Source organism: Variovorax sp. LjRoot130, assembly GCF_964253755.1.
Taxonomy (GTDB): Bacteria; Pseudomonadota; Gammaproteobacteria; order Burkholderiales; family Burkholderiaceae_C; genus Variovorax.
On record NZ_CAXURM020000001.1, the window covers coordinates 2,789,343 to 3,239,710 of the forward strand.

The 450,368-nt window shown below is 67.4% G+C and carries 417 protein-coding genes, 3 tRNA genes, 1 other RNA gene, 5 pseudogenes and 1 riboswitch (2 of these 427 cut by a window edge); of the genes and pseudogenes, 183 read left to right on the forward strand and 243 right to left on the reverse strand.

Translation table 11 applies throughout. The features are described 5' to 3' along the window. The 7 genes in view from ACSQ86_RS13965 to ACSQ86_RS13995 are tightly spaced (at most 30 nt apart) and all read left to right on the forward strand, a layout consistent with a single transcriptional unit that may run on beyond the window. Positions 1–51: the final stretch of a formylmethanofuran dehydrogenase gene (locus ACSQ86_RS13965; RefSeq protein WP_436308968.1), read on the forward strand. Its footprint begins 1,191 nt before the window's first position; 51 of the gene's 1,242 nt are visible here — the last part of the coding sequence; its start codon lies off the left edge, out of view; its stop codon occupies positions 49–51. Then, positions 48–1,727: a formylmethanofuran dehydrogenase subunit A gene (locus ACSQ86_RS13970; protein ID WP_436308969.1), complete on the forward strand. Its 1,680-nt coding sequence runs from the start codon at positions 48–50 to the stop codon at positions 1,725–1,727. Before ACSQ86_RS13965 ends, ACSQ86_RS13970 begins: the two co-directional genes overlap by 4 nt. Further along, positions 1,724–2,653, forward strand: coding sequence for a formylmethanofuran--tetrahydromethanopterin N-formyltransferase (gene fhcD, locus ACSQ86_RS13975; protein ID WP_436304037.1), 930 nt, complete (start codon positions 1,724–1,726; stop codon positions 2,651–2,653). The genes ACSQ86_RS13970 and fhcD overlap by 4 nt, the downstream gene beginning before the upstream one ends. Continuing rightward, positions 2,650–3,480 carry a formylmethanofuran dehydrogenase subunit C gene (locus ACSQ86_RS13980; RefSeq protein WP_436308970.1) on the forward strand — a complete coding sequence of 277 codons (831 nt, stop codon included), beginning with the start codon at positions 2,650–2,652 and terminating at the stop codon, positions 3,478–3,480. Before fhcD ends, ACSQ86_RS13980 begins: the two co-directional genes overlap by 4 nt. Positions 3,481–3,510: 30 nt before the next feature. Continuing rightward, a complete protein-coding gene (fae, locus tag ACSQ86_RS13985; protein ID WP_093111717.1) occupies positions 3,511–4,044 on the forward strand; it encodes a formaldehyde-activating enzyme in 534 nt (177 codons plus the stop codon). Further along, complete coding sequence (locus tag ACSQ86_RS13990; protein ID WP_436308971.1) at positions 4,045–5,952, forward strand: chorismate-binding protein; 1,908 nt, start codon at positions 4,045–4,047, stop codon at positions 5,950–5,952. It begins immediately after the preceding gene. A gap of 25 nt (positions 5,953–5,977) precedes the next feature. Further along, entirely contained in the window at positions 5,978–6,634 is a 657-nt protein-coding gene (locus ACSQ86_RS13995; RefSeq protein ID WP_436304040.1) for an HAD family hydrolase, read from the forward strand. Positions 6,635–6,962: 328 nt separating this feature from the next. On the opposite strand, the gene ACSQ86_RS14000 is transcribed toward ACSQ86_RS13995, so the two are convergent. Then, positions 6,963–7,262 carry a hypothetical protein gene (locus tag ACSQ86_RS14000; protein WP_436304041.1) on the reverse strand — a complete coding sequence of 100 codons (300 nt, stop codon included), beginning with the start codon at positions 7,260–7,262 and terminating at the stop codon, positions 6,963–6,965. 487 nt (positions 7,263–7,749) lie between these two features. Here ACSQ86_RS14000 and ACSQ86_RS14005 point away from each other — a divergent pair, with 487 nt between their 5' ends. Next, complete coding sequence (locus ACSQ86_RS14005; RefSeq protein WP_436290380.1) at positions 7,750–8,040, forward strand: acyl carrier protein; 291 nt, start codon at positions 7,750–7,752, stop codon at positions 8,038–8,040. Positions 8,041–8,675: 635 nt separating this feature from the next. On the opposite strand, the gene ACSQ86_RS14010 is transcribed toward ACSQ86_RS14005, so the two are convergent. Then, the gene (locus ACSQ86_RS14010; protein ID WP_436308972.1) at positions 8,676–9,230 is read right to left on the reverse strand and encodes a hypothetical protein; all 555 of its coding nucleotides are present in this window, start codon (positions 9,228–9,230) and stop codon (positions 8,676–8,678) included. A 1,249-nt stretch (positions 9,231–10,479) separates the two neighbouring features. Continuing rightward, complete coding sequence (locus ACSQ86_RS14015; RefSeq protein WP_436308973.1) at positions 10,480–10,815, reverse strand: hypothetical protein; 336 nt, start codon at positions 10,813–10,815, stop codon at positions 10,480–10,482. A gap of 755 nt (positions 10,816–11,570) precedes the next feature. Between ACSQ86_RS14015 and ACSQ86_RS14020 the strand changes: the two genes are divergently transcribed. Both ACSQ86_RS14020 and ACSQ86_RS14025 read left to right on the forward strand, forming a co-directional pair. Then, complete coding sequence (locus tag ACSQ86_RS14020) at positions 11,571–12,431, forward strand: DUF6502 family protein (RefSeq protein ID WP_436308974.1); 861 nt, start codon at positions 11,571–11,573, stop codon at positions 12,429–12,431. Then, positions 12,428–13,780: a DUF5666 domain-containing protein gene (locus ACSQ86_RS14025; protein ID WP_436308975.1), complete on the forward strand. Its 1,353-nt coding sequence runs from the start codon at positions 12,428–12,430 to the stop codon at positions 13,778–13,780. Before ACSQ86_RS14020 ends, ACSQ86_RS14025 begins: the two co-directional genes overlap by 4 nt. A gap of 297 nt (positions 13,781–14,077) precedes the next feature. On the opposite strand, the gene ACSQ86_RS14030 is transcribed toward ACSQ86_RS14025, so the two are convergent. From ACSQ86_RS14030 to ACSQ86_RS14040, 3 genes are read right to left on the reverse strand one after another with little or no spacing between them, the layout of a single operon-like run. Further along, positions 14,078–14,725 carry a response regulator gene (locus ACSQ86_RS14030; RefSeq protein ID WP_093110154.1) on the reverse strand — a complete coding sequence of 216 codons (648 nt, stop codon included), beginning with the start codon at positions 14,723–14,725 and terminating at the stop codon, positions 14,078–14,080. Then, positions 14,722–16,101, reverse strand: coding sequence for an ATP-binding protein (locus tag ACSQ86_RS14035; protein WP_436308976.1), 1,380 nt, complete (start codon positions 16,099–16,101; stop codon positions 14,722–14,724). The genes ACSQ86_RS14030 and ACSQ86_RS14035 overlap by 4 nt, the downstream gene beginning before the upstream one ends. Before the next feature lie 4 nt (positions 16,102–16,105). Then, entirely contained in the window at positions 16,106–17,143 is a 1,038-nt protein-coding gene (locus ACSQ86_RS14040; protein WP_436304048.1) for an alpha/beta fold hydrolase, read from the reverse strand. Positions 17,144–17,266: 123 nt separating this feature from the next. Here ACSQ86_RS14040 and pqqA point away from each other — a divergent pair, with 123 nt between their 5' ends. The 5 genes from pqqA to pqqE all read left to right on the forward strand — a co-directional run bounded on the left by pqqA (position 17,267) and on the right by pqqE (position 20,552). Further along, positions 17,267–17,341 (forward strand): pyrroloquinoline quinone precursor peptide PqqA, encoded by a 75-nt coding sequence (gene pqqA, locus ACSQ86_RS14045; RefSeq protein ID WP_010100094.1) that lies wholly within the window; start codon positions 17,267–17,269, stop codon positions 17,339–17,341. Between the two features lie 73 nt (positions 17,342–17,414). Beyond that, positions 17,415–18,335 carry a pyrroloquinoline quinone biosynthesis protein PqqB gene (pqqB, locus tag ACSQ86_RS14050; RefSeq protein ID WP_436304049.1) on the forward strand — a complete coding sequence of 307 codons (921 nt, stop codon included), beginning with the start codon at positions 17,415–17,417 and terminating at the stop codon, positions 18,333–18,335. Between the two features lie 23 nt (positions 18,336–18,358). After that, a complete protein-coding gene (gene pqqC, locus ACSQ86_RS14055; protein WP_436304050.1) occupies positions 18,359–19,123 on the forward strand; it encodes a pyrroloquinoline-quinone synthase PqqC in 765 nt (254 codons plus the stop codon). Further along, positions 19,120–19,410, forward strand: a complete 291-nt coding sequence (gene pqqD, locus ACSQ86_RS14060) for a pyrroloquinoline quinone biosynthesis peptide chaperone PqqD (RefSeq protein WP_093110149.1) — start codon at positions 19,120–19,122, stop codon at positions 19,408–19,410. Before pqqC ends, pqqD begins: the two co-directional genes overlap by 4 nt. Next, entirely contained in the window at positions 19,407–20,552 is a 1,146-nt protein-coding gene (gene pqqE / locus ACSQ86_RS14065; protein ID WP_436308977.1) for a pyrroloquinoline quinone biosynthesis protein PqqE, read from the forward strand. The genes pqqD and pqqE overlap by 4 nt, the downstream gene beginning before the upstream one ends. Positions 20,553–20,850: 298 nt before the next feature. Here pqqE and ACSQ86_RS14070 read toward each other — a convergent pair whose 3' ends face one another. From ACSQ86_RS14070 to ACSQ86_RS14085, 4 genes are all read right to left on the reverse strand, one after another. Continuing rightward, entirely contained in the window at positions 20,851–21,663 is an 813-nt protein-coding gene (locus ACSQ86_RS14070; RefSeq protein ID WP_436304052.1) for a class I SAM-dependent methyltransferase, read from the reverse strand. Positions 21,664–21,914: 251 nt separating this feature from the next. Beyond that, positions 21,915–22,328, reverse strand: a complete 414-nt coding sequence (locus ACSQ86_RS14075; protein WP_436304053.1) for a GFA family protein — start codon at positions 22,326–22,328, stop codon at positions 21,915–21,917. A 40-nt stretch (positions 22,329–22,368) separates the two neighbouring features. Next, positions 22,369–22,833 (reverse strand): SRPBCC family protein, encoded by a 465-nt coding sequence (locus ACSQ86_RS14080; protein ID WP_436304054.1) that lies wholly within the window; start codon positions 22,831–22,833, stop codon positions 22,369–22,371. Beyond that, entirely contained in the window at positions 22,830–23,129 is a 300-nt protein-coding gene (locus ACSQ86_RS14085; protein ID WP_436308978.1) for an ArsR/SmtB family transcription factor, read from the reverse strand. The genes ACSQ86_RS14080 and ACSQ86_RS14085 overlap by 4 nt, the downstream gene beginning before the upstream one ends. 47 nt (positions 23,130–23,176) lie before the next feature. Between ACSQ86_RS14085 and ACSQ86_RS14090 the strand changes: the two genes are divergently transcribed. Continuing rightward, positions 23,177–23,644, forward strand: coding sequence for a transposase (locus ACSQ86_RS14090; protein ID WP_436308979.1), 468 nt, complete (start codon positions 23,177–23,179; stop codon positions 23,642–23,644). Here the strand turns inward: ACSQ86_RS14090 and ACSQ86_RS14095 are convergent. The 13 genes from ACSQ86_RS14095 to ACSQ86_RS14155 all read right to left on the reverse strand — a co-directional run bounded on the left by ACSQ86_RS14095 (position 23,526) and on the right by ACSQ86_RS14155 (position 34,764). Continuing rightward, positions 23,526–24,524 carry a vWA domain-containing protein gene (locus tag ACSQ86_RS14095; protein WP_436308980.1) on the reverse strand — a complete coding sequence of 333 codons (999 nt, stop codon included), beginning with the start codon at positions 24,522–24,524 and terminating at the stop codon, positions 23,526–23,528. The two genes, ACSQ86_RS14090 and ACSQ86_RS14095, sit on opposite strands and share 119 nt — an antisense overlap. Then, positions 24,521–25,072, reverse strand: coding sequence for an MxaK protein (locus ACSQ86_RS14100; protein WP_436290370.1), 552 nt, complete (start codon positions 25,070–25,072; stop codon positions 24,521–24,523). Before ACSQ86_RS14100 ends, ACSQ86_RS14095 begins: the two co-directional genes overlap by 4 nt. Continuing rightward, positions 25,069–26,070 (reverse strand): vWA domain-containing protein, encoded by a 1,002-nt coding sequence (locus tag ACSQ86_RS14105; RefSeq protein WP_436304057.1) that lies wholly within the window; start codon positions 26,068–26,070, stop codon positions 25,069–25,071. Before ACSQ86_RS14105 ends, ACSQ86_RS14100 begins: the two co-directional genes overlap by 4 nt. A gap of 7 nt (positions 26,071–26,077) precedes the next feature. Beyond that, on the reverse strand, positions 26,078–26,962 hold the full coding sequence (locus tag ACSQ86_RS14110; protein WP_436308981.1) for a calcium incorporation protein MxaA: 885 nt from the start codon (positions 26,960–26,962) through the stop codon (positions 26,078–26,080). Continuing rightward, a complete protein-coding gene (locus tag ACSQ86_RS14115) occupies positions 26,959–27,831 on the reverse strand; it encodes a DUF58 domain-containing protein (protein WP_436304059.1) in 873 nt (290 codons plus the stop codon). The genes ACSQ86_RS14110 and ACSQ86_RS14115 overlap by 4 nt, the downstream gene beginning before the upstream one ends. A gap of 15 nt (positions 27,832–27,846) precedes the next feature. Continuing rightward, positions 27,847–28,866, reverse strand: coding sequence for an AAA family ATPase (locus tag ACSQ86_RS14120; protein ID WP_436308982.1), 1,020 nt, complete (start codon positions 28,864–28,866; stop codon positions 27,847–27,849). A gap of 23 nt (positions 28,867–28,889) precedes the next feature. Further along, complete coding sequence (locus ACSQ86_RS14125) at positions 28,890–29,435, reverse strand: SRPBCC family protein (RefSeq protein WP_093110138.1); 546 nt, start codon at positions 29,433–29,435, stop codon at positions 28,890–28,892. A gap of 44 nt (positions 29,436–29,479) precedes the next feature. After that, complete coding sequence (locus tag ACSQ86_RS14130) at positions 29,480–30,463, reverse strand: cytochrome D1 domain-containing protein (RefSeq protein WP_436304061.1); 984 nt, start codon at positions 30,461–30,463, stop codon at positions 29,480–29,482. Between the two features lie 24 nt (positions 30,464–30,487). Further along, a complete protein-coding gene (locus tag ACSQ86_RS14135; protein ID WP_244504004.1) occupies positions 30,488–30,856 on the reverse strand; it encodes a hypothetical protein in 369 nt (122 codons plus the stop codon). 29 nt (positions 30,857–30,885) lie between these two features. Next, positions 30,886–31,569 (reverse strand): hypothetical protein, encoded by a 684-nt coding sequence (locus ACSQ86_RS14140; RefSeq protein WP_436304062.1) that lies wholly within the window; start codon positions 31,567–31,569, stop codon positions 30,886–30,888. Positions 31,570–31,597: 28 nt separating this feature from the next. Beyond that, positions 31,598–32,488 carry a substrate-binding domain-containing protein gene (locus ACSQ86_RS14145; RefSeq protein ID WP_436308983.1) on the reverse strand — a complete coding sequence of 297 codons (891 nt, stop codon included), beginning with the start codon at positions 32,486–32,488 and terminating at the stop codon, positions 31,598–31,600. Next, the gene (locus tag ACSQ86_RS14150) at positions 32,485–32,889 is read right to left on the reverse strand and encodes a c-type cytochrome (protein WP_436308984.1); all 405 of its coding nucleotides are present in this window, start codon (positions 32,887–32,889) and stop codon (positions 32,485–32,487) included. Before ACSQ86_RS14150 ends, ACSQ86_RS14145 begins: the two co-directional genes overlap by 4 nt. Positions 32,890–32,988: 99 nt before the next feature. Then, entirely contained in the window at positions 32,989–34,764 is a 1,776-nt protein-coding gene (locus tag ACSQ86_RS14155) for a methanol/ethanol family PQQ-dependent dehydrogenase (protein ID WP_436306295.1), read from the reverse strand. Positions 34,765–35,316: 552 nt separating this feature from the next. On the opposite strand from ACSQ86_RS14155, the gene ACSQ86_RS14160 reads away from it, so the two are divergent. The 6 genes from ACSQ86_RS14160 to ACSQ86_RS14185 are packed head-to-tail and all read left to right on the forward strand — an operon-like array spanning position 35,317 to position 42,463. Next, the gene (locus tag ACSQ86_RS14160; RefSeq protein WP_436306296.1) at positions 35,317–36,030 is read left to right on the forward strand and encodes an ABC transporter ATP-binding protein; all 714 of its coding nucleotides are present in this window, start codon (positions 35,317–35,319) and stop codon (positions 36,028–36,030) included. 37 nt (positions 36,031–36,067) lie between these two features. Next, positions 36,068–37,063 (forward strand): PQQ-dependent catabolism-associated beta-propeller protein, encoded by a 996-nt coding sequence (locus tag ACSQ86_RS14165; protein ID WP_436290364.1) that lies wholly within the window; start codon positions 36,068–36,070, stop codon positions 37,061–37,063. Then, on the forward strand, positions 37,060–38,238 hold the full coding sequence (locus tag ACSQ86_RS14170; protein ID WP_436304064.1) for a branched-chain amino acid ABC transporter substrate-binding protein: 1,179 nt from the start codon (positions 37,060–37,062) through the stop codon (positions 38,236–38,238). The genes ACSQ86_RS14165 and ACSQ86_RS14170 overlap by 4 nt, the downstream gene beginning before the upstream one ends. Further along, a complete protein-coding gene (locus ACSQ86_RS14175) occupies positions 38,220–39,098 on the forward strand; it encodes an ABC transporter permease (protein ID WP_436308985.1) in 879 nt (292 codons plus the stop codon). Before ACSQ86_RS14170 ends, ACSQ86_RS14175 begins: the two co-directional genes overlap by 19 nt. A gap of 58 nt (positions 39,099–39,156) precedes the next feature. After that, complete coding sequence (locus ACSQ86_RS14180) at positions 39,157–40,152, forward strand: tripartite tricarboxylate transporter substrate binding protein (RefSeq protein ID WP_436308986.1); 996 nt, start codon at positions 39,157–39,159, stop codon at positions 40,150–40,152. A gap of 16 nt (positions 40,153–40,168) precedes the next feature. Further along, the gene (locus tag ACSQ86_RS14185) at positions 40,169–42,463 is read left to right on the forward strand and encodes a TonB-dependent receptor (protein ID WP_436308987.1); all 2,295 of its coding nucleotides are present in this window, start codon (positions 40,169–40,171) and stop codon (positions 42,461–42,463) included. Between the two features lie 14 nt (positions 42,464–42,477). On the opposite strand, the gene ACSQ86_RS14190 is transcribed toward ACSQ86_RS14185, so the two are convergent. Then, on the reverse strand, positions 42,478–43,452 hold the full coding sequence (locus ACSQ86_RS14190; RefSeq protein WP_436304068.1) for a LysR family transcriptional regulator: 975 nt from the start codon (positions 43,450–43,452) through the stop codon (positions 42,478–42,480). A 119-nt stretch (positions 43,453–43,571) separates the two neighbouring features. On the opposite strand from ACSQ86_RS14190, the gene ACSQ86_RS14195 reads away from it, so the two are divergent. The 10 genes from ACSQ86_RS14195 to fba all read left to right on the forward strand — a co-directional run bounded on the left by ACSQ86_RS14195 (position 43,572) and on the right by fba (position 53,713). Further along, the gene (locus ACSQ86_RS14195; protein WP_436304069.1) at positions 43,572–45,038 is read left to right on the forward strand and encodes a form I ribulose bisphosphate carboxylase large subunit; all 1,467 of its coding nucleotides are present in this window, start codon (positions 43,572–43,574) and stop codon (positions 45,036–45,038) included. A gap of 24 nt (positions 45,039–45,062) precedes the next feature. Then, positions 45,063–45,482 (forward strand): ribulose bisphosphate carboxylase small subunit, encoded by a 420-nt coding sequence (locus ACSQ86_RS14200; protein ID WP_436304070.1) that lies wholly within the window; start codon positions 45,063–45,065, stop codon positions 45,480–45,482. 15 nt (positions 45,483–45,497) lie between these two features. Continuing rightward, complete coding sequence (gene cbbX, locus ACSQ86_RS14205) at positions 45,498–46,412, forward strand: CbbX protein (RefSeq protein ID WP_436304071.1); 915 nt, start codon at positions 45,498–45,500, stop codon at positions 46,410–46,412. Further along, positions 46,409–47,161: an HAD-IA family hydrolase gene (locus ACSQ86_RS14210; RefSeq protein WP_436304072.1), complete on the forward strand. Its 753-nt coding sequence runs from the start codon at positions 46,409–46,411 to the stop codon at positions 47,159–47,161. Before cbbX ends, ACSQ86_RS14210 begins: the two co-directional genes overlap by 4 nt. Position 47,162: 1 nt before the next feature. Continuing rightward, positions 47,163–47,873: a ribulose-phosphate 3-epimerase gene (gene rpe / locus ACSQ86_RS14215; RefSeq protein WP_436290357.1), complete on the forward strand. Its 711-nt coding sequence runs from the start codon at positions 47,163–47,165 to the stop codon at positions 47,871–47,873. Beyond that, positions 47,870–48,580, forward strand: a complete 711-nt coding sequence (locus ACSQ86_RS14220) for an HAD family hydrolase (protein WP_093110158.1) — start codon at positions 47,870–47,872, stop codon at positions 48,578–48,580. Before rpe ends, ACSQ86_RS14220 begins: the two co-directional genes overlap by 4 nt. Positions 48,581–48,595: 15 nt before the next feature. Further along, the gene (locus ACSQ86_RS14225; protein WP_436304073.1) at positions 48,596–49,669 is read left to right on the forward strand and encodes a class 1 fructose-bisphosphatase; all 1,074 of its coding nucleotides are present in this window, start codon (positions 48,596–48,598) and stop codon (positions 49,667–49,669) included. 33 nt (positions 49,670–49,702) lie between these two features. Continuing rightward, positions 49,703–50,581 carry a phosphoribulokinase gene (locus ACSQ86_RS14230; RefSeq protein WP_093110120.1) on the forward strand — a complete coding sequence of 293 codons (879 nt, stop codon included), beginning with the start codon at positions 49,703–49,705 and terminating at the stop codon, positions 50,579–50,581. 10 nt (positions 50,582–50,591) lie between these two features. Further along, positions 50,592–52,628: a transketolase gene (tkt, locus tag ACSQ86_RS14235; protein WP_436304074.1), complete on the forward strand. Its 2,037-nt coding sequence runs from the start codon at positions 50,592–50,594 to the stop codon at positions 52,626–52,628. Positions 52,629–52,690: 62 nt separating this feature from the next. Further along, positions 52,691–53,713 carry a class II fructose-bisphosphate aldolase gene (gene fba / locus ACSQ86_RS14240; protein ID WP_436308988.1) on the forward strand — a complete coding sequence of 341 codons (1,023 nt, stop codon included), beginning with the start codon at positions 52,691–52,693 and terminating at the stop codon, positions 53,711–53,713. Between the two features lie 3 nt (positions 53,714–53,716). Here fba and ACSQ86_RS14245 read toward each other — a convergent pair whose 3' ends face one another. The 3 genes from ACSQ86_RS14245 to ACSQ86_RS14255 all read right to left on the reverse strand — a co-directional run bounded on the left by ACSQ86_RS14245 (position 53,717) and on the right by ACSQ86_RS14255 (position 56,679). Next, positions 53,717–53,983 (reverse strand): hypothetical protein, encoded by a 267-nt coding sequence (locus ACSQ86_RS14245; RefSeq protein WP_093110117.1) that lies wholly within the window; start codon positions 53,981–53,983, stop codon positions 53,717–53,719. A 1,002-nt stretch (positions 53,984–54,985) separates the two neighbouring features. After that, entirely contained in the window at positions 54,986–55,945 is a 960-nt protein-coding gene (locus ACSQ86_RS14250; RefSeq protein WP_436308989.1) for a nucleotidyl transferase AbiEii/AbiGii toxin family protein, read from the reverse strand. Next, positions 55,942–56,679 carry a type IV toxin-antitoxin system AbiEi family antitoxin domain-containing protein gene (locus ACSQ86_RS14255; RefSeq protein ID WP_436304076.1) on the reverse strand — a complete coding sequence of 246 codons (738 nt, stop codon included), beginning with the start codon at positions 56,677–56,679 and terminating at the stop codon, positions 55,942–55,944. The genes ACSQ86_RS14250 and ACSQ86_RS14255 overlap by 4 nt, the downstream gene beginning before the upstream one ends. A gap of 137 nt (positions 56,680–56,816) precedes the next feature. On the opposite strand from ACSQ86_RS14255, the pseudogene ACSQ86_RS14260 reads away from it, so the two are divergent. Beyond that, positions 56,817–57,074, forward strand: a pseudogene (locus ACSQ86_RS14260) (IS21 family transposase); the annotation flags it as partial. Positions 57,075–57,552: 478 nt separating this feature from the next. On the opposite strand, the gene ACSQ86_RS14265 reads toward ACSQ86_RS14260, so the two are convergent. The 6 genes from ACSQ86_RS14265 to mltG all read right to left on the reverse strand — a co-directional run bounded on the left by ACSQ86_RS14265 (position 57,553) and on the right by mltG (position 62,107). After that, positions 57,553–58,215 carry an ankyrin repeat domain-containing protein gene (locus ACSQ86_RS14265; RefSeq protein WP_436304077.1) on the reverse strand — a complete coding sequence of 221 codons (663 nt, stop codon included), beginning with the start codon at positions 58,213–58,215 and terminating at the stop codon, positions 57,553–57,555. Next, positions 58,212–59,018: a TatD family hydrolase gene (locus tag ACSQ86_RS14270; protein WP_436304078.1), complete on the reverse strand. Its 807-nt coding sequence runs from the start codon at positions 59,016–59,018 to the stop codon at positions 58,212–58,214. Before ACSQ86_RS14270 ends, ACSQ86_RS14265 begins: the two co-directional genes overlap by 4 nt. A gap of 65 nt (positions 59,019–59,083) precedes the next feature. Further along, positions 59,084–59,458, reverse strand: coding sequence for a PilZ domain-containing protein (locus tag ACSQ86_RS14275; protein WP_093110111.1), 375 nt, complete (start codon positions 59,456–59,458; stop codon positions 59,084–59,086). Next, the gene (locus ACSQ86_RS14280; protein WP_436308990.1) at positions 59,455–60,477 is read right to left on the reverse strand and encodes a DNA polymerase III subunit delta'; all 1,023 of its coding nucleotides are present in this window, start codon (positions 60,475–60,477) and stop codon (positions 59,455–59,457) included. The genes ACSQ86_RS14275 and ACSQ86_RS14280 overlap by 4 nt, the downstream gene beginning before the upstream one ends. Continuing rightward, positions 60,474–61,112, reverse strand: a complete 639-nt coding sequence (gene tmk, locus ACSQ86_RS14285; RefSeq protein ID WP_436290354.1) for a dTMP kinase — start codon at positions 61,110–61,112, stop codon at positions 60,474–60,476. Before tmk ends, ACSQ86_RS14280 begins: the two co-directional genes overlap by 4 nt. Further along, the gene (gene mltG / locus ACSQ86_RS14290; RefSeq protein WP_093110108.1) at positions 61,109–62,107 is read right to left on the reverse strand and encodes an endolytic transglycosylase MltG; all 999 of its coding nucleotides are present in this window, start codon (positions 62,105–62,107) and stop codon (positions 61,109–61,111) included. Before mltG ends, tmk begins: the two co-directional genes overlap by 4 nt. Before the next feature lie 85 nt (positions 62,108–62,192). Here mltG and ygfZ point away from each other — a divergent pair, with 85 nt between their 5' ends. Further along, complete coding sequence (ygfZ, locus tag ACSQ86_RS14295) at positions 62,193–63,116, forward strand: CAF17-like 4Fe-4S cluster assembly/insertion protein YgfZ (protein ID WP_436304080.1); 924 nt, start codon at positions 62,193–62,195, stop codon at positions 63,114–63,116. A gap of 13 nt (positions 63,117–63,129) precedes the next feature. On the opposite strand, the gene ACSQ86_RS14300 is transcribed toward ygfZ, so the two are convergent. From ACSQ86_RS14300 to ACSQ86_RS14325, 6 genes are all read right to left on the reverse strand, one after another. After that, a complete protein-coding gene (locus tag ACSQ86_RS14300; RefSeq protein ID WP_093110106.1) occupies positions 63,130–63,345 on the reverse strand; it encodes a YbdD/YjiX family protein in 216 nt (71 codons plus the stop codon). Next, positions 63,342–65,408 carry a carbon starvation CstA family protein gene (locus tag ACSQ86_RS14305; protein ID WP_436304081.1) on the reverse strand — a complete coding sequence of 689 codons (2,067 nt, stop codon included), beginning with the start codon at positions 65,406–65,408 and terminating at the stop codon, positions 63,342–63,344. Before ACSQ86_RS14305 ends, ACSQ86_RS14300 begins: the two co-directional genes overlap by 4 nt. Before the next feature lie 138 nt (positions 65,409–65,546). Beyond that, positions 65,547–66,176 carry a response regulator transcription factor gene (locus ACSQ86_RS14310; protein ID WP_093110104.1) on the reverse strand — a complete coding sequence of 210 codons (630 nt, stop codon included), beginning with the start codon at positions 66,174–66,176 and terminating at the stop codon, positions 65,547–65,549. After that, positions 66,173–67,534: a cache domain-containing protein gene (locus ACSQ86_RS14315; protein WP_436304082.1), complete on the reverse strand. Its 1,362-nt coding sequence runs from the start codon at positions 67,532–67,534 to the stop codon at positions 66,173–66,175. The genes ACSQ86_RS14310 and ACSQ86_RS14315 overlap by 4 nt, the downstream gene beginning before the upstream one ends. Positions 67,535–67,570: 36 nt before the next feature. After that, complete coding sequence (locus ACSQ86_RS14320) at positions 67,571–68,299, reverse strand: alpha/beta fold hydrolase (RefSeq protein WP_436304083.1); 729 nt, start codon at positions 68,297–68,299, stop codon at positions 67,571–67,573. A 90-nt stretch (positions 68,300–68,389) separates the two neighbouring features. Continuing rightward, entirely contained in the window at positions 68,390–68,821 is a 432-nt protein-coding gene (locus tag ACSQ86_RS14325; protein ID WP_093110101.1) for a MarR family winged helix-turn-helix transcriptional regulator, read from the reverse strand. 128 nt (positions 68,822–68,949) lie between these two features. Between ACSQ86_RS14325 and ACSQ86_RS14330 the strand changes: the two genes are divergently transcribed. From ACSQ86_RS14330 to ACSQ86_RS14360, 7 genes are all read left to right on the forward strand, one after another. After that, a complete protein-coding gene (locus ACSQ86_RS14330) occupies positions 68,950–70,059 on the forward strand; it encodes a substrate-binding domain-containing protein (RefSeq protein WP_244504002.1) in 1,110 nt (369 codons plus the stop codon). A 123-nt stretch (positions 70,060–70,182) separates the two neighbouring features. Next, positions 70,183–71,700: an amidase gene (locus ACSQ86_RS14335; RefSeq protein ID WP_436304086.1), complete on the forward strand. Its 1,518-nt coding sequence runs from the start codon at positions 70,183–70,185 to the stop codon at positions 71,698–71,700. 46 nt (positions 71,701–71,746) lie between these two features. Next, the gene (locus ACSQ86_RS14340; RefSeq protein WP_436304087.1) at positions 71,747–72,973 is read left to right on the forward strand and encodes an urea ABC transporter substrate-binding protein; all 1,227 of its coding nucleotides are present in this window, start codon (positions 71,747–71,749) and stop codon (positions 72,971–72,973) included. A 5-nt stretch (positions 72,974–72,978) separates the two neighbouring features. Next, complete coding sequence (locus ACSQ86_RS14345; protein ID WP_436304088.1) at positions 72,979–73,845, forward strand: ABC transporter permease subunit; 867 nt, start codon at positions 72,979–72,981, stop codon at positions 73,843–73,845. Continuing rightward, on the forward strand, positions 73,842–74,894 hold the full coding sequence (locus ACSQ86_RS14350) for a branched-chain amino acid ABC transporter permease (protein WP_436308991.1): 1,053 nt from the start codon (positions 73,842–73,844) through the stop codon (positions 74,892–74,894). Before ACSQ86_RS14345 ends, ACSQ86_RS14350 begins: the two co-directional genes overlap by 4 nt. After that, complete coding sequence (locus ACSQ86_RS14355) at positions 74,891–75,607, forward strand: ATP-binding cassette domain-containing protein (protein ID WP_436304090.1); 717 nt, start codon at positions 74,891–74,893, stop codon at positions 75,605–75,607. Before ACSQ86_RS14350 ends, ACSQ86_RS14355 begins: the two co-directional genes overlap by 4 nt. 13 nt (positions 75,608–75,620) lie before the next feature. Next, on the forward strand, positions 75,621–76,325 hold the full coding sequence (locus tag ACSQ86_RS14360; protein ID WP_436290346.1) for an ABC transporter ATP-binding protein: 705 nt from the start codon (positions 75,621–75,623) through the stop codon (positions 76,323–76,325). 10 nt (positions 76,326–76,335) lie between these two features. Here ACSQ86_RS14360 and ACSQ86_RS14365 read toward each other — a convergent pair whose 3' ends face one another. Continuing rightward, the gene (locus ACSQ86_RS14365; RefSeq protein ID WP_436304091.1) at positions 76,336–77,211 is read right to left on the reverse strand and encodes a YbgC/FadM family acyl-CoA thioesterase; all 876 of its coding nucleotides are present in this window, start codon (positions 77,209–77,211) and stop codon (positions 76,336–76,338) included. A gap of 7 nt (positions 77,212–77,218) precedes the next feature. Then, the gene (locus ACSQ86_RS14370) at positions 77,219–78,169 is read right to left on the reverse strand and encodes an alpha/beta hydrolase (RefSeq protein ID WP_436308992.1); all 951 of its coding nucleotides are present in this window, start codon (positions 78,167–78,169) and stop codon (positions 77,219–77,221) included. 58 nt (positions 78,170–78,227) lie between these two features. On the opposite strand from ACSQ86_RS14370, the gene ACSQ86_RS14375 reads away from it, so the two are divergent. Both ACSQ86_RS14375 and ACSQ86_RS14380 read left to right on the forward strand, forming a co-directional pair. Beyond that, a complete protein-coding gene (locus ACSQ86_RS14375; RefSeq protein ID WP_436308993.1) occupies positions 78,228–79,364 on the forward strand; it encodes an iron-containing alcohol dehydrogenase in 1,137 nt (378 codons plus the stop codon). 92 nt (positions 79,365–79,456) lie between these two features. Then, positions 79,457–80,242, forward strand: coding sequence for a sulfite exporter TauE/SafE family protein (locus ACSQ86_RS14380; protein WP_436308994.1), 786 nt, complete (start codon positions 79,457–79,459; stop codon positions 80,240–80,242). Between the two features lie 174 nt (positions 80,243–80,416). On the opposite strand, the gene ACSQ86_RS14385 is transcribed toward ACSQ86_RS14380, so the two are convergent. Beyond that, on the reverse strand, positions 80,417–80,923 hold the full coding sequence (locus ACSQ86_RS14385; RefSeq protein WP_436308995.1) for an autotransporter domain-containing protein: 507 nt from the start codon (positions 80,921–80,923) through the stop codon (positions 80,417–80,419). Between the two features lie 43 nt (positions 80,924–80,966). Next, positions 80,967–81,839 carry a LysR family transcriptional regulator gene (locus ACSQ86_RS14390; RefSeq protein ID WP_436304096.1) on the reverse strand — a complete coding sequence of 291 codons (873 nt, stop codon included), beginning with the start codon at positions 81,837–81,839 and terminating at the stop codon, positions 80,967–80,969. A gap of 85 nt (positions 81,840–81,924) precedes the next feature. Between ACSQ86_RS14390 and bla the strand changes: the two genes are divergently transcribed. Further along, positions 81,925–82,803 (forward strand): class A beta-lactamase, encoded by an 879-nt coding sequence (gene bla, locus ACSQ86_RS14395; RefSeq protein ID WP_436304097.1) that lies wholly within the window; start codon positions 81,925–81,927, stop codon positions 82,801–82,803. Between the two features lie 9 nt (positions 82,804–82,812). Here bla and ACSQ86_RS14400 read toward each other — a convergent pair whose 3' ends face one another. Then, positions 82,813–83,799 (reverse strand): tripartite tricarboxylate transporter substrate binding protein, encoded by a 987-nt coding sequence (locus ACSQ86_RS14400; RefSeq protein WP_436304098.1) that lies wholly within the window; start codon positions 83,797–83,799, stop codon positions 82,813–82,815. Between the two features lie 85 nt (positions 83,800–83,884). On the opposite strand from ACSQ86_RS14400, the gene nthA reads away from it, so the two are divergent. The 3 genes from nthA to ACSQ86_RS14415 are packed head-to-tail and all read left to right on the forward strand — an operon-like array spanning position 83,885 to position 85,511. Continuing rightward, the gene (gene nthA, locus ACSQ86_RS14405) at positions 83,885–84,490 is read left to right on the forward strand and encodes a nitrile hydratase subunit alpha (RefSeq protein ID WP_436304099.1); all 606 of its coding nucleotides are present in this window, start codon (positions 83,885–83,887) and stop codon (positions 84,488–84,490) included. After that, a complete protein-coding gene (gene nthB, locus ACSQ86_RS14410; RefSeq protein WP_436308996.1) occupies positions 84,487–85,149 on the forward strand; it encodes a nitrile hydratase subunit beta in 663 nt (220 codons plus the stop codon). Before nthA ends, nthB begins: the two co-directional genes overlap by 4 nt. Then, positions 85,146–85,511, forward strand: coding sequence for a nitrile hydratase accessory protein (locus ACSQ86_RS14415; protein WP_093110084.1), 366 nt, complete (start codon positions 85,146–85,148; stop codon positions 85,509–85,511). Before nthB ends, ACSQ86_RS14415 begins: the two co-directional genes overlap by 4 nt. A gap of 4 nt (positions 85,512–85,515) precedes the next feature. Here the strand turns inward: ACSQ86_RS14415 and ACSQ86_RS14420 are convergent, their stop codons facing one another. From ACSQ86_RS14420 to ACSQ86_RS14435, 4 genes are read right to left on the reverse strand one after another with little or no spacing between them, the layout of a single operon-like run. Then, positions 85,516–85,737 carry a hypothetical protein gene (locus ACSQ86_RS14420; protein ID WP_093110083.1) on the reverse strand — a complete coding sequence of 74 codons (222 nt, stop codon included), beginning with the start codon at positions 85,735–85,737 and terminating at the stop codon, positions 85,516–85,518. A 43-nt stretch (positions 85,738–85,780) separates the two neighbouring features. Next, positions 85,781–86,851 (reverse strand): phospholipase, encoded by a 1,071-nt coding sequence (locus ACSQ86_RS14425; protein ID WP_436308997.1) that lies wholly within the window; start codon positions 86,849–86,851, stop codon positions 85,781–85,783. After that, positions 86,848–87,894 (reverse strand): acyltransferase family protein, encoded by a 1,047-nt coding sequence (locus tag ACSQ86_RS14430; RefSeq protein WP_436304102.1) that lies wholly within the window; start codon positions 87,892–87,894, stop codon positions 86,848–86,850. Before ACSQ86_RS14430 ends, ACSQ86_RS14425 begins: the two co-directional genes overlap by 4 nt. Positions 87,895–87,916: 22 nt before the next feature. After that, positions 87,917–90,271 (reverse strand): Tex family protein, encoded by a 2,355-nt coding sequence (locus tag ACSQ86_RS14435; RefSeq protein ID WP_436290338.1) that lies wholly within the window; start codon positions 90,269–90,271, stop codon positions 87,917–87,919. Positions 90,272–90,367: 96 nt separating this feature from the next. Between ACSQ86_RS14435 and ACSQ86_RS14440 the strand changes: the two genes are divergently transcribed. The 5 genes from ACSQ86_RS14440 to ACSQ86_RS14460 all read left to right on the forward strand — a co-directional run bounded on the left by ACSQ86_RS14440 (position 90,368) and on the right by ACSQ86_RS14460 (position 94,520). Further along, positions 90,368–90,865, forward strand: a complete 498-nt coding sequence (locus tag ACSQ86_RS14440; RefSeq protein ID WP_436304103.1) for a hypothetical protein — start codon at positions 90,368–90,370, stop codon at positions 90,863–90,865. 57 nt (positions 90,866–90,922) lie between these two features. Continuing rightward, entirely contained in the window at positions 90,923–91,483 is a 561-nt protein-coding gene (locus ACSQ86_RS14445) for a DUF2239 family protein (protein WP_436304104.1), read from the forward strand. A gap of 74 nt (positions 91,484–91,557) precedes the next feature. Beyond that, positions 91,558–92,904 carry an MATE family efflux transporter gene (locus tag ACSQ86_RS14450; protein ID WP_436306297.1) on the forward strand — a complete coding sequence of 449 codons (1,347 nt, stop codon included), beginning with the start codon at positions 91,558–91,560 and terminating at the stop codon, positions 92,902–92,904. After that, a complete protein-coding gene (locus ACSQ86_RS14455; RefSeq protein WP_436308998.1) occupies positions 92,871–93,578 on the forward strand; it encodes a glutathione S-transferase in 708 nt (235 codons plus the stop codon). Before ACSQ86_RS14450 ends, ACSQ86_RS14455 begins: the two co-directional genes overlap by 34 nt. A gap of 423 nt (positions 93,579–94,001) precedes the next feature. After that, positions 94,002–94,520 carry a nuclear transport factor 2 family protein gene (locus tag ACSQ86_RS14460; protein ID WP_093110076.1) on the forward strand — a complete coding sequence of 173 codons (519 nt, stop codon included), beginning with the start codon at positions 94,002–94,004 and terminating at the stop codon, positions 94,518–94,520. A gap of 4 nt (positions 94,521–94,524) precedes the next feature. Here ACSQ86_RS14460 and ACSQ86_RS14465 read toward each other — a convergent pair whose 3' ends face one another. From ACSQ86_RS14465 to ACSQ86_RS14500, 8 genes are all read right to left on the reverse strand, one after another. Continuing rightward, positions 94,525–95,751 carry a catalase family protein gene (locus ACSQ86_RS14465; protein ID WP_436308999.1) on the reverse strand — a complete coding sequence of 409 codons (1,227 nt, stop codon included), beginning with the start codon at positions 95,749–95,751 and terminating at the stop codon, positions 94,525–94,527. Beyond that, positions 95,748–97,196 carry a Dyp-type peroxidase gene (locus ACSQ86_RS14470; protein WP_436309000.1) on the reverse strand — a complete coding sequence of 483 codons (1,449 nt, stop codon included), beginning with the start codon at positions 97,194–97,196 and terminating at the stop codon, positions 95,748–95,750. The genes ACSQ86_RS14465 and ACSQ86_RS14470 overlap by 4 nt, the downstream gene beginning before the upstream one ends. Continuing rightward, positions 97,178–98,476: a hypothetical protein gene (locus ACSQ86_RS14475; RefSeq protein WP_436309001.1), complete on the reverse strand. Its 1,299-nt coding sequence runs from the start codon at positions 98,474–98,476 to the stop codon at positions 97,178–97,180. Before ACSQ86_RS14475 ends, ACSQ86_RS14470 begins: the two co-directional genes overlap by 19 nt. Before the next feature lie 13 nt (positions 98,477–98,489). Further along, positions 98,490–98,921 (reverse strand): hypothetical protein, encoded by a 432-nt coding sequence (locus ACSQ86_RS14480; RefSeq protein ID WP_093110073.1) that lies wholly within the window; start codon positions 98,919–98,921, stop codon positions 98,490–98,492. A gap of 61 nt (positions 98,922–98,982) precedes the next feature. Then, a complete protein-coding gene (locus ACSQ86_RS14485; protein WP_436309002.1) occupies positions 98,983–100,854 on the reverse strand; it encodes a GMC family oxidoreductase in 1,872 nt (623 codons plus the stop codon). Positions 100,855–100,874: 20 nt separating this feature from the next. Continuing rightward, positions 100,875–103,400, reverse strand: a complete 2,526-nt coding sequence (locus tag ACSQ86_RS14490) for a hypothetical protein (RefSeq protein ID WP_436309003.1) — start codon at positions 103,398–103,400, stop codon at positions 100,875–100,877. A 147-nt stretch (positions 103,401–103,547) separates the two neighbouring features. Continuing rightward, the gene (locus ACSQ86_RS14495) at positions 103,548–105,152 is read right to left on the reverse strand and encodes an MFS transporter (RefSeq protein ID WP_436309004.1); all 1,605 of its coding nucleotides are present in this window, start codon (positions 105,150–105,152) and stop codon (positions 103,548–103,550) included. After that, complete coding sequence (locus ACSQ86_RS14500; protein WP_436290327.1) at positions 105,149–106,537, reverse strand: FAD-containing oxidoreductase; 1,389 nt, start codon at positions 106,535–106,537, stop codon at positions 105,149–105,151. The genes ACSQ86_RS14495 and ACSQ86_RS14500 overlap by 4 nt, the downstream gene beginning before the upstream one ends. A gap of 69 nt (positions 106,538–106,606) precedes the next feature. Between ACSQ86_RS14500 and ACSQ86_RS14505 the strand changes: the two genes are divergently transcribed. Continuing rightward, positions 106,607–108,028 (forward strand): PLP-dependent aminotransferase family protein, encoded by a 1,422-nt coding sequence (locus ACSQ86_RS14505; protein WP_436304111.1) that lies wholly within the window; start codon positions 106,607–106,609, stop codon positions 108,026–108,028. 16 nt (positions 108,029–108,044) lie between these two features. On the opposite strand, the gene ACSQ86_RS14510 is transcribed toward ACSQ86_RS14505, so the two are convergent. The 10 genes from ACSQ86_RS14510 to ACSQ86_RS14555 form a co-directional block, all read right to left on the reverse strand. Further along, on the reverse strand, positions 108,045–109,478 hold the full coding sequence (locus ACSQ86_RS14510) for an MFS transporter (protein WP_436304112.1): 1,434 nt from the start codon (positions 109,476–109,478) through the stop codon (positions 108,045–108,047). After that, positions 109,465–110,670: a multidrug effflux MFS transporter gene (locus ACSQ86_RS14515; protein ID WP_093110066.1), complete on the reverse strand. Its 1,206-nt coding sequence runs from the start codon at positions 110,668–110,670 to the stop codon at positions 109,465–109,467. Before ACSQ86_RS14515 ends, ACSQ86_RS14510 begins: the two co-directional genes overlap by 14 nt. A gap of 74 nt (positions 110,671–110,744) precedes the next feature. Next, positions 110,745–111,695, reverse strand: a complete 951-nt coding sequence (locus ACSQ86_RS14520) for a glycosyltransferase family 2 protein (protein ID WP_436304113.1) — start codon at positions 111,693–111,695, stop codon at positions 110,745–110,747. Then, complete coding sequence (locus ACSQ86_RS14525) at positions 111,689–112,855, reverse strand: DegT/DnrJ/EryC1/StrS family aminotransferase (protein ID WP_436309005.1); 1,167 nt, start codon at positions 112,853–112,855, stop codon at positions 111,689–111,691. The genes ACSQ86_RS14520 and ACSQ86_RS14525 overlap by 7 nt, the downstream gene beginning before the upstream one ends. Positions 112,856–113,008: 153 nt before the next feature. After that, the gene (locus ACSQ86_RS14530) at positions 113,009–113,551 is read right to left on the reverse strand and encodes a methylated-DNA--[protein]-cysteine S-methyltransferase (protein ID WP_436290321.1); all 543 of its coding nucleotides are present in this window, start codon (positions 113,549–113,551) and stop codon (positions 113,009–113,011) included. Between the two features lies 1 nt (position 113,552). Continuing rightward, positions 113,553–114,155, reverse strand: coding sequence for a PqiC family protein (locus ACSQ86_RS14535; RefSeq protein ID WP_436290320.1), 603 nt, complete (start codon positions 114,153–114,155; stop codon positions 113,553–113,555). After that, positions 114,152–115,783 (reverse strand): intermembrane transport protein PqiB, encoded by a 1,632-nt coding sequence (locus ACSQ86_RS14540; protein WP_436290319.1) that lies wholly within the window; start codon positions 115,781–115,783, stop codon positions 114,152–114,154. The genes ACSQ86_RS14535 and ACSQ86_RS14540 overlap by 4 nt, the downstream gene beginning before the upstream one ends. A 61-nt stretch (positions 115,784–115,844) precedes the next feature. Continuing rightward, positions 115,845–116,522, reverse strand: coding sequence for a paraquat-inducible protein A (locus tag ACSQ86_RS14545; protein WP_436304115.1), 678 nt, complete (start codon positions 116,520–116,522; stop codon positions 115,845–115,847). Continuing rightward, positions 116,519–117,142, reverse strand: coding sequence for a paraquat-inducible protein A (locus ACSQ86_RS14550; protein ID WP_214693937.1), 624 nt, complete (start codon positions 117,140–117,142; stop codon positions 116,519–116,521). Before ACSQ86_RS14550 ends, ACSQ86_RS14545 begins: the two co-directional genes overlap by 4 nt. Then, the gene (locus ACSQ86_RS14555) at positions 117,139–118,059 is read right to left on the reverse strand and encodes a LysR family transcriptional regulator (RefSeq protein ID WP_436306298.1); all 921 of its coding nucleotides are present in this window, start codon (positions 118,057–118,059) and stop codon (positions 117,139–117,141) included. Before ACSQ86_RS14555 ends, ACSQ86_RS14550 begins: the two co-directional genes overlap by 4 nt. Positions 118,060–118,138: 79 nt before the next feature. On the opposite strand from ACSQ86_RS14555, the gene ACSQ86_RS14560 reads away from it, so the two are divergent. Both ACSQ86_RS14560 and ACSQ86_RS14565 read left to right on the forward strand, forming a co-directional pair. Continuing rightward, on the forward strand, positions 118,139–119,326 hold the full coding sequence (locus ACSQ86_RS14560) for an MFS transporter (protein ID WP_436309006.1): 1,188 nt from the start codon (positions 118,139–118,141) through the stop codon (positions 119,324–119,326). A gap of 29 nt (positions 119,327–119,355) precedes the next feature. After that, positions 119,356–120,387, forward strand: a complete 1,032-nt coding sequence (locus ACSQ86_RS14565) for an aldo/keto reductase (protein WP_436309007.1) — start codon at positions 119,356–119,358, stop codon at positions 120,385–120,387. Here the strand turns inward: ACSQ86_RS14565 and ACSQ86_RS14570 are convergent. Continuing rightward, positions 120,384–121,328, reverse strand: a complete 945-nt coding sequence (locus ACSQ86_RS14570) for an autoinducer binding domain-containing protein (protein WP_436304118.1) — start codon at positions 121,326–121,328, stop codon at positions 120,384–120,386. The two genes, ACSQ86_RS14565 and ACSQ86_RS14570, sit on opposite strands and share 4 nt — an antisense overlap. Positions 121,329–121,486: 158 nt before the next feature. Here ACSQ86_RS14570 and ACSQ86_RS14575 point away from each other — a divergent pair, with 158 nt between their 5' ends. Continuing rightward, complete coding sequence (locus tag ACSQ86_RS14575; protein WP_436304119.1) at positions 121,487–122,404, forward strand: helix-turn-helix domain-containing protein; 918 nt, start codon at positions 121,487–121,489, stop codon at positions 122,402–122,404. A gap of 12 nt (positions 122,405–122,416) precedes the next feature. On the opposite strand, the gene ACSQ86_RS14580 is transcribed toward ACSQ86_RS14575, so the two are convergent. From ACSQ86_RS14580 to sctV, 16 genes are all read right to left on the reverse strand, one after another. Continuing rightward, on the reverse strand, positions 122,417–130,102 hold the full coding sequence (locus ACSQ86_RS14580) for a DUF4781 domain-containing protein (RefSeq protein WP_436309008.1): 7,686 nt from the start codon (positions 130,100–130,102) through the stop codon (positions 122,417–122,419). 546 nt (positions 130,103–130,648) lie between these two features. Then, positions 130,649–131,581: an autoinducer binding domain-containing protein gene (locus ACSQ86_RS14585; RefSeq protein ID WP_436309009.1), complete on the reverse strand. Its 933-nt coding sequence runs from the start codon at positions 131,579–131,581 to the stop codon at positions 130,649–130,651. 140 nt (positions 131,582–131,721) lie between these two features. After that, positions 131,722–145,521 carry a glutamate cyclase domain-containing protein gene (locus ACSQ86_RS14590; RefSeq protein ID WP_436309010.1) on the reverse strand — a complete coding sequence of 4,600 codons (13,800 nt, stop codon included), beginning with the start codon at positions 145,519–145,521 and terminating at the stop codon, positions 131,722–131,724. A 28-nt stretch (positions 145,522–145,549) separates the two neighbouring features. After that, positions 145,550–146,584, reverse strand: coding sequence for an EscU/YscU/HrcU family type III secretion system export apparatus switch protein (locus ACSQ86_RS14595; protein WP_436304124.1), 1,035 nt, complete (start codon positions 146,582–146,584; stop codon positions 145,550–145,552). A gap of 5 nt (positions 146,585–146,589) precedes the next feature. Beyond that, positions 146,590–147,369, reverse strand: coding sequence for a type III secretion system export apparatus subunit SctT (gene sctT, locus ACSQ86_RS14600; RefSeq protein WP_436304125.1), 780 nt, complete (start codon positions 147,367–147,369; stop codon positions 146,590–146,592). A 16-nt stretch (positions 147,370–147,385) separates the two neighbouring features. After that, complete coding sequence (locus tag ACSQ86_RS14605; RefSeq protein ID WP_436309011.1) at positions 147,386–147,871, reverse strand: serine kinase; 486 nt, start codon at positions 147,869–147,871, stop codon at positions 147,386–147,388. After that, complete coding sequence (locus ACSQ86_RS14610) at positions 147,868–149,241, reverse strand: FliI/YscN family ATPase (RefSeq protein ID WP_436309012.1); 1,374 nt, start codon at positions 149,239–149,241, stop codon at positions 147,868–147,870. Before ACSQ86_RS14610 ends, ACSQ86_RS14605 begins: the two co-directional genes overlap by 4 nt. Then, the gene (gene sctL, locus ACSQ86_RS14615; protein WP_436309013.1) at positions 149,241–149,879 is read right to left on the reverse strand and encodes a type III secretion system stator protein SctL; all 639 of its coding nucleotides are present in this window, start codon (positions 149,877–149,879) and stop codon (positions 149,241–149,243) included. The genes ACSQ86_RS14610 and sctL overlap by 1 nt, the downstream gene beginning before the upstream one ends. After that, positions 149,861–150,571, reverse strand: a complete 711-nt coding sequence (locus tag ACSQ86_RS14620; protein ID WP_436304129.1) for a type III secretion system protein — start codon at positions 150,569–150,571, stop codon at positions 149,861–149,863. The genes sctL and ACSQ86_RS14620 overlap by 19 nt, the downstream gene beginning before the upstream one ends. A gap of 10 nt (positions 150,572–150,581) precedes the next feature. Next, positions 150,582–151,355 (reverse strand): type III secretion system inner membrane ring lipoprotein SctJ, encoded by a 774-nt coding sequence (gene sctJ, locus ACSQ86_RS14625; RefSeq protein ID WP_436309014.1) that lies wholly within the window; start codon positions 151,353–151,355, stop codon positions 150,582–150,584. Next, complete coding sequence (locus ACSQ86_RS14630) at positions 151,352–151,768, reverse strand: hypothetical protein (RefSeq protein ID WP_436304131.1); 417 nt, start codon at positions 151,766–151,768, stop codon at positions 151,352–151,354. Before ACSQ86_RS14630 ends, sctJ begins: the two co-directional genes overlap by 4 nt. A gap of 68 nt (positions 151,769–151,836) precedes the next feature. Then, positions 151,837–152,040: a hypothetical protein gene (locus ACSQ86_RS14635; protein WP_436304132.1), complete on the reverse strand. Its 204-nt coding sequence runs from the start codon at positions 152,038–152,040 to the stop codon at positions 151,837–151,839. Positions 152,041–152,190: 150 nt separating this feature from the next. Next, entirely contained in the window at positions 152,191–153,363 is a 1,173-nt protein-coding gene (locus tag ACSQ86_RS14640) for an FHA domain-containing protein (protein WP_436304133.1), read from the reverse strand. A gap of 2 nt (positions 153,364–153,365) precedes the next feature. Continuing rightward, the gene (gene sctC / locus ACSQ86_RS14645) at positions 153,366–155,150 is read right to left on the reverse strand and encodes a type III secretion system outer membrane ring subunit SctC (protein WP_436309015.1); all 1,785 of its coding nucleotides are present in this window, start codon (positions 155,148–155,150) and stop codon (positions 153,366–153,368) included. Next, complete coding sequence (gene sctS / locus ACSQ86_RS14650; protein WP_436304135.1) at positions 155,147–155,413, reverse strand: type III secretion system export apparatus subunit SctS; 267 nt, start codon at positions 155,411–155,413, stop codon at positions 155,147–155,149. The genes sctC and sctS overlap by 4 nt, the downstream gene beginning before the upstream one ends. Positions 155,414–155,458: 45 nt before the next feature. Next, a complete protein-coding gene (sctV, locus tag ACSQ86_RS14655; protein ID WP_436309016.1) occupies positions 155,459–157,531 on the reverse strand; it encodes a type III secretion system export apparatus subunit SctV in 2,073 nt (690 codons plus the stop codon). A 299-nt stretch (positions 157,532–157,830) separates the two neighbouring features. Between sctV and sctQ the strand changes: the two genes are divergently transcribed. Further along, entirely contained in the window at positions 157,831–158,940 is a 1,110-nt protein-coding gene (gene sctQ / locus ACSQ86_RS14660; protein WP_436304137.1) for a type III secretion system cytoplasmic ring protein SctQ, read from the forward strand. A 10-nt stretch (positions 158,941–158,950) separates the two neighbouring features. Then, positions 158,951–159,610 carry a type III secretion system export apparatus subunit SctR gene (gene sctR, locus ACSQ86_RS14665; RefSeq protein ID WP_436304138.1) on the forward strand — a complete coding sequence of 220 codons (660 nt, stop codon included), beginning with the start codon at positions 158,951–158,953 and terminating at the stop codon, positions 159,608–159,610. Between the two features lie 15 nt (positions 159,611–159,625). Here sctR and ACSQ86_RS14670 read toward each other — a convergent pair whose 3' ends face one another. Both ACSQ86_RS14670 and ACSQ86_RS14675 read right to left on the reverse strand, forming a co-directional pair. Continuing rightward, positions 159,626–160,033, reverse strand: a complete 408-nt coding sequence (locus ACSQ86_RS14670) for a RidA family protein (RefSeq protein ID WP_436309017.1) — start codon at positions 160,031–160,033, stop codon at positions 159,626–159,628. After that, on the reverse strand, positions 160,030–160,728 hold the full coding sequence (locus tag ACSQ86_RS14675; RefSeq protein WP_436304140.1) for an FMN-dependent NADH-azoreductase: 699 nt from the start codon (positions 160,726–160,728) through the stop codon (positions 160,030–160,032). The genes ACSQ86_RS14670 and ACSQ86_RS14675 overlap by 4 nt, the downstream gene beginning before the upstream one ends. Before the next feature lie 90 nt (positions 160,729–160,818). On the opposite strand from ACSQ86_RS14675, the gene ACSQ86_RS14680 reads away from it, so the two are divergent. Continuing rightward, positions 160,819–161,751, forward strand: coding sequence for a LysR substrate-binding domain-containing protein (locus ACSQ86_RS14680; RefSeq protein ID WP_436309018.1), 933 nt, complete (start codon positions 160,819–160,821; stop codon positions 161,749–161,751). Here the strand turns inward: ACSQ86_RS14680 and ACSQ86_RS14685 are convergent. Further along, the gene (locus tag ACSQ86_RS14685; RefSeq protein WP_436309019.1) at positions 161,729–162,088 is read right to left on the reverse strand and encodes a DUF1428 domain-containing protein; all 360 of its coding nucleotides are present in this window, start codon (positions 162,086–162,088) and stop codon (positions 161,729–161,731) included. The two genes, ACSQ86_RS14680 and ACSQ86_RS14685, sit on opposite strands and share 23 nt — an antisense overlap. Before the next feature lie 329 nt (positions 162,089–162,417). On the opposite strand from ACSQ86_RS14685, the gene ACSQ86_RS14690 reads away from it, so the two are divergent. Continuing rightward, complete coding sequence (locus tag ACSQ86_RS14690; RefSeq protein WP_436304142.1) at positions 162,418–162,801, forward strand: DUF427 domain-containing protein; 384 nt, start codon at positions 162,418–162,420, stop codon at positions 162,799–162,801. A 10-nt stretch (positions 162,802–162,811) separates the two neighbouring features. On the opposite strand, the gene ACSQ86_RS14695 is transcribed toward ACSQ86_RS14690, so the two are convergent. The 18 genes from ACSQ86_RS14695 to ACSQ86_RS14780 all read right to left on the reverse strand — a co-directional run bounded on the left by ACSQ86_RS14695 (position 162,812) and on the right by ACSQ86_RS14780 (position 183,079). After that, positions 162,812–163,717 (reverse strand): SDR family oxidoreductase, encoded by a 906-nt coding sequence (locus ACSQ86_RS14695; protein ID WP_436304143.1) that lies wholly within the window; start codon positions 163,715–163,717, stop codon positions 162,812–162,814. 88 nt (positions 163,718–163,805) lie between these two features. Next, a complete protein-coding gene (locus ACSQ86_RS14700; RefSeq protein WP_436304144.1) occupies positions 163,806–164,744 on the reverse strand; it encodes a glutathione S-transferase family protein in 939 nt (312 codons plus the stop codon). Positions 164,745–164,766: 22 nt separating this feature from the next. Then, positions 164,767–166,419: an isovaleryl-CoA dehydrogenase gene (locus ACSQ86_RS14705; protein ID WP_093108728.1), complete on the reverse strand. Its 1,653-nt coding sequence runs from the start codon at positions 166,417–166,419 to the stop codon at positions 164,767–164,769. 22 nt (positions 166,420–166,441) lie between these two features. Beyond that, positions 166,442–167,458: an NADP-dependent oxidoreductase gene (locus ACSQ86_RS14710; RefSeq protein WP_436304145.1), complete on the reverse strand. Its 1,017-nt coding sequence runs from the start codon at positions 167,456–167,458 to the stop codon at positions 166,442–166,444. A 9-nt stretch (positions 167,459–167,467) separates the two neighbouring features. After that, positions 167,468–167,917, reverse strand: coding sequence for a PaaI family thioesterase (locus ACSQ86_RS14715; protein ID WP_093108730.1), 450 nt, complete (start codon positions 167,915–167,917; stop codon positions 167,468–167,470). A 1-nt stretch (position 167,918) separates the two neighbouring features. Further along, positions 167,919–168,713 (reverse strand): SDR family oxidoreductase, encoded by a 795-nt coding sequence (locus ACSQ86_RS14720; RefSeq protein ID WP_436290291.1) that lies wholly within the window; start codon positions 168,711–168,713, stop codon positions 167,919–167,921. A 16-nt stretch (positions 168,714–168,729) separates the two neighbouring features. Continuing rightward, a complete protein-coding gene (locus tag ACSQ86_RS14725) occupies positions 168,730–169,014 on the reverse strand; it encodes a Dabb family protein (RefSeq protein ID WP_436304146.1) in 285 nt (94 codons plus the stop codon). Positions 169,015–169,092: 78 nt separating this feature from the next. Next, positions 169,093–169,287, reverse strand: a complete 195-nt coding sequence (locus ACSQ86_RS14730) for a hypothetical protein (protein WP_093108733.1) — start codon at positions 169,285–169,287, stop codon at positions 169,093–169,095. Then, complete coding sequence (locus ACSQ86_RS14735; RefSeq protein ID WP_436304148.1) at positions 169,287–171,119, reverse strand: acyl-CoA dehydrogenase; 1,833 nt, start codon at positions 171,117–171,119, stop codon at positions 169,287–169,289. Before ACSQ86_RS14735 ends, ACSQ86_RS14730 begins: the two co-directional genes overlap by 1 nt. 85 nt (positions 171,120–171,204) lie before the next feature. Beyond that, the gene (locus ACSQ86_RS14740; protein ID WP_093108735.1) at positions 171,205–172,380 is read right to left on the reverse strand and encodes an acetyl-CoA C-acyltransferase; all 1,176 of its coding nucleotides are present in this window, start codon (positions 172,378–172,380) and stop codon (positions 171,205–171,207) included. A 31-nt stretch (positions 172,381–172,411) separates the two neighbouring features. Then, positions 172,412–173,884, reverse strand: a complete 1,473-nt coding sequence (locus ACSQ86_RS14745; RefSeq protein WP_436309020.1) for a M20 family peptidase — start codon at positions 173,882–173,884, stop codon at positions 172,412–172,414. A 20-nt stretch (positions 173,885–173,904) separates the two neighbouring features. Further along, positions 173,905–176,007 carry a 3-hydroxyacyl-CoA dehydrogenase NAD-binding domain-containing protein gene (locus tag ACSQ86_RS14750; protein ID WP_436304150.1) on the reverse strand — a complete coding sequence of 701 codons (2,103 nt, stop codon included), beginning with the start codon at positions 176,005–176,007 and terminating at the stop codon, positions 173,905–173,907. 145 nt (positions 176,008–176,152) lie between these two features. After that, on the reverse strand, positions 176,153–176,848 hold the full coding sequence (locus ACSQ86_RS14755) for an ABC transporter ATP-binding protein (RefSeq protein ID WP_093108738.1): 696 nt from the start codon (positions 176,846–176,848) through the stop codon (positions 176,153–176,155). Between the two features lie 4 nt (positions 176,849–176,852). Beyond that, positions 176,853–177,623 (reverse strand): ABC transporter ATP-binding protein, encoded by a 771-nt coding sequence (locus tag ACSQ86_RS14760; RefSeq protein ID WP_093108739.1) that lies wholly within the window; start codon positions 177,621–177,623, stop codon positions 176,853–176,855. Next, the gene (locus tag ACSQ86_RS14765) at positions 177,620–178,981 is read right to left on the reverse strand and encodes a branched-chain amino acid ABC transporter permease (protein ID WP_093108740.1); all 1,362 of its coding nucleotides are present in this window, start codon (positions 178,979–178,981) and stop codon (positions 177,620–177,622) included. The genes ACSQ86_RS14760 and ACSQ86_RS14765 overlap by 4 nt, the downstream gene beginning before the upstream one ends. 4 nt (positions 178,982–178,985) lie before the next feature. Next, positions 178,986–179,933 (reverse strand): branched-chain amino acid ABC transporter permease, encoded by a 948-nt coding sequence (locus tag ACSQ86_RS14770; protein ID WP_093108741.1) that lies wholly within the window; start codon positions 179,931–179,933, stop codon positions 178,986–178,988. Positions 179,934–180,031: 98 nt separating this feature from the next. After that, positions 180,032–181,270, reverse strand: a complete 1,239-nt coding sequence (locus tag ACSQ86_RS14775; RefSeq protein ID WP_436304151.1) for a branched-chain amino acid ABC transporter substrate-binding protein — start codon at positions 181,268–181,270, stop codon at positions 180,032–180,034. A 165-nt stretch (positions 181,271–181,435) separates the two neighbouring features. Continuing rightward, the gene (locus ACSQ86_RS14780; RefSeq protein WP_436309021.1) at positions 181,436–183,079 is read right to left on the reverse strand and encodes a 3-(methylthio)propionyl-CoA ligase; all 1,644 of its coding nucleotides are present in this window, start codon (positions 183,077–183,079) and stop codon (positions 181,436–181,438) included. A 176-nt stretch (positions 183,080–183,255) separates the two neighbouring features. Here ACSQ86_RS14780 and ACSQ86_RS14785 point away from each other — a divergent pair, with 176 nt between their 5' ends. The 6 genes from ACSQ86_RS14785 to ACSQ86_RS14810 all read left to right on the forward strand — a co-directional run bounded on the left by ACSQ86_RS14785 (position 183,256) and on the right by ACSQ86_RS14810 (position 187,587). Further along, the gene (locus tag ACSQ86_RS14785) at positions 183,256–183,882 is read left to right on the forward strand and encodes a TetR/AcrR family transcriptional regulator (RefSeq protein WP_436309022.1); all 627 of its coding nucleotides are present in this window, start codon (positions 183,256–183,258) and stop codon (positions 183,880–183,882) included. A gap of 165 nt (positions 183,883–184,047) precedes the next feature. Then, complete coding sequence (locus ACSQ86_RS14790; RefSeq protein WP_436309023.1) at positions 184,048–185,529, forward strand: protein adenylyltransferase SelO; 1,482 nt, start codon at positions 184,048–184,050, stop codon at positions 185,527–185,529. Continuing rightward, positions 185,526–185,942: a peptide-methionine (R)-S-oxide reductase MsrB gene (msrB, locus tag ACSQ86_RS14795; RefSeq protein ID WP_436309024.1), complete on the forward strand. Its 417-nt coding sequence runs from the start codon at positions 185,526–185,528 to the stop codon at positions 185,940–185,942. The genes ACSQ86_RS14790 and msrB overlap by 4 nt, the downstream gene beginning before the upstream one ends. Before the next feature lie 15 nt (positions 185,943–185,957). Continuing rightward, complete coding sequence (locus ACSQ86_RS14800; RefSeq protein ID WP_093108747.1) at positions 185,958–186,497, forward strand: septation protein A; 540 nt, start codon at positions 185,958–185,960, stop codon at positions 186,495–186,497. Then, positions 186,494–186,757, forward strand: coding sequence for a BolA family protein (locus ACSQ86_RS14805; protein ID WP_093108748.1), 264 nt, complete (start codon positions 186,494–186,496; stop codon positions 186,755–186,757). The genes ACSQ86_RS14800 and ACSQ86_RS14805 overlap by 4 nt, the downstream gene beginning before the upstream one ends. A 47-nt stretch (positions 186,758–186,804) precedes the next feature. Beyond that, positions 186,805–187,587 carry a peptidylprolyl isomerase gene (locus ACSQ86_RS14810; protein WP_093108749.1) on the forward strand — a complete coding sequence of 261 codons (783 nt, stop codon included), beginning with the start codon at positions 186,805–186,807 and terminating at the stop codon, positions 187,585–187,587. 65 nt (positions 187,588–187,652) lie between these two features. Here ACSQ86_RS14810 and purL read toward each other — a convergent pair whose 3' ends face one another. Next, positions 187,653–191,750, reverse strand: a complete 4,098-nt coding sequence (gene purL / locus ACSQ86_RS14815; protein WP_436309025.1) for a phosphoribosylformylglycinamidine synthase — start codon at positions 191,748–191,750, stop codon at positions 187,653–187,655. 46 nt (positions 191,751–191,796) lie between these two features. Between purL and map the strand changes: the two genes are divergently transcribed. The 3 genes from map to ACSQ86_RS14830 all read left to right on the forward strand — a co-directional run bounded on the left by map (position 191,797) and on the right by ACSQ86_RS14830 (position 195,731). Further along, the gene (gene map, locus ACSQ86_RS14820; protein WP_093108751.1) at positions 191,797–192,621 is read left to right on the forward strand and encodes a type I methionyl aminopeptidase; all 825 of its coding nucleotides are present in this window, start codon (positions 191,797–191,799) and stop codon (positions 192,619–192,621) included. A gap of 26 nt (positions 192,622–192,647) precedes the next feature. Then, entirely contained in the window at positions 192,648–195,236 is a 2,589-nt protein-coding gene (locus ACSQ86_RS14825) for a [protein-PII] uridylyltransferase (protein ID WP_436309026.1), read from the forward strand. Between the two features lie 90 nt (positions 195,237–195,326). Then, positions 195,327–195,731 carry a DoxX family protein gene (locus ACSQ86_RS14830; RefSeq protein WP_436304156.1) on the forward strand — a complete coding sequence of 135 codons (405 nt, stop codon included), beginning with the start codon at positions 195,327–195,329 and terminating at the stop codon, positions 195,729–195,731. An 8-nt stretch (positions 195,732–195,739) separates the two neighbouring features. Here the strand turns inward: ACSQ86_RS14830 and def are convergent, their stop codons facing one another. The 5 genes from def to smc form a co-directional block, all read right to left on the reverse strand. Further along, complete coding sequence (gene def / locus ACSQ86_RS14835; protein WP_436304157.1) at positions 195,740–196,279, reverse strand: peptide deformylase; 540 nt, start codon at positions 196,277–196,279, stop codon at positions 195,740–195,742. Positions 196,280–196,313: 34 nt separating this feature from the next. Beyond that, a complete protein-coding gene (locus ACSQ86_RS14840; RefSeq protein WP_436304158.1) occupies positions 196,314–196,745 on the reverse strand; it encodes a hypothetical protein in 432 nt (143 codons plus the stop codon). Between the two features lie 101 nt (positions 196,746–196,846). Beyond that, entirely contained in the window at positions 196,847–198,925 is a 2,079-nt protein-coding gene (ligA, locus tag ACSQ86_RS14845) for an NAD-dependent DNA ligase LigA (RefSeq protein ID WP_436304159.1), read from the reverse strand. A gap of 118 nt (positions 198,926–199,043) precedes the next feature. Continuing rightward, positions 199,044–200,144, reverse strand: coding sequence for a cell division protein ZipA C-terminal FtsZ-binding domain-containing protein (locus ACSQ86_RS14850; protein WP_093108756.1), 1,101 nt, complete (start codon positions 200,142–200,144; stop codon positions 199,044–199,046). A 13-nt stretch (positions 200,145–200,157) separates the two neighbouring features. Then, positions 200,158–203,673, reverse strand: a complete 3,516-nt coding sequence (gene smc / locus ACSQ86_RS14855; RefSeq protein ID WP_436304160.1) for a chromosome segregation protein SMC — start codon at positions 203,671–203,673, stop codon at positions 200,158–200,160. A gap of 117 nt (positions 203,674–203,790) precedes the next feature. On the opposite strand from smc, the gene ACSQ86_RS14860 reads away from it, so the two are divergent. Next, the gene (locus ACSQ86_RS14860) at positions 203,791–204,540 is read left to right on the forward strand and encodes a hypothetical protein (protein ID WP_093108758.1); all 750 of its coding nucleotides are present in this window, start codon (positions 203,791–203,793) and stop codon (positions 204,538–204,540) included. Between the two features lie 7 nt (positions 204,541–204,547). On the opposite strand, the gene ACSQ86_RS14865 is transcribed toward ACSQ86_RS14860, so the two are convergent. Both ACSQ86_RS14865 and ACSQ86_RS14870 read right to left on the reverse strand, forming a co-directional pair. Next, complete coding sequence (locus ACSQ86_RS14865; protein WP_436309027.1) at positions 204,548–205,921, reverse strand: type II toxin-antitoxin system HipA family toxin; 1,374 nt, start codon at positions 205,919–205,921, stop codon at positions 204,548–204,550. Further along, on the reverse strand, positions 205,918–206,220 hold the full coding sequence (locus tag ACSQ86_RS14870; protein ID WP_093108760.1) for a helix-turn-helix transcriptional regulator: 303 nt from the start codon (positions 206,218–206,220) through the stop codon (positions 205,918–205,920). Before ACSQ86_RS14870 ends, ACSQ86_RS14865 begins: the two co-directional genes overlap by 4 nt. A 202-nt stretch (positions 206,221–206,422) precedes the next feature. On the opposite strand from ACSQ86_RS14870, the gene ACSQ86_RS14875 reads away from it, so the two are divergent. Then, positions 206,423–207,115, forward strand: coding sequence for a mobilization protein (locus ACSQ86_RS14875; protein WP_436304162.1), 693 nt, complete (start codon positions 206,423–206,425; stop codon positions 207,113–207,115). On the opposite strand, the gene ACSQ86_RS14880 is transcribed toward ACSQ86_RS14875, so the two are convergent. The 7 genes from ACSQ86_RS14880 to ACSQ86_RS14910 all read right to left on the reverse strand — a co-directional run bounded on the left by ACSQ86_RS14880 (position 207,085) and on the right by ACSQ86_RS14910 (position 213,275). Further along, positions 207,085–207,609 carry a disulfide bond formation protein B gene (locus ACSQ86_RS14880; protein WP_093108762.1) on the reverse strand — a complete coding sequence of 175 codons (525 nt, stop codon included), beginning with the start codon at positions 207,607–207,609 and terminating at the stop codon, positions 207,085–207,087. The two genes, ACSQ86_RS14875 and ACSQ86_RS14880, sit on opposite strands and share 31 nt — an antisense overlap. After that, complete coding sequence (locus ACSQ86_RS14885; RefSeq protein WP_093108763.1) at positions 207,606–208,700, reverse strand: sulfate/molybdate ABC transporter ATP-binding protein; 1,095 nt, start codon at positions 208,698–208,700, stop codon at positions 207,606–207,608. Before ACSQ86_RS14885 ends, ACSQ86_RS14880 begins: the two co-directional genes overlap by 4 nt. A 12-nt stretch (positions 208,701–208,712) precedes the next feature. Further along, a complete protein-coding gene (cysW, locus tag ACSQ86_RS14890; protein WP_093108764.1) occupies positions 208,713–209,618 on the reverse strand; it encodes a sulfate ABC transporter permease subunit CysW in 906 nt (301 codons plus the stop codon). Next, on the reverse strand, positions 209,615–210,505 hold the full coding sequence (gene cysT / locus ACSQ86_RS14895) for a sulfate ABC transporter permease subunit CysT (RefSeq protein ID WP_093108765.1): 891 nt from the start codon (positions 210,503–210,505) through the stop codon (positions 209,615–209,617). Before cysT ends, cysW begins: the two co-directional genes overlap by 4 nt. 86 nt (positions 210,506–210,591) lie before the next feature. Continuing rightward, positions 210,592–211,593: a sulfate ABC transporter substrate-binding protein gene (locus tag ACSQ86_RS14900; protein ID WP_436304163.1), complete on the reverse strand. Its 1,002-nt coding sequence runs from the start codon at positions 211,591–211,593 to the stop codon at positions 210,592–210,594. Next, entirely contained in the window at positions 211,590–212,162 is a 573-nt protein-coding gene (locus ACSQ86_RS14905; RefSeq protein ID WP_436304164.1) for an RBBP9/YdeN family alpha/beta hydrolase, read from the reverse strand. The genes ACSQ86_RS14900 and ACSQ86_RS14905 overlap by 4 nt, the downstream gene beginning before the upstream one ends. 198 nt (positions 212,163–212,360) lie before the next feature. Next, positions 212,361–213,275, reverse strand: coding sequence for a LysR family transcriptional regulator (locus ACSQ86_RS14910; protein WP_436304165.1), 915 nt, complete (start codon positions 213,273–213,275; stop codon positions 212,361–212,363). A 134-nt stretch (positions 213,276–213,409) separates the two neighbouring features. Here ACSQ86_RS14910 and ACSQ86_RS14915 point away from each other — a divergent pair, with 134 nt between their 5' ends. Next, positions 213,410–214,057, forward strand: a complete 648-nt coding sequence (locus ACSQ86_RS14915) for an FMN-dependent NADH-azoreductase (RefSeq protein WP_436304166.1) — start codon at positions 213,410–213,412, stop codon at positions 214,055–214,057. A 15-nt stretch (positions 214,058–214,072) separates the two neighbouring features. On the opposite strand, the gene ACSQ86_RS14920 is transcribed toward ACSQ86_RS14915, so the two are convergent. The 11 genes from ACSQ86_RS14920 to ACSQ86_RS14970 form a co-directional block, all read right to left on the reverse strand. Beyond that, positions 214,073–214,624, reverse strand: coding sequence for an NADPH-dependent FMN reductase (locus tag ACSQ86_RS14920; RefSeq protein ID WP_436309028.1), 552 nt, complete (start codon positions 214,622–214,624; stop codon positions 214,073–214,075). An 80-nt stretch (positions 214,625–214,704) separates the two neighbouring features. Continuing rightward, positions 214,705–215,619, reverse strand: a complete 915-nt coding sequence (gene epsC / locus ACSQ86_RS14925; RefSeq protein ID WP_436309029.1) for a serine O-acetyltransferase EpsC — start codon at positions 215,617–215,619, stop codon at positions 214,705–214,707. Positions 215,620–215,681: 62 nt separating this feature from the next. Continuing rightward, on the reverse strand, positions 215,682–215,897 hold the full coding sequence (locus tag ACSQ86_RS14930) for a TOBE domain-containing protein (RefSeq protein ID WP_028250350.1): 216 nt from the start codon (positions 215,895–215,897) through the stop codon (positions 215,682–215,684). 36 nt (positions 215,898–215,933) lie between these two features. Further along, positions 215,934–216,743, reverse strand: a complete 810-nt coding sequence (locus ACSQ86_RS14935) for an ATP-binding cassette domain-containing protein (protein WP_436304169.1) — start codon at positions 216,741–216,743, stop codon at positions 215,934–215,936. A gap of 6 nt (positions 216,744–216,749) precedes the next feature. Beyond that, positions 216,750–217,706, reverse strand: coding sequence for an aliphatic sulfonate ABC transporter substrate-binding protein (locus tag ACSQ86_RS14940; protein ID WP_436304170.1), 957 nt, complete (start codon positions 217,704–217,706; stop codon positions 216,750–216,752). Between the two features lie 14 nt (positions 217,707–217,720). Then, positions 217,721–218,554, reverse strand: coding sequence for an aliphatic sulfonate ABC transporter permease SsuC (ssuC, locus tag ACSQ86_RS14945; RefSeq protein ID WP_436304171.1), 834 nt, complete (start codon positions 218,552–218,554; stop codon positions 217,721–217,723). Positions 218,555–218,575: 21 nt separating this feature from the next. Continuing rightward, positions 218,576–219,745 (reverse strand): FMNH2-dependent alkanesulfonate monooxygenase, encoded by a 1,170-nt coding sequence (gene ssuD / locus ACSQ86_RS14950; protein WP_436309030.1) that lies wholly within the window; start codon positions 219,743–219,745, stop codon positions 218,576–218,578. 101 nt (positions 219,746–219,846) lie between these two features. Further along, a complete protein-coding gene (locus tag ACSQ86_RS14955) occupies positions 219,847–220,803 on the reverse strand; it encodes a sulfonate ABC transporter substrate-binding protein (protein ID WP_436309031.1) in 957 nt (318 codons plus the stop codon). A 31-nt stretch (positions 220,804–220,834) separates the two neighbouring features. Beyond that, entirely contained in the window at positions 220,835–220,972 is a 138-nt protein-coding gene (locus ACSQ86_RS14960; protein ID WP_436304174.1) for a hypothetical protein, read from the reverse strand. Positions 220,973–221,081: 109 nt separating this feature from the next. Beyond that, positions 221,082–221,666 (reverse strand): NADPH-dependent FMN reductase, encoded by a 585-nt coding sequence (gene ssuE / locus ACSQ86_RS14965; protein ID WP_093108776.1) that lies wholly within the window; start codon positions 221,664–221,666, stop codon positions 221,082–221,084. Between the two features lie 130 nt (positions 221,667–221,796). Next, on the reverse strand, positions 221,797–222,825 hold the full coding sequence (locus tag ACSQ86_RS14970) for a sulfate ABC transporter substrate-binding protein (protein WP_436290265.1): 1,029 nt from the start codon (positions 222,823–222,825) through the stop codon (positions 221,797–221,799). A gap of 129 nt (positions 222,826–222,954) precedes the next feature. On the opposite strand from ACSQ86_RS14970, the gene ACSQ86_RS14975 reads away from it, so the two are divergent. Together ACSQ86_RS14975 and mnmC are read left to right on the forward strand one after the other, a co-directional pair. Continuing rightward, positions 222,955–223,227, forward strand: coding sequence for an oxidative damage protection protein (locus tag ACSQ86_RS14975; RefSeq protein ID WP_093108778.1), 273 nt, complete (start codon positions 222,955–222,957; stop codon positions 223,225–223,227). 15 nt (positions 223,228–223,242) lie between these two features. After that, positions 223,243–225,120, forward strand: a complete 1,878-nt coding sequence (gene mnmC, locus ACSQ86_RS14980; protein WP_436304175.1) for an FAD-dependent 5-carboxymethylaminomethyl-2-thiouridine(34) oxidoreductase MnmC — start codon at positions 223,243–223,245, stop codon at positions 225,118–225,120. Here mnmC and ACSQ86_RS14985 read toward each other — a convergent pair. Then, on the reverse strand, positions 225,096–228,317 hold the full coding sequence (locus ACSQ86_RS14985) for a hypothetical protein (protein WP_436309032.1): 3,222 nt from the start codon (positions 228,315–228,317) through the stop codon (positions 225,096–225,098). The genes mnmC and ACSQ86_RS14985 overlap by 25 nt on opposite strands. A 115-nt stretch (positions 228,318–228,432) precedes the next feature. On the opposite strand from ACSQ86_RS14985, the gene ACSQ86_RS14990 reads away from it, so the two are divergent. Next, positions 228,433–229,332 (forward strand): transglutaminase family protein, encoded by a 900-nt coding sequence (locus ACSQ86_RS14990; protein ID WP_093108781.1) that lies wholly within the window; start codon positions 228,433–228,435, stop codon positions 229,330–229,332. Positions 229,333–229,567: 235 nt separating this feature from the next. Here ACSQ86_RS14990 and ACSQ86_RS14995 read toward each other — a convergent pair whose 3' ends face one another. After that, the gene (locus ACSQ86_RS14995) at positions 229,568–230,491 is read right to left on the reverse strand and encodes a LysR family transcriptional regulator ArgP (protein WP_436309033.1); all 924 of its coding nucleotides are present in this window, start codon (positions 230,489–230,491) and stop codon (positions 229,568–229,570) included. A 70-nt stretch (positions 230,492–230,561) separates the two neighbouring features. On the opposite strand from ACSQ86_RS14995, the gene ACSQ86_RS15000 reads away from it, so the two are divergent. Further along, a complete protein-coding gene (locus tag ACSQ86_RS15000; RefSeq protein ID WP_093108783.1) occupies positions 230,562–231,203 on the forward strand; it encodes a LysE/ArgO family amino acid transporter in 642 nt (213 codons plus the stop codon). On the opposite strand, the gene ACSQ86_RS15005 is transcribed toward ACSQ86_RS15000, so the two are convergent. After that, on the reverse strand, positions 231,186–232,115 hold the full coding sequence (locus tag ACSQ86_RS15005) for a crotonase/enoyl-CoA hydratase family protein (RefSeq protein WP_436309034.1): 930 nt from the start codon (positions 232,113–232,115) through the stop codon (positions 231,186–231,188). The genes ACSQ86_RS15000 and ACSQ86_RS15005 overlap by 18 nt on opposite strands. A gap of 195 nt (positions 232,116–232,310) precedes the next feature. Between ACSQ86_RS15005 and trhA the strand changes: the two genes are divergently transcribed. From trhA to ACSQ86_RS15070, 13 genes are all read left to right on the forward strand, one after another. Beyond that, positions 232,311–232,925: a PAQR family membrane homeostasis protein TrhA gene (trhA, locus tag ACSQ86_RS15010; RefSeq protein WP_436310268.1), complete on the forward strand. Its 615-nt coding sequence runs from the start codon at positions 232,311–232,313 to the stop codon at positions 232,923–232,925. A gap of 72 nt (positions 232,926–232,997) precedes the next feature. After that, positions 232,998–234,614: an MFS transporter gene (locus ACSQ86_RS15015; RefSeq protein WP_436309035.1), complete on the forward strand. Its 1,617-nt coding sequence runs from the start codon at positions 232,998–233,000 to the stop codon at positions 234,612–234,614. 88 nt (positions 234,615–234,702) lie between these two features. Next, on the forward strand, positions 234,703–235,044 hold the full coding sequence (locus tag ACSQ86_RS15020; RefSeq protein ID WP_093108787.1) for a hypothetical protein: 342 nt from the start codon (positions 234,703–234,705) through the stop codon (positions 235,042–235,044). Positions 235,045–235,056: 12 nt separating this feature from the next. Next, the gene (locus ACSQ86_RS15025; RefSeq protein WP_436304180.1) at positions 235,057–235,758 is read left to right on the forward strand and encodes a hypothetical protein; all 702 of its coding nucleotides are present in this window, start codon (positions 235,057–235,059) and stop codon (positions 235,756–235,758) included. Positions 235,759–236,040: 282 nt separating this feature from the next. Beyond that, the gene (locus ACSQ86_RS15030) at positions 236,041–237,831 is read left to right on the forward strand and encodes a nitrite/sulfite reductase (protein WP_436304181.1); all 1,791 of its coding nucleotides are present in this window, start codon (positions 236,041–236,043) and stop codon (positions 237,829–237,831) included. Further along, positions 237,828–238,226 (forward strand): DUF934 domain-containing protein, encoded by a 399-nt coding sequence (locus ACSQ86_RS15035; RefSeq protein ID WP_436304182.1) that lies wholly within the window; start codon positions 237,828–237,830, stop codon positions 238,224–238,226. The genes ACSQ86_RS15030 and ACSQ86_RS15035 overlap by 4 nt, the downstream gene beginning before the upstream one ends. Before the next feature lie 14 nt (positions 238,227–238,240). Further along, positions 238,241–238,984 carry a phosphoadenylyl-sulfate reductase gene (locus tag ACSQ86_RS15040; RefSeq protein WP_436296208.1) on the forward strand — a complete coding sequence of 248 codons (744 nt, stop codon included), beginning with the start codon at positions 238,241–238,243 and terminating at the stop codon, positions 238,982–238,984. 30 nt (positions 238,985–239,014) lie between these two features. Further along, positions 239,015–239,968 carry a sulfate adenylyltransferase subunit CysD gene (gene cysD, locus ACSQ86_RS15045; protein WP_093108792.1) on the forward strand — a complete coding sequence of 318 codons (954 nt, stop codon included), beginning with the start codon at positions 239,015–239,017 and terminating at the stop codon, positions 239,966–239,968. Next, complete coding sequence (locus ACSQ86_RS15050; RefSeq protein WP_436290254.1) at positions 239,968–241,311, forward strand: sulfate adenylyltransferase subunit 1; 1,344 nt, start codon at positions 239,968–239,970, stop codon at positions 241,309–241,311. Before cysD ends, ACSQ86_RS15050 begins: the two co-directional genes overlap by 1 nt. Before the next feature lie 40 nt (positions 241,312–241,351). Further along, positions 241,352–241,681, forward strand: a complete 330-nt coding sequence (gene fdxA / locus ACSQ86_RS15055) for a ferredoxin FdxA (protein ID WP_436304183.1) — start codon at positions 241,352–241,354, stop codon at positions 241,679–241,681. Beyond that, positions 241,678–242,700, forward strand: a complete 1,023-nt coding sequence (locus ACSQ86_RS15060) for an NAD(P)/FAD-dependent oxidoreductase (RefSeq protein WP_436306300.1) — start codon at positions 241,678–241,680, stop codon at positions 242,698–242,700. The genes fdxA and ACSQ86_RS15060 overlap by 4 nt, the downstream gene beginning before the upstream one ends. 79 nt (positions 242,701–242,779) lie before the next feature. Then, the gene (locus ACSQ86_RS15065; protein ID WP_436304184.1) at positions 242,780–243,364 is read left to right on the forward strand and encodes a phosphatase PAP2 family protein; all 585 of its coding nucleotides are present in this window, start codon (positions 242,780–242,782) and stop codon (positions 243,362–243,364) included. Positions 243,365–243,452: 88 nt separating this feature from the next. Beyond that, positions 243,453–243,561, forward strand: a riboswitch (TPP riboswitch). 75 nt (positions 243,562–243,636) lie between these two features. Next, entirely contained in the window at positions 243,637–244,956 is a 1,320-nt protein-coding gene (locus tag ACSQ86_RS15070; RefSeq protein WP_436304185.1) for a purine-cytosine permease family protein, read from the forward strand. Here ACSQ86_RS15070 and thiD read toward each other — a convergent pair. Continuing rightward, a complete protein-coding gene (thiD, locus tag ACSQ86_RS15075; RefSeq protein WP_436304186.1) occupies positions 244,901–245,746 on the reverse strand; it encodes a bifunctional hydroxymethylpyrimidine kinase/phosphomethylpyrimidine kinase in 846 nt (281 codons plus the stop codon). The two genes, ACSQ86_RS15070 and thiD, sit on opposite strands and share 56 nt — an antisense overlap. A gap of 28 nt (positions 245,747–245,774) precedes the next feature. On the opposite strand from thiD, the gene ACSQ86_RS15080 reads away from it, so the two are divergent. From ACSQ86_RS15080 to ACSQ86_RS15120, 9 genes are all read left to right on the forward strand, one after another. After that, on the forward strand, positions 245,775–246,887 hold the full coding sequence (locus ACSQ86_RS15080; protein WP_436309036.1) for an FAD-dependent oxidoreductase: 1,113 nt from the start codon (positions 245,775–245,777) through the stop codon (positions 246,885–246,887). Beyond that, complete coding sequence (thiS, locus tag ACSQ86_RS15085; protein ID WP_093108800.1) at positions 246,884–247,081, forward strand: sulfur carrier protein ThiS; 198 nt, start codon at positions 246,884–246,886, stop codon at positions 247,079–247,081. Before ACSQ86_RS15080 ends, thiS begins: the two co-directional genes overlap by 4 nt. A gap of 9 nt (positions 247,082–247,090) precedes the next feature. After that, positions 247,091–247,909, forward strand: a complete 819-nt coding sequence (locus ACSQ86_RS15090) for a thiazole synthase (RefSeq protein ID WP_093108801.1) — start codon at positions 247,091–247,093, stop codon at positions 247,907–247,909. Positions 247,910–247,916: 7 nt separating this feature from the next. After that, complete coding sequence (locus ACSQ86_RS15095; protein ID WP_436304188.1) at positions 247,917–248,843, forward strand: thiamine phosphate synthase; 927 nt, start codon at positions 247,917–247,919, stop codon at positions 248,841–248,843. 74 nt (positions 248,844–248,917) lie between these two features. Continuing rightward, a tRNA-Asn gene (locus tag ACSQ86_RS15100) sits at positions 248,918–248,993 on the forward strand. 83 nt (positions 248,994–249,076) lie between these two features. After that, positions 249,077–250,138: a tyrosine-type recombinase/integrase gene (locus ACSQ86_RS15105; protein ID WP_436309037.1), complete on the forward strand. Its 1,062-nt coding sequence runs from the start codon at positions 249,077–249,079 to the stop codon at positions 250,136–250,138. Between the two features lie 11 nt (positions 250,139–250,149). Further along, on the forward strand, positions 250,150–250,785 hold the full coding sequence (locus ACSQ86_RS15110) for a hypothetical protein (RefSeq protein ID WP_436309038.1): 636 nt from the start codon (positions 250,150–250,152) through the stop codon (positions 250,783–250,785). A 76-nt stretch (positions 250,786–250,861) separates the two neighbouring features. Further along, positions 250,862–251,116, forward strand: coding sequence for a hypothetical protein (locus ACSQ86_RS15115; protein ID WP_436309039.1), 255 nt, complete (start codon positions 250,862–250,864; stop codon positions 251,114–251,116). Positions 251,117–251,133: 17 nt separating this feature from the next. Continuing rightward, a complete protein-coding gene (locus tag ACSQ86_RS15120) occupies positions 251,134–252,156 on the forward strand; it encodes a hypothetical protein (protein WP_436309040.1) in 1,023 nt (340 codons plus the stop codon). A 1,182-nt stretch (positions 252,157–253,338) separates the two neighbouring features. On the opposite strand, the pseudogene ACSQ86_RS15125 reads toward ACSQ86_RS15120, so the two are convergent. The 7 genes and pseudogenes from ACSQ86_RS15125 to ACSQ86_RS15155 all read right to left on the reverse strand — a co-directional run. Continuing rightward, a pseudogene (locus tag ACSQ86_RS15125) lies at positions 253,339–253,525 on the reverse strand (response regulator); the annotation flags it as partial. A gap of 6 nt (positions 253,526–253,531) precedes the next feature. After that, positions 253,532–253,762, reverse strand: a pseudogene (locus ACSQ86_RS15130) (ATP-binding protein); the annotation flags it as partial. 462 nt (positions 253,763–254,224) lie between these two features. Further along, complete coding sequence (locus ACSQ86_RS15135) at positions 254,225–254,509, reverse strand: hypothetical protein (protein WP_436310320.1); 285 nt, start codon at positions 254,507–254,509, stop codon at positions 254,225–254,227. A gap of 520 nt (positions 254,510–255,029) precedes the next feature. Next, entirely contained in the window at positions 255,030–255,941 is a 912-nt protein-coding gene (locus tag ACSQ86_RS15140; RefSeq protein ID WP_436309041.1) for a YecA family protein, read from the reverse strand. A gap of 58 nt (positions 255,942–255,999) precedes the next feature. After that, on the reverse strand, positions 256,000–256,494 hold the full coding sequence (locus ACSQ86_RS15145; protein WP_436309042.1) for a hypothetical protein: 495 nt from the start codon (positions 256,492–256,494) through the stop codon (positions 256,000–256,002). A 23-nt stretch (positions 256,495–256,517) separates the two neighbouring features. Beyond that, complete coding sequence (locus ACSQ86_RS15150; protein WP_436309043.1) at positions 256,518–256,790, reverse strand: hypothetical protein; 273 nt, start codon at positions 256,788–256,790, stop codon at positions 256,518–256,520. Between the two features lie 74 nt (positions 256,791–256,864). Beyond that, positions 256,865–257,623: a hypothetical protein gene (locus tag ACSQ86_RS15155; RefSeq protein WP_436309044.1), complete on the reverse strand. Its 759-nt coding sequence runs from the start codon at positions 257,621–257,623 to the stop codon at positions 256,865–256,867. Between the two features lie 1,053 nt (positions 257,624–258,676). On the opposite strand from ACSQ86_RS15155, the gene ACSQ86_RS15160 reads away from it, so the two are divergent. The 6 genes from ACSQ86_RS15160 to ACSQ86_RS15185 all read left to right on the forward strand — a co-directional run bounded on the left by ACSQ86_RS15160 (position 258,677) and on the right by ACSQ86_RS15185 (position 264,535). Next, a complete protein-coding gene (locus tag ACSQ86_RS15160; protein WP_436309045.1) occupies positions 258,677–259,294 on the forward strand; it encodes a DUF6988 family protein in 618 nt (205 codons plus the stop codon). Between the two features lie 5 nt (positions 259,295–259,299). Then, entirely contained in the window at positions 259,300–260,037 is a 738-nt protein-coding gene (locus ACSQ86_RS15165; protein ID WP_436309046.1) for a hypothetical protein, read from the forward strand. Positions 260,038–260,462: 425 nt separating this feature from the next. Beyond that, entirely contained in the window at positions 260,463–260,702 is a 240-nt protein-coding gene (locus ACSQ86_RS15170; protein WP_436310269.1) for a phage virion morphogenesis protein, read from the forward strand. Next, positions 260,626–260,856 carry a hypothetical protein gene (locus tag ACSQ86_RS15175; protein ID WP_436310321.1) on the forward strand — a complete coding sequence of 77 codons (231 nt, stop codon included), beginning with the start codon at positions 260,626–260,628 and terminating at the stop codon, positions 260,854–260,856. The genes ACSQ86_RS15170 and ACSQ86_RS15175 overlap by 77 nt, the downstream gene beginning before the upstream one ends. A 285-nt stretch (positions 260,857–261,141) precedes the next feature. After that, positions 261,142–263,631: a zinc dependent phospholipase C family protein gene (locus ACSQ86_RS15180; protein ID WP_436309047.1), complete on the forward strand. Its 2,490-nt coding sequence runs from the start codon at positions 261,142–261,144 to the stop codon at positions 263,629–263,631. Positions 263,632–263,968: 337 nt separating this feature from the next. After that, positions 263,969–264,535: a phage baseplate assembly protein V gene (locus tag ACSQ86_RS15185; RefSeq protein WP_436310270.1), complete on the forward strand. Its 567-nt coding sequence runs from the start codon at positions 263,969–263,971 to the stop codon at positions 264,533–264,535. Positions 264,536–264,696: 161 nt separating this feature from the next. Here ACSQ86_RS15185 and ACSQ86_RS15190 read toward each other — a convergent pair whose 3' ends face one another. From ACSQ86_RS15190 to ACSQ86_RS15200, 3 genes are all read right to left on the reverse strand, one after another. Continuing rightward, on the reverse strand, positions 264,697–265,641 hold the full coding sequence (locus ACSQ86_RS15190; RefSeq protein WP_436309048.1) for a hypothetical protein: 945 nt from the start codon (positions 265,639–265,641) through the stop codon (positions 264,697–264,699). A 513-nt stretch (positions 265,642–266,154) separates the two neighbouring features. Next, a complete protein-coding gene (locus ACSQ86_RS15195; protein ID WP_436309049.1) occupies positions 266,155–266,574 on the reverse strand; it encodes a M48 family metallopeptidase in 420 nt (139 codons plus the stop codon). 21 nt (positions 266,575–266,595) lie between these two features. Further along, positions 266,596–266,784 (reverse strand): hypothetical protein, encoded by a 189-nt coding sequence (locus ACSQ86_RS15200; protein WP_436309050.1) that lies wholly within the window; start codon positions 266,782–266,784, stop codon positions 266,596–266,598. A 29-nt stretch (positions 266,785–266,813) separates the two neighbouring features. Between ACSQ86_RS15200 and ACSQ86_RS15205 the strand changes: the two genes are divergently transcribed. Continuing rightward, a complete protein-coding gene (locus ACSQ86_RS15205) occupies positions 266,814–266,966 on the forward strand; it encodes a hypothetical protein (protein WP_436309051.1) in 153 nt (50 codons plus the stop codon). Positions 266,967–267,025: 59 nt separating this feature from the next. Then, positions 267,026–267,241 (forward strand): hypothetical protein, encoded by a 216-nt coding sequence (locus ACSQ86_RS15210; RefSeq protein ID WP_436310322.1) that lies wholly within the window; start codon positions 267,026–267,028, stop codon positions 267,239–267,241. A gap of 465 nt (positions 267,242–267,706) precedes the next feature. On the opposite strand, the pseudogene ACSQ86_RS15215 reads toward ACSQ86_RS15210, so the two are convergent. Beyond that, positions 267,707–267,913: pseudogene (locus ACSQ86_RS15215) on the reverse strand (J domain-containing protein); the annotation flags it as partial. 373 nt (positions 267,914–268,286) lie between these two features. Between ACSQ86_RS15215 and ACSQ86_RS15220 the strand changes: the two are divergent. Then, positions 268,287–268,763: a hypothetical protein gene (locus tag ACSQ86_RS15220; RefSeq protein ID WP_436309052.1), complete on the forward strand. Its 477-nt coding sequence runs from the start codon at positions 268,287–268,289 to the stop codon at positions 268,761–268,763. Positions 268,764–268,984: 221 nt separating this feature from the next. Next, a complete protein-coding gene (locus ACSQ86_RS15225; RefSeq protein ID WP_436309053.1) occupies positions 268,985–273,937 on the forward strand; it encodes a YCF48-related protein in 4,953 nt (1,650 codons plus the stop codon). A gap of 449 nt (positions 273,938–274,386) precedes the next feature. On the opposite strand, the gene ACSQ86_RS15230 is transcribed toward ACSQ86_RS15225, so the two are convergent. The 7 genes and pseudogenes from ACSQ86_RS15230 to ACSQ86_RS15260 form a co-directional block, all read right to left on the reverse strand. Further along, a complete protein-coding gene (locus tag ACSQ86_RS15230) occupies positions 274,387–276,105 on the reverse strand; it encodes an AIPR family protein (protein WP_436309054.1) in 1,719 nt (572 codons plus the stop codon). Between the two features lie 326 nt (positions 276,106–276,431). After that, positions 276,432–277,088 (reverse strand): heavy metal-binding domain-containing protein, encoded by a 657-nt coding sequence (locus tag ACSQ86_RS15235; protein ID WP_436309055.1) that lies wholly within the window; start codon positions 277,086–277,088, stop codon positions 276,432–276,434. A 10-nt stretch (positions 277,089–277,098) separates the two neighbouring features. After that, complete coding sequence (locus ACSQ86_RS15240) at positions 277,099–277,359, reverse strand: hypothetical protein (RefSeq protein WP_436309056.1); 261 nt, start codon at positions 277,357–277,359, stop codon at positions 277,099–277,101. Continuing rightward, positions 277,356–277,616: a hypothetical protein gene (locus ACSQ86_RS15245; RefSeq protein ID WP_436309057.1), complete on the reverse strand. Its 261-nt coding sequence runs from the start codon at positions 277,614–277,616 to the stop codon at positions 277,356–277,358. Before ACSQ86_RS15245 ends, ACSQ86_RS15240 begins: the two co-directional genes overlap by 4 nt. Before the next feature lie 326 nt (positions 277,617–277,942). Further along, complete coding sequence (locus tag ACSQ86_RS15250; RefSeq protein ID WP_436309058.1) at positions 277,943–279,391, reverse strand: RES domain-containing protein; 1,449 nt, start codon at positions 279,389–279,391, stop codon at positions 277,943–277,945. Between the two features lie 844 nt (positions 279,392–280,235). After that, positions 280,236–280,846, reverse strand: a pseudogene (locus ACSQ86_RS15255) (site-specific integrase). Between the two features lie 491 nt (positions 280,847–281,337). Beyond that, positions 281,338–282,009 carry a TetR/AcrR family transcriptional regulator gene (locus ACSQ86_RS15260; RefSeq protein WP_436309059.1) on the reverse strand — a complete coding sequence of 224 codons (672 nt, stop codon included), beginning with the start codon at positions 282,007–282,009 and terminating at the stop codon, positions 281,338–281,340. Positions 282,010–282,088: 79 nt separating this feature from the next. On the opposite strand from ACSQ86_RS15260, the gene ACSQ86_RS15265 reads away from it, so the two are divergent. From ACSQ86_RS15265 to ACSQ86_RS15285, 5 genes are all read left to right on the forward strand, one after another. After that, complete coding sequence (locus ACSQ86_RS15265) at positions 282,089–283,561, forward strand: efflux transporter outer membrane subunit (protein WP_436309060.1); 1,473 nt, start codon at positions 282,089–282,091, stop codon at positions 283,559–283,561. Then, positions 283,558–284,691, forward strand: a complete 1,134-nt coding sequence (locus tag ACSQ86_RS15270; protein WP_436309061.1) for an efflux RND transporter periplasmic adaptor subunit — start codon at positions 283,558–283,560, stop codon at positions 284,689–284,691. The genes ACSQ86_RS15265 and ACSQ86_RS15270 overlap by 4 nt, the downstream gene beginning before the upstream one ends. Next, positions 284,688–287,783 carry an efflux RND transporter permease subunit gene (locus ACSQ86_RS15275; RefSeq protein WP_436309062.1) on the forward strand — a complete coding sequence of 1,032 codons (3,096 nt, stop codon included), beginning with the start codon at positions 284,688–284,690 and terminating at the stop codon, positions 287,781–287,783. Before ACSQ86_RS15270 ends, ACSQ86_RS15275 begins: the two co-directional genes overlap by 4 nt. An 85-nt stretch (positions 287,784–287,868) precedes the next feature. Further along, positions 287,869–288,486: a TetR/AcrR family transcriptional regulator gene (locus tag ACSQ86_RS15280; RefSeq protein WP_436309063.1), complete on the forward strand. Its 618-nt coding sequence runs from the start codon at positions 287,869–287,871 to the stop codon at positions 288,484–288,486. Positions 288,487–288,504: 18 nt separating this feature from the next. After that, complete coding sequence (locus tag ACSQ86_RS15285; RefSeq protein ID WP_436309064.1) at positions 288,505–289,332, forward strand: oxidoreductase; 828 nt, start codon at positions 288,505–288,507, stop codon at positions 289,330–289,332. Between the two features lie 300 nt (positions 289,333–289,632). Here the strand turns inward: ACSQ86_RS15285 and ACSQ86_RS15290 are convergent, their stop codons facing one another. Continuing rightward, positions 289,633–290,190 carry a tannase/feruloyl esterase family alpha/beta hydrolase gene (locus tag ACSQ86_RS15290; RefSeq protein ID WP_436309065.1) on the reverse strand — a complete coding sequence of 186 codons (558 nt, stop codon included), beginning with the start codon at positions 290,188–290,190 and terminating at the stop codon, positions 289,633–289,635. Here ACSQ86_RS15290 and ACSQ86_RS15295 point away from each other — a divergent pair. Beyond that, on the forward strand, positions 290,169–290,480 hold the full coding sequence (locus ACSQ86_RS15295) for a cyclic nucleotide-binding domain-containing protein (protein ID WP_436309066.1): 312 nt from the start codon (positions 290,169–290,171) through the stop codon (positions 290,478–290,480). The genes ACSQ86_RS15290 and ACSQ86_RS15295 overlap by 22 nt on opposite strands. 156 nt (positions 290,481–290,636) lie before the next feature. Here ACSQ86_RS15295 and ACSQ86_RS15300 read toward each other — a convergent pair whose 3' ends face one another. Further along, positions 290,637–290,834 carry a hypothetical protein gene (locus tag ACSQ86_RS15300; RefSeq protein ID WP_436309067.1) on the reverse strand — a complete coding sequence of 66 codons (198 nt, stop codon included), beginning with the start codon at positions 290,832–290,834 and terminating at the stop codon, positions 290,637–290,639. Then, complete coding sequence (locus ACSQ86_RS15305) at positions 290,827–291,432, reverse strand: hypothetical protein (protein ID WP_436309068.1); 606 nt, start codon at positions 291,430–291,432, stop codon at positions 290,827–290,829. Before ACSQ86_RS15305 ends, ACSQ86_RS15300 begins: the two co-directional genes overlap by 8 nt. A 504-nt stretch (positions 291,433–291,936) precedes the next feature. On the opposite strand from ACSQ86_RS15305, the gene ACSQ86_RS15310 reads away from it, so the two are divergent. Next, complete coding sequence (locus tag ACSQ86_RS15310) at positions 291,937–292,128, forward strand: hypothetical protein (protein ID WP_436309069.1); 192 nt, start codon at positions 291,937–291,939, stop codon at positions 292,126–292,128. 29 nt (positions 292,129–292,157) lie between these two features. Here ACSQ86_RS15310 and ACSQ86_RS15315 read toward each other — a convergent pair whose 3' ends face one another. Continuing rightward, on the reverse strand, positions 292,158–292,511 hold the full coding sequence (locus tag ACSQ86_RS15315) for a hypothetical protein (RefSeq protein ID WP_436309070.1): 354 nt from the start codon (positions 292,509–292,511) through the stop codon (positions 292,158–292,160). 265 nt (positions 292,512–292,776) lie between these two features. Between ACSQ86_RS15315 and ACSQ86_RS15320 the strand changes: the two genes are divergently transcribed. From ACSQ86_RS15320 to ACSQ86_RS15375, 12 genes are all read left to right on the forward strand, one after another. Then, positions 292,777–292,953 carry a DUF3606 domain-containing protein gene (locus ACSQ86_RS15320; RefSeq protein WP_093108804.1) on the forward strand — a complete coding sequence of 59 codons (177 nt, stop codon included), beginning with the start codon at positions 292,777–292,779 and terminating at the stop codon, positions 292,951–292,953. Between the two features lie 31 nt (positions 292,954–292,984). Further along, positions 292,985–293,221, forward strand: a complete 237-nt coding sequence (locus tag ACSQ86_RS15325; RefSeq protein WP_093108805.1) for a hypothetical protein — start codon at positions 292,985–292,987, stop codon at positions 293,219–293,221. A 64-nt stretch (positions 293,222–293,285) separates the two neighbouring features. After that, positions 293,286–293,522 carry a hypothetical protein gene (locus tag ACSQ86_RS15330; RefSeq protein ID WP_436309071.1) on the forward strand — a complete coding sequence of 79 codons (237 nt, stop codon included), beginning with the start codon at positions 293,286–293,288 and terminating at the stop codon, positions 293,520–293,522. Positions 293,523–293,692: 170 nt separating this feature from the next. Further along, positions 293,693–295,000 (forward strand): ABC transporter substrate-binding protein, encoded by a 1,308-nt coding sequence (locus tag ACSQ86_RS15335; RefSeq protein ID WP_436290244.1) that lies wholly within the window; start codon positions 293,693–293,695, stop codon positions 294,998–295,000. A 119-nt stretch (positions 295,001–295,119) separates the two neighbouring features. Continuing rightward, positions 295,120–295,977 (forward strand): carbohydrate ABC transporter permease, encoded by an 858-nt coding sequence (locus tag ACSQ86_RS15340; protein ID WP_436309072.1) that lies wholly within the window; start codon positions 295,120–295,122, stop codon positions 295,975–295,977. Between the two features lie 10 nt (positions 295,978–295,987). After that, the gene (locus ACSQ86_RS15345) at positions 295,988–296,809 is read left to right on the forward strand and encodes a carbohydrate ABC transporter permease (protein WP_436304195.1); all 822 of its coding nucleotides are present in this window, start codon (positions 295,988–295,990) and stop codon (positions 296,807–296,809) included. A 16-nt stretch (positions 296,810–296,825) separates the two neighbouring features. Continuing rightward, the gene (locus ACSQ86_RS15350; protein WP_436304196.1) at positions 296,826–297,857 is read left to right on the forward strand and encodes an ABC transporter ATP-binding protein; all 1,032 of its coding nucleotides are present in this window, start codon (positions 296,826–296,828) and stop codon (positions 297,855–297,857) included. A 13-nt stretch (positions 297,858–297,870) separates the two neighbouring features. Continuing rightward, the gene (gene dalD / locus ACSQ86_RS15355) at positions 297,871–299,289 is read left to right on the forward strand and encodes a D-arabinitol 4-dehydrogenase (protein WP_436309073.1); all 1,419 of its coding nucleotides are present in this window, start codon (positions 297,871–297,873) and stop codon (positions 299,287–299,289) included. Continuing rightward, positions 299,286–300,074 (forward strand): L-iditol 2-dehydrogenase, encoded by a 789-nt coding sequence (locus ACSQ86_RS15360; RefSeq protein WP_436309074.1) that lies wholly within the window; start codon positions 299,286–299,288, stop codon positions 300,072–300,074. The genes dalD and ACSQ86_RS15360 overlap by 4 nt, the downstream gene beginning before the upstream one ends. 13 nt (positions 300,075–300,087) lie before the next feature. Continuing rightward, the gene (locus ACSQ86_RS15365; protein ID WP_436290240.1) at positions 300,088–301,026 is read left to right on the forward strand and encodes an AraC family transcriptional regulator; all 939 of its coding nucleotides are present in this window, start codon (positions 300,088–300,090) and stop codon (positions 301,024–301,026) included. A 10-nt stretch (positions 301,027–301,036) separates the two neighbouring features. Next, the gene (gene xylB, locus ACSQ86_RS15370; protein WP_436309075.1) at positions 301,037–302,518 is read left to right on the forward strand and encodes a xylulokinase; all 1,482 of its coding nucleotides are present in this window, start codon (positions 301,037–301,039) and stop codon (positions 302,516–302,518) included. 99 nt (positions 302,519–302,617) lie between these two features. Then, positions 302,618–302,821 carry a hypothetical protein gene (locus tag ACSQ86_RS15375; protein WP_436304201.1) on the forward strand — a complete coding sequence of 68 codons (204 nt, stop codon included), beginning with the start codon at positions 302,618–302,620 and terminating at the stop codon, positions 302,819–302,821. A 33-nt stretch (positions 302,822–302,854) separates the two neighbouring features. Here the strand turns inward: ACSQ86_RS15375 and ACSQ86_RS15380 are convergent, their stop codons facing one another. The 5 genes from ACSQ86_RS15380 to ACSQ86_RS15400 form a co-directional block, all read right to left on the reverse strand. Next, a complete protein-coding gene (locus ACSQ86_RS15380) occupies positions 302,855–303,178 on the reverse strand; it encodes a hypothetical protein (RefSeq protein ID WP_436304202.1) in 324 nt (107 codons plus the stop codon). Between the two features lie 132 nt (positions 303,179–303,310). After that, entirely contained in the window at positions 303,311–304,780 is a 1,470-nt protein-coding gene (locus tag ACSQ86_RS15385) for a Do family serine endopeptidase (RefSeq protein ID WP_436309076.1), read from the reverse strand. A gap of 70 nt (positions 304,781–304,850) precedes the next feature. Then, a complete protein-coding gene (locus tag ACSQ86_RS15390; protein ID WP_436304204.1) occupies positions 304,851–306,164 on the reverse strand; it encodes an ATP-binding protein in 1,314 nt (437 codons plus the stop codon). Next, positions 306,161–306,820 (reverse strand): response regulator, encoded by a 660-nt coding sequence (locus ACSQ86_RS15395; protein ID WP_093108817.1) that lies wholly within the window; start codon positions 306,818–306,820, stop codon positions 306,161–306,163. The genes ACSQ86_RS15390 and ACSQ86_RS15395 overlap by 4 nt, the downstream gene beginning before the upstream one ends. Positions 306,821–306,879: 59 nt before the next feature. Further along, the gene (locus tag ACSQ86_RS15400; protein ID WP_093108818.1) at positions 306,880–307,650 is read right to left on the reverse strand and encodes an IclR family transcriptional regulator domain-containing protein; all 771 of its coding nucleotides are present in this window, start codon (positions 307,648–307,650) and stop codon (positions 306,880–306,882) included. A 122-nt stretch (positions 307,651–307,772) separates the two neighbouring features. Here ACSQ86_RS15400 and pobA point away from each other — a divergent pair, with 122 nt between their 5' ends. Beyond that, positions 307,773–308,954, forward strand: a complete 1,182-nt coding sequence (pobA, locus tag ACSQ86_RS15405) for a 4-hydroxybenzoate 3-monooxygenase (protein WP_093108819.1) — start codon at positions 307,773–307,775, stop codon at positions 308,952–308,954. 6 nt (positions 308,955–308,960) lie between these two features. Here pobA and ACSQ86_RS15410 read toward each other — a convergent pair whose 3' ends face one another. Further along, complete coding sequence (locus tag ACSQ86_RS15410; protein ID WP_436304207.1) at positions 308,961–311,291, reverse strand: xanthine dehydrogenase family protein molybdopterin-binding subunit; 2,331 nt, start codon at positions 311,289–311,291, stop codon at positions 308,961–308,963. Positions 311,292–311,406: 115 nt separating this feature from the next. Between ACSQ86_RS15410 and aat the strand changes: the two genes are divergently transcribed. The 3 genes from aat to ACSQ86_RS15425 are packed head-to-tail and all read left to right on the forward strand — an operon-like array spanning position 311,407 to position 313,730. Then, positions 311,407–312,159: a leucyl/phenylalanyl-tRNA--protein transferase gene (gene aat, locus ACSQ86_RS15415; protein ID WP_436309077.1), complete on the forward strand. Its 753-nt coding sequence runs from the start codon at positions 311,407–311,409 to the stop codon at positions 312,157–312,159. Continuing rightward, positions 312,156–312,905, forward strand: coding sequence for an arginyltransferase (locus tag ACSQ86_RS15420; RefSeq protein WP_436304209.1), 750 nt, complete (start codon positions 312,156–312,158; stop codon positions 312,903–312,905). The genes aat and ACSQ86_RS15420 overlap by 4 nt, the downstream gene beginning before the upstream one ends. Before the next feature lie 30 nt (positions 312,906–312,935). Further along, a complete protein-coding gene (locus ACSQ86_RS15425; protein WP_436304210.1) occupies positions 312,936–313,730 on the forward strand; it encodes an IclR family transcriptional regulator in 795 nt (264 codons plus the stop codon). Between the two features lie 18 nt (positions 313,731–313,748). Here ACSQ86_RS15425 and ACSQ86_RS15430 read toward each other — a convergent pair whose 3' ends face one another. The 7 genes from ACSQ86_RS15430 to ACSQ86_RS15460 form a co-directional block, all read right to left on the reverse strand. Then, complete coding sequence (locus tag ACSQ86_RS15430; RefSeq protein ID WP_436309078.1) at positions 313,749–314,915, reverse strand: serine hydrolase; 1,167 nt, start codon at positions 314,913–314,915, stop codon at positions 313,749–313,751. Between the two features lie 116 nt (positions 314,916–315,031). Next, a complete protein-coding gene (locus tag ACSQ86_RS15435) occupies positions 315,032–316,570 on the reverse strand; it encodes a 2-isopropylmalate synthase (protein ID WP_093108825.1) in 1,539 nt (512 codons plus the stop codon). 17 nt (positions 316,571–316,587) lie between these two features. After that, positions 316,588–318,291 carry a 2-isopropylmalate synthase gene (gene leuA / locus ACSQ86_RS15440; protein WP_436309079.1) on the reverse strand — a complete coding sequence of 568 codons (1,704 nt, stop codon included), beginning with the start codon at positions 318,289–318,291 and terminating at the stop codon, positions 316,588–316,590. 180 nt (positions 318,292–318,471) lie between these two features. Beyond that, positions 318,472–319,296 (reverse strand): CDP-diacylglycerol--serine O-phosphatidyltransferase, encoded by an 825-nt coding sequence (pssA, locus tag ACSQ86_RS15445; protein ID WP_436309080.1) that lies wholly within the window; start codon positions 319,294–319,296, stop codon positions 318,472–318,474. Positions 319,297–319,385: 89 nt separating this feature from the next. Further along, a complete protein-coding gene (gene ilvC, locus ACSQ86_RS15450; protein ID WP_093108828.1) occupies positions 319,386–320,402 on the reverse strand; it encodes a ketol-acid reductoisomerase in 1,017 nt (338 codons plus the stop codon). A 47-nt stretch (positions 320,403–320,449) separates the two neighbouring features. After that, a complete protein-coding gene (ilvN, locus tag ACSQ86_RS15455) occupies positions 320,450–320,941 on the reverse strand; it encodes an acetolactate synthase small subunit (protein ID WP_093108829.1) in 492 nt (163 codons plus the stop codon). Between the two features lie 128 nt (positions 320,942–321,069). After that, positions 321,070–322,845 carry an acetolactate synthase 3 catalytic subunit gene (locus ACSQ86_RS15460; protein ID WP_436309081.1) on the reverse strand — a complete coding sequence of 592 codons (1,776 nt, stop codon included), beginning with the start codon at positions 322,843–322,845 and terminating at the stop codon, positions 321,070–321,072. Between the two features lie 286 nt (positions 322,846–323,131). Between ACSQ86_RS15460 and ACSQ86_RS15465 the strand changes: the two genes are divergently transcribed. From ACSQ86_RS15465 to ACSQ86_RS15490, 6 genes are all read left to right on the forward strand, one after another. After that, positions 323,132–323,698: an RNA polymerase sigma factor gene (locus ACSQ86_RS15465; RefSeq protein WP_093108831.1), complete on the forward strand. Its 567-nt coding sequence runs from the start codon at positions 323,132–323,134 to the stop codon at positions 323,696–323,698. Then, positions 323,695–324,120, forward strand: a complete 426-nt coding sequence (locus ACSQ86_RS15470) for a DUF3619 family protein (RefSeq protein ID WP_436304213.1) — start codon at positions 323,695–323,697, stop codon at positions 324,118–324,120. The genes ACSQ86_RS15465 and ACSQ86_RS15470 overlap by 4 nt, the downstream gene beginning before the upstream one ends. A 13-nt stretch (positions 324,121–324,133) precedes the next feature. Next, the gene (locus ACSQ86_RS15475) at positions 324,134–324,940 is read left to right on the forward strand and encodes a DUF3106 domain-containing protein (protein ID WP_436304214.1); all 807 of its coding nucleotides are present in this window, start codon (positions 324,134–324,136) and stop codon (positions 324,938–324,940) included. A gap of 120 nt (positions 324,941–325,060) precedes the next feature. Next, on the forward strand, positions 325,061–325,522 hold the full coding sequence (locus ACSQ86_RS15480; protein ID WP_436306301.1) for an RDD family protein: 462 nt from the start codon (positions 325,061–325,063) through the stop codon (positions 325,520–325,522). Further along, a complete protein-coding gene (locus ACSQ86_RS15485) occupies positions 325,519–325,917 on the forward strand; it encodes a diacylglycerol kinase (protein WP_093108835.1) in 399 nt (132 codons plus the stop codon). Before ACSQ86_RS15480 ends, ACSQ86_RS15485 begins: the two co-directional genes overlap by 4 nt. A gap of 40 nt (positions 325,918–325,957) precedes the next feature. Further along, the gene (locus ACSQ86_RS15490) at positions 325,958–326,548 is read left to right on the forward strand and encodes a TIGR00730 family Rossman fold protein (RefSeq protein ID WP_093108836.1); all 591 of its coding nucleotides are present in this window, start codon (positions 325,958–325,960) and stop codon (positions 326,546–326,548) included. A gap of 5 nt (positions 326,549–326,553) precedes the next feature. Here ACSQ86_RS15490 and ACSQ86_RS15495 read toward each other — a convergent pair whose 3' ends face one another. Beyond that, positions 326,554–326,892, reverse strand: coding sequence for a P-II family nitrogen regulator (locus tag ACSQ86_RS15495; protein WP_126835134.1), 339 nt, complete (start codon positions 326,890–326,892; stop codon positions 326,554–326,556). 248 nt (positions 326,893–327,140) lie between these two features. On the opposite strand from ACSQ86_RS15495, the gene ACSQ86_RS15500 reads away from it, so the two are divergent. Together ACSQ86_RS15500 and ACSQ86_RS15505 are read left to right on the forward strand one after the other, a co-directional pair. Beyond that, the gene (locus ACSQ86_RS15500) at positions 327,141–328,076 is read left to right on the forward strand and encodes a DMT family transporter (RefSeq protein ID WP_436304215.1); all 936 of its coding nucleotides are present in this window, start codon (positions 327,141–327,143) and stop codon (positions 328,074–328,076) included. Positions 328,077–328,086: 10 nt separating this feature from the next. Continuing rightward, positions 328,087–329,316, forward strand: a complete 1,230-nt coding sequence (locus ACSQ86_RS15505) for a GNAT family N-acetyltransferase (RefSeq protein WP_436309082.1) — start codon at positions 328,087–328,089, stop codon at positions 329,314–329,316. A gap of 18 nt (positions 329,317–329,334) precedes the next feature. Here the strand turns inward: ACSQ86_RS15505 and ACSQ86_RS15510 are convergent, their stop codons facing one another. Beyond that, the gene (locus ACSQ86_RS15510) at positions 329,335–330,276 is read right to left on the reverse strand and encodes a LysR family transcriptional regulator (protein ID WP_436304217.1); all 942 of its coding nucleotides are present in this window, start codon (positions 330,274–330,276) and stop codon (positions 329,335–329,337) included. A gap of 112 nt (positions 330,277–330,388) precedes the next feature. Between ACSQ86_RS15510 and ACSQ86_RS15515 the strand changes: the two genes are divergently transcribed. Together ACSQ86_RS15515 and ACSQ86_RS15520 are read left to right on the forward strand one after the other, a co-directional pair. Then, positions 330,389–331,822 carry a M20 family metallopeptidase gene (locus ACSQ86_RS15515; RefSeq protein ID WP_436309083.1) on the forward strand — a complete coding sequence of 478 codons (1,434 nt, stop codon included), beginning with the start codon at positions 330,389–330,391 and terminating at the stop codon, positions 331,820–331,822. Next, positions 331,819–332,790, forward strand: coding sequence for a Bug family tripartite tricarboxylate transporter substrate binding protein (locus ACSQ86_RS15520; RefSeq protein ID WP_436309084.1), 972 nt, complete (start codon positions 331,819–331,821; stop codon positions 332,788–332,790). Before ACSQ86_RS15515 ends, ACSQ86_RS15520 begins: the two co-directional genes overlap by 4 nt. A gap of 19 nt (positions 332,791–332,809) precedes the next feature. On the opposite strand, the gene ppa is transcribed toward ACSQ86_RS15520, so the two are convergent. Then, positions 332,810–333,337, reverse strand: coding sequence for an inorganic diphosphatase (gene ppa, locus ACSQ86_RS15525; protein WP_093108843.1), 528 nt, complete (start codon positions 333,335–333,337; stop codon positions 332,810–332,812). Positions 333,338–333,593: 256 nt separating this feature from the next. On the opposite strand from ppa, the gene ACSQ86_RS15530 reads away from it, so the two are divergent. Continuing rightward, a complete protein-coding gene (locus tag ACSQ86_RS15530) occupies positions 333,594–336,083 on the forward strand; it encodes a sodium-translocating pyrophosphatase (RefSeq protein ID WP_436304220.1) in 2,490 nt (829 codons plus the stop codon). Between the two features lie 39 nt (positions 336,084–336,122). Here ACSQ86_RS15530 and ACSQ86_RS15535 read toward each other — a convergent pair whose 3' ends face one another. From ACSQ86_RS15535 to ACSQ86_RS15570, 8 genes are all read right to left on the reverse strand, one after another. Continuing rightward, positions 336,123–336,692 (reverse strand): hypothetical protein, encoded by a 570-nt coding sequence (locus tag ACSQ86_RS15535; RefSeq protein ID WP_093108845.1) that lies wholly within the window; start codon positions 336,690–336,692, stop codon positions 336,123–336,125. A 165-nt stretch (positions 336,693–336,857) separates the two neighbouring features. Beyond that, on the reverse strand, positions 336,858–337,106 hold the full coding sequence (locus tag ACSQ86_RS15540) for a hypothetical protein (protein ID WP_093108846.1): 249 nt from the start codon (positions 337,104–337,106) through the stop codon (positions 336,858–336,860). After that, positions 337,093–337,455, reverse strand: coding sequence for a hypothetical protein (locus tag ACSQ86_RS15545; protein ID WP_436309085.1), 363 nt, complete (start codon positions 337,453–337,455; stop codon positions 337,093–337,095). Before ACSQ86_RS15545 ends, ACSQ86_RS15540 begins: the two co-directional genes overlap by 14 nt. Positions 337,456–337,474: 19 nt before the next feature. Next, positions 337,475–338,356 (reverse strand): DUF6999 family protein, encoded by an 882-nt coding sequence (locus ACSQ86_RS15550; protein WP_436304221.1) that lies wholly within the window; start codon positions 338,354–338,356, stop codon positions 337,475–337,477. Further along, entirely contained in the window at positions 338,353–340,266 is a 1,914-nt protein-coding gene (locus ACSQ86_RS15555; protein WP_436309086.1) for an iron-containing redox enzyme family protein, read from the reverse strand. Before ACSQ86_RS15555 ends, ACSQ86_RS15550 begins: the two co-directional genes overlap by 4 nt. Positions 340,267–340,269: 3 nt before the next feature. Next, complete coding sequence (locus tag ACSQ86_RS15560; RefSeq protein WP_436304223.1) at positions 340,270–341,187, reverse strand: fatty acid desaturase; 918 nt, start codon at positions 341,185–341,187, stop codon at positions 340,270–340,272. Continuing rightward, entirely contained in the window at positions 341,171–341,911 is a 741-nt protein-coding gene (locus ACSQ86_RS15565; RefSeq protein WP_436310271.1) for a sterol desaturase family protein, read from the reverse strand. Before ACSQ86_RS15565 ends, ACSQ86_RS15560 begins: the two co-directional genes overlap by 17 nt. Positions 341,912–341,958: 47 nt before the next feature. After that, entirely contained in the window at positions 341,959–343,533 is a 1,575-nt protein-coding gene (locus ACSQ86_RS15570; protein ID WP_436309087.1) for a phospholipase D family protein, read from the reverse strand. A 116-nt stretch (positions 343,534–343,649) separates the two neighbouring features. Between ACSQ86_RS15570 and ACSQ86_RS15575 the strand changes: the two genes are divergently transcribed. Then, a complete protein-coding gene (locus ACSQ86_RS15575) occupies positions 343,650–344,204 on the forward strand; it encodes a peroxiredoxin (protein ID WP_436304225.1) in 555 nt (184 codons plus the stop codon). Positions 344,205–344,251: 47 nt separating this feature from the next. Continuing rightward, the gene (locus ACSQ86_RS15580; RefSeq protein WP_436309088.1) at positions 344,252–345,685 is read left to right on the forward strand and encodes an aldehyde dehydrogenase family protein; all 1,434 of its coding nucleotides are present in this window, start codon (positions 344,252–344,254) and stop codon (positions 345,683–345,685) included. 6 nt (positions 345,686–345,691) lie between these two features. Here the strand turns inward: ACSQ86_RS15580 and ACSQ86_RS15585 are convergent, their stop codons facing one another. Then, positions 345,692–346,597: a ZIP family metal transporter gene (locus ACSQ86_RS15585; protein ID WP_436309089.1), complete on the reverse strand. Its 906-nt coding sequence runs from the start codon at positions 346,595–346,597 to the stop codon at positions 345,692–345,694. 121 nt (positions 346,598–346,718) lie between these two features. Between ACSQ86_RS15585 and ACSQ86_RS15590 the strand changes: the two genes are divergently transcribed. The 6 genes from ACSQ86_RS15590 to ACSQ86_RS15615 are packed head-to-tail and all read left to right on the forward strand — an operon-like array spanning position 346,719 to position 352,457. After that, positions 346,719–347,480 carry an SDR family oxidoreductase gene (locus ACSQ86_RS15590; RefSeq protein ID WP_093108856.1) on the forward strand — a complete coding sequence of 254 codons (762 nt, stop codon included), beginning with the start codon at positions 346,719–346,721 and terminating at the stop codon, positions 347,478–347,480. Between the two features lie 58 nt (positions 347,481–347,538). Beyond that, entirely contained in the window at positions 347,539–348,822 is a 1,284-nt protein-coding gene (locus ACSQ86_RS15595; protein ID WP_436290541.1) for a serine hydrolase domain-containing protein, read from the forward strand. Positions 348,823–348,868: 46 nt separating this feature from the next. Next, a complete protein-coding gene (gene moaA, locus ACSQ86_RS15600) occupies positions 348,869–349,984 on the forward strand; it encodes a GTP 3',8-cyclase MoaA (protein WP_436309090.1) in 1,116 nt (371 codons plus the stop codon). Continuing rightward, a complete protein-coding gene (mobA, locus tag ACSQ86_RS15605; RefSeq protein ID WP_436309091.1) occupies positions 349,981–350,625 on the forward strand; it encodes a molybdenum cofactor guanylyltransferase MobA in 645 nt (214 codons plus the stop codon). Before moaA ends, mobA begins: the two co-directional genes overlap by 4 nt. Further along, on the forward strand, positions 350,622–351,935 hold the full coding sequence (moeA, locus tag ACSQ86_RS15610; protein ID WP_436290212.1) for a molybdopterin molybdotransferase MoeA: 1,314 nt from the start codon (positions 350,622–350,624) through the stop codon (positions 351,933–351,935). The genes mobA and moeA overlap by 4 nt, the downstream gene beginning before the upstream one ends. A 51-nt stretch (positions 351,936–351,986) precedes the next feature. After that, positions 351,987–352,457 carry a Crp/Fnr family transcriptional regulator gene (locus ACSQ86_RS15615; RefSeq protein WP_436309092.1) on the forward strand — a complete coding sequence of 157 codons (471 nt, stop codon included), beginning with the start codon at positions 351,987–351,989 and terminating at the stop codon, positions 352,455–352,457. Here the strand turns inward: ACSQ86_RS15615 and rnhA are convergent. Together rnhA and ACSQ86_RS15625 are read right to left on the reverse strand one after the other, a co-directional pair. After that, positions 352,454–352,903 carry a ribonuclease HI gene (rnhA, locus tag ACSQ86_RS15620; RefSeq protein ID WP_436290210.1) on the reverse strand — a complete coding sequence of 150 codons (450 nt, stop codon included), beginning with the start codon at positions 352,901–352,903 and terminating at the stop codon, positions 352,454–352,456. The genes ACSQ86_RS15615 and rnhA overlap by 4 nt on opposite strands. After that, positions 352,900–353,688, reverse strand: a complete 789-nt coding sequence (locus tag ACSQ86_RS15625) for a class I SAM-dependent methyltransferase (RefSeq protein ID WP_244503932.1) — start codon at positions 353,686–353,688, stop codon at positions 352,900–352,902. Before ACSQ86_RS15625 ends, rnhA begins: the two co-directional genes overlap by 4 nt. Between ACSQ86_RS15625 and gloB the strand changes: the two genes are divergently transcribed. Together gloB and ACSQ86_RS15635 are read left to right on the forward strand one after the other, a co-directional pair. Beyond that, positions 353,687–354,484 (forward strand): hydroxyacylglutathione hydrolase, encoded by a 798-nt coding sequence (gloB, locus tag ACSQ86_RS15630; RefSeq protein WP_436309093.1) that lies wholly within the window; start codon positions 353,687–353,689, stop codon positions 354,482–354,484. The two genes, ACSQ86_RS15625 and gloB, sit on opposite strands and share 2 nt — an antisense overlap. Then, the gene (locus ACSQ86_RS15635; protein ID WP_436309094.1) at positions 354,481–356,070 is read left to right on the forward strand and encodes a transglycosylase SLT domain-containing protein; all 1,590 of its coding nucleotides are present in this window, start codon (positions 354,481–354,483) and stop codon (positions 356,068–356,070) included. The genes gloB and ACSQ86_RS15635 overlap by 4 nt, the downstream gene beginning before the upstream one ends. A 1-nt stretch (position 356,071) precedes the next feature. Here the strand turns inward: ACSQ86_RS15635 and ACSQ86_RS15640 are convergent, their stop codons facing one another. From ACSQ86_RS15640 to dnaX, 7 genes are all read right to left on the reverse strand, one after another. Further along, complete coding sequence (locus ACSQ86_RS15640) at positions 356,072–356,905, reverse strand: ABC transporter permease (protein WP_093108864.1); 834 nt, start codon at positions 356,903–356,905, stop codon at positions 356,072–356,074. Further along, complete coding sequence (locus ACSQ86_RS15645) at positions 356,906–357,802, reverse strand: ABC transporter ATP-binding protein (RefSeq protein ID WP_436309095.1); 897 nt, start codon at positions 357,800–357,802, stop codon at positions 356,906–356,908. A 50-nt stretch (positions 357,803–357,852) separates the two neighbouring features. Further along, positions 357,853–358,887, reverse strand: a complete 1,035-nt coding sequence (locus ACSQ86_RS15650) for an ABC transporter substrate-binding protein (protein WP_436304233.1) — start codon at positions 358,885–358,887, stop codon at positions 357,853–357,855. A gap of 114 nt (positions 358,888–359,001) precedes the next feature. Next, on the reverse strand, positions 359,002–359,394 hold the full coding sequence (locus ACSQ86_RS15655) for an MAPEG family protein (protein WP_093108867.1): 393 nt from the start codon (positions 359,392–359,394) through the stop codon (positions 359,002–359,004). Then, positions 359,391–359,981, reverse strand: coding sequence for a recombination mediator RecR (gene recR / locus ACSQ86_RS15660; RefSeq protein WP_436309096.1), 591 nt, complete (start codon positions 359,979–359,981; stop codon positions 359,391–359,393). Before recR ends, ACSQ86_RS15655 begins: the two co-directional genes overlap by 4 nt. Before the next feature lie 6 nt (positions 359,982–359,987). Then, positions 359,988–360,320, reverse strand: coding sequence for a YbaB/EbfC family nucleoid-associated protein (locus ACSQ86_RS15665; protein ID WP_012747441.1), 333 nt, complete (start codon positions 360,318–360,320; stop codon positions 359,988–359,990). Between the two features lie 39 nt (positions 360,321–360,359). Then, the gene (dnaX, locus tag ACSQ86_RS15670) at positions 360,360–362,165 is read right to left on the reverse strand and encodes a DNA polymerase III subunit gamma/tau (protein WP_436304235.1); all 1,806 of its coding nucleotides are present in this window, start codon (positions 362,163–362,165) and stop codon (positions 360,360–360,362) included. A 115-nt stretch (positions 362,166–362,280) separates the two neighbouring features. Between dnaX and ACSQ86_RS15675 the strand changes: the two genes are divergently transcribed. Then, positions 362,281–363,399 carry a M12 family metallopeptidase gene (locus tag ACSQ86_RS15675; protein ID WP_436304236.1) on the forward strand — a complete coding sequence of 373 codons (1,119 nt, stop codon included), beginning with the start codon at positions 362,281–362,283 and terminating at the stop codon, positions 363,397–363,399. 39 nt (positions 363,400–363,438) lie between these two features. Further along, positions 363,439–363,535, forward strand: an RNA gene (gene ffs / locus ACSQ86_RS15680) — signal recognition particle sRNA small type. Positions 363,536–363,562: 27 nt separating this feature from the next. Here the strand turns inward: ffs and ACSQ86_RS15685 are convergent. Genes ACSQ86_RS15685 through ACSQ86_RS15700 form a run of 4 tightly spaced genes read right to left on the reverse strand, consistent with a single transcriptional unit; the run spans position 363,563 to position 370,964 of the window. Then, positions 363,563–363,844 (reverse strand): hypothetical protein, encoded by a 282-nt coding sequence (locus tag ACSQ86_RS15685; RefSeq protein WP_436290204.1) that lies wholly within the window; start codon positions 363,842–363,844, stop codon positions 363,563–363,565. Between the two features lie 60 nt (positions 363,845–363,904). After that, positions 363,905–365,167, reverse strand: a complete 1,263-nt coding sequence (locus tag ACSQ86_RS15690) for a TIGR03862 family flavoprotein (protein ID WP_436309097.1) — start codon at positions 365,165–365,167, stop codon at positions 363,905–363,907. Then, on the reverse strand, positions 365,164–368,418 hold the full coding sequence (locus ACSQ86_RS15695) for a UvrD-helicase domain-containing protein (protein WP_436309098.1): 3,255 nt from the start codon (positions 368,416–368,418) through the stop codon (positions 365,164–365,166). Before ACSQ86_RS15695 ends, ACSQ86_RS15690 begins: the two co-directional genes overlap by 4 nt. Then, positions 368,415–370,964, reverse strand: a complete 2,550-nt coding sequence (locus ACSQ86_RS15700) for a PD-(D/E)XK nuclease family protein (RefSeq protein WP_436309099.1) — start codon at positions 370,962–370,964, stop codon at positions 368,415–368,417. The genes ACSQ86_RS15695 and ACSQ86_RS15700 overlap by 4 nt, the downstream gene beginning before the upstream one ends. A 128-nt stretch (positions 370,965–371,092) precedes the next feature. Between ACSQ86_RS15700 and trxA the strand changes: the two genes are divergently transcribed. Both trxA and rho read left to right on the forward strand, forming a co-directional pair. After that, complete coding sequence (gene trxA, locus ACSQ86_RS15705; protein WP_093108875.1) at positions 371,093–371,425, forward strand: thioredoxin TrxA; 333 nt, start codon at positions 371,093–371,095, stop codon at positions 371,423–371,425. Positions 371,426–371,611: 186 nt separating this feature from the next. Then, positions 371,612–372,877 (forward strand): transcription termination factor Rho, encoded by a 1,266-nt coding sequence (rho, locus tag ACSQ86_RS15710; RefSeq protein WP_093108876.1) that lies wholly within the window; start codon positions 371,612–371,614, stop codon positions 372,875–372,877. A gap of 6 nt (positions 372,878–372,883) precedes the next feature. Here rho and ACSQ86_RS15715 read toward each other — a convergent pair whose 3' ends face one another. Next, positions 372,884–373,945 carry an oxidoreductase gene (locus ACSQ86_RS15715; RefSeq protein ID WP_436290199.1) on the reverse strand — a complete coding sequence of 354 codons (1,062 nt, stop codon included), beginning with the start codon at positions 373,943–373,945 and terminating at the stop codon, positions 372,884–372,886. A gap of 144 nt (positions 373,946–374,089) precedes the next feature. On the opposite strand from ACSQ86_RS15715, the gene ACSQ86_RS15720 reads away from it, so the two are divergent. The 3 genes from ACSQ86_RS15720 to ACSQ86_RS15730 all read left to right on the forward strand — a co-directional run bounded on the left by ACSQ86_RS15720 (position 374,090) and on the right by ACSQ86_RS15730 (position 377,499). Next, positions 374,090–374,356, forward strand: coding sequence for a type B 50S ribosomal protein L31 (locus ACSQ86_RS15720; RefSeq protein ID WP_436290198.1), 267 nt, complete (start codon positions 374,090–374,092; stop codon positions 374,354–374,356). A 78-nt stretch (positions 374,357–374,434) separates the two neighbouring features. Beyond that, on the forward strand, positions 374,435–376,162 hold the full coding sequence (locus ACSQ86_RS15725; RefSeq protein ID WP_436309100.1) for a hypothetical protein: 1,728 nt from the start codon (positions 374,435–374,437) through the stop codon (positions 376,160–376,162). Beyond that, the gene (locus ACSQ86_RS15730) at positions 376,159–377,499 is read left to right on the forward strand and encodes an MATE family efflux transporter (RefSeq protein ID WP_436304242.1); all 1,341 of its coding nucleotides are present in this window, start codon (positions 376,159–376,161) and stop codon (positions 377,497–377,499) included. The genes ACSQ86_RS15725 and ACSQ86_RS15730 overlap by 4 nt, the downstream gene beginning before the upstream one ends. Here the strand turns inward: ACSQ86_RS15730 and phoR are convergent. Genes phoR through pstS form a run of 7 tightly spaced genes read right to left on the reverse strand, consistent with a single transcriptional unit; the run spans position 377,483 to position 384,090 of the window. Continuing rightward, a complete protein-coding gene (gene phoR / locus ACSQ86_RS15735; RefSeq protein WP_436304243.1) occupies positions 377,483–378,823 on the reverse strand; it encodes a phosphate regulon sensor histidine kinase PhoR in 1,341 nt (446 codons plus the stop codon). The two genes, ACSQ86_RS15730 and phoR, sit on opposite strands and share 17 nt — an antisense overlap. A gap of 40 nt (positions 378,824–378,863) precedes the next feature. Further along, positions 378,864–379,556, reverse strand: coding sequence for a phosphate regulon transcriptional regulator PhoB (gene phoB, locus ACSQ86_RS15740; RefSeq protein WP_214702839.1), 693 nt, complete (start codon positions 379,554–379,556; stop codon positions 378,864–378,866). A gap of 16 nt (positions 379,557–379,572) precedes the next feature. Next, entirely contained in the window at positions 379,573–380,274 is a 702-nt protein-coding gene (gene phoU / locus ACSQ86_RS15745) for a phosphate signaling complex protein PhoU (protein ID WP_093108883.1), read from the reverse strand. A gap of 23 nt (positions 380,275–380,297) precedes the next feature. After that, positions 380,298–381,080 carry a phosphate ABC transporter ATP-binding protein PstB gene (gene pstB, locus ACSQ86_RS15750; RefSeq protein WP_093108884.1) on the reverse strand — a complete coding sequence of 261 codons (783 nt, stop codon included), beginning with the start codon at positions 381,078–381,080 and terminating at the stop codon, positions 380,298–380,300. A gap of 5 nt (positions 381,081–381,085) precedes the next feature. Next, entirely contained in the window at positions 381,086–381,970 is an 885-nt protein-coding gene (pstA, locus tag ACSQ86_RS15755) for a phosphate ABC transporter permease PstA (RefSeq protein WP_093108885.1), read from the reverse strand. Then, positions 381,967–383,037 carry a phosphate ABC transporter permease subunit PstC gene (gene pstC / locus ACSQ86_RS15760; RefSeq protein WP_093108886.1) on the reverse strand — a complete coding sequence of 357 codons (1,071 nt, stop codon included), beginning with the start codon at positions 383,035–383,037 and terminating at the stop codon, positions 381,967–381,969. The genes pstA and pstC overlap by 4 nt, the downstream gene beginning before the upstream one ends. 15 nt (positions 383,038–383,052) lie before the next feature. Beyond that, positions 383,053–384,090, reverse strand: coding sequence for a phosphate ABC transporter substrate-binding protein PstS (gene pstS / locus ACSQ86_RS15765; RefSeq protein ID WP_436290194.1), 1,038 nt, complete (start codon positions 384,088–384,090; stop codon positions 383,053–383,055). Positions 384,091–384,340: 250 nt separating this feature from the next. On the opposite strand from pstS, the gene ACSQ86_RS15770 reads away from it, so the two are divergent. Continuing rightward, on the forward strand, positions 384,341–385,858 hold the full coding sequence (locus ACSQ86_RS15770; protein WP_436309101.1) for a Ppx/GppA phosphatase family protein: 1,518 nt from the start codon (positions 384,341–384,343) through the stop codon (positions 385,856–385,858). A gap of 3 nt (positions 385,859–385,861) precedes the next feature. Here ACSQ86_RS15770 and ACSQ86_RS15775 read toward each other — a convergent pair whose 3' ends face one another. The 3 genes from ACSQ86_RS15775 to ACSQ86_RS15785 are packed head-to-tail and all read right to left on the reverse strand — an operon-like array spanning position 385,862 to position 389,454. Then, entirely contained in the window at positions 385,862–386,323 is a 462-nt protein-coding gene (locus ACSQ86_RS15775) for a SixA phosphatase family protein (RefSeq protein WP_436304245.1), read from the reverse strand. Positions 386,324–386,334: 11 nt separating this feature from the next. Next, complete coding sequence (gene ppk1, locus ACSQ86_RS15780) at positions 386,335–388,572, reverse strand: polyphosphate kinase 1 (protein WP_436309102.1); 2,238 nt, start codon at positions 388,570–388,572, stop codon at positions 386,335–386,337. Between the two features lie 12 nt (positions 388,573–388,584). Next, positions 388,585–389,454, reverse strand: a complete 870-nt coding sequence (locus tag ACSQ86_RS15785; RefSeq protein ID WP_436304247.1) for a GNAT family N-acetyltransferase — start codon at positions 389,452–389,454, stop codon at positions 388,585–388,587. 139 nt (positions 389,455–389,593) lie between these two features. Here ACSQ86_RS15785 and ACSQ86_RS15790 point away from each other — a divergent pair, with 139 nt between their 5' ends. The 3 genes from ACSQ86_RS15790 to ACSQ86_RS15800 all read left to right on the forward strand — a co-directional run bounded on the left by ACSQ86_RS15790 (position 389,594) and on the right by ACSQ86_RS15800 (position 392,184). Beyond that, positions 389,594–391,279, forward strand: coding sequence for an FAD-dependent oxidoreductase (locus ACSQ86_RS15790; protein WP_436304248.1), 1,686 nt, complete (start codon positions 389,594–389,596; stop codon positions 391,277–391,279). Positions 391,280–391,362: 83 nt separating this feature from the next. Continuing rightward, entirely contained in the window at positions 391,363–392,067 is a 705-nt protein-coding gene (locus tag ACSQ86_RS15795; RefSeq protein ID WP_436304249.1) for a glutathione binding-like protein, read from the forward strand. Positions 392,068–392,107: 40 nt separating this feature from the next. After that, positions 392,108–392,184: transfer RNA gene (locus tag ACSQ86_RS15800), tRNA-Pro, on the forward strand. Positions 392,185–392,201: 17 nt separating this feature from the next. On the opposite strand, the gene ACSQ86_RS15805 is transcribed toward ACSQ86_RS15800, so the two are convergent. Then, complete coding sequence (locus ACSQ86_RS15805) at positions 392,202–392,414, reverse strand: hypothetical protein (protein ID WP_436304250.1); 213 nt, start codon at positions 392,412–392,414, stop codon at positions 392,202–392,204. 122 nt (positions 392,415–392,536) lie between these two features. Between ACSQ86_RS15805 and ACSQ86_RS15810 the strand changes: the two genes are divergently transcribed. Continuing rightward, positions 392,537–392,613: transfer RNA gene (locus ACSQ86_RS15810), tRNA-Arg, on the forward strand. 442 nt (positions 392,614–393,055) lie between these two features. On the opposite strand, the gene ACSQ86_RS15815 is transcribed toward ACSQ86_RS15810, so the two are convergent. Then, positions 393,056–393,466, reverse strand: a complete 411-nt coding sequence (locus ACSQ86_RS15815) for a hypothetical protein (RefSeq protein WP_436295456.1) — start codon at positions 393,464–393,466, stop codon at positions 393,056–393,058. A gap of 131 nt (positions 393,467–393,597) precedes the next feature. Between ACSQ86_RS15815 and ACSQ86_RS15820 the strand changes: the two genes are divergently transcribed. Then, entirely contained in the window at positions 393,598–393,756 is a 159-nt protein-coding gene (locus tag ACSQ86_RS15820; RefSeq protein ID WP_436304251.1) for a hypothetical protein, read from the forward strand. 379 nt (positions 393,757–394,135) lie between these two features. Here ACSQ86_RS15820 and ACSQ86_RS15825 read toward each other — a convergent pair whose 3' ends face one another. From ACSQ86_RS15825 to ACSQ86_RS15840, 4 genes are read right to left on the reverse strand one after another with little or no spacing between them, the layout of a single operon-like run. Beyond that, positions 394,136–395,125 carry a Bug family tripartite tricarboxylate transporter substrate binding protein gene (locus ACSQ86_RS15825; RefSeq protein WP_436295458.1) on the reverse strand — a complete coding sequence of 330 codons (990 nt, stop codon included), beginning with the start codon at positions 395,123–395,125 and terminating at the stop codon, positions 394,136–394,138. Between the two features lie 58 nt (positions 395,126–395,183). Next, complete coding sequence (locus ACSQ86_RS15830; protein WP_244503761.1) at positions 395,184–395,354, reverse strand: rubredoxin; 171 nt, start codon at positions 395,352–395,354, stop codon at positions 395,184–395,186. Further along, positions 395,351–396,568 carry a cytochrome P450 gene (locus ACSQ86_RS15835; RefSeq protein WP_436304253.1) on the reverse strand — a complete coding sequence of 406 codons (1,218 nt, stop codon included), beginning with the start codon at positions 396,566–396,568 and terminating at the stop codon, positions 395,351–395,353. The genes ACSQ86_RS15830 and ACSQ86_RS15835 overlap by 4 nt, the downstream gene beginning before the upstream one ends. Next, positions 396,565–397,236, reverse strand: a complete 672-nt coding sequence (locus ACSQ86_RS15840; RefSeq protein ID WP_436304254.1) for a TetR/AcrR family transcriptional regulator — start codon at positions 397,234–397,236, stop codon at positions 396,565–396,567. The genes ACSQ86_RS15835 and ACSQ86_RS15840 overlap by 4 nt, the downstream gene beginning before the upstream one ends. Positions 397,237–397,393: 157 nt before the next feature. On the opposite strand from ACSQ86_RS15840, the gene ACSQ86_RS15845 reads away from it, so the two are divergent. Genes ACSQ86_RS15845 through ACSQ86_RS15860 form a run of 4 tightly spaced genes read left to right on the forward strand, consistent with a single transcriptional unit; the run spans position 397,394 to position 402,079 of the window. Next, positions 397,394–398,563, forward strand: a complete 1,170-nt coding sequence (locus tag ACSQ86_RS15845) for an acyl-CoA dehydrogenase family protein (RefSeq protein ID WP_436304255.1) — start codon at positions 397,394–397,396, stop codon at positions 398,561–398,563. Further along, positions 398,560–399,705 (forward strand): CaiB/BaiF CoA transferase family protein, encoded by a 1,146-nt coding sequence (locus tag ACSQ86_RS15850; RefSeq protein WP_436304256.1) that lies wholly within the window; start codon positions 398,560–398,562, stop codon positions 399,703–399,705. The genes ACSQ86_RS15845 and ACSQ86_RS15850 overlap by 4 nt, the downstream gene beginning before the upstream one ends. A 22-nt stretch (positions 399,706–399,727) precedes the next feature. Beyond that, entirely contained in the window at positions 399,728–400,930 is a 1,203-nt protein-coding gene (locus ACSQ86_RS15855; protein ID WP_436309103.1) for an acyl-CoA dehydrogenase family protein, read from the forward strand. A 6-nt stretch (positions 400,931–400,936) separates the two neighbouring features. Continuing rightward, positions 400,937–402,079, forward strand: a complete 1,143-nt coding sequence (locus ACSQ86_RS15860) for an acyl-CoA dehydrogenase family protein (RefSeq protein WP_093103478.1) — start codon at positions 400,937–400,939, stop codon at positions 402,077–402,079. On the opposite strand, the gene ACSQ86_RS15865 is transcribed toward ACSQ86_RS15860, so the two are convergent. The 8 genes from ACSQ86_RS15865 to ACSQ86_RS15900 form a co-directional block, all read right to left on the reverse strand. Next, the gene (locus ACSQ86_RS15865; RefSeq protein ID WP_436295465.1) at positions 402,076–402,897 is read right to left on the reverse strand and encodes an IclR family transcriptional regulator; all 822 of its coding nucleotides are present in this window, start codon (positions 402,895–402,897) and stop codon (positions 402,076–402,078) included. The two genes, ACSQ86_RS15860 and ACSQ86_RS15865, sit on opposite strands and share 4 nt — an antisense overlap. Positions 402,898–402,986: 89 nt before the next feature. Then, positions 402,987–403,913: an electron transfer flavoprotein subunit alpha/FixB family protein gene (locus ACSQ86_RS15870; protein WP_436295466.1), complete on the reverse strand. Its 927-nt coding sequence runs from the start codon at positions 403,911–403,913 to the stop codon at positions 402,987–402,989. 1 nt (position 403,914) lies between these two features. After that, positions 403,915–404,664, reverse strand: a complete 750-nt coding sequence (locus ACSQ86_RS15875; protein WP_436295467.1) for an electron transfer flavoprotein subunit beta/FixA family protein — start codon at positions 404,662–404,664, stop codon at positions 403,915–403,917. A gap of 13 nt (positions 404,665–404,677) precedes the next feature. Continuing rightward, complete coding sequence (locus tag ACSQ86_RS15880; protein WP_436304258.1) at positions 404,678–405,580, reverse strand: SDR family NAD(P)-dependent oxidoreductase; 903 nt, start codon at positions 405,578–405,580, stop codon at positions 404,678–404,680. A 24-nt stretch (positions 405,581–405,604) separates the two neighbouring features. Next, entirely contained in the window at positions 405,605–406,399 is a 795-nt protein-coding gene (locus ACSQ86_RS15885; protein WP_436304259.1) for an enoyl-CoA hydratase/isomerase family protein, read from the reverse strand. Further along, on the reverse strand, positions 406,396–407,529 hold the full coding sequence (locus ACSQ86_RS15890) for an acyl-CoA dehydrogenase family protein (protein ID WP_436309104.1): 1,134 nt from the start codon (positions 407,527–407,529) through the stop codon (positions 406,396–406,398). Before ACSQ86_RS15890 ends, ACSQ86_RS15885 begins: the two co-directional genes overlap by 4 nt. A gap of 25 nt (positions 407,530–407,554) precedes the next feature. Then, positions 407,555–408,760: an acyl-CoA dehydrogenase family protein gene (locus ACSQ86_RS15895; RefSeq protein ID WP_436309105.1), complete on the reverse strand. Its 1,206-nt coding sequence runs from the start codon at positions 408,758–408,760 to the stop codon at positions 407,555–407,557. A gap of 45 nt (positions 408,761–408,805) precedes the next feature. Continuing rightward, positions 408,806–410,767 carry a feruloyl-CoA synthase gene (locus ACSQ86_RS15900; protein ID WP_436309106.1) on the reverse strand — a complete coding sequence of 654 codons (1,962 nt, stop codon included), beginning with the start codon at positions 410,765–410,767 and terminating at the stop codon, positions 408,806–408,808. 40 nt (positions 410,768–410,807) lie between these two features. On the opposite strand from ACSQ86_RS15900, the gene ACSQ86_RS15905 reads away from it, so the two are divergent. Together ACSQ86_RS15905 and ACSQ86_RS15910 are read left to right on the forward strand one after the other, a co-directional pair. After that, entirely contained in the window at positions 410,808–411,611 is an 804-nt protein-coding gene (locus tag ACSQ86_RS15905) for an enoyl-CoA hydratase/isomerase family protein (RefSeq protein ID WP_436295473.1), read from the forward strand. Then, positions 411,608–412,036: a PaaI family thioesterase gene (locus tag ACSQ86_RS15910; RefSeq protein ID WP_436309107.1), complete on the forward strand. Its 429-nt coding sequence runs from the start codon at positions 411,608–411,610 to the stop codon at positions 412,034–412,036. The genes ACSQ86_RS15905 and ACSQ86_RS15910 overlap by 4 nt, the downstream gene beginning before the upstream one ends. Before the next feature lie 46 nt (positions 412,037–412,082). Here the strand turns inward: ACSQ86_RS15910 and ACSQ86_RS15915 are convergent, their stop codons facing one another. After that, positions 412,083–412,523 (reverse strand): carboxymuconolactone decarboxylase family protein, encoded by a 441-nt coding sequence (locus ACSQ86_RS15915; protein WP_436309108.1) that lies wholly within the window; start codon positions 412,521–412,523, stop codon positions 412,083–412,085. A 125-nt stretch (positions 412,524–412,648) separates the two neighbouring features. Between ACSQ86_RS15915 and ACSQ86_RS15920 the strand changes: the two genes are divergently transcribed. The 3 genes from ACSQ86_RS15920 to ACSQ86_RS15930 all read left to right on the forward strand — a co-directional run bounded on the left by ACSQ86_RS15920 (position 412,649) and on the right by ACSQ86_RS15930 (position 415,656). Beyond that, positions 412,649–413,629: a phytanoyl-CoA dioxygenase family protein gene (locus ACSQ86_RS15920; RefSeq protein WP_436295476.1), complete on the forward strand. Its 981-nt coding sequence runs from the start codon at positions 412,649–412,651 to the stop codon at positions 413,627–413,629. 270 nt (positions 413,630–413,899) lie between these two features. Continuing rightward, positions 413,900–414,754, forward strand: a complete 855-nt coding sequence (locus ACSQ86_RS15925; RefSeq protein WP_436304266.1) for an SDR family NAD(P)-dependent oxidoreductase — start codon at positions 413,900–413,902, stop codon at positions 414,752–414,754. Continuing rightward, entirely contained in the window at positions 414,751–415,656 is a 906-nt protein-coding gene (locus ACSQ86_RS15930; protein WP_436304267.1) for a crotonase/enoyl-CoA hydratase family protein, read from the forward strand. The genes ACSQ86_RS15925 and ACSQ86_RS15930 overlap by 4 nt, the downstream gene beginning before the upstream one ends. Here ACSQ86_RS15930 and ACSQ86_RS15935 read toward each other — a convergent pair. From ACSQ86_RS15935 to ACSQ86_RS15970, 8 genes are read right to left on the reverse strand one after another with little or no spacing between them, the layout of a single operon-like run. Beyond that, entirely contained in the window at positions 415,653–416,357 is a 705-nt protein-coding gene (locus ACSQ86_RS15935) for an SDR family NAD(P)-dependent oxidoreductase (RefSeq protein ID WP_436295479.1), read from the reverse strand. The genes ACSQ86_RS15930 and ACSQ86_RS15935 overlap by 4 nt on opposite strands. A gap of 10 nt (positions 416,358–416,367) precedes the next feature. Continuing rightward, complete coding sequence (locus ACSQ86_RS15940; protein WP_436309109.1) at positions 416,368–417,237, reverse strand: MaoC/PaaZ C-terminal domain-containing protein; 870 nt, start codon at positions 417,235–417,237, stop codon at positions 416,368–416,370. 15 nt (positions 417,238–417,252) lie between these two features. Beyond that, complete coding sequence (locus ACSQ86_RS15945) at positions 417,253–418,407, reverse strand: thiolase (protein ID WP_436304269.1); 1,155 nt, start codon at positions 418,405–418,407, stop codon at positions 417,253–417,255. A 3-nt stretch (positions 418,408–418,410) separates the two neighbouring features. Beyond that, on the reverse strand, positions 418,411–418,773 hold the full coding sequence (locus tag ACSQ86_RS15950) for a Zn-ribbon domain-containing OB-fold protein (RefSeq protein ID WP_436295483.1): 363 nt from the start codon (positions 418,771–418,773) through the stop codon (positions 418,411–418,413). A 15-nt stretch (positions 418,774–418,788) separates the two neighbouring features. Next, positions 418,789–419,580: an SDR family NAD(P)-dependent oxidoreductase gene (locus tag ACSQ86_RS15955; protein ID WP_436295484.1), complete on the reverse strand. Its 792-nt coding sequence runs from the start codon at positions 419,578–419,580 to the stop codon at positions 418,789–418,791. A 17-nt stretch (positions 419,581–419,597) separates the two neighbouring features. Next, complete coding sequence (locus tag ACSQ86_RS15960; RefSeq protein WP_436295485.1) at positions 419,598–420,395, reverse strand: enoyl-CoA hydratase/isomerase family protein; 798 nt, start codon at positions 420,393–420,395, stop codon at positions 419,598–419,600. Continuing rightward, positions 420,392–421,936, reverse strand: coding sequence for an AMP-binding protein (locus ACSQ86_RS15965; RefSeq protein WP_436304271.1), 1,545 nt, complete (start codon positions 421,934–421,936; stop codon positions 420,392–420,394). The genes ACSQ86_RS15960 and ACSQ86_RS15965 overlap by 4 nt, the downstream gene beginning before the upstream one ends. A gap of 8 nt (positions 421,937–421,944) precedes the next feature. After that, on the reverse strand, positions 421,945–422,760 hold the full coding sequence (locus ACSQ86_RS15970) for an enoyl-CoA hydratase/isomerase family protein (protein ID WP_436295487.1): 816 nt from the start codon (positions 422,758–422,760) through the stop codon (positions 421,945–421,947). Positions 422,761–422,902: 142 nt separating this feature from the next. Between ACSQ86_RS15970 and ACSQ86_RS15975 the strand changes: the two genes are divergently transcribed. Genes ACSQ86_RS15975 through ACSQ86_RS16015 form a run of 9 tightly spaced genes read left to right on the forward strand, consistent with a single transcriptional unit; the run spans position 422,903 to position 431,840 of the window. Next, the gene (locus tag ACSQ86_RS15975) at positions 422,903–423,373 is read left to right on the forward strand and encodes a MaoC family dehydratase (protein ID WP_093103506.1); all 471 of its coding nucleotides are present in this window, start codon (positions 422,903–422,905) and stop codon (positions 423,371–423,373) included. Further along, positions 423,370–424,638: a CaiB/BaiF CoA transferase family protein gene (locus ACSQ86_RS15980; RefSeq protein WP_436295488.1), complete on the forward strand. Its 1,269-nt coding sequence runs from the start codon at positions 423,370–423,372 to the stop codon at positions 424,636–424,638. The genes ACSQ86_RS15975 and ACSQ86_RS15980 overlap by 4 nt, the downstream gene beginning before the upstream one ends. Before the next feature lie 4 nt (positions 424,639–424,642). Then, positions 424,643–425,467, forward strand: coding sequence for an enoyl-CoA hydratase (locus tag ACSQ86_RS15985; RefSeq protein ID WP_436309110.1), 825 nt, complete (start codon positions 424,643–424,645; stop codon positions 425,465–425,467). Next, positions 425,464–426,660 (forward strand): acyl-CoA dehydrogenase family protein, encoded by a 1,197-nt coding sequence (locus ACSQ86_RS15990; RefSeq protein WP_436304274.1) that lies wholly within the window; start codon positions 425,464–425,466, stop codon positions 426,658–426,660. The genes ACSQ86_RS15985 and ACSQ86_RS15990 overlap by 4 nt, the downstream gene beginning before the upstream one ends. Before the next feature lie 26 nt (positions 426,661–426,686). Continuing rightward, entirely contained in the window at positions 426,687–427,796 is a 1,110-nt protein-coding gene (locus tag ACSQ86_RS15995; protein WP_436304275.1) for an acyl-CoA dehydrogenase family protein, read from the forward strand. Then, positions 427,793–428,599, forward strand: a complete 807-nt coding sequence (locus ACSQ86_RS16000; protein ID WP_436295492.1) for a crotonase/enoyl-CoA hydratase family protein — start codon at positions 427,793–427,795, stop codon at positions 428,597–428,599. Before ACSQ86_RS15995 ends, ACSQ86_RS16000 begins: the two co-directional genes overlap by 4 nt. A 5-nt stretch (positions 428,600–428,604) precedes the next feature. Continuing rightward, a complete protein-coding gene (locus ACSQ86_RS16005) occupies positions 428,605–429,447 on the forward strand; it encodes an SDR family oxidoreductase (protein ID WP_436304277.1) in 843 nt (280 codons plus the stop codon). 12 nt (positions 429,448–429,459) lie between these two features. Further along, entirely contained in the window at positions 429,460–430,254 is a 795-nt protein-coding gene (locus ACSQ86_RS16010) for an SDR family NAD(P)-dependent oxidoreductase (RefSeq protein ID WP_436295494.1), read from the forward strand. After that, a complete protein-coding gene (locus tag ACSQ86_RS16015; protein WP_436309111.1) occupies positions 430,254–431,840 on the forward strand; it encodes an AMP-binding protein in 1,587 nt (528 codons plus the stop codon). Before ACSQ86_RS16010 ends, ACSQ86_RS16015 begins: the two co-directional genes overlap by 1 nt. Positions 431,841–431,859: 19 nt before the next feature. Here the strand turns inward: ACSQ86_RS16015 and ACSQ86_RS16020 are convergent, their stop codons facing one another. The 15 genes from ACSQ86_RS16020 to ACSQ86_RS16090 form a co-directional block, all read right to left on the reverse strand. Continuing rightward, complete coding sequence (locus ACSQ86_RS16020; protein ID WP_436304279.1) at positions 431,860–433,338, reverse strand: MFS transporter; 1,479 nt, start codon at positions 433,336–433,338, stop codon at positions 431,860–431,862. Further along, positions 433,335–435,770 (reverse strand): efflux RND transporter permease subunit, encoded by a 2,436-nt coding sequence (locus ACSQ86_RS16025; RefSeq protein ID WP_436309112.1) that lies wholly within the window; start codon positions 435,768–435,770, stop codon positions 433,335–433,337. Before ACSQ86_RS16025 ends, ACSQ86_RS16020 begins: the two co-directional genes overlap by 4 nt. Before the next feature lie 19 nt (positions 435,771–435,789). Then, a complete protein-coding gene (locus ACSQ86_RS16030) occupies positions 435,790–436,887 on the reverse strand; it encodes a YCF48-related protein (protein ID WP_436309113.1) in 1,098 nt (365 codons plus the stop codon). 45 nt (positions 436,888–436,932) lie between these two features. Continuing rightward, a complete protein-coding gene (locus ACSQ86_RS16035; protein ID WP_436295499.1) occupies positions 436,933–438,294 on the reverse strand; it encodes a DUF1329 domain-containing protein in 1,362 nt (453 codons plus the stop codon). A 20-nt stretch (positions 438,295–438,314) separates the two neighbouring features. Beyond that, positions 438,315–440,021 carry a DUF1302 domain-containing protein gene (locus ACSQ86_RS16040; protein ID WP_436295500.1) on the reverse strand — a complete coding sequence of 569 codons (1,707 nt, stop codon included), beginning with the start codon at positions 440,019–440,021 and terminating at the stop codon, positions 438,315–438,317. A gap of 139 nt (positions 440,022–440,160) precedes the next feature. Continuing rightward, complete coding sequence (locus ACSQ86_RS16045; protein ID WP_436295501.1) at positions 440,161–441,636, reverse strand: MFS transporter; 1,476 nt, start codon at positions 441,634–441,636, stop codon at positions 440,161–440,163. 81 nt (positions 441,637–441,717) lie between these two features. Further along, positions 441,718–442,461 carry a MarR family transcriptional regulator gene (locus tag ACSQ86_RS16050; protein WP_436309114.1) on the reverse strand — a complete coding sequence of 248 codons (744 nt, stop codon included), beginning with the start codon at positions 442,459–442,461 and terminating at the stop codon, positions 441,718–441,720. Between the two features lie 57 nt (positions 442,462–442,518). Then, entirely contained in the window at positions 442,519–443,919 is a 1,401-nt protein-coding gene (locus ACSQ86_RS16055; RefSeq protein ID WP_436295503.1) for an acyl-CoA reductase, read from the reverse strand. Next, the gene (locus ACSQ86_RS16060; RefSeq protein ID WP_436295504.1) at positions 443,916–445,271 is read right to left on the reverse strand and encodes a hypothetical protein; all 1,356 of its coding nucleotides are present in this window, start codon (positions 445,269–445,271) and stop codon (positions 443,916–443,918) included. The genes ACSQ86_RS16055 and ACSQ86_RS16060 overlap by 4 nt, the downstream gene beginning before the upstream one ends. A 10-nt stretch (positions 445,272–445,281) precedes the next feature. Beyond that, entirely contained in the window at positions 445,282–446,121 is an 840-nt protein-coding gene (locus ACSQ86_RS16065; protein ID WP_436309115.1) for an oxidoreductase, read from the reverse strand. Positions 446,122–446,336: 215 nt separating this feature from the next. Further along, the gene (locus ACSQ86_RS16070; RefSeq protein WP_436309116.1) at positions 446,337–447,158 is read right to left on the reverse strand and encodes an enoyl-CoA hydratase/isomerase family protein; all 822 of its coding nucleotides are present in this window, start codon (positions 447,156–447,158) and stop codon (positions 446,337–446,339) included. A 35-nt stretch (positions 447,159–447,193) separates the two neighbouring features. Next, complete coding sequence (locus tag ACSQ86_RS16075; RefSeq protein ID WP_093103531.1) at positions 447,194–447,988, reverse strand: enoyl-CoA hydratase/isomerase family protein; 795 nt, start codon at positions 447,986–447,988, stop codon at positions 447,194–447,196. A gap of 91 nt (positions 447,989–448,079) precedes the next feature. Then, positions 448,080–448,910 carry an enoyl-CoA hydratase gene (locus tag ACSQ86_RS16080; RefSeq protein WP_436309117.1) on the reverse strand — a complete coding sequence of 277 codons (831 nt, stop codon included), beginning with the start codon at positions 448,908–448,910 and terminating at the stop codon, positions 448,080–448,082. Beyond that, positions 448,910–450,091 (reverse strand): NADH:flavin oxidoreductase, encoded by a 1,182-nt coding sequence (locus tag ACSQ86_RS16085; protein WP_436295651.1) that lies wholly within the window; start codon positions 450,089–450,091, stop codon positions 448,910–448,912. The genes ACSQ86_RS16080 and ACSQ86_RS16085 overlap by 1 nt, the downstream gene beginning before the upstream one ends. Before the next feature lie 9 nt (positions 450,092–450,100). Then, on the reverse strand, positions 450,101–450,368 hold the final stretch of the coding sequence (locus tag ACSQ86_RS16090) for an NAD(P)H-dependent flavin oxidoreductase (protein ID WP_436295650.1). 710 nt of this gene lie beyond the right edge of the window; the window shows 268 of its 978 coding nt (coding positions 711–978); the start codon falls outside the window, past its right edge; its stop codon occupies positions 450,101–450,103.

Consider the following 450,368-nt stretch of genomic DNA (forward strand, 5'->3'; position numbering starts at 1 on the left):
CGGCGCCTGACCCAGTCGGTACAGGCACTGAGGCGAGGGCTTGCGCAATGACGACCCTTTGCCTGCGCGGCGGCCGCGTCATCGATCCGGCGAACGGGTGTGACGAGGTGCGCGATCTTCATGTGCGCGAGGGCCGCATCGTCGAGCCGGCGCCGCATGGCGCCGCGACCGAGGACATCGACGCGAGCGGCTGCATCGTGATGGCCGGCGGCATCGACATGCACACCCACATCGGCGGCGGCAAGGTCAATCTCGCGCGCATGCTGATGCCGGAAGACCATCGGGCCAACGCCAACCCTCTTGCGCTGCCCGACAACGCGCTCGAGATGGCCTCCTGCGGCACCTGCACGCCCGGCACGCTGGCCACCGGCTACCGCTACGTCGAGATGGGCTACACGGCCGCCTTCGAGCCAGCCATGATGGCCTGCAATGCGCGCCATACGCACATGGAAATGGGCGACACGCCGATCCTCGACCATGGCGCCTACGTGATGCTCGGCAACGACGAGCTGTTCCTGCGCATGCTGGCCGAGCGCTGGGATTTCGAGCGCATCCGCGACTACGCCGGCTGGACCATCAACGCCAGCAAGGCGATGGGCGTGAAGGTGGTGAACCCCGGCGGCATCTCGGCCTTCAAGTTCAACCAGCGCAAGCTCGACGTCGACGAGAACCACGTGCACTGGCAGATCACGCCCAGGCAGGTGGTGCACACGCTGGCGCGCGCACTGCGCGAGCTGGGGGTGCCGCATCCACTGCACATCCACGGCAGCAACCTCGGGGTGGCCGGCAATATCCAGTCCACGCTGGACACCATCGCCGCGCTGGAGGGCTTGCCCGGACACCTGACGCACATCCAGTTCCATGCCTATGGCACCGAGGGGCCGAAGAAGTTCTCCTCGGCCGCCCTGCAACTCGCGGAGGCGGTGAACGCGCACAAGAACGTCAGCATCGACGTCGGGCAGATCATGTTCGGGCAGACCGTCACGGCCTCCGGCGACACCATGCGGCAGCACGCGCAGTCGGGCCTGGCCGATCCACGCAAATGGATCGGTGCCGACATCGAATGCGAGGCAGGCTGTGGCGTAGTGCCCTTCCGGTATCGAGAGCAGAGCTACGTGAATGCGCTGCAGTGGGTGATCGGGCTGGAGATCTTCCTGCTGGTCGACGACCCATGGCGCGTGGTGCTGACCACCGACCATCCCAACGGCGGCCCGTTCACCAGCTATCCGCACCTGATCCGCCTGCTGATGGACCGCAGCTTTCGGGAGGAGCAACTGGCCAAGCTGCATCCCGAGGTGGCTGCGCACGCCGCGCTGCGCTCGATCACGCGCGAGTTGTCGCTCTACGAGATTGCGATCATGACGCGCGCCGGTCCCGCCCGCCTGCTGGGCCTGCGCGACCGCGGCCACCTGGGCGCGGGCGCGGCAGCCGACATCGCGGTGTACCGCGAGGACGGCAACCGCGAGGCCATGTTCGCGACGCCCGCGTACGTGTTCAAGGACGGCGTCCTGGTATCGCGCGCCGGCCGCGTGACGGCGGTGCCCGTGGGCGGCACCCACTTCGTCGCGCCGGAGTACGACCGCGGCATCGAGCAACGGCTGCGCCGGCACCTCGCCGCGCAAGGGTCGGTCAACTTCGATCACCTCGCGATCGGCCACGACGAACTGTGCCAGTGCTGCCGCGGTGGGCGCCTGTTGCCGGCGGCCTGTTTCGAGGGGACCTCATGATCGTCAACGGCGTCGCGATCGACGACGGCTTCGCCGAGGCATTCCCGATGAAGGCCACGCGCATCGTCATCACGGCGCACAACCCCGTCTGGGCGCGCCACGCGGCGGTGTCGGCCACCGGCTTCGCGACTTCGGTGATCGCCTGCGGCTGCGAAGCCGGCATCGAGCGCGAACTGGCGCCCGAGGAAACGCCCGATGGCCGGCCGGGCATTGCGGTGCTGATCTTCTCGATGTCGGGCAAGGAGCTGGCGAAGCAGATCGAACGCCGTGTCGGCCAATGTGTGCTGACCTGCCCGACGACGGCGGTGTTCGCCGGCATCGCGGAGGGCGAAGCCGTGGCCCTGGGCAAGAACCTGCGCTTCTTCGGTGACGGCTGGCAGACCAGCAAGGTGATCGCCGGTGTTCGCTACTGGCGCGTGCCGGTGATGGACGGCGAGTTCGTCGCGCAGGAAACCACGGCGGTGGTCAAGGCCGTCGGCGGCGGCAACCTGCTGCTGCTGGCGCGCGATACCGATGCGGCCTTGGCCGTGGCCGAGGCCGCGGTGGCGGCGATGAAGCAGCTGCCCAACGTCATCATGCCCTTCCCCGGCGGCGTGGTGCGCTCGGGCTCCAAGGTTGGCAGCAAGTACCCGGCGCTCAGCGCGTCGACCAACGACGCCTTTTGCCCCACCTTGGTAGGTTTGGTGGCGCATAGCGAATTGGCGCACGGCGGGCCGGCGCAGCAGATCGGTTGCGTGATGGAGATCGTGATCGATGGCCTGACGGAGGCCGACGTGGGCGCGGCCATGCGCGTGGGCATGGAGGCCGCCGTGGCGATCGGACAGCCCGGCGGACTGCTGCGCATTTCCGCCGGCAACTACGGCGGCAAGCTGGGTCCGTTCCACTTCCATCTGCGCAGGCTGCTCGCCGCGGGAGATGACCAATGAGCGGGTGGCATTTCAGGCTGCGGCAGGCGCCTGCGCTGCGCGTCGATCTACGCGGCATCACGCCGGCCATGCTTGCAGGGCTCCCGATCGAGCAGGTCGAGCGGCTGCCGGTCGGCCATGGCAACACGACGCTGGCGCTGGCGGAACTCTTCGACATCGCGCCGCGCGAGGAGGGCGTGCTGCATTTCGAAGGCAGTCTCGAACGCTTCGACCGCATCGGCTGGCAGATGGACAGCGGCCGCATTCGCGTCGAGGGCCATGCCGGCGACTATGCGGGCGGCTGCATGCGCGCGGGCGAGCTGCAGATCGAGGGCCGCGCAGGCCTGCTGGCTGCTTGCGAAATGGCGGGCGGCACGCTCACCGTCGAGGGCGATGTCGGCGACTTCGCCGCCAGCACCTTGCCCGGCAGCATGGACGGCATGCGCGGCGGCACCTTTATCGTCCGCGGCAATGCGGGCGAGCGCTTCGGCGACCGCATGCGGCGCGGCACCGCCCTGGTCCATGGCGACGTGGGGGCTTTCCTCGGTTCGCGCATGGTCGCGGGCACCATCGCCGTGGGTGGCCGTGTCGGCGTCCATGCGGGCCATGGCATGCGTCGCGGCAGCGTGGTGTTTGCGGGGCCCGGCGCGGCCGTGCCGATCGGCGTCGAGACGATGCCGACCTTCGTGGCGAATCGCGCCGCGACCCCCGTGTTCTGGGCTTTGCTGGCGCGCGATCTGGCGCGCCATGGCGGAGCTTTCGGCGAACTGCCAGCGCGCCGCATCGAGCGCCATCTGGGCGATCTCGCAGCCGATGGCAAGGGCGAGCTGATCTACGTGAACCCGTGACCCACGGCTCTTCTAACATCTGGAGTTTCTGTGACGCATCCCCATCTCTTCCACGCCGGCGAGGCCACCGTGCTCGCCAAGGACGGCCAGTTCACCGATGCCATGCCGGAGATCCTGATCGGCCTTGTCGACGGGCCGGTGGGCGCCGCCTTCGCCGGCATGATGGCGCAGAGCAAGGGCCACACGGCGATGTTCGCGATCCGCGCCTGCAACCAGCTCGTGCGACCGGCGACCATCATGGTGCCCAAGGTCACGCTCAAGGATTCGGCCAACATCGAGCTCTTCGGCGGAGTGGTGCAGAGCGCGACCGCTGACGCGGTGGTCGATTGCCTGATCGAGGGCATCATTCCCAAGGACCTGGCCAACGAGCTGTGCATCATCAGCCTGGTGTGGATCGATCCGCGATGCGCCAGGGACGACAATCTCGACAAGAAAGACATGTACCGCACCAACTACGAGGCCACCAAGCTCGCGATCCGGCGCGCGTTGAACAACGAGCCCACCGTGGACGAACTGATCGCCAACCGCCACCGGATCAAGCACGACATGGACGACTGGAGCTGAATGCCTAGGGACTGTCTCAGCTTCGCGCTGCTCGACGACTGCGCCTCGACGCGCGAGCGGCCGACCAGCCGGCTGTACACCGGCTATGTCCGCCAGCACCGGTGCACCGACCCGGCGAGTCTCGACACCGTGTGGGACCAGGTCGATGCCGATCTGCGGCAGGGCCTGCACGCGGTCCTTCTGGCCGATTACGAGTGGGGTGCCAAGCTGCTGCATGCCGGGCAGGCGCGGCTCGCATCGGAAGATGCTTCGGCGCTGCGGGTGCTGATGTTTCGCCAATGCGCGAGGCTCTCGGCCGACGATGTCGCCACCTGGCTCGCGGAGCGCGAACAGAGCGAATCGTCCGAAGCCGGCGAGCCGCATGCAGCCGGCGTGATGGAGCTCGTGTCCAGCATAGACGAGGCCGCCTTCACCGATGCCATCGCGCGCATTCACGCCGCCATCCGGGCGGGCGAGACCTACCAGGTCAACTTCACCTACCGCCTGCAAGGCAGAAGCTACGGTTCGCCCGTGAGCCTGTACCGGCGGCTGCGCGCGCGCCAGCCCGTGGCCTACGGCGCGCTGATCGCCTTGCCGCAGAGCGAGAAGGAGGGGGAGGGGGAGGGCGATGTCACGCACGTGCTCTCGTGCTCGCCCGAACTCTTCCTGCGCCACGACGCCGGCGTGCTGACAGCGCGTCCGATGAAAGGCACGGCGGCGCGCGGCGGCGCGCCCGAGGGCGACAGCGAGATGGCGCGCCTGCTGTCGGTGGACCCCAAGAACCGCGCCGAGAACGTGATGATCGTCGACCTGCTGCGCAACGACATCGGCCGCGTGGCGCGCATCGGTTCGGTGAAGGTGCCGGCGCTGTTCGCCGTCGAACCCTACGCCACGGTGTTCCAGATGACCTCGACCGTGCAGGCGAGGCTGCGCGCCGAGGTCGGCATGCCCGAGCTGCTGCGCGCGGTGTTTCCCTGCGGTTCCATCACCGGCGCACCCAAGCACCGCACGATGGAATGGATCGCCGCACTGGAGAGCACGCCGCGCGGGCTCTACTGCGGCGCCATCGGCTGGGTCGATGCGCCGGCGCACGGCGCGCGCATCGGCGACTTCTGCCTGTCGGTGGCGATCCGCACCCTGACGCTCGGCGCCGAGGCCGGGCAGTCGCGGCCGCTGCGGCTGGGCATCGGCGCCGGCATCGTGCAGGACAGCCGCGCTGCCGACGAGTTCGAAGAGTGCCGGCTCAAGGCCCGCTTTCTCACCGGCCTCGACCCCGGCTTCGAGCTGTTCGAGACCATGCATGCCACCCCAGAAGGCATCCGGCACCTGGAGCGACACTTGGCGCGGCTGGCGCGCAGCGCCCGCTCCTTGGGCTTCGCCTTCGACCGCGACGCATCGCTCGTGGCCTTGCGCGACGCGCTGCCGGCACTCGCGCCGCGGCAGCCCTCGCGCCTGCGCCTGGCGCTGGCGCATGACGGGCGGCTTCGTCTCACGCACGCACCGCTGGCGCCCCTGGCCGGCGGCGCGGTGAAGCTGCTGATCGCCGACGAGCGATTGCCCGATGCGAACCCGTTGGCTGCGCACAAGACCACATTGCGCCGGCACTACGACGCCGGCGTGCGTGCCGCAGAAAGCGCCGGCGCCTTCGACAGCCTGTTCTTCACGGCCGACGGCCGGCTCGCCGAAGGCGGACGCAGCACACTGTTCGCGCGCATCGATGGGCGATGGTGGACGCCGCCGCTTGACGACGGCGCGCTGCCCGGCGTGATGCGCGAGGTGCTGCTGGAAGATCCCGCGTGGCGCGCCGCCGAACGCACGCTGCGCCGGGAAGACCTGCAGGCGGCGCAGGCGCTCGTGGTGTGCAACGCGCTGCGGGGCGCATTGCCGGCGCAGCTCCAGCTCCAGGCGCATGAGGTTTCGGCGGCGTGATGCGCGTTTCGATCCCGGCCCGGAAATGAAGCTGGCGCTGTTCGATCTCGACCACACCTTGATTCCGTTCGACAGCGGCATGGCCTGGACGCGCTTCCTGATCGCGCGCGGCGTCCTGCCGGCGGATGCGGAGTCGGTCTACCTGGGCTATTGCCAGCAGTACGTGGCCGGCACGCTGGACATCCGCGAACTGCATCGCATCAGCGTCGCGCCGCTGGCGCGCTTCGGCCTCGCCGTGCTGCGGCAATGGGCGAGCGAGTTCGAGGCCGAGATGGCGCCGCAGGTGCCCGAGGCGATGCGCGCGCTGGTGCGCAGGCACCAGGACGCGGGCCACCTCTGCGCCATCGTGACCGCCACCACCTGGCTCATCGCCGAGCCCTTTGGCCGGCTGTTCGGCGTTGCCGACGTGCTGGCGACGCAGTCGCTGGTCGTCAACGATGCGCTCGACGGGGCGATCAACGGCGACCCCTGCTTCGGCGCCCACAAGCTGATGCATGTGAGCCGGTGGCTGGCCGCGCGAGGCATGAGCCTCGAGGCCCTCGAGCAGTCGTGGTTCTATTCCGACTCGATCAGCGACCTGCCCCTCCTGGACGCGGTCTCGGATCCGGTGGCGGTGTGCCCGGACGAGCGCCTGCGCGCCCTGGCCCTGCATGCCGGCTGGGAAATTCTCGAACGCGCCTGAAGGGCCGATGTCGGGAGTCCTCCGGCAGCGCGACCGGCTACAGTCGGCCAGGAGCCGGCCTTCGCCGTGAACTCTCAACGTCAGTCCCTCCAGCACATGGTCGCGGCCCCCTTGATTGCACATCAGCCTGGGCGGGAACTGGAATGAACCAGGCGGAGCTTGGCGGCCTTGAGCGGCGCGATCGCGTCTCGAACCTTCCGCCAAAGCTCGGCGCGGGAGCTCGGATGGCGTGCTGCGGTAGTACAGCGTCTGGCTTCACGTCGCGAAGACGAGCCGTCAGGCGTGCGCTCGGCCCAGATAGAAGCGCCCGCAGTCGATCAGCGTCTTGTCAGTCCATGAGGCTGTGCGGACGAGGATGACCATGCGCCGCTATGGAAAGAGGAGCCAATGGCCGCTGGCTGTCGTCGCATCCCGTTTGTTGGCCGTCGACGAGCTTCTTCGCCTTGCAGTCGAGCTTGTCAAAAATGATCTCCCGTTCGGCCTGGCTCGTGGTCAACGCGACCCGGCCCGCGAACTCGCCGCCCCGATGGACATCGGCATGCGCGGAAATCTGCTCGCCATCACCAGTCACCTCGATGGTGATGACCGCGCCTCGATAGTCGAATTTCCTCTGAATCTCATTGTTCATATTGATCTCCCTGGGAAGCTGCACGAGCTGCAACTCGGAGTTGGGGCAACGCTGTACCAAGAGTCAGCTGCCGGCGGCAGCCGGACCACCTCTAGGATGTGGTCACGGGCATGCAACGGCGCGAACGACGGTCATGCCAATCGTCGTTCGACTCAGTGGGTATCGTTACCAAAGAGACGATTTCCCCGGTGTGCAACGAAGGCCAATTTTTCCCGGTTATGAGGTGTGTCCGGCCGCCACAGCTCATGGACAACGGCCACAGTCTCTTGCTGGACTACGTCGTTCGAGCGCCGCAGCCTGATTTCGATGAGGGCACGTGCTTTACGGGACACCTGGCTTTCTCCTTTCCGTCGGTTGGGGCTGTCCCCCACGTAAGAGCGTGCTGTCTTACGTCGCATCAGGCGCAATGTACGGCAATATTCGGCGGATGTGAACTTTTCACATACTCTTCACATAGGTGCCAAGATGTACTTGACCGGGAATACGCATGGACTCGTCACTGAACAACACCATGGTTGACGTGAGCTCGGGCCCAAGTTCGCTGAACGAACTTCGGGATCTGATCCTCAAGCTATACGGCAGCGAAGCGGCAGCGCTCGAACCACACGCGCCCCTGCGCGACAAGGGATTCGATTCGCTGACGCTGATCGAATTCGTGTTCGCGATCGAAGACCGCTTCTCCATCTCTATTGCGGATGACGAGACGAACAGCGTGGACACGCTGGCCGGGCTCGCGGCGGTAGTCGACGACAAGATCCGGATGACGCAAGCCAAGTGACAGCCGAGGTCGCCGTCAATAGCGGCATATCCGTCATCGCTCGAACGCTGCCTCTTGGCGAGGCCAGGGCTCGTTGATGGCAGCAAGCCCGTCGTCGGTGAGATAGAGGTCGAACTCTCCACGGCGGGGCCATCCCGCGCTGCTCGCGGAGGGCAAGTTGAGCCGCGCCATGGCGCGCCCAAGGTTCGTGCCTACCTGAAGGCGAAATAGGCACCATGAGCTCAAAGGCTGCAGTCGCGACTAACGGGAGGCCTGGCGCCGAGTTCCGCGCTGCCATGACTTGCTCAGTTGCCTGGTTTGCCGCCCACTTGGTGGCTGCGGCGCGCATTCAATCGACAAGCTTCGACGCGTGCTCCAGTGCGCCACATTTCGTCAGGACGCGGTCCATTGGGAGATCGTGACTTGACGCCCTGACGGCTGAATGATTGCAGTCCAACACGGTCCATGACCGGCCCGAGCTGTAGCCTGTGGAGCTAGGTTCGCTACAAGAAGCCCTGCCCGGACTTTCGTCTCTGGGCAGAGCCTCCGCGCGTTCGGGGTGTCCGTTTCCGGCTTTCCCGAACTCGAAACGCTAGCTTGACCTTCCTCCAGTGCAACCGCATCGGATGGGTTCGGTGCACCCCGCAGGACGCCGCCTACTTGGTCGGTCCGGCGCACCATTCATCCTGCGGAACCTGTGGAGCTGGGCGCGACGGTCGCTTCTGCTGGCCCTTATCTGCCAGGCCCACCACCGCCGCCGGGACCGCCACCACCGCCGCCGGGACCGCCACCGCCGCCGCCGGGACCACCACCGCCGCTGCCGGGACCACCACCGCCGCTGCCGGGACCACCACCGCCGCTGCCGGGACCACCACCGCCACCGCCGGGACCACCACCGCCGCTGCCGGGACCACCACCGCCACCGCCGGGACCACCACCGCCACCGCCTGCGCCACCGCCTGCGCCACCACCGCCTGCGCCACCACCGCCTGCGCCACCACCACCGGCGCCGCCACCGCCTGCGCCGCCACCGCCTGCGCCGCCACCACCTGCGCCGCCACCGCCTGCGCCGCCACCGCCTGCGCCACCACCGCCTGCGCCACCACCACCTGCACCGCCGCCACCTGCACCGCCGCCACCTGCGCCGCCGCCACCTGCGCCAGCAGCGCCTGCGCCAACACCAGCACCTCCGCCGCCGGCGCCGCTACCACCCGGGTCTGCGCTGGCTATTCCAACGGTCCCGCCTCCGCCCGAACCTTTGGGGATCACAGCTGAGTTGGCCGCGCCAGAAAAACCGGTCGCCCCCGGAGGTGACCCTGAGCCCCCGACCAGGGGCGATCGCACCAACTGACTTGCGTTCCTGGTGTTGAAGCAAGGCGCCTCCCCAAAGGGGTTGTACCGGTCGCATGCAGCCGAGCTTCTTGGTGCCGCAGGAGGAGCGGCGGCTTGGAACCGTGTATCCGGACGCGCCAATGGCCGCGCGTCGCCGACGCTGAGATGCGTTTCAGCAGCAGGCGGCCTCACCAGCGCCACGGCAGGCGCCGGTGCCGGTGCCGAAGTGGCCGGCGTGGCAGCCTTGGCTTCGAACGCGTCTGTCCTGGCAGTTCTGGGCTCTGGGGGTTGTTGCACTCTTGGCGCCGGCCCCGGTGTCGGCGTCGGTGCGACACGCGCCGATCTAGGCGAAATGCGGACCGTCATCACGGTTGTTGGAGCCTGCTGCGGAGCGAGGTCGTCTTGGGCGACCGAGTCAGTCGGTGCATCCTGGGCAGGCACGCTTGATGGAGTGTGCGGCGATTCGGGCTGCTTTGCGCCTTCCGTTGCCGGCGCGGCCGATTGAGTGACCACCACTGTTTGGTCCGCAGGCGCCGCCGGCGGCGCAGCAGTGGCCATCGTCTGATCCACAGAGGCTGCAGGCGGCTGGGGAACAGCTTTCGCCGCGCGGTTCACAGAGCCGGCAGAAGGCGGGGGAGAAGTTGCCGTCGACGGGCCCACCGGCACGAGGGGCGATTGCGACGGAGGCGCTTCCGTTCGTTCCGTGGGCAGGTTGGCCGACTGCAGCAGAGACGAGATCGCGCTCGAAAGCGTCGGGCCGCTCATCGCAGAACGGCCCAAGTACCAGAAGACGAAGGCTCCATACAACAGCGCCAGGACGATCAACAGCCAGACGATGGAGACGTCGACGCCGTGCGGCACGGGGATAAAGCCGATGCGTCTCGGCGCGCGCTGACTTTTCTGCTTCAGAACAGCAGCGTTCAATGGCAACAAAGAGGGCGAAGCCGTTTGCAGCCAGCGCGGCTCGCTGACGGTAGTGTCGAAGGTCGTCGTGCCCGAGCGAATGCCCGAAAACTTGCCGGCACAGCCGCAGCAGTACCTGGCGCGGTCCCTGTTGGGCGTGTGGCACGACTCACAGAACTTCGTCATACCGGCATTCCCCCGGACAGGACAGCAGCGCTTGGGGCGCTACGGAATAGGGATGAACTTCGTGATGATCACGAGCGAATTGATCACGACCCAGAACGCCACGAAGTCCATGGCCCATGCCCGCTTCGAGAGGCCACGCGGCGGCTTCGGCGGCGGTACCTGTTCGCCCGAATTCTTGCTGGCTGCATAGAACGCAGGCAGCTTGTGAGAGCAGCATTTGCAGAAGCGCGCGGAGCCCGTGTTGATGGTGCTGCAGGCCTCACAGATTTCCGCCGAGGTGCCTGCTTGCAATCTTGCGAGATCGATGAGGTTGCCGAAGGCAACGCTCGAAGAGGGACTCTTAGTCTCGGCAACAAAAACGGCAGCGGCTGTCATTGATGCGCTCCTGGACGAAGGACGGTTGCGGGTTCGGTGTGCGCCCGCGCGCCGCGGTAGCGTTGCGCTTTGGCTTGAGCCAGGCTTCGCCCCAATCGGTGTTCGGCGACGGCGATCCTTGCAAACATCAGTAGGTCGGTGTCGTCGGGACCGGCGCCCGAACCTTCGATCTGCTTTCGGAACGCTCGAACGATGCGGCCCTGAACTGCCTTGCGGACCCGCACCGCCGCAGCCCTTGCCCTGCGGGCACTTCGCTCGCAAGGTTCGATGGACCTTCGTGCCCGCGCGCCGCGGTGCCGCAGTGCAGCAAGACGGCGCCTCTTCCTCGCTAGCGGGCCCTTTCTGCGTGTGACAGACTTTGACATCTCGCTCTCCTGCGACGGCGCGGCAAATGTGAAGGCTTCACATTTGTACTACTCTTGTCTTATAGTGGCGAGGACTTTTGTAAGACTTCGGCGGATGTCGCTGGTCCAGTTGGTAACTGGGTGTTAACGCCGATCTCACCCCGTCCAAGGATCCACGTGTCGCACCAAACCTTGCGCGCGCTGTTCGAGATCAGGCTGCGCTGGACTGACAAGGTGCTGCGGGAAGCTCCTACCCAGGTCAACGGCGGCTTGTGGGTTCCTGACACGCCTCGCAATAGAGAGAGGCTGCAACAGGCTGCAGCGCTGGGAGACAGACTTCATGGCCACGAAACCCACTGGATCGAAAGACGCCAAGCGTGATCAAGCCCGGCGTCGATCGATCTGCGACAGATGACGCAGACGACAGAAGGCCAACTCTCCTGGGTCCTCTCGGCTTGCGCACGCGTCATGCGGCCGTTGGTCAGGCTCGCGCTGGCCTTCGGCGTCAAGCATGCCCACCTGGAGGAACTGCTGCGCGACGTGCTGGTTGACGAAGCGCGCAGCGCTTGGCTCAAATCCAAGGGCGCCGAGCCGAACATCAGTCAGCTGTCGGTGACGACAGGCTTGAACCGCAAGGCGGTGACTGCCATGGTGCGTGAAGCGGAAGATCCGTTGCCGCACACCGGGATGTCGGCTGCGGCCAAGACCCTGACCTTGTGGCTGCACATGATCGACGAGGACCCTGCGCACCGGTCCCTGCCCATCGTGGCCGAAGCCCCGGCGTCATCGTTCGAAACCGTCGCCCGGCGCGCCAGCCGTGGCAACGTGCACCACCGCACCATCCTCGACGAGCTGGTGCGTTTGAACATGGCGATCGAGCACGAGGGCCGCGCCGAGCTCAACGCCACCGCCTTCGTTCCGGCGAAGGACTTGAAGACGATGCTCGCCTTCCTGGGCGACAACACGCGCGACCACCTGCTCGCGAGCGTGGCCAACACGCTCGGCGCAGAGCCGCCCTTGCTCGAACGATCGGTATTCGCAACCGGGATTCCGCTGGAGGACTGCGAACGCATCCACGAGCTCGTGCGCGAGCGGTGGAACGAACTTCACGGCGAGTTGACCCGGGAGATGACGCGCGCCTTCGACGAGGCCGAAAAGACAGCTTCGGGTCGCATCAGGATCGGCATCTACACCTACTACGAAAACGGCACACCCGAGTACGCTAAAAAGTCGGCCCCCGCTCCCTCCAAACGATCGCGAAGAAAGGCATGACGAGCACCTTGCTGCGCAACGGCTTTTTGGCACTGCTGATCGGCTTGCTGCTTTCTTGCGGCGGCGGTGGAGGCGGTGGCGGCGGCGCAGCTTTCGGGAGTGCCGGCAGCGCGGGATTCAGTGGCGGACTGATTCCCAGTGGCGAGGGCAGCCCCGCCGGCGGAGCAGGCGACGGCCAGGGCGGCGGCAGCTCGGGCAGCTCCGGCGCCGGCGGCGGCTCGAACGGCACCTCGACGGCCTCCAGCGGCGACAGTGGCTCGGGCGTGGGCTCCGGCGGCACCGGCGTGAGCACCGCCGATGCGGCCGGCATCGGCGGGGTCGATGGCGCGGGCAGCATCATCGTCAGCGGACTGCGCTACGACACGGACACCGCCGTCATCAACCTCGAGGATGCCGCATCCCTGCAGCTGGGAATGAGCGTGAAGGTCAGCGGGCCGGTCAACGCCGACTTCACGAGCGGCACGGCCCGCCGGGTCGATTCGGCTGCCGATATTCGCGGCCCGCTTTCATCGGTCGATCTGACGCAGGGCAGCTTCGTCATCATGGGCACCACGGTGACCACCGACAACGCCACCGTCTGGGCCGATGCGGCCGGGCTTGCTGCCATCGCACCCAACACGACGCTGCAGGTCTGGGGCCTGCCGGCGGCACCCGGCGTGCTGCGTGCGACGCGCGTGGAGCAACACGGCCCCTCGGCACCGATCCTCACCGGCACGGTCCAGAACCTCGATCAGGCACGACGCACCTTCACGCTCGGCGGCTTCCTCGTCGACTACAGCGTCGCGGCCCTGAGTGGCAGCCCCGACGGGCGCCCGCCTGCCAACGGCACCCTCGTGCGCGTGCGCGCGAGCACCGCCCTGCCGGGCCGCCTGCCTGCCACCCTCGTGCAGTGGTGGTACCCGGTGCCGACGGCGAACGCCACGCCGGTCCAGCTCGCAGGCGTCGTCACCGACTACGCGGGACTGGGTTCGCTTCGGGTGCTGGGCACGCCGGTGGACGCCTCTTCCGCGCAGATCACCGGCGGGCTCGCGGACTCGGTCGGCAATGGTGTGAAGGTGGACGTTGCCGGCACGATGTCCAACGGCATCCTCAAGGCCACCAAGCTCAAGATCAGGCATATCCCTGGCACCGGCGGGCCGGCATCGTTCATCCTGATCGGGGCCATCGGCAACTTCAGCTCCGCCTCGAGCTTCCGGGTACGAGGACAACCCGTGAATGCCGGCGGCCCGGGCGTCGTGTTCGTCAACGGCACCGCGTCGAACCTGGGCAACGGGGTGCGCGTGAGCGTCGAGGGCGCGCAGGTCGTCGATGGCGTGCTGATCGCCACGCGCGTCAGCTTCAATCCATAGGCACATGACCGATCGCGTGAGCTGATGGGTGGACGCCTACCTGGCCGAGTGATCCCGCATGTCCGAAGGGCCTGTCGAGCTTGGTCAAGCGGCCACCTGAACTTCGGCTTTGGCCTAAGCCGTCCTACCCTAGCCGCATCCGCGACGCTCACCTTCGAGCCTCAAGGCTGGTATTCCGCCTATCGATGAAAACGGTCATGGCGTGACATTGTCGTCGGGCAATCAGAAATGAACATGCTGGTTCGGGCAGAGCACGAGCGCCTTCCGAGGTTTGAACGCGCGGCGTCCGCGCGCTATCTAGACCTGGATCAGTCCCCAGCGCAGCGCGACCCAGGTCAGCTCCGCCTGGTTGCTCGCGCCCAGCTTCTGCTTAACGCGGTAGAGGTGCGAGCCGACCGTGCTGATCGAGAGGTTCAGCGTGGCGGCGATCTGCGCCACGGTCATGCCGCGCGCGAGCTGGATGAAGACCGAGAACTCGCGCTCGCTGAGCAATTCGGCCGGATTGGCGTCGCCCTCGATCTGCGCTGTCGCCAGCGCCTGCGCAGTATGGGCGTCGATGTAGCGTTCGCCGCGCGCCACCGCTTTCACCGCGGCGATCAGCGCCTCGGGCGCGCTGCGTTTGGCCAGGTAGCCGAGGGCACCCGCGCGCAGCACGCGGCGCGGGTGAGCGGTGTCCTCGTGCGCCGACAGCGCGAGCACGCGCGCCTTCGGATCGTGGGCGAGCAGGCGCCGCAGGGCTTCAAGGCCGCCCATGCCGGGCATCGACAGGTCCATCACCACCACGTCGGGCCGCACCTGCGGATAGTCCTGGCAGGCCTGCTCGCCGGTGTCGGCTTCGGTCACGACGTCGATCTGCGCGTCGGCCAGCAGCATGCGAAAGCCCATGCGCACCAGCGCATGGTCGTCGACGAGCATCACTCGGATTGCTTGGGTCGCTTGGGTCATGGGTTCTCCGCGACGGCCGCCGGCAAGGGCAGGCGCACCGTCAGTTGGGCACCGTTCGGCGCGGCGGGTTCCAGGTGCAATTCGCCACCCAGGCTTTCGATGCGCTCGGCGAGCCAGCGCAGGCCATAGTGGCCCGCGCCCGTTTCCCGGGTGGCTTCAGGGCCCGGCAGGCCGCGCCCGTCGTCGGTGAGCGAGAGCTTCACCGCTTCTTCGTCGCGATGCAAGGCAAGCACGATCCGGCGCGCCTGTCCGTGACGCAGCGCGTTGGTGATGCCCTCCTGCGCGGCGCGGTACAGCACGAGCGCCGCGTCGGTGTCCATCGGCACGCGGTCGAGTTCGAGCCCGAGCTGCCATTCGATCTGTACTTCGCTGTGGCTCGTTCGCGTGCGTTCGACCAGATCCTCGAGCGCGGCCACCAGTCCGAACTTGTCGAGCACCAGCGGGGTCAGGCGTGGAATCATGCCGTGCATCGCGGTGTAGAGACGCGCCGATTCGTCGGCGATCACCCGCGCCGCCTGCTCTGCCTGTGGATCGAGTGCCTGCATGCGCTTGGCGATCGACAAGGCCATGCTGCGCATCGCAGTGACCGACTGCCCGAGCTCATCGTGCAGTTCGCGCGCGATCAGCCGTCGTTCCTGTTCGATCTTCTGGTCGACCCACCGGCCGAGTTCGCGGCTTTCGGACAGGCGGCTCTCCGCCCGCACTGCCCGCCGCTCGGTCTCGATGTGCTGCTGCAGCATGCCGACCATGCGGTTGAAGGCGGCGCCGATGGCCGCCGCCTCGGTCCCGGGCAGGGCGTGCAGCGCGACATCGAAACGCCCGCTCTCGAGCTGGTTCAGCGCGTCCACGATGTCCGCGAACGGGCGTGTGGCGCGTCCCACGAGCCAGAACACGAGCGCATTGACGATCAGCAGCAGGCCGAGCGCGCTGAGCATCAGTAGCGCGGCACTGTCCCAGGCATCGAGCACCGCGCGCGAGGCGTTGGAACGCACGATAAGCTTGCCGCCGGGAAAGGCGATGGACATTTGCGTCGGCGCAGGCGAGACGAGGCCGGCGAACCAGTGCGGCGCATCGCGGCCGGCCTTGTAGACCGAGGTCGGCGAGCTGTACAGCACTTGCTCCTCGTCATCGAGCAGCGTGATGTCGTTGGAGCGCACGCGGCCGACGCCCTGCAGGAAAGCCAGCATTGCCGGCGTGCCTTGGGCCGCGTAGAGCCACGCCGTCCGGTTCAGCAGCTGCGCAGCCACGCGATTGGCCGCCACCACTTCCTCCTGCACCGATTCGCGCATGGCGCGCAGCTGCAGGGCGAGCATGGCGGCGACGAACAGCAGGGTCAGCAGGCTCACGATCAGGTTGATCTTCAGGCGCAGCGTCATGTCGTTAACAGGCCCTAGCGCCGAAGCGGCCGTGCAGCGCGTAGCTGTCGAGTGCGGCGACCATCGCAGAGGCCATCGCCGGATGCGCCGGATCGTGGCCCGCACCGTCGACCCATCGAAGCTGGCCGTGCACGAGGCGCTCATGCACGGCCTGCGCGGCGTCCGGCCGGCAGACGCGGTCGTCGCGGGAATGCAGCAGCAAGGTAGGCACCTGCGGCAGCGCGCCGAGGCGATCGAGCAGCGGGGGCGCGTCGAGCCAGCAGCGGTGGATCAGGTAGTGGCTCTGCACGCGGTAGCGGTCCACCAGCGCGTCCAGCATTTCTAGCTCGGGTTCGATCCCGTCGGATGGCGCGGCCGCGCCGCCGGCCAGCGTTTGCTCCCAGCGCCACCACGCGAGGGCGAGTCGCCGGTGTAGGTCCGCGTTGTCGACGGTCGGCGCCTGCTGGAGGGCGCGGGCCAGAAAACCCAGCATGTCGTGGCGCTGATCGGCCGGCGCCACCGCCGCGAACCGCGCCCAGGCGGCGGGCGCGCGGCCCGGCGTGTCCTGGAAGAAGGCCTCGATCTCCTCGGTCGTGGGGAGGAACACCGAGCGCAGCAGCAGGGCCGCCACCGCCTGCGGCTCGAAGCCCGCATAGGCGAGCGCCAGCGTGGCTCCCCAGGAGCCGCCGGCCACCAGCCAGCGCGGCACCTCGAGCTGCTCGCGCACCATGCGCAGGTCTTGCAGCAGCTCGGCCGTGCGGTTGTGCGCGGTCGCGCCGCGCGGACGGCTCATCCCGGCGCCGCGCTGGTCGACGCTGATCACGCGAAAGCGCGACGGATCGAAGAAGCGGCGCAAGAGCGGCGAGCTGCCCGAACCGGGCCCGCCGTGCAGCACGAGCGCGCAAATGCCCGCCGGATCGCCGCTTTCCTCCACATGCAGCACATGGCCGTGCGGCACCGCCAGTGCATGGGTGCGCAGGGGCGGCGATTCGGGGTACAGGCCAGAAGGGAGCACGGGGCCATGGTAAGCGCCGGCCCCTTCGCCGCTATTCATGAAAATCATGAAGTGCGATTCATGATTTCATGGCTGGAGCGCGGCGGCCCCGCAGTCCAAGATGCGCCAGGGACACCACGGATCCCCGCGGCGGCCGACCGGCGCCGTGCAACGCTTCCAGGAGACACACACATGAAATGGGAAACCCCGACGGCCACTGATCTTCGCTTCGGCTTCGAGATCACGATGTACGTCAGCGCCCGCTGAGTTGCGCGCCTCGTGACAACCCGCCCCGGCACTCCCGGGGCGGGTTGTTTCGCCCCCTTTTTTCTCTTCTTCGATGCGCATCACTGTTCTGGGCTCGGCCGCCGGCGGTGGCTTTCCTCAATGGAACTGCAACTGCCCCAATTGCGCAGGCGTGCGCGCAAGCACGGTGCGCGCCAAGCCGCGCACGCAGTCCTCGATCTTCGTGCGGCCCGACGAGGGCGACGACGGCGTCCTGTTCAACGCCTCGCCCGATATCCTGGAGCAGATCCGCAGCAACCCGGTGCTGCAGCCGGCGCGCAAGCTGCGCGACAGCGCCATCGCCGGTGTGGTGCTGATCGACGGGCAGGTCGACCATGCCACGGGGCTTTTCATGCTGCGCGAGCGCGGCACGCCGCTGCCGCTGTGGTGCACCGACCCGGTGGCGGAAGACCTGAGCCAGGGCAATCCGGTGCTGCGCGTGCTGTCGCACTACTGCGGCGTGGCGCGAAGCCCGATCGCGATCGACGGCAGCGCCTTCGAGGTGCCCGGCGTGCCCGATCTGGTCTTTCGCGCGCTGGCGCTGAGCGGCAAGGCGGCGCCGTATTCGCCGCACCGCGAGCATCCGGTTGCCGGCGACAACATCGGCGTCACGATTCGCGACCGCAAGAGCGGCAGGAGCGTGTTCTACGCGCCGGGCCTGGGCGCCATCACGCCGCCGGTGTTCGACGCCATGGCGAATGCCGACGTCGTCATGGTGGACGGCACCTTCTGGACCGACGACGAGATGATCCGCCTGGGCGTCGGCGCCAAGCGGGCGCGCGAGATCGGCCATCTTCCGCAGTCGGGCGAGGGCGGCATGATCGAATGGCTCGCGCGGCTGCCCGCGAGCACGCGGCGCATGCTGATCCACATCAACAACACCAATCCCATCCTAGACGAGGACTCCGATGAGCATGCCGCGCTGCGGCGCGCGGGCATCGAGGCCTGCGAGGACGGGATGACGATCCAGCTCTGAGAGCGCGGAGCCCCACACACACCATGCATGCCGACAGGATTCAAGACCCGGTTCGCCCGGCCACCGACAGCGACAAAAGCGCGCCGGCATGGAGCCGCGAGGAATTCGAAGTCCGGCTGCGCGAGCGCGGCCGCAGCTACCACATCCATCATCCGTTCAACGTGATGCTCAACAGCGGCCGGGCCACGCCCGAGCAGGTCCGCGGCTGGGTGGCGAACCGCTTCTACTACCAGATCGCGATCCCGATCAAGGATGCGGCGGTGCTCTCGAACTGCCCCGACCAGGAAGTGCGCCGCGGCTGGGTGCAGCGCATCCTCGACCATGATGGCTTCGAACTCGGCGGCGTGAAGGATGAGGGCGGCATCGAGGCCTGGCTGCGCCTCGCGGAGGCCGTCGGACTGGCACGCGAGGAGGTGCGCGACCTGCGCCACGTGGTGCCCGCCGTGCGCTTTGCGGTAGATGCTTACGTGAATTTCGCGCGCCGTGCGCCGTGGCAGGAGGCGGTGTGCTCCTCGCTCACCGAACTCTTCGCGCCCGAGATTCACAAGCAGCGCCTGGCCACCTGGCCGGCGCACTATGCATGGATCGAGCCGGCCGGGCTGGACTACTTCCGCAACCGCGTGAGCCAGGCTCGGCGCGACGTCGAGCAGGGCCTGGCAATCACGCTCGATCACTTCGACACCCGGGCGCTGCAGGAGCGCGCGCTGGAGGTGCTGCAGTTCAAGCTCGACATCCTGTGGGCCATGAACGATGCGATGGCGACGCGCTACGGCGTGAACAGCGCATGAGCGAGAACAAGAAAGTGTTGACCCCCGAGAGCAGGCCCCGCGTCGGTCCCGGCTTTCGCCTGCAATGGGAGCCGGTGCAGGACTGCCACGTGCTGCTCTATCCCGAGGGCATGGTGCGGCTCAACGGCAGCGCGGGCGAGATCATGAAGCGCTGCGACGGTGAAAGCAGCATCGCCGCGATCGTGGCCGACCTGGAGCAGGCCTTCGACACCACCGGGCTCGAGCCCGAAGTGCGGGGCTTCGTCGAGATGGCGGCGCAGCAGAACTGGCTGCGGTGGGACGCATGACGCAGCTGCCACGCCCCGGGCCGCCGCTCTGGCTGCTGGCCGAGCTGACCTACCGCTGCCCGCTGCATTGCGTGTTCTGCTTCAACCCGGTCGATTTCGCGCAGCAGGACAGCGAGCTCGGCACCGAGGACTGGCTGCGGGTGCTGCGCGAGGGCCGGGAGCTCGGCGCCGTGCAGTGCGGCCTCTCGGGCGGCGAGCCGCTCTTGCGCGACGACCTGGAGATCATCGTCGCCGAGGCCAAGCGGCTGGGCTACTACACCAATCTGCTGACCTCCGGCGTGGGCCTGAGCGCGGATCGCGCCGCCGCGTTGAAGGCCGCGGGGCTCGACCACGTGCAGCTGTCGTTCCAGGATTCCACGCGCGAGATGAACGACTTCCTCTCGCACACCAAGACCTTCGAGTTGAAGAACCGGGTGGCGAAGATCATCAAGGACCAGGGCTGGCCGATGGTGCTGAACGTGGTGATCCACCGCATGAACATCGACCACATCGACCGCATCATCGAGATGGCGCACGAGATGGGCGCCGAGTACCTCGAACTCGCGAACACCCAGTACTACTCGTGGGCCTTCTTGAACCGCGACCAGCTGCTGCCCACGCATGAACAACTGCGCCACGCCGAAGAGGTGACCGATGCCTGGCGCGCCCGGCTGGACGAGCGCATGCGCATCTTCTTCGTCGCGCCCGACTACCACGAGGGGCGCGCCAAGAAGTGCGTCAACGGCTGGGGCAGCATGTTCCTCACCGTGGCACCGGACGGCACGGCGCTGCCATGCCACACCGCCAAGATGCTGCCGGGCCTCGAGTTTCCGAACGTGAAGGCGCACAGCCTGCGCGAGATCTGGTTCGATTCGGAGGGCTTCAACCGCTACCGCGGCACCGGCTGGATGAAGGAGCCCTGCGCGAGCTGCGATATGCGCGAACAGGACCTGGGCGGCTGCCGCTGCCAGGCCTACCTGCTGGCCAACGACGCGGCCGCCGCCGATCCGGTGTGCGCGAAGAGCCCCGACCACCACCGGGTGGTGGAGGCGGTGCAGCGCGCGGCTGCGCGCGACCCGGCCGGCCCGGTCGAACATCCGCTGGTGTTTCGCGATCCCGCCAATTCGCGCCGCCTCGCCGCACCCGTCACGCCGGGTGCGTGAGGGCGTGCGGCATGTCGCGGGCCGCTTTCTTTCGCCGCTGTCGACCCGCGACCAACGTTGGAGGGGGCAGGGGCGTCGCTGCCGGCCCAGGCTTATGCGCAGATCTGCCAGGCCAGTTTGAACTGGCTGCGCAGCGCAGTTTGAATATGCGAACTTGACTGCTACGACGACGCGAAGAGGTGACGAAAGGACTGTCTCAATGCCTCTTTCGCGTACGCTTCCGTGCATGGGTCCTGCAAGTTGATAGCAGGCCTCCGCTTTTCTCCATTGGCAGGGTCTGCCACCGAAGAGACGCGCTCTACGCAGGAGCCGTGCCCTTGACGGCCCAAGCGAGCGCTGCGTAGGAGCGTCGGCCATCTGCTTCGCCGTCGAGATAGGCTGCCTCGACAGCGTCGCGCAGCCGCGCGCGCTCGACCTGGCCAAGCGTGGCGACGTATTCTGCGCCAGGACCGTCCTTGCCCTCGAAGGGCGCCCAGTAGTCCGCGAACGAAGCGAACTCCATTCGGATGGAGAGTGTCGTCTCAACCACATTCTTGAACCCGGCGTCGCGCCACGCCCGGGCCAGTTCGCCGGGCCGCGTCATCGGCCGTGTGTAGTTGCGGGCGCGGCGCGCCCTCGCTTCCAGGTCGAGTGCAGCGGCCGTGTCGAAGAACAAGCGGTTGGCGACCCAGCCGCCACGCGCGTCCCATACAGCCGCACCGACGATACTTCCAGGCTTGGCGACGCGCCGCATCTCGGCAATGGCCTTACCTGCCTCCGGAACGAAGTGCAAGACCAGGAGCGAGAGAACGCGGTCGAAGCTCTGCTCCGGGAAGGGCAGCGCACAGGCGTCGGCCACATTGAAGACGATGCGCGCATCTTGGTTGTGGCGCCTGGCATGTTCGACATAGGGCTCAGCGATGTCCACGCCCCGCACTTCGCCAGCGCCGGTGCGGCGGGCCACCGCAAAGGCCAGATGGCCTGTGCCGCAGCCGACATCGAGTACGCGGTCGCCGTCCGCGGTTCCGACGAAGTCCAGGAAAGGCAGCGCGAGGCGCCGGCTCCAACGGCCCATCAGCTGTTCGTAGCCATCGCCTTCGGCGGCGACGAAGCTCGAAGAAGTGGTGTTCATCGGCAGTTCCTTCGCACGGCTGGGCGCAGTGCCTGCCAGATGCTATGACGCTGTTGATTGCAACGTCAACGTCTTTGAAGGGTAGCTGGGACGACCTCACCCGGACAGGCAAAACGTGTAGTTCACCGACCAGAGCTAGCGCGCGCTGCCGCCCGTTCTGTGGACGCCGGCCTAAGTTTCTTGATAGTTCTCGAGCTGCATCGGACCGACATGCCCGAGCGCCGAATACCGGCGAGTCCCGCCGACTTCGCTCATCCCGGCGGCATCTTGTCGAATGCCAGCAGTTCGGGGTCGAGGTGGTCCCACGCCAGGGCGCGCATGCGGTAGGCCACCAGCTGCGGCTTGTAGCGGCTCGGGTCGTCCAGGCTTGCCGCGTGCACGGTGAAGATCTGCGGCATGGCCGAGAACCCCAGGTAGACCGGTGAGCCGCATCGGGGGCAGAAGCCGCGGGTCTTCACGTTGCCGCTGTCGGCAACCATGTCCCATTGCGTAGCATCGCCCGTGAGTTTCACGCCGGCGCCGGCGAAGGTCAGATAAGAGCCGTGGCCGGTGCCGCTCATGCGCTGGCAGTCGCGGCACTGGCAGTGGATCATCACCAGCGGGTCGCCGGGGATCTCGTAGCGGATCGCGCCGCAGGCGCATCCGCCGGTATAGGCGTCACTCATGTTCTTCCTCCTGTCTTAAGGTGGTGTTTGAGGTCGCGCGTCAGTGCGGCCCGTTGGCGAAGTTGCTCAGGTTGGGGACGACCTTGCGCCAGCCATCGCGCATGTTCTGGAACGCGGTGTCGTTGGTGGGCGTCACGAAGCCTGAATGCACGAGCTTCAATCGCGTGCCTTGCGGGACCTTGGCCAGCGTGAAGGTGACGAGCGTGTCCAGCCGCGAACCGTAGCCGTTGTTGCTCTCATGGCCGCCCTTCCAGGCGTAGACGAAGCGCTCGTTCGGGACGACCTCCAACACTTCGCAGTGGATGGTGCCGTCCCAAGCGCCGGCCGGCTTGGTCTGGTACGTGAAGCGCGTGCCCTGCACGGGCGCGAAGCCGCGCGGCTCCATCAGCCAGCGTGCGATCAGCGTGCCTGTGGTCAAGATCTTCCAGATGGTCTCGGGCGCGTGGGGAAACACTTCGTCGACCACGATGTCTTGCGTGGCGGATTTCAAGGCGGCGTCGTTCATGGGTCGATTTCTTTCAAGAGGGTTCGGAGGTCGGCAAAGCGCTTGCGCCAGAACACGCCGTAGTGGCCCATCCAGTCGGCAAGCGGCGCCAGGCCTTTGGGGTCGGCGCGATAGAAGACGTTGCGGCCCTGCGCGCGGTCCACCACCAGGCCCGCCCGCTTGAGCGAGCCCAGGTGCTGCGAAATGGCGGACTGCGTCACGCCGCTGCCCTGGGTCAACTCCACCACGCTGATTTCGTGCGCGTGCGCGATCCGCTCGAAGACGGCCCGCCGGGTGGGGTCGGCAAGCGTGCGCATGACGGTGTCGAGGGGGGCGGTTTGCATCATGGGATTTATATTAGCGAATGCTAATTAATAAGTCAACGCTAATTTGTTTGACTTCTGCCAAACCCCGTTCAACCCGGACGGCGATTTCCCTTTCGCCGAAGCAGAGGCCAGTTCGCCCGCCAGCCAATGAGGCAGACGTTGAGCAGGTAGCCGATCTGCTGCACGGTAAGGAAGAAGCTGTATGGGCCGACTCCGGCTATCGCGGAGCGCAAGGCCGCGTCAAACGCGACGACCTGCAATGGCACATCGCGGCGCGGCCCAGCGACATCGCCAAGTTGCCCGAGGGCAGAGCGAAGATTCGAGCCCAGAGGCTAGAGCACCGCAAGGCCAGCATTCGGGCGAAGGTGGAGCACCCGTTCCGGGTGGTCAAGCGCCAGTTCGGCTTGCAGAGGGTGCGCTTTCGGGGCCTGCAGAAGAACACGGCCCATCTGAATGATCTTGGCGGACGCGTAACCGCAGTGGCTGCCAGCCACGCAGCAGGCTGAAATCCGGCGCGAATCGCCAGGCCAGCAGCAGCAAGGCGAGCACGGCCGGGATCCAGCGCAGGTCAATGTCTGCCGCCTGGCTCTGTGCGAAGCGGCGGTCCAGCATGGCCGTCCTCAGCGCGTCCGGTGTGCGCAGGCGCCGGTAGTTCACGCCGACGAGCTTGGCCAGCGCTTGCAGATGGTCCTGGCGCAGCTCGGAAAGATGCTCGTGGTTCTGCGTGCCGCCGATGGCGGAGCCCTGCACCACGTCCTCCGGCTTCCAGTAGCCGGCGGGCTCGCCGCTGCTGCCGGTCTTCGGAATCGGCACCGGCACGTCGCCGCCGACGCCGACGAGCCAGCCCTGCACCTCGCCGGGCGTGACGTCGACCATCGGCGGTGTTTCGTTGGCCCGCAGCGGCGGCGACTCCTGCCCGTCGCTGATGAAGACGAAGCTGGTGTGCGGGCCGATGGTCCTGGCGCCGCGCACGGCCCAGGTCACGCCCTTGCCGACGTTGCTGGCGTTGGCCCAGCGCATGCGGGCATCGATGCGTTCGAGCGAGGCCAGCAGCTCTTCGTAGTGGCTGCAGACCTCGATCGGCGCGAGGATCACCAGCGAGCGGTAGTCCGCGAAGACGCTCCAGCCCACCTTGGAACCGCACGGCAACGCACCCAGCACATCGCGCATGGCTGCGCGCGCCAGCGTCAGCCGGCTGACCGCAGCATGGTTGAGTTCGACGTCCTCGACGTTCATGCTCTGCGTGATGTCGAAGCTGACCTGCCACTCGAACACCGGGCGCTGCAGCTGCACACGCGGCGGCCAGACCGCCAGTGCGAGCAACAGCAAGGCCGCCAACAGCGGCCAGCTGCCGCTGCTGCCGACGCGCCGCCAGGCGGCGTTCACGGCAAGTCCCCGGCGACGAATCCGGGGACCCGGACCCGGCGCTGCTCGACCGACTGTTGCTGCTCGGCGGAAAAGGCTTCCTGCTCTTCCGGCGCCAGGCGCAGCGCGCGCTCCAGGTTGTAGCGCGCATCCCAGTCCTGCGGCGCCGCGCGCAGCAGGTCGCGCAATCGCTGCTTGCCCAGTTCGAACAGCGGCTCGGCGCCAGTCTGCTGCGCCAGGCCTTGCCGCAGGTACATGTTGCCGAGATTGAAGAGCGCCTGCTGCGCGATGAGGTCGCGTTCGCCATTCTGGAGCAGGCCCGCATAGCCTTTGAGCGCGGCGTCGTGATTGCCGGCCTTCGAGAGGGCCAGCGCCTGCGCCAGCTGCAGCTCGCGCGCAGACCGGAGAGGAATCCCCGTCGCATCCTTGCCGGCAGGCGCATCGGCGATGCGGGCGATCTCGGCATTGAGGCCCGTCGTCTGTCGCAAACGCAAGCCCCGCTCCAGCGCCGCGCCCGCGCAGCACAGGCTCAGAACGCCGAAGACCAGGTGAACGGTGCGTCGCTTCATGGGCTTGCCCGCCAGCTTTGAAGCTGCAGCGCGCGGCAGGCGAGCAGGCCGGCGCAGCACAGCATCGCTGCAAGGTAGAAGGCGCCACCGTGGTCGCGCCGCGGTACCCGCTCGTGGATGGTCAGCGGGAAGTTCTGCTGCCGGTCGATCTCGGCCATCGCCGCGGCCATGGCGTTGGAGTCGTCCACCTGGTACAGCCGGTAGGGCGTGCTCAGCGTCTTGAAGAATTGGTGCAGCGCCAGTTCTTCGCCGAGGCCGTAGGCCGATGCCGTCCCGGTGTTGAGGTTGGGAGAGTTCGGGCCGCTGCGCACGTAGATCCAGTACAGGCCGATCTTCTCGCGCGCGAGGCCTGCCTGGATGCGTTGGCGCGTGGCCTCGTCGAGCTGGGCGCCGCCGTCGGAGACGATCAGGATCACGCGGCTTCCCGAGTAGCTGCGGTTTTCGAATTCCTCGATGGCGGCCAGGAGCGCGACACCCATGCGGGTTTCGGGCAGGCCGCGCCCGATGGCGCTGGCGGCGAGCGCGGCCTGTACCGTGTCCGTCTTCTGCGTGAAGGGCACGACGGCGATCGGCACCGTGCTGAAGGTCATGAAGGCGAAGCGGTTGTCGGGCCGCTTCGCGACGAAGTCGCTCAGCAGGTCACGCACGACCTTGGCTTTGGGCTCCTGCGACATGCGGCCCGCCGTTTGCAGGCCGTTGGTGTGAACCGTCGCATCCATGCTGCTGCTGCGGTCCATCAGGATCAGCACCTCGGCGCCTCGGCCGGTGCGCTGCACCTGGGCGCCCGACTGCCCGGGACCGGCGAGTCCGAGCACGGTCAGCGCGATGGCTGCGACCGCGAAGCCGCGCCAGAGGAAACCCGCGACGCGGCCGATGCGGTCGGCCGGCAGCCAGGCCAGGTACGGGAAGTCCAGCGTATCGCTGCGCCGGCGCAGCAGCGGCAGCAGCGCGAGCGGCAGCAGAACGAGCATCCAGAGCTGGGCGAAGTCGAAGCGCATGGTTCGCCTAGCGCCGGTGGCGCTTCTCCGCATCGCGCAGGGCCCGGCACAGCGGTCTGAGCGGGTAGGGGGAATCGCTCTCTGCTGCGGCAGCGTCGCCGGCGAAGAAGCGCCTCGTGGATTCGCGGTAGAAGTCCTCGAGCCGCGCCTGGAGCGGGCGCAGATAGGGCGCCTCGGCCAGCAGCCGCGGCAGGCTGGCGCCGTGGACCACGTGCCCGGCACTGGTGTTCAGTGCGCGATGCACGACGCGCCAGGCTTGCGCGCTCCCCGGGTCGCCGATGCGCTTGAGTTCGCGCCAGGCCTGCGCGAAAGGAAGGTGCCGCGCTTCCCGCGCGTTGCGCCAGGCCCACCAGGCGAACCAAGCCAGCAGCACGCCCAGCAAGGTGGCGAGCGAAAGCCTCATCTGCCGCTCGATGGCATCGGTCGGAAGCGCAGCGACCGGGCGGTCAGGGCGCAGCGGCTGCAGATCGCCCTGGCCGAACACGTCCGGCGGCGTCAGCGGCGCGATGCTGACTGCCCACGCGGGCAGCGCGAGCGTCGGGCCCGAGGCAGTGGCGATGCTCATTGCCGGCAGCGCAATGGCGCTCAGCGCGCGCGGCGCGTTGACGAGTTGGTAGTCGATGGCCAGCCAGCGCCGTCCTTGCGCATCGGTTTCGATCCGCGGAGGTCTGCGCTCCAGCCAGAGGTCGATCCGTGCTGCGGCCGGCAGGGCGCCGGCCTGGAGGGGGCGGCCCGCATGCTCGAGCAGCACGCGCTGCGTCAGGACGTCGCCCAGCACATGGCCGAAGCTGCGCGGCTGTTCGACCGTGGCGGCGACCGGGTCGGCACTCAGCGCAACACCGGTACTGACGCCTAGCGCCACCGCCATCACCGCCGCCCGGATGGCCTTCATGCCGCCGTCTCCATGAAGTAGCGTGTGAGGGCCTCGGCGTCGAAGCTGCCGTGCAGATGGAAGGGCGGCATGCCGTGCGCGTCGAACAAGGTCCTGAGTTCGGCGCGCCGTGTTGCGACAGCCTCGCGCCATCGCGTGCGCAGTGACTCGCGCATCCACAGGCTGCGCCGCACGCCCGTTTCGGCATCGCTGAGGGCAACCAGCGCGCGCTCGTGCGGTGGCTCGGTCTCGGCCGGGTCCCAGGCCACCACCGGGACGACGCAGGCCGGCGCCAGCTGATCGAGCAGCTCACCGAGGGCAGTGACCGGCCAATGGAAATCGGAGGCAAGAAACACCAGGCCGCCGCGGCCGACCAGGCGTTCGGTCGTGCGCCGCAGGCCGTCGAGCGCGCTGCCGTGCGGCACCATGCCCGGTGCCGCACGGCAGTCGCGCAGCATGCGCGCCATCAGGCTGCCGTTGCCGCGGCTGTGGCGCGCGGGCACGAACAGATCGTCGCGCTCGCGCTGGTCGAAAGCCAGCAGGCCCACCGAGTCGCCGGTGCGGAATGCGCTGTAGCCCAATGCCTCGGCGAGATCGGCCACCACGTCGAGCTTGCGCCTGTCGGCACCGAAATGCATCGAGGCCGAGACATCCACCACCAGATGCACGGGGATCGCCACGCGCAGCCGGTGGATGCGCACCAGCCAGTCGCCGCGGCCGTCGCGAACGCTGGCGCGCAGGTCGATGCGCCGCGGATCGGGATGGTCGAAGAGCCGCCGGTGCGCGGCGAACTCCTGTCCGCTGCCCTGGCTCAGGCCGCGCTGCGCACCCGGGCGCCAACCGCCGAAGCGAAGCGGCAGCCGATAGTGGAATTCGTCGACGCGGTCCATCGCTGCCTCGATGTTTCAAGGCGCGGCGATCTTGTCCATGATCTGCATCACCAGCGCCTCCGACAGCTCGGCCCGGCGCAGCTCGTAGACCGGCGTGAAGAAGATCCGGTGCCCGAGCACAGAAGGCAGCACAGCCGTCAGATCGGCGGGCTCCAGGTGCGCGCGCCCCTCGAGCCAGGCCACGGTGCGCGCCGCGCGCAGCAGCGCACTCATGCCGCGCGGGCTGGCGCCGGCGAGGATCAGGCGATCCATGTCCACGCCGTCGAGCCGGATGCCGAACTTTTGCGGCGTCTCGCTGGCCTCCCACAGGTCGAGCACATAGCGCTCGATGGTCTTGCTGGCGCGCACCGTGCGCTGCACCTGCGCGCCGATGGCGTTGAGCCGGTCCCAGGGCAGGATGGCCGGCGCCACCTTGTCGATCAGGCCTTCGGTGTCGTGGAATGCGGTGTCGAACACCAGCGACTGGCGAATGCCGCGGTCGGCGGGCTTGGGCATGTTCAGCTCGAACATGAAGCGGTCGCGCGCCGCCGACGCCAGCTCGAAAGTCTCTTCGCGCTCGACCTTGTTGCGATCGGCGAAGACCGTCATGTGCGGAAAGCTGTACTCGCGGTCGAAGGCGGAGACGGTGCGCTCGGCCATCGCACGCAGCAGCAGCGACTGGACCTGCGGCCGGGCCCGGTTGATCTCGTTGAAGAAGAAGGTGACCAGCCGTTCGCCGTGGCGCAGCAGAGGTCCCGGATCGATGCGCGGGCGTCCTTGGGCATCGACGTAGGTGTGATAGACCAGGTCGCCCGGCATCAGGTCGACCGTGCCCTCGACGCGCTCGAAATCGCCGCCGATGGCGCGCGAGAAGGCGCGCAGCACCGTGGTCTTGCCGACGCCGACATCGCCTTCGAGCAGCACGTGGCCGCGCGCGAACAGCGCGACGTTGATGAGGCGGATCGTCTGCGTCTGCCCGATCACCGCCTTCGCGACCTCGTCCTCGACGCGCAGCGCGAGATGGCGCCAGTCTTCGAGTTGTTCTTGAAAGCCCATGGTGCTGGTTCCGAGCGGGCCCGCTATTTGGATTCCATCAGCTTCTTCAGGTTGCCGAGTCCGCTGCGGTAGACGCCGGTGACGGCCTTCAGCGCAGCCTCGTCGTTGAGTTCCGGCGGCGGGTTGTTGTTCGGAAAGCCGCGATAGAAGGCGCCGCGCCACTCCACGACGGACTTGCCGCCGTCGGCGACGACGGAGAGCGTGGAGGTGTAGTTCGTCACCGGCAGCGCACCGCCGTCCTTGGCGCGGTAGCTGTACTTCTTCTGCGCGTCGTCGTAGCTTTCGAGCGCCTCGACGAGCGTGCCGCCATCCTTGAGCTTGAGGGTTCTCACCGAGCCTTCGGTGTTGCCCTTGTCGGCGGTGCTTTCCGCCACGGCCGGATGCCAGTCCTTCAGCGCGTTGAAGTTCTTGATCTTGGCCCAGACGGCGTCGGCCGGCGCCTCGACGGTGACTTTTTCGGTCACCTTCTGGCGCGTCGGGCCGTGGGCCAGGCTGGAGGCCGATGCGGCAAGAAGCAGGGACGCGGCGAGGATCGAGAGAGCCCGTCGGCCGGGAGCGTGTGTCAGCATGGATGTTCTGCGATGGGTTGAGAAAAGGGTCGCTCTGATAATCCTCAGGGATCGATCGGCGCGCCGATGAAGGCGCCGAACGCGCGGCTGTTCTGCCCTGTGGCGATGGTCTTGAGCTTGCGTCCGCTGCCGGCATCCAGCACCTGCACGTTGTCGTCCATCCAGTTCACGACATAGACGCGGTCCGCGTGCGCGGCGATGCCCTCGGGATAGGCGAAGCCGGGGAGGGTGCGCCGCACCCGCAGCGAATCGGCGTCGACCACGCTGACGGTGTCGTCGCGCTGGTTGGTCACGAACAGCAGCGCACCGCCTTGCGCCAGTGCCGCGCCGTACGGGGACTTGCCGACCTTCACGGTCGCGATGACGGCCGGCCGCCGCGTGTCGCGCATGTCGATCACGGAGATGTCGTCGCTCTGCACGTTGAGCGCGTAGAGCCGTGCGCGCGGCGCGTCGTAGAGCAGCGCGAAGGGGTGGCTGCCGACACGCACGCGCGCCAGGACTCGCCGCTTGGCCGTGTCGATCACGGCCACGCTGTCGTCGTCGCGCTCGGCCACGAACACGGTGGCGCTGTCGGTGTGCGCGGCCACGCCGGCGGGCGCCCGGCCCACTGGAATCGAGGCCAGGGGCGGCGCGGCGCCGCTGCCGCGCGCGTCGAACACCAGCAGCCGGGCACCGTACCAGTCGGCGACGTACAGGTGCCGGCCATCGCCCGAGATGTCGAGGCCCACCGGGCCGTCTCCCGCAGCCAGCGTGTTCACGACCTTCTGTTGCCGCATGTCGATGACCGAAATGGTCTTGCTGTCGGGGTTGGACACGAAGGCGCGGCCCGCACGGTCGGACGCCACCACGCCGGCCGGCGACCGGCCGACGGCGACGGTGGCCACGACCTGCTGCGAGGCGAGGTCGATGACGGACACGTCATGGCTTCCCTGGTTGGTGATGTAGGCGAAGGGCGAGGACCAGGCCGAAGTGCACAGCATCAAGGCAGCGATCCATCCGTGGCGCACAGGTGTTGCGGTGCCCGTCATGGCTGTGCGCTTTTCGGGCGCCGTTCAGCGTCCGTTGGCCGGGCCGATGAAGCAGCCCTTTTTCACCTTGGCCTGGAGCGCGCGGTAGCGCTTGATGTCGGCCTGCAGCTTTTCCGAATCGCGGATGTAGCCGCCGCGCTCGCCGCCGATGGTGGTGGCCTTGCTCGCGGTGCTCAGCTGCACGTAGTCCGCGTATTTCACCTCCTTGGCGAGCGCGTCGAGCGCGCACGAGCACTTGTTGATCATCTCGAAGGTACTGGTGCCGGGATGTGCGGCCATGCATTCCTGCACGTAGAGCACTCGGTCCACGGTGGGGAAATCGTTCGCGAGCGCGGCGCCATGCGCGGCCATCGGCAGGCCGAGAAAGCAGAGAAGGCGGAGGGTTTTCTTCATGAGGTTCGCCAGGTTTCGAAAGAGTGGCGCTAGCGCGCCGGCGCCTTGGCACCCTCGATGAGGAGTTCCTCGACGAGGAGGGGCTTGGCGGCCAGGCCTTCGCCCTGGATCTGCGTCCGGATGCCATAGACGCCCCCGGGCACTGCGGCCGAGAGCAGGAAGCGATAGTTCTTCTTCGCGAATTTTTCGTACCTCGGCCGGTTCGGATCGTCCAGGAACGGGCTGAACACGATCTCCTTGCCCTTGACCGTGCGCCCCTGGTAGCGCATCGTCGCGTCGCGCACTTCGGCACCCTGGTAGACCGCCATGCGCAGGCGCTTGCGGAAATGATTCTCGGAGCCCCCGGTGAGGCGCTTCATCTCGCGCACGTCATGCTCGAGGAAGTAGAGGATGACGGGGTTGCCGGCGGCTGCCGGCACATCGGGCACCTGCAGCTTGCGCTCTCCGCTCAGGAATGCACCCTTGGCATCGCAGCAGCTGCCGTCGGCCTTGGCGCTCAGGCCCACCGTGACGCTGTCGACAAAACCCTCTTCGAGACTGCCTGTCTTGCTGAAGGTGTAGCGCAGCAGGGTCGGCGCCTGCACGCTCTGCAGCTGCGGGGTCATGAACAGCAGGCGCTCCGCGACCGAGAAGTCGGGCTTCTCGCCCTCGGCCCGGGAGGCCAGTGGCGAGACGAGCAAGGCGCAAAGCGAGGCGGCGACGGCGAAGCGCATGGAAGTCGGCTTGGAGTCTGTACAGGCTCTAGTTATTGGGCGCCCCGAACGATGCATCGACCAGCGGGACCCCGTATTCCTTGAGGATCGCCTGGATCTCGGGCGCCTTGGATTCGATCAGCCCCTCGACCTGCTGCTTCCATTCGCGTTCGCCGTAGCGCACGCCCATGGCCATCTGGTAGTCGAGCCGGATTCCCTTTTCGGACTTCAGCGGCACCACGACCAGGGCCGGCGTCTTGACGCGCTGGGCAAAGAAGCCGGCGATCGGACCCCAGACGACGACGGCGTCGAGCTTGCCCTCGGCCAGGTCCCGCTCGACGATCTCGCCCGGATACTGCGCCGGGTCGGCGCTCATGAGCTTGTAAGGCACGCCTTGTTCGAGCAGGCCGTGCCGGTTGAGCCATTGCGAGGCCGGCGAGCGGTCGTAGATGCCGATGCGCAGCGCCTTCAGCTTGGCCGGATCGAGCTTGAGGAAATCCTCGGCCGAGGCCACGTGGTCCATTCCCTTGCCCTTGGGGAAAACCAGGGCATAGGTCGAGCGGTAGTAGGGCTTGGTGACGGAGACCTCGTCGAGGCCGACCGGCACGCCCATCACGATGTCGCAGGGGTAGTCCTGTCCCGGCAGCTTGAAGCGCAGCGTGTTGCGGAAGAAGGCCAGCCGCTGCGGGAACGAGTAGTAGGTCACCGGAAGTCCGAGCGCCTTGCCGAACAGCTCGGCAATGCGGTTCTCGATGCCCTCGCCCTTGGTGTTGGAGAAGGGCATGTTGTTCGGATCCTGGCACACGCGCAGCGCCTTGCGCGCCGGCGTGTCCTGGGCCACGGCGGGAATCAGCGCGCAACAGCATGCCGCGCCCACGACGCCCGCGCGCAGGCGGGCGGCGATGGGCCGGGGCCTGCCAGCGGGCTGCCGGACGGTCATTTGTTTTCTTCCACTCTGGCGCGGGTGATCGCGCCGTCGGATCGGCCCTTGAGGTAGGCGTAGAGCTGGTTGATGTTGTCCATCACCGCGGGGTTGTTGCCGAAGCTCTGCATGCCCTTGTCGAGCTTTCCGTCGCGCACGATCTTGACGAACTCTTCCTTCTTCAGCGTCTTCAGGCTGTTGATGAGAGAAGGGCCGACCATGCCTTCCTGGTTGGGACCGTGGCAGCGATCGCAGGCGGCGGAGCGCCAGGCGCGAAATCCCTTCATGGTTTCCGGGTCCACCTTGTAGCCCTCGGTTACTTTGTAAGGCGCCGGGTCTGTCGCTGCGAAGGCCATTGTGCAGGCCACGCCGGCGAGCAGAAGAAGGGACGGCAGCAACGTTGACGTACGAAATTTCATGGCTCCTGGGTCTCCGATATCTTTGGGAAAGTAGAGGGGAGAGCCCTCTCATGAGTGCTCTCCCGGCCCGCCCGCACATCGCGGCTTGCGGCTTGCGGCTCAGTTGCTCGGCAGCGCGAACACGGTCAGCGAACCGCCGAGCTCGGTGAACTGGCTCAGCTCCTTGTAGCCGCCGACAGCGCCGAGTCCTTCGGTGCTCTTCTCTGGATCGATGCCCGCTGCCATGCCGATGCCGGCCCAGCCGCCGATGCCGGAGAGGACGCCAATGAACTGCTTGCCCTTGTGCTCATAGGTGAACACGTTGCCGATGATGCCTGACGGGGTCTTGAACTTGAAGAGCTCCTTCTTGATGTCCTTGGCATCGACGCACTTGAGATAGCCCTCCAGCGTGCCGTAGCAGGAGATCCCGCCGGCGGTGTTCAGCGAACCGCTCCACACCGAGAACTTCTCCGCCTTGCTTTGCACGATCTTGCCGGTGCCGGCGTCCCAGGTGATGTAGTTGCCCATGCCGCCATGGCTGCCCGGCGTGGGATACATCGAGAGCGTGGCGCCCACGTAGGGCTGGCCAGCCGTGTATTCGACCTTGAACGGCTCGTAGTCCATGCAGACGTGGTTCGTCGGCACGTAGAAGAGCTTGGTGTTGGGGTCGTAGGAAGCCGGTTGCTGGTCCTTGCTGCCCAGCGCCGCGGGGCAGACGCCCTTGGTATTGACATCGGCACCGTTCTGCGCGGTCGAGTACTTGGCCACCACCTGCGGCCGGCCGGTCTTCATGTCGACGTGCGAGGCCCAGTTCACCTTGGGGTCGAATTTTTCGGCCACCAGCAGCGCACCGGTCACGCGGTCCAGCGTGTAGGCGAAGCCGTTGCGGTCGAAGTGCACCAGCGCCTTGGTCGGCTTGCCTTTGACGTTGATGTCCGCCAGGATCATTTCATTGATGCCGTCGAAGTCCCATTCGTCGAACGGCGTCATCTGGTACACCCAGTTAACCTTGCCGGTGTCCACGTCGCGCGACCAGATGCTCATCGACCACTTGTTGTCGCCGGGGCGCTGCGAAGGGTTCCAGGTCGACGGGTTGCCGGTGCCGTAGTACACGGCGTTGGTGGCCTTGTCGTAGCTGTACCAGCCCCAGGTGGTGCCGCCGCCTATCTTCCACTGGTCGCCCTTCCAGGTTTTCAGCGAAGAGTCCTTGCCGACCGGCGCGAGCTTGCCGTCGGTCCAGGTCATGGTCTTGCCGGGGTCCATCAGCATCTCTTCGTCCGGCCCGGTGCTGTAGCCTTTCCAGGCCAGCTTGCCATCCTTGATGTTGTAGGCAGCCAGGAAGCCACGCACGCCGAACTCGCCGCCGCTGATGCCGGTGATGACCTTGTCCTTGAAGACATGGGGCGCGTTGGTGTTGGTGGCGCCGACCTTCGGATCGCCGTTCTTCACCGACCACGCCACCTTGCCGGTCTTGGCGTCGAGTGCGACCAGGGTGGTGTCGGCCTGTTGCAGGAAGACCTTGCCCTCGGCATAGGCCAGGCCGCGGTTCACCGTGTCGCAACACATGACCGCGATCACCGACTGATCCTGCTTCGGCTCGTACTTCCACAGGATCTTCTGGGTTTCGACGTCGAGCGCGAACACCTTGTTCGGAAACGGCGAGTGCAGGTACATCGTGCCGTCGACCACCAGGGGCGAGCCCTCGTGGCCGCGCAGCACGCCGGTAGAGAAGGTCCATGCGACCTGCATCTTGCCGACGTTGCTCTTGGTGATCTGGTTCAACTTGCTGTAGCGCTGGTTGAACATATCGCCCGCTTGCATCGCCCAGTTCTTCGAGTTCGCGACGTTCTTCTCTACATCGGCATTGGCAAGCGCCAAGGCCGGAAGAGCAAGCATCGCGACACCGACGTGCCGCACGAGACGGCCGACGATCTGCCTGGAAAATTTCATAAATGTCTCCTCACATTTGACAGTGGGTATCGAACACGAATTGGCAGCAGCCTTCGGATCTATTCGATCGGTTTGGCGAAGGCTGCGGACCGCAACATCCATGCCCACCATGCCGCCACCCAGTCGTCGAGCTCACCGATGCGGCTTCGATCGGCAGGGTGCGCTGTCTCCTCGGCGGATGCCGGTTTTCGAGGACTGCAAGAGGACTATCGGACCTAGGGAAATCCCCAGCGTTGGATGCCTTCGCCGCGCCGCACGTCACGCGTCGCGGCGGCAATGCGCCGCATGCGCATCCAAATTTGACGCAAAGTGTCTCGCGCCAAGTACGGATGTCGAGTGCCGATGGGTTGCAGAGGCGCTTGCGCGGGCAAATGTGTAGGACGGATTTCAGTGAAAACCCTGCGAAGGGAAGAGGCACAGAATTTGCGGATTGATAGCGAACGGCAAATACCCTTGATCATTGAAACTACGACAGCTCGACGAATCCCTTCGGCCTCCATGCTGCGAACCATTGACTTAACCAAGCGCTATGGCACGCGCACGGCCCTGCAGTCGTTGTCCTTGCGTCTGCCTGCGGGTCAGTTCGTGGCGCTGCTGGGGCCCAACGGCGCCGGCAAGTCGACGCTGTTCCAGGTCCTGACCGGCATGTTCGCCGCTGACGAAGGCGAGGTCGAAGTGGCCGGCCATTCGCTGCGCCATTCCGCGACCGCTGCGCTCAGGCATATCGGCGTCGTGTTTCAGCAGATGTCGCTCGATCTCGACCTCAGCATCCGGCGCAACCTGTTGTTCCAGGCCGACCTGCATGGCCTTCCGCGGCGGCTGGCGCAGGAGCGCATTGCGTCGGCCTGCGAGCGCTTGAACATCGACGCAGATCTGGACCGCAAGGTGCGCGAGCTGTCGGGCGGCAACCGGCGCAAGGTCGAGCTCGCGCGCGCGGGTTTGCATCGTCCGGCCGTTCTGTTGATGGACGAAGCCACGGTCGGGCTGGATCCGAAATCGCGCCAGGATCTGCTGGCCGCCTTGCGCGCGGACGTGCGCGAGCGCGGGGTGTGCGTGTTGTGGGCGACGCATCGGGTGGACGAAGCCGAGGAAGCCGACCGCGTGCTCGTGCTGCACAAGGGAGCGCTGCTGGCGGACGGCACGCCGGCGCAGGTGAGCCGGCTGCTCGGCGGCGACACGCTGGAGGAGGGCTTCATCGCGCGCACAACTTGAAACTTGAAAATCCCGAAAACAAAAGATGGAGACATGTATGCCGAGACCTTCTCGTCCGATCCTGCGCACGCGGCTTCGCGCCGCCGCCGGCGCACTGGCGCTGGCGGCCGCGAGCCAGGCCGTGCTGGCGCAGGGCGCCGCCTACGTGTCCAGCGAGAAAGACAGCGCGCTGACTGTGATCGACCTGGGGACGCTGGCAGTGAAGGGCACGATCCCCACCTGCAAGCGCGCGCGCCACATCCAGCTGACGCCCGAGCGCCAGCTGATGGTCGCCTGCACTGACTCGAACGAGGCCGACCTGATCGACCCTGCCAGCGGCAAGTCGGTGCGGCGCATCCCGCTGGGCGACGAGCCCGAGGCCTTCGATCTGTCGCCCGACGGCAAGGTCATCTATGTCTCCAACGAAGACGCGGGCGAGGCCAGCTTCATCGACGCGGCCAGCGGCAAGAAGCTGCGCTCCGTGAAGGTGGGCGCGGAACCGGAAGGCGTCAAGGTCAGTGCCGATGGCAAGACCCTGTACGTCACCTCGGAGGTGGCGAGCCTGGTGCACGTGATCGACACCGCCAGCGGCAAGGTCACCAAGAACATCCGGGTCGGCAAGCGGCCGCGGCGCATGGCGATCACGCCCGACGGCAAGGAGCTGTGGGTCACCAACGAGTTGGGCGCCAGCGTCAGCATCGTCTCGACCGCCACGCACGAGGTGATCGCCACCTTGAAGTTCGAGCTCAAGGGCGCGCGCGCCGAGGACATCACGCCCGTGGGTATCCAGATCACGAAGGACGGCCGGCGGGCCTTCGTCGGGCTCGGGCGCGCGAACCACGTCGCCTTCGTCGACGTGGGGAGCCGCAAGGTCGGCTCGCTGGTGCTGGTCGGCAAGCGCGCCTGGAACGTCACGCTCGACAAGGCAGAGGCGCGGCTTTACGTCGTCAACGGGCTGAGCGACGACGTGACGGTGGTCGACGTGGCGCTCGCCAAGGCGATCAAGAGCGTTCCGGTCGGACGCGTGCCTTATGGACTCGTGATCGTGGAATGAGGAAGCGCACACCGGTATCCTGGCTTGCGCTCGCGTCGCTGGCGGCAGTTCTGATCGACGCTGCGCCGGCGGCCGCGGCGGTGCTCAAGGCCACCCTGATCACGCCCGCAGACGATGCGCGCCTGGAGCGTTCGCGCGTCGAGCGCGCCTACCTCGGGCATCCGGGCGGCCCGCTCGCAGAGGGCCTCGAGCTGGCCGTCGATGAGGCCAGGTTCGAGCTGGAAGCCGCGGGCGCGGAGGTGGCCCTGGCCAGCGTGCCGGCCGCTTCGGTCGATGCGGCGCGCGCGGCGGCCGTGGCGGCCGAGAAGAACGGCGCCGCGGTGCTGCTGACCGACCTGCCTGCCGAATGGACACTGGCGGTGGCCGATGCCGTGAAGCTGCCGGTGCTGAACCTGAGCGACGCGTCCGACCGGTTGCGCCAGCAAGACTGCCGCGAGCGACTGTTCCATCTGATTCCCAGCGAGCGCATGCGCAGCGATGCGCTGGCCCAGACGCTGGTGTCGCGCAAATGGAGCAAGCTGCTCCTGCTGGTGGGCGGCAGCCCGCAGGATGCCTCGCGTGCGGCGACCGCGCAGGCGTCGATCAAACGCTACGGGCTGCAACTGGTGGGCAGCAAACCCTTCAAGCTGTCGGCGGACCCGCGCGAGCGCGACCTGGCCAACCCGCTGCTGCTGACGGCCGGCAGCAGCTACGACGCCGTCTGGGTGGTCGATAGCGACGGCGAATTCGCCCGCACGCTGCCTTATCGCACCGTGCTGCCGCGCCCGGTCGTGGGTGACGGCGGCCTGGTGGCGCTGGCCTGGCACGCGCAGTTCGAGCGCTACGGCGCGCCGCAGGTCGCGCGGCGTTTCGCCAAGGCCACGAAGCGGCCGATGACGGCGCACGACTGGGCGGCGTGGATGGCCGGCAAGACGCTGACGGCCGCGGCCATCGCCGCGCCCAAGGGGCCGAATGCGGCCTGGGCGCAGGCCGTGGCGAAGAGCTCGCTGGACGGTTCCAAGGGCACCGGCCTGAGCTTCCGCGCCTGGGATGGCCAGCTGCGCCAGCCCATGCTGCTGAGCGACGGGCAGGGCGTGATCGCGCAGGCACCGGCCGACGGCGTACTGCATCCGCGCAACGTGCTCGACACGCTGGGCGCCGATGCGCCGGAGAAGCTATGTCCGAGCGCGCGCTGAAAACGCCGGAGAGCGCGAGTGCCGAGCCACTGGCGCGGCGCGGGCTGGGCCACGCCTTGCAGGCGATGCGCGCCATCGTGCTGCGCGAGCTGTACAAGTTCTCGCAGCAGACCGGGCGGCTGGTGTCGGCGCTGGTGCGCCCGTTGCTGTGGCTTGCCGTCTTCGCCGCGGGCTTTCGCAACGTCTTCGGCGTCGCGATCGTCGAGCCCTACGACACCTACATTCCCTACGACGTGTACATCGTGCCCGGGCTGGTCGGCATGGTGCTGCTGTTCAACGGCATGCAGTCGTCGCTCGCGATGGTCTACGACCGCGAGATGGGCCTGATGCGCCTGCTGCTTACCGCGCCGCTGCCGCGGCCCTGGCTGCTGTTCTCCAAGCTGTGCGCCACCGCGCTGCTGTCGGTGCTGCAGGCGCTCGCGTTCGTGGTGGTGGCCGCCCTGATCGGCACCGAAGTGCCGCTGCTGTCGCTCGCCGGCCTGCATGCGCTCGCGGCGCTGGCGGCCGGCGCGCTCATGCTGGGCGCGCTCGGGCTGCTGCTGTCGGTGCACATCAAGCAACTGGAAAACTTCGCCGGCACGATGAACTTCGTCATCTTCCCGATGTACTTCCTGTCGACCGCGCTCTACCCGCTGTGGAAGTTGCAGGAGTCGGGGGTCGAGTGGGTGTACCAGCTGGCGCGCTTCAATCCCTTCACCTACGCGGTCGAGTGGATTCGCTTCGCGCTCTACGGCAAGGACCCGGGCCTCGCGCCCTATGTCGTGTTCGGCTGCCTGATCGTCTTCTTCGGCCTGGCCTGCTGGGGCTACGACCCGCAGCGCGGCTTCGGCGGCCTGACCAAGCGGGGAGGGGGCACATGAGCCCCGCCCGGCCGCCCGAAGGGGCTCGCACCGCGGTGCGGAGCACGGAGGTTATCCAATGAGCCTGCACGATCGCATCGACCGGCGCGGCTGGCTGCGGCGGGCCGCCGCACTGGCGCTGGGCGCGCTGCCGCTGGGCGGCGCGATGGCTTCCCCCGAAATCTTTCCTTCGCGCCCCGTCACGCTGTGGGTGCCGTGGCCCGCCGGCGGCGCGACCGACGTGTCGCTGCGGCTGCTCGCCGAGCTGGCCTCGGTCTGGCTCGGCCAGCCGGTCCTCACCGAAAACCGCGGCGGCGCCGGCGGCACGCTGGCGATGCCGGTGCTGCAGCAGGCGCGGCCTGACGGCTACACCGTCGCCCAGATGCCGCAGCCGGTTTTTCGCGTGCCGCACACGCAGAAGGTGTTGTGGGACCCGATTCGCGACGTGACGCCGATCATTCAGGTTTCCGGCGTCACCTTCGGCGTGCTGGTTGCGGCCGCCAGTCGCATCCGTTCGCTCGACGATCTGTTCGCATTCGCACGCGCGCGTCCCGGCGAGCTGACCATCGCCACCAACGGCATCGGCACCACGCCGCACATGGTGCTCGAGGAGCTGTTCACTGCCCGCGGCCTGCGCTACATCCACGTGCCGTACAAGGGCACGGCCGAACAGTTGAACGCGATCGCCGGCGGGCAGGTGATGGCCGGCGTCAATTCCACCGGCTTCGGGCCGGCGGTAGATACGGGCACGCTTCGGCTGCTGGTGACCTTCGGCGCCGAGCGCTCGAAGCGCTGGCCCGAGGTGCCGGTGCTGCGCGAGCTCGGCTTCGACATCGTGGCCAAGTCGCCCTTCGGCCTGGCGGGCCCGCGCGGCCTGCCGCCCGGGGTGGTGACGGTGCTGCACGAGGCCTTCAAGAAGGCCATGTTCGATCAGCGCTTCAAGGACGAGCTGGCGAAGTACGACCAGGAGATCGACTACCTCGGGCCGCAGGCCTATGCGCAGTCCTGCCGCGAGATCTTCGTGCAGGAGCGCGCCATGGTGGACAAGCTGGGCCTTGCCCGCACCGGCGGCTGAACAGGAAATCGCACCGATGAGCCAACCGAACCAGAAGACCACCCGCCGGCTGGTCGGGCTGGCCGTCGTTGCGGCGGCCTGCCCGATGCAATCGCAGGCACAGGCGCAAGCCGCGCCAGTGGCCGCATTGCCCACCGTGGAAGTGGTGGGCACCACGCCCGTGCCCGGCATCGAGGTGCCCAAGGACCAGATCCCGTCCAATGTGCAGACTGCCGACGACGCGCAGCTGCGCCGCGCGCAGAGCCTGAATCTGCCGGACTTCATGGCCACCCGCTTGCCGAGCGTCAGCGTCAACGAGATCCAGGGCAATCCCTACCAGCTGGACGTGAACTACCGCGGCTTCACCGCGGGCCCGTTGCTCGGAACGCCGCAGGGCCTGTCGGTGTACCAGGACGGCGTGCGCATCAACGAACCCTTCGGCGACGTGGTGAACTGGGACCTGATTCCCAAGGCGGCGATCTCCAGCATCACGCTGCTGCCGGGCTCAAACCCCCTGTTCGGCCTCAACACGCTCGGCGGCGCGCTGTCGCTGCAGACCAAGCGCGGCGATACGCATCCCGGCACCGAGCTCGAGCTGCAGGCCGGCTCCTTCGGCCGGGTGAGCACCGAGCTCACGCACGGGCGCAAGCTGGGCGAAGACGGGCATCTGTTCCTGGCGCTCGGCGGCCTCAACGAAGACGGCTGGCGCGACCACTCGCCCTCGCGCGTGCGCCAGCTCTTCGCCAAGGTGGGGCAGGACCGCGGAAAGCTTTCCTGGGACCTGAGCTTCACCCATGGCGACAACCGGCTGGTAGGCAACGGCCTGCTGCCCGAGTCCATGCTCATGCAGAACCGCAAGCAGGTCTACACGCGGCCGGACCGCACCGACAACCGGATGTCGATGCTGACGCTCAATGCCAGCTACCAGCTGAGCGACGTGCAGACGATCTCGATGACGGCGTACACGCGGCGCTCGCGCTACTCGACGCTCAATGGCGACTTGAACAACGACTTCGATCCGCCCGACGTCGAGGAGTCGGGCGTGGAGAACCGGACGAGGACGCGGCAGCACGGCGAAGGCCTGGCGCTGCAGTCGACGGTCAACGCGGGCATTCATCGCTTCACCTTCGGCGCTTCCGTCGACCGGGCGCGCACGCGCTTCGCGCAGACCGAGGCCGAAGGCTTCCTCGACGCGACGCGTTCGGTGGTGCCGCAGGAAGAAGCCGAGGTCGACGCGCTGCTGGCGGGCAAGAGCCGCACGGCCAGCATCTACTTCCACGACCTGGTGGCGCTCAGGCCCGACCTGCAGCTCAACCTCTCGGGCCGCTACAACGACACCCGTGTGACGACCCGCGACGAAGGCCGGGCGCTGCTCGGCCTTTCCACGCAGCTCGACGGCGAGGGCCGCTACCGCAAGTTCAATCCTGCCGCCGGCCTCACCTGGCAGGCCACACCGCGGCTCACGGCCTATGGCGGCTGGAGCCAGGGCAGCCGTGCGCCGAGCCCGATCGAGCTGGGCTGCTCCGATCCGCAAAACGCCTGCGTGCTGCCGAATGCGCTGCAGTCCGACCCGCCCCTCAAGCAGGTGGTGTCGCAGACGCTCGAGGCCGGGTTGCGAGGCACTTTCGCGCCGGGCCTGAGCTGGAACGCCTCGGTCTTTCGCACCCTGAACAAAGACGATCTGCTGTTCGTCAGCAGCGGGCTGTCGCGCGGCTACTTCACGAACTTCGGGCGCACATTGCGCCGGGGCGTGGAACTCGGACTCGAGCAGCGGACGGACCCGCTGACATGGTCCTTGTCCTACAGCTACCTGCAGGCGAGATACGACTCTCCGGCGTGCCTGGTGTCCGAATCCAACAGCAGCGCCGAAACCAGCTCCGCGTGCGGCGGCGAAGGCGAGATCGCGGTGCGCCGCGGCGATCGGCTGCCTGGTTTGCCCGCCCACCATCTCAAGTTCAACGTCGACTGGCGGGTGACGCCGGCCTGGACGCTGGGAGCCCAATACCGCGCCTACTCGCGGCGATCCGTACGCGGCAACGATAACGGCGCACACACGCCCGACGGGGTCGAATTCAGCGGCACCGGCTACGTGGGCGGCTATGCGCTGCTCGATCTCACGACGAGCTGGAAGCTGGGCCGCAGCGTCGAACTCTTCGCCAAGGTGGCGAACGTGTTCAACCGCCGCTACGCCAGCGCCGGCCAGCTCGGCCGCAACGGCTTCGACGCCGGCGGCGCGGTGCTGCCGCCCGATGCATGGCGTAACGAGCAATTCGTGGCCCCGGGCGCGCCGCGCGCGATGTGGCTCGGCGTGCGGATGCAGCTTGGCGCCTGAGGGCAGATTCGTTTTCAGCCGCGCTGCGCGCTGCGTTTGCGCGCCGGCTTCCGCGCCGCCGGCAGATGGCCGAGCTGCTGCTGGATCTGGGCCTGGCCATGCGTACGCAGATAGTCCTCGAAGGCGAGCGCGACCTGCGGCAATTGCCGCGACGCGAGGTGCATGACGTACCAGTCCCGCACGATCGGATTGCCCGCCACGGGCAGGAGGCCGAGCAGGCCCGCGTTCATCTCGAGCACGCAGGTGTGCATCGACAGGAAGGCGATGCCGAAGCCCGCGGCACACATCTGCTTGATGGCCTCGTTGCTCGACAGCTCGGAGCCGATGCGCAGCGGCAGGCCGTTGTCCTTGAAGAAGCGCTCGACCGTGGTGCGCGTGCCCGAGCCGCGCTCGCGCACCAGCATGCGCGTGTCCGACAGGAGGGCGAGGCTGGGCTTGGGCGCCGACATCAGCGGATGGCCGGGCGCCGCGAGAAAGGCCATCGGGTGCTTGGCGAAGGCGCTCGAATCGGTCTTCAGCTCGGCGGGCGGGCGGCCCATGATCGCGACGTCGATCTCCTGGCCCGCGAGCATGCGCACGATTTCGTCGCGATTGCCGACCTGCAGCTTGAGCTTCACCTTCGGGTGCTCCTTGGCGAAGTTCACCAGGATGGGCGGCAGCAGGTATTCGGCGGTGGTGATGGCGCCGACGCGCAGCGTTCCCGAGAAGACGCCCTGCAGCGTGGCCATTTCCTCGCCGGCCTCGCGCCACAGGTCGAGGATGCGCCCCGCATAGCCTGCCAGCAGCTCGCCGGCCTCGGTCAGCCGGATGCCGCGGCCGGTGCGCTGCAGCAGCGGTGTGCCGGCCGATTCCTCGAGCGTGGCGATCTGGATCGATACCGCGGGCTGCGTCAGGTGCATCTCGTCGGCCGCCAGCGACACGCTGCCGAGCCGGGCCACCGCGTGGAAGGTGTTGAGCTGGCGAAAGCTTGCGTGCTTGGAAAGGGGCATCGGACGATATTAGGTTTACAACATGCCAATGTCAAAAGATTTAATTTTTCCTAATCGTTGGCGAGGCCTACATTCTCCTCACCGACAGCACGAATCCATTCATCTCTAGAGGCGAATCCATGGGCAACATGAACGAAGCAACGCAGATCACCGATGCCAAGAAGCGGTACTCGGCCGGTGTGCTGAAGTACGCACAGATGGGCTACTGGGACGGCGACTACCAGCCGAAGGACACGGACATCCTGGCGCTGTTTCGCATCACGCCGCAGGAAGGCGTGGACGCCATCGAGGCCGCCGCGGCGGTGGCCGGCGAATCGTCCACCGCGACCTGGACCGTGGTGTGGACCGACCGGCTCACCGCCTGCGACATGTACCGCGCCAAGGCCTACAAGGTCGAGCCGGTGCCCAACAATCCGGGGCAGTACTTCTGCTACGTGGCCTACGACCTGTCGCTGTTCGAGGAAGGCTCGATCACCAACGTGGCGGCCTCCATCATCGGCAACGTCTTCAGCTTCAAGCCGCTGAAGGCCGCGCGGCTGGAGGACATGCGCTTTCCGGTCGCCTACGTCAAGACCTTCGCCGGGCCGCCGACCGGCATCGTGGTGGAACGCGAGCGGCTCGACAAGTTCGGACGTCCCCTGCTGGGCGCCACGACCAAGCCGAAGCTGGGCCTGTCCGGGCGCAACTACGGCCGGGTGGTGTACGAGGGCCTGCGCGGCGGCCTGGACTTCATGAAGGACGACGAGAACATTAACTCGCAACCCTTCATGCACTGGCGCGACCGCTTCCTGTTCGTGATGGATGCGGTGAACAAGGCGAGCGCGGCGACGGGCGAGGTCAAGGGCAGCTATCTGAACATCACGGCCGGGACGATGGAAGAGATGTACCGCCGCGCGCAGTTTGCCAAGGAACTCGGCTCGGTGATCGTGATGGTGGACCTGGTGATCGGCTACACGGCCATCCAGTCGATGAGCAACTGGTGCCGGCAGAACGACATGATCCTGCACCTGCACCGTGCCGGCCACGGCACCTACACGCGGCAGAAGAACCACGGCGTGAGCTTCCGCGTGATCGCCAAGTGGATGCGCTTGGCGGGCGTGGACCACATCCACGCGGGCACGGCGGTCGGCAAGCTCGAGGGCGACCCGATGACGGTGCAGGGCTACTACAACGTCTGCCGCGATACGCACACCAAGGTGGACCTGCCGCGCGGCATCTATTTCGACCAGGACTGGGGCGCGCTGCGCAAGGTGATGCCGGTGGCCTCGGGCGGCATCCACGCCGGCCAGATGCACCAGCTGCTGGACCTGTTCGGCGACGACGTGGTGCTGCAGTTCGGCGGCGGCACCATCGGGCACCCGCAAGGCATACAGGCTGGGGCGACCGCCAACCGCGTGGCGCTGGAAGCCATGGTGCTGGCGCGCAACGAGGGCCGCGACATCGCCAACGAGGGGCCGCAGATCCTGCGCGACGCGGCCCGGTGGTGCACACCGCTGGCGGCGGCGCTCGATACCTGGGGCGAGATCTCTTTCAACTACGCCTCCACCGACACGTCCGACTATGTGCCGACGCCGTCGGTGGCCTGAACCGGTCCACGAGGAGAGACAGACATGCGAATCACGCAAGGCACCTTTTCATTCCTGCCCGACCTGAGCGACGAGCAGATCCGCCGGCAGGTCGAGTATTGCCTCGGCAAGGGCTGGGCACTCGGCATCGAATACACGGACGACCCGCACCCGCGCAACACCTTCTGGGAAATGTTCGGCAACCCGATGTTCGACATCCAGGATCCGGCCGGCGTCATGCTCGAGCTCGCGGCCTGCCGCAAGACCTTCGCGCAGCAGTACATCCGCGTCACGGCATTCGACTCGACCCACGGGACCGAGTCGGTGGTGATGTCCTTCATCGTCAACCGGCCGGCCAACGAGCCGGGCTTCCGCCTGATCCGCACCGAGGAGCCGGGACGCACCATCCGCTACAGCATCGAGAGCTACGCCGTGCAGGCGCGGCCCGAAGGCGCGCGGTACTGAGGCGAAGCCACCCGCATGGATACCGCCCAGTCCACCGCCACCGCCACCGCGCCGAGGCAGCTCTTCGAGTCCTCGGGCGTGAAGGCCCTGCTCGACCAGCTCGATGCCGAGCTGATCGGCCTGGCGCCGGTCAAGGGCCGCATCCGCGACGTCGCCGCGCTGCTGCTGATCGACAGGCTGCGCCAGGCGCAAGGACTGCAATCGCAGCCGCCTTCGCTGCACATGTCGTTCACCGGCAATCCCGGCACCGGCAAGACCACGGTGGCGATGCGCATGGCCGAGGTGCTCAAGCAGCTGGGCTACGTTCGCAAGGGCCATCTGGTGGCGGTGACGCGCGACGACCTAGTGGGCCAGTTCATCGGCCATACGGCGCCCAAGACCCGGGAAGTGATCAAGAAGGCGATGGGCGGCGTGCTGTTCATCGACGAGGCGTACTACCTGTACCGGCCGGAGAACGAACGCGACTATGGACAGGAGTCGATCGAGATCCTGCTGCAGGTGATGGAGAACCAGCGCGATGACCTGGTGGTGATTCTTGCGGGCTACAAGGACCGCATGGAGACCTTCTTCGGCAGCAATCCGGGCATGGCCTCGCGCATCGCGCATCACATCGATTTCCCGGACTACAGCGAGGCCGAACTGATGCAGATCGCGCAGCTGATGCTCAAGCGGCTGAACTACAGCTTCGACGACGGCGCGGCATCCACCTTCGCGCGCTATGTGAGCCTGCGCCGGCGGCAGCCGCATTTCGCCAACGCGCGATCGGTGCGCAATGCGCTCGACCGCATCCGGCTGCGCCACGCCACGCGGCTGTTCGGCAGCGAAGAGGCCCTGACGCGCGAACAGCTCTGCACGCTGGAAGCGCAGGACATCCTGGCGAGCCGCGTGTTCGACCCGAGCGCACGCATGAGCACGGAGCTTGCCCAATGAGCATCGAAGCCCTCGTGTTCGACGTCGACGGCACCCTGGCCGACACCGAGGAGGTGCATCGCCGCGCCTTCAACCTGGCCTTCGAAGAGCTCGGCCTGGACTGGCGCTGGGAGCGCTCCGAGTACCGGGCCCTGCTCGCGGTGACGGGCGGCAAGGAGCGGCTGAGGGCCTACATCGATGGCCTGGCCTCGAGCGCCTCCGAGAAGAAGCGCCTGCACGAGCGGGTGCCGGAGCTCCACGCCGCGAAGACGCGGCACTACACCGAGATCGCGCGGCAGGGCGGCATCGAACTGCGTCCCGGCGTGGCGCGTCTGCTCGACGAGGCGCTCGGCGCCGGCTTGCGCCTGGCGATCGCCAGCACCACGACGGCCGTCAACATCGACGCCTTGCTGCTGGCGACGCTGGGCCCGGGCGGCTTGTCGATGTTCGACGTGATCGCCTGCGGCGACCAGGTGCGCGCGAAGAAGCCTGCGCCCGACATCTACCGGCTCGCGCTCGACACCATGGGCGTGGCGCCCGAGCGGGCGATCGCCGTCGAGGACTCGCCCAACGGAGTGCGCTCGGCCGTCGCTGCCGGCCTTTGGACGCTGGTTGCGCCCACCTTCTGGACCGAAGGCGGCGACTTCAGCGGCGCCGGGCTGGTCCTGCCCAGTCTCGCAGACGCATGGCTCAGCGTTGAGGAACTCACGCGCAGGGCCACTGCTGTGCCGCCGCTGAATGCGGTTCAAGCGCTCTACCGGGGGGGATGAGATGCAGCAGAAAGAAATCTCCGCGCGGCCCGGGTCCGCCTCGACCATGCGGATCGCGCCCAGCCTGTTGTCGGCGGACTTCGCGCGCCTGGGCGAGGAGGTGAGGGCGGTCATCGAAGCCGGCGCCGATCTGATCCATTTCGACGTGATGGACAACCACTACGTCCCCAATCTGACCGCCGGTCCGCTGGTGTGCCAGGCCATCAAGGCTTACGCCACGGTGCCCATCGATGTGCACCTGATGGTCAAGCCGGTCGACGCGCTGATCCCGATGTTCGTCGAGGCCGGCGCCTCGATCATTTCGTTCCACCCCGAGGCCAGCGAGCACGTGGACCGGACCATCCGTCTGATCAAGGCCAGCGGCTGCAAGGCCGGCCTGGTGCTCAACCCGGCGACGCCGCTGCAGGTGCTCGACCATGTGCTGGACCAACTCGACCTGGTGTTGCTGATGTCGGTCAATCCCGGCTTCGGCGGGCAGAGCTTCATCGAGAGCGTGCTGCCGAAGATCGAGGCAGCGCGCCGCCGCATCGATGCGAGCGGGCGCGACATCTGGCTCGAGGTCGATGGCGGCGTGAAAGCCGACAACGCGCAGCGCATCGGCGCCGCGGGCGCCGACACGCTCGTGGCCGGCTCGGCGGTGTTTGCCGGCGGCCGCTATCGCGAGGCCATCGACGCCATCCGCACTCGGGCGCTGGCGGGGTGCGCGGCATGAAGGATCTGCGCGCCATCGACGCCATCGCCTTCGACCTCGACGGCACGCTGGTCGACAGCGCGCCGGACATCCGGCATGCCTTGAATGCCGCGCTCGAAGAGGCGGACCTGGAGGGCTTCGAGCTGGACACCGTGCGCGCATGGATCGGCGACGGGCCCGACGCGCTGATCGCGCACGCCTTGTGCTGGCACGGCATCGACGCCGACGAAGCGCTGCAGGCCCGGCTGCGCAAGGCCTTCGATGCGCACACGCTGGCGGCGCCTCTGCGATCGGGCAGCGTCTTCCACGGCATCGCCGAGCTGGTCGCCGGCCTGGCCCGGACGCTGCCGATGGTGGTGGTCACCAACAAGCCGACGCGGTTGGCACGCGCCGTGCTGGATGCGGCCGGACTGCTGCCTTTTCTGACCGGGGTCTATGGCGCCGATGCGCAAGCCCAGCGCAAGCCTGCGCCGTACCTGCTGCTGGCCGCGGCGCATCGGCTGGGGGTGGCGCCTGCGCGCCTGCTGATGGTCGGCGACGGGCCGCCCGACCTGCTCGCCGCGAAGGCCGCCGGATGTCCGGCCGCCCTGGTCGCATGGGGCTACGGCGGGCGCGCGGTCGGGACCGCATCGGTGCCGGCGTGGCGCCTGGCGACGCCGCAGCAACTGCTGCTGAACGCACTCGCGTCGCGCGCCATGCGCAGCGAAGAAGAAACGACGAATGACTAGAACCAGGAGATCGACATGCCAATCGCAGGCAAGGCCACGCTGACCCAGTACATCATCGAGGAACGCCGCCGCCATCCAGGCGCCACGGGGGCGCTCAATGCCGTCATCACGGACGTTTCGCTCGCCTGCAAGGCGATATCGCGAAAGGTGGCGCTGGGCGCCCTGGGCGACATGCTCGGCAGCGCCAGCAGCCACAACGTGCAGGGCGAGGAACAGAAGACGCTCGACGTGCTGAGCAACGACATGTTCCTGCGCGCCAACGAGTGGGGCGGCCACGTGGCGGGCATGGTGTCCGAGGAGATGGAGGCGCCCTACGTGCCGCCGCAGCAGGATCCGCGCGGCAAGTACCTGCTGCTGTTCGACCCGCTGGACGGCTCATCCAACATCGACGTCAACGTGGCGGTGGGCAGCATCTTCTCGATCCTGCGCGCGCCGACGCCCGAGCGCGACGCCAGGCCGGAGGACTTTCTGCAGCCCGGCACGCAGCAGGTCGGCGCCGGCTATGCGATCTACGGCCCTTCGACGATGCTGGTGCTGACGCTGGGCAACGGCACGCATGCCTTCACGCTCGATCCGCAATTGGGCGAATGGGTGCTGAGCCATCCGAACCTGCGCATTCCTGCGCGGACCAGCGAGTTTGCGATCAACGCGTCGAACAGCCGTTTCTGGGAGCCGGCGGTGAAGCGCTATGTCGACGAATGCCTGGCCGGCCGGGAAGGCCCGCGCGGCATCGACTTCAACATGCGCTGGATCGCCTCTCTGGTGGCCGAGACGCACCGCATCCTGATGCGCGGCGGCGTGTTCATGTACCCGCGCGACAGCAAGGAGGCGGGCCGGGCGGGGCGCTTGCGCCTGCTCTACGAGGCCAATCCGATCTCCTTCCTGATCGAGCAGGCTGGCGGCATGGCCAGCACCGGCCGCCGGCGCCTGATGACGGTCGAGCCCGAGGCGATCCACCAGCGCATCGGCCTGGTCTTCGGCTCGTCCGAAGAGGTCGCGCGCGTGGAGGCGTACCACGCCGAGGAGCCGCAGGACACCTACCAGGCGCCGCTGTTCGGCAAGCGTGGCTTGTTCGCGACCGCGGCCTGAACCAGGCACGAATTCTTCATTCCCGAGGCCACCATGTCAGCCAAATATCCGATCGTTGCCATCACCGGCTCCTCCGGCGCCGGCACCACTTCCGTCACCCGAACCTTCGAGAACATCTTCCGCCGCGAGAGCGTCAAGGCAGCGATCGTCGAGGGCGACAGCTTTCACCGCTACGACCGCAACGCCATGAAAGCGGCAATGACCGAGGAGGAGGCCGCCGGCAACCGGAACTTCAGCCATTTCGGCGAGGATGCCAACCTGTTCGCCGAGCTCGAAGCGCTGTTTCGCGACTACGGCGAAGCGGGCGTCGGCCGCAGCCGGAAGTATCTGCATGACGAGCACGAGGCGGCGCCCTACGAGCAGGAGCCCGGTACCTTCACGCCGTGGGAAACGCTGCCGGCGAGCGAACTGCTGTTCTACGAAGGCCTGCATGGCGGCGTGACGACGGCCAAGGTCGACATCGCGCGCCATGTCGACCTGCTGATCGGCGTGGTGCCGGTGATCAACCTCGAGTGGATCCAGAAGCTGCACCGCGACAAGAGCACCCGCGGCTACTCCACCGAGGCCGTGACCGACGTGATCCTGCGCCGCATGCACGAGTATGTGCACTACATCTGCCCGCAGTTCACGCGCACCCACATCAATTTCCAGCGGGTGCCGGTGGTCGACACCTCCGATCCGTTCATCGCGCGCACCATCCCGAGCCCGGACGAAAGCCTGGTGGTGATCCGCTTCGCCAACCCGACGGGCTTCGACTTTCCCTATCTGCTGAGCATGCTGCACGACTCCTTCATGTCGCGCGCCAACACGCTGGTGGTGCCGGGCGGAAAGATGGAGCTGGCCATGCAGCTGATCTTCACGCCGATGATCCTGCGCCTCATGGAGCGCCGCAAGAAAGCGTATGCCATCTAGGAACTTCGTCATGACAACTGAAATTCTTGCCTTGCGCACGCAGTGCGCCAACGCCATCCGGGCGCTGGCCATGGACGCGGTGCAGGCCGCCAACTCGGGCCATCCAGGCATGCCGATGGGCATGGCCGACATCGCCGAGGCCTTGTGGCGGCATCGCCTGCGGCACGACCCGGCCCACCCGCGGTGGATCGACCGCGATCGCTTCGTCGTCTCCAACGGGCACGGCTCGATGCTGCTGTATGCGCTCCTGCACCTGAGCGGCTACGCGCTGCCGATGGAGGAACTCCGGCGCTTTCGCCAACTGCATTCGCGCACGCCCGGGCATCCCGAGGTCGGCGTCACGCCCGGGGTCGAGACCACCACGGGGCCATTGGGGCAGGGCATCGGCAATGCGGTCGGCATGGCGCTGGCGGAGAAGTTGCTGGCCGAGGAGTTCAACCGTCCCGGCCATGCGGTGATCGACCATCGCACCTATGTGTTCCTCGGCGACGGCTGCCTGATGGAAGGCATCAGCCACGAGGCCTGTTCGCTGGCGGGCACCTGGCGCTTGAACAAGCTCGTGGCCTTCTACGACGACAACGGCATTTCCATCGACGGTGAGGTCTGCGGCTGGTTCAGCGACGACACGCCGGGCCGCTTCGAAGCCTACGGCTGGACCGTGCTGCGCGATGTCGACGGCCATGACGCGGCGGCCCTCGACGCGGCCATCGCCAAGGCCGCGGCCGCGGACCGGCCGGTGCTGGTGTGCTGCAAGACGCGCATCGGCCAGGGCTCGCCGAATCGAGCCGGTAGCGCGAAGGCGCACGGCGAGGCACTGGGGGAAGCCGAGATCGCCCTCACGCGGCAGGCGCTGGGCTGGAGTGCGCCGCCCTTCGAGCTGCCGCCGGATGTTGCAGAGGCGTGGTCGGCGCGCGAGTCGGGCGCCGCGCTGCACGCGGCGTGGCAGGCGCGCTTCGCCGCCTATGCGCAGGAATATCCGGCGCTCGCGCGCGAGCTGCTGCGTCGCCATCGCGCCGACGCACCGCTCACTGCGCAGGTCGAGGCAGCGCTGGCCTCGGCGGCAGCGGCTGCGCAGCAGCGGCAGGCGGCCGTCGCCACCCGCAAGGCCTCGCAGCAGGTGCTCGACGAGCTCGGGCCGGCGATGCCGGAACTGATCGGCGGTTCGGCCGACCTCACCGGCTCGAACCTGACCGACTGGAAAGGGCACCGCGCGCTCAAGGGTGCGGGCACGGGCAATCACGTGCACTACGGCGTGCGCGAGTTCGGCATGGCGGCGATCATGAACGGGCTGGCGCTGCACGGCGGCCTGCGGCCCTTCGGCGGTACCTTCCTGACCTTCTCCGACTACGCGCGCAACGGCGTGCGCATGTCGGCGCTGATGAAGCTGCCGGTCATCTACGTCTTCACGCACGACTCGATCGGGCTCGGCGAGGATGGCCCGACGCACCAGCCGGTCGAGCATGCCTCGAGCTTGCGCCTGATCCCGAATGTGGATGTCTGGCGTCCTGCCGACGCCACCGAAACGGCCGTGGCCTGGCGGCAGGCATTGCGCCGCATGGACGGGCCGAGCTGTCTGCTGCTGACGCGTCAGGCCTTGCCGCATGCCGGCGGCGGCGAGCGCGTCGAATCCATCGCGCGGGGCGCTTACATCCTGTGGCGTCCGGAAGCGGAGCGCGTGGCCCTGCTGGCGAGCGGCTCGGAGGTCGCGGTCGCACTGGCGGCCGCGGCCTTGCTGGACAAGGAGGGCATTGCGGCCCGTGTGGTTTCGGTGCCGTGCATGGATGTGTTCGAGCGCCAGCATGCGGACTGGCGCCACGCGGTGATTCCGCGCCACCTGCCGCGGCTCGCAGTGGAGGCCGGCAGCACCGGCCTGTGGTGGAAGTTCGTCGGCGAGCACGGCGACGTGGTCGGGCTCGACCGCTTCGGCGAGTCGGCACCGGCCGGCGAGCTTTTCAGGCTGTTCGGAATTACTGCCGAGGCGGTGGCCGAGCGTGCCCGGCGCCTGCTGGCGAGCGTCTCGCATGCCGGCGTGAGGGAGACCGCATGAGGCGCTACACCCCGCGCTGACGCTTCGTTCCCATTCCCATCCCACTTCCACAGGAGCCTGCCATGGCCATGATTTCACTGCGCCGACTGCTGGACCACGCTGCTGAGCATCAGTACGGCGTTCCGGCCTTCAATGTCAACAACCTGGAGCAGATCCAGGCCATCATGCAGGCGGCCAGGAAGACCGACAGCCCGGTCATCCTGCAAGCCTCGGCCGGCGCCCGCAAGTACGCCGGCGAGCCCTTTCTGCGCAAGATGGTCGAGGCCGCCGTGGAGATGTACCCTGAGATTCCCGTCGTGATGCACCAGGACCACGGCGCCAGTCCGTCGATGTGCATGCAGGCCATCCGCTCGGGCTTCACCAGCGTCATGATGGATGGTTCGCTGATGGAAGACGCCAAGACCCCGGCCAGCTACGACTACAACGTCGGCGTGACGCGCAGGGTGGTGGAAATGGCGCATGCGGTCGGCGTCTCGGTCGAGGGCGAACTGGGTTGCCTCGGATCGCTGGAGTCCGGCATGGCCGGCGAGGAAGACGGCAGCGGCGCCGACGGCGTGCTCTCGCACGACCAGCTGCTGACCGACCCGCAGCAGGCGGCGGACTTCGTGGCCAGGACCGGCGTCGATGCCCTCGCGATCGCCATCGGCACCTCGCACGGCGCCTACAAGTTCAGCCGCAAGCCGACCGGCGACATCCTGGCGATCGACCGCATCAAGGACATCCATGCGCGCATTCCGCAGACGCACCTGGTGATGCACGGCTCCTCGTCGGTGCCGCAGGAATGGCTGGCGGTCATTCGCGAATTCGGCGGCGAGATCAAGGAGACCTATGGCGTGCCGGTCGAGGAGATCCAGGAGGGCATCCGCCACGGCGTGCGCAAGATCAACATCGACACCGACATCCGGCTGGCCATGACCGGCGCCATGCGCCGTGCCATGGGGCGCGATCGCAGCGAGTTCGATCCGCGGAAATTCCTGAAGGACGCCACCGCCGCCGCACGCAATCTCTGCGTCGATCGCTTCCAGGCCTTCGGCAGCGCCGGTATGGCGGGCAGAATCAAACCAGCGGCACTGGCGGAGCGCTGAGGCTCAATGCGCCGCTTGGACGCAGGGCGGGGCGACGTCGATCCCGATGAGTGCTCGTGCGAACATGTAGTTGTTGCGCGCCCGCTCGCTCATGGAATCCATGTCGACGTGACCTGCCGCATCGCAGGGGAAGGCCCAGCCCCGGCCTTCCCGAAACAGGGATCGAAAACGCAATTCGTAGCGCGGGCCTGTGGTCTGGTCGGAATGTCTCGCTTCGCTGCTCTCGCCCGCGTGCGCTTGCGCCGCCGATACACGATCGATGTATGCCATGTTTTCCAGTCTCCCTGTAGAGGTCTCAGGTGAATCCGATCACAACGTACGACACCGGCCTGGGTGACCGGCGTAGTACTTCGGTAATCAAAATTCATGCCAGCCGTTCGCCGGCTCGCCGGAGCCGGTCCTGCGCCGCCGTCATGACACTGTGTGCCACGCGCTCGCCGAGTTTTCGAACAATGTGCGAATCGCAAAAAGCTGGAGGCCGTCGAAAGGCCCGGTGGCCCTGGAGCTACGAATGCTTGTTTTGGAGGCACGGGTGCGAAGCGCTCGTCGTACAACGCCAAACCGGGTTGCAGACGGCGTTTCCCACAGAGTTGCCCACATGTTCGGTGGACAACTTTCGCAGTGAAATTCGCGTCCCCTGGGATAGATGAAGAACTCACTTAGCCACAAGTCGGCTTTGCAAATTTCTCACAAAAATAGTTGGCCCCCTGCCAAGTCATCGGAAGACAGGCGGCGCGCGGCGCGCATTCGCGTCACGCGCTGAACTCTGTCGCAGCTCGACGGCGCTGAGCGCGGGGCTATGAGCTCATCGAGCGATGCGCCGCGTGGGTGTGCATGATCCTCGCCCAGGTGGGCCACTTTTCCTTCGGCAGTGGGTCAGTTTCAGATCGGCGTTAACACGGTCGCTGAGCTCACAACTCGGCGACGGCAAGCGCGAAGTTCACCACGTTCTTGGTCTACGCTGGCTGGCGGGAACTGATGGAATCGGATGCGGACAGTCGCCCACTTGAAAGACCCCGCTCCACGTGGTCTCGAGTGGCTGGCCCGTCAGGCCATCGACGACTTGCTAGCGTTCGTTGGCTGAAGCCAACTCGTTCCGTCAGTCCCAAGCAGCGCCTGATCGACCTCTGGAGGCAGGTCAAAGATGAGTGGCGAACGCGCACTGGACTTGGCGATCGCATAGCGTGAGAAGCAGCTTGATCAGACGAGACAGTGGCTGCAGTCGGTCGGCGAAGTGCGCCCGCGACAGCGCCAACAACACGTTGCGAAGCGCTAGCCCATAGGGGCCGCCGGGGGGCTCGCGTCACCCGGCGCGAGCGCCGTGATCTTCGAGGCCAGTTCCTGCGATTGTTCCTTGAACTTTCCCGGGTTGGCCTTCCTCAGCTTCATCAGGTTCTGCAGCTTCCATTGAATCGCGGGCAACGCGCTGAGATGGTCCAGCCCCATCCGGTCCCAATCGGGCTCTCCGTCTGCGAGGGAGATGAGGAAAGCTCGTTCGTCCACGTCCAGGTCTTCGTGCAATCTGGAAATCATCTGTTCCCGTGCGGCGAGCAGTGCACCCAGCTCAACCGGCTCCGTGGTCATGCCCTTGAAGTTGGCCTCGAACTCGTATGTCATATCGTGCAGCGGAGGAAACAACACCTCGTGTATCGGCCTGTTGTGACTTGCCAGGTACACCACGAACGCCCGTCGAATTCCATCGGTGATGCCGCCGTTTGCCAACAGGTGCATCACGTCGAACAGATCCCGCGGATGCTGGCGATCCATCGCAGCGACAAGCTTCCCGCCATAGACATCATCCTCCGACACCACGGGTATCTCCAAGTCGGCCTGGAGGACCTCCTGTGCCTTGGGCGTAAGCCCCGCCATCGCCACGGGCCTGACGGTGCCGCGCATCACATAGTTCACCTCAACCTTGACCTCGATGCCGTCCCGCTTCACCAGGAGCTTTGTCTCGCCCGCTTCCGGCGCTCCGGAGAGATGCGACTGGAATCCCTTCGACTTGAGCTGGTCGGCTGCTCGTCCGAGCGACGCTTTGATCTGCTCGAGCGCCGCGGCGCGAGACAAGGTGTGGTCGGGCAAGACCAGGTCGAGATCGACGGACAGGCGGGGCATTTCGCGAACGAACAGATTGATGGCCGTGCCGCCCTTGAGAGCGAACGTGTCGTCGGTAAAGACGAAGGGGGCGACCTGGGTCAGCAGGCGCGCGGTCTTGAGGTAGATGTCGTTCATTTCTTGAGGACCAGCAGTCCTTCGTTGGTTTGAGAGACCCAGCGTCGAGCGCCACCGGCCGGCAGGCGTGCCGGATCCAGCTTCTTCGCCCAGGGCAGGGATAGGTCACGCCCGAGTTGTAGGCACAGGCGGACCGTCTTGACGCTCGTGCACTCCTGGAGCAGCTCGCCAAGAACAGATGCGCGAAGGCTGTAGGTGCTTTCGGCAAGCTCGCGCGCTTCGGACAGCGGCTGCCGCACGCCCACTTCGCTCAACAGCTCCAGGAACGCGCGCTCAGGGGCGGAGACATTCGGCCCGTGCGCACGGCCTTCGAAGGGGCCAACATGCTTCATGCCGAATGCGTCGCTGCTGAAGAGCTGCTTGCGGTGGTATTCAGCCGGGAAGGGGGCCGTGAACCATTCCGGCAGCTTGGCCGACTTCAGGCCGTACAGGTGTAGTTTGGGCTCCTGAGAGACATAGTGACGCACGCCATGCCAATCCAACGCAGTCTTGCCGCCAACGTGGAGGCCAGGTATCTGTCGCTGGAGCAGCCAAAGACTGGGGTCTCGCTGCAGCGAGGCATCGGGGCGGGCGTACACACCGCGTGCGAGTCGCTTGAGCCATCCCGCGCGAACGTAGTGGACTGCTAGGTCGGCGGAGATGCCTTCGAGGGCGAGGTCGTCACTGGTGACGGGCGTGCCGCTGGGAACCTGCGCCAGCAGGTTGTTTAGTTTTGACCGAGTTATCGTAGTCATGCTACGATTATTCCGATATTCCTAAGCATGTGCAATGTTTTGTTTTGCGAGAGTTGTCGTAGCCAGACTACGATAAGTCGTTCAATTTCAAACACGCTAGTGCCCCGGCGGCCACCCAAAGTGCCCCACTTATGGCCACCCAAACTGCTCCATCCTGGCCACCGACTTCCGGGCCAGTGTCGCTGCCGCTGGCCACCTCCAAGTGCGAACCCCATCGCGCCTTCATCGACGCCCAGTTGCGCCTGGGCCGCAACGCCACCGCCATCTACCAGGACCTGGTCGACTTGCACGGCTTTGACGGCGCCTACAACTCGGTCAAGCGCTTCTGCGCCCAGCTTCGCCACAAGGAGCCCGAGCAGTTCGATCGTCTGAGCTTTGCGCCCGGCGAGGAGATCCACCAGGAAAGTGAACGCACCCGCTTGACTTGTGAGGCGCTGGCTGACGTAGCGGCGGGCCGGGTTGTAAACCATGAGGCAGTGCTCGCTTGGGCGGAAAGCTTAGGCACCGATTCGCCTCTACCCATACCGAGACCACGCGAGTAGCCATCGAATGACCCGTGCGCGTGCAGTCACCGGGCTGCGGACCATGAGCGCGCGGCCGGAGTGCGTTGCTCAGTTCCGGCTATTCGCGGATGGGATCGCGCCGTGGCTGGTTCGGTCGAACGCCAGTGCAGACAAGCGCTTGCAACTCGAACCTATGGAAGTGGAAGAGCGGGGACGAAGTCGCGAACAAATTTACCGTGACTAGTACGAACAACTTTCAGCAAATGGACGGACGGCAGGGCTCCTACGCTGAGCCCCCTGTTAATTTAACATAATGCACATTGTATTGCTTTAGGCCCAGAGGCCCATGAGTCAGGCCGGCCCAAGCCCGTCACCACTTGCCGTCGCTGGGCCTCTTGGCTCGGACGGCCGTGCTCAGCAGCCGGACCGCATCCGGTCGATTGGCTCGTTGGGCGAAATCGATCGCCGTCAGGCCTTGCTCGTTCTTCATCTGGGTGTCGGCGCCTTCGTCAAGCAGCAGTTGTACGGCCGCGGTCGAGCCGTACATCGCGGCCATCATCAGCGGCGTGGTGCCGTTGGGCGACTGCGCGTCGATGAAGGCGTAGTTGTCCAGCAACTGCTTTATGACGGCCACGTGGCCGTTGGTGGCCGCGTAATGCAGCGGCGCCCAGCCCGGCTTGTTGACGTCGGCGTCGCGCGCAATCAGCTTGGCCACGAGATCCTGCTGGCCCTTGAGCGCAGCCATCATCAAAGGACTCTCGTCCTTGGCATTGCGCAGCTCGACATTGGTCTTGGGCGAATCCAGCAAGGCCTGGATCACCTTCGGCGACGGCTCCCGCAGCGCGATCAGCAAGCCGGTCTGGCCTTGCTCGTCGGGGGTATTGGGGTCGAATCCTCGGTTCAGCAGCTCATTGACGACGCTCGCGTTGTCGCTGCGCACGGCCCGGAAGAAATCCTCGAACGAGCCGGCATGAACGACAAAAGTTGCTGTAAAAACAGATAGATATAGGATCTTCTTAAAGTAGTTTTTCATGCTTTCACGGCAGCGAAAAGGGTTTCGAAGTTGTCGCTGGTGACCTGCGCGATGGTCTCCAGCGGCAACTGGCGCAGCTGCGCGATCTGTTGCGCCACGAAGGGCACATACGAGGGATTGTTGGTCTTGCCGCGGTACGGCACGGGCGCCAGATAGGGGCTGTCGGTCTCGATCAGCATGCGGTCAAGCGGCACGAAGGCCGCGACGTCGCGCAGATCCTGCGCCTTCTTGAAGGTCAGGATGCCCGAGAAGGAGATGTAGAAGCCGAGATCGAGCGCGGCGCGTGCGACCTCGGCGGTCTCGGTGAAGCAATGGAACACGCCGCCCGCGGCTTGGGGCCTGCCGTCCTCGCCCTCCTCCTTCAGGATCGCCAGCGTGTCGGCCGAGGCTTCGCGCGTATGGATCACCAGCGGCTTGCGCACCTGTTGTGCGGCACGGATGTGCACGCGGAAGCGGTCGCGTTGCCATTCCATGTCGGCGATGCTGCGCCCGCCCTTGCGTTCTTCCATCTGGTAATAGTCGAGGCCGGTCTCGCCGATGGCGATGACCTTGGGCAACGCGGAACGCTGCACCAAGTCTTCCACCGAAGGCTCTGCAATGTTCTCGTTGTCCGGATGGACGCCTACGCTGGCCCAAAAGTTGTCAAAACGCGCCGCCAGGGCCTGCACCTCGGCGAATTCTTCCAGCGTGGTGCAGATGCAGAGCGCCCGGTCGACTTGCGCGGCGGCCATCGCGGCGCGAATCTGCGGCATCTGGCCGGCGAACTCGGGGAATGTCAGGTGGCAGTGGGAGTCTGTGAACATCGCGGAGCTTCAAGAAACGGCTGTGCATCCGCACTGCCTGCGGTCCGCGTCTCGTGAACGGGGACTCAAATGGTCTGGGTTGGCCGGTCGGAGGCCATGGTGCCGCCGAGCGCTTCTTCGATGCGCGCCTTGAGCTGGCGCGACTTGTCGTCGGACGGGAAGCGGATGCCGACGCCCGGCGCCCGGTTGCCGGCGGCGCGGGCCGGGGTGATCCAGGCCACCTTGCCGGCCACCGGATAGCGCTGCGGATCTTCGGGCAGCGTGAGCAGCACGTAGACGTCGTCGCCCAGGCGGTACTCGCGCGAGGTCGGAATGAAGATGCCGCCTTCGGCGAACAGCGGGATGTACGCCGCGTAGAGCGCGCCTTTTTCCTTGATGGCCAGCTGGATGACGCTGGGCCGGGCAGGTGCGGAGGGGGTGGTGGATGCAGGTGTGTTCATGGGCGGCGGCCTGCCGAGTTTAGGGTGCTTCGCGCCTCGCTCACAAGCGCTTCGAGCATCAGGCCCGCATTGAACGGGTGTTCTGCGGTTTTTGCAGCATTCGCGAGCGATTTCGACCAGCGGGCCAACGCGACTTTCGGCGGCACGGCCGGCAGGTCCGCGACCTCGAAGAAACGCGGCGCAGCGCCGCTGCCGGTGGCCATGAGGTCGTGACACAGCTTCTGCAGCGCGCTGATGGCCTGGGCCGGCGCATGGTGGTCGGCCAGCGCGGCGACGTCGCCGCGCAGCATGGCCTTGGGCAGCAATCCCCAGGCCTTGGGCGACTGGCCCGCGGCGGCGAGCCGCAGCGCATCGCTCGGCCGGCCGCCGGCCGCGCGCAGCAGGGCGGGCGCATCGTTGGCGGGCACGCCCTGCTCCACCAGCCAGTTGCGCGCGTCCTCGTCTTCAGGCCAGGGCAAGGTGAAGCCGAGGCAGCGGCTGCGGATGGTGGGCAGCAGTTGCCAGGCGGCTTCGCTCGCCAGCACGAAGCGCACGTCGCCGACCGGCTCTTCCAAGGTCTTCAGCAAGGCATTGGCCGTGATCGTGTTCATGCGCTCGGCCGGATAGACCAGCACCGCCTTGCCGCGCCCGCGCGCGCTGGTGCGCTGGGCGAAGCCGACCGCATCGCGCATCGCCTCGACACGGATCTCGCGGCTGGGCTTGCGTTTCTTGTCGTCGATGTCGGCCTGGCTTTTTTCGTCGAGCGGCCAGCCGAGTTCCTGCATCGCCACCTCGGGCATCAGCACGCAGAGATCGGCATGGGTGCGCACGGAAATCGCGTGGCAGCTCGGGCAGTGGCCGCAGGCGCCCTCCCCCTTTGCCTCGTCGCGCTGCTCACAGAGCCAGGCGGCGGCCAGTGCCAAACCGAGCTCGTACTGGCCCAGGCCCGAAGGCCCTTGCAGCAGCCAGGCATGGCCGCGCTGGCGCAGCAGTTCGCCCAGCGGCCGCTGCAGCCAGGGCGACAGCGCGGGCGCGCTCATCGAGACCCCATCAGGCCGCGCGCGGCCAGGGCCGCCTCGATCTGCTGCCAGACCTGGTCGCGCGACTGGCCGGCATCGATGCGCACGAAGCGCGATGCCGCGGCTGCGCGCTGCGCATAGCCTGCGGCGACGCGACGGAAGAACTCGACCGGCTGCGACTCGAACTTGTCCGGCAGGCGCGCGCCGGCCAGCCGCTCGGCCGCCAGTTCGGGCGACAGGTCGAACCACAGGGTGATGTCGGGCTGCAGCAGCGCGCCATCGTCAGGCCGGCCCTGCACCCATTGTTCGAGCGCGGACAGCACCGCGGTGTCGAAGCCGTGCCCCGCCCCCTGGTAGGCGAAGGTGGCATCGGTAAATCGGTCGCACAGGACGACTTCGCCGCGCGCCAGTGCAGGCTCGATCACGCGCACGATGTGATCGCGCCGCGCCGCGAACACCAGCAGCGACTCGGTCAGCGGATCCATCGGTTGCGTGAGGATCATCGTGCGCAGCGTTTCGGCGATCGGCGTACCGCCGGGCTCGCGCGTGCGCGTGACCTGCCGGCCCCGGGCCTTGAACAACGCTTCGAGCGCATCGATGTGGCTCGATTTGCCGGCGCCATCAATGCCTTCGAGCGTCAGGAACAAACCCTTCATTGCCCGCTCCGTTGATAGCGGTTCACCGCGCGGTTGTGCTCTTCGAGCGAGCTGCTGAACTGGCTCGAGCCATCGCCCTTGGAAACGAAGTACAGCGACTTGCTTTGCGCCGGCTGGACCGCCGCCAGCAGCGCTGCCTTGCCCGGCATCGCGATCGGGGTGGGTGGCAGGCCAGGACGGGTGTAGGTGTTCCAGGGCGTATCGGTCTGCAGATCCTTCTTGCGCAGATTGCCGTCGAAGCGCGTGCCCATCCCGTAGATCACGGTCGGATCGGTCTGAAGCGGCATGCCCGCGCGCAGGCGGTTGGCGAACACCGCCGAGATCTGGGTCCGGTCCTGGGCCTTTCCTGTCTCCTTTTCGACAATGCTGGCCAGAATAAGCGCCTCATCGGCCGTCTTGAGGGGTACATCGGAGGCCCGCGCGGCCCAGGCGGCGTCGAGTTTCTTGTCCATGGCGCGCATCGCCCGCTGCAGCAGCGCGATGTCGGTGGAGCCCTTGGAATAGGTGTAGGTGTCGGGGAAGAAGCGGCCCTCCGGGTGCAGGCCCGGCTTGCCGAGCCTGGCCATCAGTTCTTCGTCCGCCAGGCCGAAGGTCTCGGGCTTCAGCTGCTCGGCCTTGGCCAGCGCGCTACGCACCTGGCGGAAGTTCCATCCCTCGACCAGCACCAGGCTGCGCGTGGCCTCTTCACCGCGCACCAGCACGTTGAGCAGCGTGCGCGGCGTGATGCCCCGCTCCAGTTCGTAGCTGCCGGCGCGGATCTGCCGGTCCTGGCCCGAGAAGCGGAACCACCAATAGAGAAGCTGCGGCGACACGTCCGTGCCCGTGTCGGCCACTGCCTGCGCGACGCCGCGCGGCGTGGTGCCCGGCTCGACCGAGAGATCGACCGTGGGCGCTGGCAGCTCGAGCGGCTGCTGCAACCACCAAAGCCCTGCCGCGCCGGCGCCCAGCACGATGAAGGCGGCGAGAAGAAAAATGGTGAGGAAGAAGCGGCGCACGGGTCCGATGGAGAAGACGGAGAGGAAGAGACGCGGGGTAGCCCTGCGGACTGAACGGGACGAGGCCGACCATGATAATTCAGCGATGACCTCAGTCGTTCTGAATGGCGTAACAGCCCTCTCCCACCTCGGCGTGATTCGCGCCGAGGGCCCCGAAGCCGCCAACTTCCTCAATGGCCAGCTGACCCAGGACTTCGCACTGCTCGGCGCTTCCGAAGCGCGCCTGGCCGCGCTCTGCACGGCCAAGGGCCGCATGATCGCGAGCTTCATCGGCATCCGGCCCGAGCCCGAGCGCGTGCTGCTGGCCGTGAGCCGCGACATCCTTGCCGTCACCCTGAAGCGGCTTTCGATGTTCGTGCTGCGCGCCAAGGTCAAGCTCAGCGATGCCAGCGAGGAGTTTGCGCTCTACGGCCTGGCCGGGACTGCGCTGACCGCCAATGGCGTCGATGCCGGCGCGGTGCCGGGCCGTTGCAGTCAGATCGGCGACGCCAATGTGGTTTCGCTCTATCCGTCCGACGGCATTCCGCGTGCGTTCTGGATCGCGCCGGCCGGCAGCGCCGCGCCCGAGGGCGCTGCCCTCGACCTCGCGCTGTGGCAATGGAGCGAAGTGCGCAGCGGCATCGTCACCCTGAGCACGCCGATCGTCGAAACCTTCGTGCCGCAGATGCTCAACTACGAATCGGTCGGCGGCGTGAACTTCAAGAAGGGCTGCTACCCGGGCCAGGAGGTGGTGGCGCGCAGCCAGTTCCGCGGCACGCTGAAGCGCCGCACCTACCTCGTGCAGGCCGATGCACCGATCGCCGCGGGCCAGGAGGTCTTTGCCGCCAACGATCCGGAGCAGCCGGTCGGCACCGTGGCGCAGGCCGCGCCGGCGCCGGGCGGCGGGTCGGCCGCGCTGATCTCGATCCAGATCGCGGCGCTCGATGCGGGCGGCCTGCGCGCGGGCGCGCCCGACGGACCGGCGCTCACGGTCGAGCCCCTGCCCTACCCGCTGCTCGAAGACATCTGAGGCCGCGGCCTCGTCAGCAGCAGCGCCCCCTGCCGCTGCCGTAGCGGGCCTGTTGACGTTCGCGGAAGAAGGCCTCGTAGCTCATCGGCGCCTGCTCCGGATGCGTGCGTTCCATGTGGCTCAGGTAGGCGTCGTAGTCCGGCAAGCCCACCATCAGGCGCAGCGTGGCGCCGAGCGAGCGCGCGAGATAGCGCCCGGCTTCCGGCAAGGTGGCGCTCGCCGTTCTCATGCGGCGGCCGACGGCGCCAGCGGCTCGAAGGGCGTCTCGCGCGCGGTCGGCTTGTGGGCCGCGCGCGCCGCAAGACAGGCACGCACGCTGTAGAACAGCACGCTCAGCACCACGAAGATGAAGAGCGCGCACAGCCCGGCGTCGAGCCGGTCGTTGAAGACGATGCGCGCCATGGCCTCGGGCGTTTTGGCCGGCGCGATCAGCACGCCCTGCGCCAGCCCGTCGGCGTACTTCGCGGCATGGGACAGGAAGCCGACCTTGGGGTCCGCCGAGAAAATCTTCTGCCAGCCCGCCGTCAGCGTGCACACCAGCAGCCAGGCGGCCGGCAGGATCGCGACCCAGGCGTAGCGTTCGCGCTTCATGCGAAACAGCACCACCACGCCCAGCATCAGCGCCACCGCGGCCAGCATCTGGTTGGAGATACCGAACAGCGGCCACAGCGTGTTGATGCCGCCCAGCGGATCGACCACGCCCTGGTAGAGGAAGTAGCCCCAGGCGCCGACGCAGAGGAAGGTCGCGATCAGGTTGGCGACCATCGAGTCGGTGCGCTTCAACGCCGGCACGAAGCTGCCCAGCAGGTCCTGCAGCATGAAGCGCCCGGCACGCGTGCCCGCATCCACCGCGGTCAGGATGAACAGCGCCTCGAACAGGATCGCGAAGTGGTACCAGAAGGCCATCATGGCCGGCCCGCCGATGGCCTGGTGCAGGATGTGCGCCATGCCCACCGCGAGCGTCGGCGCACCGCCGGCGCGGCCGAGGATGGTGCTTTCGCCCACGTCCTTCGCGGTCTGGACCAGCATCTCGGGCGTGATCACGAAGCCCCAGCTCGAAATGGTCTGCGCCACCGCCGCCGGCGTGTTGCCGACCAGTGCGGCCGGGCTGTTCATCGCGAAATAGACGCCCGGCTCGATGCAGGCGGCGGCCACCAGCGCCATCACCGCGACGAAGGACTCGGCCAGCATGCCGCCATAGCCGATGAAGCGTGCATGGCGCTCGTTGTCGAGCATCTTCGGCGTGGTGCCCGAGGAGATCAGCGCATGGAATCCCGACACCGCGCCGCAGGCGATGGTGATGAAGAGGAAGGGAAACAGGCTGCCCGACCACACCGGACCATTGCCTTGAGCGAACTGCGTGATGGCAGGCATCTGCAGCGTCGGCGCGACGAAGACGATGCCGATCGCCAGCGCGACGATGGTGCCGATCTTCAGGAAGGTCGAGAGGTAGTCGCGCGGCGCCAGCAGCAGCCACACCGGCAGGCTGGCGGCGATGAAGCCGTAGCCGATCAGCATCCAGGTCAGCGCCTTGCCGTCGAAGGTGAAGAGCGGCGCCCAGGTCGCGCTCTGCGCCACCGCCTGGCCGCCGAAGATCGCCAGCATCAAGAGCACGAAGCCGATCACCGAGATCTCGCCGATGCGCCCCGGCCGGATGTAGCGCAGGTAGACGCCCATGAAGACCGCGACCGGAATCGTGGCCGCCACCGTGAAGGTGCCCCACGGCGATTCGGCCAGCGCCTTGACCACGATCAGCGCCAGCACCGCGAGGATGATGATCATGATCATGAAGGTGCCGAAGAGCGCGATCAGGCCCGGCACCGTGCCCATCTCCTGCTTGATCAGGTCTCCGAGCGAGCGGCCGTCGCGCCGCGTCGAGATGAAGAGCACGATGAAGTCCTGCACCGCGCCGGCGAACACCACGCCGGCCAAGATCCACAGCAGGCCCGGCAGGTAGCCCATCTGCGCGGCGAGCACCGGCCCGACCAGCGGACCGGCACCCGCGATGGCCGCGAAGTGGTGGCCGAACAGCACGTTCTTGTCGGTCGGCACGTAGTCGAGCCCGTCGTTGTGGCGATGTGCCGGCGTCTTGCGATTGCCGTCCAGACGGAGCACGCGCTCGGCGATGAAGAGGCTGTAGTAGCGGTACGCGATCAGGTAGGTGCAGATCGCTGCGATCACGACCCACAAGGCGCTGATCGCCTCGCCGCGGGCCAGTGCCACGGTTCCCAGCGCGAATGCGCCGATCACGGCCACGACGAGCCACACCAGGTGGCGGCGGATGCTGTGCATGCGGATGTCTCCTTGATTTGAACCCCGGGAGTTTGGCGAGCCTTGGCCGCGCCGGCATCCGTCACACCGCGCGGATCGCCCACGTGGCATTGCGTAATGGGAAACCCTAGTTCCAGGAACACCAAGCCTGGGGGAGAGCTATTTGATGCGTGCGTGCTCCACCGCGTACTTGATCAGCTCGGCCTGCCCTTCGATGCCGAGCCGGCGTTTGATGCTCTGGCGGTGCGCCTCGATCGTGCGCACGCTCAAGCCCAGCTCGCGCGCGATCTGCTTGCTCGACTGGCCGCGGCCCAGCGCCGACAGGATCTCGCTCTCGCGCGGCGTGAGCAGCGGCTTGGGCGCCTGGTTGCGGAACAGCCGCTGCGAAACCGCCGGGCTCAGGAAAGTGCCGCCGGCCGAGACCGCATCGATGGCGGCGACGATCTCGGCCGCCGGTGCATCCTTCAGCACATAGCCGCGCGCGCCGGCCTGCAGGGCCTGCTGCACGTACTCGGGGTTGTCGTACATGCTGAGCATCACCACGCGCACCGCGGGCTGCCGCTGCTGCAGCAAAGCCGCGAGCTCGATGCCGTTCATGTCCTTCATGCCGACATCGGCCAGCACGAGATCGGGCTGCAGTCGCTCGATCAGCACCAGGGCTTCGGCGGCGCTGCCGGCTTCGCCGACGATCTCGATGCCCGGCAGCGGATCGAGGCGCGCGCGCAGGCCGTCGCGCACCAGTGGATGGTCGTCGACGAGGAACAGGCGAACCGCGGATGGCTGCGTCATGCGAGCTCCAGGCTGTGCGCCGGCACATCGGCCACGATGGTCGTTCCGCCGCTGCCGGATCGCATTTCGAGCCGTCCACCGACCGAGGCCACGCGCTCGCGCATGTTGCGCAGCCCGATGCCGCGCTTCGGGTCCAGTTGCATGGCTTCCACGTCGAAGCCGACGCCGTCGTCGGCCACCTCGAGCCGCACGCGATCGTCCGAGAAATCGAGCGCGATGCGCACCTGCCGCGCCTGCGCGTGCTTGCGCACGTTGGTCAATGCTTCCTGCGTCACGCGGAACAGTGCGGTCTTCACTTCCTCCGTCAGCTCGCGCGGCAAGCCTTCGACGGCGACCGCCGCATGGACAGCGCCCTCCTCGCCGAACTCGGCCGCAAGCCGCTCGAGCGCGGCCGGCAGCCCCAGCGTGTCGAGCAAGGCCGGCCGCAGCCGGTGCGAGATGCGCCGCACTTCGGCGAGCGACTCGTTGAGCCGCTGCAGGGCTTTACCGAGCGCCGGCGGCGCGTTCTGCTGCGCGCGCTCCAGCGCATCGACGGCCGATTCGATCAAGAGTTTGGCCGACACCAGCGTCTGGCTGGTGCCGTCGTGCAGCTCGCGCGCGAGATGGCCGCGCTCCTCTTCCTGCGACTGCACGACCTGGCGCGCCAGGAGCCGCAGCTTGGCTTCGGCGATGCGGTGCTCGCTCAGGTTCAGCAGCAGGCCGGTGGCGCTCACCACACCCAGGCACAGCGCGGCGATGCCGGCGATCCACAGCATGGTGGTGGTCACGTTGAGGCTCACCTGCCGGTCCAGCGTCTGCATCGTCGCCTCGATGTCGTCGAGGTACAGGCCGGTGCCGACCATCCAGTTCCAGCGCGGCAGCGCCGTCACGTAGCCGAGCTTGGGCGCGGTCTGCGCGCTCGAGGGCTTGCGCCACTGGTACTCGACGTAGCCGCCGCCTGCGCGGGCCCGCGCGAGCAGGTCCTGGATCGTGAAGCGCCCCTGCGAATCGCGCAGCTCCCACAGGTTCCGGCCGACCAGGTCGGGCTGGCGCGAGTGCATGAGCGAGCGGCCCTGCAGGTCGTAGACGAAGAAGTAGCCGTCGTCGCCGTAGTCGAGCGCGGCAAGCCGGCGCAGGGCCTCGGTGCGCGTCGCCTCGTCGTCCAGCCCTGCGTCGTACAGCGGCCGCACGGTGCTGAGGGCCAGTTCGACATAGCTGCGCAGTTCGCTGCGCCGCTGTGCCATGTAGGTCTGCTCGATCAGGGCGCGTTCACGCTGTGCCAGGTCGCGCTCCTGGTGGCGCACTGCGAGCGCCACCAGCACCAGCGCGATCAGGAGCGGCGCGACGGCGAGCGCAACGATCTTGGTGCGGAGATTCATGGGGCGGCAAGACTACCACCCCTGTCGCTCGCGCTTTCAAGCCAGTTTCAGAAGTTCCGCGGCGAGTTCATTCGGCATGTCGACCATCACGTCGTGGCTGACCGGCATCTTCAGGACACGCCAGCCGGCCGCGCCATCGACCTTGGCCGCGAAATAGCGGAACGGACTCGGATCCCAGCCATCGGCCAGGATGTAGAGCCGGCTCGCCATCGTGTCGACGGCGCCGGTGAGCAGCAGCGGCATCTCGAAGGTCGCCAGCGCCTGCGGCCGGCACAGGCGGTCGACGCGGTCACGGTTGCCCTGCGCGATGTTGAACGCTTCGGCCGGAATCGGCTGCATCAGCCCGCTGTTGCCGGACAGCGCCGTGCCGCGAAAAGCGCCCAGGAACTGCGCCGCCACTTCGGGCGCGAGCGCCTTCGACAGCAGGCCGTTGAGCGAGTCGCCGTTCTCGGGTACGAAGGCATCGAGGTAGACCAGCGAACGCACCTTGTCGCTCATGCGGTCGGCCACGCCGGTGATGACCATGCCGCCGTACGAGTGGCCGACCAGGATCACGTCCTGCAGCTCTTCCCATTCGATGCAGCCGCAGACGTCGCGGATGTGCGTCTCGAGCGTGATGTTTTCCGCCGACTGGTGGAAGCGCTCGCCGACGCCGGTGTGCGTGGGCGTGAACACCGTATGCCCGGCCGCGCGCAATGCCTGCGCCGTCTCGCGCCAACACCAGCCGCCATGCCAGGCGCCATGAACCAGAACGAAATTGGCCATGCTGAATCCTCGAAGAAAAGGAAGCCGGAATATTGGTTGGTGAACGGACCACCTGCCACGGGGTATTCCCGGCAGCGTGGTCTGCGCCGCTCAGGAAGCCGAATCCTCGATGAACTGCTCCAGCAGCCGCTTGAGCTGCTGTGTCTTGCGCGGGCCCAGTGCTTCCTCGATGGCCCCATGATGAGCATCCACGCTGGCCTTGAGCCGCGCCACGGTCTCCAGGCCCAGATCGCTGATGTAGACAACGACCTTGCGGCTGTCCACACTGTCGGCGGCGCGCAGCACCAGGCCGCGGTTGACCAGCTTGTCGATGTTCTTGGTCAGCGCCGGATGGTTCAGAAGCACCGCCTGCGCCAGCTCGCCCATCGAACGCCCTTTTTCGTCCGACAGGACTTGGAGGATGCGCCAGTGCTCTTCGGTCACTTCTTCGGCGGCGATGGATTGCGCCAGGCCGATGCGCATCTGCCGGTTGGCCGAGGCCAGCAGGAATGCCAGGTAACTGGAGATGTTTTCAGTGGGCATGGTTAGTGCATCGAGTCGGAACGCAGGCGCTTATTTTAGGACCGATCTATTTCCTTGGAAAGGATCGGTGCATGCTGCGTGGCGTTTGGTCATCCGGCGCCATCTTGGTGCACCCCCTGGAGCAACTCATGGCGTCAATATCCGCAAGTCCGGGCCCGATGGGATTCGCCGCACGCCCGCGCAGGCCACCGCAGCATGATCTGCGCATCGCCCTGTGCGTCCCCTTGGGCGGAACGGTGGGCATCTGGGGGCCTTCCGCCCTGGCATCGGCGCGGCTGGCTGTCGCCGAGCTCAACCAGCGCGCCGGCATCAACGGCCAGGCCTGCCAGCTGCTGACCATCAACGCGGCGGACGATGCGCCGGACCTCGAGCGCACGCTTCTGGAGCTGGTGGAAAACGACGATGTCGATGCGCTGATCGGCATGCACACCAGCGCCGTGCGGCAACGCATCCTGGCGGCAGTCGGCGGACAGCTACCCTTCGTCTACACGCCCTTGTACGAAGGCGGGGAACACACGCCCGGGGTGTTTGCCATCGGCGAGACCACGGCGAGCCAACTGCGTCCGGCCATCGCATGGCTGGGCCGGCACCAGCGGCCAAAGCGCTGGATGTTCATCGGCAACGACTACGTGTGGCCGCATGTGTCGCATGCGATGGCCCGCGACTACGTCGCCGAGACGGGCGGCACGGTGGTGGGCGAAAGGTACCTGCCCCTGGGCACCAGCGACTACGCGGAGGTGTTGTCGCAGTTGCGCCGAAGCCGTGCGGATGCGGTGCTGCTCTCGCTGATCGGCCAGGACGCGATCGAGTTCAACCGGGCCTTCGGGCGCGAAGGGCTGGCGCGCGACATGGTGCGGCTGTCCTGCGCCATCGGCGAGAACGAACTGCTGGGAATCGGCGCCGACAACACCGACAACCTCTATGTCGCCTGCGGCTACTTCGCCACGCTCGACACCGACGACAACCTCGCATTCAAGGAGCGCTACTACGGCCATTTCGGCGAACGCGCGCCGACGCTGAACACCTTCGGCCAGTCGACCTATGAAGGGGTGCACTTCCTCGCGGAACTGCTGGGGCGCGAGGCCGCGCCCTGGACCGATTTCCGCCGTCTGGGCGATGAGCCCTTTCACTACCGCAGCGCGCGCGGCGCCGTGTACGCCGGCGGCCAGGCCTGCAAGGTGCCGATCTATCTCGCCCAGGCCGAAGGCCACCACTACAAGGTGATCGCGCGCCTTTGAATAACGTGCCACAGAGGGATTCCGATCCCTTTTTTATTTTCCAAGGCAAGCAAAATGCTTGACCAGGAAAATAAAATCTCCCACACTGACTGCCGATCGACGTCTTATTCACGGAGTCCCGCCATGGCAGTCAAACGCCCCACCCTCGCCCAGCTCGACCAGGTCGCCCTGGATCTCGGCATCCATCTCTCGCCCGAGCAACTGAGCACCTACAACACCCTGTTGCAAGGCAACTTCGACGCCTACGACGTAGTCGACGAGATGCCCGATTTCCTGCCGCAGGTGAGCTATGCCCGCACGCCCGGCTACCGCCCGACGGGCGAAGAAAACAAGTACGGCGCGTGGTATGTGAAGACCACCGTCAGGGGCGCCGCCAGCGGCAAGCTGCTGGGCAGGACGGTCGTGCTCAAGGACAACGTCTGCCTGGCCGGCGTGCCGATGATGAATGGCGCGTCGACCTTCGAAGGCTATGTGCCGAATGTGGACGCCACGGTCGCGACCCGGCTGCTCGACGCCGGCGCCACCATCGTCGGCAAGGCGGTCTGCGAGTACTTCTGCTTCTCCGGCGGCTCCCACACCAGCGCCACCGGCCCGGTGCACAACCCGCATCGCATGGGCTACTCGGCGGGCGGCTCCTCGTCGGGCTCGGCCGCCCTGGTCGCCGCCGGCGAGGTCGACATGGCGATCGGCGGCGACCAGGGCGGCTCGATTCGCATGCCGGCCTCGTTCTGCGGCATCTACGGCATGAAGGCCACGCACGGCCTGGTGCCCTACACCGGTGTGATGCCGATCGAACTGACGATCGACCACACCGGGCCGATGACGGCCAGCGTGAGCGACAACGCATTGATGCTCGAAGTCCTCGCCGGCCCCGACGGGCTCGACCCGCGCCAGCATGCGGGCCAGACGGCGAAGCCCTACACCGAACTGATGAAGGAAGGCGTGAAGGGCCTGAAGATCGGCATCGTCACCGAAGGTTTCGGATGGCCGCAATCCAGCGAAGCGGTCAACGACAAGGTCCGCAAGGCCGCCCAATGGTTCACCCGCCTCGGCGCCAGCGTGTCGGAGATCTCGGTGCCGATGCACAGCGTGGGTCCGGCCATCTGGCTGCCGATCGCCGCCGAAGGCGCGACGCAGCAGATGATGAAAGACAACGGCCACGGCTTCAACTGGAAGGGCCTCTACGTCACCAGCATGGTCGACCATCACGCTGGCTGGAAGGAGCGTGCCGACGAGCTGTCCGAGACGCTCAAGATCACGATGATCCTCGGCGAATACTTCATCAAGCACTATCGCGGCCACTACTACGCCAAGGCCCAGAACCTGTCGCGCCAGCTCGCGCAGGCCTACGACGCCGCCTTGGCGGACGTCGACCTGCTGCTGATGCCGACGCTGCCCATCACCTCGACGCCGATCCCGAAGCCGGGCGCGCCGATCGAGGAAGTGATCCAGCGCGCCTTCGAGGTCCTGCCCAACACCTGCGCGTTCGACATCACCGGCCACCCCGCGATGAGCCTGCCCTGCGGCCTGGTCGACGGCCTACCGGTCGGCATGCAGCTGGTCGCGAAGCACTACGACGAGGCCACGATCTACCGCGCCGCCTATGCCTTCGAGCAGGCTGGTGACTGGAAGTCGATCTGATCCCCCTGCTTCCCACTCTTTACTCATTGCCTGGAGTTCAAGCACCATGGACCGACGTTCCTTCATCAAGGCCTCCGGCCTGACCCTGGCCGGCACCACCGGCCCCCTGCTTCCGCTGGCCGCGCTGGCCGCCGACGAGATGCTGATCGGCAGCATCCACGACCTGTCGGGCGGGCTGGACATCTACGGCAAGCCCATGGCGGACTGCCTGACGCTGGCCGTTGAGGAGCAGAACGCCGCCGGCGGCCTGCTTGGCAAGAAGCTCAAGCTGATGAGCTACGACCCGCAGTCGAACATGCAGATGTACGCGCAGTTCGCGCAGCAGGCGGCGCTGAAGGACAAGGTCGCGGTGCTGCACGGCGGCATCACCTCGGCCTCGCGCGAGGTGATCCGCCCGGTGCTGGACCGCTACCGCACCGTCTACTTCTACAACACGCAGTACGAAGGCGGCGTGTGCGACCGCAACACCTTCTGCACCGGCGTGACGCCGGCGCAGACGGTCGCCAAGCTGGTGCCCTATGCGATGTCCAAGTGGGGCAAGAAAGTCTACGTGGTCGCGGCCGACTACAACTACGGCCAGATCACCTCGCAGTGGGTGAAGAAGTTCGTGCAGGACAACGGCGGCTCGGTGGCTTCCATCGATTTCTTTCCGCTCGACGTGACCAACTTCGGCCCGACCATCTCCAAGATCGAGGCCGCCAAGCCCGACATGGTGGTGTCGGCGCTGGTGGGCGGCGCGCACATCTCGTTCTATCGCCAATGGGCCGCGGCCGGGCTGCAGAAGAAGATTCCGCTGGCCTCCACCACCTTTGCCGGCGGCAACGAGCACATCGTGCTGTCGCCGGCCGAAACCGACGGCTTCCTGGTCTCCTACAACTACTTCCAGAACCTCGACTCGCCCGACAACAAGGCCTTCAAGGAGCGCTTCTACAAGCGCTTCGGGAAGGACTACCCCAACATCACCGAGCTCGCGATGGGCACCTACCAGGGCTTCAAGCTCTGGGCCGAGGGCGTCAGGAAGGCCGGCACGCTGGACCGCAACAAGCTGCTCGACGCGCTCGAATCCGGCATCTCGATCCAGGGGCCCAGCGGCAAGGTCTCGCTCGATCCGGCCACCCACCACTGCGTGCTCAACGTGAGCATCGCCGAGGTCAAGAACAAGCAGCTGGAGATCGTCAAGACGTTCGAGCAGCAGCAGCCAAGCGACACCAGCGCGGTCTGCAACCTCGTGAAGAACCCGAAGGACAACCAGCAGTACGTGATCAAGCTCTGAGTGCCATGGATCTTGTCGCCGTCGTCGCCGTACAGGTGCTCTATGCCGTCGCCAGCCTGGTGATCATCTCCGCCGGGCTGGCGGTCATCTTCGGGATGATGCGGGTGATCAATCTGGCCCACGGCGAATTCATGATGCTGGGGGCCTACGGCACCATCTGGTCGATCGGGCTCGGCATCAACCTCTGGATCGCGGTGCTGGTGGTGGCACCGATCGCGGTCGGGTTGATCGGCATCGTGCTGGAGCGCCTCTTCATCCGGCACCTGTACGGCCGCATGGTGGACACGATGCTGGCCACCTGGGGCCTGTCGCTGCTGCTGGTGGGCATCGTCACCTCGATCGCCGGCAACACCACGGCGGGAGTGTCGGCGCCGCTCGGCAGCTTCATGATCGGCAGCTACTCGGTGAGCGGCTACACGCTGGTGATCATCGCGGTGGCCGCGGTGCTGGCGGCGGCGCTGCGCTGGGTGCTCACGCGCACCCAGCTCGGCCTGATCGCGCGCGGCACCATGCAGAACCCCGCCATGGCCGATGCGCTGGGCATCAGCCCGAGCAAGGTCTACTCGGTGACCTTCGCGGTGGGCGCGGCGCTGTCCGGCCTGGCCGGCGGACTGATGGCGCCGCTGACCGGCGTGGTACCGACCATGGGCGCGGCCTTTGTCGCCAAGGCCTTCATCACCGTGATCGGCGGCGGCCCGGCCATCTTGGCCGGCCTCGTGAGCGCCTCCACGCTGTTCGGCTTCATCAACCAGGTCAGCACCTTCCTCGCCACGCCGGTCATCGGCGAAGTGGCTTTGCTGCTGGCCGCCATCGTCATGCTGCGCCTGCTGCCGCAGGGCATCACCGGACGCTTCTTCAAGGGATCGCTGTGAGCCAGAAATTCGCTCAATCGTGGGTGAGCGCGGCAGCCTGCCTGCTGATCGGCATCGCGCTGCTGTTCGGGCTGCCCGGCGTGCTGGACGACTTCATGCTGCTGCAGGTCACGATCTACGTCGTGATGTCGATCCTCGGCGTGAGCCTGGGCTTCATCTGGGGCTTCGGCGGCATCCTTTGCTTCGGGCAGGCGGCCTTCTTCGGCCTGGGCGCATACGTCTATGCGATCGCGGTCATCAACATGGGCGACAGCAGCGTGCCCTTTTTGCTGGCCATCGTGCTGCCGGCGCTGTTCGCCGCGCTGCTGGGCTACGTGATCTTCTACGGCAGGCTGTCCGACGTCTACATGGGCGTGATCACGCTGACCGTGACGCTGATCCTGTTCAACCTGATCAATTCCACCGCAGGGCCGGAATGGAAGATCGGCAGCGCGCCGCTCGGCGGCTTCAACGGCATCCCGGCGATCCCGCCGCTCAACGCGCCGGGCAAGCTCGACGAAGTCATCACGCCGCGCGGCATGTTCAACCTGTCGATGGCGGCGCTGCTGGTGGTCTACCTCGGACTGCGCGTGCTGATCAGTTCCAAGATCGGCCGCGTGATCATCGCCAGCAAGGAGAACGAGCAGCGCGTGCTGCTGCTGGGCTACGACGCCCGCGCCTACAAGCTCTTCGCCTTCACGCTGGGCGGCGCCATCGCCGGGCTGGCGGGCTGCCTGTTCGCCAACTGGGGCGCGTTCACCAGCCCGACGATCTTCGGCCTCGCGCAGTCGGCGCAGATCATCATCTGGGTCATCGTCGGCGGCCTCGGCACGCTGATCGGCCCGGTGGTCGGCTGCGTCGCGATCCAGTGGCTGACCACGCAGATCGGCACGCAGCAGACCTTCAACGCCAACCTGGTGCTCGGCGCCATCCTGATGGTGTTCGTCCTGATAGTGCCCAAGGGCATCGTGCCTAGCCTCGGCCTGGTCATCGACTGGCTGCTGCAGCGCCGCCCGCACCGCCCGCACCGCGAAGAAGCGCTGCCGCAGGCACAGGAAGCCCGCACGTGACCCCGCTGATCGAAACCCGCAACCTGAACGTGCGCTTCGGCGGCGTGCATGCCACGCGTGATGTGAACTTCACGCTGGCGGAGACCGAGCTGCGCTGCGTGATCGGCCCCAACGGCGCCGGCAAGAGCACCTTCTTCAAGCTGCTGACCGGGCAGGTCAAACCCAGCTCGGGGCAGATCTTCTTCCGCGGACAGGACATCTCCAGGATGCGCGCCCACGACCCGGGCCGCCTGGGCATCGGCATCAAGACCCAGGTGCCCAGCCTGTTCAACGGCCTGAGCGTGTGGGAGAACATCTGGCTCTCGGCGCGCCGCGTCAACAGCGCGCGGCAGGCCGAGCGCGTGACCCGCGAGACGCTGGAGCGCGTCGGCATGACTGCCTACAAGGACGCCCTGGCCGGCGTGCTCGCGCACGGCCTGCGGCAGTGGGTCGAGATCGGCGTGGTAATCGCCGCCGACCCGCCGTTGATCCTGCTCGACGAACCGGCCGCCGGCATGAGCGACGGCGAAGTGGCGCGCACGGCCGAACTCATCCTCGAGATCAACCAGCGCCACGCGCTCGTGGTGGTGGAACACGACATGAACTTCATCCGCATGATCGCGAAGAAGGTGACCGTGCTGCACCAAGGCGCGATCATCAAGGAAGACTCGCCGGACCGCATCATGAGTGACCCGCTGATCCAGCAGATCTACCTCGGCAAGAAACCGCACTAGGACCTGTTTGCCCATGCTAAAGACCCGCGGTCTCTGCGCCGGTTACGGCGCAATCCCCGTGCTGCACGACATCACGCTGTCCATCGCAGCCGGCGAGTCGATCGGCATCCTCGGCCACAACGGCATGGGCAAGACCACGCTGCTGCGCACGTTGATCGGCGCGCTTCACGCCACGGCGGGCGCGGTCGAATTCACCGGCGAGGACGTGACCCGCATGGCGCCCAACGTCCGGGCGCGCCTCGGCATGGCCTACGTGCCGCAGGGCCGCCAGATCTTCCCGACGCTGAGCGCGATGGACAACCTGCGCATGGGCCTGGTCAAGACCGGCGAGAAGTCGCTCGCGCATGTGGAATCCCTGCTCGAACACTTCCCGCGCCTGAAGCCGCTGCTCGACCGGCCGGGCGGCTCGCTCTCCGGCGGCGAGCAGCAGCTGCTGGCACTGGCGCGCGCGCTGGCCGGCAAGCCCAGCCTGCTGCTGCTGGACGAGCCGACCGAAGGCATCCAGCCGTCCATCATCGAAGAGATCGCCGAGACGCTGGCTTCGCTGCGCAAGCGCATGAAGCTCACCATCGTGCTGGTGGAGCAAAACCTGGACTTCATCGCCGCGGTCTCGCAGCGCGTGCTGGTCATCAAGCGCGGCCAGATCGGCGGCGAGATTCCGCGCGAGCACCTGGGCGACCTGGAGATCATGAGCCAGTACGCCGGCGTACACGGCTGAGAAGCTTTTTTTAGAGCTTGCGTCGCATCTCGATGTGCGCGATGCCCGCTTCCTCGAAGGGCTCGCCGTGCGGCAGATAGCCGAGCCGCGTGTAGAAGGCTTCGGCGCTGCGTTGCGCGTGCAGCGCCACCTCGTGGTCGCCGCGCGCCTTGGCAGCTTCTTCGAGCGCGCGCAGTACGGCGGCGCCATGGCCGCCGCTGCGCAGGGTGCGGTGCACGGCCATGCGGCCGATGCGGCTCAGGCCATCGGCGTCTGCGATCAACCGCCCGGTCGCGATCACCTGGCCGATGCGGTTGCGCGCCACCGCATGCACGGCGGTCTCGTCGTGCGCGTCCCACTCGAGTTCCTTGGGGATGCGCTGCTCCTCGATGAAGACGCTGCGACGTACTGCGCCGGCGCCCTCGCCCAGCTGCGCCCAGCTGCCGGTCGCGACCTCGCGCATCGTCTCGCCGGCCTCGTAGGCGGTGAAGATCTCGCGCAGCAGCGGCGGCACCGGCTTGGAGGTCTGCGTGGCCGGATCGGCGAACACGTAGACCAGCTCGCAGCTCACCAGCAGCTCGTCGCCGCGGAACAGCCCGCCGTGGAACACGATCGACGAATTGCCCACGCGCACGCACTTCATCGCGACCTCGAGCATGTCGTCCACGCGCGCGGAGGCGTTGAATTCGATGGTGGCCTTGCGCACGTAGAGGTCGCCGCCGAGCGCATTCATCGCCTCCTCGTAGGGCAGCGCCAGCGCGCGCCAGTAGTCGGCGATGGCGGTGTCGAAGTACATCAGGTAGTGGGCGTTGAAGACGATCTTCTGCATGTCGACTTCGGCCCAGCGCACGCGCAGGCGGTGGAAAAAGCGGAAGTCGGTCTTCTTGTGCTGGGTCTCGGTGCTCATGGGGTGCTCATGGTTGCAATGCTTCCTTCAATGCGCGGGCCGCGTCGGCGTGCGCCTGCAGCGCCTCGGGGATGGCGCGGCCCATTTTGACGAATTCGTGGATCACGCCGCGGTAGATCTCCAGATCGACCGCCACGCCCGCCGCGCGCAGCTTGTCGGCATAGGCGATGCCCTCGTCGACCACGGGGTCGCATTCGGCCAGGCCGATCCAGGCCGGTGCGACGCCGTCCACGTCCTCGGCCTTGAGCGGCGCGAAGCGCCAGTCCTCGCGCTCGGCCTGCGTGTTCAGGTACTGGGCGAAGAACCAGGTGATGAGCGGCTCGTCGAGCAGCGGGCCGGCGGCGAAGCGCCGGTGCGAAGCCGTGTCCTGGTGCGAAGTCGTGCCCGGATAGAAGAGCATCTGCAAGGCGAGCGGCAAGCCGGCGTCGCGCGCAAGGATGGCGCACACCGCGGCCAGCGTGCCGCCGGCGCTGTCGCCGCCGAGCGCGATGCGCGTGCCGTCGAGGCCCAGTTCGCCAGCCTGCTTCGCGAGGAACTGCAGCGCGTCCCATGCGTCGTTCGACGCCGTCGGGAACTTGTGCGCGGGCGCCAGCCGGTAGTCGAGCGAGATCACCGCGCAGCCGCTCTTCTGGCTCAGCACGCGGCACAGCGTGTCGTGGGTCGCGACGCTGCCGACCGTGAAGCCGCCGCCGTGGAAGAACAGCAGCACCGGCAGCACGGCGCGCGAGGGCGCATAGAGCCGCGCCGGCAGCGCATGGCCGTCGCGCGCGGGCAGCGTGAAGTCTTCGATGCGTTCGAGTTGCGGCTTCGGCACCTCGAGCACGCCGGCGCCCTTCTCGTAGGCAGCCCGGGCCTCCACGGGCGTCAGGGTGTAGAACGGCGCTTGATGGGCACGCGCCATCCGGTCGACCACGCCGGTCATCTTGGGAGTCAGCGTTGGCGCAAGGGTTTGGCTCATGGGCAAGAGAGGCGGCAGTTGTTAAATTGGAAGGCCCGCATCGTACCGTTCACACCCCATGGCCCTCATCCAGTACCTCACCCAGATCCAGTTCGAATTCGGCGCCGTCAAGCTGCTGGGCAGCGAGTGCGCGCGCGTCGGCATCACGCGGCCGCTGGTCGTCACCGACGCCGGCGTGCGCGCGGCCGGCGTGCTGCAGAAAGCGCTCGATGCGCTCGGCGAGCTGCCGGTCACGGTGTTCGACCAGACCCCGTCCAACCCCACCGAGGCCGCCGTGCGCGCCGCTGCGGCGATGTACCGCGAAGGGCGCTGCGACGGCTTGATCGCCGTCGGCGGCGGCTCGGCCATCGATTGCGCCAAGGGCGTCGCGATCGCGGCCACGCACGAGGGGCCGCTCAAGACCTACGCCACCGTCGAAGGCGGCTCGCCGAAGATCACCGAGCGCGTGGCGCCGATCATCGCGGTGCCCACTACCAGCGGCACCGGCAGCGAGGTGGCGCGTGGCGCGATCGTGATCGTGGACGACCATCGCAAGCTCGGCTTCCACAGCTGGTCGCTGATGCCCAAGGCCGCGATCTGCGATCCCGAGCTCACGCTGGGCCTGCCGCCGCGGCTCACCGCCGCCACCGGCATGGACGCCATCGCGCACTGCATGGAGACCTTCATGTCGGCCGCCTTCAATCCGCCGGCCGACGGCATCGGCCTCGACGGGCTGCAGCGCGCCTGGGCCTACATCGAGCGCGCCACCAAGGACGGCAGCGACCGCGAGGCGCGCCTCAACATGATGAGCGCGTCGATGCAGGGCGCGCTGGCCTTCCAGAAGGGACTGGGCTGCGTGCATTCGCTGAGCCACAGCCTGGGCGGCATCGACCCGCGCCTGCACCATGGCACGCTCAACGCCCTCTTCCTGCCGGCCGTGATCCATTTCAACGCGGGCGCGGAATCGGTGCAGAAGGACCAGCGCCTGCAACGCATGGCGCAGGCCATGCACCTCGACTCGGCCGGCGATCTCGGCACGGCCATCCGCGACATGAACGCGCGGATCGGCCTGCCCAAGGGCCTGGCCGAGGTCGGTGTCACCGCTGCCATCTTCGAGCAGGTGATCGACGGCGCGCTGGCCGACCACTGCCACAAGACCAACCCGCGCGTCGCGACGCGGGAGGACTACCGCGAGATGCTCGAAGCCTCGATGTAGGGGGCCCGGCCCAGCCAGCGGCCAAGGCGATGACGCGTTACGCCCCGATCTCGTAAAGGTATAGTGCGCCCAAAAAATAGGGAGGGCGACAAGTGGATGTGTGGGCACTCTATGTGCTGCTCGGCATAGGAGCCGGGTTGCTGTCGGGAATGCTCGGGGTCGGGGGCGGTCAAGTGGTGGTGCCCGGGCTTCTTTACATCTTTCACCACAAGGGCCTCGCTCCCGCCGTTGCGGTCCATATGGCGTTGGGCACCTCGCTCGCCACGATCGTCATCACCTCAATCTCATCTGCGATTTCCCATCACCGCCGTGGGTCGGTCAGCTGGGATCTGGTTCGCAGGCTCGCGCCCGGCATCGTGATCGGCGCGGTGATCGGCGGGCTCATGTCGGGACTGTTCCCGGCGCGGGTCTTGCGGATCTCATTCGGCGTCTTCTTGTTGATCCTCGCGGTGCAGATGGCTTTTTCACTGCGGCCTTCACCCCAGCGAGTGCTACCCGGTGTGCTAGGAACCACGACCACCGCAAGCTTGATCGGCTGGACATCGGCCATCGTCGGGGTCGGCGGTGGCAGCATGGTCGTGCCCTTTCTCGCCTGGTGCAACGTGAACATGAAGTCCGCTGTTGGCACAGCGTCCGCCTGCGGCGCTCCGCTGGCCCTGGCCGGGATGATCGGCTTCGTGGTCGCGGGCTGGGGGCAAGCCGATCTTCCTGCTCATAGCGTCGGCTACATCTATTGGCCGGCATGGTTGGGCATATCGATCTGCAGCCTTGCCTTCACGCCGCTGGGAGCGTTGATTTCGCACAGACTCCCGGTAGACACGCTCAAACGCGTTTTCTCGGTGTTCCTCGCGATCGCCGGCATACGCATCTTGCTTTAGCGTTTTGTGCACAGGGAGTAAGAACAATGAATTTCGATACGACGTCTGCCTTCTTGGCCGCAGTGCGTGCCGTTGGAGCGACAGATGCGGGATATGCGCATGCGGACCGTCGCAGGAGGTGCATCAGAAGTTCAGATGCTCGAAGCCTCGATGTAGGGGGCGTCGGCTTCTGCACTACCAGCGCAGCTTGATGCCGAGGGAGGCCTGCACGGAGGACTTGACGGTGGCCTCGCCGCCGATGTTCCACAGGTGGCCGATCTCGCCGTACAGGCTGGTGGCCGGCGTCATCGCCAGCGTCGCTCCTGCGGCCGCTTCGGCCGCGCTGTAGCTGGCCGCGCTTGCAATCGCCGTCGTGCCCGCCGGGCCGACGAAGCTGACCACGTCGTCGCCGAAGCTCGCCCGGTAGATGTTCAGTCGCGCGTAGGGCTGCAGCCGTCCGGCGCCGGTCGCGATGTCACCCTTGACGCGCACGCCCACGCGGGCGATCCAGCCGCCCGCTGCATCGTGGCGCACCTGCGCACCACTGAGCGTCGTGTCGTCCGGGCGCAGGCGTTGATAGATCAGCTGCGCCTGCGGCTCGATGCTCCAGCGCTCGTTGAGCGCGAAGGGCTTGCCCGTTTCGATCGAGGCGGCGAAGCTGCTGGCCTTGCCCGAGATGCTCGGGTTGATGTCCGGGCGCACGGTGTAGCGCTGGCGGGCGCCAGTGTGGCCGCGAAGCGTTCGTTTAGCCAGCGAGAACGGCGCGGGAAAGCCAGGTGCGAAAGGCCTGCATCGCGGGACTCGGCGCCTTCGAGCGCAGCCGCGTGAGCCAGTAGCTTCCGGTCATCACCTCGATCGCCAGCGGCCGCACCAGCCGGCCCTCGCCCAGCTCGCGCTCGAACATCGAGGCCGGTGCAAGCGCGACGCCGGCGCCCTGCATCGCGGCCTCGACCATGAGCCGCGACGAGTCGAACACCGGCCCGCGGATCGCCGGACAGGCGACGCCGGCCGCGGCGAACCAGCCGGGCCAGTCGTCGGGACGGTAGGAGCGCAGCAGCGTCTCGTGCGCGAGGTCGTGCGGCCGCGCGATGCGCGCCGCGATGGCCGGCGTGCACAGCACCGCGAGCGGCGCCGCCAGCAGATGCTCGGACTGCAGGCCCTGCCAGGTGCCATCGCCGAAGCGGATCGCGAAATCGAGCCCCTCGCCGGCCAGGTCGACCACGTTGTTGTGCGTCATCAGGCGCAGGTCGATGAAAGGACAGCTCTGCTGGAACAGGCGCAGCCGCGGCAGCAGCCATCCGACCGCGAAGGTGCCCACCACGCCCACCGTCAGCACCTCGAAGAAATGGCCGTTGTCGAACTGCTGGACGACTGCCTCCATGCGCCCGAAGGCATCGGCCAGCACCGGCAAGAGCGCATGGCCTTCGTCGCTGAGCGCCAGCCCGCGCGGCAGGCGCCTGAACAGCGTGACGCCGAGCCGCGCCTCGAGGCCGCGGACCTGCTGGCTGACCGCCGCCTGCGTCACGTTCAGCTCGGCGGCGGCGAGCGTGAAGCTCAGGTGGCGTGCGGAGGATTCGAAAGCCCGCAGCGCGTTGAGAGGGAGATGGGTACGCGCCATAAGATTTTCTTGTGCGAGACAGCAAATACTATCGTTTGTGCCGCCGCATCGTATGGCCGAAAGTCGCTTCCTTTCAGGAGCACCCATGATTCATCGACGGCAATTCACAAGCACCCTTTTCGTCTCGCTGGCCGCCGCATCCCTCGGCGTCCGGGCCGAAGGGGCCAGCAACCTTTCGAAGCAGTTGGCAGACATCGAAAAAGCCAGCGGCGGCCGCCTCGGCGTCGGCGTGCTCGACACCGCCACCGGCCGGCGCGCCGGGCACCGCGAGGACGAACGCTTCCCGCTGAACAGCACCTTCAAGTTCCTGGCCGCTGCGCTCGTGCTGGCCCGCGTGGACCGGCGCAAGGAGCAGTTGGAACGCCGCGTCGTCATTCGGCCGCGCGACCTGGTGACCTATTCGCCGGTGACCGAGAAGCACGTCGGCGCCGGCGGGATGACGGTGGCCGGACTGTGCGAAGCCACCATGACGCTGAGCGACAACACGGCCGGCAACCTGCTGCTCGCGAGCTTCGGTGGCGCGCCGGGCCTGACGGCGTTCATGCGCTCAATCGGCGACACGAACACGCGGCTCGACCGCACCGAGCCCGCGCTCAACGAAGGCCGGCCGGGCGATCCGCGCGACACCACCACGCCGGCCGCGATGACCCGCAGCATGCAAAAGATTCTCTTGGGCGATGTCTTGTCGCCCGCCTCGCGCGCCCAGCTGCTGCAATGGCTGGACGCCAACAAGACCGGCGACGAGCGCATACGCGCCGGCGTGCCGGCGGACTGGAAGGTGGGGGACAAGACGGGCTCGGGCGAGAACGGCGCCAACGACGTCGCCATCCTGCGGCCGCCGGGACGTGCGCCGATCCTTCTGTCCGTCTATCTCACGCAGACAAGGGCACCGGCGGCGGTGCGCAACCGCGCACTGGCGTCCGTGGCTGCGGTGGCCGCGGAATGGGCGACGAAGGGCTCCTGAGGCCGCGTCTCAATCCGCCTTCACGCCCGCCGTCTTGATCACGCGGGCCCACTTGGCCGTCTCCGCGTCGATGAAGGCATCGAGCTCCTCGGGCGTGCTGCCGGCCGGGAAGGTGCCCATCGCATCGAGCCTGGCGCGGGTCTCGTCGCTCTTGATGATCCGCGCCACCTCGTCCGACATGCGCTTGACGATCTCGCGCGGCGTGCCTGCCGGCGCCAGCATGCCGGCCCAGGTGCTGCCGGTGAAGCCCGCGAAGCCCTGTTCGATGAAGGTGGGCACGTCCGGCACCGCGGGCAGCCGTCGGTCGCTGGCCACGCCGATCAGCCTCACCTTGCCGGCCTTGCCCTGGTTGATGAGCCCGGTGGGCGCATCGAAGAAGAGCTGGATCTGCCCGCCCATCAGGTCGGTCAGCGCCGGCACCGCGCCGCGGTACGGGATGTGGATCATGTAAGTCTTGGTCAGCGACTTCCACAGCTCGGTGGTCAGGTGCGCGGCCGAGCCGTTGCCCGAGGAGCCGAAGCTCACCTTGCCCGGGTTCGCGCGCGCATAGTCGATCAGCTCCTTCGCGGTCTTGAAGGGCGCGTCGTTGTTCACAGCCGCGAGCAGCGGCGAGATGCCCATCAGCGAGACGCCGGTGAGGTCCTTCTTCGGGTCGTAGGGCAGCTTCGGATAGAGCGTGGTGTTGGCCGCATAGGCCGCGATCACGACGCCGAAGGTGCTGCCGTCGGGCGCCGCCTTGGCGATCGCATCGACGCCGATCAGGCTGTTGGCGCCGGGCTTGTTGTCGATCACCACCGGCTGGCCGAGCCGCGTCGAAAGGCCCGCCTGCACCAGCCGCGCCATCTGGTCGGTGAAGCCGCCGGGCGTGTACGGCACGATGATGCGGATCGGCTTGTTCGGCCAGGCGGCCTGCGCGAAAGAAGGCGCCGCGACCGACGCCGCGGCCGCAGCGGACAACAGATTGAAGGCACGGCGGGACAACGAGGCTTGCGGCATGGAAGGGTCTCCGGTGGAGCGACGATTCTGGAAGGCCGCCACGACAACCCCCCTCAGGGTTTGCCCTCCGCGCTAGCATGCACGCATGGCACACGACCACAGCGAGCTCGGCGAAATGGACCTGCGCGTGCGCGCGCTCGAAACGGTGTTGACGCAGAAGGGCTACATCGACCCCACCGCGCTCGACGTGCTCATCGACACCTACCAGACCAAGATCGGTCCGCGCAACGGCGCCCGCGTCGTTGCCAAGGCCTGGACCGATCCCGCCTTTCGCGACTGGCTGCTGGAGGACGCGACCGCGGCGATCGCCTCGCTGGGCTACACCGGCCGCCAGGGCGAGCACATGGTGGCGGTGGTCAACACCGACACGCAGCACCACATGGTGGTCTGCACGCTGTGCAGCTGCTACCCCTGGCCGGTGCTGGGCCTGCCGCCCACCTGGTACAAGAGCGCGCCCTACCGCTCGCGTGCAGTCAAGGATCCGCGTGGCGTGCTGGCCGAGTTCGGCGTCGAGCTGCCCGCTTCGACCTCGATCCGCGTGTGGGACTCGACGGCCGAGGTGCGCTACCTGGTGATCCCGCAGCGGCCGGCCGGCACCGAAGGCTGGAGCGAAGAGGCACTGGCCGATCTGGTGACGCGCGATTCGATGATCGGCACCGGTCTGGCCAGCAGCCCGGAGACCGCGCCATGACGTACGCCACGCATGCCGATCTCGGCGGACGCGAGATGCCCGGCGCCATCGTGCCCGAGCCCGAAGGCGAACTCTTCCACGCCGGCTGGGAGCCGCGCGCGCTGGCCCTGACGCTCGCGATGGGCGCCACCGGCTCCTGGAACATCGACGCCAGCCGCAGCGCACGTGAAACCTTGCCGGCCTACGCACGGCTGAGCTACTACCAGATCTGGCTCGCCGCGCTCGAGAAGCTCATGGCCGAGCGTTCGCAGGTCCTGCCCGATGAAATCGCTGCCGGGCGCATGCTGCATGCGGCCGCGCCCATCCGGCGCGTGCTGCATGCCGCCGACGTGCCGGCCGCGCTGGCCAAGGGTTCCGCAACCGAGCGCCCGGCGACTGCACCTGCGCACTTCGCCCTCGGCCAGCAGGTGCGCACGCGCGCGGGCCATGTCGACCACCACACTCGCCTGCCCGGCTATGTGCAGGGCAAGCTCGGCACCATCGAACGCCTGCACGGCATGCACGTGTTCGCCGATGCGCACGCGCAGGGCCTGGGCGAGCAGCCGCAATGGCTCTACACCGTGGTCTTCGACGGTGCCGAGTTGTGGGGCGCTGAGGCCGAACCCGGACTGCGCGTGTCGGTGGATGCCTGGGAAAGCTATTTGACGGAGGCCGCATGAGCGCCTCGACCACACCGCTGTTGCCCGGCATGCGCGTGGACGGCGCAGAGCCGGTGTTTCGCGAACCGTGGGAGGCGCATGCCTTTGCGCTGGCCGTCTCGCTGCACCAGCGCGGGCTCTTCACCTGGCCCGAATGGGCCGACGCGCTGGCGCAGCAGATCGGTGCCGCGCAGGCAGCCGGCGATGCCGACCTCGGCGACACCTACTACCGTCATTGGCTCGCCGCACTGGAGACGCTGGTGGCTCGCAAAGGCGCAAGTTCCGCCGATGAACTGACGCGCTACCAGCGAGCCTGGGACCGCGCGGCCGATCGCACGCCGCATGGGCAGGCGATCGAACTGCGCGAGCAGGATCTGGGCTGAGGGCTCAGCCCTTCTTCCCGCCGAACACCAGCAGCGCCCCGCCCACCACGATCGCGGCCACGCCGGCCCAGGTCGGGAAGTTGACGTCCTGCTTTTCCTTCACCGTCAGCTCGATCGGTCCGATCTTGGCCTGATGGGTTTCCTTGGTGAAGCTGAAGCCGCCCAGGCCGATGGCGGCGATGCCGGCGACGATCAGGATGAGGCCGACGATGCGGGTTACGTTCATGGGGGATCCTCCGGGATTGATGCTAGCCCGACTTTAGCCGCCCTCAAAGCGGCAGCACACAGCCGGCGTCGCCGCGCTCCAGCCACTCGGCCAGCTCGTCCGCCAGCCGGCGCGCCTCCTGCGCCGCGGTGCTCCACGCCTTCATGCGTGCCGGCGCATCGTTGCCGTAGCGCACGAAGTCGTTGCGATCGGGCAGCTTGCCGTTCGGCAGGCTGCGCACCCATTCCGGGTCCGGCGCCAGCACCACCGTGCGTTCGAGAAAACGCGTGGGCTTGTGACGCCACTTGAGTCCCTTGTCCAGCCAGCCCGGCACCACCGCCTTCTGGAAATGCGGGTACAGCACGACGCCGTCGGTGTTGCTGTAGTTCAGGTGCAGGTGGTAGTCGGTGATGCCGCCGTCCCAGTAGGCGCCGGGCGGCGCACCGGGAATGTCGTGCACCGCCTCCAGCATGAAGGGGATCGAACACGAAGCCTGCAGCGCGAGTTCGAAGTTGGCTTCGCTGAGCTCGACCTGCCGCGTGCGAAAGTCCCGCGTGCCGAAAGGCAGCGCCGCACCGGCGCTGGAGAACACCACGCGCTCGAGCCAGGCGCCCAGGCTCTTGCGGTGCACGCTGTTGGTGATGAACGCCCCCAGGTAGCCGACCGGCGTGCGTGCCCTGCCCTCGCGCCCGAGGATATGGCGCCCGCGCGAGGTGATCACGTGCAGCTTGTAGCGCGGATGGTGCAGCACTTCGCCGGCGCGGCCGCCGTAGAAGTTGCGCAGCCCTTCGCCGAATTGCGCGCTGACCTGCTTCGCCGTCATGCGCTTCTGGCCCGGCGGCACATCGAAATGCTGATGGATGTAGCCGTGCTCGAACTGCTCGAAGGCAGTCTTCGGATCGTCGAGGCAGGCGTTGGCGAGCCGCCAGGCGCCGATCGAGGCGCCGACCAGATCGATGGGCTGCGTCGACTGTGGCAGCCACTCGCCGAACAGGAAGCGATCGATGGGCCCGAGGATCAGGCCCTTGGGACCGCCGGCCGCGCCGGGGATGGTGCGCACGTCCTGCGGATGCAGGCCGTTTTGGGCGATGTGTTCGCGCGCGAGCGGGCCGGCATGGATGCGCAGCGCTTTCACGGCTTGCCGACCAGGATGCCCTGGCCCAGCCTCTTCAGCAGCCAACCGATGCAAAGGCATCCGGCAAGCGTCGCGGCGACCACCGCGAGCAAACCGAAGGGGCCCGCACGCGACACCGCGGAGGCGGTGAAGCCGGTGCTTTTCAGCACCTCCAGCATCGCGACGTTGCCAACGAAGATCGCGAAGGTATTCCTCCCCACGAAGGCCACGGCCCGCGCCAGCAGGCCCGGATTCGAGCGAGCAGGCGCCGCGCGATCGGCCGCAACGGCGGCAACGAGAAGCAGCAAGGAAGCGATCGTCACGGTCGACGCCAGGTAGGCCGAGTGTTCGCTGGGAGATTCGGTTTCGAAGGGCGCTGCGAGCAGCAACAGCACGGCCGCCATGACAAGCCCCGGCGTCCGGCGGAACTGGCCGCGCGCCAGCGCGATGCCCATGACCACATAGGGAATCCAGTAGATGAAGAGCCGGTCGCCGACGGCCCCGATCCACCGGTGGTCGAGGAGCCAGTACCCGGCGAGCACGTTGAGCGCGACGCCTGCGACGATCACCGGCAGGGTCGGCACCTGCGCCACGCAGCGCCGCAGCAGTGGAAAAAGCAGCGTGAGCTGGAACAGGATGACGAAGTAGTACTGCCCCGACCATCCATAGCCGCCGAACCAGCCGCCGACGATGGTGTGCAGCGGCGTGGCCGACCAGCGCGAGGCGTAGAACTTCTCGATGTAGAGCAAGGTCCACGCGAGGTACGGAACGGCCAGCTCGACCATTCGCTGCACCAGGAAGCGCGCATGCGTTTCGGGGCGCCGGCGAGAAAGCGCCTTTTCCAGATAGAAGGCCCAGAGGCCGACGAACACCGGCACGCCGAAACGGAACACGTCGTGAAAGGGCAAGCCCGCGTGGATGCTGACGACCCCCACGATCGCGGCGGCCTTCAGCCAGTCCGCATGCAGGTCGCGCACGCCGGCGGCGGCAGCGGTGGCAGCAGGGACAGCGGCACCATCCAGGCGCGTGCCGGCGCGATCGACCGTGTTGTGCGTGTCCGGCATGAGGCTCCTCGGGTTCGGCCCGCTACTTGCGCAGCCCCTGCAGCTTGGCGAAGGCGCTGGCCATCTGCCCCGCCGGCTGCGGCGCGTTGTCGCGGCGTGGGCCCTGCTGGCCGCGCCCTGCCCCTTCGAAGCGGTTCTCGCGCGGACCGTCGCGCCGCGCCGGCGCCGCATCGAGCTTCATCGACAGGCCGATGCGCTTGCGCGCCACGTCGACTTCCATCACCTTGACCTTGACGATGTCGCCGGTCTTCACGACCTCGCGCGCATCGTTGACGAACTTGTGCGAGAGCTGGCTCACATGCACCAGGCCGTCCTGGTGCACGCCGAGGTCGACGAAGGCGCCGAACTGGGCCACGTTGCTCACCGTGCCTTCGAGCACCATGCCTTCGACCAGGTCCTTGATGTCCTCGACGCCGTCGTTGAAGCGCGCCACCTTGAAGTCGGGGCGCGGGTCGCGGCCCGGCTTCTCGAGTTCGCCGAGGATGTCCTTCACCGTGATGACGCCGAACTTCTCGTTCGCGAACAGCTCGGGCTTGAGCGTCTTCAGCATCTCGGCGCGGCCCATCAGTTCGGTGATGGGTTTGCCGGTCTTCTCGATCATCTGCTCGACCACCGGATAGGTTTCGGGATGCACGCCGGTCAGGTCGAGCGGGTTGGCGCCGCCGCGGATGCGCAGGAAACCCGCGCTCTGCTCGAAGGTCTTGCCGCCGAAGCCGCTGACTTCGAGCAGCTGCTTGCGCGTTGCGAACGCGCCGTTGGCCTCGCGCCAGCGCACCACCGCCTTGGCCACGCCGGCCGACAGGCCCGAGACGCGCGACAAGAGCGGCACGCTCGCGGTGTTGAGGTCGACGCCGACCGAGTTCACGCAATCCTCCACCACCGCGCTCAGGGTGCGCGCGAGCTCGCTCTGGTTCACGTCGTGCTGGTACTGGCCGACGCCGATCGACTTGGGGTCGATCTTCACCAGCTCGGCCAGCGGATCCTGCAGGCGGCGCGCGATGCTCGCCGCGCCGCGCAGGCTGACGTCGACGTCGGGCATTTCCTGCGAGGCGAATTCGCTCGCGGAGTAGACCGAAGCGCCGGCCTCGCTCACGACCACCTTTTCGACCTTCATCTCCGGCGCCCCCGCCTGAGCCGCCATCTTGGCCAGCAGCTTGATCAGGTCGCCCGCCAGCTTGTCGGTCTCGCGGCTCGCGGTGCCGTTGCCGATCGCGATCAGGTTCACGCCGTGCTTGGCGCACAGCTTGCCGAGGGTGTGCAGCGAGCCTTCCCAGTCGCGGCGCGGTTCGTGCGGGAACACGGTGGCGGTGTCGACCAGCTTGCCGGTGGCGTCGACCACCGCGACCTTGACGCCGGTGCGGATGCCCGGGTCCAGGCCCATCACCACGCGCGGGCCGGCCGGCGCGGCCAGCAGCAGGTCGCGCAGGTTGTCGGCGAAGACCTTGATCGCGACCTTCTCGGCTTCTTCGCGCAGCCGGGTGAACAGGTCGCGCTCGGTGGACAGCGAGAGCTTCACGCGCCAGGTCCAGGCCACGCACTTGCGGATCAGGTCGTCGGCCGGGCGGCCTGCATGGCTCCAGCCCAAGTGCAATGCGATCTTGCCCTCCGCGATGCTCGGCTTGCCCGGCTCGGGCTCGACGGGCAGCACCAGCTTGGCATCGAGGATGTCCTGCGCGCGGCCGCGGAACACGGCCAGCGCGCGGTGCGAGGGCACGCGGCCGATGGGCTCGTCGTAGTCGAAGTAGTCGCGGAACTTGGCGATGTCGGCGTTGTTCTCGTCCTTGCCGGCCATCAGGCTGGACTTGAAGAGGCCTTCGGCCCAGAGCCATTCGCGCAGCCGCTGCACCAGCGCCGCGTCTTCGGCCCAGCGCTCGGAGAGGATGTCGCGCACGCCGTCCAGCACGAGCTGCACGGTCGAGAAGTCCAGCCCGTCCGCAGCCGGCTTGACGAAGGCCGCGGCCTCCTCGGTGGGGTTCAGCGTCGGGTCGGCGAAGAGCTTGTCGGCCAGCGGCTCGATGCCCGCCTCGCGCGCCATCTGGCCCTTGGTGCGGCGCTTGGGCTTGTAGGGCAGGTAGAGGTCTTCCAGTTCCTGCTTGGTCGGCGCGGCGTCGATGGCGGCGCGCAGCTCGGGCGTGAGCTTGCCCTGCTCCTCGATGCTCTTCAGCACCGCGGCGCGGCGCTCTTCGAGCTCGCGCAGGTACGACAGACGCGCCTCGAGTTCGCGCAGCTGGATGTCGTCGAGGCCGTCGGTGGCCTCCTTGCGGTAGCGCGCGATAAAAGGCACGGTGGCACCGCCGTCGAGCAAGTCGATCGCGGCCTTCACCTGGTGCTCGCCGACCTTGATCTCGGCCGCGAGCTGGCGAATGATTTTCTGCATGTCTGAGGGGGGGGGGCCTGGCTGACGACGCCGTGGGCGCCTTGCGGGTAAAGCGCGGAAGTTTGCCATAGGGCCTGGGGTCACAATGCCCCGGCCATGCGTATCTTGAAGAAACTCCTGCGCGCACTCGCTGCCGCCCTCCTCGTCCCCTTGCTGCTGTTCGAGGAATGGGGCTGGGAGCCGCTCGCCGCGCTGGCTGCCCGGCTGGCCCGCCTGCCGTTGTGGGCGCGGCTCGAACGCGCGGTGCAGGCCCTGCCGCCCTGGGGCGCGCTGCTGGTGTTCCTGGTGCCGGTGCTGATGCTGCTGCCGCTCAAGCTGCTCGCGCTCTTCCTGCTGGGCCGCGGCCATGCCACCAGCGCCGTGCTGCTGCTGGTGGGCGCCAAGCTGGCCGGCACCGCGGTCGTGGCCCGGCTGTTCCAGCTGGTCGAGCCGGCGCTGATGCGCTTCCCGTTGTTCGCGCGCTGGTATCCGCGCTGGAAGCAGTGGAAGGATCGCGTGCTCGGCTTCGTGCGCCAGAGCGCGCCCTGGCGCGCCGCCCGGCGCTTGAAAAACGGCGCCCGCCGCTGGTGGCGCAGCCTGCGCCGAACGGCCTGAGAATATTTCACCCGGGTAGATTGCAGAACTCGTTTTGTCCGGGTATTATTCGCCGCCATGCCTTCTTCCGAATCCACCCTCACCGCCTTCGCCGGGTTCAGGCGCATCGCTGCCGGCCCGCGCGCCGAGGTGATCGCCCTGCTGCGTGCGCGCGCCGACGAGCCGCCGCCTTTCGTGTTCGACGACAGCACGGGCGAGCGGCTCGATCTCGATTTGCGCGAATCCGCCAATACCGTGTCCGAAAACACGAAACACGATGAACTCGCGACGCGCGGCGTCGGCCGCCCCAAGCTGGGCGTGGTGGCGCGCGAAGTCACCCTGCTGCCGCGCCATTGGGACTGGCTCAACCGCCAGCCCGGCGGCGCCTCGGTGGCGCTGCGCCGGCTGATCGACGAGGCGCGGCGCGTGCACGCCGACCGCGATGCGGAGCGCGCGGCGCGCGAAGCCACCTACCGCTTCATGACCGCGATCGCGGGCAACCTGCCCGGCTTCGAGGAATCGACGCGCGCCTTGTTCGCCGGCGACCGTGCGCGCTTCGAAGAGCTCGTCGCGCCCTGGCCCGAGGATGTGCGCCTGCATCTGCACAAGCTGGCGGCGAACGCCTGGAGCGCCCAATGAACGGCGACACGCCCGCGACGACGGTCGCCGAACCGGTGCCACCGGCCCCGCACCTCAACCCGCGTGCGGCGGCCATGGCCTCGCGCCCGCTGTGGAAGACCTTCCTGTTCTTCCTCGCGCCGATGTTGCTCAGCAACATCCTGCAGTCGCTCTCGGGGACGCTCAACAACGTCTACCTGGGGCAGATGATCGGCGTCGGCGCGCTGGCGGCGGTGTCGAGCTTCTTTCCGGTGATGTTCTTCTTCATCGCCTTCACCATCGGCCTCGGCGCCGGCGCCTCGGTGCTGATCGGCCAGGCCTGGGGCGCGCACGAGCCCGAGAAGGCGCGCGCCGTGGCCGGCACCACGCTCGCCGTGGGCGTGCTGTTCGCGCTGGCCGTCGCGGTCTTCGGCGGCACCTTCACGCAGCCGATGCTGACAGCGCTGGGCACGCCGCCCGACATCCTGGCCGATGCCACGGCCTACGCGCGGATCATCCTGATCGCGATGCCGGGCCTGTTCGTGTTCCTGCTCTCCACCGCCATGCTGCGCGGCGTGGGCGACACGGTGACGCCGCTCTACACGCTGATGATCTCGACGGTGCTCGGCCTGATGATCACGCCGGCGCTCATCCGCGGCTGGTTCGGCCTGCCGATGCTCGGCGTGGCGAGCGGCGCCTGGGCCACGGTGATTTCCTTCGTGGTCGCGACCGCCTGGCTGGCCTTTCACCTGCGGCGCACGAAGAGTCCGCTCGCGCCGGACGCCGACTTCGTGCGGCACCTGCGCGTGCGGCCGGCACTGCTGAAGGCGGTGCTCAAGGTCGGTGTGCCCACCGGCGTGCAGATGATCGTGGTCTCGCTGGCCGAGCTCGCGCTGCTGTCCTTCGTCAATGCCTACGGTTCGAGCGCCACCGCGGCCTACGGCGCGGTGAACCAGGTGGTGGCCTATGTGCAGTTCCCGGCGATCTCGATCGCGATCACCGCCTCGATCCTCGGCGCGCAGGCCATCGGCGCCGGCCAGGCGCAGCGCCTGGGCGCCATCACGCGCACCGCGCTGCAGATGAACCTGGTGCTGACCGGCGGCCTGGTGCTGCTGGGCTATTTGTTCTCGCGCCCGCTGATGGGCTTCTTCATCACCAGCGAGCCTGTGATCGAGGTGGCGCAGACGCTCTTGCACATCATGCTGTGGAGCACGGTGATCTTCGGCATGGGCGCGGCGCTGTCGGGGATCATGCGCGCCAGCGGCTCGGTATTGGTGCCGACCGCGATCTCGATCTTCTGCATCGCGCTGATCGAGGTGCCGGTGGCCTGGTGGCTGAGCCATCGCATGGGGCTCAACGGCATCTGGATCGCCTACCCGGTGGCCTTCATCGCGATGCTGACGCTGCAGGCCAGCTACTACCGCTTCGCATGGCGCAAGAAGACGATCCGCAGGCTGATCTGAGCGCAGGCAGCACGCGGCCGGTGCTCTATTCGTTCCGCCGCTGCCCCTATGCGATGCGCGCGCGCATGGCGATCGCCGCGAGCGGCCAGCGCTGCGAGCTGCGCGAGGTCGTGTTGCGCGGCAAGCCGGCCGAGCTGCTGGCTGCATCGCCCAAGGGCACGGTGCCGGTGCTGGTCGACGTAGACGGCATGGTGATCGACCAGAGCCTGGACATCATGCTGTGGGCCTTGCGGCGCAACGATCCCGAAGGTTGGCTGCAAGCCGAAGGCGCGACGCTGGGCGAGATGCTTGCGCTCGTCGCCGAATGCGACGGCGAGTTCAAGCGGCATCTCGACGGCTACAAGTACCCCGAGCGGCATCCGGGCGCCGATGGCGAGGCGCATCGCGCGCAGGGCGCCCTCTTCCTGATGCGGCTCGAGACCCGGCTTGTCGTCACGCGCTGTCTGCACGGCGAGCATGCAGCGCTCGCCGACATCGCGATCGCGCCGTTCGTGCGCCAGTTCGCGCAGGTCGATGCAGCCTGGTTCGAGGCCCAGCCCTGGCCGCGGCTGCGGGCCTGGCTGGCCGCGCGGCTCGATGCGCCGGTGTTCACGCAGGTGATGGCCAAGTACACGCCCTGGCGGACCGGACAGCCCGGCATCGCCTTTCCCGGCCAGAGCCTGCCGGTTTCCTGAAGCGATCAGCGCGCCACGCCTGCGCCGGTCAGGGCTGTGACGCGCTTTCTGCGGCGTCAAACCGGCGGCGGGGGCGCAAAAAGAAACTCGAGCTTGCCCGCCCGTGCACCTTTGGCCTTGGGCGAGAGCTGGACGTTCACCACGCATGAAGCTTGCCCTGCGAACGGGCCGCGCACTTCGCACGACCCTCCGGGGGCGCGGCGGCCGTGGCCGGGGCACCCAGCGTCAGCCCCAGCAAGGCACCCGCCAGAGGGCGGAAACGGGCGGGAACCAAGCGCATCGCCATGGTGAGCCTCCTCATCGAAGGTCGCACGTCGCGTTGTCGACGTGATGCAATCCAGCGCCGTTGCCCTGCGGCCGCAATGGCCGGCCAGTTGAAAAAGACTGCGCTCTAGCCCATGCTCGCGTCAGGAGGTACCGGCCATGAACAAGCGACGCACTCTCCTGATCGGGGCGCTAGCCGCGGTGCTGGCGATCGGTGGCGGCGCCCGCGCGCAACCCGCGAAGAAGGCCCAGGCGGCCGGCACCGAAGCCACGCTGCGCGACACCATCGCCGAGTTCGAGAAGGCCTGGAACCGGCACGACGTAAAAGCCTGGCTGGCGCTGATGACCGATGACGTCTGGTTCACGCAAGCGCAGGACTTCTACGAGCGCATGAAAGGCAAGAAGGCGGTGAAGACCACCTTCGAATACGACGTCAAGAATACCGACCTGAAATGGGAGGTGAAACGCGTGCGCATGATGCCCGACGGCACCGCCAGCGTCGTGCTGCGCCACGTCGGCCTGATTCCGCCCAAGACCGATGGCAAATACAAGCGCGAGGACGTCAGCGATCCGAGCTTCAGCCGCTGGCGCTTCGAGGGCGGCAAGTGGCGGCTGTTCTTCTTCACCTCCCACAAGGGTTGGGCGCTGGCCGAGATGAAGAAGGACGGACTGGAGTAGCGGCCTACTCGAACACCTCATCCCCCGTAGGCTCGAAATGCGGCGCCGCATTCATCCGGTGCCGCAGCTGCGAAAGCTCCCAGTACATCCTCTTGCGCGCGCGGCTCTGGTTGCCCAGCGGCCGATGCTCGGCAATCGTGTGCCAGGGGTTGTATGAGAGCCTCTTCGCGAATTCCATCTGCGCCGGCGAATCGAAGGTCTGGCGCGGCAGGCGCAGCGTGGCCACCGTGATGCGCGGCGACAGCTTCTCGGGCCACAGCACGCCGGCGTTCTCGATCGGCATCCGATGCGGGTCGGTCTGCATCTGCAGCCGGATGTCGAACTCGACGTCGCCCTCGGCCAGCGAAGCCACCATGGCCTGGCGCAGGTAGTCGTCCGGCGGGCGCAGCGGCAGCCGCGGGATCGGCGTGCGCTTCTTCGTCTTCGGCCACACCGAGTACTGCATCGCCTGCCCCTCGCCCATCAGGTAGGGCACGCAGCTGAAGTACGGCGCCTCGAAGGGACTGGACTGCGTCTTGATGAAGAGCGACTGCATGATCAGGTCCAGCACATGCGAGTCGCGGAAGTTGACGAAGTAGAAGATCTGCGCGTTCTTCACGCTTTCGATCTGCAGCGCCGCGTTGGCCTTGGCATCGGGCGTCACGAAGGTGGGCGTGGAGACGCCGAACATGTCCAGCGTGTGCTTCTCCTCCTCCATCAGCTTCGGGCCGGGCACGCCCAGAAGCTTGATGCTGATGCTCATGAAGCCGACGTCGTCGATGTCGGGCGTGATGTAGGGGCCGGGCCCAGAGAAGCGCACCCAGGCTCTGAAGGTCTGGGGCCTGGCATAGATGCCGCGCTTCATGTGCTCGGGGATGTCCTCGTGCACGGTGAACTCGCCGCGCACGATGCCCTGCGTCTTGGTGTTGCCGCCGCGCTCGAAGCCGCCGGGCTTCCAGAGGTCGCCCATCTGCCGGGTGAAGCTCCGCACGATCGAGTCGGTAAAACTCTCTTCGTCGACCATGAGCTTCTCTTGCGCGATCGCGAGCCCTTCGTCGGGCCGCCGGCTGTTGATCAGCGCCGTGGTCAGGCGCGCGAGCGGATCGCGCAGCACCGCGTCGAAGGCCGGGCGAACGAAGGGATCGAACCTGCGTTCCAGCCGCAGCAGGGCCAGGCCCGAATCGCTGATGAAATTCTTCAGCAAAGAACCCGTGTTGGCCCGCGGCGCGGGACGGCTGACATTCGAATTCATGGCTGCACCTTTGACAGATAGCGCAAGGCACGGATGCCGGGCAGGAAGAAATAGGCACCGCCTTGCACGGTCACGAATTGCGGAAGACCCGTCAGGCGCCGATCGGGCCCCGAGGCCGCGGGCATCGAGAAGCCATCGGTCGGCATGCCGTCCGCCCCCGCCAGGCGATGGCCGAGCAGCGGATCGCCCTCGCCGGGCAGGGCGTCGAACTTGGTGCCGGCCAGCCAGGCGCCCTGCACGAACTCGAACTGGCGCGCGATGTTGGCGCCCAGGCAGATGAAGTGCAGTCCCACGTCTTCGCCCGGGGCTCCGCCGTACTCGCGGCCCCGGCGCAGCAGCCGGTGGAAGCGCGTCGAGGCGATCAGGTCGTTGCGCAGCGCGTCCGAACCGAAGCCGAGCCTGCGCACGAGGCGCGAGATCGGATCCGACCAGCCGGGCGGCAGATCGGCATTGCGCGGATTGCTGCGGCGGATGTGCGCACCGAAGGGACAACGCATGCCTTCGGGATCGCCGTCGTAGGTGAAGGCATTGAGATCGTCCGTCTCGCCGGACGGCTCCACCAGCGGCTTGCCTTTCTTGGTGCGGCCAACCATCGTTTCGGCCAGCTTCTCGCTCAAGGCAGCGTCGCCGCCGGCCTGGCCGCCGACGAAGCGCCAGAAGCCTTCGACGTCCTGGCGCAGTTGCCGCATGACCAGGTAGCTGCCGTTGCGCCCGAGATCGGCCTTGTCCGCGTCGTCCTCGGCGCGCGGCAGCAGCGCCGCGGGATCGCGCACGCGGTCCAGCAGGGGCCGATCGGTATAGGCGCCGTACTCGTTCGGATAGCCGAGCAGGTACTCGCCGAGGCACGACAGGTTGGTGTAATCGAACTGTTCCTCGTCGTGCGCCGCGCGTTCTCGCTCCCAGTCGATGCGCGGCTGCGAGATGCCGTCGACGAAGCCGAAGGGTTCGACGCCGTCCATGTCGGAGGTGCTCAGGCAGTCCAACTGCTCGAAGCCCGCCTCGCATTGCGCACGGACGGTCCGCAGCCACTCGTCGAGCCCGCCGGGCACCGCATAGAGCATCACCAGCACGTGCGGCATGCGGTCCTGCGCGCCGCCCCACTGCCAGCGCGCGGGGTCGTTCGCGCCGAGGTCGCCGAGCCGCCGCGCGCGGCTCTCGTCGCTGCTCATGCCGGCCAGGAACTCGGCCGAGAAGCCTTCGACGATGTCCTCCGCAGCGCCCAGCGCATGCAGGCCCGCGCAAGTGAAGGCGATCTGCACGGCTGTCCGGGGCGGCGGCTTGCGCATGATGGCGCTGGTGACCGGCGCGTTCGCGAGCCAGGCACGCGCGGCCCCGGCATCGCGGATGCGCAGCAGCAGGAAGCAGGCCTGCGTCAGGTGCTTGTAGCCGAAGCGCACCAGGCCCTGGATGTCTTCGAACTCGATGCTCATAGCAGCCTCAGCCATGCGAGCACCTGCGCATCGCTCATCTCCACGCGCTCGAAGCCTTCGCGGATGCGCCGGTTGCGGTCCAGATCGGCCAGCGTGAGACCGGGGTAGGCCTTGTACCAGACCTGGGTCGGCAGCTGGTGGCCGCGCTGGTAGTACTTGAAGCGCAGCTCATGGTGCGCGCCGCCCTTGATGAGCCAGTCGGTGCGCGGCCAGCCGAAGCCGTTGCTGAAGATCAGGTTGAGGCCCCATGCGACCTTGTTGATGAAGTCGTCCATGTAGCTTTCGTGGCTGCCGTCGTAGCTGCTCGCGAACAGCACGCGGGTCTTGTCGTCGAGAAAGACCCAGTGCGCGAAATGGATGGTGCGCACGCGCCCCAGGTGGCCGCGGCCGAACACATGGCGGCAGGCGTAGGCGATCAGCACCAGCAGCAGCTGCACCAGCCAGCGCCGGAACAGGCCCGGCTTGACCGGCCCGAGCGCGGTGAAGCTGTTGCTCAGGTCGTGGTCTTCGAGCTCCTGCATCTCGCGCACGGCGGCTGCGCGCGGCCGCGGATAGTATTCGGGGTCGCGCTTCTCGTGGCGGCGCAGCAGCACCAGGAAGACCGGCAGCAGCACGATCAGCAACGGCAGCAGGACCAGCCCGGCGAGCGGCAGGCCGATCGCATGGAGGAGATTGCGGATCTGCCAGTCGAGCGGCGTCTGCGCGGGCGGAGTCAGCACCAGGCGTCCGGCGGCCTGCTCGGCGCGCGCGAAGGCCAGCAGCTGGCGCCGCATCGTTTGCGGATCGACGGCGGCGTCGGTCACGCCGCGCGGCACCCGCGCCGACAAGGCGCGCTGCAATGCGCTCTCTTCGCGGATCTGCTGCACGGTGCGCCCGATCCAGTTGACGTAGGGCGCAGCCACCGGCCGGTCGTGTTCGATGAGCCAGTCGAGCAGATCGTCGCGCAGATCGAGGGCCTTGCAGTGCGAGAAGATGCGGCGCAGACCCTCGCCGGCGCGCTGCACCAGCTCGGCCAGCTGCTCCCGTCCGGGCCCGTCGCAGTCGCCCATGAACACCAGATAGATGGGCAGCCTGGGCCGCGGCAGGCCGAAGACCTCGAGGTCGGCCATGGTCGCATCGCCAAGCACGGCGAAGCGCGCGAAATGCAATCGCGGGAAGGCAGCAAAAGGCAGCAGCGTATTGGCCGGGTCGACCACACCGGGCCTCACGTTCATGGCGGCCAGCAGTTTCCGGAGGCTGGCTTCGCGGCCGGGGGCGATGGCTGCGACCACCATGAAGTGTGATTGGGGAGTCACCGCATCGGCGTCGCTAGAACTTGAGGCAGAAATCGATCAGCCGCTCTTTGCCCCAGTACACCTTGCCGAGATAGAAGCCCGGAGAGATCAGGCGGATCTCGTCGCGGATCCAGTGGGCCACCAGCGAGGTCTCGGAGTAGTCGAGCACGATGCACTCCTTCTGGTCCAGCCAGCTGTCGCCCTTGTAGACCTTGGCCACGATGGCCTGCACGCCGAAGGGGCTGACCTTGTTCTTCAGCACGCCCTTCTCGGCATCGAACACCTTCCCCTGCCATCCGAAGAAGTTGATCATCTTGGCGATGGACTCGGTGTAGCGGGTCCCGGGCGCGATGATCGCGGTGCCCTCGGCTTCGCCCGAGGGAATGTCGCCCGGCGGGCTGGCGCGAAAGAGCTCGTCGAGCTTCTCTTGCGACATGTCGAGCAGTTGCTGTACGTCATAGGCCATGGGCTTTCCCCTCGTTGAAGACCCGTCGTTCACAGAGTGTCGGCCCTGGGTCGGGAGGCCGTCAACTTGCCGAAAGTGGTGTGCGCATCGCTGTGCGCAGCACCGCATCGGCCGCTTTCTCCGCGATCATGTAGACCGCGGCCGCCACGAAAAAACCGGGTATGCGCGGGAAGGCCGAGGCATCGACCACACGCAGCCGTGGCACGCCGTGCACGGCAAAGGCGCTGTCGAGCACGCCGCCCTTCTCAGGCGGGCCGATGGGGCAGGAGCACGAAGCGTGATGGCCCCATGCCGTGTTGCGCACGTAGTCGGCCAGCGCCTCGTCGCTCTGCACGGCCGGCCCCGGCGCCAGCTCCTCGGCGATCCATCCCTTGGCGAGCAGCGGCGCCGTCATCCGGCGCACGAAGCGGATCGCCTGCACCACGGCACGCAGGTCCTCGCCGGCCTGGTCGTCGCCTTCCTCGAAGTAGTGGAAGTTCACGAGCGGCGTGTCGCGCGGATCGGCCGAACGCAGGCGCACGGTGCCGGCGCGGTTTAGCGTATGCGCCTTCAGCACGGCCCAGGTCAGCTGGTCCGGCTGATCGCGAACCCGCTTCGAGAAGCCGGGGAAGTAGCCCTCGAAGCCTGCCAGCAGCGCCATGCAGAAGAGGTCGGGCTCCTGTCCGGTCCGATCGGCCGTGGCCGAGCGGCTCACCACGCCGAGCGCGGCGCCGTTCGAGGCATACATGCCCGATCGCTCCTCGTGCCAGTGGCGCCACAGCGTGTCGTCGCGATCGAAGCGCGCACCCTCCAGCACCTCCCAGGGCTCGCGCATGCGGTGCGTGACGGCGACCTCGTAGCGGTCCTGCAGATTGCGGCCGACGCCGGGCAGGTTCTTCTGCAGCGGAATGCCGTGCGCCTCCAGTTCGGCGGCCGGGCCGATACCGGACAGCATCAGCAGCTGCGGCGTGTTGAATGCGCCGCCGCACAGGATCACCTCGCGCCGCGCGCGCACGTCGCGCCGCACGCCTTCTGCGCTGCTGGGTGCCGCATGGGCCCGGTACAGCCGCTTGCCTTTCAGGTACTCGACGCCGCAAGCCGCGCCGTCGGCGTCGAACAGGACGCGCGTGGCCAGCGCATCGAGCTCCAGCTGCAAGCGGCCCGGATGCCTGGCCGCCACATCGAGCAGCCGCTCGCGCACGCCGGCCCGCCGGTGCTCCGAGGTGGCGAGCGGCGTGTAGCAGATGCCTTCGAAGCTGCCCGGCCGCAGGCGGCGCGTGTTGGGGTCGCCCAGTCCGCTACGCAGCCAGCGCAGGGTGCTGAGCAAGGGCGTGGGCAGGCTGCTCGTGAAGACGCTGGCCGTGTCGCGCAGCACGCGCACCAGGCCCTCGTCGCCCAGCACCGACAGCGGGATCGATTTTTCGGTGCGCAGCCAGCCGCCCCATCCATGTCCCGTCGGATCGAGCCCCACATGACGCAGGGCTCGCCATACCGGCCGGTGGCGGCAATCTTCCACGCGCCGCGCATAGCGGCGCATCCGCGAGGCGCGCCAGGAACGGTCACCGGTGAGCTGCGCGACGTGGTTCCAGTCGGCATCGTGCGGCAGCATGAAGATCATCGCGTTGTGCGAGGTGCATCCGCCCAACGCGGCCGCGCGCGGGTACAGCACACCCTGCCCCGCTTCGTACTTCCAATCCTTCGCCTGCCGGCCTTCGTCGGCGTAGTGGCGCACGCGAAAGTTCCAGCTCATTGCCGCGTTCTCGCAGGCGAAGGCATGGAAGGCCGGCACGTCGTAGTCCTCGGGCAGGCGTTCGGCAGCCGCGCGCGGATCGCCTCCAGCTTCGAGCAGGAAGACGCGCATGCCGGCCTCGACCAGGCGGGCCGCGAGCGTGCCGCCGCCGGCGCCCGAGCCGACGATCACGTAGTCCCAGGCAGCTGATTCGGCATCGGACATGGCCTCGGCGCAGGTGATGTTCAGAAAGTCTTGAGGAAGGCGATCAGCGCGCGCTTGTCGTCGTCGCCGAGCTCCGGTTCGCGGCCGAAGGCTTTTTCGTCTTCGCTCAAGCCCTCTTGCTGGTTGAACTGCGCGGTGCCGAAATAGTGGCCGCGGTTGACCACGAAGTCCGGGCACTTGCTCAGCTCCATCATCGGGCCGCGCAGGCTGGCGAAGTGTTCGCGCAGCTGCTCGTCGGAGGCACCGTCCGGCGCGCTCTTGAGTGCGAGCTTGAGCTTGATCAGCAGCTCGCCCACGTCGCGCACATGCGAGGCCTTTTCGCCGAAGCCATCGCCCTCCGCACGCAGCTTGAGGTTGGCCAGCAAGGCCACCGGAACACCCTTCGGAATCGGCCCGAGCACGATGTCGCCGTCCTGCTCGACCAGCCACGGGAACCAGCGATGCAGCCGGCCCTGCAGGGGCTGCATCGCCTCGGGCACGAAGCCGATCGGCACGGTCACGGTGCTGCGCTCGGTGGTGCGGTCGATGAAGCCGACCGCCTTGCCGCCGAGTTCCGAATCGCGCTCGCGCTTCTCGGGCCACAGCATCTGTTCGATCGAGGCCTCGAACACCTTCAGGCGAGCCTCGACCGAAGGACTGCTGTCGAAGGGACCGACCGTGTTGTTCAGCAGGAAGGGCGCGGTCGACCAGGCGCTGATCAGCGAGGGCACGCGGGTGTAGCCGCGCCCGCCGCCCGGCATGGCGTAGGGCCGCAGCTCGCCGGTGAATGGATCGCGCAGCGTGACGGTGCCGACCGATGGCAGGCTCTTGTAGGTCTGCGAGGAGAAGTTGTCCCAGATGTTGCCCTTGATCGCGTTGGTCGCGAGCGGACTGCAGATATTGGTGCGCAGCAGGGTCACCGGAACGCGGGCTTCGGTGGAAAGGTAGTTGTCTTTCAGGAAGTCCGGCGCCTGGACGATCTTGCGCATCTGCGCCTTGTAGTCGTCGGTCTGGGTCCAGGTCCAGTAGCGCTTGAAGCAATCGACGTAGCCGGGTCCGGCGCATTTCCCGGCCGTGAGCTCGAGCGTGGGCGGCGGCAACGGCGCCTTGCTCGAATGGCAGCGCGCGCAGGTGTCGGCGAAGGCCACCTTGCCACGCTCCAGCGTGGTCTCGCCGGCGGCGAGGTACTTGTCTCCGCCTGGCGCGTCCTTCAGGCGATCGGGCTTCGCCCCCTTCAGGAAGAACAGCGCCGTGTTCGGCGTGCCCGCCTCGGTCGCCTGCCAGTAGCTCGAATTCTTCTGCGCGGTGACGATCGGGATCGGGCTGATCGTCTTGCCGCCGACCACCGGATTGAAGTGCAGCAGCCACTCTTCGCTGAACAGGCCGATGTTGAGATAGACCCGGTTGAGCGCGCCCAGCAGGCCCACCGAATCGGCGCCGTCCTTCAGCACATGGGGTGTGCGAACCGTGGCCTCGGACTTGTTGAAGAATTCGGTCAGCGGGCCGCTCGTCACATAGTCGTTGAACTGCTTGTTGTCGAGCTCGCCGCCGTCGATCTTTTCCTGCCCGATGCGCTTGGCTATCTCCAGGCGCGCGACGAAGTCGTAGACCGCGTTCATGGTGCGCGGGTTGTTGATGCTGTCGGTGGAAACCAGCGAGGTGTCCATGGTGCCCTGCCGGTAGGTGTGGGCCAGCTGGTACATGTAATTCTTGCGGCCCTCGGGCTTGTTGGCGTTGTAGATGAAGAGCCGGTCCACCCACATGTACTGGGCGCCGACGGAAGAACTGAGGTTCTCGAACTTCGGGTTGTTCGGATCGGCCGGCGGCTTCACCGGGCTGGGCCCGATGTGGCAGAAGCCGCAGGACATGCCAACGCGGTAGGGCCGCACCAGATCCTTGCGGTTGTAGTAGTTCGGGTCGGTGTAGTACTTCTCGGCGTCCCATTCCTTGGCCGCCTTCTCGTCGAAGGCCGGGTTGGGAAAGAGGCGCAGGCCGGCAATGCCGGTGCCCCACCCGTAGAAGGAGCCCACCGGCTGGGTGCTGCCGTCGCCGAGGGGCTTGCCGCGCGAACCGATTTTCACGCCCGGGTACTTGCTCTCGTTCTCGAAGGGGTCGGGCGCGCAGTCCTTGCTGCGCAGGTCGAGCCACAGGCCGCGGCGGTTCTTGTCGGGGCCGGTGGCAGGCTGGAAACAGGGCTCGTTGACCAGGCCGAAATATTCCCAGCGGCTGGCACGCGAGTAGCCGAGGCTCGGATGGGTGCTGACCACCTTCAACAGGTCGAAGGCACCGAAGGTGTAGTCGGTCATCAGGGTCCAGAAGCGGTCATTGCCGCCGCTCCAGACCAGCCACATGTTGCGCCCCTTCTCCTCCTCGGGCGAGAGCGCGATGCCGCCGTCCATGTCGCGGAAGTAAGGCTCCGAGGCATGCGGGAACGAGGCCGCATCGCGGCCGGCTTGCTTCGCCTCATCGAACACCTCACCGGGCCGCGGCGCGTCAGAACATGCCGCGAGAAGCATGCAGGCAACAAGCGGCAACAACTTCGCGGCGTCCCAGCAACTTTGGATCATTGCCATTCCTCCTGCGTCCGACAACGTCGGTGAATGGGCAAACACGAGGCGCAGTGTCGATGCGGGGTAGTGCTTTGCCTATCGGCCATGCGCGCTAACGCAAAGGACGTAGGCCGAGGCCGATGGAAGACGCCGCGCGCTAACCCGCTATCGGGATGCAGAGGCGGGAACAGCCGCGCGATCGGGGTCGCGGCCGATCATTATCCAGGCGCTCAGTGCGCTCAGCAGCGCCAGGCCGGCGCTGAGCAGCATGACCCATCGGAACCCGGCCACGAAGGATTCCGCGACCGCCTTCTTGAGCGTCGCCGCAGCGGCCGCGTCGATGCCCGGCGGCATCTCTGCGCCGGCGAGCCTGCTGCGCTGGTCTTCGAAGAAGGCGCGGGTCTCCGCCGACGCGCCCGCCTCGCGCAGGCCCTGGGCCAGCATCGCATCGAAGGCCCAGGCCATCACCACGCCGAAAACCGCGATCGCGAGCACCGCGGCCGCGCGCGACACCGCGTTGTTGACGCCCGAGGCGATGCCCGCCGAATCCGGCCCGACCGCGTTCATCACCGTGGTGGTGAGCGGCGCGACCGTGATCGTCATGCCGAAGCCGAGCACCACCACGGCCGGAAGAAAGGCGGTCCAGTAGTTGGCGCCGACGCCCGGCACCGCGAACAGCGCAAAGCCCGCCGCCGCGATGGCCGGGCCCACCACCAGCGGCAGCCGCGGGCCGAAGCGGTCCACCAGTTGCCCGGCCCAGCCCGAGAGCGCGAACATGATCAGGATGAAGGGCAGGAGCGCCGCGCCGGCCACCGTGGCCGAGTAGCCCTGCACCTGGATCAGGTTGAGCGGAAAGAAGTAGAGCCCGCCGCCCAGCGCCGCATAGAGCAGCAGCGTCAGCAGGTTGGCGCCGCCGAAATTGCCGATGCGCAGGAGCGAAAGCGGCAGCATCGGCGATCGGACACGGCCTTCGACCACCACGAAGGCCGCGCTCGTCGCAATGCCCGCGGCCAGCGCCGCCAGCACGGCCGGCGAGTTCCAGCCCTGCGTGGGCGCTTCGATGAACGCATAGACGATGCCGCCGAGCGCGACGGTGGCGAGTGCTGCACCCCAGAAATCCAGCTCGCCATCGGCGGCGCTGCCGCGGCTTTCCGGGACATGACGCCATACGATCAGGAGCACCGCGATGGCCATCGGCACATTGACGAGAAAGGCCCAGATCCACGAGTAGTGGTCGACCAGGAATCCGCCGAGCACGGGCCCAACCGCGGCCGTGATGCCGCTGAAACCCGACCAGGTGCCGATCGCACGCCCGCGCTCCTTCTCGGGAAAGGAGGCGCTGATCAGCGCCAGGCTGCCAGGCACCAGCAGGGCGCCGCCGATGCCCTGCACGGCGCGCGCGAGGATGAGCTGCTGCACGCTGCCCGCGAGCGCGCAGCCCACCGAGGCCAGCGCGAAGATCACGACGCCGAGGGCAAAGATGCGCCGCCGTCCGAAGCGGTCGCCGAGCGCGCCGCCCGCCAGCAGCAGCGCGGCGAGGAAGAGCGCATAGGACTCCACCACCCACTGGGCCTGGAAGGCCGTCGCGCGCAGATCGTTCTGGATCGCGGGCAGCGCCACGTTCACCACCGTGCCGTCGATGAAGGCCATGCTCGATCCGACGATCGCCGCGGCCAGCACCCAGGGCTTGGAGGCCTTCGGGCACGGCATCGCTTCGCAGCCGTGCCGGATCAGCGTGTCGTCGCCCGGCGGCTTGCCGATCTGCGTCATGAGGCGAGCGCTCCCAGAGGTTCCAGCTTGCCCAGCAGCGTGGGAATGAATTCCGAGACGGTCGGATGGATGTGCATCGCCCGCTGGAGCACGGTGTACGGTGCGCCGGCGACCATCACGTCGAGGATCGAGTGGATGACTTCGTCGCCCTCGATGCCGAGGATCGCGGCGCCGAGGATCTTCTGGCTCGAAGCGTCCACCAGGACCTTCATGAAGCCCTGCGTTTCGCTGCGCTCCTTCGCGCGGCCGACACGGCTCATCGGCATCCTGGCAACGAGCGCACGGCGTCCGTCCTGCATGACGTCGCGCTCGGTCATGCCGGCCCGGCCCAGGGGCGGATCGATGTACAGCGCATAGGCGGGCACGCGATCGGAGACGCGGCGGCGATCGTTGTCGAGCAGGTTGGCCGCCACGATCTCGTAGTCGTTGTACGAGGTGTGGGTGAAGGCGCCGCGGCCGTTGACGTCACCCAGCGCCCAGATGCCCGGCACGCTGGTGCGCAGCTCTTCGTCGACCGTGATGTAGCCGCGCGCATCCGTCTTCACGCCCGCCTGGTCGAGCCCGAGATCGTCGGTGTTCGGCCGGCGTCCGACCGCGAGCAGCAGGTGCGAGCCCTCGATCTCGTGCGGGTCGTCCTGGCAGTCGAGTCCGACGCCGATGCCGCGGCCGCGCCGCGCCAAGGTGATGCACTTGGCGTTGAGCCGGACCTCGATGCCCTCGCCTTCGAGAATCTCCCGGATCGCCGCCGACACCTCCTCGTCCTCGCGCGAGATCAGCCGCGGGCCCATCTCGACGACGGTGACGCGGGCGCCGAAGCGCCGGTACATCTGGGCGAACTCCAGGCCGATGTAGCTGCCGCCGACCACCACCAGGTGCTCGGGCAAGGTGTCAAGCTCGAGCATGGCGCCGTTCGTGAGATGGTCGACCTCGCCCAGGCCGGGCAGGTCCGGCACATGTGCCCGCGTGCCGACGTCGATGAAGATCTCGCCGGCCTCGAGCTGCGCGTCGCCGACCCGGACCGTGCGCGGGCCTTCGAAGCGCGCATGTCCCTGGTAGACCGTGAGATTCGGCGTGCCCTTGAGCCATTGCTCCACACCCTGGTTGGAGGCCCGCACCACGGCGTCCTTGCGTGCCTTGACGCGCGCCATGTCGACGCGCAAGCCCTCGACCATCACGCCGAAGTCGGCCGCGCGGCGCGCCAGGTAAGCGACCCGCGCGCTCGCGATCAAGGTCTTGGTGGGGATGCAGCCGGTGTTGACGCAGGTGCCGCCGAACAGCTTGCGCTCGACGATGGCGGTCTTGCGGCCGGCCTGCGCCAGGCGCACGGCCAATGAAGGCCCGGACTGCCCGGTCCCGATCACGATGGAATCGTATCTCTCGCTCATTTGGATGCTGCTCCAATCAGGGAAACAGGACACTCAGGATAGATGCGAAATGCAGATAACCAAAGCGGCATGAAGCGCTACGAATCATTGGCCGCCGACATGGCGGACTCCATCCGCGCCGGCGTGCTGCGACCCGGCGACCGCCTGCCTTCTGTGCGCCAGGCCCGCGCCAGCCGCGGCGTGAGTTCTTCCACCGTGTTCCAGGCCTACTACCTGCTGGAGGCGCAAGGGCTCGTGCGCGCACGCGAACGCTCCGGCTACTACGTGGCCGCGGGCGCGGGACAGCGGCCTCCCGAACCCGAGACCTCGTCGCAACCCGAGGACGATGCGGTCTCGCTCGACGTCAGCGAGCGCGTGTTCGAGATCCTCGAATCGACCATGGTGCGCGAAGTCGTGCCGCTGGGCTCGGCCTTCCCGAGTCCCCTGCTCTTTCCGCTCCAGCGGCTGGGCCGGGTCATGGCCGCCAGCGCGCAGCAGCTCGACCCGTGGAGCGCGGTGGACGATCTCACGCCCGGCAATGCGCGCCTGCGCCGGCAGATCGCGCGGCGCTACCTGGCCGACGGCGTGCACGTTCCCGTGGACGAGATCGTCATCACCAACGGCGCGCTCGAAGCCCTCAACCTGTGCCTGCAGGCCGCGACGCGCCCGGGCGACGCGGTGCTGATCGAATCGCCGACCTTCTATGCCGCGCTGCAGGCGCTGGAACGCAACGGGCTGGAGGCCATAGAGGTCCCGACCCATCCGCGCGAAGGCATCGAGCTCGACGCGCTGGAGCGCGCGATCCTGCGCCATCGGCCCAAGGCCTGCTGGCTGATGACCGGCTTCCAGAACCCGCTGGGGAGCCTGATGCCGGATGCGAAGAAGAAGGCGCTGGTCGAACTGCTGGCGCGCCACGAGGTGCTCCTGATCGAGGACGACGTCTACGGCGAGCTCTACTTCGGCGACAAGCGGCCGCCGCCGGCGAAGGCCTTCGACACGCAGGGCATCGTCATGCACTGCTCGTCGTTCTCGAAGTGCCTGGCGCCGGGCTGGCGCATCGGCTGGGCCGCGCCGGGGCGCCTGGCACGCGCGGTCGCTCGCCTGAAGCTGGGCACTTCGCTCAGCACCTCCGCGCCGGCGCAGGCGGCGCTGGCGAGCTACCTCGAGAAGAGCGGCTACGACAAGCACCTGCGAAAGCTGCGCCGCACGCTGGTCGACCAGCAGGCCGCCTACGCCCAGGCCATCGCGCAGCACTTTCCGTCCGGCACCCGCGCCACGCGCCCGGCGGGTGGTTATTTCCTCTGGATCGAGATGCCGCCCGAGGTCGACGCGCTGGCAGTGCACCGCGAGGCGCTCGCGCAAGGCATCAGCATTGCGCCGGGACCGATCTTCTCGGCCCAGCGCGCTTTCCCGAACTGCCTGCGGCTCAACTACGGGCATCCGTGGGATGCGCGCAGCGAGCGGGCGGTGGCAACGCTGGGGCGCATCGTCACGGCCGCCGCACGGCGCTGAAGCAAGGGAGCGCCGCTCAGGCGTGGCGGGCGCTGGGTTCGCGCGTGCGCAACGCACTGCACACCGCCGCCACGGCCGCGCAGCAGGCGGCCAGCCCCAGCGCGATCACCTGGCCCTTGCCGTCGTGCGGGCTCCAGACGCTGAAGATGGCGGCCAGCATCACGGCGCCCAGGGTCTGGCCCGTGAGCCGCGCCGTGCCCAGCATGCCGCTCGCGGCGCCGCTGCGATGCGCGGGCGGCGAGGTCACGATGGTGTGGTTGTTGGGCGACTGGAACAGGCCGAAGCCCAGGCCGCACAGCGCCATGCGCCAGACGATGTCGGCATTGCCCGGCTGTGCGGGCAGCGCCGCGAGCAAGGTCAGGCCGACGGCGAGCAGGCCGAGGCCGATGCCGCCGAGCAGGCCATCGGGATAGCGGCCGATCAGCCGGCCCGCGATCGGCGCCATCACCACGATCGCCAGCGGCCAGGCGGTGATCAGCAGGCCGGCCTCCACATGCGAGCGCCCGTAGGTGTCGAGCAGCAGAAAAGGCAGCGCGATGAAGGACAGCATCTGCGCGCAGAAGGCCGCCACCGAAGTGCCCATCGAGAGCGCGAACACCGGGATGCGCAGCAGGTCGACCGGAAAGAGCGGCACGGCCAGCGCGCGCTGGCGCCGCAGGTAGACGAAGCCCACCGCCACGCCGGCCAGCAGCAGCGCCCAGGCGATGGGCTGCGCGCCCTGCCCTGCGTCGCTGCTGCGCACGCCGAGCCGGTCGGCGCCGATGAAGATGAGCGAAAACATCAGCACGTTGAGCGCCACGTCGACGAACGAGAAGCGCGCGCCAGCCGCGGCCGCCACGCGGTTGGCCGGCAGTGCGTAGAAGCCCAGCGCCAGCACCAGCGCGCCCAGCGGCACATTGAGCACGAACAGCCAGGGCCAGGAAGCCACCGACAGGATCGCGGCCGCCACCGAGGGCCCTGCCACCGATGCGGTCGCCACCACCATCGAATTGATCGCCATGCCGCGGCCGAGCTGCGCCCTGGGATAGATCAGCCGCACCAGCGCCGCGTTGACGCTCATGATGCCGGCCGCACCCAGCCCCTGCACCGCGCGCGCCGCGATCAGCGTCGCGAGCGAATCGGCCAGCACGGCGCCGAGCGAGGCAAAGGCAAACAGCGCCATGCCCACCAGGTAGACGCGCCGGTAGCCCACCAGGTCGCCGAGCGAGGCCAGCGGCAGCAGCATCACCAGCGTGGCGATCTGGTAGGCGTTGACCACCCAGATCGCATGCGCCGGATCGGCATGGAGCTCGCGCGCGATCCCGGGCAGTGCGAGGTTGACGATGGTGCCGTCGAGCACCGCGACCGCGATGCCGAGAATGATCACCAGCATCGCGTGCCGGCGCTGCGGCAGCGGCAGGCCGTCGAGCACGGGCGTTGGCGTTCCGGTCACCGGCTCAGCGCGCTGCATAAGGCGCCGGTTGCCGACCGCCGAGCGTGAACCATGTGAGCACCACCGCGATCAGCGCACCGGCGGCCATGCCCGTCACCATCGGCAAGGGCCGGCCGTCGGTGAACAGGCCGATCACCGCCATCACCACCGCGCCGGTCAGCATCTGCAGCGTGCCCAGCAGGGCCGATGCCGTGCCGGCGATCGCGCCGTGCTTCTCGAGCGCCAGCACCGAGGTGGTGGGAATGACCAAGCCCATGAAGCCGCTGGCAACGAAGTACAGCACGATCAGCACCGCCAGGCGGTCGCCGCCGGCCAGGTAGTAGGCGAACATCGCCGCCATCACGAGCCCGCAGGCGCTCACGCTGGCCTTGACCACGCGCACGATGCCGAAACGCTCGCACAGCGCGCCGTTGAGCTGCGCGGCACCGAAGAACGCAGCGGCGTTGATGCCGAAGGCCAGGCTGTAGAGCGTCGGCGAAAGGCCGTAGTGGTCGATCATCACGAAGGAGGAGTTGGCCAGGTAGGTGAAGAAACCGGCCATCGCGAAGGCGCCGATGAAGACCAGGCCGAGGTAGTGCGCGTCACGCATCAGCACACCGTAGGCGCGAAGCGCGCTGCCCAGGCTGCTTTCCACCCGCTCTTCGGCCGGCCGCGTTTCCTTCAGCATCACGCTCATCATTGCGAGGCCGGCCACGGCGGCCAGCATCACGGCCCAGAACACGCCGCGCCAGCCGGCGAAGGCGATCACGCCGCTGCCGGCCAGCGGCGCCAGGATCGGCGACACGCTGAACACCAGCATCAGCAAGGACATCAGCCGCGCCGCATCGTTGCCGGTGTGCAGGTCGCGCACCACCGCGCGCGGAATCGCCATGCCGGCCGCGGCGCCCAGGCCCTGCACGAAGCGCAGCGCGATCAGGGTCTGGATATCGGTCGCGAGCGCGCAGCCGATGCTGGCCAGCGCGAACAGCCCGAGCCCGAAGTACAGCGGCGGCTTGCGTCCCACCATGTCCGACACCGGCCCGTACAGCAGTTGCCCGACGCCGAGCGAGATGAAGAAGGCCGTCAGGCTCATCTGCACCGGGCCGATGCCGGCACCGAGGCTCGCGCCGATCTCCGGCAGCGCGGGCAGGTACATGTCGATCGCGAACGGGCCGATGGCCGACAAGAGGCCCAGCACGAGCGCGATCTTGAAGAAGCGCGATGAAGTCATGCGCCCATTGTCTCCAAGGAGGCAATGGGCGTTGCGCAGCACGATGCCGAGCGCTGTGCTAGCGATGGCGCCGCTCAGGTCTTGTAGTGCAGCGCCCAGAGCCAGAGCGGCCGCGGCGTCAGCAGCATCGAGAGCACCAGGCCCGCGCGAAGGGAAAATCTCTCCCGCCAGGGAACATCGGGCGAAAGGAAGGCTCGCCATGCGTTCATGCGTTCGCCATCCCGCGCATAGCGCACGGCCACCACCAGCATGTATCGGTTGAAGCGCTTGCGCTTCGCGGCTTCCATTTCGGGGGGCACGCGCAACTCGCGCGCCAGCTCGTAGGCCCGGTGAGCGTCGACGCCGCGCCCGGCGCTCGTGACGGATCCGGCCTGCACCCTGTAGCGGGACACGGTTTGCCCAATGAAGCGCGCCCAGCCGCCGTTGTTGGCCAGACGCACCGAAAAGGCCAAGTCCCCCACGTTGCCGTCGCGTTCGCCGCGCATGTATTGCAGATAGGTCGCCCTCTCCACCAGGAAGGCATCGGGGGGGATGGATTCCGTCAAGCACCACTCCCACACCGGCCGCGTCGCGCCCGGGCCCTGTCTGCCGAACCACTGGTCGCTGGCGGCGGATCGCTCGGGGTCGACCACGCCCGCCGCGTCCATGATCAGGTGCGTGCCGAACCACAGCTTCACGCGCGGATCGGTCTCGCTGACGCAGGCATTCGCCAGCAGGCTCAGTGCACCGGGACAAAGCTGGTCGTCGTTGTGCAGGAAAAGCAGATGGTCGAACTTCGCCCGCGAAGCCAGGAACCATTGGTTGGGGTAAGTCCCCTTGGACGGCTCGCTCGGCAGATATTCGATGAGCTCCGCCAGGCCGCTCGCCGCGATGACCGCCTGGTTGCTTGCCCAGTAGGAGCGCGGACTGTCGTCGCCGATGATGATCTCGCCGATCAGCGAGCGGTCCTGCTGCGCGATGCTGCCCAGCGCCTCACTCAACTGTTCCGGCCGCGCGTAGGCCGGGATGAGGATGGAGATCAACACGGCGCAGCCGATGCCAGCGCTGCATGCTGCTCCAGAATCAGCCGCACCGCGGAGATCACGTCGCCGACGTCCTGATCGCTCAGCTTGGCCGAGATCGGCAGCGAGACGGTCCGCCTGCCCACGCGCGTGGCATGCGGCGTGTCCTCGGGCCGCCAGCCGAAGTTTTGCTGATAGTAAGGATGCTCGGTCAGCGCCAGGTAGTGCACGCCGACGCCGATGCCCTGCGCCGTCATGGCGTTGAGGAAGTCGTCGCGCGAGATGCCGCAACGCGCCGCGTCGATCTGCACGTTGAAAAGATGGTGCGCGTGGCGCGTGTCCGGCGCCGGCTTCGGGGGCAGTGCCAGCGGAAGGTCCGCCAGTTCGTCGCCGTAGCGCTTCCAGATGGCCTTGCGCCGCTGCCAGTAGACCTCCACGCGCGCCAACTGCTTGAGGCCGATTGCCGCCTGCAGGTCCATCATGTTGTATTTGAACCCGGCTTCGACGACGTAGTAGTGCTTGTAGCCCTCGTCGCCGAAGCGCTTCCACGCGTCCTTGCTCATTCCGTGCAGGCCGAGCACCTTGATGCGGGCGGCGTCCTCCTCCTTGCGCGCCAGGACCATGCCGCCCTCGCCGGTGACGACGTTCTTGGTCACGTAGAACGAGAAGCAGCCGAAGTCGCCGATCGTGCCGACGTTCTGGCCGTGGTACTGCGTTTCGATGGCATGCGCGCAGTCCTCGATGACCTTGAGTTCATACTGCCGCGCCAGCGACATCAGCTCGTCCATTTCGCAGGGCCGCCCTGCAAAATGAACCGGCACGATGGCTCGCGTGCGCTTGCTCAACTTGGCGCGCACCTGCGCCGGATCGATGTTCAGCGTGTCGGGATCGATGTCGGCCAGCACCGGCGTCGCTCCGGTATGGATGATGGCATTGGCCGTTGCGCAGAAAGTCAGCGGCGTGGTGATGACCTCGTCGCCCGAGCCGACGCCGGAGGCCAGCAAGGAAAGATGCAGGGCGGCGGAGCAGGAGTTCAGCGCAACGGCATGCGCGGCGCCGCGGTACAGGCCGAACTCATGCTCGAACTGCGCCACCCGCGGACCTGTGCCGAGCCAGCCCGATCGCATGACGGCCTCGACCTCCAGAATCTCGTCCTCTTCGATCTTCGGGGAACCGAAGATCAAGAAATTGTCCTTGCTTCGTATCGGCATCGAGTCCCCCGCTTACGCGGACAAATGCTTCTGCTCTTGAGTCGAACACTAGTACGAAATGTCGCACCCTCAACAGTATGTGATGTCGGACAACTGCTCGCCTTGCCATGGCAGTTGCGCGGTATTTCAGAACAAGGACGCGGTATCGCTCTGCGGCCTTGCGCCTTCGATCATCAGCATCTTGAGCTTCGCCGTCGCACCGCCGTGCGCCGAGAAACCGCCGGGCTTTCCGCCGGCGGCGAGCACGCGATGGCAGGGCACCACCGGCGCGAAAGGGTTGTGGCCCAGCGCCTGGCCGACGGCGCGCGCCAGGCCCTTGTCGCCGAGCTCGGCGGCGATCTCGCCGTAGCTGCGCGTGCAGCCCGGCACGATGCGGCGTGCGATCTCGTAGACGCGGCGATGGAAGTCGGAGACGCCCGCGTAGTCGAGCACGATCTCCGCCAGGTCCAGCGGCTCGCCCGCCATCAGGGCGCGAATCGAGGCCGTCGCCCTCAGCACTTCGGGCGGCGGCTCGGTCTCGTTCAACTGCGCAAAACGCCGCAGCATGCGCGCTCGCGTCGCGCCCTCCCCGACCTCGGGCAACTGTACGCCGACGATGCCGCGCGGACCCCAGGCGATGCCGCAGGCGCCGATGGCAGTGTCGAACAGTGCGAAACCGGTGTCGTTCATCTCAACCCGGGCAGGCGTTCGCCGTCACGCTGCGTGCGATAGCGTCGGCCAGCTTCGCCGTAGTGCGCTGGGCGCCGCGTGCCAGCGCATCGATGCCGGCACCCTCGACCGGCTCCGACAGCGAGCGCTGGCAAGCGAGCGACGGTCCTTGATCGCCGCGGCGCACGGTCCAGCTGAAGCCGGCATCGACGCGGCTGCCTTGCACCGCATCGAATTGCCGCAACTGCACCGCGATGCGCGTCACGGCCTGGCCGCGCGGCGATCCGCTCTTCGTTGCATCGACAGCGCCGAGGCGGCCCGCGATGCCGCTGCTCAAGGCGTCGCGCAGTTCGTTCTCGAACGAGGAGGACCAGCGGTGCTCTTCGAGGATGTCGACCTGCGGCCCGTCGATGGCGGCCTTCTGCCGTACCACCAGCTGCGGGCGCGCGAAGCGCTCGGGCATGGCCACCGGCGCGAGCTCGACGAAGGCAGGCGCCGTGCCCGACGCGGGCATCGCGCCCGGCGTCGCATCGGCCAGGCTGTAGTACTGCGGCGCGGTGCTGGCGCAGCCCGCCAGCAGCACGGCAGCGAGCAAGGCCGCCGCCCGGGTGTTTGTCGTTCTCATTTCTTCTTGTCCTCCGGCTTGCCGCGAATCAGCGATTCGGGGTGGCGTTCCAGGTAGTCGGTCAGGATGCGCAGCGACCCGGCCGCGCGCGTGACTTCCTGCAGCGTCTGGCGCATGTCCTGCTGCAGCGGCGAATCGTCGGCCAGCGTCTTGTCGGCGGCGTTGAGCGTCTTGCGCACATCCTTCATGGCGGCCGTCATCTCGGGTGCGACATCGTTGTTCAGCCGGCCTGCAAGCTGCTCGGCGCTGCCGAGCGTCTTGTTGAGCGTGACCAGTGTCTTGCGCAGGTCGGCGCCGATCTCCTCGAAGGGCACCTTGTTGAGCTTGCTCGCGATCTCGCCGATCTGCGCCTGGATCTCGTCCAGGCTGTTGGGCACCGTCGGCATCTCGATCGGGTTCTGGTTGATGTTGATCTTCGCCGGCGGCGCCTTCGGGAAGAAGTCGAGCGCCACGTACACCTGGCCCGTGAGCAGGTTGCCCGTGCGAAGCTGCGCCCGCAGCCCCTTGTTGACCAGGAAGCGCAGGCGCTCCGTCTGCGCGTAACGCGACTCGTCCGGCTCGTTGCCCGCGCCGCGGCGCAGGCGATCGGGGTAGACCTGGATCAGCACCGGCATCTTGAACTGGTTCTCCTGGCGATCGAACTCGACGCCGATGGACTTGACCTCGCCGATCTCCACGCCGCGGAAGTCGACCACCGCGCCCGGCGACAGGCCGCGCAGCGACTGGTTGAAGTACAAGAGCAGCGTCTGCGAGGGCCCGTCCGGTGCCTTCATCGCCGCGGTTTCGTCGGCGGCCAGCGTGAACGCGGCGTTCTCCTGCGCCGCCGGACCCATCGCATCGTCGGGCGCCTGGAAGGCGATGCCGCCCAGCAGCACGGTGGCCAGCGACTGGGTGCGCAGCTTGACACCGCTCGCGCTCAGCTCCACGTCGAAGCCGCTCGCATGCCAGAAGCGCGTGTTGACGCCGACGAACTTGTCGTAGGGCGCATTGACGAACACGCGCAGCGTGACCCCGCGGCCGTCGCCGTCGAGTTCGTAGGCCGCGAGCTGGCCCACCTTGATGCGCCTGAAATACACCGGCGAGCCGATGTCGAGCGAGCCCACGTCGCGGGCGCGCAGCAGGTACTGCCGCCCCGAGGCATCGCGCGTGACGATCGGCGGCACCTCGAGCCCGGTGAACTCGCCGGCCGTCTCTTTCGAGCTGCCGGCGTCGGCACCGATGTAGGCGCCCGACAGCAAGGTGCCTAGGCCCGAGATGCCCGAGGTGTCGAGCCGCGGCCGCACCACCCAGAAGCGCGTGTCCTCGGCGGTGAAGCTCTTGGCCTCTTTCGTGAGCTGCACCAGCACGCGCACATGCGAGCGGTCGCCGGCCAGCCGAATGGTCTGCACCGTGCCGATCTGCACGTCCTTGTACTTGACCGCGGTCTTGCCGGCCTCCAGTCCCTCGGCGGTCTTGAAGGTCAGCACCACTTCGGGCCCGCGATCGAGCAGGATGCGCGCGACCAGCGCGATGCCGACCAGCGCCGCCACGATGGGAATCAGCCAGATCAGCGAGGGCAGCCAGTTGCGGCGCTTCACGACGACCGGTTCGGCCAGCGAGGGCGCCGACGTCTTGTCTTCATCGCTCATTGGAGTATCTTCGTGCTTCGCACTGCGGTGCGAGCTTGCTTGGAGCGGCCCGGCGCAGCGCTCATGCGGTTCTTTCGTTTCTTGCGTGCATGTCGTGTGCGGGCTCCGTTTCGTTCATGACGTCCTCGCTGTCCCAGGTGAGGCGCGGATCGAAGCTCAGCGAGGCCAGCATCGTCAGCACCACCACCGCGCCGAAGGCGCCGATGCCGACGCCGGCGGTGATTTCGGCAAAACCCTGGATGCGCACCAGGCCGGCGAGCAGCGACACCACGAAGACGTCTAGCATCGACCAGCGGCCGATCACCTCGAGGATGCGATAGAGCCGCGCGCGTTCGAGTTGCCCGGCGGGGCGGTGCCGCTGGGCCATGTAAGCCAGCAGCATCAGCGCGGTCAGCTTGAACAACGGCACCAGGAAGCTGGCGATGAAGATGATCGCCGCCAGCCCGTAGGCGCCGGAGACCCAGAAGTAGATCACGCCGCTCAGGATGGTGTCGTACTGCGTGCCCAGCAAGCTCTTGGTGATCATCACCGGCAGCAGGTTGGCCGGCACGTACATGATGCAGGCCGCGATCAGCAAGGCCCAGGTGCACTGGATGCTGTGAGGCTTGCGGCGATGCAGGTGCGTGCCGCAACGCCCGCAGGCCTCGCCCTCCGCGGCGCCCTGCCAGACCGTGCCGCAGTGGGGGCAGCTCAAGAGCCCGAGCTGCGCCGCCGTCCTGATCGGCGCCGTTGCCGTCATGCCTTCTGCCCCGGCCGCGGCTCGAAGGCCATTTCCCAGAAGGTGCGCGGATTGAAGGACAGCACCGCCGTCAGCAGCACCGTGAGGCCCATGAAGGCCCACAGCGCCGGTCCGGCCACCACCTGCGCCAGGCTCGAGAGCTTGACGATGGCCACCAGCACGCCGAGCAGAAAGACCTCGATCATTCCCCACGGCCTGAGCGACTGCAGGATCCGCACCAGCACGCCGAAGCCGGCGGGCCGCCGCTCGCGCGCCATCGGCACCAGCAGGTAGAACAGGATGCACAGCTGCAGCAAGGGAAAGAGGATGGTGGTGCCCAGCACCAACAGCGCCACCACCGACATGCCCTCGGTGCTGAGCACGATCACCGCGCCGGCCAGCGTGGTCTCGCTGCTGAGGCCGCGCAACTCGATCTCGACGATCGGAAACAGGTTGGCGATCGCGAACAGGATCAGGCTCGCCACCGTGAGCGGCAGCACGCGCGCGCCCTGGTCGCCCGCATGCCGGTCGAGCTCGGTGCCGCAGCGGGCGCAATGCGAGACTTCGCGCGGGCGCAGCGGCGTGCGGCGGTAGACCGCGTCGCAGCCCTCGCAGACGATGGCGTCGGGAACTTCCTTCATGGTCGTGAACGGCTATTGTCCGCGAGCCGCGTCGACAGGTAGTCGAGCACGGCGCGCACCCGCGCCGGCAGGCGGCCCGGCTTGCCGAGGTAGACGGCATGCACCGGCGTCATGTCGCGCGGATTGAATTCCTCCAGCACCGGCACCAGGCGGCCGGCGTCGATGTCGGGCTGGATGTGATAGAGCGAGAGCCGGCCCAGCCCGACCCCCTCCATCACCAGCCGGCGCAGTGTTTCTCCATCGCCGGCACGCACCGAGCCCACCACCGGCATCTCGACCACGCGCCCGTCGACCGCGAGCGGCCAGTCGGGTGCGCTGCGGTGGTAGCTGGAACCGATGCGGTTGTGCGCCTCCAGCTCCTGCGGCGTGCGCGGCGTGCCGTAGCGTTCCAGGTACGCGGGCGAAGCGACGATGGCCTGGCCGGTATCGAAGAGATGGCGCGCCACCAGGTCGGAGGGCGGCAACGGACCCCAGCGGATCGCGATGTCGGTGCGCTCGTCCATCAGGTCGACCACGCGGTCGGTCAGCACGATGTCCAGCGTCACCTGCGGATGCAGTTCCAGAAAGCGCGGCACCAGCGGCATCAGCAGGCGGTGGCCGAAGGAGATGCTGGCGTTGATGCGCACCCGCCCGCGCGGCGCGGCGCCGGCCGCGGCGCAGCGCTCGGCCTCGTCCATGTCGGCCAGCACGCGCACGCTGCGCTCGTAGAAGTTCTGGCCCTCGGGCGTGAGCTGCAGCTTGCGCGTGGAGCGGTGCACCAGTTGCGTGGCCAGCCGCGCCTCCAGCCGCGCGACCAGCTTGCTGATGGCCGAAGGCGTCATGCCCAGCACGCGCGCGCCGGCCGAGAAGCTGCCGCGGTCGACCACCTGGACAAAGGCTTCCATCTCGCCGGAGCGGTTGACCTCGATGCGCGCCATATGTGAATTCAAGTCACAGTTGTGTGTCCGAGCGGCATTCTAGTCACGCAAGCCCAGCGCCCGCACAGTACGAGGCATCATGCCCATCGCTCTTCTCGCCCTCACCGCCGGTGCCTTCGGAATAGGCACCACCGAATTCGTCATCATGGGCCTGCTGCTGCAGGTCTCGGCGGATCTTCATGTCTCCATCGCGGCCGCCGGCCTGCTGATCTCGGGCTATGCGCTCGGGGTTGCGGTCGGCGCGCCGCTGCTCACCATCGCCACCCGCCGCGTGCCGCGCAAGACCGTGCTGCTCGCGCTGATGGCGATCTTCACGCTCGGCAACATCGCCTGTGCGCTGGCGCCCAGCTACGAGATGCTGATGGCCGCGCGCGTGATCACCTCGCTCGCGCACGGCACTTTCTTCGGCGTCGGCTCCGTCGTTGCCACCGGACTGGTCGCTCCGGAAAAGCGCGCCTCGGCGATCGCAATCATGTTCACCGGCCTCACGGCCGCGACCATGCTCGGCGTGCCGGCCGGCGCCTGGCTGGGCCTGCAGTTCGGCTGGCGCTCGACCTTCTGGGCCGTGGCGCTGATCGGCGTCTTCGCCCTCGCCGTGCTCGCGGTCTTCGTGCCGCGCGATCGGGCCTCCGACAAGCAGGCCCCAGCCTCGCTCGCCGACGAACTCGCGGTGCTGGCCCGGCCGCAGGTGCTGCTCGGGCTCGCGATGACGGTGCTCGGCTTTGCCGGCGTGTTCGCGGTGTTCACCTACATCCAGCCGCTGCTGACCCGCATCACCGGCTTGTCCGAAGCGGCGGTGTCGCCGATCCTGCTGCTCTTCGGCGGCGGCCTCGCGGTGGGCAACATCCTCGGCGGCAAGCTGGCCGACCGCGCGCTCATGCCGGCCGTGCTGGGCACGCTGGTGGCGCTCGCCGTGGTGCTGGCCGTGATGCAGCCGGCGCTCCACTCGGGCGTGACGGCGGCGCTCTTCGTCGGCCTGCTCGGCATCGCTTCCTTCGCCACGGTCGCGCCGCTCCAGCTGCGCGTGCTCGAGAAGGCATCCGGCGCCGGGCAGAACCTGGCGTCCAGCCTCAACATCGCGGCCTTCAATCTCGGCAATGCGCTCGGCGCCTGGGTCGGCGGCATGGTGATCGACCGCGGCCCGGGGCTCGGCGCACTCGGCTGGGTCGCCGCGCTGCTGACGCTGGCAGGCCTCGCGATCGCGCTCTGGAGCCGTGCGCTCGACCGGCGCGAGCTGCCGCTAGCCTGCGCGCCCGCACGCACCTGAATCATTCATTCCAACTGCAAGGACTCGTCATGGAACATCGCTATCTCGGCAACTCCGGCTTCAAGGTGCCGGCCCTCGGCTTCGGCGCCGGCACCTTCGGCGGCCAGGGTCCGCTCTTCAGCGCCTGGGGCAACACCGACGTCGCCGGCGCGCGCCGCATCGTCGACATCTGCCTCGAGGCCGGCGTCAATCTCTTCGACAGCGCCGACGTGTACTCGAGCGGCGCCTCCGAATCGATCCTCGGCGCCGCGGTGCAGGGCCGGCGCGACAAGGTGATCCTCTCGACCAAGCTCGCGCTGCGCGCGGGCGACGGGCCGAACGACGTCGGCTCCTCGCGCCATCACCTGATCGCCGGCACCGACGCCGCGCTCAAGCGCCTGGGCACCGACTACATCGACCTGCTGCAGCTGCACGCCTTCGATGCGATGACGCCGGTCGAGCAGGTGCTGCGCACGCTCGACGACCTCGTGCGCGCGGGCAAGGTGCGTTACATCGGCGTCTCCAACTTCTCGGGCTGGCAGTTGATGAAGTCGCTGGCCGCGTCGGACCGGTTGGGCCTTTCGCGCTACGTCGCGAACCAGACCTACTACTCGCTGGTAGGACGTGACTACGAATGGGAGCTGATGCCGCTCGCCATCGACCAGGGCGTGGGCGCGATCGTCTGGAGCCCGCTGGGCTGGGGCCGCCTGACCGGCAGGATCCGGCGCGGCCAGCCGCTGCCCGCGGGCAGCCGGCTGCACGACACCGCCGGCTTCGCGCCGCCGGTGGACGACGAGCGCCTGTACCGCGTGGTCGATGCGATGGACCAGATGGCCGAGGAAACCGGCAAGACCGTGCCGCAGATCGCGCTCAACTGGCTGCTGCAGCGTCCCACCGTGGCCAGCGTGCTGATCGGCGCGCGCGACGAGGAACAACTCAAGCAGAACCTGGGCGCGCTCGGCTGGCAGCTCACGACGGAGCAGGTCGAGAGACTCGATGCGGCCAGCGCGGTCACGCCGCCCTACCCCTACTACCCCTACTGGAACGGCCAGTTCGCCGAACGCAGCCCGATCGCTGTCTAGGTCTGTTCGATCGTGCCGAAGTTGCTCTCGGCGTACGGCGACTGCGTCGCTGCATTCACCAACTGCACCCGGTTGCGCGCCGCGAAACGGCGCCGCAGCTGGCGCATGTGGTAGTCCACCGTGTGCGCCGACAGGTGCAACCGGTAGGCGATCTCCTTGTCGCTGCGCCCCTGCAGCAGGTGTTCGAGGATGTACTGCTGCGTGGTCGACATGCCTGACATCTCGGCCCGCGCCGCCGGCGGCGCGGCCGGCACGCGCGCGTGGCGCGACAGGTATTCGTGCACGCTGAGACCCAGCATCAGCGACTGGCCGACCACGCTGTCCGTGATCCAGCCGCGGCTCGGTGCGCTGGACGACAGGCTGATCACCGTGTGCTCGTTCACGTGCGTGGGCGAGGCCAGGCGCAGGAACAGGCCGCTCCTGATGCCGTTCGCGCGAAGGTCGTCGAGAAAGCGGCGGCGGCGTCCGCTCGGATCCGGGTTCACCGGCGACGCCTCCAGCTGGTCGATGTCCCACAACAGCGGCAGACTGGAAGCGGGCGCATCCCGGTACCGCGTGTCCACCTCGTAATGGCGCTGCGAAAAATAGCGCTGCGCCCACTCCCGGTTCGCATAGCCGGTGAAGAAGCTCAGCGGCCACGGCTGCCCGCGCAGGTAGGTGATCGTGCCGTAGCCCAGCCATTCGAAGCCGATCGCATGCAGCATGCCGCGCACCAGGCGCACGCGCGCCTCGCTGCTGCCGGCGTCCAGCAGGTCACCGACGATGCCGGACGCTTCGGCGAGCCGCCCCATCGTTTCCGGCAAGCACAACTGCGCCTCCGAATACAGCTGCGGCACCGGACCGCCATGCAGGCCACCGTCGTTCGGCGGCGGCGATTCGTGAATCGGCGTGCCCGGCAGCGATGCCGCGGCCGCACGTTGCAACAAGGAAGACAGCATCATGTTGATGACCAGTCGACGCCGTCGATTGCCCGGCGATAAGAAAAGAGTTCTCGTTGGCCCGGCGACGCCGCGACTTGTGCAGCAAATTACCAAAGGCCGGCTGCGCCGCCTTGTAAATTCTTAACGTCGACACAACCAGGCGATAAATTCGGGCCTCGATGGAACTCCTTGCTTCCTCCTATTGGCGAGATGTCGACCTTGCAGGTCTTCAATTCACCGCCAATCGATTCCTGCAGCGCGAAATCCGGCCGCACAGGCACGGCGGCTTCACGCTCTCGGTTTCCGACACGGAGTTGCGCGTGCGAACCATCGCCGGCATCACGGTCGTGCCGCCGGGCACGCTGCTGCGCATCGCGCCGCACGTGTGGCATTCGGTGCAGGCGCGTTCCGCGCCCTGGCGGGAAGACGCCATGTACTGCAGCTTCGCCGTCGCGCGCTGCGTGAACCCTTCGCACGACATCGTGCGAACGGCGCGGGAGGAAGGCGATGCAGCGGTATCGATCTTTGCGCAGGCCACCTCGGCGCGCGAGTTCATCGAATGCCATCGGCTGCTGTACGAAGCGGCGCACTCCGGCAACGAGGAAATCGGTGCGGCCGGCCGCTCCCTGCTGCGCCAGCGGCTGGCGCAATGGATTCCGCCGCAGGCCGCCGCAGCCCGGACGCACGCGCGCGACTACGCGGTCACGATCGACAGCGGCGACGATCGCGTGAACCGGCTCTATGAGCTGATCGCCAAGGGCTTTCGCCAGCGGCTCACGCTGGACGCGCTGGCCGATGCGGTGGGCTGGCACCCGGTACATCTTCAGCGCCGCTTCAAGAGCGCCTTGGGATTCACGCCGCACGAGCTGCTGGTGGGCCACCGCGTCGAGTACGCACGCGACCTCCTCGCCGGCGGTGCGCGCGTGATCTACGCGGCGCATGCCGCCGGCTTCAGCGACCAGAGCCACCTGCACAAGACCTTCCTCAGCACCTACGCCGTGACGCCCGGCGAGTACCGCAGGCTCTCGGTGCACGATGCCTTGCAGCCGCCCTCGGCGAGGAACGGCATCGTCGAGGACCACGCAGCCGCGGGATAGGCCGCCAGCGATCTAACCGACCTTGATCTGCCAACCGTCGATCAGTGTGTCGGGGTCTCCTTCGATGTTCGTCGCGATGCCGTCCATCAGACGCTTGTCGAAGCGCGGATTGAGGTTGAAGAGCTGCGCCAGCGCTTCATTCACGACGTGGTTCTTGCTGCCCTCCTGCCGCGCGGCACCGAGCTCGGGCGGCGTCAGCAGGGTCTGCAGGTTGTTCTCGGTGATGCCCCACAGCGTCGCCGTCTCGCGGCGGTCGCCGCCGACGCTGACGAAGATCGGCTTGACGACCGGTTCCTTCTGCGGCTTCGGCTCCTCGCCTTCGTCCGGCTTTTCCGGCTCGCCAGGCTCGTGTCCCGGAGGCGTGCTCGGGCTGCTCGAAGGCGGGCTGCTCGGCGTCGTGCCCGTCGAAGGCGTCGGGTGGCCCGGCCTGGCCGGATCCGTTTCGAACAGGCCGGTGAAGCCGTTCCAGACCATCTGCACCACACTGTCCTTCTTCTCCTGCTCGGTGCCGGCGATGGCCTTGTACAGCACCGTCGCCGCCGGCACGATCGCGATGGAGCCGACCGCCGACCACTTGAGGATCTTGGTGGCGGTCGGGAAGGCGCCGTTGCGCAGCGCCGGAATCTGCTGCAGGCCGACCCAGGTGCCCGTGAGTGCAGCCTGGGCGAAGGCGCCGTAGGCCAGGATCTCGGGGCCCGTCTCCATCAAGCCCATGCCCACCGCGATGGCCCGCCCGGCGCTCAGCAGCCCTGCGTAGTCGCGGTACTTGTTCCAGTCGTTCTTCTTTGTCTGGGCGGCGGCCTTATCGGCCTGCAGTTCGGGATGGGCCTCGAGGTAGTCGTCGACCTTCATGTTGGCCGCCTTGGCCTCGTTGGCGATCTTGAGTTCGACGGTCGCGAGCGCATCCACCTTGTTGTTGTAGATGTAGTTCGCGCCGAGCGTTCCGATCGACAGGACGTCGGCGAAATTGCCTGCATGCGTCTGGATGGAGTCGCCTGCATTCAGCGGCTTGAAGACGGTACCCACGAAGGTGTTGAGGCTCACCGCGATGGTCGCGCGGCGGCTGAACAGGCCCAGCCGCGTGTTGGGCGAGTTGGTGCTGCCGCCCAGGCCTTCGGCCCCCTTCGGATCGACGCCCTTCTTGCCCGGGAAAAGCGCTTGCAGCTTCTCGTAGAGCGCGGCATGCGCCTCGCGCAACTCCGCCCGATGCTTCACCGAGTCGCTGAACCTGGCATGCACCTCCGGAAACTCGCGCAAGAGCCGGGCCTCTGGCGAGGTGTCCGCGTGCGAAGGATCCGCTGCCATCCGGAGCTGATCGGCGTTCATCTTGTCGATGCGCAGCAATAGCTCGCTACGGATCTCCGACTTGTTCCTGCCCGGAAACTCGCTTCGCAAGCCGCCGAAGAAGTCGCGCAGCCCCGGCACGCCCTTCATGTAGTGGGCAGGCGCCAGCGTCTCGGCGGTGTCGCCGGGCGATCGAATGGTGTGCAGCTGGAAGTTCCTGTCGGAAGGCGCGTCGGCCCAGGCCTCGCGGCTGGCCTTGAAGGCTTCGCCCAGCGTCGCGACCTCGTCCACCTTGTCGCGCAGCGACTGGGCCTTGGCCTCATCCATGATCTTGTCGCCGCGCCAGCCGCTGCCGTTGATCACCTTCTCGACCAGCTTCTCGGCCGTGGCGCGATCGCCGCGCGTGGCCGCGGCCATCGATTCCTTCATGCGCTGCGATGCGGTGAGGTAGGCGGCGCGCCCGAAGCTCGACAGCGGATAGCTGAGGTAGCCCGCCGTGCGCCCGCCGGCCAGCTCCGCCGGCAAGCCGAACACCGGCTTCATCGCCTCGAAGCCGACGCGCACGCCGCCGGCGATCATGGTCATGCCCTTGGCGCGGATCAGCGCGTCCTTCGGCTGCTCCGACAGCACGCCCTTGATGCCCTGCCTCCAGCTCGGCACGCGGGTGGTCGCGGCCAGGGTGGCCGCATCCCTTGCATTGGGCACGCCGATCGGCAGCACCTGGCCGTCGCCGTTCACATGGACCGCGCCGATGATCTCGTCGGCGCCGACGCGGCGGCGCGCGGCCAGCGGGAACCGGGCGGTATCGGGCTGCACGCGGTTGATCCAGCCACCGCCCTCGCGCGCGGCGGCCGCGCTGGCGTCGGCGAAGTTGTCGTAGGTGTCGCGGTTGCGCGTGCGCACGCCGCCTTCGCTGCCGTAGATCGTGTCGCGCGGGCCCAGCTTCGAGACCACGAAGCGCACGCCGGAACCCTCTGGCGGGTCGGCCATCAGCGCGGCCGTGACCGCGGCCTCGTCGGCCGAGGGCACGAGCGGCGTCGCGGGCGAATCCGGATCGGCCGCCAGCTGCTGCCGGCGGATCATGCCGTTGGCGTGATTGGCCACGCTCTCCCAACCGCGATCGCGGCCCATCGTCGTCGGCGGCAGCGGCACGCCGTCGGCATCGAAGCCGGGGCTGGCGCGACCGCCGGTGCCGGAAGAAGCCTGCGCTCCCGGGTTCGCGGCGGGCGGTCGCGAACCCGCGCCGCTGGAAGGCAGGGATGCCGGGGGACCCGACCCCTGCTGCCCTTGCCTCTGCGGATTGACCGACGGCTGCCCCTGCCCGCCCTGCCCATGCGCGCCGGTACCGCCCTGGTTGTTCGCCGATGCCTGCGGGTTGAGTTGGCGCAGCGTCGCCTGGCGATGCGGCGAACGCGTGAACGGCGCATTGGGCGCCTGGGCGTCTCCACCGACAGCCAGGAGCAACTGCTGCTCCTGCGGCCTGCGCGCCGATGCCGGCACAGAGCCCGGCCCCGGGTCCGGCCCGTCGCCGGCGCGGCGCAGGAGCAGCGGGAGCACCTGGGCCAGCGGCGCGTCGGGCGCCTCCGCCGCAATGACCGGCGGGCCATCCGGATGCAGCAGGCGGACGTCGCCCGGCGGCGCTTCGCTTGGCGGCGCGGGCTGTTCACGGAAGGGCAGCAGCGGGTCCTCCGCCGCCGCGGCCGTGACCCGCTGCGGATCGTCGATCACCACGGGGTTGCGCCGGCTGGCCAGCGGCACGACCTTGCTGCCGTCCGCCGCGCCTTCGTTCGCCCGGGTCGCGTGCGTGGCCGGCGGCGTCTGCGCGTGCGCAGTGTTCACCATCGGCTTGACTGCGTTGTGCACGCGGACGTAGCCGCGTGCGAACACCGGCGAGGCGAAGCCGGCGAGGTTCAGGCCCAGCATGCCGAGCTGCTTCTCGCGGTCGGCGGAGCTCATGTGCTCCCAGTTGTCGATCGTGTAGCGCGCACCTTCCTCGAAGGCAGCGACGCTGCCCACGCCCAGCGGCTTGGCCGCCGCCGCGGCGGGCTTGCCCCAGGCCTGGGCGCTCTGCGAGTAGCGCACGAAGTCGTCGAGGTGCTTGCCGGCCGCGGTCGCATCGCCGGCTCCGCGCGCCGCCGTCGCGGCCTTGAGCGCATTGCGCGCGCGCATCGCCTGCATGGTGGCGCGCGTGGAGGCGCCGACCACCGGCACGCTGACCGCCGACAGGCCGAGGTTCAGCCAGTCCAGCCGCGCCTGCGTGCTGGTGAACGGATTGATGTCCTGGCCGTGGCCGCCCTGCTTGACCAGGCTTTCCGTGGAGGTGGCGATGCCGTAGCCGGCCGCCAGCGCCGCCGCGGAGCCGGCGATCAGCATCACGCCGGGCGCCGACAGGGTGCCGAGCGAACCCACCGTCAGCACCACCCCGGCCACCAGGCCGGCCACGCCGACCACGACGTCGAGATGAGACTTGCGCCTGAAGGTCTCCCAGCCGGTCTCGGTGCGCGCGTCGCCGCTGAAGAGCTTGACGTTGCCGTCGGCGTCGAGCGTGAAGTTGCCGTCCTCCGGCGTCACGAGGTTCACGCCTTCCACCGGCAGGTTGTTGTTGGCGCGGTAGTCGTCGAGGCTGTCGTACTCCCAGCCCTGCTCGTCGACGTACTTCGCTTCACCGGGCTTGGTTTCGACTTTGAACAGCGCGGTCTTCACGATGCCGCCCTGCTCGCCCTCGAGTCCGTAGACCACCGGCAGCACCATCACCCTGGCCTTGTCGCCGCCCAGCTCGACGAGCTTGTTCACGGTCTTGTCGAGGATCTCCTTCTGGTCCTTGTCGAGATTTCCGAACAGGTTCTGCGTCTGCTGCAGGCGCTCGTTGTTGGCCGGCGTCGCCGGATCGAGTTCGATGTCGGGCTTCCAGCCGAGCGCGATTGCGACCTGGTTCGCGAGCTGCGTGCGGTTCTGCATCTGCGTGAACTGGCCGCCGAACTGCACGTAGTGGCTGTTGATGATGGACTGCGCCATCAGCTCCGGATCCTTCATGAAGAGCTTGTAGAGCTCGGCGCCGTCGCCGTGCTGGTCGGGCCGCAGGTTCTGGGCGATGAAGTTCTGCTCGCGCGCGCTCGCGCTCTCGGTGGCGCCGGCCGCCTGGTAGCGCTTGGCGACGTCGGCCTTGCGCTGGGCCGCCTGCAGCGCCTTCCAGGTGTCGCTGCCGGTCTCGGCCAGCGCCGGGTTCTCGCGCTTCCACTTGTCGTGCGCAGCCTGCGCGGCGCCCAGATCGCGCTTGGCCGTGTCGGTGTAGAACTTGTTGTGCGAGCCCAGCCATTTGCTGCGTGCGGCGAGCGCGCTGGCGCGTGCATCGCTCTCCAGTTCTGCCGGCGGCTTGGCGTAGCACATGGGCTGCGCGCGGCCTGCGCGTTCGTTGGCCTCGTAGAGCTGGCGCGTGCGATGCGCCTCCTGCCACAGCAGCACCGCGTCCACCGCCGCCTGCTCGTTCTTCGCGATGGCGAGGCGCGAGTTGGCATCGTCCAGGGCGTTCTTCAGCTCGGTGCGATCGCCGGTGCCGGCATCGTAGGCGGCCTGCGCCTTGTCGCGCTCGCTGGTCGCGGTGCCGACGTTCTGGTCCACCGTCTTCTTGCGCTGCGTGAGGTCGTCGCCCAGGCGCAGCGTCGGCACCGGCTTGCCGTCCGGACCGATCAGCGGCTGTTCGCCGGGCGCGGGCGGGGCCTCGGCCCTGGCGTCGCCCAACTGCTGCTCGACCGTTCCGCGTTCGCTGCGCGCCTGCGCCAGCCGCCCGTTGCCGAACACCGAGGTGTCCCACAGCCGCGCCGTGGCGGGATTCATCCTGTACTCGCCCTCGCGCACGGTGAAGTTGCGCATGTCGCCGTAGCGCTCGGACTTCTGCCAGCCGATGACCTCGGAGTCCTTATTGATGATCACCGTGTAGCCGCCGCCGCACTGGTCGTGGCGCACCTCGATGTCGTCGGGCGAGAGTCCGCGCGGCAGGCCTTCCGCACTGACCTTGCCGTCCGCGCCGGGCTTGAGGTTCCAGGTCGGGTCGTAGTTCTGCGGGTAGACGTCGCCCGTGACCGACTCGCCGTTCTTCATGAACATCGACAGCTGCGGCTTGGCGAAGGCGGTCTGGCCGTACTGGTTCTGCGCCGCATACCAGTCCCGTTCGGCGTCGATCAGCTCGAGCTGCGTCTCGTAGTCGCGCACCGCGAGCTTCAGCGCGTCGAGCTCGTCCAGCGCCTTGTTGCGCTCGGCCTCGGTGGCGGTGCTGCCGGGCGCGGTGAGCTTGTCGACCTCGCCGGACTTGGCCTGGTAGTCGCTGCGCGCCTGCGGCAACTGCTCGTTGCGCATCTTCTTCTCGTCGGCGGCGGAGAGCTTGGGCTGCGATTCCTCGTGCTTGTGCTGCTTCTCGCGCGCGGTCTCGCGCAGGCCTTCGAGTTTCGCCGCATCCACCGGCTTGCCTGCGGCCTGGTCGCGCTCGGCGCTGCGCAGATCCTGCATCGCCTTCAGCGCGTCGGCCTCGGCCTGCGCAGTGCGCTGCTTCTCCAGCGCCTCGCCGAGCTGCTGCGGCGTGGTCGGCGTGGCCACCGGACCGATGAATCCCGGCGGATGCTTTGAATTCAGCCCGGCCTGGGCCGCCGCCACGTCGGCATTGGCATCGGCCAGCCGCTGGTTGATGGCATCGGCGTTGTCGAGGTAGCGCGCCGCATCCAGCTTGGGGCCGCTGCCGTCGGTGCCGCCGATCAAGTCCTCCTTGACCTTGCCCAGGGTGGAGCCGGTGTCGCCCATGCGCTTCGTGGCGGCCTCGCGCTTGTCGTGCGCGGCCCAGAGGCGCGAGGTGACGGGATCGAGCTCGGTCTTCTTGTCGCCGTCGACGTAGTAGTACTTGCCGTCGCTGGCCTGGACCTTCTTGCCCTCCTCGCTGCCCGGCTTGGCCCAGAAGGCGGGGTCGTAGCCCTCGGCCTTGACGGTCTTGGTGGTCTGCTTGTCGCCGTCGTGCTCGGTCACCGTGTAGGTGCCGGGCCGCGTCTGCGACTCGGCATTCCAGGCGCCCTCGGCATCGGTGTACTCGATCTCGGCGTCGCTGCGATCGAGCTTGGCGGCCTCGTCGTCGGCGAGCGCGTGCATGTAGCGCTGCCCCTCCTGCGCCTCGCGCAGAGCGGCGTCGGCCTCGGCGATCTTGCCGGCATCGCCGCCGGCCACCGCCTGGTCGTACTTGGCGCTCAGGTCCTTGACCTCGAGATCGGCCACGTGCGCGTTGTAGTCCGCGTTGACCGCGCCGACGACGTTGGTCTTCGGATTGGCCGGGTCGGCCGGATCGCTGGTGCCGAAGGCCTTGATCAGTCCGTCGAGCTTCGCGTCGGCCCGGTTCGCCACGCCGCGCAGGCGCGCGGCCTCGTCCTTGGCGTTCTGCTTGGCGGTGATGATGGTGTCGTTGCCGCCGGGGCCGTCGCCGAAGCTCTTCGCGTAGGCCTCGGCCTTGTCGGCCGCGGCGTCGGCATCCGTCGCTTCGGTGCGTGCATCGGCAACCTGCTTCTTGCCCGACTGGTTGACGTTGTACTGCTCGCTGCGCAGCTGGCGGATCTCCGGCGTCTCCGCCTTCACGCCGGCCTGTGCCTTGTCGACGTAGGCGCCCATCGCCTCCGGGTCGAAGACGCCGCCCTTGTCGATCGCCTGGTTGATCCTGGCGGCCTCCTGGTCGATGGCGGCGCTCGGGTCCTTGCCTTCGGACTGCGCCTTCAGGCCCGCGGTGCGCATGTCCTGCTGCGCGGCTTCCAGCCATTCCGTGACGGCGACGTTGAGCGCGGCCTTCTCTTCCTTGGTGCCGTCGCCGCCCCTGGCCTGCGCGTCGAACACCGGCTTGGCGGCCTTCTGCGCCTTGTCGAGCAGGGCCTGCGTGCCCGCGCTGGGGGCCGGCTGGTCGGCGACCTGCGCGCCGGCCGCGGGCTCGTACAGCGCCTGCGTCTTCTGCGCGGCGTCGACCTCGCTCTGCGCCGCGCGCGTGGCCTCCGACGGATCGTTCGGCGCGCGCCGCTGGCGCACGTCGTCGAGCTTGGAATTGGCGAGCGTCTCTTCCTTGGTGCGCAGATTGGCGGTGGCCTCCTTCTTCAGCGCATCAAGTTCATCGATCTTGGCTTGCGCGCGCAGCTTGGCCGCCGCGTCCTGCTCGGCCTGGGTCTGCGCCTTCTTGGCCTCGGCAGCCTCCGCCAGCTTCCTCGCATCGTCGGCCTTCTTGCGCGCCTCCGCGGCCAGCCTTCTGGCTTCCGCGGCGATCCGTTGGGCTTCTTCCGCTGCCCTGCGCGCAGCCTCCTCGGCGCGGCGCCGCTGCTCCTCGGCGGCTCTGACTGCCGCTGCATGGTCGATGGCCGCTTGCGACAGGCTTGGCGAGGATGCGGTGGCGGGTGCGACCATGAGCGCTCCGGTGGATGCGTTGATTCAGTGGCGATTCGCTCCAAAGGATGGTCGATAAGAATGACAGGCAGATGGCCAGCAACGACGAGAATTCGTAGTGCGGGTCTGTGGGGTGCGAGAAGAGTCCGCGCCGGTAGCGAAAACGCGCGGAGTTGATACCGATCCCCAAGGAAAACGTGGCCGCCGGCGAAAGATTCTGGGCTAATCTTCGATGGCTGCAGTAGTGGCCCGCCTGCGCTGTTCGCAAGCAAGATCACGAAGGCGGGACCTGGGTCAAGGCACAAGGCCGCAGCCGGCTAAGACCCGATAGCGGAGAAGCGATTCGAGATGCCGCAATCGAGCGGTCTCGGCATTGCGCTTCTTCCAGACTTCCTCGTCGCTCAAGAACTGGCCGCGGGCTCGCCTCCAGCGGGTGCTACCCGATCTGGAGACTGACGACGCAAGAATTGTGGCGGTCTATCCTGAAAAGCGGCTTCTGGAACCTCGGGTCAGGCGGTTCATCGATCTCATGGTCGCAGAGCTGGGGAGTTGATGCGACCACAAAGCTCAGGAGCCTTCACCCTGCTGCCCCTGGCTCGCGGCGTTCACCAGCTGCACGCGGTTGCGCGCTGCGAAACGGCGCCGCAGCTGCCGCATGTGGTAGTCCACCGTGTGGGCCGAGAGGCGCAGCCGGTGCGCGATCTCCTTGTCGCTGCAGCCTTCGAGCAGAAGCTGAAGGACGTACTGCTGCGTCGCCGACATGGCGGACATCTCGGCGCGCGCGGCCGCCGGGGCGGCCGGGAGGCGCGAATGGCGCGACAGGTAGTCGTGCAGGCTCAGTCCGAGCACCAGGGCGCGGCCGACCACGGCGTCGGTGATCCAGTCGCGGCCGGGCGAACGGGACAGCAGGCTGATGACCGTGTGCTCGTTCACATGCGTGGGCGAGGCCAGGCGAAAGTACACGCCGCTGCGGATGCCGCTGCCGCGGAGGTCGGCCAGGAATCGCTGCCGCCGTCCGGCAGAACCTGACGAGGCTTCGAGCCGATCGATATCCCACACCAGCGGCAGGCCGGACGCAGGCGCGTCCCGGAACCGCGGGTCCACCTCGTAATGGCGCTGCGAGAAATAGCGCTCTGTCCATTGCGGGTTCGCATGGCTGGTGAAGAAGCTCAAGTGCAGCAGCTGCCCGCGCAGCTGCGTGATCACGCCGTAGCTCAACCATTCGAAGCCGATCGCATGCAGCATGGCGCGAATCAGATCGCCGCGCGCCTCGATGCTGCCCGCGTCCAGCAGCTCGCCGACGAAGCCCGGCGCGCCATCCGCATGCGGGGGCCTCGCTTGCGGCAGATACAGCTGCGCCTCCGAATAGAACTGCGGAAGCGGCGGACCGCCGCCTTGCGGCTGGTCGCCGTCTTGGCTCGCGCGCGAGCTCGCTGCGACCGATCGAGGATTGGCGCTGGCTGCCAGCGCAGGGCGGATCAGACTCGCGAATGCATTCATCGCGCCCAGTCTAGGAGCGTCCCCACAGGCGCACCAATGGCAATTGCGGCATGCGCCATAACCCAAATGCATAGCCCGCACGCGGCCGCAGCGCCCGGCGCGGCGCCGCATTCCCGATCTCACTTGCGTGCGCCCAGCGCTCAGGGGTGCAGGTCCCAGACCACGCGCGCGTAGTTGTCCAGCCCTTCGACGCTCTCCGGCAGCACCGTGGACTTCGAAGTCACCTCGCCGCCGCGCGTGCGAATCTCCCGCACGACGATCTGCCCGGCCTGCGCCGCGCCCGAATCGGTAGCCGGGAAGCTGCCGTCGTTGTCGTTCATCCTGCGATCGGTGAGCCCGTGCATGACGCTGATCCAGTCCTTGGCGGGAATGCCCTGCGGCCCGTCCTTCGCCAGCCGGTCGCGCAGCAGTTCCAGGCCCTCGTCCACCGTCCTGCCCTGCGTCTTCATCAAGGCGTTCCACGCCACCATCGGCGACACGCCTTCATGCGTGCAGTCCAGCATGGCCTTGGCCTGCGCGTCGGTGAATCCCCTGTCCATCAGCGCATTGCGCAGCGCCGGATCGCGCTGCGCCTCGCGGGCATCGACCTGGTCGTAGTGGTGGGCGATGTTGTAGAACTGCTTGATGCCGGTGAAGACCGCCACACCGATGCCGGCGATGGACGCCACCTCGCCCGGGATGGCCAGCAGCGCGCCCAGCTCGACGGCGCCCGCGCGCGTCAGCGCCGCGCCGGTGACGTTGATCAGACCGACGCCACCGTCCACGACCCCGCTCACGCCCATGCCCACGTTCGTATAGGTCACCCAGGCAGGCACCGTGTTTGCCTGCCCGACGGCCAGCGACAGGTCGGCCACCCCCACGCCGGCGGTGCCGAGGCCGAAGAAGTACTTCCAGGCCATCTTTCCCTCGATGTCCGCCGCGGCGCCGTCGATCACCCGGTTGCCGGCCAACGAGCGCTCGGCCATCAGCGTGGTGTAGGGCTTGGCCATGAAGAAGGCCTGCGTCGGCGCGTAGACGCGGTGGTACCACTGGGCGTAGTCCTGCACGCCGTCGGCCATGGGCCTGAGGTTGGTGAGCTCGGTGCTGACGTTGTGCGTCACGAAGCCCGCGTTGGCGACCCAGCGCAGGACCTGCCCGAAGGCGGTGTTGGCGTTGGTGACGTTGTTGATCGTCTTCGCGCCGACGCCGAGCAGCTTCTGCAGCTTGCTGTCGAGCTCGGCACCCAGGCGGGCATATTCGTCGATCCGGGCGGCGTCGGAAAGCTTCTTCGCATCCACCTCCTTCACCATGCCTACATACTCGTCGACCAGCGCGGTGCCCTGCCTCACTTCGTCCGCGTTCAGGCCCAGCACCTTCGCCATGCGCTCGGTCTTCAGCTTGAAGGCATCCCAGCGCTTGGCATAGTTGGATGGGTCGGTCACCATGCCGTTGAACTGCGCATCGGCCAGCATCGACCACACCATCCGGGTGGTGCCCGAGACGTGGCGCGTGACGAACATGACCGGGTTGATCAGGTACTCGACCATCGTGCGCGGGTCGGCCACGCCCTGCGCACTGCGGCTTAGAAGCTCCTGGCGCAGCTGCGGGCTCTGGCTGATGGCCAGGTTGACGTCGGACTTGTTGTAGACCGTGCCGAGCGTTCCCTCCAGACCCTGCTCGGCCTCGCTGCTCGACTTGCCGAGCCGCAGGCCGTTGAGGCTGTCGTGCGTGTCGGACAGCGTGCGGCCCCACTCGCCGACCACGCGCGTGGCGGCATCGACCTTGTCCGCCACGCCCGGGTTCACGCGCCGGTACTGCGCAATCGCCGCGGCCGCGCCCTGCGGCGTGCCGTCGGAGAAGTTCGCCACGTAGAAAGACATCGAGGCGCCGGTCGCGTTGTAGCCGGCACTGCCGCGCAGGTTGCCCATCGCCTCGGCCAGGTGCTTGTCCTGCGCCTGCAGGCCCTCGTCGATGCCGGCCAGCACGCTGTCGCGCAGGTCGTGGTTGCCTTGCTTCTCCAGCGCATTCGCGAGCTCGACCGGCAGCTTCGCACCGCCCTGCTCCACCGCCCCCGACACGGCGCGCTGAAGACTGACGACGAATTCCGGCCGCTCGACGAAGCGGTCCTTCAGCAGCTCGGTGGCGAAGCGCTCGGACCAGGCCGAGGTCGGCGAACGCGCATCGGCGGCCTCGGCCACGATGGACAGGCCTTCGACGAGCTGCTCGAACTGGGTCATGCTGGCAAGATCGTCGCTTGCCCGGGGCAGGTTCCGGTGCAACAGGTCGAGCATGCCCTGCGCCACCGGCTCGGCGATCTCGGGGGGTGCATCGCGGTATTGCGCGAGGTAGTCGCCCACGTCGTGCATCTGCAGATCGTCGAGCAGGCCCATCGCGCGCGTGCGTTCCGACTCGAACAGCGGCAACAGGCCCGCTGCGGCCTTGTCGCGTTCGGCCGCGTCGCGGCTGGCATCGAGCCGCGTGCGCGCTTCCCTGGCGGCGCCGGCCACGTCGCCCTCGGCCAGGCGCTCCTTGACCACGCCTTCGGAATACAGCCGGCCCAGCATGGACGCGTTGTTCCCGACCAGCGACTGGTAGGCGCGGCCGTCCGGGCCGATCTCCATCAGCGTCGCGGCGGCAAAAGCGGCCGGGTCCTGGCGCGCCAGCTCGCGGCTCTTGTCGTTCACCAGCGCGGGATGCTTGGCGACGAGCTGCGCGTAGTCCATCTGCGCCTCGACGTCGGCCGTGGTGCCTTTCAGCAGGCCCGAATCGCGCAGCGCATCGCGTACCGCGATGTCGCTGCGCACGTCGAACTTGCCGAGCGCGATCAACTGGGCGCGCTGTTGGTTGGCCGAGGCGACGGGGTTCTCGCCGCGCTGCACGTCGCTGCGGATGGCCTTGAGCATCTCGGCCGAGAAGGCGCCCCAGTGGCGGTCGGCCGTCGCCTGCAACGACTGCGCGGCTGCGGGATCGTGGCCCGGCTGCCTGGCCAGCGCGTCGGCCTCGTGCTGCTGGTGCAGGGCCAGGCCGAGCGTCACTTCGGCCGGTACCGAGAAGGCATCGGGCGACGCGCGGAAAGCAGGCTCGCTGTGCTGATGCGGTGTGGTCGCGGAGATCGGATTGCGCGGCAGCCCGACGATGCCGGTCGGCACGTCATGGCCGACGTCGATCGGACTGATGGCGTTGGCCGTGGTGATGCCCACCGCCGCCACCAGGCCCAGCGTGATCTGCCGCTTGATCGTCTTGCTCATGCTCCAGCCGGTGGGCGGCTTGGCCTTGTTCTCCAGGCTCGGCAGCGTGAAGTTGCCGTCGCCGCGCGGCACGTCGCGCAGGCCGTTGACCGCCTTGACGCGGGTCGGCGACTGGTTCGACACGATGAACCAGTCGTCGGTCGATTGCGGCAAGGCCTCGCGCGGCGGCCGCACCTTGCTCGAGCGGATCAGCAGGTTGGGATCCCGGCGCTGTTCGGCCGTCGGCTTGTCGGTCTGCCGCGTGATCTCGCCCGTCTCGCGGTTCTTGATGCGATAGACGGTCTCCTTGTCGCCCTTCGGCTCCAGCCCGAACTTGGCCCCCATCTCGCGGCGCGGCATCAGCCCGCCAACACCTTTGCCCGGCGTGCTGTTGCCGTACCAGCGAACGGTGTCGGTGCCCGCCGCGACGCGGCCCTTGCCGTCGATCTGTTGCAGGCTCAGGTCGACGGCCGCGGCCGGGTCGGCATAGAGGTCGGGCTGGCCCTTCACGCGGTAGACGTAGACGTTGTCGTTGCCGAAGCCGCCGCTCGTCAGCCTGGCATGCACCTCGGGCCATTCGTCGCCGCGGAAGGCGGCGCTCTGCGGCTCGGCCGGGCGCGCCGCGGCGGGTTTCGGCGTGCCGCTCTTCGGCGCTGCCGCGGTCGCCGCAGGGTCCGCACCGTGGTCGGCCTTGACATCGAGCGCCGCCTGTCGGAACAACTCCGTCATGCCGACGTGGACCGTCGGGCTGTAGCCGGCGGCGTTGTCGATGCCGGTGCGCGACTGGCTGTCCACGCCGCCTTCGCGGGTGATGGCGCGGATCACGCGCGGCACATCGTCCGCCGAGGGCAGCAGGTCGCTGCGCTTGTGCGCCACCTCGAGCGCGGCCACGGTCGCGTCCGCGCCCCAGCTGCCGATGCCGGCCGTTACGAGCTGGTCCGCCGTCACCTCCGAGGCGATGCGCTGGCCGTCGGGCGCACGGCGCACGCGCTTGTCCACGCTGCCGCCGCCGACTTCGTTGCCCACGTCGAGGATGGCGATCTGCGTGATCTTCGCTGCGTCGTCGGCGCGGCCGCCGTTGATTTCGCGCGCCGCGTAGAAGAACTCGTCCAGCGCCGCCACATGGTCGGTGATGCGCTCGCCGTTGGAGCTCCAGTATTCGCCGTTCGCATCGCGCCCCGGCGCCTCCACGCTCACCAGCGCGTCCGGGTCCAGATCCTGCAGCATGCGCAGGGCTTCGCCCTTGGCGTGCGGGCCGATCTGGAGGCCGAAGGCCTTCACCTCGATGTCCTCGCGCCCCAGCACCGCCAGCGCGGCCTTCAGCGGCTTGACGTTGGACGGCACCGTGATGCAGGTCGTGTCCTTGCCCAGCTTGGCCAGCGCGGAGGCCAGCACTGCCGCGCCCTTGGTGCTGTCCGACTCGGGTGCGACACGGCCGGCGGCGGTGCGGACCGGAAAGCCCGCCACCACCACCACCTTGCCGGCATCCCCCAGCAACCTGGCCGCGGCGTAGGCACCGCCGGGCACGTGGATCGGGAAGCCGCGGCCCGAGGGGTCGAAGGCCTGCAGCGCGTCGATGGGATCGCCCGCCTCGTCCTTGTTCAACAAGTTGCGCACTGCCTCGACGTCCACATCGGCGCCCAGCTTTTTCAGGGGAACGAGCGTGACGTCGTCGCGCTGCAGTGCGATGCGCAGGGTGTCCAGCACCTCGCTCTGCTGCACCGTGGCCTGCTTCGGTTCGACAAGACCATCCTTGACGGCCTTGATCTTGTCCACCACGGCCGTGGTGATGCCGATGGCGCGGCTCGGCCCTGTGCCGGTGCCCGGTGGCAGTTGCGCCGCCACCTTGATCGCCATCATGGCCTGGTGGGCCATCGGGTTGATCATCTTCACGTCCCCTCTGCCGCGCGCCTGAAGCGCCTTGGCGAAGAATGGCTCCAGCTCGGGGTAGTGGGTGCAGCACCAGGAGACGGTCGTGACTTCGGGCTTCGCCGTCAGGATCTTGTCGACATAGTGGTCGGCAGCCCTCTGCATCAGCTGCTGCATGTCCTTGTTCATCGGGTCGGGCAGGAACTGGTTCACGATCGACGCGACGTCCAGGCCCTCGTCGGTTCCGCCCACCGGAAGCACGTCCTTGTCGCGGTAGACGCCAACGATGTCGGTGTCCGGCAGCGGGAGCCTTGCCGTCGGCTCCGTGGAAAACGCAACCACATGCTCGCCCTGCTTGACGAGGTTCTCGTGGAAGCTGCGCGTGCTGTCGATCAAGTCGATCACGGGGGCCTTGATGCCGCGCGCGTAGTCCCCCTTGCCCGATGTGCAGGCCGTGTTGCACGCCATCACGATCAGGTCCACGCCGACCTTGTCGAGCGTCTCGAGGCCCATGCGCGTGTGATCGGCAATGGGCTGTTTGCCCCCCAGGCTACCGTAGGTGCCGGCCCCATGGTCGCCCACCATCACCAGGTCGACGCGCGCGCCGGTCGTCTCTTCCACCACGCGCTTGATCTCCGCCGCGGCAATGATGCCGCCCGAGCCCGAATCGAACACGCCCAGCCGCAGCCGCACGCCGCGCAGGTCGATGCCCGGCGCCATCTGGATCTTCTCCGCGCGAACCCGCAGCATCGCGGCCACCGCGGCCTCGACGTCGGGCGACATGCCGCCCACGCCCGACGTGCGCCCGCGCGCATCGGTGCTGAAGGGCACGCGGCTGCGGGTCTCGCTGTCGATGCCGCCGGCCTTCATCATTCCCATCACCATGCCGCGCACGGTCTTCTCGTCGGGCACGGCGCTCAGCGCACCGGTGCGGCGCAGCATCTCGGTACCGAAGGCATAGCCGACCCAGTTGGTGCGGCCACCCGTCATCGCCACGTCGGCGGTCACGATCGACGCGATGCGCGTGCCGTTGGGCGCCGGCTGCACGCGCGTGTGCACGTCGGGATGCCCACCACCCACCTCGTTGCCGAGGTCGAAGCCGGCGATGGTGGTGATGTTGTCGTTGCGCGTGGCATCGATGAAGAGCTGGTCGCGCGCCGCCGTGTGGTAGCCGATCGCGTGGCCCTGGCTGTTGTGGTATTCGCCCTTCTCGGTGCGGCCTGGCACGTCGAAGCCCATCAGCAGGTCGGGCTGGTGCCGCCTGAGCAGGGTGGCGGAGCGCCATTCGGCACGCTTGCCGCGCGCGTTGAAGCTCACGATGTCGTAATGCTCGCCCTTGCGCTCGCCGAGCGCTTCGAGGGCTGCTTCCAGCACCTTGCGCTGGCTCCGGCCTGCGGCGACGTAGGTGACCTTGGCGTCCACCCCGTGCGTCTGGCCCGCGTACAGGCGCGCCGCCTTGCCGGCCACGGCCGCGCCGCCGGGACCGCTGGTTTCGGCGCGGCCCGTCTCGATCGAGTAGCCGGCGGCGATCATCACGCTCGGTTTGCGGCCAGCGGCCACGGCGCGGTCGATCGCCGCCGTGGCCGCGTCGGCGCCCTCCTCGATGCCGCCCTGGCGGAAGATGCCTTCGGCCGGCCGGCCCACCGGCATCGTCAGCGCGGCGTTGTACACGTGCGCGCGCCCGGTCGGCGGGGCGGCCGTCAAGTCCCAGCGATCGAACTGCGGATTCGCGATGCCCACCGGGAAGGTGCTCTTGTCCTTGTTGGCGTAGAACGCGCCCAGGATGTTGTGCGAGCGCGCCTTGCCGGCGGAAGTCATCGCGCCGATGCCGCCTTCGGGCGCGACGCGGTAGATCCACGCGCCGTCATTGCGCTTCGCGACCGCGTCGAGCGCCTTCTCGATCGTGTCGAACACGTCGCGGCGCTTGGCGCGCACGTCGTCGCCCGCGAAGATGCCCTTGCTGGGTTCCCGGCCCGACACCACGAAGCATTCTTCGGAGCCCGGCGCCGGATTCTTCATGAGCGCCTGCGTCACGGCCCTGTCGGCGTCCGACAGGATCATGCCGGTCGGCAGCTGGTCGGCCTGGCCGGCCTTGCGCTGCTGCACGATGGTGCCTTCGAGATGGAGGGCGGCAGCCATCCAGTCGCCGTCGGTGCCGAAGGCCGAGGGCTTGAGCGGAAGGCCGTCGTCGCCGGCGCCGGCCGCGCGTTGCACCGCGCGGCTGCTCAGCGTCACCGGACCTGTCGGCGAGGGACCCTCGCCCGCATCCATCGGCAGCGCCTGGTTGCGCTGTACGGCGTCGTAGACCTTCTCGGCCCAGTCCTGATGCGATGCCGTGGAAAGGTCTTCGCCGCGGTAGGCATAGAAGGCATCGAGCTTCTCGCCCAGCACCGAGATCAGCTCCTCGTGCGCCGCGCTCGAGAAGCGTGCGCGCTCCATCAGGCCTTCGAGCTCGGGGTTCATGCGCAGCAGCGCGTCCAGCGTGACCGCGGTGTAGGCGCCGTGGTCGAGGCTCTGCCCGTCTTCGAGCCTGTAGCGGCCGAGCTGACCATCGAAGCTCGGGTCACCGGGCCGCGGGCCGAAGCGCGCCTCGGCGAACTGCTGAGCCTTCCGCTCGGCGTAGGCCTCTTCGAGTGCCAGTCCGGTCGGCCGCTGCCGGGCCGGGTCGAAGCGCAGCAGGCCCGACATCGGCTCGATGACGAAGGTGGGCTTGAGCGTGTGCGAATCCTGCGTCTCGCTGAGCACGAAGACATTGCGCTTGTTTTCATTGCCATGCGCCAGCTCGTGCGCGGCGGTTCGCAAGGTCGGTGCGGTGCCGTGCTCGTTCTCCACCGCGGGGTCGCGCACCACCAGGGCCACGCCGTCGCGCCGGTGGTAGATGCCCCGGTTGTTCGGCACGGTCTCGGGCCCGACCACCCGGAGGTCGATCGGCGCCATGCCGAGCTGCTCGCCCCATGCACGCACGCTGTCGAGATCGAGGCCGTGTTCCCGGCTCGGCAGCGCCAGCAGCTGCGCGCGCGACTGCTGTGCGCGTTCGAGCGCTTCGGCCACGCGCGGGTCATTGGCCGCGATCTGCGTCACCCGCTTCGACTTGTCGACGTAGTAGACGGTGGCATCGTCGGGCACGGTGAGGAAGGTGTCGCGGGCCACGCTGCCCGGCAGGATGAGCCCCGACTTGCGCGGCGCGACCTGCGGATACACCACGCGCAGAGGCAGCGTCTCCGCGTTGTCGCTGTGCGGGTTGGGCGACACGTCGACGAGCTTCGCGGGTTCGGCGCCGTTCTTGTCGATGCCGAGCGTGGCCAGCACCGACTCGGGCGGGACCGAGCCGTCGGCCCGAAGCAGCGGCTCGTAGACGAGCGCGATCCTGTCGTTCCCGCGCAGGTTGTCGCCCGCCTGCGCGGCGGCGAGCGCCTCGTCCAGCGTCGCGTAGCGCGCGGGCGGCATGGCGAAGAAGTCCTCGGCCGAGCTGCTCGCCGCGTAGGCCGCCTGGCGCTGGGCCGGCGTCACCTTGTCCGTGGCCGGCGGCAGGCCGCGATCGGCGGCGTTCAGCACCACGCCGGTGTCTTCGTCGAAGGGGCCGGCGTGCAGGTAGAAGGCCGTGTCCTTGAGCGTGCCGCCGGACTGGAGGATGGCCTTGAGCGTCTGGCTCCAGCTGACGGTGTGCGCATCGCTGCCGGGCGGGGGTAGCACATATTCGGGCGCGGAAGCGGACGCGGCCGCATCGTCCGACCCACTCGACTCGGGCGGGACCGGGCGCGACAGCAGGGGAACGACCCCGGCCACGTGTTCGCCGGCCGACTTGGTGGCCAGCACCACGATCGCGGGATGCTCCGCATCGGGATTCGGGTTGCGGATGATCTTGATGTCTTCGAAGCCGGCGGCGCGCAGCCGCGCGTGGATCGCCACGTCCTGGTCGTTGTCGCGGTCCTGGGCCGCTTGCGATTCCTCGCTCTTGCGCGGGACCGCACTGCCGGTGCCTTTGGTCTTGCCTGGCGTGCTGCCCGAGAACCCGGTGTCGCCATCGCCCTCCGATGCCGACACCACGGCCTTCTGCGTGTCGAGCGCGATCCGCAGCTCGACCTTGCCGCCCGGCGCGAGCGCGTCCGAGGCGTGCGTCGGCATGTCTCCATCCGACAGCAGATGGGGCAGCTCGACGTCCGTCACCACCAGGTTCGTGATGCTCTGCCCGTCGATGTCCGCAAGCTTGCTCGTCTGCGTGCTCAGGTCGACGGGTTGCACGCCGAAGGCGTCGGTCTCGCCGGTTCGCGGCAATCCGGCCTGCTCGGCGTTGCCGGCCTGCGCATTCCTGGCCCGCGCCGCCATCTGCGGGTGCAGCGCCACATTGTTGAGCGTGCCCGGAACGACCTGCAGCGAGGCCGCGATGAACTCGCCCCGGTTCATGTGCCGGCCTTCGTTCACCAGCGCGATCAGGTCGCCGGTGCCCAGGCCTGCCACGGCGTCGTTGGCGAACTGCGCGCCGAGGCCCACGCCCGACACCTTCTCCTTCAGCGGGTTCGCGCCCGGCACACTCCTCATCAGCGGGATCGCGCCCGACACGGCACCGGTCACCGGCGCGCTCACGAGGCCTGCCACCGAGCTGACGATGGTGGATGCAATGCGCTTGTCGCCCTCCTCCGTGCCCAACTTGCCGTCGAGCCCGGTGCGCATCGTCTCCACCGCCACCCGGCCGGTGCCGTCGACGGCTTGCGAGGTGACGCCCGCACGCGCGCCGACCACGGCCCGGCCGGCGATGTTGAGCCCGTTCTCGGAGCTGACCTTGAGCGAGACGCGCCCGCCGATGCTCAGCGTCTGCTTGGCGGCCAGCTTGGCCGTCAAGGCGGTGCTGGTCTTGATGCCCGCGCCCACGCCGGTGGCGGTGACCGCGTTGGTGGCGACGTCGATGGCCTCGTCCTTGAGCGTGAACTTGGCGTCGTCCCAGCTCGCGTTGCCGGTCAGCCACTTGGCCTCGAGCGTCCACAGCGAGGTGTGGCCGTCGGCGTAGATGTCGCGCCCCTGCGCAGCCGCGACGATGTCGCCCGTCGTGTCCCAGGCCGAGTTGACGAGCATCGCCGCGCCGAAGCCCAGGCCCACGTTGCCGGAGGCGATGGTGACCGTGATGCCGGCAGCGGCGACGACCGTCATGCGCACCGCGTCGTCGACCACGCTCCAGGTGCCGTCGCTGTCCTTGACCTTGTCGGCCAGCTCGCCCGACTTCACGTCGTACTTGTCCATGAACGCGTCTTCCTGGCGCGCGTACTCGGAGATCGAGATCTTTCCCGAGGCGAGGTCGTTGCGCAGCTGCCGGGCCTTGTCGAGCTGCTCCTGCGTGTAGTCCTTCGCGTCGTCGGCCGAGTCGCCGAACATGCCGCCCCAGGCATCGCGCACCCAGGTGTGGCCCTCGATGCCCTTCTCGATGCCGTCGAGGTCCTCCTGCACGCGGGCGTCGTCCTGGTCGCCGAGGCCCAGCAGCTGGCCCTTGAGCGCATAGCGCATGTTCATCGCCGACTGCAGCTCCTTGCCCTGGTCCGAGGCGGACAGCAGCTTGGCGATCTCTTCGCTCCTGTGCTCGGCCGCGCGCAGGCTGCGCTGCTCGTCGTCGGTGCCCAGCAGGTCGAGCTGGGCCTTGAGATCGGGGTTGCGCTTGTTCCAATCGGCGATGTAGCTGTCGACCGCGCTCGTCTTGTCGCGCATGGCCTGCTCCGACAGGTCCTTGATCTGCCCCTGGAGCTCGCGGGTCGCTTCCTGGTTGTCTTCGGTGTACTTGTTCTCGGCCTCCTTGAGCTTCTCCGGATCGGCACGGTCCGGCGCGGACACCGTCAGCAGGTACTGCGTGTGCTTCTTGTCCTCGGCGAGCTGGAGGCCGCTGATCTTGCCGTCGGCCACGCTCTTCGTGAGCGCGTCGAGCTGGTCCTGTTCCCCGAAGTTCTCTGAGAAGAGGGTCGGGTTCGCCGTGGTCCAGGCGTCCTTCTTTTGCTGCAGGCGGTCCAGGTCGCCCTGGATCAGCCTGTTGCTGGCCTCGCCGCTGGCGATGGAGGCATCGTCGTACCTGATGTTGGATTGCAGCTCGGCGTCGCTCGCCGCATTGCGTTGGACCCAGGCATCGCGGGCCGGCCGCCATTCGGCGGGAATGTCCTCGTCGCCGTACTTGTCCATCGACTCCTGCTGGTAGACGAAGGCCTCCCATGCCGCGTCGTGCTCCTGCTGGGCATCGGGAAACATCCGCATCGTGGGGATCTGGCCCTCGGCCTTCATCTTCTTCGCGGTTTCCTCGTCGATGCCCTGCCACATCCAGACCTCGTCCTTCCACTTCTGGAACTCGGTCTGCAGCTTGTCGTCGGCGGCGAGCTTGGCGTCGTGCTTCTGCTGCTTGTCGAGGCCGGCCTTCGACAGATCCACGTCCTTGTCGGCGGAAGCTACGAGCCGGTCGACCTTGTCGAGCAGGGCGAGCTTCTCGTCCAGCGTCTTGGCCGCGGCCGCCTGCTCCTCGCTGCCCGGACGCGCGTAGGCCAGGTTCTGATAAGCCACGGAGGCCTGCTCGTCGACCACCACCTGCTGGTGCTTGGTGAGCGCCGCGGTGGCCTTGGTGCTTGCGATCGTGGCTTCGCCCCTGGCGGTGCTCTGCTGGGCGACCAGCTGTTTGCGCTGCTCGTTCAGCTCCGTCACCGGCTCGCCCATGCGCTTGTAGAGGCGAATGGTCTTGTCCAGGTCGCTGATCTGCTGGCCGTAGCTGCTCGCCTGCGCGGCCTTGTCGTCTGCCAGCTTCTGCAGATAGCCGACACCGCCGGCGACCTCGACGAGCTCGGTCTTCTGGGTCTTCGGATCGGTCTGCCGGACCTTGAACACCGTCTTGTCGTCGATGACCTGGCGGCTGACGTCGTCGTGCTGCCAGTCGTGCGTCTCCACCACCACGCGGTTGGTGGTCGGGTCATAGAGCGTGCGCACCTCGACGTCGCCGTTGTCGGTGGTAGGCTTGATCACGTCGACAGTGCCGGCCGGCAGCGACGCCAGCACCTGGTCTTCGGTCAGGCCCAGGCTCTTGGCCACATCGGTCACGGATTTGTTGTCCTCGAAGATCGCCTTGCGCGCCGCTTCGCCGGGCCCGTCCTTCGCATCGGGCTCGCCCATCAGCACGGTTCGCCGGCCGCTCGCGCTGGTGGCCACCACCTGCAGGGTGCCGTCGCTTGCGGTGGTCTTCTCGAGGGTGGAGCCGTCCTTGTTGAAGGTCTTGACCGTGGTGGGCACGCCGGCCACCACCATCTCCTGGCCGGGCTCGAGCGCCTTGCCGTAATCGACGTCGGGGTTCAGCGCCAGCAACTGCTCGGGCGTCAGGCCCGCGGCCTCGGCCACTTCCAGGTAGCCCTCGTACTCGCCCACCGGGCGCGTCACCTGCGCGCCGGTCAGCGAGGTGGTGGTGTCGGTTCGCAGTCCGTTCTTGTCCACCACGCTCACGGTGCGGGTGCCGGCCTGCGTGTCGATGGTCTGGGTGACGGTGTCGCCGGTCTTGGCGTCCTTGGTCGTCTGGCTGTAGCGGCCGTTGCCGTCTTCCATCGCATCGATGGTCTTCTTGCCGCCGGGCGCCTGCGGATCGGCCAGGCTGCCTTTCACGGTGATGGTGTCGTGCTTCGTGTCGTGCGTGTAGGTGAGCGAGGCATCGCCGCGCTGGATGGTGGTCGCCTGCACGTCGGCGCTCGGCGCGCTCGACGAGATCTTCACGCCGGCCGCGCTGGCCTCGGCCACCACCTGGTCGACGCTGAGCTTCCGCTCGCTCGCGATCTGGTCCACGCTCTTGCCGTCCGCGATGTCGCCCAGGGTCTTCTTCACCTGCGGCGTGACCACCGGCTCGGGCTTCTTCAGCAAGGAGTTGAAGGGCGTGGTCGCGCTCAGGCTCGTGGTCGATGCGGTACCGGACGGCGCCAGGAGCAGGTTGTTGCTGCCGGTGGTGCCGGAAGGCGTGGACGCGAGCGTCGGCGAGAACAGCAGGCTGTTGCTGGCGGCCGGCGTGGTCGTGGCCTGCGGCGACACCTGCAGCAGCTGCGTGAGCGGCGAATGCAGCGGGTCGTCGGCCGTCTGCGCGGGTGGCTGCGCGGCATCGGCCGTTGCGGGCGGGCTGCCGTAGAACTCGGTGCTGGCCTCCGCCCCGGCGGCATCGCCGAACTTGGCTTTCGCGGCGTCGGCCTCGCCGCGCAGCGTCTTCGCCTTGGCCTGGGCCTCGCTGAGCGCGGTGCTCTCCTCTTCGGTGATCGTGTATGACGGGCGGCCCGCCACGGGGGTCAGCTCGACGACCTTGGCTTCGGCGTCCTGCGCCTTGCTCTCCTTCTCCTGCGAGTCGAGGTAGAGCTTGGAGAGCTCGTTGGTCTTCTGCGCGTCGTCGCGTTCGGTCTGTGCGTCCTGGACCTTCTTGTGCGTGGCGACGCTGGCCTTGGCCTCCGGACTCTTCTTCTCTTCGCGCTTCTGCTTGACCTGGGCCTGGAGCAGCGTGGCGTCCTTGTCCTTCAGGTTGGCCTCCGCGCTGGCCTTCTTGGCGCGTGCATCTTCCAGCGTGCCGTCCTGCCGGGCCTTCTTGGCGATGTCGGTATCGGTCGCCTTCTTGCTCTTCTTCGCCTGCGCCTCCATGGCCTCGGCGTGCTCCTTGGCCTGCTTCGCCTTCTTCTGCGCTTCGATCGCGCGCTTGCGGGCCTCTTCGGCCTGGCGCTGCGCTTCGCGCAGCTTTTCGAGCAGCGCCTCGAGCTGGCGCTGCAGTTCGCGCGCGCGCGCCGCGGCATCCGACTCGCCCGAACTCGCAGGCTGCTGCGCCGGGTTCACGGGATTGGGTGTGCTCACCGGCACGCGCACGCTGCCGCCACCATCCGCAATCATGACCATGGCCTGTTCCTTTCGATCAAACGGTTTCTCAAGACTCGTTGCCCTGCGCCCAGCGCAACAGCTTGGCCACGGGCGCATAGAGCGCTCGCGGAATCGGCTGGTCCTCCGGCACGTCCTCGTAGATGCGCTCGGCCAGCGCGGGCTCGAATTCGGTGGGGACCAGGCCTTCGCCGGCGAAGCGCCGGATCTGCGCGGCCACTTCGCCCTCGCCGCGCGCGATCACGCGCGGCAGGTCGGTCTCGCCGAGGTATTGCAGGGCGACGGCGACGCGCGGCGAATGGATCACGGCCGAAGCCGCGCGCACCCGGTCGTTCAGGCTCGCGTACACCGCCTCGAAGTGGGCCGTGCGGCGGCGCGAGCGGTTGATGGGGTCGCCCTCCATCTCCTTGTATTCCTGGCGGATCTCCTCGATGGACATCCGCTGCTTCTTCATGAACTCGTGATGCTCGTGCGCGTAGTCGACCATGGCCATCACGGCATAGATCAGCACCGCCCAGCCAAAGGCGACCAGCACCATGTGGGCCGAGGCCGTCATGATTCCCTCCGGCCGCGCGTACCCCAGCTTGAGCGCCGTGTCGACGAAGCCGCGCACCACCACGAACATCAGCACGCCGAGCAGCGCGGTCTTGGTGCACATCTTCAGCAGGTTGATGAGGTTGCGCGTCGAGAAGATGCGCGTCAGGCCCTCGGCCGGATTCATGCGGTTCACGTCGGGCTTCAGGCGCTCCCAGGCCGCCACACCGCCGACCTGGAACAGCGAACCCACGATGCCGGCCGCGGCGGTGATGGCCATGATCGGCAGCGTCCCCCACACCAGCGTCTCGCCCGTGTGCAGCAACAGCTCGACGAAACGGTCGTCGGGCGCCGTCAGCAAGCTGGTGCTGGTCGCATGCAGCCACAGTTCGCGCAACAGGCTGTAGACGAGCTGGCCGCCCAGCCACATCGACACCACGACCACGATGAACACCACGGTCGAGGCCACGTCGGTGCTGAACACCACTTCACCGCGCTTGCGCGCATCGCGCAGGCGCTTGGCGGTGGGCTTCTGGTCTTTCTCGGCCATCGTCGCTACAGGGTCGCCCTGAGGAAGTCGAGCACCCCGTTCTCGGGCCGCAGGAAGTCCTGCAGCGACTCGTACACGAAGAACAGGAACAGCAGCATCATCAGGTGCGCCAGAAGGCTCTTGAGCGGCTGCGCGACGACGAACACGTTGAGCTGCGGCGCCACCCGCCCCACCAGGCCCACGCCCAGCTCGACCAGCAGCAGCACCACGATGACGGGCGAGGCCAGCTTCACGATCCACAGGAACAGCGTGTCGCCCTGGCGGATCGCGAACTGCTCCAGCACCGCGCCCAGGTTGGGAAAGAAGGAAGCGACCGGCCAGAGACGGTAGGAGTCGACGATCACCCCCAGCATCGCGAGCAGGCCGCCGCCCGACACGAAGAGCGTGATGACCATCCAGCCCAGGAATTCGCTGGTCGGGCCGTTCTCGTGCCCCGCCACGGGATCGAAGAAGGAGGCGTTGCTGGAGCCGGTCTGGAAGTCGATCAGGTCGCCGACGCTCTGGATGGCCCAGATGAAGATGCCGAAGCCCAGGCCCAGCATCACGCCGATCAGGGCCTCCTTGGCGGCGATGAGCACCCAGGTGACCATCGACGCGGCAGGCATGTCGCCCGCCACCGGCGACATGAAGATCGCGAGCATCAGCAGGATGCCGTTGCGCACGACACCGGTGATCATGCCGCCCGACAGGAAAGGCACGACCGCGAAGATCGCGAACAGCCGCGGTAGCGTGAGCACGACCGCCGAGAAAAACTTCTCCATGCTGGCGAGTTCGAGGCTGTCCATGGCTGTTGCGTGTTCCCTAGGCGGGCCGGCGCATGGCCCAGGCCTGCGCGGCGCTCTCTTCGTTGACGTCTTCGAGGCGCAGTTCCTGCACATGCAGGCGCTCGGTGCGCGCGCGCTGCTGCATCTGCCGGGCCTTTTCGAGTTCGCCGCTGGCGGCGCGCAGCTGACGGCGGCTTTGCTCGAGCACCTGTTCGCGCTCGGTGTGCGCCCGAGCGGCCTGCGCCGCGGCCTGGCCGGCCTGTGCGATCTGCGCATCGAGTGCGCCGCTCCATGCGCCCGCATGCCGGAACTCCGCCACGCTGCACTGGCCGCCCGACAGCGCGCCCCGCGTGGCCTGCCAGTGCTGCACCTTGTTCTGCACCTGTTGCTGCTGCCAGGACTCGGCCTGCTGCAACTGCGCCTGGCTCTGCTCGGCGTCCGCGCGGTCGCGTGCGACCACATCCATCGCGACGGTCTTCTGCCGCTCGCGCACGTCGACCAGGAGCTTCCAGTCGATGCTCATCGCGCGCCCCCCACCCGTGGTGCATGGCGCAGCAGCGCCGCCAGCGACCGCTCGAAGGGCTGGCTGGTCTTCGGCGGCTGCGACAGGAAGTCGAGCATCGCGGATCGCGCCTGGATCGCCTCGTCGGCCAGCGCGTCGCTCCCCGGCCTGTACTCGCCGATCTGCACCAGCAGCTCCATCTCCTGGTACTTGGCCAGCAGGCTGCGAAAGTGCGCAGCCGCGGCGCAGTGCTCGCGCGAAGCCACCAGCGGCATCACGCGGCTGATGCTCGCCAGCACGTCGATGGCCGGATAGCGGTTGGCCGCCGCGATCTTGCGCGACAGCACGATGTGGCCGTCGAGAATGGAGCGCACTTCCTCGGCGATGGGGTCGTTCTCCTCGTCGCCTTCGGTCAGCACCGAATACACCGCCGTGATGGAGCCGGTCTTGCCCTGGCCCGCGCGCTCCAGCAGCTGCGGCAGCATCGAGAAGATCGAGGGCGGGTAGCTGCGCCGCGTCGGCGGCTCGCCGCTGGCCAGGCCGATTTCGCGTTGCGCGCGCGCGAAGCGCGTGAGCGAATCGACCAGGAGCAGCACCTTCTTTCCCTGGTCACGGAAGTGCTCGGCGATGGTGGTCGCCACATAGGCCGACTTGATGCGTTCCATCGGCGGCCGGTCGGAGGTGGAGACCACCATCACCGTCCTGGCCAGGCCCTCGGCACCGAGGTTGTGCTCGATGAACTCCTTCACCTCGCGCCCGCGCTCGCCGATCAGCGCGATCACGTTGACCTCGGCCGTCGAGCCGCGTGCCAGCATGCCGAGCAAGGTGCTCTTGCCCACGCCGGGCGGCGCGAACACGCCGACGCGCTGGCCTTCGCCCAGCGTCAGCAGCGTGTCGACGGCGCGGATGCCGGTGGCCAGCGGCGCCTCGATCATGCGGCGCGCGAGCGGGCTCACCGGCTCGCGGTGCACGGGCAGCCGCGTGTGCGCGGCCAGTGGACCGAGTTCATCGATCGGCTGGCCCAGCGCGTCGAGCACCCGGCCCAGCAGTTGCGCACCCACCGGGCAGACATGGCCGCGCCCCGTCGGCACCACCTCGGTCAGCGCCGAGATGCCGGTGATCGAACCGAGCGGCGTGAGTATGGCCGTGTTGCCGCGAAAGCCCACCACCTCGGCGAGCAGCGGCGCTTCGCCGGGCGTCACCAGTTCGCACAGCTCGCCCACGTGCGCCTGGATGCCCGTGGCATCGATCAGCATGCCCACCGCCTTGCTGACGCGGCCGCGCATGGCCACCGGCGTGACATGCGCGAACGCCGCCTCGAGCTCGGCCACGATGCCGAGCGCCGCGTCGGACATGCCGGCGCCGCGCAGCATGGTCGGCTGCGGGTTCATCACTGCGCCCTCCCGGACGGCGCCAGCATGCCGCCCTGCTCGACCGCGCGGCGAAAAGCCTCCAGCTGCGCGTCGACCCCGATCTCGAGCACCCCGGTCGAGGTCTGCACCACGCAGGCGCCGGCCGGCAGATCGGGGTCGGGCGTGAGGGTCACGGCCATGTGCCAGTTGGCGTCGCTGCGCAGCCGGTGCAGGGTCTCGCGCATGTCGGCTTCCTGCGCCGGTGCCACGCGCACCGTGAGGAAGGACTCCGCGCGCAGCAGCGCCTCGACGCGGACCAGGGCCGAGCGGAACAGCACGGCCGGATCGGCCTCGGCCAGGAACTGGCCCACCGCCTTGACGACGATCTGCGCCATCGACGTGCGCAGCGCATGCAGCTGCCGTTCGACGGCCATGCTCTCGGACACGAGCTGCCGTGCGTATTCGGCCCTGGCCTGCGCGAGCCCTTGCTCGTAGCCCTTGCGGCGGCTGGCCTCGGCGCCGTCTTCGGCCTGCCGGACGATGCGCGCTGCCTCCTTGCGCGCGGTGTCGACCACGGCCGATGCATCGAGCAGGGCCGCGTATTCGCTTTCCTTCAACACCTTGCGCTCGCTCAGGAGCTGCAGGTTGTCGGTGGTGATCAGAAAAGCCAGTCCCATTGCGGCAGTCTTTCGGGAACGATGCACGAGAGCATCAGTTCGTTGAGTTGCAGGGCCTGGCGCGGCTCGAAGCTCGGCACGCGGAAGGCGGAGATGCGCCGCGGCAGCTTGTGCTTCAGGCGCTGGAGCACGACCGCGCCTTCGGCCGCGGCTGCGCCCAGCAGCAGGCGATAACCGCGGTCGAGCACCACGCGGCCGGTGGCGATGGGCCGCTGCTGGACCACGGTGCTGTCCATGCGCAGCTCGGTGAGCTGGGGCACGCGGTCGAGCACGAAGTCGACGGCATCGCGGTCGATGCGGCGCGCCTGGCGACGGATCTGCAGGCCCGCGCCGCCGCGCACCTTGAAGAGCGGCAGATGCGCGCAGAAGCCGAGGTAGGCCGCGAGGCGGCGCAGCGAGGCGGCATCGAGCAGCGCCAGCCGCTTGAGCCGCGAGTCGAAGTTGTAGTCGGCCGCCGCATGGGGCTGCGCCGGGCCCGGCGCCTGCCCGCGCCGCAGCAGCTCGGCCAGCACGGCGCGGCCGGCCGGCCCCATGCGCGCCACCGATCGATGCCGCGCCGGCCAGTTCGCCGGCAGCCAGCTCGGATGCAGGTCGGCCTCGGGATGCAGGTTGAAGCGCATCACCAGGCGCACCAGGTCCATCGGTCCCGGCACGGCGATGGGAGGGGGTGGTGCGATGGCGGGTGCCGGCATGGATGTGCGCTCAGCGCTTCAGTACCTGGCGGCGCACCCAGGTGCGCCAGTCCTGACCCTGCCGGCGCAGCAGGGCCGGCAGCGCCATGAGGCAGATGGCGGCCAGCAGCAGCAGGGCCAGCAGCACCATGGCAGTCTGGGTCGAGAACAGGCCGAGCACCATCGGCGACACGCCTGCATCGGCGGCGGGCGTTGTGTTCGACATCCGGCGCGTCTCGAACAGCGACAGCGACACCTGGTCGTGCGTGAGCCCTTCGATGCTGTGCGCCACCATGTCCTTCACCGCCGGCGCGAGCAGGCGCAGGTCGACGTCGGGACGGTGCTTGATGAACACCGCCGCGGACGAGGGCCTGATCTTCTCGCTCAACGGATCGTTGGCCGGAATGACCACGTGCACGCGCGCTGCCACCACGCCATCGACGTTGCGCAGGGTCTGCGACAGCTCCTGCGAGATGGCATAGATGTAGCGCATGCGTTCCTCGGAAGGCGTGGACACCAGGCCCTGCTTCTGGAACACCTCGCCCATGCTGGCATAGCGCTCGGCCGGCAGGCCCTGCACGCGCAGCACGTCCAGCGCCTGGCTCAGGCGGTCTTCCTCCACCTCGATCTGCCAGTTGCTGCCCTCGAGCTTCGTCTTGGCCGCGCCGATGCCTTCGGTCGACAGGGCGGCGACGATCTCGTTGGCCTCCTGCTCCTTGAGGTTGGAATAGAGCGCGACCTTGCAGCCCGCCAGTGCCAGCAAGAGCACGAGCGCGGCGAGGCGCGAGCGTCGGGGCAGCCTCATTGCTGGTTCTTCAGCAGGCCGCCGAACAGGCTGGTCGCGGCGCTGGCCAGCCCGGTGGAAATGTGCATGCGGGCAAACATCATGTTCGCCTCCATGGCGTGATCGGTCATCACGAACATGGTCTTGATGGGGTCCGCGAAATCGATGGACTCGAGCATGCTCTTGCGCATGTCCTCCATGGAGCGCACGTTGCCCGACAGCTGCGCGGCCAGCGACTTGGCCGCGTCGCCGATCGCGCTCGGCGCGCTCGTCCCGGCGGGTGCCTGCACGCCCTGCATCATGTTGGCGAACATGCGCGTCTCGCCCGGCTCGAAGCGCGACGGGCTCGCGCCTTGCTGCGCCGGATGGGACGCGGCGGATGCAGCGACTTCCGGCGGCGCGCTGACGGCTGCCGATGCGATGGGATCGGTCATGTTTTGCTCTCCTTGAAAAGAAAAAATGGGGCCGCGCGAAGCCCTGCGGCTCCACGCGGGCCTCCCCGTCAGTTCTGCTTGGCGGACTGGCGGATGTCGTTGCCGGTGGACTTCGCCACTTCGGTGCCGGCGGCGTTGGCGCCATTCACCGTCTGGGCCGTGGCCGCTGCGCCCGAGATGGTGGCGCCCGCAGCCATGCTGACGCTCATCAGCTTGGCCTGGTCGGCCGCGGCTTGCTGCATCTGCTGGATCGAGGTGTCGACTGCGCTCATGGGGAAACTCCTGTCATGGTTGAGGTTTTTTCACTTGCGGATGAAAGCGCTCCGTCCTGGAGAACGAAGCCATTCCATGCGGCGGGCCGTGGGCGTCGACGCACGAAATCGGGGAACGCGGGTTGAAGGCGGCATGGCTGGGCATGTCCTTCACCGCGCGGGTTTCTTGTTGGGCACGCCGCCGCTCAGGACCAGCCCGTCGGCGTCGATGCGCTTGAGCTCGGCGCCGGAGCGCAGCACCGAGCCTTCGTAATAGCGGTTGCCGTTCGACAGCTGGATGTGGCGCAGGCCATCGCCGTCGTCGGTGATGCTCACCATGCGAGCCGGCAGCACGCTTTGCCAGCTCTCCCACTGGGCGCGCATGTCGTCGCCCTTGGTCTCGGCCTTGGGCTGCTCGCGGTACTGCACCTTGTCGGAGACCAGCACCGAGGGATGCAGGTCTTCGCCGAGGCGGCGGATCTTCTGCCGCACGGCGGCGTCCTCGACGGTGCCGGTCAGCACCAGCCGGCCCTGCCCCGTGTAGGTCACTGCCACGCCGGGATCGTCGACATAGCGGCGCGCCTGCTCGACCATGTCCTCGGCCGAATGAACGTTGACGCTGACCTTGCTGCCGAAGCGCGCCATCGCCGCTTCCAGCGTCTGGCGGCGCTGCTTCGATTCCACGTAGCCCTTGACGCCGAACTGCCCGCCGGGCGCCGCGATCACCTCGATCTCGGGGAAAGGCGCCAACGCCTTTTCAACCTCGGCCAGGTTCACGCTGCTGCCGTTCATCAAGGCGCCGCGATCGCCGCCCAGCGACATCGCGGCGAGGCCGAGCACGGCCAGCAGCGCCACCACGCCGCCCACCCACAGGCCCAGGCGCTGCGTGCCCGAAGGTGCCTGTCGCGCCAGGGCATCGCCTTCCGGCAATGCGCCATGGGCCGGCGCGAACATCCGGTCTTCCTGCGCGTTGACGGGATAGCTGCGGTCGAGCTGAAAGTCGATCTGGCCGACGCTCACGATGTCGCCGGCCACCACGCTCTTGCGCGGCTGCTGCATCTCTTCGCCGTTGAGGCGCGCCGAGGCGGTGCCCAGGCGCTGCATCGACACGACCAGTTCGCCGACGGTGAACACCAGGTGGCGCGGCAGCACGTCACCGCCCGGCAGCATCACCTCGCATTCGCCCCCCGAGCCCAGCACGTTGATGCCGGGCTTGAGCACGATGGTGCGTCCCTTCACCGCGCCGCTCAGGAAGCGCAGGCACCAGCCGGCCGCCTGCGCCGGCATGCCTTGCGGGGCTACGGACTCGGCCTGCTCGTTGTCGAACGGAATGTCGCCATTCATGCTCAACCTCCCGGCTCGGGCAGCGGCAGCATCGGCACCGAGGCCGTGGAGCCCGGCGTGACCAGGCGCGGCGTCAGCAGGTAGAAGCGCTCCATGTTGGCCTGCTTCTTGTCGGTGTACCGGAAGAGACCGCCGACGCCCGGGATGTCCTTCAGCAGCGGAACACCCGTGACGGCATTGCTCTTCTCTTCCGACGAGTAGCCGGCGATCAGCAGGCTCGCGCCCTCGTCGACCAGCGCCTGCGTGTTGACGGTGCGGCGGCGCACGATCGGGATCCTGTCGACGGACTGCGGACTCAGGTCGCCGTCGACGATGTCGATCGACATCATCACGCCGCGTCCGGCCTTCTCGTCGATGATCAGCGGCGTCACGCGCACGGCGGTGCCGGCGGTGATGCTGAACAGGCCCGCGTCCTGGAAACCGTCCACGCGCACGTAGAACTCGCTCAGGTTCTCCAGCACGGCCTCGGTGTTGTCCAGCGTCATCACCTTCGGGCGCGCCACGAAATTGGCGCTGCCGTTGGTGGCCAGCGCGGTCACGCGGGCCAGCAGGTAATTGCGCGCGCTGTTGCCGATGGCGGCGGTGAACATGCCGCCCAGCGGCGTGAGCGGATTGCCCGAGGCGTCGACGCTGCCGATCTGGCCGGCCTCGCTGCTCGCGCCGCTCCAGGTCAGCGGGCCGCGGTCACCGCGGCCAGTCTGCAAGTCGGCGTGCCGGCCGTGCAGGCGCCAGTCGATGCCCAGGCTGCTGAGCGTGTCGGAGCTGATGTCCATGATGGTCACCTCGATCTCGACCAGCCGCGGGCGCGTGTCCATCGATTCGATCAGCCGCGCGTACTGCGCCATCTTGTCGGGCATGTCGCGCACCAGCACCGCGTTCATGCGCGTGTCGGCCTGGAACTGCGGCAATTCGTTGCCGGCGAGGCTGGCCATGCCGCCGAGAGCGCTCGCGTCGCCGCCGGGGCCAGCGCCTGCGCCCGCGATATCGATCTTCGGCGCATTGATGGTCTCGCCGCTGCGCAGCTTGATCTGCCGGTTCGGCCCGACCGAGAGGGGCCCGATGGTTCCCCGGCCACCCGAGCCGCCGCCCGAGGACTGATTGCCGGCGCGGCCGTAGAGGCTGCGCAGCACGTTGGCCACGCCGGGGATCACGGTCTCCTTGCCCGAGCGGTTGATCCGAAAGTCGGAAGCCCAGGCGTACTTGAGCGGGAACAGCCGGATCTCGGCGCCCTCGGCCATCGCGCTCTTCTGGTCCGCGAGCTTCACGGCCTGGCGCACCATTTCGACGTAGCGTCGCGGGCCGGTCACGTAGACGCTCGCGTCGCGCTCGCTGATGCTGAGCGGGTAGCGCTCGTCGGAGATGTGCAGGCGCACCAGCGTCTCGGCGATGCGCCCGGCGTTCTCGGCCGCGATCGGCAGCACCTCGCTCTTCGCATCGGCGGCCAGGTCGACGAAGAGGAAGGCGCCGTCGAAGTACCAGGTGAGCCCGTTGACCGAACAGACGCTGTTGAGGATGTTCTTCGCCGGCCCGTCGAACTTGCCGCTGATGACGCCGCCGACCTTGGGATCGATCACCGCCGTGATCCCCTGCGACGACGCCAGCTCGCGCAGGAAGTCGTTCAACGGCTTCTCGTTGGCGATGATCTGGAAGGGCCTGTTCTGCCAGCGGAGCTCGGCAGCCATGGTGTGCTGCACGAGAAGCAGCATCAGCACCGCGCAGCCGAGCAGCATGAAGGCCTGCCGGCGGACGAGATGAAGGCGCGTGACGATCATCATCGCGGCGGTCACGACAGCGTGGTCAGCGACAGGAAGGCACGCTCGGCGAAGCGCATCACGTCGCGGCCCAGCCAGCCGGCCGTGACGATGATCGCCACCATCACCGCGATCAGGCGCACCGACTGGCCGATGCTCTGGTCCTGCACCTGCGTCACCGCCTGCAGCACCGCCACGACGAGCGACGACAGCGTGGACACCACCACCACCGGCAGCGAGATCCACAGCACGAGCAGCAGGCCCTCGCGCGTGATGTCCAGAATGTTCTGCGGTGTCATGGCTCGTTTCGGTTCCCTCGGAAATGAGGTCGTTGTTGTCGTTCATCAATGCGCTTGGGGATTGGTGATCCAGCCCACCGGCTGCAGGGCCACGTCGTCGTCGATCTCCTGATAGGACAGCACCGCCAGCTGCGGCGCCACCGGCTCGATCAGGTTCTTGACGTAGCGCCGCACGTCGGACGACGCGATCGCCACCACGCGGTTGGCCGTCGAGCCGAGGATGCGGCGCAGCTGTTCGCGGATGTCCTGCGTGACGGCCGGGCTCAGCAGCAGCAGGTTGCCGCGCGGCGAGCGCTCGATGGCGTTTTGCACCCGGTCCAGCAGGCTGGACTCGAACAGGATCGCCTCGAGCTGGCGATTCGCGCCGACGTAGCGGCTGGTGATATAGCGCCCGAGGTGGATGCGCACCAGCTCGGTCAGCGCGATGCCGTCCTGCTCTTTCGCGGCCCACATCGTCAGGCTCTCGAAGATGGCGTGCAGGTTGCGGATCGGAATGCCTTCCTGCAACAGCCGGCGCAGCACCTCGGCGATGCGCTGGGCCGAGGCCACGCGCAGCACCTCGGCCGCCAGCTCGGGCGCATCGCGCTGCACCGAATGCAGCAGGCGCTGCACCTCCTGCAGGCCGATCAGATCCTTCACGTGGCGGCGCACGGTGTGGTCCACGTGCTGGGCAACGACTTCCGCGCCGGTCCACGTCGTCATGCCGGGGTCCGCGTTGGGCGCCCACACCACCCGCGCGAAGGGGCCGAAGGGTTCGGCGACTTCCGCGCCCGGCGGCGTCGCGACGGCCTGCGCCGGATCGAGCAGCAGCCAGCCGGGTTTGAGCATGCCCCTGGCCACCGCGACGTCGTGCACCAGCACCTGGTACTCGTTGTCGGCCATGCCGCCCGCATAGTTCAGCTGGAGCCGCGGAAAGATCGGCCCGAGGTCGGATTCGACCGAAGTCTTGACGGCCGACAAGTGCTGGTCGAGCACATAGCGATCGACCGCGGCGCGCAAACCGGCCGACAGGCGCACAGCCAGCGGCGCGGCGATGGCGTGGTCGGTGTCGGTTTCTTCGGCGGCCACCCCGTCGCCGTGCGAGATCCAGCCCGGTGTGTTGCGCTGCTGGCGCAGCATGCGCATCGCGAAGCCCAGGCCGAGCAGGATGGCGGCCAGCAGGCCGAACACCCACTTCGGAAAACCGGGCACGACGAGAAAACTCGCCACCGCGAGGCCGGCGATGATGAGCGCGCGCGGATGGGCCATCAACTGATCGCCGATCTGCTGCGCGAGCTGCGAGTCGCGGCGGTCGCCGGTGCTCACGCGCGTGATCACGATGCCGGCCGCGATCGACACCAGGAGCGACGGAATCTGCGACACCATGCCGTCGCCCACAGTCAGGATGGCGTAGCGCTGCAGCGCACCGCCCAGCGTCATGTCGTGCATCAGCGTGCCGATGGCAATGCCTGCGAGGATGTTGACCAGCGCGATCACGATGCTGGCGATGGCATCGCCCTTGACGAACTTCATCGCGCCGTCCATCGCGCCGTGCAGCTGGCATTCCTGCTCCAGCAGCTGGCGGCGCTTCTGCGCCTTGGCGGAGGACAGCACGCCTGCGCGCACGTCGGCGTCGATGCTCATCTGCTTGCCCGGCATCGCATCGAGCGCGAACCGTGCCGCCACTTCGGCCACACGCTCCGAGCCCTTGGCGATGACGATGAACTGGACGATCGCGATGATCAGGAAAACCACGCCGCCGACCACCACGTTGTTGCCGACGATCAGCTTGCCGAAGGTGTCGATGATGTGGCCGGCATTGGCCTGCAGCAGGATCAGCTTGGTGGAAGCGATGTTGAGCGCGAGGCGAAACAGCGTGGTGAACAGCAGCAGCGACGGAAAAGTCGACAGCGACAGCGCCGAGGGCACATACATCGCGATGATCAAAAGCACCAGGCTGATGGCCAGGTTGCTTGCGATCAGCAGGTCCAGCAGCGGCGTCGGCAGCGGCAGCACGAACAGCGCGACCACCACCACGAGCAGGCCCGCGAGCAGCAGATCGTTGTAGCGGCCGGCGTTGCTCAACAGGTCGCGAACGCCGCCACGGTACTGCTGTAGAGATCGCGAGGGGCTCGCCATTGCGTCCTTGCTTTAAGGTTTCTTGGAGACGTAGTAGGCCGATGTGCTTAGCATCAAGCTGGCAGCGAACGTGAAAAAAGTCACGCTGCGGCGCACTCTAAGCGCCGCCATCTGTTCACAGCAACCACGAGTTCTCGTAGGTATGCAGAACTTGTCGCGTGCACGGCACTACGCATTTGCGTACTACCTGCGATACCTTCGTTTCGCTAAGCTGCCCGTCCCGATGCGAGAGGTGTACGCATTGCTTCGAGGCCCATGGACAGTGACAAGACGCAGCAGTTGTTCGAACGAAAGCATGCATGCCGACCGGGCCTGCTGAAGCGGTGACGGAACTCGGCGAGGCCCGCATCCTGCCTCGCGCCGATGCAGCGAATGTGCGTGCGCTCAACCGTCTCTACGCGGCAGCGCCGCAGCACGGCGTGGCGGCCAGGGGCGTGAGCTACCGGCTCGCGTGGCAACACGATGCGGCCGTCGGCCACACGACGCGCGATCGCTACAGCTTCCGGCTCGGCGCGCATGTCGGGCATCTGGCGATGGATGCGCCGAGCATGCAAGTGCTGCTCGGCGAACGCCGCATCGACCTGCTGCCGCGCGACCTGCGCTACATCCTGCTGGCCGATGCACTGCATCCGGTGGTCGACGCGCTCGAGAAGGCACTGCGCCTGCACTTCGAATGGCAGCCATCGGAGGCCGAGGCGCGCGACGCGCGGGAAACGCGCGAGCAGCCGCTCCTGCATTGCGACCCGGAGCGCGCGGCCTTCTTCGTCGCCACGCCGTCGGACGGCGGCGCGATGCTGCGCGGCTTCGTGCAGTTCGACGACGCCGCCACGCTCGACGCGCTCGTACCTGCGGCCACCGGACTCCGGCATGCCGCGCGCACCGGCGATGCCTTCGACGCCTTGCACCTGCCCGTGAGCTTCAGTCTCGGCAACACGCCGATACAGCTTCGCGAGATCAGCAGCATTCGCCCCGGCGACATCGTCGGCATCGAGCAATGGAGTTCTTCGGGTGCCGCGATCGTCGTCACCGCCGAGCTGGGAGGCCCCGCGGGGCTGCACCTCTCCGCCCTGGCCGAAGGCTCGCGCATCACCGTTCAGCAATCGAGAAACAGCGCCATGAAGCCAGATATGCCCGCCGATCCTGCGAACACCGCAGACAACGTCAACCTGCCGATCGACCGGCTCGATGCGCTGGAGGTGACGCTGCGCTTCGAGGTCGGCGACCTGTCGCTGTCGCTCGGCGAACTGAAGAGCATTCGCGCCGGGCACATCTTCGACCTGGCCCAACCGCTGAACCGCAGCCCGGTGCGCATCCTTGCGCACGGCAACGTGCTTGGCAAGGGCTACCTGGTTGCCGTGGGCGACCGCCTGGGCGTGCGCGTGTCGGAGTTCGCGCCCGGCGAAGTCTAAGGCCCTGACGATGCAAGGCGGAATACCGGAGCCCCTCACACTCGTCGCGGTGATGGTCGCGTTCGGCCTCGCGACCTTCGCGGCGCTGATGGTGACGAGCTACACCAAACTGGTCATCGTCTTCGGCCTGCTGCGCACCGCGCTCGGCCTGCAGCAGACACCGCCCAACATGGTGCTCAATGGCATTGCGATCATCCTGTCGGTCTACATCATGGCGCCGGTCGGCATGGACATCGGCGACGCGCTGCGCAACCGCAGCTTCGGCGTCAAGGGCGAAAGCATGGGCGACATCATGGCGGTGATCGATGCAGCCAAGGTGCCCGTGAAGGAATTCCTGCAGAAGCACACGCACGAGCGCGAGCGGCAGTTCTTCCTCAAGTCAGCCTCCAACATCTGGCCCAAGGCCAGGGCCGAGCAGCTCGGGGCCGACGACTTCATGGTGCTGGTGCCCAGCTTTACGCTCAGCGAGCTGACGCGGGCCTTCCAGATCGGCTTCATCATCTACCTGGTGTTCGTGGTGGTGGACCTGATCGTCGCCACCGTGCTGCTCGCGCTCGGCATGTCGATGATCGCGCCGACCACCATCTCCCTGCCCTTCAAGCTGCTGCTGTTCGTGATGCTGGACGGCTGGACGCGGTTGGTGCACGGGCTGGTGCTGTCTTACCGCTGAGGCCGAACGTCCCGCCTAGGCAGGCACCACTGCCGTCGCCTCGATCTCGAACAGCATGCCGTCGAGCGCCAGCCGCGGCACCGGAATGAGCGTGCAGGCCGGCTTCCGCGCATCGCCCCAGACACGGTCGAGTTCGGCGCTGAACACGTGAAGCCGCTCTTCGGTGTGATCGACGATGAGCACCAGAAGGCGCGCGACATGCGTGACCTCGGCGCCGGCCGCAGCGAGCGCCACGCGCATGTTGCCGAGGGCCTGGCGGGCCTGCGATGCGTAGTCGGGCGGCAAGCTGCCCTCCGCCGTTTCGCCGCCCTGCCCTGCAACGAGCACGAGCCGGCTTCCGGGCGGGACGATCGCGAGGTGCGAATAGCCGTTGGGGGCCGGGTCGTAGAGTCCGGGCGGGTTGATGAGCTGAATGGCGGTCATGCGTTTTCCATCATGAGTTGAAGGTGTGAGGCCGAGAGCTTATCGACCAGCCGATCGACCGCGAGATCGGCCTCGCCGAGCGACTGCGCCAGCCGCTCGCCGCCGAACTCGTCGTACTCGACGGCGATCTCGTGCACCTCGCGGATGCCGATGTAGCCGAACACCGAACGCACGCTGGCCTCTGTGTGGTTGAGGTGCGCGATGCGCTGGCCTTCGCCGTAGCCGAAGTCGCCGCGCGAGCCCAGCAGCACCAGGCGCTTGCCTGCATCGGCCAGCAAGGGCCAGTAAGGCACCTCGCCGCGCGCACGGTCGAAGCCGAAGGTGCGGCCCACGCGCACGATGTTGTCGATGTAGGCCTTGAACTGCGCCGGGACGCCGAAGTTGTACATCGGCAGGCCGACCACGATCAGGTCGGCGGCGATGAGCTGGTCCACGAGACGGTCGCTCTCCGCAAGCACTTCGTGCATCCACGGCTCGCGCGCCGTGGCGGGCGTGAACGCAGCGTGGATCCAGGGACCCGTGACATGCGCGGGCGGCGCCTGGCCGACATCGAGGTAGTCGATGCGGTCCGAAGGCCGCGCCGCATGCCAGCGCGCCACGAAGCGCGCAGAGAGCCTGCGGGTATGGGAACCATGGGGATCGATGCCGGAGCGGCCGGGCCGAGCACTGGCATCGATGTGCAGAAGCGTGGTCATGAAAGGGTCTTTCCTGCGTGGCAATGAATGAATTGGCGTATTCAATTTAGGGTTACGCCACCCTTTGCACAAACGAGGATTTCTTCCTGCATGGATGAGCTGCATTCACCTGTGAGGCGACCCCGCCGGCTGCCGCCGCTGTCCTCGCTGCGCGCCTTCGAGGCGGCCGCAGCGCACCTGAGCTTTCAGCGCGCGGCGGCCGAACTCTCGGTCACGCCCACGGCCATCAGCCACCAGGTGCGCGGACTCGAGAGCACGCTGGGCCAGCCGCTGTTTCGCAGGCTGACGCGCCAACTCGCGCTCACGCCGGCCGGGCTGCGCCTGTTCCATGCGCTGCGCGAAGGCTTCGACATGCTGGAAGCCGGCGTGCATGCGCTGCGCGAGCGCTCGGCGAGCGACACGGTCACGCTCACGACCAACACCGCTTTCGCGGCCAAGTGGGTGCTGCCGCGCATGGCGGCCTTTCGCGCCGCCTGCCCCGGCATCGAGCTGCGCTTGCATGCGAGCGATCTGCTGGTCGATCTCGCGCGCGGCGATGCCGACCTCGCGATCCGCTCCGGCAGCGGCGGCTGGCCGGGCCTGGTGACGGCCGAGCGCTATGCGCCGGTATGCAGTCCGCTCCTGGGTTTGAAACGCGTGCAGGATCTGCCGAAGCACCGGTTGATCCACAGCGACTGGCAGCCGCAGGCGCGCGCACCGGCCGTGTGGTCGCGCTGGTTCGAGGAGGCCGGTATCGCTGCGAGCAAATCGCGCACGACGCGCGCTGCCTCAGGCCTCTCGTTCTCGGACGAAACGCACGCCCTGTTCGCCACGCTGGCGGGGCATGGCGTGGCCTTGCTGAGCCTCACGCTCTGCGCCGAGGAGTTGCGAAGCGGCGCGTTGCTGCAGCCCTTCGGGCCCGCACTCGCTACCGGCAGCTATTTCCTCGCAGCCGCCGAAGGGCGCGAGCATGAACCGGCGGTCCGCGCGGTGTGGCAGTGGATCGCCGGCCAGGCCGGACTCAGAGTTCGACCAGCGGGCTGAAGCCGCCCCAGAACATGCGCTTGCCGTCGAAGGGCATGGTCTTGGGATCCATCATGTCGGCCAGGCGCGGATCGCTCATCACCTTGGCGTTGACTTCGTCGCGGTGCTGGCGCGACTCGAACACGATGTACGAAAAGATCACGGTCTCGTCGTCCTTCAGTTTCACGGCCTGCGGAAAGGAGGTGACTTCACCGGACTTCACATCGTCGGCCACGCATTCGCGGTATTCGAGCGCGCCATGCTCGCGCCAGATCTTTCCCGCCTTGGTGGCCATCGCGCGATAGACCTCGATATTTGCTTTGGGAACGGGAACGACGTATCCATCGACATAGGACATTCGAAATCTCCTTGGGGTTGGGATGAAACACAGAACCTGTTGGTTCAGTATAAGCCGGCCTCGACGCCAGTTTCAAGTCCCTGCAACTTTGTGCCGATGCCCTGGAAGAAGGTGTAGGAAAACATCCCGCGGTCTCCTCGGCATCCCGACATGTCCCCCGCGCCCGTGGACAAGCTTGTGGAAAACTGCACTGGGAACTTTTTAGATCGTTGTCCCACGGGGCCTGCGCCCGGATTGCCTCCAGAAGCAGCAGTGGAACACTTGACAGGCCGGAAGTGTCATCGGATCGCTCATACCCTGGCCGCCGCCGTTCAACCAAGGACAGACACATGCAGGAAAAACCCGTGAAGATTCCCGGCCCGGACCATCCGATCACCATTGCCGCGAACCCCGCGCGCGTGGTCGTGAAGGCCGCCGGCCGCGTGATCGCCGACACGCGCGAAGCCTTGACGCTGCGCGAAGCGAGCTACCCCGCCGTGCAGTACATCCCGCGCAAGGACGTGGACATGTCGCTGCTCGAGCGCACCGAACACGCCACCTACTGCCCCTTCAAGGGCGACTGCGCCTACTACAGCATTCCCTCGGCCGGTGAGAAAGGGGCGAACGCCGTGTGGACCTACGAGCAGCCCTACGCGTCCGTCGAGCAGATCAAGGACCACCTCGCCTTCTATCCCGACCGCGTCGAAGCGATCGAGGAAACGCCGCAGGGTTGAAGGGGGAGTCTCAGCCCGCGCGCAGCTGTTCGCGCAGCTTGGCGCCGATCTCCGGCCGTTCCAGGAAGGGATCGGCCGGATTCGAGATCGACACGATGCTCTCCATGCGGCTCTTCACGTTGCCCAGCGCCTTCGGGTGGCTGAACACGTAGAACTGGTTGGCGCTGATGGCATCGAACACCATCTGCGCCACTTCGGCCGCTGTCACCTTGCCGCTGCTGACGGCCTTGTTGCTCATCGCCTGGCCGATCAGCTGGCTCTTGGTGAGTTCGCCGGCAGCGAGTGCATCGGGCCGGTTGCGCTCGCTGCTGGTGATGCCGGTCGGCACGAAGTAAGGGCACAGGAGACTGGCGCCGATCTGGTCGGTGATGAGCTTCAGGTCTTGGTAGAGCGTTTCGGTGAGGCTCACCACGGCCGCCTTGGCCGCGTTGTAGACGCCCATGTTGGGCGGCGCCAGCAGGCCGGCCATGCTGGCGGTGTTGACGATGTGGCCGCGGTACGAAGGGTCCCTGGCGGCGGCTTGCAGCATCATCGGCGTGAACAGGCGCACGCCGTGGATCACGCCCCAGAGGTCGACGCCGAGCACCCATTCCCAGTCGGCCACGGTGTTCTCCCACACCAGGCCGCCGGCGCCCACGCCCGCGTTGTTGAAGATGAAGTGCGGCGCACCGAAGCGCTGCTGCACATCCTTGGCGAGCTGCTCCATCTGCTGCGCATCGGCGACGTCGACCTTGCGCGCCAGCACCTGCGCACCGGCGGCTTCCATCTCGGCCTGCACGCGGTCGAGTGCGTCCTGCTGCACGTCGACCAGCACGAGACTCATGCCGCGCGCCGCGCCGATGCGCGCGCACTCGAGGCCGAAGCCGGAACCGGCGCCGGTGAGAACTGCGGTGGTGCCCTTGAAATCCTGAATCATTGCCCGTGTCCTTTTCGTCTCTTGAGGGAGACGCTATTGAAATACGGAAACCTGCACGATGCAGTCGCGAAGGTGCCCGTTGCGAGCGTCAGCCTTCGACTTTTCTCAACGCATAACCGACGCGCGGGAAGTGCACGTGCACGGTCCCGGCACGCGCGTCGGTGCGGCGCAGCGTGTAGTGGGTGCGGGTGGCGGCGATGAGTTCGCCTTCGGTGGGCTCGGGCCCGAAGCTCTCGCCCGCGACCGTGACGCGGGTCCCGAGCGGAATGCCGTGCTCGTCCTGGAAGGTGCTGTCGGACAAGAGGGTGTGCGGCGTCGAAGCGGCCGCGACCGCAATGGCCTGCGCGGCATCGAAGGTCTCCATCGTGCCGTGGCCGATCGCGGCCATGCGGTCCATCCAGTCGCCCACGGCCGGCGTGAACTGCAGGATGCCGGCCATCGAGGGCGTGCGCTTGCGCGTGAACCACAGCGGGTGGTAGCAGGCGAAATCGGCGACCGTCGGATAGGCGCCGAGCAGGTAGTCGGTGTCGTCCAGCATGTCGGACATGCGCCGCAGGTAGGACTTGTAGGCCGCCGCGGCATCGCCCGGGCGGTGCCGCACCATGTTCACGCTCATGGCCTTGCGGTCCTCGCCGAAGGCCTTGGCCAGTTCGGGCGGCGCCTTGCCGAACAGGTCGGCCGCGCCCTTGCCGCTGAAGCTGTAGGCCATCGAGGCCCAGAAGAGCGAGGTCTCGCCCCATTGGGCAACGACGCGCTCCAGGCCCTTGCCGGGCTCGGGATAGATCGAGGGCAGCGGCGAGATGTGCTCGAGCACGTCGCAGATCAGCGCGGTGTCGCAGTAGATGTCGGCGCCGATCTGCAGCACCGGCGTCTTGCGGTAGCCGCCCGTGAGCGCGAGCAGGTCGGGCTTGGGCAGGAGCTGCGGAATGATCACCGACTTCCAGGCCAGCTTCTTGTAGCCGAGGATCAGGCGCAGCTTCTCGGAAAAGGGCGAGGTCGCGTAGTGGTGGAGGATCAGGTCTGCCATGAGGGTCCTTTGGATGTCCGCGTCATTGGGGCCGCGCACGCGCGATGATGGAATCGAAATCGGTGCTGGCGCGGAGCGTGCCGAAGGCATGGCCCCAGTCGCCGCCCAGGCGCGATGCGCAAAAGGCGCCGACCACGGCCTGCGGCGCGGTCTGCACGAGCAGCGCGCCCTGCACCGCGAGCGCCACGTCCTGCGCGAGCCGGCGCGCCTCGGCTTCGGTGGCCATGGCCTCGATGCGCGCGGGCAGCGCATCGGCCAGGCTGTCGAGCGCCGCATCGACACCGCGCGCCGGCGCGAGTTCGTGCGCCAATGCCGCGACCGCATCGCCCTTGCGAAGCCCGCGCAGCAGGTCGAGCGCCATGATGTTGCCGGCGCCTTCCCAGATCGAGTTGAGCGGCATCTCACGGTAGACGCGCGCCATCACGCCTTCGCCGCCCTCCTCCACGTAGCCGTTGCCGCCGAGGCATTCCATCGCCTCCTGCGCGAAGTGGCTGCCGCGCTTGCAGATCCAGAACTTGGCCACCGGCGTCAGCAGGCGCGCCATCAGGCGCTCGTGCTCGTCCTGCTGGCGATCGAAGGCGCGCGCGAGGCGGATGGCCAGCGCGGTCGCTGCTTCGCTTTCGAGCGCGAGGTCGGCCAGCACGTTCTTCATCAGCGGCTGTTCGATGAGCGGCTTGCCGAAGGCCTGGCGCTGCGCTGTGTGATGCAGGGCCAGGCTCAAGGCCTGGCGCATCAGGCCGCTGGTGCCGAGTGCGCAGTCGAGCCGCGTCATCGTGCCCATCTCGAGGATCTGCGGAATGCCGCGGCCTTCTTCGCCGACCAGCCAGGCGCTCGCGCCATGGAACTCGACCTCGGAGCTGGCGTTGGCCTTGTTGCCGAGCTTGTCCTTCAGACGCTGGATGCGGATGCCGTTGCGCACGTCATCGCCCATCCAGTCGGGCAGCACGCGCGGCATGAAGAAGCACGACAGACCGGCCGGCGCCTGTGCGAGCACCAGGAAGGCATCGCACATCGGTGCCGAGAAGAACCACTTGTGGCCCGTGATCTCGTAGCGCTCGCCCCAATCATCACCGGCGACGCGAACCGCCCGCGTGGTGTTGGCGCGCACGTCCGAGCCGCCCTGCTTCTCGGTCATGCCCATGCCCATGGTCACGCCGGGCTTGTCGAGCGCGGACCTGAGCACCGGGTCGTACCAGAGGCTCGCGAGCTTCGGCCCCCAGTCGGCATAGATGGCCGCGTTGCCGCGCAGCGCGGGCGTCACGGCGTAGCTCATCGAGATCGGGCACAGCACCGAGGGCTCGAGCTCGGTGAAGAGCATGAAGCCGGCGGCGCGCTGGACGTGCGGGGATGCGGATTCCCCTGTCCACGGTGTGCCGTGCAGGCCGGCCCCCACCGCCGCCTTCATCAACGCGTGATAGCTCGGATGAAACTCCACCTCGTCGATGCGCCGGCCGAAGCGGTCGTGCGTGTGCAGCACCGGCGGGTTCGTGTTCGCGAGCCGCGCATGGGTCTGCATCTCGACCGAGCCGATCACGCCGCCCAGATGCGCGAGCGGCGCGAGCTGCAGCTGCGATGCGTTGAACTTCAGCGCATCGCGCAGCGGCCGGTTGGATTCGAACAGGTTGTAGCCGGCCAGCGGGGCCGGCTGGTTGAAGACCTCGTGCGTCGTGTTCATCGCCGGCCTCCTTGCACTTTGCCTAGATCAGTTTCACCAGTTGCTTGCCGAAGTTCTTGCCCTTGAGCAAACCGAGGAAGGCCTCGGGCGCCGACTCGATGCCCTGCGCGATCGACTCGCGCGGCCTGAGCTTTCCGGTGGCGACCAGCTGGCCCAGTTCGGCCAGCGCCTCGGGCCAGACTTCCATGTGCTCGCTGACGATGAAGCCTTCGAGCTTCATCCGGTTGATGAGGAACAGCGCCGGATTGGCCAGCGGCAGCGGCTGCCCGTCGTAGCCGGCGATCATGCCGCACAGCGCGACGCGCGCGAAGGCATTGGCGCGCAGCAGCACCGCGTCGAAGATGTAGCCCCCGACGTTCTCGAAGTAGCCATCGATGCCCTTCGGGCAGGCCTCCTTCAGCGCTGTGCTCATGCTCTTGACGTCGGGATGCTGCCGGTAGTCGATGCAGGCGTCGAAGCCCAGTTCGTCGGTCACGTACTTGCACTTGTCCGCACCGCCCGCGATGCCGACCACGCGGCAGCCGCGCGCCTTGGCCAGCGCGCCGAAGGCACTGCCGACCGCGCCGCTGGCGGCCGTGACGACCATCGTCTCGCCGGCCTTCGGGTTGATGATCTTCACCAGGCCGTACCAGGCCGTGACGCCGGGCATGCCGACCGCGCCGAGGTAGTACGAGAGCGGTACGTACGCGGTGTCGACCTTCCTCAAGGCGCCGGGCTGCGAGGCATCGACCACGCTGTACTCCTGCCAGCCGCCGAAGCCGACCACCTTGTCGCCGACGGCGTACTTGGGGTGCTTGCTCTCGACCACCTCGCCCGCCGTGCCGCCCTGCATCACCTGGCCCAGCGGCTGCGGCTGCGCGTAGCTCTTGGCGTCGTTCATGCGGCCGCGCATGTAGGGGTCGAGGCTCATGTAGTGGTGGCGCACCAGCACCTCGTTGTCTTTCAACGGCGGCGTCTCGGTGCTCACGAGCTTGAAATTGGAAGCGACGGCTTCGCCATCGGGGCGGTTGTCGAGCAGTTGTTGTCTGTTGATGGGCATGAAAGTCTCCTAATCTGTGGACGGCGGACGCATCGCGTTGGCGCTGCCGGGGCCGGTGGGAAGGCGCCGCTTCACGTACTTGAAGGTGCCGGTGGCATGGGCACAGACGCGCTCCTGCTCGTCGTAGATCTTCGCTTCGGTGAAGGCCAGCGTCGCGGTGCGGTGGATCAGCTTGCCGCGCGCATGCAGCGGGCCGACCGAGGGTTGCATGAAGCTGGTTTTCATCTCGATCGTGACCACGCCCATCTCCGGCGTCTGGCTGCGCGCGGCCGCGGCCATGGTGATGTCAAGCAGCGTCATGCAGGCGCCGCCGTGGGTCACGTCGAAGGTGTTGAGATGCTCGGGCTTCGCCGTGTAGCGGATCTCGGACTCGCCGCCCTCGAACTTCGTGAGCTCGAAGCCCAGATGCCGTGCAAACGGGATCTGGCTCGTGTAGGAGCGGACGTTGATGTCGTCCACCTCAAGCTCCGAGCACCACGCTCACGCCGCCGTCGATCGCCAGCCACTGGCCGGTGATGTGCTTGCCGGCATCGCTCGCGTACAGCAGCGTGATGCCCTTCAGGTCTTCGTCGTCGCCGAGGCGGCCCAGCGGCGCATGCGAGGCCATCTTCTCCTCGCCGATGGACTTGATCAGGCCCGCGGCCATCTTGGTCATGAAGAAGCCGGGGCAGATGGCGTTGACGTTGATGTTGTACTTGCCCCATTCGGCCGCCAGCGTGTGGGTGAAGCCGATCACGGCGCTCTTCGAGGTGTTGTAGGCCAGGGTCTGCATCTCGGGCGGGTTGCCGTTCAGGCCCGCGATGGAGGCGATGTTGATGATGCGGCCAGTCTTCTTCGGGATCATGTAGCCGCGCGCGATCTGCTGCGCGAGGATGAAGTAGCCGCGGACGTTGAGGTTCATCACCTTGTCCCAGGCCTCGACCGGGTGGTCTTCCGCCGGCGCGCCCCAACTCGCGCCCGCGTTGTTGACCAGGATGTCGACCGCGCCCAGGCGTTCCAGCGTCTCGTCGGCCAGGCGGCGCGTGTCCTCTTCCTTCGAGCAATCGGCCGCGATCCAGCGGGCGTCGATGCCCGCCGCCTGCAACTCGGCCGCGGCCTGCTCGAGGTCATCGGCCTTGCGCGAACTCAGCATGATCTTGGCGCCGGCCTCTCCGAGCGCATGGGCCATCTGCAGGCCGAGGCCGCGCGAGCCGCCGGTGACGAGCGCGGTCTTGCCGCTGAGGTCGAACAGTTTCTGGATGCTGCGTGCGGTCATGGGTGTCTCCGAGGGTTCAGGGGGTTTCGTAGTCGAGGACGCTGCGGGCTTCGCGCAGTGTGCCCAGCACCGCGGACACTTCGACGTGCTGCGGATGCTCCAGGTAGGACTGCAGCGCGGCCTTGTCGTCGAAGGCCGAGCACAGCACGACGTCGCAGTTGGCTTCGAGTCCCGGCGCACGCACCGCGACCTCGAACTGGCGCATGCCCGGCACCAGGCCGCGGCAACTGTCGAGCTTCTCCTTGAACAGCGCGGCCTTGGCCGGGTCCTTGAGCTTCCACATCACGATGTGCTTGATCATGGCATTGCCCGCCCGGCCGCCCGAAGGGCAATGAGCGCCCCCTCGGGGGGCAGCGAACGAAGTGAGCTTGGGGGCATGTCAGTCCTTCAGGCGGGAGCGAACGTAGATGAGGACCACGCCGACAATGGCCACGGCCACGCCTGGGACGGCCATGACCCAGCCGAGGGTCTCGTCCGATCGGCCGGTCGCGATGCCGAGGATCAGCATGAAGAGGCCACCGTAGATCAGGATCCAGATCCATTTCTCGAGCGTGGCGTGGGGTTTGACGGCCATCAGAAAGCCTCCTCGGGCAGGGCTGCGCAGGTCGGGTCGCGCCGTTCGACCACATTGAGCCAGGCACCGATCTTCGGCAGTTCGTAGTTGAAGAAATAGTCGGTCGCGCCGATACGCCCGGCCGTGGCCGGCAGCGCCTTCGACGCGTCGCGTTCGAGCGCGTGCTGCGCCACGTCGAGCCAGATCCAGGCCAGCACCGTATGGCCGAAGGCTTGCATGTAGGGCACGGCATTGGCCAGCGCCTCCTGCGGATTGCCGGTGGCCCAGGCTGCCTTGGTCGCGTTGCCGATGCGCTGCAGCGCTTCGGCCAGCGCCTTGGCATGCACGGCCAGCGAGGGCATGCGGGCCGCACGCGCGATGGTGTCGGTGATGCGCGCGGCCAAGAGCTGCAGGCCGCGGCCGTCTTCCATCAGCACCTTGCGGCCCAGCAGGTCGGCCGCCTGGATGCCGTGCGTGCCTTCGTGGATCATGTTCAGGCGGTTGTCGCGCCAGTACTGCTCCACCGGAAAGTCGCGCGTATAGCCGTAGCCGCCGTGCACCTGGATCGCGAGCGAGTTGGCCTCCAGGCACCATTCGCTGGGCCAGCTCTTGGCGATCGGCGTGAGCACCTCCAGCAGCAGGCGCGCGTCGTCGGCGGCCTGCGCGTCACCGGTCTTCTGCTCGTCGACCAGGCGCGCGCAATAGAGCTCGAGCGCCAGCGCGCCTTCGCAATACGCCTTCTGTGCGAGCAGCATGCGGCGCACGTCGGCATGCTCGATGATGCGCACCTGCGGATTGGCCGCGTCCTTGCCGGCCGGGCCTGCCGGCCGCCCTTGCGGCCGGTTCTTTGCATAGTCGAGCGATGCGTGGTAGCCGGCCATGCCCAGCATGGTCGCCGCGGTGCCGACACCGATGCGCGCCTCGTTCATCATGTGGAACATGCAGTGCAAGCCTTTGCCGGGCTCGCCGACGAGGTAACCCACCGCACCGGCCTTGCCACCAACGGGGAACTTGCCCTCGCCGAAGTTCAGGAGCGTGTTGGTGGTGCCGCGCCAGCCCAGCTTGTGGTTGAGGCCCGCGAGCGCGACGTCGTTGCGTTCGCCGGTGAGTTGCCCTTCGGCATCGACCATCTTCTTCGGCACGATGAAGAGCGAAATGCCACGCGTGCCCGGGATGAGCTTGCCCTTCTCGTCGGGGATCTTGGCCAGCACGATGTGCACGATGTTCTCGGTCAGCTCATGGTCGCCGGCCGAGATCCACATCTTGTTGCCGAAGAGCCGATAGCGGGGCCCGAGCGGATCGTCCCGGAAATCGGCGCCGTCGGGCACGGCACGCGTCGCCACGTCGCTGAGGCTGGAGCCGGCCTGCGGCTCCGACAGGCACATGGTGCCCGACCAGCGGCCTGCGAACTCGTTCTTCGCGAACACCGATTGCTGCATGGGCGTGCCGTGAACCATCAGCAGGTTGGCATTGCCGCTGGTCAGCATGCCGGAGCCGATGCTGACCGAGGCCATCGCGAAGAAGCTGTTGGCCGCCGCCTGCACGGTGTAGGGCAGTTGCATGCCGCCGATCTCGTAGTCCTGCGCGGCGCTCAGCATGCCGGATTCGGCAAAGGCCTTGTGCGCATCGTGCGTGGCCTGCGGCAGGATCACCTTGTCGCCGTCGAAGTGCGGCTCCTGGGTGTCGACGATGCGGTTGTTCGGCGCGTACTTCTCGCGCGCGATGCGCTCGCAGGTGTCGAGCACGGCATCGAAGGTTTCGCGCGAGTGGTCGGCGAAGCGCGCGCGCTCGTTGAGCGACTCGGCGTGGAGCCAGTCGTAGAGCAGGAAGTCGAGGGTGGGACGAAGGCTCATTTCGTGACTTTCAATTCGGAAACCGGGCGCGAAGGACGCTCTGCGCCCTTCACCTCCGGTCTTCAGTTCGGCCCTCGCAGCAGGCTCAGAGTACCTCGAATACGCCGGCTGCGCCCATGCCGCCGCCGATGCACATCGTGACGACCACCTTCTTGGCGCCGCGGCGCTTGCCTTCGATCAGCGCATGGCCGGTCAGGCGCTGGCCGCTCACGCCATACGGGTGGCCGACGGCGATGGCGCCCCCGTTCACGTTCAGGCGGTCGCCCGGGATGCCGAGCTTGTCGCGGCAGTAGATCACCTGCACCGCGAAGGCCTCGTTGAGCTCCCAGAGGTCGATGTCGCCGACCTTGAGGCCCAGGCGCTTCAGCACCTTCGGGATCGCGAACACCGGGCCGATGCCCATCTCGTCGGGCTCGCAGCCCGCGACCGCGAAGCCGAGGAAGCGGCCGAGCGGCTTCAGGCCCTTCTTCTCGGCGTACTTCTCGTCGACCACCACGCAGGCGCCGCCGCCGTCGGAGAACTGGCTGGCGTTGCCGGCCGAGATCACACCGCCCGGAATCGCCGGACGGATGCCGCTGATGCCTTCCTTGGTGGTGCCGGGGCGGATGCCTTCGTCGTTCTCTACCGTGACTTCCTTGGTACGCAGGCCCAGCACCGGGTCGGCCACGCCGGCCAGCACGGTGATCGGCGCGATCTCGGCCTTGAAGAGGCCGGCCTCGAGCGCGGCGGTGGCCTTCTGCTGGCTCGCCGCGCCGTACTCGTCCATGGCGTCGCGGCCGATGTCGTAGCGCTTGGCGACCTGCTCGGCGGTCTGCAGCATGTTCCAGTAGATCTCGGGCTTGTGCTTCACCAGCCAGGGGTCGGCCAGCATGTGCTTGTTCATCTCGTTCTGCACGCACGAAATGCTCTCGACGCCGCCGGCCACGTAGACCTCGCCCTCGCCCGCGATGATGCGCTGCGCCGCGGTCGCGATGGTCTGCAGGCCCGAGGAGCAGAAGCGGTTGATGGTCATGCCCGCGGTGGTGATCGGCAATCCGGCGCGCAGCGCGATCTGGCGCGCGATGTTGGCGCCGGTCGCGCCTTCGGGATTGGCGCAGCCCATGATCACGTCGTCGACTTCGGCAGGCTCGATGCCGGCGCGCGCCACCGCGTGCTGCACCGCATGGCCGCCGAGCGTGGCGCCGTGCGTCATGTTGAAGGCGCCCTTCCAGCTCTTGGCGAGCGGCGTGCGGGCGGTGGAGACGATGACGGCGCTGGTCATGGTGTGGTCCTTTGAAAAAGAGGGGTGATGCTTACTGGGGCTGCTGCACGGTGTTGCGCAACAGCTGGTGATAGAACTGGATCATCTCGACGTAGTTGGCGATCGAGATGCGCTCGTTGGTGCCGTGGAAGCGCGACAGATCTTCGCCCCGCGCGCGTACCGGCGAGAAGCGGTAGACCGCGTCGCTCACGATCGCGAAGTGGCGCGAATCGGTGGCGGCGATCATGAGGCCCGGCGCGACGATGGCATCGGGAAAGGTCTGGCGCACCGATTGCGCGATGGTCCGATAGCCCGCGCTGTCGGTGGGCGACACCGGCGAGGGCTCCGAGTTGCCAGGATACTGCTTGATCGTGATCGCATCGTTCGCGACGGTCTTGCGGATGTGCGCCTCCATCGAAGCCAGCGTGTCGCCCGGCAGCACGCGGAAGTTGACGGCCGCCTCGGCACGGCCCGGCAGCACGTTGTCCTTGTTGCCGGCGCGCACGATGGTCAGCGCGGTGGTGGTGCGCAGCATCGCATTGCTGCTCACGCCTTTCTCGAGCTGGCCCTGCACCACCGGGCCGAAGAGCCAGAGGTTGGAGAGCGCCACGCGGCCGAAGCCCTTCATCTCGGGCGCGAGCGTCGCGAACATCTCGCGCGCCACGCCGCCGATCGCGGCCGGCATCGGGTTCGCTTCGAGCTTTGCGAGCGCCGCGCTCATGCTGCCGATGGCCGTGCTGGATGGCGGCATCGACGAGTGGCCCGGCGGCGTATCGAGCGAGAGGAAGAAGGTGCCGTAGCCCTTCTCGGCCAGGCCGATCAGGGCGGCCGGCTGGTCGAGGCCCGCGAGCACGCCTTCGGTGACCAGCAGGCCCTCGTCGAGCACCCATTCGAGCCGGACGCCGCGCGACTTCAGCAGTTCCGCAATCGGCTTCGCGCCACGCAGGCCGCTGACCTCCTCGTCATCGCCCGCGACCAGATACACCGTCTGCCGCGGCTGGAAGCCGCTGGCCACCAGCATCTCGATGGCTTCCATCTGCGCCAGCAGGTTGCCCTTGTTGTCCCAGGTGCCGCGACCCCAGACGAAGCCGTCCTTGATCTGGCCGCTGAAGGGCTCGACCTCCCAGGCCTTCTCGGTGCCCGGCGCGATCGGCACCACGTCCTGGTGCGCCATCAGCGCAACCGGCCGGGCAGCGGGGTCGCTGCCGGTCCAGGTGTAGAGCAGCGCGTTGTCGCCGACGACTTCCTTCTTCAGCGTCGCATGCAGCTTGGGAAACTGCTGCGCCAGGTAGGCGTGAAGCTTCCTGAACTCCTCGCCGCTTTGCTGCGCGCCTTCGAAGCTCGACACGGTACGGATCGGGATCGCGCCCGAGAGCCGCTCGGCCGCCGCCTTGGCGTCGACCGCGACCTTCTGTACCGCCGGCACCTGCAACTGCCGCGAGGGCGTGCGCCAGGTGTTGCCCGCGATGACCACCGCCAGCACAAGCAGCGCCAGCAGCAGCACGAGCAACGTCCTTTTGATCACAGCCCGTCCTCGCCGTCGCTTCAGCTGAACTGCTTGCCTTCGGCCACCAGCTTCTGGATCAGCGGCGCGGGCTGCCAGAAGCCCGCGTCATCGCGCGGGTTCTTCGCAAAGCGCTTCATCGCCTCGGCCACGTTGTAGAGACCGACCTGGTTGGCATAGTGCATCGGGCCGCCGCGCCACACCGGGAAGCCGTAGCCGGTGAGGTAGACCATGTCGATGTCGCCCGACTTGGAGGCGATGCCGTCCTCGAGAATGTGCGCGCCTTCGTTCACGAGCGCATAGACCAGGCGCTGCACGATCTCTTCGTCGGAGATCTTGCGCGGCGTGATGCCTTCGTCCTTGCGGTGCTTTTCGATCAGGTCGAGCACGACCTGGCTCGGGATCGCATCGCGCTTGCCGGCCTGGTAGTCGTACCACCCTGCCCCGGTCTTCTGGCCGAAGCGGCCCAGCTCGCAAAGCTTGTCGGCCGTCTTGCTGTACTTCATGTCGGCTTGCTCGGTGGCGCGGCGCTTGCGGATCGCCCAGCCGATGTCGTTGCCCGCCAGGTCGCCCATGCGGAACGGGCCCATGGCGAAGCCGAACTTCTCGATGGCGCGGTCGACCTGCTGCGGCGTCGCGCCCTCGTCCAGCAGGAAGCCGGCCTGGCGCGAGTACTGCTCGATCATGCGGTTGCCGATGAAGCCGTCGCACACGCCGGAGACCACCGCGGTTTTCTTGATCTTCTTGGCGATCGCCATCACGGTGGCCAGTACGTCCTTGGCCGTCTCCTTGCCGCGCACCACTTCGAGCAGCTTCATCACGTTGGCCGGGCTGAAGAAGTGCATGCCGACCACGTCCTGCGGGCGCTTGGTGAAAGCGGCGATCTTGTCGACGTCGAGCGTCGAGGTGTTGGAAGCCAGGATGGCACCGGCCTTGGCGACGCGGTCCAGTTCCTTGAACACCTTCTCCTTGACGCCGAGCTCCTCGAACACGGCCTCGATGACGAGGTCGGCGTCCTTCAGGTCGTTGTAGTCGAGCGTGGTGGACAGCAGCGCCATCCGCTCCTCGTACTTCTCGGCCTTGAGCTTGCCCTTCTTGACCTGCGCTTCGTAGTTCTTGCGAATGGTGGCGATGCCGCGGTCGAGCGCCTCCTGCTTCATCTCGAGGATCTTGACCGGGATGCCCGCGTTCAGGAAGTTCATCGAGATGCCGCCGCCCATGGTGCCGGCGCCGATCACTCCGACCGACTTGACGGTGCGCTGCGACGTGTCTTCCGGCACGTCGGGAATGCGCGAAGCCGCGCGCTCGGCCATGAACAGGTGGCGCAGCGCCATCGATTCGGGCGTGAACATCAGCGCGGTGAAGAGGCGACGCTCTTCGGCCATGCCGTCGTCGAACTTCATCTGCGTGGCGGCCTGCACCGCATCCACGCACTTGAGCGGCGCCGGGTAGTTCTTCGACATGCCGCCGACCATGTTGCGCGCGAACTGGAAGTAGGCGTCGCCCTGCGGATGCTTGCACGGCAGCTTGCGCACCAGCGGCAGCTCGCCGCTCTTGCCGGCCACCGACTTGGCGAACTCGACCGCTTCCTCGAACAGCGATTCCGGCGAAGCGGCCAGCTTGTCGAACAGCTTCTGGCCGGGCAGCGAGGCGAGCAGCTCGCTCTTGACGGCCTCGCCGCTCACGATCATGTTGAGCGCGGTCTCCACGCCCAGCACGCGCGGCAGGCGCTGCGTGCCGCCGGCGCCGGGCAGCAGGCCCAGCTTGACCTCGGGCAGCGCGACGCTGGTGCCGGGTGCGGCCACGCGGTAGTGGCAGCCCAGGGCCAGCTCGAGGCCGCCGCCCATGCAGACCGAATGGATGGCCGCGACGATCGGCTTGGTCGATGCCTCGAGCGCGAGGATCACGCTCAGCAGATTGGGCTCCTGCAGCGCCTTGGGCGTGCCGAACTCCTTGATGTCGGCGCCGCCCGAGAAGGCCTTGCCCGCGCCGGTGATCACGATCGCCTTGACGGCCGCGTCGTCGAGCGCTTTCGAGAGGCCGTCGGTGATGCCGATGCGCGTCGAGAAACCGAGGCCATTGACCGGGGGGTTGGTCAGGGTGATCACGGCGACGTCGCCGAGCACTTTGTATTCAGCCGTCATGCTGCGTTCCTTTGGGATGGGGGAGGATCGAAAAAAGGGGCCTCGCGTTAAAAAGCACGAGTGTTCTTTTTTGTTTGAAATTCTAGGCGTTTCGCGTGACCCCGCAACCGGGTATCAGTCGCTGCCGAGACAAGTTGGCTGGCGGTCAGACCTCCAGCCACTCCTTGCGGGTCGCGGCATCGGCACGCAGGCTGTCCGGCGTGCCGTCGAACACGATGCTGCCATGGCCCATGACCAGCGCGCGATCGGAGATCTGCATCGCAATCGTCAGCTTCTGCTCGATCAGCAGCACCGAGATGCCCTTGTCCTTGAGCGTGCGCAGGTACTGGCCCACCAGCTCGACGATCTTGGGCGCGAGGCCCTCGGTCGGCTCGTCGATGATGATCAGGTCGGGGTCGCCCATCAGCGTGCGGCACAGCGTCAGCATCTGCTGCTCGCCGCCCGAGAGCACGCCGGCTTCGGTGTGCTGGCGCTCCTTGAGGCGCGGGAACATGCCGTACATGTCGTCGAACTGCCAGCGGCTGCCCTTCCCCTTGCCCTTCTGCCCGAGCAGCAGGTTCTGGTGTACCGTGAGCTTGGGGAAGATGTCGCGGTTCTCGGGCACGTAGCCGATGCCCATGTGCGCGATCTCGTAGGCCTTGCGGCGCAGGATGTCCTCTTCCTTCCAGTGCAGGCCGCCTTCGGCATGCACCAGGCCCATGATGGCCTTGGCCGTGGTCGAGCGGCCCGAGCCGTTGCGGCCCAGCAAGGCCACGATCTCGCCGGGACCGACCGCAAATGAAACGCCATGCAACACATGGCTCTTGCCGTAGTAGGCGTGGATGTCCTGGAGTTTGAGCATTTCTTCAGTGTCCTCCGCTCTGCGCGTCCGCGACCGAAGAGCCCAGGTACGCCTCCTGCACGCGCGCATTGGCGCGCACCGCCGCGGGCGTGTCGAAGGCGATCACCTCGCCGTAGACGACCACCGCGATCTTGTCGGCCAGGCCGAACACCACGCCCATGTCGTGTTCCACGGTGAGCAGGGTCTTGCCGATCGTCACCTGCTTGATCAGCGCGATGAAGTGCGCGGTCTCGGTCTTGCTCATGCCGGCCGTGGGCTCGTCGAGCAGGATCACGCTGGCGCCGCCGGCGATGGTGACGCCGATCTCCAGCGCCCGCTGTTCGGCATAGGTGAGGTTCACCGCATGCACGTCGCGCTTTCTTTCGAGTCCCACCTGGCGCAGCAACTCCTCGGTGCGCTCGTTCGCATCGTCGAGCTTCGAGAGGAAGCGCAGGAAGGTGTAGCGGTAGCCCAGGCTCCACAGCACGCCGCAGCGCAGGTTCTCGAACACGCTGAGCTTGGGGAAGATGTTGGTGATCTGGAAGCTGCGCGAAAGGCCGCGGCGGTTGATCTCGTAGGGCCTGTGGCCGTCGATGCGCTGGCCATGCAGCAGCACCTCGCCGCTGGTCGGCTCGAGCCGGCCGCTGATGAGGTTGAAGAGCGTGGACTTGCCGGCGCCGTTGGGCCCGATGATCGCGATGCGCTCGCCGGCTTCTACCGCCAGGTCGACGCCACGGATGATCTCGGTCTTGCCGAAGTTCTTGCGCAAGGCCTTCAATTCGAGTGCGTGGGTCATGCGAGCTCCCTCCGCTTGATCTCGGCCTCGATCTCTTCCTGGATATGGCCCCAGACCTTCACGAAGCGGCGTCGCACCCATTCCACCAGCAACACACCCACGGCAAGCACGACGCCGGCCCCGATCCAGCTGGCCGCGCTGGAGACGTCGAGCTCCACGCCCATGAAGTTGAGCTTCGGGCCCAGCGCCATGTTGAGCTGCACGTGATAGATCATCTCGACCAGCGCCGCCGCGCCGACCACCATCACGGCCCCGGTCAGGATCAGGCCGCCGTAGAGACCCCACAGGCGCTTGAACTTGCCGAACTTGGCAACGCGCAGGTTCATCATGATCAGGCTGGCGATGCCGCCCGGCGCGAACATCACCATGAACAGGAACACCAGCCCCAGGTACAGCAGCCAGGCCTTGGTGAGCTCCGACAGCAGCACCGACGCCAGTACCAGCAACACGGCGCCGATGATCGGGCCGAAGAAGAAGGTGGCTCCGCCCAGGAAGGTGAACAGGAGGTAGCCGCCCGAGCGGATCGTGCTCAGGCTGTCGGATGCGTTGACGATCTCGAAATTGATGGCCGCCAGCGCGCCGCCGATGCCGGCGAAGAAACCGGCAATGATGAAGGCCAGGTAGCGCACCCATTGGGTGTCGTAGCCGATGAACTCGACGCGCTCGGGGTTGTCGCGCACCGCGTTGAGCATGCGGCCCAGCGGCGTGCCGGTGAACGCGAACATGAGCGCCGTCGAGACGAAGCAGTACGCCGCGATCAGGTAGTACACCTGGATCTGCGGCCCGAAGCTCAAGCCGAGGAAAGGCGAGCCGTAGACCCGGTTGGTCGTGACGCCACCCTCGCCGCCGAAGAAGCCCGGAAACATCAGCGACATGGCCGCGACCAACTCGCCGATGCCCAGCGTGATCATCGCGAAGGTGGTGCCGGACTTCTTGGTGGTCACATAGCCCAGCAGGATCGCGAACAGCACGCCCGCCACGCCGCCGACCAGCGGAATCGTCACCAGCGGCAGCGGCATGGCCCCCTTGGTGGCGAGATTCATCGCGTGCACCGCGACGAAGGCGCCCAGCCCCGTGTAGACGGCGTGGCCGAAGCTCAGCATGCCGCCCTGCCCGAGCAGGATGTTGTAGCTCAGGCAGATGATGATGAGATAGCCGATCTGCGACAGCATGGTGAGCGCCAGGCTGCTGCGAAACACCAGCGGCGCGATGATCAGGCTCAGGGCGAAGAGCGTCCAGATCAGCACGCGCCCGATGTTCCAGGGCTTGAAGCGGTAGTAGGCGGTCTTCCGCGTACCGGCGCCGGACACCGGCGTGTCGTCGGCACGCGCCGCGGAAGTGCTTGCATGGGTCGTCATGTTTTCAGCCCTCCCGCTTGCCGAGCAGCCCCTTGGGCCGGAAGATCAGGATCAGCACCAGGAACAGGTACGGCAGGATCGGAGCGATTTGCGCGACGCTGAGCTGAAGCAGTTCGTACCCGAAGGTGCTGGGGGTCACGGTGACGCCCACGGCCTGCAGCCCGGACGCCAAGGACTCGTCGATGGCCACGGCGAAGGTCTGCAATACGCCGATCAGGAGCGATGCGAGGAAGGCCCCAGCCAATGAGCCCATCCCGCCGACCACCACCACCACGAACACGATCGACCCGACCGCCCCGGCCATGGCAGGCTCGGTGACGTAGGTGTTCCCGCCGATCACGCCGGCCAGCGCAGCCAGCGCCGCGCCTCCGCCGAACACGAGCATGAACACCCGCGGCACATTGTGGCCCAGCGCTTCCACCGTCTCCGGATGCGTGAGCGCAGCCTGGATCACCAGGCCGATGCGGGTGCGGGTCAGCAAGAGCCAGACCGACAGCAGCATCAGCAGCGCGAGCAGCATGATGAAGGATCTCGACTTGGGAAACTGCGTCCCGAACAGGGTGAACAGCGGCCCCTGCAGTTGCTCCGGCAGCCCGTACGGCACCGTCGCACGACCCCAGACCAGCTGCACCAGCTCGAGGATCAGGTAGGACAGACCGAAAGTCACCAGCAACTCGGGCACGTGGCCGAACTTGTGAACGCGCCGCAGGCTGTAGCGCTCGAAGAGCGCGCCCAGCACGCCGACCAGCAGGGGCGCGACGACCAGGGCGGTCCAGAAGCCCAGCACACCCGAGATGGTGTAGGCGAAATAAGCACCCAGCATGTAGAAGCTGGTGTGCGCGAAGTTGAGCACGCCCATCATGCTGAAGATCAGCGTCAGGCCCGAGCTCAGCATGAACAGCAGCAGCCCGTAGCTGAGGCCGTTCAGCAAGGATATGGCGAAGAATTCCACGGTGTCGTCGTCGTCGTTGCAGCCGCGAGGGGCGAAGTCAAAAAAAGCGCCGGTGAGCGACTTCCATCACCCACCGGCGTTTCGCTGGTGTGCCGGTATTACGGTGCCGGCCGCTTCATCTCGCAAGACGTCGGCGTGCTTGCGATGTAGGGCTCGAGGTATTTCACCGGCGCGAAGGTGTAGCCGGTGTTCTCCACGCTGTACTTGTACTTGGCATCGACCTTCTGCCACTTGGAGATCCAGAGTCCCTGCTGCAGCTGGTGGTCGGTCTTGCGCATCTCGGTTTCGCCGTTGAAGCCCTTGAACTTCAATCCTTCCATCGCCCCGGCGACCTTCATGGGGTCGGTGGACTTGGCCTTGGCTATGCCCTCGCCCATCATCAGGATCGCGTTGTAGATCGAGAAGGTGTAGAAGTCGTCGCCGAACTTGGTCTTGAACTCGCTCATCAAGGTGCCCAGCTCGCCGGTGTAGTTCGAGTGGTTGTAGGCGATCTGGTAGACCTCTAGTTCGCCGCCCGAAGCCAGTGCGGTCGGCGTGCCGGACACGCCGGCGTAGTAGGCGTAGATCGGCAGCTTCAGGCCCGAATCGTTCAGCGCCTTGATCAGCAGGGTCATGTCCTGCCCCCAGTTGCCGGTGACGATCGTGTCGGCGCCCGACTGCTTGATCTTGGCCACGTAGGGTGCGAAGTCCTTGACCTGGCCGAGCGGGTGCAGATCGTCGCCCACGATCTTGGCGTCGGGCCGGTTGCGCGCCATGCCTTCCTTGAAGTACTTCGAGACCTGCTGGCCATGGGAGTAGTTCTGGTTGATCAGGTAGACCTTCGAGATCTTGGGCTGATCCTTCATGAAGGAGGTGAGCGCGGCCATCTTCATCGACGTGTCGGCGTCGAGCCGGAAATGCGCAAAGCTGCACTTCTCGTTCGTGAGCACCGGGTCGACCGCGGCATAGTTCAGGTAGATGATCTCCTTGCCGGGATTGCGCTCGTTGTGCTTGGCGACGGCATCAGCGAGCGGCACGGCGACATTCGAGCCGTTGCCCTGCGTGACGTAGCGAAAGCCCTGGTCGCTGGCTGCCTTCAGGAGGTTCAGCGCTTCCTGCGGCGAACTCTTGCTGTCCATGCCGATGACCTCGAACTTGACGCCCGCCGCGTTCTTGGCGCCGCTGAGCTTCTCCGCGACCAGCTGCCAGCTCTTGAGCTGGTTCTGGCCGACGTTGGCGAACGGGCCCGAGAGCCCTTCGATCATCGCGATGCGGACGGTCTCGCCCTTCTGGGCAAGGGCGCCGGTGGCGGTGGCGGCGAGGATGGCCGCGCTGGCGATCTTCAGAGCGTATTTCATTCGATGTCTCCTGTTCTGTGCTGCAATGCGCAACGAGATTACAAGTCTTTCTGACCCCGCCCGTCAGGGAATGCCCGTAAGCGTTCCGCGGCGGGGGCGGTTTCTATCACTCATGCGACAGGACGCACTGCGCTGGTGCTACCCGCCGGTAGGATCGACGCCTTTTCAGCACCCGGGCAGCTTGTAGTCGCGCAGCTGCTCGCGCAGGCGCGTCTTCAGGATCTTGCCGGTCGCGCCGATCGGAATGGCGTCGACGAAAACCACGTCGTCGGGAACCTGCCACTTTGCCGTCTTGCCGCCGTAGAAGGCCAAGAGCTCGTCGCGCGTGAGTTCGGCGCCCGGCTTCTTCACCACGATCACGATCGGGCGCTCGTCCCATTTCGGGTGGGCCACGCCGATGCACGCCGCCATCGCGACCGCCGGATGGGCCACGGCGATGTTCTCGATGTCGATCGAACTGATCCACTCGCCGCCGGACTTGATCACGTCCTTGCTGCGGTCGGTGATCTGAAGGAAGCCGTCGGCATCGATGGTCGCCACGTCGCCGGTAGGGAACCAGCCGCGCCCCTGCTGGTCGGGCACCAGCGGGTCGCCGCCCTCGCCCTTGAAATACTCCTTGACCACCCACGGCCCCTTGACCAGCAGATCGCCGGAGGTCTTGCCGTCCCAGGGCAGATCCTTGCCGTCGCCGTCGACGATCTTCATGTCGACGCCGAAGATGGCGCGGCCCTGCTTCATGCGGATGGCCGTCTGCTGCTCGGGCGACTGCGTGAGGTGCTTGTTCTTCAGCGTGCACAAGGTGCCCAGCGGCGACATCTCGGTCATGCCCCAGGCATGTAGCACCTCGACGCCGTACTGCTGCTGGAAGGCGTTGATCATGGCCGGCGGGCAGGCCGAGCCGCCGATCACGGTACGCTTGAGCGTCGAGAACTTGAGGCCGTTGACCTGCATATGGCCCAGCATCATCTGCCAGACGGTCGGCACACCGCCGGCAAAACTCACCTTCTCGGATTCGATCAGCTCGAACACAGACTTGCCGTCGAGCGCGGGGCCGGGAAACACCAGCTTGGCGCCGACCAGCGCGGCCGAGTACGGAATGCCCCAGGCGTTGACGTGGAACATCGGCACCACCGGCAGCACCGAATCGCGCGCCGAGATCGCCATCACGTCCGGCAAGGCGGCCGCATAAGCATGCAGCATCGTGGAGCGGTGGCTGTAGAGCGCGGCCTTCGGATTGCCGGTGGTGCCGCTCGTGTAGCACATGCTCGAGGCCGAGTTCTCGTCGAAGCTGGGCCAGGCATAGGTGTCGGAATGAGGCGCGATCCAGGCCTCGTAACTCACCAGGTTGGGGATGCCGCTGTCGGCCGGAAGCTTGTCGGCATCACATAGCGCAATCCACTTTCTGATGGTGGTGCACTTGGCATGCACGGCCTGGATCAGCGGCAGGAAAGTGAGATCGAAGCACAGGACCTGGTCTTCGGCATGGTTCGCGATCCAGGCGATCTGGTCGGGATGCAGGCGCGGATTGATGGTGTGCAGCACGCGGCCGCTGCCGCTCACGCCGTAGTAGAGCTCCAGGTGGCGGTAGCCGTTCCAGGCCAGCGTGGCGATGCGGTCGGAAAAGAGCAGTTGCTCGAGGTCCAGCGCGTTGGCGACCCGGCGCGCGCGCGCAGCGATCTGGCGCCAGGTGCTGCGGTGGATGTCGCCTTCGACGCGCCGCGAGACGATCTCGGCGTCGCCGTTGTGGCGCTCGGCGAACTCGATCAGCGACGAGATCAGCAACGGTTGGTCCTGCATCAAACCCAGCATCTGTAAGCTCCTATTCAAATAGAGTTCGAAAATTTCGCGGGCTTTGGTGTCCGCCTGATTCGAGATTCATTCAATCTTCGGCCCATCACACAATGACAGAAACCCGCAGTGCGAGACCCGGCAAGGCCGGGCATCCGAGCCCGAACACCGAAGCGCCTGCTGCCGAACCCAAGCGCGTGAAAAGCACCAAGGGAGAGCAGTCGAAAAAGCTGCTGCTGGATGCGGCGCTGGTGTCGATCGCCAAGCAAGGCATCTACTCGATCACGCATCGCTCCATCGCCGCGGAAGCCGGCGTCCCCAAGTCGCTCACCACCTACTTCTTCTCGAGCCTGCCGGACCTGCTGGAGCAGGCTTTCATCCATTTCACCGTTCTGGCGGCCGACGACAACGTCAAGCACCTGGAAGAGCTCGACGCGCTGATGGCCAGCCGCACGACGACCTGGCCCCTGTCGCCGGGCGCGCGCCGCACGCTGCACAAGCTGCTGTCGCAGCGGCTCGCCGAGTTCATTCTTCGCCAGGCGACCGAGCACCCGGTGGGCGTGGCGGTCGAGCTGAACTTCCTCTACGTCTATCGTTCGGACAAGCCGATCAGGCAGCACATCGAAGCCTATCGGGGCATGCTCTTGAACCGGCTGGCCAACCTGATCCGGCGTTTCTCCGGTCGCAACGCCGCGATCGATGCTTCGCTCATGCTCGGCATGATTCACCAGCTGCTCTTCAAGTCCACGATCACGCCCCAGGAGATCGACCGCGAGCGCGTTCATGCCGAAGTCTCGCGGATGATGGCCTTCATCCTGCTTTGACCAGGCGTCATCATCGTCTTGTCTCCAATAGGTGCTTTTCGCTGGTGGCCGCTTCCGGACACGGCGGCACTTTAGTTTCAATCAGGACACTTGTCCAGCAATTTCCGGCACCCACGCGATGGCCCCTGCAGCCAGGGGTTTAGGCGGGTACGGGACAATCCGCACATGAGCATGCTTGCAGACGAGGCGGACATCGTCGACCTGGGCCTCGACTGGACCCCGGGCTTTTCCGCACTGGGCCCTGCCTTCTTCACCGAGCTCCGCCCCACTCCGCTGCCCGAACCCTATTGGGTCGGCCGCAGCACCGCGCTGGCGCGCGAACTCGGACTGGACGAAGCCTGGCTGCGTTCGGCCGAAGGCCTGGCCGCCTTCACCGGCAATGTGCCGGTCGCCGGCACGCGCCCCTACGCCAGCGTCTACAGCGGCCACCAGTTCGGCGTCTGGGCCGGCCAGCTGGGCGACGGCCGCGCCATCATGCTGGGTGAAACCGAGCGCGGCTTCGAGTTGCAGCTCAAGGGTTCGGGGCGCACGCCCTACTCGCGCATGGGCGACGGCCGCGCCGTGCTGCGATCGAGCATCCGCGAATTCCTTTGCAGTGAAGCGATGCATGCGCTAGGAATCCCGAGCACGCGCGCGCTGTGCGTGACGGGTTCGGATGCGCGCGTGCGCCGCGAGGAGCTCGAAACCGCCGCCGTCGTGACGCGCGCGTCGCCGAGCTTCATTCGCTTCGGCCACTTCGAGCATTTCGCGGCCAACCAGCGCGACGAGGAACTGCGCGCGTTGGCCGACTACGTCATCGACCGCTACTACCCCGCCTGCCGCACGACCGATCACTTCAACGGCAACGCCTATGCGGCCCTGCTCGAAGCGGTGAGCGAGCGCACGGCGGCGCTCCTGGCCCAGTGGCAGGCGGTCGGCTTCTGCCATGGCGTGATGAACACCGACAACCTGAGCATCCTCGGGCTCACCATCGATTACGGACCTTTCCAGTTCCTCGACGGCTTCGATCCGCGCCACATCTGCAACCACAGCGACACTGCCGGGCGCTATGCCTTCAACCAGCAGCCCAATGTCGCGTACTGGAACCTGTTCTGCCTGGCCCAGGCGCTGCTGCCGCTGATCGGCGACCAGGAGATCGCGGTCGCCGCCCTGGAGTCGTACAAGACGGTGTTCCCGGACGCGTTCGAGGCGCGCATGCGGGCCAAGCTCGGCCTGATGGACGCCGCGCCGGCCGACCGCGCGCTGATCGAAGGCGTGCTCAAGCTGCTGGCACAGGAGAAAGTCGACTACACCATCTTCTGGCGCCGCCTGTCCGATCACATGGCCGGCGGCAGCCCCGAGGCGGTGCGCGACCTGTTCCTCGATCGCGCCGGTTTCGACACCTGGCTGCTATCCTTTGCAGAGCGCCATGCGCAGACGCCGGCGGCGCAGGCCGCCGACCTGATGCGCAAGAGCAATCCCAAGTTCGTGCTGCGGAACCACCTGGGCCAGCAGGCGATCGAATCGGCGCAGCAAAAAGACTTCTCGGGCGTCGCCACCTTGCTGAAGCTGCTCGAAACCCCATTTGAAGACCATGCCGGCCACGAGGCCTATGCCGGCTTCCCGCCCGACTGGGCTTCCACGATCGAAATCAGCTGCTCATCATGACCACACCCATTCAGAAAACCGAAGCCGAATGGAAAGCCATCCTGGCCGAAAAAGGCGCCGAGCGCGGCGCCTTCGAGGTGACACGCCACGCCGCCACCGAGCGCCCGTTCACCGGAAAGTACGAGGCGCACTGGGCAGACGGCAGTTACCACTGCATCTGCTGCGGCGCCAAGCTATTCGAATCCGCCACCAAGTTCGACGCCGGCTGCGGCTGGCCCAGCTTCTCTCAGGAAGCGGTGCCGGGCGCCATCAAGAACATCGTCGACCGTTCGCACGGCATGGTTCGCACCGAAAATGTGTGCGCCAATTGCGGCGCCCACCTGGGCCACGTGTTTCCCGACGGCCCCACCGAAACCGGCCTGCGCTACTGCATGAACTCGGCCTCGCTGGACTTCCACAAGCGCGACGCGTGACGCAGACGAAACAACATGAAACTGCTTCTCGATTTCTTCCCGATCCTGCTGTTCTTCGGCGCGTTCAAGCTCTACGACATCTACACCGCCACCGGCGTGCTGATGGCGGCCACCGTGCTGCAGACGGGCATCGTCTGGTTCAACGAGCGCCGCCTGGCGCCGATGCAGAAGGCCACGCTGGTGCTGATCCTGCTGTTCGGCTCGCTCACGCTGCTCCTGCACGACGACCGCTTCATCAAGTGGAAGCCGACGGTGCTCTACGGCGCGATGGCCCTGGCGCTGGCCGTCGCGCTGTGGATCTTCAAGAAGAACTTTCTCAAGATGCTGCTCGGCGCGCAGCTGGAACTGCCGACGCAGATCTGGGGCCGGCTCAACATCGCATGGATCGCCTACTGCGTGTTCATGGCCGCGATCAACGGCTATGTGGCCGCGTCTTTCAGCACCGAGGCCTGGGTCAATTTCAAGCTCTGGGGCTATGCCTTCCCGATCGTTTTCCTGGTGGCGCAAGGGCTCTACATCTCGCCCTACCTCAAGTCCGACAAGCCTGCGGCATGAGCCTTCCGACCTCTGCGGACCTCGAGGCCCGCCTGCGTAACACCTTGCAACCCACGCTGCTCGAGGTGATCGACGAAAGCGCCGCGCATGCCGGCCATGCGGGTGCCGGCGCCGAAGGCTACGGCACCCATTTCCGCGTGCGCATCGCCTCGCCCCTCTTCGCCGGAAAAGCCCGCGTGGCGCGCCATCGGCTTGTGTATGATGCGCTGCAAGTTTTCATCGCACAGGGCCTTCACGCCATCGCCATCGAGACGCTTTGAAGCGCTTTGATTCCCGCCCGCCAGGGCGGCAAAAGTACCCTCCCCTTATGAAGAAACAACTCCTGCAGGCCGTCGCAGCCGCTGCCCTTCTGGGCGCCATTCCCGCCGCATTCGCCCAGAACGCGGCCATCGTCAACGGCAAGCCGGTGCCCAAGGCGCGCATGGACGTGCTGGCCCAGCAACTCGCGGCCGCCGGCCGTCCGGTCACGCCGGAAATGCAGGGCCAGCTGCGCGAAGAAGTGGTGGCCCGCGAGATCTTCATGCAGGAAGCGCAGAAGCAGGGCCTGGACGCCACCGACGACTACAAGAACCAGCTCGAACTCGCGCGCCAGGCCATCCTGATCCGCCAGCTGTTCGAAAACTATCGCAAGACCAACGCGGTGTCGGACGCCGACGTGCAGGCCGAGTACGACAAGTTCGTCGCGGCCAACGGCGGCAAGGAATACAAGGCCCGCCACATCCTGGTCGAGAAGGAAGAGCAGGCGCAGAAGATCCTGGCCGACCTCAAGAAGGGCCAGAAGTTCGAGGACATCGCCAAAAAGCAGAGCAAGGACCCGGGATCGGGCGCCAACGGCGGCGACCTCGACTGGGCCGCGCCGGCGAGCTTCGTGCCCGAGTTCTCGGAAGCGATGATCAAGCTCAAGAAGGGCGAGACGACTTCGGCCCCGGTCAAGTCGCAGTTCGGCTATCACATCATCCGTGTCGACGACATCCGCCAGGCCCAGCTGCCGAAGATCGAAGAGGTCAAGCCGCAGATCGTGCAGCAGCTGCAGCAGCAGCGTTTGCAGAAGTACCAGGAAGAACTGCGCGCCAAGGCAAAGGTCGAGTAACACCGGCCTGCGTGCTCCAACGAAAAAGCGGCCCGCGGGCCGCTTTTTTCATGGCGTCGGCGTCCTCAGCCAACCCATTTACGGGCATTGCGCCAGATGCGCATCCAGGGGCTCAGCGCACTCTTGTCACCCGAAGTCCAGCTCATCTGGATGTTGCGGAACACGCGTTCCGGATGCGGCATCAGCGCGGTGAAGCGGCCGTCGGCGGTGGTCACCGAGGTCAGCCCGCCGGCGCTGCCGTTGGGATTGAAGGGGTAGCGCTCGGTCGGCTGGCCGTGGTTGTCGACGAAGCGCATCGCGGCGATGGCGCGGGCGGCATCGCCGCGATGCTTGAAGTTGGCATAGCCCTCGCCATGCGCGACCGCGATCGGCAGCCGGCTGCCGGCCATGCCGGCGAAGAACAGGCTCGGCGATTCGAGCACCTCGACCATCGACAAGCGCGCCTCGAAACGCTCGCTCTGGTTGGTGGTGAAGCGCGGCCAGGCTTCCGCGCCCGGGATGATGTCGGCCAACTCGGCGAACATCTGGCAGCCGTTGCACACGCCGAGGCCGAAAGTATCGCCGCGCCCGAAGAAGTTCTTGAACTGCTCGGCCAGCTTCGGGTTGAAGGTGATGCTGCGCGCCCAGCCGATGCCTGCCCCCAGCGTGTCGCCGTAGCTGAAGCCGCCGCAGGCCACCACGCCCTTGAAGTCGGCCAGGTCTGCCCTGCCCGCCTGCAGGTCGGTCATGTGGACGTCGAAGGACTCGAAGCCGGCCTCGTTGAAGGCGTAGGCCATCTCGACATGCGAGTTGACGCCCTGCTCGCGCAGGATCGCGACCCTGGGACGCGCCAGGTTCAGGAAGGGCGCGGCCACGTTCTCTTCGGCGCCCGGCGCCAGCAGCACATGGGCGCCCGGGTCCTGCGGCTCGCCGGCGGCCGCATGCTCGGCATCGGCGCAGGCCGGGTTGTCGCGCTCGCGGCAGATCTTCCAGCTGACGGCGTCCCACACCTGGTGCAGGTCGTGCAGGCTGGCGCTGAAGACGGCCTTGGCATCGCGCCAGACCTCGAGCTTGCCCTTGCCCGCGTCCATGGTCGAAGCGGCGGGTCGGGTCTTGCCGACGAAGTGGCTGTGGGCGCTGAGGCCGTGCGCACGCAAGGTCTGCATGACCTCGTTGCGCTCGGCGGTGCGCACCTGCAGCAGCATGCCGAGCTCTTCGTTGAAGAGCGCCTTGAGCGTGAGCTCTTCGCGCCGCGCGCTGACCTGGCCGGCCCAGTTCTTGGCATCACCGTACTCGGCACGGCTGTCGCTGATGCCGTCGCCCTCGGTCACAAGCAGGTCGACGTTGAGCGCCACACCCACATGGCCGGCAAAGGCCATCTCGCAGGCCGCGGCGAACAGGCCGCCGTCGCTGCGGTCGTGCATCGCGAGGATCTTGCCCTCGGCGCGCAGCGCGTTCACGGCCGCCACCAGCTTGACCAGGTCTTGCGGATCGTCGAGATCGGGCACCGTGTCGCCGCTCTGCGCCAGCGTCTGCGCCAGGATGCTGCCGGCCATGCGCTGCTTGCCGCGGCCGAGGTCGATCAAGACCAGCGTGGTGTCGGGCTCGGTGGCGTCGAGCTGCGGCGTGAGCGTGCCGCGCATGTCGGCCAGCGTGGCGAAGGCGCTCACGATCAGGCTCACCGGCGAAGTCACCTTTTTCGGCACACCGTCGTCCTGCCACTGGGTGCGCATCGACAGCGAATCCTTGCCGACCGGGATCGAGACGCCGAGCGCCGGGCACAGTTCGAGGCCCACCGCCTTGACGGTTTCGTACAGCGCCACATCCTCCCCGGGCTCGCCGCAGGCCGCCATCCAGTTGGCGGAAAGCTTGACGCGCGACAGCTCGATCGGCGCGGCCAGCAGGTTCGTAATGGCCTCCCCGACCGCCATGCGGCCCGAGGCCGGCGCGTCGATGGCCGCGAGCGGCGTGCGCTCGCCCATGCTCATGGCCTCGCCGGCGAAGCCCTGGTAATCGGCCAGGGTCACGGCGCAGTCGGCCACCGGCACCTGCCAGGGGCCGACCATCTGGTCGCGGTGGCTCAGGCCGCCGACGGTGCGGTCGCCGATGGTGACGAGGAAGCGCTTCGAAGCCACCGTGGGGTGCGACAACACATCGATGGCGGCCTTCTGCAGCTCGACACCGTTGAGGTCGAGCGGTTTGAAGCGGCGCGCGACCGACTTGACGTCGCGCAGCATCTTGGGCGGCTTGCCCAGAAGCACGTCCATGGGCATGTCGACGGGTTGCGCCTCGACGGATTCGTCGGCGACCAGCAGCTGCCTTTCTTCCGTCGCCACACCCACCACCGCGAAGGGGCAGCGCTCCCGTTCGCAGAACGCGCGGAACTGCGCGAGCGATTCCGGTGCGATTGCCAGCACATAGCGCTCCTGGCTCTCGTTACACCAGATTTCCTTGGGCGCCATGCCCGACTCCTCGAGCGGCACCGCATGCAGGTCGAAGCGCGCGCCGCGGCCCGCATCGTTGGTGAGCTCGGGGAAGGCATTGCTCAGGCCGCCCGCGCCCACATCATGGATCGCGAGGATCGGGTTCGCGGCGCCCTGCTGCCAGCAATGGTTGATGACTTCCTGCGCGCGGCGTTCGATCTCCGGGTTGCCGCGCTGCACCGAGTCGAAGTCCAGCTCGGCCGCGTTGGCGCCGGTAGCCATCGAACTCGCCGCGCTGCCGCCCATGCCGATGCGCATGCCGGGGCCGCCGAGCTGGATCAGCAGCGAGCCCGCGGGGAACGGGATCTTCTTCGTCTGCGTCGCGTCGATGCTGCCGAGGCCGCCCGCGATCATGATCGGCTTGTGGTAGCCGCGCTGCACGGTGTCAGCGTCGCTCTCGATCGCCTGCTCGTACTCGCGGAAGTAGCCCAGGAGGTTGGGTCGGCCGAACTCGTTGTTGAAGGCGGCGCCGCCCAGCGGGCCCTCGGTCATGATCTGCAGCGGGCTTGCGATGTGCGCCGGCTTGCCGTAGCTGCCCTCTTCGGGCCAGAGCTTCGACACCGTGAAGCCGGTCAGCCCGGCCTTGGGCTTGGAGCCGCGGCCTGTCGCGCCCTCGTCGCGGATCTCGCCGCCGGCGCCGGTCGAGGCGCCCGGAAAGGGCGAGATCGCGGTCGGATGGTTGTGCGTCTCGACCTTCATCAACACGTGGCTCTGGGCGCTTTGCTTCTGATAGCTGCCCGAGGCCGAGCCGGCGACGAAGCGCTCGACCTGCGTGCCTTCCATGATCGACGCGTTGTCGGCGTAAGCCACCACCGTGTGCTGCGGGTTCTGGCGCTCGGTGTGGCGAATCATCGAGAACAGGCTCTGCGGCTGCGCCACGCCGTCGACGATGAAGTCGGCATTGAAGATCTTGTGGCGACAGTGCTCGCTGTTGGCCTGCGCGAACATCATGAGTTCGACGTCGCTCGGATTGCGGCCGAGCCGGGTGAAGGCCTCGACCAGGTAATCGATCTCGTCCTCGGCCAGCGCGAGGCCGAACTGCGTGTTGGCCGCGACGAGCGCGGCGCGGCCGCCCGCCTGCACGTCGACGTGCGCCATCGGCTGGGCTGGCAGCTCGGCGAACAGGCTGGCGGCCTGGTCGAGCTCGGCCAGCACCGATTCGGTCATTCGGTCGTGCAGAAGTGCGGCAACCGCGGCGAGCTTGTCGCCTTCCAGCGTGGGTGCCTTGCCCAGCAGCGGCGCCTTCAGCGCCAGGTGGTACTGGGTCACGCGCTCGACCCGACGCAGCGCCAGGCCGCAGTTGTGGGCGATGTCGGTCGCCTTGGAGGCCCAGGGCGACACGGTGCCCAGGCGCGGCGTGACGACGACGCTCGGCCCGGCCTTGGGAGGCGCCACGAAGGGCTCGCCATAGCCCAGCAGCGCGGCGAAGCGGTCGCGCTCGGCGTGTTCGAGTGCCGCATCCGTCACGACCAGGTGCACGAAACGGGCGGAAATGCCTTCGATTCGCGGCTCGACGGACGAAAGGCGGGGCAGCAGCTGCCGCGCCCTGAATTCGCTGAGTGCGCTGCCGCCCTCGAAGAAGGTCACCACCGGGGCGACGGGATGGGAAGGCGGGTTCACGGGCAACGTCACGGTCGGATCGGCCGGGCGGCCGCGTTTGAGAATCAAGAGAAGGAGGCGGCGGCCGCTGACTGGGGCCATCCGCGCCACCCCTGAATTTTAGCGGGGTGAATGGGATAATTCCGGGATGAGCATTACCTACAAAGACGCCGAGGGCGTGGCCGGCATGCGCGTGGCGTGCCGCCTCGCCTCCGAGGTGCTGGACTACCTGACCCCGCACGTCAAACCCGGCGTGACCACCAACGAGATCGACAAGCTCGCGCACGACTACATCACGCAGGTCCAGGGCGGGATTCCGGCCCCGCTGAACTACATGGGCGCGAGCAGCGTGCCCTACCCCAAGTCCATCTGCACCTCGGTCAACCACGTGGTGTGCCATGGCATCCCGAACGACAAGCCGCTGAAGAAGGGCGACATCGTCAACTGCGACATCACTGTCATCAAGGACGGCTGGCACGGCGACACCAGCCGCATGTTCGTGGTCGGCGACGCCTCGATCGCAGCCAAGCGGCTGTGCGCCTTCACCTACGACGCGATGTGGCACGGCATCGTCAAGGTGAAGCCTGGCGTGCACCTGGGCGACATCGGCTGGGCGATCCAGCGCTTCGCCGAAAGCAACGGTTTCTCGGTGGTGCGCGAGTTCTGCGGCCACGGCATCGGCCGTGGCTTCCATGAAGAGCCGCAGGTGCTGCACTACGGCAAGCCCGGCACGCTGGACGAGCTCAAGCCCGGCATGACCTTCACCATCGAACCGATGATCAACGCCGGCAAGCGCGACATCAAGGAAGACGCCCGCGGCGGCCAGTACGACGGCTGGACCATCGTCACGCGCGACCACTCGCTGTCGGCACAGTGGGAGCACACCGTGCTGGTCACCGAGACCGGTTACGAGGTGCTCACGCTCTCGGCCGGCAGCCCGCCGCCTCCTGCTTTCGTCAACGCCGCGGCTTGACGCCGGCCCGGCCTCTGAGGGCTGCCATGGTGGACATTCCATCGTTGCGCGACGCCTACCGCACGTACAAGCTGGCGCTGTTCGACCAGCTGCGCTGCGCGCGCGCGCCCACGCGCAGCGTCCACACCGTGCTGCGTCAGTTGGCCGCCCTGGCCGACGAGGCGCTCAATGCGCTGTGGGCCGATGCCGGCTTCGGCAGCCAGTTCGCGCTGGTCGCGGTCGGCGGCTTCGGCCGGGGCGAGCTGTTCCCCTATTCCGACGTCGACGTGCTGCTGCTGCTGCCGCAGGACCACGCGATGGCCATCGAGCCGGCGCGGATCGAGGCCTTCATCGGCCAGTGCTGGGACACCGGGCTCGAGATCGGCTCCAGCGTGCGCACGGTCGACGAGTGCCTGGCCGAGGCCGCGAAGGATGTCACGGTCCAGACCTCGCTGCTCGAATCCCGCCTCATCGCCGGCGACAAGAAGCTGTATGCGGGCTTCCGGAAGCGCTTCGTCGCCGCCATCGACCCGCAGGCCTTCTTCGCCGCCAAGTCGCAGGAGATGCGGCATCGGCACCAGAAGTTCGACAACACGCCCTACGCGCTCGAGCCCAATTGCAAGGAATCGCCCGGCGGCCTGCGGGATCTGCAGACCATCCTCTGGATGACCAAGGCCGCCGGCTTCGGCAAGCGCTGGGACGACTTGGCGAAGAACGGCCTGGCCACGGCCTTCGAGGTGCAGCAGATCAAGCGCAACGAGGCGCTCCTGAGCCTGATCCGCGCGCGCCTGCACGTGACCGCCAACCGGCGCGAGGACCGGCTGGTGTTCGACCTGCAGACCGCCGTCGCCGCCACCTTCGGCTACGTCGGCGAGTCGCAGCGCAAGTCCAGCGAGGCGCTGATGCGCCGCTACTACTGGGCGGCCAAGGCGGTCACGCAGCTCAACCAGATCCTCCTGCTCAACATCGCCGAGCGGCTGCAGCCGCAGGCCGAAGAGGCGACGCGGATCAACGAGCGCTTCTTCGAGCGGGCCGGGCTGATCGAGGTGGCGAGCGACGACCTGTACCTCAAGGACCCGCACGCGATCCTCGAGACCTTCCTGCTCTACCAGAAGACCATCGGCGTCAACGGCCTTTCGGCCCGCACGCTGCGCGCGCTCTACAACGCGCGCCACGTGATGGACAGCAAGTTCCGCAACGACCGCGTGAACCACGTGACCTTCATGCGCATGCTGCTGGAGCCGCGCGGCATCACGCACGCGTTCAGGCTCATGAACCAGACCTCGGTGCTGGGGCGCTACCTGCGCGTGTTCCGCAGCATCGTCGGGCAGATGCAGCACGACCTGTTCCACGTCTACACGGTCGACCAGCACATCCTGATGGTGCTGCGCAACGTGCGGCGCTTCTTCATCGTCGAGCATGCGCACGAATACCCGTTCTGCTCGCAGCTTGCGGCCGGCTGGGACAAGCCCTGGATCCTGTATGTCGCGGCCCTGTTCCACGACATCGCCAAGGGCCGCGGCGGCGACCATTCGGAGCTGGGCGCGCGCGACGTGCGCCGCTTCTGCCGCCAGCACGAGATCGCGCGCGAGGACACCAAGCTGATCGAATTCCTGGTGGCCGAGCACCTGGTGATGAGCCAGGTCGCGCAGAAGCAGGACCTGAGCGATCCGAAGGTGATCGGCGACTTCGCCAAGCGCGTCGGCAACGAACGCTACCTGACCGCCCTCTACCTGCTCACCATCGCCGACATCCGCGGCACCTCGCCGCGCGTGTGGAACGCCTGGAAAGGCAAGCTGCTCGAGGACCTCTACCGCTCGACGCTGCGCGCGCTGGGCGGCCGCATGCCCGACCCCGGCGCCGAGGTCGAGGCGCGCAAGCGCGAGGCGCTGGTGCAGCTCGCGCTGCATGCGCAGCCTTTCGAGGCGCACAAGGCGCTGTGGGAGACGCTCGACGTCGGCTACTTCATGCGGCACGACGCATCCGAGATCGCCTGGCACACCATGCAGTTGTCGCGCCATGTGCCGCACAAGGACGTGCCGGTCGACCCGCAAACGCCGGCCGTCGTTCGCGCGCGGCTCTCGCCGGTGGGCGAGGGATTGCAGGTGGTGGTCTACACCCCCGACCAGCCGGACCTGTTCGCGCGCATCTGCGGCTACTTCGACCAGTCTTCCTTCAGCATCCTCGACGCCAAGGTGCACACCGCCACCAACGGCTACGGGCTCGACACCTTCCAGGTTGTCACCACCTTCATCCCCGAGCACTATCGCGACCTGATCAACATGGTGGAGACCGGCCTGGCCAAGACGCTCGACGAGGCCGGCCCCTTGCCCCCGCCGAGCAAGGGCCGCGTATCGCGCCGGGTGCGCAGCTTCCCGATCAAGCCGCGCATCAGCCTGCTGCCCGACGACAAGGCGCAGCGCTGGCTGCTCAGCATCTCGGCCAGCGATCGCGCGGGCCTCTTGTATTCGGTGGCGCGCGTGCTGGCACGCCATCACCTGAACTTGCAGCTGGCCAAGGTCACGACCTTGGGCGAGCGCGTGGAAGACACCTTCCTGATCAGCGGCTCGGAACTGCAGGGACAGCGGGCGCAACTCGCGATCGAAACCGAGTTGCTCGAAGCGCTCGCAGCCTGAGCGGGCCGCGCAAACCCGCCGCCGAGCGGCGCCGGGACGAATTTATCCACCACAATCGCCCTGTTTTTTTAACAACAGAAAGGCTTCGACATGATCCGTTCCGACGACACCGGCAAACTCGTTCTGCGCCTGGCACTTGGCATCCTGATCCTGCTCCACGGCATCGCCAAGATCAACGGCGGAGTAGGCTTCCTGTCCAACACGCTGGCCTCGCACGGTTTGCCGGGCGCACTGGCGTATCTGATCTACATCGGCGAGATCGTTGCGCCGGTGCTGCTGATCATCGGCCTGTACACGCGTCCCGCGGCATGGATCGTTGTCATCAACATGCTGGTGGCGATCTGGCTGGTGCACATGAAGGAGCTCAGCTTGCTCAACAAGCAAGGCGGCTGGGCGCTCGAACTGCAGGGCATGTACCTGTTCGGCGCGCTGGCAGTCGCCTTCCTGGGCGCCGGCCGTTTCAGCATCGGCGGCACAGGCGGCAAGTACAACTAACCCGGACGTCAATCGTCCTCGGCCGCATCGAGGCCTGGAAACAGGACCTCGGTGTAGCCGAAGCGCGAGAAATCGCGCACCCGCATCGGATAGAGCTTGCCCAGCAGGTGATCCACCTCGTGCTGCACCACGCGGGCGTGGAAGCCGCTCACCGTGCGATCGACGGGATCGCCGTAGGGGTCGAAGCCGGTGTAGCGGATGGTGGCGAAACGCGGTACCACGCCGCGCAGGCCCGGCACCGACAGGCAGCCTTCCCAGCCCTCCTCTTCCTCGTCGCCGACCGGCGTGATGACGGGGTTGACGAGCACCGTGCGCGGCACGATCGGCGCGTCCGGGTAGCGCGGATTGATGGTGTCGGTGCCGAAGATCACCAACTGCTGATCGACGCCGATCTGCGGCGCCGCGAGGCCGGCGCCGTTGACGGCGTGCATGGTCTCGAACATGTCGCGCACCAGCAGGTGCAGTTCGTCGGTGTCGAATGCGGCAACCGGCTGCGCGATGCGCAGCAGCCTCGGGTCACCCATCTTGAGAATCTCGCGTACCGTCATGAGGCAATTATCGCCACCGCGGCCGCGAATGAGCTCAGGGCGGCGTCTGGTTGCGGGAATCCGGCGAGGTCAGCATCTGATTGATCTCGCGCGGCGAGCGGCCGGGCGGAACCGGGACGATGTTGCCGGCCACGCCGCCGCCGGGCCGCGCACCCGCATCAGGCCGCGCACCTGCGCCAGGCCGCGGGCCGACCCCTGGACGGGGAACCGGGACCGGGACCGGATGCGCATAGCCGTGGCGCGGTCCGTAGTCGTAGTAGCCGGGACGGCCATAGTAGTAGGGATAGCGAGGCCGCGAATAGTAGCTGCCGTCGATGTACACGTTCGGCTGAACGACGGCCGGGCCCGGATCCACGTAGTAGGGTTCGGAATACCCGTAGGAGCCCGCCGGGTAGGCGACGCAGCCGCCGAGCAGGGCCACCCCGCCGAGGGCGAGGCAAGTTCCGAGTAGACGAATTCTGTTCATGATGGACTCCTGGTCGGCACCCTTGTTCAACGTTCGGTTGTAGGCCTTGTTGACTGCGCTTGTATGAAGTCGCGTAACGCCCGGTAAAGCACCCGGCCCGGTCACAGGCCATTCTCCAGAATTTCGAGCATTCGCGCCTCGTCGATCACGGCCACGCCCAGCTCGAGCGCCTTGTCGAGCTTGCTGCCGGCCTCCGCGCCGGCGACGAGGTAATCGGTCTTCTTGCTGACGGACCCGGCCACCTTGGCGCCGGCCGTCTCCAGTTTGTCCTTCGCTTCGTCGCGGCTGAGCGTAGGAAGCGTGCCAGTGATCACGAAGGTCTTGCCCGCGAGAGGCTTGGGCGCGCGCGCGGCCGGCTCGCCCTCTTCCCAGCTCAGGCCGCAGGCGCGCAGCTGTTCGACCACTTCGCGGTTGTGCGCCTGGTCGAAGAAGGTGCGCAGGCTTTTCGCGACCACGGGCCCCACGTCGTTGACTTCCAGCAGCTGTTCCTCGGTCGCGTCCATGATCGCATCCAGCTTGCCGAAGTGCTTGGCCAGGTCCTTGGCCGTGCTTTCGCCGATGTGCCGGATGCCGAGGCCGAACAGGAAGCGCGGCAGCGTGGTCTTCTTCGACGCCTCCAGCGCATCGACGAGGTTCTTCGCCGACTTGTCGGCCATGCGATCCAGGCCGGCCAGCGTGGTGAAGCCGAGCTTGTAGAGATCGGGCAGCGTGCGGATCAGGTTGGCGTCCACCAGCTGCTCGACCAGCTTGTCGCCCAGGCCCTCGATGTCGAGCGCGCGCCGCGCCGCGAAATGCAGGATCGCCTCCTTGCGCTGCGCAGCGCAGAAGAGGCCGCCGGTGCAGCGGTAGTCGACCTCGCCCTCCTCGCGCAGCGCGTCGGAGCCGCAGACCGGGCACTTGCGAGGCATGGTGAACACGGGCCCGCGCTGTTCCGCCGGCCGGGCCGCGCTCTCGGGCAGCACGCCGACCACCTCGGGAATCACATCGCCGGCGCGCCGCACGATGACGGTGTCGCCCACCCGCACGTCCTTGCGCCGCGCCTCGTCCTCGTTGTGCAAGGTCGCATTCGTCACGGTGACACCGCCCACGAACACAGGCGCCAGCTTGGCCACCGGCGTGAGCTTGCCGGTGCGGCCGACCTGCACCTCGATGCCGAGCACCTCGGTCAATTGCTCCTGCGCCGGGTACTTGTGCGCGACGGCCCAGCGCGGCTCGCGCGAGACGAAGCCGAGCCGCCGCTGCAGCTCGAGGCTGTCGACCTTGTAGACCACGCCGTCGATGTCGTAGGGCAGCGCGTCACGCTGGCGGGCGATGGTCTCGTGGAAGGCGATCAGCTCGATGGCGCCGCGGGCGCGCTGCGTCTGCGCGCCGATGGGAAAACCCCAGGCGTGGAACTGCTGCAGCCAGTCGAACTGCGTCGCGCAGTCGGGCCCGCCCTGCTCGGGCGAAGAGACCTCGCCGAGACCATAGGCAAAAAAGCTCAGCGGCCGGCTTGCCGCGATCGCCGGATCCAGCTGGCGCACGGCGCCGGCCGCGGCATTGCGCGGGTTCACGAACACCTTCTCGTTCTTCTGGCCGGCGGCGATCTTCTCGCGCTGGCGCTCGTTGAGCGCCTCGAAATCATCGCGCCGCATGTAGACCTCGCCGCGCACCTCCACCACCGGCGGGGCATCGCCGTGCAGGCGCAGCGGAATCTGCTGCACCGTGCGGATGCTCTGCGTGACGTCCTCGCCGATCTCGCCGTCACCGCGCGTCGCCGCCTGCACCAGCACGCCTTGCTCGTAGCGCAGGTTGACGGCCAGCCCGTCGAACTTGAGTTCGCAGACGTACTCGACCTGCGGCCCGTCCTCGGCCAGGCCGAGCTCCTTGCGCACGCGCGCATCGAAGGCGCTGGCGCCGCCCGGCGTGATGTCGGTCTCGGTGCGGATCGACAGCATCGGCACCTTGTGGCGGACCTTGGCGAAGCCCTCGAGCACCTTGCCGCCGACGCGCTGCGTCGGCGAATCGGGCGTGCGCAGCTCGGGATGCTCGGCTTCCAGTGCCTGCAGGCGCTGGAACAGCTTGTCGTACTCGGCGTCCGGCAACTCGGGCACGTCGAGCACGTAGTAGAGGTGGGCGTGGCGGCGCAGCTGCTCGCCCAGTGCAGCGGCTTCGCGAGCCGCGTCTTCGCGCGTGGTCACAGCTCACCCCCAGGCTTGCCCACTTCGTGTGGCCGCCCACCCCCTCGCCGGGGGCAATACCAGCGGCCCGGCAAAGCCGGTTCCGCGGTATTCCTGGCGGAAGAAAGAATAGTCAACTTCACGAGAATAAACGGCGCGCCAGGGGCGAGCCGGCCGAGAGATCGCGTGAATCGAGCGTGTCGTAGAGCTGCTGGAGATCGGCGCCGATCACGTCCATGGTGTCTTCGCGCAAGGGCTGGCCGTCGCTGTCGGTCACGATGCCGTCCATCTCGCGCGCCAGCGTGGCGGCGGTTTCGCGCATGCGTTCGAAGGGCCGCTCGGCGCGGTCGACTTGCGGCACGTCGAGGCTCAGCGTGAGTTCGCGGATGGCCGACTGCGCCGGATCGTCGGCCAGCGCGGCCTGGGTGTCGAAGGACAGGCCGAGGATCGGCGGCAACCCCACTTCGCCCGCGGGCAGCACCATCCGGCCCGGAATGATGCCCGCCACGAAGCCCAGCCGCGCCGCGTTCTGCTGCACATAGCCCGGGCTCCAGGCCGCGTGCAGCGCGCGCAGCACGAAGCTCAGCTGCGCGTCGTGCGAACTCGCGAACTGGTCGAGCTCGCGGGCGCGCGCCACCTCGTCCAGCATCTCCGGAAACTCGGGCGCGCCGTTCACCGCATCGGCGAAGGCCTGCGCCTTGACGACGAATTCGGAGTACTCGATCTCGTTGAGCGCACCGGTGCGGTTGGCCAGCTGCACGCCGGCCTGAAAAGCGCCGTAGCGCTGGCCGGGTGCCGCGGGCTCCCATTCGCCGGTGTGCTCGTTGAGGCCTTCGATCGCGACCGGCTTGCTGCCGGCGCGCCGCGTGGCCGGCATGCCGGCGATCGCCGCGTCGCCAGAGGCCAGGCCGTCGAGGGAGATCGGCGCGATCACGTCGATCAGCGGATCGAGGCCGCCGCGGCGTTCGGCCGTCGGCACCGGCAACGCACTGGGCGCCGGCAGGTCGGGGTCGAACAGCGGCTCGTGGCGTTCGCTGCCCAGCTTCTGGTGCGGATCGATGTGCAGGACGGGCTCTTCGTCGCGCGTGACCGGCGCAGGCGCGGTCTCGGGCGGCGCGCTGTCCTGCGGCGCATCGGGCTGCCGCGGCGCATTGCGGCGCGACATCCATGTGTTGTAGCCGACCACGGCCGCCAGTACGAGGCCGCCGAGGATCGCAAGGGCGACGGTGAGGCTGCTCATCGACGCTGTACGTCTAGGCTGCTTCGACCATCGACACGGCGGATTCCATGTCGACCGCCACGATGCGCGAAACACCCTGCTCCTGCATGGTCACGCCGATCAGTTGTTCGGCCATCTCCATCGCGATCTTGTTGTGGCTGATGAAGAGGAACTGGGTTTCGCGGCTCATGGCGGTCACGAGTTTGGCATAGCGTTCGGTGTTGGCGTCGTCCAGCGGCGCGTCCACTTCGTCCAAAAGGCAGAAGGGGGCCGGGTTGAGCTGGAAGATCGCGAACACCAGTGCGATGGCGGTGAGCGCCTTCTCGCCGCCCGAGAGCAGGTGGATGGTCTGGTTCTTCTTGCCGGGCGGCTGCGCCATCACCTGCACGCCGGAATCGAGGATCTCGTCGCCGGTCATCATGAGCTTGGCATTGCCGCCGCCGAAGAGCTCCGGGAACATGCGACTGAAGTGCTCGTTGACGATCTTGAAGGTGCCGCCGAGCAGTTCGCGCGTTTCGGCGTCGATCTTGCGGATCGCGTCCTCCAGCGTGCCGATCGCCTCGTTCAGGTCGGCCGACTGCGCGTCGAGAAAAGTCTTGCGTTCGCTGGCCACCGCGAGTTCGTCGAGCGCGGCGAGGTTGACTGCGCCGAGCGAAGCCACCTCGCGGTTGAGGCGATCGATTTCGCCTTGCAGGCCGGTGAGCCGCACCTTGTCGGTTTCGATCGACAGCGCGATCGCTTCGAGGTCGGCCTCAGCATCGGTCAGCAGCTGCTGGTACTGCTCGAAGCCGAGCCGCGCGGCCTGCTCCTTCAGCTGGAACTCGGTGATGCGCTGGCGCAGCGGGTCGAGCTCGCGTTCGAGCTGCAGGCGGCGCTCGTCGCTCGCGCGCAGTTTGAGGGTGAGGTCGTCGTACTGGCTGCGCGCGGCGCCGAGCGCGGTTTCGCGTTCGAGCTTGAGCGCCAGCGCGTCCTGCAGGCCCGCCTGCGCGGCCGCGTCGGACAAGCGACCCAATTCGGCGCGCGCGCGCTCGTCTTCCTGCGCCAGCGAGACGGTCTGCTGCGTCGCGGTTTCGATCGCGCGATTGAGTTCGGCGCGGCGCGCTTCGAGAGTGCGCTGGGCGAAGGTCGCTTCCTGCGCCTGGCGCTCCAGGCTGCGGTGCTGCTCGCGGCTCGCGGTGAGCGCGCGACCGGCCTCGATCACGCGCTCGTCGAGCTGCGCGTGGCGCTCCTGGCTGTCGGCCAGCTGCATGTCGAGCTCTTCGAAGCGCGCCTCCGCGTTCACGCGCTTTTCCTGCAGGTCTTCGAGCTGGGCCTCGACTTCGCCGAGATCGTTGGAAAGCTGCTCGCTGCGTGCGCGCGTCTGCTCGGCCAGCTGCGAGAGCCGCAGCGTTTCGACCTGGAGCTCGTGCGCGCGCGACTGCGTTTCGGCCGCTTCGCGGCGCGCCGTGACGAGCCGCGAAGCCGCATCGCCGTAAGCCGCTTCGGCACGCGCCAGCGCGGTGCGCGCCTCTTCGGCGATCAGGGTCTGGGCGCGCAGCTGGCGATCGAGGTTCTCCATCTCCTGCTGGCGGGCCAGCAGGCCGGCCTGCTCGGAGTCCTGGGCATAGAAGCTCACGCTGTGCGCGGTGACCGCGTGGCCGCTCCTGACGTAGATCGCCTCACCGGGCTGCAGCTTGTCGCGCTGCGCCAAGGCCTCTTCGAGCGTTTGCGCCGTCAGGCAGCCATGCAGCCAGTCGGTCAGCAAGGCCTGCTGGCCCGCATCGCTCAGGCGCAGCAGATCCGACAGACGCGGCAGCGCGCTCTGGCCCTGCGGCGCACCGGCGGCCGGCGGGCTGTAGAAGGCCAACTTGGCCGGCGGCGCATCGCTGCCGAAGGCGCGGACCATGTCGAGCCGGCTGACTTCGAGCGCGCCGAGACGCTCACGCAGCGCCGCTTCGAGCGCGTTCTCCCAGCCTTGCTCGATGTGGATGCGGCTCCACAGGCCTTGCAAGCCTTCGAGGCCGTGCTTCGCGAGCCAGGGTGCGAGCTTGCCGTCGGTCTTGACCTTTTCCTGCAGCGCCTTGAGCGCTTCGAGGCGCGCGGAGAGTTCGGCATGGCGCGCGCCTTCGGTATTGACGGCCTGCTGGCGGGTGCGGCGGTCGTCGTCGAGCTGCGGAACGGATTCCTGCAGCTCGTGCAGGCGCGCGTCGGCTTCGCTGGACGCCTCCTGCGCGGCCGCCAGTTGCTCCTGCAGGTCGTGCAGCCGCGCTTCGTCGGGCGCCGCGAGCGCGTTCTGGTCGCTGCGCAGGCGTTCGGCGCGCTGCGTGAGCTGGCGGCTTTGTTCTTCGATGTTGCGCTGGTCGGCGGCCAGCACCTGAATCTGCTGCTGCACCTGCGCGACGCTGGCGCGCTGGGCGTTGGCTTCACCCTGTGCGCGCTGCTGCGCCTCTTCGAGGCCGGGCATGCGTGCGTCGTGTTCCTCGAGCTGCGCCGCCAGCAGTTCGGCCTGTTCCTCGGCGTTCACGCCCTGCCCGGCCAGGGTTTCGATTTCTGCCTCGGCATCTTCGCGGCGCGTGTTCCACTGCGCGATCTGCTCGCTCAACTGGACCAGCCGCTGCTCCACCCGCTGGCGGCCCTCGACCACGAAGCGGATCTCGCCTTCGAGCCGGCCGACCTCCGCGCTGGCTTCGTACAGCTTGCCCTGCGCCTGGTTGACCTGGTCGCCGGCCGCGTAGTGCGCCTGGCGCACGGTTTCCAGCTCGGCCTCGATGTGGCGCAGATCGGCCAAGCGCGATTCGAGGTCGTTGATCGCCTTTTCCGCGTCGGCCTTGACCTTGGCCTGATCGGCTTCGCTCTCGCTGCGCTTCAGGAACCACAGTTGATGCTGCTTGCGCGTGGCGTCGCCTTGCAGCGTGTTGTAGCGTGCGGCGACTTCGGCCTGCTTCTCGAGCTTCTCGAGGTTGCTGTTGAGTTCGCGCAGGATGTCTTCGACCCGCGTGAGGTTCTCGCGCGTATCGCCGAGCCGGTTCTCGGTCTCGCGGCGGCGCTCCTTGTACTTGGAGACGCCGGCGGCCTCTTCGAGAAAGAGCCGCAGCTCTTCGGGCTTGGATTCGATGATGCGGCTGATCGTGCCCTGGCCGATGATCGCGTAGGCGCGCGGGCCGAGGCCGGTGCCGAGGAACACGTCCTGCACGTCGCGCCGGCGCACCGCCTGGTTGTTGATGTAGTAGCTCGAATTGCCGTCGCGCGTCAGCACCCGCTTGACCGCGATCTCGGTGAACTGCGCCCACTGGCCGCCGGCGCGATGGTCGGCGTTGTCGAACACCAGTTCCACGCTCGAACGGCTGGCCTGCTTGCGCGTGGTGGTGCCGTTGAAGATCACGTCCTGCATCGACTCGCCGCGCAGTTCGGAGGCGCGCGATTCGCCGAGCACCCAGCGCACCGCATCCATGATGTTCGACTTGCCGCAGCCGTTGGGGCCGACGACGCCCACCAGTTGGCCGGGCAGCAGGAAGTTGGTGGGTTCGGCGAAGGACTTGAAGCCGGAGAGCTTGATGGAATTGAGACGCACGACTGGTCGGCCTTAAGCCTGGTTATTTGCCAAGGTGTTGATTTGCAAGGAGAAATTTGCCGGCCCGAAGCTCGAGGACCGGCGGCCACCCGAGGCGACGATGATAACGTGCGAGCCATGAGCGATTTCCCCGTTTCCCCCCGCGCCGGGCTTCGTGTATGGCTGCTGGGCAGCACCGTGGCCTTGATGGGCCTGGCCGCCTGCGGCACGACCGAGCGCGCCGAACCCTATGCCGGCAACGAGTGGCTCCAGTCCGGCGCCAACCGCATCGCCAACCTGGCGCTGCGCGACAACCTGCAGTCGATCCGGCGCGTGCAGCTCTCGCTCTACCGCCGCAATCCGCGCGAATGGCGCAAATGGGCCGCGAGCGCGGAAGACGCCATCCAGCGCACCTGGGACGCGATCTCGCAGGAAAGTCCCCTGCCGGGCCTGCAAGGCGCCACCGGCATCGATGCGATCCGGCTGGCTTTCGAAACCAAACCCAAGGCTTACGAAGGCGACCGCGTGGCCGCGCTGGTGGTCGGATGGGCATCGATGCTCAAGCAGGCCAATGGCGGCACCTGGGAGCAGAGCATGCTCGACGCGGTGAACGCGGAAAACAGCTACCGCGCCGCGCGCAACGTCGAGATCTCGCTCTGGCTCATCAGCTCCAAGACGAATCCCGAGGGCCAGCCCCTGCTGCTGGCCACCGAGATCAGCGATCGCGGCCGCAACCTGGTGGTCGATCGCGAGCTTTCGAAGGTGGTTGCGCGGCTCGATCTGATGGCCGCACAGGCCGACGAGAAGTACCGCCGTGCCGCGCTCGACTTCAGCCAGAACTGGCTGCTCGGCAGTCTGGTGCCCTTCTTCTCGATGATCCAGCGATAGTGAGCTTCTAGTCGAACCACTCGGCGTCCGGATGCCGCTTGCGCCATGACGCAACGCTGGGGTTGGTCTGGATGTATTCGGCCAGCCGCGTTCGGTGTGCGGCAGACAGCGGCAACGCCTTCAACAGGCTCGGCCAGGTCTTCATCGCCTGTTCGACGCAGCTTGCGACGACCTCGCGCAGTTGCTTTTCAGGGATGTCCCAGGCGTTTCCGAGCTCGCGCAGCGTCTTGGGCGTGAGCAGCGCGCGCTGCGTCTGGTTTGGAAAGAATGGCAGCCCATGTCCCGAGCCGCTGAGGTACACGCCGTAGGCGACGATGTCATAGGCCTTGGACAGCTCGGGCTTCGATTGCCCGGGCGAGTACACGAGGCTGAAGTTCTTCAGATGCGCGTCAAAGTTGCCCAGCAGCTCCGAGACCTTGATGCGGCGCAGCAGCTCCGCCACGTCGGCTTCGCCCTTGGCCGAGCGCCGCTTGAGCAGGAGGCCGATGGCCGCGTAGGTGCCCGAATACTTGTATTCCGACGGTGTCCCCGTGACCTGGGCGAAGTCCTCCATGTGCAGGCGCCTGGTTTCGGTATCGACGTCGCGGTCGAACCTGGAGACCAGCAGGAAACTTCGCTCGTCCTTTTGCAGCGCATAGGGCAACTGGTCGGCGATGGCGGACAAGGGCTCCAGCCGGAATTCGCAGATGTTCACGCCGGCGGCAGCGGCCAGCGTCAGCGAGCTGTACTCCACTTGCGGAAGCCGGTCGTATTCGCCCGTCGGCAGCTTGCCGATGAAATGCTGCTCGTCCGATTGCTTGGACCGCATCACGTAGCGCCCGGGGCCGCCCAGAACCAGCGCCACCTTCGGCTGCACACCCGAAATCGAGGTCTGCTGGGGGGTGGGCACCTGCCCGGAGCTCATTTCGTAGCTGTCCCGGCTCTGGCCGATCAACCGGCCGAGCGCGACCTCGTCGAGCGTTTCGGCGTTCGCCCAGACGTCGCCGGGCAGATCGCCGCCGCAGGCTGCCAGCAAACCGAGTTCGTCATTCGCGTCCAGGCCCAGGTCGCCGACCAATTGCTTGCGCAGCGGCCCTTCCGGAAGCAGGTTCTGGAAGAAAGGCGGCAACCCGAAATTGCCGTCGCCGCGGTTGACGTCCAGGGCCGGGTCCAGCAGCTGAGCCACCGTGGCCGCTTCGGCTTCGGCGATCGCCTGGGCCACTCTTTCGGCGCTGCCCGAGGTCGCAGGCGCGACGACATAGAGCTGCGACAGCACCGGCCGTGCCGGGTTCTTCGCATATTCGTCGTCGAATCTGAAATACACCCGCCCGTCGTCGAGCCCGAAGAGCGATCCGACGTTCGTTCTTCCCAGCCGGATCCGCAGCGAGCGTACGACGCTCATCTGCCGCGCCTCGCCGGTTTCGGCATCAAGCTGCTCACTTCATCCTGCAGGCTGGTGGATTTGGTATCGCTGCCGGCCCGGGTCAGGTCCGCGACCACCTGCGGAACGAACTGGAGTTCGAGGCCCAGGCTCTTGAGCAAGGCGAGCAAGGTGTTCAGTTCCACGTTCCCCCGCCCCGCTTCCAGAGCACCCAAGGTGTTTCTGGAGACACCTGCTTTCAGGGCGAGTTCGGAGGCCGTCATGGCGCGATCCTTTCGAGCCTGGCGCAGGAAGCTGCCGACTTCGGCAAGAGTCGTCATGTTCAACTCATTGAGCAAAAATTATATATGCATATCATATTGATCATGTTCGCTGCCAAGGTCAAGCTGATTTGCCCAATATAGTGCTCATATCATTGATTGCATATTTTATTGTGCAAGCACACGGTCAACCATAAGCCAACCCTCTCGCCCTCCCGACGACCCCTAGAATGCTTCGCACTTCTCCATCCCCAGGAACCTCATGAGCTCCCTCAATTTCATCGGCGGCGAAAAGGGCGGTGTCGGCAAATCCGTCACGGCACGGGTCTTGGCGCAGTACTTCATCGATCACAGCCGGCCTTTCGTCGGCTTCGACACCGATCGCTCGCACAGCTCCTTCACCCGCTTCTACGAGGGCTTCGCCTCGCCGGTGGTGGTGGACAGCTACGAAGGCCTCGACACAGTCGTGAACGGCTTCGAGACGAATCCGCAGCAGAGCGTGATCGTCGATCTCGCAGCGCAAACGCTGGCGCCGCTGGCGCGCTGGATCAAGGAGTCCGATCTGTTCGACGTGTTCGCCGAGCTCGGCGTGACCGTCAACTTCTGGCACGTGCTCGATGACGGCAAGGACTCGAGCGACCTGCTCGGCGCGCTGGTCGACACCTTCAGCAACCGGCCGAACTACATCGTGGTGCAGAACTACGGCCGCGGCAGCGACTTCGGCCTGCTGCTCGGTTCGCAATCGCTCAGCAAGGCAACCACGCACGGCGCGCGCGTCATCGCGCTGCCGCGCCTGCACGACGCCAGCATGCGCAAGATCGATGGGCGCAACACCAGCTTCTGGAAGGCGGTCAACGACCGCGACGGCCAGCACGCGCTCGGGCTGCTGGAGCGCCAGCGCGTCAAGAGCTGGCTCGCGACCTCTTACGCAGCCTTCGACACGCTGCCGCTCTGAGCGCTGCGGCGAAACAGCAGCACCAGCAGCAGCAGCCCGAAGACCGTGAACGCGATGAAGGACCAGTTCGCGATCGACAGGCCCAGGAAGGTCCAGTCGATCTGCGTGCAGTCGCCGCCGCCGCGGAAGATCATCGGCAGCGCGCGCTTGAGCGGGAAGGTCTCGATCATCCCGTAGAGGTCGCGCCCGCAGGACACGACCTCCGGCGGATGCCACTGCAGCCAGCTCTGGCGCGCGGCCGTGTAGGCGCCGCCGACCGCCATCACCAGGCCCAGCAGCGCGCCCGTGAGCTGCAGGCCCCGGCTGCGGCTGGCGGCCGCGAGCCCCGCGAAGACCGCCACCAGCACCAGCGCATAGCGCTGCACGATGCACATCGGGCACGGCTCGAGGCCGACCACGTGCTGCAGGTAGAGCCCGAAGGCGAGCATCGCCACGCAGGCGGCGCAGATCAGCGCGAGAGCGCGGCGCGGTGCGCCGAAATACCAATCGATCACGGAGAAACCCAATCTTCGACAAATACCCTGGCCTTGCGCGGCCTGGCGACGACGGTGTCGCCTTCCGCAAGGGCCAGGTCCCGGAACTGTTGCGCAGGGAGTTGCGCCTCGATGATGGTTCCGGAGCCAGGATTGTCTGGATTCGATTCCACCGGTTCGAGTTCCAGCCGCGCGATCGGGCCGACCACGATGGCGCGGCTCAAGGTCGCGACGATGCCGGTGGCGCCCGGGGTGTAGCGTTCGATGTCGAGGTCGTGCGGCCGCACATAGGCCAGCGCCCTGCCGTTGCGCAGCTCGCGGTGCTCGGGCGAATCGATGCGCAGGCCTTCGACATGCACCTCGCCCTCGTGCGCGCGGCCGTGGAACAGGTTGACGTCGCCGAGAAAGCCGTAGACGAAGGGGCTCGCCGGGTGGTCCCACACATCTTGCGGCGATCCGACCTGCTCGACGCGGCCGCTGTTCATCAGCACCACGCGGTCGGCCACTTCGAGCGCTTCTTCCTGGTCGTGGGTGACGAAGATGCTGGTGACGTGCAGTTCGTCGTGCAGCCGGCGCAGCCAGCGGCGCAGCTCCTTGCGCACCTTGGCGTCGAGTGCGCCGAAGGGTTCGTCGAGCAGCAGCACCTTGGGCTCCACCGCGAGCGCGCGGGCCAGCGCGATGCGCTGGCGCTGGCCGCCCGAGAGCTGCGACGGATAGCGGTCGGCCAGCCAGTCGAGCTGCACCAGCTTGAGCAGGTCGTGCACCTTGGTCTTGATCTGCGTTTCGCTCGGGCGCAGTCCGCGCGGCTTGACGCGCAGGCCGAAGGCCACGTTCTCGAACACCGTCATGTGGCGGAACAGCGCGTAATGCTGGAACACGAAGCCGACCTGGCGCTCGCGCACATGCACGTCGGTCGTGTCTTCGCCGGCAAAGAGGATGCTGCCGGTATCGGCGGTCTCCAGCCCCGCGATGATGCGCAGCAAGGTGGTCTTGCCGCAGCCCGAGGGGCCCAGCAGCGCGACCAGTTCGCCCGAATCGACGTCGAGGCTCACGTCGCGCAGGGCGTGGAAGTCGCCGAAGCGTTTGCTGACGTTGCGGATTTCAATGCTCATGATCTTTTCTCCTCAGGCCGCGACGGCGGGTTGCGGCCGTTCCGGCGGCAGTTCGGCGATGGCCTTCATTTCGCGTTCGTGGCGCCATTCGATGACCGACTTGATCACCAGCGTGACCAGCGCCAGGATGGCCAGCAGCGAGGCCACCGCGAAGGCGGCGACCGACTGGTACTCGTTGTAGAGCACTTCGACGTGCAGCGGCATGGTGTTGGTCTGGCCGCGGATGTGGCCCGACACCACCGACACCGCGCCGAACTCGCCCATGGCGCGCGCGTTGCAAAGGATCACGCCGTAGAGCAGCCCCCACTTGATGTTGGGCAGCGTCACGCGCCAGAAGGTCTGCCAGCCCGTCGCGCCGAGCACGATGGCGGCTTGCTCTTCGTCGGTGCCTTGCGCCTGCATCAGCGGAATGAGTTCGCGTGCGATGAAGGGAAAGGTCACGAACACGGTGGCCAGCACAATGCCGGGCACCGCGAAGATGACCTTGACGTCGTGTGCCGCGAGCCACGGGCCGAACCAGCCCTGCGCGCCGAAGATCAGCACGTAGATCAGGCCGGCGACCACCGGCGAGACCGCAAAAGGCAAATCGACCAGCGTGGTGAGAAAGGCCTTGCCGCGGAACTCGAACTTGGCGATGGCCCATGCGGCCGCCACGCCGAACACCAGGTTCATCGGCACCGCGATCGCGGCCGTGATCAGGGTGAGGCGGATCGCGCTCCAGGCATCGGGTTCCTTGAGCGCTTCGATGTAGGCGTTGATGCCCTTGCGCAGCGCCTCGGTCGCCACCGCGGCCAGCGGCAGCACGAGGAACAGGAACATGAAGGCCAGCGCCAGGCCGATCAGGGTCCAGCGCACCCAGGCCGATTCGGTGGTGCCGGCCTGCGCGCGGCGAATCGTTCTCGATGAAGCCGCGCTCATGCCGATGCCCCCCTGCGGCGCTGCCAGGCCTGCAGGCCGTTGATGACCAGCAGCAGCAGGAACGAAATGACCAGCATCACCAGCGCGACCGCGGTGGCGCCCGCGAAGTCGTACTGCTCCAGCTTGCCGATGATGATCAGCGGCGTGATCTCGGAAATCATCGGCATGTTGCCGGCGATGAAGATCACCGAGCCGTACTCGCCGATCGCGCGCGCGAAGGCCATCGCGAAGCCGGTCAGCAGCGCCGGCGTGATCGAAGGCAGGATCACCTTGGTGAAGGTCTGCAGCCGTGTCGCGCCGAGGCTGGTCGCGGCCTCTTCGAGTTCCTTCTCGGTGTCTTCCAGCACCGGCTGCACCGTTCGCACCACGAAAGGCAGCCCGATGAAGATCAGCGCGATCACCACGCCGGCCGGCGTGAAGGCCAGCTTGATGCCCATCGGTTCGAGGAACTGGCCGATCCAGCCGTTGCCGGCGAGCAGCGCGGTCAGCGAAATGCCGGCGACGGCCGTGGGCAGCGCGAAAGGCAGATCGACGAGCGCATCGACAATGCGCTTGCCGGGAAACTTGTAGCGCACCAGCACCCAGGCCACGAGCAGACCGAACACCAGGTTGACCAGCGCGGCGATCAGCGAGGCGCCGAAGGTGAGCCGGTACGAGGCCATCACGCGCGGCGCGGTCACCGCCACCCAGAACTGCTCCCAACTCAGGGTGAAGGTCTTGAAGACCAGCGCCGACAACGGGATCAGGACGATCAGGCTCAGGTACAGGATCGAGAAGCCGAGCGTGATGTGAAAGCCCGGCAGCACGCGCCGCGAGGCGCCCGTGTTCCCTGCACGCGCAAGCGGCGCCGCCGCGGACGGCAGCGCCGAAGAGATGGCACCGCTCATCGTGCCCCCACGCTCTGCACTAACGTGTCATCGCTGCCCCCCGAGGGGGCTTTCGCTTGCTTGAAGCGGTTCGGCGCGGCGCTCATTTATTTGCCGCCGGGCGTATAGAGCTTGTCGAATTGCCCGCCGTCGTTGAAGTGCACCTTCTGCGCTTCGCTGAGGCTGCCGAACAGCTCCTGCACGGTGAAGAGCTGCAGCGGCTTGAAGGTCGCCGCGTACTTCTTGAGCACCGCATCGGAGCGCGGGCGCAGCGCGTGCTTGGCCGCGATTTCCTGCGCTTCGTCCGAATAGAGGTAGTCGAGGTAGGCCTTGGCCAGTTCGCCGGTGCCCTTCTTCACCACCGTGCGCTCGACCACGGCCACCGGGTTCTCGGCCAGGATACTGATCGAGGGGTACACCGCATCGACCTTGCCGGCGCCGAACTCGCGGTCGATGGAGACCACTTCCGATTCGAAGGTGATCAGCGCGTCGCCGATGTTGCGCTGCAGGAAGGCGGTGGTCGCATCGCGGCCGCCGCGCGCGAGAATGGGCACGTTCTTGAACAGCTTGCCGACGAACTCGGCCGCTTGCGCGTCGCTGCCGCCCTTCTTCTTCACGTAGCCCCAGGCGGCCAGGTAGGCATAGCGGCCGTTGCCGCCGGTCTTGGGGTTCACGATCACGACCTGGGTGCCGGGCTTGACGAGATCGTCCCAGTCCTTGATGCCCTTCGGGTTGCCGTTGCGCGTCAGGAACAGCATGGTGGACGTGGTGGGTGCCGCATTGTTCGGGAAGCGCTTGGCCCAGTCCTTGGCGACCACGCCGGCGTTGGCGAGGAACTCGATGTCGGTGCTGGTGTTCATCGTCACCACGTCGGCCTCCAGCCCGTCGGCCACGGCACGCGCCTGTGCGCTGGAGCCGGCGTGCGACTGGTCGATCTTGACCTCCTTGCCCGTGGTCTTCTTGTAGTTCGCCACGAATGCGGCGTTGTAGTCCTTGTAGAACTCGCGCGCCACGTCATAGGACACGTTGAGCAGGGTCTGGGCCGAGGTCGCGCCGGCAGCGGCGAGCGCCAGGGCGCCGAGGATCGTCTTGATGGTTCTGGAGGTCATGGTCTTGCTTCGAGTTGGGGACGGCCGGCCATCAGGGGCGTGGGCTCGTCCGTCAGCGATTGGAGCAGAGCCAGGCCCAAAGGCCAGTCGCCATGCCCCGAATCGATGTTGATGTGGCCGGCATTCTGCATGCGAACGAATTCGCTGCCCCAGGCGCGGGCATAGGCGCCGGCCAGGCGCACCGGGCAATAAGGGTCGTTGCTGCTGGCCACCAGGATGCTGCGGTACGGCAGCCTGGCGTAGGGCACGGGCGCGAAATCCGACAGCACGGCGCGGCGCTCCGGGTCGGCCGGCGCCACCAGCAGGGCCCCGTGGATACGCGCGGCCGCCGTCTCGGACAGGTGCGTGGTCGTGATGCAACCCAGGCTGTGCGCGGCGATCACCACCGGGCCCGGGCTTTCCAGCACGAGCTTCTCGAGCGCGGCCACCCAGGCTGTGCGCTTCGGCGTCACCCAGTCGTCCTGCAGCACCCGCACCGCGCCCTGCATGCGTTCCGCCCACAGGCTTTGCCAGTGGCCGGGGCCGGAGTCGCGCCAGCCCGGAACGATGATGATGGTCGGCTTCGTCACGCAGCGCTTATCTGTTGGGCTGCGGCGTCAGGCGCAGGTACGGTCGGACGGCGTGAAGTTGGGGGCCGTATCGCCGAGTCGCAGGGTCGCCATGGTCGCTCCGAGGATGGATGGGAGCGCCGATTCTGCAAAGCATCGCTTCGATGACAAACGAATATCTACTTGTTTCGATATGGCGTTTGATGAATAAGGCCCTTCTCACACTGTGAGCCTGAAGCCCCCGGCGCCGATGTGCTCGGCGAAGAAGTCGATCAAGTGGCGAATCGCCGGCACCAGCGCCCGGCGCGAAGGAAAGACCGCATGCAGGATGCCCGGCGGCGGCCCCCAGCCGGGCAGCACCTCGACCAGGCGGCCCGCTTCGAGATCTTCCTTGCACATGTAGTCGGGCAGCATGCTGGCGCCGACGCCTTCCACCACCGCGAATTTCAGCGTCAGCAGGTCATCCGCCAGGTAGCGCGGCGTGTGCTGCATCGTGTGCATCGCCCCGCCGGGGCCTTCCAGGCACCAGCTGGCCCGCCCGTCGGCGGCCGACTGGGAGACCGTGTCCAGGCGCCCCAGCTCATCCACCGTCCGTACCGGGCCCTGGCGCCGGAGCTGGTCCGGGCTGGCCACCAGCACGCCCCGGGCAGTGGCGAACTGCTTGGCCACCAGCGTCGTGCTGTCCTCGATGACCGGCCGTACGCGCAGCGCCAGGTCGATGCCCTCCTCGATCAGGTCGACGGCCCGATTCAGGATGCGCATCTCGATCTGCACCGCCGGATAGCGGAGGATGAACTGCGCCACCAGCACCCCGATGCCGCTCTGCGCCAGCGTGATCGGACAGCTGATGCGCACCACGCCGCGCGGCTCGGTCTGCACCTGCGCGATGGCTTCGGCCGCCGCCTCGGCGGCGTCGCGCATCGCGATGCTGTGCCGCAGGTAGAGCTCACCGGCCGGCGTCAGCGAGAGCCGCCGCGTGCTGCGCTGAAGCAGTTGCACACCCAGCCGCGCCTCGAGATCCGCCACGCGGCGCGACAGCCGCGACTTCGGCACGCCCAGCGCGCGGCCTGCCGCCGCAAAGCCGCCCCGCTCGGCCACCTCGGCAAAGAAAACCATGTCGTTGAGATCTTGCATGGCCACGATTGTCCTACCACCAGGACGATCTGTGTCAATTTTGCCGACTTATCAATCAGTCGACTCAAAAATAGACTATCCCCTATGCCGACCGCTTCCGTGCCGGCGCCAACATCGAAAGAGAGCGATAGATCATGAAACTGCTGCACATCGATTCCAGCGTCCTGGGCGACAACTCCGTCTCGCGTCAATTGACGGCCGAAGTGGTGGCCGAATGGCGCCGCAACCACGCGGGCACCGAAGTCGACTACCTGGACCTGGCGGTTTCCGCCCCCAGCCACCTCGATGCCCACTCCCTGGGCTTCCGGGCGCCGGCAGGCACCGAATTCACCGAACGCCAGCGCAACGAGAACGCCGTCTCCGAAAAGCTGGTGAGCCAGTTTCTCGCGGCCGACGTGGTCGTGATCGGCGCGCCGTTCTACAACTTCTCGATCCCGAGCCAGCTCAAGGCCTGGATCGACCGCATCGCGCAAGTCGGCCGCACCTTCAAGTACACCGAGAAGGGACCTGTGGGCCTGGCCGGCGGCAAGACGGTGATCGTCGCCATCACCCGCGGCGGCATCTACTCGACCAGCGAAGGCGGCCAGGCGATGGAGCACCAGGAAAGCTACCTCAAGGTGGTCCTGGGCTTCCTCGGCGTCACCGACGTGCGCTTCGTGCGCGCCGAAGGTCTGGCCATGGGCGAAGCGCCGAAGGCGGCCGCACTCGGCGCCGCCCGCGCCGACATCTCCACCGTGGCGGGCGAAGCCGCCAATCAGGACGTCGCCGCCCTCGCCGCCTGAGGCATTGCAGAAGACCTATGCGTGGCTCTTGATCCAGGCCACGTATTTGTCGACCCAGGTCTGCAGAAACTTCTTGGTGCCGCCCTCGGCGATGTGGCCCTTGTCGTCGAACAGGCCTTCCTTGTTCTGGAGGAAGGCCTCGGGCTGGCCCAGCGTGGGCACGTCGAGGTAGGCCAGGACGTTGCGCAAGTGCTGCTGCGCGGCCGCGGTGCCGATGGCGCCGACCGACACGCCGATCACGCCGGCCGGCTTGCCGGCCCAGGCGCTCTGGCCGTAGGGCCGCGAGGCATTGTCGATCGCATTCTTGAGCACGCCGGGCAACGAGCGGTTGTATTCCGGGGTCACGAACAAGAGGCCTTGCGACGCGGCGATTTCCGATTTGAGCCGCTTGACCGCGGGCGCCTGGTTGCCGTCGTCGTCCTGGTTGTAGAGCGGCAGGTCGTCGATGCGCAGGTGCTCGAAATTGAAGTCCGAGGGTGCGAGGTGCGCGATCGCGAGTGCGAGCTTGCGGTTGAACGAATCCTTGCGCAGGCTGCCGACGATGACGGCGATTCGGGTCTGGCTCATGAAAACTCCTTTTGAACGGGGTTGACGGGAAGCGCCAGGAATTATCCGAAGCGCCTATGACCTTTTCCGGAAAAGCCCAATCACGGCAGCCGGTGCTGCGGCGCGTTCTGCAGGCTCGCCTGCGTCACGCTGGCGCCGGCCGGCACGTCGTCGATGATCCAGACGTTGCCCCCGATGGTCGCGCCCTTGCCCAAGGTCACGCGGCCCAGGATGGTGGCGCCGGCATAGATCACCACGTCGTCTTCCACGATCGGATGGCGCGGCAGTCCCTTCTGCAGGTTGCCTTCGACATCGGTCGGAAAGCGCTTGGCACCCAGCGTCACGGCCTGGTAGAGGCGCACGCGCTTGCCGATCACCGTGGTCTCGCCGATCACGACGCCCGTGCCGTGGTCGATGAAGAAGCCGGCGTCGATCTGCGCGCCCGGATGGATGTCGATGCCGGTCTGTCCGTGCGCGAGCTCGGCCACGATGCGTGCCAAGAGCGGCAGGCCCAGGTCGTAGAGCTGGTGCGCGAGGCGGTGATGGATCATCGCCAGGATGCCGGGGTAACACAGCAACACCTCGTCGACGCTGCGCGCGGCCGGGTCGCCCTGGTAGGCGGCGATCACGTCGCCGTCGAGCAGGCGGCGAATGCCGGGCAGCGCGGCTGCGAAAGCGCGCACCGCCTCCTCCGCCTCCGCATCGATCTCGGCCGCATCGCGCGGCTGGTGACGCGCGTTGTAGCGCAGCTCCAGCCGGGCCTGCGTCAACAGCGACTGCAGGGACGAGTCCAGCGTGTGGCCGACGTAGAAGTCCTCGCTCTCGTGCCGCAAGTCGGGCGGCCCAAGCCGCATCGGGAACAGCGCGCCTTTCAGCGATTCGACGATGCCGGCCAGCGCATCACGCGAGGGGAACTCGCGGCTGCCCGGTTCGCGCGAACGCTTCTGGGAATCGCGCCATTCGTCGCGCACCTCGTGCAGCGCGCTGACGATTTCACTTACATCGAATCCGGCCATGGCTTGCTCCTTGTTTCCGCACATTGTTGCGGCATCGGGAGCAAACGCGGCGTCGGAAGGGTTTAGAGCTTGGCGATGGACACTTCGGTCGATTTCACCAGCGCGACCACGTCGGAGCCGGGCTTGAGCTGCAGCTCGTCGACCGAGCGCGTGGTGATGACCGAGGTCACGATGCCCCAGGCGGTCTCGACGTCGACTTCGGAGACGACGTCGCCGCGGATGATCTCGCGGACCTTGCCCTTGAACTGGTTGCGGACGTTGATGGCTTGGATGGACATGGAGGGACTCCTGTTGAAAAAGAAGGAAGAAGAAGATCAGACCGCCCAGCGCAGGACGTGCGCCGGCCCGTCGGCCCAGCGCGTGTCGTTGGCCGGCTCGCCATCGGGTTTCTGCAGCACGCGGTCGAGGATGCGTTTCTCGATCGCCGCGAAAGCCGGATCGCCCTGCGAGCGCGGCCGCGCGAGCGCGATGTTTTCGTCCAGCGCGATGCGGCCGTCCTCGATCAGGATCACGCGGTCGGCCAGCGCCACGGCTTCCTGCACGTCGTGCGTGACCAGCAGGGCGGTGAAGCGGTGACGCTGCCACAGGTTCTCGATCAGGCGATGCATCTCGATGCGCGTCAGCGCATCGAGCGCGCCCAGCGGCTCGTCGAGCAGCAGCAGCCGAGGGTGATGCACCAGCGCACGCGCCAGCGAGACCCGCTGGCGCTGCCCGCCCGACAGGCGCGCCGGCCACTCGGCCTTGCGGTCGGCCAGGCCGACCTGCGCGAGCACTTCGTCGCCGCGCACGCGCGCCGCCGTCGGCAGGCCCAGCGTGACGTTCTCAAGCACGCGGCGCCACGGCAGGAGGCGCGCCTCCTGGAACATGATCCGCGTGTCGTCGTGCAGCCCGTCGACGGGCTTGCCGTCGGTGTAGAGGCCGCCTTCGGAGGCTTCCTCGAGGCCCGCGATCAGGCGCAGCAGCGTGCTCTTGCCGCAGCCGCTGCGGCCCACGATGGCGATGAACTGGCCCGGCTCGATCGTGAGCTGCGTGTTGCGCAGCACCTCGCGCGTGCCGTAGCGCTTGTGGAGACCGCGCGCTTCTAGTCGCACGCCGGCAAAGCCTTGCTGGAGGATGGCGCTCATGTTTTTTCAGACTCCGGGGTTGAACAGCGCCACGTCGAGCGCATTGAGTTTCTTGGGCAGGAGCTTCTCGGCGAAGAAGGCATCGGCGATGCGCTGCTGCTCGGCCAGGCCGCCAACCACCACCGGACGCACCGCGTAGCTGCGCCGCGCATTGGCATGCTCGACCGTGGCGGTATCGAGCCCCCACACTGGCGCCAGCAGGGCGGCCGCTTCCGCGGGCTTCTGCTTGACCCAGAGGCCGGCCTTGTGCAGTTCGCCGTAGAGCACGCGCAGCACGTCGGGACGCGCGTTCGCGAACGGCGTTCCGGCCAGGTAGTAGCGCTGGTACGACGCGATGCCGGTGCCGTCCGCCAGCACGCGCAGCTTCGACTGGCGCTGCGCCGCGGAGAGGAACGGGTCCCACACGACCCAGGCATCGATCGCACCGCGCTCGAAAGCGGCTCGGCCGTCGGCCGGCGTGAGGTACGCGGGCTCGATGTCCTTGAACGAGAGGCCGGCCTTGTCGAGCGCGGCGATCAGCAGGTAGTGCACGCCGGCCGCCTTGGCAAAGCCGACCTTCCTGCCCTTGAGATCGGCCACCGACTGGATGGGCGAATCGGCCCGCACGACGATCGCCTGCGCGGCCGGAGACGGCGCCTCCTGCGCGACGAAGGTCAGCTTCGCGCCCGCGGCCTGCGCGAACACCGGCACGGTGTCGGCCACGTCGGCGCTGAAGTCGAGGTTGTCGAGATTGAGCGCTTCGAGCAACGGCAGGCCGCTGGTGAACTCGTGCCAGCTGATCTTGACGCCCAGCGGCGCGAGCTGCCGCTCCAGCGTGCCCTGGGTCTTGAGCACCACGGTCAGCGTCGACGACTTCTGGTAGCCGATGCGGATCGTGGACGGGGCCGCGCCTTGCGCATAGGCCATGCCACCGGCCAGTGAAGCCAATGCGCCGAGCGCGGCGCGCCGAGTGAGAGAAGTCATCTCGCCCTCCTCCTTCATTTCGCCGCCTGGTAGCCCGGATGCCAGCGCAGCCACCAGCGCTCCAGCCCGCGGGCGAACACGTCGGCCAGCTTGCCGAGCAACGCATAGAGCAGGATGCCCACCAGCACGATGTCGGTCTGCAGGAACTCGCGCGCGTTCATCGTGAGATAGCCGATGCCGGCCTGTGCCGAGATGGTTTCGGCCACGATCAGGATCACCCACATGAGGCCGAGCGAGAAGCGCAGGCCCACCAGGATCGAGGACAGCGCACCGGGCAGGATCACCTCCTTGTAGAGCTGCCAGCGCGAGAGCCCGTAGGTGCGGCCCATCTCGATCAGCTGCGGGTCCACGTTGCGGATGCCGTGGAAGGTGTTGAGATAGATCGGAAAGAACACCGACACCGAGATCAGGAACAGCTTGGCCGATTCGTCGATGCCGAACCAGAGGATCACCAGCGGAATGAGCGCCAGCGCCGGGATGTTGCGCACCATCTGGATGGTGGAATCGAGCAGGGTCTCGAAGAACTTGACCGAGCCGGTGAGCAGGCCCAGCGCAAGGCCGAGCCCGCCGCCGATGGCCAGGCCCGACAAGGCCCGGCCGGCGCTCACCTTCACGTGGGTCCACAGTTCGCCCGAGACGGCCAGCGCCCACGCGGCCTTGACCACGTCGATCGGCGCCGGCAGCACGCGGGTGGAGAGCCAGCCGAGCGACGAGGCGATCTGCCACGCGACGATCAACCCCACGGGCACGAGCCAGGGCACGAGGCGCTTGGCGACCCCGAGCCCGAAGGCTTGCGCCGAGCCCAGCGAAGGTGCCGCGACCGGCAATGGCTGCACTTGTTCAGTCATGAAGAGAGTCCTTTGCCTTGATCAGCTTTGCGAAACGAGGCGCGAAGGCGCATCGAGATTGGCGACGACCTCGCCGAAGGGACCGGTCAGCGCCCCGCCCGGCAGGCTCGGGCGCCGCTTGCGCGGCAAGAGCGGGAACACCAGCTCGGCGAAGCGGTAGGACTCTTCGAGGTGCGGGTAGCCCGAGAGGATGAAGTTGTCGAGGCCCAGCGCCGCGTACTCCTCGATGCGCGCCGCCACCGTCTTCGCATCGCCCACCAGCGCCGTGCCGGCGCCGCCGCGCACCAGACCCACGCCGGCCCAGAGGTTGGGCGAGATCTCGAGCTCGGCCCGCGTGCGCCTGGCACCACCAGCGTGCAAGGCGGCCATGCGGCGCTGGCCTTCGGAGTCCATGCGCGCGAAGGCGGCCTGGGCGCGGATCACGGTGGCGTCGTCGACGCGGCTGATCAGCTCTTCGGCAGCCTTCCACGCCGCGTCCTCGGTCTCGCGCACGATCACGTGCAGGCGGATGCCGAACTTCACCGTGCGGCCCTTGCGTGCGGCGCGTTCGCGGATGTCGGCGATCTTCTTCGCGACTTCGGCCGGCGGCTCGCCCCAGGTCAGATAGGTATCGACCTGTTCCGCCGCGAGCTCGTGCGCCGCCGCCGAGGAGCCGCCGAACCACACCGGCGGATAAGGCTTCTGCGTCGGCGGGTACAGCAGCTTCGCGCCCTTCACGCTCAGATGCTTGCCTTCGTAGTCGAAGCTCTGGCCTTCATGGCTGCGCGCGATGATCTCGCGCCAGATGCGGATGAACTCGGCCGACTGCTCGTAGCGCGCTGCATGGTCGAGAAAGACGCCGTCGCCCTCGAGCTCGGCCTGATCGCCGCCGGTCACCAGGTTCACGAGCACGCGCCCGCCCGAGAGCCGGTCGAAGGTCGCGGCCATGCGCGCGGCCAGGCTGGGCTGGTGCAGCCCGGGCCGCACCGCGACCAGAAACTTGAGTTGCCGCGTCGCGCCGACCAGGCTGGCCGCGATCACCCACGGGTCCTCGCAGGAGCGGCCGGTGGGGATCAGCACGCCCTCGTAGCCGAGCTGGTCGGCCGCGCCGGCAACCTGCTGCAGATAGGCCAGGTCGACCGGGCGCGCGCCCTCGGTGGTGCCGAGGTAGCGGCTGTCGCCGTGGGTGGGAAGAAACCAGAAGACTTGCATGGTGTGATCTCGATCAGATGGCGAAGAGAAAGCGCCGCAGGCCCCACGCCAGTGCCGTGGTGCGAAGCACCCGCACTGCGCGAAGCCGCAACAGCGCGCTGTCAGGCAATACCGGCGGCCGCTGCATCGAGCACGTTGATCTTCTTGGGGATCAACCCGAGCGAGAAAAAGGTGTCGGCGATCTTCTGCTGCTCCGCCAGGACCGCCTTGGTGATCGGCCTCGTGCCGTAGTTCGCGCGCCCCACCACGACGTCGACCACCGGCTGCGGAATGCCCCACAGCTGCGAAAGCTCGGCCGCGAACGCGCTCTTGTTGGCCTGGCCCCATTGGTCGACCCGGTCGATCTCCTCGGTCAGGATCCGGATCACGTCGGCGTTCTTCTCTGCATAGCCGAGCGAGGAGAAGTAGTAGGCGCGGTTGCCCACCACATCCGTGGCGTCGGCGAGCACCTTGGCTTCGAGCGTCTTCTCCGCCGCGGCCAGGAACGGGTCCCAGATCACCCAGGCGTCGATCGAACCCTTCTCGAAGGCGGCGCGCGCATCCGAGGGCGGCAGGAAGGCGAGGTTCACGTCGCCGTAGCCAAGGCCGTGCTTCTCCAGCAGCTTGACCAGGAAGTAGTGGACGTTGCTGCCCTTGTTGAGTGCGACCTTTTTACCCTTGAGGTCGGCCACCGAACGGATCGCCGATCCCTTGGGCACCAGCACCGCTTCCGATTGCGGGCGCGGCACGGTCGCCGCCACATAGGCCAGCGGCGCACCCGCGGCCTGCGCGAAGATCGGCGGCGCTTCGCCGACGTCGCCGAAGTCGATCGAGCCGACGTTGAGCGCCTCAAGCTGCACCGGCCCGGCCGTGAACTCGGTCCACTTGAGCGAGACCTTGAGCGGCGCCAGCCGCTTCTCCAACGTGCCGCGGCCCTTCAGCAGGCTCAGCACGCCTTTCTGATGGCCGATGCGCAACTGCCGCGCCGGCGCCTGGGCAAGTGCCGCCAGCGAAGGCAAGGCGATCGCGGCCGCGGCGCCCTGGACCAGTTGGCGGCGCTTCGATGAATGCAATGTCATGGTGATGCTTTCGATGGATGGAGCCAGCGGCTCAGGTGGCGGTAATGAAGCCGACGATCAGCGCAATGGCGGCGACCACCACCACGCTGATGGCGAGGTCGCGCAGCGCGCGCCACAGCGGACGCGGCGGCGCATCGATGGCAAGGTCTTCGGTGCTGACAGGGTTCATGGCGGATGTCTTTCAGGCGTGAGTTGTCCCGCGCCGCGCGCCGGCGGCGAAAAACCAATGTGGAAAAAGAAGGTGGTGGCGCTCTCGCGCCGGGCCGGCCGGCCCGGGCTCAGACGCTACATCGCACGCGCGAGAAGGGCACCGGCTCGAAGCCGCTGGTGGCGGGCAGCTTGAGCCCTTCGCTCGCCAGCGTCTCCACCGCATCGTCGAGCCGCTGGGCGAGCTCCTGCTGCAGCTGGTACGCGCCCTCGGGCTGCAGCGTGACCTGGCCGTCGGTCGCATACACGCCGGGCAGGATGTGCCGTGCCGCGAGCGACTGCAGCACGGGCCGCAGCGCGTAGTCGAGCGCCAGCATGTGGTGCGGGCTGCCGCCGGTGGCCAGCGGCAGCACCGTCTTGCCCTTGAGCGCGGACTGCGGCAGCAGATCCAGAAAGACCTTGAGCACGCCGCTGTAGGCCGCCTTGTAGACAGGCGTCGCGATCACGATCACGTCGGCGCGCCGCACCTGTTCGACCGCATGCTGCACGGTGGGATGCGAAGCCTCGCCCAGCAGCAGCGCATGTGCTGCCAGCTCGCGGATCGCGAGACGATCGGCCGGCACGTCGCGCAGCGCGAGCCGCGCGGCCACCGCATCGAGCAGCACGGCCGAGCGCGAAGGCGCCGACGGGCTGCCGGCAATCAGGAGAACAGTCACGATTGCTTTCGTTCGAAGGTGGTTCTTTTTCAGGGGGCCGCCGCGCCCGGCCGCCCGAAGCGGCCGGGCCCGCCCCCGGTAGGGGGTTGGCGTACCGACACGAAGTGCGGGGAGCCTGGGGGCGAGCTGGTTACTTCTGCTTCGCCGTGTAGATCTGGTCGAAGGAGCCACCGTCCGCGAAGTGCTCCTTGTCCGCCTTGGCCCAGCCGCCGAAGGCCTGGTCGATGGTGAACAGCGTGAGCTTGGGGAACTGCTTCTCGTACTTGGCCTTGGCCTTGTCGGAGGTCGGGCGGTAGTAGTTGCGGCCGGCGATGTCCTGCCCTTCGTCGGAGTAGAGGTACTTGAGGTATTCCTCGGCCACGGCGCGCGTGCCCTTCTTGTCGACCACCTTGTCGACCACCGTCACCGTGGGCTCGGCCAGGATGCTGACCGAGGGCACGACGATGTCGAACTTGTCGGGGCCGAATTCCTTCAGCGCCAGGAAGGCCTCGTTCTCCCAGGCCAGCAGCACGTCGCCCACGCCGCGCTGCACGAAGGTGATGGTCGAGCCGCGCGCACCCGTGTCGAGCACCGGCACGTTCTTGTAGAGGCTGCCGACGAACTCGCGGGCCTTGGCGTCGCCGCCGTACTTGCGCTTGGCGAACTCCCATGCGGCCAGGTAGTTCCAGCGCGCGCCGCCCGAAGTCTTGGGGTTGGGCGTGATCACCTGCACGCCGGGCTTGGCCAGGTCGTCCCAGTCCTTCAGTCCCTTGGGGTTGCCCTTCTTCACGAGGAAGACGATGGTCGAGGTGTACGGTGCCGAGTTGTGCGGCAGGCGCTTCTGCCAGTCGGCCTTGACCAGGCCGCCATGCTTGACCAGCGCGTCGGTATCGCCGGCCAGCGCCAGCGTGGCGACGTCGGCGTCGATGCCGTCGATGATCGAGCGCGCCTGCTTGCCGGAGCCGCCGTGCGACTGCTTGATGCTCACGTCCTGTCCGGTCTTGCCCTTCCAGTACTTGGCGAAGGCCTTGTTGTAGTCGACGTAGAGCTCGCGCGTCGGGTCGTAGGACACGTTGAGCAAGGTCACGCTTTGCGCGAACGACGGCAATGCCGTCAGGGCGATGCTGGCGGCAGCGGCGGCGCCTAGGGAAAGCTTGATAAAGTCGCGGCGAAAGCTCATGGTCTTGTGCTCAGGAGGGCATAACAGTGAAGCTGCGAATTCTGAAGAGCGCATAAAGAAACTGGAACGACCGAGTTCTCAGTTCTAAATAGCGAAATCAACTAAGCAACCCACACGAAGGCAATCCAAATGGCACGCATGGTCCAGTGCATCAAGCTCGGCAAAGAGGCCGAAGGGCTCGATTTCCCGCCCTACCCCGGTGAACTCGGCAAACGCCTGTGGGAGAACGTCAGCAAGGAAGCCTGGGCCGCCTGGCTCAAGCAGCAGACCATGCTGGTCAACGAGAACCGGCTGAACCTGGCCGATGCCCGTGCCCGCCAGTACCTGGCGCGCCAGATGGAGAAGCACTTCTTCGGCGAGGGCGCTGACGTCGCGCAGGGCTACGTTCCCCCGACGAACTGATCGCCTGCCCGCGCCATGACCGAGCCGGTCGATTGGCGGGCCGACGGCGTGCCGCAGAGCGCGCGCTTTGGCGATATCTACCACTCCGAAAGCGGCGCGCTGGCGCAGGCCCGGCATGTGTTTCTGGCCGGCTGCGGCTTGCCTGAGGCCTGGGCCGGGCACCCGCAATGGCGGATTCTCGAAACCGGCTTTGGCCTCGGCCTCTCTTTTCTGACAGCCTGGCAGGCTTGGCGAGCCGATCCTCAGCGCCCGCGCCTGCTGCATTTCGTCTCGGTCGAAGCGCACCCGGTGTCGCGCGACGATCTGCTGCGCGCCGCCGCGGCCTATCCGGAACTTGCCCCGCTGGCCGCCGCACTGGGGGCGCAGTGGTGGGGCCTGTTGCCCGGCTTCCATCGACTGGTCTTCGACGAAGGCCGCGTGCTGCTCACGCTGTGCATCGGCGATGTGCAGGCCATGCTGCGCACGCAGCAGCACTTCGAGGCCGACAGCATCTTTCTGGACGGCTTCAGCCCCGAGCGCAATCCGCAGATGTGGTCGCCCGAGACACTCAAGGCCGTGGCACGTTTTGCGCGGCGCGGCACCCGCATCGCGAGCTGGACCATCGCGCGGACGGTGCGCGACGCGCTGGCGCAGCGCGGCTTCCAGCTCCGCAGGGCGCCCGGCCTGCCGCCCAAGCGCGATTGCCTGCAGGGCGTGTTCGAGCCGGCCTGGCAGATTCGGCGCCGCGCGCCGCTGCCCGCGCCCATCGCGGCGCCGGGGCGCTGCGCGGTGATCGGTGCGGGACTGGCCGGTGCAGCCGTGGCAGCCAGCCTGGCGCGGCGCGGCTGGCAGGTCACGGTGCTGGATGCCGGCGATCGCCCGTCGGCCGGGGCCTCGGGCCTGCCCGTCGGCGTGCTCGCGCCGCATGTGTCACCCGACGACGCGCTGCTGTCGCGCCTGACCCGCGCCGGCGTGCGAGCCACGTGGCAGCAGCTCGAGGCGCTGCTGGCGGAAGGCAGGGATTGGCGGGCCTGCGGCGTCCTCGAACGGCGCGCCGCGGGCCAGGATCGCCTGCCCGCCGACTGGACGGCCGAAGGCCCCAATGAATCGTGGCACGCCTCGGCCGCGCAGATTCGCGAAACCGGACTGCCGGCCGATGCGCCTGCACTCTGGCATGCGCGCGGCGGCTGGGTGCGGCCGGCGCGGCTGGCTCAGGCCTGGCTGGCGCAGCCCGCCATCGAACTCGCCACCGGACGGCGCGTGGCACGCATCGAAGCACCGCAACCCGGGCTCGCCTGCTGGACGCTGCACGACGCCCAAGGCGCCCTGCTGGCCGAAGCCGAACGCGTGGTCATCGCCGCCGGCTTCGAAAGCCGTGCGTTCGCGCCCGCGCTGGCGCTGCAGCCCGTGCGCGGCCAAGTCGCCTGGGGGCGCATGGACGACGGCACGCGGCTGCCTCGCGTGCCGATCAACGGCGACGGCCATCTCATTGCGCATGTACCCGACGCCGATGGCGCGCTCTGGCTCACGGGCGCCACCTTCGACCGCGACAGCAGCGATGCCGCGCCACGCGGCGCCGACACCGAATCGAACCGCGAGCGGCTCGCCAGGCTCCATCCCGATGCTGCGCTGCAGCTCTCGTCGGCGTTCGAGCGCGGCGACGCGAAGGCATGGGCCGGCGTGCGCTGTGCGTCGGGCGACCGCCGGCCGCTGGTCGGCCCACTCGACCCGGCATCGTCGCAGGGCGTGTGGCTCTGCACCGCGATGGGCTCGCGCGGCCTCACATTCGCCGCGCTGTGTGCCGAACTGCTTGCGGCACAGTGGCACGGCGAGCCCTTGCCGCTTTCGGCATCGCAAGCGCGGGCTCTGGATGCGCAGCGTTCCAGCGCTCAGATGTTCGCCAGCGCCAGATAGTCCAACAGCGTCGAGCCGCCCAGCGTGGCGAAAGGCAGCAGCACCGCCTTGACCAGCGGCTGCTGCCAGAACGGGGCGAAGGCGCCCATGCGCAAGCTCTCGATGCGCGACTGCAGCAGTTCGAGCTGCTTGGGTGTGGCCTCGCCGGGCGCGGCCGGCGCCTTGGCGTTCGCCCGCATCAGCGCATCCTTGACCAGGTCGAGCGCATGCCGGCGCGAGGCCTCGGCGGCAAGGCGCAGCGCCAGCGCGCAGCCCAGCGCGACGACCGCCCCGCCGACGGACAGGACGATGGTGCTCACCGGCATGGTCCACCGGTCGAACACCGCGCTCCTCGAGAGCAGCAGCAGCGAAATCACGATGAAGGGGTAGTAGATGAGGTGCGTGACGCTGCGCGTGCGCAGCGCGATGAACTGCAGGTCGACCCAGTTGTCCAGGTGGGCCCGCGGGATGCCGGTCTGCGCCTCGAACAGATCCAGCGTGGCTTCGGGCCAGTTCGCCGCCTGCTCGCGCAGGCCGCGCACGAAGCCGACGCAGAAGGCGGTCGCATCGACGACGAAGAACACCAGGAAGTACATCGCCACCAGCGACGGAATGCGCAGGCCGTCGTGCACCGCGAGGGACAGATCGCCGCGGTACGGCACGGAGCGCTCTTCGTCGAAGGCCAGCACGATCAGGTAGCTCCATGGCAGCGCCGCGGCCACATAGGCCGTGGTGCGCAACAGCCGCGCGCTGAGCCTGTTCTGCGCCACGTAGCGCTTCCAGAAGTCGAGCGCGGGTGCCAACATGCCGTGCGCGGCCTGCTTTGAGCGGCTGGCGGCGGGCACGAAGCGCATCGAGAACACCTGGGCCAGCTTCTGCCACCAGCGCAGCCGCGCCTGGGCCTCGCGCTGCTCGGCAATCAGTTCGCGGCGCGTGCGGCCCAGGTGGAATTCGCGCGTGATCTCGTCGAGGTTGCGCGTGAGCGCGCCCCAGCCCCGGAAGAGCAGGTACAGGCACAGCACCAGATTGAGCACGCGAATGGCTTCCGTCGGCCAGAGACTGATGCCTTCGAACGCAGTCAGCGGCTTGCCTTCGCGCGTGAGCCACTCGGCAAAGGGCTGCCAGTGGGCGGCCAGCCAGAGCGGCAGCTCGAGCTGCAGCAGCACGACAAGCACCGCCAGTGCCGCATAGCGCGCGAGCAGCGCGGAGCCGTCAGGTGCGCGGGCGACGAAGCGCCCCAGGAAGCGCCGTGCGCCGAGGCTGATGAAGAGCGCGGGCGCCCACAGGGCGAGCACGAGAAGGCTCGCGATCAGGACCAGCGTGGCCTCCCGCGGCATCGGATAGCGGGCCGATGCGGGCGGATGGACGTCTTCGCATGCGGTCCAGCCCTCGCCCCGGCACGGATTCGATGTGGCCTTCTGCGGGCCCTCGTTCGCCGGACGACCGTAGAACTCGAAGGCCTCGGTGCGGCCGATCTCGAAGATCCGCGGTGTCTTGAACCACCGGCCAATGGCCGCCTGCGATAACGGCCGCGTGGGATGCCGCGCGTCGTCCATGGCGATCCGTGTCGTCAGGAAGGTGGACACCTGGTAGCTGTCGCGAAACGGCGGTGCGCCGCCTTGCAGCTCGTCCCGGAGGCGCAGGCCGAAGTTGGAGGCGACGATGAGGTTGCGTGTCCAGGCCTGCTCGCGCGGATGCAGGAAGCGCGCATCCAGATCGGTGGTGAAGAAGATGGCGTTCGGAAACTCCGGCTTGAGCGCCTGCAGCACCAGCAGCTTGTCGTGCACATCGTTGCCCAACACGCCGATCGCGCGCAGACCCATGCCGTCGGCACTGGCGGCACGTACGCGTCGGTCCTTCTCGCGCATCTGCACGGCGAGACGGCGCAGGTAGTCGAACTGGCTCTGGCCTTCGGCGCGCTCGATGAAGGTACCGTCCTTGCGACGGGTCGCATCCTTGTCGCCTGGCGCCTGCTTGCCGCCGCTGGCGGAATCCGACGCGCCCTGGCCGCCCGCAGGCAGTTGGCCATCGAGTCCGCGCACATAGTTGAAAGAGTTGATGCAGAAACCGCGCTCGTTCGCCGCGGGCCGGAATTCGCGCCGCAGGCTGCGGCCGTACAAGGTGTCCCACTCGGCCACCACGGCGACATGGCTCGGCGCAGGGTCCGGCTTCTCCCCGTCGCTCGGACGGCAGGCTTTCCGGTAGGCCTCCACCTCTTGCTCCGCCGTCAGCGTCGGGGGCGGATCCGATTCGCCGCGGTCCGGCCCCAGCGCCTCGATCGTGAGCGGCCTCAGGCCGCGCAGCTCCAGTTCATCGATCAGCCTGGTGGCGAGACCTCCGTCGTTGCCGATGGTGCGCACCAGCAGCGCGCCCCTTGACTCGAAGAAGTCGGCAAGGCTCGACTCGGCGTCCGGGAGCAGGACATCGTCGGGCACGGTCGCGTACGGCGAATAGAAGCGCATCGGCGGCGCGGGCACCTTGCCCTTGAGGCTGGCCTTCGCCGCTTCGTCGATCATGGCCTTGAGCCCGTCCGAACCGTTCGGTCCAATGACGCGCCAGCTCGCGCCGGATTCGAGAAAGGGCCGCGCCAGTTCCGCCATCCGCGCGAACGGTGCATTGTCGAAAGCCTCGCTCCGAAGCCACATGACGAGCACGCGCCGAAGATCATCGTTGTTCCCGCGCGCATCCAGTGTGGGTTCGAACCACTCGTAAGGTATGGGCTCCTGCGATCTCGCGTACGGACCGGGACGAACCGGCGGCGGAAAGAAGTAGCCCAGATGTTCGGTATCGACGGGCGAGAGCCGGCTTGCGTTGAGGCCTGCCAGCACCGCATAGCGTCCTCGCCTGCGACTTTCCACGTTCTCCGAGTAGGGTCCGCCCGGCAGCATGACCGCGAGGATCTCCACCGGCTGCCTGGACCGGATCTCCCGGGCCAGGTCGGCGGCGGTGCGCCGCGCGTCGTCCGCCTCCGCCCTTTTCGCGTCGTTCTTCCTGGCCTCCACCCGGCCCTTGGCGACCGCGCCGAAGGGATCCTGCCAGAGCCGCGCGTCGACATCCTGCAGCGAGAAATGCTGCGCGAAGCGCGGTTCGCCGGCCGGCAGACGGGTGGTTTCGAGCGGTGCCTCGCGCACGAACAGCGCACCCGCGAGCAGCAGCATCACCGCGATGAGGCCGTTGCCTGAAAGACCGCCCAGCCCGGACTTGGAATCCTTTTCCATAGGACCCCCTTCGCTGTGCAGTCTAGGGACGCGCTTCGACTTCACAATGTGTCGTTCGGCGGAAAGCGCCCTCCAAACGGACGGTGTCTACCTCATACACGGTAGACAATTCGCCATGCCCATCCGCTACGACATCACCCACACCACGATCTACCGCTACAACCAGCCGGTGAGCTTCGGCCTGCATCGCGTGATGTTCAGGCCGCGCGACAGCCACGACCTGCGCGTGCTGGCCACCGACCTGCAGGTCAGCCCCGAGGCCTACGTGCGCATGATCCAGGACCCGCACTCCAATTCGGTGGCGCTGGTGCAGCCGATGGGCGAGGCGACCGAGTTGCGCATCGTCTGCGCCTTCACCATCGAGCACGTGCCGGCGCCGATGAACGAACTGCCGCTGGAACCGGCCGCCGAGTACCTGCCCTTCGCCTATTCGGTGCAGGAACGGCTCGACCTCGAACACTATCTGCGCCCGCACCACGACGATCCCGAAGGCACGCTGATCCGCTGGGCCCACCAGTTTCTCCACACCGACAAGCCCAACAGCACGCGCGAGGTGCTCACGCGCATGAATGCGCACATCGGCCGGAGCCTGACCTACGCGGCCCGCGACGAGGAAGGCACGCAGACGCCGCTGGAAACGCTGGCGCTGGGCAGCGGCAGCTGCCGCGACTACGCACTGCTCATGATGGAGGCCGCGCGCCGGCTCGGCGTGGCCACGCGCTTCGTCTCGGGCTATATCTACGATGCCGCGCTCGACACCGGCAGCGTCGAGCCGGGCTCATCCGTCTCCGGCGCCGGATCGACGCATGCCTGGCTGCATGCCTACCTGCCCGGCGCCGGCTGGGTCGCTTTCGATCCCACCAACAACCTTCTGATGGGCAGCGGCCAGCTGATCCGCGTCGGCGTGGCGCGCGACCCGTCGCAGGCCGCGCCGATCAGCGGCAGCTGGTATGGCAAGGCGGAAGCCTATGAAGGCCTGGAAGCGACGGTTCAGGTGAAGCGCACCGCGGGCTGAAGTTCGACTTTGGCAGGAGCGTGTCATGACACTGTGTTTTTATACAGATAACATGGAGCGCCCTCCAAGAAAAACCCAAGGCGCCCGGCCATGTCATTCCCTCATCTTCCGAGCCCTGCTCCCCGGCAGGTCCCTCGTCTCTTCCTGATCACGCCGACCTCGCGGCGCCCGCTTTCGAACCCCGCGCCCTCACCGCACACGGACATCCGGCGCCATGCGGCGCGCGTGATCGCGGTCACCGTGCGTCACTGGTGGCCCTGAGCGGCTCCAGCCCGGTCTGCGCCGCTGCCACCACCGCCTTGGTGAGACGGTCGAGCATCGGGATCTTCAGGCGCACGTGATGCCAGTAGAGCGGCACCCGCAGGTCCACGCCTGGCACCAGCTCGACCAGCGAGCCGTCGCGCAGCTGCGCTTCGACCAGGCTCGCCGGGTTCGTGCCCCATCCGATGCCCGCGACGCAGGCCGCCACGAAGGCCTGCGGCGAAGGCAGCCAGTGCCGCGGCGTTTCGACCGGCTTGCCGCAGGCCGCCCGCAGCCATTGCGCCTGCAGCTTGTCCTTGCGGTTGAAAACCAGGCTCGGTGCCGCGGCCAACGCCTGCGCGGTCACGCCGTCCGCGAAGTACTTCTTCTTGAAGGCCGGGCTCGCGGTGGCGAAGTAGCGCATGTGGCCGAGCGGCACGCTGCGGCAGCCCTGGCCGGGCTTGGCGCTGGCGGTCACGGCGGCCAGCACGGCGCCGGTGCGCAGCCACTCGGCCGTGTGCTCCTGGTCGTCGAGGCTCAGGTCGAGCAGCGCCGGCTCGCTCGCGCTGAAGGCCGCGATCGCGGGGACGAACCAGGTGTCCAGGCTGTCGGCGTTGACCGCCACGCGCAAGGTGACGCGCTGATCGCCGGCGTCGAGCGTGCCGAGCGCAGGCATGGCGCGCTGCAGATCGCGCTCGAGCATGCCAACCTGCTCTACATGCCGGCACAGCCAGGCACCCGCCTCGGTCGCCACGCAGGGCGAGCCGCGCACGATCAGCGCAAGGCCCAATCGATCTTCGAGCAGCTTGACGCGTTGCGACACCGCCGACGGCGTCACGTGCAGCGCGCGCGCCGCCCGTTCGAAGCTGCCTTCGCGCACCACCTGCGCAACGGCGGCCAGGGACAGGTAGTCGAGCAATGAAGTATTCCTAATGCAGCCGCAGAAAAGTTAACTGGACTGATTCTGCCGCAGCGCCAATCATCGGCGCATGACCCCCTTCGCCTTCCCTGCATTCGCCACCGGCTTCGGCCTGACCCTGGGCCTGATCGTCGCCATCGGCGCGCAGAACGCCTTCGTGCTGCGCCAGGGCCTGCGGCGCGAGCATGTGTGGCCGGTGATCCTGTTCTGCGCGCTGGCCGACACGGTGCTGGTCGCCGTCGGCGTGGTCGGCATGGGCCAGGTGCTCGACCGCCTGCCGCTCGTGGCGCCGGCGCTCACCGTCGGCGGCGCGCTGTTCCTGCTGGTCTATGCCGCCTTCGCCTGGCGGCGTGCGCTGCGCCCTGCTGCGCTGCATGCGGCCGCGGGCGGTGCGGGCCGGAACTCGCTGCGCCGCGTGATGACGCAGACCGCCGCCTTCACGCTGCTCAATCCGCACGTGTACGTCGACACGCTGCTCCTGGTCGGCGCCGTCGGCGCGCAGCAGGCCGGCCTCGGCAAGGGCGCCTTCGTGGCGGGCACCGCGCTGGCCAGCGCGAGCTGGTTCGCGGGGCTCGGCGCCGGTGCGCGGCTCTTGGCACCGCTGTTCGCGAAGCCGGTGGCCTGGCGCTGGCTCGATGCGCTCGTGGGCCTGGTGATGCTGGTGCTCGGCGTGGTGCTGGCCGGGCAGGCGGTCTCAGCGCTGCGGGGCTGAAGCGGCCCGGGCCTCGAGTTCGGCCACCAGGGCGCGCGCCTCGTCGCCTTCAGGAATCGGCCGGCCGCTGTCGCGCCATGCAACCGCACTCTTGAAGCCCTCGACCTCGGCCTGGCGGCGGAACCACATGCCTTCGGGGTTGTGGCGCGTGATGCCGTCGAACACGGTGGCGAACATCTGGCTCTGCTCCAGCCCCATCGAGAGCCAGACCTGGTTGACCACCAGCTTGTGCATCATCAGGTGCGAGCGCGGCACGCCGGCGATGCGCTCTGCCAGCTTCAGCGTGGCCGCGTCGAGCTCTTCGGCCGGCACCGCGAAGTTGGCGAGGCCCCATTCGGCGGCCTGCGTGCCGTCGATGGTGTCGCCGGTGAACATGAGCTGCTTGGCGCGCAGCGCGCCCAGCCGATAGGTCCACATCGCGGTCGTCGGGCAGCCCCAGACGCGCGTGGGCATGTAGCCGATCTTCGCGTCCTCGGCCATCACCAGCAGGTCGCAGCACAACGCGATGTCGCTGCCGCCGGCCACCGCGTAGCCGTGCACCTTGGCGATGGTGGGCTTGGTGCAGCGCCAGAGCGACATGAAGTCCTCGGTGTTGCCCTTCATCGCGGCGTAGTCGAGCATCGGGTCCCACGGCGTCTTCTCCTGCCTGCAGGGATGGTCGGCCGTGCCGTCCTGTGCCTTGCCCTCGGCGTATTCGCCCAGGTCGTAGCCGGCGCAGAAGGCGCGGCCCGCGCCTTCGACCACGATCACGTGCACCTCGTCCTCGGCTTGCGCCCACTCGACCGCGTGGCGGATGTCCGCCGGCGTGGTGTTGCCGATGGCATTGAGCTTCTCGGGCCGGTTGAGCACGAGGCGCGCGATGCGCGGGTGCTGCGGGTCCTTGTCGATCAGAACGGTGTTGAAGGTGGGCATGGGTGTCTCCTTGTGGATTCGATCCTATGGCGGCGGCCCGCGCGGCGGTAGGCCTTCCGGCGATCCCGCGCATGCGCTACGGCCAACGCCTAAATCCAACGGTGGATGCGCAAGGCCGCCGATCGGCGTCTGATGTCATGACGGCGCAGCAAAGTCGCGGCCCACTCGACGACACATCAATTCAGGGTGACCACCATGTACCAGGGCGAACGCTTCAACGGATACAGCCATCTGCTCGGGCTGATGCTGGCCACGGCCGGCTCCGCCCTGCTGCTGGCCAAGACGATGCCGGTCAACGACCCGGCCAAGACGGCGAGCGCGCTGGTGTTCGCGCTGTCGATGGTGACGCTCTACGCGGCATCGGTCCTGTTCCACAGCACGCGCGGCCGCATGAAGCTGTTCTGGCAACGCGTCGACCACTGTGCGATCTACCTGCTGATCGCCGGCAGCTATACGCCCTTCGCCCTGGTCACGCTGCAGGGCGCCTGGGGCTGGGCGCTGCTGATCGCGGCCTGGAGCGCGGCGCTGTTCGGCATCGCCCGCGAGCTGCGGCCCGGCGACCCGCCTGCGCCCTCGCTGGCACTCTACCTGGGGATGGGCTGGCTTGGCGTGATCGCCGCCGTGCCATTGATCGCGCGGCTCGACAGCACCGGCCTCGCCTGGCTGATGGCCGGCGCCGTGCTGTACTCGGCCGGCACGATCTTCTACCGCAACCCCCTCGGCTGGCGCCATGCGCACGGCACCTGGCATCTGTTCGTGCTGGCCGGCACCGCGAGCCATTACGTCACGGTGGCGCACTTCGTGCTGTAGCAACGCGAGCCGCCTTGCGGGCGGCGGCAGTGCTTCGGGCTTGGGTAACATGCCTCGCCCAGAAGCATTCGCATGAAAAGCCAGAACTTCTCCTTCCACCACCCGATCGCGTTCTGGGCCGGTTGCATCGCCATCATCGGCGGCGTGCTCGCGCACGTGCCGATGTTCATGATGGGCCGGCACACGGGCTACCAGATGGTCGGCATGGAGATGGACGCCACCATGCTGACCGGCATGGCGATGATCCCGCTTGGCGTGCTCTTGGCCATGTACGGCCTGATGCCGCGCATCGCGCAGATGCACAAGAGCCTGCACGGCGACAGCCACCTGCAGTTCCATGTCGCCGACGGCGTGCCGCTGAACGGCGAACACTGGAAGCTGGTGATCGTGCTGGTGATCGCGCTGGCGGTCGACGTGCTGAAGCCGGCCACGCTGGGCTTCGTGATGCCGGGCATGACCACCGAGTACGAGATCAGCAAGCAGACGGCCGGCGTGCTGGCGCTGGTGGCGCTCACGGGCACGACAGTGGGCTCCGTGGTGTGGGGCCGGCTGGCCGACATCTTCGGCCGGCGCGCGGCCATCCTGCTGTCGGCGCTGATGTTCATCGGCACCGCGATCTGCGGCGCGATGCCGGCCTTCGGCTGGAACCTTGCCATGTGCTTCCTGATGGGCGCCTCGGCCGGCGGCCTGCTGCCGATCACCTTCACGCTGATGGCGGAAACCGTGCCCGCCGCGCACCGCGGCTGGCTGCTGGTGGCGCTGGGCGGCGTCGGCACCTCGGCCGGCTATCTGCTCGCGGCCGGCTCGGCCGCGCTGCTGGTGCCGGAATTCAGCTGGCGCGCGCTGTGGCTGCTGGGTTTGCCGACCGGCCTGGTGATCATCTTCCTGGGCCGCTACATCCCGGAATCGCCGCGCTTTCTTTCGAACGCCGGGCTCGACAACGAGGCTCGCGCGGTGCTGGCGCGCTTCGCCGGCACGGGCGCAGCGACGGCAGCGAATGCGCAGGCGGCCGTGGTCGTCGCCGAGCAGGAGCCACCGGCCGGCGGCATCGCGCAGCTGCTGCGCGGCAGCCATGCGCGCATCACCTGGGGCCTGATCGTCTGCGGCGTGGCCTGGGGCCTGGTGAACTTCGGCTTTCTGCTGTGGCTGCCGACCAACCTCGGCAGCATGGGCATGGACGCCACGGCCGCGAGCGCCCTGCTCGCGCGCTCGGCGCTGCTGGCGCTGCCCGGCATCGCGATCGTGATCTGGCTCTACCACCGCTGGAGCAGCATCAAGGCGCTGGTGCTGTTCATCGCACTCACGACCGCGATGCTGCTGGTGTTCTTCGGCCTTGGCCTGGCGCAGGTGCAGTCGACCTTGGCGATGGTGCTCACCACCGCCCTGCTGCTCGTGAGCTCGAGCGGCGTGATCGCGATGCTCATCCCCTATGCCGCCGAGATCTACCCGGTGCACCTGCGCGGCACCGGCTCGGGCGTGATCGCGGCCAGCTCCAAGTTCGGCGGCATCCTGGGCGCGGGCTTCGGCGTGCTGGGCGTGTTCGGCCACTTCACCGCCTCAGCCTTGCTGATTGCGGTGCCGATGGCGGTCGCGGCGCTGATGCTGATCAGGAGCGGCATCGAGACGCGCGGGCGCGGCCTCGAAGACATCCAGGACCTGCTGGATGCCGGGCGCGGGACGGCGTCTTAGACGCTCGATGTACATCTAAAGCAAACATTCCTTAAAAGTGTGAAGTTTTCGCGCCTCGAATCGGGCTGCTGTCTGCGAACCTCGCGACATGACCCATTCGAGTGCCGATCTCGCCCTTCTCGAAAGTGCCCTGGCCGCCGTGGAGCGGCTGCTGCTCGCGGAGGGCAGTCGCGCGAGTCCCGCGCAGTCCAGCCTTCACATCTGTCTCAACTCGGCCGCTGCGCTGCTGGATGCCAGCCGCTCCTTGATGCGAACGCCGCGTGTCGACGCCGCGCCTGACGAACTGGAGCACGAATGGAAGACGCTGATTGAGCTGACGAAATCAGCCAGCCGATCGGTCTATCGTGCGACGCTCATCATGGCAGCGCAGAGGAATCTCGTCGCGGCGCAGCTTCCACAAGCAGCACGCGACGATGCGACTGCGCACTGAGGGCCTTTAGCAATGGCCCTGATCTGCCCCCAATGCAAGACAAAGAATCGATCTGCCGCCAAGTTCTGCATCGAATGCATCGGCACGCTTCCCACTGCGTTCGCCAGCGCTGACGCGCCGCGCGCCAGCGCCGCGAATTCCCTGTTCGGTTTCATGCGGAGAGCCGAGCAGTCGCAGGGGCCTGCTGCCGTTGGCGCGGCCCCTGCAGTTGCCGAGGCAGCGCAAACTTTTTCCAAGGGGATGTGGGTCAGCATTGCTGCCCTCAGCGTCGCGTTGATCGTGGGGGCCGCGGGCTGGCTGGTGGCGGGTGCCGGCGGCTGGTATCTCTACACGGCGGGCAAGGCACAGGTGCATCCCGTTCGCACGGACCCTTCGGCGCAGACCGAACAACGTGCTGCCTCGCCCGCCGCCACGGCCGAAGCGCCTGCCATGGTCACGGAACCACAGACCGAAAAGGTGCAACTCGCGCCAACGAAAGCGCCGGATCCGGTCCGGGCGACAAGCGAGCCGGCACAGGCGAAGTCCGTCAAAGCTCCGCGCAGCGCGGCCGCCACCGCGCCCGGCCAGGCATGCTCGGGCATGAACTTCGTCGTGGCAGCCCGATGCATGGCCGCCCAATGCGAGAAAGCAGAGTTCAGGGCGCACGCACAATGCACCGCGGTGCGCCGGCAGCAACTTCTCGAAGAGCAAAAGAGAAATCCGGCTGCTCCGTAGCCGGCCCTTTGTCGACGGCGGCATCACGGCCACTCAGTGAGCGCCGGGCAAGACGCCGCCGGCCTTCCTAGAATCGACCGGTGTTCGACGCGCGGCAGCCGCCGCCGGCCTTATCCCGAATAAGCAACGCATCGCCCGGCAACCCGCATGGGGACTGGCGAATAAGCTTATCCGCATAAGGCGCGAACCAAAAAATAGTTTGTTTCCATAAGGCGCGCTTTTACATTCCCCGGCTCGCGTTGACGGGCCGTGGACGCACCGCCTTCCAGCAACTGACACACGATGTACCAATACACAGATTTCGACCGCCAGTTCGTGCACCAGCGCGCCGCGCAATTCCGCGACCAGCTGGAGCGCTGGCAGACCGGCAAGCTCTCCGAAGACGAATTCCGGCCGCTTCGGCTGCAGAACGGCTGGTACGTGCAGCGCTACGCGCCGATGCTGCGCGTCGCGGTGCCCTACGGCGAACTCTCCAGCGCCCAGCTGCGCGTGCTGGCCCGCATCGCGCGCGAGTACGACGAGCCCGAAGCCGAGGTCTACAAGACTGCGCTGAAGACACAGGGCAAGCTCGGCACGCACAAGCTGCCCACGCACTACGGCCACTTCACAACGCGCCAGAACGTGCAGTACAACTGGATCCCGCTGGCCAAGTCGGCCGACGTGATGGACCTGCTGGCCTCGGTCGACATGCACGGCATCCAGACCAGCGGCAACTGCATCCGCAACATCACGAGCGACGAGCGTGCCGGCGTCGCGATCGACGAGGTGGCCGATCCGCGGCCCTTCGCGGAGATCATGCGGCAGTGGAGCACGCTGCATCCGGAGTTCGCCTTCCTGCCGCGCAAGTTCAAGATCGCGATCACCGGCGCGGCCGAAGACCGCGCCGCAACCGGCTGGCACGACGTGGGCCTCAAGCTCGTGAAGAACGAGGCCGGCGAGCTCGGCTTCCGCGTGCAGGTGGGCGGCGGCATGGGCCGCACGCCGATCATCGGCACCGTGCTGCGCGAGTTCCTGCCGTGGAACCAGATCATGAACTACCTCGAGGCCGTGGTGCGGGTCTACAACCGCTACGGCCGGCGCGACAACATCTACAAGGCGCGCATCAAGATCCTCGTGAAGGCCGAAGGCCAGCGCTACATCGACGATGTCGAGGCCGAGTACAAGCAGATCCTCGAGCACGACGGCGCGCCGCACACCATCACGCAGGCCGAGTACGACCGCGTGGCCGCCTCCTTCGTGCCGCCCACGCTCGCGACCCGCGTGTTCCAGAGCGCCGAAGAGACCGATGCCGAGCTGTGCGCGCAGGCGGCCGACGACGTGATGTTCGCGCGCTGGCTGCAGCGCAACGTGGCGCCGCACCAGAACCCGGCCCTGCGCGCGGTCACGCTCTCGTTCAAGCGCATCGGGCAGGCGCCCGGCGACGCCTCGGCCGACCAGCTCGATACCGCCGCACGGCTGGCCGACCGCTTCAGCGCCGGCGAGGCGCGCGTCACGCACGACCAGAACCTGCTCCTGCCCTGGGTCCATGCCGAAGACCTGCACGCGCTGTGGCTCAGTGCCCGCGAGGCCGGCTTCGCCAGCGCCAACGTGCACCTCTTGACCGACATGATCGCCTGCCCCGGCGGCGACTTCTGCGCGCTGGCCAACGCACGCTCGATCCCGATCGCCGAGGCCATCACCGAGCGCTACCAGGATCTCGACGAGCTCGACGACCTGGGCGAGATCGACCTGCACATCAGCGGCTGCATCAACTCCTGCGGCCACCACCACAGCGGCCACATCGGCATCCTCGGCGTCGACAAGGACGGCAAGGAGTGGTACCAGGTCACCTTGGGCGGCTCCGACGGTTCGGCGCTGTCGGGCGCGGCGCAGCCCGGCAAGGTGGTTGGCCCCTCGTTCTCGGCGGCCGAAGTGCCGGACGTGATCGAGGCCGTGCTCAACACCTACCGCGATACGCGCCTTGTGATCGATGGACGCGGCGAGAGCTTCATCGACGCGCTGCGCCGCGTCGGCATCGAGCCTTTCAAGGCCGCGGCCAACGGTGCGCGCTTCAAGGTGGAGGAGGCGGCATGAACAAGACGCTGCGCATCCTTTCAGCGGAAGAACACGTGGACGACGGCGAGCCGAACGTGCTGCAACTGCCCAACGACGCCGACCCGCTGGCCATCGAGGTCTGCCTCGACGACGTCGACCGCATCGACCTGAACTTCCCGAAGTTCACCGATGGCCGCGCCTACAGCCAGGCCTTCCTGCTGCGTCGCCGCCTCGGCTTCAAGGGCGACATCCGCGCCACCGGCGACGTGCTGATCGACCAGCTGGTGCAGATGGAACGCACCGGTTTCTCCAGCGCCGTGCTCAGGGAAGGCGTCGACGCCTCCGCCGCGCAGCGCCAGTTCGACCGCTTCTCCGCCTTCTACCAAGGCGACGCGGTGCAGACCACGCCTCTTTTCAAGCGCGAAACGGCCTGAACGCCATGAACGCCATGAACGCCATCTCGCTCTACGCCAAGCCCTCCGCCGATTTCGAGACCAAGCTCGCCGAAAGCGTGGCGCTGCTGCGCGGTGCGGCGCAGGAGTTCGCGCCGATCACGCAGGCCTCCAGCCTGGGCGCCGAGGACATGGTGGTGACCGACCTGCTGCACCGCTTTCAGGTGCAGTCCGGCATCTTCGTGCTCGAAACGGGCAAGCTGCATGCCGAGACGCTCGAACTGCTCGAACGCCTGCAGACCCACTACGGCCGCGAGGTCGAGATCTATCGCCCCGTCGCGGAAGCGGCGGCCGCTTTCGTGGCCGAGAACGGCGAGGAAGCGATGTACCGCAGCCTGGAGCTGCGCAAGTCCTGCTGCCATATCCGCAAGATGGAGCCGCTGGAGCGCGCGCTCGCGGGCAAGCGCGGCTGGATCACGGGCCTGCGGCGCGAGCAGTCCGGCGCGCGGGCCGAGGTCGAGCTCATCGAAGAGCAGGCGGAGCGCGTCAAGATCAATCCGCTGGCGAACTGGACCTGGGGCGACGTCTGGCACTACATCGCCACACACCAGGTGCCCTACAACCCGCTGCACGACCAGTTCTATCCCAGCATCGGCTGCGCGCCATGCACCCGCGCCGTGACCCTGGGCGAAGACTTCCGCTCGGGCCGCTGGTGGTGGGAGCAGGAAAGCGCCAAGGAATGCGGCCTGCATGTCGACGGCGCCGTGTCGTCGGTCATTCCGATTCGCGCCATTGCCTGAACCTCATTTTCTGATCTCCGAATACTCCTCATGAACGCCCGCACCGAATACGACCTGCTGCTGCAAGGCACGCACCTGCCCGCGCGCCTGTCCAACACGCAGCTCGACGCGCTGGAAGAAGAAACCATCTTCATCCTGCGTGAAGTCGCCGCCTCCTTCGAGCGCCCGACGCTGCTGTTCTCGGGTGGCAAGGATTCGCTGGTGCTGCTGAAGTGCGCCGAGAAAGCCTTCGGCGCCGGCCGCATTCCCTACCCGCTCTTGATGATCGACACCGGCCACAACTTCCCCGAAGTGACGGCCTTCCGCGACCACCGCGCGCAGGAACTCGGCGCCGAGCTGATCGTGCGCAGCGTCGAAGACTCGATGGCGCGCGGCACCGTGCGCCTCGCCCATCCGGGCGAATCGCGCAACGTGCACCAGTCGGTCACGCTGCTGGAGGCGATCGAGGAATTCCGCTTCGATGCGCTGATCGGCGGCGCGCGCCGCGACGAAGAAAAGGCCCGCGCCAAGGAGCGCATCTTTTCGCATCGCGACGCCTTCGGCCAATGGCAGCCCAAGGACCAGCGGCCCGAACTCTGGACCCTGTTCAACACCCGCCTGGCGCCCGGCGAACACTTCCGCGTGTTCCCGATCTCGAACTGGACCGAACTCGACGTCTGGCAGTACATCGAGCGCGAGCACGTCGCCCTGCCCTCGATCTACTACACGCACCAGCGCGAAGTGGTCGAGCGCCGCGGCCTGCTGGTACCGGTGACCGAACTCACGCCGCCGCGCGACGGCGAGAAGGTGGAGGTGCGCGACGTGCGCTTCCGCACCGTGGGCGACATCACCTGCACCTGCCCGGTCGACAGCCTGGCAGCCGACGCCGCCGACGTGGTGGTGGAAACGCTGGCAGCCGAAGTCAGCGAGCGCGGCGCCACGCGCATGGACGACAAGACATCCGAGGCTTCGATGGAGAAGCGCAAGAAAGACGGTTACTTCTGATGAGTGCGAGCACCTCCACCCCCGCCGCCGAAGCGGCAGCGATCCACGGCGACACCGGCACGGCCTTGCGCTTCATCACCTGCGGCAGCGTCGACGACGGCAAGAGCACGTTGATCGGGCGGCTCCTGGTCGACAGCAAGACCGTGCTGCAGGACCAGTTGGCCGGCGTACAGCGCGGCGGCGAGACCGACCTGGCGCTCCTGACCGACGGCCTGTCGGCCGAGCGCGAACAGGGCATCACGATCGACGTCGCCTACCGCTACTTCTCGACCGCACGGCGCAAGTTCATCATCGGCGACGCGCCGGGCCACGAGCAGTACACGCGCAACATGGTCACGGCCGCATCGAGCGCCGATGCTGCCGTGGTGCTGGTCGATGCCACCAAGCTGGCCTGGGCCGCTGAGGTAGAAGACGGCGAAGTGGTGCGGCGCGAGCTGCTGCCGCAGACGCGCCGCCACACGCTCTTGTGCCACCTGCTGCGCGTGCAGTCGATCGTTTTCGCGGTCAACAAGCTCGATGCGATCGCCGATGCCGATCTCGCCTTCGAACGCATCTCGGGCGCGCTCGCGGACTTTGCCGAGGCTGCAGGCGTGCAGGTCGCCGCCACCGTGCCGATCTCGGCGCTCAAGGGCTGGAACGTGGCCTCGCGCCACGGCAACTGGTGCGGCTACGAAGGCCCGAGCCTGATCGAGCTGCTCGAGGAACTGCCTGTCACCCAGCAAGACGAAGCCGTGCCCTTCGCCTTCCCGGTGCAGTGGGTCGAGAAGTTCTCGGCCTCGGCCGACACGTCCCGAGGCCGCCGCGTGTTCTGGGGCCGCGTGGCCAGCGGGCATGTGGAGCCGGGCCAGCGCGTCACGGTGCTGCCGAGCAACCAGACGGCGACCGTCGCGCAGGTGCTGAGCCACACGCGCCAGCCGAAGACGGTGCACGCGGGCCACAGCGCCGGCATCGTGCTCGACCGCGAGCTCGACGTCTCGCGCGGCGACTGGCTGCTGGCGCCGGACGCCTTCGAGCCCGCGCGCGAGATCACCGCCACCATCGCGTGGCTCGACGACGAGCCGCTGGTCGCGGGCCGCGTCTACTGGGCGCTGCAGGGCCATCGCTGGGTCAAGGCGAAGGTGGCGCGCATCGTCGATCGAGTGAACATCACGACGCTCGACTCCGAACCGGCCGACCGGCTCGAAGCCAATGCGATCGGCGACGTGGTGCTCTCGCTGCAGCAGCCGCTGGCCGTGCTGCCCTTCACGCAATCGCGTGCGCTGGGTTCGCTGGTGCTGGTCGATACCGCCTCCCACAAGACCTCGGCCGCCGTGCTGGTAAGGCCCGCTCTCGCAAAAGCCTAAAATTCGCCGTTTACCCGATCATTCCCCGCCAGCCAAGAACATGACTCACGTCGTCTCCGAATCCTGCATCCGCTGCAAATACACCGATTGCGTCGACGTATGTCCCGTGGACTGCTTCCGCGAAGGGCCGAACATGCTGGTGATCGACCCTGACGAATGCATCGACTGCGCGGTCTGCATTCCCGAGTGCCCGGTCAACGCGATCTACGCCGAGGAAGACCTGCCGGCCAACCAGATCGCCTTCATCAAGCTCAACGCCGAGCTCGCCGTGGCCGACGGCTGGAAGAGCATCACCAAGCGCAAGCCCGCGCTGCCCGATGCCGAGGAGTGGAAAGACAAGGCTGACAAGATCGGGGAGTTGGTCCGCTGAGCACGACGCCGGCACCCATCGAGACCGAGGCGCTGGTCATCGGCGCCGGCCCGGTCGGCCTGTTCCAGGCCTTTCAGCTGGGCCTGCTCGAAATTCCCTGCCACATCGTCGATGCGCTGCCCTCCGCGGGCGGCCAGTGCGTGCAGCTCTACGGCGACAAGCCGATCTACGACATTCCGGGCGTCCCGGCGACCAGCGGGCGCGGCCTGGCGGAATCGCTGCTGCAACAGGTGGCACCCCTCAAGCCGCAGTTCCATTTCGAGCAGCAGGTCGCGACGCTCGAGCGCCAGGCCGATCAGCGCCTGCTGCTGGGCACCACCGCCGGCACCACCTTCCTTGCGAAGACGGTCTTCATCGCCGCCGGCGTCGGCGCTTTCGTCGCCAAGCGCATCGCGCTCGAAGGCATCCAGCGCTTTGAAGGCACCAAGCTTTTCTATCACCCCGAGGCGCTGGAGCGCTTCGACGGCCAGGCCGTGGTGGTCAATGGCGGCGACGATGCCGCGCTGGCCACCGCCCTCGCGCTGATCGGCAAGGCCCGCCAGGTCACGTTGCTGCACCGGCGCGACGGCTTCCAGGCCGACGACGCGCTCGTGGCCCGCATGCGCGCACTGGCGGCCGAGGGCGCACTGAACTTCGCCGTGGGCCAGCCCGCGGCTTTCGACGGCCAGGTGCTGCAGATCACCACGCCCGACGCCCGGACCGTGACGCTGCCGCTCGACGCCCTCATCGCCTGCCTCGGCATCTCGCCGCGGCTCGGCCCCATGGCCGACTGGGGCCTCGATCTCGTGCGCAAGCAGGTGCCGGTCGACACCGAGCGCTTCCAGACGCACGAGGCCGGCGTGTTCGCGGTCGGCGACATCAATACCTATCCGGGCAAGAAGAAGCTGATCGTCTGCGGTTTCCACGAGGCGACGCTGGCGGCCTGGGCCGCCACCGCGATCGTGTTTCCGGGCAAGGCCGTGCCGCTGCAGTACACCACCACCAGCACGCGGCTGCACCAGCTGCTCGGCGTGGGCTGAAGAACAAAGCAACCACCCTGAACGAAGGCTGAACGCCGCATTCACGCGTTCGACACGAGACCGCCATACGATGCCGGGCATGCTCGCGTTGAACACCGCACTGTTCCAGGCCATTGGCGCTGGCCACACCCCGAATGCCGAAATCATGTGGCTCGCATCCATCGTGGCCGAGGGCGCGTCCTGGCTTTGCGCCGCCCTCATGGGCTGGGTCGCCTGGCGCCGGCCCTCGCAGCGGGTCTATGCGATGGTGACGCTGGTCGCCGCGGCCGCGGCGGCCATGCTGGCCCACGCGCTGGCGGACGCCATCGCGATGCCGCGCCCCTTCATGGTGGGCCTGAGCCCGGCGCACATCGACCATGGCGCGCGCGGCTCGCTGCCGAGTGCGCACGCCTCGGTGATGTTCACCATCGGGCTGCTGTTCTGCCTGCGGGCGTCGCTTCGGAAGACCGGGCTGGCGGTCGTGGCGATCGCGGTCCTCACGGGCTGGGCGCGCATCTACGTGGGCGTGCATTTCCCGCTGGACATCGCTGCCGGCCTGCTGCTGGCCGGCGGGATCGCTGCCGCGTTCTGGACGCTTCAGCAGCTCGCGCGCCGCTTCGTCCTGCCGCTCATTCGCCACGACCACTCGGGCGCGAGGCAACTGTCGGCCGCCATCGACCACTGAGGCGCCGCCCGGTCCGCGGCGACTTCACGTCGCCGTGTCGCACTCGGCCGGCGCACGGCTCTACAATCCGAACTGCTTCGCCAGCCTGAAGCAACGCTAGGGGTGCCGGCTCGCAACGCCTGTTGCAGCTTGGCTGAGAGAGTCCCTTTGAACCTGACTGAGGTAATCCTCGCGCAGGGAAGCTGGTCCGGCGACCGCCACGTTTTCTCGCGTGCCGGTCTTGCCGCCGTGGCCTCGCCCACCTGCCAAACACTTTGCAATGGAGCAAATGGATGGCAACAACACCTGAATCCAACGAGGCGCTGACGCCACTCGGCGACGTCAACCGCGTCTTCCACTGGCACGACCACATGGCCCTGTGGTTCAGCCTCGGCGTCGGCCTGCTGGTGATGCAGGTCGGCGCCTACCTGGTGCCGGCGGTCGGCACGCGCGAGGCGGCGATCGCGATCGTGCTGGGGTCGTTGATCGGCGCCGGCCTGCTGGCCTGGACCGCCCGCCTCGGCTGCGAAAGCGGGCTGGCCAGCGCGGGCCTGATGCACGCCACCTACGGCAGCGCCTTCGCGCGCCTGCCGGTGGTGCTGAACATCGTGCAACTGATCGGCTGGACCACCTTCGAGATCGTGATCATGCGCGAGGGCACGCAAGCCATCGGCAAGCAGGCCTTCGGCTGGTCGCTGGAGGGCACGCTGGGCACAGTGCTGACCACGCTGCTGTGGGGCGCGGTGCTGCTCGCGCTGCTGGCCGGCTCGATGGTCAAGCTGGTGCGGCGCTTCGTGAGCCGCTTCGGGCTGCCGCTGGTGGTGCTCTCGCTGCTCTGGCTGAGCTGGCAATTCGCGACGCAGCTTCAGGCCAAGGGCCTGGAGGCCTTCTGGTCGCGCCCGGGCAACGGCAGCACGGGCATGTTCAGCGCGCTCGACCTGGTAATCGCGATGCCGGTTTCGTGGCTGCCGCTGGTGGCCGACTACGCGCGGCACGGCAGGCGCAGCGCGGGCGGGCTCGGCGGCGCCTTCGGCGGCACCTGGGTCGGCTACGCGCTCGCCAACATCTGGTGCTACGCGCTCGGCGTGATGGTGGTGAGCGTGGCGGAACCCGGCACCAACCTCGTGGCGGCGCTGCTGCTGGCGCAGGGCGGCCTGGTCGCGCTGGGCCTGATCCTGATCGACGAACTCGACAACGCGTATGGCGACGTCTATTCGGGCTCGGTCTCGGCCCACAGCCTGCAGCCGCGCTGGAGCGTGCGGCGCTGGGGCCTGTGGCTCGCGGTCGCGTGCATCGCCTTCGCACTGGTGCTGCCGATGCATTCGCTCGAGCCCTTCCTGCTGCTCCTGAGCTCGGTGTTCGTGCCGCTCTACGGCGTGATCCTCGGACGGCTGGGTACGGGCGGCGCAGCGGTCGCGGTGGGCGCGCGCAAGATCGACTGGGTCGCGGCGCTGATCTGGATCGCGGGTATCGCCATCTACCACGCCTGCGCCAGATGGGCGCCTCAGTTCGGGTCGGCGCTGCCGACGCTGGCCCTCACCTTCGTGCTGGCATGGATCACGCGCCCGGCGACGGCAGACGGACCATCGGCACTGGCGCAAAGCCGTGGTTGAGCGGACCGTGGCCGGCACCGATCTTCACATCCGCACCGGCCGCCAGGGCGGCCACGACATAGCCGCGCGCGCGCTCCACGGCATCGGCCAGTTCGTAGCCCAGCGCGAGGTGTGCAGCGATGGCCGAGGACAGCGTGCAGCCCGTGCCGTGCAGGTTGCGGCTCGCAATGCGTTCGGAAGACAGCCTCAGCCGCTCGCCGCTCGCCTCCGCCAGCAGATCGACGACATCGTCTCCCGGCAGGTGGCCGCCCTTGAGCAACACCGCGTGCGCGCCCAGCGCGAGCAGTTCGCTCGCGGCATCGTCGAGCGCGTCGACGCCGTCGATGGCATGGCCGATCAGCAGGGCCGCCTCGTCGAGGTTGGGCGTGACCACGGTGGCGCGCGGGAACAGCTCGCGCACCAGCACCTGCACGGTTTCTTCGGCGATCAGCCGGTCGCCGCTGGTGGCGACCATCACCGGGTCGAGCACCACCTTGGAAAGCCTGTAGTGATCGATGGCCCAGGCCACCACCTCCACCACCTCGGGCGCATGCAGCATGCCGAGCTTGACCGCGTCGACGCCGATGTCTTCGATCACCGCCTGGATCTGCGCCTTGAGAAAAGCCGGCGGCACGCCATGGATGCCCGACACGCCCAGCGTGTTCTGCGCGGTGAGCGCGGTGATGGCCGTCATGCCGTAGCAGCCGAGCGCGCAGAAGGTCTTCAAATCGGCCTGGATGCCGGCGCCGCCGCCGCTGTCGGAACCGGCGATCGAGAGCACGCGGGCGTAACGAGAGAATGCTTGGGTCATGCCAGCAAGCTTACCGAATGATCTGCCGATGAACGCTGCCACCCTTCCTTTCCGCTCCGCCGTCATCCTCGGCGCCGGGCTCATGGGCCGCCTGCTCGCGGTGACGCTGGCCCAGGCCGGCTGCAAGGTCGAGGTCTTCGACGCCGGCGGGCCTGAGGCCGACGGCGCGGCCGCGCGCGTCGCAGCCGCCATGCTGGCGCCGCTGGCCGAATCTGCGATCGCACCACCCTCGGTCGTGCGCATGGGCCACTACGCACTCAACCGCTGGCCGGTGCTGCTCGAATCGCTGGCGGCGCCCGTGTTCTTCCAGCGCGCAGGCACACTGGTGCTGTGGCACCGCCAGGATGCGCCCGAAGCCGCGCGGCTGGCGCGCATGCTGGCGCACACCGGCGAACTGGTGCCCGAACTGCCTGCAATGAAGTCGCTCGATGCGGCCGGCATCGCCGCCTTGGAGCCCGCACTGGGCCAGCGCTTCGCGCACGGCCTGCTGCTGCCGGAAGAAGGCCAGCTCGACAACCGCGGACTGCTCGCCGCACTGCTCGCCACGCTGCGGGCCATGCCCAACGTGCAACTGCATTGGCAGGCACCGCGCAGCATCGACGACTTCGACGCCGGAGGAACCGGCCAGCCCGAACGCGTCATCGACTGCCGCGGCCTCGGCGCCCGCCCGCAGTGGGGCGCCCTGCGCGGCGTGCGCGGCGAAGTCATCCGGGTGCATGCCCCCGAAGTCGCGCTGCAGCGACCGACGCGGCTGGTGCATCCGCGCTACCCGCTCTACATCGCACCCAAGCCCGGGCAGGTATTCGTGATCGGCGGCACCGAGATCGAGTCCGACGACATGTCGCCGGCCAGCGTGCGTTCCACGCTCGAACTGCTGAGCGCCGCCTATTCGGTGCACAGCGGTTTTGCCGAAGCACGCATCCTCGAGATCGCGACCCAATGCCGGCCGACCCTGCCCGACAATCTGCCGGCCTTCCGTCAGCCGCGACCCGGCGTGATGCAAATCAACGGCCTGTACCGCCACGGGTTCATGATCGCGCCGGCCATCCTTGACGTCGCGATGGAACTGCTCGCCACCGGCCATTCCGCGCTCGCGAGCCGTTTCGATCTGGCGCCCAGCCTGGAAACCGTCTTGCCATGAACATCCTGATCAACGACACACCGCAGACGCTGCCGAGCGGCGCGACGCTGGCCGACGCGCTGGCCCTCATCCACGCGACGCCGCCCTTCGCCGCCGCGGTGAATCGCCAGTTCGTGCCGCGTTCGAACTACGCGTCGCACGCCTTGCAACCCGATGACCGCATCGAAGTGATCCGCCCCGTGACAGGCGGCTGAGGTAAAGCCATGACCACAACCCCATCCCACGACCCGCTGGTGCTCTACGGCCAGGCCTTCCAGAGCCGGATGCTGCTCGGCACCTCGCGCTACCCCTCGCCCGACGTGCTCGAAGCGGCCGTGCGGCGCGCGCAGCCGGCGATGCTGACCGCTTCGCTGCGCCGCCAGACGGCCACGCCGAACGGCGCCGGCAGCGACAACGGCTTCTGGGAGCTGCTGCGGCGGCTCCAAGTGCCCGTGCTGCCCAATACGGCCGGCTGCCACAGCGTGCAGGAGGCGGTCGCGACCGCGCAGATGGCGCGCGAGCTCTTCGACACGCCGTGGATCAAGCTCGAGCTCATCGGCGACGACTACACGCTGCAGCCCGACACGCTGAATCTGGTCGATGCCGCATCGCAGCTGATCCGCGACGGCTTCCACGTCCTGCCCTACTGCACTGAAGACCTGGTGCTGTGCCGGCGGCTGGTCGACGTCGGCTGCCAGGCCGTGATGCCCTGGGCCGCGCCGATCGGCACCGGCCGCGGGCCCGTCAATCCCTATGCCTTGCAGGTGCTGCGCGAGCGGCTCAGCGTGCCGCTGCTGGTCGATGCCGGCCTCGGGCTGCCCTCGCATGCCTGCCAGGTGATGGAATGGGGCTACGACGGCGTGCTGCTCAACACCGCCGTCGCGCTCGCGCAGGATCCGGTCGCGATGGCCGGCGCCTTCGCCGATGCGGTGCAGGCCGGCCGCAGCGCCCACCTTGCGGGCGCGATGGCCGCACAGGAATCGGCACAGCCGAGCACGCCGGTGCTCGGCACGCCGTTCTGGCACCACGCTGCATCGCAGTGACCCCGTCATGAGCAACACCACCGCCCCCCAAAACATCGCGCAGGCCATCGTCGCGGCGCATGCGCCGCGCTTCGGCGAGACGGCCCAAGCGCCCGCGTCCTTCTCGTCCGACGACGCCGTCTATCGCGGCGCCAAGACGGCCTGCGCCGCACTCGGCTTCATCGAGGTCGATGCCGAATGCCTGGCCCGCGCCTGGCGGGCGCAAACGCAGCGCACGGGCAGCTTCGATGCGCATGCCTGGCCCGAACTGCCGGCGGACTTCGGCATGCTGCCCTTTCCGCCTACCGAACGCCGCAATGCCTTCCCACCCTGTCCCCAGAAGCTGGGTCTCTACGCGGTGCTGCCCGACGCCGCCTGGGTCGGCCGCATGGCGCGCGCCGGCGTGCCGACGGTACAACTGCGCTTCAAATCCGACGACACGGAAGCCATCGCGCGTGAAGTACACGCGTCCGTCGAAGCGGTGCGCGGCACCGGCGCCCTGCTCTTCATCAACGACCACTGGCGCGCCGCCATCGCGGCCAAGGCCTACGGCCTGCACCTGGGCCAGGAAGACCTGGACGCGCTGACGCCGCAGGAGCTGCAGACGATTCGCGCCTCCGGCCTGCGTCTGGGCGTCAGCACCCATGGCTACGCAGAAATGCTGCGCGCCGATGCCGTGAGCCCGAGCTACATCGCGATGGGCGCGGTGTACCCTACCACCTTGAAGCAGATGGCGACCGCACCGCAGGGCGCGGCGCGGCTCGGCGCCTATGCGCACCTGCTGCGCGGCTATTCGCAGGTGGGCATCGGCGGCATCGACGAAGCGCGCCTGCCCGAAGTGCTTGCCACCGGCGTCGGCTCGGTCGCAGTGGTGCGCGCCCTGGTGGCCGACCCGGAGCCCGAGGCCGCCGCGGCTCGTCTGATGGCCGCCGTCGAGGCCGGTACGCGCCAATGAAGTCGCGAATCACGAATCACGTGATCGAGCCCGGCCGGAAGGCCTCGAAAACCACGCTATAATTTGAGGCTTGTTCCTCGATAGCTCAGTCGGTAGAGCGCCGGACTGTTAATCCGTAGGTCCCTGGTTCGAGCCCAGGTCGAGGAGCCAAAACTCTTGAGTTGACGGGCCTTTCAGGTCTCCGCGAATAGTCCGCCGGTAACGGCGGTTCCTAGATCGCAAGGAGTCTCGAAATGGCAACAGTGAACAAGTCCGCCGGTGACGGCAGTGCGTCTGACAGCGCGCTGCAAACCGGCACTGCAGGCTTCCCTCTCCCCGAGGGAGGCCTTTCTTTTTGCCGCTCGCACCCGGGCGCCCTGCCCGTGATCCCGATGCGGGCCGGTGACCTCACGGTCGAAAAGCTGGTCGACCTCTACATGGCGCACTACGCCGGCCGCGACACGACGCGCCTGCAGCGCCTTTCGTGGTGGGTGGGCCACATCGGCGGCCTCGCGTTGCAGGACGTGACCGACGATCACGTGCACGCCGCCCTGGAGGGCCTGTCCCAGCGGCCCGCCACCTACTATGCCGGGCTGGACGCCGCCGGCAGGCCCATCTACAAGGCCAAGCGCAAGGCGATCGCGCCGGCCACCATCAATCGATACAACGCCAGCATTGCCGCCGTCTTCACCTGGGCGATCAAGCGCCGCGTCGCGCCCAAGGGCTGGGTCCACCCCTGCCGCAGCGTCGAGCGCCGCGCCGAGCACAACGAGAAGACCCGCTTCCTGTCCGAGGAGGAGCGTGTCAGCGTGCTCGAGGCCTGCAAGGCATCCTGCTACCCCCGCCTCTACCTGCTGGTGCTGACCGCGCTTACCACCGGGGCGCGAAAAGGGGAACTGCTGGGGCTGCGCTGGCAGGACATCGACTACGGGCACAACGTCGCCTATGTCGGCCGGAGCAAGAACGGCGATCCCAAGACCTTGCCGCTGGTGCCCGCTGTGGTGGACCTGCTGAAGTCATTCGGCGCCAAGGCGGCTCCGTCCTCGCTGGTATTTGCGTCTGCGCGCAACCCGGCCCAGCCATACGCATTCGAGGAGCGCTGGAAGGAGGCGCTGCGCGCCGCCAAGGTGCGCAACTTCAGGTTCCACGACCTGCGCCACACTTGCGCGTCGATGCTGGCGCAAAACGGGGCCACCCTGCTGGAGATCGGCGACCTGCTCGGGCACCGGCAACTGCAGGTCACGAAGCGCTACAGCCACCTGGCGACCGGCCACAAGGCGGCGCTGGTCAATCGCGTGCTCGGGGGCATCCAATGAAAATGGCCGGCATGAACGAAAAAAAGAAACTCAGGCACCGCGCGCCGGCGCCCTCTGGGGAAAGCAGGGAGGTCATGCACGAGGTGAACTACTTCGACTTGACCCAGCGCGAACGCGATGCCATGCCGCCGTTTGAATCCCCGGACTTTGACCGTTGGGTCACGGCCGTGCTTCTGAGGCACAACCGTTCGAAGATCAACGACAACGGCGTGGCGGTCCTGCAAGCGCTCAACCTCTGCTTCGAAAATGAGGTTTCTCCGCCCCGCTGGCTGGCTCGCCAGTTTTTGACGCGAATCCACGGCTTCTCGCACTTCGAGAAGGCGACGCTCGATGAGGCCTTCGATGTTCCGCCGATCAGCGAGAAAAAGCGCGCGGCAATCGCTCGGCGGAAGCGACTGATCTGGCCGGTGTCCGACGCACTCATGGCGGTGCTCAAGAAAACTCCCGAGACGCCGATCGATGTGGGCTTGTTCGAGGCAGTTGGTGACACCCTCGGCATCGGAGCCACCTTGTGCCAAGAGCTCTACGCCGAAGGGGTCGAGCTCTACGGAACGCCCGACCTCAAGGCCTACAAGCGGTTGCTGGAAAGTCTGGGCAGAAATATCAGGAAAACGCCTCGGTCGCCGAGAAGACTCGCACGCAACTAGTCGCAAAACTCCTCCAGATCAACACGCAATTGTGTTGATGCGGGTCCTGTCAGGCCCGTCAGTTCAGGAGTTTTCGATGAACCAGCAACCCGATTCGCCTTTGGCGAATCTGCAGAAGCTGGAGGAGTACCAGCAACGCACGGCCCATCTCTTCCCGGGGCTCCACTCCTTGCGCTGGTTCATTCGCCAGCGCAAGGCCCAGTTGGTGGCGGCCGGGGCCTTGCTGTACATCGCCGGTCGCCTCTGGGTCAACCCTTCGAGGTTCGACGCTTGCGTCCTCCAAGCCGGCTCTGAGCTCCCTCAGTCTGCGGCCGCACGGGAGGCCTCGTGAGCACGCCGGCTGCGCCCATGGCGGGTCCCGCCCCCGATTGTCTGAAGATCGACAAGAGCACTGCCCACAGGACAGGCAATGCTGGCGCAGCAGACGGTCGTTTTGCAATCGGCGCCCCCGCGATGGCGCCGCCACGCCTCCAGCCCCATGCGCTGTGCGCGGCCTTTCCGGACATGGATGCGGCGGACTACACGTTCCTCAAGGAAGACGTCGCGGCCAATGGCGTGCGGCAAGCCATTGTTCTCCTGGACGGACAAATTCTCGATGGCCGGCATCGCTACCGGGCAGCCATGGAGCTCGACATGGGATGTCCCTGCACCATCTTTGCCGGGAAAGATCCGCAGCAGTTCGTCGTCTCGGCCAACGCCGCCCGCCGAAACCTGAGCGCGAGCCAGCGCGCGCTCGCAATCGTGTCAGTCTTCGAATGGCGCCCGTTGGGATCGAATCAACACGGAGGGTGGGCACCCGGTGCCCACCCTCCGAAATCAACTGCCGAACTAGCGAAGCTCACCGGCCTCTCCGAACGCACGATCAAGCAGGCAAAGCAGGTGAAGGCCGCCGACAGGCCCGATGTGGCGGATGAGGTCAGGTCCGGTACGTTGTCCCTGAAGGGGGCTACGGAGCGCATCAAGCCCAGCCAGCGCGCCCATGCAAGCGCACCCAAGCCAGCCGGTAAGCAGGCTGTTGGTGAACCCTCTTCCAGCCCCCTGGCGCCGGTGATCGCGCCAGCGCAGGCCCAAGCTCCCGCGCCCTCTCGCGAAGGTTCAAACGCCGAGGCTGCGCCGGCCGACGAAAAGATCGCCGAGATCGACGCGCTCAAGAAGCTGGTTCAGGCGCTCGAGGTCGAACTTGCGCAGGAGAAAACGCGCGCTCGAGACCTCGAGCGCAAGGCCAAGCTGCTCGGCACCGAACTCGAGCAGGAGAAAAAGCGCGGCAGGCGCTATGCCCAGTTGTACCCGCAGTTGCAAACCTTGCTAAAGGTCAGCTCCTCGGAGGCGATGGTGACCGCCGTCGAGCGCCTTGTTGCAAGGACCAAATGACGCCCTGAATTCAGCAAGCCTCACACGCCACAGGAGTGCCATGGACGCCTAGAACGAATGCAAGCTTCACTGCGCTGGTTGGACACGGTTTAACAGCAGCGGCGCAGGGTGAGTCCCCTACTGTTGGATCAGGTGCTGAAACAGGGGAAAGGGTGGCGAAGCTAGCGCCCTTGCATCGAGCGGCTGGCGGGTCATGCAACGCGACGGGTCAGTCGGTTCATGTGAAGGCCTAGCCAGGATGGGCTAGGTCTGTCCGCTCTGGATCAGTTGATCTGGGTTTTTGGGTTTTGTCGGTATTTCCAGAACGGTTGCTACAGCTAAAGAAGGCGTGGCGCGCGGCTCGGCCCTCTTGATGAAGCATCGTGCTGCCGCGGCTGAAGAGCAGAATCACGCAGGTCGCGCGCTCGGCCCATAATCCTCGGCCATCGCTGGGTGTGGGCCAACCGGGCGGTGTAGCGCCGACGATGCCGCTACGCCTCTGTCGGTCGGTCGCTGATGAACTATCCGACTGCTTGGTTTTGACGCTGGGTTGGCTGGGACCCGAATCCAATCTGGTGGATGATTTCGTATTCTTGGACGCTGAAAATGAGCCAAGGTGGCAGTAGATACGGCGCGGGACGCCCAGGGTGGAAACACAAGGCTGAGTGGGTCGTTCGAGTGGATGTGCGATCGATGGCCAGAGCGGGTCTCCTGGTTCCCACGGCGGTTGGCACCGGCAAGTGCAGCGTCGATGGCGAGGTCACCCACCGGCTTTCTACACGAGCAGAACCCACATCTCTTTGGTTGGACTGGGGAACTGCTGGACACGGCATCGAGCAGCGGGTCGTCATCGATCGCACCGTTTGCGGCTACGGCGGCACCCGACCTTGGTTCTCATGCCCGTCCTGCGGCCGACGGGCCGCGGTGCTGTACCTGCGGGGAAGTTTTCGCTGTCGCAGTTGCGCTCAAGTCGCCTACTTGAGTCAGTCGGAGGACGTCATCGCGCGCAGTTGGCGCAGGCAGCGCAGGGCCGACGCCAAACTAGGCGAGGACTGCACGAAGCCCAAGGGCATGCACTGCGCGACCTTCGATCGCTTGCGAGCCACCATTGAGGAATGCGAGGTCTGCCGCGATGAGGCGATGATGGCATGGCCTGCAAGGCGCCCTCCAAAATAGGTAGTCCGTCCGCGAGGGCACCTTCGACCCGTCGCCGTCGGGCAGTCCCAGGTCCAGCACCAGCAGATCAGGCTGCCGCGTGCCGGCCGCCGCCAGTCCGTCGCGCAGCGTGCCGGCCTCATGCACCTGCCAGTCCTCGGCCTCGAGCGCGTCCGCGCACGTAGCGGCGGATCTGGGGCTCGTCCTCGAAGACGATGGCGGTGGGTGCGGGCATGCGGGCTCAGTCGTCGCTAGGCTCGGCCGGATCGCGCCTGGGCAGCGTCACGGTGAACTCCGCCCCGCCGCCCACCGCATTGGCTGCGCTGATCTCGCCGCCATGGGGGGCATTCACCACCGCCTTGCAGATCGCGTGGCCGAGTCCCACGCCCGGCGTGGCGGACTCGGCCTGGCCGCGGGTGAACTTGTCGAACCGGGTCTGCTCGCGGCCCTTGAGCGATGCCGGCAGGCCGGGCTTGCTCGACGCCTCGAAGCCGGCGATCCGGTGAACGACCATTCCTTGTTGGCCGCGATCGGCGAAGGCGCTGTTCTGCGAGTGAGGCCCAAGGCCATGACGGTCGCCATGGTGACGGCCGGCCTGCTTCCAATCATGTGGGGGAGCGGCCCGGGCTCAGGGGTGATGACGCGCATCGCCGACCCGATCTGTCGGGACTCGGTGCCACCTTGCGCCGGATCATCGACGTCCACGTCGCCACCCACGCCTCCCAGCAGAGAGGTCGAACTGCTGCAGCCGCAGTTGCATGATCTCCACCAACCGTTCATCGCGGGTGCGGTCGACGGCGCGGCCCTCGGGGCGCCAGCCCTTGAGGTATTAATCTCAGCATTAAGAGAATCAGGATTCAGGGGGTCGCGCCCCCCTCTTGATGCAGGCTCATCTCCGGGGGTGTTCTTGGAGTCCGGTGGCCTTGATGGCGGCTCATTTCCCGGAGTGTTCTTGGAGTCCGTGGGGCTTGATGCTGCGGGTAACTCCTGAAAATGCTGCGGCTTGATGACGCTGGATTCTTCGGGGTATTGAGGGCTTTTGATGCTCAGAGAATTTCAGAATCTGGATGGCTTGAAGACCATCGACTTCGTACCGAACGATGAACTTCCAGCGCTCCAATTCCTTGAGCAGCGGCTCGACATCGATGGTGTCGAACGGGAACAGCTCGGCCTTGATGCGCTTTGGGCGGTCTTCCGGCCGACCATCGCGGTCGGCCAAGCACCAGCGGCCAGCGAAGCACAGGCGCGCCCAGGGCGTGCGTCTTCTGCGCAGCCGTCGGGCCGTTCGAACTAGAGGGCTTGATTGCGAAGAAGAAGGACAGCGTCTACAGCCCGGCGCGAGGACCGTGGACTGGGTGAAAGTGAAGCGGAGGAACGCGATCCCGGCTCAGCGCTTCAAGCGCGGGCCAAAGAGCAAGGACATTTCGATCGGCCCCTAAGGAGGAGAGCCCTCTGAGCCATTTGTGGCTTAGGCAAACGCCTTGAGGATGTGCGCGTCCATTTCGAGACGCATCCAGTCCGCGGTGCGTTCCTGTTGACTGACACTGTCGAGTTGCTCGAGCGGTGGGGCGGCGCCTCCGCCGAAGGCGCACGCCATGAGGATGATCGTCGCCTCACCACGAGCATTGCGGGCTCGCTGGTCGGCTTCATGCCCGCGCGTTTGAAGCTGAAGAGCTTGCCCGATGCCGGCCTGGCCACCAGCACCGCTGGCCCCGTCATTTGCGCCGAGCTCCCCGAAGCTACTGGCTGCGCGGTCGGTGACAAAACCGGAACTTCTTGCCGCTTCCACAAGGACAGGGCGCGTTCCGATGCACGGAGGGGAAGACGATGGGCACCTCTGAAGTCAGCTCAATCTGCCCGACCAGCAAGCCGGAGCCCAAGGTCCGCCCGTCAACCATGTCGACCACTGACAGCCCCTGCTCGACGATGTCGCTTTCATAGCCTGAGTAAGCCGCCATCGGCGCCCCGCTATCAATCCTCGCCGTGTTCATACGCTTCCCGACGGTACCTGCGGAGCGATGCCGGTCCGAAATTGAGCCGACGATGTCGACAGCCTTTTGCCGGATCGCGGCATACGGGGCTCGTTTTTCGAGCAACCGGCGCATCGCCTGCTCATCGGCCTCGGTCATGGCCGAAAAGGCACCAATCGCTTGAACTACTGTGGGATTTGAGAAAGCTGGCACCGCACTTCGCCAGCAGTAGACTGTGAACTTCGGTTGCGCCGTGGGATGGTCCACGTAATTGATGAAGTCTTGAAAGTTCGAGACCAGGGCATTGAAGACGAAACCGTCTGCCGCGTATGCGGTCAACATCACGGTCAGCCTTCGGTGCTCAGGTGGCGCCGAAAGCACGACTGGGTTGGATCTGAACTGCTCGGTCGCTATTTCAGAAAAATGCTCGATCAGCTCACGGAATCTGGCATTCCTCTTGGAAGCGGCCTGAAGCGCCTCCATCAACCACCTGGAGGTGATGAACTGATCGCCAATCGTGGCGAGTCCGGTAAAACAGTACAAGGCGGAAGCGTCATCACATAGCAAGTGGCCCGACTTGCCTGCCGCCTCTGTGAGCACGCCGCCATTCCAGCCCGTGAGGCGCCGGTCGCTAACCTGAATGATTTGATCCGCGTTGGCGGCTACTAGCGCAAAGGTCATGACCTGCGCAAATCCATTGATACCACTACAAGCCTTAGCAACACTGGCATTTGCTGATTCAGTATTTGAAGTAGCAATTTCGCAAGTCGGGACGTGATTCCAGGGCCAGTCGCAGAACGGCCATGGCCTGACCCAATAGGGCATCATTGCGCTCGGCTCCTGCGACAAGATTCGCGTAGCCAGAGCCATCGTCCTGATATTTGCCGCCATGGATCAGATTGTTTCTCGCGCGCCTGATCGCAAGAAACAAGTCGGTGCTGTTCTGCACCGCGCCCATGTCCCGCCAGCCCAATGTTCCATCAGCAAGCTTGACTTGCTTCTTCGGCGGTTTGCCGATCAGGATTGGGGCGATTCCACTGGCGATGACCTCATCGAGGAATCGTTGGCCGAGGTCACTGGCCAGCCGATTCCAATCTGCCTCGACGCCTTTGTCGTCGCCCAGTGCATAGATGCCGATTCGCTTCATCGCGCACTCGAAGCGCGAAAACACAACGAAGAACGAGACGGCCACCTCGGGCAGCTTCTCCTGCAAAGCCTGTTCAACCAGATCCATCTGAGTTCGCTCCAACGAATTATTTAATCGATACGACGATGCCGATCACGGCCAGGAAGGTAACCGCTCAAGAGCAGGATCCATTCGCGGTGGTGGTGCATCTTCTCCTTTGAGCACGCGAGCTTGACCGGCGCCAACCGCGCCCCCTCCCATCGAGGACCGGCTCGCCCGAGACCGTGGTCGCCGGCTCGCCGGAATCGCGGATCCCGACCGACCTTGGCGCGCAGTTGCTGCTCTTCTCGTTCGAGCCTCAGCCTTTTGACTCGCCTCTCCAACTCCTTGATCTCGTTATCCATGATTCCCTCCAGCGAACCGCGATAGATGGTATCGGCATGAGCAACCGGCGGGATGACGCGACACTTGTCCTGAACTATTGCAGCACTCGGCAGTTCCCAGACTCACACCGGATTGCCAATGCGTCGCCGTTCGAGCATGAAATGCTGTAGGTCTCGAAGCCAGTTCCCTTTCCGATCAGGGTCGCACGGGGTTGCACATTACAGCGCTGCTCCCTGGCGAGCTCTTCTGCTCTATAGCCCTCCTGGCTTATTGCACTAACTGACGCAGTTGAGGGCGAACGCCTTGAAGCGGCCGGGCTCGAGTCCGCCAACTGAGCGCCGTCTGGCGGCCGACCGATATTCGGATCAGTACTGACCGGAGGCGTCCGCGCATAGCTGAGTTTCCGTTCAATCTCAGCGACACGGTCGTTTAGTTCGCTGATCCGGCGACTATGAAATTCGGCGTCGGGTGACTTCGGATTGGCAGTCAGAATTGCGCGGAGCTGAGCACGCTGCGAGGTGCTGTTGGCGAGTTCACTTTCGAGTAGCTTCCACTTCGAATCTTCAACTTGCGGGGAAATCGATCCCACTGGCTGCAGCACAAATCCTTGTGCCCGCATGCATCTGCCCATCAAATCATTCTTTCGAATTGCCCGGTCCAGTTCCTGCCCCAGTGAGGTTCGAAAGCTGTGGTCCGTGCCTTGGGTCGCGGCGCTTGTTTCGTAGTCGCAGCGCGCTTGAGCTTGACCGAAATCTGGGCCTCCGGCGCCCGCGCTGACCCATTCCATCTGCGGATGAGTTGCGCAGCCTTCCAAGAGTATCGCTAACAGTAGCGGTGCAACGGCCTTGCTCATCTTCGTCCCCTCGGCCAGCCCCTTGCTCTACGGCTCGGTGGGAATCCCCCCGGATGGAAGTATGGCCACGGTTCAAGCGTATCCACCCAAGGAGCGAATCTATTTGATGCGCGCGTGCGTTTATGCACGAATCACCGACGTTCGCCCTGCAGCCGATTTGATCTAAAAGAGCCGCACGCCGGGTTCATCGCACGCGGCTAGTTTTTGCGCGACAGCACGCACCTGAAGCGACGCGGCCCAGCGCGCTCGCACCATGCTCCCGACCCGCGTGCGCAGCACTTCGGGCACCCCGCTGCTAGGAACGCTTCCAGGCGCTTTCGCCCATTGCCCGTGCGGGACGACGGCACCGGAGGCCGAGATCGGCCGCCAGCGCCAGCACTCTCGCCAGCCGCGCGCTCCACGCCGACCCCGAAACGACTCGGCCAGCGCTCGAGAGTTCAGGCGCTATTCCAGCTCCCAGCCCTTCTCTTGCGGTCGCGAGCCAACGCGCACACAGAGGCGGAGCTCCGCTTCACGTGCAGCAGCAGGCTCGGCGGCTCTTGGGCCCACTGCGCGAGGATCTTCGGTTGTGTGTGGGCAGACCGCCACCTTCGAGCGCGCCGGCTTCACGGGCCACGCGGGGCCCATCCCCGTCGATGTGATCGAGGTCCAGCTCGGCCGTGCCCGTCGTCACCGACTCGGGGTTCCGAGGGGGGTTCCGAGGGGGGTTCCGAGGGGGTGCGTCTCCGCCACCGGCATACCCCCTTCTTGCCGCGCTCCCCGCCGGACTCGCCACCGGCCGCGCTCCTCCGACGAAGGGCCTCACCGCGCGCACCATGCGGCGACTCCTTTTCGCGTCGAGAAGGGATCCTGGAATCCTCTAGTTCCTTGCGCAGCTTTTTGCAGGAACTCTTCTCTTCGGTCACGCGGCCTCCTTCTGAGACAGCGCGAGCGCGTCCAGCCGCACGAGGTCGTCAACACGCACTACGACATCACCGCAGTCAGCGCCGCAGTGCAGCACGACAATATTGGCCGATGAGCACTCCTCCAATTGCAGATGCCCCAGGTGACGGCTTGGCGGACCTCCTGCGTCGATCGGCCGCCTTCGATGATGACGTTGCCGCGTTGCTGTCTGCGGCTTGGCCACCGCCGTCCCAGCGCACTTTGATCAGCCTTGCGTATTGCCGTTCGGCATTGGAGCACGCGGTGAGCCAGCGCATCCTGATTGAAGGACAGCTCACGGGTACAGCGTTGGCTTTGGTTCGGCTTGTTTTCGAGTCCGTGATTCGGGCCGCCTGGGTCTTGCATGGCGCCAAAGACGATTGGCTGGCAAAGTTTTCGGTGCCTGTCGATGCAGGGCAGCTCGACGAGCCGCAGATGGGCCCGCCCATTCCGGCAATGCTCGATGCTGTCGAGCCGCACGCCCCGCAGGCTGTTTCGGAGCTGCGACAGCTCGGCAAGGTCCTCAAGGTGATGCATTCGTTCGTCCACGGCGGCGTCCACGCGGTCGTCCACGCCTTGCGGGGCTACCCCGATGCAAACCTGATCTTCGTGCTGCAGAACCGTAATCTGCTCCTGCTGATCTTGTCGAATGTCGCCGTTATGGCCAGCCAACAACCCCAGTTGATGGGCGCGATGCGAGCGATGCGCGAGGCACATGCGGATTGCATGCCAGGGGGGAAGGCCAGTTGACCTCGTTGAGCAAGGCTGCTACAGAGCGCCTGATCTTTCGGCACTTTGCGGATGCTCAGGGTTGGCTGCATGGTCCGGACAGCATTGAAAGCCGAGAGCCTCCGGAGCCAGACATCCTGTTCACTCAAGCCGATGGGACCGAACTCGCATTCGAACTTGGCGAAATCCTGTGGAAGCCTTTCGCGGCATCCCTGGACAGCGCCCTTGAAATGCCCAGACAAGCCCGCAAAGCGCTCGATGCGCTCGATCCAGCGGCCAACCAACTATTTAGCCGCCGGTTTGCCAACGCCTTCATTGCGCCGTCTTTTCGCGACGGCTTGACCAAGCGCCGCCGCGAACGTGCTATGACACCCATGCTGTTGCACATGCTCGATTTGCCCGAGGGGTTTGTGGGCAGTGTTTCGATACCAGCAGCGCTCTCGGAGATTTTTTGGAGTGTGCGCGTTACGCGACTTCTTGACGCGAAGGGCCCACAATTCCATAGCTCAGGAGCTACATGGATTGGCGATCCCACGGTTGACCTGATCGAGCTCAAGCTCGGCAAGACTTACGAGGCCCAGGGCCCGCTTCACCTGCTCGCCTACTTCGCAACAAATCCAATGATGCCGACATGGCAAGAAGACTTGCAGTCGTTCTTGGACGGGCGCGCCGCCGGCACCGTCCAGTTTGAAACGATCTCGGTTTTCGATGTGAACACTCGCGAAATCCGTTTCCGATGGGCCAGGACGAGCACCTCGCGATAGGTTGCCGATAAACCTCACGGCAGGCCTTTCCGGGTCGGGTTAAAGGTTCCGGGTTCATTCGAGGCGTCGAGTGCGACGAGTTCTTGATGACACCTCGCACCCGCTTTCGTTGAGCGCCATCGCCGCGCCGGTGGTGACGAGCCAGATGACCAAGCTCCACGATCTGCGCCTTGGGCGCGCTTTTCGCTTGGGCTCAGTCGAGCTGCTCCAGCGTCTTGGCGGGCATGGTCGCCAGGCGCATCGGGCGCATCGGGCGCATCAAGGTGATGTGCTTGCGCTCGTCACGCGCCACGAGCTCGGACGGTCTGCTGCGGGATGGCCGCGTGGGAACAGGGTCTCAACAACGAGGAGGCCTGCTACCAGCAGGCCAATCAGTCCTGCGACTGTCATCTCCGCGCCGCGCCTTGGCGCGCAGCATCGGACAGATGCTGCGACGCGGGGCAGGCCGCGCGCATCGCATTGCAGAGGAACCCGATGGCAGCGCCTACGAGTCGCGCAAGCTCACCAAGGCCCGCTTGCAGAAGGGCAGCATCCGCCGCGCCATGTTCGAGAAGCTCCGCGCAGCGCGGCATCTCAGAACGCAGGCTGATGATGACGGCGTGGCCGTGGGATTCTTCGGGGGACAGCACGGATCGCGCCCATGCAGGGCTACGCGACGAGGTTGAACCCGGCGGACCGGAATACCAGTACCCGACGCGCGAGCTGCGCGGCCTGACAAACGCCGAGCGCGAGCAAGTCAAGGATCTCCTGCTGCAACACCTCCGTGGGGCATCACGACTGTCGCTGGCGATCTCAGCTCAATTCGCAATGCTGCACTGACTCAGCTTAGGGTGACTTTCGACTCAAGCACCGTGACCCCCGCCGGGGCGGCGGCAGCGCCGGGATTCTCGCCAAGTGCTTCACGTACTCCTGAACGCTCTGGGCGTCAACCGGCTTTCTATTGACGACCGGCTACCCCACTTGGCATACGCTCGGCGCTGGAAGAAAGCACCAGTCACACGCACGTTCACCAACGATCGCAGCCTCTGCAGCGTGGCGCCGATTCGATAAGTGCGCTGGGTCCGCTGTCCTTCACCAGAATCGATGCTGCCGGAGGGCTTGCAAATGCGGAGCTACAACCTATTCCGTTGGATGGTTGAACTGGCCTCAAAGGTCGCAGTTGCGAAGCGGCGAGCCTGGTGCTGCACCCGGGTGGTCGCTACGTTGCTGACTGCGTCGTGCTTTTGCTCCCACGCTTGGGCCTTCAAAGTGGAAACCCACATATGGATTGCTCAGCACATCATCAACGATCTGTCGAGCGGCAAGGATCTGTCGTTCCAAGTCGGCCATAACACCGTCTTGGCGCCAGTACCGACTCACGTGCGTGATGCGATTCTGGCCAACCAAATGGCATTTCGACTAGGCAGCATCGGGCCGGACGCCTTTCCTGGCATCTTCGAAGGTCAGATGACGATTCACCCAGGATCAGAACACAAGGGCTGGGGGTCCGGCGATTGGCTCCGGCATCTCGTTAAGAACGCGACCAACCCAACCGAGACAGCATTCGCATATGGGGCTCTAACGCACGCAGCAGGTGACATCTTCGCCCACACCTACGTCAACCAATACGCTGGTGATTTGTACCTGCTCACGGACGGTGAGATAGACGTTGAGCGGCGGCACTTCCTGCTGGAAGGCTACATCGCCGAGAAGATGCCGCCGCTCAACGATGCGCAAGGTGTTGCCTTGCCTTCCCTCGCTGAGCTGATTGGTGACGCGCAATCGGCTTTGCCTGTGGATCTGCTGCGCCGTGCCTACGTCGACAGTTCGGAAGCCTCGCGTGAGTGGGGACGGAACGGATCGAACCACTTCACAGCAGTTCACGATCTGAACCGTGAACTATCAAACTTGTCCAAAGAAGGCGGTCCGCTTGAGAAAATGCATTTGCAGGCGCAGAAGTTGCTCATCGCTTACAACTTCGGTATCCAGGTCTCCGACGATCAGCTCAGAAAATTAAACGAGGCCCATCAGCGCATTCGCGATCTTTCGAACGATGCCATCGACAAGCTTCAAGAGTTTGACAAGGGCTTTCGAAACGAGGCCATGAAGTTCATAAGGGCAGGCAGCGAGGCGGAGCAGAAGGCCTTGGAAGAGGCGCAACGGCTTCTAGGCGATTTGCAGCGCCTTCATGGGCAACGCGCGCGTTTCGAGAAAGATGTGGCAGACGCCGCTGACCAATTGAAGAAGACACTGGACCCATGCGAGAACAAGACTGTTGATCAGTGTGATTTTCCCCAGATCAAAATTCCGTGCCTCGCCTGCGGGAGCGTGCCTTTCGTCGGGAGGGTCTGTACGCCCGCCGGATGCGGCGCAACCACAAGAGACTTATGCAAAGCAGTCGTCGATGTTTCCTGCGCAACCCACGCAAGGGGGCTTGGCCTGGGTGACATCGTCAAGGCCAAGAATGACCTCCTCTCGGGTGCACTCGGCGAGATCACGCAGACCCTGAAGAAGTACAAGGAGGCAATGGCGCTCGTCCATGCGAGCGCCGAACAGGTCCTAAAGGCCGAAAGCGCACTTCTGCATGCCGGCATCGACATCCTCCAGCGTTTCAATTCGAATGTCGATCCGCTGCGAAGCCTCATCGACGGATGGCGAGCCGACAACGACATCGCCATGAATGCATACTTCAAGGCGAATGGCGCGGCGATCCGAAATGCGATGGTTTCAGCGAATCCGCTCGACCCATTGAAGCAGTGGGTGTCTTGTGAGCTTCCGAAAATTCTGGGCATCCCTGGCGAAGGAGTATCGGCGGCATGCGTCGTCAAGGACACCATCGCCCAGATAAAGACTACGCTCGACAAGCTAGAAGAGTTGGCAACGCGAGATGTCCCGATCCTGCGCGAGATCAGGCAGCTTCGCACACAGATCGAAGATGCTGTGAAGGTTGCCGCACGTCGGGAACTGATCGAGTTCGGATCCCGTGTGACGGGAGTGGAGATTCAGCGCCTTCTGAATCTGCTGACCGAGAAAGCCTCGGCGAGCGCTGTCAACGCCGAGTTCGCGCGTACCGACCTGCGCAAGCCCCTTGTCGTTTTCGACAATGTCGCGGCGAGGATCGACAAGGAGATGCACATCGATAGCTCAGGCAAGTTCAACCCGACCGAGTTCCTCGTCGTGCGCAACGCCACCGTCCTTGCTCGCCTTGCGCTCCTTGACGCAGAAGGTCTTAACAAAATCATTGGGCGGCAGCTCTACTCGAACGCTGAGGAGCGCTCGTCTAACATTATCTTTGCGTTCGCAAGCTCAATCGACGGAAATCATCAATGGCTAGGGCATTCGCCGCCGTATCCGCGGCGCAGTAAGGCAGCCCTCATCTGTGGCGATCAGAACGGTTACCCGGAGGGGTTTCCACTTTGGAGGGATCCCAAGGGCAAGAAGTTGTTCGCGGACATTTTCCAGGGGCCACTCTCACCAGGCCTTGAGATACCGAAATCTCTTGGACTTCCCCCTGGGTTGCCCTCGACTTACCCCTACAAGCCCACCGCGCGGAATCCATATCCGGGGTGGACAAGTAGCATGAACAAGGGCACCTGCCAGAAAAGATCGTCATGACGGGAACTGGCTGGGAGCAGCTCGCCACTTCGTCGGGCCAGTCAGCAGGTTTTCTTCAAGGCTCAGCAACAGTGATTCGCGACAATCCCGCATTATGAAGAATTCGGTTCTAGATCGGCGATCTAGGACCGATATCGAGTGCTTCGCGCGCGCATGCCCGGCACCATCGTCGGCATGCCTGGAAAGACCTCGTCGACCGTTGAACTGCTGCGCCTGATCGAGAACGTCGTGCGCGCCGGCACCGTCATGGCGGTGGACCACGGTGCCCATTTGTGCAGGGTGAGGTCGGGCGGACTTGAGACCAACTGGCTGCTATGGTTTGCGCGTTGCGGGCGACGTGCGGCATTGGTCGCCGCCCTTCGTCGGCGAGCAGTTCATGGTGCTTTCGCCCGGCGGCGACATGGCCTCGGGGTTCGTGCTCGTCGGCCTATATAGCGACAACATGCCGGCCAACGGCAGCGGCGGGAACGTAGAGCGAACCACCTATCCGGATGGCGCCGTCTTCGAATACGACCACGTAGCGCATGCACTCAAGGTCACCCTGCCCGGCGGCGGCAACGCCGACATCACGGTGTCAGACTCGATCACGGTGAACTGCGAAACGGCCGACGTGGCGGCAGCCAGCAGCGTCGACGTGCATTCGATGTGGGGCTCATTCGTTCAAGGAGTTTTGGCCCCGGTGCGAACACCGGCCCGATACCACCGGCGTGACTGCAAAGGGGCTCCCCACGGGCTTCAATCTGACGAAAAGATCAAGGACCTGACCTTCGGCGCTCCTCGATGCCCTCCGAGTGGCAGGTGCGAGATTCGGTGGCGATTCAGCCACTGCTGCATCGCGGTGCGCCTTGGGGGCGACCAACTGATCCGCCTTCATTTGCCCTTCCAGCCGCTCCAAAAGCCGTAGATGCACGCGGCGATGAACAGCACCACCAGCTTGATGATCAGCCACTCGACAACGCCCATGGTCGACCGCCTTTCGATTTAGTGGATCAAAAGCCCATCTCGGCAATAGCGCTGGCGCGCGGGGCATTTGTTTATGGCCCCGGCCAGGCAATTCTGCAAGGTCTAAAGATGCAAGGTGAACACGCAGCGCCCATCGCAGAAGACATCGATGGGTCCACCTTCTTTGACGCCGTGCTGGCGCAGCTCGGTGAGGATGCGCGAGACACTGACGTCCATCGCATCGATCTCCACTCTCACCGCCCCCGGCGGGGAGTGCGAGTTGGCGGGCACGATGGTGATGCGCTGTTTGGTTCGCAGGTTGGCACCCACGTAGTCGCCGAGCTGGACGATGCGGGTCTCCAGGCGCACCACGCGATCTCGAATCTCAGTGGCAATCTGTTCCGCTGTTTCAGCCATCATTAGCTCCTGGATGTCGACCCCGGGGAGCAGCGCAGCGATGGCTCCCGCCTCTGCCTGAAGCTGCGCCTCGAACTTCCCGTAGTTCGAAAAGTGCAGGTGCAAGAATATCTCGCGCGCGGCGTCTTTGTAGAGGGTCCGCAGCGATCCCGACGGACCGCTCGCCCTCTTAAGTTCGGGAAACTGCTCGGTGTCGTTCATTCGCCGCAAGACGCCGGCTGACAGGAAGACGTACCTTGCCTGGCCCTTGAACATGGCGTCCTTAAGCCGGTCTAGGTGGGTCGAATCGAGGTCATCGGGAACCAGAGTGCTGCGTCCGACTGTCGGGACATGAAGCAACTCGATGAACGAGACAAGGTCGGCATGCTCGGGGCGAAAGCCGATCTTTGCGAAGGTTCGGTGATAGCGCCTTCCGTCTCCCCTGTACTCAGGTAACAGGAACGGATGGTGGACGCCGTGTTTGCGCCAGAAAGTTGGCCCGTCCTCGTGATAGGAGCGCAACGCGGGAAAGATTGCGCTCTGCTCCACGTCGGCGGCGTAGTTCGCGTCTAACCCGACAAACAAGAACCTGGCTGTCTTTGGTGGGGCGCCCTGGTACGGTCTTCGAGCAAAGAGCTCGGTCAAGACGCGGCTGGGATGTGCTTGGTACATGGGTGAGTGTCTGCGACGCCTAGGGACCCGCTTCATCGAGTCGGGATGACGGCTCCGGTGTTTGGGTCTAACGCCAGCCCTCGCCCGGCGGACGGATAGTACTCATGGCTCTCAGTGTTCAAGTACCCACCACCTGGAACGGGCACTAGCACTCCACCCTCCCTTCTTGATTGGCGTGGCGCCGAGCGACGTTCCTCGATGCGCATGTACTGGCGCTTCAGCGGGTCGTAGTACACGCCGGGCCTCACCATCTCGATGTGCGTGTTGGCATCGCGGGTTCTATTCATCTGCTCAACCGCGTCCTCCACGGCACCGGCACGCGCTAAAGAACAAAGTGCAAGAGCTAAACCTAACCAAGCCTTATTCACAACGACCGCCCTTCGGTTGAGTAGATCGAAAGACTACAGCGGTAACGGCGCGGGCGCGCGGGGCATTTGTCATGCCCGATCCCAGTTGTTCACGGCTTCAAGCCGAAATTGCCGACAGCGCAGCGCGCCACCGCCTGTTGCAACGCTAGAGCCCCTCCAGCTCACCACCGTATGCGGCCAGCCAAGCCCTGCGCTGTGCGAAATCCGGCATCGCGCGCTCGACGCGCCGCCAGTACTCTGGCGTATGGTGCGGCTCGTACAGGTGGGCCATCTCGTGCACCACCACGTACTCCGCGATGCGCGCGGGCAGCAGGATCGTCTTCCAATGGAAGTAGAGCCATTCCCCCTTGCCGCATGACCCCCAGCGATAGCCGAGGTCCTGCACCCGCACCCCCGCCGGCGCGACTTCCATGCGCGCCGCGTACTCGCTCACCTTGTCCTCCAGCCACGATCGTGCCCGGCCGCAGTACCAGCGCACCAGGTGCTCCCGACCGTCCTTCGCCAGCGCCTGCGGCATCACGAAGCGCCGCCCGACCAGCTTGACCGCAGCATCCGACTCGGCCACCAACCGCAGCCGGTAGGTGCCTCACGCCGACCGACGCTGGCGCTCCTTGCCGAACCCTGGAATGACGCCGCCTGCGCGGTTTTTGCGGCCCGCATAAGCCGATTCATGCGCTTGGGCATCAACGCTGCCGACGCCGACGACCTGGCCGAGCGGCTGCACCTGCGCGGTGTGAAGGGCGATGACCGCCAGCATTGCGTCGAGTGCCGTCACCTGGCGGGGGAGGTGTCCTCAGGATGGGAATGCCGGGAGCCTTCGCCGCCGGATTCGGCCCCGGGCTGTCGTCGGAGCTGGTGACGATGTCGCAGCGATGTCCGGCGTTCGTCAGCGCCGAAGCGACGGCCTTCAAGCGGCCGGAGAACGGCGACCAATCGCTCGGCGTGGCCGAGAGCTAACTCCCCCTCGAACAATAGGAGGCTCGTACACGTGCTGGGGTGCACCGCACGTTCGCGCTTTGGGCCCGAAGGCAATCGGCATTGATTTCGATTTCGGCTCGGCAGGCCTCGCGCAAGGCCACGCGGAGCGCGTCGATCTGGCTGGCCCCCATGCTCTGAGCCGCATTCTTGCGGTCCATGACATCCTCAGAGAATTGCTGATCGAAGGCAGAGGAGTGGCCGGGCTTGATCAGCGGAACCATCTGCGCCAGGCGATCGAGTTCCTGGTTGTATAGGGCCCTGGCCGATGCGTCAGGGCCGGCGGGTATGGCCCAAATAATCGCCGAAGACGCTAGCAGCCAAACGAGTCCGCCAAAGACGCGCGCAGGCCATGGGCCTATCACAAAGCGGCTTGGCTTCCAGGTCCTATTCATCTCGGCATTGGCCCGGTAGGCTGATGCCGACGCTGCTGCAGTTGCCCCCTTGTGGCGTTCGCCGGCCTGTTGCCTTTCCCGTGGATGGGCTGCCTTCGGTTGCGCAGGTGGCGGTGACGGCGGTGACGGCGGTGGCGGCGGCGGTGGCGGCGGTGGCGGCGGTGATGGTGGCGGTGGCGGTGGTGGCGGCGGACGCGCTGAGGCTGCGGACGCGGCGCCTGCGGCTTGCCCAGCTCGCCACGCTTCCTGCCGCTCCCTCTCCCGAGTCCGGCGCACTACATCCTCTACCTCGGCATCCAGCTCGCGCAGTTCCGAATCGTATTCCGAACGGCCCTCGGGATTCGACAGCACCTTGTACGCTTGGTTGAGCGCCTGCATGTCTTGGTGCGCGCGCTGTGGATCGGCGGTGTTCTTGTCGGGATGGCACTTCTGAGCGAGCGCGCGGTACGACGCACGAATCACGGCGGCGCTCGCGCCGCGCGATACCTGAAGGATGTCGTAATAGGGTGGGGAGCGGCGAAAACGATTCACCATAAAAGCCACTCGACGATGTTGGCTCGCTCCTCCAGCCTAGCTGCCAGCACGGCTGAATAGGGCGACACAAGCGAAGTACGCCCTCCCGTTCCCAGTTGATGAATCATGTGCCCGCCGCTTTTCCACTTTGTCCTGACAGCCTACTAGAGCAACTTTTCGATGGCCATGGGACCTTTGTCATGACTTGCCCCGCGTCCGACGAATGGCCGAATGTCCGCTGCCACCTTGGCAGCAACTCCAGCCATGCCGCAATCAGCGCTGCCGTCGAGTTGATGATTTCGTATTCCGCGGAGTGTTGAACATGGGACTTGGCGGGACTAGGTACGAAGCTGGGCGGCCAAGCCGCAAGGCCAAAGCCGAACAGTGCTTCCGCGTGGACGTGCGCATGCTGCAGCGTTGCGGGCTCCTGGCACCGTGCGTATCCGGTTCTTCGGGCTGGTGTCGCGCTGGCAAGAGCGCGGGGAATATCGGCACGCGCGCCGGGCCCGACGTGCTGTGGTTTCTCTACGCGACCGACAGCCCGCCCGACGAACAGCGGGTCAGGCTCGAGTACACCGCATGCACCTATCGCGGGTTCCGCCCCTGGTTCGCTTGCCCGAGCTGTCGCCGGCGCGCGGCGGTGCTCTACATGCGCAGCGGTCGATTCCGCTGCCTGCGTTGCGCCCGCGTGGCCTACGCGAGCCAGTCGGAAGGTGACATCGGTCGTTCGTTGCGCAAGCAGGAGAAGGCCGAAGCGAGGATGCGCAGGAAAGGGATACACCGCGCAACCTTTGACCGCTTGGTGTCCACAATCGTTGAATGTGAGGAACGTCGCGAGCGAGCTGCGTCTGCATTTCTCGCTCGGATGTGACCCGAGCTGTCGAATTGGCGCACGGACCGAGCTTGGAGCGATCTGGCCTCACCCTGCGGCGCCGCCGTGGCGCGCTGCGCATCCGCTGAATTGGGGATGCGCGACGCACCCACGATCGATCTACTGCATACGTCAGATCGCCTGTTCGGAGGAACAGGTTCAGGATTCGTCTGCCTGCGCCCGAACTCGCGGACGAAGCCAGGGGCCGGAGGTCAACCAGCATGTCAAGCAAGCCCAGCGAAGAGCCACCACGTCGCGAAGCGAAGTCGGCGCCCGGCAACGATGATGAAGATGGCCCCGCCGAGTCTCACCGTGTTGCCGCGCGAGCACCCGTGCTGCACATGCAGCGGCGATGGCGCAACGCGCTGGCCGGCTTGTTAATCGCCCTGCTTGCAACGGCGACCTGGTTCGCCTCGCAGCAGCAACCGCATCCCGACATGTTCCGGCCGATCGGCCTGTGGGACATAGCCCGTGCCGAGTGGTGGGCTCACCCCCTGGAGCGCAACGCCTTCAAGCGCACGGTGGTTCGCGGCGGACTCGCGGGCGTGTTCGCGCTGCCTGACGGCGATCAGGTGTGGGCGGTGGGCAGCGGGGGCCTGATCCTGCGCAGCAGCGACGGTGGCCGGCATTGGACCCAGCAGCGCCCGGCGCTGCCGCCGTCGGCCGTACCGGCCGCGGCGCGCATCGCTGGTGCTCGGTCCCTCAGCGACTTGCTTCCGAACGCCCATGCAGACACAGGACGCGCAATCCCCCGAAGCACCCTCGAGCCGGACGTACCGGCTCAAAGCCCAACGAGCTCGCCGCAGCTCCAGCGGCAACAACCGCAGACGCAGCAGCAGGAACAACAACCGATCCAGACACAGACCGCGCAGCCGCAGGAACAGATTCGCGAGACACCCGACAGCGGCCAGAACAAGGCGCCGCCGGCTGCCAACGCGCTACCCAGCAATCGGCAGATCAAGAGGACGCCACCCGCCGCGAACCCGCCGTCGGCGGTACCGCTGGCCGTCACGCCTCTGACGGCACCTCCCCGCCCGCCCGCCGCCGCGCCGACGACGGCACCTGAACGCCTGCCCGAAGCGCCTCGCGCCGACGCCAAGCTCAATGCGGTGTATTTCGTCACCGCGAGCACCGGCTGGGCGGTCGGCGACCGCGGCACGGTCCTCACCACGCGCGATGGCGGCAGCACTTGGGTTGCCCAATCCAGCGGGGTCGACGACGACCTGCGCGACGTCCAGTTCTCGAGCAACGGTCAGCAAGGGTGGGCAGTTGGCTGGAGCGAGCGCGTGATCATCACGAGCGATGGCGGCACCACGTGGAGCGTGCACCAAACAAAGACCGGCGAGCCCCTGCGGAGCCTGCACATCGCGAGTGACGGGAAGAAGGGATGGGCCGTAGGCCGGGGAGGAAGTACGGTGTACTTCACGACCGATGGCGGCATCAACTGGAAGCCACAGAAGTCCGGTATTGGTAAGCGGCTCTACGCTGTGCAGTTCGCGGACGATCAGAAGGGCTGGGCTGTAGGCAGCGATGGCGCGGTAGTTGCCACGATGGACGGTGGAGAAACCTGGAACGCCCAGCCCAGTGGGAGCGATTTCGACCTGCTCGAGCTGCACGTTGCGAAAGACGGTCAGCGCGCGTGGGCAGTCGGAACGGTAGGCACGGTGATCGCGACACGCGACGGCGGGAAGACATGGAAGGTCCAGGACACCGGCACCAACGTCGATATCGTCTCGGCGCACTTTGCCCGCAACGGCCTCGACGGCTGGGTGGTAGGAGAAGATGCGACCGTGCTCGGCACGCGCGACGGTGGCGACACCTGGGTGGCACAGACGGCTGGCATCAAGGCGGACCTGTACGCCCTGCATTTCGCGAGCGATGCGCGCCGCGCTTGGGCCGTTGGCGGCGGGGGCACCGTGCTGGTCACCCGCGACGGCGGGAACACATGGGTACCGCAAGCGTCGGGAACTCTGAAGTCCCTGGGCGGTGTCCATTTCAACGCGGATGGGCTCCGCGGCCATGCCGCCGGTCAGGGCGGCACGCTTCTCGCCACTCAGGATGGCGGCAGTACCTGGAGCGCGCAGAACGGTGCGGGAAGCCAAGCAATGACCAGCATCCGCTTCGCGCAGGACGGGCGGCGCGGCTGGGCCGCTGGCGCCTCCGGCACTGTGATCTCGACCTGGGACGGCGGCGGCACCTGGACGCTGGCGGCGAGCAACAGCCCTAGCTGGCTGCGCGACATGCACATCGACGCCGACGGAGAGCGCGGCTGGATCGCCGGCAGCGGCGGCACCCTGCTCGCCACGCGCGACGGCGGTAGCACCTGGTTCGCGCAGGCGAGCAACAGCGCGAATCTTACGGCCGTGCACTTCGCGGACGACGGCCTCCGAGGCCTCGCCGCCGGTGCCGAGGGAACCATCCTCGCAACACTCGATGGTGGCGGGAACTGGTCGACGCGCACGACCGGCAGCAAGGCACCGCTCTCTCGCGTGCGCCTGGCCGGCAACGGGCAGCGCGCCTGGGCAGTTGGCACCGGCGGCTCGATTCTGACTTCGCGCGACGGCGGCACTACGTGGTCTGCGCAAAACAGCGGCACACGTTCGCGACTCAGGGACCTCCATGTTGCCGGCGACGGATCGCACGGCTGGGCCATCGGCGATGACGGCACCGTGCTCGCTACGAGCGACGGCGGTAACGCTTGGCGCGAGACGGCACCCTACCGACGCTACTGGGCTCCATGGTATTTCGCGGCGACCGCCGCTGTGGCCTTCCTTCTTGCGGCGCTCTATGCGCTGGTCGAGCCTTCGACGCTGGCCTCGTACAGGCCGGTGTCCGGCGCGGTCCCGCAAGTCAGCGCCAGCCGCTTGCTCTCGGACCGGCCCATCGCCGACAAGCAGGAGGACAAGCTCGGCTACAGCATCGGTGTCGATGCCCTGTCGTCCTTCATCCGCAACCGCGACACGCAGCCCCGCGTGACGATCGCAGTCACCGGCGAATGGGGGACAGGCAAGAGCTCGATCATGCGTATGCTCCAGACCGATCTGCAGAAGGCGGGCTTTCGCACGGCCTGGTTCAACGCCTGGCATCAGCAGCAGGAAGGGCGGCAGCTCACGGCCCTCTTCAACACCGTCCGAACGCAGGCCGTGCCTAGTTGGTGGAGCCGCCAGTTCATCGCGGCCCTGCGCGTGCGGTCCCGGCTGATCTGGGGCCGCGGCTGGTTCTACAAGACGGTCGCCGTCGCGTCTGCCATCGGCCTTGCCCTACTGCTGGGCGACCTGCTGGCCGACGGGCCTCAGACCGCGTGGTCGCATGTCCGCGCGAACTTCTCGCATTCCGTGCTCCAACAACAGAAGACGGCCATCACCGGCGCTAGCCTGGCCAAACTCGATCCGTTCCAGAAACCCTCCGCTGCTGCAGCGGCGACACCGGGAGCAGGCGCGGTGTCGCCAGCATCTGTGCCCACCGCCGGCGACAAGACCACCACGGCCGCCGCAAAGCCCGACCCCTGCATCGACGATGCCCAGCGCCGAATGCACCGCAAGGCGGAGCCCGTGCGGCTCGCCGTGTACTGCGATCTGAAGCGCAATTTCCTGTGGGACCACGGCGAGGACGGCTCGCACTGCGGCGTTGACCGGCCCGAGATCGCCGAGCCTGCGCGGCGCTGCATCTTCGATAGCGCGGCCGACCTGATCGCGACCCTGAACAAGCACGACAAGGACGGCGTGTCCGCGATCTGGCCGAGCGAGGAGAAGGCAATACGGGCTGCCGCGGAAACCCTGCCGCCGCCGCCCTTGTTCCGCTGGCTCGAGAGCTCGCTGCTCGGGGGGCTGGCCGGCTTCATCGCGCTGCTGTTCACCAAGGGCGTCTCGGTCTACGGCCTGCAGATGACGGCGCCGCTGCGCGCGCTCCTCGCTTCAGGCGACAAGGACAAGGACGCGGGCAAGGAGGCGGCCGGCACGATCGAGCGCTACCGCGCCGAGTTCGGCTTGCTGTGCAAGGCGCTCGACGGGCGGCTCGTGATCTTCATCGACGACCTCGACCGCTGCACTCCTGCCACGGTCAACACCCTGCTCGAGATGACCAACTACCTGGTCGACGTGGGCGACTGCTTCGTGGTGATCGGCGCCGCGGTCGAGCGCGTGAAGCGCAGCATCATCTCGCCGGTGACGAACGTGTACGACGAGAAGTATGCCGACGACTACCTGCGCAAGCTGATCCACATCGAGCTGCCGGTCCCGCTGCGGCGCGCCAACCTCGAGAACCTGCTGCGCGAGAACCCTCCGCCGAATGCCGTGCGCATCGAGAACGGCAGCGCAGCTCGACGCGAGGGCGCAGCCTGGCTGCTGGCGCTGCTCGTCGTGGCCGTGCTGGTCTGTGTGTTCTTTCTCGGCAGTTGGCTGCATGCCTCCGGCGACGGCGAGGCGCGGGACGTCCTGCCGCGACCGATGTCGGCGGAACGCCTTGCGCTGATGGCACCGTTTCCACCGGGTGTCGTGCCCAGACCGGACCCCACGCCGACGATCCGGGTGGAGCGCGCGGTCGCCGACGTGGGCGTGAGTGCGCCGACGGATGCACCCTGGCCTTGGCTGCTGCTACTGCCTGCCGCGTTGCTCATCGGTGCAGGTCTGGGCTGGCGGTGGCTCCAGCGCAACCGCGGGGCCGTCTTCGTTGCGCTCGGCGGCGCGATCCGGCCCGTCGATTCTGGGCGCTTCATGCAGGCGCTGCGCGTGTGGAATCCGGTGGTGGTGGAACACGATCCGACGCCGCGCCACGTGAAGCGCTTCTTCAACCGCGCGCGCCTGTTCGCCTCCTACGAGATCGAGGAAGCGCGCACCACACATCAGGAAGTGACCGACGACGCCACACTGGTGATGATGGCGGCGCTGCATCATGTCAACCCCGCCTACCTGGAGACGATGCAGGCGAGCGTGCGAGCGTCCGAAGAGGTCCAGGGCGACCTGCTCTCGACTCTCGGGCAATTGCCGTCGCGCTTCGGCGTCGATCCGCCGCCCGTGGTACCGGACGCGACACCGAGTGCGATAGAACTCGCGCGCAGCTTTGCGGAATGCTTCGTCGAGGCGTGGCGCAAGCATCTCTCTAGCTTCGACCCTCGCCCGACCGCCGCGCAGATCCTGCGATTCGCCGATCGCGTGCGCGGCATCAACGTCCGCTAGCGCGGGCCGGATTGCACGCCCGCACTTGATCGACGGATGGGTCCGAGACCCGGGATAGCGTTTGCGGTGATCTGCGCGCCGCTTCCAGGAAGCGCTACGGCCGCTACGGAAGGCAGCCCCGTAGCCGCATGTAGCGGCTTCTTTGGGCGAGGCACGAAAAAGAGCGGCCCTCGCTAGGAATTGGCCCACTAGCCGGCCGCCACGCCAGACTCGCTGCTCGCTGCTCGAGGCCGAGGACGTGGGCGCCATGCTGAGGTGCACCGGCCGCTACGTGCTCGAGCACTACGTGCCGGCGCCTGGCTTCCCGAAGCCGCTGCGCCTCACTGGCAGCGAAGGCCGCCGCAACAAACCGAGATGGAGGCGCTGCGACATCGTGGCCTGGATCGACTCACACGTCGGCGGCCAATCGAAGCGCGGAGGTCGGCCGCGCAATGACCACGCTACATAAATCAATTCGCCACTAATTGCAGCTTGGGAAGTTTCCAGGTTGACGCTTTAGCCATCCGAAGTTTCACCGTGCGGTTCAGCTTGTCTAGGAATGTCCTAACGCGAATCTCATTGCGAACATCTGAACCATCGTCTTCGGAACCTACGAGAGTTACGGCGATTTCGGAATACAGTTCCATCGCTCTCTTCGCGTATTTGTTCACCGCGTTCTGAAAATCCTGCGTGTCCATCTTTACAAGGGTCAAGCGCGTCATATCGGTTCCCAGCTTTTCAATAAGCTTGGTCGCGACGAATATTCCCCACGGAGTTCCATGGATTCCGAGAATTGCTTTCACGATCGCATCGTCGCCGTCATTGGCATCAAGGAGCACTGTTCTCTCACGCTCCACTTCGATGGCAAGTAGCCAAGCCAGAAAGACCCGAGTTGGTTGAATACCCCGCGGAAAGACCAACTTGTACGATCTATCAAAGAGCTCCGCCTTCCGCCGGACTGCGTCGAGCACAGTTTCCTCGGACATGGAAGCCAAGTACTGCGAGATCTTGTCCAGTTCGATTCTCTTTGCGCTCTTTATAAGCCGTGCGCCTTCCTGCTTCGGCGCGTAGATGTAATTTATCTGACTGAAGGCCGTCCGAAGACTTTCTTGAATGGGATCCAGCAATCTCACAGCGGAAAGTCGCACAGGATTCTGAGTGTTGTTATACCGGACGATGTCTGTAAGCAAGGCTTTCTTTGCGCCTACAACTCTCACAAGCACTTGTGAACGCCCCGCTTCGGGGGCTTGTTCTATAGCCTTCGAAAGGCTCACCGTCGTTTGGCATCCATTCACAATCGAAAATTGACGTAGCCGGAATTTGGTAGCACTGCTGCCCACGGCTTCGTAACTGTCGGCCACAATAGTAATGCCGTTATTAAGAGCCCAAAAGTCGCCCGGCCTCGATTGAGCAGTCTGGAGAATTTTTTCATTTATGCCTCCTTTACGCTGCCCAATAAAGAGACGCACGTTACCTTCAAAAAGTCGATTTCCATAAGTTGAATGCAGCCGCTCCAACTCGCTTGCGCTCACGGTTCCGACAACTGCCACGCCAAACTCACCTCGTAGTTCCGCCACACCTCCATTAAATTGGATTGTGTCTTGGGGAACATTTCGATCCGCCGCTTTTGCAATTACATATTGATCGTACAGCGAGTCTTGATGCTCATAAAAAAACGATACCTCAGCACCGTAAATTTTCGAGCGAATTGTTGTTTCTCGTTGCCGGCTGATTTGCTCAGATTTTGCGGCTAATGTGATCAGGCCAAAAATCAAGCTGAACGCATCTAGATCAAGATCCTTTAGGCGATCATAGATATCTGATCTGCCGCCATGCTTAAATGCTATGGGGTCCCTCAATGTGGCAACGGCTGCGACCAGAGCATTCCATTTTTTTATGGTCGCCGCCCGATCGGCTCTGTCCGCCACGTACCCTTGCAAGACATAGATCGTCTCTAGATCTTCGTCGATATAGATGAAGTCGCAGCCTGCGTCCTCCGGTCCATCCACCGTGGCTGCATCGATCGCTTCGTCCTCATCAATTCCTAGCAAGGTGTGACCATACCAAGCCGTTAGTGCACGGTCGCGCGAGATGCCTCCTCGTCGGGATACGGCGTCTATCGCGGAAAGAAGTTCTTTCCTAAGTTCGTTGGTTTGCGCGGTGGATTTGGGCAGTGGTGTGGCGGCCATGGCGTTCGGTTGTGATTGGCCGCCATTGAAACAGATCCGTTACAGGCATGGCATAGTGCTCCCCCTATCGTCGCGTCTACCCCACAGTGGTCTCTCCTGGGGACGGCCCCGTCCCCAAACCGGCTGCAACCCGCGCGAAGCCTAGGCTTTGATGCCTCTTCTGGGCACCGGCAGCGCGTTCGTCTGAGGGCTAATGCGGAAGCATAACGTGCATTCCACGGTCACAGAAAATCCTCGAGATGGGCGCACTGCTCGCGAACCCAGCGGCTTAGGGCCCGAATCCGACTGTCGGCCCCGGGATCTCGAGCTTGCTCTTGAAATACGATTCAGGACAGACCCGTGCGGTCATTCTTCTCAATGATGACGGCATTTCCGTTCGCGGTGATTCCGAATACATACGGCAGGTACATCGTCCCACCGCCGGAAGTCGCAGTCTCGGGGTCTAGCGTAAGGTAGTCAAAGTCAACGCCAATCACAGCGTTGCATCCGAGGGCATACGCAGCTTCCTTGAGTTCAGCTAATGCATTTCTCCTGATCTCGACCAGTGACGCCATCAGGCTCGCTCCTACGTCGGTCGCTCGCGCGAATACGCCTGACGTTCCACGGTCTATTTGTACTGAGTCATCACCAGAGATGTACCCTGAATACTTGGTGATAGCGTAGCCATCAAAGCTGAATCCGGAGGTTATCAGCATGCTCGCCAATGATGCCCGCTTCTGTTGGGCAGCACGCTCAAGATCAGCTTGCTCGCGCGCGATTCGTTCCTGCTCCAGTGCGATTCGTTCCTGCTCCTGTGCGATTCGTTCCTGCTCCTGTGCCAGGTGCTGCTTGAAGGAGCTTACGATCTCTTGGATGTTCTGACGGTCATCTACATCAAGCCCGCCCAGCATTCCTGTCTTATACGTATAACCTGACCCCGGCAACCATTGATCGAATGCGGTGTTATCGATGCCGCAGTTCTTGGCGATATCCTTTGTCTTCATGATCGGCTTCCTATAAGAGATATTGCTTGGCTTCCAGGTTGGTGGGATCTATGTCGAGTATCAAATTAGCAAACCGCCGCCTATTCATTGGGTCTTCTTTGCATTTTTGGAGCAGTGCTTGGATGTCTGATGCAATTCCGATGACTGTCTCTCTTGACGGTACATCATCGGCCTGTGGCACATATTTTGATTGACAATAGATGCAAACGATAAAGCCATCTTTCTCAACGAGTTCCTTGCTCCCACAGCGTGTGCAGTCGACCAACTTCATGTGATCCTCTTAGCCTCATTCACTCTAGAAGAGAGGAACTCGTCTATCCAGGCACGCGCCTTGGCCGCAAGCACCTTCCTCGCTTTTGCTTCTTCGGCAATGCCGCCCAGTCCGACCCGAAACATCACTTGCCCGGCCCGCTTCACATCGGCATAGAAATACTCGCCCTCGCCTACGGGATCAGATCCAAATTCGATCGTCCAGTCTGGCGGAGATGCAGGCGGATCGGCGTCGTCGCGCGCCGGGGAAATGTTCATCGGTGATCAAGAAGCTTTAAACCCAGTATGCGCTCCTCCTGTTGAGACGCAACGGGAGCAATGTCACGGTTTAGGGCTGATTCCGCAGCGCGGCCCCCGGCAAGGCGCCACCATCTTCGGTTTGGGCGGCGTGCGACGACTGCTGTAACCACCAACGCAAGCGTTCACGAAGTCCAGTGGCGTTCCGCATCCGCACCTGCTGCAGAACGCCACGTATTCTTAGCGGCTAAAACCTGCCGAATCCCTTGCAGAGCGCCACTTTGCACGCGCTCGGCGCCATCCGAGCTTCGCGCAGCGCGCCACCACCTCGCTAAATCGCATGCCCATCAAAACTTCCAATCTCGTTTCTCGCGGCGGTAGCGTGTCACTGCAAACCGAGTGCTGTTGACCTTGACCCACCCAACGTGATGGACCACGACGGTGGCAGGGTCGACGCGCAAAGCCGCATCGCGATAGTCCTCATCCGCGCTGTAGGAAGGGCTGAAATGCGGAACAATGCCGATCAGATCATCCTTTTCATTCAGCGGCGCTGGCGCTTCCGTCTTCGGTACAGCTTCGCTCACCCCGTAGTCAATCTCCCACCCGTCCTCAGTTCCGTAGCCGGTGTGCGCCTCGATCTCGGTGCCTTTGGGAAGCGCCATTTCTTCCACACGCGCCGCCTTGTGGAACAGGACAACATTGCGCCCGTCCTTCGACTGCGCCGAAACAAAAATGATGCCGTCGAGCCTTGGCTCGTTCTCGGTCGCGAGGAAGTCCGCGATGGCCTGCGTCGCGAGGTAGTCGAAGGCCTCGTCATCCGGCATCACGGGTCGCGTCATGCGCTGGCCGAGGGACCGCAGAAACGCGACGCGCTCTAGGCGGCCTTTCAGGGACGGATCGAAGATGCTGCCCCCATCCCGGACACCATCGAGGGCGGTGAGGTCCAAAAGACGCAAGGGGCGGGTGACGCTGAATTTCGCGACCACGACCTTGCTCCCCACGGGTGGGCGCACCTCGGCCAGGGCCACGGATGCGTTGGTTGCCCCGTAGAACACCGAGATTCCGCGCGCGTTCATTCGGCCCGCGCTCGCAAGGCGGGCCGGAGGCGAGCCCAAATGCAAGTCCGGACGGCACAGCGCTTCTTCAAGATTTTCGTCAGATTGGAAGACGCGGGCGCGATATAGGTGAGTCAGCCTGCGGTCGGGACCGGCATTCACAACAAGCGGATGGCGCGGCTTGGTCTTCAGCGCGTCAATGTTTCCGAATACCCGCGCGAGAAGTCCTGAGGCGGAGCGGCTGAAGAACCGGGCCTCGGTCTTGAGCGACTGCTCGAAGTATCGCCACTCCTCATGCCACCCCTGAGCGCTTGCGCCTTTCTCTTCGTAGTACGAGTCGGATGAGAACTCGGTCTCCTCGCCCATGGCCGCTGAATCGAAGTCACCGTGCCGGTCGTCGAGAATCTCAAGCACATCTTCGGCGGCTTCGTGCGGGATCGCAGCGGCTTCCTCGATGGCATCGAGCACCGGCTGGCCGTCGCGCTCCCGATCGTAGTCGGACTCGCGATCTGACAGCAGGCTTTGCTGCCAGGGAGTCGGCTGATCCGAGGTGCGGACATAGTGATCGTCGAAGGCGGTCTCGATATGATCCGCCAGTTCCTCTATGGGGATGCAGGCCTGCGTTTGGCCGCAGTAGGAGCATTCTTCCGCCTTGCCGTCCTTCTCGATCACCTGCGCAAGGTAGGTCTCTTCGGCGCACTCAAAGCAGATGTGCTTCTGATCGTCATCGTCGTCATTCATGCCGTGAGTACCTCCTGTTTTGCGCCGAGCATAAGAGCATCTCAGTGGCCTCTGCCTCTTCGGGAACGTCGTCAGGTGTCATTTTTGGCATAGAGGAGAAGGCAACTGGAGGTCGATTGGCAATGTCGGCTCCCTGGCCGATTCCGGCGGTTGGCGCATTCGGCCCTTGCCCGCAGTAGGCGCGGAGCCTCGCCTCCCGATCCCCTCCCCCAGCGGCTGCATGGGCAGCCCGTTGACGGTGGCCGTAGGGCTCCCCTCGTGCATGAGGCAGTTCGTGCCACAGGCCGCGCGCGGCCAGCGAGGACGTCTCCAGCGCCTTGGCCGACAGCCACTCGCCAGTATTTCTGCGAGGCAGGGCGCTTGACCTTGAGCTCTTCGGCCCTGCCGCCTCCTGCTGCGGCAGCGCGAGCGCGTCCACCTGTGCGATGCGCTCGCCGATTCAGCGCGCACGGCACTGCTTGGGGGTTGCTCAGCGCCTTGCTGCGCGGCAACCCTTGCCGTCACCTTGGTCTTCACCATGCCGCTGGCTGGGTGAAGGCAAAGGTGAAGCCGGGGTGCTTGGGATTTCCAGCGTCGAAGCGCCTGTTGGCGCCGTAGTTCGGCCCCCGTATTCGTCTGCCACCAATCCAGAACGGATCCCCGTCTGTTCAACGAACTGGGCACTTGTGCTGTTGCTGAGCGAGATGAAAGTCCGGCGCTGATTGGGATCCTTGAGCGCGTGATTGTGTGTACGATGGTGCCTCGCGGAGTCCTCGGCGGGTCTGTTAATCCGTAGGTCCCTGGTTCGAGCCCAGGTCGAGGAGCCAGAAAACTCGAAATGAATCAAGCACTTGGGTCGCAAGACTCAGGTGCTTTTTTCTTTCCTCTCGCGGGCCTGTGACGGATTTGTGCCATGAATGGCCAACTCCTTTTCACGCAGCCCGCCCAATCGCTCTGCGTAGGGCGCCAGGTGATCCGCGGCAAGGTGAGCGTACCGCCTCACCATCTCCGCGCTCGCCCAGCCCCCCATCTCCTGCAGGACGTACAAGGGCGTGCCGCCTTGCACGTGCCAGCTCGCCCAGGCGTGCCGGAGGTCGTGCCATCGGAAGTCTCCGATGCCCGCTCGCTCTAGCGCCGAATACCACGCCTTCGTACTGACCTGCGTGATCCGGCTGCCCTGATAGCTGAACACGTGCGTGGCGTGTTTCCCCAGCTGCTTGGCGACCACTGCGAGCGCTTCCGCGTTGAGCGGAACCGGATCGCCTTGCGCGCCTTCGCTTGGTCGGGATGAATCCACGCCAGCCGCCTGTCCAAGTCCACCTGCGACCACATCAACCCGGTGACGTTCGCTGCCCTCAACCCGGTCGAGAGCGAGAACGTCGCCATGTCCGCCAAGTGCTCCGGCAACTCAGCCAGCAATCGCTGAGCTTCCTGCCGCGTGAGGTACCGGATGCGCCGCTTGGGCTCCCGCAGCATGCGAACCGCGGGCGCCTTGTCCAGCCATTCCCAGTCCCTGACGCACTTGCGCAGGATGGATCTCACCAATGCCAGCACGCGGTTGACCGTCGCGTTGCTGCACCCTCCCGCGAGCTTGGCGTCCGTGATCGCATCGATCAAGGCGCGGTTGATGGTGTCGAGCTCTCTGCCGCCGAGATGCGGGTCCAGCCATCTCAGCTTGGCCCGATCTTCCTTGGCTGTCGCCTTGTGCGACTGCTCCTTCAACCATCTGACCGCTGCCTCGTTCCAGGTCCGTCGCGGCCTCTCGCCAAGCTTGGCGATGCGCCACAGTTCGGACTTGATCCGATCATGGAATTCTTGCGCGAGGGCTTTGTTGGCAGTCCCAGAAGTTCTGGCGTACTCGCTCCCCGTTGGGAGCGATGACGTCGATCCACCAGACACCGCCGCGTTTGCGGAGTGACATTCCGATTCCTTTCTCAGTGTCACTTGCAACGCTGCAGCCTGTCATCTCACGCGGGGTCCTCACCGCGTCGTGGTGCTTTCGCGTAGGCTGCGATGAACACCCGCACCGCCTCCCGGAGCAGCGCTCGGTCCTCGCGCACATCGGGCATGTCGAGCATCAGCAGCCCGCGGATGTGGCCATCACCAAGGAACAGCGACAGGAACAGGTCCGCCGCCTGACGCGGGTGCCGAATCTTCAGCGTGCCCGCCGCATCGGCGCGGCGCAGATAGTCAGCCAGGTCGCCGATCAGCCTGTCAGGCCCCTGCCTGTAGAAGGCCAGACACGCCTCGCGCTGCGCGCCGGCGGCGCCATAGAGCGAGCGAAAGTGGCCCAGCGTGTCCTCCTCACGCGCCAACGCGAGGAACTGCTCTCCGATGGCCAGCAGCGCCCTCTGAGGCTGCTTCGGATCCAGCGCTTCGACGCCGGCCAGCCCGACCACGACGCGATCGGTGCGTTCGCGAACCACCGCTTCGAACAGTCCTTCCTTCGAAGCGAAGTGGCTGTAGATGGTCATCTTCGAGACGCCGGCGTCGGCCGCGATGGCGTCGACGCTGGCCCGCTCCAGACCGTGCGCATAGAAGTGGCTGCGCGCCGCTTCCATGATGCGCCGGCAGCGCTCGGGGTCGCGCGGCCGGCCACGTCGCGGCTGGGGTGCGACATCGTCCTTGGTTGGGGGCATGGGCTTCTTTCTGTACTTGACAGTCCAGTATATTGCACTACACTTCATGGACTTTCAAGTACAGTATATGCAGCCATTCATGACGCTCGCCATACACCTCGGTACCCGGCCGATCCGCCTCATGCCGGCTGCCGCGGCGTTGGCGATCCTGTCGGCCTGCTCGGTGCCGCCCGCGCAGCCCCCGGTGCCGTCGGTGCCGCTGTCCACCGCATTCGCGCAGGCAGGGCCGGCAGCCGCCGGCGTCCAGTCCTTTGATGGCGCCTGGTGGGCCGGCTACGGCGACCCGACGCTGACCACACTGGTCGAGGAGTCCTTGATCGCCAACCAGGACGTGGCGATCGCCCTGCAGCGCGTCGCGCAGGCTCGTGCGGGCCGCGATGCCCAGAGTTCTCGTCTGTGGCCCACGGTGGGCGTGCAGGCGTCCGCCTCGCGCAGCGAGAGCGGACTGCCCGACCCGGTCAAGCAAGGCATGCCCGACACACGTGCGCTGCGCGCCGGCGTCGACGTGGCCTGGGAGATCGACCTTGCCGGGGGCGTACGTGCGGCGCGCGACGCAGCGCAGGCCGATGCCGCCGCCGCAGCGGCCGGTGTGGAAGGAGCACGGCTGCTGGTGGCCAGCGAGGTGGCGCGGCAGTACTTCGTGCTGCATAGCGCCGAGGAGCGTCTTCGCATCGTGCAAGCCCTCGCGGCGGCCCAGCGCGAAACAGCGAATCGCGTGAGCAGCCGCTTGCGCGAAGGCGAGGCCAGCGCCTTCGACCTGGACCGCGCGCGCGCCGAAGCCGACGCGCTCGACGCGCAGGTGCCAACGCTCCGGACGCTGGCCGGCATCTCGCAGACGCGGCTTGCCGTCCTGCTGGGCCGCAACCCGTCGGCCCGTGTCGTCGGCGAGAACGCAGGCTTTGCATGGCCTTCTGCGCGCGAGATCGGCACCGGCCAGCCCAGCGAACTCCTGAGGCGCCGTCCCGACCTGATCGCGGCCGAGTCGCGCGTCGCGGCCGAGACGCTGCGCGGCGCCGAGGCGCGTGCCCAATATTGGCCCAAGCTCTTCCTGAGCGCCCTCTTCGGCCGCGAGGACCTGCGACTGAACGCGCTCGATCTTGCGCCGGTGCACTTCTCAAACGTCGCGCTGGCCTTTGCCATGCCGATCTTCAACGCCGGCCGCATCGACGCTGGCGTCCGCGCGCAGTCTGCTCGGGCCGAGGAGGCGCTGTTGGTCTGGCAGAAGGCGGTGCTGGTCGCCGTGCAGGAGGTCGAAGACAGCCTGCTCGTGCGCACCCAGGAGGCCGAGCGAGCCACTGCGCTGGCCAGCACCGTCGACCACCGCCGCCGCTCGCTGCAGCGCGCGCAGTCGCTGCAGCGTGAAGGACAGATCGACCTGTTGGTGCTGCTGGACGTGCAGCGATCGGTGCTGTCCAGCGAACTCGCGCTATCGGACAGCCGCCTTCAACAGGTACTGGCCGACGTGCAGCTCTACAAGGCACTGGGCGGCGGCTTCGCGCCGCCCCAGCCTGCTACCGCCATGACTTCCCTTGCCGAGAGGACGCCCCAGTGAACAGGACTTTCTTCGCCGTGTGCCTTCTGGCGACGGCCGCCGCCGGCGTGCTGCTGACCGCTTGCAGCGACCCTCCCACCCCTGCCGCCAAGGCCAAGCCGGTCTTTGTGACTACCGTGAGTGAGGCTGTGTCCTCGCAAACGCGCTCGTTCACGTCCGTCGTCCGAGCCCGTGTCGAAACGGACTTGGGTTTCCGCACTGGCGGCAAGATCGTGGACCGGCTGGTCGAGGTGGGTGACGCCGTGAAGGCCGGCCAGGCACTGGCCCGGCTGGACCCGGCCGACTATCAGTTAGCCGTGAGTGCCGCCGCCGACCAGGTACAGGCGGCGTCGGTGGATGCGCAGCAGGCCGCGTCCGATGAGGCCCGCTTGCGCCGCCTGCTGGTCGACGGCTCGGTGGGCAGTGCCGACCACGAGCGCCAGAAGGCGCGCGCCGACGCGGCGGCAGCCCGGCTTGAGCAGGCGCGCCGCCAACTCGACCTGGCGCGCAATCGAGAGGGTTACGCCACGCTGGTGGCGCCTTATGCCGGCGTGATCACCGCGCTGCGCTTCGAGCGTGGCCAGGTGGTGGCCGAAGGCCAGCCCATGCTGTCGCTGGCCCGAGAAGGCGAGCGAGAGATCGTCGCTGACCTGCCTGAGGACTGGGTGGGCCGTGTGCGCACGCTCGCCGCCACAGCCACGCCCTGGCAAGACAGGAAATCTTCGCTGCGGCTCGTGCTGCGTGAGCTTTCTCCATTGGCCAGCGCGCAGGGCCGGACCTTCCGGGCGCGCTTCGCCGCGGCCCCGGAATCGCGCGACCAGGTTGCCGCGCTGCCGCTTGGCAGCACCATGCAGTTGAACCTGGCCGGACAGGCCGCCGGGCCGGCGGCCGCGGTTCTGCCGGTCACCGCGCTGGTGAAGGCCAGCGGACCGGCAGGCGTCTGGGTGCTGGACGGCAAGGGGTCGGGCCTGGTCTTCAAACCCGTCCAGGTGGTGGACATGGACGACGCCTCGGTGCGTGTCACCGGCCTGACTGTTGGCAGCCGTGTCGTGAGCGTCGGCGCTCAGAAGCTCGATGCCGGCACCGCCGTGCGTGCCATCGAGCGAGCGCCCGACGCCGCACCGACCGCTATCGCTAAGAACGGCTCATGAAACGCTTCAATCTCTCGGAATGGGCCGTCACGCATCGGCCGATGGTGCTGTTCCTGATCATCACGACGCTCATCGTCGGTGGCCTGTCCTTCAGCCGGCTCGGCCGCTTGGAAGACCCCAACTTCGACGTCCCGCAGATGACGGCCATCGTCGTGTGGCCTGGCGCCACCGCGCAGGACGTGCAAGACCAGGTGCTCAACCGCATCGAGCGCCGTCTGCAAGAGTTGGATCACTTCGAATACGTGCGCAGCTTCTCGCGCCAAGGCTACGGCGGCATCACGCTGTGGATGAAGGGCGGTTCCAGCAAGGCGGAACTGGAGAACGCCTGGTACCAGGTGCGCAAGAAGATCGGCGACGTGCGCCAGGAGTTTCCCGAGGGCGTGCGCGGACCCTTCTTCAACGACGAGTACAACGACCGCTACAGCGTGCTCTATGCGCTGAGCGCGCCAGAGCTGTCGATGGCCGAGCTGCTGGCGGTCACCGAAGACGTGAAGCGGCGCATCCAGGGCGTGGACAGCGTCGCCAAGGTCGACGTGCTGGGCAAGCAGGCAGAGCGCGTGTTCGTGGAGCTCTCCACCCGGCGGCTGGCTGCGCTCGGCATCCCGCCGACGGCGGTGTTCGACGCGCTGGCGCGCCAGAACCTGGTGGCCCCGGCCGGCTCAGCCGATGCCACGCACGACCGCATCCAGGTGCGCGTGGACGGTGGACTGCACAGCACCGCTGATGTGGCCAACGTGAGGCTGGAGGTGGGCGGCCAGTTGCTGCGGCTAGCGGACATCGCCACGGTACGCGCCGGCTACGAGGACCCGCCGAGCCTGACCATCCGCCACAACGGCGTGCCGGTGCTGGCCATCGGCGTGACCATGCAGGCCAACGGCAACGTGCTGGACTTCGGGCGCGCCCTCGACGAGCGGCTGGCGCAGGTGCGGCAGGAGCTGCCGGCGGGCGTGCAGATCCAGCAGTACGCCGACCAGCCGCGCGTGGTCGCGGAATCCGTCTGGGAGTTCGAGCGCTCGTTCCTGGAGGCGCTGGCCATCGTGCTGGCCGTGTCCTTCCTGTTCCTGGGCTGGCGCACCGGCATCGTGGTGGCCGCTTCGGTGCCGCTGGTGCTCGGACTCGTGGCGGCCGTCATGCACGCCGCCGGCTGGGCCCTGGACCGCATCTCGCTGGGCGCGCTGATCATCGCGCTCGGCCTGTTGGTCGACGACGCCATCATCGCCGTGGAAATGATGGTGGTGAAGCTGGAGGAAGGCTGGGACCGCCTGCGCGCTGCCACTTACGCCTACACGACCACGGCACTTCCGATGCTGACCGGCACGCTGGTCACGGCCGCCGGCTTCATGCCCGTGGGTTTCGCCAAGTCGATCGCCGGCCAATACGCGGGCGGCATCTTCTGGATCGTGGGCACGGCGCTGATCCTGTCGTGGGTCGTGGCCGTGGTCTTCACGCCGTACCTGGGCGTACTGCTGTTGCCGAAGAACCTGGCCGCCGGCACGCACCACGACGTCTACGACCGGCCCGTCTACCACCGGCTGCGTGCCGTCATCGATTGGGCGGTGCAGCACCGGGCCTGGGTGCTGGGCATCACGGTGCTGGTCTTCGCCATCGCCGGTGCTGGCATGCTCAAGGTGCAGCAGCAGTTCTTCCCCACCGCATCGCGGCCGGAACTGCTGGTGGACCTGCGGCTGCGCGAGGGAGCGTCGTTCGCCGCCACCGAGCGCCAGGTGAAGCTGCTCGAGGGACGACTGGCGAAGGACCCTGACATCGAGTTCTTCACCGCCTACACCGGCGCTGGCACGCCGCGCTTCTATCTGTCGATCCAGCCGGAGCTCCCCAACCCGGGGTTCGCGCAGTTCGTCATCAAGACGGCCGGCATTGAGCAGCGCGAACGCGTGCGCGCGCGGCTGATGGGCCTGTTCGCCAACGACGAAGTCCTGCCCGACGTCAAGGCCCGCGTGACGCGTCTCGAGTTCGGACCGCCGGTGGGCTTCCCGGTCCAGTTCCGCGTCATCGGTCCCGACAAGGCACAGGTGCGGGAGATCGCCTACCGGGTGCGCGACATGGTGCGCCAGAGCGCGCTGGTGCGCGACACGCAACTGGACTGGAACGAGCAGGTGCGCTCGGTGCAGGTCCATGTCGATCAGGACAAGGCCCGGCTGCTCGGGCTGTCCAGCGCCGACATCCAGGGTCTGGTGCAGACCACGCTGGACGGTGCTCCGGTGACGCAGATCCGCCGCGGCGAGGAACTCGTGGACGTCGTCGTGCGGGCCACGCCCGACGAGCGCAAGCGCATCGGTCAGTTGGGAGACCTGCAGGTGTTCACGCGCAGCGGCGTGACCGTGCCGCTGTCCCAGGTGGCCCGAGTCGAACCGGGCTTCGAGGAGCCGGTGCTGTGGCGACGCAACCGGGACATGGCGCTCACCGTGCGCAGCGACGTCGCCGACGGTGTACAGGGCCCGGACGCCACCGCGAAGATCCGGCCGTCGCTGCAGCCCATCATCGACAGCTTGCCTGCGGGTTACCGCATCGAGGAAGGCGGCGCCATTGAGGAGAGCGACAAGGCGAACAAAGCGCTGTTCGCGGTGTTCCCGGCGATGTTCGCGGTGATGCTGACGCTGCTGATGATCCAGCTGCAGAGTTTTTCGCGGCTGTTCATGGTGTTCCTGACAGGCCCGCTGGCGCTGATCGGCGTGGTGCCCGCGCTTCTGCTGTTCCAGGCGCCGTTCGGCTTCGTCGCGCTTCTGGGCGTGATCGCACTGGGCGGGATGATCATGCGCAACTCGATCATCCTCGTCGACCAGATCGATCAGGACATCGCGCGCGGCGTCGCTCCCTGGGCCGCCATCGTCGACGCCACGGTACGCCGATCGCGGCCCGTGGTGCTGACGGCCGCCGCTGCGGTGCTGGCGATGATCCCGCTCACACGCAGCGTGTTCTGGGGACCGATGGCCATCTCGATCATGGGCGGTCTCGTCGTGGCCACGGCTCTGACCCTCGTCTTCGTGCCGGCGCTGTACGCCACCTGGTTCCGCGTCCGGCGCGAAAGCCCCGCACGGTCACCGGACGCGACACCGATGACGGCTATCGCCTGACGACTGAGCGATGTGTTCGATGCTTGATCGCGCAGATGCCCCGAGCCGCCGACGCAAACAAGCGCGGCCTCGAGAGCTGCTGGACGTGGCACTCGCCCTGTTTGTCGAGAAAGGCTTCGCCGCGACCCGGACAGAAGAGATTGCATCGCGCGCCGGCGTCTCCAAGGGAACGCTGTATCTCTACTTCCCGAGCAAGGACGACCTGCTCAAAGCGCTGATTGCGGAGGGCTTCTCATCTCATATCGCCATTGGGGCGCATGAGACTACCGACGACAGGGCGAGCCACGAGCTGCTTCGCGATGTTCTGACGGCCTGGCGGTCAGCGCTGATGGAATGTGACGCAGGCGGAATATTCAAGCTGATCTACACGGAAGTCCGCAACTTCCCGGGACTGGCCGACTTCTGGTCCCGCGAGGTGATCGAGCCTGCCCGCCGCCTCGTTTCCAAAATTGTTGTGCGCGGCATTGATCGCGGCGAATTCTGTTCTGTGGACCCCGACGTTGTGGTGCACGCGCTGGTGCTACCCATCATCACCATGTGCCTGCGCCGACATGCAATCGGGCCATATGTGCCGACTGACTCCCTGACAAGCGCCCCCGATCTGTTCAGCCGGCACTTCGAGCTCGTTCTTGAAGGTTTGATTCATCGGCCGCCTTTAGCGCCGCGGCTGAAGCCTGCAAGTTACCCGTACTGTCAGATTTGAATGAAAAGTGAGATAGAAATGTCAAGAGATCAGAAGCAGCAACCGCAGCCCGTGGCGATAGTCACTGGGGCAACGACAGGCATTGGTGCAGCGACCGCCCGCGCGCTTCACACCGCTGGGTACCGTGTGTTCGGGACCTACCGCAAGCTCCCGGCGACGAAGGTGCCCAGCGTCGACTATGTGGCGTGCGATGTGACCAACGACCCGTCGGTCGACGCAGCGGTGCGCGAGGTGCTTGCGAAGGCAGGCCGCGTCGATCTCCTGGTCAACAACGCAGGCGTTGGGTTGGTGGGGGCCGCGGAGGAGTCTTCGCTGGAACAGGCCAAGTCGATCTTTGACGTCAACCTGTTCGGCGCGATCCGCATGACCAAGGCAGTCTTGCCCTTGATGCGCCAGCAGCGTTCGGGACGCATCGTCAACATCAGCTCGGTGCTTGGTCTGATTCCCTCGCCCTTCTCGGCGCTGTATGCATCGAGCAAGCACGCGATCGAGGGCTACTCGGAGTCGCTGGACCATGAAGTCAGAGCCTCCGGGATCAGGGTCGTTCTTGTCGAGCCGGCTTACACCCGCACGGGGTTCGACAGCAATTCTCTGGTGGCTGATCAGCTGAACGACCACTACGCAGCGGCGCGGGCCAATGCCGAAGCGGTGTTGCGTGCCGTGGCGACGACGGCCGACTCGCCGGACGTGGTGGCCGAGGCGGTCGTGACCGCCGCCACCGCCACCACACCGCGCCTGCGCTACACGGCGGGCAGCGTGGCCAAGAAGGTCAGTCTGCTCAGGCGCTTCGTCCCTGCATCGGCATTCGACAAGAGCCTGCGCAAACAGCTGCAGATGCCCGTATAGGCCGACCGCATTGGCTTGCCCAGGCGGTGTCACGAGTCGAACGGAGGAGGACGTCGTGAGCATCACCTATGCCCGCATGTTGATCCTCGCTGTTCGTGGGCATGTGCGGGCGAGCGGGAAGACAGGCCAAGCTGGTCCTACCCGTGAGATCGCAGACTGCTCAAGATGGAAGGGAGAGCAACACTGCTCCAGCATGTGTCGAAAAAGGGGAGGACGTCGCACCGGTGCAACCGATCCGCTCGTGATGCAGACGATCGGTCCGTACGAGGACCTCGGGGAAGTAGGTGCCCAAGTGCCAGGTCAGGGCGCCGTGCAGGTGTAGCTCGTTGCCAACTTGGCCGCCGCAGCGTCGTTGGCCGGGCCCGTGTAGCGCGGGTACTGCGGGTACTGGCACAACGGGCGAGCGAACGTCAACGCTCCTGAGGCGTCACGCTTCTCAGCAGTCAGCGTGGCAGGCGCGGCGCCCTTCGTCACCCATTGATCCAGCGCGGTCAGCAAGTCGGCGCTGTCCGCTCCTGGGCCACCTGCGCAGTGATCGACGCCGGGCGCAACGTAGAAGCGAGTGGATGCATCGGCATTCGTCGCGCCGACGGCGTTTCGCATGTTGGCGACGTACTCGGCGGTCGAGTTCACGCTGAGCGCCCCGTCATTGCCGCCATGCCACAGGATCAGCTTGCCGCCGCTGTTGATGAACGGTCGAATGTCGGTGTTCGTCGCGTCGTTGAGCGCGGCCATCGCATAGAGCGCATTCTGGTTCTGGTCCCACGGTGCGTAGTTCAGCGAATTCGCCGCCGGGTCGCGCGCGAGATAGTTCTTTCTTTCGGCTAGGGGAAACCATGTCCACCTCCTCCCTCGCACTGCGCGACCGCCTTCTGGAAGCTCCGTGGGCCAAGCACCTCACTGCCGAGCAGTTGGTGCGCGTGGAGGCAGAGACTCAGGTGATCAAGTACACCGCCGGGTCTGTCGTCTTTCAGGAAGGCGAGCCCGCCGAACATTGGCTCGGCGTGTTGGACGGAATGGTGAAGGTCGACACCGTTTCCGCGGACGGCCGCAGCACGACTTTCATCGGCGTCTCCTGGGGTCGATGCTCAAGCGCGAACTCAGGCCTTACGAAGTGGTCACGCTGCGCGACAGTTGGATCGCGCTGATGCCCATGAAGACGTTCGACTGGCTCTTTGAAACCAGCCTGGCGTTCAACCATGTGACCGATTTTATGGACATGCGCAACCCCTCCGAACTCGCACCGCGCACCAACAAGAAACCCGCCACTGTGGGCGGGTTCCAAGTGGGCAGAAGCGCAAACGCTACTCGACGACCAGCTGTGGGTAGTCGTGCCGCTTGCTGTTCGGGCTTCGAGCGGCCGCTTCGAGCCGCGCCTTGGCTTGCGCGTCCACTCGGGGGATGCCCTTCAGCGAGATCGTGAAGACACGGCCAAGCTTCGCCTTCGTCGCGAGTCTGGACGTCTCTCCGGGCTTCTTGAGAGCCGTGGCGGTCTTAGCCATGAGGATCTCCGGTGGATACTTTTTCACTCGCATAAGGTACCAGTTTTCGCCAAGACACGCTGTCGGCCGCCAGGACAAACGTCATGCGGCGCTGCGAACCGTGCTCGACCCACCACGCCGGGTCGGCCGTCAGGACGTGCTGAACCGTCTGGCAAGCCTGAAGGTGAGGCGCCCCATCAGTTTCGCCGGGCAGCAGCTCGGCGTCGAACCCGAGCTTCGGCCAAACCTTGAAGCCGATGTGCCGCGGGCTGAACCCTCTGCCGCCGGCAGCGATGAGCGAAATGTGGCCAAGGCCGGCCAGGTGCGCCGTGATCGCACACAGCGCGAATGCGAAGGTACCCAGGCTCGGCGGTGTCTTGCGTTCGTTCAGGAAGAAGTGATCGATGTGCAAGCCCTCGATGAACAGGTCCGTCGAACCGGTCTCTTCAACGAAGAGTCCAGATCTGTTCTTGTGCGGGTTCTGGATGACCTTGTTGTTGACCACCGTGAAGTACAGGCCCGGCGGCGCATCGTCGAGGCTCGGACGCCTCTCGGCTTGCTCGTGTACGCGGCTGCCGTCGAACACCGAGAACAGGTGAGCGAACTCGAGCGTAGACAACTCGCCGAACGGCAGCGCGAAGAGGTCGCCCGGCGCCAGATCCGCACCGTCGAATCTGATGCCCGTGCCGGTCAGTTACGCCTTCGTAACGCTGTGGTCCAGCAGATGCTGATGCAGCGTGGCGAGGTGCGTACGATAGTAGTCAGTAGGTTCAAGCGGCACGAGGGAAGATCGCTCCGAAGATTGGTCGATTGTCGAGTACGTGCCTGCGCTGCCCCTCGCTGTGACAGAACTGTGCCTTGGATAGGCTCATTCGGGGGTTGGCAAGCGCTGCAAGTCGTTGATTTCATTGACTTTTAGCAGGCCCGAATTCGCCTGTTAATCCGTAGGTCCCTGGTTCGAGCCCAGGTCGAGGAGCCACTACAAGCCGCATAGGCACAAAGGCCCTGCTATCCAATCGGTAGCAGGGCCTTTCTCTTCGCGAATGGAAAATCGCCGCGCGTTGGGTGTGGTTGCTTCCTACAGATCGTGGCGGGCCATGGTCCATGGGCCTTGCTTGCGTCGATGAAGAACACCACCAACACTTCATCCGAGCGGCGGAATTTCGCGATGTTTCAGGTGCGAGTGAGCGCTCGTGAAAAAGCGCTGTTCGCAGAGGCCGCCGCGGCCGCCCGCAAGTCGATGGCGACTGGGGCGCGCGAGCACCTGGAAGCGGCCGCGATTCGAGACTTGAGATCCGCGAGTCGACCCGGCTGATGCTCGAACGTTGTGGCAGCCGCTGGCTGCTACTGCAAATCCGCCAGTCCCACGGGCCCACAGCCCGCGATGAAGTTGAGAAGATCGTCGCAAGCCGGCCCGTACTCGTGCGCATCCACCGCAGCGATCAGCTGAAGGCTGCTCGCGCGCACATGGCCGCTGCTGCCGCGGGTGAAACGGACGGCGATCTCCGGGTCGCGGCCATCGTTGCCGCGGTCGGACATGCAGACGACCACCATCTGCCCGACGAACGACGGATCGCCGCCACCCAGCACCAGCGCCAGGTCGCCGCGGCGAAACGGGCGCGGCGCGTGCGCCGGCCGGAAGGCCATCGGCTTGTATGAGGCAATTTTGCGTACTTGCGCAATGTTCGGCAGAGCCATGGTGGTACAGATCCTTTGTAGCGATTGCGTGTTGCGATCGGACAGTCACGATGGTGTCTCACTACCGTGTTGAGCGCCTTCTTTTGCCCCAAATAAAGACACACGATGTGCATTCCGTCCTGCCGGCCCAAAGGGGGCGAGTTTGAACTGTTCCGGCCGCGCCGGATGTCAGCCGGATTCCCGCACTTGATCGCGGCCACGTCCGGCGCTCGCCAACGCGCGCCGCGCGACACTGGGGCCACACACAGACTCAGGAGACGCGCAAATGGCAGATGACTTGAGCAATCGCGGCCCGCAGGACCGGTCGCGCGTGAACGTCAACGAGACCCACGAGCTGCGGTACTGGACCAAGGAACTGGGAGTCACCGAGGCCCAGCTCCGGGCGGCCGTCGCCGCTGCCGGCACTTCGGCGCAGGCGGTGCGCAACTATCTCGGGAAGTAAGAGGTGGGAAATCTGCCGCGCGGAGCGCGCCATGCCAAGGAGCGTCGTGTTCGTCTATCGGGGCTATCACTTTCTCTGTACCGCGGAGAAGGAGAAGCCCGCGCAGTTTCGACCGGTGCTCATCCGCCAGCTGGGATGGCCGAGCGAAAAAACGGTTGTCCTGCTCGGCGACACCGACCTCTGTAGAACCGAAGCGGAAGCGCTGCGGCACGCGGAGCAGCAAGCCATGAAATGGGCGGACAGTCGGACGACGGCCGAGATGTCCTGAGGCCTTGCACCGGCCGTCCGATTGCGCAGAATTGACAGTTCTCCGTCGCCCGAAAGGAGACCCCATGCCGATGGAACTTCTTCGGCACATCGCAGACCAGAAGCTGCCCTACACGGTCTACGCGCCGGCCGAGATCGACAAGCTGCGCGTGCTGCGCGCCGCCGAACTCGTCAGCGCCTTCATTCCGCCCGCCGAAACGCTGCCCTGCGGCGAGAGCCACAAGCCGGCGCAGGTGCTGGCCATCACCCCCAAGGGGAAGAAAGCGCTGCAGGACCAAGCCGAGGGCATCGTCGATCCTTAGCACTCGCTCCAACGCCGCATCCATCCCTATTTGCCCAAATTAGGGAAGTCACTGATCAATCAGTGCATCCAAGTATCGAAATCGGCTTGGCGAGTACCAATTCCGCAAGCAAGAGTCTCCAGAATCCGGGCACGGCGATCGCCTCGTCGCCGACCACAAGGAGACATCACATGAAGCGTTTTCTGAAGGCGGGCCTGGTGCTCGCGCTCGCGGGCGCCGGCCTCGCCCACGCCGCGACCGAACTGGTCATCGCCACCGTGAACAACGGCCACATGATCGAGATGCAGAAGCTCACACCCTTCTTCGAGAAGGCCAACCCCGACATCAAGCTCAAATGGGTCACGCTGGAGGAAGGCACGCTGCGCCAGCGCGTCACGACCGACATCGCGACCAAGGGCGGCCAGTTCGACGTCATGACCATCGGCCTCTATGAAGCGCCGATCTGGTCCAAGAAGGGCTGGCTGCAGCCGATCGCGACCGACGCCGCCTACGACGCCGACGACCTCCTGCCCGCCATCCGCGACGGACTGTCGCACCAGGGCAAGCTCTACGCCGCGCCCTTCTACGGCGAGAGCTCGATGCTCATGTACCGCAAGGACCTGGCCGACAAGGTCGGATTCAAGATGCCCGAGCAGCCCACCTGGGCGCAGGTCAAGGAACTCGCGGGCAAGATCCACGACCCGAAGGCCGGCGTCTACGGCATGTGCCTGCGCGGCAAGCCGGGCTGGGGCGACAACATGGCCTTCCTCACGACCCTGGTCAACACCCACGGCGGCCAGTGGTTCGACATGAGCTGGAAGCCGCAGATCGACACCAAGCCCTGGAAGGACGCGATCACCTTCTACGTCGACATCATGAAGGCCTACGGCCCACCGGGCGCCTCGGCCAACAGCTTCAACGAGAACCTTGCGCTCTTCAACGAAGGCAAGTGCGGCATGTGGGTGGACGCGACCATAGCGGCCTCCTTCATCAGCGACCCGAAGCAGTCGAAGGTGGCCGACAAGGTGGCCTTCGCGCAGGCGCCGGTCGCGGTCACGCCCAAGGGTGCGAACTGGCTGTGGTCCTGGAACCTCGCGATTCCCGCCAGTTCGACCAAGTCCGAAGCGGCGCAGACCTTCGTCAAGTGGGCGACCTCCAAGGACTACATCAAGCTGGTGGCCAAGGAACACGGCTGGGCAACCGTGCCCACGGGCACGCGCAAGTCGACCTATGCGAATCCCGAGTTCCAGAAGGTCGCCAAGTTCGCCGAGTCCGAGAAGAAGGCCATCGACACGGCCAACCTGACCGACAGCACGCTGCCCAAATCGCCCTACGCCGGCGTGCAGTACGCGGCCATCCCCGAGTTCCAGGCCATCGGCGTGGCGGTGGGCCAGCAGATGAGCGCGGCACTGTCGGGCAAGGTCACGGTCGACCAAGCGCTCAAGACCTCGCAGACGGCGGCCGAACGCGAGATGAAAAAGGGTGGGTATTACAAGTAAACCCCCAGGCTGCGCGCACTTCATGTCGCTTCGCCACCCCCTTGCAGGGGGCACTGCCTGCGGACCGGCAAAGCCGGTTCCGCGGCAGTTCACGAAGCTAAAGACCTGGTGGCCCTGATATGAACCGATTCCTCCCCCGGGCGCTGATGGCGCCGGCCGTGGTCACGCTCATTCTCTGGATGATCGTGCCGCTGGCGATGACGATCTACTTCTCGCTCGTCACCTACAACCTGATGCAGCCCGGCGATCATCCGTTCGCGGGCCTGGACAACTTCCACTACTTCGTCACCGACCCGGACTTCTGGGCCTCCGTTGCGAACACCCTGAACCTGATCGGCAGCGTGATCGTGATCACCGTCGTCTTCGGCGTGCTGCTGGCGCTGCTGGTGAACGAGCCCTTCCCGGGCCGCGGCATCGTGCGCGTGCTGCTGATCTCGCCCTTCTTCGTCATGCCGGCAGTCAATGCGCTGCTGTGGAAGCACATGATGATGAATCCCATCTACGGCGTGCTGGCCGACGTGTGGCGCGCCTTCGGCGCCGAGCCCATCGACTGGATGACCGACGTGCCGCTGCTGTCGGTGATCATCATGGTGGCCTGGCAGTGGCTGCCTTTCGCCTGCCTGATCTTCATCACCTCGCTGCAGTCGCTCGACCGCGAGCAGATGGAAGCGGCCCGCATGGACGGGGCCGGCGCGTTCCAGCGCTTCTACTACCTCATCCTGCCCCACCTGGCGCGGCCGATGGCGGTGGTGATCATGATCGAGATGATCTTCCTGCTCTCGGTCTTCGCCGAGATCGCCATCACGACCAACGGCGGCCCCGGCAACGAAAGCACCAACCTCACCTACCTGATCTTCAAGCAGTCGCTGATGAACTTCGACGTCGGCGTGGCTTCGGCGGGTGCGCTCTTCGCGGTGGTGCTGGCCAACATCGTGGCGGCCTTCCTGATCCGCATCATCGGCAAGAGCCTCGACTGAGGGCCACGGCATGCAACCCACTTTTCTGTTCACTTCCTTGCGCGCCGCCGGTGCGTGGGTGGTCACGCTGCTGCTGTTCTTTCCATTGGGCTGGCTGGTGCTGACCGCATTCAAGACCGAGCTGCAGGCGATCGCCGTGCCGCCGCTCTTCGTGTTCGAGCCCACGCTCGGCAACTTCGAAGAGGTGCAGCGGCGCAGCGACTACGTGCTGTTCGCGCGCAACTCGCTGATCACCAGCCTCGGCTCCACCATCATCGGCCTCTTGATCGCCGCGCCGGCCGCCTACTCGATGGCCTTCTTCCGCACCAAGCGCACGCGCGACATCCTGATGTGGATGCTGTCGACCAAGATGATGCCGGCCGTGGGCGCGCTGGTGCCGATCTACGTGATCGCGCAGACCGCCGGCCTGCTGGACTCGCTGACGGCACTCACGATCGTCTTCACGCTGTCCAACCTGCCGATCATGGTCTGGATGCTCTACAGCAGCTACAAGGACATCCCGCACGAGATCCTCGAGGCCGCACGCATGGACGGCGCCAATCTCTGGACCGAGTTCCGCCACGTGGTGCTGCCGCTCTCGGTCGGCGGCCTCGCCTCCACCGGACTGCTGTGCCTGGTGCTGAGCTGGAACGAAGCCTTCTGGGCGCTCAACCTCAGTTCCGCCAAGGCCGGCACGCTCGCCGTCCTCATCGCTTCCTATTCGAGCCCCGAAGGACTCTTCTGGGCCAAGCTCTCGGCCGCTTCGCTGATGGCCATCGCGCCGATCGTGGTCTTCGGCTGGTTCTGCCAAAAGCAACTGGTGCAGGGCCTGACCTTCGGCGCCGTCAAGTAAGGAACGGAGACATTCCATGGCATACCTCCAACTCGACAACATCCAGAAAAGCTTCGGCGACGCCCACATCATCAAGGGCGTAAACCTGGAAATCGACAAGGGCGAGTTCATCGTCTTCGTCGGTCCCTCAGGCTGCGGCAAGTCGACGCTGCTGCGGCTGATCGCCGGACTCGAACCCATCACCAGCGGCCAGCTCATGCTCGACGGCAAGGACATCACACACATCCCCTCGGGCAAGCGCGACCTGGCGATGGTGTTCCAAAGCTACGCTCTCTATCCTCACATGAGCGTGTACGACAACATGTCCTTCGCGCTCAAGCTCGCGAACGTGGCCAAGGACACGATCAAGACCAAGGTCGACCACGCGGCCAAGACGCTCAACCTCACGCAGTACCTCGCGCGCACGCCGAAGGAGCTCTCCGGCGGCCAGCGGCAGCGGGTGGCAATCGGGCGCGCCATCGTGCGGGCGCCCAAGGTGTTCCTGTTCGACGAACCGCTCTCCAACCTCGATGCGGCACTGCGCGGCAACACGCGCGTCGAGATCCACAAGCTGCATCGCGCGCTGGGCGCCACCAGCATCTACGTCACGCACGACCAGGTCGAGGCCATGACGCTGGCGGACCGCGTGGTGGTGCTGCGCGACGGCCTGATCGAGCAGGTCGGCACGCCGATGGAGCTCTACGACCGCCCGGCCAACCAGTTCGTGGCGCAGTTCATCGGCATGCCTTCGATGAACATGGTGGATGCGCGCGCGATCCCGAGCTTCTCGGCGCAGACGGGCGGGCGGCTGCCGAGCGACGGCTTCCTCGGCGTGCGGCCCGAGGGCCTGCGCGTGCACCGCGACCACGGCGCCGGCGCGCCGGGCAAGGTCGAGCTGATCGAGGCCCTCGGCGCCGACACCCTGATCCACGTCGAAGTCGGCGGCGTGCCGCTGGTCGCACGGCAGAACGAGCGCACGGAGCTGCAGGCCGGCGACGTGGTGAGCGTCGAGCTCGATCCCTCGGTGCTGCATTTCTTCAACCGTGAAGGCCGCACCGTTGCCGCCTGAGTTCCATCACGCCATGCCATCTTCCACTCCATCCGAATTCGTGGTGCTTCACCTCGGGCTCGGCTCCTTCCATCGTGCACACCAGGCGGTCTACCTGCAGCAGCTGATCGAGGCCGGCGACACGCGCTGGTCCATCGCCGGTGCCAACCTGCGGCCCGACATGGCCGAGGTGCTCGCCGCCCTGCGCGCGCAGGGCGGCTGCTACACGCTGGAGACCGTGTCGCCCGCGGGCGAATACCGCTACCAGCGCATTGAATCGATTCGCGAGGTGCTGGACCACGACCCAGCGCTCGACACAGTGATCGCGCGCGGCGCCGATGCGCGCACGCGCGTGATCTCCTTCACCGTGACCGAAGCGGGCTACTACCTCGATCCGCAGGACCGGCTCGATTTCACGTCCACCGAACTCGCCGAAGACCTCGCACGCGCGAAGCGCGGCGAAGCCGGCAGCACGATCTACGGCGCGGTCTGCGCGATCCTGCGTGCGCGCCGCGCGGCCGGCGCAGGGCCGGTGACGCTGCTCAACTGCGACAACCTGCGCCACAACGGCGAGCGCTTTCGCAAGGGGCTGCTGGAATTCATCGAGCAGGCCGGCGAACAGGATCTGCTCGGCTGGGTGCGCACGCACACGACCTGCCCCAACGCGATGGTCGACCGCATCACGCCGCGGCCGCCGCCCGAGCTGCGCGAACGCGTGCAGGCCGCGACCGGCTGGAACGATGCCGCACCTGTCATGGGCGAGAGCTTCATCCAGTGGGTGATCGAGGACGACTTCGCGAACGGGCGGCCCGACTGGGCGCGCGTCGGCGTGCAGTTGGTCGATTCGGTGCTGCCCTACGAAGAGGCCAAGATCCGGATCCTCAATGCAAGCCACAGCTGTATCGCCTGGGCCGGAACGCTGGTCGGGCTGGAGTTCATCCACGAAGGCACGCAGGACCCGCTGATCCGGCAGATGGCCTACGACTACGTGACGGACGACGTCATCCCCTGCCTGAACGCACCTGGACACGCCAGCCCGGTCGACCTGCCGGCCTACCGCGACCTGGTGCTCGAGCGCTTCGGCAACCCGGCCATCCGCGACACCAACCAGCGCGTGGCGATGGACGGCTTCTCGAAGATCCCGGGCTTCATCGCGCCGACCGTGCGCGAACGCCTGGCGCAGGGCGAGCGCATCGCCAGCGTGGCGATGCTGCCGGCCCTGTTCCTGGCTTTCCTGCGGCGCTGGCATCAGGGCACCCTGCCCTACACGTACCAGGACCAGGGCATGGACGAGGCCACCGCGCACGCGATCTGCGACGCGGTCGATCCGGTTGCAGCGCTCTGTGCCGATGCCGGCCTCTGGGGCGATATCGCGGGCGACACGCGCCTCACGCAGGCCGTGCGCGAAGCCGGCGCGCGCGTTCGAACACTCGTCGAAGGAGAAAGACCATGACGGACCGCCTCGCACAGCGCCACGTGCTGGTGACCGGCGCCGGCGGCGGCATCGGCCTGGCGATCGCCGAGGCCTGCCTGGCCGAGGGTGCACGCTGCACGCTGGTCGACCGCTCGCCCGCGCCGTCCGACGGCGTGGCGCTGCTCCAGCGGACCCATTCGACGCGCGTGGTCTACCTGCCGGCGGACGTGACCGACACGAACGCGGTCGCGCACCTGCTCGATGCGGCGCAAGCCGCAAACGGGCCGATCCACACCCTGGTCAACAACGCCGCCGTCTTCGACATGGCGCCGCTGCTGGAGAGCGACGAGGCCTCCTTCGACCACCTGTTCGCGGTCAACGTGAAGGGCATGTTCTTCGTGATGCAGCGCGTGCTGCAGCACATGGTCGATGCCGGCACGGCCGGTGCCTCCGTCATCAACATGGCCTCGCAGGCCGGCCGCCGCGGCGAAGCGCTGGTCTCGCACTATTGCGCGACCAAGGCCGCCGTCATCAGCTACACGCAGAGCGCAGCGCTCGCGATGGCGCCGCACGGCATCCGCGTCAATGCCATCGCGCCCGGTGTGGTCGACACGCCGATGTGGAGCCATGTCGATGCGCTGTTCGCGAAGTACGAGGGGCGCCAGCCCGGCGAGAAGAAGCGCCAGGTCGGCCTCGAGGTGCCGCTCGGCCGCATGGGCACGCCGGACGACATTGCCGGCGCCGCCGTGTTCCTGGCCAGCGACGAGGCGCGGTACATCACCGCGCAGACGCTCAATGTCGACGGTGGTAACGTCATGAGCTGACGAGGACACGGCCATGACATCGGTGCGCCACCGCCACCTCCCCCGCCACCGGGAGCCCGAGCTCGAGCGCGACATCACGCGTTCGCCCTCGCTCGGCTACGAGGCGCCCGAAGAAACTGGCCTGGTGCGTTGCCTGGCGCACGGCTTTCCGAGCCCGCTGGTGCGCTGGCACTTCCACGAAGAATACGAGCTGCACCTGATCACCGAGACCTCGGGCAAGGCCTTCATCGGCGACTGGATCGGGCCCTTCGAGCCCGGCCACCTGGTGCTGTGCGGGCCGCGGCTGCCGCACAACTGGATCTCGCTCGATGTGCCGGCGGGCGGCGCCGCCGGGCGCGACCGCGTGATCCAGTTCCGGCATGAGCCGATCGAACGCGCGGCCGTGGAAATTCCGGAGCTGCGCGAGGTGCTTCAGCTGCTCGAACGCGCCCGCCACGGCATCGAATTCTTCGGCTTCGCGGAACGCGCTCTGGCACACTGGGATGCCGTCAAGGCGGCGCGCGGCCTGCGCCGATTCGCCCTCTTCTGCAACTACCTGGCCGACCTCGCCCAGTGCACCGACTACCGCCTTCTCTCCAACGTCCAGATGCAGGGCGTGGAAGGCGATGCCGAGGTCGACCAGATCAACGTCATCGTCAACCGCATCACCGCCAACCTGGCCGAGCCGATCGTGATGGCCGACATCGCCGCCGAGCTGGGCATGAGCGAGAGCCGCTTCAGCCGCTTCTTCAAGCGTTCCACCGGCAACAGCTTCACCGATTTCGTGAACCGCGTGCGCATCAACAGCGCCTGCCACCTGCTGATGCAGACCGATCACTACGTGACCGACATCTGCTATCAGGTCGGCTTCAACAACGTCGCCAACTTCAACCGCCGCTTCCTGGAGATCAAGGGCATGACGCCGACCGAATTCCGGCGCCAGAGCGACCATCGCTTCGGCGGCGGCGCGTGAGGACCCCCTCTTGTACCTCGGACTCGATCTCGGCACCTCCGAGCTGAAGGCGCTGCTGCTGGCCGACGATCACCGCATCGTCGCGCTGGCACGAGCCCCGCTCAGCGTCAGCCGGCCGGCGCCGCTGTGGTCGGAGCAATCGCCTTCGCAATGGTGGGAGGCATTGGAAGCCGTCATGGCCGAATTGCAGCGCCATCACGCTGCCGCCTTGTCGTCCGTGCGTGCGATCGGCCTGTCGGGCCAGATGCACGGCGCCGTGGCGATGGATACGCAAGGCCAGGTGCTGCGCCCCGCCATCCTCTGGAACGACGGCCGCAGCGCCGCCCAGTGCGAGGCGCTCACGGCACGCGTGCCCCGCCTCGCCGCGATCGCCGGCAACCTCGCCATGCCGGGCTTCACCGCCCCCAAGCTGCTGTGGATGCGCGAGCACGAACCGGAGCTATTCGCACGCATCGCCTGCGTGCTGCTTCCCAAGGACTGGTTGCGCTACAGGCTGAGCGGCGAACTCGCCAGCGACATGTCGGATGCGTCGGGCACGCTGTGGCTGGACGTGGGCGTGCGCGACTGGTCCGACGAACTGCTCGCCGCCTGCGGCCTCACGCGCTCGCAGATGCCGCGGCTTGTGGAAGGCAGCGCCGCCGCGGGGCGGCTCAAGCCCGAGCTCGCACAACGCTGGGGCCTGGCGCCCGCGGTCCCGATCGCGGGCGGGGCCGGCGACAACGCAGCCAGCGCGGTCGGCATGGGCCTCGTCGATGCCGGCGAGGGCTTCGTCTCGCTCGGCACCTCGGGCGTGATCTTCGTCTGCGGCGAGCGCTTCGAGCCCAAGCCCGAGGCCGCCGTGCATGCCTTCTGCCACGCGCTGCCCGGGCGCTGGCACCAGATGTCGGTGATGCTGTCGGCCTCCAGCGCCGTGAGCTGGGCCGCGCGCAGCTTCGGCCTGGGCAACGAGGCGACGCTGCTTGCCGCGGCAGCCACGCTCGATGCCGAAGCGCGCCGCCGCGCGCCGCTGTTCCTGCCCTATCTCTCAGGCGAACGCTCGCCGCACAACGACGCGAATGCGCAGGGCGTGCTCTTCGGCCTGACGCATGCGCACGGGCCGGCCGACATCGCCTATGCCGTGGTGGAAGGCGTGAGCTTCGGCCTGCGGGACGGTCTGGACACGCTGGCCCGGCCGGCCGGCGATCTGGTGCTGGTCGGCGGCGGCGCGCGCAGCGCCTGGTGGGCCCAGCTGCTGGCCGACATCCTCGAACTACCTCTTGCGCTATGCGAAGGCAGCGAAGCCGGCGGCGCGCTCGGTGCGGCCCGGCTTGCCTGGCTGGCGGACGGCGGCACGCAAGCCCGGGTGTGCCTGCGGCCGGCGGTGCGGCAGCGTTTCGAGCCGGCCGGAACGAAGGCCGGTGTCCATGCCGCGCGCCATGCACGCTTCAAGGCACTGTATGCGAGCTTGCGCGCCTGCTTCGCCGACGACCGATCGACGCAAAAGAATGGATGACGTCATTCGACGCCGCTTCCGACCTATGCCGCCTGGACAGGCAACGATGCGACCTTCGGCGGATTGGCCGATGGCGCCGCAGCAGCTACCTTCGAGGCCATGCCATCACTGCTCAAGTTCGCAGCCCGATGCCGCGCCTCCTTTGCGGCGTCCGGCGAGAACGGGCATTCCTCGAAGCCCGTGAGCGGGCCTGCGCAGCCCTTGCTGGTCTTGCGCGGCGTCTCGCAGCAGGGAACGATCCGCGCGCACGCGGCCAAGGTGATCGCGATCACCGCGCTGCACTTCGGTACGCAGATTCGATAGATAGATGGATCTGCTGTGCCTGGCCTGCCAGGCTTACAGCATCGAGTGACCGGTGGTGAGCATGCAGGAATCCGCATCCATCGTCGATGCGGCTGCGGCGGACGGCTCCGGCACGCCTTCTCCGAGGCCCACCGGCGCCATGGGACGGCCGAAGGGTGCGAGCCCTTGCAGTACGCGCAGTGCCGAGGCGCCCTGAATGAGCGCCTCCGAATAATCGGGCAGGCCCTGGGTCGAGGAGTCGACGGGCCGGTACACCAGGCACTCCTCCGAATCCGCCTGCACTGCCTCCATCAGAACCCAATGAAATTCATAGGGCTCGAGTTCGAGCACAGTCAGGGCGAGATCGCGAAGCACCATAGGGAAACCTCTTATTCAGCTTGTTTGGGCGAATTGTTACAGCCGGTTAATCATCCACAAAGGCACTTTTGCACGATGTGTGCTCCATGTGACGCGCCTTCGCCAACGCCGCAGCGGCCGCTGTGACTTCCATCAGCCGATGCGCACGGGCACGAAGATCCGATCGCCATCGCGCTGGATGAGCAGCGCGATCGACTTGTCGGCCTTGTTCACCACCTCGCGCACCTGCTCGACGCTCTTTGCGGGCGTGCCGTTGATGGCCAGCAGCACGTCGCCCGCCTGCACGCCGGCGAGCGCCGCCGCGCCGCCCGCATCCTCGATCAGGAGGCCGCTCTCGACCGCGGCCTCGCGCTTCTCCTGCGGCTGCAGCGGTCTGAGCGCGAGACCGAGCTTGCCGCCGCCGGCGCGCTCGTCGTTCTTCGACACCGTGCTCGCCTTTTCACTCGCATCGCCCAGCCTGGCGCTGAGCTCCTGGCGTGCGCCCTGGCGCCAGACATCGAGCGTGACCTTGGTGCCGGGCTTCTTCTGGCCGATCACGGCCGGCAGGTCGCCGGAGGCGACGATCGGGTCGCCGTCGACCTTGCGGATCACGTCGCCGGAGCGCAGGCCGGCCTGGTCGGCCGGGCCGCCCTTCTCCACGTTCGACACCAGCGCACCCTCGGGCTTGTCGAGCTTGAAGGAGTCGGCGAAGGTCTGGTTCACCTCCTGCACCGCGACGCCCAGCCGCGCATGGCTGGCGCGGCCGGTGGCGACGATCTGGTCCTTTACCTGGATCGCGACGTCGATCGGGATCGCGAAGGACACGCCCTGATAGCCGCCGCTGCGGCTGTAGATCTGCGAGTTGATGCCCACCACCTCGCCGCGCGTGTTGATCAGCGGCCCGCCCGAGTTGCCGGGGTTGATGGCCACGTCGGTCTGGATGAAAGGCACGTAGCTGTCGTCGGGCAGCGAGCGGCCCTTGGCGCTCACCACGCCTGCCGTCACGGTGTTCTCAAAACCGAAGGGCGAGCCGATCGCAAGCACCCATTCGCCCGGCTTCAGCTCCTTGGTGTTGCCCAGCGACAGGGTCGGCAGGTTCTTCGCGTCGATCTTGAGCACCGCGATGTCGGTCTTCTCGTCGGAGCCCAGCACCTTGGCGCGGAACTCGCGGCGATCGGTCAGCTTGACCGTCACTTCCTTCGCGTCCTTCACCACGTGGGCGTTGGTCAGGATGACGCCGTCGGCGCTCACGATGAAGCCCGAACCCTGTCCGCGCACCGGCATCTCGCGCTGCTGCGGCTGTTTGCCGCGTGGGCCCATCTGGCCCTGGAAGCGGCGAAAGAACTCGAACATCGGATCGTCGGGACCCATGCCGGGGATGCCGGCCACACCCTCCATCGAAGTCTTCATGGTGCCGGTCACGCTGATGTTGACGACGGCGGGACCGTTGCGCGTGGTGATGGTCGAGAAGTCGGGCATGGTGACCATCGGCGCGGCCACGGCGGGCGCCGGCGTGTTCACGGCATTGGCACTGGTGTAGGCGCCCGCGCCGACGGCGCCGATGACGCCCGCGGCCGACAGGGCGAGAACAAGCGCGCGGGGCGAGTTCAGACGGACATTCATTGAAGTTCCTTTCGAGGTGTCAGTTGGAAACACGATGAAAGGAATGTCGGTCCGCTCGCTTAAGCCCGCCTTAAACAGTTCTGGGAAAACGCACGCTCACCCGCAGGCCACCCAGGCTGCCGGAGCCATCGATAGCCAGCGTCGCGCCATGCAGGTCGGCGATCGACTTCACGATCGCCAGCCCGAGACCGCTGCCCGCCGCCTGCGGCTCGCCCGAGCGATAGAAGCGGTCGAGCACGCGCGAGCGCTCCTCGGCCGGCAGGCCCGGGCCGCTGTCTTCCACGCTGAGCTCCACCCCCTCGGCCGACGCCGCGATGCCGACGTCGACGCGGCCGCCCTCGGGCGTGTACTTCACGGCGTTGTCGAGCAGGTTGCGCAGCAGCGTGCGCAAGGCCTCGGCCTGGCCGTGTACCTCGGCCGCATCCGCGCGCGCCATGCCGATGTCGATCCGGCGTGCCTGGGCGGCGGCAATGGCATCGGAGATCGCGAGCCGCGCGACCTCCTGCAGGTCCACCGGCTCCGCGCTGGCGCCGGCGGCGGCGCTGGCTTCGTGCCGCGCCAGCGCCAGCATCTGTTCGACCAGCCGCGTCGCGCGGTCGATGCCGGCTGCCAGCCGGCCGACGGCGAGCTCGCGCGCGGCATCGTCGGGCGCGCGCTGCAGGCTCTGCACCTGCAGCTTCAAGGCCGCGAGCGGCGAGCGCAGCTCGTGCGCCGCATCGGCCACGAAATGCTTCTGCGCCTCGAAGGCCCGGCGCACGCGATCGAACAGCAGGTTGAGTTCGTGCACCAGCGGGCGTACCTCCTCGGGCAGGCCGCTTTCGCTGACCGGCGAGAGGTCGTCAGCCTGCCGGGAGGCAACCTGGCTGCGCACGCGCGCCACCGGCGCCAGCGAGCGGCTCACCACCCACCACACCACCAGCATCAGCAACGGCGCCGCCAGCGCGATCGGCCCGACGGTGCGCAGCGCGAGCGTTCCCGCCATGGTGCGGCGCGCCGCCATGTCCTGCGCCACCTGGATCACCAGCCCGGCGCTCTGGATCGAGAACACCCTGTAGGTGGTGCCGCGCGCCTGCACGTTCGAGAAACCCAGCACCGCGCGCTGCGGCAGTGCGGCACGCGCGGCCGATTCGAAGATGCGCACGCCGTCGGCCGTCCATATCTGCACGACGAATTCGAAGTTCTCCTCGCCGCCGCCGAGCCCGCCCACGGCCGCACTGGGCGGCAGGCCCGCGCGCAGCGAGAACGCCATCTGCTGCATGTGGTAGTCGAAGATCTCGTCGGCTTCCTTGAGCACCGTGCGATAGGCCACGAAGGCCTGCGTTCCTGCTGCAAGCACGATGGCAGCCAATAGGAACCACAAAAGACGCGCGCGTAAGGACTTCATTCCTTGGGCACCATGTAGCCCACCCCCCGCACATTGCGAATGAGATCGGCGCCGAGCTTCTTGCGCAGCCCGTGCACATAGACCTCGACCGCGTTGCTGCTGATCTCGTCCTTCCAGCCGTAGAGCTTTTCTTCGAGCTGCGCGCGCGAGAGCACCATGCCCGGCCGCGCGATCAGCGGTTCGAGCACCGCCCATTCGCGCGCCGACAGCACCACCGGCTGGCCGCCCACGGCGACTTCGCGCGTCGACGGATTGATGCTGACACCCAGATGCTCGTAGACCGGCTCGGCCCGCCCCGATGCGCGGCGCAGCAAGGCCCGGATGCGCGCCAGAAGCTCGTCGAGGTCGTAGGGCTTCAGCACGTAGTCGTCGGCGCCGGCATCCAGGCCCTCGATGCGCTGCTGCACCGAATCGCGCGCCGTGGCGATCAACACCGGCATGCGCTGCTTGCGGGCGCGCAGCGAACGCAGCACCTCGAGGCCGTCGCGGCGCGGCACGCCGAGGTCGAGCAGCACCAGGTCGTACTGCTGCGTGCGCAGTGCGGTGTCGGCAGCGTCGCCGTCCTTGACCCAGTCGACCGCGTAGTTCTCGGCGCGCAGCAGGTCCAGCACGGCCTCGCCGATCATCACGTCGTCTTCGAGCAGCAGCAGTCGCATCGTCGTTCATCCGCACAAAGGCGGTTCGAGATCGTAGCGGCGGCGAAGTTCAAGCGCGTTCACAGAAGCGCCCTGACCTCGCGCGCCGCCTCGAACAACAGCGGCAGCATGTCGCGGCGCAGCGCCTCTTCGGAGTGGCGCGTGCCCGACAGCACGACGTTGAGCGCCGCCACCGTGTGGCCCTGCATGTCGCGCAACGGCACCGCCAGCGCCTGCACGCCGAGCTCGTGTTCCTCGCTGGCAAAGCAGAAATCGTCCTTGCGCACCTGCGCGATGCGCTGGCGCAGCACGCGCGCCTGGGTGATGGTGCGCGGCGTGAGGCGCGGCAGGTTGCGGCCCTTGAGCCATTGCGTGAGCTGCGCCGCGCTCATGCCGGCGAGCAGCACGCGGCCGGTCGATGTCGCATGGGCCGGGAGGCGCGCCCCGAGGTGGAGGCCATAGGCCAGCACGCGGGTCGGCGTGCCATAGCTGCCGCTGCGCGCGATGATGACCACCTCTTCGCCATCGAGCACCACGGCCGAGAAGGATTCGCCCGTCTGCGCCGCGAGCCGGTTGAGCGTGGGCTGCAGCGCGCGCGGCAGCCGCGACGACGCGAGGTAGCTGCCCGAGAAGCGCAGCACCTTCGGCGCCATCCAGAAATAGCTGCCGTCGGTTTCGAGGTAGCCGAGGTGCGCAAGCGTCAGCAGGTGGCGCCGGGCCGCGGCCCGCGTCAGGCCGGCGCGCTCGGCTGCCAGCGTGGCATTGAGGCGCTGGCGCTCGGTGTCGAAACTCTCGAGCACGGCCATGCCCTTGGCGATGCCCTCGATGAAGTCGGGTTTGGCTATGGTCATGGGCGCGAAGTGTTGCGCGATCATCGCGCAGGCCGCCTCATCATCGCACAGAGGATGGCATCGCGGCGAGCCGGGGAGTCCGCATCGTCCTACGCTTGAGGCCAAGCAATCAGGAGACACGCATGCGCACACAGGTCGCCATCATCGGCGCGGGCCCGGCCGGCCTCTTGCTCGGCCAGCTGCTCTACAAGGCCGGCATCGACAACATCATCATCGAGCGCCAGACCGGCGATTACGTGCTGGGCCGCATCCGGGCCGGCGTGCTGGAGCAGATCACGATGGACTTGCTCCAGCGCGCCGGCGTCGACGCGCGCGCCAAGGCCGAGGGCCTGCCGCACGAAGGCATCGAGCTGCTGTTCAAGGGCGCGCGCCATCGCATCGACATGCATGGCCTGACCGGCGGCAAGCAGGTCACGGTCTATGGCCAGACCGAGGTGACCCACGATCTGATGAATGCGCGCGAGGCAGAGGGCCTGACCACCATCTACGGCGCCTCGCCAGTCAGCCTGCATGACTTCGACACCGGGAAGCCCCGCGTGCGCTACGAGAAGGACGGTGCCACGCACGAGATCGAGTGCGACTTCATCGCCGGCTGCGACGGCTACCACGGCGTGAGCCGCGCCAGCGTGCCGGCCCAGGCGATCCACACCTACGAAAAGGTCTATCCCTTCGGCTGGCTCGGCGTGCTCGCCGATGTGCCGCCGGTATCGCACGAGCTGATCTACGCCAACACGCCGCGCGGCTTCGCGCTGTGCAGCATGCGCAGCGCCACGCGCAGCCGCTACTACGTGCAGGTGCCGGTCGAGGAGCGCGTGGAGAACTGGAGCGACGAGGCGTTCTGGAACGAGCTGCGCCTGCGCCTCGACCCCGAAGCGCGCGAGCGGCTCGTGACCGGCCCTTCGCTCGAAAAAAGCATCGCGCCGCTGCGCAGCTTCGTGGCCGAACCGATGCGCTTCGGCAGCCTGTTCCTGGCCGGCGACGCGGCCCATATCGTGCCGCCGACCGGCGCCAAGGGCCTGAACCTGGCGACGGCCGACGTCGGCTACCTGTCGCGCGCCTTCGAGATCTTCTACCGCGAACGCAGCGCCTCGGCGCTCGACCGCTACTCCGACCTGTGCCTGCGCCGGGTCTGGAAGGCCGAGCGCTTCTCGTGGTGGTTCACCTCGCTGATGCACCGCTTCCCGGAAACCGGGGAGTTCGGCCAGAAGATCCAGGAGGCCGAGCTCGACTACCTGGTGCACTCGCGCGCCGCCTCGACCTCGCTGGCGGAGAACTACGTGGGGCTGCCGCTGGAAGAGTTCTGAAGCGTTTCAGGGCCCCGGCTGCATGAGCGCCCACATGCGCGCGGGCGTGAGCGGCATGTCCAGGCGAGGCGTGAGCCCGGCCATGCCGTTGCGCGCGAGCGCATCGGCCACGGCATTGACGACTGCCGGCGTGGCGCCGATGGTGCCCAGCTCGCCCACGCCCTTCACGCCCAGCGGGTTGTTGAGGCAGGGCGTGCTCTGGTCCATCTCGGTCTTGAACATCGAGGCGATGATGTCGGCTCGCGGCGCGGCGTAGTCCATCAGGCTGCCGGTCAGCGGCTGGCCGGTTTCGATGTCGTAGACCACGCGCTCGCACAGCGCCTGGCCGATGCCCTGCACGGCGCCGCCTTCGAGCTGGCCGCGAACGATCATCGGGTTGACCACGCGGCCGACGTCGTTGACCGAGGCATAGGCCAGCACGCTCACATCGCCGGTGGGCGGGTCGATCTCGACCTCGCAGATGTGGCAGCCGTTGGGCCAGGTCGGGCCGGCGACGGCGCTGGTGGAGTCGACGAAGATCTGCCGATCCGGCTGGCGTCCGGCCAGGGTGAACAGGTCGAGCTGCAGATCGGTGCCGGCGACCTTGAAAACGCCGGCCGCGTAGCTGAGGTCGGCAGGCGCGACTTCGAGCTCCTGCGCGGCAAGCGCCTTCGCCTTGTCGATGGTGCGCTCGGCACCGACGCGAACGGCCGAGCCGCCGGTGAAGAGCGAACGCGAGCCGGCGCTGCCGAAGCCGTCGCCGCGGTCGGTGTCGCCCAGCACGATGCGCACTTTCTCGATCGGCACGCCGAAGGCATCAACCGCCAGTTGCGCCAGCGTGGTCGCGATGCCCTGCCCCATGGCGTTGACGGCGGAGAACACCTCGATGACGCCGTCGGCCTGCACCGAGACCGTCACGCGCTCCTCGAACACGTTGCCGCCGGTCCATTCGAGGAAGGTGGCGATGCCGAGCCCGCGCAACCGGCCCTGGCGCTTGGACTGCGCCGCGCGCGCATCGAATCCCTGCCAATCGGCCAGCTTCAGCGCCTGGTCCATCACCGACTCGAACTTGCCGGTGTCGTAGGTCTGCTGCATCGGGTTCGTGTAGGGCATCTGCGCCGGCTGGATGAAGTTGCGCCGGCGCAGCTCGATGCGGTCGATGCCGGTCTGGCGCGCGGCCTCGTCCATCAGCCGCTCGATGGTGTAGATCGCCTCCGGCCGGCCGGCGCCCCGGTAGGCGCCCGTCGGCGCGGTATGGGTCAGCACCGCATGGAAATGGAAGTCGATGGTCTGGATGTCGTAGACGCTGGTCTGCACCCAGGGGCCGATCAGGAGCTGGATCACGACGCCGGTGCCGCCCGCGTAGGCGCCGACGTTGGCCAGGGTCCTGATGCGCAGCCCGAGAATCTTGCCCCTGGCGTCGAGCGCCAGCTCCGCATGGGCCTCGATGTCGCGGCCATGCCAGCTCGAAAGGAATTCCTCGCTGCGGTCGGCCACCCACTTCACCGGCCGCCGCACCGCGCGCGCGGCAAAGGCCACCACGATGTCTTCCGGATAGGCGCTGGTCTTCATGCCAAAGCCGCCGCCGACATCGCCCACCACCACGCGCACCTGCTCCTTGGGCAGGCCGATCGCGTCGCAGACCGAATTGCGCACGCCCGAGGGCATCTGGGTGCTCATGCGCAGGGTGATCCGTTCCGAGGCGGCGTCGAAATCGGCCAGCACCGAGCGCGGCTCGATCGTGAGCGCGACCACCCGCTGGTTGACGACGTCGAGCGCGACCACGTGGCTGGCCTTGGCGAAGGCGGCGCTCGTCGCTTCCCTGCTGCCGTGGCGCATCTCGGCGGCGATGTTGCCGGTGGCCTCGTCCCAAACCAGGGGCGCGCCATCCGCCGTCGCGCCGGCGAGGTCGACCACCATCGGCAGCGCTTCGTAGTCGACCATCACCGCCTCGGCCGCATCGCGCGCCTCGCGCGCGGTTTCAGCGATCACGGCAGCGACCGGCTCGCCGACGAAACGAACCCGGTCGAGCGCCAGCACATGCCGCGGCGGCGCCGCGCAGTCGGTGCCGTCGGCGCGCGTGAAGCCCGCGGCGCCCGGCAGGGGCTTGACGCCGGCGCCGTGCAGCTCCGCACCGGTGAGGATGCGCAGCACGCCCGGCATGGCGGCGGCCGACGCGGTGTCGACCGACGCCAGCCGCGCGTGCGGATACGGGGAACGGACGAAGGCCAGAAAGGTCTGATTCGGTAGCGTGACGTCGTCGGTGAAACGCCCGGCGCCGGCCAGGAGGCTTTCATCTTCGAGTCGTCGAACGGCTTGGCCGCTGCCGAAGCGCATGGGATTGGTTTCTGTGCTCACCGTGGTCCTTTTTGCTTTGAGCGATGGCTGCGAATGCGGGAACGACTATAGGGGCTTCAGGCAAATTCGGCTTGCGACGACAACGCGTCTGCGGAAGCCGTGTATACCTTCGACCATGCAACTGCCCTGGCTTGCCCCTGGTGACCCCCTGCCCGATGCCGATTCGGCCTGGGGCGAATCCGACCCCGTGCCCGGCCTTCTGGCCGCAGGTGGCGGGCTCGATGTCGCCAGCCTCCTTCACGCCTACGCCAACGGCATCTTCCCGTGGTTCAGCGAGGGCCAGCCGATCCTCTGGTGGAGCCCGGATCCGCGAATGGTGCTCGAAACCGCCGGCTTCAGGCTCCACCGTTCGCTGCGCAAGACGCTGGAGCGTTTCCGCGCCACCGCGGGCTGCGAAATCCGCATCGACCACCGTTTTGAGACGGTGATCGATGCCTGCTCGCAGGCGCCGCGCATCGGCCAGACCGGCACCTGGATCCTGCCCGAGATGGTGCGCGCCTACACGGATCTGCACCGCGCCGGCCATGCGCACAGCGTCGAAACCTGGATCGACGGCGAACTCGCGGGCGGCCTGTACTGCGTGGCAATCGGCCGCGCAGTCTTCGGCGAATCGATGTTCGCCCGCCGGCCCGACGCTTCCAAGATCGCGCTGGCGGCCCTGGTCTCGTTCTGCCGGCGGCACGGGATCGCGATGATCGACTGCCAGCAGAACACGGGCCACCTGGCCAGCCTGGGCGCACACGAGGTGCCGCGCGAACGTTTCCTGTCGCATGTGGCCGACGCACGCCTGCAAGCAGGCCCGGCGTGGCGTTTCGAGCCCGTATACTGGTCCGAACTCCTGCCTGCGCGACTTTCCTTCACGACGTGACGCACCTCAAGGATCTCCCGCTCCACACGCTGCAGTTCTACGCGACAGCGCCCTATCCGTGCAGCTACCTGCCGGACAGGCAGGCGCGCTCGCAGGTCGCGACGCCGAGCCACCTGATCCACAACGACGCGTACTCGGACCTGGTGCTCGCCGGCTTCCGGCGCAGCGGAATGTTCACCTACAGGCCGCATTGCGACGGCTGCAGCGCCTGCATACCGCTGCGCGTACTGGCGAGCGAGTTCAAGCCCAATCGCAGCCAGCGCCGTGCCTTGGCACGCCATGCCGATCTGCAGGCCCGCGTGCTCAAGCTCTGCTTCGTGCCCGAGCACTACCAGCTCTACCTGCGCTACCAGAACGGCCGCCATGCCGGCGGCGGCATGGATCACGACAGCATCGACCAGTACACCCAGTTCCTGCTGCAAAGCAGGGTCAACTCGCGGCTGGTGGAGTTTCGCGAAACCCGGCCGGACGGCAGCGCGGGCGCCTTGAAGATGGTGTCGATCCTCGACGTGCTGAACGACGGAATCTCTGCGGTCTACACCTTCTACGAGCCCGAGGCGGGCGCGGGCTACGGCAACTACAGCGTGCTGTGGCAGATCGAGCAGGCCCGCAAGCTGGGCCTCGCCCACGTCTATCTCGGCTACTGGATCGAAGGCAGCGCCAAGATGAACTACAAGGCCCGTTTTGCCCCGCATGAAGTGCTGATCGACGGCCGCTGGCAAGCGCCGACCCATTTCACCAAGTAAAATGGCAGCCGGTTCCACACCGCGTTGCCCATGAGAAAACACCAATCAGACGTTCCTGCCGTGCCCGTCATCCAAGTGATCGAGCGCATGTTCGCGCTGATCGACGTCTTGGCATCCCGGGAAGAAGCCATCTCTCTGAAGGAAATCAGCGAGAAGACGGGCTTGCACCCGTCCACCACCCATCGCATCCTGAACGACCTGGCGGTCGGCCGCTTCGTCGACCGGCCGGAGGCCGGCAGCTACCGGCTCGGCATGCGCCTGCTGGAGCTCGGGAACCTGGTCAAGGGTCGGCTCAACGTGCGCGATGCCGCGATGGCGCCGATGCGGGAACTGCACAAGCTCACGCAGCAGCCGGTGAACCTCAGCATGCGGCAGGGTGACGAGATCGTCTATATAGAGCGCGCCTACAGCGAGCGCTCGGGCATGCAGGTGGTGCGCGCCATCGGCGGCCGGGCGCCGCTGCACCTGACTTCCACCGGCAAGCTGTTCCTCGCGCTCGACGAACCCCAGCGGGTGCGCAGCTACGCCACGCGAACCGGCCTGGCCGGCCACACGCGCAACAGCATCACGCAGCTGCCGGCGCTGGAGCGCGAACTTTCCAAGGCGCGCCAGTACGGCATCGCCCGCGACAACGAGGAGCTCGAGCTCGGCGTGCGCTGCATGGCCGCAGGCATCTACGACGATCAGGGCAAGCTGGTTGCGGGGTTGTCGATCTCGGCGCCGGCAGACCGGCTCGACGACGGGTGGCTGCCGAAACTGCAGGCCACCGCCAACGAAATCTCGAGCGCGCTCGGCTACAACGCGAACACGCCCGCTTCGGCCTGATCGCCAGGCCGGCGCGGCTCAGCCCGCAACGTGCGTTGCGACGGCCTGCTGCTGCGCAGCCGGATTCACCATGTTGTTGTGGGTGGCTTCGACCCAGCGGCGAACGCGCTCGGCATCGCCGATGCGGCCGAACTTGCCGGCCGAGTCGAGGAACACCATGATCAGCTTGCGCCCGGCGATCTTGGTCTGCATCACGAGGCATTGGCCGGCTTCCGAGATGTAGCCGGTCTTCTGCACGCCGATGTCCCAGTCCGGATTCTTGACCAGGCGATTCGTGGTGTTGTACTGCAGCACGCGGCTGCCGACTTCGACCTGGTACTCGGGCGAGGTGGAGAGCTGGCGCACCGTGGCGTCGGCATAGGCGGCATTGACCAGCAAGGCCAGGTCTTGCGCACTCGACTGATTGCGGCTCGAGAGCCCGGTGGGCTCGACGTAGCGCGTGTCCTTCATGCCGAGCATCTTGGCCTTGGCGTTCATGACGCTCACGAAGGTGGCGAGGCCGCCCGGATAGGTGCGCCCGAGCGCGTGCGCCGCGCGGTTTTCGCTCGACATCAATGCCAGGTGCAGAAGTTCGCCGCGCGGCAGCGTGGTGCCGACCGTCAGGCGTGAGCGGCTTCCTTTTTCGGTGTCGACGTCATCCTGGCTGATGGTGATCAGTTCGTCGGAAGGAAGGCGCGCCTCGCTGATGATCAACCCCGTCATGAGCTTGGTCAGCGAAGCGATGGGCAGCACTGCGTGGTCGTTCTTGCTGAAGAGCACTTCGCGCGTGTCTTGGTCGATCACCAGCGCGACGCTGGATTTCAGGTCGAGCGCATCTTCGGTGCTGTGCAGGCCGGCCAGCTGGCCGAAAGACTGCCGCGCCTCGACCACACGCACCACCGACCGCCGCTGCACCGCCACCACCGTCTTGCCGCCCCGCTTGCGGATCGAAGCCACCACGTTGCGCCCGCCGCTCACGACGCGGTCGGCCTTGTCGTCATCCTTGACGCTGTGTTTCGATGCCGACTTGGCGCTGCTGCGCTTGCCGTCGGCACTCACCTGCTGGACCTTCTTGCCTGCCGGCGGCTTCTTGGCTGCCTCTGCTGCGGGCAGCAAAAACGCCGTGGCGCAGAGCGCGACGGCGATGAGGCGGAATGCAGGAAGAAACCGCTGGCTGGAAACTCGGCAGGAACGGGCTTCGGGCATCAAAAACTCTCCAGCGGGACGAATAGAAACCGCAGTGTATCCAAATCAAAAAAGGCACGCAATATCAGTTACTTGCATCCCTTTCTTCATTAGAACCAAAGGATCCGTCGCAAGAACTAACCTTGTGCCGCCACTCTCTCAGCTTGGCTCTGTAACTTGTTGAGCGCACTCAAATAAGCCTTGGCCGATGCCACCACGATGTCCGGATCGGCCCCCACGCCATTGACGACCCGGCCCGCATTCTGCAAACGCACCGTGACTTCGCCCTGACTCTCCGTCGATCCGCTGATGGCATTGACCGAATACAGCACCATCTCCGCCCCGCTCTTCACGTGGGCCTCGATAGCCTTCAGCGAAGCATCAACCGGGCCATTGCCATCCGACTCGCTCGTGACCTCCTTGCCATGCACCGTGAAAACGATTCGCGCCTGGGGCCGCTCGCCGGTTTCGCTGTGCTGCGACAAGGATACAAAACTAAACTGTTCCGCAACGTGCGAATGCTCCTCGGCGCTTACAAGTGCAAGGATATCTTCGTCAAATATTTCACTTTTTCGATCGGCGAGTTCTTTGAAGTGCGCGAACGCGGCGTTGATGTCGGCCTCGCTCTCCATCGTTACGCCGAGCTCCTGCAGGCGCTGCTTGAAGGCGTTGCGGCCGCTCAGCTTGCCGAGCACGATCTTGTTGGCGGTCCAGCCCACATCCTCGGCGCGCATGATCTCGTAAGTGTCGCGCGCCTTGAGCACGCCATCCTGGTGGATGCCCGACGCGTGGGCGAAGGCATTGGCGCCCACCACCGCCTTGTTGGGCTGCACCACGAAACCGGTGGTCTGGCTGACCATGCGGCTGGCGGCCAAGATGTGTCGGGTGTCGATGCCGAGATCGAGGCCGAAGTAGTCCTTTCGTGTCTTCACGGCCATCACGATCTCTTCGAGCGAGCAGTTGCCGGCACGCTCGCCAAGGCCGTTGATGGTGCACTCGACCTGCCGCGCGCCGCCGATCTTCACGCCCGCCAGCGAGTTGGCGACCGCCATGCCCAGGTCGTTGTGGCAGTGCACGGACCAGACGGCCTTGTCGCTGTTCGGGATGCGTTCGCGCAGTGTCTTGATGAAGTTGCCGTAGAGCTCCGGCACCGCGTAGCCGACGGTGTCGGGCACGTTGATGGTGGTCGCGCCCTCGTGGATGACGGCTTCCAGCACGCGGCACAGGAAGTCGACGTCGCTGCGGTAGCCGTCCTCCGGGCTGAACTCGACGTCGCCCACCAGGTTGCGCGCGAAACGCACGGCAAGCTTGGCCTGCTCGAACACTTCGTCGGGCGACATGCGCAGCTTCTTCTCCATGTGCAGCGGCGAGGTCGCGATGAAGGTGTGGATGCGGCCGCTGGCCGCGCCCTTCAAGGCTTCGGCCGCGCGCGAGATGTCGCGGTCGTTGGCTCGCGACAGGCCGCACACCGTCGACTCCTTGATCGCGTTGGCGATCGCCATCACGGCTTCGAAATCACCGTTCGAACTGGCCGGAAAGCCCGCCTCGATGACGTCGACCCGCAGGCGCTCGAGCTGGCGCGCGATGCGCAGCTTTTCGTCCTTGGTCATAGAGGCACCCGGCGACTGCTCGCCGTCGCGCAAGGTGGTGTCGAAAATGATGAGTTTGTCGGCCATCGTGGATCTCCTTCTTGTCAGGCGGCTTCAGCCATGGATTGTGCGCTGCGTGCGCCCCGTGCCCGGGCCCGCTCGAGGCCCGAAACGATCGCCTTGAGCGAAGCCGAGATGATGTTCGCGTCCATGCCGACGCCGAACAGGGTCTGCGTCTCGTCGACCCGCAGTTCGAGATAGGCCACCGCCTGCGCATCGGCCCCTGCGCCGATCGCATGCTGGTGATAGTCGATCACGCGGATCGAGTGCCCGGTGGCGCCGGCCAAAGCATGGATGAAGGCATCGATGGGCCCGTTGCCGCGGCCTTCGATCTTTCGAGTTTCACCCTCCCACGGCAGGTCGGCGCGCAGCACCACGGACGCGTCGGCACCCTCGCCATGCTCCTCGAGCACGCGGTGCTGCGGGCCCGTCTCGCCCTGGATGCGGTATTCGCGCTCGAACAGCTGCCAGAGGTCGGCCGCCGTGAGCTCCTTTCCGGCAACGTCCATCACGCGCTGCACGGCCTGGCTGAACTCCATCTGCAGGCGACGCGGCAGTTCGAGCCCGTACTCGCTTTCGAGCAGGTAGGCGATGCCGCCCTTGCCCGACTGGCTGTTGACGCGGATCACGGCCTCGTAGCTGCGGCCCACGTCCTTGGGATCGATCGGCAGGTAAGGCATGTCCCAGATGTCGCCGTCCTTGCGCGCGGCGAAGGCCTTCCTGATGGCATCCTGATGCGAACCGGAAAAGGAGGTGTAGACCAGATCGCCCACGTACGGATGGCGCGGATGCACCGGCAATTGATTGCAATGCTCGACGGCCGTCCGGATCTCGTCGATGTTCGAGAAGTCGAGTCCGGGCGATACGCCTTGCGTGTAGAGGTTGAGCGCCACGTTCACCAGGTCGAGATTGCCGGTGCGCTCGCCGTTGCCGAACAGGCAGCCTTCGATCCGGTCTGCTCCCGCCATCAGCGCGAACTCGCCGGCCGCTGTGCCCGTGCCGCGGTCGTTGTGCGGATGCACCGACAGCACGATCGCATCGCGGCGTGCGAGGTGGCGGTGCATCCATTCGATCATGTCCGCGAAGATGTTCGGCGTCGAATGCTCGACCGTCGACGGCAGGTTGACGATGCACTTGCGCTCCGGCGTCGGCGCCCAGACTTCGGTGACCGCATCCACCACCCGCTTGGAGAAAGCGAGGTCGGTGCCGGAGAACATTTCCGGCGAATACTGGAAGGTCCACTCGGTCGCCGGCTGCTTGGCGGCGAGCTCGTTGAACATGCGCGCATGCGTGGTCGCCAGCTCGACGATCTGGTCTTCGTCCATGCCGAGCACCACGCGACGCATGACCGGCGCCACGGCGTTGTAGAGGTGCACGATCGCGCGCGGTGCGCCTTGCAGCGATTCGAAGGTGCGCTCGATCAGGTGGTCGCGAGCCTGCGTGAGCACCTGGATCGTCACATCGTCGGGAATGCGGTCTTCCTCGATCAGCTTGCGCACGAAATCGAACTCGACCTGCGAGGCCGAAGGAAAGCCGACCTCGATCTCCTTGAACCCGATCGCCACCAGCATCTCGAACATGCGCATCTTGCGAGCGATGTCCATCGGCTCCACCAGCGCCTGGTTACCGTCGCGCAGGTCGGTCGACAGCCAGATCGGAGCCTGGGTCAGCACGGCATCGGGCCAGGTGCGGTCCTTGAGGCCGATGGGTGCAAAGGCGCGGTACTTGCGGTCGGGTTGCTTCAACATCTGGTATTTCTCGCTTGGTTGGAGGATCAACCAGCAACCCCAAAACAAACGGCCCGTTGCTGGTGCGAACGGGCCGTGGTCAGGGATTTGCGCGTGCGCTACCGACTCCGCCCGTAGGGGATCAGTAGTAGGGCCAGCGAAATCTTGTTCATGGGAGCGGGGAATGTAGCACAGCCCGAATCACTTGTGCAGGCCGCGCTCGTCGGGCTCGTCGGTCGAGGTGCTGATCACGCTCACATGCTGGCCCTTGGCTTTGCGCCAGCCATAGACCGCGTAGCCACTCAATCCGTAGGCCACGAAGATGCCGAACAGCACCGTCGGCGGATGGATATTGACGACTGCGATGGCGAGCGCGATCAGCACGATCACGGCAAATGGCACGCTCTTCTTCACCTGGATGTCCTTGAAGCTGTAGAACGGCGCGTTGGTCACCATCGACAGGCCCGCATAGAGCGTGAAGCCGAAGGTGATCCAGCTGATCTGATGCCAGGAGAGATACAGCACCTCGCCGCCGCGCTTGCCCCAGTCGGTCATGAGCCAGATGAAGCCAGCCACCAAGGCCGCCGCCGCCGGCGAGGGCAAGCCCTGGAACCAGCGCTTGTCGACCACGCCGGTGTTGACGTTGAAACGCGCCAAGCGCAAGGCCGCGCAGGCGCAGTAGACGAATGCCGCGATCCAGCCCCAGCGGCCGAGGCCCTTGAGCGACCATTCGTAGGCGATCAAGGCCGGCGCGGCGCCGAAGGACACCATGTCGGACAGCGAATCCATCTGTTCGCCGAAGGCGCTCTGGGTGTTGGTCATGCGCGCGACGCGGCCGTCGAGGCTGTCAAGGATCATGGCGGCGAACACACCGAGCGCCGCGAGATCGAAGCGCGCATTCATGGCCATCACCACCGAATAGAAGCCGCCGAAAAGCGCCGCCAGCGTGAACAGGTTCGGCAGGATGTAGATGCCCTTGCGGCGCTTGCGCGGCGCAACTTCGTCGGGGAGCGTGTCGTCATGCATGGATCGGTGGCAGTGTAGTTCAGCCGCTCGCGCGGCATCAAAGAAAAAGGGCCACCGCGCGGGTGGCCCTTGTCGAGGCGAAAGCCGGATCAGTTGCGGGTCTGGTCGACCAGCTTGTTCTTCTTGATCCAGGGCATCATCGCGCGCAGCTTCTCGCCGACCACCTCGATTTGATGCTCGGAATTCAGGCGACGGCGGCTGATCAGCGTGGGCGCGCCGCCCGCGTTCTCCAGCACGAAGCTCTTGGCGTATTCGCCGGTCTGAATGTCCTTCAAGACCTGCTTCATGACCTTCTTGGTTTCGTCGGTCACGATGCGCGGACCCGTCACGTACTCGCCGTACTCGGCGTTGTTCGAGATCGAGTAGTTCATGTTGGCGATGCCGCCTTCATAGATCAGGTCGACGATCAGCTTCAGCTCGTGCAGGCACTCGAAGTAGGCCATCTCGGGCGCGTAACCGGCTTCCACCAGCGTCTCGAAACCGGCCTTGATCAACTCGACGGTACCGCCGCAGAGCACGGCCTGTTCGCCGAACAGATCGGTCTCGGTCTCTTCGCGGAAGTTGGTTTCGATGATGCCGGCCTTGCCGCCACCGTTGGCGGTGGCGTAGGACAGGGCCAGATCGCGCGCCTTGCCGGTCCTGTCGGCGTGCACCGCGATCAGGTGCGGCACGCCGCCGCCCTGCGTGTAGGTGCTGCGCACGGTGTGGCCGGGGGCCTTGGGCGCGACCATCCAGACGTCGAGGTCGGCGCGCGGCTGCACGAAGCCGTAGTGCACGTTGAAGCCGTGCGCGAACACGAGCGAAGCGCCCTGCTTGATGTTCGGAGCGACGTCGTTCTTGTAGACGTTGGCGATCTGCTCGTCGGGCAAGAGGATCATGACCACGTCGGCCGACTTCACGGCGTCCGCCACTTCGGCGACCTTGAGGCCGGCCTTCTCGACCTTGGGCCAGGAAGCGCCGCCCTTGCGCAGGCCGACGACGACCTTCACGCCGCTGTCGTTGAGGTTCTGCGCGTGCGCATGACCCTGGCTGCCGTAGCCGATGATCGCGACCGTCTTGCCCTTGATGAGGCTCAGATCGGCGTCCTTGTCGTAATAGACCTTCATGATGGTTGCTCCTTCGTAGATTCGGTGGATGTGAAACGGGCTTTGTGTCAGACGCGCAGGACGCGTTCACCGCGGCCGATGCCGCTGGCGCCGGTGCGAACGGTTTCGAGAATGGCGCCGCGGTCGATGGCCTCGAGAAAGGCGTCGTTCTTGCCGTGGTCGCCGGTGAGCTCGATGGTGTAGCTCTTGTCGGTTACGTCGATGATGCGGCCGCGGAAGATTTCCGCCATGCGCATCATCTCTTCGCGCTCCTTGCCGACCGCGCGCACCTTCACCATCATGAGCTCGCGCTCGGTGTAGGCGCCTTCGGTCAGGTCGACGACCTTGACGACTTCGATCAGGCGGTTCAGGTGCTTGGTGATCTGCTCGATCACGTCGTCGGAACCGGCCGTGACGATGGTCATGCGCGACAGGCTCGCGTCTTCAGTGGGCGCGACGGTCAGCGATTCGATGTTGTAGCCACGGGCCGAGAACAGGCCCACGACGCGGGAGAGTGCACCGGGCTCGTTTTCGAGCAGCACGGCAATGATGTGTTTCATGTCAGCAGGACTCCTCTTTTCGCCGCCCTCCCCCGCACACGGTAATGCGCAGGCTCGACGGACAATAGATTGATCCGAAAAAGTTAATGAAGGGGCCGGTCCGCATCGCGGATCGGCGTATCGTCTGTTTACAGGTCTTCCGAACCGAGGAGCATCTCGGTGATGCCCATGCCGGCCTTGACCATCGGGAACACGTTCTCGGTGGGGTCGGTGCGGAAATCCATGAACACGGTGCGGTCCTTGAGCTTGCGCGCCTCGCGCAGCGCGGGCTCCACGTCCTGCGGGCGCTCGATCAGCATGCCGACGTGGCCGTAGGCCTCGGCCAGTTTCACGAAATTGGGCAGCGCATCCATGTAGCTGTGGCTGTAGCGGCCCGAATACTCGATCTCCTGCCATTGCCGCACCATGCCGAGATAGCGGTTGTTGAGCGAGCAGATCTTGATCGGCGTGTTGTACTGCAGGCAGGTCGAGAGTTCCTGGATGCACATCTGCACCGAGCCTTCGCCCGTGATGCAGAACACTTCCGACTCGGGTTTGGCGAGCTTGATGCCCATCGCGTAGGGGATGCCCACGCCCATGGTGCCCAGGCCGCCCGAATTGATCCAGCGCCGCGGCTCGTCGAAGCGGTAGTACTGGGCGGCCCACATCTGGTGCTGGCCGACGTCCGAGGTGATGTACGTGTCGGCGTCCTTGGTCATGTTCCAGAGGGTCTCGACCACGTACTGCGGCTTGATCACGTCCTTGTTGCCGCGGTCGTACTTGAGGCAGTCCTTGCTGCGCCAGCCCTCGATGGTGTCCCACCAGCCGGAGAGCGCCGCCGCGTCGGGCTTGGTGTTGCTCTCCTTGATCATCGAGATCAGCTCGCTCAGCACATCCTTCACGTCGCCGACGATCGGGATGTCGACCCGGACGCGCTTCGAGATGCTCGACGGGTCGATGTCGATGTGGATGATCTTGCGTTCGTTCTGAGCGAAGTGCTTCGGATTGCCGATCACGCGGTCGTCGAAGCGCGCACCGACGGCCAGCAGCACGTCGCAGCTCTGCATCGCGTTGTTGGCTTCGATGGTGCCGTGCATGCCCAGCATGCCGAGGAATTTGCGGTCGCTGGCCGGATAGGCGCCGAGCCCCATCAGCGTATTGGTGACCGGGTAGCCGAGCATGTCGACCAGCGTGCGCAGCTCGTTCGTGGCGTTGCCGAGCAGCACGCCGCCGCCGGTGTAGATGTAGGGTCGCTTGGCGTTCAGCAGCAACTGCAGCGCTTTGCGGATCTGGCCGCCATGGCCTTTGCGCACCGGGTTGTAGGAGCGCATCTCGACCTTGTCGGGGTAGCCGTTGTAGCTGACCTTCTTGAAGGACACGTCCTTCGGCACGTCCACCACCACCGGGCCGGGACGGCCGCTGCGCGCGATGTGGAAGGCCTTTTTCATCGTCATGGCCAGATCCTTGGGATCCTTGACGAGGAAGTTGTGCTTGACGATCGGCCGCGTGATGCCCACGGTGTCGCATTCCTGGAATGCGTCGAGCCCGATCGCCGCCGTCGGCACCTGGCCCGAGATGATCACCATCGGGATGCTGTCCATGTAAGCAGTCGCAATACCCGTGACCGCATTGGTCAAGCCGGGCCCCGAGGTCACCAGCGCCACGCCGACGTCGCCGGTCGCGCGTGCGTAGCCGTCGGCGGCGTGGACTGCGGCCTGCTCGTGGCGCACCAGCACGTGCTGGATCGTGTCCTGTTTGTAGAACGCGTCGTAAATGTAGAGAACCGCGCCGCCGGGATAGCCCCAGACGTACTTCACGCCTTCGGCCTGCAGTGCCTTGACCAGCACTTCGGCGCCCATGAGTTCCTGCGTTTGACTGCCGGTGACGGCTGCTGCGGAAGCGAGTTCCGCCTTCGAGATTTCCATGATGAACCTTTGCGTTTTTTCGGGAACGAAAAACCTTGGGTGCTCCTTCGCAAGCTCTTGTGAAGCCGCGTCGAAACTTGAGGCCAAAGCCATGGGCGGACTTGTCGTACCGCCGGACCGTGACCCGTTTGCCTTTTGACTTGCAGCGCGGATTATGACACCGGACTGGCGGTCCCCGCGCGACGCATGGCTGCCACAGGGGCGCAGGCATAATCCGCGGCGACAAAAACCTCACGCGTCCCCGAGACACATCCCCACGCGGCGCCTTCCCGGCGCCAGACTCTCTTTGGCCACAGAACAAGAACTCTCCGATTTCCTGAAAAGCGTCGAACGCCGTGCTTTCAAGCGCTCGGTCTACCACGTGCGGGATGAGGAAGCGGCGCTCGACATCGTGCAGGACAGCATGATGAAGCTGGCCGAGCACTATGGCGACAAGCCGCCCAACGAGTTGCCGCTCCTGTTCCAGCGCATCCTCTCGAACTGCACCCTGGACTGGTTCCGCCGCCAGAAAACCCGCCGGGCGCTGTTCTCCAACCTGAGCGATTTCGAGGCGGTGGACGACAACGGCGACTTCGACCTGCTCGAACACTTCGTGATGCCGACGGACTCCCGGGAAAGCGAGAGCGCGGAGGACACCACCCGGCGGGCACAGATTTTTCATGCGATCGAGGAACAAATCGCCGCTTTGCCGGGTCGTCAACGTGAGGCCTTCCTGATGCGTTACTGGGAAGAAATGGACGTCGCCGAGACAGCCGCCGCCATGGGCTGTTCCGAAGGCAGCGTCAAGACCCACTGTTCGCGTGCTGTGCACGCCTTGAGCAAGGCGCTCAAGGCCAAGGGAATTTCGCTATGAGTACAACGTTTTCGCACACCCCTGAAGCGGCCGAGGAGGAATTCGGTCGCCGGGTGGCCGGTCGGCTTTCGGCCGGCAATCTCGAACTGCCGCACGAAATCGGTGAACGCCTGCGCGCCGCCCGCGTGCAGGCCGTTGGGCGCCGCAAAGTGGTGCGGCAGCTCCGTACGGCACCGGCGGTCGTGGCTAATGGCGGCACGGCGACGCTCGGGGCCGGCTGGTGGACGCGCATCGGCTCGGTCGTCCCGCTGATCGCCCTCGTGGCGGGCCTCCTGGTCATCAGCGCGATGCAAGACGACAACCGTGCCAACGAGTTGGCAGAGCTCGATTCGGCCCTGCTGACCGACGATCTGCCACCCGCCGCTTACACGGACCCCGGTTTTGCCCAGTTTCTGAAGACCGAGGCCCCGTCCGAGCGCTGATCGCCTGCCCCGCATGCCGTATCGCCCTCTCTCCTGCGCGAAAGCGCTCCTCCTGCTGCGCCCGATCCCGTCGGGCGCAGTCGCCTGGGTGGGCGCCGCCTTGCTGCTCGCGGCCTCGGGCTTCGCTGCGCTCCCAGTCAAGGCGCAGGTCAAGGAAGCACCGCCGGCGGCCTCGGTACCGGCGGCGAAACAAGTCGTCTCCAAGCCGCTGTGGCGCGACCTCACCGCTCGCCAGCAGCGCGCCCTGGCGCCGCTGGCCCCCCACTGGGACGGCCTGACCGAGCCCCACAAGCGCAAATGGCTGGCCTTGTCGCGCAACTACGCCGCGCTGCCACCCGCCGACCAGGAGATTCTGCACAGCCGCATGATCGAATGGGCCGCACTGAGCAACCACCAGCGAACGCAGGCAAGGTTCAATTTCGCCGAGGTCAAGCAGGTTCCGGTCGACGAGCGAAAGGCGAAGTGGGAGGCCTATCAGGCGCTCAGCGAGGAAGAAAAACGCAAGCTGGCCGAGCGCGCCACGCCCCGGCCGGGCGCCGCCGCGACGTTCCGGCCGGTGCCGCCCCAGAAGCTCGCGCCGTTTCCCGCAGTCGCGCCCGACGGCCAACACACGCCGCGAATCCAGCTGGCGCCGTCCACGCCGTTGCCCGTACGTCCGCAGCTCGTGGCCCCGGCGCCCGCTCCAGCTGCGGCTCCTGCCTTTCCGCCCGTTTCGGCCGAAGCCCAGATCCCGCCTCCTTCCTCGACGCCCTCGGCCGAAACATCCGCCTCTGCCGCGCCGCCGGTGCGCGTCTCCGAGCAACCTTCCTCCGCGCCCTGACTCAAGGTGTCGATGGCTTCCAGTTCTCCCGAGGGGTCCGGCCCCGGCCGACCGCTTCTCGCCGAAACACCGGCACCGATCGCACCCACCGCCCTGATCGCGCCCAGCCTGTGGCGCCGCATGGCCTGCTGGCTCTACGAGGGCATGCTGCTCTTCGCCGTCGTGTTCGTCGCCGGCTGGCTGTTCAGCACCCTCGGCCAGATGCGTGATGCGATGGATTCGCGCCGGCACCTGCTGCAGGCCTTCCTGTTCGTCGTGTTCGGCGTCTATTTCGTGTGGTTCTGGTCCAAAGGCCAGACGCTGGCCATGAAAACCTGGGGCATCCGCGTGGTGGACCGGCTCGGCCGACCGCTCACGCAGGGCCGCGCGCTGCTGCGCTACCTCTTGAGCTGGGTCTGGTTCCTGCCGCCGCTCGCCGCCATCGCGCCCTTCGACCTCGGCGGCGGCGAATCTTCCGTACTGATCTTCGGCTGGGTTATCGTCTGGGCCTTGCTCGCGCGCTTCCACCCCGAGCGCCAGTTCTGGCACGATGCCTGGGCCGGTACCCGCCTGATTTCCTCCAAGCCTCTCAGCCGCAGATGAGCGCCAACATCAACGACCCCGTCAATCCGCAGAAGTCGCGACGCGGCCTGGACCGCATCTGGCATGCCACCCTGATCTCGCTCGACGGCTTCCGCGCCGGCTGGGGCGAAGCCGCGTTTCGCCAGGAAGTCCTGTGCGCCATCGTCATGCTGCCGGCTGCGTTCTGGGTCGGCCACAGCTGGGTCGAGGTGTCGCTGCTTGCCGCGACCGTGATCCTGGTGCTGATCGTCGAGCTGCTCAACACCGGCATCGAAGCCGCCATCAACCGCGTGGGCCCGGAATGGCACTCTTTTTCCAAGAACGCCAAGGACCTGGGCAGCGCCGCGGTGCTGCTGTCGATCGTCCTGTGCTGCGGCGTCTGGGCGGCCGCGTTGTGGCAACGTTTCGCGACCTGAATGCAAGCTGAGCGTCATCCGATCGCGGCATGATCGGGGGATGACTCCTCGTTTCTCGATTTGTGTTTATTGCGGCTCGCGCCCCGGCGAGCGGACCGAGTTCGCGGCCGTGGCCCAGGCGGTCGGCCGCTGGATCGGCGAACGCGGCGGCCAACTGGTCTATGGCGGCGGCCGCACCGGCCTGATGGGCACGGTGGCGGAGGCCACGCGCACGGCGGGCGGCCGGGTGGTGGGCATCATTCCGAAGGCCCTGGTCGACAAGGAGCTCGCCAACCCACTGTGCGACGAGCTGCACGTCGTCGACACCATGCACGAGCGCAAGGCCATGATGGGCGAACGCGCCGACGCCTTCATCGCCCTGCCGGGCGGCATCGGCACTTTCGAGGAACTGTTCGAGATCTGGACTTGGCGCCAGCTCGGCTACCACGACAAGCCGGTCGGCATCCTGAACGTTGCGGGCTATTACGCCGGCCTGCTCGAATTTCTTGCCCACAGCGTGCGCGAGGGCTTCATGGGCGAATGGCAGATGGGGTTGATACGAGCGGGCGGCGAAGCCCCGGCCCTGCTCGAAGCCCTGGTCGAGGAAGCGGGCCGCCATCCGCGTGGCGACAAGCTCGCCGAGATGCTCTGAGCGCCCTAGACGGCGGCTTCGTCCTCTTCGCCGGTGCGGATGCGTACCACGCGCTCCACATTGGTCACGAAGATCTTGCCGTCGCCGATCTTGCCCGTGCGGGCGGCGCTCACGATTGCGTCGACACAACGTTCGACATCGGCCTCGTTGACCACCACTTCGACCTTCATCTTCGGCAGGAAGTCGACCACGTACTCCGCACCACGGTAGAGCTCGGTGTGCCCCTTCTGTCGGCCGAAGCCCTTGACCTCGGTCACGGTGAGCCCGGTGACGCCAACCTCGGCCAGGGCCTCGCGCACGTCGTCGAGCTTGAACGGTTTGACGATGGCGGTGATTTGCTTCATACGGTCTCTCTTCCGGCGGTTTCGTTGAACTTGCTGGTAGGGTAGCGCCAATCCGTAACCCGCAGCGACGATCTCGTCGATGCTCTCGGCGTCCTGCATGTAGCGTGCCAGGATGCCGTCGCATCGGCCGTCTTCGCGAGTTGCCGGCGAGGCCACCCGCTGCGAAATTATGTCATTCGCCTTCGGAAGCCATGGCTTGTCGAACGCATTCCACGCCCGGCGACTGGGACTGATACGCTCGGCGCTCGATGCGCTCAGGTTCTTCCGCCGGCTTTTTCGGCTCCTTCCTTCCCTGGCTCCAGGGCCAAGCCTACCCGCTGCTGGTATTCACCACGCTGATCTGGGGCGCCAACGCGGTGGCCGCCCGGCTCGCGGTGGGCGAGGTGTCGCCCATGATGCTGACCTTCTCGCGCTGGATCGTCTGCTGCATCGCGCTGGGCCTCAGTTCGCGCCGCCAGATCGCGGCCCACTGGCGCAGCCTGCTGCCCTCGTGGCGCTACATCACCCTCATGGGCACGGCGGGTTTCACCGGTTTCAATGCGCTGTTCTACGCCGCCGCCCATCACACGACGGCGATCAACATCGCGATCATCCAAGGCACCATCCCGGTGCTCGTGCTGGTGGGCAGCCTGTTCTTCTTCCGTACCCGGATCAGCTGGCTGCAGCTCGCAGGCGTGGTGCTCACCATCGCGGGCATCGCCGTGGTGGCTTCGCGCGGCCAACTGGCCTTGCTCGCGGACCTGGCCTTCAACATCGGCGACGTCTGGATGATCATCGCCAGCCTGCTCTATGCCGGCTACGCGCTTGGCCTGCGCCGCCGCCCGCAAGTGCCGGCCATCGTGTTCTTCGCCGCCACGGCGGCAGTGGCCTGCCTCGTCTCGGTGCCGCTGGTCGCGGCAGAAATCGCGATGGGCGACTTCTTCATGCCGACGCCGAAGGGCGTGGCGCTGATCCTCTTCATCGGACTTCTGCCCTCCTTCATTTCGCAGATCAGCTTCATCCACGTAGTCGGCCTGATCGGTCCCGCGCGGGCCGGCGTCTTCCTCAACCTGGTGCCGATCTTCGGGCCGCTGCTGGCCGTCCTCGTGCTGGGCGAGGCGCTGTCGACCTATCACGCGGTGGCGCTGGCCCTGGTGCTTGGCGGCATCTACATTGCCGAAACCCTAGGCACACGCAAGCGTTGACGAGGCTCCTTTGACCAACCCTGTCATCCGCATTCACGGCGCGGCATCCGAGATCGATGCCGCGGCCTGGGACGACTTGCTGGCCACGCAGGCCGCGCCCTCCCCCTTCATGCGCCATGCCTACCTGGACGCCTTGCACCAGAGCGCCAGTGCCTCGGCCCGCAGCGGCTGGACGCCGCGCTTCGTCACGCTTTGGCGCGGACGGCAGCTGGCGGCCGCCTGCCCGCTCTACATCAAAGCGCATTCCTACGGCGAGTACGTGTTCGACTGGGCATGGGCCAATGCCTATGAGCAGCACGGGCTGGCCTACTATCCGAAGGCGGTCGTTGCCGTGCCCTTCACGCCGGTGCCGGGTGCGCGCCTGCTCGCGCGCGACGCCGGCAGCCGCGCCCTGCTGGTGCAGGCACTCGTGGCTTGGTGCAAGGAAGAGGAGCTCTCGTCGCTGCACCTGTTGTTCGCCGCCGACGAGGACATCGCCGCCTGCGCCGATGCGGGCCTGATGCTCCGGCACACCGTCCAGTTCCACTGGAACAACATAACCCCCACGCTCGGCACTGGCGTGTCCTCGCTGCCCCCCGAGGGGGCGCGTTCCGCCTTGGGGCGGCCCGGCGGCGAAACCGGCTGGAAGGATTTCGACGCCTTCCTCGCCAGCCTCTCGCACGACAAGCGCAAGAAGATCCGGCAGGAGCGCCGCAAGGTGCACGATGCCGGCGTGAGCTTCCGCTGGTCGCGCGGCGCCGACATCGGCGACGCCGACTGGGACTTCTTCTACCGCTGCTATGCCCGCACCTACCGCGAGCACGGCAACCCGCCCTACCTGAGCCGCGACTTCTTCCACCGCATGGCCACGAAGCTGCCCGAAGCCTGGCTGCTCTTCGTCGCCGAGCGCGGGGGCCAGGCCATCGCCAGCAGCTTGATCGCGCTTTCGGACGATGCCTCGGTCGCCTACGGCCGCTACTGGGGCGCGCTCGAGCGCGTGGATTGCCTGCACTTCGAGGCCTGCTACTACCAGCCCCTCGCCTGGTGCATCGAACACGGCGTGCAGCGCTTCGAAGGCGGGGCGCAGGGCGAACACAAGATGGCGCGCGCGCTGATGCCCGTGAAGACCACCAGCGCGCACTGGCTTGCCCATCCGGCGTTCGCCGATGCCGTCGAGCGCTTTCTCGAGCGCGAGGGCGAAGGCATCGAGAACTACATCGACCATCTCGGCGAACGCAGTCCGTTTCGCCACGCCGAATAAGGGCCCCGCCACTGACCCCTATGCAGACACCTTGCGCGCCCGGCCCAGCCTGCGCCTGCCGCCGCTGGCGATGGCCGCGACCAGCTGCTGCACGAGCGCCCGCGCGAGCGGCGACAACGTGCGGCCGTCGAGCGACAGCACCTGCAGGCGGCGCTGCTGCATCTGCGGCTCCACGAAGGGCCGCGCAACCAGCGTGCCGTTCTCGATCAGGTGAACGGCCGTGAGATGGCCGGAAAGGACGATATCGGGCGTGCGCACCAGCGGCAGCAGGACCGATGAGAAATTGCTGACGAAGGCGGGCTCGTAGCTCAACCCCTGCACGCTGCAACTCAGGTCGAACAACTGCCGCGCGGTGACGCCCTTGCTGCCCACGGCGAGCGGATGGCGCACCACCTCGGCCACGCTGACGGCGCGCTGGCGCGCCAGCGGATGATCCGGGGACATCAGCGCGTACACCGGCGCGGGCGCCGAGTGCTCGATGCGGAACCCCCTTTCCGGCGCGACCGCATACTTGAGCGCGATGTCGGCTTCGCCGCGGCCCAGCAAGGCGCTGACTTCGTCGGGCGCGCCCACGTGGAGTTGCAGTTGACTTTGCGCATGCGCCGCACGAAAGCGGGCCATCACCTCGGGCATGAAGCCCACGGCGAACCCCTCGGTACATGCGACGCGGACGCGGCCCGCCTCCCGGCCGCCGATGCCGCGCACCTGCTCGACCACCTGTTCGGTGTCCGCCAGCGTCGTTCGCAGATGCGCGGCCAGGCGCTCGCCGGCCTGCGTGAGCGCCATGCCGCGCGCCTTGCGCTCGAACAGCACGGTCCCCAGCGAATCCTCGAGCTTCGCGATCTGTCGGCTCACAGCGGAAGAAGCGACATAGAGCCGGGCCGCCGCCTGGCTGACCGACCCGTGCAGCGCCACCTCCATGAAGTAGCGCATCGGGATGCTGAGGACCGAAGGTGTCATGGAATGCTCACAGCGTTGCCTTGAAGGCAATGGTAGCTTGCCAATTCGATGGTTCACGCAATGCCGATCAGGCCTTTTACTTGCATCATCGCCATCACACGCACCCACGACCATGCAACGCAACGATTGCCTCTCCGCTGCCGCCGCCTACTTCGACGACGGCCGCTTCCTTGCCGACCTGCGGCGGCGCATCGCCTTTCGCACCGAGAGCGACACCGGCGCCGCGACGCCCGCGCTCGGCGCCTACCTGCGCGAGGAGATGAGCGCGCCACTCACGCGGCTCGGCTTCGCCTGCGAGCTGATAGACAACCCGGTGCAAGGCGGCGGCCCCTTCCTGATCGCGCGCCGCATCGAGGGTGCCGAGCTTCCCACCGTGCTGACCTACGGCCATGGCGACGTCGTCAGCGGCCAGGACGGGCAATGGCGCGAAGGCCTCACGCCATGGACCCTGACGATCGAAGGCGAGCGCTGGTACGGCCGCGGCACCGCCGACAACAAGGGGCAGCACACCATCAACCTCGGCGCACTCGCACAGGTGCTGCAGGCACGCAACGGCCAGCTCGGCTACAACGTGACGCTGCTGCTCGAGATGGGCGAGGAAGCCGCGTCGCCCGGCCTGCATGAAGTCTGCAGGCAACAGGCCGACAAGCTGCGCGCCGATCTCCTGATTGCCTGCGACGGACCGCGTGTGCATGCCCGGCGGCCGACGCTGTTCCTCGGTTCGCGCGGCGCGGTCAACTTCAGCCTGCGGTTGCGCGCGCGGCCGCGCGGCTACCACTCGGGCAACTGGGGCGGTGTGCTCGCCAACCCGGCCACGGTGTTGAGCCATGCCGTGGCGACGCTTGTGGATGCCAAGGGCCGCATCCTGGTCGAAGCGCTTCGGCCGCGAGACATTCCCGCTTCGGTACACGAAGCGCTGGCCGCCATCGAGATCGGCGGCGGTGCGGACGATCCCGGGCTCGATGCCGGCTGGGGCGAGCCCGGCCTCAGTCCGGCCGAGCGCCTGATGGCCTGGAACACCATCGAAGTGCTCGCGCTCGGCGCGGGCTCGCCGCAGCGGCCGGTCAATGCGATCCCGGGCGAAGCGGTGGCACATTGCCAGCTGCGCTTCGTGGTGGGCACGCCCTGGCGCGAGCTCGCGTCGATCGTGCGTGCCCATCTCGACGCACATGGATTCGGGCAGGTCGAGGTGCAGGTCACGCTCGAAGGCGCCGCGACCCGTCTGGACGTCGACAACCCGTGGGTGAGTTGGGCGGAACGCTCCATCGAGGCGAGCACGGGCCAACGCCCCGACGTGCTGCCGAACCTCGCCGGCTCCCTGCCCAACGACGTCTTCGCCGACCTGCTGGGCCTGCCCACCTTGTGGGTGCCCCACTCCTACCCGGCCTGTGCACAGCATGCGCCCAACGAACACCTGCTTGCGCCACTCGCCCGCGAGGGCCTGCAGATCATGGCCGGCCTGTACTGGGATCTCGGCGATGCCGCCGCGAACACACCCTGGCAGGCTGGATCGATCGCTGCAACTTCCCATCAGAAAGCAGCATGAAGCAACTCGCCCAACTCCTTGCCGCCATCGCCTTCACTGCCGCTGCCGGCCTGGCGCAGGCCGCAGACGCATGGCCTGCCAAGACCATCAAGCTGGTCGTGCCCTTTCCGCCAGGCGGCGGCACCGACATCGTGGCGCGCGCCCTGGGCCAGAAGCTGGCCGAGCGGCTCGGCCAGCCGGTCGTCGTCGACAACAAGCCCGGCGCGGCAACCGTCATCGGCGCCGATGCGGTCGCCAAGGCGCAACCCGACGGCTACACGCTGCTCGTCTCGGGCTCTTCCACCTACAGCGTGAATGCGGCGCTGCGTGCGCGACTGCCCTACAACCCGCTGAAGGACCTGGCGCCGGTGGCGATCGTCGCGAAGGCGCCGCTGGTGCTGGTGGTCAACGCGGCCTCGCCCTGGCACAGCGTCTCGGCCCTCGTAGCTGCGGCCAAAGCCAAACCCCGGGACATCCGCTACGCCACCTTCGGCAGCGGCTCCGCCCCGCATCTGGCTGGCGAGTTGTTCGCGATGGCGGCGGGCGTGAAGCTCCAGGACGTGCCCTACAAGGGCAGCAGCCAGAGCACGATCGCATTGATCGGCGGCGAGATCGAGATGGGCATCGACACCGTGGCAGCGGTCGCGCCGCATCTGCGTTCTGGCAAGCTGCGCGCGCTGGCCATCGTGGGCACAACACGTTCCAGCATGCTGCCGGACGTACCCACCATGGCCGAGCTCAAGATGCCCGAGGCCACTTTCGACGGCTGGTACGGATTGGCCGCGCCGGCCGGCACGCCGGCACCGGTGATCCAGAGACTGGCGGCCGAGGTGAGCGCCACGATGGCTGACAAGGCGATTCAGGACCAGCTGCGCGCACAGGGCATGGAGCCCGTGATGATCGGCGCCGCCCCTTTCCGGAGCCTGATGGAATCGGAGATTTCGCGCTATCGCGCGCTGGCGCATCGGGCGGGGATCGCCGCCGAATGAGCGGCGGCCCTGCTCGCTCCTACTTCTTGTAGTTGGCGATGCCGTCCATGATTTCCTTCTTGGCGGCGTCGATGCCTTCCCAGCCCAGCACCTTGACCCACTTGCCGGCTTCCAGGTCCTTGTAGTGCTCGAAGAAGTGCGTGATGGCCTTCAGGCGCATCGGGTTCACGTCTTCGACCTTCTTCCAGTGGCTGTAGATCGGCAGCACCTTGTCGGTGGGCACGGCGAGCACCTTGCCGTCGACGCCGGCCTCGTCTTCCATCATCAGGATGCCGATCGGCCGGCACGGCACCACCACGCCCGGCACCAGCGCCCAGGGGGTGATGACCAGCACGTCGACCGGATCGCCGTCGCCCGAGAGCGTCTGCGGCACGTAGCCGTAGTTGGTCGGGTAGTGCATCGCGGTCGTCATGAAGCGGTCGACGAAGATCGCACCCGATTCCTTGTCGACTTCGTACTTGATCGGGTCGGCGTTCATCGGGATTTCGATGACGACGTTGAAGGCTTCGGGGGCGTCTTTGCCGGGGGAAACTTGGCCGAGGGACATAGATCTGTCTGGAGTAGTTGAAAGTGTTCGCGGGATGCGGACAAACCCGAAGTTTACTTTCCGAGTCACGGCCCGGTCGCACGAAACCCGGCATTTGCCTGTAAATTGGCCGCGTTGGCCAATCGGCCCCGGCTTTTTGCAAGGCATCGGGGCTTCGAGGAAGCAACGCGGCGGAAGCACTGACCCGTACGCGTTGCGCGCAGGGCTAAGTGCTTTCGTCTCCACAAGTCACAACGTACGAATGGAGAAGCAAGGCATGATCGGCAACACCCCTCTCGTCCTCGCCATCGTCTGCGGCCTCGTGGCCGTGGGCTATGGTTTCTGGGCGCGCAGCTGGATTCTTTCGAAAGACCCGGGCAACGCCCGAATGCAGGAGATCGCGGCCGCGATCCAGACCGGCGCCGCGGCCTACCTGGCCAAGCAGTACCGCACGATCGCCGTAGTCGGCATCGTGCTCGCGATCCTGATCGGGATCTTCCTCGATGCGACCACCGCGGCCGGCTTCGTGGTCGGCGCGCTGCTCTCGGGCGCCTGCGGCTTCATCGGCATGAACGTCTCGGTGCGCGCCAACGTGCGCACCGCGCAGGCCGCGACCCAGGGCATCGGCCCGGCGCTCGACGTCGCCTTCCGCGGCGGCGCCATCACCGGCATGCTGGTGGTGGGGCTGGGCCTGCTGGGCGTCACGATCTTCTACTGGTTCCTCGTGGGCAACGGCAACCTGACGCCGGACAAGAACCTCGCCAACCTGCTCAACCCGCTGATCGGCTTCGCCTTCGGCTCCTCGCTGATCTCGATCTTCGCGCGGCTGGGCGGCGGCATCTTCACCAAGGGCGCCGACGTCGGCGCCGACCTGGTGGGCAAGGTCGAGGCCGGCATTCCGGAGGACGACCCGCGCAACCCGGCGGTGATCGCCGACAACGTGGGCGACAACGTCGGCGACTGCGCCGGCATGGCGGCCGACCTGTTCGAGACCTATGCAGTGACGCTGATCGCGACCATGGTGCTGGGCGCGCTGATGGTGGCGGCGGCGCCGATCAACGCCGTGCTGTACCCGCTGGCGCTCGGCGGCGTATCGATCATCGCGTCGATCATCGGCTGCTTCTTCGTCAAGGCCTCGCCGGGCATGGTCAACGTGATGCCGGCGCTCTACAAGGGGCTGGCGGTGGCGGGCGGCCTGTCGCTGATCGCGTTCTGGTTCGTGACGCAATGGCTCATCCCCGACAACGCGATCGCGGCCTCGGGCAGCCAGCTCAAGCTCTTCGGCGCCTGCTTCGTCGGCCTGGCACTCACAGCCGCACTGGTGTGGATCACAGAGTTCTATACCGGCACGCAGTACTCGCCGGTACGCCACATCGCACAGGCTTCGACCACCGGGCACGGCACCAACATCATCGCGGGCCTTGGCGTGTCGATGCGCTCCACCGCCTGGCCGGTGATCTGCGTCTGCATCGCGATCATGGCGTCCTACTGGCTCGCGGGCCTCTACGGCATCGCAGTGGCGGCCACGGCCATGCTCAGCATGGCCGGCATCGTGGTCGCGCTCGACGCCTACGGCCCGATCACCGACAACGCCGGCGGCATCGCCGAGATGTCGGAAATGCCGGCCAGCGTGCGCGACATCACCGACCCGCTGGACGCCGTGGGCAACACCACCAAGGCCGTGACCAAGGGCTACGCGATCGGCTCGGCCGGCCTGGCCGCGCTGGTGCTGTTCGCCGACTACACCCACAAGCTCGAGAGCTACGGGCAGGCCATCAGCTTCAACCTGAGCGACCCGATGGTGATCGTGGGCCTCTTCATCGGCGGCCTGATCCCCTATCTCTTCGGCGCCATGGCGATGGAGGCTGTGGGCCGCGCGGCCGGTTCGGTGGTCGAGGAAGTGCGCAGGCAGTTCCGTGAGATCCCCGGCATCATGGAAGGCACCGGCAAGCCCGAGTACGGCCGTGCCGTGAGCATGCTGACTGGTGCGGCCATCAAGGAAATGATGATCCCGAGCCTGCTGCCCGTGGTGGTGCCGATCGTGGTCGGCCTGCTGCTGGGGCCGAAGGCGCTGGGCGGTCTGCTGATGGGCACCATCGTCACCGGCCTGTTCGTCGCCATCTCGATGTGCACCGGCGGCGGCGCCTGGGACAACGCCAAGAAGTACATCGAGGACGGCAACCACGGCGGCAAGGGCTCCGAGGCGCACAAGGCCGCCGTCACCGGCGACACCGTGGGCGACCCCTACAAGGACACGGCCGGGCCGGCGGTGAACCCGCTGATCAAGATCATCAACATCGTGGCGCTCTTGATCGTGCCGCTGGTGGTCAAGTTCCATACCGGCGACGCGGCCGCGATGACAACGCCCGCTGCAGCGCCTGCTCCGATCACCGCGCCTGCGCCGGCGCCCGCAACGGCACCGGCGGCCTCGGGTGACATGGGCGCCTCGATCAAGACCGACAACGGCGTGGTGAAGTTCTATTTCGCCACCGCCAGCGCCGAGGTGCCCGCAGGCTCGAGCGCCGCGCTGGCCGATATCGTCAAGGCGGTTCAAAGCGGCGGCCGCGTGCTCGTGAGCGGCTACCACGACGCCAGCGGTGATGCCGAAAAGAATGCCGAGCTCGCCAAGCAGCGTGCCCTGGCAGTGGGCGCCGCGCTCAGGCTGGCCGGCGTGGCCGACGACAAGGTGGAGCTTGCCAAGCCCGCGCAAACGCAGGCCGACGGGCCGCCGGCCGAAGCGCGGCGGGTTGAAGTGAAGCTTCGGTAAGGGGTACGCGACGCGCGCCGGCTGCGCGCGCCGCGCCGCTCAGTTCAGGCTGATGCCGTGCGTCGGCAGCGCGCCTTGCTCGGTGCGCAGCGGCACGCCCTGGAGCGTGTCGAAGTCGGACGGCGCATCCGGCATGCGCATCTCTTCCAGCTCGTGCAGCGAGGCCACCCAGCGGCCGGCCGCGGAGTTGGCGGGCTCGTCGTTGGTGAAGATGCCGTCGCGGATGTAGAAGGTTTCGCCGGCAGGCCGCTCGGCATGCAATTCGATCAGGCGTGCGATCGGGAAGGTGTAGGTGACCAGTTTTTCCTTGGTCTTGCGGTCCTTGCCGCCGCAATTGAAGAAGCCTTCCGCGGCAATGACGATGCAGGAGCCGTCGACCTGGCTGTCGATGTCGCCGCCGCAGCGCCATACGGCGGTGGGCAGGCGAACGCGCACCTTGTCGATCACGAGATCGCGCTGCTTGTTGAGGGCGTTGAGGGGCGGCACCAGCGAGCGCAGCTGCCGCAGGCGATCGGCGAAGTTGTCGTCCATGCTGAATTCGACGTGGTGCGTGGCGCCACCCGAGCGCTTGACGACCTGCATGATGACGTGGCGGGGCGGCCTGCTCATACGCGCTCCGACCAATAGAAGGCAATGGTTTTAAGCGGGATCATTTGATCGACCATCAATTAGAACTTTGGTATTGAGGCAAATAATTGCATCAATTGTTTCCAACTGTAGATCGAAATTCGCCGCTTTGGTAGCCGATTTGCAGAGGCAAATCGAATTCGTCAACTACGTCGCAACGCTGTCACGATCGATCAACTCGTCGAGCGCCTTGCACGAGGGCGCGCAGACGGTTTGCGACTTGCCCAGCAGCTGCCGGGTCCGCATCTGGGAGCGCACGCGGTGCTTGCCGCACATGAAGCAGGACATGGTCGCGCCGCTGAACGAAGCCGAGGCGCGAAACGGGGAGCCCGGCGCCTTGGCCTTGTAGCGCAGGCCGTCTGCCACGACGGCGGTCTTGACGTCAGCCTTGGCCATGGGTCGCGTCGGGTTCGGCATGGCGCATGGCGCGCGTGATGGCGTCCTTGGCAGCCAGTTCGGCGGCCAGCGAGGCATCCAGCCCGGAGCGGCACAGGCCGGCATGCTGATAGTTGAGGTTTTCGTACACCTCGGCGGCGGCCGGATAGGCGTCCAGCAACTGCCCGAGGCCGGCGCCGGCGTCGACCTCGCGGAACTCGTCCACCAGGTGCATCACGACCGACCGGTACTGCTCGGCACCCACCGGCACAGCGCTGTGCTCGAGCCGCTCGAGGAGCTGGGCCAGCACGTGCGTCACCGCCAGATCGGTCTTGGGCGACGGAGTCTTGGTAGCGTTCATGGCTCGCATCTGGGGCACGGACGCCGGATTACAAGGGTGCGGCGGCCCGCGCATCCCGGAACTTCATCAGGAGGCTGTGCAGCATCTCGGTGGACAGGCCGTGGATCACCAGCCTGTGCCCCGCGCGCAGGGTCGACAGCGGCACCAGCGGGTGCTTGTTGTTCACCAGGATCAGGTGCTCGGGCGCATCCAGCACGGTGGCGGCGTAGATGCCGATGGTTTCGTCGAGCTGAAGCGAATTGGCAGCGCGCCAGAAGTCGTTGTCGGTCAGCATGAGCTGATAGAGCGGCGTGAACAGCTCGATCGCGCTTTGCAGGTCGAGAAAATTGAGCCTGCCGTGCGGCATGTCTTCGATTTGCAAGGCGGGCTCGCGGATCATCGAGAAATCGACCTGCTCTGCCTTGCGCAACTGGAGACCCTGCGCGCGCAGCGCCTGGTTGAGCCGGATCACGAAATTGAAGAGGTTCAGGTCGTGCTGCAGGAACATGTCCTCCTTCAGCGCGTCGATGTCGGCCGGCTCCAGCGGCGCGGTAGCGACCGGCACCGGCGAATTGGCGCCGATGAAGGCCAGCACCTGCGAACCCAGGTGGAAGTGCCGCAGGATCAGCCAATTCGCCTCGGGCGAGACGAAGCGTTGGAGGCCCCACGCCAGCAGGCGGTGCAGCAACCGCGAATGCGCCCACTTGCGCGGCACGAACACCTTGATCACCTGGAACAGCACGATGGCGGCGCGCGCCAGCGGCCGCAAAAACGGCAGCAGGTACTGGCGCGAGGCCGAACTCGAATCGGCGAGCCAGGCCGCCTTCACCTTGTCGGGCAGCGGCGTGCTCTGGTCGAGGTAGAGGGCGAGCCAGGGGCTCGGGTCGCGCAGATCGTGCTGCTGCGCCAGGAAGTCCGGAGTTGTGCTCATGCTTGCATTCGTTCCGTGACGTGCTCGAACTGCATCAGGTAGAGCGCCGCGGTGTGGCGCGCGGTGTCGACGATCTGGCGCGCGGCCCTGCCCTCGCCATCGAGCGCCATCGCCATCTCGACCGCGGCCAGCCAGCGATTGAGGTGATTCTCGTCGTTGTGGCCGTGATACTCGAGGAAGCGGAAGGCCTCGGGCGGCAGCTTCAGCCCGGGCTTGATCAGCGGCAGCAGCGCCGGCACGATGCGCTGCCCGGTGCCTTCGATGATGTAGATCGCGCCCAAAAGCCCGATCGGGTTGCGCGTCGCGGCCAGGCCATGCAGGTAGGCGTTGAGCGCTTCACCGCCCGGGTTGCGTCGCAGGGCATCGATGACTGCGATGCTGCCGCCCGCCTTGCGGTAGTCGTTGAACAGGATCATGAAGTCGTCCTGCTCCTCGCCGGCATGCACGCCGATCAGCGCCGCCAGCGCCTGGTAGGGCTCGGCCAGCGAGGCGGCGCCTTCGCGCATCCACTTGCTGCCCTCGCGCACCTGGGGAATCCAGTTCTCCATCCAGTTCAAGTAGTCGGCGAGCGCGAAGCGGCGCTCGCGGATCTGCCGCACCAGCGGCGTGCGCCAGACGCGCGAACGGTAGTCGTGCCAGATCGCGGCCAGCTCGGTGAGCAGTTCGCCCAGGCCCTCGGGCGCGGCGGCCGGGTCGTGCGGCGGCGCAATGACCTCAGTCGGCGCCTCGGCCGCCGCCTCCGCGCGAACCGGCGCAGGCGCAGCGGCAGCAGCGGCGCCGGCCTCTTCGACCTCGAACAGCATGTACGCCGCCATGAAGCGGCCCGACTCGGGCACGTAGCAGAAGATCTGCTCGCCGGGTTTCAGAGTCTTGGTCTGCAGGAATTCGGCCAGCATGATCATGATCGAGGCCGCGCCGGTGTTGCCGCGCCAGGCCAGATTGCTGTACCAGCGCTCGCGCGGAATGGCGAGGCCGGCCTTGTGCATCAGGCCGTCGACCACGGGAATGAACTTCTCCGATGAGTAGTGGCACAGGAAATGGTCGACCCGCGCCGGGTCGAGCCAGCCCTCGCGCACCAGCCCTGCGTATTCGTGGATGCCGATGTCGAACAGGTGCGGCAGAAGCCGGATGTCCTGCCTGAGCGACAAGGCGCCCGCGGCCTCGGCCTCGCCCCAGGAGCCGAAGTCCAGGTGCCCGCGCGAGCGATCCTCGGTCAAGCCCAGCTGCATGCACACGGGGTAGTCGCCCGAGAAAGCGCGCTGGTGGATCCACTTGAGGCGCAGGCGCAGGCCCGGCGCGCCGGCCAGCGCCGGCGCACCATCGGACAGCAGCAACGCACCGGCACCATCGGACAGCATCCAGCGCAGGAAGTGCGAGTCGAAATCGGTGTCGTATCCGCGCGCCGCGAAGCGCGAGCGCTTGAACAGGCGCGAAGGCATCTCGCTCGCCACCGCCAGCGCCGAGCGATGCGCGCCGAGCTCCACGCCCTGCGCCGCCGACTGGATCGCCGACACGCCGGCAGCACAGATGCCGTGCACCGAGAGCGTTTCCATCGGCGGTGCCGCGAGCTCGCCCTGGATCATGTTGGCGAAGCCCGGCATCAGCGCATCGCCGCCCGAGGAGCCGCTGGCCAGCAGCGACACGCGCGAGATCTCGGCCGCACCTTGCTGCAGGCAGTGGCGGATCGCACCCGACGCGAGCTGCGCGTTGGTGTGCACCGTGCGGCCCTCGGCGTCGATCGCGTAGTAGCGCTCGCGGATGCCGTTCTCGGCCAGGATGCGCCGCTTGATGCGCTCCGACATCCGGTTGAGCGGCGCGATGTAGGCATCCATGCGTTCGTTGGACACGGGCGCGCCGGGCATGAAGTAGCCGGCACTTTCGAGATAGACACGCTGGAAGGAAACGGGCATGGATCAGGACTGTGGATTGGAATTCGGAGACATCAGCGAGCGACTGCGAAAGCGCGGCACGAGCGCACCCAGGACGAACACGCGTCCCATGTACACGAGGAGGCCGCGCTCGTTGAGCGCAGGGTCGACGCGCGCACGGTAGTGCTCGCGGTGCAGCCGTGAAAGCGCCGACCAGTGCACCTTCGAGTTCTCGTGATGCGCCGTGTGCAGGCCAATGTTGAACAGGAGCGGATTGATCAGTCCTTCGAAGTTGCGCGCGTAATCGAGCGAAGCACCTTCCGGGCGCGGCCGGCCGTCCGCATGCGCATGCTGAAGGTAGTTGGTGGCCAGCAGCCAGTGCAGGCCATGCAACTGCGGCAGGATGACAAACAGCACTGCCTTCTGCCAATCGAGCGCCAGCAGCGCGGTCCAGCTGCCGAGCCAAAGCACATACTGCGCCATGCAGTAGCGCCACGCGCCCGGCCAGTGGCGCCGCAGCCGGCCCAGCCAGGCCACGAACACCGGGTAGAGCACGGCCACAGCCTGCAGCGGATGCAGGAGGTAGCCCAGCAGGTGATTGGTGTCGCCACCGAAGCGGTAGGTGCGCGCAGCGTCCTTCGGCCCGTGCCGGTGGCGATGGTGATTGGCCACGTGCGCCGGCCAGAACACGAAGGTCGGATGGCCCTGCAGCAGCGTCAGCCAGCAATCGGTGAAGCGGTTCGCCCGGCGGCCGCGCCACAGACGCAGGTGCGCATGGTTGTGATGGATCACGCTGACCCCGAGCGTGAGGAACAGCATCGCGCCATACGGCAGCCAGTGGAAGCCGTGCACCCATTGCCAGGCCGCCAGCGCAGGCAGTGCGGCAAGGTAGGCCAGGCTCTGCCAGTCGCGCCAATGGCGCAGGCGCGGCAGGCGCGCTGGACGATCAGGCCGCGGCGCCACGGTTTCTCTCTTGCTCGCGATACGCGCGCAGCTGCGGCTCGGCCGCGTCGGCCGCGATGCGTGTGCGAAACAGCCGGTCCATGAAGGTGAACTGGAAGCCGTAGTTGCCGCTGTGGCAGGTGTGGTGCAGATGATGCCGGCGGCTGGCGGCGAACCAGTGGTTGTACGAGACCTTCGGAAAGAAGTCGTAGTTCGAATGCCCGACGTTGTTGAAGAACAGGCTGAACAACGGCACCGAGGCCAGCGCCCAGAAGCTGAAGTCGTGCACCAGCATCGGTGGCAGGATCACGTTGCCCAGCAGCAGCGCCTCGAGCGGATGAAAGCTGTAGGTGGCAAAGGGTGTGGTCACGACCGAGCGATGGTGCGGGCCATGGAAGCGCCGCAGGAGCCGGGTGTGCAGCAGACGGTGGTTGAGCCAGAAATGCACGTCGTTCCAGACCGCCAGAGCGAGGATCTCCAGTGCGACCTGCAGTCCGCTCGGGTTCGCATCGAGCCGCGCCCACCCCAGTTGCAGGAATCCCCATGGGAACACCATGCCGATGCCGAAGACCAGCACCGACACGGCCGACTGCGCGAGCTCCCGGCGCAGCTGTCCAGGCGGCACCGGCCGCGGGTCGAGTTCGCGGCCGATGCCCAGCGCGGGCAATAGCCTGCGCGTCAGCAGCCAGTTGGCGGCACCGAAGAGCAGGTAGATGCTGCCGAAGAAGGCCACGCCCCACAGCATGACCTGCAGGACGGACAAGGATTGGAAGGTGGCGGCCACGCGCGAGGCTACAGGAGCATTTCCGGCACGATCGGCGCGATCAGCCTGTTGTAGAAGCGCTGGAAGAAGGTCGCCTCCGGCTCGGAGGTGAGGACCATCTCCTTCTCGCCGTCGGTGGTGAGCCACTCGACGGCGCCGGTGTCCTTGGCCAGGCGCAGGCGGTAGGAGTTCTGCACCCTGCTGACGTTGATCACGCGCAGCAGCTCGCGCGCGAGCTGCGGACTGTCGATCAGCACCCCCATCTCCGTGTTCTGGGTGGCCGAGCGCGGGTCCAGGTTGGCCGAGCCGATGAGGAGGCGGGTGCGGTCGATGGCCGCGGTCTTGGCGTGCAGGCGTCCCAGCGAAGTGCCGAAGGAGCCGAAGCGCTTGCTCGCGGTGGTGCGTTCGGGGCTCAGCTCATAAAGGTCGGCGCCCGATCTCAGCAGCCGTTGCCGATAGCGCACATAGCCCGTGTGGACCAGCGGCTCGTCGTTGGCGGCCAGCGAGTTGGTCAAGAGCACAACCTTGACCTTGCGCTGGGCCAGGTCCTCGAAGGCCGCCATGCCCTTGTCGCCCGGCACCAGATAGGGCGAGGTCATCTGCACCTCGTTCTTGGCGCCCAGCAGGATGGTCCACATGCGCATCGTGACGCTGGTGGCCAGGGCTTCGTCGGCTGTCATGGTGGTGGGCTTGGTGGGCGGATCCGCCACCGCATTGGCCCAGCCCCACAGCAGGCCCATGCGGCCGCCGTCGAGCTCTTCGGCGATCGGCCCGTAGCCGAGGATGTCGGCGGGCGGCAGCACGATCTTGGGCGGCGGCGCGGCCATGCCGACCCAGGCGTCGAAGTCCTCCACGCCCGGCGTTCGGCCGCCCTCACCGCGCACGATGTCCTCGATCGGCCAGACCTGCTCGCTGTTCCAGTAGGCATCGAAGATGGATTCGAGCTGCGGCAGCACCTTGCCCACCACCACCGCGTCCATGTCGATGAAGTTCTGCGCCTCGCTGAGCACGAAGTACTCGTCGGCGATGTTGCGCCCGCCCACCACCGCCATCACGCCGTCGGCGATGAAGAGCTTGTTGTGCATGCGGTGGTTGAGCCGGTAGATCTCGTGCGGCGAGGCGACGAAACGCGAAAGGAAACCGTCGCGGCCGCAGCAGAAGGGATTGAAGAGCCGCACGTCGACGTTGGGTGTCTGCGAAAGCGCCAGCAGCAGGTACTGGCTCTTGGCCGTGTAGAGGTCGTCCACCAGCACGCGCACCTTGACGCCGCGCGCCGCGGCCTCGCGCAGCGAGCGCATCAACAGCCGGCCGACGGCATCGTTCTCGAGCTGGTAGTACTGCACCACCAGCGAGCGCTCGGCGCGCTGTGCGAGCTGGATGCGTGCATCGAGCGAGTACACGCCGAGCGGCATCAGGCGAAAACCGGAATGTTCGTCCGGCGGCGTGGATGCGGCGACGATCTTGGCCAGCGTGGTCGTCGGATCTGCCGGCGCCGAATGCTCCGCAGGCCGCTCCCTGGCCGGCGGCAGCGAGCCGCAGGCGCCGAGCCCGGCGGCCAGCGCGCACAGCAGCGCGATGCGCAGCAGATGGACCAGTGCGTTCATGATCTTTCCCCTCTTTGTCTGTTATTAATACGGCAGCGCACGCCTGCCGGTTTCACCTCTGCCGCGCAACGCGTCCGGGTTCTAGAATTCGCCATGCCCCCTCCCGGAGTTACATCATGACCCGATGGATTCTCGCGCGTATCGCCGCATCTGCGCTCGCAAGCCTCGCACTTTCTCCAGCCTTCGCCGCTCTCGACATCGGCGACCCGGTGCCCAAGTTCACGGCCACTGCGGCGCTGGGCGGCAAGACCTTCCGCTACTCGCTGGCCGACGCACTGGCCAAAGGGCCGGTGGTGGTTTATTTCTTCCCGGCGGCCGGCACCACGGACTGCAACATCGAGGCGCACGCTTTCGCCGAGGCGATTGGCCAGTTCGAGGCGGTGGGCGCCACGGTGATCGGCGTCTCGGCCGACGACGTCGACACGTTGAAGGACTTCTCGGTCAAACAGTGCCAGAGCAAATTCCCGGTCGCCTCCGACCAGTCCAAGACGGTGATCCAGGGTTTCGATGCGCTGATGCAGACGCGCCCGGATTTCGCCAACCGGCTTTCCTACGTGATCTCGCCGAACGGCACCGTGGCCTACTACTACCAGAACCTCAATCCCGACAAGCACGTGGAGCGCATGCTCAATGCCCTGAAGGCGCTGCCGAAGTCGACCGCCAGCCGCTAGCGGGTGCTCCGGGCGGCGGCCGGCCGCTTTCGCGCACAATTTCGGCCATGCAACTCCATTACATCGGCAACCAAAACATCGCTTCCTCCTCCGGCCGCACCCTGCCGGTGATCGACCCCTCCGACGGCCAGACCTTCGACGAACTGCAGCGCGGCAATGCAGCCGACATCGATGCCGCCGTGCGCGCCGGGCGTCATTGCTTCGATACCCACTGGCACAAGAAGAGCGCGGCCGACCGCGGCCGGCTGCTCTACCTGCTCTCCCAGAGAATCGCCGCGCACGCCGACGAACTGGCGCTCATCGAACAACGCGATTGCGGCAAGCCGGTCAAGCAGGCGCGTGCCGATGCCCTGGCGCTGGTGCGCTACTTCGAGTTCTACGCCGGCGCCTGCGACAAGCTGCACGGCGAGACCATCCCCTATCAGGAGGGCTACAGCGTCTTCACCTGGCGCGAACCGCACGGCGTCACCGGCCACATCATTCCGTGGAACTACCCGATGCAGATCTTCGGCCGCAGCGTCGGCGGCGCGCTGGCCGCAGGCAACGTCTGCGTGGTCAAGCCCTCGGAAGACGCCTGCCTGTCGCTGATCCGCGTCGCGCAACTCGCGGCGGAGGTCGGTTTCCCGCCTGGCGCGATCAACATCGTGACCGGCTACGGCCACGAGGTCGGTGATGCGCTGGCGCGCCACGAGGGCATCGACCACATCAGCTTCACCGGCAGCCCGAAAGTGGGCACGCTGATCCAGCAGGTCGCGGCCGAGCGCCACTGCCCGGTCACGCTCGAGCTCGGCGGCAAGAGCCCGCAGATCATCTTTGCCGACGCCGACCTGGGCGCGGCCATTCCGGTGCTGATCAACGCGATCGTGCAGAACGCCGGCCAGACCTGCTCGGCCGGTTCGCGCGTGCTGATCGAGCGAGAGATCTACGAGCCGCTGCTCGAGCGGCTCGGCCATGCCTTCGAGGCGCTGCGCGTCGGCCCCGCCGCGATGGACCTCGACGTCGGCCCGCTGATCCGCCAGACGCAGCAGCAGCGCGTCTGGGACTTTCTGTCCGATGCCCAGCACGCCGGCATTCCGATGGTGGCGCAGGGCGTGGTGGTCGACGAGGCGCCGGAAACCGGCTTCTACCAGGCGCCGACCCTGCTGCGCGACGTGCCGGTCGGCCACCGCCTGGCGCAAGAAGAAGTCTTCGGTCCGGTGCTGGCCGCGATGGCGTTCAGCGACGAGGACGAGGCCGTGGCGCTCGCCAACGCCACGCAGTTCGGCCTGGTCGCCGGCATCTGGACTGAGAACGGCGCGCGCCAGTTCCGCATGGCCAAGCGCGTGAAGAGCGGCCAGGTGTTCATCAACAACTATGGCGCGGGCGGCGGTGTCGAACTGCCCTTCGGCGGCGTCAAGTCCTCGGGCTATGGCCGCGAGAAGGGCTTCGAAGCGCTCTACGGCTTCACCACGCTGAAGACCGTCGCCGTGCGCCACGGCTGATCATCATCAGCCAAGGGCAGTGTCCAGCAGCATCATCAGCACGAAGCCCACCATCAACCCGCCCGTCGCAAAGGCCTCGTGGCCCTTGCGGTGGGACTCGGGAATGATCTCGTGGCTGATCACGAACAGCATCGCGCCGGCGGCAAAACCCAATCCCCAGGGTAGCAAGGCTGCCGACCCGCTCACGATCGCCGCGCCGAGCACGGCACCCACCGGCTCGACGAGGCCGGACGCCATGCCGAGCCCGACCGCGAAAGGCCGCCGGTAGCCCGCGGCGAGCAGCGCCACCGCAACCACCAGGCCTTCGGGCACGTCCTGGATCGCGATGCCGGTCGCCAGCGCGCTGCCGCGCAGCGCATCCCCGCCTGCGAAGCCGACGCCGATCGCCAGGCCTTCGGGCAGGTTGTGCAGCGCAATTGCGAACACGAACAACCAGGTGCGGCGGAGCACGCGTGCGTTGTGCCCCTCCACGCCCTTGATGAAATGCTCGTGCGGCAGCACGCGGTCCAGCACCAGCAGCGCGAGCGCGCCGAGCAGGATCGCGCCGCCGACGATGCCGCCGGCACCCCACGCATCCGCACCCGCGGCGCGCGCGGCGGCAATGCCGGGGATGATCAACGAGAAGGCGCTGGCCGCGAGCATCACGCCAGCGCCGAAACCGAACAGCGTGTCCTGCGCGCGATCCGACAGACGCTGCGAAAACAGGATGGGCAAGGTGCCCAGCGCGGTCGCGAGCGCGGCCACCGAGCCGCCGGTCAAGGCCTGCAGCACCACCGGGCGACTGGCCACGAACTGCCAGAACTGCGCACCCAGCACCAGCACGCCGGCCAGCACGATCGAGATTCCGACCAACTGCCGCAGCGGCAGCACGGGGCGCTTGGCGGCGCTGGCAAGGGATGAGCTGTTGTGCATGAGCAAATGATAATAATTCTCATCTGGTTCATGCTTCAGGAATTTCAATCCCGGCGATAGAGCGCCGCCGGCGAGGAGGTGCCTACACTTGCGCGTTCCTATTTCCCCGGAGACATACCGAATGCGCGTCAAGGACAAATCCATCATCGTGACCGGCGCCGGCGGCGGCATCGGCGAAGGCATCGCAAAGCGGCTGGCGGCCGAAGGCGCGCAGGTCGTCGTCAACGACATCAATGCCGCACTCGGCGAACAGGTGGTCGAAGCCATCCTGCGCGCCGGCGGCCGGGCCTCTTTCTTCGCCGCCGACGTCACCAAGTCGGCCGAAGTCAAGGCGCTGGTCGAGGCCGCGGTCCAGCGCCACGGCAAGCTCGACGTGATGGTCAACAACGCTGGCTGGACGCACCGCAACCGCCCGGCGCTCGAAGTGAGCGAGGACGAGTTCGACCGCTGCTACGCGGTCAATGTAAAGAGCATCTACCTGTCGACCGTGCATGCCGTGCCGGCGTTACGCGCCAACGGCGGCGGCTCCTTCATCAACATCGCCTCCACCGCCGGCGTGCGGCCGCGTCCGGGCCTCACCTGGTACAACGGCTCGAAAGGCGCGGTCATCACCACCAGCAAGTCGCTCGCCGCCGAATTCGGCCCCGACAACATCCGCGTGAACTGCATCAACCCGGTGTTCAACCCCGACACCGGCCTGGCCGCCGAGTTCGCCGGCGGGCCGATCACCGAGGAGCGCAAGGCCAAGTTCCGCGCCACCATCCCGCTCGGCCGCTTCTCGACCGCGCTCGACGTGGCCAATGCGGCGCTCTACCTGGCCAGCGACGAGGCGTCCTTCATCAGCGGCGTCTGCATCGAGGTCGACGGCGCGCGCTGCGTCTAGGGAAAAGGCGGCGCAGACCGCCCGAACGAATCCCATCCACAACGAGGAGACAAGAATGATGAAGCCATTCAAGCGCTGCCTGCGCCACATCGCGGCCGGCCTCTTCTTCGCGGGGCCGCTGCTGGCCGCCGCGCAATCGCTGCCGACCACCAGCCCCGAGCGCGTCGGGCTCTCCAGCGAGCGCCTGCAGATGCTCACCGACGTGCTCAAAGCAGACGTGGCGGCCAACAAGATTCCCGGCGCCGTATTGCTGGTGGCGCGGGGCGGCAAGGTCGCCTGGTTCGAGCCCATCGGCCGGCTCGACCCGGCCGCCGGCACCCCGATGCCGCGCGACGGCATCTTCCGCATCTACTCGATGAGCAAGCCCATCACGACGGTCGCCGCGATGATGCTGGTCGAAGACGGGCGCATGAAGCTCGACGACCCGGTCGCGATGTACCTGCCCGAGTTCGCCAACATGACGGTCGGCGTCGAGAAGCCGGGCAGCGACGGCAAGCCGGTGCTCGAGACCGTGCCGGCACGCCGGCCGATCACGGTGTACGACCTGATGCGCCACACCTCGGGCCTGACCTACGGCTTCTTCGGGCCCGGGCTGGTCAAGCAGGCCTACAACGCGGCCAACCTGCATGCCGGCGATCCGAGCAATGCGGAGTTCTCGCAGCGTCTGGCCAAGCTGCCGCTGGCCTATCAGCCCGGCACCACCTGGGACTACAGCTACTCGACCGACATCCTGGGCCGCGTGGTCGAGGTGGTGTCGGGCCAGACGCTCTACCAGTTCGAAAAAGCCCGCCTGCTCGATCCGCTCGGCATGAAGGACACCAGCTTCTACGTGAGCGATGCGCCGCGCCAGCAGCGCATCGCGGAACCGTTGGCGAGCGACCGCAGCTTCGGCGTCGGCGCCGAGTTCAGCGACCCGCGCGTCGTGCAGAAGGCCGAATCGGGCGGCGGCGGCATGGTGTCGACAGCAGCCGACTACGCGCGCTTCCTGCAGATGCTGCTGAACGGCGGCACGCTCGACGGCAAGCGCTATCTGGGCCCGCGCACGCTGGGCCTCATGGTGTCGGACCATGCCAACGGCGGCGCCGGCATCGCGCCCGGGCCGCTCTACCTGCCGGGTTCGGGCTACGGCTTCGGCCTGGGCTTCGCGGTGCGCCGCAGCGACGGCGAAGCACCCTACCCGGCCGCCGCCGGCGAGTTCAACTGGGGCGGCGCCGGCGGCACCTACATGTGGGTGGACCCCGAGAACCAGATGTTCGTGGTGCTCATGCTGCAATCGCCCAAGCACCGGGTGCACTACCGCAGCCTGCTGCGCAACATGATCTACGCCGCCGTGGTCAAGTAGCCTTGAAAAGGCGTCCGGCCGGGCTATGCGTTAAATTGCCCTTCCCATGAAGAACCACGTCGTCCACGTCTCCGAGATCGGCCGCGCCCGCCGCGTGGCGGCACCGGAGCGCGCCGTGCCGGCCACCGGCGTGCTGCTCGACCGCCTTTCGCGCCCGCTCACCGACCTGCGCATCAGCGTCACCGACCGCTGCAACTTCCGCTGCAGCTACTGCATGCCGAAGGAAGTGTTCGACAAGGACTACCAGTACCTGCCCCACAGCGCCCTCCTGAGCTTCGAGGAGATCACGCGGCTGGCCCGCATCTTCGCGACGCATGGCGTGCACAAGATCCGGCTCACCGGCGGCGAGCCGCTGCTGCGCAAGAACCTGGAGGTGCTGGTCGAGCAACTGGCCGCCATTCGCACCCCGCAGGGCGCGCCGCTGGACCTCACGCTGACCACCAACGGCTCGCTGCTGGCGCGCAAGGCCGAAGCGCTGAAAGCCGCCGGCCTCAATCGCGTGACCGTGAGCCTCGACGGCCTCGACGACGCGGTGTTCCGCAGCATGAACGACGTCGACTTTCCGGTGGCCCAGGTGCTCGCGGGCATCGATGCGGCCCACGCCGCGGGCCTCGGCCCGATCAAGGTCAACATGGTCGTCAAGCGCGGCACCAACGAGCAGGAGATCCTGCCGATGGCGCGCCGCTTCCGCGGCACCGGCGTGGTGCTGCGCTTCATCGAATACATGGACGTCGGCGCCACCAACGGCTGGCGCATGGACGAGGTGCTGCCCTCGGCCGAGGTGGTGGCGCGCATTGCCGAGGAATTCCCGCTCGCGCCGCTCGAAGCCAGCGCGCCCGGCGAAACCGCGCAGCGCTGGGCCTACCGCGACGGCGGCGGCGAGATCGGCGTGATCAGCAGCGTGACCCAGGCCTTCTGCCACGACTGCAGCCGCGCGCGCCTGTCGACCGAAGGCAAGCTCTACCTGTGCCTGTTCGCCAGCAGCGGGCACGACCTGCGCCCGCTCCTGCGCGGCGATGCCGACGATGCGCAAATCGCCTCCGCCATCGGCCACATCTGGCAAGGGCGCACCGACCGCTACTCCGAACTGCGCGCATTGCGCGGGCCCGACACCGATGCGGCCGCGCCGCGCCGCGTCGAGATGAGCTACATCGGCGGATGAGCGCGCCCACCGCCATTGCCGCCAGCGAGATCACCGGCCTCGTGCTCGCCGGCGGGCGCGGCTCGCGCATGGGCGGCGTCGACAAGGGCCTGCAGAACTTCAACGGCACGCCGCTCGCGATGCATGCGCTGATGCGCCTCGGCATGCAGGTCGGCGAGTTGATGATCAATGCCAACCGCAACCTGTCGGCCTACGAATCCTTCGGCGCACCGGTCTGGCCCGACGGCCTGGCCGACTACGCCGGGCCGCTGGCCGGCTTCCTGACCGGGCTGGAACGCTGCGAAACGCCCTATCTGCTGACCGTGCCCTGCGACACACCGCTGTTTCCGCTCGACCTGGCGAGCCGATTGGGCGAGGCCTTGCTGGCCGACCAGGCCGAGATCGCCATGGTGAGCGCGCCCGAAATGGCCGCCGAGTCCGATGGTGCATCGGCGCTGCGCCCGCAGCCCGTGTTCTGCCTGCTGCGCGCCACGCTGCTCGAAAGCCTGGTGCGCTTCACCCAGGACGGCGGCCGCAAGATCGACAAGTGGACCGCGCAGCACCGAACGGTGCTGGTGCCCTTCGACCGGCCCGGCGACGCGCCCGACGCGTTCTTCAACGCCAACACCTTGACCGAGCTGCACGCGCTCGAAAACCGATGAGCCGCATCGCCGAGATCGCCGCTGCCCTGGCCGGCTACGACCCGAAAGCCCTGGGCGTCGATGCGGTGCAGGCCTTCCTGGCTCGCCTCGCCGAACCGGCCGTCGTCACGCAGAGCGAGCGCATCGCACTGCGCGACGCGCTCGGCCGGGTGCTGGCCGAGGACATCATCTCGCCCGTCAGCGTGCCGCCGCACGACAACTCGGCGATGGACGGCTTCGCCTTCGACGGCGCGCTGCTCCATGCCGACGCATCGAGCGATGCCTCGGTGAAGCTGCGCGTGGTCGGCACGGCGCTGGCCGGCGCCGCCTGGCGCGGCACGCTCGGCCTGGGCGACGCCGTCAAGATCATGACCGGCGCCATGATGCCCGCGGGCCTCGACACCGTGATCCCGCAGGAGTTCTGTTTCGTCGAGGGCGACCAGGTCCGCTTCCCGGCCAAGGTGCTGCGCCGCGGCGACAACCGCCGCCTGGCCGGCGAGGATCTGATGCAGGGCCAGGCCGCATTGCAACGCGGCGAGCGCCTCTCGCCCGCTGCGCTCGGCATGGTCGCCAGCCTCGGATTGCCGATGGTGCCGGTGCTGCGGCGCCTGCGCGTGGCCTACTTCTCCACCGGCGACGAGATCCTGAGCTTGGGCGAGCTGCCGCGCGAAGGCGCGGTCTACGACAGCAACCGCTACACCGTGTTCGGCCTGCTCACGCGGCTGGGTTGCGAAGTGATCGACCTGGGCCTGGTGCGCGACGATCCCGCGGCGCTGGCCGACACGCTGCGCCGCGCCGCGCGCGAGGCCGACGCGATCATCACCAGCGGCGGCGTCAGCGTCGGCGAGGCCGACCACACGCGCGCCGTGATGCAGCAGCTGGGCGACATGGCCTTCTGGCGCGTCGCGATGCGGCCCGGCCGGCCGATGGCGGTGGGTCTGATCCCCAAGCAAGGCGAAGCCGAGGGCACGGCCGTGCTGTTCGGCCTACCGGGCAATCCGGTTGCCGTGATGGTCACCTTCCTCGCCTTCGTGCGTCCGGCCCTGCTGCGGATGATGGGCTGCCACGCTGCGGGCTGCGCGCCGCCGCCCATGCTGCGCGCCAGGAGCGTGGCCGCGATCCGCAAGAAACCGGGCCGCACCGAGTACCAGCGCGGCCGGGTGGAGGCGGTGCCGGGATCGCTGCCCGAGGTCCGCATCGCCGGCAACCAGGGCTCGGGCGTGCTCAGCTCGATGGTCGAAGCCAACGGCCTGGTGGTGCTGCACCATGAGCAAGGCAGCGTGGCCGCGGGCGACGCGGTCGACGTGATGATGTTCGACGGCGTGGGCTAGTCCGCGCGGGAGATGCGCATGCTCGCAGCGCGAATCGAATTGATGCAGCAGATGCCGATCTTCGGCGCCATCGGCGCGGACGCCATCGAATTCCTGCTGGAGCCCGCGCCCGTGATCCGGGTCGCCGCCGGCGACTTCTTCTGCCGCGAGGGCGATCTGGCCGACGGCATGTACGTGCTCGAAAGCGGCCGCGTGACGATCTCGAAAAGCTGGCAGGGCCGTCAGCTGCTGCTGCGCCGCCTCGGCCAGGGCGACTGCTTCGGCGAGATGGCGCTCCTCGATCTGTTCCCTCGCAGCGCCTCGGTGCGCGCCGACGAGGACTGCAGCGCGATCCGGATCACGTCGGACAATCTGCTGCGCCTGTTCGAGCACGATGCGGAGCAATTCGCGTTGATCCAGATGAACATCGGCCGCGAGCTCAGCCGTCGCCTGCGCATCACCGACGAGCTGCTGTTCCGGGCGCGGATGGGCGAAGCACTGGACGAGCCCGAGCGCATCAACACCCTGCCCGGCCCTCTCTAGATCCGCCCCAGTGCCCGCTCCACGCCCTTGTTGGCCAGCATGTCGGCGCGCTCGTTGCCCGGGTCGCCCGAGTGCCCCTTGACCCAGCGCCACTCGATCTGGTGGCCGCCCTCCGCCACCAGCTTGTCCAACTCCTGCCAGAGTTCGACGTTCTTCACCGGCTGGTTGGTCGAGGTGCGCCAGCCCTTGGCCTTCCAGCCGCGGATCCATTCGGTGATGCCCATGCGCACATACTGGCTGTCGAGGTAGAGCACGACCTTGCAGGGGCGCTTGAGCGCGCGCAGGCCTTCGATCACGGCCTTGAGTTCCATGCGGTTGTTGGTGGTGTTGAGCTCGCCGCCGAAGAGTTCCTTCTCGGTAGCACCCGACTTGAGCCATGCGCCCCAGCCGCCGGGACCGGGATTGCCCTTGCAGGCGCCGTCGGTGTAGATCTGTACTTCGTTCAAAAAAAGACTTCCTCGTTGTGATCGGTGACTGCGTCGCGATGCACCTTGCCCGCGATCGGCACCGGCGCGCTGGCGCGCTGGGCCGCGCGCCGCCAGTCGGCGCTCAAGACCCGCATGCCGCGCACCCGCTTGACCGCGACCAGAAAATAGACCGCGCCGAAGATCGGCCACCAGCGCTCGCCGGCCGTGTCGAACCAGCGGCAGCGCTCCAGCCAGGCCTCGCTGCGCACCGCCGGGCGGTAGATGCCGAAGTTGCCCGACTCGACCTCGAAGCTCAGCAAGCGCAGCCAGTCGCGCATGCGCCGATAGCCGATGAAGTCGCCGGACTCGGGCAGGAACAGCTCGCCGAAGCCGAGGCGCCGGTAAAGATGCGCGCGGCGCTGCCGCATGCCCCAGAGGCTGGCCGGATTGAGACCGCAGATGACGACGCGGCCTTCGGGCACCAGCACGCGCTCGACCTCGCGCAGCGTCGCATGAGGATCGTGGCTGAGTTCGAGCGCATGCGGCAACACGACCAGATCGAGGCTGTTGGCCGAAAAAGGCAGCGCCGTGAAGTCGGTGACCAGCGCGCTCTGCGCCGCCAGCGCGGGATCGTCCAGCGCCAGCCAGCGATGCGGCATGCGGTTGGCGCGCAGCCCGGCGACCTCGGCCAGCCCCAGCTGCAGCGCGTGGTAGCCGAACACATCGGCCACGGCCTGGTCGAACTGGGCCTGCTCCCAGGCCAGCAGGTAGCGGCCGGGGGCGGTCGCGAACCAATCATGCAAACCTATAATTTGACCGCTCATGACCCTCGTTCCGCTGCCCGCCTTCGCCGACAACTACATCTGGATGCTGCAGGACGGTCGCAACGCGATCGTGGTGGACCCGGGGGATGCCGCGCCGGTGTTCGAAGCACTGGCGCGCGGCAATCTGCAGCTGGCCGCGATTCTAGTCACGCACCACCACCCCGATCACACCGGCGGCGTCGCAGCGCTGCACGCGGCCACCGGCGCGCAGGTCTTCGGTCCGGCGCGCGAGACGATTCCCGAGCCCTTCACGCGACTCTCGCAAGGCGACGGTGCCGAGGTGCTGTGCCTTCGCTTCGAAGTGATCGACATCCCGGGCCACACCGCCGGCCACATCGCCTTCTTCCTGCCGGCCGATGCGCACAACGCAGTCGCCGGCGAGCTCGCGCCCTTGCTCTTCTGCGGCGACACGCTGTTCTCCGCCGGCTGCGGCCGCCTGTTCGAAGGCACGGCCGCGCAGATGCTGGCCTCGCTCGACGCGCTGGCCGCGCTGCCCGGCAACACCCGCGTGTGCTGCGGCCACGAATACACACTTGCTAACCTTCGATTCGCGCAGACCGTGGAACCCGGCAACGCCGATCTGACTCAGTACACCGCGCATTGCGAGGCATTGCGCGCACGCGGTGAACCGACGCTGCCCTCGCAGCTCGCCACCGAGCGCCTGGTCAATCCCTTTCTTCGCAGCCGCGAAGCCACTGTCCTCCGAGCGGTCCACGCTCATGCCGGCCTCTCCGCGCAAGCCGCGGAAGCCGACGTGTTCGCCGCACTGCGCCAATGGAAAAACGACTTCCGATGAAATTTATCGTTGCTGCCTGCCTCGCAGGCTCCCTGTTTCTCGCAGGCTGCGCGAGCACCACCGGCACGAGTTCCTCCTCTTCCGCTTCCCCTGCCTCGCCCACTGCTTCCAGCGCCCCCGCGGCGGCGCCGGTTTATCCCGGCGGACCGCTCACGCCCATCACCTCGGGCGACACCAAGTCGCGCTCCGTCGTCACGCTCTCGCCGCCGGCCGACATGTGGGAACGTATCCGCCGCGGCTTCAAGATGCCGGACCTGCAGGGTGACCTGGTCACGGACCGCGAGCAGTGGTATGCGACCCGGCCCGACTACATGCAGCGCATGACCGAGCGCTCGAGCCGCTACATCTTCCACATCGTCGAAGAGCTGGAACGCCGCGACATGCCGACCGAGCTCGCGCTGCTGCCCTACATCGAAAGCGCCTTCAACCCGCAAGCGATCTCCAGCGCCAAGGCTGCAGGCATGTGGCAGTTCATGCCCGCCACCGGCACCGACTTCGACCTGAAGCAGAACATCTTCCGCGACGACCGGCGCGACGTGCTCGCCTCCACCCGTGCGGCGCTCGACTACCTGCAGAAGCTCTACGGCATGTTCGGCGACTGGCATCTGGCGCTCGCGGCCTACAACTGGGGCGAAGGCAGCGTCGGCCGCGCCATCGCCAAGAACAAGCGCGCCGGCCTGCCCACCGGCTACACCGACCTGTCGATGCCGGCCGAGACCCGGCTCTACGTGCCGAAGCTGCAGGCGGTCAAGAACATCGTCGCCAACCCGGAGCGCTTCAACGCCGACCTGCCGCTGATCGCCAACCACCCTTACTTCCAGACCGTCACGCTCAAGCGCGACCTCGATGTGGCCCTGGCGGCCAAGCTCGCCGACGTGAAGATCGAGGACTTCCGCGCGCTCAACCCCTCCGCGCACAAGCCGTTGCTGCTGGCCGCCGGCACGCCGGAGATCCTGCTGCCCTGGGACAACGCCGCCGTGTTCCAGCGCAACTTCGAGGCCTACACCCAGGGGCAGTACGCGAGCTGGACCGCCTGGACCGTGCCCTCGACGATGACGGTGGCCGATGCCGCCCAGCGCGCCGGCATGAGCGAGTCCGACCTGCGCGCGATCAACAGCGTGCCGCCGCGCATGCTCATCAAGGCCGGCTCGACGCTGATCGTGCCGCGCGGCGCGCGCGTCCAGGAAGACGTCAATGCAGCGGTGGCCGACACCGGCCACCTGAGCTTCCAGCCCGAGATCGTCACGCGCCGCACGCTCGTGAAGGCCGGACGCAGCGACAGCGTCGCAAGCATCGCGCGCCGCTACCGCCTCAGCCCGGCCAGCGTCGCCGAATGGAACGACGTGAAGACCAGCCACGCCTTCCAGCGCGGCGTCCAGGTCGTGGTCTACCTGCCGGTGAAGGCCGCGGCCGCCGAACGCGTGGGCCGGGGCGCCCGCTCCAGCACGGTGATCGTGACCAGCAAACGCGGCGGCGGCGTGGTCAAGACCAGTGCCGGCAAGGCCGCGCCCGCGGCGAAGACGGCTTCTTCGCCCAAGATCGTGCGCGAGAAGCGCGGCGGCGCGCCTTCGAAGAAGAAGCGCTGAGTCAGAGCTTCTCGGTCTCGCCGCTGCGCGGCTGCCATTTCATGAGGCGCGTTTCGATGATGCCGACGATACCGTCGAGCGCCAGCGCGAACGCCGTCAACACCACGATGCCGGCGAAGACGGTGTTGACGTCGAAAGTGCCTTCGGCCTGCAGGATCAGGTAGCCGACGCCGCGCGCCGAACCCAGGTACTCGCCCACCACCGCACCGACGAAAGCCAGCCCCACCGAGGTGTGCAGGCTTGAGAACACCCAGCTGGTCGCGCTCGGCAGGTACACCGTGCGCAGCAGCTGCCGCTGGTTGGCGCCCAGCATGCGCGCGTTGGCCAGCACCACCGGGCTCACTTCGCGCACGCCCTGGTAGACGTTGAAGAACACGATGAAGAACACCAGCGTGACCGCGAGCGCCACCTTGCTCCAGATGCCCAGGCCGAACCACAGCGCGAAGATCGGCGCCAGGATCACGCGCGGCATCGAGTTCGCGGCCTTGATGTAGGGGTCGAGGATCAGGCTTGCGGTCGGCGCCAGCGCCAGCCAGAGCCCGCAGGCCAGCCCCAGCAGCGTGCCGATACCGAAGGCCAGCACGGTCTCGAGCAGCGTGGTGCCGAGGTGCCGGTAGATGTCGGCATTGCCCGGCAGCCCGTCGGGAAACAGCAGGTTCGGCGGCACGGCGAAAGGCAGGAACCAGCTCCACACCCGGCCCGCGACCTTGATCGGTTCGCCGAGGAAGAAAGCGAACTGCTGGTCGCGCGAGAGCAGGTGCCATAGCAGCAGCAGCACGATCAGCAGCGCCATCTGCCAGAAGCGCGCATTGCCTTCATGGGGCCTGAAACTCATTCAGGCCGCCTTCCTCAGTTGCTGCGCATAGCCCTTGAGCACCTCGTGGCGCAGCACGTTCCAGATCTGCGTGTGCAGTTCGACGAAGCGCGGATGGGTGCGCACCTCGGCCACGTCGCGCGGGCGCGGAAGGTCGATCGCGAACTCGCCGATCGGGTGCGTGGCCGGCCCGGCCGAGAGCACCACCACGCGGTCGCTCATCGCGATCGCTTCATCGAGGTCGTGGGTGATGAAGAGCACCGCTTTTCGTCCTTGTGGGCCCCCGGGCGCTTCGCGCCCACCCCCCGAGGGGGTGAGCACCGGCCTTGGGGTGGCCCGGCGCCCGGCGCTCGGGGCGGCCCAGAGCTCGAGCACCTCGTTCTCCATCAGCTGCCGCGTCTGGACGTCGAGCGCGCTGAAGGGTTCGTCCATCAGGATGATGTCCGGGTCCAGCGCCAGCACCTGCGCGAGCGCCGTGCGCTTGCGCATGCCGCCGGAGAGCTGGTGCGGATAGAGATCGCCGAAGCCGGTGAGGCCGACCCGAGTGAGCCATTGCTCGGCCTGCGCCCTCGCCTCCGCATCCGGCACGCCGCGGTACTGCAGGCCCACCATCACGTTGGCGAGCGTGCTGCGCCACGGCATGAGCGCCTCGGTCTGGAACATGTAGCCGGCCCGCGCATTGATGCCCGCGAGCGGCTGGCCGAACACCTTGATCGTGCCCGAGGACGGTTCGAGCAGGCCCGCACCGACGTTGAGCAAGGTCGACTTGCCGCAACCCGTGGGACCGACCACCGAGACGAACTCGCCCTCACGGACGCGCAGCGTCGTGCCGGCGACAGCGGTGTAGCGCTGGCCGTGCTCGTCCTTCGAGCGGAAGGTGCAGCTGATGTCGAGGAGTTCGAGCGCGTAGCTGGACATGGGGTGGAAACAAAAAAACCCGGCCGAAGCCGGGTTGCAGAACGTTCGGGTCAGGCTTTGAACCTGTCCTTCGCGCGCCGCGCAAAATCGTTGGTGTATGTCTTCGCGAGGTCGATCTTGTCGGCCTTCACGGTCGGGTCGAAGCTTGCGATGGCACCGAGCGCGGTCTTCGGCCCCTCGGCCGGTATCAGTCCGTCTATGGCGATGGCCTCGCGCACCTTGTCGAACGACGCCAAGTACAGCGCGCGATCGCCGAGCAGGTAGGTTTCGGGCACGGTCTTGATGATGTCGCCCGGCCCCGCGGTCTGCAGCCACTTGAGCCCGTGCACGATGGCATTGGCGAGCGCCTGGCAGGTGTTGGGATGCTTCTGGATGAATTCCGTCGGCGCATAGAGGCAGCCGGCCGGCATCGGGCCGCCGAAGACCTCCTGCGTTCCCTTCAGCGTGCGCGTGTCGCTGATGATCTTCACGTCGCCCTTCTGTTCGAGCATCGTCATCACCGGGTCGGTGTTGCTGATGGCGTCGATCTGGCCGGAGCGCAGCGCCGTCAGCGCGCCGGCCGCGACGCCCACGCCGATGAAGCTCACGTCGCTGGCCTTCAGACCGCCGCGCGACAGCACGAGGTTGGCCACCATGTTGGTGGACGAGCCAGGCGCCGAGACACCGATCTTCTTGCCCTTGAGGTCGGCGATGGTCATGTAGTTCGCCATGTTCTTGGTCGACACGCCGATCGCGATCTGCGGCGCGCGGCCCTGCAGCACGAAGGACTGGAAGAACTGGTTCTTCGCCTGCAGGTTGATGGTGTGTTCGTAGGCACCCGAGCACACATCGGCCGAGCCGCCCACCACCGCCTGCAGCGCACGCGCGCCGCCGGCGAAGTCGGAGATCTCGACATCGAGGCCTTCGGCCTTGAAGTAGCCGAGCTGTTCGGAGATGGTGAGCGGGAGGTAGTAGAAGGCGGCCTTGCCGCCGACGGCGATGGAGATCTTCGACTTTTCCAGCTTGGCCTGCGCGTGGACCAGCGGCGTCGCGATGGAGGCAGCACCCAGAGTGGCGGCGGCGGTGAAAGTACGGCGATTGAGCATGAAGTGAACCCGCGGCCTTTTGGTTTCTTTCGGAATCGAATCGAGCTTAGGGGCGCCCCCCAGCGCCTGCATCGGGAACATCCCCGTGCGGGTTTTCACGTAAACACGAAGCCGCTAGCGGCCGGCGAACACGATCGCGATGTTGGCCAGAAACGCGAGTGCCCAGACCGCACTGCGCGCCGTACCGATGCCTGCGATGTAGAGCGCGATATAGGCAATGCGCAGCATCACATAGGCGATAGCCAGCAGGTCCAACTGCGCCTGCGCCGCACCGAGTTGATGGGCGATGATCACCGCGCCGATGAAAAAGGGAAGGCCCTCGAAGCTGTTGGACTGCGCGCCCATGGCGCGCGCGCGCCAGCCGCTCTGGCGCGCGGCCCATTCGCGCGGCGTCTCGTTGTCGCGCCGCCTGAAGCTCCCGATCTTGGCGATGTAGGCCGCGGCATAGGGCAAGGCCACCGCGACCAGCAAGCACCAGTACGCCAGCGTCAACGAGGGTGGGTTCATCTCCTGTCGACCAGCGCGTGGGCGATGGTGCCGAGGTCGACGTACTCGAGTTCGCTGCCGGCCGGCACGCCGCGCGCGAGCCTCGTCACCGTCAGGCCGCGTTGCCTGAGCTCTTCGCCGATCACGTGCGCCGTGGCCTCGCCCTCGGCGGTGAAGTTGGTGGCGAGGATCACCTCGCTCACCGTGCCGTCGAGCGCGCGCTCGAACAGCCGCGCCAGGCCGATGTCCTTCGGCCCGATACCGTCGAGCGGACTGAGCTTGCCCATCAGCACGAAGTAATAGCCGCGAAACGCGCCCGTGCGCTCGAGTGCGGCCTGGTCGGCCGGCGTCTCCACCACGCACAGCTTGCTGGCATCGCGGCGCGAGTCGAGGCACACGCTGCAGACCGGCGCCTCGGTGAAGGTGTTGCAGCGTTCGCAATGACGCACATGGGTGGCCGCCTGCTGCAGGGCGCGCGCGAGCAGTTGCGTGCCCTCGCGGTCGTGCTGCAGCATGTGAAAGGCCATGCGCGAGGCCGACTTGGCGCCGACGCCGGGCAGGCGGCGCAACGCTTCGACCAGCGCCTCGAGCGAACTGGAATCGGCCATTCAGTCCTAGAAGGGCAGCTTCATGCCGGGGGGCAGGCCCGGCATGCCGGCCGTTAGCTTGCCCATCTTCTGCTCGCTGGTCTCCTCGGCCTTGCGGACCGCGGCATTGAAGGCCGCGGCCACCAGGTCTTCGAGCATGTCCTTGTCGTCGGCCAGCAGGCTCGGGTCGATGGTGATGCGCTTGACGTCGTGCTTGCAGGTCATCACGACCTTCACCAGCCCTGCGCCCGATTCGCCCTCGACCTCGATGGTGGCCAGTTCTTCCTGCGCCTTCTTGAGGTTGTCCTGCATTGCCTGCGCCTGCTTCATGAGGCCGGCCAGTTGTCCTTTGTTGAACATTGTTGGTCCTGTCGAAAGTTGGATGAAAAAAAGAAAGCTTCAGGCGGGCTTGAGCGTACCCGGGACGATTCTCGCGTCCCAGTCGCGCATCATCGACTGAATCTCGGGGTCGTTGCGGATCGCTTCCTCGGCCACGCGCTGGCGCTCGTCGGCCGCCTGCTTGTTGCGGCGTGCGGGGCTGTCGACCACAGCGCCGATCTCGATCGCGATTTTCACGCTGTGACCCAGCGCCGCGAGCGCAGCCTGCAGCTTCTCCCGGCTGCTCGTTTGGTTGAGCGATTCGCGCTCGACGCGCAGCAGCCACTGGTCGACATCGCGCGCCACCAGCTGCGACTGCAGCGCGAGTTCGCGCGCAAGCGCGGTGATCGCCTCGGCCGCGACCATCTGCGTCACGGTCGCATGCCAGAAGTCGCCCTCCTCGCTGGGCACGATCGGCGCCGATTCGCTTTCGCGCGGTGCTTCGCGTGCGCCGGGCGGCGGCTGCACCCGCACCTGCATGGCCATGACCTTCGCCGCAGGTGCCGGATCGGCAGCGGCCGCCGGCCTGGAGGCAGCCGTTGCAGAGAGCGAGGGTTCGTCCCGCACCGGCAGCCGCTGGCCGGGCGGCGCGACAGGGCCGGCAGTCGCCACGACCGCAGCCACCGCAGGGCGTACCGCCTCGACGGGCGGCGCGCGAGGCGCGGGCGCCGCGGCGCGCGGCGCTTCATTCAGAGTTTTTTTTTCCGCGCCGGCCGCGCCGGTGGGCTTGAAGGCCAGGAGCCGCAGCAACACCATCGTGAGCGCTGCGTACTCATCGGGCGCCAGGCCCAGTTCGCCGCGGCCGTGCAGGCAGAGGCTGTAGAGCAGCTGCGTTTCGTCGGCGGGCATCAATGCCGCCAGGCGCGCGGTCTCGGCCGCGTCGGGATCCGTCGCATCGTTGCTTTCTGCGCGCGAAGGCACGGCCTGCAGCACGGCCATGGCCTGCAGCACGGCGGTCATTTCTTCGAGCGTGGACGCGGCCGACATGCCGTCGCGGCGCAGCGCCTCGGCGGTGTCGACCACCGTCTTGCCGTCGCCCTGCGCCAGCGCCTCGATCAGGCGGAACACGTGGCCGCGGTCGACGCTGCCAAGCATCTGGCGCACGCCGGTCTCCAGCAGTTCGCCGTTGCCGAAAGCGATGGCCTGATCGGTCAGCGAAAGCGCGTCGCGCATCGAGCCGCGGGCGGCGCGCGCGATCAGGCGCAGCGCATGCGGTTCGGCCGGCACGGTCTCGGTCTGCAGCACGCGCGTGAGATGCTCGAACACGGTTTCGGGCGCCATCGGCCGCAGGTTGAACTGCAGGCAGCGCGACAGCACGGTGACCGGCACCTTCTGCGGGTCGGTGGTGGCCAGCACGAACTTGAGGTATTCCGGCGGCTCTTCCAGCGTTTTCAGCATCGCGTTGAACGCATGGCCGGTGAGCATGTGCACCTCGTCGATCATGAAGACCTTGAAGCGTCCCTGCACCGGCTTGTAGACCGCCTGCTCCAGCAGGGCCTGGACCTCGTCGACGCCCCGGTTCGAGGCCGCGTCGAGCTCGGTGTAGTCGACGAAGCGGCCGGTGTCGATGTCCTTGCAGGCCTGGCATACGCCGCAGGGCGTGGCGGTGATGCCACCCTGCCCGTCCGGGCCCTGGCAGTTGAGCGATTTGGCCAGGATGCGCGAAACGGTGGTCTTGCCGACGCCGCGAGTGCCGGTGAACAAATAGGCGTGGTGCAGCCGCTGCGAGGTCAGCGCGTTTTCGAGCGCCTGAACGACATGTTCCTGGCCCACCATCTCGCTGAAAGTCTTGGGGCGGTGTTTGCGAGCGAGCACGAGATAGGCCATCGACGCATTTTAGGGGCCCCACCGGAGGCCAACGCCCGACCAGGCATAGGCCTTTTTACTTATAGATTTTCGCGGTTCCGCGCATAGCATGAAACGGCCCTTCGAGGAGACCGACATGCACACTGCGACCCACAAGGCCGCGCGCACTGCCGCGGCCAGGAAAGCACAGTCCGGCGATGCCGGGCTTCGCCGCTACTGCGTCCAGCCGGTGCAGGCGCCGCGGCAGTTCGACAGCAGCGTCTCCGCGGGCCGCGCCTCCGCCATCATCGCTTCGAGCAAGAAATGGGTGAACGGCACGCAACTCACCTACTACTGTTTCAAACGCGGCGACGCAGTGCCCGCCGCATGGCAGGGCAGCAACGAGGACACGGGGGTGGTCGAAGAGTCCTTCGAGGCCTGGGCCAAGCTTGGCATCGGCATCGCCTTTCGGCGCGTCGAGGCGCCGGAAGACGCGACGGTGCGCATCGGCTTCGATGCGCAGGACGGCTCCTGGTCCTACGTCGGCCGCGATGTGCTCGGCATTCGCGACCCGCTGCAGCGCACGATGAATTTCGGCTGGCCGCTCACCACCCCCTATGGCCAGGACACGGCGCTGCACGAAATCGGCCACACGCTCGGTCTCGAGCATGAACATCAGAACCCCCATGCCGGCATCACCTGGAACCGCCAGGCAGTGATCGACTATTTCCAGGGCCCGCCGAACTTCTGGCAGGAGTCGCAGATCGAGTGGAACATCCTGCGCAAGATCCCGCAGGCCGAGGTCAAGGGCACGACCTGGGATCCGGACTCGGTCATGGAATACCAGTTCGAGCCCGGGCTCATCGATGCGCCGGCGCAGTACCAGGCCGGGCTCGTGCCCAAGGGCGGCTTGTCCTATGACGACAAGGCCTGGGTGGTGGAGACCTACCCCGGCGTCAGGGCCCCGGCGGTGTCGGCACTCAAGGTCGGGCTCTCGCAACTGCTCAAACTCAAGGCCGGCGAAACCCGCAACTTCGAACTCGTACCGACTCGCACGCGCACCTACAGCATCGGCACCTTCGGCACCTCCGACACGGTGCTGGTGCTGTTCGAGGTCACGCCGGCCGGCAACGTGCAGATCGCCGGCAACGACGACAGCGGCACCGACCTCAATGCGCGCGTCAGCATGCGCCTGCAGAAGGGCCGCCACTACCTGGTCGGCGTGCGTCTCTACTACGCCGACGCAGCGCTCGAGACTTCGCTGATGGTTTGGTGATTCATGGGGGTAACGGGCCCTGGCCTACAATCCTCGGTTGACGGGCCTCCCCGCATGGTGAAGTGGCCAACCGGGTCAGGTGGGGAACCAAGCAGCCCTAACTGCGTAGTCAGTGCCGGGGGTAAGGCTCGTCAACCTCACATCCAAGGAAACCGCATCGCCCTCAGGCGGCGGTTTCCGCCCGCGCGAGCTTGGCAAGAAGCGTGTCGGCGAGCGCCACCGTCTTGTGCTCCATGTTCGCGACGTGATAGCAGCCCAGCGCGCGCCCCTCGTAGCTGAGGGCCGCAATCGGGAAGTGGTGACCCAGCGCGGTCGCCGCATCGTGCAGGCATTCCGCGATCGACCGCAGGCCCTGCCGGGCATAACGCTTGTCGGACTTGCCGATGCTCACGCTGTAGTTGAAATATCTCTCTCTGATTTTTTGAATGTCGACCTGCGGGTACATGTTCTTTTTGTCAGGCTCAAGGAGCGTGGCATTGTCCGCGGCCCTGCAAACAAATGCACGTCAATCGGAAGTGTTCAGTTTCGTATTCCGGTACGACATCACGCCGCGCGCCGCCGTCACGCCGCTGGCCATCGAGGCAGTGAGCAGGTAGCCGCCGGTCGGCGCTTCCCAGTCGAGCATCTCGCCCGCGAAGAACACGCCGGGGAGCGCGCTGCCCATCAGGTGGGCATCGAGCGCGTCGAAGCGCACGCCGCCCGCCGTGCTGATCGCTTCATCGATCGGTCTGGTCGCAAGCAGACGAAGCGGCACCGCCTTGATCGTCTCGGCCAGCTTCTCGGGCGAATGCATCTGCTCGCGCGTGAGCACTTCGTGGAGCACACCGGTCTTGATGCCCTCGAGACCGAGCCGGCTCTTCAGATGGCTGGCGAGCGAACGCGCTCCGCGCGGATGCAGCACGGCGGTGCGCACCTGCTCGGCACTGCGATCGGGCAGCAGGTCGAGCAGCAAGGTGGCGCTGCCCTGCGCTGCGATCTCGTCGCGCAGCAACGCGGAGGCCGCGTAAACCAGGCTGCCTTCGACGCCGGTGGCGGTCGCGACGAATTCGCCCTTGCGCGCAAAGCGACGGCCGCGGGCATCGGTGAAGGCGATCGCGACCGACTTGAACGGCATGCCGGCAAAGCGCTCGGCGAAATGCGCGGTCCAGACGGCATCGAAGCCGCAATTGGCCGGCGCGAGCGGCGTCACCGCCACGCCGCGCTCGCTGATCCACGGCACCCAGGCGCCGTCGGAGCCGAGTCGAGACCAGCTGGCACCACCGAGCGCCAGCACCACGGCTTCGGCCTGCACCTCGACCTCGCCGGCTGGCGTCGCGAAGCGCAGCGCGGTCGACGGCGACGCCGCGTCGGGCCAGCCCAGCCAGCGATGGCGCATGTGGAAACGCACGCCGGCCGCGCGCAGGCGATGCATCCACGCGCGCAGCAAGGGCGCGGCCTTCATGTCGGTGGGAAACACGCGCCCCGAGGTGCCGACGAAGGTTTCGATGCCAAGCCCGTGGACCCATTCGCGCAGCTGTTCGGGGCCGAAGCTGCGCAGCAGCGGCTCGATCTGCGCGCGGCGCTCGCCGAAGCGGCCGGCAAAACTGTCGAAGGGCTCGGAGTGCGTGAGGTTCAGGCCGCCGCGCCCCGCAAGCAGGAACTTGCGTCCGACCGAGGGCATGGCGTCGTAGAGATGCACTTCCACGCCCTGCGCGCTCAGCACTTCGGCCGCCATCAGCCCGGCCGGGCCGCCACCGACGACGGCGACCTTCTTTTCTTCTTGCGTCATTCGAGGGTCACCAGTTCGCCCTGCCCGGTGAGGAAGGCCGCACGCACGGTCTCGCCGGGATAGGCGCCCTGCACCGCTTCGCGGTAGCGCTGCAGCTGCGCGATCAGCGCAGCGTCGTGCTCCGGGCGGGCAGCGGATTTGTAATCGAGCACCCACCAGGTGCCGCTTTCGCGATGCTGCACCAGGCGATCAATGCGCAGCGTTTCCCCGCCGTGGATCAGCGTGATTTCGTTGCCATGCCAGTCGAGCGCCGCGGGGTCCCAGGCCCAGGCGCCCGCGCCCGAACGAATGCGTTGCGCCATCGTGGCCGCAGCACGCGCAGCGGCGGCGTCGAGTCCGAACTCGCGGCCCGCGGCGCGCACATGCGCCGACGGCAGCGGCGCGCCGGGCTGGGACCATTCGAGCAGGCGATGCATGGCCTGGCCGAACGCCGAGGCGCGCGTGTCGGCGGCCGGCACCATGGGCTCGATGGATGGCGTGCGCTCGGCCATTGCAGTTGGCAGCGCAGGCAGCTTCAGCATGCCGAAACTGGCGGGCGCGCGCGGAGCAGCGACGGGCACTGCGCCCGACACGTCGGCGATCGGCTCGCAACGTGACTCCAGGCGCGCCCACCAGCTCTGGGCATTCGGCCGCGCTGCCGTCACGGCCGACAGCGCGAGCTCGGTTCGCGCCCGCGTGGTCGCCACGTAGAGCGCGTTGATCTCCTCGCGGTGCCGGGCAGCCTGCTCTTCTGCAAGGTCGTCCACGCTGCAGGCCGGCGGATTCTTTTCGCTTGCGACGAACACGAAGCGCTCGGGCGCCGCGGCATGGCCCGGCCATTTCACGAGCACGCCCATGGTCTGCGCGCGCTGGCTGGCCGCGTCGGTGTCGAGCAGCAGCACGAGCTCGGCTTCAAGCCCCTTGGCGCCATGGACCGTGAGAAGCTGCACCGCATCGGCCGCAGCGATCGACGGTGCACGCAAACCGCCGGCGCGCAGCGCGCGCACCAGCGCATAGGGCGTCGCGAAGCGCGCGCCGTCGAGTTCGAGCGATGCAGCCACCAGGCCGCGCAGATTGCTCAGCACCCCGGCGCGCAATGCGGCCGGTGCAGCAGCCGCGAACCTGGCCAGCACGTCGGCATCGTGGTAGATCGCGCTCAGCGCATCGTGCGGCGGCAATGCGGCCAGCCACTGCTGCCATTGCCGCAGGCGCGGACCGATGCCGGCCAGCGGCTCGGGCAGGTCGGGCGCCTGAAGCAGCTCGAACCAGCTCGCGGGCCGGGCGCGCTGGCGCAGCGCCAGCTGCACCAAGGCGTCGTCGTCGATGCTCCACAGCGGCGATTTCAGCGCGCGTGCGAGCGAGAGGTCGTGGTCCGGAGAGACCAGCGCATCGAGCAGCGCCACCATGTCCTGCACCTCGGGCGCGTCGTTGAGCTCGTTCTTCTCGGGCTGCTGCACCGCGATGTGCAGCTTGCGCAGTTCGTCCTGCAGCACGGCCAGCCGGCTGCGGCGGCGCGCCAGCACCATGATGCTGCTGGGTGCGAGCCCGCCCGCGATGCGCTCGGCGATCCAGCGGGCCGCCTGCTGGCATTCCTTCTGCAGCAGCCGCTCTTCCGGCAGCACGCGCGGGGTGTCGAGGCTATCGCGCCACTGCAGCGCGCCATGCTCGTCGAGGCCGTTGCCCTCATCGGCGGAAGCCACCGCGTCCCGCGCGATCGGCGGCAGCTTGCGCACCACGCCGGACACGCGCGATTCGGTCGTGTGGTCGCGGAAGCCGCCGAACTCGCCGGCCTGCTGCGCGTCCGTCATCACCGCGTTGACCAGGCCGACCACAGCCTGCGCATTGCGGTGCGTGTGGTCGCAGTTGAGCAGGTCGCCGCCGAGGCCCTGCTGGACGAACTGCTTGGCCGCGATGAACACCTGCGGCTCGGCGCGGCGAAAACGGTAGATGCTCTGCTTCGGATCGCCGACGATGAACACGCCGGGACGCCGCCCGCCGGCCCCCGCATAGCTGCCGAGCCAGCCATGGAGCGCCTGCCACTGCAGCGGATTGGTGTCCTGGAATTCGTCGACGAGCAGATGACGCACGCGCGCATCGAGGCGCTCCTGCACCCAGCCCCAGAGTTCCGAGTTGCCGAGCAGCAGATGAGCGGCCTGCTCGACGTCGTTCATGTCGACCCAGCCGTGCGCGGCCTTGACCTCGGCAAAGCAGCGAATCAGAAGCCGCGTCAGCCGTGCCATGCGCTGCTGGTACAGCCAGGCGGCGTGCTGGGCCCGTGCGGCGCAGTACTGCAGCGCGCGCTCCTGCGCCGCACGCACCTCCGCCAGGCCCGCGAGCTTCTCGCTGAACTTGCGCGGTTCGCCCTTGTGGGTGAGCAGCGCGTCGAGCACGCCTGCGGCGCGGCCCTCGGTCAGCGCCTGTTCGAGCTCGACGCCCTTCTGCGAAAAGGTCGGCGCGCTCGCGCGGCCCAGCGCGCGGGCAGCCGCCATCAGTGTGCTGCGAGAGGCCGGGTCGTGAAGCAGAACCTCGTCGGGCGAATCGGTGCTCTCGAACGCCGGATACATCACGCCCATCGGCACCACGGCCTCGTCGACCGCGTGATGCGCGTCGGCCAATGCGAATTCGACGCGCCGCGTGAGCGCATCGTCGAGCGCCTTGGCGGTCTGCGAACGGCCGTGCGTCGCAACCAGCGCGCGGTAGTCGGCGGAGGCCTCGGCGTTCGCCGCCACGACCGAGAAGAAGGGGCGCCAAACGCGCGCGCGCGCCTCGGCATCGTCTTCGAGCAGCTGGTAGTTGGCCGGCAGCCGGAGTCGTTCGAGCACCGCCACCGGAGCGCTGCGCAACAGGCCGGCGAACCAGGCATGGAAGGTGCGGAACTGCACCGGCCGGCCGCTCGACAGCAGCTCGCGGTAGAGCCCCTGGAGCCGCGGTGCGCCGGCTTCGGCAGCCGCGCGGTCCATGCCGCGCATCACGAGCTCGGGCACGAGTTGTTCCAGCGGACGTTCGGCAAAGGCCTCCAACCATTGGTCCAGCCGCTCGCGCATCTCGCCGGCCGCCTTCTTCGTGAAGGTGATCGCGAGGATCTCGTGCGGCGCGCAGGCGCCCTCTCCTTCCTCTAGCAGGGCGCGCAGGATGCGCGATACCAGCATCCAGGTCTTGCCGGCGCCGGCGCACGCCTCTACCGCAACCGAGCGACGCGGGTCGCAGGCGATCGCGTAGAAACGTTCGCGCGCAACGGGGGCGCCGTTGTGTTCGTAGGCGGCAATGCTCATCCCGCCAGCTCCCAGAAATCCTTGCGGCACAGGCCGCGCGCCGTGCAATGTTCGCAGACCGTGCCTTCGCCGAGCGCGGGCAATGCGGCGCCGCGGCCGATGCGTGCGAGGTCGTCCATCACGCCGGTCACCAGCGCGTCGCGCGCGGCGATCACGTCGGTCTGCTCGACGGTGCGCGTGCCGGAGGCTTTTTCGCCGACGTTGACGTAGGCGGCACGCAGGCTGTCGTCGGGGAAGAGCGCGGCGTAGAAGGCGAGCTGGGTGTCTTCGATCGGGTCCTTGACGCGATCCCTTGTCTTGTCGACGGACTCGGTCTTGTAGTCGATCACGAAGGCCCGTCCATCGGGCGTGGCATCGACGCGGTCGAGGCGACCGACCAGTTTCACGCTGCCCAACGAAACCTCCTTCCACGGCTCGGCCTCGACGAACACGGCGCCTTCGCCGGCCTCGTGCCCGGCCAGCCAGGCCAGGTAGCCGTCGCGCACCGCAGGCCAGGCCGCGGCGAAAGGAAGGAACTCGGCCTCCGAGAGGCCGAATTCGCGCGTCGCCTCCTGCTCCGCGAGGGCCATCAGCGCGAGCCTGGCGGGCAGCTCGGCGGTCGGCGCTTCTTTCAAGGCCTCATGGAAATGGCCCAGCACTGCGTGCAACCAGTTGCCGAAATCGCGCTTGTCGACTTCCGCATCGAGTTCGTCGCTGCTGCGAAGGCCGAGCTGGCGCAGCGCAAAGAAACGGTAGGGGCAGCGGCGCAGATCCTCGTAAGCCGTCGACGACAGCGTGGCGGGCACGAGCGCATCGCCGTGCGGCTGCGGCCGCGGTGTCGGTCGCGCGGCCACTTGCACCGGCGTGCGCGGGTCATCGGCGTCGGCCGCCGACTGGTCGAGATGCAGCATCTGCACGAGCGCGCTGGGGCGCACGGGTTCGCCGCTGGCATCGAACTGCCGCCACAGCAGATCGCAGTACGGCGCACGCAATGCAATGGCCCACGCGGCGCGCTGGGCGGCCTCCAGCGCTTCGCGCGACGACAGCGCGAGCGCGAGGCGCTGCGCCGGATTCCAGTCGCCCGGCGGCTCGGGCGACGCGGGCAGGCGCTGGTCGTCGCAACCCGGCACCACGACGGCACCGAAGGCGCGGCCCAGCAACTGGTGCAACGGCAGGACCACAACCTGCGGCGAATCCGCGTCGGACGGCAGGCGCACGCTGGCGGCTTCGAGCACGTCGCGCACCCAGGCGGTGAACTCTGCCAGGGTGCAGCGCGCACCGCGAATCTCCCCTTCGTCGGCATCCAGATAGAGCGCCGCGATGACTTCGATGCCGACCACGTCGCCATGCAGCGCGGCCCACTGGCCGCCGGCTTCGAGCAGCGCGCGCGTGGAGGCGAGCCATTCGGCAAGCGGTCGGGTGCGGGCCAGCGCCGCGCGTTGGGCTTCGACGTCGTTGGTGAAAGGCAGCAGGCCCAGGTCCTGCGGCTTCTCGCTCGCCGCAACGACGGCGCACCAGCTGTGCCAATCACGCATGCCGCGATCGCGCAGACGCGCCTCCAGCGCCCGGACCGAACGGCCGTCGAGGACGCTGGCGCTCTTGAGCCAATCGAGCACCTGGTCGCTGGAGGCATCGTGGGCGCAGGCGCGCAGAGCGCTCATCAGGGTGGCAGCCGCGCGCGTGGTCGAGAGCTTCCAGCCGGTTTCATCGCGCGGCGCTACCCCCTGCGCGGCCAGCTGGGCGCTGATGCGGCGCGTGAGCGCACGGTCGGTGGCTACCAGCGCCACGGGCGCGCGGCCCTCGGCCAGGTGGCGCAGCACGCAGGCCGCGGCACGCTGGGCCTCGTCTTCGGGGTCGGCCGCGGGATGGAGAGCCGCGGTGCACGCGGGCGCGTCCAGCGTCGCCAGCGGAAAGTGCAGTACGCGCTCGCCGAACAGCGCCGCGAGCTTGTTCGTGAGCGGATCGCTTTGCAGGCCGTCGAGCACGATCAACTGGTCGACCTGGGCCAGCGCGCCGCCGCCCAGCAGCACGTCGGTCGCATAACCGGAGCTGGCAGCCCAGGCGAGCGCGATGCCGTTCAACGCGCTCTCGATGTCGAACCACTCCGAGCCCCTGCCGGCATCGATGGCGCCGCGCACGCGCTGGGCCCAGGCCGCGCGTTCGTCCGGATGTTCGGCCGCGGCCAGCGGCGCGAGCTGCAGCGCGATCTCGACCAGTCGGCCCGCCAGCGCGATGCGCGATGCCGCAAAGCCCGCGCGGGACAGCAGCGACTGCGCCGTGAGCAGGTCGCGCGCCATGTCGAAGGCGATGTCGTCCACGGCGGGCACGAAGCCCCCGGCGCTGCGCGCCCAGTTGCGCGTGGTCTCGAAGCGCGGTGCGAAGCCCGGCGTGCCGCACGCGGCCCACATGGCGCGCGCCACCTGCATCAATTGCGCGTAGGGCACCAGCACCACGGTGCGCGCGGCATGCAATCCGCGCTCGGCCAGCATGCGCGCGATCCGGCCGACGAGGCCATCGGCCGGGTCGCACCAAAGCACGTGCGCGGGGTGGCGCTCAGAGGACTGCATCGGATGTTGGTGTAGGGCTTTGGCTATCGAGGCCATAGCGTCCGCGCCGACCACGCCGGCACTTGGTTTCTGTCACAATGACCCGCACTTTAGCTGCACCGAAACTTTCAGCGCAGAAGGACACACACATGGCCAGCGAACTCATCAAACACATCTCCGACTCTTCTTTCGAAGCCGACGTGCTCAAGTCCGGCAAGCCCGTGCTGGTGGACTACTGGGCCGAATGGTGCGGCCCCTGCAAGATGATCGCGCCCATCCTCGACGAGGTCTCCAACACCTACGAAGGCAAGCTGCAGATCGCCAAGATGAACGTGGACGAGAACCGCGACATCCCCGCCAAGTTCGGCATCCGCGGCATCCCCACGCTGATGCTGTTCAAGGACGGCCAGCTGGCCGCGACCAAGGTCGGCGCGATGAGCAAGGCTCAGCTCACCGCCTTCATCGACCAGCAGCTCGCCTGAGCGTTGATTCCCGGCTGCCTGCGCGCAATGCGCCGGCAGCCTCGTTTTTCCTGTCATAATCCTCGCAGATCACCGGCCCTTCCAGGCACCCGGTTCGAGTTCCCCGGTTTGTGAGGCATCTCTCGCCTCTCCTCAAACCTCCCCCCTGGTTCTTTCCGACAAGATTTCCCCGCACGGGGTCATTCCATGCACTTAAACGAACTCAAGGCACTCCACGTGTCCGAAGTCCTCAAGCAGGCCGAAGCGCTTGAGATCGAAAACGTCGGCCGCATGCGCAAGCAGGAGCTGATGTTCGCGATCATCAAGAAGCGCGCGAAGGCCGGCGAACAGGTTTTCGCCGACGGCGTGCTCGAGATCCTGCCCGACGGCTTCGGCTTTCTGCGCAGCCCCGACACCAGCTTCACCGCAAGCACCGACGACATCTACATCTCGCCGAGCCAGGTGCGCCGCTTCAACCTGCACACCGGCGACATGATCGAAGGCGAGGTGCGCACGCCCAAGGACGGCGAACGCTACTTCGCGCTGACCAAGCTCGACAAGGTCAACGACGGCCTGCCCGAGCAGAACAAGCACAAGGTGATGTTCGAGAACCTCACGCCGCTGTTCCCCAAGGAACTGATGCGGCTCGAGCGCGACGGCTTCAAGGGCGAAGAGAACATCACCGGCCGCATCATCGACATCATTGCGCCGATCGGCAAAGGCCAGCGCGCGCTGCTGGTGGCGCCGCCCAAGAGCGGCAAGACGGTCATGATGCAGCACATCGCGCATGCGATCAGTGCCAACTATCCCGAGGTCCACATGATGGTGCTGCTCGTCGACGAGCGGCCCGAGGAAGTGACCGAGATGCAGCGCACCGTGAAGGGCGAGGTCATCGCCTCGACCTTCGACGAGCCCGCTGCGCGCCATGTGCACGTGGCCGAGATGGTGATCGAGCGCGCCAAGCGCCTGGTCGAACTCAAGAAGGACGTGGTGATCCTGCTCGACTCGATCACCCGCCTCGCCCGCGCCTACAACAACGTCGTGCCCTCGTCGGGCAAGGTGCTGACCGGCGGCGTGGACTCCAACGCGCTGCAGCGTCCCAAGCGCTTCCTCGGCGCCGCGCGCAACGTGGAGGAAGGCGGCTCGCTCACCATCATCGGCACCGCGCTGATCGATACCGGCAGCCGCATGGACGAAGTGATCTTCGAAGAGTTCAAGGGCACCGGCAACTCCGAAATCCACCTGGACCGCCGCCTCTACGAGAAGCGCGTGTTTCCCTCGATCCAGCTCAACCGCAGCGGCACCCGCCGCGAAGAACTGCTGCTGCCGCCCGAAATCCTGCAGAAGACCCGCATCCTGCGCCAGCTCATGTACAACATGGACGAGATCGAGGCGATGGAGCTCATGCTGAAGAACATGAAGGCGACGAAAACGAATGTCGAGTTCTTCGACATGATGCGTCGCGGCGGCTGATCCCCTTCAGCCCACCGCCAGGGCCCGTCCTTCGGCGGCGCTCTGGCGGCCCAGGTCGAGCAGTTCCATGAGCTCGACCGCCTGCTCCGGCGGCACCGGGTTCGGGCCCTGACCCAGAATCGCGTCGCGCACCGCGGCGTAGTAGGCGACATAGTTTCCAGGCAGCGCCGGTACCTTGCGCGTCATGGCATGGCCGTCATCGGCCGGCACGGTGAGCTCGCCGACGAGCGCATCTGCGCCCCACCCTTCGCCGCCCGGACGTCCGCCGATTCGCAATGCATCCTCCTGCGGATCTACCCCCCGTTTGACATAGCTAGCGCGCGTACCGTGCACGATGTAGCGCGGCGCCGCATGGGCCGCCAGCGTGGTCGCGTGCAGCACGACGCGCAAGGGCGCGGGCGCGCCGCTCTCGTAGCGCAGCACCGCATGGAAATAGTCCTCGACCAGCGCCCCGTCGCGCAGCGCCGCGGTGTCGAGTTGCAGCGTGTCGGGCCGGCCGAAGAGCCGAACCGCTTGATCGACCAGGTGAGAACCGAGATCCACCCACAGGCCCGCCCCCGGCACCGGCTGTTCGCGCCAGCGCTCGCGCACCTGAGGCCGGAAGCGGTCGAAGTGCGACTCGAAGTAGACCGGCCGGCCCAGCTCGCCGCTCGCAAGCAGCCCCTGCAGCGTCAGGAAGTCCGAATCGAAGCGGCGGTTCTGGTAGACGGACAGCAAGCGGCCCTTGCGCTGCGCCAGTTCTGCCAGCTCGCGGGCCTGGGCCGCATCGAGCGTGAAGGGCTTGTCGACCACCACATGCTTGCCCGCGGCAAGCGCCGCCCTGGCCAGCGGGTGGTGCTGCGCATTGGGCGCGGCGATCACCACCAGGTCGATGTCGGCGCGGCCCAGCAAGGCCGCCACGTCGGGCACCACGTCGACGCCGGGCCAGTCGGCATGGACCTTGTGCGGCTGGGAACTGGCCACCGCGCCCAGCTGGAGGCCCGGAACGGCCGACAGAACCGGTGCATGAAAGGTCTGGCCGGCGAAGCCAAAGCCGACGAGGCCGGCGCGCAAGGGGCGGGAATTCATGGGGGAAAGGGGTCTGGCACTATGGACGCCCAGTATGCGATAATTGCGGGCTTAGCGAAAAGTGCAGCCCGGCGCCGTGCCGGGGGAGTTTCCGAGCTCTTAACGGAACTTCACGTGGCTCTCGCATCGACCAAAGGAAAGATCATGAAAGAAGGCATTCACCCGAACTACCGCGAAATTCTGTTCGTCGACCTGTCGAACGGCTTCGAGTTCGTGACCCGTTCGTGCGCGAACACCAAGGAAATGGGCAAGACCAAGGACGGTCGCGAATTGCCTCTCTTCAAGCTCGACACCTCGAGCGAATCGCACCCCTTCTACACCGGCACGCAGAAGTCGGTCGACAACATGGGCGGCCGCGTCGAGAAGTTCCGCAACCGCTTCGGCAAGACCACCGGCGCCGCCTCCAAGTAAGGCAGGCACTTCCAGGTCGAGGGCAGCCCGGTTTACCGCGCTGCCCTTTTTCTTTCCTTCCAACCACTTCACCCTCCGTTGAACCAGCCGACGCCAGCGATCGTTGCACAGAGCGCCGTGCGCCGCCTGCCGCGCCTTGCGCTGCTGCTGCTGTGCGCGGCCTACCTGATGCCCGGCCTGCTGGGTCGCGGACCCTGGAAGAGCGCCGACATCGCCGCCTTTGGCTACATGGCCGAACTTGCGCGCAGCACCGAGGGCCTGGCGCGCTGGTTCGACCCGATGCTGCTCGGGATGCGGCCCGAGACGCCCGCCCTGATCCCCTACTGGATCGGCGCCTGGGCGATCAAGATCGCACCGTCATGGGTGCATCCCGACCTTGCAGTGCGCATCGCCTTCGCCCTCCTGCTCTGGGGCACTTTCACGGCGACCTGGTATGCGGTCTACTACCTCGCCCGCACGACGCAGGCGCAGCCGGTGGCCTTTGCCTTCGGCGGCGAGGCGCGTCCCACCGACTACGCGCGCGCCATCGCGGACGGTGCGCTGCTGGCGCTGATCGCCTGCCTCGGGCTCGCCCAGCTGGGGCATGAAACCACGCCTGCGCTGGCCCAGCTTTTCTTCACCTCGCACCTGTTCTATGGCGTCGCAGCGCTGCCCTACCGCCGTGTCGGCCCCCTGATCGCGCTGGTGATCGGCAGCGTCGGCATGACCCTGGGCGGCGGGCCGACCGTCGGGCTGGCGCTGGGCATCGGCTGCGTGGTCTTGCTCGCCGCCGAACGCCGGCGTGGCCCGGAGACCACGCCGGACGACGAGCCCACGTATTCCACCGGCGCGATCGCGTCGATCTTTGGCGCCACGGTGTTGGCCGGGCTGCTGGCCGCCTGGCTGGGCCTTCTGCAATGGAAGATCGAACTGCCAGGGAGTCAGCCCGGAACCAGCGTCTTCGGCGAGCTGCGCAGCCAGGCCAAGCTGCTGCTGTGGTTCACCTGGCCGGCCTGGCCGCTCGCGCTGTGGACGCTGTGGCGCTGGCGCCGGCAGCTTACGGCTCGCCATGTCGCGCTGCCCTTGTGGTTTGCGCTGGTGCCGCTGGCCGCGACCTGGACCACCAGTTTTTCCGAGCGCTCGCTGCTGCTGGCCTTGCCCGCCTTCGCGACGCTGGCGGCCTTTGCACTGCCGACCTTCAGGCGCAGCGTCGCGGCGCTGATCGACTGGTTCACGCTGCTTTTCTTCAGCGGCTCGGCGATCATCATCTGGGTGATCTGGGTCGCGATGCAGACCGGCGTGCCCTCCAAGACGGCAGCCAACGTGGCGAAACTGGCGCCCGGCTTCGTGCCCGAGTTCTCGGCGGTCGCCTTCGTGCTCGCGCTGGCCGCGACGCTGGCATGGGCCTGGCTCGTGCGCTGGCGTACCGGCCGGCATCGGGCGGCACTCTGGAAGACGCTGGTACTGCCGGGCGGCGGCGCGGCGCTGTGCTGGATGCTGCTGATGACGCTGTGGCTGCCGGTGCTCGACTACGCGCGCAGCTATGTGCCCCAGGTGCGCGCCATTTCGGAACGGGTCGGCCAGCCGGTATGCATCTCCGAGATCGCGCTGAGCCGGCCCCACATCGCGGCGCTGCGCCATCACGGCCAGTTCAACCTGCAGCCGCTGACCGGGTCCCAGACCTGCCCCTGGCTGCTGGCGAGCCCGGAGGCGATCGGGCGCCTGCACAAGATCGTGAACCTCGAAGGCTGGCGCTTCATCGGCACGCTGCGCCGCCCGACCAGCGCGAGCGACGACCTGCTGCTCTACCAAAGAATCAATCCTTGACGAGCGAACGGCGGGTGATCGCACGGCACGCCGCAACCGTGCTGGTCGGCCAGCTGGCGGTGATGGCTTTCGGCGTCACCGACACCATCGTCGCCGGCCGCTATGCCGAAGGCGCGCTGGCGGCGCTCTCGGTGGGCTCGGCGATCTTCATCAGCGTCTTCGTCTCGCTGATCGGCATGCTGCAGGCCCTGCTTCCGGTGTGGGCCGAGCTGCATGGCGCGCAGCGCACGGCGGAGGTCGGCCGCTCGGTGCGGCAGTCGCTCTACCTGTGCGGCCTCGCGATCGTGCTCGGCATGGCGGTGCTGCTGTACCCGACACCGCTGCTGCGCTGGGCCGAGGTGCCGCTGGCCATGCGCGCCGACGTCGAAGCCTACCTGTGCGTACTCGCCTTCGCCCTGCCCCCGGCACTGCTGTTTCGCCTGTTCAGCACGCTGAACCAGAGCCTGGGCAAGCCCCAGCTCGTGACTTGGCTGCAGCTGGGCTCGCTGTGCCTGAAGCTGCCGCTGTCGATCTGGTTCACCTTCGGCGGCGCCGGCTGGCCTGCGATGGGCCTGGTGGGCTGCGGCTGGGCCACGCTGGTGGTGAACTGGGCGATGCTCGCCTGCGCGATCTGGCTGCTGCGCAGCCAGCCCCTTTACCGCGAGTACCGCTTCTGGCGGCGCATCGAGGCGCCCGACTGGCGCCAGATCGGCCAGTTCGCCCGGCTCGGCATCCCGGCTGGGCTGGCGGTGCTGGTCGAGGTGACCTCCTTCACGCTGATGGCGCTGTTCATCGCGCGCCTGGGCACGGCCGCATCGGCGGCCCACCAGATTGCGTCGAATCTCACGGCTGTCGCCTACATGGTGCCCCTGTCGCTCGCCATCGCCACCAGCGCACGCGTGAGCTTTTGGCTCGGCGCCGGCGACGCCGCGCTGGCGCGCCGCGCATGCGTCAAAGGCTTCGAGCTGACAGTTGTCTGCGCGCTGCTGTTCGCAATGGCCATGGCAACGCTGCGATGGCAATTGTCCGAGGTCTATTCCGGCAATCCCGCCGTGGTGGCGCTCGGCGCCACGCTGTTGCTGGCGACGGCGGCCTACCATTTCGTGGATGCGCTGCAGACGCTGTGCGTCTTCGTGCTGCGCTGTTACCGGGTCACGGTGATGCCGCTGGTCCTCTACTGCGCGCTGCTCTGGGGCGTGGGGCTCGGCGGCAGTTATCTGCTGGCCTATCGCGGCATCGGGCCCTGGCCGGCCATGCAGTCGCCGCTGGCGTTCTGGTTCATGAGCGCGCTGGCCCTGGCGCTCACCGCGGCGCTGTTTCTCGCGCTGCTCGGATCGACGCTCAGGCGACGGCGCTGAGCGCGGCCGCCTGCCGCAGGCGCGTGACCGGGAACACGAGCGCGAAGCGCGAGCCCTTGCCCACCGCGCTCTCGATGCGCAGCTCGGCACCATGGCGCTGCGCGACGTGCTTCACGATCGCCAGGCCGAGCCCGGTGCCGCCGGTTTCGCGCGAGCGGCTGCGATCGATGCGGTAGAAGCGCTCGGTCAGCCGCGGAATGTGCTCGGCCGCGATCCCCGGCCCGCTGTCGCGCACCGCGTATTCGCCCCGGCCGTCGGGCAAGAGGCGCCAGCTCACCGCCACCTCGCCGCCGCCGGGCGTGTAACGGATGGCATTGCTCAGCAGGTTCGACATCGCACTCTGCAGCTCGGTCGGGGCGCCGGCGATCTCGGAATCGACCTCCACCGAGAAGGACAGGCGATGGCCCTGCGATGCCAGCCGGCTCGACAGGCCCCGGCCCTCGTCCTCGCACTGCGCCATCAGCGCCCGCACGCGGGTCCAGCGGGTGGCCGGCGGCGCCGCGCTGCCTTCGAGGCGCGACAGGGTCAGCAGGTCGTTGACCAGCGTCTCCATGCGGTGCGACTGCTGGCCCATGAGCGCCAGATAGCGGGCGCGCTCCTCGGCGTCGAGCGGCAGGTTCTGCAAGGTCTCGACGAAGCCGGCGAGCACGGTGAGCGGCGTGCGGATCTCGTGCGAGACGTTGGCGACGAAATCGCGCCGCATGGCCTCAGCCTGCTCCAGCGAGGTGATGTCGCGCGTGAGCAGCATGCGGCGATTGCCGGCATAGGGATGGACCTGCACCGACAGTCGGACCGGATGGCCGCGATGCATTCCGACTTGCGACGGCGCGTCGATCACCACGTCGCGGCTGTAGTTCCAGGAGGCGAGATAGGCCACGAACGCCGGATCGCGCACCAGGTTCGCGAGGTGCTGCAGCAGGTCGCGATCGGCGTCGATGCCGAACTGCCCGGCGGCCGTCTGGTTGCACCATTCGATGCGCCCCTGTTCGTCGAGCAGCACCACGCCGTTAGGAGAAGCCTGGATCGCGGCCAGAAACTCCTGCAGACGGTCTTCGGCCTGCCGGGCCTGCTGCTCCCGCGTGCGCAGCAGCTTGCGGATGCGTTCGGCCAGCTCGCCCCAGACGCCGGGGCCGCGCGACGGCAGGCCCGTCGCATCGTTGCGCAGCACATCCAACAGCTGCTGCGCGCGCCAGGCGTCGAGTACGAGCCACAGCACCGCCCCGAGCCATGCGCCCAACCACAAAAAGCGCCAGCCGAAAGGCACCGCGGCAGCAGTGCCCCCGATCAAGGAGGCCATCAGAAAAGTTGCGATACGAAACGGCATTCCGGCCCATTATCCCGCCGGGCCCTGGCCCAGCGCGCCCTCAGACCGTCGCTTGGGCCGTCAGGCGATAGCCCGCGCCGCGCACGGTCTCGACCATCGGCGCGGCCGGGCCGAGCGATTCGCGCAGGCGCTTCACGTGCACGTCGACCGTCCGCTCTTCGATGTAGACATGATCGCCCCACACCTTGTCCAGCAGCTGCGCGCGGCTGTGCACGCGCTCGGCATGCTGCATCAGGTAGCCGAGCAGCTTGAATTCGGTCGGGCCCACCTTCAGCAGCGTGCCCTGCCATGTCACGCGGTGCGTCGCGGTGTCGAGCACGAGTTCGCCGATCTCGACGCGCTCGGTGACGGCCTCGGGCGCACGGCGGCGCAGCACGGCACGAATGCGGGCCAGCATCTCCTGCGTCGAGAAGGGCTTGGTGATGTAGTCGTCGGCGCCGGCGTCGAGCCCGGCCACCTTGTCGGGCTCGTCGCCGCGCGCGGTCAGCATGAGGATCGGCATCGACTTGGTGCGCGGGTCCTTGCGCCACTGGCGCGCCAGCTGCAGGCCGCTCTGGCCCGGCAGCATCCAGTCGAGCAGCACCAGGTCAGGCAGGAAGGCATCGAGCTCGCGCTGCGCTGCCGCGCCATCCTCCGCCCAGATCGGCTCGAAGCCGTTGTGGCGCAGGTTGACGGCGATCAGCTCGGCGATCGAGGACTCGTCTTCGACAATCAGGACGCGGGGTTTCTTCATTGATTGAAGTGCAGGCCTATTGAAGAGCCGATTCGATTTCCTGCATCGAAGTGTGCCGCACGTCGGCGCCCTTGACGATGTAGATGATGAACTCGGCGATGTTCTTCGCGTGATCGCCGATGCGCTCGATCGCCTTGGCCAGGAACAGCAGGTCGAGGCTCGCCGAGATGGTGCGCGGGTCTTCCATCATGTAGGTGACCAGCTTGCGCACGAAGCCGTCGAACTCCTTGTCGATCAGGTCGTCGTCCTTCAGGATCGACAGCGCCGCGGCCGTGTCCAGGCGCGCGAAGGCGTCGAGCGCCTTGCGCAGCAGGCCCGAGGCCAGATCGGCTGCGATGCGCAGCTCGGTGGAAGGCAGGGCGCGCGCCGAACCGCTTTCGATGATCGACTTGACCATGCGCGCGATCTTGTTGGCCTCGTCGCCCACGCGCTCCAGGTTGGCGGTGGTCTTCGAGATCGCGATCAAGAGGCGCAGATCGCGCGCCGTCGGCTGGCGCCGCGCGATGATCGAGGACAGCTCGCGGTCGATCTCGATTTCCATCGCGTTGACGCGGTGCTCGGTTTCCATCACGCGGTCGGCCGCCTCGGAATCGAACTGCGACAGCGAATAGACCGCCTGATGGATCTGGGACTCGACCATGCCGCCGAGCTCCATCACGCGCGAGGAGACGGCGTTGAGTTCGCTGTCGAACTGGCTGGAGAGATGTTTTTCCGTCATGGTGCTTCCTTTAACCGTAACGTTTAACCGAAACGGCCGGTGATGTAGTCCTCGGTTTCCTTGCGCTTCGGCTTGAAGAACAGCTCTTCCGTCGCGCCGAATTCGATCAGGTCGCCGAGGTACATGTAGGCGGTGTAGTCGCTGCAGCGTGCCGCCTGCTGCATGTTGTGGGTCACGATAACGACGGTGTACTCGCTTTTCAGCTCGGCGATCAACTCCTCGATTTTCGCCGTGGAGATCGGATCGAGCGCCGAGCACGGCTCGTCGAGCAGCAGCACCTCGGGTTTGATCGCGATGCCGCGCGCAATGCACAGGCGCTGCTGCTGGCCGCCGGAGAGGCCCGAGCCGCTTTGCTGCAGCTTGTCGCGCACCTCGGTCCAGAGCGCTGCCTTCTTGAGCGCCCATTCGACGCGGTCGTCCATCTCGGAGGCGCTCAGGTTCTCGAACAGCTTCACGCCGAAGGCGATGTTGTCGTAGATCGACATCGGGAACGGCGTCGGCTTCTGGAACACCATGCCGACCTTGGCGCGGATCAGCGCCACGTCCTGCTTGGAGGTCAGCAGGTTCTCCCCGTCCAGCGCGATGACACCCTCGGCGCGCTGCTCCGGATAGAGCTCGAACATGCGATTGAAGGTGCGCAGCAAGGTCGACTTGCCGCAGCCCGACGGCCCGATGAAGGCCGTCACCTTGTTCTCGGGAATCTCGAGGTTGATGCTCTTGAGCGCATGGAACTTGCCGTAATAGAAGTTCAGATCCTTGACCGAGATCTTGGCGCGCGACGGCTGTGCAGCGATGGTGGTTGGCATGATGTTCAGAGTTTGTTGCGCGTCAGGATCCGCGCGAGGATATTGAGGCCGAGCACTGCAACGGTGATCAGGAACACGCCGGCCCAGGCCAGTTGCTGCCAGTTCTCGTACGGGCTCATCGCGAACTTGAAGATGGTCACCGGCAGGCTGGCCATCGGCTGCGTCACGTCCGAGGTCCAGAACTGGTTGCTGAGCGCGGTGAACAGGAGCGGCGCGGTTTCGCCCGCGATGCGCGCCACCGCCAGCAGGACGCCCGTGACCACCCCGGCGCGTGCGGCGCGCAGCGTGATGCTCAGGATGACCTTCCATTTCGGCGTGCCCAGCGCATAGGCCGCTTCGCGCAGGCCGGCCGGGATCAGCTGCAGCATGTTCTCGGTGGTGCGGATCACGACCGGGATCACGATCAGCGCCAGCGACAGCGCGCCGGCCAGGCCCGAGAAGGACTTGAAGCGCGCCACCACCACCGCATAGACGAACAGGCCGATCACGATCGACGGCGCCGACAGCAAGATGTCGTTGACGAAGCGGACTACGTTCGAGAGCCAGCTCTTGGGGTTGTACTCGGCCAGGTGGATGCCGGCCATGATGCCGATCGGCGTGCCCACGAAGGTGGCGAGGGCCACCATCACGAGCGAGCCGAAGATCGCGTTGGCAATGCCGCCCGATTCATTCGGCGGCGGCGTCATTTCGGTGAAGGTGGCCAGCGCCAGGCCGCCCACGCCCAGGCGCAGCGTTTCCCAGAGGATCCAGATCAGCCAGAACACGCCGAAGGCCATCGCGGCGAGTGACAGCGTGAGCGCGATGAAGTTGACGCGCTTGCGGCTGGCGAACTTCGCCGCCCGCGTTTCGTCGAGCGCCTTGGCGCTCAGCAGGCGTTCGGCGGTGCTCATGACTTGGTTCCTTCGCTCTTCTTCATCTGCTGCAGCAGGATCTTGGACAGCGACAGCACCACGAAGGTGATGAAGAACAGCACCAGGCCCAGGTACATCAGAGAAGCCTGGTGCAGGCCCTCGCCGGCTTCGGCGAATTCGTTGGCCAGCACCGAGGTGATGCTGTTGGCGGCTTCGAAGACCGAGAGCGAGTTGAGCTGGTTCGTATTGCCGATCACGAAGGTAACGGCCATCGTTTCGCCCAGCGCCCGGCCGAGGCCGAGCATGATGCCGCCGATGACGCCGGCCTTGGTGTAGGGCAGCACCACCTTGGAGACCACCTCCCAGGTCGTGGAGCCGAGGCCATAGGCCGACTCCTTGAGCAGCGGCGGCGTCACTTCGAACACATCGCGCATCACCGAGGCGATGAACGGGATGATCATGATCGCGAGGATGATGCCGGCCGACAGGATACCGATGCCCACAGGCGGGCCGGACACCAGCGCGCCGAGGTAAGGAACCCCGTCGAACAGTTTCTGCAGCGGCTGCTGCACGAAGGTCGACAGGATCGGCCCGAACACCAGCAAGCCCCACATGCCGTAGACGATCGAGGGCACGGCTGCCAGCAGCTCGATGGCTGTGCCGAGCGGCCGCTTCAGCCAGGCCGGCGACATCTCGGTCAGGAAGAGCGCGATGCCGAAACTCACCGGCACCGCGATCACGAGCGCGATCAGCGAGGTGGCCAGCGTGCCGTAGATCATCACCAAGCCGCCGTACTCGTTCTGCACCGGGTCCCACACGCTGCTGGTGAGGAAACCCAAGCCGAACTTCGAGATGGCGGGCCAGGCGCCGGCCAGCAGCGACAGCAGGATGCCGATCAGCATCGCCAGGGTCAGCAGCGCGGCACCCTTGGCGGCCCAGCCGAACAGGCGGTCGGTGGCGGCGCCGGTACGCGGCCTCTTGGCCGGCGGCGGGCTCGAGGTCGCACGGTCACGCTCGGCCGGAAGCTCGAGCGAGGTGGAAGCAGCGGGAAAAGTGGATGACACAGGTCGCTCCGAAAGCGGCGCGTGCTCGAGCGGAGTGCTCATACGCGCCGGTCCGCTTTACTTGAAGGCGACGGGCTTGCCCGACGCGTCCTTGATCTCGCCCCAGGCGGTCGCGATCACGCCCTTCACCTTGTCAGGCATCGGAACGTAGTCGAGGTCGCCGGCAGTCTTGTCGCCGTTCTTGTAGGCCCAGTCGAAGAACTTGAGCGTGGTCGTGGCCTGCGCCGGCTTATCCTGCGACTTGTGCATCAGGATGAAGGTCGCGCCGGTGATCGGCCAAGCGTCCTTGCCGGGCTGGTTGGTCAGCACCTGGTAGAAGGTCTTGGACCAGTCGGCGCCGGCAGCGGCGGCCTTGAAGGCGTCATCGTCCGGCGAAACAAAGCTGCCGGAGGCATTCTGCATCTGGGCGTACGTCATCTTGTTCTGCTTGACGTAGGCGTACTCGACGTAGCCGATCGAGTTGGGCAGCTTGCTGACGAACTGCGCAACGCCCTCGTTGCCCTTGCCGCCCGCGCCGATGGGCCAGTTGACGGCTGTGCCGTCGCCGACCTTGGCCTTCCAGTCGGGGTTGGCCTTGCTCAGGTAGTTGGTGAACAAGAAGGTGGTGCCCGAGCCGTCGGCGCGGCGCACCGGTGCGATGGCCGCATCAGGCAGCGCCAGCGAGCCGTTCAGCGCCTTGATGGCGGGATCGTTCCACTTGGTGATCTTGCCGAGGTAGATGTCGCCGAGAACCTGGCCGTTGAGCTTGAGCTCGCCGGGCTTGATGCCCTGGATGTTGACCACCGGAATCACGCCACCGATCACGGTGGGGAACTGCACCAGGCCCTTGGCCTTCAGGTCGTCGTCGGTCAGCGGCATGTCGGAAGCGCCGAAATCGACCGTCTTGGCATCGATCTGCTTGATGCCGGCGCCGGAACCGACCGACTGGTAGTTGATCTTGGCGCCGGTGGCCTTGTTGAAATCCGAGGCCCACTTCGAATACAGCGGGGCCGGGAAGCTTGCGCCGGCGCCGGTGGCTTCTTGTGCAAAAGCGGGAGCATGGGCCAGGGCCGCGGCGACGAGGCCGGCGGCAGCAAACTTGAACGTCATCTTCATGAAGCTTCCTTTTGGATGTGCAGAGGACCCCTTCCAGGGGGCTTGGCAGGGACTCTAGGAAGCTTGTGTGACACCGGTGTGACACCCTTTTCCAGAGGGAAATCGCCCATCGCAGGGGCCTGCGCTCTGTGACGCTGTCACACAATCGTCATGCGCCACGCCTAGCCTTGAGCGCTCGTTGCGGCACCCTCTTGGCGCGGGCAGCGCCGGCCGAAACGCTACGATCGGGGCCCGCCATCTCCTCCTCAACATGCAAAACGGAACCCGCCTCGCTGCGGTCGATCTCGGGTCGAACAGCTTCAGGCTCGAGATCGGCCAGGTCGACCACGGCCAGATCCACCGCGCCGAGTACCTGAAGGAAACCGTTCGCCAAGGCAACGGCCTCGACAGCGCCCGCAACCTCACGCCGGAGGCGATGCAGCGCGGCTGGGACGCGCTGGCCCGCTTCGGCGAGCGGCTGGCGGGCTTCAAGCGCTCGCAAGTTCGCGCGGTGGCCACCCAGACCCTGCGCGAAGCCCGCAACCGCGAAGAATTCCTGCTGCGGGCGCGCACCATTCTGGGCTTCGGCATCGATGTCATCACGGGCCGCGAAGAGGCCCGCCTGATCTATCAGGGCGTGGCGCACCTGGTGCCCCACACCGACGCCTCGAACCGGGAGCGCCGCCTGGTGGTGGACATCGGCGGGCGCTCCACCGAGATGATCATCGGCCAAGGCCTGAAGGCCGAGGTGATGGAGTCGTACCGGGTCGGCAGCGTCGCATGGTCGATGAAGCATTTCCCCGAAGGCCAGTTCACGACCGCAGCCTTCAAGGCGGCCGAGATCGCCGCCAAGGCGGTGCTGGACGACGCGCTCGCCACCTACGTGCCGGACCGCTGGGACGTGGCCTACGGCGCCTCGGGCACCATCGGCGCGGTGGGCGATGTGCTCGCGGCCGCCGGCGGCGAGCCGGGGCTGATCACGCGCGACGGGCTCGATTGGCTGGTCGACCGGTTGCTCAAGGCCGGCAACGCCGATCGCCTGCGCATCGAAGGCATGCGGGAGGACCGCAAGGCCGTGATCGGCGGCGGCGTCAGCGTGCTGCGCGCCGTGTTCGACCTGCTCGAGATCGAGGAAATGAAGGTGGCCCAGGGCGCCCTGCGCCATGGCGTGCTCTACGAGCTGCTCGAGCGCGACGAGAGCGTCGCCGATCTGCGCGCCAGCACCGTGGCGCGCCTGGCCAACCGGTTCGCGGTCGATGCCGCGCAGGTCCGGCGCGTCAGCGAGACCGCCGCTGCGCTGTTCCTGCAGCTCGAGCCGGCCGCGCGCGGCGGCAGCACCACCAGCCGCGCCGGACGAGCACTGCGCAAGATCGGCTGGGCCGCCCAGCTGCACGAGATCGGCGCCCAGATTTCGCACAGCGAGTACCACAAGCACGGCGCCTACATCCTGGACAACGCCGACGCGCCGGGCTTCGCGGTGAACGAGATGCACTGGTTGAGCCAGTTGGTGCTCGGTCATCGCGGCAAGCTGCGCAAGATCGAGGCCTCTCTGAACGACGAGACCTTCGTCGCGCAACTGCTGGCGCTGCGCCTGGCCGTGATCCTGTGCCATGCGCGACGCGATCCGGATCTGGAGGGGCTGCGCCTGGGGCGAGCGGACAGCCAGCTTTTCGCCATCGCGTGCCGTGCGGGCTGGTCCGAGACCTACCCCCAATCCGCGCACCTGCTGCGCGAGGAAGTGCTGGCCTGGCAGAAGGCCGCCTGGCGGCTCGAGCTGAAGGGCTGCTGACGCCTAGAGCAGTTCGGGCGACTGCACCGTGACCACCACGGTCTGCACGTCGCCGTCGCGCTCGCGGGTGCGGATCCACCAGACGGCACCCTTGCGCACCGGGCAGCTGTCCTGCTTGAGGCCAAGCAGCAGCGAGATGGCTTCGCCGAGCGAGGGCTGGTGCCCGATCAGCAGCACCACCGACTTGCCGTTGGGCCATCCGGCCGCGGCCAGCAGTGCATCCGCCGTGGTGTCGGGCGCGAGTTCGCTGCGCAGCTTGTACTTGCGGCCCAGTGCGAGCGCGGTCTGCTCGCTGCGGCGTGCCGGGCTGCAGACGATGCGTGTGCCCTCGGGTAGTTGCCGATCGAGCCAGGCCGCCATGCGCTTGGCCTGTTTCTCGCCGCGCTGGGTCAGCGAGCGCTGCAGGTCGTCGCAGCCCTCGGTCCAGTCCTCGGCCTCGGCATGGCGCCAGAAAATCAGATCCATGGCTTGTTGCGTCATTCCCGAGAGGCAGCGCGGCTGCGACCTCGCGATGCGTAGCGGACCATCAGCGCGGTCTGCGCGCCATGGGCCTCGACGGTGCGAACGACGGCGCCATCCGCGCCCGGCTGCAGATCGACGCGGCGATAGGCGCCGTCGGCGCCGAGATCCCAGGCATCCCGCCCGTCGTGCAGGTAAGCCACCAGGCATTCGTCGATGAGCCGCTGGCGCAGCGCCGGATCGGTCACCGGCCAGGCCAGCTCGATGCGGCGCAGCATGTTGCGGTTCATCCAGTCGGCGCTCGACAGGTACAGGGATTCGTCCTCGCCCCGGCGGAAATAGAAGACGCGCGAATGCTCGAGGAAGCGTCCGATCACCGAGCGCACGCGGATGTTGTCGGTCAAGCCCGGCACGCGCGCCGGCAAGGTGCAGGCGCCGCGCACGATCAGGTCGATCTTCACGCCCTTTTGGCCGGCGTTCACCAGCGCGGCGATCAGGGCCTCGTCGGTCAGCGCGTTCATCTTGGCAACGATGCGTGCAGGCTCGCCGGCGGCCGCCGCGGCAGCGAGCGCATCGACCCGGGCGATCATGTTGCGGTGCAGGTCGAAGGGTGCCATCCACATGCGATGGAGCTTGGGCAGCCGGCTCTGGCTGGCCATGTGCACGAACACCGCCTCCATGTCGGCGGTCAGCAAGGGGTCGGCGGTCAGGTGGCTGATGTCGGTGTAGAGCTTGGCCGTGCGCGGGTTGTAGTTGCCGGTCGACAGATGGCCGTAGCGGCGCATCTGCTTGCCCTCGCGGCGCGTCACCAGCAGCATCTTGGCGTGCGTCTTCAGGCCGACCACCCCGTAGACGACCTGGGCGCCGATCGATTCGAGCATCTCGGCCCAGTTGATGTTGGCCTCCTCGTCGAAACGCGCCTTGAGCTCCACCACCACCGTGACCTCCTTGCCGCGGCGAACCGCCTCGCGCAGCAGGTCCATGAGCTCGGAATCGGTGCCGGTGCGGTAGATGGTCTGCTTGATGGCGAGCACCTGCGGGTCCTGCACCGCTTCGCGCAGGAAGGCCAGCACGCCGTCGAAACTCTCGAAAGGCTGGTGGATCAGGGCATCGCCCTGCTGCAGCCGCTCGAAGAAGGACTGCCCCGGCGTCAGCATCACCGGGTAGGACGCCTGGTAAGGCGGAAAGCGCAGCTGCGGCTCGTCCAGCAGGTCGATCAGCTGCGTCAGCCGGGCCAGGTTGACCGGGCCGCGCACGCGGTACAGCGCCTGCGGCGGCAGGTTGAACTGGGCCAGCAGAAAGCTCGCCAGCGACTCGGCGCAACTGGCCGAGACCTCGAGCCGGACGGCCTGCCCGTAATGGCGATGCTGCAGGCCCTGGCGCAGCGCCGTGCGCAGGTTCTTGACGTCTTCCTCGTCCACCGCCAGGTCGGAGTGCCGCGTCACGCGGAACTGCGAGAACTCGCCCACCTCGCGCCCCGGAAACATGCTGGACAGGTGGGCCCGCACGATGCTCGACAGCGCGACGAACAGCGTCTTGCCGCCCGACACCTTGGCCGGCATGCGGATCAGGCGCGGCAGCACGCGCGGGACCTTGACGATGGCGATCGGGTTCTCGCGGCCGAAGGCGTCCTTGCCGGAGAGGCGAACGATGAAGTTGAGCGACTTGTTCGCGACCTGGGGAAAGGGATGCGCCGGATCCAGCCCCACCGGAATCAAGAGCGGCTGGACCTCGCGCTCATAGTAGTCGTGCACCCATTTGCGCTGCGCCGGGTTGCGCTCGCCATGCGAGATGATGTGGATGTCCTGGGCCGCGAAGGTGGGTATCAGCTCGTCGTTGTAGAGCGCGTACTGCCGCCCCACCAGCGCATGCGCCACCTCGGCCAGGCGCTCGAAGGACTCCATGGTGTAGTTGCCCTTGTGGTCGCCCGCGGCATTGGCGATCAGGTGCGGCGCCGTCCGGACCTCGAAGAATTCGTCGAGGTTGGACGACACGATGCACAGGTAGCGCAGGCGCTCGATCAGCGGCACCTCGGGGCGGTAGGCCCAGTCGAGCACCCGCTCGTTGAAGGCCAGGATGCTGTGGTCGCGATCGAGCAGCGCCAACGACGGCTCAGCGGCGGCAGGCACGCTGTCGGAAAGGACTGGCGACAAGGAAAATGATTCTGGAGAAACCGGCACGGGAGTGTATGCAGACGGAATCATGACAGTGTCAACCGCCGTTGTGACAGTTGCATGACAACTGTATGACGACATTCCCGTGCTGTCTTAATTGCCCAGGAAGTGTTTTCGATAGCGCGCCGGCAGGTCCTCGATGCGCATCAGCATCGGAAGGTCGGCGGTATTGAAGTCCGGATCCCAGGCCGGCGGGCCCAGAACCTTGGCGCCGAGCCGCAGATAGCCCTTGATCAGCGCAGGCGGCTCGATCTGGAGTTCGCCGTCGAGCCGATGCACCGGCAACGGCAGCCGCGGCTGCACGTGGTACTGGATCGGTGCCATATGGGTGGCCGAGAGCTGGCGCCAGATGCTGGCCGCCGCATCGCCGCTGGTCACGCCGTTGTGCCACATCGGGATGCTGGCGCAGCCGATCATGGTGTCGAGCTTGTTGCTGTTCATGAAACCGGCCAGCGCACCCCAGAGCGCGAGGATCACGCCGCCCTGGCGATGGTCCGCATGGACGCAGCTGCGGCCCAGCTCGACCATGCGTTCGCGCAGGTCGCGCAGCCGCGTCAGATCGAATTCGGTGTCGCTGTAGGTGCTGCCGATGCGCCGGGCCTGGGCCGGCGTCAGCACGCGGTAGGTGCCGATCACCTGGTTCGTCGCCAGCTCGCGCACCAGCAGGTGCTCGCAGAAGTCGTCGAACAGGTCGATGTCGTGGCCTTCCAGCGGGGTCGTGAGGCGGGCACCCATCTCGCCCGCAAACACCTCGTAGCGCAGGCGCTGGGCCGCGCGGACGTCGTCCTGGTGCCGCGCCCAGGTCACGCTGATGCCGCCGGCTTCGGTGGCGGCGGCAGGGGTTGCCGCAGCCGGTACTGCAGGAATCGAAGCCGGTGCGCGGGCCGGGTTCGGCGCCGGCCACAGGGCGGCGCGCAGTCCCAGCTGCGAGAACGGAAACGTCGGCGTGGGCAGTTCTTTCATGCGAGACCCTTTCTGCGCACGGAGTCTGTGAGACAGCGGTGAAACACGCGTGTCAATCCGATGGCAGTTGCGTGACTTGCAACCATTGGCGCCTGCTTTCGGCGTCTAATCCCGACGTTTCGCCAACTGGAGTTCTTTCATGGCCGCCGAAGTCCAAGTCAGGGTCGAGGTCGAGACCCGCCGTCATCAGATGTTTCCCGTGCTGGGCGCCGCCTGCATCGAGCGCATCAGGCGCTTCGGCAGCGTGCGGCACTACGCGCGCGGGGACTGCCTCTTCCGGGCCGGCGAGCCCGGCCCGGGGATGTTCGTCGTGCTGCGCGGCATCGTGGCGATCACCCAGCGCGACGGGCTCGGGCGCGTGGTGCCCATCGAACGCCAGGGCCCGGGTCAGTTTCTGGCGGAGATCGCGCAACTCTCCGGCCGCCCTGCCCTGGTTGACGGCCACGCCGAGGACGATGTAGAGACTCTGCTGGTGCCGCCCGAGCAGCTGCGCGCGCTGATCATCGCCGAGGCCGACCTCGGGGAACGGCTGGTCCGCGCGATGATCCTGCGCCGGGTGGCCCTGATCGAATCGGGCAGCAGCGGGCCGGTGCTGATCGGACCGCCGCAGTCGCCCGCGCTGCTGCGGCTGCAGAACTTCCTGCGCCGCAACGGCCATCCCTACAACGTGGTCGACGCGACGCAGGACGCGGATGCGGCGGCACTGCTCGAACAGTACGGCGAGGCGGAACTGCTCGTGGTCTGTCCCGACGGTGCCGTCGTGGTCAATCCGACCGACAACGCACTCGCGCGCTGCCTCGGCATGGTCGACACCATCGACCACGACGAGCTTTTCGACGTGGTGGTGGTCGGCGCCGGCCCCGCCGGCCTCGCGACCGCCGTCTACGCCGCATCCGAAGGCTTGCGCGTGATCGTGGTCGATTGCCGTTCCTTCGGCGGCCAGGCGGGCGCGAGCGCGCGCATCGAGAACTACCTGGGCTTTCCGACCGGCATCTCCGGCGGCGCGCTCGCCGGCCGCGCCTTCGTTCAGGCGCAGAAATTCGGCGTCGAGATGCTGATCCCGGCCGAGGTCGCCTCCATGGACTGCAGCGAAGCCGATACCAAGGGAGAGCTCACGGTCCAGCTCACCGATGGCCGGCGCCTGCGTTCCCGAACCGTCGTGATCGCCAGCGGCGCGCGCTACCGCCGCCCCGAGGTGCCGCGCCTGGCCGAATTCGAAGGCCGCGGCATCTGGTTCTGGGCCTCGGCGCTGGAGGCCAAGCTGTGCGCACAGCAGGAGGTGGCACTGGTCGGCGGCGGCAATTCGGCCGGCCAGGCCGCGGTGTTCCTGTCGCAGCATGCCGCCAAGGTCAATGTGCTGGTGCGCGGCCCTTCGCTCGCAGCCACCATGTCGCGCTACCTGATCGACCGCATCGAGGCCACGCCCAACATCGAGCTGCATCCGCATACCGAGCTGGTGAGCCTGCACGGCGACCCGGCCTCGGGATTGAACGGGGCCACCTGGCGCTGCCGTCGCACCGGCGACGAAGAGCAGTGCCCGACGCGCAATATCTTCCTCTTCATCGGCGCGGTGCCGGAAACGGACTGGCTCGAGGGCTGCGGCGTCTCGGTCGACAAGCATGGCTTCGTGTTGACCGGGGAAGCGGCGCGCGGGGGATTTCCAGCCAGGCCCGCGGCTGCGCTGGAAACCAGCGTCGCCGGCGTGTTCGCCGTGGGGGACGTGCGCTCCGGTTCGGTCAAGCGCGTGGGCGGCGCGATCGGCGAAGGCGCTGCCGTGGTCGCGCTGATCCACAAGCACCTGGCACCGAGCGCCGTGGCCGCCTGAGGCCGGAACAGGCCGCGTTCTGCAGGAAAAGCCACCGGCCGCTATGCTGGCCGGCCCTGTCTCTTTCCTCTGGAACGCAGTCCATGTCTCAAGCTCCCATCGACGTTTATTCCTGGCCCACGCCCAATGGCCACAAGATTCACATCATGCTGGAGGAGTGCGGCCTCCCCTACCGCGCGCACCCGGTCAACATCGGCAAGGGCGACCAGTTCGAAGCCGGCTTTCTCAAGATCAGCCCCAACAACAAGATCCCGGCCATCACCGATCCCGAGGGCCCGGACGGCAAGCCGATCTCGCTGTTCGAATCTGGCGCGATCCTGGTCTACCTGGCCGGCAAGACCGGCGAGTTTCTTCCCGAAGGCGAGCGCGCGCGCTACGAGGTGCTGCAGTGGCTCATGTTCCAGATGGGCGGCGTCGGCCCGATGCTGGGCCAGGCGCATCACTTCCGCATGTACGCGCCCGAGAAGATCGCCTACGCCATCAACCGCTACAGCAACGAGGCGCGGCGCCTCTACGGCGTGATCGACAAGCAGCTGGCCAGCCACCGATTCATCGCCGGCGAAACCTACTCGATCGCCGACATCGCCATCTTCCCGTGGCTGCGCAGCTGGGAGAACCAGGGCATCGTGCTCACCGAGTTCCCACACCTGAAGAAGTGGTTCGAGGGCATCGCTGCCCGGCCCGCGGTGCAGCGCGGCGTCAAGGTGCTGGCCGAGCTGCGCACGCCGATCACCGGCGACAAGGAGCGCGAAATCCTCTTTGGCAAGACGCAATACGCGAAGCGCTGAGAAAGGCCTGCTTCGCACAGGCTAGAATCGCAGGCTTCGTCGGGGCGTAGCGCAGCCTGGTAGCGCATCTGGTTTGGGACCAGAGGGTCGAAGGTTCGAATCCTTTCGCCCCGACCAACTTTCTTTCTTCCGCCTCAGCTCACAGGCAACTGCTCCGGCATCGGTTCGGGCGGCGGTTCCTTCTTGGGCTCGGTCCGATCGGGTTTGGCCTGATCGAGTTCATCGATCATCTTTTCGCCCACCGGGTCCTTGCCGTCCGAAGGGATCGATTCTTCGAAGCCGATCTCGGGTTCCTCGTCGAGGATCGGGTGGCGTGACGAAGCGGGTTGGGTGGCGTCGTTGCTCATATTGAACTCCATGAGGAGCTTCCACATTCGCTCTTCGCGACACGCCCCGGCCTCAGGCAAAGGCCAGAGCCCTTGTCGTCCGGCGCCGACGCCGGGGACGCCACCGTAAAATCGGCCCCCATCTGCCCGTAGCTCAGTTGGATAGAGCACCTGCCTTCTAAGCAGGTTGTCGGGGGTTCGATCCCCTCCGGGCAGGCCATCAGCCAGTTTCATCAGGCTTCAATCAGTGTGGATTCCGGAATAACTTGGCCGGAATGACAAGATATGCCGGAAAAAGCGGCGACACGATATGCCGGAAAAATGGCAGGCAGTTGATCGAGCCCCGGCCTATTAATCCGTCGGTCCCTGGTTTGAGCCCGGGTCGAGGAGGCACTACAAGCCGCATAGGCACAAAGGGTTCCGCTACTAAATCGGTAGCAACACCCTTTGTCATTCCAGCCCGTGTCCACCTTTGGCCATTTCCAGCTTTGTCTGCAGGTGCCGACGGGTCGCGGTGCAAGCGTGCCCCGGCCACCTCCACACGCTGTTAGCCCCTTTCGGCTGTACTTGAACCGTTCGGCGGGACCTACCTAAAGGCCACCCCGGCACGCGACGGCGACGCGGCCGGCGAAGGCCAGCGCGATGCCGAGGCAGCGCGCGGCCTAGCCCGTCAGCCAGGCAGCGAGGCCGGGGCCGTACCGGATTGCGACAGGGGGCGCGCCGAAGGCCGTCTGCGGCCCGGGGCCGCCCCGGCCCGCATCCTTGAGCAGGGCCAAGAATTCGCGATTGATGCGCATCGAGGCGTTGAAGACCGCCATGACATCGTCGATATCGATTGTGTCGAGCATTCGCACCTGATCCGCTGTGTCCTCGTCATAGTGCCCGGTCGCCTTGTTGCGTACGCCGGACCAGCCGCGCAGGGTCGTGAGCTGCGTGCGGCATTCCTTGCGAACGGCGCGGTACGCGGCCTGCGACACGGTCATGCCGCGCTGCGCGGCCAGGACGATCGCGCGCTGCGACAGCTTGCCGACCGCCTGCTCGTATTCGTACATCCGGTGCACGAGGCCCTTCATCGCGACGCGCTATAGCCGCTCTGCGCGGTAGTAGGCCGGCTTGAAGCCGCGCCTGTTGGGCTGAATCGGCGTTGGCACTACTTCGTCCACAAGGCACCGCGACTGTCAGGACCGCCGCGACGATCCCAGCGATGCCGGCGGCGCGCGCCCACCACAGCATCTTCGCGTTGTCCGCCTTGCTCGCCTGCGCATCCTGGCGGATTGCCTCAAGTGCCGCGACGGTGCGGTTCTCGGCCTCCTCGGTCGCGTTCAGCCGGCGCGTGTTCTCGCGCATCGTGTCGACGATGTGATCCGACGACGAGACGCGCAACACCCTCGGCTCATTGATGGTGCGCCTTGCCGTCGCCGTGCGAATCTGTTCCGTCCAACTCTGCGCTCGATGTCGTCAACGGTCGTGCGCGGCGACGAATCTCGGTCTCGTATTCATGTGCGTAGCCCCCTGCGTGTAGCGCACCCTGGAGGGCCTGCTCGCGCCAAGCGAGAGCGCGCTCACGCAGATCAGCGTCGGAAAGGTCGCCGGGTTCAGTCATTGGTTGATTCTGACGTGGCACGCGGTCTCGCTGGCGTGAACGGTTGCGCGCAGCAATCAACAGTTGGTTCACAAGAGTGCCCACCAGCATCGACAAGGTTCTGGCGAACGCGCCGGTCGGATTGAGGTGCGACCCAGATTCATTCCTTCAGGACGATCCGGCCGTCTTCGATGAGGCGCCCCATCTTCTCGTACTCGGCGGCCAGGAATGCGGCATACGCCTTCGACGTGCCGCCGACGCGCTCCACCGCCAGCGCCAGCATCTTCTCGCGGACTCGGTGGTCGGCCAGCACCTCATTGGTGGCCCGGTTCAGCTTGTCGATGACCGGCACCGGCGTACCCGCCGGCACGTTCAGCCCCACGAAGGTGTACGCCTCGTAGTCCGGGTAGCCCTGCTCGGCCACCGTCGGCACATCCGCAAGCGAGGGCGAGCGCCGCTTGCCGGTCACGGCGACCGGCTTGATCCTGCCGGCCCGGATCAGCGGCTCGGCCACCGCGATCGAGCCGAACGCCAGATCGACGTGACCCGCCATGAGGTCGGTGAACGCCGGGTTCTCGCCCTTGTAGGGCACGTGATTCAAGCGGATACCCGCCAGCTTCTGGAAGTATTCGCCCGCCAGGTGCTGCGGACCGCCCTGCCCCGTGGTCCCGTAGCTGATCTGGCCCGGCTTGCTCCGCGCCAGCTGTACCAGCTCGGGCACCGTGTTCGCCGCGAGCGTGGTGCGCGCCACCAGCACGTTGGGAACGTTGTGAACATGGATCACGGGCATGAGGTCCTTGCGCGGATCGAAGCCTTGCTTCATCAGGTGCGGCTGTATCACCTGCGGGCCGGTGGTGCAGAAGCAGACGGTGTAGCCGTCGGGCGCTGACTTCGCGACATGGTCGGTCCCTATCGAGCCGGCTGCCCCGGCCTTGTTCTCGACGATCACGACCTGGTCCAGCACCCTGCCGAGTTCCTGCCCCACGAGCCGGCCGAGCACGTCCGTCGCTCCGCCTGCGGGAAAGGGCACCACCAGGTGTATCGGCCTGGCGCGGGGGTAGTCCTGCGCGCGCGACGAAACGGAGAACCCGAGCGCCAAAGCGACCATGAGCAGGGAGCCCAAAGCACGAAACAGCGTTGCAGAGACCATGGCCATCACCTGATATTCATGATTCTGGTGCCGGTACTTCGTGGGGTCACTGGGGTCTTCACTCCTCGACCGGCGCGAAATCGCTCTTCGTCGCGCCGCAATCCGGGCAGCACCAGTCATCCGGCACGTCGGCCCACGCGGTGCCGGGCGCGATGTCGTGGTCGGGATCGCCGAGAGCCTCGTCGTAGACATGCGCGCAGAAGAAGCACTGCCATTTCTTCGTGTTCACCGCGCGCGCACCTCCCAGATCAGCGGCAGCTCGAAAAGCGTGGCGTTGACGCCGGCGCGCACGCCGCATTCCCTGCCCGGCTCGATCTGGAAGTCGGGAATGCGCTTCAGCCATTCCTCGAGGAAGATCTTTATCTCGGTACGTGCCAGCAGCGAGCCCGGGCAACGATGCGCGCCGTTGCCGAAGGTCGAATGGATCGGCGTGCGGCGCTGGAAGTTCACCGCCATCGGATCGTCGAACTGGCGATCGTCCACGCCGTGCAGCGTCGTCGGCATCACGACCATGTCGCCGGCCTTCATCTCGACGCCCTTGTACTGCATGTCCTCGCGCACCATGCGGCCTTGATTGACGACCGGGAAGCGGCGCAGCAGTTCCTCCACCGCCGCCGGGATGCGATCCGGGTGTTCGATGAGCTCCCTGCGGTGCGCCGGGCTGGTGGCCAGGAAGCGCGCCGCGAAGCCCATCGCCGAGGCCACGGTGTCCAGGCCGCCGATCAACACCAGCGCCACCATGGGGATCACCTCCTCGTCGGTGATCGGCCGCCCGTCGACCTGCGCCTTGGTCAGCTGGCTGATCGCGTCCGGGCCGGGGTTCTCCCGCCGCTCCTTCACCTTCTGCGCGGCATAGCCGAAGATGTTCATGTAGCTCTGCTCGCGCTCGGCTTCACTGCTCGGGCGCACCTGCTGATCGGCCCAGGCCAGCAGTTTTTCGCGGTCTTCGACCGGCAGGTCGACCATGCGCATGAATATGCCGATGGGCAGGTGCTGGGCGAACTCGCCGACGAACTCGCAGCGACCGCGCGGATAGAAGCCCTCGATCAGCTCGATCGCCTGCTCGCGCGCGCGCCCCGCGAGGGCCGACACCGCCTTCGGCGACAGCAGCGGGGACAGCAGCGTGCGGTACTTCGTGTGCTCCGGCGGATCGAGAAAGATCGGAGGCATCCTGTGCGTGTTGCGCTCGGCGGGCACCACGAGCTTCTGCGAGGTGAAGCGCTCCGCATCCTTGAAGATCTCGTAGATATCCTCCCCGCGCGTCGCAACCCAGTGCCCGCCATTCTTCGGCGTCCAGAAGATGTCGGGGATGCCGGGATCGTGCAGGCGCTTCAGCGCGGCGTGATAGTCGCCATCGGCGACCTCGACGTTGTACAGGTCGAACTCGTGCACCAGCGCGGCGGGCACGTGCGGCGGGATTCGGTCGGCAACGGAATGACTCATGTCGGGGACCTCTTGGGCGAAGTGCGGGCCCTGCGGCTCGTGGGGCGGGATGCGCGTGCCGGGCCGGCGATCGCCAGCAGCCCGCGCAGGTAGAGCAGGAACATGTCGCCGGCGTAGGCGGGGTTGCCGCGCTGCGCGCCGTGGCCGCTCTGCAGCGCCAACGAAGCGCCGAAAGACAGGGCCGCCGCGGCGAGCGCTTCGGGCGCAGCCGGCGGCTCCTTGCCGGCCTTCTCGAACATGGCCGCGAAGACGCGTGCGACGTGCCGGTGGTGGGCGGTGATGAAGGCGTGATAGTGGACGGCGAAGTCCGGATTGCGCTCGGCATGCAAGGTCAGCTCGATCCACAGCAAACCACCGTCGCCGTCCCGTCGGGAACGTCGGAAGCGCGCCAGGAACCCTTGCAGCACGGCCTCCGCGTCCTGCGCCTCGGCGACCACCCTGCCCCACTCGGTGGCTTCGCGTTCGAGCCATTCGCTCATCAGCTCGAGCAGCATGTCTTCCTTGGTGGTGTAGTTCGCATAGAAGGCACCCCGGCTCAGGCCCGCGGCCTGACTGATGCCATCTACAGACGCCGCACCGACGCCCTGGTCGGCGAACGCCCTGGTGGCGGATCTGCGCAGGCGGGCCTTAGTGACCTCGCGCTTCTCTTCACGGCTCAACGCTTGCATGAATGTCTCCTTCAAATACAGTTATGTATTCTAATTTTCGCTCGATGTTCTGATATTGGTACACACCCTAGGCAAGGTGTTTCATTCGTCACGCTTCTTGACGTCTTTCTGTCGGACGTTCAGAATTACGCACTATGTTCATATATTAGACCGACCAGTGTCCTCCACAAGCTACGACCTGAGCGACGACCAGAAGGCCATCCAGGACCTGATCCGGCGCTTGGCGCGCGACAAGGTGGCGCCGCGCGCCGACGAGATCGATCGCACGGCCGAGTACCCGCACGACATGTTCGAGCTGCTCAAGGGGCTGGGCCTGTTCGCGCTGCCCTTCCCCGCCGAATACGGCGGCACCGGCAGCACGCTGTCGGCCTGCGTCGCGGTCGAGGAATTCGGGCGCGTGTGCTACAACACCGGCTACCTGCTCGTCGTGCAGTGGACGCCGTTCGGCGCGATCCTTGCCGGCGGCACCGAGGCGCAAAAGCAGCGCCTGCTGCCGGGCCTGGCAAGCGGCGAGCTGCGCGGCGCTCTGTCGCTGACCGAGCCACAGAGCGGTTCCGACGTCTCCGGCATCAAGACCACCGCGCGCCGCACGGCCGACGGCTATGTGTTAAACGGTGCGAAGATCTGGTGCACCAACGCCGACATCGCCGACTTCATCCTGGTCGCCGCGAAGACGCAGGACGAAGCCGGGCAGCCGCTCGGCATCAACCTGTTCATCGTCGATCGCGGCACGCCCGGTCTGACGGTGGGCCGCAAGGAAGACAAGATGGGCGCCCGCGGCGTGCCGTCGTGCCCGCTCTTCTTCGACCAGGCGCGGATTCCGGCGGAGAGCCGCCTCGGCCCCGAGGGCGGCGAAGGCTTCAAGGTCGCGATGGAGGCGCTCAACACCAGCCGCCCGATCGTCGCGGCGCGTGCCGTCGGCATCGCGCAAGGCGCGATCGACCATGCCGTCCGATACATCCAGGAGCGGCGCGCCTTCGGCCAGGCGATCAGCGACTTCCAGGGCGTGCGCTGGATGCTCGCCGACATGGTGATGCAGACCGAAGCGGCGCGCCAGCTGGTCTACCGCACCGCCGCCATGGTCGACGCCGGCGTCACAGGTCGGGCGCTGGCGCCGATGGCGGCGATGGCCAAGTGCGTCGCGTCCGATGTCGCGATGAAGGTCGCCACTGATGCGGTGCAGCTCTTCGGCGCCGCCGGCGTGTCGGCCGAGTACCCGATCAACCGCTACTTCCGCGATGCGAAGGTGGTGCAGATCATCGAAGGGACGAACCAGATCCAGCGCAACATCATCGCCAACAGCCTCCTCGGGAAGGCCGGCCGATGACGGGACCGCTGGCCGGCCTGAAGGTCGTCGAGCTGGCTGGCATCGGCCCGGGCCCGATGTGCGCAATGCTGCTTGCCGACCTCGGCGCCACCGTGATCCGCGTCGACCGCAAGCAGCCTGTGAAGCTGGGGCTCGAGCGGCCGCTCAAGTTCAACACGCTGCTGCGCAACCGCGGGTCGATCGCGCTCGACCTGAAGCAAGCGGCCGCGGTGGAGGCCGTGCTCGGGCTGGTCGAGCAGGCTGATGCGCTGATCGAAGGCTTCCGCCCCGGCGTCACCGAGCGCCTCGGCCTGGGGCCCGACGTCTGCCTCGCGCGCAATCCGCGCCTGGCCTACGGGCGCCTGACCGGCTGGGGTCAGAGCGGGCCGCTGGCGCAGGTGGCGGGGCACGACATCAACTACCTCGCCATCACCGGCATCCTGGAGGCGATTGGCCGCGAAGGCCAGCCGCCGTCGATCCCGCTGAACCTGCTCGGCGACTATGCGGGCGGATCGCTGTACATGGCCGTCGGCCTGCTCGCCGCGATCCTGGACGCGCGCCGCACCGGCCAGGGCCAGGTCGTCGACGCAGCGGTCGTCGACGGCGCCGTGCACCTGGCGACGACCTTCCACGGCATGGTCGCCGGCGGCATCTGGCGCGAAGGCCGCGGCGGCAACCCGACCGACGGCGGCTCGCATTTCTATGACTGCTACGAGTGCGCCGACGGCCGCTGGATCGCTGTCGGGCCGATCGAGGAGAAGTTCTTCGCCGAGCTGCTCGCCCGGCTTGAGATCGACGCCTCGAAGCTCGGCCCGCAGATGTCGCGCGAGCACTGGAAGCCCGCCAAAGAGCTGCTCGCCGCCACGTTCAAGAAGCGCACGCGCGACGACTGGGCAGCGCGCCTCGAGCAGACCGACGCCTGCGTGTCGCCGGTGCTGAGCTTCGCCGAGGCAGCGCGGCATCCGCACCTGAAGGCGCGCGGCAGCCTGGTCGAGATCGACGGCATCGTGCAGTCCGCGTCTGCGCCGCGCTTCTCGCGCAGCACGCCCGCCATTCCGACGCCGCCGCAGCCGGTCACGCCGGGGAACACCGACCGGGCCTTGTCGCGCTGGTTCTCCCAGGACAAGATCGCGGCACTGCGACGCGACGGCGTCATTGATTAGGGTCTGTTGACCTGGACACCCCATGGACCTCCGCTACACCGACGAAGAACTCGCCTTCCGCGACGAGGTGCGCGCCTTCTTCGCGACGGCGCTGCCGCCCGAGATCCGCCGCAAGTGCGAGCTCGGCCAGCGCATCGGCAAGGACGAGATGAAGCGCTGGGTGCGCATCCTGCACGACCGTGGCTGGGCCACGCCGTCGTGGGCGCCCGAATGGGGCGGCACCGGCTGGGACGCGGTCAGGCAGTACATCTTCAAGGAAGAGCTCGCGATGGCACCGGCGCCCGAGCCGATCTCCTTCAACATGAACATGATCGGGCCGACGCTGATTACCTTCGGCAGCGAGGAACAGAAGCGCCGCTTCCTGCCCCGCATCGCGCGCATGGACTATTGGTTCTGCCAGGGCTTCTCGGAGCCGGGTGCGGGCTCGGACCTGGCGGCACTGCGCACCAGCGCGGTCCGCGACGGCGACCACTACCTCGTCAACGGCCAGAAGCTGTGGACCTCGACCGCGCACCATGCCGACTGGTGCTTCCTGCTTGTGCGCACCGACCCGGCAGCGAAGAAGCAGCAGGGCATCACCTACCTGCTGATGGACATGCGTTCGCCGGGCGTCTCGGTGCGGCCGATCGTGACGATCGACGGACACCACGAGACCAACGAGATGTTCCTCGACAACGTGCGGATCCCGGTGGCGAACCGCGTCGGCGAAGAGAACAAGGGCTGGGACTACGCCAAGTACCTGCTCGGTCACGAGCGCAGCGGCATTGCCCGCGTGGGCGTCTCGAAGTTCCGGGTGCGCCGCGCCAGGCAGCTGGCCGCGCAGGTGCTGCAGGGCGGCCGGCCGCTGATCGAGGACGAGCGCTTCCAGGAGCGCGTCGCCGAGATTGAGGTCGAGCTGAAGGCGCTCGAGATCACGCAGATGCGGCTGATCGCCGAAACGGCCAAGCGCCCCAACGGCAAGCCCGACCCCAAGTCCTCGATCCTGAAGATGAAGGGCTCGCAGCTGCAACAGGCGGCGGCCGAGCTGCTGCTGGAGGTTGCGGGACTGCATGCGCTGGAGTTCGACCCCGGCTTCGTCGCCGGCCGGCCTGACGCGGCCGAGGAGGCCGACGACTGGGCGCTCACGATCGCCGCCAACCACTACTGGGCGCGGCACGTGTCGATCGTCGGCGGCTCGAACGAGATCCAGCGCAACATCCTCGCCAAGACCGTGCTCGGGCTCTGACCAACCATGGATTTCGACCTCACCGATGAGCAGCGCATGCTGCAGGACAGCCTGCAGCGGCTTTTGGCCGAACGCTGCGGCTTCGAACAGCGCCTCGCCTGCCGCGACGAGCCCGCCGGCTACAGCCGCGAGTTGTGGTCACGCTATGCCGAGATGGGCCTGCTCGGCCTGCCCTTCGCCGAAGGCGACGGCGGCCTCGGCGGCGGCCCCGTCGAGACCCTGATCGTGATGCAGGCCCTCGGCCGTGCGCTCGCGCTCGAGCCCTACCTCCCGACAGTGGTGCTGTGTGGCGCCTTGCTGCGCCAGGCCGGCTCGGCCGCGCAGCGGGATGCGCAGGTGGGCGCGATCGTCGCCGGCGAGCGCACGCTGGCCTTCGCCTCTGCCGAAGCCCAGTCGCGCTACGACCTGGCCGACGTGGCGACGCGGGCCGAGCGCGAGGGCGACGGCTGGCGGCTCTGCGGCACGAAACGGTTCGTGCTGGCCGGCGACAGCGCCGACCTGCTGATCGTCTCGGCCCGCACAAACGGCGACTCGCGCGAGTGCGACGGCGTGTCGCTGTTTCTCGTCGACCCGGGCGCCGCCGGCGTCACGCGCCGCGGCTACCGCACGCAGGACCACCAGCGCGCCGCCGACATCTGCTTCGATGCAGCGCACGTGGGTGCCGACGCCTTGCTCGGCCCCGAGGGCGCCGCACTGCCGCTGATCGAGCACGCGATCGATACCGCCACGGCCGCGCTGTGCGCCGAAGCGGTCGGCGCGATGGAGCGGGTGCACGAGATCACCGTCGAGTACCTGAAGGTGCGCAAGCAGTTCGGCGTCGCCATCGGCAGCTTCCAGGCGCTGCAGCACCGTGCGGTAGACATGCTGGTCGCCGTCGAGCAGGCGCGCAGCATGGCCTTCTATGCAGCGATGATGTGCGGCGAGCCCGACCCCGCAGCGCGCGGCCGCGCGATCTCCGCCGCCAAGGTGCAGATCAACAAGAGCGCGCGCTTCGTCGGGCAGGAGGCGATCCAGCTGCACGGCGGCATCGGCATGACCGAGGAATGCCAGGCCGGACACTACTTCCGGCGGCTGTCGGTGATCGAGATGCTGTTCGGCGACACCGCACACCATCTGCGGCGGGTGGCGGCCGCAGGCGCAATGAGCTAGGCCGCTCGCGCCTCGATGCCGCCGACCACGCCAGACGCCTTCGCCGCGACTTCCTTGACCGCGGCCTTCAGCTGATCGAGCTCGTTGCGGAAGCGATCCGACGGTCCGGCGATGTTCAGCGAGGCGACACAGTTGCCGTCACCGTCGAACACCGGCGCGGCCACGGCGGCCAGCCCGACCATGTAATTGTCCACCGAGGTCGACACGCCTTCGGCGCGGATCCGGTCGAGCTCGCGCGAGAGCGACGCGCGCGTGAGCGGAATCGCCGTCCTGACCTTGAACTGCACCGACGACAGGTAGGCATCGCGCCAACGCTTCTCGGTATAGGCGAGCAGCAGCCGCCCGGCGGAGCTGGCATAGAGCGGCCGCGTGGTCCCCACCGGAATTTGGTAGCGCACCGGGTGCGGGCTGTCGATGATCTCGACGTAGGTCAGCACCTCTGCATCGCGGTTCAGCACACCCAGCAGCACGGATTCGCCGGTGCGCTGGCAGAGCTCCTCCATGAACGGCCGGATCATCTTCGGGAAATTCCAGGCCGACATCACGCTCGCGGCCAGCCGGAAGATCGAAGGCCCCAGCCGGTACTGACCGGCGCTGTGGATCAGGTAGCCCTCCGCGACCAGCGGGCGCAGCAGGTTCAGCAGGCTGCTTTTCGGGGACTCCAGCGTGACGTTGAGCTCGGCCAGCGACATGCCGTCGGGCGTCATCGACAACACGTCGAACAGGCCGAGCAGTCGCGTGAGCGAGCGTGGGCCGGTGACATCGCGATCCGCGGGGAGGCTTGTGTTGTTGTCTTCGACGATTTTCTTGGTGGCCATTGAATCCCCGTGCAGGCTGGACGGGCCGCTCAGTTCGGTCGGGCCCGTCAGGCTGGCAATGCTACCCGAGCTCGGTTCCATCGCAGCCTCTACAGCGCCCCGGTCAGCTCGGGGACGGCCTGGAACAGGTCGGCCACGAGGCCGTAATCCGCCACGCCGAAGATCGGCGCCTCCGGATCCTTGTTGATCGCGACGATGACCCTGCTGTCCTTCATGCCCGCCAGATGCTGGATCGCCCCCGAGATGCCGACCGCGACATACAGCTGCGGCGCGACGATCTTGCCGGTCTGGCCCACCTGGCAGTCGTTCGGCGCATAGCCGGCGTCGACGGCGGCGCGCGACGCGCCCACCGCGGCCCCGAGCTTGTCGGCCAGCCGGTCGAGCAGATGGAAGTTCTCGCTGCTTCCCATGCCGCGGCCGCCGGAGACGACCATGCGCGCCGCGGTCAGCTCGGGCCGCTCGGAGACCGTCAGCGCCTGGCCGACGAAGCGCGACGTTTCGCTGGCCGGCCCGGCCGGCACCGGCACGAGCGTCGCCGCACCGCCGCTGCCTGCCGCGTCAAAGGCTGCGCCGCGCACGGTGAGGACCTTGATCGCATCCAGCGCCTTCACGGTGGCCATTGCATTGCCTGCATAGATCGGGCGCACGAAGGTGTCCGGCGCGATCACTTCGGTTATGTCGGAGACTTGCGCCACATCGAGCAAGGCGGCCACGCGCGGCATCACGTTCTTGCCGGCCGAGGTGGCGCCGGCGAGCACATGGCTGTAGTCGCGCGCCAGCGCCGCGACCAGCTCCGCGAGGCTTTCAGCGAGCGGATGCGCATAGGCGGCGGCATCGGCCACCAGCACTTTCGAGACGCCGGCGATCGCCGCGGCCTCCCGGGCCGCACCGTCGCAATGGTGGCCGGCGACGAGCAGGTGCACCTCGCCGCCGATCTGCGTCGCGGCCGTCACGGCCGCCCGGGTGGCGCCCTTGATCGCGCCGTGCTCATGTTCCGCGAGGATCAGGATCGCCATCTCAGAGTACCTTTGCTTCGGACTTCAGCCTGGCGATCAGCGTCGCCACATCGCCCACCTTGACGCCGCCGGCCCGCTGCCTCGGCTCGCTGACCTTCAGCACCTGCGTGCGCGGCGCGAGGTCGACGCCGAGCGTCGATGCGGCGATCGTCTCGAGCGGCTTCTTCTTCGCCTTCATGATGTTCGGCAGGGTCGCGTAGCGCGGTGAATTCAGGCGCAGGTCGACCGTGACGACCGCCGGCAGTTTCAGCGCCAGCGTCTCGAGCCCGCCGTCGACCTCGCGCGTGACTTCGACGCCGTCGCCGCCGACGACCACCTTCGATGCGAAGGTCGCCTGCGGCCGGCGCAGCAGCGCGGCGAGCATCTGGCCGGTCTGCCCGGCGTCGTCGTCGATCGCCTGCTTGCCGAGGAAGACCAGCTGCGGCTGCTCCTTGTCGACCAGCGCCTTCAGCAGCTTGGCGACGTGCAGCGGCTCAAGCGCGTCCGAGGTCTCGACCAGGATGCCGCGATCGGCGCCCAGCGCCATCGCGGTGCGCAAGCTTTCCTGGCAGGCCGGCACGCCGATGCTCGCGACAACGACCTCGGTGACGACCCCCGCCTCCTTCAGGCGGACGGCCTCCTCCACCGCGATCTCGTCGAAGGGGTTCATCGACATCTTGACCCCGGCCAGATCGACGCCGGTGCCATCGGACTTGACGCGTGCCTTGACGTTGTAGTCGATCACGCGCTTGACTGCGACCAATGCCTTCATGCCCGGATCCTCCTCACACCGGATCCCACGGCGTCAGCTTCATCGACGGCACGTTGTCGAAGAAGCTGGCCTCGAAGGCCGGCATCGCCTCGTCGGCGATCATCTCGGGCGTCCAGCCGCCGCCGCGGTGCATCGAGCGGATCATGCGGATCTGGCTGAAGAAATAGATCTCGTTGGCGCGCACACCGAAGATCTGCCCCGAGACCTTCTCGGCGCGGTCGCTGGCGAGGTACACCGCGAGGGGAGCGATCTTGGCGCTCTCCATCTTCTTCAGCTTTTCCACGCGCGCCTTCTCCTCCGGCGTGTCGGCCGGGATGCCGGCCGTCATCGCCGTCCACGCCCACGGCGCGATGCAGTTGGACCGGACCTTGAACCGCGCCATGTCGAGCGCGATCGACTTCGACAGGCCCACGATGCCCATCTTTGCGGCCGAGTAGTTGCCCTGGCCGAGGTTGCCGATCAGCCCCGAGGTCGAGGTCATGTGCACGTAGCTGCCGCTCTCCTGGCTCTTGAAATGCGGCGCCGCCGCGCGCGTCATGTAGAAGGAGCCGTTCAGGTGCACGTCGATGACGGCCTGCCACTCCTCCTTGCTCATGTTGAAGATGAAGCGGTCGCGCACGATGCCGGCGTTGTTGACGATGCAGTCGATGCGGCCGAAGCTGTCGAGCGCGGCCTGCACGATCTTGTGAGCCGAATCCCACTCGGCCACGCTCTCCACCGCCGCCACCGCCTGCCCGCCCGATTCCCTGATCTCGGCGACCACCGATTCGGCCAGCGCCTGGCCGCTTTGCTTGTCGCGCGCGAGGTCGTTGACCACCACCTTCGCGCCGTGCGCGGCGAACGCCTTCGCGAAGTCGCGCCCGATGCCGGCACCGGCGCCGGTCACCACCACGACCTTGTCTTGAATCATGCCCATCCGCTTGCTCCTTGAGTTCGATGTCTAGTCGCCGCTGAAATCGGGCGTGCGCTTGCCGCGGAAGGCAGCGACGGCTTCGGCGTGGTCGCGCGTCTGGTTCGACAGCAACTCGTAGGCCATGCCGGCGTCCATCACCGAAGCGGCGATCTGCTTGAGCCCGATGTTGATCGTGGCCTTGGTCCACTGGATCGCGCGCCGCGCGCCGCCGGCCAGGCGCTGGGCCCAGGCGTCGACGGCCGCATCCAGTTCCTCGGCCGGCAAGGCGAAGTTGACGAGCCCGATCGCGGCCGCCTCCTCGCCGGTGATTGCGTCGCCGGTCAGCAGGTATTGCTTGGCTCGCGCATAGCCGACGAGCTGCGGCCAGATGACCGCGCCGCCGTCGCCAGCGACGAAGCCGACCTTCACGTGCGGATCGGCGATCTTCGCGTGATTGGCGGCGAAGATGGTGTCGCAGAACAGCGCCAGCGTCGCGCCCAGGCCCATCGCGGCGCCATTCACCTTGGCGATCACCGGCTGCGGCACGTCGAGCAGCCCCATCACGAGGCGCTTGGCCATCGTCGCATCCGGCACCATCAGCGACGGGCGGTCGATCAGGCGCTGCATCTGCTCGACGTCGCCGCCGGCGCTGAAGGCCTTGCCGGCGCCGGTCAGCACGACGACGTGCGTCGCATCGTCGCGAGGCAGTTCGCCGAACAGGCGCTCGAGCTCGTCGTGCATCGCGGTGTCGAACGCGTTCAGCGCCTCCGGGCGGTTGAAGGCCACATGAAGCACGCGCCCGTCGCGGCGCAGAGCGAGGCTGCGGTAATGGTCGAGGTTCACGATGCCGTCTCCAGTTGCGCCTCGACGAAACGCCCGAGGTGCCAGTCGCCGTCGCCGTACAGCGTCGTCAGCGCCAACAACCGCTTGTAGTAATGGCCGATCGGGTACTCGTCGGTGAGCCCGATGCCGCCGTGCAACTGGATGCCCTGCCCGCCGACGAAGCGGGCGGACGATGCCAGCAGCACCTTCGCGGCCGAGACCGCCTGCCGCCGCGCCGCCGGCGCGCCATCGAGGCTGGCGATGCCGCGGTACAGGATCGATCGCGTCTCCTGGACCTCTACGAACATCTCCGACATCCGGTGCTGCAGCGCCTGGAAGCGGCCGATCGGCTGGCCGAACTGCTGGCGCGTCTTCAGGTACTCGCTGCTCGTCTCGAGCACCGCCTCCATGCAGCCCAGCGCCTCGGCCACCTGCGCGAGTGCGGCGCGATCGAGCGCCTCTTCGAGCGTCGCGAGGCCGGCCCCGGGCGCCGTGAGGCGCGCGTCGGCGGCAACGAAGACCGAGCGCAGCTCCAGGTCGGCGGCCAGCGTGCCGTCGATCAGCGGATAGCCGTGCAGCGTGGCCGCGCTCCTGTCAACCAAGAACAGCGCGAGCCCTTCGTCGGCGACTCGCGCCGACACGATGAAATGGTCCGCGCCGAGTGCGCCCGGGATCATCAGCTTGGTGCCCTCGATCAAGAAACCTTCGCCCTCGGCGCGCGCCGTGGTCGACGCCGCGTCCAGCTCGTAGCGGCTGGCCGGCTCGCTGTGCGCGAGCGCGATCTGCAGCGCACCGCCTGCGATGGCTTCGAGCAGCTCGACGCGCCGATGCGCCGCGAACACCGGCGCATCGGCGGTCTCGACCAGTCGGGCCGCCAACACCGCGCAGCCGATGAAGGGCTCGAGCGCCAGCGCGCGGCCGAGCTCCTCGGCCACCAGGGCTGTCTCGACGAAGCTGCAGCCCAGGCCGCCGAAGGCCTCCGGGATGCCGAGGCCGAGCCAGCCCATCTCGGCGTACTGCGCCCAGTGCGGCGTCGATGCGCTGCCGGCCGCCTGCAGCCGGCGCCGCGCCTCGAAGCCGTACTGCTCGCGCACGTAGCGGTTCGCGGCATCGCGCAGCATCTGCTGCTCTTCGCTCAGGTTGAAGTCCATTTACCCGTTCCTGCCTGCGTCCTGCCTACAGCCCGAAGGCGAGCTTGGCGATGATGTTCTTCTGGATCTCCTGCGATCCGCCGTAGATCGTCGACGCGCGCGTAATCAGCGCCTGCGCGGTGCGGCCGGGCACCTGCGGCGGCCAGCGCAGCGCCTCGTCGCTATCGATCGCTTCGCCTTCGCCGTGACCCCACTGGCGCAGCGCATGCAGGCCCAGCGCTTCCACCTGCAGTTCGGTCACGCGCTGCTGCAGCGCCGAGCCGCGCAGCTTCAGCGCCGACACCACCGCGTCGAGGTTGTGGCGGTTCTTCTCCTCCGACAGCACGCGCAGCACCGAGTATTCGAGCGCGAGCAGCTCGACCTCGACGCGCGCGAGCTTGCGCGCGAACTCGGGGCGCTCGATCAGGCGCTGGCCATTCACGCGCTGCACCGTGGCGATCTCGCGCGCCTTCTCGAGCTCGCGCTTGTTGAAGTAGAGGAAGGCGCTCGCGGTGCGCTCCTTGCCGAGCAGGTACTTGGCATAGGTCCAGCCCATGCCCGCCTCGCCGACCAGGTTCTCGCAGGGAACCCGCACGTTGTCGAGGAACACCTCGTTGAGCCCGAGGCCGCCTTCGATCGAGACGATCGGCCGCACCGTCAGGCCCGGCGTGTCCATCCTGATCAGCAGGAACGAGATGCCGCGCTGCGGCTTCACGTCGGGGTCGGTGCGCACCAGGAAGAAGCCCCACTCGGCCATGGAGGCATCGCTGGTCCAGATCTTCTGGCCGTTGACGACGTAGTCGTCGCCGACCCGCTCGGCCCGCGTCTTCAGGCTCGCGAGGTCCGAGCCGGCGTTGGGCTCGGAAAAGCCCTGGGTCCAGAACTCGTCGCCGGCCAGCATCGGCGGCAGGAAGCGCCGCTTCTGCGCCTGCGACGCAAACGCGAGCATCACCGGCGCGACCATGTGCAGCCCCTGCCAGCTGTAGTCGAGCCCGTCGGCGTCGTACAGCTCCTGCATGAACAGGTGCTTGCGCAGCGGACTCCAGTCGGTGCCGCCCCATTCGACCGGCCAGTGCGGCGCGCCCCAGCCGCGGCCGTGCATCAGCTTCTGGAACGCCCGCACGTCGTCGCGCGCCGGCGGATGCGCGCCGATGTAGAAGCGGCGCGCCATCGGCCGCGGCAGGTTGTCGCGAAAGAACGCGCGAACCTCCAGCCTGAAGGCCTCGTCCTCGGGAGAAAACTCGAAGCGCATGGACAGTGTCGTTCCTTGTTGGTCAAATATACGAACGTTGTTCGTTTAGTTTAACGCCATGCAACGGACTGTCAATGCTTCGTCGCGTGCGCAGAGCACGCGCGCGGGCGGCGGATCCATGAACAGCTCGGCCACCGCGGCGGCGCGGCGGCGCAGCACCACGACCGGACTGAGCGAGGCCTTGGCGGTCATCTCGCCGCTGTCGAGCGTGGCCGGCTCGGTCTCGACGACGATGCGCAGCACGCGGTTCGAGCTGCCGGTGGCGCCGCCCGCCAGCGCATCCAGCCGCTGCTGGAAGGCCGCTCGAACGAGCGGGCTCGCGACGACCTCGCTCGCCGGCGCATCGGCCGCGAGAGCCGCGTCGAGCGCACGGCACGCCGCCAGATCGGGGAACACCAGCGCGCCGACATGGTCCTCGCCGCTGCCGGCGATGACCAGGTCCTGCACGAGCGGCGAGAGCCCAGCCAGCGCGGTGGAGCGCAGCGGCCCCGCATGGACCCAGGTGCCGCTGGAGAGCTTGAAGTTCTCGGCGATCCGGCCATCGAAGCGCAGCCCGCGCTCGGGATGCGCGGGGTCGACGAAGCTCGCCGCGTCGCCGAGGCAGAAGTAGCCTTCGTCGTCGAAGGCAGCAGCGCTGCGCTCGGCATCGTTCCAGTAGCCGGGCGTCACGCAGTCGCCGCGCACGCGCAGCTCGAGCTTGTCGTTCACCGGTGCGAGCTTCAGCTCGACGCCGGCCACCGGCAGGCCGACGATCGCCTCGCGGCGCGGATCCCAGCCCGTCGTCAGCGGCACCGGCCCGCATTCGGTGGAGCCGATGCCCGAGACGATCAGCACCCTCTCGCCGCAGTGCTTCACCGCCACTTCGTCGAGACCGGCCCAGATGTGCGCAGGCAGCACGGCACCGCCGTAATACAGCAGCTGCAGCCGCTCGTAGAAGCGCGCGCGCAGCTGCGCGTCGTCACGCAGGTGCGGCAGCAAGGCGGCCAGGCCCCCCGGCGTGTTGTAGTAGATCGTCGGCGATACCTCGCGCAACGCGTCGACGCTGGGCTGCACCGCCTCGGCCATCGGCTTGCCGGGGTCCAGGTAGTAAGACCCGCCGCAGTACAGCGCGATGCCGAGGTTGTTGGTGCCGCCGAAGGTGTGGTGCCACGGCAGCCAGTCGACCAGCACCGGCGGCTCGTCGAGCAGGAAGGGCATCGCCTGCACGACCTGCTGGCGGTTGCTGCAGAGCATGCGCTGCGTCAGCATCACGCCCTTCGGCTCGCCGGTGGTGCCGGAGGTGAACATCAGCTTGGCCACCTGCTCGGGCCGGATCGCATCGTAGGCTGCGTCGACTGCGTTCCCCGGCGCGGCGCCCTGCAGCATGGAGAACGGCGTGGCGCCGCCGCTGTCCTCGCTGGCGACGAACTCCGACTCGGGGAAGGCCTCGCGCGCGGCACGCCCGTAGGCCGCGGCGCTGGACGCATAGACCAGCCCGGGGCGCACGCGCTCGTTCAGGAGCTTCAGCTTCGCGTGGTCCTGCGACAGCAGCGAGTACGCCGGCGTCACCGGCACGTACGGAATGCCGACGTGCGTGCAGGCCAGCGCCAGCAGCTGGTTGTCGAAGTCGTTCTCCGACAGGATCATCACCGGCCTCTCGGCGCCGAGGCCGCGGTCCAGCAGCGACTGGCCGATCGCCCTCACCTTGCGCAGCGTGTCGGCGAAGGACAGGGTCTCCCAGGCGCCGGTCTGCGGACCGTGCGGCGGTCGGCGCGCGAGGAACACGTGCTCCGGCCGTTCGAGGGCCCACTGGACCAGCCGGTCGGTGTAGCGCCTCGGATAGCGCTGCAGGGGCTCGGCGAGGCGCATTCGAATGTTGCCGTCCGAATCGTGCGCCACCTCGCAGGCGCTCGGGCCGAGCCGCACCGGACGGATCGGTGCGTCGAACCAGGGATCGCGCTGGTGCATGGAATGCGTCTCCTGAAGCAGGGCCGTCGATGCGACGGCATAGTCATGTTTTTTGAACATCGTACTACAATCCGAACAGCAGAGACAAGCCAAACGCGCCATGACCGACCTCCTCTACGAACGCTCCGACGACGGCATCGCCACGCTGACGCTGAACCGGCCCGATGCACTGAACGCCTTCAGCTTCCCGATGTACGAGGCGCTGATCGCGCAACTCGAGGCACTTCGGCACGACGCCGGCACGCGCGTGCTGATCGTCACCGGCGCCGGTCGCGCGTTCTGCGCCGGCCATGACCTACGCTCGCCCGGACCGGCGCCGTGGGTCGACCCGGCGCTCGGCAAGCCCTATGTGGCGAAGCACTCGATCACGCGCATCGCGCAGATCCCACTCTTGATGCGCCAGTTGCCGCAGCCGGTGATCGCCGCGGTGAACGGCGCCGCGGCGGGCATTGGCTTCGCGTTCGCGCTGGCGGCCGACCTGTGCCTCGCCGCGCAATCGGCCAAGTTCGTCAACTCGATCCACAACGCCGGCACCGGACACGAGCTCGGCATGAGCTGGATGCTGCCGCGTGCGGTCGGCACCCAGCGCGCCGCAGAGATCCTGCTGACGGCGCGCCCGGTGCTGGCCGATGAGGCGGCGCGCATCGGCCTGGCGCTGCGCGTGGTGCCGGACGAACGTCTGCTGGCAGAAGCGCGCGAGCTCGCCGTGGCGATCTGTGCCAACGTGCCGCTCGGCGTCTGGCTCACCAAGCAATCGTTGTGGCTGAACCAGGGCGTCGCGAGCCTGGAGGCGGCGTGCGAGATCGAATCGCGCGCGGTGTTCCAGGCCCAGGCCACCGAAGACGCCGCGGAGAAGCGCCAGGCCTACTTCGAGAAGCGCGCTCCGCGCTTCGGCAATCGATGAACCATTCTTCGACGGACATCCCGGCCGGCTTCGAGCCCATGCCGGCCTTCGGCCCGTTCCACGAGCTGGTCGGGCCGTTGTACGTGGCACGGCGCGACGCCATCCACATCGTCGGCCTGCGAGTCGAGGACAAGCATCGCAACCGCGGCGCAATGATGCACGGCGGCATGATCTGCATGCTGGCCGATACCGCGATCGTCTGGGCCGCCAAGCATGCGCGCGAGCCGAGACCGAAGATGCTGACGACCAACCTCTCGGTCAACCTGATCGGCAACGCGGCACCCGGCGCCTGGGTGGAAGCCCAGGTCGATGTCGTGCGCGCCGGGCGGCGCGTCGTGTTCGCCAACTGCTATATCTGGAGCCAGGGGCAGCGCATCGCACAGGCCACCGCGCAGTGCCAGGTCATCGGGGAGGAAACGGCATGAGACCGATACGCCCCGCGCCGCAAGATCGCACTGCTCTGAGCGCCCCCTAAAGCATCCCGCGATCCTTCGCCGTCTTCACGTCGTCGCCGACCAGCCCGCGCTCGCGCAGCACGGCCACCGTCGCCTCCAGCGCTTCGGCCACGCACGGAAAGCCGCAGTACGGAATCGCCTGGATCAGCGCCTCCTGCAGCTCGGTCACCGTCAGGCCGTTGTTCAGCGCCGCGCGCACGTGGTTCTTCAGCTCGTTGGGCTTGCCCATGCCGACGAGGATGCCGATCGTGACGAGGCTGCGCTCCTTGCGCTCCAGGCCCGGGCGCGACCAGACGGCGCCGAACGCCGACTCGAGCGCGATCGTCGCGGCGTCCGCCGCGAAGCCTCCGGAGTTCGCCGCCGAAAGCATCCCGTCGAGGAAGGCCTCTCCGAGCATCTCGCGCACGAGGTTCACGCCCCGCCGGTAGTTGGGGCTTTGGTCGTCTTCGCTGCTCATCGAATGGGTCTCCGGGTGGTTGGGTATGCGCTTGCGGCGAGGATTCGGGTAAACCCGCTTGGTGGGACGCCCGGGTCATCGCCTACAGTGAACTCCGTTCTATTTTACGAACATTGTTCCACAATATGCAAGCTACGGAATCTCTGGCGAGAGGGCCCCTCACCTCGCCCGACGCACGCGAGCTGGAGACCTCGAACCACCTGCTGGGCGACCGAGCCGCACTCGATGCCGCCTGGGAGCGCAAGGGCTACTGGTTCTTCCGCGATGTGCTGGACCACGGCGCGGTCGCGCGCCTGCGCGCCGTCTACATGCAACTGCTCGGCGAGTACGGCGTGGCCGACCCGGCGGACCCCCAGGCCCGCCACACCGGCGCGAGCCTCGAGGGCTTCCCCTTCCGGATGGATCCGCTGTCGAAACGCAAGGCCTGGCAGCCCTTCGTGCGCGAGCCGGCGATCCACGCCTTCTTCCGGCGCCTGCTGGAGGACGAGCCCTTCTGGATCCCAACCGTCGAATACCGTGCCACGCCGCCAGCCGCCGACCGCGCGCGTTCGCGCCTCGACTTCGTGCACCAGGACGGCTTCTACAACAAGGGCATTCCATTCCGGATCTGCTGGATCCCGCTCGCCGAGATCGATGACCAAGTCGGCGGCCTGATCCTCGGCGAAGGCCTGCACCGCGGACCGATCCTGCACGACACCAAGCAGCCGCCGCTCTATCCGATTCCCGACGGCGCAGTGCCGGCCGACCGCTGGCGCCGCGCCACCTACCGGCCGGGCGACGTGCTGCTGATGGACCTGAACACGCCGCACACCGGCCTCGCGAACCATTCCGACCGCTTTCGCCTGTCGATGGACATCCGCGTGATGGGCGCGAACGAGAACCCGCCGATGGTCGGCCGCCTCATCGCTGTCGAGCCGCAGATGGTCGTCCTCGAAGGCGATGACGGGCGCGGCGGGCGTTTCATCATCGACGAGGCGACCTATTGCCGCGGCCTCGACGGCAAGCAGGTCCCGTTGGCCGACGTCGGCAAGCACTTTCACGTCGGCGACGAAGTGATCCTCGCGGCCCGGGACGGGCGCGCGACGATCATGCGCCCGATCCACTAGGGCCTGTTAACGCCATGCAAGGGGTCGCGAAGCTCGCCACAGCCCGCCCATCAAGGCGCGCGACGCCGTGCGTGCATGCGCACGCACAAGGAGCGCAACGCCGAGGGGCGGGCTGTGGCAAGCTTCCCGAAGGGTTGCCCCGCAAAGGGGCCGTCTGCGGCGTTGCCCGCGCTTGCAAGGCGAAAAGCCTTGCTGCGCGCGGGCGCCTTGCATCCAGCCCCTTTGCGGGGCAACGCGACCCCTTGCATGGCGTTAACAGGCCCTAGCACCATGCCACGACCTTCCCGCCACTTGCAGCGACTGGCCGGCAAGGTCGCGATCGTCACCGGCGCCGGCTCGCAGGGCGATGGCGTCGGGACGGGCAAGGCGATGGCCTATGTTTTTGCGCGCGAAGGCGCGCGCGTCGCGCTGGTGGACCTGGACGCAGAGCGCGCCGAGATCACGCGCCGCATGATCGCCGGCGACGGTGGCGACGCCTTCGTCTGCGCCGCCGACGTCACCGAGGTGGACGGCTGCCGCCGCGTCGTCGCGGCGACGCTCGAACGCTACGGCCGCCTCGACGTGCTGGTGAACAACGTCGGCCTCGGTGGCGGCGGCGGCCGCCTCGAGGCGCTGCCCGACGGGCTGTGGCAGCGCGTGCTCGACGTCAATCTGAAGAGCGCGGTGCTGATGACGCAGCAGGCGATCACGCATCTGGTCGCCTCGCGCGGCAACGTGGTCAACATCGCGTCCACCGCCGGCCTGCGTGCCCACGGCGGCGCGGCCTATGGGCCGTCGAAGGCTGCCGTCGTGGCGTTCTCGCGCGAGCTCGCGGTGATGTACGGCCGCGACGGCGTGCGCGCGAACACGATCGCGCCGGGCCATCTGTTCACCCCGCTGGTCGAGCAGTTCATCGACGCCGCCGGCCGCGAGCGCCGCCGCCGCATCGCACCGCTGGGCATCGAAGGCGACGCGTGGGATGTCGCTGCCGCCGCGCTGTTCCTCGCAAGCGAAGAGGCTCGCTTCATCACCGGTGCCTGCCTGCCGGTGGACGGCGGCGTCGGCGAAGTGGCGGCGCTCGCCGCCCTGGAAATGATCGCGGCCGAGGACGATGCGACGGCGGCCCTGACAGGAGACAAGTCATGAACAAGTGGCTGAAGAGCAGCGACACCATTCTTTTCAGCGTCGACGAGCGGGTGGCGCGCATCACGCTGAACCGGCCGGACAAGCGCAACGCGCTGTCCGACACCATGCTCAGCGAGCTCGAGCAGGCGCTGCTCGAAGCCGACGACCGGCGCGACGTGAACGTGGTAGTTATCGACGGCGCTGGGCGCGACTTCTGCGCCGGCTATGACCTGGCCGGCGCCTACGCCGGCGTCGCACCCGAGAACATGCCCTACGACCCGGCGCTGTACCGCAGCCAGCGCAGCGGCTTCGACGACGACTGCTGGGCGCTCGAACGCACGCTCGAGCAGCGCATGCGCATCTTCGACCTGCACAAGCCGGTGATCGCGAAGATCCACGGCAACTGCCTGGCCGGCGGCACCGACCTCGCCTTCCTGTGCGACCTGGTGCTGGCGGCCGAGGACGCGCGCATCGGCTTTCCGGCGACACGCGCGAACGGCACGCCGCCGACGCAGTTCTGGCTCGCGCATGCCGGTCCGCAATGGGCCAAGCGGCTGATGTTCACCGGTGACTGCATCACCGGGCTCGATGCGGCGCGGCTCGGCCTGGTGATGGAGGCCGTGCCGGCCGACCGGCTCGAGACCGAGGTCGCGGAACTCGCGCGCCGCATCGCGCTGACCGACGTCGACCTGCTCGCCGCGCACAAGCGGGTGGTCAACCTCGGCATGGAGCTGATGCATGTGCGCACGCTGCAGCGGCTCACCGCCGAGCTCGACGCGCGCGCGCACCTGGCCAACGGGCCGCGGCGCACGCAGTTCAAGGCCGACATGGCGTCGGGCGGGCTGAAGCAGGCGCTGAAGAACCGCGACGAGCCGTATGGAGACAGCGTCGTCCGCCTGAAGGCCCGCGGCCCAGACTCCTAGAGCCGTCCCGTCACCGGCAGCCCGACCCCGGTCACCGCGCGCGCCGCATCCGACAGCAGGAACCCCACCACCTCGGCGATCGCCTGCGGCGTCACCCAGCGCGAGGTGTCGGCATCGGGCATGTCCTTGCGGTTGGCCGGCGTGTCGATGATGCCCGGCAGGATCGCGTTGACGGTCATGCCGCGATCCTTGGTTTCATCGGACAGCGCCTCGGTGAGGCGCAGCACGCCGGCCTTGGAGGCCGCATAGGCGCCCATTCCCGCAGCCGCCTTGCCCGCGGCCCCGGCGCCGATGTTGACGACCCGGCCCGCTCGTTCCAGCAGGTGCGGCAACGCCGCCTTGCAGGCGTGGAGCGCCGTCTTCAGGTTGATCGTGTGCATGCGGTCCCAGGTGGCCGGGTCGCCGTCTGCGATCGTCTCCCAGCTGAAGCCGCCGGCGATGTTGACCAGTGCATCGACACCACCGAAGCGCTCGGCCACGCGCGCAACCGCCGCCCGCGCCGCGTCGAAGCGCGACAGGTCTGTGCCGGGCAGCAGGAGGTGCGACGCTTCGAACGCCTGCGCGAATTCGGCCGGCGCGACCGGCGACGCATCGAGCAGCGCCAGCCGCGTCCCCTGCCCCGCCAGCGTGCGCACCACCGCCTGGCCCAGCGCGCCGAACGCGCCGGTCACGATCACCACCTTGTCCTGCATCGTCAGCATCCCAACGGTTTCAAGCGAGCTCGACGACGCCGTTGTTCAGCACCACGGTCTTGCGCGCATCGACGCTGGCGCGCAAGCGCAGCAAGGTCGCGCCGTCGCGCCAGATTTCGTAGCGCACGGCCTCGCCCGGCCAGACCGGCGAGGTGAAGCGCAGCGCCAGGCGCTTGAGCCGCGCCGCATCGTGGTCGAGCACCTGCTCGATCACCGCGCGCGCGGCCATGCCGTAGGTGCACAACCCGTGCAGGATCGGGCGGTCGAAGCCGGCCTTGGCCGCCACGTCGGGATCGGCATGCAGCGGGTTCACGTCGCCGCTCAGGCGGTAGATCAGCGCCGACTCGGGCCGCGTGGCGTAGCTCAGCTCGAAATCGGCGGCGCGCTCCGGCACCGCAGGCAGCGGCTCGGGGCCGGGATCGCTCCTGCCGCCGTCGGCACTGAAGCCGCCGTCGCCGCGCAGGAAGGTCACGTTGCGGCTCTCGGCCACCGTGTCGCCGCTGGCCTCGTCGACCAGCGTGCGCAGCACCACCGCGACCGCCCCCTTGCCGACGCCCTTGTCGGTCAGCGAGACGACGCGGTTGCGCGCGATCACGCAGCCCTTGGCCGGCAGCGGGCGCAGCAGCCGCACGTCCTGCTCGCCGTGCACCAGCTTGACGGCATCGGCGCCTGTCTTGGGGTCGCGCCACCAGATGCCGGGCGAGCCCATCACTGCGGCCATGGTCGGGACCGCCTGCAGCTCCTTCTCGTAGACGAAGCGCAGCGCGCCGCGATCCATCGGATCGTGGCCGTAGCCCAGGCCCAGCGCGTACAGCATCGTGTCGCGCTCGCTGTAGCGGTGCACGATGTCGGGAAAGGTCCAGTTCTTGCAAATTTCGTAGTCGAGCATTTCCGATTCCGATGCCTAGAGCGTGTCTTCGCTGCCGAGGAGCACGAGCGCCTGGTGCGACAGCTCGCCGCCGTTGCCCTGCGCGATCGCGAGCTTCGCGCCCGGCACCTGCCGCTCGCCGGCATCGCCCGCGAGCTGGCGCGCCGCCTCGACGATCGTGAACAGGCCATACATGCCCGGGTGCACGCAGGACAGGCCGCCGCCGTTGGTGTTGACCGCCAGTTCCCCGCCCGGCGCGATGCGGCCGCCTTCGACATAACGGCCGCCTTCGCCCTTCTCGCAGAAGCCGAGATCCTCGAGGAACAGGATCGGGTTGATCGTGAACGCGTCGTACAGCTCGACGACATCGATGTCCTTCGGGCCGACGCCGGCCTGGGCATAGGCGCGCGGGCCGGCCTCGGCGAGCCCGGTGACGGTCAGGTCCGGCATGCTCGCGATCTCGCGGTGCGTGGTGGATTGCGCGCCGCCGAGCAGATACACCGGCCGTCGGCACAGGTCCCGCGCACGGTCCGCGCGCGTCATCACCACCGCGGCCGCGCCGTCGGTCACGAGGCAGCAGTCGCGCACGCCGAAGGGGTCGGCGACCAGGCGCGCCTTCAGGTAGTCGTCCATCGTCAGCGGCTCGCGCACGAAAGCCTCGGGGTTCAACGCAGCCCATTGGCGCGCGGCCACGGCGACGGCGCCGAGCTGCTCCTTGGTCGTTCCGTATTGGTGCATGTGGCGTGCCGCGGCGAGCGCATACGAGGAGATCGGGCGCAGCGGCTTGTACGGCGACTCCCACGGCGAGGGCCGTGACGATTGCAGGAGCTTGCCCGTGCTGCTGCGCTGGTTGCTGCCGTAGGCGATCAGCGCCACGTCGCACAACCCGGCGTCGAGCGCCAGCGCTGCGAGCATCGCATGCACCTGGAACGACGAGCCGCCGGTGCGGTTGTTGTCGAGGAATCGCGGATGAATGCCGAGCGTCTCGGCGAACGTGAGGCCGGAGAGCGAGTCGTCCATGACGACGACGAACAGGCCATCGACGTCCGACGGCTTCAATCCGGCCTGCGCCAGCGCCAGCACGCTCGCCTGGTGCGCCAGCTCCATCGCGCTGTAGCCCGGCGAAGCGCCGCAGCCGAAGGTGGCGGCGCCGACGATCGCGGTCCGGCCGCGGGGAAAGCGTTCCTGCATCGCTCAGGCCCCCACCGGTTCGAAGACGACCAGCGGATGGTCTTCTTCAATGATGATCCTGGCGCGCACCGCCATGCCGATCTTCACCGCCTCGGGCGCGATGCCGTCGACGCGGCTCATCATGCGCGGGCCCTCGGCGAGATCGATCAGCGCGAGGTTGGCGTTCGGTGCCGGCGGCTTGCCGCGGATCACCGTCGTCGAGTAGACGGTGGCGCGGCCCGAGGCCTCGACCCACTCGAGGTCGGTCGCGCCGGTGCCCGGCTCGGCCATGCGCGGGTAGTACACATAGCCGCCGGTGCTGCGGCTCTTCTGGATCATGAAGCGCCCGGAAGCCAGGTGCTCGAAGAATTCCTTCTCGGGGTTCATCGGGGTCCTCGCTTGTCAGCCATGCATGGTCAGGCCGCCGCTGACGGAGACCACCTGGCCGGTCATGAAGTCGGTGGCCGGCGTCGAGAGATAGACGATGGTGTGCGCGATCTCGATCGGCTGCGCCAGCCGCTTCAGCGGAATCGCCTTGATCAGCGCGTCGCGCAGCTTGCCCTCGGGAATCGTGCCGTTGAACAGCGGCGTGTCGGTCGGCCCCGGGGCGACGCAGTTGCAGGTGATGCCCGAGCGCGCCGTCTCGCGCGCCAGCGACTTGGTGAACGCGATCACCGCGCCCTTGGTGCCGGCATAGAAGGTCTCGCCCATGCTGCCGACGCGGCCGGCGTCGCTCGCCACCATCACGATCTTGCCTTGGCGCCGCTCGATCATGTGCGGCAGGAAGCGGTGGATCATGCGCACCGGGCCGATGTAGTTGACCTGCGCGAGCAGGTCCCACACCTCGGGCGTGTTCTCGAGGAAGGGCATCACGCGGTCGAGGCCGGCGACGTTGGCGATGATGTCCGGCGCGCCGCCGATCTGCGCCACGGCGGCGTCGACGAAGGCGTCGATGGTCGCTCCATCGCCCAGGTCCAGCTCGATGAACTCGCCGCGACCGCCGCCGGCGCGGATCTGCGCAATGGTCGCCTCGCCATCGGCCACGTTCCTGTCGCCGGCGTAGACGGTGGCGCCGGCACTGGCGAATTGCAGCGCGGCGGCGCGTCCGATGCCGGAGGCGCAGCCGGTGATGACGACGCTCTTGCCGGCCAGGTCGGTAACGGCACGCCACGAGGTGTCGGGGGTCTCGGTCATGAATCGGTCTCCAGGGTTCAAGGCAATGGGGTTGGGGTAGTGGGCCTGGCGCTGCGCTGCAGGAAGGCCGTGATGCGTTCGCGCGCTTCCGGCGTCTCGAGCAATGCGCCGCCGAGCTCGCGTTCGAGCGCGTAGCCGGTGGTGGCCGACGCGCCGGCCGCCGCGATCAACTGTTTGGCGACGCGCAATGCCGGCGGCGGCAGCGCGGCGACGCGCCGCGACAGCTGCAGCGCCTCGTCGGCGATCTCGGCCCTCGGCACCGCCCACTGCACCAGGCCGAGCGCCTTCGCGGCCGAGCCGTCCAGTACCTCGGCGCCGAGGATCAACCGGCTCGCGACACCGGCGCCCACGAGCCGCGTCATCCGCTGCGTGCCGCCGAGGCCGGGGATCAGGCCGAGGCCGACTTCGGGCAGCCCGAGCTTGGCTTCGTGCGCGGCGATGCGCAGGTCGCAGCAGAGCGCCAGCTCGAGTCCGCCGCCGAGCGCGGCACCGCCGATCTCCGCCAGCGTGACCTGCGGCAAGCTCGCGACCCGGCCGAACACCGCCTGCAGCCGCTCGATGTAGAGCGCCAGCCGCGGCCCCGCCCGGCCTTCACCGGCCCAGCCATCGATCTGCGCCAGATCGGCGCCGGCCGCGAACACCTTCTGGCTGCTGCGCAGATGCAGCACCGTCCAGTCGTCGCGCGTGCCCAGCTGGTCGAGCAGCGCGTCGAAGGCATCGCCCCATTCCTCGCTCAGCGCATTCACCGGCGCACGGCACAGCGTGACGGTCGCGATGCGATCGGCGACTTCGGTCTCGAACATGATGGCGCTCATTGCGAATTCCTGGCGAGCTCGCGCAGCGCCACCTTGTTCACCTTGCCGCTCGGCACCCGGGGCAGCTCGCCGATCGCCTCGACACGCTTCGGGCACTTGTAGCTCGCGATCAGGCGCTTGCAATGGGCGATCACCTCGGCTTCCGGCGCGCTCGCGCCACTCGCGCAGACCACGTAGGCCTTCACCGCCTCGCCCCACTTCGGATCGGGCACGCCGATCACCGCGCACTCGACGATGCCCGGATAGGCCTGCACCGCTTCCTCGACCTCGCGGCTGTAGATGTTCTCGCCGCCCGAGATGATCATGTCCTTCTTGCGGTCGACCAGGAACAGGTAGCCGTCCTGGTCCAGATAGCCCACATCGCCGGTGCGATACCAGCCGTCGCGCAGCGCCTCGAGCGTCGCGGCGGTATTGTTCCAGTAGCCGTCCATGCGCTCGTCGGTGAAGGTCCAGACTTCGCCCGCGGTACCGGCCGGACAGTCCCCACCGTCATCGCCGACGATGCGGATCCGCGTGCCCTGCCCCGGGTGGCCGACCGACGCGATGCGCTTCACGTCGCGCGCGTCGCCGTATGGCTTCAGCTCATGGCGGTACATGCCGCAGCCGGCGGTTTCGGTCGCGCCGTACTGCACCGAGAACACCGGGCCGATGCGCTCGAACGCGCGCCGCAGCAACGGCACCGGCACCGGCGCCGCGGCGGCCACGACGTTGTGCAGGCTCGACAGGTCCGCATCGCCGATCGCCGGCGAATCGAGGATCGCCTGCAGCATCGCCGCAACCACGAAGGTGAAGGTGATGCGCTCCTGCTGGATCGTGCGGATCACGCTCGCCGCATCGAAGCCGCGATGCAGCACCAGCGTGCCGGCGCACCACCGGACCTGCAGCGCGTAACCGATCACGCCGACGTGGAATGCCGGCGTCGTCAGCAGCATGCGCGAGTCGGAGTCCAGCTCGCTCATGCGCGCGCCGGCGTCGGCCGTGCGCACCCAGCGCCACTGGGCACGCAGCGCGCCCTTCGGCCGGCCGGTGGTGCCGCTGGTATAGACCAGCGGCCCGTAATCCAGCGGCTGCGAGCGGAACGGCGGCCCGTCGGGAGCGCCCTCCGCGATCACGGCCTCGTAGTCTCGCGCCCAATCCGGCGCACGCCCGCCGATGCACACGTAGGCTTCGATCGTCGCGAGGCGCGGGCGCAGCGCGCCGACCAGCTCGGCGTACTGCGCCTCGAACACCAGCACGCGCGGCGTCGCATCGCCGAGCAGCCATTCGATCTCGGCCGCGGCGAGGCGGAAGTTCACCGTCGCGACGATGTAGCCGGCCCAGTCGCCGGCGGCCAGCAGCTCGATGTACTCGGCGTTGTTCATCGACAAGACCGCGACCCGGTCCTGCCGCCCGAGGCCCAGCCGGTGCAGGCCGTCGGCCAGGCGCTTCGCGCGCTTGAGCAACTGGCGATGGGTCAGCCGCCGGCCCTCGCACACCAGCGCCTCGCGCTCCGGATGGAAGCGGGCGTTGCGTTCCAGCAGCTCGCCGATGGTCTGGAGCATCAGGCCTCCTACACCGGCGTGTCCGGACTGAACTTCGGCGAGCGCTTGCCGAGGAAGGCATCGATGCCCTCCATGCCCTCGGGCCCGGCGAAGCCGATGAACTCGAGCGCCAGCGACGCGTCGAAGATCGGCGCCGCCTGGCGCAGCCAGTGGTTCAGCGTCTGCTTGGTCCAGCGCACCGCGGCCGGCGCGCTCTCGGCGAGGCGCGAGGCGACTTCGACCGCCTTGGCTTCCACCTCCTCGTCGGCCAGCGCCATCGAGATCAGGTTCATCCGCTCGGCTTCCTCGCCGGTGAAGGTCTCCGCCGTCATCAGGTAGTACTTCGCCTTGGCCATGCCGCACAGGAGCGGCCAGATGATCGCCGCGTGGTCGCCGGCCGCGACACCGATCTTCAGGTGGCCGTCGGAGAACTTCGCGTCGCGCGACGCGATCGACACGTCCGCAAGAATCAAGAGCGCCAGGCCGGCGCCGACCGCCCAGCCGCGCGCCGCGCCGACGATCGGCTTGCGGCAGTTGATCATCCCCAGCACCAGGTCGCGCGACTCCTTCATCGCCTGCATGCGCAGCGCGTAGTCCTCGCACACCTTGCGTTCATGGTGCAGGTCGCCTCCGGCGGAGAAGGTCTTGCCGCTGCCGGTGACGATCACCGCCGAGACGCTGTCGTCCGCATCGACGTCGGCCCAGATCTGCGAGGCCTCGCGATGCATCGCGGCATCCATCGCGCCCATCTTCAGCGGCGAATCCAGCGTCACGCGCAGCACGCGCGGATGCGGTCGGTCGAACTTCAGGCGCGTGTAGCGCGCATAGCGGCTGTCGGTCTCCAATCGGGTCTCCTTCGATTCGGATTCAGTGGCACGGGCGGGTTTTCGAGGGGGTCATCGGGTTGACGGCATCTCGATTCGGCATTTATATTATCGAACATCGTTCAACAATGGAAGCGCAAATTTCTTGCGCTCAAAGGCACACATGGAAACAGTCGGACTCGGTTTCTGCTTCGAGGACCTGCCGTTGGGGCGTCAGTTCAAGACCGTGGGGCGCACGGTCACCGAGGCCGACATCGTGGGCTTCATCGACAAGATCGGGATGACCGAGGTGCTGTTCACCAATCTCGAGTTCCTGCACGGCGTCGCCGGCTTCGCGGGGCGCCTGGCGCCCGGCTCGATGGTGTTCTGCTTCGCCGAGGGGCTGCTCGCGCAGGCCACGATGCAGGGCACCGGCCTCGCCTTCCTCGGCATGCAGCTCGACGTGAAGGGGCCGACCTTCGCCGGCGACACGATCCACGTCGAATGCGAGGTGATCGAAGCGCGCCGCTCCGAGAGCCGGCCCGGGCGCGGCCTCGTCCGCACGCGCAACCGCGTCGTGAAGGCAGACGGCACGGTCGTGATGGAGTACACGCCTCTGCGCATGCTCAAGGCGCGCGCCGAGGTGCGCACATGAAACCGCCGGTGCTGCAGGGCTACATGCAGCCCGAGGTGCAGCCGGATCCGGCGCCGGCCGGCGAGCCCCTGCACGCCAAGCTGGCCACCAGCGCCGGCCCTCTCACCGGCGTGCGCGTGATCGACCTGACGGTCAACGTGCTCGGCCCGGTCGCGACGATGATCCTCGGCGACATGGGCGCCGACGTCATCAAGGTCGAGACGCCCGAAGGCGACCCGAACCGCCAGAACGGCCCATCGCGCAACCCCAACATGGCGGCGATGCACCTGAACATGAACCGCAACAAGCGCAGCGTGACGCTGAACCTGAAGCGGCCCGAGGCACGCGATGCCCTGTTGCGCATGGTCGAGAGCGCGGATGTGTTCATCCACAGCATGCGTCCCGCGGCGGCCAAGCGCCTGGGCGTCGCGTACGAGGACATTGCCGCGCGCAACCCGCGCATCGTCTACGGCTACGGCTGCGGCTACATGCCCGGCGGCCCGCGCGAGAATGACCCGGCCTTCGACGACGTGGTGCAGGGCGAGGCCGGCATCGCCGACCTGATGCTGCGCTCGGTTGGCCAGGCGCGCTACCTGCCCACCGTGATCGTCGACAAGTTCTGCGGCTACATGCTGGCCTCCGGCGTCGCGATGGCGCTGTACGCACGCGAGCGCACAGGCCTCGGCCAGATGGTGCGCGTGCCGATGCTCGAGACCATCGTCGCCTTCAATCTGCAGGAACACCTGTACGGCGGCGCTTTCGACCCGCCGATGGGCGGCGGCGTCGGCTACGTGCGCCTGCTCTCCGAGCATCGCCGCCCCTACGAGACGAGCGACGGCCACATCTGCGTGCTGGCCGTCAACGACGAGCAATGGAAGCGGCTGCTGCCGACGCTAGGCCGCCCCGAGCTGCTGACCGATCCCGTCTTCGCGACGCACGAAGGTCGCATGAAGAACATCGACCGCGTCTACGGCATGGTCTCGGAGCAGATGAAGACGAGATCCACCGCGCAGTGGCACGAGCTGCTCGACGCGATCGACGTGCCGAACGGGCCGGTCGCGCGCTTCGAGGACATGCTGTCGGACGCCTACCTGAACGAGGTCGGCTTCTTCCATCGCTACCGGCATCCGACCGAGGGGCCGATGGTGACGACCGCCGTGCCGACGCAGTTCTCCGGCACGCCCGGCGGCATCCACCTGCCGCCGCCGCAGCTCGGCGAGCACAACGACGAAGTGCTCGGCTGGTTTGGCTACAGTGCCGAAGATATAGCCAACATCACGCGCTGAAGCCATGGCCTACGAACAGATCCTGTACGAGGTGCGCGACGCGATCGCCACCATCACGCTGAACCGCCCCGAGGCCCTGAACGCCTGGACCGACGTGATGGCCGAGGAGGTCTGGCACGCGACGCACGCGGCCGAGGGCGACGACGCGGTGCGCGTGATCGTGCTGACCGGCGCCGGCCGCGCCTTCTGCGCCGGCGGCGACGTTACCGGCTTCAAGTCGGCCGGCGACGACAGCGCCTTCCCGCGCTCGCTGCTGAACAAGCTGCCGCGTGCCTATGACTTCAGCCGCCGCCCGGACTATCAGAGCCGCGCCGCCTACTTCCCCGCGCTCGCCAAGCCGGTCATCGCGATGCTCAACGGCGCCACCGCCGGCCTCGGCCTGGTGCATGCGCTCTACGCCGACATGCGCTTCGCGGCCGACGATGCGGTGCTGACCACCGCCTTCGCGCGCCTCGGCCTGGCGTCCGAATACGGCATGGCCTGGGCCCTGCGCAACGCGGTCGGCCATGCCAATGCGCTCGACCTGCTCCTGTCGGCGCGCAAGGTGCGCGGCGAGGAAGCGCTGCGGCTCGGTCTCGTGAACAGGATCCATCCGCGCGAGGCCCTCGCCGAGGCAACCTATGCCTATGCGAAGGAGCTGGCCGAATCGTGCTCGCCGCTGTCGCTGCGGATGATCAAGCGCCAGCTCTGGGAGCTGCCGTTCCAGACGCTGCACGAGGCGCTGATCGCCGACAGCGCCGACATGATGCAGACCAACCTCAGCGAGGACTTCCAGGAAGGCAAGCTCGCATTCAAGGAAAAGCGCAAGCCGCGCTTCAAGGGACGATGAACCTCCACGAATCGCCCGAAGACGCAGCCTTCCGTGCCGAGGTGCGGGACTTCGTCGCCGCGCACCTGCCCGGGGACATCCGGCAGAAGGTGCTGGGCTTCCTGCGCGTGCCGCGCGAGGACTACGTGCGCTGGCAGCGCATCCTCGCCGGCCGCGTCTGGGGCGCGCCCGGCTGGCCGGTCGAGCACGGCGGCTGCGGCTGGAACGCCGTGCAGCGCAACATCTTCGACGAGGAATGCTTCACCGCCGGCGCACCGCGCCAGATGCCGTTCGGTCTCGCGATGATCGGGCCGGTGCTGATGAAGTTCGGCAGCGACGCGCAGAAGGCGCGCTTCCTGCCGCGCATCGTGTCGATGGACGACTGGTGGTGCCAGGGCTATTCGGAGCCGAGCGCCGGCTCCGACCTCGCCTCGCTGAAGACGCGCGCCGAACGCGACGGCGAGCACTACGTCGTGAACGGCCAGAAGACCTGGACCTCGTTCGCGCAATGGGCCAATTGGATGTTCGCGCTGGTGCGCACCTCGGCCGACGCGAAGCCGCAGCGCGGCATCTCGCTGCTGCTGATCCCGATGGATACGCCCGGCATCACGGTGCGCCCGATTCGCACGCTGGACGGCGGACACGACGTGAACGAAGTCTTCCTCGATGGCGTGCGCGTGCCGGTCGAGAACCGGGTCGGTGCCGAGAACGAGGGCTGGTCGATCGCGAAGTACCTGCTCGGCCATGAGCGCACCGCCATCGCGGGCCTCGGCATGTGCAAGCGGCTGCTGCGCCGGCTGAAGGAGCTGGCGCGCACGCAGGCCAGGCACGACCGGCCGCTGATCGAGGACCCGCGCTTTCGCGACAAGATCGCCAGGATCGAGATCGAGGTGCTGGCGCACGAATGGGCGCTGGCGCGGCTCATCTCGCTCGAGCGCGCCGGCCTCGGCCTCGGCGCGGAGCCGTCGATGCTGAAGGTGCGCGGCTCGGAGATCCAGGGCGAGCTCGGCGAGCTGCTGATGGAATGCGCGGGCCCTTACGCGCTGCCGCTGGTCGAGGCCGCGCTCGAATTCGGCTACGACGGGCCGACGCCGGCCGGCGCAGAGCTCAACGCCCTCGCCGGCCAGTACCTCGACCTGCGCAAGGTCGCGATCTACGGCGGCACCAACGAGATCCAGCGCGGGCTGATCGGCAAATCCCTCATCCCGCTGTAGCCTGCTGCAGCCCGCTTAGCCCCACCATGGACTTCACGCTGAACGAAGAGCAGCAGATGCTCGCCGACACGATGGCGCGCTTCGTGCAGAACGAATACGGCTTCGAGGCGCGCCGCAGGCGCCTGGCCGAGGGTCCGAGCGGTGCGCTGGCGCGGCAGATGGCCGAGCTCGGCCTGTTCGCGCTGAACGTGCCCGAGGCTTTCGGCGGCATCGGCGCCGGCGCGGTCGAGACCCTGATCGTGATGGAAGGCCTCGGCCGCGGCCTCGTGATCGAGCCCTATGTCGCCAGCGCCGTGATCGCGCCGCGCCTTCTCGCCGCCTTCGGCAGCGAGGCGCAGAAGGATCGTTTCCTCGGGCCGATCGCCGAGGGCCGGCTGCGCTTCGCGCTCGCCGCGCTCGAGCCGCAGGCGCGCTGGGACCTGGACAAGGTGCACGCGCGCGCGGTGCGCCGCGACGGCGGGTGGCAGCTCGACGGCGCGAAGGCCGTGGTGCCGCACGGCGACAGCGCCGACTGGCTGATCGTCACTGCCGACACCGGCCAGGGCCTGGCGCTGATGCTGGTCGACGCCAGGGCATCCGGCGTCGCGATCGACGGCTACACGACCATCGACGGCCAGCGCGCCGCCGAGATCCGCCTCCAGGGCGCCGCAGTCGACGACGCCTGCGTGATCGGCGAGCCCGGCCAGGGCCTGGAACTGGCCGACTGGGCGACCGACCAGGGCCTGGCGGCACTCGCCGCCGAGGCGGTTGGCGCGATGGCGAAGCTCACCGAGCTGAGCTGCGAACACCTCTCGACGCGCAGGCAGTTCGGCGTGCCGATCGGCAGCTTCCAGGCGCTGCAGCATCGCGCCGCGGACATGCGCATCGCCGTGGAGCAGGCGCGCGCGTTGGCGCTGATGGCCGCGGCACACGTCGAGTCGCCGGAGCGCGCGTTGCGCCGCCGTGCTGCCTCGGCGGCGAAGGCGATGGCCGGACGCTCCGGGCGCTACGTCGGCCAGCAGGCCACCCAGCTTCATGGCGGCATGGGCATGACCGACGAGCTGGCCTCAGGCCACTATTTCAAACGACTGACCGCGATCGACATGACCTGGGGCAACTCGGAACACCACGTCGAACGCTACGGAGAACTGCTGTGACCGAAGCTGCCACCGAACGCCACCCCGAGGGCCGGATCGTCGTCGAGCGGCGCGGGCCGATCCTGCTGATGGGCGTGGACCGCGTCGAGAAGCGCAACGGCTTCACGCCGCGCATGTTCCGCGAGCTCGGCGAGGCCTACACGCTGCTGGAGAACGCGCCGGACCTGTTCGTCGGCCTGCTGTATGCGAAGGGAGACCATTTCAGCGGCGGCGTAGACCTGCCGCTGATGGCCGAGTACCGCAAGGCCGGCTCGCCCTACGTGCCGCTGAACCTGGTCGACCCGGGCCAGCTGCGCGAGCCCTATCGCACGAAGCCGGTGGTCGCGGCGATGCAGGGCATCTGCTTCACCATCGCGATCGAGTTGATGCTCGCCGCCGATGTCGTGTTCGCCGCCGACAACTGCCGCTTCTCGCAACTCGAGGTGAAGCGCGGCATCATGCCCGGCTACGGCGGCTCCTTCCGCTTCATCGAACGCGCCGGCTGGGGCAACGCGATGAAGTGGCTATTGACCGGCGACGAGTTCGACAGCGCCGAGGCGCTGCGGCTCGGCCTGGTGCAGGAAGTCGTGCCCGCCGGCGAGCAGTTCGAGCGCGCCCTCGCCTATGCGCAGCGCGTGGCCGAACAGGCGCCGCTCGCGGTGCAGTCCACGATCGAGAACGCGCGCCTGGCGCTCGGGCAGGGCTGGATGCACGCGGCGACGCATGCCACCGCGAAGAACACCTTCCTGTACGGCACCGAGGACGCCGCCGAGGGCCGCAAGTCCTTCGCCGAGAAGCGCACGGCAAAGTTCGTCGGCAGGTGAGCACCATGTTTCGCAACGACCTGCTCGCGGGCAAGAAGATCCTCATCACCGGCGGCGGCACCGGGCTCGGCAAGAGCATCGGGCGCCACTATCTCGAACTCGGCGCGCACCTGGTGATCTGCGGCCGTCGGCTCCAGGTGCTCGACGCCACCGCCGAAGAGTTCCGCGCCGAGCTGCCCGGTGCGCGCGTCGACACGCTCACTTGCGACGTGCGCGATGCCGAACAGGTCGAGGCGATGATGGAGCACATCTGGCAGAGCGGTGCGCTCGACGTGCTGGTCAACAACGCCGCGGCCAACTTCATTGCGCGCAGCGAGCGGCTCTCGGCGCGCGCCGTCGACGCGGTGCTCGGCATCGTGCTGCACGGCAGCTTCTACTGCACGATCGCCGCTGGCCGGCGCTGGATCGAGGCCGGCCACCCGGGCAACGTGATCAGCACCGTCTCGGCGCCGGTGATCACCGGCCAGGCCTTCACCGCGCCGTCGGCGGCGGCCAAGGCCGGCGTGCTCGCGATGACGCGCAGCCTCGCGGTCGAATGGGGCCCCCAGGGCATCCGCCTGAATTGCGTGGCGCCGGGGCTGTTCCCGACACCCGGTGCCTGGGAGCAGCTCTTTCCGCCCGGCAGCCAGGTCGAAGCGCAGGAGCGCGGCGTGCCGCTGCGGCGTCTCGGCGAGCACCGCGAGCTGTGCGACCTGTATGCCTACCTCGCGGCCGACGGCTCGGGCTACATGACCGGCGACCTGATCGTCATGGATGGCGGGCGCTGGATGCAGGGCGCCGGCGGCCCGACCTTCCGCGCAATGCAGGACTGGAACGACGCGCAATGGGAAGCGATGCGCAAGAAATGAAAAGGAAGCAACATGTCTGACTCCACCCTCGCCGCAGGCCCGCTGAGCCTCGCCGGCAAGACCGCCGTCGTCACCGGGGCCGGCAGCGGCATCGGCCAGGCGATCGCCGAGCTGTTCGCGCGCGCCGGTGCCAAGGTTGTCGTCGCCGACATCCAGGCCGACGGCGCCGAAACCACCGCAGCGGGCATCCGCGCGGCCGGCGGCCAAGCCATCGCGGCGACGGCCGACGTGTCGCAGGACACGCAGGTCGCCGCGATGCTCGACCGCGCGATCGCCGAGTTCGGCAGCCTCGACGTGCTCGTCAACAACGCGGGGATCTTTCCGAAGAAGCCCTTCCTCGAGGTCGACGCCGCGTTCTGGGACAAGCTGCACGCGGTGAACCTGCGCGGCACCTTCCTGTGCCTGCGCGAAGCGATCAGGCGCATGCAGGCGCAGGGGAACGGCGGCGCGATCGTCAACATCTCGTCGGTGTCGTCGATGCAGGCGGTCGTTTATCACAACGCCACCTACAACGCGTCGAAGGCCGGCGTGAACAGCCTCACCAAGACCACCGCGCTGGAGTTCGCCGCCGACGGCATCCGCGTCAACGCCGTGCTGCCCGGCGGCACGCTGACGCCCGGCGCCAAGGCCGCCAGCAGCGATGGCGTCGACATAAAAGGGCCGATCATGGGGCCGGGCCGCATCCCGCTCGGCAAGATGGGCGACCCGGAAGATATCGCGATGGCGGCGCTGTTCTTCGCCAGTCCGGCGTCGCGGCTGGTCACCGGCCAACTGCTCGCGGTGGACGGCGGCTTCCAGGTGAGCTAGTGCCTCCTGAAGCGCCGCTGCCGCAGGTGCCGCTCAGCCGCCTGCTGGCACGCGCCGTGATGGCGCGGCCGCTGACGCGCCTGCACTTCTACACCGAGGCGGGTCACATCGCGATGACGACCTCCGGCCTGCTGCAGGCCGGCCGCCGGCTCGCCCGCGGATTGCGCGCGATCGGGCTGAAGGCCGGCGACGCGATCGCGGTGCAGATGCCGACCCGGCACGAGACCGCGGTGCTGTACCTCGCCGCATTCGAGATCGGTGCGGTGCTGGTGCCGATCGTGCACATCTATGGGCCGGCCGAGGTCGGCTTCATCTTGCGCCAGTCGCGCGCACGCCTGCTTGCGGTGCCAGAGCGATGGCGCGGCATCGATTTCCTGGAACGCGTGGAGGCGCTCGGCGCGCTGCCCGACCTGGAACAGGTGCTGGTGCTCGGCGAGCGGGCGCCGCGCGGCGGCATCACCTGGCAGGCGCTGCAGCAGGCCGCCGAAGCCGATGCCTCGACAGCTGCCGCCGAGTACATCGCGCCGCAGGACACCTGCCTGCTCCTGTACACCTCCGGCACCACTGCCGCGCCCAAGGGCGTGAAGCACACGCACCAGACGGTCGGCGCCGAGTGGCAGATCCCGTTCATCGACGACGCCCCCGCCACCGCCGCGCAGCCCGGCGGCAACGGGCCCTACTTCACCCCCTTTCCGGCTGGCCACATCGCCGGCTTCAATTTCCTGCTGCGGCCCTTCGTCACCGCCACCGAGATGGTGTTCGTCGATCGCTGGGACGCGGCCGTCGCGGCCGAGCTGATCGAGCGCCACCGCGTGCGGCTGTCCGGCGGCACGCCGTTTCACCTGCAGGGCCTGCTCGATGCGGCGCGGCGCGCCGGCCGCGACCTGTCGTCGCTCGTCGCCTACGGGCTCGGCGGCACCGGCGTGACGCCCGACTATGTCGAGGCGGCCGCGCGCGCCGGCATCGCCGCGAGCCGCTCGTACGGCCTCACCGAGCACTCCACCGTCAGCCTCGGCTGGCGCGAGATGCCGCTCGCGCAGCGCGCCGGCACCGACGGCCGCCTGCAGCCCGGCAGCGAAGTGCGCATCGTCGACGACCGGGAGCGCGAGCTTGCGCACGGCCAGGAGGGCGAGATCCTGACACGCGGACCCGAGCTCTTCGTCGGCTACACCGACGCGTCGCTCGACGCGCATGCCCGCAGCGCCGACGGCTGGTTCCGCACCGGCGACATCGGCCGGCTGGACGCCGCGAACTGCCTGACGATCACCGACCGCAAGAAGGACATCGTGATCCGCGGCGGCGAGAACATCTCGTCGCAGGAGGTCGAGCGCGTGCTGGCCACGCACCCTTCGGTGCGCGATGCCGCCGTGGTGGCGCAGCCCGACGCGCGCTACGGCGAGAAGGTGTGCGCCTTCGTCGTGCTCGCCGATGGCGCCTCGCTGGACCTGGACGCAGTACGGCGCCATTTCGCGGCCGCCCGCGTCGCGCGCCAGAAGACGCCCGAGGGCTTGCACGTCGTCGGCGAGCTGCCGCGGACCGCGTCGGGGAAGGTACGCAAGGACGAGTTGCGGGAGCGGCTGCGCTGAGCCGGGGCAAGGCCCCCGATCAGGCGCCGCGCCGTGCCGACACGCCGATGCCGGCAGCGCCCTGCGCGGCCGCATGCGCCGGCCGCGCCGGCCGCGGCGGCAGCGCCCAGGCGACCAGCGCGCACAGGAGGCACGCACCCGTGATCGCCGTCATCGTCCAGAGGTAGGCGTCGGCGCTCGGATAGGCCGCATGCGGCTGCGTCTCGCCGCGCACCACCGCCAGCGCGAGCAGCACGCTGGCGGCCTGCGTGCCGATCGCGGTGCCGAGCGTGCGCACCACCTGCGACAAGCCGACGAACTCGCTGGTGCGCTCGGCGGGCACCACCTCCACCAGCAGGTTCGGCACCGCCGACATCAGCATCGCCCCGCCGAGCGAGGCCAGCATCACCCACCCCACGAGCATCCAGGCGGTGGAGTGCAGCGCGGTCAGCCCGATCCAGCCGGCCAGGATCATCAGGCTGCCGAGCCGCGCAGCGCTGCGGGCGCCGTTCCGCGCCGCGAGGTGGCCGCCCCACGGCGCGCCGAACAGGCCCATGAAGTTCGACGGCAGCTTCAGCAGGCCGGCCATCGTCGCGCTCAGGCCCAGGCCGATGCCGGTCCACGGCGGCTGCTGCGCGAGGCCCATCAGCACCAGCATGGTCTGCGAAGTGCCGAGCCCGAACAGGAACATCAGGCCGATCGGCAGGCCGACCTCGCGCGTCGCGATGCGGCGCACGTCGATCATCGGCTGCGGGTGCCGCCACTCGTGGCGCCACCACGCGGCCAGCAGCAGCACGCCGCCGGCCAGCGCGGCCAGCGTCGCGACGTCGCCGAGCCCGTGCGCCCTCAGCCGCGACACGGCCCACAGCAGCGCGGCCACCGCAGGGGCGTAGAGCATGCCGCCGATCCAGTCGATCCGCGCGCCGCCAGCGGCGGCCGCCGACGCCGGCACCCAGCGCGCGACCAGCACCATCGCCACGATGCCGTGCACCGCGCCGAACCAGAACATGGTGCGCCAGCCGGCGTGGTCGACCAGCAGCCCGCCGAGCAGCAGCCCGGCGCCGGCGCTGAAGGTCGCCATCGCGGTGAGCCAGCCGACCGCCACCGGCACGCGCTCGGCCTGCAGGCGCTCGCGCACGATGCCGATGGCCAGCGGCAGCAAGGCCGCCGACATTCCCTGCAGCGCGCGGCCGCAGATCAATCCCGGCAGCCCGCTCGACAGGGCGCTGACCAGCGATCCGCACGCCGAGCACGCCAGCATCGCGAGCACCAGGCGCTTGCGCCCGAACAGGTCGCCCAGCCGCGACGACAGGCCCGCCGAGACCGATCCGACCAGCAGGTAGGCAGTGATGAGCCAGCCCACGCCGGCCGGATCGCCGAAGTCGCGCATCAGCGTCGGCAGGGCCGCGTAGATCATGCTGACCTCGAACGAGCTGATGATCTCCGCGAACACCAGCGCAACGACGATCGAATGGCCGCGGCCGGCGCCGCCGACGGGCAGCGCCCCCGATGAGCTCACGCGTGCGCCGCGGTGGCCGCGGGCAAGACGGTCGTGCCCCGCTGCTTCACATCGCGCAGCAGGAAGTGCGACAGCGCCGGAATCAGCACCAGCGCGCCGATCATGTTCCACAGGAACATGAAGGTCAGCAGGATGCCCATGTCGGCCTGGAACTTGATCGGCGACCAGGCCCAGGTCACGACGCCGGCGGCCATCGTCACGCCGATCAGCGCGACGACCTTGCCGGTGAATTCGAGCGAGTGCTTGTAGGCCTCGCGCAGGCTGCCGCCGCGGCGCTGCACCGCGAGCTGCACCGACAGCAGGTACAGCGCATAGTCGACGCCGACGCCCACGCCGAGCGCGATGACCGGCAGCGTCGCGACCTTCACGCCGATGCCCATCAACACCATGATCGCCTCGCACAGGATCGACGTGATCATGAGCGGCACCAGCGCCACCACCACCGCGCGCCACGAGCGGAAGGTGATGAAGCACAGCAGGGTCACCGCGATGTAGAGCACCACGTGCATGATGTAGAACGACTGGCGAACGACGATGTTGGTCACCGCCTCGATGCCGGCCGGGCCGGCCGCGGGCAGGAACTCCGCGCCGGGCCGGCTGTGCGTCGCTGCGAAGCCCTCCACCGCCTTCAGCACGCGGTCGAGCGTGTCGGCGCGGTGGTCGCTCAGGTAGGCCGTGACGGCGAACAGCGAGCAGTTCGGGTTCATCGCGTCCGGGTTGTCCTGGATCACGCGGTTGGCCGCCGGGCCGAGGATGCGCGGGTCTCGCGCCAGCGTGTTCCACTTGAAATAGCCCTCGCTCGACGCGGCGACCCCGCGCTTGGTCTGCTCGGCGAAGGAGGTCACCGCCTTCACGCCCTGCACATGCTCGAGCTCCCAGCCGAGGCGTTCGGCCTCGACCAGGCCCTCGTAGCGGTCGCACGCACTCTTCGGCGTCTTCACGATGACCGCGAACTGGTCGCTCGACAGGCCGTAGTGGCGCGCGATGTAGGCGTTGTCGAGGTTGTAGCGCGAATCGCGGCGCAGCTCCGGCGCGCCTTCGTCGAGGTCGCCGATCTTCAGCCCCGTGCGCAGGCTCAGCGCGCCGGCCCCCAGCAGCGCCGCCGCCACGATCGCGACGAGCGCGAAGCGCCGCTCCGTCAGCCGCTCCAGCGCGGTCCACACGCGGCCCATCGCGGAGCGCCCGGTCTGCTCGGCCGCGTCGGCATTCAACGAGCGCTGCGCGGCCTTGGGGCTGACGCCGGTGTATGACAGCAGCACCGGAATCAGCACCAGCTTCGTGAAGATCAGCCCGGTGACGCCGATGCTGGTCATCACCGCCAGGTCGCGGATCACCGGGATGTCGATGATGATCAGCACCATGAAGCCGACCACGTTGGTCAGCAGCGCCGTCAGGCCGGCCAGGAACAGGCGGCGGAAGGTGTAGCGCGCGGCGACGTACTTGTGCGTGCCGCGCCCCACGTCCTGCATGATGCCGTTCATCTTCTGCGCGCCGTGCGACAGGCCTATCGCGAACAGCAGGAAGGGCACCAGGATCGAATACGGATCGAGCTCGTAGCCGAGGATCTGCAGCAGGCCCATCAGCCACATCACGCCGACCACCGCGGTGACGACCAGCACCACGGTGCTGCGCAGGCAGCGGGTGTAGAGGAACACGAACAGCGCCGCGATCGCGACCGAGATCGCGAAGTAGGAGATCACCGTCGCGAGGCCCTCGATCAGGTCGCCGACGAGCTTGCCGAAGCCGACGATGTAGACGCGGAACTTGCCCGTGCCCTTGGCGCGCACCTGCTCCTCAAGGGCGCGCGACAGCTTCAGGTAGTTGATCGGCTCGCCGCTGTCGGCATAGCGGTCCAGCAGCGGCACGACGATCATCGACGAACGCTGGTCGTCGCTGATGATGCGGCCGGCTGCGCCCGAGCGTGCGATGTTGGCCTTCAGCGCCTCTATCTTGGCCGGCGAGCCGTCGAAGCGCTCGGGCATCACCGGGCCGCCGCGCATGCCCTCCTCCGTCACCTCGCCCCATCGCAGCACCGGCGTCCACAGGGACTTGAGCCACGGCCGGTCGACGCCCGGCATGATGTAAAGCGCATCGTTGATCGACGCGAGGAACTTCAGGTACTCGGGGTCGTAGATGTCGCCCTGCGTGTTCTCGACCACCACCCGAAGCTGGTTGCCCAGCCCGCGCAGCTCGGTCTTGTTGTCGAGGTAGTTCTGGATGTACGGATGCGAGCGCGGGATCATCCGCTCGAAGTTGGCGTTGATCGTCAGCTGCGTGGAGCGCCAGCCGAGAAACATCGACACCAGCGCGAAGACGACGAGGATCACGCGGCGATGGTTGAAGATGAGCCGTTCGAGCGCATTGCCGGAGCGCGGGTCGAAGCGGGAGGGGTCCGGGATGACCTGGAAGGTCTCGTTGCTGCCGATGTTCATCGCTTTAGGGTCTGTTGAATCACCTCGCCGCCGGCGCCATCGCCAGCCGCTGAACGCCCAACGGTCCGGCGACGAGCAGCCAGTCCGCTTCCATCGAGACCACATCGAAAGCCGCGCCCAGGCCGGGCATCGGCGCCATCGGCGCAAAGCTGTCGCCGAGCGCGGCGCCGATCAGCAGCTCGCCCGCCTGCGTCGCCAGCACCAAGCGGCCGTCGGGCAGGAGCACGCCACTGTTGAGGGCCGCGTGGGTGCCGGTGGCCAGCGGCTTCCAGCTCGCGCCTGCGTCGGTCGAGCGCCAGGCGGTGCCGCGCAGGCCGAGCGCGACGATCGCGTCCTTCGAGGCCGCCATGCCGAACCAGGTGCCGGGATATGGCGTCTGGATGCGCACGAAGCGTCCGGCCGCCGCGTCCAGGCGCATGACCAAGCCGAGCTCGCCGACGATCACCACCTGGTCGCCGGCCTGGCGGATGGCATGCAGCGAGTAGCCGTCGCGGTTGTCGGTCCGGTCGAGCCACGGCTCCCAGGTCGCGCCACCGTCGGCCGTGTGCAGGATCAGGTTGAACTGGCCGACCACCCAGCCTTCGCGCTCGTCGCGAAAGTGCACCGCGAGGAAGGGCCGGGTCGGCCCCTCCTCGGCCATGCGCTTCGCGTCGTCGCGCGCCCGTGCGAGCGCCGGATCGCCGGCCGCGCCATTCTTCTCGTAGTACGAGACCATCAGCGCTCCGAGGCTGCGGCCGTCGAGCACGCGGCGCCAGTTCAGCCCGCCGTCGGTGCTGCGCAGCACCACGCCGTCGTGGCCCACCGCCCAGCCCTGCGTCGAGGACGGAAACTGCACCGCGAGCAGGTCGGTGCTGACCGGCGCCGGACGCTGCTCCCAGGTCCTGCCGCGGTCCGCGGAGCGCAGGATGTGGCCGCGCGGGCCGACCGCGACGACATGCTCGGCATCGACCACCGCCAGCGCATAGGCCGGCGCGCGAAGCGAACGCGGCGTCATGCGCGCCGGCGCATCGAGCGGATCGACGAAAGCAGCGGGTGCGGGCGGCCCGGCCGCCGCGGCGACCACGATCGACGCCCAAAGGCAGGCCGCGATCGTCGCGAGGGCTCTCAGCTGCGGCATGGCACGAGCGGAGGACAAGGCACCCTGGGCCACTCTCGCGTGCACTCAGCGCTGGGTCCGGCGTGCCAGGCCTTCGGGGCTGTAGAACGCGTCGGCATCGACCGTGTCGATGTCCACGAACAGGCCCTTGTAGCCCCCGAGGATCGAGGAGTTGTACCAGGCCCCGGTGCCGAAGTCGAAGTAGAAGGTGCCGCCCTGCACCATTGCCTGCTTGTCGTAGGCCCAGACCGTCGGATTCAGGATGCCGCGCGAGAGCTTGCCGGTGGCATCCCAGGCGTCGACCACCACCGCGCCGGGGATGTCCTCGTCGAGATAGAAGCGGCGCTTGGCGGCCACGTGGCGCGCACCGGGCTTGAGCGTGGCGTCGATCACGGTGACGCGGTGCAGCTCCCAGCGCATCGCGTCCGGGTTCGGGTGCCCCTTCATCAGGACGTCGTCGGGCTTGGAGGCCAGGTACTTGTAGGCGTTGTACGGGATCAGCATCTCCTTGGTGCCGGCCAGCTTCCAATCGAAGCGATCGAGCCGGCCCGAGAACGCGTAGATCTCGTCGTACAGCATGGCCCCGGCGGCCGTGGCGACCGGAAAGTCGTAGCTCGCGTCCGGCGACAGCCGCACGCGGCGCTGGCCCGGCGTGTAGGCCCAGGTCTTGTCGGGCTGCGCCACCGGATTGATGAACTTGCGCTGCAGGTTGCCTTCACCGGTGATCCGCGCCGGTGCGGTGTAGATGTTGTTGTTCATGAGGTACTGGCCGCCCTTGGCGTAGAACTCCTCGGCGCTCAGCTTCGGGTTGAAGTAGTCGTTCTGGTTGCGGTTGTTCACCTCGGCCGTCATGACCTTGTTGCCGCCGCCATCCACGTACCAGGCCTGGCCGTAGGTCCACGAAGACGCGCCCTTGTTCGTCAGTATCAGGTTCCACATCCCCTCCTGCCCGGTCTTGGGAGCCGGGAAGGGCATGCCGCCGAAGCAGCCGGTCACCGCTTCGCCGTCCTCGATCGCCTTGCAGCGGCCGGCGGCGTTCTTGCGGGTGTTCTCGACGTACCAAGCCGAGTAGTTGGCCGGCCGGCGTGTCGGGTAGACATCGATGCGGAAGCTCGGGTAGCGCTTCAGCAGTTCCTTCGTCGCCTCGGAGAGCTTGTCGGCGTGCTGCGCCATGTTGGCCGCGGTCACGGTGTAGAGCGGCTTGTCGGCGGCATAGGGGTCGACCCAGAAGCCCGAGTCCTTCTTGAAGCCCGGCGGACTGGTGCTGGCCGGAAGGCCGCCGTCCCAGGCCGGAATGCTGCCGTCCTTGCTGGCCGCCTTCAAGGCGCCCCAGGGCAGGCGATCGCCGTCCTCGGCGTTGGCTGCGGGAACGAAGCTCCCGCCGATGCCGAGGCACAGCGCGGCGGTTGCAATGTGTCGAATGTTCATCTCGATTCCTTCCAAAGTGCTCAGAACGCGGTCTGGTAGGTGAAGCTCACGTAGTTGCGATCGCGGAAGTTCGCCAGGCCGGAGGCGAAGAACGGCGCTGCGCCCGGGCCGGTGGCAAGGTTGCCGGTCTTGCCCCCGCGTGCGGTGTAGGCCAGGTCGAACTGGTGCTTGTACTTGCCGGCCAGGTACTCGATCCGGATGCCCGGACGGATCAGCCACGACCCCTTGGGCGTGACGCCGGCGCCGACTGCGGCGGCATTGCCCGACAGGCCGTAGGTCACGAACAAGGGCGCCGAGATGTCGACGCTCGGGAAGACCTGCTGCCACGTCGGCGTGAACGACAAGGCGATGCTGGCGGCGTTGCGCGTCGAGCAGCCGCGCAGCACCAGGTTGTTGGTGCAGGCGGGGTTGCCGCCCTCGCCGTTGTAGAGATTCGCGCCGCTGGTGATCTTCTGCAGGTGCATGGCATCGAACTGCAGCGCGATCGAACCCGAGTCGAAGAGCGCGTTCTTGTTGATGGTGGAAACGCCGCTCATCAGGAAGTGGACCGTGTTGCCGCGCGGGCCTTCCATTCCGGGGTCGTTGATGAGGCCGGGGAAGGTGCCGAACGCGAAACCGCTGCGCACGTTCAACGGCATCTTGCGTCGGTAGTTCAGTTCGATACCGGTGCCCCAACCGCCGAGCAAGGTGTTGTAGGTCAGGCCGATCAGCTCGATGTCCTTCGCGTAGACGGCACGGCCGATGCGCGAGCCGTTGGGACCGACCGCGATCTGGCTCAGCCAGCTCGGTGTCTTGTCGTCGAAGCGGCGCAGCCAGAGGCCGAAAGCGTCGCCCTCGAGCTTCTCCGGCGACCACTTCAGGCCCAGCGCCACATCGCCCTTGTCGCCCTGGAACGACTCGCCGCGCCGCACGGCCGGGTTGGAAATGAACGGCGGGCCTTCGAGCGCGGTGTCGTTGACCTGCCAGAAAGTGCCGCCTTCGGAAATGCGCGAGGAGCGGAATTCAGCCGTGTACTGGCCCATCAGCGAGAACTGGTTGTTGAGCTGCCAGGTGGCGCCGACCTGGCCGATCGGCAATGCCGTTTCCTTGGCCGAGGCACCCGGGCTCAGGTCCGACTTGCGGCCGTCGTTGGGCGCCATCGAGTAGGACACGCTGCCGCCGTTGCCGAACAGGAATTCGCCGGGCAGCCAGGCGAAGCGGCCGGCCTTCAGGTTCAGCGAGGTGCCGCCGATGTCGAGGTTGCCCCAGGCGAAGGCATCCATGAACTCGGCGGACGGGCCCTTGTAATAGCGGTCGATGTAGGGCGTGAACTCGTTCCGCGCATAGTTCGGAACGGTCGCGAAGCGCGGGTCGCTGCGGCTCCTGTCGGGGAAATTGTTGTCGTACCAGCCTGCCGCGCTGAGGCGCAAGCCCATGTTCTTCTTATAGTTCAGGTCGAACTCGGTGTAGACATCGAAGCGCGACAGTGCCGTGTCGTTCTTGCCGAACAGCCAGTTGCCCTCGTCCACCGCCGGCGAGTTGACGAGCCGGAGATCACGTTCGCCGGTACGCATCGCCGCGTTGTATCGCAGCGTGGTGTCGAGCGTCAGCTCCAGGTCGGGCGAGCCGGTGTCGATCTGGAAGGCGGCCGCAGGCGCGGCCATGGCCACTGCCGCGCTGATGCAGGCCGCCTTCAAGGCGCGTTCGCCGCGCGGAGTGCGGCGGCGAGTCCCTCGGTCTTTGTTCATCGAGTCTCCAGTTTTGTACGAATGGGGAACCGGCCGGGCCGGCGTGTCGCGCCGCCTTGCGTTGGACGTTGCGTCATGCCAATACTCGAACAGTGTTCATATCGTTGCACAGGACCACTGGCACGTCAACCAACGACTATCAGTAGTTACCCGGTGATCCCGATCGGCCCGGCACCTGCAACGGCAACGGCAACGGCGCCCCCGCGCGGTGTCGGCGCGGCAAGGCCATGGCGAGCAGCACGCCGGCGCCGGCGCAGGCGATGACGAAGGCGAAGGTGAGCAGATAGGCGCCCGGGCTTGGATGCGTACCGGAGCCCCGGGTCGCATCGGTCACCGTCGAGCTGGCCAGCAGCAAGGTCGCGAGCTGCGTGCCGATCGCGGTGCCCACGGTGCGCACGACGTGCGACATGCCGTTGATCTCGCTGGTGCGATCGGGTGGCGCGACCTCGACGATCAGGTTCGGGATCGCCGCATAGAGGATCGAGCCGCCGAGGGTGATCAGGAACGCGACCGCGACCAGCAGCCACACGGCGTCGTGATGCAGCAGCACGGCCACCCAGCCGGCGCAGATGACGGCGCTGCCGATCAGCGCCGCGCGCCGCGCGCCATGCCGGGCCGCGACATGCCCGCTCCAGGGCGCTCCGAACAGTCCCGCAACGCTGGCGGGCACCTTGATCAACGCGGCCAGCGTGGCCGTGAGGCCGAGGCCGATGCCGGTCCACGCCGGCTGCTGCGCGAGCAGCAGGATCACGAGCATCAGTTGCGCCGTGCCGAGGCCGAACAGCGCCATCAGTCCCATCGCCAGCCCGGTCTGGCGTTCGGCGAAGCGGCGCACGTCGATCATGGGCTGCGGGTGGCGCCATTCGTGGCGCACCCAGACCGCGATCGCTAGCAGGCCGGCCGCGATCAGCCCGAGCGTGACCGGATCGGCCGGCCCGCTGCCCTTCATGCGCGTGACGGCCCACAGCAGCAGCGCGACGCCGGGCGCGAAGAGCACGCCGCCGAGCAGGTCGAGGCGCCCCACCACGGCACGCCGCACCGAGGGCGGCAGCAGCCACGCGACCGCCACGATCGACAGCGCCGTCTGGGCGACCGAGAACCAGAAGATCCAGCGCCAGCCGGCATGATCGACCAGCCAGCCCCCGAGCAGGATGCCCGCGCCGGCCGTGAAGCTCGCCATCGCCGCGACCCAGCCGATGCCCACCGGCACGCGCTCCTTCGGCAGGTGCTCGCGGACCAGCCCGATGGTGAGCGGCAGCAGCGCCGCCGACATGCCCTGCACCGCGCGCCCGGCGATCAGCCACGGCAGGCTGGTGGCGAAGGCACCGATCAACGAGCCGGCCATCGCGAACACCAGCGTGAGGATCAGCAGCCTGCGCCGGCCGTACAGATCGCCCAGACGCGAGCTCAAGCCGGCCGAGACCGCGCCGACGAGCAGGAAGGCCGTGATCAGCCAGCCGACGCCGACCGGATCGCCGAACTCGCGCATCAGCGTGGCCAGGGCGCCGTACATCATGCCGACCTCGAAGGAGCTGTTCACCTCGGCGAACACCAGCACGGCGAGGATCAGCAGCCAGCGGCGGTTCTCGGCTGGCTTTGGGGGATCGAGCTTCACGAATGTCTCCTCGCGCCCCGTCTCCGGGGCCCTTGTCACCTGCTTCCGGCAACCGTCGCAGAAAGCGATGGATCGGAAGGTCTAAGCCGGCCCGTCGAAGGGGCCCTCGACGCCGCCCTCCAACTGCTGCAGCAGGCGCCTCAGGCTGTTCGACAGCCCCCGGCGCTCGTCTTCCGGCAACGCCCGCACCGCCTTGAAGACCGGTGCCGGGTGCGTCATCAAGCGGTCCAGCGTCTGGTCACCGCGCGCCGTCATGCGGACCATCTGCCCGCGCCGGTCGAGCGGGTTGTCGACCCGTTCCACCAGTCCGCACGCGACCAGCCGGTCGAGCCGCTTCTTCAGGCCCGGCAGCGAGATCCACAGCCGCTCCTTCAGCCCGGTGGGCGTGCTCTCGAAGGGCGGCCCCGTGCGTCGCAGCGCGCCCAGCACCATCACCTCGCCGGAATTCAGTCCTTGCGCAGCGGCCAGCGACGCGATGCTGCGCTCGATGTGATGCCCGAGGCGCGTCAGCCGCGCCAGGACCGCGAACACCTGGGGATCGACCTGCGGCCAGGCACGGCGCCAGCTCTCCAGGTTGGGCTGCACGACGTCGTCGTCCTCCGCCGCCGGCGCCACGGGCGCCAACGCCGGCGCCAGGCCCAGCGGCGCCGCGATGCGCGCGAGCACCGAAAGCTGCAGGTCGTCGGCCCGTTCGGCGCGCACGATCTGCGGCTGATGCACGCCCGCGCGCCGCGCCAGCTCGCGTTGCGACCAGCCCGCCGCGGTGCGCTTCTGCTTCAGCAACTCGGCCCATGAGGATCTGCTCCAGGTGTTTGGTTCGGTCATCGGTATGCCTGCTCGTTGATATCTTTCACGATATCAGCGAAGGCCCCGCGCGACCGCTCAGCCTTCGTCGTTGACCCAGCGCACGAAGCGGTTCAGCGGCAGGAAGCCGTCGTGCGAGATGCCCGCCTCGAAGGCCACCGCCTTGCCGAGCTCGACGATGCGCTGCACGCCGGCCGCAGCGAGCGCATCGCGCAACTCGGCCTTGCGCTCGGGCGGGTAGACGCCGACGGTCTGCGTCGCGACGTTGGCGCAGCCCACCGCCGAGGTGAGGCTCGTCACCGGCACGACGTTGACGACGCGGCCGTCCGGATGAAAGTCGACCTGCTCTTCCGAGCGGATCACGAGCCCGCGGCCCTCGTAGCCGCCCCAGACGCGGTAATGCGGCTCCATGCCGCGCAGGCCGTCGATCTCGTCGCGCAGCTCGGCCGACAGCGGGCTGCCGAGCGCCGAGCAGGTCTCGCGCTGCACGCCCAGCCGCGCCTGCAGCAGCGCGCAATAGCGATCGACCTCCTGGACCGACCCTTCGACGAACTGCACCCGGCTCGACGCGCAGGCCTGCTGGTTCATGATCGTCGCGTCGGTCGCGGCGCGCTCGGCCACCTCGGCCAGCACGGCGTCGGAAGCGAAGGCCTCGCGGCCGATCAGCGAGATCGAGGTCTTCGGATCGAAGGCCACCAGCTCGAAGCCCGGGCCGATGTATTGCTTGACGCTGCGGATCGTGCTCTCGCCGCCCCAGGCCACCACCTTGTCGAAGAACTGCGGCCGGAACAACAGGCTCTCGACCTGGGCGTCGCCGCCGCGCCAGTAGGCGGCCGAGAACGAGCGCACCAGCGGATGGCCGGGCGCGACCGCCGCCATCGTGCGCAGGATCGCGGTGGCCGTGAAGAGATCGTTGGAAGGCAGCTTGATCAGGTGCACGCCCTTCGTCAGCGCGCCCCGCACCACCGACATCGCGGCCACGCCCGGCGCGTTGCCGGCAATCACGTGGATCAGCCGCGGCGGGAACGCGCGCATCCGGTGGGTGCGCCCGCTCGGCGCGCCGGCGATGACGCGCCAGCCGTCCAGCACGTCGGTGCCGCCGAGTTCCTGCTCGACCTGGAACAGCATGCTGCGGCGGTCGAACACGCGGCCGAGCCCGGCATAGGAGCGCTGCAGCACGTCGCGCGGCAGCGGGCTCGTCCGCATGCTGAACTCGAGCGCCTCGGCGAGCAGCCCGTCGGGGTCGTGCTTCAGCCGCTCGCCGGTCGCCACGAGCAGGTCGATGATCTCGGCCAGCGGCGTGTCGAAGGCGGGGCCGGGTTCGCGGCGCGTCCACACCAGCGCGTTCAGGTCCAGCGCCGGGGTCGCGAAGCGCGCCTGCGGGCTGCCGTACTCGCGGGCCGCTCCGGTGACGACGCTGCCCTGCACGACGTGGCAGACCGGGACCGCGGCACTCGCCATGGTGGTGGTCGTGTTCATGCAGCGATCGCTCCCCGGACATAGGCGTCGATGGTGCCGGCACAGCCGATGTGGTCGTCCTCGCCCGGCTGCGCGAAGCGCGTGATGTTGTCGAACAGCGTCGGCCCGCGGCGGCCGCAAGGGCAGCGCGGCTTCAGGTCGGCGCTCACCTTGTCGCCGGTGATGAGCCCGCCCCAGCGCCCTTCGTAGAGCAGATCGAGGAATGCGAAGCGGCCCTCGACCACGCCATCCTCGCCGTCCTGCGCCGTCAACAGGCGCTCGCCATCGCGATCGACGATCAGCCAGATCAGCGCCGGCGCGCGGTGGTAGCGCCCGGCCTCGCAGCGCGGCATCACCTGCGCGAGCTCGGTCATGCCGTAGTTGCCCGGGCGCACGACCTGGCCGAAGAAGCGGTCGACCTGCTCCTTGTAATCCGGCGGCAAGGGCACGCCCTTGATGCCGCCGCCGGCGTTGACCACGGTGTCGGGATGGAACGCGCCGTCGCCGATGCCGCGTTCGCGTGCGCGGGCGATGAGCGCCATGTACTGCGCCCACATGCCCGAGATCAGCATCGGCTCCGCGCGGCGGTCGAGGATCGTGTCGAGCAGCTTCAGCAAGCCCTCGCGCCCTTCGGCGCCCTTGCGGGCGGCCTCCTGCTCGAAGGCGGCGATCTCGTCGGGCGTCGCGCTGCCGTCGGCCATCTTCTTGCGCATGGCCGCCATCCGGCTGACATCGGCGATCCGCAGCGGCTGGTCAGTCAGCGCGAAGGTCTGCCCCGGCTTGCCGAAGTTCTCGAAGTTGAACTGGGCGGCCTCGGTCGCGCTGCTCGTGCCCCTGGACGGGCCGAGCCAGAATACCGTGCGATCCGCATTCGCGCGCACGTAAGGCCAGCCGACCGAGTACTTGAAGTGGCGCCTCTTCAGGTCGTTGTCGCCCACCGTGTGATTCAGGAACGAGCACTTGCCAGACGAACCGCTGGTCGCAAGCACCCGGTGGCCGGCCTCCCACAGGCGCGCGAGCCAGTCGTCGACGTCCTTCACGTCGTCGACGTCCACGCCGGTGGTGTCGGCCACCGACAGCGTGTTCAGCCACTGCAGCATGCGGCCCCACTGCCCCTTCTCGACGAAGGACGGCGGGTAGGACTTGTAGACGGTGTGCGCGAACAGCAGAGGAACCAGGTCCTCCAGCTTGCCGATGCGCTCGATGCCGGCGTCCTCGGCGCGGCGCGCGAGCAGCGAGATCTGCGCCTTGCGCTCCTCGAACAGCTCCTGCGCCGCCCGAAGCTGCAGTGCCTCGACGTCGGAAGTCGGCAGGTCGTAGGCGAGGTTCGGGTCGAGGATCATGTCGACCAGTTGCCGGCGGATCGGTGTCATGCTGCCCTCCTCACCGGCCTGGCTCGATGGCCGTGGCGACCGACACGCTCTCCCACTCGGCGAGCTGCTTCATCCTCGCTTCGTAGGCCCCGCGCAGCATGCCGACCGCGTCGGCACCGAGCACCAGCCGCAGCGGCGGCTGCGGCGCCTCCATCGCCTGGATGATCGCGGCCGCCGCCTTGGCCGGGTCGCCCGGCTCGTGGCCGTGGTAGTGGCCGATGTGGTCGCGCGCCTTGTGCGCAGGCGTGCCGGCGTAGGCGTCGATCCGGAGCGCCGCCTGGCGCTGCGAGCCGCCGGCGAACTGCGTGCGGAAGCCGCCCGGCTCGACGATCGTCACGCGAATGCCGAAGGGCGCCAGCTCGGTCGCCAACGCCTCGGTCGCGCCTTCCAGCGCGAACTTGGAGGCGGCATACAGGCCGCAGGCAGGAAAGCCGATCACGCCGGCAACCGACGCGACATTGAAGATGTGCCCGGCGCGCCGCTCGCGCAGGTGCGGCAGCAGCGCACGCACGACCGCGAGCGGGCCGAACAGGTTGGTGTCCATCACCTGGCGCCCTTCGGCATCGGATACTTCCTCGATCGCGCCGAACAGGCCGTAGCCGGCGTTGTTGACCAGCACGTCGATCGTGCCGGCGAGCTTCAGGGCTTTCTGCACGGCCGGTTCAACCGCCTCGATCCGCGTCACATCGAGCAGCAGCGCATGGGCGCGGCCGGGCGCGAGATGCTCGAAGCGATCGGCCTGCGCGGGCTGGCGCACAGTGCCCACGACGGTGTCGCCGCGCGCGAGCGCGGCCCGGGCGAGCTCGAGGCCGAAGCCGCTCGAGACGCCGGTAATGAGCCAATTTGCCATCTCAGGATCTCCTTCGATCGTTGCTGGCGAAGCGTTCGACTATGTTTACATCGTTCTGTTTTTTATTATCTTGGCGAATCTTCGATGGCGCCGCTTCCAGCCGCAACCGGGTTTACCCGAGCTTGATGACGTGTGTGTGGGTGGGGGGGGGCTCCGTGACAGGCCCGGATCTGCAGGCCCATTCCGCTTGATATGTTTATCAATATCAACCGAGCTCAGGCGCTGCCCGCGCCAGCGCGGGCGGAGAGCTCGTCGTGGATCTGTTTCGCAGCCGCGAGCCCGCCGTCGAAGTCCGCGGCGCGCACAGCGCATTCGACGACGTCGATGCAGCGCGAAGCGGCTTGGCTTGGCGCGGCTGCATCGGCCAGTCTGGCGCGACACGCGGCAATCGCCTCGGCGGCGCCGGTGCGCTCGAGCGGCCGGTGGCGCAGCAGCGCCGACGCCGGCGGCCGGCCCGGCTCCAGCGCCGCGGCGAACGCGCGGGCGGCAGCCAGCGGGTCGGCATCGCACAAGCGAGCGAACAAGGGCGTCTCGGCGTAGCGATCGGCGCGCACCGGCTCGGCCGCGAGGATCAGCGCGAGCGCGCGCCTCACGCCGACCGCACGCGGCAGGCGCTGCGACCCGCTCGGCGGCACGACGCCGTGCTTCAGCTCGGGCAGCGCGATGCGCGCGTCGCGCTGTGCGATGCGGTAGTGGCAAGCGAGCGCGAGCTCGAAGCCGCCGCCGATCGCGAAGCCGTGGATTGCCGCGATCACCGGCTTCGTGCACGCCTCGATGCGCGGAAACAGGTGGGCCGACAGGGCCGGCCACTGTCGCTGCAGCGGCGAGTGCAGCTCGGCATAGTCGCCGCCGGCCGAGAAGCCGCGGCCGGCGCCGCCAATCACGATCGCCCGCACCGAAGCATCGGCATCCGCCGCCTCCAGCGCCTGCCACAGCGCGAGCCGCATCGGGTGCGAGAGGCTGTTCACCGGCGCATGCTCGAGCACGAGCTGCAGCACGCCGCCGTCACGCAAATGCTCGGAGCGCACCCGGGTCATGGTCGCGGTCTTCAGTAAGTGACGAGATGTTCCAACTACCGGCCTTCGAAGCGCGGCGCGCGTTTCTCCAGGAACGCACGCACCGCCTCGGCATGGTCGGCACTGGCCATGGCCGCGGCCTGGAACTCCACCTCGCTGCGGATCGCCGCATCGAGACTGTCCACGCCTTGCGCCAGCGCGTTCTTCAGCAGCGCGTTCGCCACCGGCGGCAGCGCCGCGTATTCGTGCGCCACCGCAAGCGCTTGCGGCAGCGCCCCGCCGGACTCGGCGAGCTCGTTGGCCAGGCCGATCCGGTGCGCCTCGGCGCCGTCGAACACCCGCGCGAGGCCGAGGATCTCGCGGGCCTTCGCACGACCGACCCGGTGCTGCAGGCTCCACAGCGCGCCCATGTCCGGCATCAGGCCCACCTTGACGAACGCGGCACCGAACTTCGCGTCTCGCGCAGCGACTACATGGTCGGCGAGCGAGGCGATCGACAGGCCCGCGCCCATCGCCGAGCCCTCGACTGCCGCAACCACCGGCTTCGGCCCGAGTGCGATGAGCCGGATCAGCGCGCTCACCAGCTGCCAGCGCTCGCGGTTCTCGAGCAGCGTGCGCGCTTCCATCTCGCTGATGTCGCCGCCGGCGCAGAAGTGTCCGCCGGCGCCGGTGAGCACGATCGCGCGCACCTCGGCATCGGCCATTACCGCTTCGAGCCGTTCGCGAAGCTGGGTGCGCATCTGCAGGCAGTAGGCATTGCGGCGCGCCGGGAAGCGGAGCGTCAGCACCGCGACCGCGCCTTCGCGTGTCATCGGCACCATGTCAGCGGGGCGGTCGACGGGCTTGGTCATTGGCTAACCCCCCACGCTTGTCACTTCGTGTACTGCGCTGCCCCCCGAGGGGGCCTTCGCGCCTTCGGGCGGCCGGGAGGCGCTCATCGGGTCACCGCCCTTCGAAGCGCGGCTCGCGCTTCTGCTGGAAGGCCGCGAGCGCCTCCTTGCAGTCCTCGCTCAGGCGGCAGCGGATCATGTTGCGCGCCTCGAGGTCGAGCACCTGCTGCAGCGTCTGGTGCGCGGCGGCGTGGACGTTCTCCTTGACCGCCCGCCAGGCGAGCGCCGGCCCGTTCGCCAGCCGCAGTGCGAACGCGTCGGTCGCGGCATCGAGCTCGGCGTCGGGCAGGACGCGGTTGACCATGCCCAGCGCCAGCGCCTCGGCGGCGCCGACACGGTCGCAGAGCATGTAGATCTCCTTTGCCTTCGAGGGGCCGACGAGTTGCGTGAGGAAGTAGCTGCCGCCGTAGTCGCCCGGCGTGCCGATCTTCGCGAAGCTCGAGACGAAGAAGGCATTGTCGGCGGCGATGCGGAAATCGCACGCGAGGGCGAGCGAGAAGCCGAGCCCGGCCGCCGGCCCACGCAGCTTCGCGATCGTCGGCTTGCCCATGTCGTGCAGCAGGAACGAGGCTTCGGCGAGGCGCCGCAGGCGGTCGACCCGCGCCTCGTGCGCCTGCCAAAGCTCGGTCTGGCCGAACTCCTGCGCGATCGCGTCGTCCGGGTCCGGCGCGCCCATCGAGCGCACGTCGGCACCGGTGCAGAAGGCCGCGCCGGCGCCGGTCAGCACGACGACCTTCACGCGCGGATGGCGCGCTGCATCGACCAGCCGGCGCACCAGCAGGTTCTGCCCGGCGGTGTCGATCGCGTTCCTGACCTCGGGGCGGTCGATCGTCAGGGTCAGCACGCCGGCGTCGGCGAGCGCCCAGGTGATGGCCTCACTCATCAGTACAACTCCTTCATCCGCTGCTCGTCGAAGGCCGGCAACGCGTGCCCGTGACGCAGCTTCTCGGTCCATCTCGGTTCGTTCAAGAGCGCGCGACCGACCGCGACCAGATCGAACTCGGCGCGCTCGAATCGCTTCATCAGCAGCGCGACATTGTCTGACCCGCCGGCACGGCCGTCGCGCTTCGAATCGTAGAAGCCGCGGTCCAGCCCGATGCCGCCGATCGCCATCGCGAGCTTGCCGGTGAGCTTCCTGGCCCAGCCCGACAGGTTCAGCGGCGAGCCCTCGAACTCGGCGCGGTCGAAATAGCGCACGCTGCCGTCGAACACGTCGACGCCGGCATCGGCAATCGGGCCGAGCACCTCCTCGAGCTCCTGCGGCGTCGAAGCGAGGCGGGCCTTGAAATCCTGCTGCTTCCACTGCGAGAAGCGGAAGAAGATCGGCAACGACTCGCCCACCTCGCGCCGGATCGCGCGCACCACTTCGGCGGCGAAGCGCGCCCGGGCGCGCCGCTCGCCGCCCCAGGCGTCGCTGCGGCGATTCGTCTCGTCCCACAGAAAGGTGTCGATCAGGTAGCCGTGCGCACCGTGGATCGCGATGCCGTCGAAACCGGCCTCGCGCGCGTGACGGGCGCTGCGCGCGTAGGCATCGATCACGTCCTGGATCTCGCGCTCGGTCATTGGCCGTGTCGGCGCCTGCACGCGTTCGGCGTATGCCGGGTCGATCGAGGTCATGCGGCCCGCCGGGCCCCAGAGACCCGATGGACGCAGCGACGCGGCCTCCGGATGCGGGCCGGTCCCGGGTTCGCGCATCACGCCCTGGTGCCAGAGCTGCGGCACGATCCGGCCGCCGGCGGCATGCACCGCATCGACGACGCGCTTCCAGCCGGCGAGCGCCGCCTCGCCATGGAGATGCGGCAGGTTGCTTTCGCCGAGGCCCGCATCCCCGAGCGCCGCGGGATGATCGATGCCCACGCCCTCGGTGATCAGCAAGCCGGTGCCGCCCTCGGCACGGCGGCGGTAGTAGGCAGCGACGTCCTCGCCCGGCACGCCGCCGGGCGAGAAGTTGCGCGTCATCGGCGCCATCACGATGCGGTTGGCGAGCTGGAGGCCGCGGATCGCGATCGGTTCGAACAAGGGCGCGACATCGATGGGCGCGGATGGATCGGATGGATCGTTCATGGCCTGGGCCTAGGCGGCGCCCAGCAGCGCCGGCAGACGCTGCTCGATCGCGGCGCGCGCCTCCACCAGCATGCGCTCGACCAGCTCGGCGCAGCTGGGCAGATCGTCGATCAGGCCGACGCACTGGCCGATCGGCAGCGCCGCATCGTCCGCGGCGCCGCTTTCCATCGCCTGCATCCAGCGCGGCGCGCCGATCAGCGGCAGGAGGTCCCCGTGCGTCGTCGCCGGCTGCGCCTCGAGGGCGAGCGCTTCGGCGGCCGTGCGGTTCTTCAGCACG

Coding starts and splice junctions, on each gene's coding strand:
- ACSQ86_RS13970 (WP_436308969.1), top strand. CDS start 48: ATGACGACCCTTTGCCTGCGCGGCGGCCGCGTCATCGATCCGGCGAAC.
- fhcD (WP_436304037.1), top strand. CDS start 1,724: ATGATCGTCAACGGCGTCGCGATCGACGACGGCTTCGCCGAGGCATTC.
- ACSQ86_RS13980 (WP_436308970.1), top strand. CDS start 2,650: ATGAGCGGGTGGCATTTCAGGCTGCGGCAGGCGCCTGCGCTGCGCGTC.
- ACSQ86_RS13990 (WP_436308971.1), top strand. CDS start 4,045: ATGCCTAGGGACTGTCTCAGCTTCGCGCTGCTCGACGACTGCGCCTCG.
- ACSQ86_RS13995 (WP_436304040.1), top strand. CDS start 5,978: ATGAAGCTGGCGCTGTTCGATCTCGACCACACCTTGATTCCGTTCGAC.
- ACSQ86_RS14000 (WP_436304041.1), bottom strand. CDS start 7,262: ATGAACAATGAGATTCAGAGGAAATTCGACTATCGAGGCGCGGTCATC.
- ACSQ86_RS14005 (WP_436290380.1), top strand. CDS start 7,750: ATGGACTCGTCACTGAACAACACCATGGTTGACGTGAGCTCGGGCCCA.
- ACSQ86_RS14015 (WP_436308973.1), bottom strand. CDS start 10,815: ATGACAGCCGCTGCCGTTTTTGTTGCCGAGACTAAGAGTCCCTCTTCG.
- ACSQ86_RS14020 (WP_436308974.1), top strand. CDS start 11,571: ATGACGCAGACGACAGAAGGCCAACTCTCCTGGGTCCTCTCGGCTTGC.
- ACSQ86_RS14025 (WP_436308975.1), top strand. CDS start 12,428: ATGACGAGCACCTTGCTGCGCAACGGCTTTTTGGCACTGCTGATCGGC.
- ACSQ86_RS14030 (WP_093110154.1), bottom strand. CDS start 14,725: ATGACCCAAGCGACCCAAGCAATCCGAGTGATGCTCGTCGACGACCAT.
- ACSQ86_RS14035 (WP_436308976.1), bottom strand. CDS start 16,101: ATGACGCTGCGCCTGAAGATCAACCTGATCGTGAGCCTGCTGACCCTG.
- ACSQ86_RS14040 (WP_436304048.1), bottom strand. CDS start 17,143: ATGATTTTCATGAATAGCGGCGAAGGGGCCGGCGCTTACCATGGCCCC.
- pqqB (WP_436304049.1), top strand. CDS start 17,415: ATGCGCATCACTGTTCTGGGCTCGGCCGCCGGCGGTGGCTTTCCTCAA.
- pqqC (WP_436304050.1), top strand. CDS start 18,359: ATGCATGCCGACAGGATTCAAGACCCGGTTCGCCCGGCCACCGACAGC.
- pqqD (WP_093110149.1), top strand. CDS start 19,120: ATGAGCGAGAACAAGAAAGTGTTGACCCCCGAGAGCAGGCCCCGCGTC.
- pqqE (WP_436308977.1), top strand. CDS start 19,407: ATGACGCAGCTGCCACGCCCCGGGCCGCCGCTCTGGCTGCTGGCCGAG.
- ACSQ86_RS14070 (WP_436304052.1), bottom strand. CDS start 21,663: ATGAACACCACTTCTTCGAGCTTCGTCGCCGCCGAAGGCGATGGCTAC.
- ACSQ86_RS14075 (WP_436304053.1), bottom strand. CDS start 22,328: ATGAGTGACGCCTATACCGGCGGATGCGCCTGCGGCGCGATCCGCTAC.
- ACSQ86_RS14080 (WP_436304054.1), bottom strand. CDS start 22,833: ATGAACGACGCCGCCTTGAAATCCGCCACGCAAGACATCGTGGTCGAC.
- ACSQ86_RS14085 (WP_436308978.1), bottom strand. CDS start 23,129: ATGCGCACGCTTGCCGACCCCACCCGGCGGGCCGTCTTCGAGCGGATC.
- ACSQ86_RS14090 (WP_436308979.1), top strand. CDS start 23,177: ATGCTAATTAATAAGTCAACGCTAATTTGTTTGACTTCTGCCAAACCC.
- ACSQ86_RS14100 (WP_436290370.1), bottom strand. CDS start 25,072: ATGAAGCGACGCACCGTTCACCTGGTCTTCGGCGTTCTGAGCCTGTGC.
- ACSQ86_RS14105 (WP_436304057.1), bottom strand. CDS start 26,070: ATGCGCTTCGACTTCGCCCAGCTCTGGATGCTCGTTCTGCTGCCGCTC.
- ACSQ86_RS14110 (WP_436308981.1), bottom strand. CDS start 26,962: ATGAAGGCCATCCGGGCGGCGGTGATGGCGGTGGCGCTAGGCGTCAGT.
- ACSQ86_RS14115 (WP_436304059.1), bottom strand. CDS start 27,831: ATGGACCGCGTCGACGAATTCCACTATCGGCTGCCGCTTCGCTTCGGC.
- ACSQ86_RS14120 (WP_436308982.1), bottom strand. CDS start 28,866: ATGGGCTTTCAAGAACAACTCGAAGACTGGCGCCATCTCGCGCTGCGC.
- ACSQ86_RS14125 (WP_093110138.1), bottom strand. CDS start 29,435: ATGCTGACACACGCTCCCGGCCGACGGGCTCTCTCGATCCTCGCCGCG.
- ACSQ86_RS14130 (WP_436304061.1), bottom strand. CDS start 30,463: ATGACGGGCACCGCAACACCTGTGCGCCACGGATGGATCGCTGCCTTG.
- ACSQ86_RS14135 (WP_244504004.1), bottom strand. CDS start 30,856: ATGAAGAAAACCCTCCGCCTTCTCTGCTTTCTCGGCCTGCCGATGGCC.
- ACSQ86_RS14140 (WP_436304062.1), bottom strand. CDS start 31,569: ATGCGCTTCGCCGTCGCCGCCTCGCTTTGCGCCTTGCTCGTCTCGCCA.
- ACSQ86_RS14145 (WP_436308983.1), bottom strand. CDS start 32,488: ATGACCGTCCGGCAGCCCGCTGGCAGGCCCCGGCCCATCGCCGCCCGC.
- ACSQ86_RS14150 (WP_436308984.1), bottom strand. CDS start 32,889: ATGAAATTTCGTACGTCAACGTTGCTGCCGTCCCTTCTTCTGCTCGCC.
- ACSQ86_RS14155 (WP_436306295.1), bottom strand. CDS start 34,764: ATGCTTGCTCTTCCGGCCTTGGCGCTTGCCAATGCCGATGTAGAGAAG.
- ACSQ86_RS14160 (WP_436306296.1), top strand. CDS start 35,317: ATGCTGCGAACCATTGACTTAACCAAGCGCTATGGCACGCGCACGGCC.
- ACSQ86_RS14165 (WP_436290364.1), top strand. CDS start 36,068: ATGCCGAGACCTTCTCGTCCGATCCTGCGCACGCGGCTTCGCGCCGCC.
- ACSQ86_RS14170 (WP_436304064.1), top strand. CDS start 37,060: ATGAGGAAGCGCACACCGGTATCCTGGCTTGCGCTCGCGTCGCTGGCG.
- ACSQ86_RS14175 (WP_436308985.1), top strand. CDS start 38,220: ATGTCCGAGCGCGCGCTGAAAACGCCGGAGAGCGCGAGTGCCGAGCCA.
- ACSQ86_RS14180 (WP_436308986.1), top strand. CDS start 39,157: ATGAGCCTGCACGATCGCATCGACCGGCGCGGCTGGCTGCGGCGGGCC.
- ACSQ86_RS14185 (WP_436308987.1), top strand. CDS start 40,169: ATGAGCCAACCGAACCAGAAGACCACCCGCCGGCTGGTCGGGCTGGCC.
- ACSQ86_RS14190 (WP_436304068.1), bottom strand. CDS start 43,452: ATGCCCCTTTCCAAGCACGCAAGCTTTCGCCAGCTCAACACCTTCCAC.
- ACSQ86_RS14195 (WP_436304069.1), top strand. CDS start 43,572: ATGGGCAACATGAACGAAGCAACGCAGATCACCGATGCCAAGAAGCGG.
- ACSQ86_RS14200 (WP_436304070.1), top strand. CDS start 45,063: ATGCGAATCACGCAAGGCACCTTTTCATTCCTGCCCGACCTGAGCGAC.
- cbbX (WP_436304071.1), top strand. CDS start 45,498: ATGGATACCGCCCAGTCCACCGCCACCGCCACCGCGCCGAGGCAGCTC.
- ACSQ86_RS14210 (WP_436304072.1), top strand. CDS start 46,409: ATGAGCATCGAAGCCCTCGTGTTCGACGTCGACGGCACCCTGGCCGAC.
- rpe (WP_436290357.1), top strand. CDS start 47,163: ATGCAGCAGAAAGAAATCTCCGCGCGGCCCGGGTCCGCCTCGACCATG.
- ACSQ86_RS14220 (WP_093110158.1), top strand. CDS start 47,870: ATGAAGGATCTGCGCGCCATCGACGCCATCGCCTTCGACCTCGACGGC.
- ACSQ86_RS14225 (WP_436304073.1), top strand. CDS start 48,596: ATGCCAATCGCAGGCAAGGCCACGCTGACCCAGTACATCATCGAGGAA.
- ACSQ86_RS14230 (WP_093110120.1), top strand. CDS start 49,703: ATGTCAGCCAAATATCCGATCGTTGCCATCACCGGCTCCTCCGGCGCC.
- tkt (WP_436304074.1), top strand. CDS start 50,592: ATGACAACTGAAATTCTTGCCTTGCGCACGCAGTGCGCCAACGCCATC.
- fba (WP_436308988.1), top strand. CDS start 52,691: ATGGCCATGATTTCACTGCGCCGACTGCTGGACCACGCTGCTGAGCAT.
- ACSQ86_RS14245 (WP_093110117.1), bottom strand. CDS start 53,983: ATGGCATACATCGATCGTGTATCGGCGGCGCAAGCGCACGCGGGCGAG.
- ACSQ86_RS14250 (WP_436308989.1), bottom strand. CDS start 55,945: ATGAACGACATCTACCTCAAGACCGCGCGCCTGCTGACCCAGGTCGCC.
- ACSQ86_RS14255 (WP_436304076.1), bottom strand. CDS start 56,679: ATGACTACGATAACTCGGTCAAAACTAAACAACCTGCTGGCGCAGGTT.
- ACSQ86_RS14265 (WP_436304077.1), bottom strand. CDS start 58,215: ATGAAAAACTACTTTAAGAAGATCCTATATCTATCTGTTTTTACAGCA.
- ACSQ86_RS14270 (WP_436304078.1), bottom strand. CDS start 59,018: ATGTTCACAGACTCCCACTGCCACCTGACATTCCCCGAGTTCGCCGGC.
- ACSQ86_RS14275 (WP_093110111.1), bottom strand. CDS start 59,458: ATGAACACACCTGCATCCACCACCCCCTCCGCACCTGCCCGGCCCAGC.
- ACSQ86_RS14280 (WP_436308990.1), bottom strand. CDS start 60,477: ATGAGCGCGCCCGCGCTGTCGCCCTGGCTGCAGCGGCCGCTGGGCGAA.
- tmk (WP_436290354.1), bottom strand. CDS start 61,112: ATGAAGGGTTTGTTCCTGACGCTCGAAGGCATTGATGGCGCCGGCAAA.
- ygfZ (WP_436304080.1), top strand. CDS start 62,193: ATGACCTCAGTCGTTCTGAATGGCGTAACAGCCCTCTCCCACCTCGGC.
- ACSQ86_RS14300 (WP_093110106.1), bottom strand. CDS start 63,345: ATGAGAACGGCGAGCGCCACCTTGCCGGAAGCCGGGCGCTATCTCGCG.
- ACSQ86_RS14305 (WP_436304081.1), bottom strand. CDS start 65,408: ATGCACAGCATCCGCCGCCACCTGGTGTGGCTCGTCGTGGCCGTGATC.
- ACSQ86_RS14310 (WP_093110104.1), bottom strand. CDS start 66,176: ATGACGCAGCCATCCGCGGTTCGCCTGTTCCTCGTCGACGACCATCCA.
- ACSQ86_RS14315 (WP_436304082.1), bottom strand. CDS start 67,534: ATGAATCTCCGCACCAAGATCGTTGCGCTCGCCGTCGCGCCGCTCCTG.
- ACSQ86_RS14320 (WP_436304083.1), bottom strand. CDS start 68,299: ATGGCCAATTTCGTTCTGGTTCATGGCGCCTGGCATGGCGGCTGGTGT.
- ACSQ86_RS14325 (WP_093110101.1), bottom strand. CDS start 68,821: ATGCCCACTGAAAACATCTCCAGTTACCTGGCATTCCTGCTGGCCTCG.
- ACSQ86_RS14330 (WP_244504002.1), top strand. CDS start 68,950: ATGGCGTCAATATCCGCAAGTCCGGGCCCGATGGGATTCGCCGCACGC.
- ACSQ86_RS14335 (WP_436304086.1), top strand. CDS start 70,183: ATGGCAGTCAAACGCCCCACCCTCGCCCAGCTCGACCAGGTCGCCCTG.
- ACSQ86_RS14340 (WP_436304087.1), top strand. CDS start 71,747: ATGGACCGACGTTCCTTCATCAAGGCCTCCGGCCTGACCCTGGCCGGC.
- ACSQ86_RS14345 (WP_436304088.1), top strand. CDS start 72,979: ATGGATCTTGTCGCCGTCGTCGCCGTACAGGTGCTCTATGCCGTCGCC.
- ACSQ86_RS14360 (WP_436290346.1), top strand. CDS start 75,621: ATGCTAAAGACCCGCGGTCTCTGCGCCGGTTACGGCGCAATCCCCGTG.
- ACSQ86_RS14365 (WP_436304091.1), bottom strand. CDS start 77,211: ATGAGCACCGAGACCCAGCACAAGAAGACCGACTTCCGCTTTTTCCAC.
- ACSQ86_RS14370 (WP_436308992.1), bottom strand. CDS start 78,169: ATGAGCCAAACCCTTGCGCCAACGCTGACTCCCAAGATGACCGGCGTG.
- ACSQ86_RS14375 (WP_436308993.1), top strand. CDS start 78,228: ATGGCCCTCATCCAGTACCTCACCCAGATCCAGTTCGAATTCGGCGCC.
- ACSQ86_RS14390 (WP_436304096.1), bottom strand. CDS start 81,839: ATGGCGCGTACCCATCTCCCTCTCAACGCGCTGCGGGCTTTCGAATCC.
- bla (WP_436304097.1), top strand. CDS start 81,925: ATGATTCATCGACGGCAATTCACAAGCACCCTTTTCGTCTCGCTGGCC.
- ACSQ86_RS14400 (WP_436304098.1), bottom strand. CDS start 83,799: ATGCCGCAAGCCTCGTTGTCCCGCCGTGCCTTCAATCTGTTGTCCGCT.
- nthA (WP_436304099.1), top strand. CDS start 83,885: ATGGCACACGACCACAGCGAGCTCGGCGAAATGGACCTGCGCGTGCGC.
- nthB (WP_436308996.1), top strand. CDS start 84,487: ATGACGTACGCCACGCATGCCGATCTCGGCGGACGCGAGATGCCCGGC.
- ACSQ86_RS14415 (WP_093110084.1), top strand. CDS start 85,146: ATGAGCGCCTCGACCACACCGCTGTTGCCCGGCATGCGCGTGGACGGC.
- ACSQ86_RS14420 (WP_093110083.1), bottom strand. CDS start 85,737: ATGAACGTAACCCGCATCGTCGGCCTCATCCTGATCGTCGCCGGCATC.
- ACSQ86_RS14430 (WP_436304102.1), bottom strand. CDS start 87,894: ATGCCGGACACGCACAACACGGTCGATCGCGCCGGCACGCGCCTGGAT.
- ACSQ86_RS14435 (WP_436290338.1), bottom strand. CDS start 90,271: ATGCAGAAAATCATTCGCCAGCTCGCGGCCGAGATCAAGGTCGGCGAG.
- ACSQ86_RS14440 (WP_436304103.1), top strand. CDS start 90,368: ATGCGTATCTTGAAGAAACTCCTGCGCGCACTCGCTGCCGCCCTCCTC.
- ACSQ86_RS14445 (WP_436304104.1), top strand. CDS start 90,923: ATGCCTTCTTCCGAATCCACCCTCACCGCCTTCGCCGGGTTCAGGCGC.
- ACSQ86_RS14450 (WP_436306297.1), top strand. CDS start 91,558: ATGGCCTCGCGCCCGCTGTGGAAGACCTTCCTGTTCTTCCTCGCGCCG.
- ACSQ86_RS14455 (WP_436308998.1), top strand. CDS start 92,871: ATGGCGCAAGAAGACGATCCGCAGGCTGATCTGAGCGCAGGCAGCACG.
- ACSQ86_RS14460 (WP_093110076.1), top strand. CDS start 94,002: ATGAACAAGCGACGCACTCTCCTGATCGGGGCGCTAGCCGCGGTGCTG.
- ACSQ86_RS14465 (WP_436308999.1), bottom strand. CDS start 95,751: ATGAATTCGAATGTCAGCCGTCCCGCGCCGCGGGCCAACACGGGTTCT.
- ACSQ86_RS14470 (WP_436309000.1), bottom strand. CDS start 97,196: ATGGCTGAGGCTGCTATGAGCATCGAGTTCGAAGACATCCAGGGCCTG.
- ACSQ86_RS14480 (WP_093110073.1), bottom strand. CDS start 98,921: ATGGCCTATGACGTACAGCAACTGCTCGACATGTCGCAAGAGAAGCTC.
- ACSQ86_RS14485 (WP_436309002.1), bottom strand. CDS start 100,854: ATGTCCGATGCCGAATCAGCTGCCTGGGACTACGTGATCGTCGGCTCG.
- ACSQ86_RS14490 (WP_436309003.1), bottom strand. CDS start 103,400: ATGATCCAAAGTTGCTGGGACGCCGCGAAGTTGTTGCCGCTTGTTGCC.
- ACSQ86_RS14495 (WP_436309004.1), bottom strand. CDS start 105,152: ATGACGCAGATCGGCAAGCCGCCGGGCGACGACACGCTGATCCGGCAC.
- ACSQ86_RS14500 (WP_436290327.1), bottom strand. CDS start 106,537: ATGAGCGAGAGATACGATTCCATCGTGATCGGGACCGGGCAGTCCGGG.
- ACSQ86_RS14505 (WP_436304111.1), top strand. CDS start 106,607: ATGAAGCGCTACGAATCATTGGCCGCCGACATGGCGGACTCCATCCGC.
- ACSQ86_RS14510 (WP_436304112.1), bottom strand. CDS start 109,478: ATGCAGCGCGCTGAGCCGGTGACCGGAACGCCAACGCCCGTGCTCGAC.
- ACSQ86_RS14515 (WP_093110066.1), bottom strand. CDS start 110,670: ATGACTTCATCGCGCTTCTTCAAGATCGCGCTCGTGCTGGGCCTCTTG.
- ACSQ86_RS14530 (WP_436290321.1), bottom strand. CDS start 113,551: ATGAACGACACCGGTTTCGCACTGTTCGACACTGCCATCGGCGCCTGC.
- ACSQ86_RS14535 (WP_436290320.1), bottom strand. CDS start 114,155: ATGAGAACGACAAACACCCGGGCGGCGGCCTTGCTCGCTGCCGTGCTG.
- ACSQ86_RS14540 (WP_436290319.1), bottom strand. CDS start 115,783: ATGAGCGATGAAGACAAGACGTCGGCGCCCTCGCTGGCCGAACCGGTC.
- ACSQ86_RS14545 (WP_436304115.1), bottom strand. CDS start 116,522: ATGACGGCAACGGCGCCGATCAGGACGGCGGCGCAGCTCGGGCTCTTG.
- ACSQ86_RS14550 (WP_214693937.1), bottom strand. CDS start 117,142: ATGAAGGAAGTTCCCGACGCCATCGTCTGCGAGGGCTGCGACGCGGTC.
- ACSQ86_RS14555 (WP_436306298.1), bottom strand. CDS start 118,059: ATGGCGCGCATCGAGGTCAACCGCTCCGGCGAGATGGAAGCCTTTGTC.
- ACSQ86_RS14560 (WP_436309006.1), top strand. CDS start 118,139: ATGCCCATCGCTCTTCTCGCCCTCACCGCCGGTGCCTTCGGAATAGGC.
- ACSQ86_RS14565 (WP_436309007.1), top strand. CDS start 119,356: ATGGAACATCGCTATCTCGGCAACTCCGGCTTCAAGGTGCCGGCCCTC.
- ACSQ86_RS14570 (WP_436304118.1), bottom strand. CDS start 121,328: ATGATGCTGTCTTCCTTGTTGCAACGTGCGGCCGCGGCATCGCTGCCG.
- ACSQ86_RS14575 (WP_436304119.1), top strand. CDS start 121,487: ATGGAACTCCTTGCTTCCTCCTATTGGCGAGATGTCGACCTTGCAGGT.
- ACSQ86_RS14580 (WP_436309008.1), bottom strand. CDS start 130,102: ATGGTCGCACCCGCCACCGCATCCTCGCCAAGCCTGTCGCAAGCGGCC.
- ACSQ86_RS14585 (WP_436309009.1), bottom strand. CDS start 131,581: ATGAATGCATTCGCGAGTCTGATCCGCCCTGCGCTGGCAGCCAGCGCC.
- ACSQ86_RS14590 (WP_436309010.1), bottom strand. CDS start 145,521: ATGGTCATGATTGCGGATGGTGGCGGCAGCGTGCGCGTGCCGGTGAGC.
- ACSQ86_RS14595 (WP_436304124.1), bottom strand. CDS start 146,584: ATGGCCGAGAAAGACCAGAAGCCCACCGCCAAGCGCCTGCGCGATGCG.
- sctT (WP_436304125.1), bottom strand. CDS start 147,369: ATGGACAGCCTCGAACTCGCCAGCATGGAGAAGTTTTTCTCGGCGGTC.
- ACSQ86_RS14605 (WP_436309011.1), bottom strand. CDS start 147,871: ATGAGCATCGACTGGAAGCTCCTGGTCGACGTGCGCGAGCGGCAGAAG.
- ACSQ86_RS14610 (WP_436309012.1), bottom strand. CDS start 149,241: ATGAACCCGCAGCCGACCATGCTGCGCGGCGCCGGCATGTCCGACGCG.
- sctL (WP_436309013.1), bottom strand. CDS start 149,879: ATGGGACTGGCTTTTCTGATCACCACCGACAACCTGCAGCTCCTGAGC.
- ACSQ86_RS14620 (WP_436304129.1), bottom strand. CDS start 150,571: ATGCCGGCACCCGCCATCGCACCACCCCCTCCCATCGCCGTGCCGGGA.
- sctJ (WP_436309014.1), bottom strand. CDS start 151,355: ATGAGGCTGCCCCGACGCTCGCGCCTCGCCGCGCTCGTGCTCTTGCTG.
- ACSQ86_RS14630 (WP_436304131.1), bottom strand. CDS start 151,768: ATGACCGATCCCATCGCATCGGCAGCCGTCAGCGCGCCGCCGGAAGTC.
- ACSQ86_RS14635 (WP_436304132.1), bottom strand. CDS start 152,040: ATGAGCGCAGTCGACACCTCGATCCAGCAGATGCAGCAAGCCGCGGCC.
- ACSQ86_RS14640 (WP_436304133.1), bottom strand. CDS start 153,363: ATGAATGGCGACATTCCGTTCGACAACGAGCAGGCCGAGTCCGTAGCC.
- sctS (WP_436304135.1), bottom strand. CDS start 155,413: ATGACACCGCAGAACATTCTGGACATCACGCGCGAGGGCCTGCTGCTC.
- sctV (WP_436309016.1), bottom strand. CDS start 157,531: ATGGCGAGCCCCTCGCGATCTCTACAGCAGTACCGTGGCGGCGTTCGC.
- sctQ (WP_436304137.1), top strand. CDS start 157,831: ATGCCGACCGGGCCTGCTGAAGCGGTGACGGAACTCGGCGAGGCCCGC.
- sctR (WP_436304138.1), top strand. CDS start 158,951: ATGCAAGGCGGAATACCGGAGCCCCTCACACTCGTCGCGGTGATGGTC.
- ACSQ86_RS14670 (WP_436309017.1), bottom strand. CDS start 160,033: ATGACCGCCATTCAGCTCATCAACCCGCCCGGACTCTACGACCCGGCC.
- ACSQ86_RS14675 (WP_436304140.1), bottom strand. CDS start 160,728: ATGACCACGCTTCTGCACATCGATGCCAGTGCTCGGCCCGGCCGCTCC.
- ACSQ86_RS14680 (WP_436309018.1), top strand. CDS start 160,819: ATGGATGAGCTGCATTCACCTGTGAGGCGACCCCGCCGGCTGCCGCCG.
- ACSQ86_RS14685 (WP_436309019.1), bottom strand. CDS start 162,088: ATGTCCTATGTCGATGGATACGTCGTTCCCGTTCCCAAAGCAAATATC.
- ACSQ86_RS14690 (WP_436304142.1), top strand. CDS start 162,418: ATGCAGGAAAAACCCGTGAAGATTCCCGGCCCGGACCATCCGATCACC.
- ACSQ86_RS14695 (WP_436304143.1), bottom strand. CDS start 163,717: ATGATTCAGGATTTCAAGGGCACCACCGCAGTTCTCACCGGCGCCGGT.
- ACSQ86_RS14700 (WP_436304144.1), bottom strand. CDS start 164,744: ATGGCAGACCTGATCCTCCACCACTACGCGACCTCGCCCTTTTCCGAG.
- ACSQ86_RS14705 (WP_093108728.1), bottom strand. CDS start 166,419: ATGAACACGACGCACGAGGTCTTCAACCAGCCGGCCCCGCTGGCCGGC.
- ACSQ86_RS14710 (WP_436304145.1), bottom strand. CDS start 167,458: ATGCCCATCAACAGACAACAACTGCTCGACAACCGCCCCGATGGCGAA.
- ACSQ86_RS14720 (WP_436290291.1), bottom strand. CDS start 168,713: ATGACCGCACGCAGCATCCAGAAACTGTTCGACCTCAGCGGCAAGACC.
- ACSQ86_RS14725 (WP_436304146.1), bottom strand. CDS start 169,014: ATGATCAAGCACATCGTGATGTGGAAGCTCAAGGACCCGGCCAAGGCC.
- ACSQ86_RS14730 (WP_093108733.1), bottom strand. CDS start 169,287: ATGGCCGTCAAACCCCACGCCACGCTCGAGAAATGGATCTGGATCCTG.
- ACSQ86_RS14735 (WP_436304148.1), bottom strand. CDS start 171,119: ATGAGCCTTCGTCCCACCCTCGACTTCCTGCTCTACGACTGGCTCCAC.
- ACSQ86_RS14740 (WP_093108735.1), bottom strand. CDS start 172,380: ATGACCAGCGCCGTCATCGTCTCCACCGCCCGCACGCCGCTCGCCAAG.
- ACSQ86_RS14750 (WP_436304150.1), bottom strand. CDS start 176,007: ATGACGGCTGAATACAAAGTGCTCGGCGACGTCGCCGTGATCACCCTG.
- ACSQ86_RS14755 (WP_093108738.1), bottom strand. CDS start 176,848: ATGCTCAAACTCCAGGACATCCACGCCTACTACGGCAAGAGCCATGTG.
- ACSQ86_RS14760 (WP_093108739.1), bottom strand. CDS start 177,623: ATGACCCACGCACTCGAATTGAAGGCCTTGCGCAAGAACTTCGGCAAG.
- ACSQ86_RS14765 (WP_093108740.1), bottom strand. CDS start 178,981: ATGACGACCCATGCAAGCACTTCCGCGGCGCGTGCCGACGACACGCCG.
- ACSQ86_RS14775 (WP_436304151.1), bottom strand. CDS start 181,270: ATGAAATACGCTCTGAAGATCGCCAGCGCGGCCATCCTCGCCGCCACC.
- ACSQ86_RS14780 (WP_436309021.1), bottom strand. CDS start 183,079: ATGCTGGGTTTGATGCAGGACCAACCGTTGCTGATCTCGTCGCTGATC.
- ACSQ86_RS14790 (WP_436309023.1), top strand. CDS start 184,048: ATGAGCATGCTTGCAGACGAGGCGGACATCGTCGACCTGGGCCTCGAC.
- msrB (WP_436309024.1), top strand. CDS start 185,526: ATGACCACACCCATTCAGAAAACCGAAGCCGAATGGAAAGCCATCCTG.
- ACSQ86_RS14800 (WP_093108747.1), top strand. CDS start 185,958: ATGAAACTGCTTCTCGATTTCTTCCCGATCCTGCTGTTCTTCGGCGCG.
- ACSQ86_RS14805 (WP_093108748.1), top strand. CDS start 186,494: ATGAGCCTTCCGACCTCTGCGGACCTCGAGGCCCGCCTGCGTAACACC.
- ACSQ86_RS14810 (WP_093108749.1), top strand. CDS start 186,805: ATGAAGAAACAACTCCTGCAGGCCGTCGCAGCCGCTGCCCTTCTGGGC.
- purL (WP_436309025.1), bottom strand. CDS start 191,750: ATGGCCCCAGTCAGCGGCCGCCGCCTCCTTCTCTTGATTCTCAAACGC.
- map (WP_093108751.1), top strand. CDS start 191,797: ATGAGCATTACCTACAAAGACGCCGAGGGCGTGGCCGGCATGCGCGTG.
- ACSQ86_RS14825 (WP_436309026.1), top strand. CDS start 192,648: ATGGTGGACATTCCATCGTTGCGCGACGCCTACCGCACGTACAAGCTG.
- ACSQ86_RS14830 (WP_436304156.1), top strand. CDS start 195,327: ATGATCCGTTCCGACGACACCGGCAAACTCGTTCTGCGCCTGGCACTT.
- def (WP_436304157.1), bottom strand. CDS start 196,279: ATGACGGTACGCGAGATTCTCAAGATGGGTGACCCGAGGCTGCTGCGC.
- ACSQ86_RS14840 (WP_436304158.1), bottom strand. CDS start 196,745: ATGAACAGAATTCGTCTACTCGGAACTTGCCTCGCCCTCGGCGGGGTG.
- ACSQ86_RS14850 (WP_093108756.1), bottom strand. CDS start 200,144: ATGAGCAGCCTCACCGTCGCCCTTGCGATCCTCGGCGGCCTCGTACTG.
- ACSQ86_RS14860 (WP_093108758.1), top strand. CDS start 203,791: ATGAGCGATTTCCCCGTTTCCCCCCGCGCCGGGCTTCGTGTATGGCTG.
- ACSQ86_RS14865 (WP_436309027.1), bottom strand. CDS start 205,921: ATGAGCGTCGTACGCTCGCTGCGGATCCGGCTGGGAAGAACGAACGTC.
- ACSQ86_RS14870 (WP_093108760.1), bottom strand. CDS start 206,220: ATGACGACTCTTGCCGAAGTCGGCAGCTTCCTGCGCCAGGCTCGAAAG.
- ACSQ86_RS14875 (WP_436304162.1), top strand. CDS start 206,423: ATGAGCTCCCTCAATTTCATCGGCGGCGAAAAGGGCGGTGTCGGCAAA.
- ACSQ86_RS14885 (WP_093108763.1), bottom strand. CDS start 208,700: ATGAGCATTGAAATCCGCAACGTCAGCAAACGCTTCGGCGACTTCCAC.
- cysW (WP_093108764.1), bottom strand. CDS start 209,618: ATGAGCGCGGCTTCATCGAGAACGATTCGCCGCGCGCAGGCCGGCACC.
- cysT (WP_093108765.1), bottom strand. CDS start 210,505: ATGAGCGGTGCCATCTCTTCGGCGCTGCCGTCCGCGGCGGCGCCGCTT.
- ACSQ86_RS14900 (WP_436304163.1), bottom strand. CDS start 211,593: ATGACCTCCAGAACCATCAAGACGATCCTCGGCGCCCTGGCGCTCGCC.
- ACSQ86_RS14910 (WP_436304165.1), bottom strand. CDS start 213,275: ATGCAAGATCTCAACGACATGGTTTTCTTTGCCGAGGTGGCCGAGCGG.
- ACSQ86_RS14915 (WP_436304166.1), top strand. CDS start 213,410: ATGAAACTGCTGCACATCGATTCCAGCGTCCTGGGCGACAACTCCGTC.
- ACSQ86_RS14920 (WP_436309028.1), bottom strand. CDS start 214,624: ATGAGCCAGACCCGAATCGCCGTCATCGTCGGCAGCCTGCGCAAGGAT.
- epsC (WP_436309029.1), bottom strand. CDS start 215,619: ATGGCCGGATTCGATGTAAGTGAAATCGTCAGCGCGCTGCACGAGGTG.
- ACSQ86_RS14930 (WP_028250350.1), bottom strand. CDS start 215,897: ATGTCCATCCAAGCCATCAACGTCCGCAACCAGTTCAAGGGCAAGGTC.
- ACSQ86_RS14935 (WP_436304169.1), bottom strand. CDS start 216,743: ATGAGCGCCATCCTCCAGCAAGGCTTTGCCGGCGTGCGACTAGAAGCG.
- ACSQ86_RS14940 (WP_436304170.1), bottom strand. CDS start 217,706: ATGACTTCTCTCACTCGGCGCGCCGCGCTCGGCGCATTGGCTTCACTG.
- ssuC (WP_436304171.1), bottom strand. CDS start 218,554: ATGACTGAACAAGTGCAGCCATTGCCGGTCGCGGCACCTTCGCTGGGC.
- ssuD (WP_436309030.1), bottom strand. CDS start 219,745: ATGCAAGTCTTCTGGTTTCTTCCCACCCACGGCGACAGCCGCTACCTC.
- ACSQ86_RS14955 (WP_436309031.1), bottom strand. CDS start 220,803: ATGACATTGCATTCATCGAAGCGCCGCCAACTGGTCCAGGGCGCCGCG.
- ACSQ86_RS14960 (WP_436304174.1), bottom strand. CDS start 220,972: ATGAACCCTGTCAGCACCGAAGACCTTGCCATCGATGCGCCGCCGCGT.
- ACSQ86_RS14970 (WP_436290265.1), bottom strand. CDS start 222,825: ATGAGCTTTCGCCGCGACTTTATCAAGCTTTCCCTAGGCGCCGCCGCT.
- ACSQ86_RS14975 (WP_093108778.1), top strand. CDS start 222,955: ATGGCACGCATGGTCCAGTGCATCAAGCTCGGCAAAGAGGCCGAAGGG.
- mnmC (WP_436304175.1), top strand. CDS start 223,243: ATGACCGAGCCGGTCGATTGGCGGGCCGACGGCGTGCCGCAGAGCGCG.
- ACSQ86_RS14985 (WP_436309032.1), bottom strand. CDS start 228,317: ATGGAAAAGGATTCCAAGTCCGGGCTGGGCGGTCTTTCAGGCAACGGC.
- ACSQ86_RS14990 (WP_093108781.1), top strand. CDS start 228,433: ATGCCCATCCGCTACGACATCACCCACACCACGATCTACCGCTACAAC.
- ACSQ86_RS15000 (WP_093108783.1), top strand. CDS start 230,562: ATGACCCCCTTCGCCTTCCCTGCATTCGCCACCGGCTTCGGCCTGACC.
- ACSQ86_RS15005 (WP_436309034.1), bottom strand. CDS start 232,115: ATGCCCACCTTCAACACCGTTCTGATCGACAAGGACCCGCAGCACCCG.
- trhA (WP_436310268.1), top strand. CDS start 232,311: ATGTACCAGGGCGAACGCTTCAACGGATACAGCCATCTGCTCGGGCTG.
- ACSQ86_RS15015 (WP_436309035.1), top strand. CDS start 232,998: ATGAAAAGCCAGAACTTCTCCTTCCACCACCCGATCGCGTTCTGGGCC.
- ACSQ86_RS15020 (WP_093108787.1), top strand. CDS start 234,703: ATGACCCATTCGAGTGCCGATCTCGCCCTTCTCGAAAGTGCCCTGGCC.
- ACSQ86_RS15025 (WP_436304180.1), top strand. CDS start 235,057: ATGGCCCTGATCTGCCCCCAATGCAAGACAAAGAATCGATCTGCCGCC.
- ACSQ86_RS15030 (WP_436304181.1), top strand. CDS start 236,041: ATGTACCAATACACAGATTTCGACCGCCAGTTCGTGCACCAGCGCGCC.
- ACSQ86_RS15035 (WP_436304182.1), top strand. CDS start 237,828: ATGAACAAGACGCTGCGCATCCTTTCAGCGGAAGAACACGTGGACGAC.
- ACSQ86_RS15040 (WP_436296208.1), top strand. CDS start 238,241: ATGAACGCCATCTCGCTCTACGCCAAGCCCTCCGCCGATTTCGAGACC.
- cysD (WP_093108792.1), top strand. CDS start 239,015: ATGAACGCCCGCACCGAATACGACCTGCTGCTGCAAGGCACGCACCTG.
- ACSQ86_RS15050 (WP_436290254.1), top strand. CDS start 239,968: ATGAGTGCGAGCACCTCCACCCCCGCCGCCGAAGCGGCAGCGATCCAC.
- fdxA (WP_436304183.1), top strand. CDS start 241,352: ATGACTCACGTCGTCTCCGAATCCTGCATCCGCTGCAAATACACCGAT.
- ACSQ86_RS15065 (WP_436304184.1), top strand. CDS start 242,780: ATGCTCGCGTTGAACACCGCACTGTTCCAGGCCATTGGCGCTGGCCAC.
- ACSQ86_RS15070 (WP_436304185.1), top strand. CDS start 243,637: ATGGCAACAACACCTGAATCCAACGAGGCGCTGACGCCACTCGGCGAC.
- thiD (WP_436304186.1), bottom strand. CDS start 245,746: ATGACCCAAGCATTCTCTCGTTACGCCCGCGTGCTCTCGATCGCCGGT.
- ACSQ86_RS15080 (WP_436309036.1), top strand. CDS start 245,775: ATGAACGCTGCCACCCTTCCTTTCCGCTCCGCCGTCATCCTCGGCGCC.
- thiS (WP_093108800.1), top strand. CDS start 246,884: ATGAACATCCTGATCAACGACACACCGCAGACGCTGCCGAGCGGCGCG.
- ACSQ86_RS15090 (WP_093108801.1), top strand. CDS start 247,091: ATGACCACAACCCCATCCCACGACCCGCTGGTGCTCTACGGCCAGGCC.
- ACSQ86_RS15095 (WP_436304188.1), top strand. CDS start 247,917: ATGAGCAACACCACCGCCCCCCAAAACATCGCGCAGGCCATCGTCGCG.
- ACSQ86_RS15105 (WP_436309037.1), top strand. CDS start 249,077: ATGGCAACAGTGAACAAGTCCGCCGGTGACGGCAGTGCGTCTGACAGC.
- ACSQ86_RS15110 (WP_436309038.1), top strand. CDS start 250,150: ATGAACGAAAAAAAGAAACTCAGGCACCGCGCGCCGGCGCCCTCTGGG.
- ACSQ86_RS15115 (WP_436309039.1), top strand. CDS start 250,862: ATGAACCAGCAACCCGATTCGCCTTTGGCGAATCTGCAGAAGCTGGAG.
- ACSQ86_RS15120 (WP_436309040.1), top strand. CDS start 251,134: ATGGCGGGTCCCGCCCCCGATTGTCTGAAGATCGACAAGAGCACTGCC.
- ACSQ86_RS15140 (WP_436309041.1), bottom strand. CDS start 255,941: ATGACCTTTGCGCTAGTAGCCGCCAACGCGGATCAAATCATTCAGGTT.
- ACSQ86_RS15145 (WP_436309042.1), bottom strand. CDS start 256,494: ATGGATCTGGTTGAACAGGCTTTGCAGGAGAAGCTGCCCGAGGTGGCC.
- ACSQ86_RS15150 (WP_436309043.1), bottom strand. CDS start 256,790: ATGGATAACGAGATCAAGGAGTTGGAGAGGCGAGTCAAAAGGCTGAGG.
- ACSQ86_RS15155 (WP_436309044.1), bottom strand. CDS start 257,623: ATGAGCAAGGCCGTTGCACCGCTACTGTTAGCGATACTCTTGGAAGGC.
- ACSQ86_RS15170 (WP_436310269.1), top strand. CDS start 260,463: ATGCTGCGACGCGGGGCAGGCCGCGCGCATCGCATTGCAGAGGAACCC.
- ACSQ86_RS15175 (WP_436310321.1), top strand. CDS start 260,626: ATGATGACGGCGTGGCCGTGGGATTCTTCGGGGGACAGCACGGATCGC.
- ACSQ86_RS15180 (WP_436309047.1), top strand. CDS start 261,142: ATGCGGAGCTACAACCTATTCCGTTGGATGGTTGAACTGGCCTCAAAG.
- ACSQ86_RS15190 (WP_436309048.1), bottom strand. CDS start 265,641: ATGTACCAAGCACATCCCAGCCGCGTCTTGACCGAGCTCTTTGCTCGA.
- ACSQ86_RS15205 (WP_436309051.1), top strand. CDS start 266,814: ATGCCGGGAGCCTTCGCCGCCGGATTCGGCCCCGGGCTGTCGTCGGAG.
- ACSQ86_RS15225 (WP_436309053.1), top strand. CDS start 268,985: ATGTCAAGCAAGCCCAGCGAAGAGCCACCACGTCGCGAAGCGAAGTCG.
- ACSQ86_RS15230 (WP_436309054.1), bottom strand. CDS start 276,105: ATGGCCGCCACACCACTGCCCAAATCCACCGCGCAAACCAACGAACTT.
- ACSQ86_RS15235 (WP_436309055.1), bottom strand. CDS start 277,088: ATGAAGACAAAGGATATCGCCAAGAACTGCGGCATCGATAACACCGCA.
- ACSQ86_RS15240 (WP_436309056.1), bottom strand. CDS start 277,359: ATGAAGTTGGTCGACTGCACACGCTGTGGGAGCAAGGAACTCGTTGAG.
- ACSQ86_RS15245 (WP_436309057.1), bottom strand. CDS start 277,616: ATGAACATTTCCCCGGCGCGCGACGACGCCGATCCGCCTGCATCTCCG.
- ACSQ86_RS15250 (WP_436309058.1), bottom strand. CDS start 279,391: ATGAATGACGACGATGACGATCAGAAGCACATCTGCTTTGAGTGCGCC.
- ACSQ86_RS15260 (WP_436309059.1), bottom strand. CDS start 282,009: ATGCCCCCAACCAAGGACGATGTCGCACCCCAGCCGCGACGTGGCCGG.
- ACSQ86_RS15265 (WP_436309060.1), top strand. CDS start 282,089: ATGACGCTCGCCATACACCTCGGTACCCGGCCGATCCGCCTCATGCCG.
- ACSQ86_RS15275 (WP_436309062.1), top strand. CDS start 284,688: ATGAAACGCTTCAATCTCTCGGAATGGGCCGTCACGCATCGGCCGATG.
- ACSQ86_RS15285 (WP_436309064.1), top strand. CDS start 288,505: ATGTCAAGAGATCAGAAGCAGCAACCGCAGCCCGTGGCGATAGTCACT.
- ACSQ86_RS15295 (WP_436309066.1), top strand. CDS start 290,169: ATGTCCACCTCCTCCCTCGCACTGCGCGACCGCCTTCTGGAAGCTCCG.
- ACSQ86_RS15300 (WP_436309067.1), bottom strand. CDS start 290,834: ATGGCTAAGACCGCCACGGCTCTCAAGAAGCCCGGAGAGACGTCCAGA.
- ACSQ86_RS15310 (WP_436309069.1), top strand. CDS start 291,937: ATGAAGAACACCACCAACACTTCATCCGAGCGGCGGAATTTCGCGATG.
- ACSQ86_RS15315 (WP_436309070.1), bottom strand. CDS start 292,511: ATGGCTCTGCCGAACATTGCGCAAGTACGCAAAATTGCCTCATACAAG.
- ACSQ86_RS15320 (WP_093108804.1), top strand. CDS start 292,777: ATGGCAGATGACTTGAGCAATCGCGGCCCGCAGGACCGGTCGCGCGTG.
- ACSQ86_RS15325 (WP_093108805.1), top strand. CDS start 292,985: ATGCCAAGGAGCGTCGTGTTCGTCTATCGGGGCTATCACTTTCTCTGT.
- ACSQ86_RS15330 (WP_436309071.1), top strand. CDS start 293,286: ATGCCGATGGAACTTCTTCGGCACATCGCAGACCAGAAGCTGCCCTAC.
- ACSQ86_RS15335 (WP_436290244.1), top strand. CDS start 293,693: ATGAAGCGTTTTCTGAAGGCGGGCCTGGTGCTCGCGCTCGCGGGCGCC.
- ACSQ86_RS15340 (WP_436309072.1), top strand. CDS start 295,120: ATGAACCGATTCCTCCCCCGGGCGCTGATGGCGCCGGCCGTGGTCACG.
- ACSQ86_RS15345 (WP_436304195.1), top strand. CDS start 295,988: ATGCAACCCACTTTTCTGTTCACTTCCTTGCGCGCCGCCGGTGCGTGG.
- ACSQ86_RS15350 (WP_436304196.1), top strand. CDS start 296,826: ATGGCATACCTCCAACTCGACAACATCCAGAAAAGCTTCGGCGACGCC.
- dalD (WP_436309073.1), top strand. CDS start 297,871: ATGCCATCTTCCACTCCATCCGAATTCGTGGTGCTTCACCTCGGGCTC.
- ACSQ86_RS15360 (WP_436309074.1), top strand. CDS start 299,286: ATGACGGACCGCCTCGCACAGCGCCACGTGCTGGTGACCGGCGCCGGC.
- ACSQ86_RS15365 (WP_436290240.1), top strand. CDS start 300,088: ATGACATCGGTGCGCCACCGCCACCTCCCCCGCCACCGGGAGCCCGAG.
- ACSQ86_RS15375 (WP_436304201.1), top strand. CDS start 302,618: ATGCCATCACTGCTCAAGTTCGCAGCCCGATGCCGCGCCTCCTTTGCG.
- ACSQ86_RS15380 (WP_436304202.1), bottom strand. CDS start 303,178: ATGGTGCTTCGCGATCTCGCCCTGACTGTGCTCGAACTCGAGCCCTAT.
- ACSQ86_RS15385 (WP_436309076.1), bottom strand. CDS start 304,780: ATGAATGTCCGTCTGAACTCGCCCCGCGCGCTTGTTCTCGCCCTGTCG.
- ACSQ86_RS15390 (WP_436304204.1), bottom strand. CDS start 306,164: ATGAAGTCCTTACGCGCGCGTCTTTTGTGGTTCCTATTGGCTGCCATC.
- ACSQ86_RS15395 (WP_093108817.1), bottom strand. CDS start 306,820: ATGCGACTGCTGCTGCTCGAAGACGACGTGATGATCGGCGAGGCCGTG.
- ACSQ86_RS15400 (WP_093108818.1), bottom strand. CDS start 307,650: ATGACCATAGCCAAACCCGACTTCATCGAGGGCATCGCCAAGGGCATG.
- pobA (WP_093108819.1), top strand. CDS start 307,773: ATGCGCACACAGGTCGCCATCATCGGCGCGGGCCCGGCCGGCCTCTTG.
- aat (WP_436309077.1), top strand. CDS start 311,407: ATGCAACTGCCCTGGCTTGCCCCTGGTGACCCCCTGCCCGATGCCGAT.
- ACSQ86_RS15425 (WP_436304210.1), top strand. CDS start 312,936: ATGAGAAAACACCAATCAGACGTTCCTGCCGTGCCCGTCATCCAAGTG.
- ACSQ86_RS15430 (WP_436309078.1), bottom strand. CDS start 314,915: ATGCCCGAAGCCCGTTCCTGCCGAGTTTCCAGCCAGCGGTTTCTTCCT.
- ACSQ86_RS15435 (WP_093108825.1), bottom strand. CDS start 316,570: ATGGCCGACAAACTCATCATTTTCGACACCACCTTGCGCGACGGCGAG.
- leuA (WP_436309079.1), bottom strand. CDS start 318,291: ATGTTGAAGCAACCCGACCGCAAGTACCGCGCCTTTGCACCCATCGGC.
- pssA (WP_436309080.1), bottom strand. CDS start 319,296: ATGCATGACGACACGCTCCCCGACGAAGTTGCGCCGCGCAAGCGCCGC.
- ilvC (WP_093108828.1), bottom strand. CDS start 320,402: ATGAAGGTCTATTACGACAAGGACGCCGATCTGAGCCTCATCAAGGGC.
- ilvN (WP_093108829.1), bottom strand. CDS start 320,941: ATGAAACACATCATTGCCGTGCTGCTCGAAAACGAGCCCGGTGCACTC.
- ACSQ86_RS15460 (WP_436309081.1), bottom strand. CDS start 322,845: ATGGAAATCTCGAAGGCGGAACTCGCTTCCGCAGCAGCCGTCACCGGC.
- ACSQ86_RS15470 (WP_436304213.1), top strand. CDS start 323,695: ATGAGTACAACGTTTTCGCACACCCCTGAAGCGGCCGAGGAGGAATTC.
- ACSQ86_RS15475 (WP_436304214.1), top strand. CDS start 324,134: ATGCCGTATCGCCCTCTCTCCTGCGCGAAAGCGCTCCTCCTGCTGCGC.
- ACSQ86_RS15480 (WP_436306301.1), top strand. CDS start 325,061: ATGGCCTGCTGGCTCTACGAGGGCATGCTGCTCTTCGCCGTCGTGTTC.
- ACSQ86_RS15485 (WP_093108835.1), top strand. CDS start 325,519: ATGAGCGCCAACATCAACGACCCCGTCAATCCGCAGAAGTCGCGACGC.
- ACSQ86_RS15490 (WP_093108836.1), top strand. CDS start 325,958: ATGACTCCTCGTTTCTCGATTTGTGTTTATTGCGGCTCGCGCCCCGGC.
- ACSQ86_RS15495 (WP_126835134.1), bottom strand. CDS start 326,892: ATGAAGCAAATCACCGCCATCGTCAAACCGTTCAAGCTCGACGACGTG.
- ACSQ86_RS15500 (WP_436304215.1), top strand. CDS start 327,141: ATGCGCTCAGGTTCTTCCGCCGGCTTTTTCGGCTCCTTCCTTCCCTGG.
- ACSQ86_RS15510 (WP_436304217.1), bottom strand. CDS start 330,276: ATGACACCTTCGGTCCTCAGCATCCCGATGCGCTACTTCATGGAGGTG.
- ACSQ86_RS15515 (WP_436309083.1), top strand. CDS start 330,389: ATGCAACGCAACGATTGCCTCTCCGCTGCCGCCGCCTACTTCGACGAC.
- ACSQ86_RS15520 (WP_436309084.1), top strand. CDS start 331,819: ATGAAGCAACTCGCCCAACTCCTTGCCGCCATCGCCTTCACTGCCGCT.
- ppa (WP_093108843.1), bottom strand. CDS start 333,337: ATGTCCCTCGGCCAAGTTTCCCCCGGCAAAGACGCCCCCGAAGCCTTC.
- ACSQ86_RS15530 (WP_436304220.1), top strand. CDS start 333,594: ATGATCGGCAACACCCCTCTCGTCCTCGCCATCGTCTGCGGCCTCGTG.
- ACSQ86_RS15535 (WP_093108845.1), bottom strand. CDS start 336,692: ATGAGCAGGCCGCCCCGCCACGTCATCATGCAGGTCGTCAAGCGCTCG.
- ACSQ86_RS15540 (WP_093108846.1), bottom strand. CDS start 337,106: ATGGCCAAGGCTGACGTCAAGACCGCCGTCGTGGCAGACGGCCTGCGC.
- ACSQ86_RS15545 (WP_436309085.1), bottom strand. CDS start 337,455: ATGCGAGCCATGAACGCTACCAAGACTCCGTCGCCCAAGACCGATCTG.
- ACSQ86_RS15550 (WP_436304221.1), bottom strand. CDS start 338,356: ATGAGCACAACTCCGGACTTCCTGGCGCAGCAGCACGATCTGCGCGAC.
- ACSQ86_RS15555 (WP_436309086.1), bottom strand. CDS start 340,266: ATGCCCGTTTCCTTCCAGCGTGTCTATCTCGAAAGTGCCGGCTACTTC.
- ACSQ86_RS15565 (WP_436310271.1), bottom strand. CDS start 341,911: ATGCTGTGGGGCGTGGCCTTCTTCGGCAGCATCTACCTGCTCTTCGGT.
- ACSQ86_RS15570 (WP_436309087.1), bottom strand. CDS start 343,533: ATGAACGCACTGGTCCATCTGCTGCGCATCGCGCTGCTGTGCGCGCTG.
- ACSQ86_RS15575 (WP_436304225.1), top strand. CDS start 343,650: ATGACCCGATGGATTCTCGCGCGTATCGCCGCATCTGCGCTCGCAAGC.
- ACSQ86_RS15580 (WP_436309088.1), top strand. CDS start 344,252: ATGCAACTCCATTACATCGGCAACCAAAACATCGCTTCCTCCTCCGGC.
- ACSQ86_RS15585 (WP_436309089.1), bottom strand. CDS start 346,597: ATGCACAACAGCTCATCCCTTGCCAGCGCCGCCAAGCGCCCCGTGCTG.
- ACSQ86_RS15590 (WP_093108856.1), top strand. CDS start 346,719: ATGCGCGTCAAGGACAAATCCATCATCGTGACCGGCGCCGGCGGCGGC.
- ACSQ86_RS15595 (WP_436290541.1), top strand. CDS start 347,539: ATGAAGCCATTCAAGCGCTGCCTGCGCCACATCGCGGCCGGCCTCTTC.
- moaA (WP_436309090.1), top strand. CDS start 348,869: ATGAAGAACCACGTCGTCCACGTCTCCGAGATCGGCCGCGCCCGCCGC.
- mobA (WP_436309091.1), top strand. CDS start 349,981: ATGAGCGCGCCCACCGCCATTGCCGCCAGCGAGATCACCGGCCTCGTG.
- moeA (WP_436290212.1), top strand. CDS start 350,622: ATGAGCCGCATCGCCGAGATCGCCGCTGCCCTGGCCGGCTACGACCCG.
- ACSQ86_RS15615 (WP_436309092.1), top strand. CDS start 351,987: ATGCCGATCTTCGGCGCCATCGGCGCGGACGCCATCGAATTCCTGCTG.
- gloB (WP_436309093.1), top strand. CDS start 353,687: ATGACCCTCGTTCCGCTGCCCGCCTTCGCCGACAACTACATCTGGATG.
- ACSQ86_RS15625 (WP_244503932.1), bottom strand. CDS start 353,688: ATGAGCGGTCAAATTATAGGTTTGCATGATTGGTTCGCGACCGCCCCC.
- ACSQ86_RS15635 (WP_436309094.1), top strand. CDS start 354,481: ATGAAATTTATCGTTGCTGCCTGCCTCGCAGGCTCCCTGTTTCTCGCA.
- ACSQ86_RS15640 (WP_093108864.1), bottom strand. CDS start 356,905: ATGAGTTTCAGGCCCCATGAAGGCAATGCGCGCTTCTGGCAGATGGCG.
- ACSQ86_RS15645 (WP_436309095.1), bottom strand. CDS start 357,802: ATGTCCAGCTACGCGCTCGAACTCCTCGACATCAGCTGCACCTTCCGC.
- ACSQ86_RS15650 (WP_436304233.1), bottom strand. CDS start 358,887: ATGCTCAATCGCCGTACTTTCACCGCCGCCGCCACTCTGGGTGCTGCC.
- ACSQ86_RS15655 (WP_093108867.1), bottom strand. CDS start 359,394: ATGAACCCACCCTCGTTGACGCTGGCGTACTGGTGCTTGCTGGTCGCG.
- recR (WP_436309096.1), bottom strand. CDS start 359,981: ATGGCCGATTCCAGTTCGCTCGAGGCGCTGGTCGAAGCGTTGCGCCGC.
- ACSQ86_RS15665 (WP_012747441.1), bottom strand. CDS start 360,320: ATGTTCAACAAAGGACAACTGGCCGGCCTCATGAAGCAGGCGCAGGCA.
- dnaX (WP_436304235.1), bottom strand. CDS start 362,165: ATGGCCTATCTCGTGCTCGCTCGCAAACACCGCCCCAAGACTTTCAGC.
- ACSQ86_RS15675 (WP_436304236.1), top strand. CDS start 362,281: ATGCACACTGCGACCCACAAGGCCGCGCGCACTGCCGCGGCCAGGAAA.
- ACSQ86_RS15685 (WP_436290204.1), bottom strand. CDS start 363,844: ATGTACCCGCAGGTCGACATTCAAAAAATCAGAGAGAGATATTTCAAC.
- ACSQ86_RS15690 (WP_436309097.1), bottom strand. CDS start 365,167: ATGACGCAAGAAGAAAAGAAGGTCGCCGTCGTCGGTGGCGGCCCGGCC.
- ACSQ86_RS15695 (WP_436309098.1), bottom strand. CDS start 368,418: ATGAGCATTGCCGCCTACGAACACAACGGCGCCCCCGTTGCGCGCGAA.
- ACSQ86_RS15700 (WP_436309099.1), bottom strand. CDS start 370,964: ATGCAGTCCTCTGAGCGCCACCCCGCGCACGTGCTTTGGTGCGACCCG.
- trxA (WP_093108875.1), top strand. CDS start 371,093: ATGGCCAGCGAACTCATCAAACACATCTCCGACTCTTCTTTCGAAGCC.
- rho (WP_093108876.1), top strand. CDS start 371,612: ATGCACTTAAACGAACTCAAGGCACTCCACGTGTCCGAAGTCCTCAAG.
- ACSQ86_RS15715 (WP_436290199.1), bottom strand. CDS start 373,945: ATGAATTCCCGCCCCTTGCGCGCCGGCCTCGTCGGCTTTGGCTTCGCC.
- ACSQ86_RS15720 (WP_436290198.1), top strand. CDS start 374,090: ATGAAAGAAGGCATTCACCCGAACTACCGCGAAATTCTGTTCGTCGAC.
- phoR (WP_436304243.1), bottom strand. CDS start 378,823: ATGCCGTTTCGTATCGCAACTTTTCTGATGGCCTCCTTGATCGGGGGC.
- phoB (WP_214702839.1), bottom strand. CDS start 379,556: ATGAAGAAACCCCGCGTCCTGATTGTCGAAGACGAGTCCTCGATCGCC.
- phoU (WP_093108883.1), bottom strand. CDS start 380,274: ATGACGGAAAAACATCTCTCCAGCCAGTTCGACAGCGAACTCAACGCC.
- pstB (WP_093108884.1), bottom strand. CDS start 381,080: ATGCCAACCACCATCGCTGCACAGCCGTCGCGCGCCAAGATCTCGGTC.
- pstA (WP_093108885.1), bottom strand. CDS start 381,970: ATGAGCACCGCCGAACGCCTGCTGAGCGCCAAGGCGCTCGACGAAACG.
- pstC (WP_093108886.1), bottom strand. CDS start 383,037: ATGAGCACTCCGCTCGAGCACGCGCCGCTTTCGGAGCGACCTGTGTCA.
- pstS (WP_436290194.1), bottom strand. CDS start 384,090: ATGAAGATGACGTTCAAGTTTGCTGCCGCCGGCCTCGTCGCCGCGGCC.
- ACSQ86_RS15770 (WP_436309101.1), top strand. CDS start 384,341: ATGCAAAACGGAACCCGCCTCGCTGCGGTCGATCTCGGGTCGAACAGC.
- ACSQ86_RS15775 (WP_436304245.1), bottom strand. CDS start 386,323: ATGGATCTGATTTTCTGGCGCCATGCCGAGGCCGAGGACTGGACCGAG.
- ppk1 (WP_436309102.1), bottom strand. CDS start 388,572: ATGTCGTCATACAGTTGTCATGCAACTGTCACAACGGCGGTTGACACT.
- ACSQ86_RS15785 (WP_436304247.1), bottom strand. CDS start 389,454: ATGAAAGAACTGCCCACGCCGACGTTTCCGTTCTCGCAGCTGGGACTG.
- ACSQ86_RS15790 (WP_436304248.1), top strand. CDS start 389,594: ATGGCCGCCGAAGTCCAAGTCAGGGTCGAGGTCGAGACCCGCCGTCAT.
- ACSQ86_RS15795 (WP_436304249.1), top strand. CDS start 391,363: ATGTCTCAAGCTCCCATCGACGTTTATTCCTGGCCCACGCCCAATGGC.
- ACSQ86_RS15805 (WP_436304250.1), bottom strand. CDS start 392,414: ATGAGCAACGACGCCACCCAACCCGCTTCGTCACGCCACCCGATCCTC.
- ACSQ86_RS15815 (WP_436295456.1), bottom strand. CDS start 393,466: ATGAAGGGCCTCGTGCACCGGATGTACGAATACGAGCAGGCGGTCGGC.
- ACSQ86_RS15820 (WP_436304251.1), top strand. CDS start 393,598: ATGCCGGCGGCGCGCGCCCACCACAGCATCTTCGCGTTGTCCGCCTTG.
- ACSQ86_RS15825 (WP_436295458.1), bottom strand. CDS start 395,125: ATGGTCTCTGCAACGCTGTTTCGTGCTTTGGGCTCCCTGCTCATGGTC.
- ACSQ86_RS15835 (WP_436304253.1), bottom strand. CDS start 396,568: ATGAGTCATTCCGTTGCCGACCGAATCCCGCCGCACGTGCCCGCCGCG.
- ACSQ86_RS15840 (WP_436304254.1), bottom strand. CDS start 397,236: ATGCAAGCGTTGAGCCGTGAAGAGAAGCGCGAGGTCACTAAGGCCCGC.
- ACSQ86_RS15850 (WP_436304256.1), top strand. CDS start 398,560: ATGACGGGACCGCTGGCCGGCCTGAAGGTCGTCGAGCTGGCTGGCATC.
- ACSQ86_RS15855 (WP_436309103.1), top strand. CDS start 399,728: ATGGACCTCCGCTACACCGACGAAGAACTCGCCTTCCGCGACGAGGTG.
- ACSQ86_RS15860 (WP_093103478.1), top strand. CDS start 400,937: ATGGATTTCGACCTCACCGATGAGCAGCGCATGCTGCAGGACAGCCTG.
- ACSQ86_RS15865 (WP_436295465.1), bottom strand. CDS start 402,897: ATGGCCACCAAGAAAATCGTCGAAGACAACAACACAAGCCTCCCCGCG.
- ACSQ86_RS15870 (WP_436295466.1), bottom strand. CDS start 403,913: ATGGCGATCCTGATCCTCGCGGAACATGAGCACGGCGCGATCAAGGGC.
- ACSQ86_RS15875 (WP_436295467.1), bottom strand. CDS start 404,664: ATGAAGGCATTGGTCGCAGTCAAGCGCGTGATCGACTACAACGTCAAG.
- ACSQ86_RS15880 (WP_436304258.1), bottom strand. CDS start 405,580: ATGGGCATGATTCAAGACAAGGTCGTGGTGGTGACCGGCGCCGGTGCC.
- ACSQ86_RS15890 (WP_436309104.1), bottom strand. CDS start 407,529: ATGGACTTCAACCTGAGCGAAGAGCAGCAGATGCTGCGCGATGCCGCG.
- ACSQ86_RS15895 (WP_436309105.1), bottom strand. CDS start 408,760: ATGCGCTTCGAGTTTTCTCCCGAGGACGAGGCCTTCAGGCTGGAGGTT.
- ACSQ86_RS15900 (WP_436309106.1), bottom strand. CDS start 410,767: ATGTTCAAAAAACATGACTATGCCGTCGCATCGACGGCCCTGCTTCAG.
- ACSQ86_RS15905 (WP_436295473.1), top strand. CDS start 410,808: ATGACCGACCTCCTCTACGAACGCTCCGACGACGGCATCGCCACGCTG.
- ACSQ86_RS15910 (WP_436309107.1), top strand. CDS start 411,608: ATGAACCATTCTTCGACGGACATCCCGGCCGGCTTCGAGCCCATGCCG.
- ACSQ86_RS15915 (WP_436309108.1), bottom strand. CDS start 412,523: ATGAGCAGCGAAGACGACCAAAGCCCCAACTACCGGCGGGGCGTGAAC.
- ACSQ86_RS15920 (WP_436295476.1), top strand. CDS start 412,649: ATGCAAGCTACGGAATCTCTGGCGAGAGGGCCCCTCACCTCGCCCGAC.
- ACSQ86_RS15925 (WP_436304266.1), top strand. CDS start 413,900: ATGCCACGACCTTCCCGCCACTTGCAGCGACTGGCCGGCAAGGTCGCG.
- ACSQ86_RS15930 (WP_436304267.1), top strand. CDS start 414,751: ATGAACAAGTGGCTGAAGAGCAGCGACACCATTCTTTTCAGCGTCGAC.
- ACSQ86_RS15935 (WP_436295479.1), bottom strand. CDS start 416,357: ATGCTGACGATGCAGGACAAGGTGGTGATCGTGACCGGCGCGTTCGGC.
- ACSQ86_RS15940 (WP_436309109.1), bottom strand. CDS start 417,237: ATGCTCGACTACGAAATTTGCAAGAACTGGACCTTTCCCGACATCGTG.
- ACSQ86_RS15945 (WP_436304269.1), bottom strand. CDS start 418,407: ATGCAGGAACGCTTTCCCCGCGGCCGGACCGCGATCGTCGGCGCCGCC.
- ACSQ86_RS15950 (WP_436295483.1), bottom strand. CDS start 418,773: ATGAACCCCGAGAAGGAATTCTTCGAGCACCTGGCTTCCGGGCGCTTC.
- ACSQ86_RS15955 (WP_436295484.1), bottom strand. CDS start 419,580: ATGACCGAGACCCCCGACACCTCGTGGCGTGCCGTTACCGACCTGGCC.
- ACSQ86_RS15960 (WP_436295485.1), bottom strand. CDS start 420,395: ATGAGCGCCATCATGTTCGAGACCGAAGTCGCCGATCGCATCGCGACC.
- ACSQ86_RS15965 (WP_436304271.1), bottom strand. CDS start 421,936: ATGCTCCAGACCATCGGCGAGCTGCTGGAACGCAACGCCCGCTTCCAT.
- ACSQ86_RS15975 (WP_093103506.1), top strand. CDS start 422,903: ATGGAAACAGTCGGACTCGGTTTCTGCTTCGAGGACCTGCCGTTGGGG.
- ACSQ86_RS15980 (WP_436295488.1), top strand. CDS start 423,370: ATGAAACCGCCGGTGCTGCAGGGCTACATGCAGCCCGAGGTGCAGCCG.
- ACSQ86_RS15985 (WP_436309110.1), top strand. CDS start 424,643: ATGGCCTACGAACAGATCCTGTACGAGGTGCGCGACGCGATCGCCACC.
- ACSQ86_RS15990 (WP_436304274.1), top strand. CDS start 425,464: ATGAACCTCCACGAATCGCCCGAAGACGCAGCCTTCCGTGCCGAGGTG.
- ACSQ86_RS15995 (WP_436304275.1), top strand. CDS start 426,687: ATGGACTTCACGCTGAACGAAGAGCAGCAGATGCTCGCCGACACGATG.
- ACSQ86_RS16005 (WP_436304277.1), top strand. CDS start 428,605: ATGTTTCGCAACGACCTGCTCGCGGGCAAGAAGATCCTCATCACCGGC.
- ACSQ86_RS16010 (WP_436295494.1), top strand. CDS start 429,460: ATGTCTGACTCCACCCTCGCCGCAGGCCCGCTGAGCCTCGCCGGCAAG.
- ACSQ86_RS16025 (WP_436309112.1), bottom strand. CDS start 435,770: ATGAACATCGGCAGCAACGAGACCTTCCAGGTCATCCCGGACCCCTCC.
- ACSQ86_RS16030 (WP_436309113.1), bottom strand. CDS start 436,887: ATGCCGCAGCTGAGAGCCCTCGCGACGATCGCGGCCTGCCTTTGGGCG.
- ACSQ86_RS16035 (WP_436295499.1), bottom strand. CDS start 438,294: ATGAACATTCGACACATTGCAACCGCCGCGCTGTGCCTCGGCATCGGC.
- ACSQ86_RS16040 (WP_436295500.1), bottom strand. CDS start 440,021: ATGAACAAAGACCGAGGGACTCGCCGCCGCACTCCGCGCGGCGAACGC.
- ACSQ86_RS16050 (WP_436309114.1), bottom strand. CDS start 442,461: ATGACCGAACCAAACACCTGGAGCAGATCCTCATGGGCCGAGTTGCTG.
- ACSQ86_RS16055 (WP_436295503.1), bottom strand. CDS start 443,919: ATGAACACGACCACCACCATGGCGAGTGCCGCGGTCCCGGTCTGCCAC.
- ACSQ86_RS16060 (WP_436295504.1), bottom strand. CDS start 445,271: ATGACACCGATCCGCCGGCAACTGGTCGACATGATCCTCGACCCGAAC.
- ACSQ86_RS16065 (WP_436309115.1), bottom strand. CDS start 446,121: ATGGCAAATTGGCTCATTACCGGCGTCTCGAGCGGCTTCGGCCTCGAG.
- ACSQ86_RS16070 (WP_436309116.1), bottom strand. CDS start 447,158: ATGACCCGGGTGCGCTCCGAGCATTTGCGTGACGGCGGCGTGCTGCAG.
- ACSQ86_RS16075 (WP_093103531.1), bottom strand. CDS start 447,988: ATGACCAAGCCCGTCGACCGCCCCGCTGACATGGTGCCGATGACACGC.
- ACSQ86_RS16080 (WP_436309117.1), bottom strand. CDS start 448,910: ATGAGTGAGGCCATCACCTGGGCGCTCGCCGACGCCGGCGTGCTGACC.
- ACSQ86_RS16085 (WP_436295651.1), bottom strand. CDS start 450,091: ATGAACGATCCATCCGATCCATCCGCGCCCATCGATGTCGCGCCCTTG.